Source organism: Tenacibaculum aquimarinum (genome assembly GCF_022478115.1).
Lineage (GTDB): Bacteria > Bacteroidota > Bacteroidia > Flavobacteriales > Flavobacteriaceae > Polaribacter > Polaribacter aquimarinum_A.
Map to the genome: position 1 here is coordinate 922485 of NZ_JAKGSC010000001.1, position 366185 is coordinate 1288669.

Annotated in this window: 326 protein-coding genes, 4 tRNA genes, 1 other RNA gene, 1 pseudogene and 2 riboswitches (1 of these 334 only partly in view); of the genes and pseudogenes, 152 read left to right on the forward strand and 180 right to left on the reverse strand. The window is 30.9% G+C overall.

Going from position 1 to position 366185, the window contains the following annotated elements; all coding sequences use genetic code 11:
• The 5 genes from L1S33_RS04360 to L1S33_RS04380 form a co-directional block, all read left to right on the forward strand.
• Window positions 1–1117 carry the 3' portion of a DNA cytosine methyltransferase gene (locus L1S33_RS04360; RefSeq protein WP_240561372.1) on the forward strand. It extends 599 nt beyond the left edge of the window, so 1117 of the gene's 1716 nt are visible here — the last part of the coding sequence; its start codon lies off the left edge, out of view; the stop codon is at window positions 1115–1117.
• Window positions 1110–2582 carry a hypothetical protein gene (locus tag L1S33_RS04365; RefSeq protein ID WP_240561373.1) on the forward strand — a complete coding sequence of 491 codons (1473 nt, stop codon included), beginning with the start codon at window positions 1110–1112 and terminating at the stop codon, window positions 2580–2582. The genes L1S33_RS04360 and L1S33_RS04365 overlap by 8 nt, the downstream gene beginning before the upstream one ends.
• Window positions 2582–4570: a DEAD/DEAH box helicase gene (locus L1S33_RS04370; RefSeq protein ID WP_240561374.1), complete on the forward strand. Its 1989-nt coding sequence runs from the start codon at window positions 2582–2584 to the stop codon at window positions 4568–4570. The genes L1S33_RS04365 and L1S33_RS04370 overlap by 1 nt, the downstream gene beginning before the upstream one ends.
• Complete coding sequence (locus L1S33_RS04375) at window positions 4554–5528, forward strand: DUF3883 domain-containing protein (RefSeq protein ID WP_240561375.1); 975 nt, start codon at window positions 4554–4556, stop codon at window positions 5526–5528. Before L1S33_RS04370 ends, L1S33_RS04375 begins: the two co-directional genes overlap by 17 nt.
• A 162-nt stretch (window positions 5529–5690) precedes the next feature.
• Window positions 5691–6569, forward strand: a complete 879-nt coding sequence (locus L1S33_RS04380; RefSeq protein WP_240561376.1) for a bile acid:sodium symporter family protein — start codon at window positions 5691–5693, stop codon at window positions 6567–6569.
• Between the two features lie 53 nt (window positions 6570–6622).
• Here L1S33_RS04380 and L1S33_RS04385 read toward each other — a convergent pair whose 3' ends face one another.
• The 11 genes from L1S33_RS04385 to L1S33_RS04435 all read right to left on the reverse strand — a co-directional run bounded on the left by L1S33_RS04385 (window position 6623) and on the right by L1S33_RS04435 (window position 17780).
• Window positions 6623–7258, reverse strand: a complete 636-nt coding sequence (locus L1S33_RS04385; protein WP_240550804.1) for a carbonic anhydrase family protein — start codon at window positions 7256–7258, stop codon at window positions 6623–6625.
• A gap of 11 nt (window positions 7259–7269) precedes the next feature.
• Window positions 7270–9135: a SulP family inorganic anion transporter gene (locus tag L1S33_RS04390; protein ID WP_240561377.1), complete on the reverse strand. Its 1866-nt coding sequence runs from the start codon at window positions 9133–9135 to the stop codon at window positions 7270–7272.
• Window positions 9136–9224: 89 nt separating this feature from the next.
• The gene (locus tag L1S33_RS04395) at window positions 9225–9521 is read right to left on the reverse strand and encodes a hypothetical protein (RefSeq protein ID WP_240561378.1); all 297 of its coding nucleotides are present in this window, start codon (window positions 9519–9521) and stop codon (window positions 9225–9227) included.
• Between the two features lie 63 nt (window positions 9522–9584).
• A complete protein-coding gene (locus tag L1S33_RS04400; protein ID WP_240561379.1) occupies window positions 9585–10346 on the reverse strand; it encodes an SH3 domain-containing protein in 762 nt (253 codons plus the stop codon).
• The gene (locus L1S33_RS04405; protein WP_240550801.1) at window positions 10343–12106 is read right to left on the reverse strand and encodes a BatD family protein; all 1764 of its coding nucleotides are present in this window, start codon (window positions 12104–12106) and stop codon (window positions 10343–10345) included. The genes L1S33_RS04400 and L1S33_RS04405 overlap by 4 nt, the downstream gene beginning before the upstream one ends.
• A 28-nt stretch (window positions 12107–12134) precedes the next feature.
• Window positions 12135–12929 (reverse strand): tetratricopeptide repeat protein, encoded by a 795-nt coding sequence (locus tag L1S33_RS04410; RefSeq protein ID WP_240561380.1) that lies wholly within the window; start codon window positions 12927–12929, stop codon window positions 12135–12137.
• Between the two features lies 1 nt (window position 12930).
• Window positions 12931–13971, reverse strand: coding sequence for a VWA domain-containing protein (locus tag L1S33_RS04415; RefSeq protein ID WP_240561381.1), 1041 nt, complete (start codon window positions 13969–13971; stop codon window positions 12931–12933).
• A gap of 2 nt (window positions 13972–13973) precedes the next feature.
• On the reverse strand, window positions 13974–14981 hold the full coding sequence (locus L1S33_RS04420; protein ID WP_240561382.1) for a vWA domain-containing protein: 1008 nt from the start codon (window positions 14979–14981) through the stop codon (window positions 13974–13976).
• The gene (locus L1S33_RS04425; RefSeq protein ID WP_303435052.1) at window positions 14968–15873 is read right to left on the reverse strand and encodes a hypothetical protein; all 906 of its coding nucleotides are present in this window, start codon (window positions 15871–15873) and stop codon (window positions 14968–14970) included. The genes L1S33_RS04420 and L1S33_RS04425 overlap by 14 nt, the downstream gene beginning before the upstream one ends.
• A gap of 4 nt (window positions 15874–15877) precedes the next feature.
• Window positions 15878–16741, reverse strand: coding sequence for a DUF58 domain-containing protein (locus tag L1S33_RS04430; RefSeq protein ID WP_240561384.1), 864 nt, complete (start codon window positions 16739–16741; stop codon window positions 15878–15880).
• Window positions 16742–16790: 49 nt separating this feature from the next.
• Window positions 16791–17780 (reverse strand): AAA family ATPase, encoded by a 990-nt coding sequence (locus tag L1S33_RS04435; RefSeq protein ID WP_240550795.1) that lies wholly within the window; start codon window positions 17778–17780, stop codon window positions 16791–16793.
• Between the two features lie 240 nt (window positions 17781–18020).
• On the opposite strand from L1S33_RS04435, the gene L1S33_RS04440 reads away from it, so the two are divergent.
• The 3 genes from L1S33_RS04440 to L1S33_RS04450 are packed head-to-tail and all read left to right on the forward strand — an operon-like array spanning window position 18021 to window position 22670.
• Window positions 18021–20948 carry a TonB-dependent receptor gene (locus tag L1S33_RS04440; protein WP_240550794.1) on the forward strand — a complete coding sequence of 976 codons (2928 nt, stop codon included), beginning with the start codon at window positions 18021–18023 and terminating at the stop codon, window positions 20946–20948.
• Between the two features lie 11 nt (window positions 20949–20959).
• Window positions 20960–21820: a hypothetical protein gene (locus L1S33_RS04445; protein WP_240561385.1), complete on the forward strand. Its 861-nt coding sequence runs from the start codon at window positions 20960–20962 to the stop codon at window positions 21818–21820.
• Between the two features lie 16 nt (window positions 21821–21836).
• Window positions 21837–22670: a hypothetical protein gene (locus L1S33_RS04450; RefSeq protein WP_240561386.1), complete on the forward strand. Its 834-nt coding sequence runs from the start codon at window positions 21837–21839 to the stop codon at window positions 22668–22670.
• A 52-nt stretch (window positions 22671–22722) separates the two neighbouring features.
• Here the strand turns inward: L1S33_RS04450 and L1S33_RS04455 are convergent, their stop codons facing one another.
• The 11 genes from L1S33_RS04455 to pdxA form a co-directional block, all read right to left on the reverse strand.
• Window positions 22723–23487, reverse strand: a complete 765-nt coding sequence (locus tag L1S33_RS04455; RefSeq protein ID WP_240561387.1) for a UDP-2,3-diacylglucosamine diphosphatase — start codon at window positions 23485–23487, stop codon at window positions 22723–22725.
• Between the two features lie 18 nt (window positions 23488–23505).
• Window positions 23506–25080 (reverse strand): S41 family peptidase, encoded by a 1575-nt coding sequence (locus tag L1S33_RS04460; protein ID WP_240561388.1) that lies wholly within the window; start codon window positions 25078–25080, stop codon window positions 23506–23508.
• Window positions 25073–25495 carry a deoxycytidylate deaminase gene (locus tag L1S33_RS04465; RefSeq protein ID WP_240561389.1) on the reverse strand — a complete coding sequence of 141 codons (423 nt, stop codon included), beginning with the start codon at window positions 25493–25495 and terminating at the stop codon, window positions 25073–25075. Before L1S33_RS04465 ends, L1S33_RS04460 begins: the two co-directional genes overlap by 8 nt.
• A gap of 44 nt (window positions 25496–25539) precedes the next feature.
• The gene (locus L1S33_RS04470; protein ID WP_240550789.1) at window positions 25540–26121 is read right to left on the reverse strand and encodes a HupE/UreJ family protein; all 582 of its coding nucleotides are present in this window, start codon (window positions 26119–26121) and stop codon (window positions 25540–25542) included.
• 16 nt (window positions 26122–26137) lie between these two features.
• Window positions 26138–26599 (reverse strand): Lrp/AsnC ligand binding domain-containing protein, encoded by a 462-nt coding sequence (locus tag L1S33_RS04475; protein WP_240561390.1) that lies wholly within the window; start codon window positions 26597–26599, stop codon window positions 26138–26140.
• 91 nt (window positions 26600–26690) lie between these two features.
• The gene (gene accC / locus L1S33_RS04480) at window positions 26691–28031 is read right to left on the reverse strand and encodes an acetyl-CoA carboxylase biotin carboxylase subunit (protein ID WP_240550787.1); all 1341 of its coding nucleotides are present in this window, start codon (window positions 28029–28031) and stop codon (window positions 26691–26693) included.
• 88 nt (window positions 28032–28119) lie between these two features.
• Window positions 28120–28596, reverse strand: coding sequence for an acetyl-CoA carboxylase biotin carboxyl carrier protein (gene accB, locus L1S33_RS04485; protein WP_240561391.1), 477 nt, complete (start codon window positions 28594–28596; stop codon window positions 28120–28122).
• Window positions 28597–28624: 28 nt separating this feature from the next.
• Window positions 28625–29620: a beta-ketoacyl-ACP synthase III gene (locus tag L1S33_RS04490; protein ID WP_240561392.1), complete on the reverse strand. Its 996-nt coding sequence runs from the start codon at window positions 29618–29620 to the stop codon at window positions 28625–28627.
• A 165-nt stretch (window positions 29621–29785) separates the two neighbouring features.
• Window positions 29786–29980 (reverse strand): 50S ribosomal protein L32, encoded by a 195-nt coding sequence (gene rpmF, locus L1S33_RS04495; protein WP_072556647.1) that lies wholly within the window; start codon window positions 29978–29980, stop codon window positions 29786–29788.
• A gap of 1 nt (window position 29981) precedes the next feature.
• Window positions 29982–30518 (reverse strand): YceD family protein, encoded by a 537-nt coding sequence (locus L1S33_RS04500; RefSeq protein WP_240561636.1) that lies wholly within the window; start codon window positions 30516–30518, stop codon window positions 29982–29984.
• A 71-nt stretch (window positions 30519–30589) separates the two neighbouring features.
• Complete coding sequence (pdxA, locus tag L1S33_RS04505; protein ID WP_240561393.1) at window positions 30590–31624, reverse strand: 4-hydroxythreonine-4-phosphate dehydrogenase PdxA; 1035 nt, start codon at window positions 31622–31624, stop codon at window positions 30590–30592.
• A 59-nt stretch (window positions 31625–31683) separates the two neighbouring features.
• On the opposite strand from pdxA, the gene L1S33_RS04510 reads away from it, so the two are divergent.
• Window positions 31684–32271, forward strand: coding sequence for a riboflavin synthase (locus L1S33_RS04510; protein ID WP_240561394.1), 588 nt, complete (start codon window positions 31684–31686; stop codon window positions 32269–32271).
• A gap of 2 nt (window positions 32272–32273) precedes the next feature.
• Here the strand turns inward: L1S33_RS04510 and L1S33_RS04515 are convergent, their stop codons facing one another.
• The 4 genes from L1S33_RS04515 to L1S33_RS04530 all read right to left on the reverse strand — a co-directional run bounded on the left by L1S33_RS04515 (window position 32274) and on the right by L1S33_RS04530 (window position 34159).
• Window positions 32274–32435, reverse strand: a complete 162-nt coding sequence (locus L1S33_RS04515) for a PID-CTERM protein-sorting domain-containing protein (protein WP_240550782.1) — start codon at window positions 32433–32435, stop codon at window positions 32274–32276.
• A 188-nt stretch (window positions 32436–32623) separates the two neighbouring features.
• Entirely contained in the window at window positions 32624–32809 is a 186-nt protein-coding gene (locus L1S33_RS04520) for a PID-CTERM protein-sorting domain-containing protein (protein ID WP_240561395.1), read from the reverse strand.
• A gap of 173 nt (window positions 32810–32982) precedes the next feature.
• Window positions 32983–33056 (reverse strand) — tRNA-Ile (locus L1S33_RS04525).
• A 131-nt stretch (window positions 33057–33187) separates the two neighbouring features.
• Window positions 33188–34159 (reverse strand): polyprenyl synthetase family protein, encoded by a 972-nt coding sequence (locus L1S33_RS04530; protein WP_240550749.1) that lies wholly within the window; start codon window positions 34157–34159, stop codon window positions 33188–33190.
• A gap of 127 nt (window positions 34160–34286) precedes the next feature.
• Here L1S33_RS04530 and L1S33_RS04535 point away from each other — a divergent pair, with 127 nt between their 5' ends.
• Genes L1S33_RS04535 through L1S33_RS04550 form a run of 4 tightly spaced genes read left to right on the forward strand, consistent with a single transcriptional unit; the run spans window position 34287 to window position 40930 of the window.
• A complete protein-coding gene (locus L1S33_RS04535) occupies window positions 34287–34883 on the forward strand; it encodes a TetR/AcrR family transcriptional regulator (protein WP_240550748.1) in 597 nt (198 codons plus the stop codon).
• Between the two features lie 4 nt (window positions 34884–34887).
• Entirely contained in the window at window positions 34888–36210 is a 1323-nt protein-coding gene (locus L1S33_RS04540) for a TolC family protein (RefSeq protein WP_240561396.1), read from the forward strand.
• 10 nt (window positions 36211–36220) lie between these two features.
• Window positions 36221–37393, forward strand: coding sequence for an efflux RND transporter periplasmic adaptor subunit (locus L1S33_RS04545; protein WP_240561397.1), 1173 nt, complete (start codon window positions 36221–36223; stop codon window positions 37391–37393).
• Window positions 37394–37405: 12 nt separating this feature from the next.
• Complete coding sequence (locus L1S33_RS04550) at window positions 37406–40930, forward strand: efflux RND transporter permease subunit (protein ID WP_240561398.1); 3525 nt, start codon at window positions 37406–37408, stop codon at window positions 40928–40930.
• 71 nt (window positions 40931–41001) lie between these two features.
• On the opposite strand, the gene L1S33_RS04555 is transcribed toward L1S33_RS04550, so the two are convergent.
• Both L1S33_RS04555 and L1S33_RS04560 read right to left on the reverse strand, forming a co-directional pair.
• Window positions 41002–44985, reverse strand: a complete 3984-nt coding sequence (locus tag L1S33_RS04555; protein ID WP_240561399.1) for a hypothetical protein — start codon at window positions 44983–44985, stop codon at window positions 41002–41004.
• A 20-nt stretch (window positions 44986–45005) separates the two neighbouring features.
• Window positions 45006–45185 (reverse strand): hypothetical protein, encoded by a 180-nt coding sequence (locus L1S33_RS04560; protein WP_240561400.1) that lies wholly within the window; start codon window positions 45183–45185, stop codon window positions 45006–45008.
• Window positions 45186–45278: 93 nt separating this feature from the next.
• Between L1S33_RS04560 and L1S33_RS04565 the strand changes: the two genes are divergently transcribed.
• Window positions 45279–45749: a regulatory protein RecX gene (locus L1S33_RS04565; RefSeq protein ID WP_240561401.1), complete on the forward strand. Its 471-nt coding sequence runs from the start codon at window positions 45279–45281 to the stop codon at window positions 45747–45749.
• A 55-nt stretch (window positions 45750–45804) separates the two neighbouring features.
• On the opposite strand, the gene L1S33_RS04570 is transcribed toward L1S33_RS04565, so the two are convergent.
• From L1S33_RS04570 to L1S33_RS04580, 3 genes are read right to left on the reverse strand one after another with little or no spacing between them, the layout of a single operon-like run.
• Window positions 45805–49254, reverse strand: coding sequence for a T9SS type A sorting domain-containing protein (locus L1S33_RS04570; RefSeq protein WP_240561402.1), 3450 nt, complete (start codon window positions 49252–49254; stop codon window positions 45805–45807).
• Between the two features lie 10 nt (window positions 49255–49264).
• Window positions 49265–49801, reverse strand: coding sequence for a nuclear transport factor 2 family protein (locus L1S33_RS04575; RefSeq protein ID WP_240561403.1), 537 nt, complete (start codon window positions 49799–49801; stop codon window positions 49265–49267).
• A complete protein-coding gene (locus tag L1S33_RS04580; RefSeq protein WP_240561404.1) occupies window positions 49801–50481 on the reverse strand; it encodes a hypothetical protein in 681 nt (226 codons plus the stop codon). Before L1S33_RS04580 ends, L1S33_RS04575 begins: the two co-directional genes overlap by 1 nt.
• 188 nt (window positions 50482–50669) lie before the next feature.
• On the opposite strand from L1S33_RS04580, the gene L1S33_RS04585 reads away from it, so the two are divergent.
• From L1S33_RS04585 to L1S33_RS04600, 4 genes are all read left to right on the forward strand, one after another.
• On the forward strand, window positions 50670–51635 hold the full coding sequence (locus L1S33_RS04585; protein ID WP_240561405.1) for an NAD-dependent epimerase/dehydratase family protein: 966 nt from the start codon (window positions 50670–50672) through the stop codon (window positions 51633–51635).
• A gap of 30 nt (window positions 51636–51665) precedes the next feature.
• A complete protein-coding gene (locus L1S33_RS04590) occupies window positions 51666–52256 on the forward strand; it encodes a thioredoxin family protein (RefSeq protein WP_240561406.1) in 591 nt (196 codons plus the stop codon).
• A gap of 20 nt (window positions 52257–52276) precedes the next feature.
• Window positions 52277–52816 (forward strand): ABC transporter ATPase, encoded by a 540-nt coding sequence (locus tag L1S33_RS04595; protein ID WP_317208771.1) that lies wholly within the window; start codon window positions 52277–52279, stop codon window positions 52814–52816.
• Between the two features lie 87 nt (window positions 52817–52903).
• Window positions 52904–53212 carry a hypothetical protein gene (locus L1S33_RS04600; RefSeq protein ID WP_240561407.1) on the forward strand — a complete coding sequence of 103 codons (309 nt, stop codon included), beginning with the start codon at window positions 52904–52906 and terminating at the stop codon, window positions 53210–53212.
• On the opposite strand, the gene truB is transcribed toward L1S33_RS04600, so the two are convergent.
• The 5 genes from truB to mce all read right to left on the reverse strand — a co-directional run bounded on the left by truB (window position 53199) and on the right by mce (window position 56309).
• Window positions 53199–53897, reverse strand: a complete 699-nt coding sequence (truB, locus tag L1S33_RS04605; protein WP_240561408.1) for a tRNA pseudouridine(55) synthase TruB — start codon at window positions 53895–53897, stop codon at window positions 53199–53201. The two genes, L1S33_RS04600 and truB, sit on opposite strands and share 14 nt — an antisense overlap.
• A 7-nt stretch (window positions 53898–53904) precedes the next feature.
• Window positions 53905–54699, reverse strand: a complete 795-nt coding sequence (locus tag L1S33_RS04610) for an undecaprenyl-diphosphate phosphatase (RefSeq protein ID WP_240553005.1) — start codon at window positions 54697–54699, stop codon at window positions 53905–53907.
• Window positions 54699–54944 (reverse strand): DUF3098 domain-containing protein, encoded by a 246-nt coding sequence (locus L1S33_RS04615; protein ID WP_240561409.1) that lies wholly within the window; start codon window positions 54942–54944, stop codon window positions 54699–54701. Before L1S33_RS04615 ends, L1S33_RS04610 begins: the two co-directional genes overlap by 1 nt.
• A 1-nt stretch (window position 54945) precedes the next feature.
• On the reverse strand, window positions 54946–55824 hold the full coding sequence (locus L1S33_RS04620) for a cell division protein FtsX (RefSeq protein ID WP_240561410.1): 879 nt from the start codon (window positions 55822–55824) through the stop codon (window positions 54946–54948).
• A gap of 83 nt (window positions 55825–55907) precedes the next feature.
• On the reverse strand, window positions 55908–56309 hold the full coding sequence (mce, locus tag L1S33_RS04625; protein ID WP_240550736.1) for a methylmalonyl-CoA epimerase: 402 nt from the start codon (window positions 56307–56309) through the stop codon (window positions 55908–55910).
• Between the two features lie 324 nt (window positions 56310–56633).
• Between mce and L1S33_RS04630 the strand changes: the two genes are divergently transcribed.
• The 7 genes from L1S33_RS04630 to L1S33_RS13215 all read left to right on the forward strand — a co-directional run bounded on the left by L1S33_RS04630 (window position 56634) and on the right by L1S33_RS13215 (window position 61739).
• Window positions 56634–57269: a hypothetical protein gene (locus L1S33_RS04630; protein WP_240550735.1), complete on the forward strand. Its 636-nt coding sequence runs from the start codon at window positions 56634–56636 to the stop codon at window positions 57267–57269.
• A gap of 6 nt (window positions 57270–57275) precedes the next feature.
• Window positions 57276–57887: a hypothetical protein gene (locus L1S33_RS04635; protein WP_240561411.1), complete on the forward strand. Its 612-nt coding sequence runs from the start codon at window positions 57276–57278 to the stop codon at window positions 57885–57887.
• Between the two features lie 15 nt (window positions 57888–57902).
• On the forward strand, window positions 57903–58523 hold the full coding sequence (locus L1S33_RS04640; protein ID WP_240550733.1) for a hypothetical protein: 621 nt from the start codon (window positions 57903–57905) through the stop codon (window positions 58521–58523).
• Complete coding sequence (locus L1S33_RS04645) at window positions 58496–59245, forward strand: sensor histidine kinase (protein ID WP_240561412.1); 750 nt, start codon at window positions 58496–58498, stop codon at window positions 59243–59245. The genes L1S33_RS04640 and L1S33_RS04645 overlap by 28 nt, the downstream gene beginning before the upstream one ends.
• A 101-nt stretch (window positions 59246–59346) precedes the next feature.
• Window positions 59347–59988: a response regulator transcription factor gene (locus tag L1S33_RS04650; RefSeq protein WP_240561413.1), complete on the forward strand. Its 642-nt coding sequence runs from the start codon at window positions 59347–59349 to the stop codon at window positions 59986–59988.
• Window positions 59989–60055: 67 nt separating this feature from the next.
• Window positions 60056–60451 carry a 30S ribosome-binding factor RbfA gene (gene rbfA, locus L1S33_RS04655; protein WP_240561414.1) on the forward strand — a complete coding sequence of 132 codons (396 nt, stop codon included), beginning with the start codon at window positions 60056–60058 and terminating at the stop codon, window positions 60449–60451.
• A gap of 163 nt (window positions 60452–60614) precedes the next feature.
• Entirely contained in the window at window positions 60615–61739 is a 1125-nt protein-coding gene (locus tag L1S33_RS13215) for an ABC transporter permease (protein ID WP_303435319.1), read from the forward strand.
• A 1-nt stretch (window position 61740) separates the two neighbouring features.
• On the opposite strand, the gene dusB is transcribed toward L1S33_RS13215, so the two are convergent.
• The gene (gene dusB / locus L1S33_RS04665; RefSeq protein ID WP_240561415.1) at window positions 61741–62742 is read right to left on the reverse strand and encodes a tRNA dihydrouridine synthase DusB; all 1002 of its coding nucleotides are present in this window, start codon (window positions 62740–62742) and stop codon (window positions 61741–61743) included.
• 84 nt (window positions 62743–62826) lie between these two features.
• Window positions 62827–64050 (reverse strand): M28 family peptidase, encoded by a 1224-nt coding sequence (locus L1S33_RS04670; RefSeq protein WP_240561416.1) that lies wholly within the window; start codon window positions 64048–64050, stop codon window positions 62827–62829.
• A gap of 40 nt (window positions 64051–64090) precedes the next feature.
• Between L1S33_RS04670 and L1S33_RS04675 the strand changes: the two genes are divergently transcribed.
• Window positions 64091–65191: a TolB family protein gene (locus tag L1S33_RS04675; protein WP_240561417.1), complete on the forward strand. Its 1101-nt coding sequence runs from the start codon at window positions 64091–64093 to the stop codon at window positions 65189–65191.
• A gap of 94 nt (window positions 65192–65285) precedes the next feature.
• The gene (gene lepA, locus L1S33_RS04680; RefSeq protein ID WP_240550726.1) at window positions 65286–67082 is read left to right on the forward strand and encodes a translation elongation factor 4; all 1797 of its coding nucleotides are present in this window, start codon (window positions 65286–65288) and stop codon (window positions 67080–67082) included.
• Between the two features lie 553 nt (window positions 67083–67635).
• On the opposite strand, the gene L1S33_RS04685 is transcribed toward lepA, so the two are convergent.
• Window positions 67636–68328, reverse strand: a complete 693-nt coding sequence (locus L1S33_RS04685; RefSeq protein WP_240550725.1) for a zinc metallopeptidase — start codon at window positions 68326–68328, stop codon at window positions 67636–67638.
• A 135-nt stretch (window positions 68329–68463) separates the two neighbouring features.
• Here L1S33_RS04685 and L1S33_RS04690 point away from each other — a divergent pair, with 135 nt between their 5' ends.
• The 6 genes from L1S33_RS04690 (at window position 68464) to L1S33_RS04715 (ending at window position 72813) form a co-directional block, all read left to right on the forward strand.
• Complete coding sequence (locus tag L1S33_RS04690; protein WP_240561418.1) at window positions 68464–69495, forward strand: asparaginase; 1032 nt, start codon at window positions 68464–68466, stop codon at window positions 69493–69495.
• Window positions 69496–69741: 246 nt separating this feature from the next.
• The gene (locus L1S33_RS04695) at window positions 69742–70467 is read left to right on the forward strand and encodes a MotA/TolQ/ExbB proton channel family protein (protein WP_240561419.1); all 726 of its coding nucleotides are present in this window, start codon (window positions 69742–69744) and stop codon (window positions 70465–70467) included.
• 5 nt (window positions 70468–70472) lie between these two features.
• Entirely contained in the window at window positions 70473–70913 is a 441-nt protein-coding gene (locus L1S33_RS04700) for a hypothetical protein (protein ID WP_240561420.1), read from the forward strand.
• Window positions 70914–70919: 6 nt separating this feature from the next.
• Window positions 70920–71549: an ExbD/TolR family protein gene (locus L1S33_RS04705; protein WP_240561421.1), complete on the forward strand. Its 630-nt coding sequence runs from the start codon at window positions 70920–70922 to the stop codon at window positions 71547–71549.
• Between the two features lie 18 nt (window positions 71550–71567).
• Complete coding sequence (locus L1S33_RS04710) at window positions 71568–72041, forward strand: ExbD/TolR family protein (RefSeq protein WP_240550722.1); 474 nt, start codon at window positions 71568–71570, stop codon at window positions 72039–72041.
• A gap of 82 nt (window positions 72042–72123) precedes the next feature.
• Window positions 72124–72813 carry a porin family protein gene (locus L1S33_RS04715; protein WP_240561422.1) on the forward strand — a complete coding sequence of 230 codons (690 nt, stop codon included), beginning with the start codon at window positions 72124–72126 and terminating at the stop codon, window positions 72811–72813.
• Here L1S33_RS04715 and L1S33_RS04720 read toward each other — a convergent pair.
• From L1S33_RS04720 to L1S33_RS04830, 23 genes are all read right to left on the reverse strand, one after another.
• Window positions 72808–73407, reverse strand: coding sequence for a hypothetical protein (locus tag L1S33_RS04720; protein ID WP_240550720.1), 600 nt, complete (start codon window positions 73405–73407; stop codon window positions 72808–72810). The two genes, L1S33_RS04715 and L1S33_RS04720, sit on opposite strands and share 6 nt — an antisense overlap.
• Window positions 73407–74867, reverse strand: coding sequence for an RNA polymerase factor sigma-54 (gene rpoN / locus L1S33_RS04725; RefSeq protein ID WP_240561423.1), 1461 nt, complete (start codon window positions 74865–74867; stop codon window positions 73407–73409). The genes L1S33_RS04720 and rpoN overlap by 1 nt, the downstream gene beginning before the upstream one ends.
• 24 nt (window positions 74868–74891) lie before the next feature.
• The gene (gene asnS, locus L1S33_RS04730) at window positions 74892–76325 is read right to left on the reverse strand and encodes an asparagine--tRNA ligase (RefSeq protein WP_240561424.1); all 1434 of its coding nucleotides are present in this window, start codon (window positions 76323–76325) and stop codon (window positions 74892–74894) included.
• Between the two features lie 75 nt (window positions 76326–76400).
• Complete coding sequence (locus L1S33_RS04735) at window positions 76401–78779, reverse strand: efflux RND transporter permease subunit (RefSeq protein WP_240561425.1); 2379 nt, start codon at window positions 78777–78779, stop codon at window positions 76401–76403.
• A gap of 98 nt (window positions 78780–78877) precedes the next feature.
• On the reverse strand, window positions 78878–79432 hold the full coding sequence (gene frr / locus L1S33_RS04740) for a ribosome recycling factor (protein WP_240550716.1): 555 nt from the start codon (window positions 79430–79432) through the stop codon (window positions 78878–78880).
• Window positions 79433–79459: 27 nt separating this feature from the next.
• The gene (pyrH, locus tag L1S33_RS04745) at window positions 79460–80167 is read right to left on the reverse strand and encodes a UMP kinase (RefSeq protein ID WP_240550715.1); all 708 of its coding nucleotides are present in this window, start codon (window positions 80165–80167) and stop codon (window positions 79460–79462) included.
• A 113-nt stretch (window positions 80168–80280) separates the two neighbouring features.
• Window positions 80281–81252, reverse strand: a complete 972-nt coding sequence (tsf, locus tag L1S33_RS04750) for a translation elongation factor Ts (RefSeq protein WP_240561426.1) — start codon at window positions 81250–81252, stop codon at window positions 80281–80283.
• Window positions 81253–81276: 24 nt separating this feature from the next.
• Entirely contained in the window at window positions 81277–82068 is a 792-nt protein-coding gene (gene rpsB / locus L1S33_RS04755) for a 30S ribosomal protein S2 (RefSeq protein WP_240561427.1), read from the reverse strand.
• Between the two features lie 143 nt (window positions 82069–82211).
• Entirely contained in the window at window positions 82212–82598 is a 387-nt protein-coding gene (gene rpsI, locus L1S33_RS04760; protein ID WP_240550712.1) for a 30S ribosomal protein S9, read from the reverse strand.
• Window positions 82598–83053 (reverse strand): 50S ribosomal protein L13, encoded by a 456-nt coding sequence (gene rplM, locus L1S33_RS04765; RefSeq protein WP_240561428.1) that lies wholly within the window; start codon window positions 83051–83053, stop codon window positions 82598–82600. Before rplM ends, rpsI begins: the two co-directional genes overlap by 1 nt.
• A gap of 123 nt (window positions 83054–83176) precedes the next feature.
• The gene (locus tag L1S33_RS04770; protein WP_240561429.1) at window positions 83177–83614 is read right to left on the reverse strand and encodes a DUF5675 family protein; all 438 of its coding nucleotides are present in this window, start codon (window positions 83612–83614) and stop codon (window positions 83177–83179) included.
• Window positions 83615–83728: 114 nt separating this feature from the next.
• Window positions 83729–85405, reverse strand: coding sequence for an RluA family pseudouridine synthase (locus tag L1S33_RS04775; protein ID WP_240561430.1), 1677 nt, complete (start codon window positions 85403–85405; stop codon window positions 83729–83731).
• 242 nt (window positions 85406–85647) lie between these two features.
• A complete protein-coding gene (locus tag L1S33_RS04780; protein WP_240561639.1) occupies window positions 85648–86601 on the reverse strand; it encodes a Fic family protein in 954 nt (317 codons plus the stop codon).
• A gap of 222 nt (window positions 86602–86823) precedes the next feature.
• Window positions 86824–87327, reverse strand: a complete 504-nt coding sequence (locus L1S33_RS04785) for a hypothetical protein (RefSeq protein ID WP_240561431.1) — start codon at window positions 87325–87327, stop codon at window positions 86824–86826.
• 164 nt (window positions 87328–87491) lie between these two features.
• Entirely contained in the window at window positions 87492–88079 is a 588-nt protein-coding gene (locus L1S33_RS04790) for a hypothetical protein (protein ID WP_240561432.1), read from the reverse strand.
• A 140-nt stretch (window positions 88080–88219) separates the two neighbouring features.
• Complete coding sequence (locus L1S33_RS04795) at window positions 88220–88690, reverse strand: hypothetical protein (RefSeq protein WP_240561433.1); 471 nt, start codon at window positions 88688–88690, stop codon at window positions 88220–88222.
• Between the two features lie 173 nt (window positions 88691–88863).
• Window positions 88864–89262: a hypothetical protein gene (locus L1S33_RS04800; RefSeq protein WP_240561434.1), complete on the reverse strand. Its 399-nt coding sequence runs from the start codon at window positions 89260–89262 to the stop codon at window positions 88864–88866.
• Window positions 89263–89632: 370 nt separating this feature from the next.
• Window positions 89633–92710, reverse strand: coding sequence for an Eco57I restriction-modification methylase domain-containing protein (locus L1S33_RS04805; protein ID WP_240561435.1), 3078 nt, complete (start codon window positions 92708–92710; stop codon window positions 89633–89635).
• A 214-nt stretch (window positions 92711–92924) separates the two neighbouring features.
• Window positions 92925–94082, reverse strand: coding sequence for a site-specific tyrosine recombinase/integron integrase (xerA, locus tag L1S33_RS04810; RefSeq protein WP_240561436.1), 1158 nt, complete (start codon window positions 94080–94082; stop codon window positions 92925–92927).
• A 40-nt stretch (window positions 94083–94122) separates the two neighbouring features.
• Window positions 94123–94992, reverse strand: a complete 870-nt coding sequence (locus tag L1S33_RS04815; protein ID WP_240561437.1) for a YkgJ family cysteine cluster protein — start codon at window positions 94990–94992, stop codon at window positions 94123–94125.
• A gap of 21 nt (window positions 94993–95013) precedes the next feature.
• Complete coding sequence (locus tag L1S33_RS04820; RefSeq protein WP_240561438.1) at window positions 95014–95394, reverse strand: hypothetical protein; 381 nt, start codon at window positions 95392–95394, stop codon at window positions 95014–95016.
• Between the two features lie 3 nt (window positions 95395–95397).
• Entirely contained in the window at window positions 95398–98226 is a 2829-nt protein-coding gene (gene polA / locus L1S33_RS04825) for a DNA polymerase I (RefSeq protein ID WP_240561439.1), read from the reverse strand.
• A gap of 145 nt (window positions 98227–98371) precedes the next feature.
• The gene (locus L1S33_RS04830) at window positions 98372–99352 is read right to left on the reverse strand and encodes a T9SS type A sorting domain-containing protein (RefSeq protein WP_240561440.1); all 981 of its coding nucleotides are present in this window, start codon (window positions 99350–99352) and stop codon (window positions 98372–98374) included.
• Between the two features lie 196 nt (window positions 99353–99548).
• Here L1S33_RS04830 and L1S33_RS04835 point away from each other — a divergent pair, with 196 nt between their 5' ends.
• Together L1S33_RS04835 and L1S33_RS04840 are read left to right on the forward strand one after the other, a co-directional pair.
• Window positions 99549–100769 carry a metallophosphoesterase gene (locus tag L1S33_RS04835; RefSeq protein WP_240561441.1) on the forward strand — a complete coding sequence of 407 codons (1221 nt, stop codon included), beginning with the start codon at window positions 99549–99551 and terminating at the stop codon, window positions 100767–100769.
• An 87-nt stretch (window positions 100770–100856) separates the two neighbouring features.
• Window positions 100857–101150, forward strand: coding sequence for a thioredoxin family protein (locus L1S33_RS04840; RefSeq protein WP_240561442.1), 294 nt, complete (start codon window positions 100857–100859; stop codon window positions 101148–101150).
• Window positions 101151–101251: 101 nt separating this feature from the next.
• On the opposite strand, the gene L1S33_RS04845 is transcribed toward L1S33_RS04840, so the two are convergent.
• Window positions 101252–101872: a polysaccharide deacetylase family protein gene (locus L1S33_RS04845; protein ID WP_240561443.1), complete on the reverse strand. Its 621-nt coding sequence runs from the start codon at window positions 101870–101872 to the stop codon at window positions 101252–101254.
• A 12-nt stretch (window positions 101873–101884) separates the two neighbouring features.
• Window positions 101885–104974: a glycosyltransferase family 117 protein gene (locus L1S33_RS04850; RefSeq protein WP_240561444.1), complete on the reverse strand. Its 3090-nt coding sequence runs from the start codon at window positions 104972–104974 to the stop codon at window positions 101885–101887.
• A gap of 183 nt (window positions 104975–105157) precedes the next feature.
• Between L1S33_RS04850 and L1S33_RS04855 the strand changes: the two genes are divergently transcribed.
• Window positions 105158–105229: transfer RNA gene (locus L1S33_RS04855), tRNA-Gln, on the forward strand.
• A gap of 143 nt (window positions 105230–105372) precedes the next feature.
• On the opposite strand, the gene L1S33_RS04860 is transcribed toward L1S33_RS04855, so the two are convergent.
• Window positions 105373–106122, reverse strand: a complete 750-nt coding sequence (locus L1S33_RS04860) for a hypothetical protein (RefSeq protein WP_240561445.1) — start codon at window positions 106120–106122, stop codon at window positions 105373–105375.
• Window positions 106123–106295: 173 nt separating this feature from the next.
• Between L1S33_RS04860 and L1S33_RS04865 the strand changes: the two genes are divergently transcribed.
• Window positions 106296–109565: a hypothetical protein gene (locus L1S33_RS04865; protein ID WP_240561446.1), complete on the forward strand. Its 3270-nt coding sequence runs from the start codon at window positions 106296–106298 to the stop codon at window positions 109563–109565.
• Between the two features lie 11 nt (window positions 109566–109576).
• Here the strand turns inward: L1S33_RS04865 and L1S33_RS04870 are convergent, their stop codons facing one another.
• The 13 genes from L1S33_RS04870 to L1S33_RS04930 all read right to left on the reverse strand — a co-directional run bounded on the left by L1S33_RS04870 (window position 109577) and on the right by L1S33_RS04930 (window position 127327).
• The gene (locus L1S33_RS04870) at window positions 109577–112717 is read right to left on the reverse strand and encodes a type I restriction endonuclease subunit R (protein WP_240561447.1); all 3141 of its coding nucleotides are present in this window, start codon (window positions 112715–112717) and stop codon (window positions 109577–109579) included.
• An 11-nt stretch (window positions 112718–112728) separates the two neighbouring features.
• Window positions 112729–115227, reverse strand: coding sequence for a DUF4268 domain-containing protein (locus L1S33_RS04875; RefSeq protein WP_240561448.1), 2499 nt, complete (start codon window positions 115225–115227; stop codon window positions 112729–112731).
• Entirely contained in the window at window positions 115199–115693 is a 495-nt protein-coding gene (locus tag L1S33_RS04880; protein ID WP_240561449.1) for a DUF6998 domain-containing protein, read from the reverse strand. The genes L1S33_RS04875 and L1S33_RS04880 overlap by 29 nt, the downstream gene beginning before the upstream one ends.
• A gap of 15 nt (window positions 115694–115708) precedes the next feature.
• Complete coding sequence (locus L1S33_RS04885) at window positions 115709–116857, reverse strand: PD-(D/E)XK nuclease family protein (protein WP_240561450.1); 1149 nt, start codon at window positions 116855–116857, stop codon at window positions 115709–115711.
• Window positions 116858–118201 (reverse strand): nucleotidyltransferase family protein, encoded by a 1344-nt coding sequence (locus tag L1S33_RS04890; protein WP_240561451.1) that lies wholly within the window; start codon window positions 118199–118201, stop codon window positions 116858–116860.
• 2 nt (window positions 118202–118203) lie between these two features.
• On the reverse strand, window positions 118204–119445 hold the full coding sequence (locus L1S33_RS04895; RefSeq protein ID WP_240561452.1) for a restriction endonuclease subunit S: 1242 nt from the start codon (window positions 119443–119445) through the stop codon (window positions 118204–118206).
• Window positions 119429–121003, reverse strand: a complete 1575-nt coding sequence (locus L1S33_RS04900; RefSeq protein WP_240561453.1) for a type I restriction-modification system subunit M — start codon at window positions 121001–121003, stop codon at window positions 119429–119431. Before L1S33_RS04900 ends, L1S33_RS04895 begins: the two co-directional genes overlap by 17 nt.
• A 953-nt stretch (window positions 121004–121956) precedes the next feature.
• Window positions 121957–123147, reverse strand: a complete 1191-nt coding sequence (locus L1S33_RS04905; protein WP_240561454.1) for a primase-helicase family protein — start codon at window positions 123145–123147, stop codon at window positions 121957–121959.
• 2 nt (window positions 123148–123149) lie between these two features.
• Window positions 123150–123476 carry a hypothetical protein gene (locus L1S33_RS04910; protein WP_240561455.1) on the reverse strand — a complete coding sequence of 109 codons (327 nt, stop codon included), beginning with the start codon at window positions 123474–123476 and terminating at the stop codon, window positions 123150–123152.
• Entirely contained in the window at window positions 123476–123766 is a 291-nt protein-coding gene (locus L1S33_RS04915) for a helix-turn-helix domain-containing protein (RefSeq protein ID WP_240561456.1), read from the reverse strand. The genes L1S33_RS04910 and L1S33_RS04915 overlap by 1 nt, the downstream gene beginning before the upstream one ends.
• A gap of 111 nt (window positions 123767–123877) precedes the next feature.
• Window positions 123878–124981, reverse strand: coding sequence for a hypothetical protein (locus L1S33_RS04920; RefSeq protein WP_240561457.1), 1104 nt, complete (start codon window positions 124979–124981; stop codon window positions 123878–123880).
• A 3-nt stretch (window positions 124982–124984) separates the two neighbouring features.
• Window positions 124985–126256, reverse strand: coding sequence for a site-specific integrase (locus L1S33_RS04925; RefSeq protein WP_240561458.1), 1272 nt, complete (start codon window positions 126254–126256; stop codon window positions 124985–124987).
• A gap of 243 nt (window positions 126257–126499) precedes the next feature.
• A complete protein-coding gene (locus L1S33_RS04930; protein WP_240561459.1) occupies window positions 126500–127327 on the reverse strand; it encodes a universal stress protein in 828 nt (275 codons plus the stop codon).
• A gap of 156 nt (window positions 127328–127483) precedes the next feature.
• Between L1S33_RS04930 and rimP the strand changes: the two genes are divergently transcribed.
• From rimP to infB, 3 genes are all read left to right on the forward strand, one after another.
• Window positions 127484–127945: a ribosome assembly cofactor RimP gene (gene rimP / locus L1S33_RS04935; RefSeq protein ID WP_240550661.1), complete on the forward strand. Its 462-nt coding sequence runs from the start codon at window positions 127484–127486 to the stop codon at window positions 127943–127945.
• A gap of 11 nt (window positions 127946–127956) precedes the next feature.
• On the forward strand, window positions 127957–129213 hold the full coding sequence (gene nusA, locus L1S33_RS04940) for a transcription termination factor NusA (RefSeq protein ID WP_240550660.1): 1257 nt from the start codon (window positions 127957–127959) through the stop codon (window positions 129211–129213).
• A gap of 129 nt (window positions 129214–129342) precedes the next feature.
• Complete coding sequence (infB, locus tag L1S33_RS04945) at window positions 129343–132144, forward strand: translation initiation factor IF-2 (protein WP_240561460.1); 2802 nt, start codon at window positions 129343–129345, stop codon at window positions 132142–132144.
• Between the two features lie 387 nt (window positions 132145–132531).
• Here the strand turns inward: infB and L1S33_RS04950 are convergent, their stop codons facing one another.
• Window positions 132532–132900: an SPOR domain-containing protein gene (locus L1S33_RS04950; protein WP_240561461.1), complete on the reverse strand. Its 369-nt coding sequence runs from the start codon at window positions 132898–132900 to the stop codon at window positions 132532–132534.
• Between the two features lie 198 nt (window positions 132901–133098).
• On the opposite strand from L1S33_RS04950, the gene L1S33_RS04955 reads away from it, so the two are divergent.
• The 14 genes from L1S33_RS04955 to L1S33_RS05020 all read left to right on the forward strand — a co-directional run bounded on the left by L1S33_RS04955 (window position 133099) and on the right by L1S33_RS05020 (window position 150903).
• Complete coding sequence (locus L1S33_RS04955) at window positions 133099–134385, forward strand: cytochrome c3 family protein (protein WP_240561462.1); 1287 nt, start codon at window positions 133099–133101, stop codon at window positions 134383–134385.
• An 80-nt stretch (window positions 134386–134465) separates the two neighbouring features.
• Complete coding sequence (locus L1S33_RS04960; protein WP_240561463.1) at window positions 134466–137522, forward strand: TAT-variant-translocated molybdopterin oxidoreductase; 3057 nt, start codon at window positions 134466–134468, stop codon at window positions 137520–137522.
• Between the two features lie 94 nt (window positions 137523–137616).
• Window positions 137617–139044 carry an NrfD/PsrC family molybdoenzyme membrane anchor subunit gene (nrfD, locus tag L1S33_RS04965; RefSeq protein ID WP_072556711.1) on the forward strand — a complete coding sequence of 476 codons (1428 nt, stop codon included), beginning with the start codon at window positions 137617–137619 and terminating at the stop codon, window positions 139042–139044.
• 2 nt (window positions 139045–139046) lie between these two features.
• Window positions 139047–139583, forward strand: a complete 537-nt coding sequence (locus L1S33_RS04970; protein ID WP_072556712.1) for a DUF3341 domain-containing protein — start codon at window positions 139047–139049, stop codon at window positions 139581–139583.
• An 11-nt stretch (window positions 139584–139594) separates the two neighbouring features.
• Entirely contained in the window at window positions 139595–140140 is a 546-nt protein-coding gene (locus L1S33_RS04975; protein WP_240561464.1) for a c-type cytochrome, read from the forward strand.
• Between the two features lie 13 nt (window positions 140141–140153).
• Window positions 140154–141719: a quinol:cytochrome C oxidoreductase gene (locus L1S33_RS04980; protein WP_240561465.1), complete on the forward strand. Its 1566-nt coding sequence runs from the start codon at window positions 140154–140156 to the stop codon at window positions 141717–141719.
• 39 nt (window positions 141720–141758) lie between these two features.
• The gene (locus L1S33_RS04985; protein ID WP_240550652.1) at window positions 141759–142766 is read left to right on the forward strand and encodes a cytochrome c oxidase subunit II; all 1008 of its coding nucleotides are present in this window, start codon (window positions 141759–141761) and stop codon (window positions 142764–142766) included.
• A 30-nt stretch (window positions 142767–142796) separates the two neighbouring features.
• Window positions 142797–144578, forward strand: coding sequence for a cytochrome c oxidase subunit I (locus L1S33_RS04990; RefSeq protein WP_240561466.1), 1782 nt, complete (start codon window positions 142797–142799; stop codon window positions 144576–144578).
• 108 nt (window positions 144579–144686) lie between these two features.
• A complete protein-coding gene (ruvB, locus tag L1S33_RS04995) occupies window positions 144687–145709 on the forward strand; it encodes a Holliday junction branch migration DNA helicase RuvB (protein ID WP_240561467.1) in 1023 nt (340 codons plus the stop codon).
• A gap of 13 nt (window positions 145710–145722) precedes the next feature.
• On the forward strand, window positions 145723–147036 hold the full coding sequence (locus L1S33_RS05000) for a hypothetical protein (protein ID WP_240561468.1): 1314 nt from the start codon (window positions 145723–145725) through the stop codon (window positions 147034–147036).
• A gap of 10 nt (window positions 147037–147046) precedes the next feature.
• Complete coding sequence (locus L1S33_RS05005) at window positions 147047–148774, forward strand: SulP family inorganic anion transporter (protein ID WP_240561469.1); 1728 nt, start codon at window positions 147047–147049, stop codon at window positions 148772–148774.
• A gap of 80 nt (window positions 148775–148854) precedes the next feature.
• Entirely contained in the window at window positions 148855–150261 is a 1407-nt protein-coding gene (locus L1S33_RS05010; protein ID WP_240561470.1) for an MBL fold metallo-hydrolase, read from the forward strand.
• Window positions 150262–150266: 5 nt separating this feature from the next.
• A complete protein-coding gene (locus L1S33_RS05015) occupies window positions 150267–150632 on the forward strand; it encodes a rhodanese-like domain-containing protein (RefSeq protein WP_240561471.1) in 366 nt (121 codons plus the stop codon).
• A 4-nt stretch (window positions 150633–150636) separates the two neighbouring features.
• On the forward strand, window positions 150637–150903 hold the full coding sequence (locus tag L1S33_RS05020; protein ID WP_240561472.1) for a heavy-metal-associated domain-containing protein: 267 nt from the start codon (window positions 150637–150639) through the stop codon (window positions 150901–150903).
• 80 nt (window positions 150904–150983) lie between these two features.
• Here the strand turns inward: L1S33_RS05020 and L1S33_RS05025 are convergent, their stop codons facing one another.
• From L1S33_RS05025 to L1S33_RS05055, 7 genes are all read right to left on the reverse strand, one after another.
• Window positions 150984–153329 (reverse strand): TonB-dependent receptor, encoded by a 2346-nt coding sequence (locus L1S33_RS05025; protein ID WP_240561473.1) that lies wholly within the window; start codon window positions 153327–153329, stop codon window positions 150984–150986.
• A gap of 395 nt (window positions 153330–153724) precedes the next feature.
• Complete coding sequence (gene arfB, locus L1S33_RS05030; protein WP_240561474.1) at window positions 153725–154129, reverse strand: alternative ribosome rescue aminoacyl-tRNA hydrolase ArfB; 405 nt, start codon at window positions 154127–154129, stop codon at window positions 153725–153727.
• Window positions 154129–154788, reverse strand: coding sequence for an AAA family ATPase (locus tag L1S33_RS05035; RefSeq protein WP_240561475.1), 660 nt, complete (start codon window positions 154786–154788; stop codon window positions 154129–154131). The genes arfB and L1S33_RS05035 overlap by 1 nt, the downstream gene beginning before the upstream one ends.
• On the reverse strand, window positions 154752–155381 hold the full coding sequence (pnuC, locus tag L1S33_RS05040; RefSeq protein ID WP_240550641.1) for a nicotinamide riboside transporter PnuC: 630 nt from the start codon (window positions 155379–155381) through the stop codon (window positions 154752–154754). Before pnuC ends, L1S33_RS05035 begins: the two co-directional genes overlap by 37 nt.
• Complete coding sequence (locus tag L1S33_RS05045; RefSeq protein WP_240561476.1) at window positions 155365–155625, reverse strand: hypothetical protein; 261 nt, start codon at window positions 155623–155625, stop codon at window positions 155365–155367. The genes pnuC and L1S33_RS05045 overlap by 17 nt, the downstream gene beginning before the upstream one ends.
• Window positions 155626–155687: 62 nt before the next feature.
• The gene (locus L1S33_RS05050; protein WP_240561477.1) at window positions 155688–156413 is read right to left on the reverse strand and encodes a geranylgeranylglyceryl/heptaprenylglyceryl phosphate synthase; all 726 of its coding nucleotides are present in this window, start codon (window positions 156411–156413) and stop codon (window positions 155688–155690) included.
• Window positions 156413–157039, reverse strand: coding sequence for a 4'-phosphopantetheinyl transferase family protein (locus tag L1S33_RS05055; RefSeq protein ID WP_240561478.1), 627 nt, complete (start codon window positions 157037–157039; stop codon window positions 156413–156415). Before L1S33_RS05055 ends, L1S33_RS05050 begins: the two co-directional genes overlap by 1 nt.
• A 61-nt stretch (window positions 157040–157100) precedes the next feature.
• Here L1S33_RS05055 and ahcY point away from each other — a divergent pair, with 61 nt between their 5' ends.
• Together ahcY and L1S33_RS05065 are read left to right on the forward strand one after the other, a co-directional pair.
• The gene (gene ahcY / locus L1S33_RS05060) at window positions 157101–158414 is read left to right on the forward strand and encodes an adenosylhomocysteinase (RefSeq protein ID WP_072556736.1); all 1314 of its coding nucleotides are present in this window, start codon (window positions 157101–157103) and stop codon (window positions 158412–158414) included.
• 99 nt (window positions 158415–158513) lie between these two features.
• The gene (locus L1S33_RS05065) at window positions 158514–158975 is read left to right on the forward strand and encodes a DUF1569 domain-containing protein (protein ID WP_240561479.1); all 462 of its coding nucleotides are present in this window, start codon (window positions 158514–158516) and stop codon (window positions 158973–158975) included.
• Here the strand turns inward: L1S33_RS05065 and L1S33_RS05070 are convergent.
• The 7 genes from L1S33_RS05070 to L1S33_RS05100 all read right to left on the reverse strand — a co-directional run bounded on the left by L1S33_RS05070 (window position 158965) and on the right by L1S33_RS05100 (window position 172895).
• Window positions 158965–162318 (reverse strand): T9SS type B sorting domain-containing protein, encoded by a 3354-nt coding sequence (locus tag L1S33_RS05070; protein WP_240561480.1) that lies wholly within the window; start codon window positions 162316–162318, stop codon window positions 158965–158967. The genes L1S33_RS05065 and L1S33_RS05070 overlap by 11 nt on opposite strands.
• Window positions 162319–162378: 60 nt before the next feature.
• Window positions 162379–166299 (reverse strand): T9SS type B sorting domain-containing protein, encoded by a 3921-nt coding sequence (locus L1S33_RS05075; protein ID WP_240561481.1) that lies wholly within the window; start codon window positions 166297–166299, stop codon window positions 162379–162381.
• Window positions 166300–166578: 279 nt separating this feature from the next.
• Window positions 166579–168117: a YifB family Mg chelatase-like AAA ATPase gene (locus L1S33_RS05080; RefSeq protein WP_240561482.1), complete on the reverse strand. Its 1539-nt coding sequence runs from the start codon at window positions 168115–168117 to the stop codon at window positions 166579–166581.
• Window positions 168118–168171: 54 nt separating this feature from the next.
• Window positions 168172–168744 carry a DUF4126 domain-containing protein gene (locus L1S33_RS05085; RefSeq protein WP_240561483.1) on the reverse strand — a complete coding sequence of 191 codons (573 nt, stop codon included), beginning with the start codon at window positions 168742–168744 and terminating at the stop codon, window positions 168172–168174.
• Window positions 168745–168750: 6 nt separating this feature from the next.
• On the reverse strand, window positions 168751–170712 hold the full coding sequence (locus L1S33_RS05090) for a protein-disulfide reductase DsbD family protein (RefSeq protein ID WP_240561484.1): 1962 nt from the start codon (window positions 170710–170712) through the stop codon (window positions 168751–168753).
• A 10-nt stretch (window positions 170713–170722) separates the two neighbouring features.
• On the reverse strand, window positions 170723–172048 hold the full coding sequence (gene tilS, locus L1S33_RS05095; RefSeq protein ID WP_240561485.1) for a tRNA lysidine(34) synthetase TilS: 1326 nt from the start codon (window positions 172046–172048) through the stop codon (window positions 170723–170725).
• A gap of 22 nt (window positions 172049–172070) precedes the next feature.
• Window positions 172071–172895 carry an alpha/beta hydrolase gene (locus L1S33_RS05100; protein WP_240561486.1) on the reverse strand — a complete coding sequence of 275 codons (825 nt, stop codon included), beginning with the start codon at window positions 172893–172895 and terminating at the stop codon, window positions 172071–172073.
• A gap of 160 nt (window positions 172896–173055) precedes the next feature.
• On the opposite strand from L1S33_RS05100, the gene L1S33_RS05105 reads away from it, so the two are divergent.
• Complete coding sequence (locus tag L1S33_RS05105) at window positions 173056–175665, forward strand: TonB-dependent receptor (RefSeq protein WP_240561487.1); 2610 nt, start codon at window positions 173056–173058, stop codon at window positions 175663–175665.
• Between the two features lie 79 nt (window positions 175666–175744).
• On the opposite strand, the gene L1S33_RS05110 is transcribed toward L1S33_RS05105, so the two are convergent.
• From L1S33_RS05110 to L1S33_RS05120, 4 genes and pseudogenes are all read right to left on the reverse strand, one after another.
• The gene (locus L1S33_RS05110; RefSeq protein ID WP_240550627.1) at window positions 175745–175981 is read right to left on the reverse strand and encodes a hypothetical protein; all 237 of its coding nucleotides are present in this window, start codon (window positions 175979–175981) and stop codon (window positions 175745–175747) included.
• A 4-nt stretch (window positions 175982–175985) separates the two neighbouring features.
• Window positions 175986–177290 carry an anthranilate synthase component I family protein gene (locus L1S33_RS05115; protein ID WP_240561488.1) on the reverse strand — a complete coding sequence of 435 codons (1305 nt, stop codon included), beginning with the start codon at window positions 177288–177290 and terminating at the stop codon, window positions 175986–175988.
• Window positions 177291–177352: 62 nt separating this feature from the next.
• The gene (locus L1S33_RS13175) at window positions 177353–177481 is read right to left on the reverse strand and encodes a hypothetical protein (protein WP_262914334.1); all 129 of its coding nucleotides are present in this window, start codon (window positions 177479–177481) and stop codon (window positions 177353–177355) included.
• Window positions 177482–177491: 10 nt separating this feature from the next.
• A pseudogene (locus tag L1S33_RS05120) lies at window positions 177492–177695 on the reverse strand (hypothetical protein); the annotation flags it as partial.
• On the opposite strand from L1S33_RS05120, the gene L1S33_RS05125 reads away from it, so the two are divergent.
• From L1S33_RS05125 to L1S33_RS05140, 4 genes are read left to right on the forward strand one after another with little or no spacing between them, the layout of a single operon-like run.
• Window positions 177670–178038: a 5-oxoprolinase subunit C family protein gene (locus tag L1S33_RS05125; protein ID WP_394801757.1), complete on the forward strand. Its 369-nt coding sequence runs from the start codon at window positions 177670–177672 to the stop codon at window positions 178036–178038. The pseudogene L1S33_RS05120 and the gene L1S33_RS05125 sit on opposite strands and share 26 nt — an antisense overlap.
• 43 nt (window positions 178039–178081) lie before the next feature.
• Window positions 178082–178405, forward strand: coding sequence for a YtxH domain-containing protein (locus tag L1S33_RS05130; protein ID WP_240561490.1), 324 nt, complete (start codon window positions 178082–178084; stop codon window positions 178403–178405).
• Window positions 178406–178417: 12 nt separating this feature from the next.
• Window positions 178418–178765 carry a hypothetical protein gene (locus tag L1S33_RS05135; RefSeq protein ID WP_240561491.1) on the forward strand — a complete coding sequence of 116 codons (348 nt, stop codon included), beginning with the start codon at window positions 178418–178420 and terminating at the stop codon, window positions 178763–178765.
• 17 nt (window positions 178766–178782) lie between these two features.
• Window positions 178783–178983 carry a hypothetical protein gene (locus L1S33_RS05140; protein ID WP_240561492.1) on the forward strand — a complete coding sequence of 67 codons (201 nt, stop codon included), beginning with the start codon at window positions 178783–178785 and terminating at the stop codon, window positions 178981–178983.
• Between the two features lie 115 nt (window positions 178984–179098).
• On the opposite strand, the gene L1S33_RS05145 is transcribed toward L1S33_RS05140, so the two are convergent.
• From L1S33_RS05145 to L1S33_RS05160, 4 genes are all read right to left on the reverse strand, one after another.
• A complete protein-coding gene (locus L1S33_RS05145; RefSeq protein WP_240561493.1) occupies window positions 179099–181540 on the reverse strand; it encodes a sodium-translocating pyrophosphatase in 2442 nt (813 codons plus the stop codon).
• A gap of 113 nt (window positions 181541–181653) precedes the next feature.
• Entirely contained in the window at window positions 181654–182178 is a 525-nt protein-coding gene (locus tag L1S33_RS05150; protein ID WP_240561494.1) for an inorganic diphosphatase, read from the reverse strand.
• Window positions 182179–182265: 87 nt separating this feature from the next.
• Window positions 182266–184779: a DUF5686 family protein gene (locus L1S33_RS05155; protein WP_240561495.1), complete on the reverse strand. Its 2514-nt coding sequence runs from the start codon at window positions 184777–184779 to the stop codon at window positions 182266–182268.
• Between the two features lie 70 nt (window positions 184780–184849).
• Window positions 184850–185830, reverse strand: coding sequence for a pyruvate dehydrogenase complex E1 component subunit beta (locus L1S33_RS05160; RefSeq protein WP_240561496.1), 981 nt, complete (start codon window positions 185828–185830; stop codon window positions 184850–184852).
• Window positions 185831–186049: 219 nt separating this feature from the next.
• On the opposite strand from L1S33_RS05160, the gene L1S33_RS05165 reads away from it, so the two are divergent.
• From L1S33_RS05165 to L1S33_RS05185, 5 genes are all read left to right on the forward strand, one after another.
• Complete coding sequence (locus tag L1S33_RS05165) at window positions 186050–186790, forward strand: electron transfer flavoprotein subunit beta/FixA family protein (RefSeq protein WP_240561497.1); 741 nt, start codon at window positions 186050–186052, stop codon at window positions 186788–186790.
• A 126-nt stretch (window positions 186791–186916) separates the two neighbouring features.
• Window positions 186917–187870, forward strand: coding sequence for an electron transfer flavoprotein subunit alpha/FixB family protein (locus L1S33_RS05170; protein WP_240561498.1), 954 nt, complete (start codon window positions 186917–186919; stop codon window positions 187868–187870).
• Window positions 187871–188137: 267 nt separating this feature from the next.
• Window positions 188138–188746: a bifunctional nuclease family protein gene (locus L1S33_RS05175; RefSeq protein ID WP_240561499.1), complete on the forward strand. Its 609-nt coding sequence runs from the start codon at window positions 188138–188140 to the stop codon at window positions 188744–188746.
• A gap of 12 nt (window positions 188747–188758) precedes the next feature.
• Window positions 188759–190156, forward strand: a complete 1398-nt coding sequence (locus L1S33_RS05180) for a NupC/NupG family nucleoside CNT transporter (protein ID WP_240561500.1) — start codon at window positions 188759–188761, stop codon at window positions 190154–190156.
• Between the two features lie 81 nt (window positions 190157–190237).
• A complete protein-coding gene (locus L1S33_RS05185) occupies window positions 190238–191062 on the forward strand; it encodes a thymidylate synthase (RefSeq protein ID WP_240561501.1) in 825 nt (274 codons plus the stop codon).
• Between the two features lie 61 nt (window positions 191063–191123).
• Here L1S33_RS05185 and L1S33_RS05190 read toward each other — a convergent pair whose 3' ends face one another.
• Entirely contained in the window at window positions 191124–191420 is a 297-nt protein-coding gene (locus L1S33_RS05190) for an isoamylase early set domain-containing protein (RefSeq protein WP_240550613.1), read from the reverse strand.
• 656 nt (window positions 191421–192076) lie between these two features.
• Here L1S33_RS05190 and L1S33_RS05195 point away from each other — a divergent pair.
• The 5 genes from L1S33_RS05195 to rsgA all read left to right on the forward strand — a co-directional run bounded on the left by L1S33_RS05195 (window position 192077) and on the right by rsgA (window position 197489).
• Entirely contained in the window at window positions 192077–192904 is an 828-nt protein-coding gene (locus L1S33_RS05195) for a prephenate dehydratase (protein ID WP_240561502.1), read from the forward strand.
• Window positions 192905–192948: 44 nt separating this feature from the next.
• On the forward strand, window positions 192949–194091 hold the full coding sequence (locus tag L1S33_RS05200) for a pyridoxal phosphate-dependent aminotransferase (protein WP_240561503.1): 1143 nt from the start codon (window positions 192949–192951) through the stop codon (window positions 194089–194091).
• A 2-nt stretch (window positions 194092–194093) separates the two neighbouring features.
• Window positions 194094–194945 carry a prephenate dehydrogenase gene (locus L1S33_RS05205; RefSeq protein WP_240561504.1) on the forward strand — a complete coding sequence of 284 codons (852 nt, stop codon included), beginning with the start codon at window positions 194094–194096 and terminating at the stop codon, window positions 194943–194945.
• A gap of 20 nt (window positions 194946–194965) precedes the next feature.
• Window positions 194966–196048 carry a bifunctional 3-deoxy-7-phosphoheptulonate synthase/chorismate mutase type II gene (locus tag L1S33_RS05210; protein WP_240561505.1) on the forward strand — a complete coding sequence of 361 codons (1083 nt, stop codon included), beginning with the start codon at window positions 194966–194968 and terminating at the stop codon, window positions 196046–196048.
• 496 nt (window positions 196049–196544) lie between these two features.
• Complete coding sequence (rsgA, locus tag L1S33_RS05215) at window positions 196545–197489, forward strand: ribosome small subunit-dependent GTPase A (RefSeq protein ID WP_240561506.1); 945 nt, start codon at window positions 196545–196547, stop codon at window positions 197487–197489.
• 36 nt (window positions 197490–197525) lie between these two features.
• Here the strand turns inward: rsgA and accD are convergent, their stop codons facing one another.
• The 3 genes from accD to tamL all read right to left on the reverse strand — a co-directional run bounded on the left by accD (window position 197526) and on the right by tamL (window position 202280).
• The gene (accD, locus tag L1S33_RS05220) at window positions 197526–198383 is read right to left on the reverse strand and encodes an acetyl-CoA carboxylase, carboxyltransferase subunit beta (RefSeq protein ID WP_240561507.1); all 858 of its coding nucleotides are present in this window, start codon (window positions 198381–198383) and stop codon (window positions 197526–197528) included.
• Window positions 198384–198632: 249 nt separating this feature from the next.
• Complete coding sequence (gene fbaA / locus L1S33_RS05225) at window positions 198633–199691, reverse strand: class II fructose-bisphosphate aldolase (RefSeq protein WP_240561508.1); 1059 nt, start codon at window positions 199689–199691, stop codon at window positions 198633–198635.
• 114 nt (window positions 199692–199805) lie between these two features.
• Window positions 199806–202280 carry a translocation and assembly module lipoprotein TamL gene (gene tamL, locus L1S33_RS05230; protein WP_240561509.1) on the reverse strand — a complete coding sequence of 825 codons (2475 nt, stop codon included), beginning with the start codon at window positions 202278–202280 and terminating at the stop codon, window positions 199806–199808.
• 71 nt (window positions 202281–202351) lie between these two features.
• Between tamL and L1S33_RS05235 the strand changes: the two genes are divergently transcribed.
• The gene (locus L1S33_RS05235; RefSeq protein ID WP_240561510.1) at window positions 202352–203077 is read left to right on the forward strand and encodes a TrmH family RNA methyltransferase; all 726 of its coding nucleotides are present in this window, start codon (window positions 202352–202354) and stop codon (window positions 203075–203077) included.
• Here the strand turns inward: L1S33_RS05235 and L1S33_RS05240 are convergent.
• The 3 genes from L1S33_RS05240 to L1S33_RS05250 form a co-directional block, all read right to left on the reverse strand.
• Complete coding sequence (locus L1S33_RS05240; RefSeq protein ID WP_072556764.1) at window positions 203074–203688, reverse strand: deoxynucleoside kinase; 615 nt, start codon at window positions 203686–203688, stop codon at window positions 203074–203076. The genes L1S33_RS05235 and L1S33_RS05240 overlap by 4 nt on opposite strands.
• Window positions 203689–203758: 70 nt before the next feature.
• Complete coding sequence (locus tag L1S33_RS05245) at window positions 203759–204439, reverse strand: response regulator transcription factor (RefSeq protein ID WP_240553190.1); 681 nt, start codon at window positions 204437–204439, stop codon at window positions 203759–203761.
• A complete protein-coding gene (locus L1S33_RS05250; RefSeq protein WP_240561511.1) occupies window positions 204432–206048 on the reverse strand; it encodes a sensor histidine kinase in 1617 nt (538 codons plus the stop codon). Before L1S33_RS05250 ends, L1S33_RS05245 begins: the two co-directional genes overlap by 8 nt.
• 122 nt (window positions 206049–206170) lie before the next feature.
• Between L1S33_RS05250 and L1S33_RS05255 the strand changes: the two genes are divergently transcribed.
• The 5 genes from L1S33_RS05255 to L1S33_RS05275 all read left to right on the forward strand — a co-directional run bounded on the left by L1S33_RS05255 (window position 206171) and on the right by L1S33_RS05275 (window position 211895).
• Window positions 206171–206515: a hypothetical protein gene (locus tag L1S33_RS05255; RefSeq protein WP_240553186.1), complete on the forward strand. Its 345-nt coding sequence runs from the start codon at window positions 206171–206173 to the stop codon at window positions 206513–206515.
• Window positions 206516–206526: 11 nt separating this feature from the next.
• A complete protein-coding gene (locus tag L1S33_RS05260) occupies window positions 206527–207369 on the forward strand; it encodes a GLPGLI family protein (RefSeq protein ID WP_240561512.1) in 843 nt (280 codons plus the stop codon).
• A 99-nt stretch (window positions 207370–207468) separates the two neighbouring features.
• On the forward strand, window positions 207469–208335 hold the full coding sequence (locus L1S33_RS05265; RefSeq protein WP_240561513.1) for a GLPGLI family protein: 867 nt from the start codon (window positions 207469–207471) through the stop codon (window positions 208333–208335).
• Window positions 208336–208363: 28 nt separating this feature from the next.
• Entirely contained in the window at window positions 208364–211114 is a 2751-nt protein-coding gene (locus tag L1S33_RS05270; protein ID WP_240561514.1) for a carboxypeptidase-like regulatory domain-containing protein, read from the forward strand.
• Window positions 211115–211313: 199 nt separating this feature from the next.
• Window positions 211314–211895, forward strand: coding sequence for a transporter (locus L1S33_RS05275; protein WP_240561515.1), 582 nt, complete (start codon window positions 211314–211316; stop codon window positions 211893–211895).
• 74 nt (window positions 211896–211969) lie between these two features.
• On the opposite strand, the gene metK is transcribed toward L1S33_RS05275, so the two are convergent.
• A complete protein-coding gene (gene metK, locus L1S33_RS05280; RefSeq protein WP_240561516.1) occupies window positions 211970–213226 on the reverse strand; it encodes a methionine adenosyltransferase in 1257 nt (418 codons plus the stop codon).
• A gap of 312 nt (window positions 213227–213538) precedes the next feature.
• A riboswitch (SAM riboswitch) is annotated at window positions 213539–213663 on the forward strand.
• Between the two features lie 122 nt (window positions 213664–213785).
• Between metK and L1S33_RS05285 the strand changes: the two genes are divergently transcribed.
• The 22 genes from L1S33_RS05285 to L1S33_RS05390 all read left to right on the forward strand — a co-directional run bounded on the left by L1S33_RS05285 (window position 213786) and on the right by L1S33_RS05390 (window position 236497).
• On the forward strand, window positions 213786–215060 hold the full coding sequence (locus tag L1S33_RS05285; protein WP_240561517.1) for an O-acetylhomoserine aminocarboxypropyltransferase/cysteine synthase family protein: 1275 nt from the start codon (window positions 213786–213788) through the stop codon (window positions 215058–215060).
• A gap of 83 nt (window positions 215061–215143) precedes the next feature.
• Window positions 215144–218545 (forward strand): bifunctional aspartate kinase/homoserine dehydrogenase I, encoded by a 3402-nt coding sequence (thrA, locus tag L1S33_RS05290; protein ID WP_240561518.1) that lies wholly within the window; start codon window positions 215144–215146, stop codon window positions 218543–218545.
• 76 nt (window positions 218546–218621) lie between these two features.
• A complete protein-coding gene (locus L1S33_RS05295; RefSeq protein ID WP_240561519.1) occupies window positions 218622–219788 on the forward strand; it encodes an O-succinylhomoserine sulfhydrylase in 1167 nt (388 codons plus the stop codon).
• 52 nt (window positions 219789–219840) lie between these two features.
• Window positions 219841–221046, forward strand: a complete 1206-nt coding sequence (locus L1S33_RS05300) for a polysaccharide lyase family 7 protein (RefSeq protein ID WP_240561520.1) — start codon at window positions 219841–219843, stop codon at window positions 221044–221046.
• A 33-nt stretch (window positions 221047–221079) separates the two neighbouring features.
• Window positions 221080–221493: an RrF2 family transcriptional regulator gene (locus L1S33_RS05305; protein WP_240561521.1), complete on the forward strand. Its 414-nt coding sequence runs from the start codon at window positions 221080–221082 to the stop codon at window positions 221491–221493.
• A gap of 117 nt (window positions 221494–221610) precedes the next feature.
• On the forward strand, window positions 221611–222237 hold the full coding sequence (locus tag L1S33_RS05310; protein WP_240561522.1) for a phosphoadenosine phosphosulfate reductase domain-containing protein: 627 nt from the start codon (window positions 221611–221613) through the stop codon (window positions 222235–222237).
• 3 nt (window positions 222238–222240) lie between these two features.
• Window positions 222241–224343, forward strand: coding sequence for a HEPN domain-containing protein (locus L1S33_RS05315; protein ID WP_240561523.1), 2103 nt, complete (start codon window positions 222241–222243; stop codon window positions 224341–224343).
• A 5-nt stretch (window positions 224344–224348) separates the two neighbouring features.
• On the forward strand, window positions 224349–225110 hold the full coding sequence (gene cobA / locus L1S33_RS05320) for a uroporphyrinogen-III C-methyltransferase (protein WP_240561524.1): 762 nt from the start codon (window positions 224349–224351) through the stop codon (window positions 225108–225110).
• 12 nt (window positions 225111–225122) lie between these two features.
• Window positions 225123–225698: a precorrin-2 dehydrogenase/sirohydrochlorin ferrochelatase family protein gene (locus tag L1S33_RS05325; protein ID WP_240553165.1), complete on the forward strand. Its 576-nt coding sequence runs from the start codon at window positions 225123–225125 to the stop codon at window positions 225696–225698.
• A 5-nt stretch (window positions 225699–225703) separates the two neighbouring features.
• Window positions 225704–226759, forward strand: a complete 1056-nt coding sequence (locus tag L1S33_RS05330; protein ID WP_240561525.1) for an NAD(P)/FAD-dependent oxidoreductase — start codon at window positions 225704–225706, stop codon at window positions 226757–226759.
• Between the two features lie 48 nt (window positions 226760–226807).
• Window positions 226808–227137, forward strand: a complete 330-nt coding sequence (locus L1S33_RS05335) for a 2Fe-2S iron-sulfur cluster-binding protein (protein WP_240561526.1) — start codon at window positions 226808–226810, stop codon at window positions 227135–227137.
• Window positions 227138–227145: 8 nt separating this feature from the next.
• Complete coding sequence (gene epsC, locus L1S33_RS05340; RefSeq protein WP_240553160.1) at window positions 227146–227904, forward strand: serine O-acetyltransferase EpsC; 759 nt, start codon at window positions 227146–227148, stop codon at window positions 227902–227904.
• Complete coding sequence (gene cysM / locus L1S33_RS05345; RefSeq protein WP_240553158.1) at window positions 227901–228791, forward strand: cysteine synthase CysM; 891 nt, start codon at window positions 227901–227903, stop codon at window positions 228789–228791. Before epsC ends, cysM begins: the two co-directional genes overlap by 4 nt.
• A 76-nt stretch (window positions 228792–228867) precedes the next feature.
• A riboswitch (SAM riboswitch) is annotated at window positions 228868–228985 on the forward strand.
• 47 nt (window positions 228986–229032) lie between these two features.
• Window positions 229033–230040: a homocysteine S-methyltransferase family protein gene (locus tag L1S33_RS05350; protein WP_240561527.1), complete on the forward strand. Its 1008-nt coding sequence runs from the start codon at window positions 229033–229035 to the stop codon at window positions 230038–230040.
• Between the two features lie 3 nt (window positions 230041–230043).
• A complete protein-coding gene (locus L1S33_RS05355; protein ID WP_240561528.1) occupies window positions 230044–230325 on the forward strand; it encodes an antibiotic biosynthesis monooxygenase family protein in 282 nt (93 codons plus the stop codon).
• Window positions 230325–233000: a methionine synthase gene (metH, locus tag L1S33_RS05360; protein ID WP_240561529.1), complete on the forward strand. Its 2676-nt coding sequence runs from the start codon at window positions 230325–230327 to the stop codon at window positions 232998–233000. Before L1S33_RS05355 ends, metH begins: the two co-directional genes overlap by 1 nt.
• A gap of 4 nt (window positions 233001–233004) precedes the next feature.
• Window positions 233005–233241 (forward strand): hypothetical protein, encoded by a 237-nt coding sequence (locus L1S33_RS05365; RefSeq protein WP_240553153.1) that lies wholly within the window; start codon window positions 233005–233007, stop codon window positions 233239–233241.
• Window positions 233242–233394: 153 nt separating this feature from the next.
• Entirely contained in the window at window positions 233395–234351 is a 957-nt protein-coding gene (gene metF, locus L1S33_RS05370; RefSeq protein WP_240561530.1) for a methylenetetrahydrofolate reductase [NAD(P)H], read from the forward strand.
• Window positions 234352–234494: 143 nt separating this feature from the next.
• Entirely contained in the window at window positions 234495–234812 is a 318-nt protein-coding gene (gene trxA, locus L1S33_RS05375; RefSeq protein WP_072556790.1) for a thioredoxin, read from the forward strand.
• 66 nt (window positions 234813–234878) lie between these two features.
• Window positions 234879–235802, forward strand: coding sequence for a DUF58 domain-containing protein (locus tag L1S33_RS05380; RefSeq protein ID WP_262914335.1), 924 nt, complete (start codon window positions 234879–234881; stop codon window positions 235800–235802).
• 53 nt (window positions 235803–235855) lie between these two features.
• A tRNA-Asp gene (locus L1S33_RS05385) sits at window positions 235856–235929 on the forward strand.
• A gap of 79 nt (window positions 235930–236008) precedes the next feature.
• The gene (locus L1S33_RS05390) at window positions 236009–236497 is read left to right on the forward strand and encodes a dihydrofolate reductase (protein WP_240553148.1); all 489 of its coding nucleotides are present in this window, start codon (window positions 236009–236011) and stop codon (window positions 236495–236497) included.
• On the opposite strand, the gene L1S33_RS05395 is transcribed toward L1S33_RS05390, so the two are convergent.
• Window positions 236494–236925, reverse strand: coding sequence for a DUF6146 family protein (locus tag L1S33_RS05395; RefSeq protein ID WP_240553147.1), 432 nt, complete (start codon window positions 236923–236925; stop codon window positions 236494–236496). The two genes, L1S33_RS05390 and L1S33_RS05395, sit on opposite strands and share 4 nt — an antisense overlap.
• 87 nt (window positions 236926–237012) lie before the next feature.
• Here L1S33_RS05395 and L1S33_RS05400 point away from each other — a divergent pair, with 87 nt between their 5' ends.
• Window positions 237013–237576, forward strand: coding sequence for a DNA-3-methyladenine glycosylase I (locus tag L1S33_RS05400; RefSeq protein WP_240561531.1), 564 nt, complete (start codon window positions 237013–237015; stop codon window positions 237574–237576).
• A complete protein-coding gene (locus L1S33_RS05405; RefSeq protein WP_240561532.1) occupies window positions 237573–238373 on the forward strand; it encodes a hypothetical protein in 801 nt (266 codons plus the stop codon). Before L1S33_RS05400 ends, L1S33_RS05405 begins: the two co-directional genes overlap by 4 nt.
• Window positions 238374–238375: 2 nt before the next feature.
• On the opposite strand, the gene L1S33_RS05410 is transcribed toward L1S33_RS05405, so the two are convergent.
• Complete coding sequence (locus L1S33_RS05410; RefSeq protein WP_237267398.1) at window positions 238376–238585, reverse strand: hypothetical protein; 210 nt, start codon at window positions 238583–238585, stop codon at window positions 238376–238378.
• Window positions 238586–238661: 76 nt separating this feature from the next.
• On the opposite strand from L1S33_RS05410, the gene L1S33_RS05415 reads away from it, so the two are divergent.
• Together L1S33_RS05415 and L1S33_RS05420 are read left to right on the forward strand one after the other, a co-directional pair.
• Window positions 238662–239384, forward strand: coding sequence for an SDR family NAD(P)-dependent oxidoreductase (locus L1S33_RS05415; RefSeq protein ID WP_240561533.1), 723 nt, complete (start codon window positions 238662–238664; stop codon window positions 239382–239384).
• A gap of 9 nt (window positions 239385–239393) precedes the next feature.
• On the forward strand, window positions 239394–239780 hold the full coding sequence (locus L1S33_RS05420; RefSeq protein WP_240561534.1) for a nucleoside triphosphate pyrophosphohydrolase family protein: 387 nt from the start codon (window positions 239394–239396) through the stop codon (window positions 239778–239780).
• Here L1S33_RS05420 and L1S33_RS05425 read toward each other — a convergent pair.
• Window positions 239777–240013, reverse strand: coding sequence for a hypothetical protein (locus L1S33_RS05425; protein ID WP_240553199.1), 237 nt, complete (start codon window positions 240011–240013; stop codon window positions 239777–239779). The two genes, L1S33_RS05420 and L1S33_RS05425, sit on opposite strands and share 4 nt — an antisense overlap.
• 61 nt (window positions 240014–240074) lie before the next feature.
• The gene (locus tag L1S33_RS05430; protein ID WP_240561535.1) at window positions 240075–240416 is read right to left on the reverse strand and encodes a hypothetical protein; all 342 of its coding nucleotides are present in this window, start codon (window positions 240414–240416) and stop codon (window positions 240075–240077) included.
• A gap of 200 nt (window positions 240417–240616) precedes the next feature.
• Between L1S33_RS05430 and L1S33_RS05435 the strand changes: the two genes are divergently transcribed.
• The 7 genes from L1S33_RS05435 (at window position 240617) to L1S33_RS05465 (ending at window position 246855) form a co-directional block, all read left to right on the forward strand.
• Window positions 240617–241696, forward strand: a complete 1080-nt coding sequence (locus L1S33_RS05435) for a sensor histidine kinase (protein ID WP_240561536.1) — start codon at window positions 240617–240619, stop codon at window positions 241694–241696.
• Window positions 241686–242402: a LytR/AlgR family response regulator transcription factor gene (locus tag L1S33_RS05440; RefSeq protein WP_240561537.1), complete on the forward strand. Its 717-nt coding sequence runs from the start codon at window positions 241686–241688 to the stop codon at window positions 242400–242402. Before L1S33_RS05435 ends, L1S33_RS05440 begins: the two co-directional genes overlap by 11 nt.
• A 34-nt stretch (window positions 242403–242436) precedes the next feature.
• Complete coding sequence (locus tag L1S33_RS05445; protein WP_240561538.1) at window positions 242437–243516, forward strand: diphosphomevalonate/mevalonate 3,5-bisphosphate decarboxylase family protein; 1080 nt, start codon at window positions 242437–242439, stop codon at window positions 243514–243516.
• Window positions 243517–243543: 27 nt separating this feature from the next.
• Window positions 243544–244038: a toxin-antitoxin system YwqK family antitoxin gene (locus L1S33_RS05450; RefSeq protein WP_240561539.1), complete on the forward strand. Its 495-nt coding sequence runs from the start codon at window positions 243544–243546 to the stop codon at window positions 244036–244038.
• Between the two features lie 55 nt (window positions 244039–244093).
• Window positions 244094–245020, forward strand: coding sequence for a mevalonate kinase family protein (locus tag L1S33_RS05455; protein ID WP_240561540.1), 927 nt, complete (start codon window positions 244094–244096; stop codon window positions 245018–245020).
• Window positions 245021–245030: 10 nt separating this feature from the next.
• A complete protein-coding gene (locus tag L1S33_RS05460) occupies window positions 245031–245945 on the forward strand; it encodes a geranylgeranylglycerol-phosphate geranylgeranyltransferase (RefSeq protein ID WP_240561541.1) in 915 nt (304 codons plus the stop codon).
• A 73-nt stretch (window positions 245946–246018) separates the two neighbouring features.
• Complete coding sequence (locus L1S33_RS05465) at window positions 246019–246855, forward strand: pseudouridine synthase (protein ID WP_240553130.1); 837 nt, start codon at window positions 246019–246021, stop codon at window positions 246853–246855.
• Window positions 246856–246912: 57 nt separating this feature from the next.
• On the opposite strand, the gene L1S33_RS05470 is transcribed toward L1S33_RS05465, so the two are convergent.
• The 4 genes from L1S33_RS05470 to L1S33_RS05485 form a co-directional block, all read right to left on the reverse strand.
• Window positions 246913–247617 carry a hypothetical protein gene (locus L1S33_RS05470; RefSeq protein ID WP_240561542.1) on the reverse strand — a complete coding sequence of 235 codons (705 nt, stop codon included), beginning with the start codon at window positions 247615–247617 and terminating at the stop codon, window positions 246913–246915.
• A gap of 143 nt (window positions 247618–247760) precedes the next feature.
• Complete coding sequence (locus L1S33_RS05475; protein WP_240553126.1) at window positions 247761–248174, reverse strand: hypothetical protein; 414 nt, start codon at window positions 248172–248174, stop codon at window positions 247761–247763.
• Window positions 248175–248399: 225 nt separating this feature from the next.
• Window positions 248400–250892 carry a zinc-dependent metalloprotease gene (locus L1S33_RS05480; RefSeq protein WP_240561543.1) on the reverse strand — a complete coding sequence of 831 codons (2493 nt, stop codon included), beginning with the start codon at window positions 250890–250892 and terminating at the stop codon, window positions 248400–248402.
• Between the two features lie 194 nt (window positions 250893–251086).
• Window positions 251087–252991, reverse strand: coding sequence for a CocE/NonD family hydrolase (locus tag L1S33_RS05485; protein ID WP_240561544.1), 1905 nt, complete (start codon window positions 252989–252991; stop codon window positions 251087–251089).
• A gap of 64 nt (window positions 252992–253055) precedes the next feature.
• Here L1S33_RS05485 and L1S33_RS05490 point away from each other — a divergent pair, with 64 nt between their 5' ends.
• Together L1S33_RS05490 and L1S33_RS05495 are read left to right on the forward strand one after the other, a co-directional pair.
• Window positions 253056–253796 (forward strand): DJ-1/PfpI family protein, encoded by a 741-nt coding sequence (locus L1S33_RS05490; protein WP_240561545.1) that lies wholly within the window; start codon window positions 253056–253058, stop codon window positions 253794–253796.
• Window positions 253797–253814: 18 nt separating this feature from the next.
• A complete protein-coding gene (locus tag L1S33_RS05495) occupies window positions 253815–255767 on the forward strand; it encodes a YgiQ family radical SAM protein (RefSeq protein ID WP_240553120.1) in 1953 nt (650 codons plus the stop codon).
• A 25-nt stretch (window positions 255768–255792) separates the two neighbouring features.
• Here the strand turns inward: L1S33_RS05495 and L1S33_RS05500 are convergent, their stop codons facing one another.
• From L1S33_RS05500 to L1S33_RS05550, 11 genes are all read right to left on the reverse strand, one after another.
• Window positions 255793–257241 carry an FAD-dependent oxidoreductase gene (locus L1S33_RS05500; protein ID WP_240561546.1) on the reverse strand — a complete coding sequence of 483 codons (1449 nt, stop codon included), beginning with the start codon at window positions 257239–257241 and terminating at the stop codon, window positions 255793–255795.
• Complete coding sequence (locus L1S33_RS05505; protein WP_240561547.1) at window positions 257241–258062, reverse strand: class I SAM-dependent methyltransferase; 822 nt, start codon at window positions 258060–258062, stop codon at window positions 257241–257243. Before L1S33_RS05505 ends, L1S33_RS05500 begins: the two co-directional genes overlap by 1 nt.
• Window positions 258063–258136: 74 nt before the next feature.
• Window positions 258137–259267, reverse strand: a complete 1131-nt coding sequence (locus L1S33_RS05510) for a PepSY-associated TM helix domain-containing protein (RefSeq protein WP_240561548.1) — start codon at window positions 259265–259267, stop codon at window positions 258137–258139.
• Between the two features lie 64 nt (window positions 259268–259331).
• A complete protein-coding gene (locus tag L1S33_RS05515) occupies window positions 259332–261755 on the reverse strand; it encodes a TonB-dependent receptor (protein ID WP_240561549.1) in 2424 nt (807 codons plus the stop codon).
• A gap of 182 nt (window positions 261756–261937) precedes the next feature.
• Window positions 261938–262309, reverse strand: a complete 372-nt coding sequence (locus L1S33_RS05520; protein WP_240553113.1) for a DUF3703 domain-containing protein — start codon at window positions 262307–262309, stop codon at window positions 261938–261940.
• Window positions 262310–262314: 5 nt separating this feature from the next.
• Window positions 262315–262854: a sigma-70 family RNA polymerase sigma factor gene (locus tag L1S33_RS05525; protein WP_240561550.1), complete on the reverse strand. Its 540-nt coding sequence runs from the start codon at window positions 262852–262854 to the stop codon at window positions 262315–262317.
• A 249-nt stretch (window positions 262855–263103) separates the two neighbouring features.
• Window positions 263104–264717, reverse strand: coding sequence for an amidohydrolase (locus L1S33_RS05530; RefSeq protein ID WP_240561551.1), 1614 nt, complete (start codon window positions 264715–264717; stop codon window positions 263104–263106).
• Window positions 264714–265076, reverse strand: coding sequence for a DoxX family protein (locus tag L1S33_RS05535; protein ID WP_240561552.1), 363 nt, complete (start codon window positions 265074–265076; stop codon window positions 264714–264716). The genes L1S33_RS05530 and L1S33_RS05535 overlap by 4 nt, the downstream gene beginning before the upstream one ends.
• Window positions 265077–265079: 3 nt before the next feature.
• Window positions 265080–266513 (reverse strand): M20/M25/M40 family metallo-hydrolase, encoded by a 1434-nt coding sequence (locus L1S33_RS05540; protein WP_240553109.1) that lies wholly within the window; start codon window positions 266511–266513, stop codon window positions 265080–265082.
• A 63-nt stretch (window positions 266514–266576) separates the two neighbouring features.
• Window positions 266577–268346 (reverse strand): TonB-dependent receptor, encoded by a 1770-nt coding sequence (locus L1S33_RS05545; protein ID WP_240561553.1) that lies wholly within the window; start codon window positions 268344–268346, stop codon window positions 266577–266579.
• Between the two features lie 57 nt (window positions 268347–268403).
• Window positions 268404–271337 carry a tetratricopeptide repeat protein gene (locus tag L1S33_RS05550; protein ID WP_240561554.1) on the reverse strand — a complete coding sequence of 978 codons (2934 nt, stop codon included), beginning with the start codon at window positions 271335–271337 and terminating at the stop codon, window positions 268404–268406.
• A 208-nt stretch (window positions 271338–271545) separates the two neighbouring features.
• Between L1S33_RS05550 and L1S33_RS05555 the strand changes: the two genes are divergently transcribed.
• Window positions 271546–272232 carry a cell division ATP-binding protein FtsE gene (locus L1S33_RS05555; protein ID WP_240561556.1) on the forward strand — a complete coding sequence of 229 codons (687 nt, stop codon included), beginning with the start codon at window positions 271546–271548 and terminating at the stop codon, window positions 272230–272232.
• Window positions 272232–273110 carry a glycosyltransferase family 2 protein gene (locus tag L1S33_RS05560; RefSeq protein ID WP_240561557.1) on the forward strand — a complete coding sequence of 293 codons (879 nt, stop codon included), beginning with the start codon at window positions 272232–272234 and terminating at the stop codon, window positions 273108–273110. Before L1S33_RS05555 ends, L1S33_RS05560 begins: the two co-directional genes overlap by 1 nt.
• Here the strand turns inward: L1S33_RS05560 and L1S33_RS05565 are convergent.
• A complete protein-coding gene (locus tag L1S33_RS05565; protein ID WP_240561558.1) occupies window positions 273081–274166 on the reverse strand; it encodes a glycosyltransferase in 1086 nt (361 codons plus the stop codon). The two genes, L1S33_RS05560 and L1S33_RS05565, sit on opposite strands and share 30 nt — an antisense overlap.
• Before the next feature lie 280 nt (window positions 274167–274446).
• Between L1S33_RS05565 and L1S33_RS05570 the strand changes: the two genes are divergently transcribed.
• Window positions 274447–275061 carry a fumarylacetoacetate hydrolase family protein gene (locus tag L1S33_RS05570; protein ID WP_240561559.1) on the forward strand — a complete coding sequence of 205 codons (615 nt, stop codon included), beginning with the start codon at window positions 274447–274449 and terminating at the stop codon, window positions 275059–275061.
• Between the two features lie 48 nt (window positions 275062–275109).
• On the opposite strand, the gene ssrA is transcribed toward L1S33_RS05570, so the two are convergent.
• Window positions 275110–275502: a transfer-messenger RNA gene (gene ssrA, locus L1S33_RS05575) on the reverse strand.
• A 225-nt stretch (window positions 275503–275727) separates the two neighbouring features.
• Between ssrA and L1S33_RS05580 the strand changes: the two genes are divergently transcribed.
• From L1S33_RS05580 to L1S33_RS05590, 3 genes are read left to right on the forward strand one after another with little or no spacing between them, the layout of a single operon-like run.
• Window positions 275728–276936, forward strand: coding sequence for an NAD(P)-dependent oxidoreductase (locus L1S33_RS05580; RefSeq protein WP_240561560.1), 1209 nt, complete (start codon window positions 275728–275730; stop codon window positions 276934–276936).
• Window positions 276936–277151: a DUF3820 family protein gene (locus L1S33_RS05585; protein WP_240561561.1), complete on the forward strand. Its 216-nt coding sequence runs from the start codon at window positions 276936–276938 to the stop codon at window positions 277149–277151. Before L1S33_RS05580 ends, L1S33_RS05585 begins: the two co-directional genes overlap by 1 nt.
• Window positions 277151–277519: a DUF1801 domain-containing protein gene (locus L1S33_RS05590; RefSeq protein WP_240553087.1), complete on the forward strand. Its 369-nt coding sequence runs from the start codon at window positions 277151–277153 to the stop codon at window positions 277517–277519. The genes L1S33_RS05585 and L1S33_RS05590 overlap by 1 nt, the downstream gene beginning before the upstream one ends.
• 2 nt (window positions 277520–277521) lie before the next feature.
• On the opposite strand, the gene L1S33_RS05595 is transcribed toward L1S33_RS05590, so the two are convergent.
• Together L1S33_RS05595 and kdsA are read right to left on the reverse strand one after the other, a co-directional pair.
• Window positions 277522–278475 carry a transglutaminase domain-containing protein gene (locus L1S33_RS05595; RefSeq protein WP_240561562.1) on the reverse strand — a complete coding sequence of 318 codons (954 nt, stop codon included), beginning with the start codon at window positions 278473–278475 and terminating at the stop codon, window positions 277522–277524.
• Between the two features lie 41 nt (window positions 278476–278516).
• Window positions 278517–279335: a 3-deoxy-8-phosphooctulonate synthase gene (gene kdsA, locus L1S33_RS05600; RefSeq protein WP_240553000.1), complete on the reverse strand. Its 819-nt coding sequence runs from the start codon at window positions 279333–279335 to the stop codon at window positions 278517–278519.
• Window positions 279336–279403: 68 nt separating this feature from the next.
• On the opposite strand from kdsA, the gene L1S33_RS05605 reads away from it, so the two are divergent.
• The 4 genes from L1S33_RS05605 (at window position 279404) to L1S33_RS05620 (ending at window position 283052) form a co-directional block, all read left to right on the forward strand.
• Window positions 279404–280396 (forward strand): M20/M25/M40 family metallo-hydrolase, encoded by a 993-nt coding sequence (locus L1S33_RS05605; protein ID WP_240561564.1) that lies wholly within the window; start codon window positions 279404–279406, stop codon window positions 280394–280396.
• 101 nt (window positions 280397–280497) lie between these two features.
• Window positions 280498–281991 carry a S8 family peptidase gene (locus tag L1S33_RS05610; protein WP_240561565.1) on the forward strand — a complete coding sequence of 498 codons (1494 nt, stop codon included), beginning with the start codon at window positions 280498–280500 and terminating at the stop codon, window positions 281989–281991.
• Between the two features lie 186 nt (window positions 281992–282177).
• A complete protein-coding gene (locus L1S33_RS05615) occupies window positions 282178–282702 on the forward strand; it encodes a DUF4136 domain-containing protein (RefSeq protein WP_240552995.1) in 525 nt (174 codons plus the stop codon).
• Window positions 282702–283052, forward strand: coding sequence for a TfoX/Sxy family protein (locus L1S33_RS05620; RefSeq protein ID WP_240561566.1), 351 nt, complete (start codon window positions 282702–282704; stop codon window positions 283050–283052). The genes L1S33_RS05615 and L1S33_RS05620 overlap by 1 nt, the downstream gene beginning before the upstream one ends.
• Window positions 283053–283094: 42 nt before the next feature.
• Here the strand turns inward: L1S33_RS05620 and L1S33_RS05625 are convergent, their stop codons facing one another.
• Both L1S33_RS05625 and L1S33_RS05630 read right to left on the reverse strand, forming a co-directional pair.
• Window positions 283095–283541 carry a porin family protein gene (locus L1S33_RS05625; RefSeq protein ID WP_240561567.1) on the reverse strand — a complete coding sequence of 149 codons (447 nt, stop codon included), beginning with the start codon at window positions 283539–283541 and terminating at the stop codon, window positions 283095–283097.
• Window positions 283542–283578: 37 nt separating this feature from the next.
• Window positions 283579–289734: an alpha-2-macroglobulin family protein gene (locus L1S33_RS05630; protein ID WP_240561568.1), complete on the reverse strand. Its 6156-nt coding sequence runs from the start codon at window positions 289732–289734 to the stop codon at window positions 283579–283581.
• A 188-nt stretch (window positions 289735–289922) separates the two neighbouring features.
• Between L1S33_RS05630 and L1S33_RS05635 the strand changes: the two genes are divergently transcribed.
• The gene (locus tag L1S33_RS05635; RefSeq protein ID WP_240561569.1) at window positions 289923–291275 is read left to right on the forward strand and encodes a UDP-N-acetylmuramate--L-alanine ligase; all 1353 of its coding nucleotides are present in this window, start codon (window positions 289923–289925) and stop codon (window positions 291273–291275) included.
• A gap of 63 nt (window positions 291276–291338) precedes the next feature.
• Window positions 291339–292319 carry an NADPH:quinone oxidoreductase family protein gene (locus L1S33_RS05640; protein ID WP_240561570.1) on the forward strand — a complete coding sequence of 327 codons (981 nt, stop codon included), beginning with the start codon at window positions 291339–291341 and terminating at the stop codon, window positions 292317–292319.
• 1 nt (window position 292320) lies between these two features.
• Here L1S33_RS05640 and L1S33_RS05645 read toward each other — a convergent pair whose 3' ends face one another.
• The 4 genes from L1S33_RS05645 to L1S33_RS05660 all read right to left on the reverse strand — a co-directional run bounded on the left by L1S33_RS05645 (window position 292321) and on the right by L1S33_RS05660 (window position 295741).
• A complete protein-coding gene (locus L1S33_RS05645; RefSeq protein WP_240561571.1) occupies window positions 292321–293121 on the reverse strand; it encodes a DNA/RNA non-specific endonuclease in 801 nt (266 codons plus the stop codon).
• A gap of 3 nt (window positions 293122–293124) precedes the next feature.
• The gene (locus tag L1S33_RS05650; RefSeq protein ID WP_240552989.1) at window positions 293125–293568 is read right to left on the reverse strand and encodes an acyl-CoA thioesterase; all 444 of its coding nucleotides are present in this window, start codon (window positions 293566–293568) and stop codon (window positions 293125–293127) included.
• Between the two features lie 159 nt (window positions 293569–293727).
• Window positions 293728–294789: an ABC transporter permease gene (locus L1S33_RS05655; RefSeq protein WP_240561572.1), complete on the reverse strand. Its 1062-nt coding sequence runs from the start codon at window positions 294787–294789 to the stop codon at window positions 293728–293730.
• 67 nt (window positions 294790–294856) lie between these two features.
• Window positions 294857–295741: a sterol desaturase family protein gene (locus tag L1S33_RS05660; protein WP_240561573.1), complete on the reverse strand. Its 885-nt coding sequence runs from the start codon at window positions 295739–295741 to the stop codon at window positions 294857–294859.
• A 149-nt stretch (window positions 295742–295890) separates the two neighbouring features.
• On the opposite strand from L1S33_RS05660, the gene L1S33_RS05665 reads away from it, so the two are divergent.
• On the forward strand, window positions 295891–297633 hold the full coding sequence (locus L1S33_RS05665; protein WP_240561574.1) for an ATP-dependent nuclease: 1743 nt from the start codon (window positions 295891–295893) through the stop codon (window positions 297631–297633).
• Window positions 297634–297701: 68 nt separating this feature from the next.
• Here L1S33_RS05665 and arsM read toward each other — a convergent pair whose 3' ends face one another.
• From arsM to L1S33_RS05705, 8 genes are all read right to left on the reverse strand, one after another.
• Window positions 297702–298670 carry an arsenosugar biosynthesis arsenite methyltransferase ArsM gene (gene arsM / locus L1S33_RS05670; RefSeq protein WP_240561576.1) on the reverse strand — a complete coding sequence of 323 codons (969 nt, stop codon included), beginning with the start codon at window positions 298668–298670 and terminating at the stop codon, window positions 297702–297704.
• 84 nt (window positions 298671–298754) lie between these two features.
• A complete protein-coding gene (locus L1S33_RS05675) occupies window positions 298755–299570 on the reverse strand; it encodes a purine-nucleoside phosphorylase (protein WP_240561577.1) in 816 nt (271 codons plus the stop codon).
• Window positions 299567–300169, reverse strand: a complete 603-nt coding sequence (locus L1S33_RS05680) for a TIGR04282 family arsenosugar biosynthesis glycosyltransferase (RefSeq protein WP_240561579.1) — start codon at window positions 300167–300169, stop codon at window positions 299567–299569. Before L1S33_RS05680 ends, L1S33_RS05675 begins: the two co-directional genes overlap by 4 nt.
• Window positions 300162–300656, reverse strand: a complete 495-nt coding sequence (locus L1S33_RS05685; protein ID WP_317208772.1) for a rhodanese-like domain-containing protein — start codon at window positions 300654–300656, stop codon at window positions 300162–300164. The genes L1S33_RS05680 and L1S33_RS05685 overlap by 8 nt, the downstream gene beginning before the upstream one ends.
• Before the next feature lie 6 nt (window positions 300657–300662).
• Window positions 300663–301715 carry an arsenosugar biosynthesis radical SAM (seleno)protein ArsS gene (arsS, locus tag L1S33_RS05690; protein ID WP_240561580.1) on the reverse strand — a complete coding sequence of 351 codons (1053 nt, stop codon included), beginning with the start codon at window positions 301713–301715 and terminating at the stop codon, window positions 300663–300665.
• A 1-nt stretch (window position 301716) separates the two neighbouring features.
• Complete coding sequence (locus L1S33_RS05695) at window positions 301717–302052, reverse strand: arsenosugar biosynthesis-associated peroxidase-like protein (RefSeq protein ID WP_240552980.1); 336 nt, start codon at window positions 302050–302052, stop codon at window positions 301717–301719.
• A 74-nt stretch (window positions 302053–302126) separates the two neighbouring features.
• Window positions 302127–302837: a DUF547 domain-containing protein gene (locus tag L1S33_RS05700; protein ID WP_240561582.1), complete on the reverse strand. Its 711-nt coding sequence runs from the start codon at window positions 302835–302837 to the stop codon at window positions 302127–302129.
• Between the two features lie 55 nt (window positions 302838–302892).
• Window positions 302893–303579, reverse strand: a complete 687-nt coding sequence (locus tag L1S33_RS05705) for a queuosine precursor transporter (RefSeq protein WP_240561642.1) — start codon at window positions 303577–303579, stop codon at window positions 302893–302895.
• A 225-nt stretch (window positions 303580–303804) separates the two neighbouring features.
• Between L1S33_RS05705 and fabD the strand changes: the two genes are divergently transcribed.
• Window positions 303805–304692 carry an ACP S-malonyltransferase gene (gene fabD / locus L1S33_RS05710; RefSeq protein WP_240561584.1) on the forward strand — a complete coding sequence of 296 codons (888 nt, stop codon included), beginning with the start codon at window positions 303805–303807 and terminating at the stop codon, window positions 304690–304692.
• A 55-nt stretch (window positions 304693–304747) separates the two neighbouring features.
• Here the strand turns inward: fabD and L1S33_RS05715 are convergent, their stop codons facing one another.
• From L1S33_RS05715 to L1S33_RS05725, 3 genes are read right to left on the reverse strand one after another with little or no spacing between them, the layout of a single operon-like run.
• Window positions 304748–305149, reverse strand: a complete 402-nt coding sequence (locus L1S33_RS05715) for an MFS transporter (RefSeq protein ID WP_240561585.1) — start codon at window positions 305147–305149, stop codon at window positions 304748–304750.
• A 3-nt stretch (window positions 305150–305152) separates the two neighbouring features.
• Complete coding sequence (galE, locus tag L1S33_RS05720; protein WP_240561586.1) at window positions 305153–306163, reverse strand: UDP-glucose 4-epimerase GalE; 1011 nt, start codon at window positions 306161–306163, stop codon at window positions 305153–305155.
• A 43-nt stretch (window positions 306164–306206) separates the two neighbouring features.
• Complete coding sequence (locus tag L1S33_RS05725) at window positions 306207–307337, reverse strand: DegT/DnrJ/EryC1/StrS family aminotransferase (protein WP_240561587.1); 1131 nt, start codon at window positions 307335–307337, stop codon at window positions 306207–306209.
• 69 nt (window positions 307338–307406) lie between these two features.
• On the opposite strand from L1S33_RS05725, the gene L1S33_RS05730 reads away from it, so the two are divergent.
• Window positions 307407–309791, forward strand: coding sequence for a penicillin acylase family protein (locus L1S33_RS05730; RefSeq protein ID WP_240561588.1), 2385 nt, complete (start codon window positions 307407–307409; stop codon window positions 309789–309791).
• 15 nt (window positions 309792–309806) lie between these two features.
• Here L1S33_RS05730 and L1S33_RS05735 read toward each other — a convergent pair whose 3' ends face one another.
• From L1S33_RS05735 to L1S33_RS05765, 7 genes are read right to left on the reverse strand one after another with little or no spacing between them, the layout of a single operon-like run.
• Entirely contained in the window at window positions 309807–310097 is a 291-nt protein-coding gene (locus L1S33_RS05735) for a hypothetical protein (protein WP_240552974.1), read from the reverse strand.
• Between the two features lie 4 nt (window positions 310098–310101).
• Complete coding sequence (locus tag L1S33_RS05740; protein ID WP_240561589.1) at window positions 310102–310836, reverse strand: nitroreductase family protein; 735 nt, start codon at window positions 310834–310836, stop codon at window positions 310102–310104.
• 1 nt (window position 310837) lies between these two features.
• On the reverse strand, window positions 310838–312211 hold the full coding sequence (locus L1S33_RS05745) for an aldehyde dehydrogenase (RefSeq protein ID WP_240561590.1): 1374 nt from the start codon (window positions 312209–312211) through the stop codon (window positions 310838–310840).
• 3 nt (window positions 312212–312214) lie between these two features.
• Window positions 312215–313246 carry an alkane 1-monooxygenase gene (locus L1S33_RS05750; RefSeq protein ID WP_240561591.1) on the reverse strand — a complete coding sequence of 344 codons (1032 nt, stop codon included), beginning with the start codon at window positions 313244–313246 and terminating at the stop codon, window positions 312215–312217.
• A gap of 25 nt (window positions 313247–313271) precedes the next feature.
• The gene (locus L1S33_RS05755) at window positions 313272–313958 is read right to left on the reverse strand and encodes an RluA family pseudouridine synthase (RefSeq protein ID WP_240561592.1); all 687 of its coding nucleotides are present in this window, start codon (window positions 313956–313958) and stop codon (window positions 313272–313274) included.
• Between the two features lie 4 nt (window positions 313959–313962).
• Window positions 313963–314574 carry a ribosome biogenesis GTP-binding protein YihA/YsxC gene (gene yihA, locus L1S33_RS05760; protein WP_240552969.1) on the reverse strand — a complete coding sequence of 204 codons (612 nt, stop codon included), beginning with the start codon at window positions 314572–314574 and terminating at the stop codon, window positions 313963–313965.
• A gap of 8 nt (window positions 314575–314582) precedes the next feature.
• Window positions 314583–315347 carry an alpha/beta fold hydrolase gene (locus L1S33_RS05765; protein ID WP_240561593.1) on the reverse strand — a complete coding sequence of 255 codons (765 nt, stop codon included), beginning with the start codon at window positions 315345–315347 and terminating at the stop codon, window positions 314583–314585.
• Between the two features lie 208 nt (window positions 315348–315555).
• On the opposite strand from L1S33_RS05765, the gene mraZ reads away from it, so the two are divergent.
• The 14 genes from mraZ (at window position 315556) to L1S33_RS05835 (ending at window position 331591) form a co-directional block, all read left to right on the forward strand.
• Window positions 315556–316023, forward strand: coding sequence for a division/cell wall cluster transcriptional repressor MraZ (gene mraZ / locus L1S33_RS05770; RefSeq protein ID WP_240561594.1), 468 nt, complete (start codon window positions 315556–315558; stop codon window positions 316021–316023).
• On the forward strand, window positions 316010–316909 hold the full coding sequence (rsmH, locus tag L1S33_RS05775) for a 16S rRNA (cytosine(1402)-N(4))-methyltransferase RsmH (protein ID WP_240561595.1): 900 nt from the start codon (window positions 316010–316012) through the stop codon (window positions 316907–316909). Before mraZ ends, rsmH begins: the two co-directional genes overlap by 14 nt.
• 1 nt (window position 316910) lies before the next feature.
• Window positions 316911–317240 carry an FtsL-like putative cell division protein gene (locus L1S33_RS05780; protein WP_072555691.1) on the forward strand — a complete coding sequence of 110 codons (330 nt, stop codon included), beginning with the start codon at window positions 316911–316913 and terminating at the stop codon, window positions 317238–317240.
• Window positions 317241–317298: 58 nt separating this feature from the next.
• On the forward strand, window positions 317299–319230 hold the full coding sequence (locus L1S33_RS05785) for a penicillin-binding protein (RefSeq protein WP_240561596.1): 1932 nt from the start codon (window positions 317299–317301) through the stop codon (window positions 319228–319230).
• A gap of 1 nt (window position 319231) precedes the next feature.
• Window positions 319232–320698, forward strand: a complete 1467-nt coding sequence (locus L1S33_RS05790) for a UDP-N-acetylmuramoyl-L-alanyl-D-glutamate--2,6-diaminopimelate ligase (protein ID WP_240561597.1) — start codon at window positions 319232–319234, stop codon at window positions 320696–320698.
• Window position 320699: 1 nt separating this feature from the next.
• Window positions 320700–321926: a phospho-N-acetylmuramoyl-pentapeptide-transferase gene (mraY, locus tag L1S33_RS05795; RefSeq protein WP_240561598.1), complete on the forward strand. Its 1227-nt coding sequence runs from the start codon at window positions 320700–320702 to the stop codon at window positions 321924–321926.
• Window positions 321927–323261, forward strand: a complete 1335-nt coding sequence (murD, locus tag L1S33_RS05800) for a UDP-N-acetylmuramoyl-L-alanine--D-glutamate ligase (RefSeq protein ID WP_240561599.1) — start codon at window positions 321927–321929, stop codon at window positions 323259–323261.
• A gap of 137 nt (window positions 323262–323398) precedes the next feature.
• The gene (locus tag L1S33_RS05805; protein WP_240561600.1) at window positions 323399–324586 is read left to right on the forward strand and encodes an FtsW/RodA/SpoVE family cell cycle protein; all 1188 of its coding nucleotides are present in this window, start codon (window positions 323399–323401) and stop codon (window positions 324584–324586) included.
• The gene (gene murG, locus L1S33_RS05810) at window positions 324573–325661 is read left to right on the forward strand and encodes an undecaprenyldiphospho-muramoylpentapeptide beta-N-acetylglucosaminyltransferase (protein ID WP_240561601.1); all 1089 of its coding nucleotides are present in this window, start codon (window positions 324573–324575) and stop codon (window positions 325659–325661) included. The genes L1S33_RS05805 and murG overlap by 14 nt, the downstream gene beginning before the upstream one ends.
• Entirely contained in the window at window positions 325661–327007 is a 1347-nt protein-coding gene (murC, locus tag L1S33_RS05815; RefSeq protein ID WP_240561602.1) for a UDP-N-acetylmuramate--L-alanine ligase, read from the forward strand. Before murG ends, murC begins: the two co-directional genes overlap by 1 nt.
• The gene (locus L1S33_RS05820) at window positions 327004–327729 is read left to right on the forward strand and encodes a cell division protein FtsQ/DivIB (protein WP_240561603.1); all 726 of its coding nucleotides are present in this window, start codon (window positions 327004–327006) and stop codon (window positions 327727–327729) included. Before murC ends, L1S33_RS05820 begins: the two co-directional genes overlap by 4 nt.
• A gap of 6 nt (window positions 327730–327735) precedes the next feature.
• Window positions 327736–329070, forward strand: coding sequence for a cell division protein FtsA (ftsA, locus tag L1S33_RS05825; protein ID WP_240552958.1), 1335 nt, complete (start codon window positions 327736–327738; stop codon window positions 329068–329070).
• 91 nt (window positions 329071–329161) lie between these two features.
• On the forward strand, window positions 329162–331048 hold the full coding sequence (ftsZ, locus tag L1S33_RS05830) for a cell division protein FtsZ (protein ID WP_240561604.1): 1887 nt from the start codon (window positions 329162–329164) through the stop codon (window positions 331046–331048).
• A gap of 93 nt (window positions 331049–331141) precedes the next feature.
• A complete protein-coding gene (locus L1S33_RS05835; RefSeq protein WP_240561605.1) occupies window positions 331142–331591 on the forward strand; it encodes a GatB/YqeY domain-containing protein in 450 nt (149 codons plus the stop codon).
• Window positions 331592–331718: 127 nt separating this feature from the next.
• Here L1S33_RS05835 and L1S33_RS05840 read toward each other — a convergent pair whose 3' ends face one another.
• The 11 genes from L1S33_RS05840 to L1S33_RS05890 all read right to left on the reverse strand — a co-directional run bounded on the left by L1S33_RS05840 (window position 331719) and on the right by L1S33_RS05890 (window position 343605).
• Window positions 331719–331907, reverse strand: a complete 189-nt coding sequence (locus tag L1S33_RS05840; protein WP_240561606.1) for a YgaP family membrane protein — start codon at window positions 331905–331907, stop codon at window positions 331719–331721.
• A gap of 15 nt (window positions 331908–331922) precedes the next feature.
• On the reverse strand, window positions 331923–335117 hold the full coding sequence (locus L1S33_RS05845) for an efflux RND transporter permease subunit (protein ID WP_240561607.1): 3195 nt from the start codon (window positions 335115–335117) through the stop codon (window positions 331923–331925).
• 170 nt (window positions 335118–335287) lie between these two features.
• The gene (locus L1S33_RS05850; RefSeq protein ID WP_240561608.1) at window positions 335288–336364 is read right to left on the reverse strand and encodes an efflux RND transporter periplasmic adaptor subunit; all 1077 of its coding nucleotides are present in this window, start codon (window positions 336362–336364) and stop codon (window positions 335288–335290) included.
• A gap of 8 nt (window positions 336365–336372) precedes the next feature.
• Window positions 336373–337677, reverse strand: a complete 1305-nt coding sequence (locus L1S33_RS05855) for a TolC family protein (RefSeq protein WP_240561609.1) — start codon at window positions 337675–337677, stop codon at window positions 336373–336375.
• Between the two features lie 104 nt (window positions 337678–337781).
• A complete protein-coding gene (locus L1S33_RS05860) occupies window positions 337782–338090 on the reverse strand; it encodes a hypothetical protein (protein WP_240561610.1) in 309 nt (102 codons plus the stop codon).
• Between the two features lie 11 nt (window positions 338091–338101).
• Window positions 338102–339175 (reverse strand): cytochrome d ubiquinol oxidase subunit II, encoded by a 1074-nt coding sequence (cydB, locus tag L1S33_RS05865; protein WP_240561611.1) that lies wholly within the window; start codon window positions 339173–339175, stop codon window positions 338102–338104.
• A gap of 3 nt (window positions 339176–339178) precedes the next feature.
• A complete protein-coding gene (locus L1S33_RS05870; protein WP_240561612.1) occupies window positions 339179–340510 on the reverse strand; it encodes a cytochrome ubiquinol oxidase subunit I in 1332 nt (443 codons plus the stop codon).
• Between the two features lie 69 nt (window positions 340511–340579).
• A complete protein-coding gene (locus tag L1S33_RS05875; protein WP_240561643.1) occupies window positions 340580–341161 on the reverse strand; it encodes a methyltransferase domain-containing protein in 582 nt (193 codons plus the stop codon).
• Window positions 341162–341165: 4 nt separating this feature from the next.
• Window positions 341166–341798, reverse strand: coding sequence for a Crp/Fnr family transcriptional regulator (locus tag L1S33_RS05880; protein ID WP_240561613.1), 633 nt, complete (start codon window positions 341796–341798; stop codon window positions 341166–341168).
• 12 nt (window positions 341799–341810) lie between these two features.
• Complete coding sequence (gene rpe / locus L1S33_RS05885) at window positions 341811–342467, reverse strand: ribulose-phosphate 3-epimerase (RefSeq protein ID WP_240552948.1); 657 nt, start codon at window positions 342465–342467, stop codon at window positions 341811–341813.
• Between the two features lie 274 nt (window positions 342468–342741).
• A complete protein-coding gene (locus L1S33_RS05890) occupies window positions 342742–343605 on the reverse strand; it encodes a sigma-70 family RNA polymerase sigma factor (protein ID WP_072555650.1) in 864 nt (287 codons plus the stop codon).
• 205 nt (window positions 343606–343810) lie between these two features.
• Between L1S33_RS05890 and L1S33_RS05895 the strand changes: the two genes are divergently transcribed.
• From L1S33_RS05895 to L1S33_RS05905, 3 genes are read left to right on the forward strand one after another with little or no spacing between them, the layout of a single operon-like run.
• Window positions 343811–344383 (forward strand): RNA polymerase sigma factor, encoded by a 573-nt coding sequence (locus L1S33_RS05895; RefSeq protein WP_240552947.1) that lies wholly within the window; start codon window positions 343811–343813, stop codon window positions 344381–344383.
• Window positions 344384–344385: 2 nt separating this feature from the next.
• The gene (locus tag L1S33_RS05900) at window positions 344386–344571 is read left to right on the forward strand and encodes a hypothetical protein (RefSeq protein WP_240561614.1); all 186 of its coding nucleotides are present in this window, start codon (window positions 344386–344388) and stop codon (window positions 344569–344571) included.
• A 33-nt stretch (window positions 344572–344604) separates the two neighbouring features.
• Window positions 344605–345423 (forward strand): mechanosensitive ion channel family protein, encoded by an 819-nt coding sequence (locus tag L1S33_RS05905; RefSeq protein WP_240561615.1) that lies wholly within the window; start codon window positions 344605–344607, stop codon window positions 345421–345423.
• 282 nt (window positions 345424–345705) lie between these two features.
• On the opposite strand, the gene porT is transcribed toward L1S33_RS05905, so the two are convergent.
• From porT to L1S33_RS05930, 5 genes are all read right to left on the reverse strand, one after another.
• Window positions 345706–346413: a type IX secretion/gliding motility protein PorT/SprT gene (gene porT, locus L1S33_RS05910; protein ID WP_240561616.1), complete on the reverse strand. Its 708-nt coding sequence runs from the start codon at window positions 346411–346413 to the stop codon at window positions 345706–345708.
• Window positions 346414–346416: 3 nt separating this feature from the next.
• A complete protein-coding gene (ubiE, locus tag L1S33_RS05915; protein WP_240561617.1) occupies window positions 346417–347145 on the reverse strand; it encodes a bifunctional demethylmenaquinone methyltransferase/2-methoxy-6-polyprenyl-1,4-benzoquinol methylase UbiE in 729 nt (242 codons plus the stop codon).
• The gene (locus tag L1S33_RS05920) at window positions 347138–348037 is read right to left on the reverse strand and encodes a NifU family protein (protein ID WP_240561618.1); all 900 of its coding nucleotides are present in this window, start codon (window positions 348035–348037) and stop codon (window positions 347138–347140) included. Before L1S33_RS05920 ends, ubiE begins: the two co-directional genes overlap by 8 nt.
• A gap of 141 nt (window positions 348038–348178) precedes the next feature.
• On the reverse strand, window positions 348179–349519 hold the full coding sequence (locus L1S33_RS05925) for an OmpP1/FadL family transporter (protein ID WP_240561619.1): 1341 nt from the start codon (window positions 349517–349519) through the stop codon (window positions 348179–348181).
• Between the two features lie 51 nt (window positions 349520–349570).
• A complete protein-coding gene (locus tag L1S33_RS05930) occupies window positions 349571–350689 on the reverse strand; it encodes a hypothetical protein (RefSeq protein WP_240561620.1) in 1119 nt (372 codons plus the stop codon).
• A gap of 184 nt (window positions 350690–350873) precedes the next feature.
• Here L1S33_RS05930 and proS point away from each other — a divergent pair, with 184 nt between their 5' ends.
• The 3 genes from proS (at window position 350874) to rpsT (ending at window position 352808) form a co-directional block, all read left to right on the forward strand.
• Window positions 350874–352352, forward strand: a complete 1479-nt coding sequence (proS, locus tag L1S33_RS05935; protein WP_240552939.1) for a proline--tRNA ligase — start codon at window positions 350874–350876, stop codon at window positions 352350–352352.
• 96 nt (window positions 352353–352448) lie between these two features.
• Window positions 352449–352520 (forward strand) — tRNA-Glu (locus L1S33_RS05940).
• A gap of 36 nt (window positions 352521–352556) precedes the next feature.
• Window positions 352557–352808, forward strand: a complete 252-nt coding sequence (rpsT, locus tag L1S33_RS05945; protein ID WP_240552938.1) for a 30S ribosomal protein S20 — start codon at window positions 352557–352559, stop codon at window positions 352806–352808.
• Between the two features lie 285 nt (window positions 352809–353093).
• Here the strand turns inward: rpsT and rodA are convergent, their stop codons facing one another.
• From rodA to L1S33_RS05980, 7 genes are all read right to left on the reverse strand, one after another.
• Complete coding sequence (rodA, locus tag L1S33_RS05950) at window positions 353094–354371, reverse strand: rod shape-determining protein RodA (protein ID WP_240561621.1); 1278 nt, start codon at window positions 354369–354371, stop codon at window positions 353094–353096.
• Complete coding sequence (mrdA, locus tag L1S33_RS05955) at window positions 354352–356238, reverse strand: penicillin-binding protein 2 (RefSeq protein WP_240561622.1); 1887 nt, start codon at window positions 356236–356238, stop codon at window positions 354352–354354. Before mrdA ends, rodA begins: the two co-directional genes overlap by 20 nt.
• Entirely contained in the window at window positions 356239–356745 is a 507-nt protein-coding gene (mreD, locus tag L1S33_RS05960) for a rod shape-determining protein MreD (protein WP_240552936.1), read from the reverse strand.
• On the reverse strand, window positions 356738–357559 hold the full coding sequence (gene mreC / locus L1S33_RS05965) for a rod shape-determining protein MreC (RefSeq protein ID WP_240552935.1): 822 nt from the start codon (window positions 357557–357559) through the stop codon (window positions 356738–356740). Before mreC ends, mreD begins: the two co-directional genes overlap by 8 nt.
• 12 nt (window positions 357560–357571) lie before the next feature.
• A complete protein-coding gene (locus L1S33_RS05970) occupies window positions 357572–358600 on the reverse strand; it encodes a rod shape-determining protein (RefSeq protein WP_240552934.1) in 1029 nt (342 codons plus the stop codon).
• Between the two features lie 75 nt (window positions 358601–358675).
• On the reverse strand, window positions 358676–360202 hold the full coding sequence (purH, locus tag L1S33_RS05975; protein ID WP_240561623.1) for a bifunctional phosphoribosylaminoimidazolecarboxamide formyltransferase/IMP cyclohydrolase: 1527 nt from the start codon (window positions 360200–360202) through the stop codon (window positions 358676–358678).
• A 453-nt stretch (window positions 360203–360655) separates the two neighbouring features.
• Window positions 360656–361108, reverse strand: coding sequence for a GAF domain-containing protein (locus L1S33_RS05980; protein WP_240552932.1), 453 nt, complete (start codon window positions 361106–361108; stop codon window positions 360656–360658).
• 40 nt (window positions 361109–361148) lie between these two features.
• Between L1S33_RS05980 and xrtF the strand changes: the two genes are divergently transcribed.
• The 5 genes from xrtF to L1S33_RS06005 all read left to right on the forward strand — a co-directional run bounded on the left by xrtF (window position 361149) and on the right by L1S33_RS06005 (window position 365285).
• A complete protein-coding gene (gene xrtF / locus L1S33_RS05985) occupies window positions 361149–361694 on the forward strand; it encodes an exosortase family protein XrtF (RefSeq protein WP_240552931.1) in 546 nt (181 codons plus the stop codon).
• On the forward strand, window positions 361691–362128 hold the full coding sequence (locus L1S33_RS05990) for an exosortase F system-associated membrane protein (RefSeq protein WP_240561624.1): 438 nt from the start codon (window positions 361691–361693) through the stop codon (window positions 362126–362128). The genes xrtF and L1S33_RS05990 overlap by 4 nt, the downstream gene beginning before the upstream one ends.
• Window positions 362129–362167: 39 nt before the next feature.
• Window positions 362168–362575, forward strand: coding sequence for an HYC_CC_PP family protein (locus L1S33_RS05995; protein WP_240552929.1), 408 nt, complete (start codon window positions 362168–362170; stop codon window positions 362573–362575).
• 73 nt (window positions 362576–362648) lie between these two features.
• Entirely contained in the window at window positions 362649–364892 is a 2244-nt protein-coding gene (locus tag L1S33_RS06000; protein WP_240561625.1) for a TonB-dependent receptor, read from the forward strand.
• A 12-nt stretch (window positions 364893–364904) separates the two neighbouring features.
• On the forward strand, window positions 364905–365285 hold the full coding sequence (locus tag L1S33_RS06005) for a heavy-metal-associated domain-containing protein (RefSeq protein ID WP_240561626.1): 381 nt from the start codon (window positions 364905–364907) through the stop codon (window positions 365283–365285).
• Window positions 365286–365414: 129 nt separating this feature from the next.
• Here the strand turns inward: L1S33_RS06005 and L1S33_RS06010 are convergent.
• Window positions 365415–366185, reverse strand: a 771-nt coding sequence (locus tag L1S33_RS06010; protein WP_240561627.1) for a T9SS type A sorting domain-containing protein, incomplete at its 5' end; no start/stop codon positions are given.

Sequence of the window (366185 nt, forward strand, 5' to 3'; positions counted from 1 at the left end):
ACATTCCAATAAAGCAGAAGAAAATAAGCCAAAATGGAGAACATTAGGTGAACTCATAAAGCAATGTCCAAGTCCGCTTTTAAAAGAATCAAAAAGAAAAGTCAAGGACCCTGTTTATAATAACATAAAAATTAGCACAGACCTATTAACCGATCATTTTTACGATAGTGGACTTTATAAAAGCGAATGGAGACAATCAAGAGAACATAAGATCAATCATTATTGTATGGGGAAAATGTCTTTTCCTGAAAACATAGATAAACCAAGTCGAACAATAACAGCTACTAAAAGCGGAACCTCTAGAGAGGCTTTAATATATAAATCTGAATACTCACGCAAAGGAAATGGAGCATATCGTAGTCCAACAGTAAGAGAAGCTGCAAGTATAATGGGCTTTCCTTTTACATATCAATTTCTTGGTACATTACACAGCAAATGGAGATTAGTAGGTAATGCTGTTTGTCCTTCGGTAAGTAGAGTTCTAGCAAAAGAAGTTCTGAATCAATATAATTTACCAAATTCATTAGATTTAGAGCTAATTAAAGAACCTAATCTAATGGATGTACCAAATCTCAACGATTTTAAAGAAAAAATATTTGACAAACAACCAAAAAGAACTAAAAATTCAAGATTTAGAAGACATCCAATAAAGGCAGGGAACCTAACTGTAACATTATCCAACTTTGATATAGAAAAGAATACTAAAGCAACTAACAAATGGTATACGTCCATACAGTATGGTACAGGAATAGGTTTTAAAAACCAAAAAATTGAAGATGGTTTTTACAAGATATTAGAACCTATTATTCTTGAAGAAAAATCTGGACCACAATTTGTGAAAATTATAAATAATGGTTTTTCTGAAAAAATTGGATCTTCAGCCGATTTACAAAAAATGTACGAAGAACAAATTGCTTTTGAAAATTTACTAGAACCAACCGAACTAGTTGAAAAAGTAAATGAAATAATAACTCAAATTAAATTTAGCAAAATGACTTTAATTCAAAACGAAATAATTGTTTTTAAAAACAAAAATAGAATACCGATGAGTCAGGTTTTTGCATTATATGCTATTAATAAAATTTCTACAACTGCCAACCAAAAAGAATATGAATAAAGAAACTAGAATTAAAAAAATACAAGAGATAATTGATTCAAATAAAGAGAAACCGTTTGGTATAACCGAAATTCCATGGAAAGACAAACTTGAATCAATGAAAGTTTATCAAATACCACTTGATTACTTAGTCTTCAACAAATATAATGGACGTATTAAAAGTAGAACAAAATCTTTAGAAAAGCAGAAGAGAGTTATTGATGAATATTCTGACGAAGGAAAAGCTATTATTGAAGAATTACTTTGGAAATCTAAAATAGAAAGAAATGAAAAAACACTTAAAGATATTCATGATTTTGGGCAGCAAAAAGTAGGAATAATTACCAAAGATGGAATAATCATTGATGGAAATAGAAGAGCGATGTTGTTAAATGAAATCACAAACAAGAAATTTAGCAAAATTAAGTTTACAAAAAAATACGATTATTTTAAAGCAGTTGTTTTACCTGTCAATATTGATGAGAACAGGCTGGAAATTAAAAAACTAGAGACTTCTTTTCAAATGAAAGAAGACGAAAAGCTAAAATACAATCCAGTCGAAAAATATTTAGATGCAAAGGACATTTATGAAGCTTTAACAAATAAAACATTTCAGCCTGAAGATGATTTTAAAGAAGATATAATTGAAACTATTGCGAATTGGATGGGAGAAGCTCCTAGTGAGATAAAAAAATACCTTCAAACAATTGCTATAATGGATGAATATCTTGAATATCTTGAATATGATGGTGTATACACTCAATTAGACAATAGAGAAGATCAGTTCCTAAATTTATCTAAATGGTTAAATAATTTCTATGGGGAATCAAGTAAAAGAGCAAGTTGGGGTTATAAAAATGAAGATGTAGATGATCTTAAAGTAATTGGATTTGATTACATCAGGTTAAGAGGAAAAAACAATTACGATGGTAAAGAGTTTAGAAACTTAGCTGATGGTAATGCTGATAAACACTTTTTTGGAGATAAAAATATATGGTCAAGTTTCTCGAAAAAGCATTATGAAATTCTTGATAATATCCCTGAAGAATCATCTATTGACTTTGATTCGAATAACCTCGAAAAACATTTAAATGCAAGAGATAAGGCGTTTTTTGATGAATCAAAATTTGACAATGAAATTAGTGCTTTTATTGAAAATTTAAACGAACATAAATATCAACTTGGCTATAATCAAGCAGCTGGTGCTCCAGAAAAATTAATTAAACGTGCATCACAAACTTTCGATGCCATTAAGACAAATCACAGTTCATTTTCTAAGCCTGAAATACAAAAATTAGTAAAAGAATTAGCTGAAAAAATTAATGATACAATTCAAGAGAAATCTGTAACTAACAGTCTATTAGTAGTTGTAAATACTTTAAAAAATTTAAAAGTAGATTTTATTTCAAAAGAAGAGTCTGAAACCGTAGAAGAACAGTTAGAGAATATTCGAAAGATATGTTTTGATATTAAGAAAAAAATATAATGAGTCTTATTACAATTGATGTAGAAAATCTTTCTAAAATCAAAAATTTCATTATTTCTGGTGAAATTTCGATGTTACTAAAAAATAAGAGAATTAAATTATCCTTAAAGAGGCTTGGCTATTCCGTTATTGAAGATAAAATCTTGATTCCGTTTCAAGATAAAACTCAAATAAAAACTTTGCAAGAAATACAAAGACTCTTGAGTAAGTTTGACATTGAGCAAGATCTCAGTGAAAACATAAAAAGCGAATTAGAAAGCTTTAATAGAGAAGAAAATTTATTTGAAAAGTTTTCTGAAAAAGCTATGTCAATAAGAAATGACAAATTTAAAGACAATCCAGAGTTAGTAGCTCTATTCAATCAATTTCAAAACGTTTTAAAAGAAGAATTAGAACGTAGATTATATCCTTTGCAATTGCTATCTGCTTTTCATATGGCATTTGCTCAGAACTCTTGTAATTTTGCTGTACCAGGAGCTGGAAAAACCTCAATTGTCTATGGTGCATATGCCTATTTAAAAAACTTACCCATAGAACATCCAAGTCGTGTGGACAAACTATTAGTAATTGGTCCTATTTCTTCATTTGCTCCATGGGAAAAAGAATATAAAGCATGTTTTGGTTACTCTACAAAATCATTTAGGATGTCAGGTAATTCAGAAATATCAAGAGAACAAAAAGAGCAACATTTATATTCTGCTACTCCGGCTGAATTAACATTGATTTTTCATGGTGGAGTTGATAGTTATGAAAGTGATATTATTGATTTCTTGAAAAGAAATAAAACGATGGTTGTTGTAGATGAGGCTCATAGAATAAAAAACCCAGAAGGTGTTTGGGGACGAAGTGTTACAGAAATATCTAAAGAAGCTATTTCTAGAGTAATACTTACTGGTACACCTGTACCAAATGGTTATCAAGACATATTTAATTTATACAAATTCATTTATCCATTTAAATTTAAAGAAATACTTAATTTTCATTATCACAACTTAGAGGATATGACTTATAATAGTCAACCTGAATCTTCTAGAGTCCAAGAATTAAAAGAAAATATTTCACCATATTTTATAAGAATAAAAAAAGATGATTTAAATCTTCCTGGTATTGAGGAACATGTGATGTCTATTGAAATGGATTCATATCAAAGAGAAATTTATGATTTTATTGAAAGTCAATATATTGAAAATTTCAAAGAAAATGATTCTGCAACTGTAAAAGACATTCTAAATAAAGCTAAATTAATAAGGTTACGTCAAGCATCAACTAATCCATCATTGCTATCTAAAACCTTAAAAGACTCTTTAGAAAATGGTATTTTGACAGGTGAAGTAGATCCAAATTCTATTTTTACTACTGATACTGATGAATTCATTAATGATTCTGAATTTTTTAATAAAATTTGCAAATATTCAGAACTTGAAACACCTAAGAAATTTGTTCAAATATTAAATCTTTTAATGGCTGAAATATTACCAGAAAATGGAAAGGTAATTATCTGGACTATATTTATTCAAAACGCAAAAGAACTTAAACATTATTTAAAATTAAATAATATTAAGTCAAATCTACTTATAGGTGAAATTAGTCAACCTGATAGAGAAGCAACTATTGACAAATTTAATGACCCTAATAATTTAGAATTTCAAGTAGTTATTGCTAATCCATTTTCTGTAGCAGAATCTATTTCTTTACATAAAGGATGTCATAATGCAATTTATTTAGAGCGTGATTATAATTGTTCAAATTTCTTACAATCTAAGGATCGTATTCATAGAGTTGGTCTAGACAAAAGTCAAATAACTAAATATTACTATTTTATTTCTAAAGACTCAATCGACGAAGTTATTAATCATAGATTACTTCTGAAAATTGCAAGAATGGAAGAGATAATAAATGATGATATCCCTCTTTTCTCAAGAATAAATGATAACGACGAAACTGACATAATAAAAGAATTAATAGCTAATTATGCTCAAAGAACTTAGAAAATATTCAAATTTTGGAACTCCTAATTTCTACTTTGAATTATTAATTACTTTAAATAATAAAAAAGAGATTACTTGGAAAAAGTCCGACTTAGAAAAACTTTTTTATAATAGAATCATTGACGGAAGAAGTGTTTATGATGGTTGCATTGAATTAGCAATTAAAATTAATATTCTAATGCTTGATGGAAATAAGGTTTCAATCAACGATGAATTATCCGATTTTTTAAACAGTGTAAATCAAGTTTCAGATAAATTTATCGAATACTTGTTTCATAAATTAAAGAACGATGAAGATTTTCATAAAATATTTTGTTCCGAATACTTATCATACGATATCATATATAAATCTTTGCAAATTAGCAATTCAGCATTTGGTTTAAAATTCTCAAACTTCAAACAACTTCTCATAGATTTTGGAGCAATTAAAGCTCATCCAACAGTTGAAATAAACAGCTACATAATTAATAGTCGATATAAAAAACTTTTTGACAAAACGGTTTTACCTGAAATTAAGAAACGTAAAATAGGTGTAGAAGAGTTTAAAAAAGCAATGGAACTTCAACAGATTTATGGTGAAGAAGCAGAAAAATTTGTTGTTGAATTTGAAAACAAAAGATTAAACTATATAAAGAATATTGATTGGGTTGCTCAATACATAGTAAATGAAGGGTATGATGTTGCTTCATACAATAATTCTAGTGATGGTTTACAAAACCGTTTCATTGAAGTAAAATCCTATGATGGTGACATTCCATATTTCTTCTGGTCCAGAAATGAATACAAAGTTGCTAAAAGAAAAAAAGAGCAATATTGGGTATATTTAGTTAATAGAAAACAAATGAATATTGAAAATTATCAACCAATAATGGAGCAAAATCCTTACGAGAATATTCTAAAAAATGATAGTTGGAACAAAGAAGTGGATAAATATATGATTAAATTAAATGTTAAATAACTAAAGAAAAAATAGTCTCAGGTTAGGTTTTTCAATATGTATCATTACAAATTCACTTCTTTATTAAGATTAAAATCAACAAAAAAATAAGCATAAACATCCATTTTCTAAAAGTTGTATATTCACAAGTAAAATAAGAATATCAATTAATTTAAGAAACGTATGTCTGCTGCTCAACTTATAAGTACCATTTTTTTGCCTGTTTCTCTTGCTGTTATTATGCTAGGAATGGGAATGACGTTAGTACCTTCCGATTTTACTAGAATCGCAAAAAAACCTAAAGCAGTTTTAATTGGGTTAACCAATCAGCTTATATTTTTACCAATTATTGGTTTTACATTGGCAGTTGTTTTTGGTTTAAATCCAACTATGGCAGTTGGTTTACTAATTTTAGCAACGTGTCCTGGTGGTCCAACAAGTAATTTAATAACACAGGTTTGTAAAGGAAATATTGCGTTATCGGTTACTTTAACGGCTATAGCGAGTATTGTTAGTGTACTTACAATTCCGTTTATTTTATCGTACGCTTTAGCGTATTTTGGTTCAGACACAAATATTACAATCCAATTACCAATAGTAGATACTATTTTACAAATAATGGTTATTACGGTTATTCCTATTTCAATTGGTATGTTAATCCGTAAGTATAAAACTAGTTTTGCAAAACGAATGGAAAAACCAATGCGTATTGCTTCTACAGTAATTTTTATATTGGTTTTTATAGCAGTTATAGCAGCAAATATAGACGTAATTGCTAGCGCAATGAAAGAAGTTGGTTTGGTTACGTTGGTTTTAAATATTGCAACAATGAGCTTAGGTTTTTTAACAGCTAAGTTGTTTAAACTCGATTTTAAAAGTAGTATTTCTGTTACAGTAGAAAGCGGAATACAAAACGGAACATTAGCATTTGTTATTGCTACTTCTATATTAAATAATGCTGAAATGGGAATACCAACAGGAGCTTATTCTATTTGGATGTTTGTAACTGGAGGATTTTTAATGTGGTATTTTGGTAAAAGAAAAGAAACCGTTTCTAATTAAAATAAAAAAAAGCGAACCTCTCGGTTCGCTTTTCAATATAAAAAAGATTGTTTTTATAACATGGCAACTTTACCTGAGCTAATATGGTAAACACCACCAACAATTTTAATTTCTCCGTTATCTTCCATTTCTTTTAGAATAGGACTTTTTTCTCTAATTCTATCAATGGTTAATCTTACGTTGTTTTCAATTGTGTGGTTTACAAACTCTGTATTAGAAGAGTTGTGTTTCCCTTTTACTTGTGTTTCAGATTTTTTAACTGCTGGCTGAATATTGTCTAACATTGAAGTAATGTTTCCTAATTCTACATGGTCGCAAGCTGCTTTAATTGCTCCACAACTTTCGTGACCCAATACAAAGATTAACTTACTTCCTGCAACTTTACAAGAATATTCCATAGAACCTAAAATGTCTACATTTTCGAAGTTTCCTGCAACTCTAGCTACAAAAACATCTCCAATAGTTTGATCAAAAATTAACTCTACAGGAACCCTAGAGTCAATACATGAAAGTACAATTGCTTTTGGGTGTTGACCATCTGTAGTTTGTGTTATTAATGCTTTATGATCTATTGTATGTACTTCGTCTCTTATAAAACGAGAGTTTCCTTCAATAAAATCTTGTAATACCATTAAAGGTGTTAATTTATCTTGTACGTCTTTTGTTACTGCTTTATTTCTATGTGGCATAATATGTTTTTTTAGTTTGTTGTGTCTTTTACGTTTTCTTTAACCCAAGTTAAGCATTTTTTGAAATCTTTAAAAATATGCTCATTTGGAATAAAATCTGGAATAATGTCAATACGTTCCATCATATAACGAGGTTGTTTTAATAAACCTACAAATAGAACATTAACATCTTTGCTTTTTAATTCTTGAAGCATGTCTTCCATTGCATATAAACCAGATTGATCCATATATTGCATACGACCTAATCTTAAAATTACTGTTTTTGCAGTGTCTGGAATTTGTTTGGTTAATGCTTGGAAATCACTTGTAGAACCAAAGAATAATGGCCCTTTTATGTGTTTGATAAAAACTTCTTCTTGTAAGTTAGCTGGAAATTCTTTTTCGTCGTCCCAAGCTTCTTCTTTTAATGATTTTACATCTGAACGTTCAGCTGTTAAATCACCAATTTTCTTCATAAACATTAAGGAAGCAATTACTAATCCAATACCAACGGCGTACACTAAGTTCCAGAACGTTGATAAAAGTAATACTACCAACATAATAATAACTTCAGAACTTACTTTAAAAGGACCAATTTTAGCGTCTCTTGGTAAAGCAGGTATTGCTTTTAAACCTTTATAATCCATTACACCAATACCAACGGTAATTAAAATACCTGCTAATACTGCGGCAGGAATTTTAGATGCAACAGGACCTAAAGCTAACATAATTACTAATAACATAATACCAGCAACCATACCAGAAAGTTTTGTTTTACCTCCAGAGTTAATATTTACAACTGTTCTAATAGTTGCTCCAGCTCCAGGAATACCACCAAAAACTGCGGCAATACTATTTCCAATTCCTTGACCAATTAATTCCTTATTCGGTTTGTGTTTGGTCTTGGTCATATTATCTGCTACAACAGATGTTAAAAGTGAATCTATGGCACCTAATAATGCTAAAGTTAACGCTGTAAAAATATATGGCGTTACACTACTAAAACTAAAGTCTGTAAAAATGCCTAAGTTAGGAACAGGAAACCCGCCAGGAATTTCTTCTATTGGTCTGTAATCTGGAAAAAAGAAAATAGCAACTACCGTTACCACTAACAATGCAACCAATGTACTTGGAACAGCTGTCGTTATCTTTTTAAATCCGTAGATAATTACAATGGTTCCTAAAGCTAATAAAAGCTCTAACCAATTGATGTTTTGTAATGCTCTACCCAAAACTTTAAAAGTTCCCATAACACCAGAAGCTTCTTTACCTGCTAATGTTTTACTTTCTCTTAAAATATCATCTTGCGTTATTTTTCCAGCTCTATCTACTGTTTCTTTAAAGTTTTCTAAAACTAGAATACCTTCTCCAGCTTCTTCTTTTAATATGTTTTCAAGAATTATTTCTTCCGCTTGCGGTTTAAATTGTTCTACAAATTGAGCGTCTTCTTTTGCATAATAACCTACGGCAGGTAAAATTTGAGTTACTAAAATGATAACTCCAATTGCGGTCATAAACCCAGAAACTACAGGGTACGGAATGTAGCGTATGTATTTACCTAAACCAATTAAACCTAAACCAACTTGTAATAAACCTGCTAATAAAAATACAGTTAAAATTATTGGTAAAGCTTTTGAAACATCTCCGTCATTTGCAGCTACTAAACCAGCAATTACAACCATACTTACGGCAGTCATAGGCGCAGTTGGTCCAGAGATTTGTGTGCTTGTTCCGCCAAATAATGCAGCGAAAAAACTAATAAAAATTGCACCATAAAGACCAGCACTTGGTCCTAAACCAGAGGAAACTCCAAAGGCTAGTGCTAAAGGTAAGGCAACAATACCAGCGGTTATACCACCTAAAATATCACCTTTAAGGTTACTGAATAAATTTTTCATTTATAAATGTTTGATTAGTATCTTTTTCTGAAATTTAAAGAAAGATACAGGGTTAATAATTTTGAATTAAAAATTTTATTGAATTTGAGTTAACTCAATTCTGGAGGAGGCGTATCTAATTTTGGATACTCAGAAACGTAGTTTTTAGTTGTAAAACGCACGTTTTTTTTCTTTTGAATTCTATTGAATAAAAAAGAGTTTGATGGAGTTGAATTAACTTTAAGTTTAATGTCTTTTAAAGAAACTTTCCCAGTGTTTTCTTCCTCTTCATTTAGGTTTAATAAAATGGTAATATCTTGTGTATTATCAACCAGGCTTATTATTGTAGGAGCTACAATTAAACTGGTAAAGAGAAGTAAAAAAAAAGTTGCAACTTTAATTTTCAAATTAACTTATGTTTTAAAAAAGCAAAAATAAGAAAGTACACGTTAATAATTGTTAATTTACAACTAAAAAGTGGTTATAATTTTTAAATTTTCATCAATAGTCCAACCAATTTTACCATCTGCAAGTTTAATTTTTTTCCAATTATCTACTGTATCTAAAACAAATACTTTTGTGCCTTCATGGATTGTGAAAACATCATTAGAGTTTTCTGTTGGTGCATTTTTAACGTCAACTTCTTCATTAAAAATAATAGCCTCAACAGTATTTTTCTTTAGGTTGAACTGATTATAAGTTATAGCTATTGTAGTAATCAATAATAAAAAACTAAGACTACTTAATACAAAAAACAGCCTTTTTCTACTTGGAGTTTCTGCAAAATAGAATACTAAAAATAAGATAGCTGCCAAGAATGATAATAAGACACAAACAGCTGCCCATTGATTATAGGTGAGTTTTTGTAAGTAGTTTTTATTAAATTGTTGTAACAGCGATTTTGGTAACTCTTCAATACTATCTAAAGTTAATCTTTTGGCAAAAATTAAATTGTTTTTTGCGTCTGTATTTAGCGGATTTAATTTTAAAGCTTTCTCGTAATTATAAACCGTTGGAGCAACTTTATTTAGTTTGTAATAAGCATTTCCTAAGTTGTAATATAACTCAGAAGAAACTTCTTTTTTAGCTTCAATTTGATTGTAAATATCTATTGCTTCTTGATATTTACCGTCTTTATAGTATGTGTTTGCTGTTTCAAATAATTCATCAGCAGTTTGAGCCCATGAAATATTGGGTATTAATAACAGCAAAAAGAAGATTTTTTTCATCATAATTGCTTGTCTAATTGTGTTATTACTTGTTTTGCGTTGTTGTATTCTTCTTCCATTTGCAAGTTGGTTATTGGTGTGTAACGTGCAAAATCACTAGATTTTAATACATCAATAAATTGAGAAATGGTTGCACTGTCTATTTTCTTATCTTGTAAAAGAAGTGTTATTTTTTCTCTACTAATATCGGAAGTTTCAATGCCTAACTTGGCTTTTAAATAATTATGTAAAGCTCTTTCTAAGGCTTCGTAAAATGCTTCTTTTTTACCTAGTTGCTTTTGTGCTTCTGATAAATATTTTTTAGCAAGTTTGTCTGCTTTTCGTAAACGATTACCAATAATATCTCCGTCGCGTTCTTCTTTCTTTTTAGCTAAGAAAATACCAATAGGAATTGAAAGTAACGGTAAAAGTAACAGCACATAAAATAAATTAGATTTAAAGAAATCATCCTTTTCTAAAGTAGCAAAACTGCTTGAAGTTTGTATGTATCTAAAATTGTTACCTGTTGCTTTTACAGCTTGTTTGTTAACTGTGTTTTCATCAACTTTAGCAACTAATTCCTTCCCTTCTAAAACATCTACATATAAATCTTCAGTTGTTATAGTTTGATATGCTTTTTCCTTCGGATTAAAATACGAAAATGATGTATTTGGAATTTTATATTTCCCCTTGTATTCTGGAACTACGGTGTATAAATCGTATACTTCTCCTCGTAAACCGCCAGCGCCAACACTTACTTTTTCTTTCCTTTCTGGTGCATATACTTCCAACTCTTCAGGAGTTTCAATAGTTGGTAATTCAAATAATTTTAGGTTTCCTTTTCCTTTTACACCTACTTTAATTTGTGAAGATTCGTTTGCTTTAAGTGTGTTTTTACTTAGCGTTACATCAAAAGAAAACTCACCAACTGCACCTGTAAAATCTTCAGGTTTATTTTCTAATGGTAAATCTTTAACTTGAATTGTTTTTCTTGCCGATGCAAAATCTCTACGAACTTGACGTGTAATTGGGTTTCCAAAGAAATCTCCACGACCTGTAGGAACCGCTACAACAATATCCATTTTCATAGGATCAACTGTTAACTTACCAGATTTTGTAGGAATTAAATAGGCTTTGTGTAATACTGCATAACGATAACGTTCTCCATTATATTCGCCAATTTTTGCTTGTATACCATTTAGTTTTATTTCTTGATTCCAAAACCCATTATATTGTGGGGCTTGTGTAATTGCATTGTCGTAAATACCAACATTTTCGCTAAAATAAAGGCGATATTCTACATAAATTCCTTCGCCAACATAAGGTCTAGATTTAGATATTTCTGCTACTAAATGTATGTTTTGCTCGGCAATATAATTCGGATCGTTTGGGTTTTTAGGAACTTTAACAGCTCCTGTAACAATAATTTTTACAGGTTTAGATTGTAATGTTTTTCCTTCTATTTCAATACTTGCACTTGGTATATTAAACTCACCTTGTCTTTTAGGTTCAATAATATACGTGTAAGATTGAGAAAAACTTGCCTTACCGTTTATCCAAGATTGACTAACCGATTGACTTGGGCCTCCAACAACTTTAAAATTTGTAAAATTTGGCGACTTAAAATTATCTGCTCCTTGTTTGTTTATGGTAAACTGTACACGTAAACGTTGGTTTACGCCCAATTTGTTTTTACTAACAGTTGCAGTAAGTTCAGTTTCTTGTGCGGTTGCAATAACAGCTAAAAAACTTAGTATAAATGTTATGTAAAATTTCAACTTCATAATTCTTTAAAACGGCAAAAATAACATTTTACCAGTCTTTTTCTTGTTTTACTTTCTTACCTTTTGCTTTTTTAGCATTCATCTTTTTCTGGGTCTTTTTTTCTTCATTATTAAGACTTTCTAAAAGTTGCTTCATTTGTTGAGGCGTCATTTTTCCTTGTTGTGGCTTAGGTTCTTGTTTTTTCTTGTCTTTATTTTTATCCTGCTTGTCATCACCTTTGCCATCTTTATCATCTTTCTTTTTATCCTTGTCGTCGCCGTCTTTCTTATCTTTATCCTTGTCTTTATTTTTATCGTCCTTTTTCTTGTCGTCTTTTTTGTCCTTATTTTTATCCTTGTTCTTGTCGTCTTTCTTATCCTTATTTTCTTTGTCTAATAGTTGTTGTGCAACTGCAAGGTTATAACGAGTTTCATCATCTTTAGGATTATTTCTTAACGAGTTTTTATAAGCATCTACAGCAGGTTGATATTGTTTTTGCTCCATCATTGCGTTACCAATATTGTGATATGCTTCTGCTTTGGCAAACTTATCTTTTGCTGTTTTTGCGGTTAATTCGTATTGAGGAACAGCTTCTTTGTAATTTTTTTCTTGGTATAAAGCGTTTCCTAAATTGTAGTTTCCTTTTTGATATTTGCTGTTTTTGCCCAATGCTTTTTTATAGGCTACGGAAGCATCTACATATTTTTGCTTGTTATATAAATCGTTTCCATCTCGTAATAAAGCACGTGCTTCTCTTTGAAGTTTAAGCGTGTCTTGTTGTGCTAAAATTCCAGTAGAAGTTAGCATTAAAAGGAATAAAAGTATGTTTTTAAAAATCTTCATTTTACTTCTTTTCTTCGTTAAATAAATCAACTTTACGTAACCATTTTGTTTTTTTATCAAATAGAAAAATGTCTAATAATAAAAACAAAATACCAATACCAATAAACCATTGAAATTGGTCTTTATAGTCAGAAAATTGTTTTGTTTCAAACTCACTTTTTTGCGCATTTGAAATAATGTTTTCTATAATTTTTACAGGATTATCAGTTTTGTTTCCGTCTATATAATTTCCATCAGAAGCATCTGCAATTCCTTGTAAAACATCAGATTTACGTTTTGTAATTACGGTTTCTCCTTTGTTATCTTTTTTATAACCAATAAGCGAGCCATTAATTTTCATAGGAATTGGTGCGCCTTCTTCTTTTCCAACACCAATTGTGTAGACTTTTACGCCTTCGTTGGCAATATTTTGTGCTACTTGTTTGGTTTCTTCTTGATGATCTTCTCCATCAGAAATAATGATTAAAAAACGATTTGTTTGTTCATCATTATCGTAATAAGTTTTAGCCAAATTTAGCGCTTCATTTATTGCTGTTCCTTGACTAGAAACTAAATCTGGATTTGCATTTTGTAAAAACATTTTTGCAGCTCCATGATCGGTTGTAATTGGTAAAAGCGGATATGCATTACCTGCGTAAATTATAATTCCAACTCTATCGCTACCTAATTTATCAATAATTTTAGAGATAATTTGTTTTGATTTTTCTAATCTGTTTGGCGCAATATCTTCTGCCAACATACTTCTAGAAACATCCAATGCAAAAACTACATCTACACCTTCTCTTTTAACAGTTTGTAGCTTAGTTCCCATTTTAGGATTTACCAAAGAAACTATTAAAAAAGCGATTCCAATTAACAAGAAAACTAACTTTAAAGTAGTTTTAAACGTTGATGAATTTGGTGCTAGTCTTTCTAATAAATCTGAATTAGCAAATTTCTTCTGGGTGCTTTTTTTCCACCATAAAACCAACAGAAAAACAACAATCATTACAGGAATAACTGCTAGTAAATAAAAATATATTGGTTCTTCTAATTTGTACATTGTTATATAAAACTCTTAAATACTGTGTTTCTTAAAATGAATTCTAGTAATAATAAAACTAAGCCAAGTAATACTAAATCTCGATACTTTTCTTGGTAATTATAGTATTTGAATTCCTCTATTTTTGTTTTTTCTAGCTTGTCAATTTCATCATAAATTTCTATTAATTTTGAATTGTCTGTAGCTCTAAAATATTTTCCTTCGGTTTCTTTTGCAATGTGTTTTAACAACGCTTCGTCAATTTCTACCTGTTGTTTTCTAAATGATAATTTACCCGTTCTTGGATCTTTACTCCATGGAAAATCTGCCATTCCGTTCGTTCCAATTCCAATTGTGTATGTTTTTATTTTTAACTCTTTAGCAAGTTCAGCTGCAGTTCTTGGATCAATGTTCCCGGAGTTATTTACACCATCAGTTAGCAAAATAATTACCTTACTTTTTGCTTTGCTTTCTTTTAGTCTATTTACAGCAGAACCTAATCCCATTCCAATTGCGGTTCCACCTTCTAATTGTCCCCATTTAATTTCAGAAATGGTTCTTTTTACAATTGATTTATCGCTTGTAATTGGTGTTTGTGTAAAGCTTTCTCCAGCATAAATTACAATACCAATTCTGTCATTTGGTCTTCTATTAACAAATTCCGCAGCTACTTTTTTAAGAGCCTCTAATCGGTTTGGTTTTAAATCTTTTGCTAACATACTTGCTGAAACATCAATTGCCATAACAATATCAATTCCACGGTTTGTTTTTGTTTTTTTACTTACCGAAACATTTCTTGGTCGTGCCAATGCAACTATAAAAGCTGTTAAGGCTAATAAGCGCAACAAGTAGAGTAGTGGTTTTAACTTCGGAAGAAAAGAACCTTTAACATTAAAGCCTTTTATACTTGGTATTGTAAGTTGTGCACTTTCTCTTTTTCTGCTAAAAAAATACCACAAAGCAAGTAATGGAATTGCTATAAGCAACCACAAAAACTCTGGACTATGAAACTCGAAATTACTCCAATTCATCTTCTGTAATTATAGGTTTAGGTTTCAAATTAGCAATAATGTTTTCTGCATCTTTTCGGTCTTCTTCAATTTCTAAAGCCATTGGTTTAGATTTTGCGAATTTTACTAAATCGGCTTCTTGTAATAATCCTTTTAGTGTTTTAATTGTTTCTTTTGAAGTTTCAATAGATTTTATGTTATTAAAATCTACTAAAGTATCTATTACCTCATCTGTGGTACTTTCTAAAGCAGGAATATTTAATTCACGTTCAATGTATCCACGTACAATATCCGTTAATTCACTATAGTATTTTTTAACATGATTGTTTTGCCACAATAACTTTTCATCTAATTGTTGTAGTTTTTCCATTGCTTCTTCAAAAGGAGCTAAAGTTGGAACAATAATCAATTCTTCTTCCTCTTTTTTCTTACGGAAAAAGAAATAATATACCAATAATCCAATTACAATAAGTGCAGCTAGAATCCAGTAAATAAGATTCTTAAAATCATCAAATTGATATGGTTCAGATTTTATGCCTTTAATGGCAAATTTTTTCACTTTAGTAGTATCAACTGCTACGGTTGCTACATTTACCAATAAGCTGTCAGTTAAAAATGCCTGATTTTTTATAAATACTTGCTGTTGTGGAATGTAAAATGCACCACTATCAAAACCTGTTAAAATATATTTTCTAATTAAACTGTTTTTAACGGTGTCTATTTTGGTTGAGTCAACAACTTCTAAGCCTTTTAAAGCTAATTTTGGGATAATAACATTTTCCGTTTCATTAATAGAAATTTTATATTGAAACTGCTCTCCAATTCTAATATTTGCAGTATCAATTTCCACTTTAACTTGAGAAAATCCAAGAAAGGAAACAAAAAATAATATGTAAAATAATGCTTTTTTCAATGTATTATTTGTGTTTAAAATAGCCAAGTAATTTTTTAACATAACTCTCGTCTATACGAGTATTTATAGTTCCTGCGCCACTTTTTTTAAAGGTTGAAATAAAATAATCTGAAAGCCTTAATGCGTTAGCTTTATAACTAGTTCTTACTGCTTTTGATGAAGTGTTAACTAAACTTACTTGTCCGCTTTCAGCATCTAACATTGGTACCATTCCTAAATTCGGAATTTCCTCATCGTGTTTGTCATACACTCTAATTCCTGTTACATCATGTTTGTTTCCAGCAATTTTTAAAGTACGTTCATAATCATCATCCATAAAATCAGACAACATAAAAACAATGGCTCTTTTCTTCATTACGTTAGAGAGAAACTTAAACGCTTCAGCAATATTAGTTTGCTTACTTTTTGGTTTAAATTCAATTAATTCTCTAATAATTCTTAAAACGTGACTTCTTCCTTTTTTAGGTGGAATGTATAGTTCTATAGCATCCGAAAACAGTATTAAACCAACTTTATCGTTATTTTGAATTGCTGAAAATGCTAACGTTGCAGCAATTTCTGTAACAGTATCTTTTTTAAATTGATCTTTGGTTCCAAAAAGTTCTGATCCAGAAACGTCAACCATCAACATCATGGTTAGCTCTCTTTCTTCTTCAAAAACTTTTATATAAGTTTCGTTGTAACGTGCAGTAACATTCCAATCTATAGCTCTAATATCATCGCCATATTGGTATTGTCGCACTTCAGAAAACGTCATACCACGACCTTTAAATGTCGAATGATATTCGCCTCCAAAAATATGATTAGACAAACGTTTAGTCTTAATCTCTATTTTACGAACTTTTTTAAGTAATTCTTTTGTATCCATTTATTTCAGTTGGCAGTTTGCAGTAATAAGTCTGTGACTGAATACTGATTTATGGTACTTCAATTTCGTTTACTATTTTACTAATAATATCCATTGAAGAAATGTTTTCCGCTTCTGCTTCATAAGTAACTCCAATTCTATGACGTAAAACATCGTATACGATGGCGCGCACATCTTCTGGGATTACATAACCTCTTCGTTTAATAAAAGCGTAACATTTTGCCGCTTTGGCTAAATTGATACTTCCACGAGGAGATGCACCAAAACTAATTAATGGTTTTAAGTTTTCTAAATTGTATTTTTCTGGATAACGAGTTGCAAAAATGATGTCTAAAATATATTTTTCAATCTTTTCGTCCATATAAACCTCGTTAACAACTTCACGAGCTTTAATTATTTCAGCAACAGAAACTGTTGGGTTAACAGTTTGAAATCCGCCATTTAAATTCTGACGCATAATTAATTGTTCATCCGCTAATTTTGGATAATCTATAACAACCTTCAACATAAAACGGTCCATTTGTGCTTCTGGTAACGGGTATGTTCCTTCTTGCTCAACTGGGTTTTGTGTTGCCATTACTAGAAATGGTTCCTCTAATTTAAAAGTAGTGTCGCCAATAGTAATTTGACGTTCTTGCATTGCTTCTAATAAAGCAGATTGCACTTTTGCAGGTGCTCTGTTAATTTCATCTGCTAATACAAAGTTTGCAAAAATTGGTCCTTTTTTTATTGAAAAATCATTTTCTTTTACATTATAGATCATAGTACCAACAACATCTGCAGGTAATAAATCTGGAGTAAACTGAACTCTACTAAAGCTTGCTTGTACAGCTTTTGATAAAGTATTAATTGCAAGTGTTTTTGCAAGTCCAGGAACACCTTCTAAAAGTATGTGTCCGTTACCTAATAAACCAATCAATAAACGCTCAACCATTTCTTTTTGACCGATAATAACTTTGTTTATTTCAGTTGTAAGTATGTCTACAAAAGCACTTTCTCTTTCAATTTTCTCATTAATAGCTCTTACATCTACATCCATTTGATATCTTTATTTGTATTATAATTTTAGAAAAACAAAGCTACAATAATAGTAAATTTTGAGTTGTTAAAGTATGGTTAAAGATTAATGTTTAGTTAGGTGCATTTTTTTAGGTTTAAATGGCTTGTCAGTTATTATTATCTAGTGTGTAGGTGTTAAAGTTATAAATATGTTAATAATAGTTTGTATTTGTTAAAAAAAATATAAATATTTGTATGATAACAATTAACCAATAAATATATGAAACAAAGTTATTTTTTTAAGAAAACGCTTGTTGCATTTTTAATTTTATTAAGTAGCTCTTTAGTGGCTCAAACAATAAAAGGTAAAGTTGTAGGCTCAGACGGTGAGACACTTCCTTACATAAATGTAATAGAAAAAGGAACTACCAACGGTACAACAACCGATGATAATGGTGAGTTTGCTATCAATGTAAAGCAATTGCCAACTACAATTGTAGTTTCTTCAATTGGATTTGAGACTGTAGAACAGTCAGTTACTTCATCAAGTTATCTTACAATTACTCTTGCTGAGGATAGTGTAAGTTTAGATGAAATTGTACTAGTAGGTTCTCGTAATAAAAGTCGTACAATAATCGATACACCAGTACCAATTGAGGTTTTAGATGTAAAGGAATTAGCGCAAGCTAGCCCGCAAGTGAATTTAAATCAAATTTTAAATTATGCTGCTCCTTCATTTACATCAAACACACAAACTATTTCTGATGGTACAGATCATATTGACCCAGCATCTTTAAGAGGTTTAGGGCCAGACCAAGTATTAGTACTTGTTAACGGTAAAAGAAGACATAACTCTTCTTTAGTTAATGTAAATGGAACTTTTGGTAGAGGTAGTGTAGGTACAGATTTAAATGCAATACCTGCTGCAGCTATTAAGAGATTAGAAATATTAAAAGACGGAGCAGCAGCTCAGTATGGATCTGATGCAATTGCAGGTGTAATTAATATTGTTTTAAACGATACAACAAATGAATTAAATTTATCTGTAACCACTGGAGCTAATTTTTCTAGTAATGCTAATGAGCAAACTGGAGGTATGGATGGTGAAACTGTAAATGTTTCTGCAAACTATGGTATTGATTTAGGCGAAGACGGAGGTTTTATTAATTTTACAGGAGATTTCGATTTTAGAAATCCATATAGTAGAATGAAAGAATGGGAAGGAAGCGTTTTTAATGCTTACAATTCTATTGAATGGGTTGCTGCACAATCTGGAGGTTATGATTTAGCAAATCTTTCTATGGGAGACATTCAGTTTTTAGCGCAAGGTGTTACACATTTCGACTTAGCAACTAAAAATGCAATTAATAATGCAGGTTCTATGGCGGAGTTACAAGGTCTTTTAGGGTTTGATACAACCGATGCTGAGTTAATTGCAAGAGGGCAAACTCGAAGCGATTATAACATGAGAGTTGGACAGTCTGGTTTACGTAGTGGACGTTTCTTTGCAAATATGGAATTACCTTTAGATGATAAAGGAACAGAATTATATTCTTTTGCTGGAATAAGTTCTCGTAATGGAAATTCTGCAGGTTTTTATAGACTGCCAAATCAATCACGTACTTACACACCAGCCTATATAAACGGATTCTTGCCAGAAATTAATTCTAAAATTAACGATCAATCTGTTGGTGTTGGTATTAGAGGTAAAATTGGTGAATGGGATGTAGATTTTTCTAATACTTGGGGTAAAAACAGTTTCTTGTATGAAATTTCTAATACTTCAAATGCATCTATGTTAAGTTCTACACCAACAAGGTTTGATGCAGGTGGATTTTCTTTTGGACAAAACACAACAAATTTAGATTTTACTAAAAATTATCCAGATTTATTTAGTGGGTTTAACGTTGCCTTAGGTACAGAATATAGAACTGAAGTTTATCAAATTGAAGCAGGAGAAGAAGCATCGTACACACAATATGACGCTAATGGATTACCAGTTACAGCTAATACTTCAGGAGCAACAGACTTCTTTGGAAATACAAGAGCAGGAGGATCGCAAGTTTTTCCTGGATTTAGCCCAGATAACGAAGTTTCAAGAGATAGAAATAGTATTGCGGCTTATGTAGATTTTGAAGCGGATCTTACTGAGAAGTTTTTAGTAAGTGTTGCTGGTAGATTTGAAAATTATTCAGATTTTGGTTCAACATTTAACTATAAAGTAGCTTCAAGATATAAAATAACAGATGATTTTGCTGTTAGAGGAGCATTTAATACAGGTTTTAGAGCGCCATCTTTACACCAATTAAATTTTAATTCTACATCAACTATTTTTGATCAAAATGGAGACCCGCAAGAAGTTGGTACGTTTGCAAATGATAGTAGAGTAGCAAAATTATTAGGAATTCCTGAATTAAAACAAGAGGAGTCTGCAAGTGTAAGTTTAGGTTTTACAGCTAAATTACCAGATGCTAACATGAAAATTACCGTGGATGGTTATTGGGTTGGTATAGAAGATAGAGTTGTTTATACAGGTCAATTTACTACTAATGATACCAATAGTAATCCTAATGATGATTCAAATTCAGAGTTTGGTCAATTATTAAGAGACGCTAATGCAACAGCAGCATCATTCTTTGCAAATGCAATTGATACAGAATCTAAAGGAATTGATGTTGTTATTACTCATAAAGCTCGTTTTGGAAATGATATGACTTTGAAATCTGATTTATCAGGAACATTTTCTCAAACAAAACAAGTAGATGATATTCATTCTTCTCAACAAATTGTAAATGCTGGTTTAGAGGATACTTATTTCCCTGATGATAGTAGAGTTTATTTAGAGGAAGCAGTTCCAAGAACTAAATTAAGTTTATCAAATAACTTAACTACTGGTAAGTTCAATGTATTTATGAGAAATGTGTATTTTGGAGAAGTTACAGAAGCAACTACAAATGTAGATAGACAACAGGTTTTTAGTGATAAAATTGTTACTGATTTATCTGTTGGATTTATGGCTACTGATAATTTAACATTAACCGTAGGAGCAAACAATATACTTGATGTATATCCAGATAGAGCTGGTCAAACTTTAGCAGATGGAGGAAACAATAGAAGTAGTGGTCGTTTCGATTGGTCAAGAAGAGCACAACAATTTGGTATTGGAGGTAGATTCTTATTTGCTAGATTAAGTTTCACATTAAAATAAAATAAAAAAATATGAAATATTTAAATAAAATACTACTTGCTGCAATAGCAGCAGTAGCTTTTACTTCTTGTGAAACAGATGACTTTGATCCTGTAGAAGCAACAAGTTTTGATCCCGAACAAGTAGAAATTTCTTTTACAGATAGCAATACAAGTATTATGGCTCTTGAAGCTGGAGGTACTGCTAATTATGAAATTTCTTTATCTAACCCATTACCTTTAGAAGCAAGTGTGACTTTTACAATAACATCTTCAGATGGTTCATTAGAATCTAATGGAGTACAAGAAGTAAGTTACTCAGAAGTTAAATTTGCTGCAGGTGAAACAAGTAAAGAGTTAGTATTAACTTTTGCAGATGATGCAAAAGATGACGCTAGAGAAATATACACAGTTGCTGTTGAGAATCTAACTTTTACTGAAACTCAAAACAGTAATTTTATATTACTTACCAATGATGTTGAGAATCAATCTAGAACTGTAAACGTTTATGACGAATTACAAACAGTAGTTACAACTGCTGGAGACGCTGAAATTACTTTAAGTTGGAGAGATGCAGCAACAGATTTTGATTTTGGAATGTTTAATTCAGCGGGTTCAAATTTAGATTTTGGTGCTGCATTTAATACAACACCAGAAACATTAACGTTATTAGACGCTGAGCTAGATGACATATTTACATTTACAATATATGTTTGGTCTGCTGGAAGTAGTGCTATTGATTATAATTTAGAATTTGTTTCTCCTACAGAAACTGTAGATTTTACAGGTACTTTAGTTAATGCATCAGGATTTTATGGTACTATTGAAGATACATTGGAAGTATTAAAAACTACCAATGGATCGGAAGTAACATATGTAATAGGAAAAATATAACTTTAAAAAATAAAAGATGAAATATATATTTAAATTAAAATTTGCAATCTTAGCATTTGCTCTAGTATTTAGTTCATGTGCTATTGATGATGATGAACCAACATTACCTTCTTCTAAGGTTTACACTGTTAGTTTAAGCACAGCTGGAGAACTTATTGCAGATGCAACACAAGAAAGCTCTTTTGTTGATATTCGTTTGTCTGAAGCATTAGATACAAATACTCAAGTAGAATACACTTTAAACGGTGTGTCTGAAACTATGATTTTTTCTCCAGGAGAAACTTCAAGATTATTTGAGTTTCCAAATGATTCAGGAGCTTTTAATAGCTTAACATTAGATGGTGTTAGAGGTTTGTATAATAATGTTCAGTTAGGAGATAAACAATCTGTTTCCTTTCTTGTTTTACCTGCGCCGAATCCTAATGGTATAGAGTTGTTAGCGTTTAATGATTTAGGTGAAGCTGGAGCTTTGTGGTTCGGTATGAGTGCCTTTGATATAGCAACAGGAGATTGGTTTGCTGATGTTCAAACAAACTCTGCAGGAACACACCCAAGACCAATGACTTTACCTTTAGATGGTATTGGTAATGCAGGATTTTTAATACCAAATGATGATTTACTTGCTTCTATAGATGCGTTTATGGCTTTAAATTTATTTAACCAAACTTCATCTCCAGATCCTTTAGGTTATACAATTTATGCTGTTTTTCCTGATGGAACTGTAGAAAAATTTACAGGTGAAGTGCCAGCTGGACAATTTGTAGATAATGCAGTTGTTGGTGTAAGTGTTACAACAGATACATCTAGTACAAATCCAAATCAAGTATTGTATTCATTTTATGAATTATAAGATAAAGGTTTGAAAATTTTATAATGAAAAAGGATGCGAAAGCATCCTTTTTTTATTTATATGTATTTAGTTTAAAGTTTTCTTTGTCAACAACTCCATAGGTAAAATATTGTATCCAATCTCCAAGGTTTAAATACATTGAGTTTTCTTGAAGTTTAATTTCCATTGGAAGATGTCTATGTCCAAAAACAAAGTAATGATAATGTTTTTGGGTTAACTTCTTTTTACAATATTGTACTAACCATTCATTTTCTTCACCTAAAAATTTGGCATCTTCATCACCAGAAATTAATTTGTTTTTTACAGACATATATTGCCCTAAACGAACACCTAAGTCTGGATGTAACCATCTAAAAAGCCATTTAAAAAATGGGAAAGTAAATACTTTCTTCATGCGTTTGTAACCTTTATCATGAGGTCCTAAACCATCTCCATGACCAATTAAGAAAAGTTTATTGTTAATTAAGAATTCTTGTGGTTTATGATAAACAGGAATGTTTAATTCTTTTTCAAAATAATCATTCATCCAAAGATCATGATTTCCAACAAAAAAATAAATAGGAATTCCGCTATCGCGAATTTCAGCAAGTTTACCTAAAACTCTAACAAATCCTTTTGGAACAACAGTTTTGTATTCAAACCAGAAATCAAATAAATCGCCTAATAAAAAAATTGCTTCAGCATCTTTTTTTATCTCGTCTAACCAAGCAACAAACTTTTTTTCACGAGGAAAACTAGCTTCTATTGTAGGTGCGCCTAAGTGTTGATCAGAAGCAAAATAAACTTTTTTATTGTTTGAAGTATTTATAGTAATCATTACAACAAAGAAACGGCTTTAATTTTGGCTTTCCAACTCAAAAACTTTTTGAAGCATTTTGTCGTCTTTTTGGTTAGCTCTATAAATTCCTTCTTCACCATATAATTCAGAAGCAATTACTGTTTTTAAGTATTTTTTTAATTGTTCTTTTGTTTTATAAGATGGATTAAAACCTTTCAATTTTGATAAATATTGGTCTGAAACTGTTCCATTCTTATCAAAATTCAACATAAAACTTTCTACTGTTTCCTGAGATAATTCCTTTCTGTTATCATCTACATATTTAAATGCAAATCTATTTAAAGAAATAAAGAAGGTAGTTGGCACATAACCAGTTGTATCTATTGGTACAAATACGTCTGGAATAATTCCTCCGCCACCAAAAACTATTTTTCCTTTCGGTGTTTTAAATTGTAAGCTATCTATAGTTTTTATACTGTCTTTATTAAATAGTTCGCCATTTTCATAACGTTGTTCTACATCACCATCATAATCAATTGAATTGTTGTTTTTTTGAGACTTACTGTAGGGTTTCTGAATAGATCTTCCGGTTGGAGTGTAATAACGTGCCGTAGTTAATCTAACCGCAGAACCGTCTCCTAAATCCATTTCTTCTTGTACTAATCCTTTTCCAAACGAACGACGTCCTATAATGGTTCCTTTATCGTTGTCTTGGAGAGCTCCAGCTACAATTTCTGATGCAGATGCGGAGTTTTCATCAATTAAAACATATAAGCCACCTTTTTCAAAATCGCCTTTGGATGTAGCAAAAGATTTATCAATAAAACCCTTATTGTTTTTTGTGAATACAATTAGTTTATCGTCTTCTAAAAATTCATCAATAATACTATTTGCGATGTCCATAAATCCACCACCATTTCCACGTAAATCTAGAACTAAATCTGTCATGCCATCATCTAATAAATCATCTAAAGAGGTTTTAAATTCTTTATATGTATTTCTAGCGAATCGATCTAATTTTATATAACCAATAGAGTCATTTAACATATAAGCAACATCTACACTTTTAATGTTTACGTTGCCACGATTAACCATAACGTTAAAAGTTGAATCGTTTTCTCTTCTATAAATTTGAAGCTTAACTTGTGTGTTTGGTTTTCCTTTTAAGAAGTTTGGAACTTTACTACTAGGTAAGTTTTTGCCAAATAAAGTGTCTTTATTTGCCATTAAAATTCTATCTCCAGCTTTAATTCCAGCTTTTATGCTTGGTCCATTTTCAATAGGTCTAATTACCATAATTGAATCCTCAATCATTCTAAATTGTACACCAATTCCTACAAAATTACCTTGCATACTTTCTGTAACAGCCTGTAATCTTTCCTTTGGAATGTATACAGAATGCGGATCTAATTTCCCCATCATTTCTGTAATAGCTCCGTCTAAAAGGTTATCCGTATCAACAGTATCAACATAATCTCGTTGAATATAATCTATTAAACGTTTAATTTTTTTCTCTTTTGAAGAGTTTCCTAAAGCTAAAGTTGAAGAATTTCCGCCGTTAAAAAAAACACCAATTAATATTCCGAATACAACGGCAATTGATAAATATATAGGTAAATTATTTTTATTCATTAGTTAAATGCATAAGTTCAACGCCTGCTTTTTTTAAGAAATCTATTCCAGATGTGTCTTTGTATTTTTGAGCATAGACAACTCTTTTAATTCCAGATTGATGTATGAGTTTACTACATTCTTTACAAGGCGATAATGTTATATATAACGTAGCGTCTTTACATGATTGGGTTGAACCAGCAACTTTTAAAATTGCGTTAGCTTCCGCATGTAAAACATACCATTTAGTGTAGTTTTCTTCATCTTCGCATGGGTTTTCGAAACCGGTTGGAGTTCCATTAAAACCGTCAGAAATTATCATTCTATCTTTTACAATAATAGCACCTACTTTTTTACGGTCGCAATGAGAAAGTTTCCCCCATTCATGCGCCATTCTTAAATAGGCTTTATCATATTTTAATTTCTTTTCACTCATAAAAGCTAAGTTAGTAAGTTCAGTTTTATTGATACGTTAATTATTTACCAAAAAACTCTGTTAATCATCATTTGAGCAGCAAAACCAGCTACAACAGCAGATGCTACTAAAATCCAATCTCTTCTGCTAACACCAAATATTCCTTGAAATAGAGCACCAATTAATAAAATTATTAATACAATAATTACTTGAGCTACTTCTACACCTAAAGCGAATTCTAATAAAGGAAAAAGTTTGTCTTGGGTTTTACCAATCATCATTTTAAAATAATTTGAAAAACCAAGTCCGTGCACTAATCCGAAGAAAAATGCAAAAAATAAATTCTGATTTTCTTTTCCTTGGGATGCTTTTTTAGCTGTTATAATATTCATAAATCCAGTAATAAAAATGGTTAGTGGAATTAGAAATTCAACCAAATCTGCACGAACATTAAAAATACCATAAGCCGATAAAGCTAAGGTAATTGAGTGTCCAATTGTAAATAGTGTAACTAACCAAACTAATTTGGACCATTGTCTAAAAATATAAACGCAAGCAAGTACAATTAAAAATAAAATATGATCGTAGGCTCTTATGTCTAATACGTGAAATAAGCCCATTTTAAAGTAGAGGATAAAATCGTTCATTTGGGTAGTTTAAGGGTTAAATTTTAATTTGTCTATTTATTTGTTGGTCTAAAGAAATAAAAGTTTCTGTTCTAGAAACTCCTTTTATATTTTGAATATCTTTATTTAGTAAGTGCATTAAATCTTCGTTATTCTTACATAGTATTTTAATAAAAATAGCATAATTTCCTGTAGTATAATGGCTTTCTACAACTTCCGGTATTTCTTTAAGCCTTTTTATGGCAGAAGAATAAATACTAGATGAATCTAAAAAAATTCCAACAAAAGCTGTTGTAGTATATCCTAATGCTTTTGGGTTTAAAGTCATTTTAAAACCTTCAATTAAGTCGGATTCTTCTAGTTTTCGTAATCTTTGATGAATGGCTGCTCCAGAAATGCCAACTTCTCTTGCAATACTTAAAATTGGTGTACGAGCATCTTTTACCAAACTTTTGATAATTATTTTGTCTATCCCGTCAATTTTTAGTTTTTTCTTCATCTTTAATTCAATAAGGCATAAATATAAAAAAATAGCACATACAAAAGTGTATATGCTATTTTTAATTTATTTTTTAAACAAAAAAACTTGTTTATGCTTTCATTTCAAAATCTTCCATAAATTTTGTAGTGTAGTTTCCTGCTACATAATCTGGATGATCCATTAATTGTCTATGAAAAGGAATTGTTGTTTTAATTCCTTCGATAATAAACTCATCTAAAGCACGCTTCATTTTATTAATTGCTTCTTCACGTGTTTGTGCTTTTACAATTAATTTAGCAATCATAGAATCGTAATTTGGAGGAATCATATAACCTGCATACACGTGTGTATCCATTCTTACACCATGACCTCCAGGAGCATGAAAAGTTGTTACTTTCCCTGGTGAAGGTCTAAAGTTATTGTATGGATCTTCTGCGTTAATTCTACATTCTATGGCATGCATTTGAGGAAAATAATTTTTTCCAGAAATTGGTACACCTGCAGCTACTAAAATTTGTTCTCTTATTAAGTCGTAATCAACAACTTCTTCAGTAATTGGGTGTTCTACTTGGATACGAGTATTCATTTCCATGAAGTAGAAGTTACGGTGTTTGTCCACTAAGAATTCTACCGTTCCTGCACCTTCATATTTAATGTATTCTGCAGCTTTTACAGCAGCTTCACCCATTGCATTACGCAATTTGTCTGTCATAAAAGGAGAAGGAGTTTCTTCTGTTAACTTTTGATGACGACGTTGTACAGAGCAATCTCTTTCTGATAAATGACATGCTTTTCCAAAAGAGTCCCCAATAATTTGAATTTCTATATGACGAGGCTCTTCAATAAGCTTTTCCATATACATATCATCATTACCAAATGCTGCTTTAGATTCTTGTCTTGCAGAATCCCAAGCGTCTTTTAAATCTTCTGGTTTCCAAACAGCACGCATACCTTTTCCACCACCACCTGCAGATGCTTTAAGCATAACAGGGTAACCGGTTTCTATAGCTGTCTTTTCACAATCTTCAAAAGATTCAATAACACCTTCACTTCCAGGAACACAAGGTACACCAGCTTCAATCATTGTAGATTTAGCGTTGGCTTTGTCTCCCATTCTGTCAATCATTTCTGGAGATGCTCCTATAAATTTAATTTCATGTTCTGCACATAACTTAGAAAATTTAGCATTTTCAGATAAGAAACCATATCCTGGATGTATTGCATCTGCATTTGTAATTTCTGCAGCAGCAATAATGTTAGCCATTTTTAAGTAAGACTCGCTACTTGGAGCAGGACCAATACAAACAGCTTCATCTGCAAAACGTACGTGTAAACTTTCTGCATCTGCTTTAGAGTAAACAGCTACAGTTTTTATTCCCATCTCTTTACAGGTTCTAATAACACGTAAAGCGATTTCACCTCTATTGGCGATTAATATTTTTTTAAACATCTTTTAAAATTTAGATTAGTTAGATGATTGGATTATTAGTTTTTTAGAATGAAATGTTTCTAAAAACTAGAAATCTAATGATCTAAAATTAAGATGGATCTACTAAAAATAATGGTTGATCAAATTCTACAGGTGAAGAATCATCTACTAAAATCTTTACAATTTTTCCAGAAACTTCAGATTCTATTTCATTGAATAATTTCATTGCTTCAATGATACAAACTGTATCTCCAACTTTAATTTCTGTACCAACTTCTGCAAAGTTTGGTTTGTCTGGAGATGGTTTACGGTAAAAAGTTCCAATAATTGGAGATTTAACCGTAACATATTTAGAGTCATCATTTACTACAGCGGCTACCGGAGCAACAGCAACAGGCTGTGCTGGGGCAATTGGAGCTGCAATTGGCATTTGAGCTACTGGAGCTGCAGTGTGCACAATTGTTGTTTCTGGAGTATCTGAACCGGTTTTAATGGTGATTTTTACATCTTCCATTTCAAGTTTTACTTCACTTGCACCAGATTTAGCTACAAATTTTATAAGATTTTGAATTTCTTTAATATCCATATTCTTTTGAGTTAATTAGTTGTTTTAGTTATGAGTTATATGCCCAAGTTAAGTAGCTGGCTCCCCATGTGAAACCACCACCAAATGCGGCAAAAATTAAGTTATCTCCTTTTTTTAGTTGGCTTTCATAGTCAGCCAATAATAGCGGTAAAGTAGCAGATGTTGTATTTCCATATTTATGAATATTCATCATTACTTTCTCTGGACTTACACCAACTCTTTTAGCTGTTGCATCTATGATTCTTGTATTTGCTTGATGCGGAACTAACCATTGAATGTCTTCTTCGGTTAAATTATTTCTTGTCAGCATTTTTTCTGCAACTTCAGCCATATTAGAAACGGCAAATTTAAAAACGGTTCTTCCTTCTTGATGAACAAAGTGTTGTTTATTTGCAATTGTTTCTTCAGATGGAGGAAGTATTGAACCACCAGCATCAATTTTTAGAAAATCTCGTCCGTAACCATCACTTCTTAGGTATTCATCTTGTAAACCAAGTCCTTCTGTATTAGGTTCAAAAAGTACTGCGCCAGCTCCGTCTCCAAAAATAATGCAAGTTGATCTATCTGTATAGTCTATTATTGAAGACATTTTATCTGCTCCAATTAATAAAACTTTTTTATATCTACCAGATTCTATGTAACTAGATGCGGTAGACATTCCGTATAAAAAACCTGAACAAGCAGCTTGTAAATCGTACGCAAAAGCATTTGTTGCACCAATTTTAGACGCAGTAAATACAGCTGTAGATGCTACTGGCATATCTGCTGTTGCTGTAGCTACAATAACTAAGTCTATTTCTTCTGGATTGGTTCCTGATTTTTGCAATAAATCTTCAGCAGCTTTTATAGCCATAAAAGAAGTTCCTTTACCTTCTTCTTTTAAAATTCTTCTTTCTTTTATACCTGTTCTTGAGGTAATCCACTCATCATTAGTGTCAACCAAAGTTTCTAATACTTTGTTTGTGAGTTTGTATTCAGGAAGAAATTTTCCTACTGCGGTAATTGCGGCAGTTATTTTAGTCATAAATTGTTGTTTGTTTATCAACCTATTAACAATAGAGTTGAGAATTCAAATTACGTGTTTTTTTTTCACTTTTTGACCAAAAAAACGTCAAAAACATTCATTTTTGACGTAAATACGTGAAAAAATCCCTCAAATTTGAGGGATTTTTAATTTTTAAAGAGTTTTTTAAGCTTCTGCTCCTGCAGATTCTAAAACAATTTGTCCTCTATAATATAGTTTTCCTTCGTGCCAGTGTGCTCTGTGGTATAAGTGAGCTTCACCAGTAGTTGGGTCTGTTGCTATTTGAGGCATTACTGCTTTATAATGAGTTCTCCTTTTATCTCTTCTTGTTTTAGATATTTTTCTTTTAGGATGTGCCATTTTATGTATTTTTTTCTGTTAGTAAATTCTTTAATTTATCCCACCTTGGGTCTGTTTCTTCTGTTTTTTCTTCTTTGAATACTTCTAGTTTTCTTAACTTTTTTAATGCTTCAGACTGCATTGTGCCGTCTAATACATTTGGGTGTATTCTTTTGCTTGGTACTGCTAATACAATCATTTCATAGATATATTGTGCAACACTAAATTCATAAGCTCCGTGAGGTAATATTAATAATTCCTCATTTTCGTCATTGAATTCTTCTCCAAACTTTACAACCAATGGTAAAGTTGAGTTTATTTCTTGATTAAACGTTTCATTAGAGATGTCACAAGGAACATTTACGGTTCCATTTGCTGTAAAAGTAAGCTCTAATAGTGTGCTTTTTTTTACAAAATTGATATCTATTTGAACGTTTGCGTCAAGAAAATCTTCAAACTTAAATGCTTCAAAGAACTTTTTATCAATTTGATAATCAAACGAATGGCTTCCTTCTTTTAATCCTACAAACGGTATGTTGAATTGTTTTAAGTCTTTCATCATCAATCTAATTGAGCGTGCAAAGATATAAAAAATTGTTTGTTTAAATAACTTTGAGTTAAAAAAAATAACTATTTGACTTTCAAGACGTTTTTAGTTAGGTTTTTGTACTCGTTTCTGTTCTTATAAATTTTTAATGCAGTAAACAATGCTTCTTTAAATGATGCTTCATTTGCAGTGTTTTTACCCGCAATGTCAAAACCAGTTCCGTGGTCTGGAGATGTTCTTACTTTATTAAGTCCAGCGGTAAAATTAACACCATTACCAAATGACAATGCTTTAAATGGAGCTAAACCTTGATCGTGATACATTGCTAAAACGCCATCAAATTGCGTGTAAGTTTTCGATCCAAAAAAACCATCTGAGGCGTAAGGCCCAAAAACTAGTTTTCCTGATTCTTTAATTTTATCAATAGTTGGTTTTATAATAGTATCGTCTTCTGTGCCAATTACACCTTTGTCTCCACAATGTGGATTTAATCCTAAAACAGCAATTTTAGGTTTGCTTATGCCAAAATCTTGTACAAGTGATGTGTACATGATTTCTACTTTTTCCTTAATTAGTTCTTCTGAAATTGTTTCTGCAACTAAAGATATAGGAATATGGCCAGTAATTAAACCGATACGTAATTCCTCGGTCATTAATATCATTAAGCTTTTTCCTTCTAAATTTTCTTCAAGATATTCTGTATGACCAGGGAAAGTGAATTCATCTGATTGAATGTTTTCTTTATTTATTGGTGCTGTTACCAGTAAGTCGATTGTGTTATCTTTTAATGCTTTTGTTGCTGTGGATAATGATTGTAGCGCAAAGTCGCCAGATTGTTTTGTTGCTGTTCCTAAACTAACTGGAATTTCTTCTTTTATAACATTTAATAGGTTTATTTTTCCGTGAGAAATTTTATCTAAAGAATGTATGCCGTGTATATTGTTTTCTAGTTTTAGTAATTTCTTGTAATAAGAGACAATCTTAGTATTTCCAAATAAAACAGGCGTACAAAATTCTAGCATTCGCTTGTCATTAAAAGTTTTTAAAACCACTTCAATTCCAATTCCGTTGCTATCACCTAGAGAAATACCAACAATAATTTTATCTGATTTATCCATAATATCTTGTCTAATGTTCTTATTTTTGAACAGAACAAAAGTAACTAATTTTTAACGATATGTTTACCGGAATTATAGAAACTCTTGGAGAGGTTGTAAGAATAGAAAGAGAACAAGAGAATATTCATTTTACTTTAAAAAGTACAATTACTTCAGAATTAAAAACAGACCAAAGTGTTGCTCATAATGGTGTTTGCTTAACAGTTGTGGCTATAGATAATGATAAGTATACAGTTACAGCAATCAAGGAAACGTTGTTAAAAACAAATCTTGAAAATCTTTCAATTAATGCTGAAGTTAATTTAGAGAGAGCAATGAAATTAGGTGATAGACTTGATGGGCACATTGTTCAAGGTCATGTAGATGAAACAGGGGTTTGTAAAGGTATAAAAGACCAAGACGGAAGTACTGTGTTTACTTTTGTTTACAATTCCGACAAAAATAATATTACAATAGAAAAAGGTTCTATAACTATAAACGGGGTTAGTTTAACGGTTGTTAATTCAAAGAAAAACGAATTTAGTGTTGCTATAATTCCTTATACATTAGAACATACTACTTTTAAAAACTTATTAGTTAATGATAAGGTAAATCTTGAGTTTGATGTAATTGGTAAATATGTTGCACGATTAACACAAGTGCAATAAGATTACTTTTCTTCTTTTAATTTCTTGTAGCCATAAGCAACACCTACTATAATTAGAAAGGAAATTCCTCCGTCTATAGGAAGTCCTGGTCCAGTAGGAAGGCATGGAGGGAAAGGGCATGGAGGTCCTCCTATTTGCGAATATCCACTGAGCGTAAATAGCATGAATAAGAAAAATATTTTTTTTTGCATCTAACATCTTGAGTTTAACTTTGTTTGGAATGGAGATTCTAAGTTAAGTCCCAATATTTATTAAGACACTATATTTATTTGTAAGTCACGTATTTAGATTGTTTTAATTCTAAATAGGAAATGTGTTGTTTGGTAGTTGAAAAATAGGAGGTAATTAAAAATTACTTTTCTTCTTTTAATTTCTTGTAGCCATAAGCAATTCCTGCAGCTATTAAAAAAGAAATTCCACCATCAATAGGAAGACCTGGTCCAGTTGGCAGACAAGGGGGGGAAGGACATGGAGGTCCAATCTGAGAATATGTGTTTATAACACAAAAAAAGAATAAGAAAAATAGGGATTTTCTCAATTTATTTTAGGGTTTAGAATTTGATTCTTGCGCCAAATATATGGTTTTTGAATTAAAAACAAGAAAAGAATAGTTAAAGTTGAAAATTTATTAATACTCTAAGTTAAAAAACGCAATAATTTACTGTTAAATAAAAAAACCTTTACATTTCTGTAAAGGCTTGAAAATTAAAGTGGTCCCACGAGGACTCGAACCTCGGACCACCTGATTATGAGTCAGGTGCTCTAACCAACTGAGCTATAGGACCATTTTCAGACTGCAAATTAATGTTATTTTTTCAACATAATCAACATAAAAATAACTTATTCTTTAATAATTTGTATTTTTTACGCTAAAAAATTAGTTTATTTTTTTTAATGCATTCAATATCAATATATTTTAGACTTCTCTTTGCATCAATTGTAAACCAAAATTTTTAAGATTCATTTTGTTTTCTTCTGAAATATCTAAAATTTCGAGTGTCTTAAAAGCCTTTTCGGTATACTCTTTTATAATGCTTTGCGTTTCTTCAGGGATTTTATAAGAAGTAAAAATGTTTTTTACTTCAATTATTTTATCATTATTATCTTCTAGTTTGGTGCTGTATAAAGAATTTAGCTTCTCTTTGTCTTCTGTTGAGGCAAGTAATAGTGATTTTAAGTATAAAAATGTCTTTTTGTTTTCCATTATGTCACCGCCAACTTGTTTTCCAAAAGTTTCTGGGTTTCCAAAAGTGTCTAAATAATCATCTTGTAGTTGAAATGCAATACCAAGATTTAGTCCAAATTCATAAATTAAATCAGCATTTTTTTCATCAGCTTCAGCAACAATAGCGCCCATTTTTAATGCAGCACCAACTAAAACAGATGTTTTTAAACGAATCATGTTTATATATTCTGGAATGGTAACATCGCTCCTTGTTTCAAAATCAATATCTAATTGTTGGCCATCACAAACTTCTAATGCAGTTTTGCTGAATAACTTTGCTAGCTTTTGAAATACAATAGGTTCGTAGTTTTCGAAGTATTGATACGCTAAAATTAGCATTGCATCACCCGAAAGTACTCCAGTGTTTAAATTCCATTTTTCATGAACAGTTTCTTTTCCGCGCCTTAACGGTGCGTCGTCCATAATATCATCGTGTACCAATGTAAAATTATGAAAAACCTCAATAGCTAAAGCTGCAGGAAGCGATTTTTTATATTCATCAGAAAATATATGACAACCCATTAATGTTAGTATTGGGCGCATTCTTTTACCTCCTAATTGTAAAATGTATTCTATAGGCTCATATAGATTTCTTGGCTCGTTTATCCATTTTTTACTGTTTAAATAAGAAAGAAACTCTTTTTGATAGTGTAAAATATCCAAATCTTTAATTTTTTGTAAAAATACGGTAATCTATTTATTCAATTTTATTGAAATGTTAAAAAATGATTAAAACTTTGGAAACTTTTTTTGTTTCTAAAGTTTCCTGCTGTATCTTTGCGTCCAGTTTATGAAAGATAAGTTATTACATACAGCAACAGAAATGTTTTTAAACCTAGGGTTTAAGAGTGTTACTATGGATGACATTGCTAAGGAAATTGGCGTGTCTAAGAAAACTATTTATAGTCATTTTAAAAACAAGACAGAGTTAGTTGATGAGGTTACATCAACCATGTTTTGTCAAATTTGTGATGGAATAGATATTATTAATGAACAGAAGAAAAATCCAATTATAGAACTGTTTGAAGTTAAGCATTTTATAATGAATTTTTTAAAGGATGAAAAATCGTCGCCACAATATCAATTGCAAAAGTATTATCCTAAAATTTTTGCGTCACTAAAGTTAAAACAGTTTGAGTTTATGCAAGGTTGTATTAAAGAAAATTTAGTGAGAGGTGTTGCGCAAGATTTGTATAGGAAGAATCTCGATAATGATTTTATTGCAAGAATTTATTTTAATGGAATGATAGCAATAAAAGATATTGATTTATTTCCATTAAAGCAGTTTTCAATGAACCAATTAATGAACTACTATTTAGAATATCATTTAAGAGGAATTTGTACAGAAAAAGGAATTCAAATATTAGAAAATCAGTTAAAAGAATAATTAAATGAAGAGAGTATTATACATGTTTATTATGTTGCTTTTTGTAAGCTTAACTCAAGCTCAAGAAACAGAGATGAGTTTGTCTTTAAAAGAAGCTATTAATTATGCTATAACAAATAGCTATCAGAGTAAAACTGCTAAAAATGATATTAGAGCTGCTGAAAAGCGTAAATGGGAAACCACAACAATTGGTTTACCTCAGATTGATGCGAAAATTGACTATATAAATAATATAAAGCAACAGTTTCCTGGAGTGGATTTTGATCAAGATGGGACAGTAGATTTTGGAGCAAAACAATCAATAACAGGTACCGCAACTTTACGTCAATTATTATTTGACGGTTCTTACTTGGTTGGACTTCAATCTGCAAAAACGTATTTAAAAATATCTAATCAGGCTAAAGAAAAAAAAGAACTTGTAACTAGAGAAGCTGTTATTAATGCTTATGGAAATATTTTAGTTGCAGAAAAATCTATCGAAATTTTAGAACGTAACAAGAAGGTAAATGCTAGGTTACTTAAGGGAGCTAGAGCAGGATATGAGAATGGTTTAGCTGAACAAGAAGATGTTGAACAATTTGAAGTAACAGAAGGTAGCATAATAAGTAGTATTAGAAATGCTAATCGTATGAAGGATTTAGCTTACCAAATGCTAAACCTAACTTTAGGAATTGAAATTGAAACTAAAGTTGTTTTAAAAGATTCTTTGGAAGACTTAGTTCTTAAAAATACAGATCTAAATTTAATAACAACAGAATTTAATTTAAACAATCATATAGATTATAAAATTGCAGAAAATAGTAGAGAAAGTAATCGTTTACTGATGAAGTTAGAAAAAAGTAAGGCTTTACCAAGTTTAAATGCTTTTATAAATTATTCATATTTAGCAAATTCAGATTCATTTACGTTTTTTAATTCTTCTCAAAACTGGATACCAACTTCTGTATTTGGAGTTAGTTTAAATGTACCAATATTTAGCAGTGGAGCTAGAAATGCTAGAACAGCACAAGCAACAATTGCTTTAGAAAATTCTGATATAGAGTTAGAAGAAATTAAACAACGTTTAAACTTACAAGCAAAACAAGCACGAAGTAATTATCAATTAAGTATAGAAAATTACGAAACTGCTAAAAAGAATTTAGGTCTTGCAGAACGTATAGAAAATAAAAATCAAATTAAATTTAAAGAAGGTGTTGCAACAAGTTTCGAGCTTTTTCAAGCACAACAACAATTGTATGCTCAACAAAACAATTTTGTGCAATCTATGTTAAACATAATTGCCAATAAAGCAACATTAGAAAACGCATTAAACTTACCAATCAAATAATTATCAGGCAATGAGAAAAATATATTCATTATTAGTAATAGCACTAGTTTTTATTTCTTGTGGAGAGAAAAAAACGGTATCTGTCGAAAATTTAGTTTCAACAGGAAGTTTAAAAGAATTAATTGCTAAAAAGAAAGAAATAACAGCAAGTTTAGAGGTTATTAATAAAGATTTAGAAGCAATAAATAGTGCTATTTCAGAAAAGGATTCTGTTAAGAAACTTCCTTTAATTACAACTTTTATAGCTAAGGAAACTGCTTTTAATCATTACTTAGAATTGCAAGGAAATGTAAAAACAAAACAAAATATTTTAGTATATCCAGAAATGCCTGGAATTTTAAAAAGAATTCTGGTTAAAGAAGGACAAAGAGTTTCTAAAGGACAATTACTTGCTGTTATAGATGATGGTGGTTTAGGCAGTCAAGTTGCACAAATGGAAATTAATATAGCGTTGGCAAAAACTACTTTTGAGCGTCAGCAACGTTTATGGGACGAGAAAATTGGATCTGAAATTCAATTTTTACAAGCCAAAGCTAATTACGAAGCGCAGCAAAACAGTTTAAATCAGCTTAAAAGTCAACAGGCAAAAGCATCAATTAGAGCTCCTTTTTCTGGAGTAATAGATGATGTTATAAAAGAGCCGGGAACAGTTGTTGCTCCGGGTCAAGGTTCTGAAATTTTCAGAGTTGTAAACTTGAATAATATGTATGTAGAGGCAGAGGTTCCAGAAAGATATATTACAAGTATTACTAAAAACAAAGAAGTAAAAGTCAGTTTTCCTGTTCTTGGTGCAAGTTTGGTAAGTAAAGTAAGACAGGTTGGAAGTTTTATTAACCCTAATAATAGATCGTTTAAAATTGAAGTTCCTGTTAAAAATAAAGACGGAAATGTAAAGCCAAATCTAACAGCAAAACTTCAAATTAATGATTATACAGATGCAAAAGCAGTTTTAATTCCACAAAGTATTATTTCTGAAAACGCTAATGGAGAGCAATTTATTTATGTTATTAAAGATAAAAACGCAAACCAAGAAGCAACTGCAGAAAGAATAGTTATTGTAACAGGTAAAACACAGGGAGATTTAATTGAGGTTTTAGCAAACCTACCTGTTGGAACAGAAATTATTGAAGAAGGAGCTAGAAGTGTAAACAATGGCCAAACTGTAAAGGTTATCAATAAATAAACTTCATTTAAGATGACGAAACAAGAAAAGAAAGTAGAAAAGGAGTTTAAATTATCTTCTTGGGCAATTAATAACAAAACAACTATTTATGTAATAATGGCTGTATTGTTTTTCTATGGAATCTCGGCTTACTTTAGTATGGCAAGAGAAAACTTCCCGGAAGTAAAAGAAACTAAAATATACATTAGTACGGTATATCCTGGTAATACAGCGGAAGATATAGAAAAGTTAATTACAGATCCTTTAGAAGATAAGGTAAAGACAATTAGTAACGTTGTAGAGGTTACTTCAACATCTCAAGAAGATTACTCTATTGTTATAGTTGAGTTTGATGAAAATATCTCTGTAGATCAGGCAAAACAAAAAGTAAAAGATGAAATAGATACAGAAACTTCTGGTGAAGATTGGCCAACATTTAACGGCGCTAAAGTAGAGCCAAATGTTTTTAATCTAAGTATGTCTGAAGAAATGCCAATCTTAAATATTAATATTTCTGGAGATTATCCTGTTTATAAGCTAAAAGAATTTGGTGAATATTTACAAGATGAAATTGAGGATTTACCTGAAATTAAGAAAGCAGATATAAGAGGTGCTCAAGATAAAGAAGTTGAGGTTGCAGTAGATGTTTACAAAATGATGGCTGCAAAAGTTAGTTTCTCAGACATTACCAATGCAATTGGTAACGGAAATGTAACAATGTCTGCTGGTAATTTTATAACAAGCGGACAAAGAAGAACAATAAGAATTATTGGAGAAGTAGAAAAACCATCTGATTTAGAAGACTTTGTTATTAAATCGGAATTTAATAATCCTATTTATTTAAAAGATGTAGCTAAAGTATCTTTTAAAGATAAAGATAAAACTACCTACGCAAGAGAAAAAGGAGCACCAGTTGTTATGCTTGATGTTAAAAAACGTGCAGGTAAAAACATGGTAGCTGCCGCTGAAAAAATACAATTAATTGTAAATGATGCTGTAGAAAATCATTTTCCGAAGGATCTAAAAGTTACTATTGCAAATGATCAATCACCAAAAACAATTGGTCAAGTAGATGATTTGGTAAACAATATCATTTTTGGAGTAATTCTAGTGGTTGTAGTTTTAATGTTTTTCTTAGGTTTTAAAAACGCAGTTTTTGTTGGGTTTGCAATTCCTATGTCTATGTTTATGTCTTTAATGTTGCTAAGCATGTTAGGTTATACAATGAACACCATGATTCTTTTTGGATTAATTATGGGGCTTGGAATGTTAGTGGATAATGGTATTGTAGTTGTAGAAAACGTTTATCGTTTAATGGATGAAGAAGGAATGAGTAGAGTTGATGCTGCAAAAAAAGGTATTAGCGAAATTGCTTTTCCAATTATTATCTCTACTGCAACAACTGTAGCAGCCTTTATTCCTTTAGGTCTTTGGCCGGGAGTTATGGGAGATTTTATGGTTTTATTACCAATAACTTTATCTACTGTTTTAGGGTCTTCATTATTAGTTGCAATATTTTTTAACTCTGTGTTAGTTTCACAGTTTATGAGTGTGGAAGATGAAAATATGCCTCTTAAAAAAATTATTATCCTTACTAGTATAATAGCAGTTATAGGTGTTCTTATTTTGTTAATTGGCGGTCCTTATAGAGCTATTGGTACTTTAATGATTTTTACCGCAATTATGTTGTGGGTTTATAGACTTTTCTTAAGAAATTGGGCAAATAGTTTTCAAAATAAAGTATTACCACGCTTAGAAGCTTGGTATGAAAGACAACTAAAAAGAGCTTTATCTGGTTGGACTCCTTATGTGTTGACAGTAAGCACTTTTGTATTGTTAATTATAGCATTTATGTCTTTTGGATGGTCTTTAAGTACACAAAGAACAAAAGTTGAGTTTTTCCCAGACAATAAGCCAAATCAGATTATTGTATATATTGAATATCCTGAAGGAACTGATATTGAGAAGACAAATAACATTACAAAACTAATTGAAGAAAAAGTTTCTACCGTTTTATATAGCGATGATTATATGGATGGAGATTATAACTTCATGATAGAAAGTGTAGTTTCTCAAGTTGGTGAAGGTGCAGGAAATCCTCAAACAGATGGAGGCTCTGCAGCCGAAATGCCGCATAAAGGAAAAATTACAGCTTCTATGAGAGAATATAAATATAGAAGAGGTTTAGATAGTGAGTTATTGCGTCAAAAAGTACAAACTGCTTTGGTTGGTATTTATCCTGGAGTATTAATTTCTGTTGAAAAAGATGCAAATGGACCGCCAGTTGGATCTCCAATTAATATTGAAATCCAAGGTGATGATTATGCAGAATTAATTCATACTGCTCAAAGAATGCGAGATTATATTAATACAAGAAGTATTTCTGGTATTGATGAATTAAAAATTGATGTGAATAGGGATAAGCCAGGAATGAAGGTTCTTGTTGATAGAAAAAAAGCAGGAGAATTAGGAGTGTCTACTGGTCAAGTTGGACAACAGTTAAGGGCTTCAATTTTTGGAAATAAAGCAGGTGTTTATAAAGAAGATGGTGAAGATTATGATATCTATGTTCGTTTCAATAAAGATGATAGATATAATAAAAGTGCAGTATTCAATCAGAATATTATTTTTAGAGATATGGCATCTGGTACTGTTAAGGAAATTCCAGTTTCAGCTGTAGCAATGCAATCAAACAACTCGGGTTTTAGTGCTATTAAGCATAAAAAAATAAAACGTGTTGTTACTGTATATTCTGCTTTAGCACCAGGAGAAACAGATGCTGGAGCTGTTGTTGGTAAGATTAGGCAAGAGATGAAAAACTTTAAAAATTTACCTAAAGGAATTAAAATTGATTATACAGGTCAGTTAGAAGAGCAAGAAAAGCAAATGAACTTTTTGGTTGGGGCATTTTTTACAGGTTTAGCTTTAATATTCTTTATTTTAATATTCCAATTTAACTCAGTTTCTAAACCAGGAATTATAATGTTAGCTATATTTTTAAGCTTTATTGGAGTATTTGGAGGTTTGGTTATTTCTGGTTCGCCATTTGTAATTATGATGACAATGATGGGGATTATTTCTCTTGCAGGAATTGTGGTTAATAACGGGGTAGTTTTATTAGATTATGCACAATTGCTAATAGATAGAAAGAAAGTTGAACTAGATTTAGAAGAAAATCAATTTTTACCAAAGGAAGAGTTATTTAATACAATAGTACAAGCCGGTAGAGCACGTTTAAGACCTGTTTTATTAACAGCAATTACAACTATTTTAGGTTTAATTCCTTTGGCAATTGGTTTAAATATTAACTTCTTTACGTTGTTTAGTGAGTTAAATCCTCATATATATTTTGGAGGAGATAATGTTGTTTTCTGGGGACCTTTAGCTTGGACAGTTATATATGGTTTGTTAATTGCAACTTTCTTAACGTTAATAGTGGTGCCAATTCTATTCTTTTTAATTACTAAGTTTAAGATGTGGTTAAAAAGAAATACAACCTCTACTGAGTTAGAACCTCAAAACCTATTTGAAGTTGAAAAAAGGTTAGAAGAAGGTTAAAAATATTTTTTGTTAACAAAAAAAGGGGTAGAAAATTTTCCACCCCTTTTTTTATAAATAATATTTAATGTTTATTTTTTTATGTACTTGGTTATTAATTGAGTTTTATTTTCTAATAAAACTTTAACAATTAATACTCTCCCAGAGTTGTAATTTGTAGAAGGTATACTAACAATTGAAGAGTTAGTTTTCTTATTTGCTAAAGTTCTACCCAGTAAATCATATATTTCTATATTTTTTATAACTTTATTTTTAGATGTTTTAATACTAATAAAGTCTTTGTCTTCTTGAAATATTATTAAATTTTCTTTAGGTGTAATTTCGTCACCAACAGATAGAACACTATTATTAAACCTGAGTTTAAAGCGATCGTTATAATTTCCAGGACTACTTAAGTTAAATGTGTAATCAGAATTTTTTAAATCATGAATAATATTTAGGTCTTTATCTTCAAGATATACTTCTGAAGCACTCAAAGCACCTTCTAAATTTGCAATACTTATTGTAAGAGTATCTGGTTGAGTAACTTTAAGTCCTAGAGGAATTGTAATTAATGAATCAAATGTTTCTCTAGACTGTATTGCGTACTTTTCTTCTTCAATTAAAGAATAAAAATCATAATCATTACCTACTTCAAGGCGTTTTCCGTCATATGCTCTATCGTAACCTGGGGTAGTATTATCAAAAAATGCAATTAAGACTTGTCTAAAAACATTGTTAGGTGTTGTTAAATTAATCCAAATCCTATCTTGTTCAGTAGTTTGGTTTCGGTAAAAATAATTATTCTCAGTTGTAAGCCTCATAGCGTTGTTAAAAACAACGTCAACAGAAGCATCAGTTACATTTGCAAAAAATCCTTGTCCTGAAGCTATCTTAAAGCTTGAAGATACCTGTCCTCCTGCTCCAGAAGCAACTCCGCCAGCTAAGTTGTAGCTATCATAATCAGCATTAGTAAAATTATAAGCATCTGGACCTGGTTGGGAGTTTGAAATAAAAGTTCTATGAGACCAAAAATACAATGTGCCTTCTAATCCAGAATTTGCATTAATAAAAGCTACTGGGTCAATTGCTGATGGGTAAGGATTCCCTAATAAATTTTGATTTAAGGAAGAATCTGTTAAATCGTTATCTTCAGAAACATCAATAGTTATTTCTCCATTATTAACATCATCAGAAAAAATTACAGACTGTGTGTAGGTTGGGTAAGGTAACGAAGATAAAGGAGTGGTAAAAGAGCCTTCTCCCATTGCTATTAATCCAATTCCTGGAGTTAAATTTCCTGATGCAACTACCCAATCGTCTCCTTCATCATCAAAAGAATCATTGTCACTATCATTAAAAGTATGTGTAACTGCATAAAAAATATAATTTGAAGGGTTTGCAGCTAAAACATTTTCTACAGTTTCGTTTTGTACGGGAGATGACCAATATGTGTAATCATACTCGGTGTATGCTGGAGTAGTTTTGTGTACGTTAGTTGTTCCAGTTCCATCTACAGTACCTAAATCGTTTTGCTGTACTAATGAACCTTCATGTCTTATTTCCAAAGTTCCATTAACAGTTAAATTATTTACTATGTTAACATAATTTCCTGCTGTAATATCTAATGTAACCCCATTATCAATAATTAAGCTACATGCATCAAAACTTGGTGTTGTTGTATTTGTTGTATAATTACCACTTATTACTACAAACATTGAAGAGGTTGGTGTACCATTATCCCAAGTTGTTCCATTCCATGTTGTTGTTATAAAGCTGTCAGAATCAACTTTCATAGCACTACTACCAATATTACATGTTCCTACTTCTGTAATTTCACAATAAAATTGATAGTTGTCTAAGTTTGCTATTGAATTTGCTGCAGATGTAATATACAATTGATTTGTGCTTTCTCCATTAATAGTAAACCCTGGTAAATTAGTTGTGTTAACTGCTGTCCATGTTAAAGAAACTCCATCATTATAATACCATTGATATGATAATGCTCCACTTTCTCCAGCAGTTGCTGCTATTTCAAACTCTATTGTTGTACATGTTGAATTATTGGTTTGAGAGGTTATTATAGGTTCATTAAAAATTGCTATTGAAAAACCAAAACAATCTGCTGTAGGAGATGAATTCCAATCATTATTATCAAATGTTACAGATGGAGCTGTACTAGAAAAATCACGTGAGAACACATAACCTTCATTATAACCAGCACCATTTGAGTGATTTTGCCAAACATCTATTACTGTTGTACCCGTGTATAATACTAAACGATCTTCGTCGTTAATACCTCCTGAAGTAAAATTGATATCTGGAACAATGGTAGAACAAGCTGTACAAGCTCCTGAACTACTTAGTTGAACCATATATGTTTCTCCAGCTGCTAAAGTCCCAGAGAGTGCTAAATTAGCATCAAAACCTGTTACTGGAGGCGTAGAACCCAAGGTGAAATTATTATCTACTCCTATAGAGTAAGATGATAAGTCAATATCGGAGCTAGTGGAGTTTAATAACTCGAAATAATGGCATGACGACACTGCATCATCATAAATTCCTGAGAATAATAATCCATTAAAAGAAGTTGGAGAATTAGATCCGCAATTTCCTCCTCCTCCAGAAATAAATGTAAATTCTGTTGATGATTCAACAGGACATGAAGTTTCTGTTATAGTTAAATTACCAGTAGAAGCTCCAGTTGGTACTTGAACAATTATTTCTGTTGCTGTTTGAGATATAATTGTTGCGCTAACACCGTCTGTAAAATTCACTGTTGTTGCTGTTGTAAATCCTGTACCAGTAATTGTTATCTCTGTGTTTTCTGGGCCAGAAGTTGGGCTAAAGCTTGTAATTGTATGTGTTGGTGTACATCCACTTGTACCACAAGTAACTTCTACATCATCTAAATACCATGTATTAAATCCAGAATTAAACCTAAATGTAACGTCTGTTTGAGTCGATAAATCTACGCTTCCAATATTTGTTAAATCTACAGTTTCTGTATTACCAGCAGTTGTTACTGTAAATGAATATAAGCTTGTCCAAGCTCCAGTTCCTATTCTATAATCTATGGTTGCTGTACTGCCGTTTCCGCCATTACTAGCATCTTGGTAAAATGATAAACTTGTTGGATTATTTACTGTCGGAGAGATAAGATTATCTCCAGTTCCTAAAGCTCTACATGGAGCTGCAGCTCCATAATGAATAGCTGCGTTGTCAATTGAAGTGCCATTATTTGTCCAGTCAGAAAAAGTTACAAAATCTTCTGATAAACAATTAGTTGTAGGTCCTAAAGAACATGATCCTGGATCTGTAATTGTTTCTATTAAAGAACAAGTTCCATCAGTATCATCGGTAACTGTAATTGTAACATCTCCAGCACCTGCACTTCCGTTTTGTAATGTGAAAGAAGTTGATGATCCATACGCAACACTCGCAGAAGGTGATATAGTACCACTACTTACAGTCACTGTATAATTAGACCCAATTCCTGAACCAGTTGGATTTAAATCAAACGTAATATAATCATCTGTATTATCTGAGTTTGTTGCATTATCATTACATGTTATAGATGATAATCCCGAAGAATCTAATGAACAACCACTTGCACCACAAGTAACCTCTACATCGTCTAAATAATACGAACCTCCTGATCGTTGGGTCATTGCAATTCTTAAATAATAATCTCCTGTTAAATTTAAATTAACAGTAAATTCTTGGTGTATTGTTGTTACTTCAGATACAACTATGTCTCTTGCAGTTGTCCATGGACCAACATTAGAAGTTGAATATTGAATACTAATTGTTTTATTTGAAGTATTTGAGGTTCTAGCCAACCAAAAAGTCATAACATTTGGATTGGTTACGACTGAATTTGTAATAATATCATCTCCTGTATCATTAAAACCAGTACCATCACTTGTTACTCCAGCCGTTGTATTTTGATAGGTTCCTGATCCTCCTCCCCAGTTACCATATCCTGTATCAAAATTATCACTTAAGCACTGTCCATTACTCATAAAAGTAACCAGTGTAAGTGATAAGACACAAAAAAGAGATTTAAAATTCATAATATTTTTATTGAATAATATTAAGTGTTTTTTTTGATTTTACTTACTGCATAAATTAAACCAATGATAATTAAAAATATTTGTCCCTCATTTATAGGAAGCCCAGGGCCTGGTCTAAGTGTAGGGTCAGGAGGATTAACTTGGGAGAAAATATTTAATGTCGAAATGAGAAAAAAACTTATTAATTTATTCTTTTTCATTGGATAAACTTATTAATTATTTTATTAATAAACAATATTATATTTTTATAATTGTAGTTTAGCTACAAAAAGTAACGTTACACAAAAAAAACTTTGAAAATATTTACTGTAAAAGAAATCACTAAAAAACTAGAACGTTACTGTGTTTATCAAGATCGTTGTCATAAAGAAGTGGAAACTAAACTTAGAGAGTATAGAGTTATACCCGAAGCAAGAGAATTAATTCTTTTAAGTTTAATGAAGGATAACTTTTTAAATGAAGAACGTTTTGCAAAAAGTTTTGCAAGAGGGAAATTCAGGATAAAAAAATGGGGAAAGCAACGTATTGTTAGAGAATTAAAGTTTAAAGATATTTCTGCTTATAATATTAAAACTGCTCTTAAAGAGATTGACGAACAGGATTACTTGGCTACTTTTGATGATTTAGCAGAAAAAAAACTAAAACAAATTACTGAAACTGATATTTATAAAAAGCGCAAAAAATTAGCTGATTATTTGTTGTACAGAGGATGGGAGAGTAATTTGGTTTACACTAAAATAAATGAGTTAATTGCAAAAAAATAATCCTTTTGAATATTCAAAAGGATTATTTTTTTGCTTAAATTTTAATATTGTTAGGCTATTTTAAAATGATTTTCTTAGTTGCTGTTTTACCATTCATATTCATGTTTAAAAGATAAATACCCTGTGCATAGCCATCTAAATCTAATTGATAAGAATTGTCTGTAATATTTTTCTTAGTAAAAACTTGTTTACCTGTAATATCAAAAACTCTTATGCTTAAAGCTTCACCGGTGTTCCAACTAATGTTAAAAACACTTTCTGACGGATTTGGGTAAATTGCTATATTATTGAGTGTACTAAAGCTATCTGTAGAAAGCACACCGTTAATAACTAAGTTGTCTATTACTACGCCTTCTTCGTTTACTTCGGCATCTGCTGCAAATTTAAATCTGAAAACAATGTTTGCTTCATTTGTAAAAGGAGCTAAATCATAACTGTAATCTCTTACAGTTGCATTTGTTAAATTGTCATTTGGATTTACATCTTCTCCTTCACCTGTCCATTGATTCCCGGGTATACCATTAGCGGTAGAAGAACTATTATACCAATTTGGGTCGTTAGCAGTTCCTAGCGTCTCCCAGTTTGCTCCAAAGTCTGTAGAGTATTCTACAACCATGTAATCCCAATCTTCTTCTATGTCAAATGCCATTTTAAATGCAAGTTCTGGGTTACTTATTGAAGATAAATCATAACAGTTTGTGTATAAATATCCAGTGGTTTGATTTGGGTAGTTGTTTCTAGTATTTGTAGCGTATGCATTTGAGCCTACAGGGTTGTTTAATAATGTTTTAGTTACATTACCTCTCATCCACATTGAGCTATTTGTTGTACCTATTAGAAGTTCATCATCAGAACTTTCAAAAGTGTTAACAGAAAGTGGTGTTGTATTATTTATGTTTATTGAAAAGTTTGCACTCCCTTTATTGTTCTGAAATGCGTCATTAGAAATTGTAGTTTCAACTTCTAACGTGTGAACTCCAATCGTTAAATTATTTAGTTCTGGTAAGTTTACATTTGTAGTTTGTTCAGAATCTAAATTACCTGTCCAATTGAATGACTCTGTGGCTCCGTTATCAATTTTATAATTAATAGTAGCAGTAGTAAGAGTATTGACTCCTTGGTTCTTTATAGTTATTTCAGGAGTAACATTATTATTACAATTTATTCCGTTAGTAGGGTTGTTAATAGATATTAAACGAATATCGTTTGGAGGGAGTTGCCTTGGTATATCGGACATAAAAACACCTCTACCATAAGTTGCAGCAATTAGTTTTGAGTCTTCCTCGTTAATTGCTAAATCTATTACTTGTGTATTTGGTAGTCCTGTATCAAAAGTTTGCCATTCACTTTCATCATCATTAATAAAATAAACACCCAGTGCTGTACCAACATAAATAGTATTGTTTCCACTTCTTAAATGGTGTTTAACAATAAGTTTAGGCTCAAGAGGTAGGTTGCCTGAGATATTTGTTGAAGTTGGAAAGGAAGCAAGTATGTTTGTGCTTTTAATTACACCACTCGTTCCTGTTAACCAAATTGTATTTGAATCTGAATTACTAACCTCAATTGAGGTTATGTTTCCAACAGAAATACCACCTAATCTTTCAAAATTGACTCCTCGATCTGTACTTCTATATAGGTCTGTAGATCTTGCTACATAAATGTTGTCATTATTGTTTGGGTCAATTTCAATATGTGCTAAATCGCCTCCAAAATTACCATTACTTCCTGTTGAAACTAGCGACCATGCGTTGCCTACAAGTTTATAAAGGCTATTGTAACCAGCATATAGCTCTCCATCAGTATTAATTGCTAATGGGGTAACCCAAGCACCTCCTTGTGTGTTAGGATTGAAATCATGAGTTTCTCCACTTGGAGGGTTAATTACACTAGTTCTACTTTCCCCTGAGTTCTCAGTAATATGTAATTGTGCGCCATATTGTATAAAACCATAATATTTATTTTCATTATTAGGATCAACAATACCTTCCATTCCATCGGCGCCATGGTAGTTTCTCCATTCACCGTTTTTGTATCCAAACCCACCATTATCTTGTAGACCTCCAGCAATTGCTTGGTAATTTTGTTGAGATACAGATATTCTATAAAACTGACTAATTGCTAGGTTTTTGGTTAAATCTGTGAAATTTAACCCCTCATCAGTTGAAACATATATTCCTCCATCCGTACCTGCGAAAAATTTACCATCAATAAAACGCATGAAATGTATATCTGCATGTGTGTAAGAGTTTTGGTTTGGGTTATCCCAAAAGTTTAATCTGGTAAAGCTAAGCCCACCATTTGTAGATTTATATATATCTAGTACTCCTACATAAACTATCTCGGGGTTGTTAGACGATACTGTTAAAGCTAAATCATACCAAGCTTGTGTGCTTCCGCCAAACATACTTCCTGTTGTAGATTTTGTAAATGAGTTTCCACTGTTCGTGGATTTGTAAAAACCATTAAAAGTACTTCCATTTCCAGCACTTACTACATAAACATAATTGTTATTAGCAGATGTTACGCCCATAGTTAATCTAGAAGAGGCACCTAAATTAGGTAGGGTTATTTCTGAAAAACTATCTCCGTTATTTGTAGATTTATAGAAAGAATTATTAGAAACGGCGTACCAAGTTGTTGGATCATTGGGTTTCATCTTTAGATCTCTAATTCCTTGTGTTGATATTTCACTTAGAACAGTTGTCCAAAAATTCCCACCATCTGTAGATTTATGAACACCAGTACTAGTTGCAACCATAATAGTTTCATTATCATTTGGGTTAATGAAGATTTCATTCATGGAATTTGGTTCCCCAGGAATTGCCCCAGTTGGATTCCAGCTAGTACCTCCATCTGTAGACTTCCATACACCAACTGAATATGAGTCACTTGCGTCATCATCACCAGTAGCAATATAAATAATATTTGAATCTGTTGGGTGTATTGCAATTCCTGATACTCCAATTTGTGGGAGTTCATCAGTTAAAGGAGACCAATCTAAACCAGCATTTGTAGACTTCCATAAACCTCCAGCAGGAGTTCCAACATAATATGTGTTAGAATCACTTGGGTCTACTGCAATTGCATTAACTCGACCTTGACCTGTTTGTTTGGCATTAGTTGCGTTGTAAGTGTTTGAGTTTGTATAAGGTCCAAGAGGAGTCCAATTACTTAGGTCGGCTCTTGCTTCTGTGCTTTGATTTAATTCTTTTTTCTGTCTCCATGCATTTAATAAACTCTCTTTAGATTTAATTGTTCCGTCTGCATTTAAGTTTCTAGACCAATTGTATTGCCATCTTTTAAAAGGTTTATATCCACTACCTTTTTTTTCTACATCAATTGTGCTAAAATAAGCTTCAGCAGCAGTAGAAACCTCTTCTAAAGTAGGGTTGCTATTTCTTTGTGTATTTACGTTATTAGTAGTCCATGGTGCATTTTCTAGAATCTGACTAATAGATAATGTTGAAGCTAATAGAAAGGTAAGGGTAATTATTTTTTTCATATCTATGGAGTTATTTTTTAATGAAATCTTTTAATTTAGTCGTCAAAAATAGTGAATCTTTCACTTTATTTATGTTAATGACCTGATTTATATTATCATTTGGTACTGTTACTGAAAGAACATAGTGTTTTAGTTTCCAGTTATTTCCTTTTTTTTCAAGAACACCTGATCCTCTAGAGATTCCCATCCAAGTATTCAATAGTTCGTCAAACCAAGCAAAATCATTACTTTCATTTATATAAATATTTCTTTCTAAAGGTTGAAAACTCCAAGCCTTTCCTTTATCAAAATAAGGTTTGCTAAATTTTGAAAATTGTGATTTACTCCAGTTTTCACTAGCATCAGTGCCAATAAAAACAGAGATGCTATCCATTATATTAAAATAATTTTCAAAATTAGCTTCAGATGCAGCTTTATGCCAGTTGTTTACCGTGTTGGTTATTTGCTGTTTTGTTAATTTTGTTTCTTCAGGGTTAATTATAGTTTGTTCTTTTTTACAAGCAGAAATTAAGCTAAAAAAAAGAATCATTAAAAACACTTTTTTCATTAGTTATCTTTTTTAGTAGGGATTTTTTTAAACTTACTTTTAGCATTTTGGTTGCCTAAAGTTAATTTTTTTAAACCTTTGGTATTGGTATTGGTATTGGTATTGGTATTGGGTTTGGTTTGTTGTTTTTTGACCCTTTCTTTTTTTACAGGTAAAGTATCGGTTTGGTAATTGTTGTCGTCAATTAAAACAGCATCTTCAAATCTTTTTTGAGAATATAATGTGTTAATTTTTTGATTAAGGCTGCCAAAAACTTCAATTATTTTTAAGATTTGTGTATTAACTTCTTCTGCTTTAATGGCAGAAATATAAGTCATGTCAACCAATCTAAAAGCTTCGTTTTCTAAAACATTAATTCTAGTATTAAAGGCACCAATTTCAAGGATTTTTGGTTTAACACTATCTTTTAAACTTGCAATTAGGTCTTTTAGCTCAATGGCGTTGTTTAGGGCTTCATTTGGAGATATCTTATCAAACCTTTCTAAAAAAGAGGTCAGTACCTCGTATTCTTTCCAATTTGGAATATTCTTTTTAGAAAATTGATCTAGATTATCCGGCTTAGGAAAGTCTATAGCAATACTTAGCTCTGGTTTTTTAATATTTTCTTTTTGTTCTTGTATGTTTTTTTCACATCCTAAGAAAGAACAGAATAAGATTATAAGAAGTGCGGCTTTTTTCACTTTTAAAGATTAAAGTTAATCCAGTAAAATTACGTTTTTTTTTAATGTTTAAACTCAATAAAAAGTTAATCCTTAAAAATCAGTAAACTACAAATTCAATTTGTGATATATTAAATTATGTCTATGTTATTTTGTGAATACATTAATTTTGTACCTTTGAACCATCTAATTTTTTTGATTATCATAAAATGAATGAAACCATATTAATACTTGGTGCTTGTGGTCAAATTGGTAATGAACTTACCGAAAAACTTCGAGCTATATATGGAAGCAATAATGTAATTGCTTCAGACATTAGAGATTGTTCTGCTCAAATGAAATCTGGCCCTTTTGAAATTATAGATGCTACAGATAAAGAGACTATTTTAAAAATAGTAAAGAAATATAAAGTAACACAAGTATACTTGTTAGCGGCAATGTTATCAGCAACTGCAGAAAAGTTTCCGCAAAAAGCTTGGGATTTAAACATGAATTCTCTTTTGGCTGTATTAGATTTGGCAAAAGAAAAACATATAAATCAAGTGTATTGGCCAAGTTCTATTGCTGCTTTTGGGCCAACTTCACCTAAGATTAATACACCTCAGTCTACTGTTATGGAACCATCAACAGTTTACGGAATTAGTAAAAGAACAGGAGAGTTTTGGTGCGAGTACTATCATAAAAACTATGGAGTTGATGTAAGAAGTTTACGTTATCCAGGCGTAATTTCATGGAAAACAAAACCTGGTGGAGGTACAACTGATTACGCTGTCGATATTTATTTTAAAGCGTTAGAAGAACAAAGGTATGAATGCTTTTTAGCTGAAAACACTTGTCTGCCAATGATGTATATGGATGATGCTGTAGATGCAACCATAAAAATTATGCAAGCAGATTCTAAAGATATTAAAATTAGAACTTCGTATAATTTAGCTGCAATAAGTTTTACGCCTGCTCAAATAGCTTCAGAAATAAAGAAACATGTTCCGAATTTTGAGATTACATACAAACCGGATTTTAGACAGAAAATTGCAGATAGCTGGCCACAAATTATAGATGATTCTTGCGCAAGAGAAGATTGGAATTGGCAACATAAGTTCGATTTAAAATCTATGACAAACGATATTCTAAAAAATTTACAGGCACAAAAAAACCAACATTTAGAAGAGGTGTAAGATGTTTACTTTAAGTACGTCAAAAGGAATATGAAAAAAGTAATTGAAGAAAGTTTACAAAATGCCATTTCTTATTTAGAGTATAGAGAATTGGTGAGTAATTTATTAGCTGAAGGAAAATCAACTGGGCCAAATCAATCAGAAGATATATTAAATTATAGTTTGTTAAACGATAGAAGAATGAAGCGTTTAGATAAAACTATTTCTATTTCTGAAGAAACTAAAATGGCTTTACATAAAGTAAAAACTCCACAAACTTGGTTAGTTCTTACAGAAGGTTGGTGTGGAGATGCTGCTCAAAATTTGCCAATTATCAATAAAATTGCTGAAGAAAATGAAAATATAAATCTAAAATTAGTTTTAAGAGACGAAAATTTAGAATTAATGGATCATTTTTTAACTAATGGAGGTCGTTCTATACCAAAATTAGTTGCCTTGGATTCAGATAATAATGTAATTGAAACTTGGGGCCCAAGACCAACAATAGCAACACAAATGGTTGCTGATTATAAAGAAGCTAACGGAGGGCTAGATGCTGAGTTTAAGAAAGATTTACAAGTTTGGTACAACAAGAACAAAAGTTTAAATTTACAAGAAGATATGGTTTCGTTATTGAGGTAATCGTTCAATAACAATTAAAAGTGGAAAATCCGTTTAAAGTAAGTGCTTTAGACGGATTTTCTTTTACCTATATTTGCCACATGTTTGTACCGTTCGAAAACTTATCAGAAGAAGCTAAAGTTTGGATTTATCCATCTAGCAGAAAATTTTATCAGCCAGAAATTCCAGAATTGGAAAAAAAGATTGAAGATTTTATAACTAATTGGAAAAGTGATGATGAAAGTTTTAAAGTTTCATATCAATTAAAATACAGTAGATTTATTATCTTTTCTGCGGAAGGAAGCTCGGCTTTATCAAATGCAGATATTGATGCGCAAGTTGCTTTTATTATTCAGTTGCAGCAAGATTATAAGGTTGAATTGTTAGATAAAATGAATGTTTGCTTTAAGCAAGGCGAATATGTGCAGTACAAAGATTTAAAAGACTTTAAAAAACTTGTAAAAAACAAAGCTGTAAACGAAAAATCTATAGTTTTTGACAATTTAATTACTTCAAAATCCGAATTTGAATATTATTGGGAACTTCCAATAACTGATAGTTGGTATAAACGTTTTCTGTAAAAAATGTAATTTTATTTCAGAAGAGTAACATTTCTTTTTAATTATGCTGTAACACTTCTTTCTTTTTCCGTCATATAAATAAAAATTATGGCAGGAGAAGGACATATGAATGCAGTAAACAAAGTGCTGCAAAAAAATCTGCAAAAATCAATAGATAGAAGAAAGAGTTATAAAAACTCCATAGTTTCCATGAATTCTAATTCAGAACTCAAATTTAAAGAGATATCAAATGACAAGCTTGAAAAGTTAAAACATAAAATAAGAATTGAATCTAAAAAGCATCAGCAAAAAATGTTTTGGATTTTTGTTTTACTAACGATTATTGTAATTACTTTATTCTATTTTTTGTTTTCTGATTTTAATATAGATTTTTCAATATTTTCTAGGCGTCGTTAAGTTGTTCAATAAATCCTTCTATACTTTGTGCATTTTCTGTTGAAAAATCACCAATTTTTGTACGTCTTAATGTAGACAAATGTGCGCCAGAGTTTAAAGCAATTCCGTAATCGTAAGCAATAGAACGTATGTAAGTTCCTTTGCTACAAACAATTCTAAAATCTACTTTAGGTAAATTAATATTTGTAATTTCAAACTCGTTAATTTCTACTTCACGCGCTTTAATTTCTGTAGTTTCACCTTTTCTAGCTAATTCGTATAAACGTTTTCCATCTTTTTTAATTGCTGAAAAAATAGGTGGTTTTTGTTGAATTTTACCTAGAAATTGTTTGGTAGTTTTGTGTAATAAATCTTCCGTAATATGTTCTGTGGTAAAAGTTTCGTTTACTTCGGTTTCTAGATCGTAACTTGGTGTAGTTGCGCCAATTGTAAAAGTACCTGTATATTCTTTTATTTGCCCTTGATATTCGTGAATATTCTTAGTTTGTTTACCTGTACAAATAATTAATAAGCCAGTTGCTAACGGGTCTAAAGTACCTGCATGCCCAACTTTTATTTTTTTGATGTTAAATTGTTGCTTTATGTGCCAACGCAATTTATTTACTACTTGAAACGATGTCCATTCTAGCGGTTTATCAATCAATAAAATTTGTCCGTTTTTGTAATCTTCAAGCGTTTTTGTCATGCTAAAATTATTGCATTAAAGAATATACAATTGCAATAATACCTACAATTGCACAGTAAATAGAGAAGTAAGAAAGTTTACTTTTCTTAACTAAAGCAATCATCCAATTACAAGCAACTAAACCAGCTAAAAATGCTGCAATAAAACCAGCAGACATTGGTAAAGCTTCTGCACTAGAAAAATTAATATCGCCACTTAAAAGGTCTTTAGCTACTTTTCCGAAGATTAAAGGAACTACCATTAAAAATGAGAATTTTGCAGCTTTTGTTCTGTCTATTCCTAATAAAACAGAAGTAGAAATTGTTGCGCCAGATCTAGAAATACCAGGCAACATTGCAATTGCTTGAGAAATACCAATAATTATAGCATTTGTTATAGAAACTTTTTTGTCTGTTTTCTTTGCTCTATCTGCAAGTAAAAGTAAAACTGCGGTTACTAATAACATTAGACCCACTAATAATATTTTTCCGCCGAAGAAAGATTCTAATTCTTCTTCAAAAAGTAACCCGATAATTACAGCGGGAATCATAGAAACAATTATTTTTAAAGAGAATTCTGTTTGTTCATTCCATTTAAATTGAAATAAACCCTTAAGAATTTCGGCAACCTCTTTTCTAAAAACTACCAAAGTACTTAATGCAGTTGCGGCGTGTAAAACAACAGTAAAAGTTAAGCTTTCTTCTGGTACAGAATTGTCTCCTAAAATAGCTTTTGCAAGCTCTAAATGTCCGCTTGAAGAAACAGGTAAAAATTCGGTTAATCCTTGAATAATTCCAAGAACAATAGCTTCAATAATATCCATTATTTTTTAGGGTTTAATAAGATTGCGTAAATTTCTATTCCAAGCCCAATTATAACTAATGTTGGCGCTAAACGGATTCTTCTCCAGTTGTAAATTTCTTCATTAAATACATTTGGGTCGTCGCTTCCGCCACCTGCCATTAATATAAAGCCAAGTGAGATTACAGCAATTCCTATAAGCATAAATAAGTAATTCTTTTTTCCAAAGAGAAACTCTTCTTTTTGAATATTGTTATCTTTTTTCATCTTAATAATAAAGTTCGTCTGTTTGTAAATTTAAAAAACGCTGGGTAGCAAAAAAGGTGCTTATCCAAGTAATTATAAAAGCTGTTAGTAATACTCCTCCAACTAAATATCCTAAAGAAATATAATCTTTTACTAGTTCTAAAGCGGGTATAAATTTATCTACATAATAGATAACTGCGGCTAAACCAAGTAAAGCAATTACAGAACCTAAGATTCCTAATTTTATACTTTGCCAAATAAATGGTTTTCTTATAAAACGTTTTGTTGCACCAACCATTTGCATGGTTTTTATATTGAATCTCTTAGAGTAAATTGATAATCTAATTGAGCTATTGATTAAAATAATAGCAACTAAGCCGAAAAACCCACTTAAAACTAACAGCCAAAAACTAATTCGTTGTATGTTTTTGGTAAGTAATTGAATTAAGGGTTTGTCGTAAGAAACTTCAGTAATTAAGTTGTTTTTATTGAAGTCAGCTTCTATAATTGTCATTTTTTCGGGAGTAACAAAATCAGCATTTAAGTAAATATCGATTCCGTTTTTTAACGGATTCTCACCAAGAAATTTCAAAAAATCTTCACCAATATCTTTAGAATATGCTTTTGCAGCTTCTTCTTTGGTTATATAATAAATGTTTTTAGTGAAAGGTTCTTTTAGTAAGGAAGCTCTTAAGGTTTCTGTTTGTTCTTTTGTAACATCATCTTTTAAGAAAAGAGTCATGGCAACTTTTTCTTTAAAATGATTAGCAACTTTAGTCGATTTTAATAAAACTAAGCCTAAAATTCCAAGCATAAACAATACTAGAGCAATACTTATTACTACAGATATGTAGGAAGATTGCAAACGTCGTTTTTGATAAGAATCGAAAGAAGAGGCCATTTTTTAGTTCAATTTTCTGCTTGGCAAGATACTAATAAGTTGGCAGTAAGCAAGTATGCAGTTTATAGTAAATTTGTTAAAAATTATTCAATTTCTTGGCATAATTCAATTAAAACTCCATTTGTGGTTTTTGGATGTAAAAAAGCAACTAATTTATTGTCTGCACCTTTTTTTGGTGTTTCATTTAAAACCGTAAAACCCTCTTGTTGTAGCCGTTTAATTTCTGAGTTTATATCTTTAACTGCAAATGCAATATGATGAATTCCTTCACCTTTTTTCTCTATAAATTTTGCAATTGGACTATTTGGATTTGTAGCTTCTAACAGTTCAATTTTATTTGGACCCGATTTAAAAAAGGAGGTTTTTACACCTTCAGAAGCAACTTCTTCAATTTTATAATGTTTTTTACCAAACAAAGAAGCAAATAATACATTTGATTCTTCTAAATTTTTTACTGCAATACCAATGTGCTCTATTTTTTCCATAAGGTAAAAGTATAAAAAACAAAAACACCTTTTATAAAATAAAAGGCGTTTTTAGCAATTTCCCCTGAAAATTTCATTAGTGCTCTGCATCAATAAAACATAGTACAAAGGTTAAGTAACACTCAGTTATATACAAGAGTAGTAACCTTGTAATGTTAAAAGTGTATTTACCTTATAGTTTAGGGTGTTTTTCCTGTTTTATTTCTTGTGAAGATGATTAAGTGTTTGATTTTCAGTAGTTATTTGAAGAATGAATTCGTTGATTGTAAATGATGCTAAAAAATAATACACTATTTTAGAACATAATTTTAAACCAAACTAATTATGAAAACTAACCGATTAGCACTTGTAGGTGCTATTATTGTGATGGGACTTTTAGGCTCTTGTGAAAAAAAATGTGATTGTGATAATCAAAGCTTTACACCACCAGATGGTACTTTTTGTTATACAGATGAAGGTAGGCAAAAAGAAATGTTAAACTATTCTGAAATTGTTGACATGTTAACAGAATATAACAAAACTAGGCAAATTCCTTTAGAAAAAGCCTTAGGTTACCAAGATACGCGTATAAATAATTTTAATTTTGAACAATTTAAAAAGTATTTAGGCTATATAGAGCACTTAAGTGATTCAGCAAAAATTAAAATAACAGGTATTAGTTTTGTTTCTGCTGCAAAAGCTAATTATCTTGGAGAAGGGAAAAGCTATCAAAGTTTAATTTATATGCCAACTACATTAATTAATGGTAAACAAGTTGCTTTTGATCCTGTGCAATCAGTAAAACAAGGGAAACTTGTAACCGTAAAGCAAATATTAGCTAAATATAATTATAATTGGCCATATGGTAAAAAAATGAACTCAGAACAAATGAAAGTAATGCATCAAAAATCAACTTTAAAAGAAGATGATTTAGAAAGTGGTGCAGGAAATAAAGGGCAGTTATCACCACCAATGAATTAAAAAGTCATGAAGATTGATGTTTCTTCTTTTGGTCTATTATCGCAAATAATAGTATTTATAGTATGCTTATTTTTTTATATAAGACATAAGACTATATATTTATTACTTTTAACACTATTGTTACTTTCAACTGTTATAGTTGAAGGTGTTGGAGCGTATCTTATTTATAGAAATGTAAGCACTAGTTTTATGTACCATTATGTATATACTTTAATTGAATTACTAATTATTTCTTTATTGTTTAAAAAGGTTTTAAAGAGGAAAAATATTTTTATATTTCTAGGTGTTATTTTTATAATATTTTGGGTAGTAGTATTTTTTAAAAATAATTTATATGCTTATCTTGTAATTTTAGAAAGTACCATTATTAGCCTTTATAGTTTTTTATATCTAAGAGAAATATTGATGACTAATAAAATATTAAATTATAAAAAACTCTTACCCTTTTGGGTTTCTGCTGGTTTTTTAATATTTTATTTACCATCAATTCCTTTTTTTTCTTTTTTAAGCCTTATGAGCGATAGAGGTTTGTTCCCTATTTTAAACGTGTTAATAATTCTTATGAATATAATTTTAATCTACGGGTTAATATGGAGTGAGAAAGAAGTAAAATATTAACTTTATTATAACAAAATGAGTGTCTCAAATATTGGATTAACATCTCAGATATTAGTTGCAATTTTAAGTGTTGTACTCATAAAAAAATACAAGTCGCCCTTTTATTTATTTTTGTGTATTTTTTTTATAGTTGCCGTTTTTACAGAGCTTATGGGAGCTTATAATGTTGATAGATATAGAGCTGGAAAATCTACTTTTAATCACTTGCCTTTAGCTGCTTTCTTGCAATTTAACTCATTAGCTTTAATGTATATGAAGCTAATAAGAAAGAATAGATGGATTAAAATTATTTTAGGATTAAGTGTGTTGTTTAGCGTGTCCTGCATTGTTGTTTATTTTCATTACGATATGTTTTCTTATTTATTAGTATTTGGATGTTTAAATACAAGTTTGTTTTCTTTTTTATATCTTAGAGAGTTGCTTTTATCGGATAAGATTTTAAATTATAAAAAACATTTTCCCTTCTGGGTTTCTGTTGGTTTATTGGTTTTCTATTTGCCAACCATTCCATTTTTTATAAATATGCCTTTTATGAAAGGTAGGAGTCTGTTTTTTTTGTTAGAGTTGTTAATTGTTTTTATGAATTTATTTATAATGTATGGGTTGTTATGCAGCAAGAAGGAAGTAAAATACTAATAATATCAACTTTAATAATTGTAGTAGTAATAGTTTTTTTAATTATTCTTTTTACAGTATTTCAACGTCGTAAAAACAAGTTGTTAGAAGAAAAAGAAGACCAGAAAAAGAGGTTTGAAAGAGAAATTGGAGAATCACAAATAGAAATTAGAGAACAAACATTAAGAAATATAAGTTGGGAATTACATGATAATATTGGGCAACTTTTAACTCTAGCCAAGATACAGTTGCAAAATGCTACAGAAGATAGTATACCAGAAATTTCAGAAACTATAACAAAGAGTTTAACCGAGTTAAGAATATTATCTAAACTAATAAACCCAGAATTTATAAAAAATATTGAATTAAAAGACGCTATTCAATTAGAAGTTGATAGGTTTAATAGACTTAATTTTCTTGAATCTAAACTAATTGTAAATGGAGAAAGTAGAATTTTAGATCAAAAAGCCGGAATTATAATATTTAGAATGCTCCAGGAGTTTTTTTCAAATACAGTAAAACACTCAAAAGCAACTAAGTTAGATGTTGAGTTAACGTACACGGAAACCGAATTAAAGATTAAGGCTGAAGACAATGGAATAGGATTCGATACTAGAAAAATTAAGGATAATGGTATCGGGTTAACTAATATAAAAAAGAGAGCAGAAATAATAGGTGCTTTAGCAAATTTAACATCAATTCCAGATAAAGGCACCTATTTAATTATAAATCATTATTTTTAACAAAAAAAGAATATAGAATACCCCAAAAACTTCCCCTAAATCTATTCCTTTTTTAAATTTAAGTCCCTTACAACCAAACTGTATAACCAAAAACTACTAAAATGAAATACTCAGTTGTTGTTGTAGACGATCATACTTTATTGTCCCAGGCAATAGAAGGTATGGTTAATACTTTTGATAAATTCAAAGTATTATACACATGTAAAAACGGAAAAGAATTAGCGGACAAATTTTCCGCTTCGCCTAAAAACATCCCAGACATTGTACTGGTAGATGTTAATATGCCTGTAATGAATGGTATTGAAACTACTGAGTTGATAGTTGAAAAATACTCCAACGTTCATGTAATGGCTTTGTCAGTAGAAGATGCAGATGGCACAATTTTGAAAATGCTAAAAGCAGGAGCGGCTGGCTATTTATTAAAAGACACCAAAAAAGAAATCTTAGAAACCGCATTATTAGAAATGATGGACAATGGTTTTTATCATACCAAAGATGTTACAAACTTATTAATAGATTCCGTTTCTGGTAGAGGTAATAATGGTCATAAGTTTAAGGATAACGAATTAACGTTTATGAAGTTAGCTTGCACAGAATTAACTTATAAGGAAATTGCTGATAAAATGTTTTTAAGTCCAAAAACTATTGATGGTTATAGAGATTGTTTATTTACTAAACTAAATGTACGTAACCGTGTTGGTTTAGTAATGTATGCGGTTAGAAATAAAATTTACACTCCTTAAGTTTAGTTTTTAATAGTTAATAACTAGTATTAGTAGTAGTTTGTTAAGTAATTAGTATTTTTGCACCATGGAAGAAACTAATAGACAACGAAAAATTGCTGGTGTATTACAGAAAGACTTGGTAGATGTACTGCAAAAAGCAGCGCAAGAAGGTATGCAAGGTGTTATTATTTCTGTATCTAAAGTACACGTTACTTCAGATTTAGGAATAGCTAAAGTATATCTAAGTGTTTTTCCTTCAAAAAATAGAGAAGATATAATTGCTGGTGTAAAATCTAATACAACACTAATTCGTCATGAATTAGCGCAGCGTACAAGACATCAATTAAGAAGAATGCCAGAATTGTTGTTTTTTGGAGACGATACTTTGGATTATATTGAAGAAATTGATAAATCCTTAAAAGGAGGAGATGTAGATCCTATTAAAAACCCAGGTGTACTTCCACGTAGAAAGAAAAAATAGTATTCATTTTACAGAAGCAGTAAAAAGTTTGCTGTACTTAATTTGTTAAATAAAGTTTTCAGTTACTCACCACAAATAAAAAAAAATTAAGTTTCCGCACTACATAGCTAAAAGGTATTTATTCGCTAAAAGCGGAAATAATGCAATTAATATAATAACTATAATTGCTACTTTTGGTGTAATTGTTGGTTCACTAGCCTTATTTATAATATTATCTGGTTTTTCAGGATTAAGAACTTTTAGTTACTCGCTTTTAGATGCTTCAGATCCCGATTTAAAAATAACATCTATAAAAGGTAAAACTTTTCTATTTACTGATGATGAACAACAAGTTCTTCTTAATAATTCAAATATTACTACATTTAGTAAAGTAGTTGAAGAGCGCGTTTTTTTACAATATAATAACAAACAACATATAGCTTATATAAAAGGAGTAGATGATAAATACAATGAAGTTGTAGCAATAGACTCTGTTTTAAATGTTGGTACTTGGTTAGATTCTGAATTTCAAAACACTGCTGTTATTGGGAACGGAATTTCCTATAAATTATCTCTCGGAATACTTAATTTTGGAGAGCCTTTAACTATTTCTGTGCCCAAGCCCGGAAAGGGATTTATAAATCCGGCAACTGCATTTAGAAGTGTTAAGACACAAATTATTGGCGTTTATGGAGGCTCAGAAGAGTTTCAGAATAAGTATGTTTTTACTGAAATAAACACAGCACAGGAGTTGTTGCGATATGACAAAAATCAACTTACAGGAATAGAGATAAGACTGAACAATGCTTTGCTTTCAAAAGATGTTCAAGAAGAATTACAATTGAAATTAGGTAATTCTTTAAAAGTTGAAACAAGAGAGCAGTTAAATGAATTGTATTATAAAGTAATAAATTCAGAAAACTTTATCTCGTATTTAATATTTACTTTAATTGTAATAATTGCACTTTTTAATGTAATTGGCGCAGTAATTATGATGATTATTGATAAAAGAAAAAACCTAAAAACCTTAGCTAATTTAGGAGCAACAGTAAAAGAAATCAAGCAAATATTTGTAACTCAAGGTTTTTTACTTACACTTTTCGGAATGGCAATTGGTTTGTTTATTGGAGTAGTTTTAGTGTTACTTCAAAAAGAGTTTGGCTTTTTTATGATTACTCAAAATTTACCGTATCCAGTAGATTTTAAGTGGTTTAACCTATTTGTAGTTATTGCAACAATTTCCGTACTTGGTTTTATTGCTGCAAAAATTGCAAGTTCAAGAATTTCTGCTAATTTTATTGAAAAGTAATTTACCTAATTTCAGGTATAATCATATTTCCAAATTTACTTTCAACTTCATCAAAAGCAGCAAAAACATCTTTTGGATCGTCTGAAGTAACCATTTTCATTCTATATTCTTTAAAATGAGGAATTCCTTTAAAGTAGTTTGTGTAATGTCTTCTGGTTTCAAAAACACCTAAAACAGGACCTTTCCAATCAATTGCCATTTGTAAATGTCTACGTGCCATTTCTACACGCTGTGCAATTGTTGGTTTTGCTAAATATTCTCCAGTTTTAAAATAGTGTTTTACTTCGTTAAAAAACCAAGGATAACCAATAGAAGCTCTACCAATCATGCAGCCATCTAAACCGTATTTATCGCGCATTTCCATTGCTTTTTCAGGAGAAGTAACATCGCCATTTCCAAAAACAGGAATGTGCATTCTTTGGTTGTTTTTTACAGCAGCAATAGGTTTCCAATCAGCATCACCTTTATACATTTGAGCACGTGTTCTTCCATGAATAGAAATTGCTGCACAACCAACATCTTGTAAACGTTCTGCAACTTCTACAATTCTAATAGAATCGTGATCCCAACCCAAACGAGTTTTTACAGTTACAGGTAAATTAGTGTGTTTTACCATAGCTTCTGTAAGAGAAACCATTAAATCGATGTCTTTTAAGATTCCAGCTCCAGCTCCTTTAGAAACCACTTTTTTAACAGGGCAACCAAAATTGATGTCAATAATATCTGGGTTCGATTTCTCAACAATTTCAACCGTTTTTAGCATTGAATCTAAATTGGCACCAAAAATCTGAATTCCAACTGGACGTTCTTTTTCGTAAATGTCCAATTTCATAACACTTTTTGCAGCGTCACGAATTAACCCTTCCGAAGAAATAAATTCAGTGTAAACAACATCTGCACCATTTTCTTTACATAAAGCTCTAAACGGAGGATCCGAAACATCTTCCATTGGTGCTAATAAAAGCGGAAAGTCTGGAAGTTCTATGTTACCAATTTTTACCATGCTGCAAATTTACTTTTTTTATGTGAATGAAAAAACCTGCTAAATTTAAAATTTAACAGGCTAATTAATTTTGTGAAATAAATATTAAAACTGAATTTCAGTAATTACTTTTTTCCCTTTTCTATCAATCGTAACCTTTGTTTTATCACCTTCTTTAAAAACAGCTAAAGCTTTCATGTAAGTCATCATGTCTGTAACTTCATTTTTCCCAAGTTTTATAACTATATCACCTTTTTGTAAGCCAGCTTTTTGTGCTGGTTTTTCTTCGGAAACTCCATCGATACGCATTCCTTTCCCATCAAACATATAATCAGGAATTACACCTAAACCGACTTTAAATCTTGGTGTTTCTTCACTTTCGTTTTTTGTTTTTCTGAAAGCAAGTTTTCCATTGTCATTTAAATCTGTAATAATATTAAAGATGTACGTAGAAATTGTTTCCATTCCCTCATAATTCAGTTTTTCAGAATCGTCACCAGGTTTATGATAATCTTCATGTTGGCCCGTAAAAAAATGTAAAACAGGAATATCTGCTAAATAAAAACTTGTATGATCACTTGGCCCAACTCCAGATTCTTTTTGAATCAATTTAAAATTATCGTTATGAGATTTTAAAGTCTGTTTAAAAATAGGCGAAGTTCCTGTTCCGTAAACAGCCAAAGCAGAATCTTTTTTTAATCGACCAACCATATCCATATTAATCATATAAGAAACAGATTTAGTGTCAATAGTTGGGTTTTTCATAAAGTAATTAGAACCTAAAAGGCCCATTTCTTCACCAGAAAAAGCCATAAATAAGTAGTTATTCTTGGTGTTCTTCTTTTTTAATTTTGAAGCTAAATTTAAAAGGATAGCAATACCAGAAGCATTGTCATCTGCACCGTTATGAATTGCTTTTATAGAATCTCTATACAAAGAGCCTTCGCCACCATAACCTAAATGATCGTAGTGAGCGCCAATAATTACGGTATTTTTTGCTTTGTTATTAATAAAACCTATAACATTATTTCCGGTAATAGTTCCGTCTCCATTTACATCAAATTGTACTTCACCGTGTGGATTTGTCTTTGGTTTAAATGAAAAAGGTTGTAAATAATCGTTTGTGCCTTTAGGTTGTAATCCAAGGTTTTTAAAACGTTTTGCAATATAAGTAGCAGCTTTTTTTTCGCCTTCTGTTCCTGTTTGTCTTCCTTCTAAAGCATCCGAAGCTAAAAAAGCAACATCCTCTTTAATGGTTACAGGGTTGTTGTTTTCGGTTTTACAAGCAATAAATGCGAAGAAAATCAATAGAATAAATAAACCTCTCATAAGTTTTTATATTTTTGCTAAATTATTAAAAAATCTAAAAATGAGAGTACTATATATTCTTTTAGTTGCTATTTCAATTGTAGCCTGTAAATCTGAAAAGAAAAGTGATAAAGATGCAGTTTCTGGTGAAACTAGAAAATGGAATGGTGGATTGATTTTTCCAGAAGAAACCCACTTTAAAAACATGCGTCAAGTAACTTTTGGAGGCGATAATGCAGAAGCTTATTGGAGTTTTGATGATAAACAACTTATTTTTCAATCTAATAATAAAAAATGGGGAGTAGAATGCGATCAAATGTTTTTAATGAATGCTGATGAAACTTTTAAAGATTCAATTCCACCAATGATTTCTACAGGTTTAGGAAGAACAACTTGTGCTTATTTCTTACCTGATAATAAAAGTTACGTTTATGGATCAACACATTTAGGCGGAGAAGAATGTCCGCCAGCACCGTTAAGAAGAGAAGGAAAATACGTTTGGCCAATTTATGAAACCTATGATATTTTTGTAGCAGATTTAAAAGGGAATATCACAAAACAATTAACAACAGAACCAGGTTACGACGCAGAAGCAACAGTTTCTCCAAAAGGTGATAAAATTGTATTTACTTCAATGAGAACTGGAGATTTAGAGTTGTTTACAATGAATATTGATGGTTCAGACGTTAAGCAAATAACAAACCAACTTGGTTATGATGGTGGAGCATTTTTCTCACCAGACGGAACAAAATTAATATTCCGTTCTTCAAGACCAAAAACAGCAGCAGAAATTAAAGAGTACAAAGATTTACTAAAAGAAGGGTTGGTACAGCCAACAGAAATGGAATTGTATATCTGTAACGCAGACGGTTCGGATTTAAAACAATTAACAGATTTAGGTAACGCAAATTGGAGCCCGTTTTTTCATCCTTCTGGAAAAAAGATATTATTTTCTTCAAATTTCGAAGCAGAAAGAGGTTTCCCTTTCAATCTTTATATGATAGATTTAGACGGAAAAAACTTAGAGAGAGTTACCCATGGAGAAACTTTTGATGCTTTTCCGGTGTTTTCTAATGATGGAAAAAAATTAGTATTTTCTTCTAACAGAAATAATGGAGGTGGACATGATACTAACTTGTTTATTGCAGAATGGCAAGACTAATATATTTAGTTATTTGGTAACTTTGAAAAGTTGTATCTTTTCAAGACCAAAAAACCTATATTTGCACACTATTTTTACAAATCAAATTTAACGAATGAAGAATATTAGAAACTTTTGCATCATTGCTCACATTGATCATGGTAAAAGCACATTGGCAGATAGATTGTTAGATTATACTGGCGCAGTAACTGAGCGAGAAAAGAAAGCGCAGTTATTAGATAGTATGGATTTGGAGCGAGAACGTGGAATTACCATAAAATCGCACGCCATTCAAATGGATTTTGAGCATAAAGGCGAAAAATTCATTTTAAATTTAATTGACACTCCAGGTCACGTAGATTTCTCTTATGAAGTTTCGCGTTCAATTGCTGCATGTGAAGGCGCTTTGTTAATTGTAGATGCTGCACAAAGTATCCAAGCACAAACAATTTCTAACTTATACTTAGCGTTAGAGAACGATTTAGAAATAATTCCAGTACTTAATAAAGTAGATTTACCTTCTGCAAATCCAGAAGAAGTAACTGATGATATTGTAGATCTATTAGGTTGCGATCCAGAAGAAGTAATTCACGCAAGTGGAAAAACTGGTTTTGGAGTAGACAATATTTTAGAAGCAATTATTGATAGAATTCCAGCTCCAAAAGGAGATCCAGAAGCACCATTACAAGCCTTAATTTTCGATTCTGTTTACAATTCTTATAGAGGAATTGAAACGTATTTCCGTGTTTTAAACGGAGAAATCAAAAAAGGACAAGAAATAAAGTTCATGGCAACCGGTAAAAATTACTTTGCTGATGAGGTTGGAACTTTAAAATTACAACAAGTTGTAAAAAAATCTGTAAAAACAGGTGATGTTGGGTATTTAATTACAGGAATTAAAACTGCAAAAGAAGTAAAAGTAGGAGATACAATTACAGATGCACATAAACCAACTACCGAAACTATTGATGGTTTTGAAGACGTAAAACCAATGGTTTTTGCGGGGATTTATCCTGTAGATACAGAAGATTACGAAGAGTTGCGTTATTCTATGGAAAAACTGCAATTAAACGACGCTTCTTTGGTATTTGCTCCAGAAAGTTCTGCCGCTTTAGGTTTTGGTTTCCGTTGTGGATTCTTAGGAATGTTGCATATGGAAATTATTCAAGAGCGTTTAGAGCGTGAGTTTAATATGACGGTTATTACAACCGTTCCAAACGTGTCGTACCACGCATATTCTAAGAAAAACCCAGAGGAAATAATTCTGTTAAATAACCCAACAGATTTACCAGATCCATCAAGATTAGATAGAGTAGAAGAGCCATTTATTAAGGCTTCAATTATAACAAAATCGGATTTTGTTGGGCAAGTAATGAGTTTATGTATTGAAAAACGTGGACAAATTGTTAATCAAACGTATTTAACAACGCAAAGAGTTGAGTTAATTTTTGAAATGCCTTTGGCAGAAATTGTATTCGATTTTTACGATCGTTTAAAAACAGTTTCAAAAGGATATGCATCTTTCGATTATCATCCAATTGGTATGAAAGAATCGAAATTAGTAAGAGTAGATATACTTTTAAACGCACAACCTGTTGATGCACTTTCGGCACTTTTACATGCAGATAATGCCTATACAATTGGTAAAAAAATAGTTGAAAAACTAAAAACATTAATACCAAGACAACAGTTCGATATTCCTATTCAGGCAGCAATTGGAGCAAAAATTATTGCGCGTGAAACTACCAAAGCATTACGTAAAGATGTTACTGCAAAATGTTATGGAGGAGATATTTCTCGTAAACGTAAACTATTAGAAAAGCAGAAAAAAGGTAAGAAAAGAATGCGTCAAGTTGGTAATGTAGAAATTCCACAAGAAGCATTTATGGCCGTTTTAAAGTTGAATGATTAGATATTTTGAATCTAAGTTATTAAAAACAAGAGTTAATAATCAAAAGTACGTAAATGAAAAAATCATATTATCAAATTATAGGCATATTTATAATTATGATACTTACTTATTTCGTAAAAAATATTGATTACAAAGGCTTTTGGGTTCCATTTATTGTTGGATTTTTTTTTATAATTGGTCTTCTGTTTATTATCGGAACTTTTCCTAGAAAAAAACAAAACGATAGTTAATCTTATTGCTATTATTGCTTAGGCAGAAATCAATATAGAATTAAGAATCACAAACCTTTTTGAGAAGTCAAGAAGGTTTTTTTTATTTGAAGCTGTTTCCTGCTTTTCACTATATCTTTTTTAAGAAAAATAAAAAAGGATGCCGTTTCAATCAGGGCTAAGCCAGTTTGCAAACTAATTGTCATTCCTGCGTAGGCAAGGAATCTAAGGAAGTAGTTTTTTCAAAAAAAAATAGACCTTTCAGGTTTTTAAAACCTGAAAGGTCTGCTTAAATAAGTGTTTTACTTTTAAAGTTTTTTTTACAATATATAACTAGATTAAAACTAATCTCTACTTGCCATTAACTTTAAAACCCAATACGCTAACATAGCTAAAGAACCTAAAGCAGCAACTAAATACGTTCTTGCTGCCCATTTTAAAGCATCTTTAGAACCCGCTAATTCTTCACGAGTAACAATATGTTTATTTTCTAACCAAGCCAAAGCTCTATTACTAGCATCATATTCTACAGGTAATGTTATAAAACTAAATAAAGTTGCCATTCCCATTAAAACAACACCTGCAGCTAAAACCCAATAACCCATGTTAGATGCGGCTCCTAAAACCAATCCACCCATAATTAAATACTGAGAAAATTTAGACGAAACATTTACCATTGGCACCAAATTAGAACGCATTGTTAACCATTTATAAGCTTGCGCATGTTGAATTGCGTGTCCAACCTCATGAGCAGATACTGCAGCAGCGGCAGCATTTTTCTGATTGTAAACACCTTCGCTTAAATTAACCGTTTTGTCTCTTGGGTTGTAGTGATCTGTTAACATTCCTGGTGTAGAAATTACTTTAACATCTGTAATTCCATGATCTGCCAACATTTTTTCAGCAATTTCAGCTCCGCTCATTCCATTTCTTAGGTGAACTTTAGAGTATTTTTTAAATTTTCTTTTTAAAGTATTACTTATTAATGAACTTAATAAGGTTATAACTCCAATTATTGCATAATATTCTAATCCCATTTTATAAATATATTTTTTAGTATGTGGTATTTTTCTTTAAAAGAAAGAAAACTTACCAAAGGTTGTTTATTTTTGTTTGCTAAATTTACAACATAAATTATTCCGTTTTTTAATTTCTTCGAAAAAAATGACAATATGACAAACAAACCAACCATTTTATTGGTGTATACTGGAGGAACAATCGGTATGATGAAAGACTATAAAACGAATGCCTTAAAAGCATTTGATTTTAGTCAGATAGTAGAAAAGATTCCAGAATTACAACAATTAGATTGTAAAATTGAAGCAATTTCATTTGAAGAACCTATTGATTCTTCAAACATGAATACTAAGTATTATATTAAAATTGCAGAAATTATAGAAGAAAACTATCAAAAATTCGATGGTTTTGTGGTTCTAACAGGTTCAGATACTATGTCTTATACGTCTTCAGCAATTAGTTTTTTGTTTGAAAATCTACAAAAACCTGTAATTTTTACAGGTTCTCAATTACCTATTGGAGATTTAAGAACAGATGCGAAAGAAAATTTAATAACTTCTATAGAGATAGCTTCAGCAAGAAAAAATGGGTTACCAGTAATTTCAGAAGTTTGTTTGTATTTTGAATATAAACTATATAGAGCAAACAGAACTACAAAAATAAATGCAGAACAGTTTGAGGCATTTGCTTCTATGAATTACCCAGCTTTAGCAGAAAGCGGAGTACATCTTCAGTTTAATGAACATTTTTTAGAAAAGCCAAAAGATCTTCAGAAGCAATTAATTGTCAGAAAAAAATTAGACTATAATATTGTTATCCTTAAATTATTTCCTGGAATTACACTTAATGTCGTAGAAAGTATTGTGGCAATTCCAAATTTAAAAGGAATTGTTTTAGAAACGTATGGTTCAGGAAACGCTCCAACCGAAAAAAGCTTTATTAACATTCTTGATACAGCAATAAAAAAAGGAATTAGAATCGTAAATGTTACACAATGCGCAGGAGGAAGTGTTATATTAGGTCATTATGAAACAAGTGTGCAGTTAAAAGAAATTGGTGTTGTAGATGGAAAGGATATAACAACAGAAACTGCAATTGCCAAAATGATGTATTTATTAGGTGAAAACTTAAGTACAAAAGAATTTAAACACTATTTCGAACTACCTTTACGTGGAGAAATTGATTAAAAAGAGATTTAAGTCATTAATAAATTGATAAATACTTTTCACTTAACTTGTTGAATAAGTAGTAAAAAGCTTGAAAATTTATCATTTATATGTAAATATCTTTCAATTTTTTTTAATGTCCCAACATTTTTTTGTTACTTGGCAGTCTCAATTCAGAAAGTGTTTTTAAAAAAAAATAATTTTGAAGAATTGAAAGTAAAACAATATCTTTAACCCGTTAACTATTAAAAATTAATTATACAAAAGATGAAAAAAGTAGTAAATATCCTTACAGTAACAGGATTTATGTTTTTTGGAGCAGTCTCAGCACATGCTCAGGAAGCGGCAGCAGCAGCAGAATCAGAAACATTTCACCAAATTTTAAAGCGTTACTTTATAGAAGGTGGTCCTGGTTTTATGGGAATTGTATTAGTAGCCTTAATTTTAGGTTTAGCAATTGCTATTGAAAGAATTATTTATTTAAACATGGCAACAACTAACACTAAGAAATTAGTAGCTAGTGTAGATGATGCTTTAAGTTCAGGTGGTGTAGAAGCTGCAAAAGAGGTTTGTAGAAATACAAAAGGACCTGTTGCATCTATCTTTTACCAAGGTTTAGAGAGATCTAGCGAAGGTTTAGACGCTGCTGAAAAAGCTGTAGTATCTTACGGTGGTGTACAAATGGGATTATTAGAGAAAAATATCTCTTGGTTATCTTTATTTATTGCACTTGCACCGATGCTTGGGTTTATGGGTACTGTAATTGGTATGATTGGAGCCTTTGATGCAATTGCTGTAGCAAATGATATTTCTCCAGCCGTAGTAGCAGGTGGTATTAAAGTAGCACTTTTAACAACGGTATTTGGTCTTGTAGTAGCAATTATCTTACAGATTTTTTATAATTACATTATCTCTAAAATGGATGCAATTACAAACAACATGGAAGACGCTTCTATTTCTTTAATAGATTTATTAGCAAAATATAAAAAATAAAACTTATGAATAACAAAATAATAACAATAATAGTAGCTGTACTATCTATTATCGGTATAGCGTTATTTGTATTGACATTAGGTGTTGAGGAAGGAAATGCTGAAGCATTGTCTGGTTCTGTATCTACTTTAGTAACTTATTCTATAATACTACTTATAATTGCAGCAGCAGTTGCCGTTTTAGGTTCTGTATTCAGTTTACTTAAAAACCCTGCAGCTTTAAAGAAAGCTGGTTTAGGTTTAGTAGCTTTACTTGTAGTATTTGGAGTTGCTTATATGTTAGCGAATAGCGATCAGGTAATTGATGCAAAAGATGAAATCATTGCAGCAGCAGGAAGCCAAGTTTCAAAATTAACTAGTACTGGAATTTTATTCAGTGGAGTTTTAATGCTTGTAGCAGGTGCTTTCTTTATCATAGATTTAGTAAAAGGATTAATAAAATCATAATTTAAGATGGCAAGAAGAGAAAACCCAGAAATTAATGCAGGTTCTATGGCAGATATTGCTTTCTTGCTACTTATCTTTTTCCTTGTAACAACAACTATGGATGTAGATTCAGGTATCTCTAAAAGGTTAGCTGAAAAACCACCAAAGAATTACGAGCCACCAAAAATTAAGCAAAAGAATATCTTTGAAATCAGTATTAACCGTAACAACCAACTATTTGTAGATGGACAAGTTATGGAAATGAAAGGTTTAAGAGAAGCTGCTTTAAATTTTATTGATAATGGTGGAGGACTAGGAAATGCAAAAGAAGGAGAAGAAGCTAAACCTTGTGATTATTGTCAAGGAGCTAAAGATCCAGAATCTTCAGATCACCCAAATAAAGCAATTATTGCTGTAGAAAGTGATCGTGCAACGGAATACGGTACATATATAATTGTACAAAATGAATTATTAAGTGCTTACTCTGAGTTAAGAAATAGATTATCTCAAAAGAAGTATAATATGTCGTATCCAGAGTTAGAAGAGGCTTTTAAAGCATCTGGTCGTAAAGATGAAAGCTTAAGAAAGAAAGTAGAGTTTATTAAAACTAGTTATCCGCAAATTATTACGGATATTGACCCTACAGACGTTAATTAATTAAAAAGTATACATTTCATGGCTAAATTTGGAAAAAAGAAGAAAGGATTGCCACCAGTTTCAACGGCATCTTTACCAGATATTGTTTTTATGTTATTATTCTTCTTTATGGTTACAACAACCATGAGAGAAACTGATTTAAAAATTGATAGTCCTCGTTTACCTAGTGCTTCTGAAGTTAAAAAATTAGAACACAAGAGTTTGGTAACTACTATTTATGTAGGTAAAGCCAAAGAAACAGGAAAGTATGGTACAGGTTATAATAGAATCCAATTAAATGACAAAATTGGAACTCCAGATCAAATTCCTGCGTTTATTGAAAATGCAAGAAGTAAGGTATCTGAAACTGAAGTTCCATTTATGACAACTTCTATAAAAGCTGATAAAGAATCTAATGTTGGTACATTATCTGACATAAGATTAAAATTAAGAGATGTTAATGCTCTTAAATTATCTTTATCTACTCAAAAAGGAGATGCAATAAAGAAATAAATAATTTATATTATTTTATATAAAGCCTTCAAATTTATTTGAAGGCTTTTTTATGTTTACTAAATAAAGTATCTTTATAAAGATGAAAAATTTATACGTACTCTTTTTTATATTCTTTTCTTTCCTTTCTTTTTCTCAAGAAGAAATTTTGCAAACTAAAGATTCATTAACAGTTGATGACAAATATTTAGAGGATCAGATATATCTTTCTATTACTTATAATACTTTAGTTAATCAGCCAAATACAGTTGCCGATAGTGGTTTTTCATACGGTATATCTGCCGGTTTTATCAAAGATTTACCACTAAATTCTAAAAGGAATTTTGCTTTTGGTATCGGTGTTGGTTATGGATTTAATTCTTTTAATCACGGATTAAAAGTGTCAGAGAATAGTAATCAAATATCTTATGAAATTGACAATACTTTAACGTCTAATAAGTTTGTAACTCATAATATTGAATTACCATTGGAATTAAGGTGGAGGAATTCTACACCTACTAAATATGCTTTTTGGCGTATTTACACAGGAGTTAAATTTTCTTACAATTTCTCAAACACCTTTAGCTATGTTAGTACTAATGACTCGTTTGAATTTAACAATATTTCTAGCTTTAATAAATTTCAGACGGGTCTAATTGTTTCTGCAGGATATGACGCTTTTAATCTTCATTTCTATTATGGTTTAACACCAATATTTAAAGATTCTTTTATTGCAAATGATAGTATTGATACTAAAATATTGAAGTTCGGATTAACTTTCTATATTCTATAGCATAAAAGTAATTAGAAATGGAGCAATTACTCCAAGTATAAAGCCTAAATACACTTCTGTTGGAGTATGTGCCTTTAAATGCAATCTTGAGCTTCCTAGTAGTCCTGAAAGTATTATTATTACTATTATTACTAAAGAAAAGCTTACTGAATAGAAAGTGCTCATTAATAAGAAAAAACCCAATGCAATTCCCATTGAAATTAAATGTAAACTTGTTTTAAGTTTAAAGAGAAATAAAATGTAAATAAGCATTAGTCCTAATGAAGTTGCATAAAACAATATTCCAATATCTCTTATTTGTGCTATATTATAAAGCGAATTACCTAATAAGTAAAAAAGTACTATCATAAAAGCTAAAGGCAGCTTTCTTTCTTTAATAGTATTTACTTGGTAAGATTCAATTCTATTTAGTGCTTTAAGAACAATTAATAGAAGTAGTGGCACAAAGTAAGTAGCAATAAAAATTAATCCTAGAATGGCTAGTTTTTGCTTTTTTACAAAAAGCGTTGGAACAGTTAGAAAATAGAGTATAACACCAATTGTAGGTACTACAATTGGGTGTAGCAAAACTGATATTAATTTATGAAATCGCATTAAATTTCTTTTCTAAGTCTTGCTACAGGAATATCTAATTGTTCACGATATTTCGCAACTGTTCTTCTGGCAATTGGATAACCTTTTTCTTTTAAAATCTTAGACAATTTTTCGTCTGTAAGTGGTTTTCTTTTGTCTTCTTCAGAAACAACAGTTTCTAAAATTTTCTTTATTTCTCTTGTTGAAACATCTTCACCTTGGTCATTTTTCATTGATTCAGAGAAGAACTCTTTAATCAATTTTGTCCCGTAAGGAGTAGAGACATATTTACTATTTGCAACACGAGAAACCGTAGAAACATCCATGTTAATTTTGTCTGCAATATCTTTTAAGATCATTGGTTTTAACTTGCGCTCATCACCAGTTAAAAAATAATCGTATTGATGGTGCATAATGCAGTTCATGGTAACTAAAAGTGTTTGTTGACGCTGTTTTATTGCGTCAATAAACCATTTTGCGGCATCTAGTTTTTGTTTAATAAAAAATACCGCATCTTTTTGAGATTTACTTTTCTCTTTTGACTCTTGATATCCTTTTAACATGTTATTGTACTCACGAGAAACATGTAGTTCGGGAGCATTTCTTGAGTTTAATGTTAGTTCTAGTTTTCCGTCAACAATTCTCATTGAATAATCTGGAACTATTTGCTCTGCAATTTTATTATTTCCTGCGTAAGAACTTCCTGGTTTTGGATTTAATTTTCCTATTTCAGTAATAGTATCTTTCAATTCTTCTTCAGAAATATTAAATTTTTCTTGAAGTTTTTTATAATGCTTCTTAACAAAATGATCAAATGCATTTTCAAGAATGTCGATTGCTAAACCTCTGTGTTTTGTAGTCGATTTTGCTTTTAATTGAATAATTAAACATTCTTTTAAATCACGTGCTCCAACTCCAATTGGATCTAGTCTTTGCACAACATTACACATAACTTTTTCCACTTTATCTTCTTCTGTGAATATGTTTTGTGTGAAAGCTAGATCATCTACTAGATCAATAATTTCTCTACGTATATAACCACTATCATCAATACTACCAACTAAAAACTCTGCAATTGCTCGTTCTTCTTCATCAATCATGAAGGTGTTTAATTGATTTAATAAAGATTGATGAAACGTTGTTCCAGCTGCATAAGGAACATTTTTTTCTTCATCATCTGCCGAATAGTTATTTGCTTGTGTTTTATAACTTGGATATTCATCATCGCTAAGATATTCATCAATGTTTATATCTTCTGCTTCAATTTTTTCATTTCCAGTATCGTCAAATTCCTGATCTGCTAACGTGTCTTCAAAGTTTTCTGGCTCTTCTTTACCTGTGTCTAAAGCAGGATTTTCTTCAATTTCTTGTTTTAGGCGCTCTTCAAAAGCCTGTGTAGGCAATTGTATTAGCTTCATCAACTGAATTTGTTGTGGAGATAATTTTTGTAAGAGTTTATAATGTAAACTTTGTTTTAGCATAGGTTTGAATATACGAAAAGTATTTTAAAATTCTGCGTTTTGTGGAGTTCTTGGAAACGGAATTACGTCTCTAATATTACCCATTCCTGTTGCAAATTGAACTAAACGCTCAAAACCAAGACCAAAACCAGAGTGAACAGCTGTACCAAATTTACGTAAATCTAAATACCACCATAACTCTTTCTCGTCTATGTTTATTGCTTTCATTTTTTCAATTAAAACATCGTAACGCTCTTCACGTTGCGCTCCACCAACTATTTCTCCAATTCCTGGGAAAAGAACATCCATTGCTCTTACTGTTTTTCCATCATCATTTAAACGCATATAAAATGCTTTAATGTTTGCTGGATAATCAAACAATATTACTGGACATTTAAAGTGTTTTTCAACTAAAAAACGTTCGTGTTCCGATTGTAAATCTGCTCCCCATTCATTAATAGGAAACTGAAATTTCTTCTTTTTATTTGGTTTACAATTGCGTAAAATTTCTATAGCTTCTGTATAAGAAACACGTTTAAAATCGTTTTCTGCAACAAATTTTAACTTCTCAATTAAACCTAATTCGCTACGTTGCAATTGTGGTTTTCCTTTTTCTTCTTGCGCAAAACGTTGATCTAAAAAATCTAAATCGTCCTTACAGTTTTCTAAAATATAGTTAATAACCGATTTAATAAAGTCTTCAGATAAATCCATATTACCTTCTAAATCCATGAAAGCAACTTCTGGTTCAATCATCCAAAATTCAGATAAATGACGTGTAGTGTTCGAGTTTTCAGCTCTAAAAGTTGGTCCAAAAGTATATACTTTTCCTAATGACATTGCATAGGTTTCTGCTTCTAATTGACCAGAAACGGTAAGGTTTGTTTCTTTTCCGAAGAAATCTTGTTTAAAATCTACATTTCCTTCTTCATTTTTTGGAGCTTTGTTCGCTTCAAAATTGGTTACCTTAAACATTTCACCAGCACCTTCAGCATCTGAACCTGTTATAATTGGCGTGTTAACGTAGTTAAAGTCGTTTTCTTGAAAGTATTTATGTACGGCGAAAGAAAGTTTAGAGCGCACTCTCATTACAGCTGAAAATGTATTTGTTCTAACGCGTAAATGTGCGTTTTCTCTTAAAAACTCAAAGCTGTGTTTTTTAGGTTGAATTGGGTATTCATCCGGATTAGAATCCCCTAAGATTTCTAATTCGTCAACTTGTATTTCAGAAGTTTGTCCTTTTCCTTGGCTTTCTACCAAAGTACCAACAATACTTACACAAGCTCCTGTAGTAATTCTTTTTAGAGTTTCTTCAGCTGTGTTTTCAAAATCGATAACACATTGTATATTTTTAATTGTTGAACCATCATTTAAAGCAATAAAACGATTACTTCTAAAAGTTCTTACCCAACCTTTAATGGTTACTTTTTGGTCAAATTCTTTAGTTGTTACTAAATCTAATACACTACTTCTTTGCATCTTACATAAATTGAATAGCAAAGATACTTTTTTGCGTTAAATTGAGCAATGATACAAGTACTTATAAAAGGTAATTTATTCTATAGAATTTTTATCTCCATCTTTTGGAGGGATAATCTTAATTTTTGGCTCTTTAAACACTTTTTCGTTGGCAATTTTGTCTTCAAAAGTCAATAGGAGTGAAGGCAACAATATTAAATTAGAGGTCATAGCGAAAAGTAATGTTATAGATACTAAACCACCTAAGGCAATTGTGCCTCCAAAACTTGAAACTGTAAATACTAAGAACCCAAAAAACAATACTATTGAAGTGTAAAACATACTTACACCAGTTTCATTTAATGCTGCATAAACTGACTTTTTTATCTTCCAATTATTGGCAATTAATTCTTGTCTGTATTTTGCTAAAAAGTGAATTGTATCATCTACAGAAATACCGAAAGCAATACTAAATACTAAAATTGTTGATGGTTTTATAGGAATGTCAAAAAAGCCCATTAAACCCGCAGTTAACAATAATGGTAACATATTTGGCAATAATGAAATTAAAATCATCTTATAAGAACGGAACATCCACGCCATAAATAATGAAATTAATATAATTGCTAATGATAAAGAAAAAACTAAGTTTTTAATTAAATAATTGGTTCCTTTTATAAAAACCAATGCTTTACCAGTAAAGGAAACATTGTATCTTTCCTTCGGAAATTCTTTGTCTACAACACCTTTTAAGCGTTCTTGAATGATATCCATTTTATCGGTTCCAATATCTTTCATAAACGTAGTAATTCTTGCATAACGTCCTGTAGAATCTACAAAATTCTTTAGCATTCCAGAATTGTTTGTAGAGTTTTTGGTGTAGGCAAAAATATGACTTTGTTCTTGTGAAGTTGGTAGCTGATAATACTTTGGATTACCATTGTAGTAGGCTTGTTTAGAGTATTTTACTAAGTTAATTACTGAAACAGGTTTCGATAATTCAGAAAAACTTTCAATAGCTTCGTTAATTTTTTCCATCTTTTTTAAAGTGGAAAGTTTCATTACGCCTTTATCTTTTTTGGTGTCTACTAAAATTTCTAGCGGCATAATTCCACCAAACTCTTTTTCAAAGAATTTAATGTCTTTATAAAACTGCATTCCATGCGGCATGTCTTCAATTAAACTCCCTGAAACTCTAATTTGATAAATACCAATAATACCAAATATAATAATTAATACGGTTCCAAAATACACAGAAATTCGTCTGTTTCTAACTGTATTTTCCATCCATTTTACCACATTGTCAATCCATCTTTTTTCAAGATGATTTAAGTGCTTTTTCTTTGGAAGTGGCATAAAACTATAGATGATTGGAATAATCAATAGTGCCAAAATAAAGATGCTTATAATGTTGATTGAAGCCAAAATACCAAACTCTCTAAGTAACTGACTTTTTACAAAAATAAAGGTTGCAAAACCAGAAGCTGTAGTAATATTAGTCATTAAAGTTGCATTACCAACTTTAGATATTACACGTTGTAAAGACTTGGCTTGGTTACCGTGTTTTTTTACTTCTTGCTGATATTTGTTGATTAAAAATATGGCATTTGGAACACCAATAACAATAATTAATGGCGGAATTAAAGCTGTTAATACAGTAATTTCATAGCCAAACAAACCAATAAAACCGAATGCCCAAATTACACCAATACTAACTACTAAAAGTGTAATAAAAGTTGCTCTGTAAGAACGGAAGAAAAAGAAAAAGATTACTGCCGTAGCTAATAAAGCAAGTAGTACAAAAATTCCTATTTCATCAACAATGTTTTGAGAGTTTAAGGTTCTAATGTATGGCATTCCAGAAATACGAACTTCAATATTGTTGTCTTTCTCAAACTTTTCAATAGTTGGAGTTAATATATTATGAATAAATTCTGGTCGCTCTTCAGTATTTACAATACTTTTCTTAATGTAAATAGCGGTTTGTATTGTACCGCCTTCGTTGTATAATAAATTATCGTAAAAAGGAAGTTTATCAAATAGTTGTTGTTTTATTTGATTTACTTCTTCTTGTGTTTTTGGTGTGCCTTTAAATAAAGGTTCTACAATAAATTTTCGTTTTTTTCTATCAGCTTTTAATTTCTGAATGTCTGCTAAAGAAACCGTAAAATCAACTTGAGGAACAGAGTCAAATGTTTTTACTAACTTATTCCAATTATTAAATTTTTCAGGAGTGAATAATGTAGTGTCTTTTACTCCTAGAATAATTAGATTACCTTCTTCTCCAAAAATTTCTAAGAATTTATTGTATTCAAGGTTTGCTTCATGATCTTCTGGTAATAAGTTGGCTTCTGAGAAAGAAAAACGTGTATTTTTTGTTTCAAGCGCTAAAAAGGTAGTAGCTGCAGCTATTAATATTAAGACAATAATTCTATTTCTTAAGATTAGTCGGGCTACTTTAGTCCAAAAGTTCATTTAAAAAAGTTTTAGCAAATATAATTAAAAAGTTTGTTGTTTTTTGAGCAAAAAAAAGAGTGTAAAAACACTCTTTTAATTTGGCTTTTTGGTTGAAATTATACCTTCATAATTTCTTTTTCTTTTACAGAAAATTTCTCGTCAATATCTTTTACAAATGTATCTGTTAAATTTTGAATATCTCCTTCACCATTTTTCTTCATGTCATCAGAAATATCTAATTTTTTGATATCATTATTTGCCTCTTTACGTGCGTTTCTAATACCAACTTTAGCGTGCTCTGCTTCAGATTTAGCTTGTTTTGCTAAGTCTCTACGACGTTCTTCGGTCAATGCGGGAACATTTATAATGATGCTTTCACCATTATTCATTGGGTTAAAGCCAAGATTAGCAATCATTATTGCTTTTTCTATTTCTTGTAACATGTTCTTTTCCCAAGGTTGTATGGTAATTGTTCTTGCGTCTGGTGTGCTAACATTTGCAACTTGCCCTAATGGAGTTGCTGCATCATAATAATCTACCATAACGTTTGCTAACATTGCTGGTGATGCTTTACCTGCTCTTATTGCACGTAATTCTTTAACTAAGTGCTCTATTGCACCGTTCATAGCCTCTTTGGCTGTGTCTATAATAAAATCTAATTCTTCGTTCATCTTTAGTATCTTTAAAAGATTCGATAATTAATTATCAACTACTGTTCCAATTTGTTCTCCAGAAATCAATTTTAGTAAATTTCCTTTTGTATTCATATCAAAAACAATAATTGGGAGTTTATTTTCTTCACTTAATGTAAATGCCGTCATATCCATTACTTTTAATCCTTTTTTGATTACATCTTTAAAGGTAATAGTATCAAATTTTATGGCATTTTTGTCTTTTTCTGGATCTGCGTTATATATTCCATTAACACGTGTTCCTTTTAAAATTGCATCAGCATCTATTTCAATTGCTCTTAAAACGGCTGCTGTATCTGTTGTAAAATAAGGGTTTCCAGTTCCAGCTCCAAAAATAACAACTCTTCCTTTTTCTAAATGGCGAATTGCTTTTCTTTTAATATATGGTTCTGCTACTTCTTTAATTTCAAGTGCGGTTTGTAAACGAGTATGTACATTTTCATCTTCTAATGCGCTTTGTAGAGCTAAACCATTTATACAAGTTGCTAACATTCCCATGTGGTCTCCTTGTACTCTATCCATACCATTTGCTGCACCCGCAACACCTCTAAAGATATTTCCTCCACCAATAACAATGGCAATTTCTACACCGGTAGTTAGTACTTGTTTTATTTCTTGAGCGTATTCTTTAAGGCGTTTAGGATCAATTCCATATTGTCTATCACCCATTAAGGCTTCTCCGCTTAATTTTAAAAGAATTCTTTTGTATTGCATAGTTCTATTGAAAGTTGAGCAAAACTACGCATTTTTTTTGAGTTTATTTTTTATTGAAATAAAAAAACCTCGCAAAATTGCGAGGTTTTTAAGTAAAGTTTTAAGGATTTTAATTATCCTAAAGTAACTCTTTTGAATCCGCTTACAGAAACATCTCCGTAAGTTTTAACATATTCAGCTACATTTTTCTTTTCATCTTTAATAAAAGCTTGGTCTAAAAGACACTGCTCCGTATCTAAAGTTGTATTGTCAGAAATGAATCTTTCCATTTTTCCTGGTAAAATTCTATCCCAGATTTTTTCTGGTTTTCCTTCAGCAGCTAATTCAGCTTTTGCGTCCTCTTGAGCTTTTGCTAATACTTCGTCAGATAATTGAGACATAGAAATAAATTGAGGTACATTCTTTAATGTTTTCCCTAATCTTCCTAATTCAATATTATCTTTTTCAATAACAGCAATTCTTGCTTCAGTTTCTGCAGCTACATAAGCAGCGTCAAAATCTTTATAAGATAAAGTTGTTGCTCCCATAGATGCTACTTGCATAGCAACGTCTTTAGATAAAACATCTGCTTTATCTACAGCGTTTGATAAACCTACTAATGCAGCAATTTTACCAATATGTGTATAAGAACCAACATAAGCAGCTTCGATTTTTTCGAAAGCTGTTATTTCTAACTTTTCTCCAATAACACCAGTTTGTTCAACTAATTTATCAGCAACAGTCATACCTCCAAAATCTGCAGCTAAGAAAGCTTCTTTGTCTGTGCAGTTTAATGCGATATCAGCAAATTGTCCACCTAAAGCTACAAAAGATTCGTTTTTACCAACAAAGTCAGTTTCACAAGCTAAAACAATAGCAACACCTTCTGTTTTTGCATCATTAATTCTTGTTACTGCAACCCCTTCTGTAGATTCTCTATCAGCTCTTTTTGCAGCAATTTTCTGACCTTTTTTACGTAAGATGTCAATTGCTTTATCAAAGTCTCCTCCAGCTTCAACTAATGCCTTTTTACAGTCCATCATTCCAGCTCCAGTTGCTTCTCTTAATTTTTTAACATCAGCAGCACTAATCTTTACTGTTTCCATGTTATTTGTGTTTTTTGATTATAATTATTTTTTTTCTTCAGTAGGTACTTCAGTAACTTCAACTTTAGCTTCTACAGCTTTAGGAGCTTCTTTTTTAGCTACCTCTTTAGTTTCTTTTACTTTTTCTTTATCTGCTTTTCTGTCAGATAAACCTACAGCAATTGCATCAGTTACATAAGATAATACTTTATCAATAGATTTTGAAGCATCATCGTTTGCAGGAATTACATAATCTACTGGTCTAGGATCAGAGTTTGTATCTACCATTGCAAAGATTGGAATGTTTAAGTTTAAAGCTTCTGCAATTGCAATATGCTCTTTCTTAACATCTACAATAAAAATTGCAGCTGGTAAACGTGTCATATCAGAAATTGAACCTAAATTCTTTTCTAATTTTTCACGTTGACGGTTAATTTGTAACTTTTCTCTTTTAGATAAAGCGTCGAAAGAACCATCTTGTTTCATTCTATCAATATGTGCCATTTTCTTAACAGCTTTACGGATGGTAACAAAGTTTGTTAACATTCCTCCAGGCCATCTTTCTGTAATGTAAGGCATGTTTACAGCTTTAGCTTTTTCTGCAACGATATCTTTTGCTTGCTTTTTAGTTGCTACAAATAAGATTTTACGTCCTGAGTTAGCTATTTTTTGTAACGCAGCTGATGCTTCGTCAATTTTAGCTGATGTTTTATACAAGTCAATGATGTGTACACCATTACGCTCAGTATAAATGTATGGAGCCATGTTTGGGTTCCATTTTCTAGTTAAGTGTCCAAAGTGTACACCACTATCTAATAATTCTTGAATATTTGCCATTTTAAAAAATGTGTTTACGTTCTGTTTTCACAATATTTGAGTAGTTTTTCAAGTCTCAAATATTTAGATACTAAACTGTTTATAATTAATTTATATAACAGTCTCTTGGTAGTATAATTGCCAAAATATATTCGGCAAAAATATTAACGCTTAGAGAACTGGAATTTCTTACGTGCTTTCTTCTGACCGAATTTCTTACGTTCAACCATTCTTGGATCACGAGTTAATAAACCTTCTGGTTTTAATATAGCTCTGTGCTCTTCGTTTATAGAAACTAACGCTCTTGTAATTGCTAAACGGATTGCTTCTGCTTGACCAGTTACACCACCACCAAATACGTTTACTTTAATGTCATAAGACTCTAAGTTCTCAGTTAACATTAAAGGTTGTTGAACTTTATATTGTAATGTTGGAGTAGTAAAGTAATTTTTGTACTCTTTTTTGTTTACAATTATGTTTCCTTTTCCTTCTGAAAGATAAATACGAGCAACTGCTGTTTTTCTTCTACCTATTTTGTGTACAGTTTCCATTATTTAAGATCGTTAAGGTTAGTAAGTTTAGGTTTTTGTGCTTCTTGACCGTGCTCAGTTCCTGCATATACATACAAGTTTTTGAATAAAGCACTACCTAATTTGTTTTTTGGTAACATACCTTTTACTGCTTTTTCGATTAATCTTGTAGGATCTTTCTCAAACATTTCTGTTGCAGTAAGTGATCTTTGACCTCCTGGATAACCCGTGTGACGGATGTAAGACTTTTCAGTCCATTTCTTTCCAGTTAATTGAATTTTTTCTGCGTTGATAATTACCACGTTATCTCCACAATCTACGTGTGGTGTAAAACTTGGCTTGTACTTACCTCTAATTAGCATTGCTACTTTAGAAGCTAGACGACCCAACGTTTGCCCGTCTGCATCAACTAAAACCCACTCTTTGTTTACCGTAGAGCTGTTTGCTGATACTGTTTTGTAACTTAATGTGTTCATTACACTATTAGTTTTTGTTTATTAATAAAAAGTTTTTCCCTTAAAAAAGGACTGCAAAATTACAACTATTTATTTGATTGACAAACACTAATTTAAGTTGTTTTTTTATTGAAAATGAAGTGATTAGGTTTTTCCTACAATTCTAATTGTACTTTTAGACTGAGAACTCATAATATTGTGCAATCTAGATAGTGTGTTTGCGCTGTTTCTAACATCTAAAAAACCATCATCATTAATTTTGGTATGCATGTCGCCCACAGCAATACAACCTTGTATTTGAGTGTAATAATTAGCAACATGAATTTTTGCTTCACTTCTTCCAGGAACACCTTTTAATTCCCATAAACGCCTGTTAAATCTGTTAGATGTTTCAAATTCTATATTGTAAAACCCTGAAGGAACACAAGAAACATTTCTAGCATTATTTTTCCATTCGAGCTCTAATGTTTTACAATCAAAAATAAGTTTACTTCCACCTGAAGGTAAATCTTCAAAGACTAATAGGTGTCCTAATATTTCTGGACCAACATAATTGTTTCTGTATAAAACCATTTTTTTCATAACGAAGTTGTTTTGATTAAACGGTTAAAAATAAGTAACTTAAAATGTAATTAATCAGCGTTTAAACTGATTATGTTATAGGGAAAACGCTATAAATAGTTTCTGTTGAAGTTTTTAAAAGTTTGGCTTGATGGAAAATGACATTTTATCTCGAGAAGTTGGATGTAAAAACTCAATAAACTCTGCATGTAAATGCAATCTATTTTTCTTTGTTCCGTATAAATCATCACCAATAATTGGTGAGTTTAACCCATCTTTATGAGCAGCGTGGACTCTCAATTGGTGCGTTCTTCCAGTAATTGGATAAAAATAAACGCGTGTTGTATTGTTTTTTTGTTCAATAATTTCCCACTTTGTAACTGCATTTTTACCATGTTCAAAACAAACTAACTGTCGTGGTCTATCGTCTAAATCTACTCGTAAGGGTAAATTTATTTCACCTTTATTTCTAATTAATTTACCTTCTAATAAAGCAATATATCGCTTTTTAATAGTTCTGTTTATAAACTGACTTTGTAGTGTTTTGTTAGCTTCCTTAGTCTTTGTTAAAAGTAAAATTCCGGAAGTTGCCATGTCTAGTCGATGTACAATTAAAGGTCCAGTTGCATTTGGATATTTTTCTTTGATTCTTGTATAAACAGAATCGGTAATTTCTTTTCCAGGAACCGATAATAATTCGGCAGGTTTGTTTACCACAAGTAGCACATCATCTTCGTAAATGATTTCCAATTCTTTTTCTTCGGAAATATTTTCAATCAATAAATTAGCATCCATTTCAATACCTTCTAACATGTGTGTTAAAATTGGTTTGCATCTACTTTGACAAGCTGGATAATAATTTTTGTGCTTACGTATTGCTGAATTTGGTGAAATTCCCCACCAAAATTCCGACATAGAAATTGGTGTTAGGTTGTTCAGAAAAGCATATTGCAATAATTTTGGAGCAGCACATTCTCCAGCTCCTGCGGGTGGTTTTATTGCAGGATTATTGAAGATATCTAGTAAGTTTTTAAGTTCTTTTTGCTGATTTAAAAAAGCGTATTTGCTGAATAAAGTCTGTTGTAAGTAGTTAGATTTTTCTTTTCGAGCAGTTTTAAGCGAAGCTATTTTTTCTTCAAAATTGATTAATTCTAGTTTGCTTTTCTCTATTTTCTGGTCATAATATTCAACTAGTTCTTTGTAGAAAAATTGATCGTTATAACTTTCTTGGGTTAGTTTTTTTATAAGATTATTTAAATCAGAATCGTTTAAAGTAGCTTGTGCATTTTTTTTACGAAGTTTTCTATCTTTTTTAGAAAGCTTCATCTTTTTGCGTTGTTGCGCTAAATCTTCCGAAATAGTTTCAGTTATTTTTTTTACTTTTTTTTTTAATTTAGTATAATTTTTATCTTTTTTTAATAAACTTAGCTGTCGGTTAATTTCATCAATTTCAAGTTCTCCTTTTATATAAAAACTGCCTTCGGTTCTCATGTTAAAAACTGGAGGAACAAATTTTTCAGGTAAACTTTTGTCTGCTAATTTTCCTGAAAAAGCTGCCAAATAACCAATTTCATTCTTTTCATTTTTAACAACAAGAATACCAAACATTTTTCCAATTGGTAAGTCGGTTTGGGTTTCATTTAAACCAAAATTATGTTCAAAATCAGTTTGGATTTCTAAATAATCTTGTAGCTCTTTTGCTGCTATTTTAGTTATTAAACTAGGTTCGTAATAAAACGGAAACGTAAACTTAACGGGAAGTTTAATTTCTGAAATATCTGTTTTGAAGTGTTGAAAATGATCTAAAATCAAAATATTTTTTTTGCTTTCAGCAAAAATAGTTTTTTGAGAGTTGACTGTGTAGAAAAAGACAACTTAAATGACTAAAATCATTAATGGACTATTTTGTAAAATTGTGGGCAACGTTGTTGTATAAGCTTTGTTGCGTTGTTTAAGCAGTGAATTTAGTAAATAAAGTACGAACGGCGAAATTCCGGAGGAATTTCCCAAGTGAGCTAAAACCAGCAATAAAGTTTATACGGTGTTGTGCCCAGTTATTTTATACGGTAGATTGTTTTATTTTTTTCTCCTATTTTTTCAAATAAACCTAATTCAGCTCCTTTCTTTAAATCTCTACTTGCTGTTGCTGAAGAAATATCTTTAAAAATATCCATATAATCTTTCCTTGTAAATTCAGTTCTATTTAATGAAACAAAATATTCTAATCTGTCTTTTTCATTTAGCGTTCTATTATTAAAATCTAATAGTTCACTTATTGAAATGTCAATTACGTTTAGCATATATTCAATAAACTTAGTTGATTTTCCAGATTTATCACTTTCAGCTAAAGATTTGTAATATTTTTCTTGGTCTTTACTAATTAAAGTTTCGAAAGGCAAAAACTCAAAGATTGGATATTTTTCCATTAAAATTAAAGTTTGCCATAATCTTCCCATTCTTCCATTTCCATCTAAAAAAGGATGTATAAATTCCATTTCGTAATGGAAAACACAACTTTTAATTAATTCAATTTCTTCAGACTTTTTCAAATATTCAAAAAGGTCTTTCATTAAGTACGGCACATTTCCAAAAGGTGGTGCTAAATGCTCAACTTTTGAGCCTTTTACAATTCCGACACTTTGATTTCTGTATTTCCCAGGACTTTCAACAAGACCTTTCATTAAATTTTGATGCGCTTTTAAAAAGGACTTTTGGTTATTAGGATTGTATTCTTCCAAATTCTCATAGATTTCTATTGCATTTAAAACTTCAAGAACATCTTTTTTAGGACCAATAACTCTTTTGTTTTCAAGAAGTGCTGTTATTTGTTCTTCTGTAAGTGTGTTTCCTTCTATTTTTAAAGAAGAATGAATAGTTTTGATTCTATTCTGTTTTCTCAATTTCGGAGAAGGTTTGTTTAATAAATTAGCATTTACTTCTCCTATTTTTTCTGAAATAGAAGTTATTAATTTTAAAATAGAAGATGTTATTTCGTAAGGAGGTTTCATTTGTGATACTATCATTTGATACTATCAAAGATACAATCATTTAATCTGAATTATCTTATGAAACGGAATTTTTTAATTGGGCACAACGTGTTAGTATATGGAAAGTTGCGTGTTTGTGTGCGAGGATTTTCCGAAGGAAAATCAGATGTAGCAAACGTGCAACGACCTTTGTTTAAGCACAAAACCAGCAATTTTTTATATACTGTGTTGTGTATAGTGCTTTTATTCAATCCAACTCGATTTATATACTTTAACTACTTTTCCGTTCTCAAAGAAAAATAAATATGCTTTTCCGCTTGAACCTGGTTTACCAACTCGTTTTGTTGTAATATTCAAAATCAAACTTTCTTTATCTAACTTTGAAATCTCAACATTTGGTTTTTTTTTCTTTTTTACACAATCCAAATTCAATTCCGCTGTTCTATATTTTCTTTCTTCGAGTTTTTTATAAATCGGATATGTTTTAGTTTTGTCATATTCAAACACTTTTTCCTTTTCAATTCCTAATTGATAAGCAACATATTCTGTTGGAAAATAAAATTCATAAAGAGAACCTTTTTCAATAGTTGAATTAAACTTAAAACTCCGAGTATTTAATTCTTTATCGGTTTTAAGGTAATCAATCGCAGATTCAATTTGTTCACACAATTCTCCGTCAGAAATTAATTTCGAATTTTGTCCATAAATTGGAATTGTAAATAATAAAAGTAAAATTATTTTTTTCATTCGTGACGGTTTTTCCGCATTATACACAACGTTTTTGTATATGGTTTGTTGCGTGTTTTAAGCGACTAATTTAGTAAATAATTACCGACCAAGAAAGTCCGCGAGGACTTTCGCAAGTAGGCAAGAAGCCAGCAATAAATTATATACGGTGTTGCCCACAGGTTTTACTTCTTTCGTTTTATTTTTTTCTTATTCTCAAATCTAAATTCATATAATTCTTGTAATTCATTCGTTATTTTTTCTTTCCATTGAGTCAGTTTCTCACTATTTTCGCCACTTTCAGTTTCTCTAATTAGTAATAACCTTTGTTCAGAAAATTCAGTCATTATTTCGTTACTGATTTTATTCATAATGTCAAAACCTTTCGAGATTTTCCATTTTTTTATAAATAATCTCTTTCTAAATTTTCGTGCGTGAATTTCGGCAAGGTCAAATTGAGTTTGTTGAAACTCGATTCGTTCAGCAATATTCTCAACTTTAGTCGTATCTATCCAAGAAGCATTTCCTAAAAATAAATTTCCAATTTTATTGTTTAAATTTCGTTTCAAAAAATCAAATCCTTGTGCTGAATAAGAAATCATAAATTGACTGTAAACAGCTTCATTGTTTTCTCCACTAATTTTTATTTTAAAATCGTCAATTGTTAATTTATTTTCAGAGTTCCATCTTTTTTGTCCATCTTGTAATTCCTGTCCGAAGCTTAAATTCAAACAAATTATGCTCAATACAATTCCTAAAATTTTTTCTTTCATTTTGGATTTTTTTTCAACTTGTGGGCAACGTTGTTGTGTATTGAAAGTTGCGTTTAAAATGAACGGCTATTTTCCGCAGGAAAATAGAAGTTTATAAAAATGCAACAAACTTTGGTTAAGCTAAAAATAAGCAATTTTTATTACACGGTGTTGGCTACAGTTTTTTCTTTTCCGTTTCTACTTTTATTCACCCATTTTAAGCTTAATTTAATTCCTATTAATATGCTAATTCCAACAATAAAAAAAAGAGCATTTTCTCCTTCAAATTGCTGATAAAAAATTCCAACATATAAAACTGTTATAATTCCTTTTGCAATAAGTAAATAGGCAATAAATTGATGAAAAATCAGACTTTTTGAAAAGTTTAATGATAAAGGGTTTTCATTCCAATTTGGTATTTCAAAATCAATTCCAAACAAACTCCAAAACTTAGTTACTAAAGGAAAAAATATTATAATAAATAAAAAGAGCAGAAAACTTATTCCAATATAAAACTCATTCCGTAATTCTCTACTTTCATTAAAACTTAAGAAGGTTAATGATAACAAACTAAACGTTATTATTAGAAGACTTTTAATTTTTCCCGTTTTGTTCCAGTTTTTAATTTTCATTTTTTTCTTTTTCAGAGCTTGAGTGAGTAATTGTTGCCAACGTTTATGTATAAGAATAGTTGCGGGTTTGTATGCGAGGAATTTCCGAAGGAAATTCAGACGTTACAAACACGCAACAACCTTTGATTAAGCACTAAACCGCAATTATTTTTATACGGTGTTGTGCATAGTTTTTATTCATTTACAACTCCGATAAACATTAAATATTCAATTTCAGTATCGTAAATTTCAAATAATTCATTTTTCGTCAATTCAACTTTTTCCTTATTCAGAGCATATTCCACAAGGTCATTCGTATCCAATTCAGTATTAGGTTCAGTTCCGTCTTCTGAATTCGGATTCTCGGAAATCAGTCCGATTTTATTCATATAATTTTCTTCCGCAATTAATGCGTCACGAATCAAATTCAAGTCAGATGCTCCTTTTTCCAATTTTAATGCTATAAAACAAGAAGCCTCATCTAAATCATAGATTTCTTTTCCAGCATTATTTTCATTTACGGAACAAAATGGTTCGTTTTTGCAGGAACTCAAAATGAGAATTATTAATAAAATTCCGAATATTTTTTTCATTTCGTGAGTTTTCTCAAATTATGCACAACGGTCTTGTGTATGAAACGTAGCGTATAAATAAACGCTAACTTTTCGGATTAAGCACGAGCCGAATTTTTTATTTTTATGTTTAATTTTCTTTTATAAATATAACCAAATAAAAAATTTGGCGTACTTTGTAAATATACAAAAACCTCTCTGAAAGCCTATAATAGCTATGTTTTATACACGTTGTTGTAAGTAGTGCTTTTCACGTTCTGCTTGGTTTTCCGATGTTTATTTTAGTTCAAATGTGAGCGTTGGCAAGACATACTCTTTTGCAATTTTTGGCGTAGCGTTGGCTGTAGCGAATTGCGAATGTGTATGGCTTTGAGCGTTGGCTTTTCATTTTCTAAATATTCTTTTCAATCGTTGCAATTTCAGTCGGTTCAATTTGGTAAAGCTCGTAGATAGTCGAGTTGATTTCGCTTTCGGCTTTTCCTAATTCCGTTGTAAGTTGCTCCAATTCTTTTGTTAATTGTATTTCTCGGTCAAAATTGTTTTCCGTTTTTGCTTTTTCCAACAATTCTTGGTAATCAGACATTTTTTGGGTTTTAGAAATAATACTGTTAACTAAATCAGCAATTTTGTCTTGAGTTTCAATACTCGGATTTATTAAAGGCAAATTCTCTAAAGGTGTTTTGTCTATTTGGTAATTGTTTCCTTGCATTTTTCCTTTGTACTTTAGCCAAAATGCAATCAAATTCGAGTTTAAAATTCCTGTTAGATACTTTTGATTAATTCTATCTGTTTTTATGACCATAAAAGTCCTATTAACGTAAGTATCAAAATCTGTATAAGTAAATCTTGGACGAACTGAACATTTTCTTAATGAAAATATTTTTTCTCCTTTAAAATACTTTTCGTCTCTCGAACGATGTAATCCATAAGGTTTGTTTACCGAAGTAAAAACGTCTAAAAACTTGTCTAAATGCTCTTTTACGTTTGGATAAGGAAGTATTTTTTCTTCGTTTTTGAAACTTGAATCTGTGTAAATAATCCAAAGTTTATTTTTTGGATTACCATAGTATTGTTGTAATTCTGTTGTTGTGTAAAATGGTTTTAAAAGTTCTTTTTCCTTTTGATTTAAGTTCAAATTGTCATATTCAGATTGACTTAAATTAAAAATTCCATCTCCAATTTCTACGTTTTCGATTACTTCTTTATGCTTTTTATTTACGAAATCTTGCAATAAATCAATTCCTGAAGCAATTTCTTTAGAATCTAAACTAAAATTTTCTTTTGCTTTAATTTTCTCAATTATCAAATTGAGTTCTGCATTTATAAAATTAATTGGTTGATTTAATAAATCTTTCTTAACGATGTTTGATGTAAAATACTCGTATTTCTCGTCTGCGATTTTTTCTAAAAATAGTTGAGCGTCTTCGTGTTTTATTTTACTGTTAAGCACTTTGGAAAAGTTAAGACCATAATTCTCATTATTATCACTTCTTTGCATAATGTAAATCATAGTTTGAATACCTGCGGAATCAAAAACTTTAAAATCGCTAAAGTCTATAAAATCTACAATTTTACCCTTTTCAATAATATAATCTCTAAATTTTGAAGCACCATCATTAGTTATCCAATTGTTAGGTGCTATGTAACCAATTAAACCGTAATCTTTTTTAATAATGTCTAAAGCTAAAGCACCAAAGAAATACCATAAATCCATTTTTCCTTGATAGCACGAATGTTCGTGTAAGCCATCAAAAGCTGACTTGTTCGTAGCCTCTTTTATGTATGGTGGATTTCCAATAACAACATCAAAACCTCCATTTTTCATAATGCTTGGAAATTCTTTGTTCCAATCAAATTCTGATGCTAAAAGAGAATTACCACATTTAATATTATTATTTAATTTAGACAGTTTACGGTCTTTTTTTGCTGTGCGAAGCCAAAGCGATAATTGGGCAATTTCAACACTTTCTTCATTAATATCTACTCCAAAAAGGTTGTTTTCTAAAATGTTTTTATCTGTATCGAATAATCGCAAAGGTGAGTTTGTTAAGTCCGCAATTATGTCGTCTATTTTTTCGTGTTCTTCAATTAAGTAATTTAATGCTTGATTTAAAAAAGCTCCACTTCCACAAGCTGGGTCAATAACTTTTAGGTTTGTCAACCAATTTTTATATTCGGTTAAAGTTTTAAATAACTTTTTCCCTTTTACCGTTAAAGTCTTGTCTTTTTTTAGAAATGAATCATCATATTCAATTTCTTCAATGTCGAGTTCTTTTCTTTTGTCGATGCAAAGTTTTCCAATTGTATTTGCGACAATGTAAGTTGTTATATATTTTGGTGTATAAAAAACACCATCTTTTTTTCTTTTCGTTCTTTTTTGGTCGGAAACTGTTCCCTCAATTTCTGCGGTTACTTCTTCGATTTCATTGAGTGAATGCTCAAAAATATGACCAAGAATATTTACGTCAACTTCTGTGTTAAAATCATAAGTTGATAATTTTTTTAAATCGTCAATTAATATTTCATCATCAATATTTAAGTTGTTGAGCAACAAATCTTCGTAGAATAATCCACCATTGTAAGCTGGAATATTGTCGGATTCTTTTTTTCCTTTTCTACCAATGTTCATATAACCGAAATACTGCTTGAAAATTTCGTAAATTGGCTTGTAAGCGTCTTCTTCTTTTAATATGTCAAAACGCTTAATTATTCTTGAAATTGAATTTGGTGGCAATAAACCACTATCTTCTGCAAAAAGTATGAATAAAAATCGGTCTAATAGTTTTTGAGACTTTTTGAATAGTAATAACTTATCATCATCAGGATGATTGGCAATAAGATTATTGAACAGTTTATTTTTGAAATGAGAATAGTCTTTATAAAGTTCTTCTGAAATTTCCTTTTCGTGAAACTGTGTTTCTTTTTTGAGCTTAATTGGAAGATTTGAAAAAATACTTTCTTTATGTAGAATTAAGTATAGTAATTCAAATCGTTCTCTGTCGAGATAAAATAAATCAAATTCCTCAAATTCAGTAGAGTAGTCGATGTAAAATCGAATTTTTTGAAAATTTGAAGTTATTACATATTTACATTCTGGTTGATTGTTTTTGTAATTAAAAGCTTGTTGAGTAATTTTTGTTAAGTCCTTTGTTTTTGTTGACTTTAACTCAATTACTGCAATTGCATTTTCTTCTTTTAAAATTGCTCCATCTGCTTTTTTTCCGTCCGTTTGGTTTTTAAATTCTCGTTGTAAATCAAAATTTTCGTCCGGACGAAGTGTATAACCTAAAACGTCAACAAATATTTCTCGTAAAAATCCATCTTGATATTCTTCTTCTTTGAGCGTTTTTATTTGCTCAATTTTCGCAGAATTGTAATTCAGTCGGAATGTTTGGAAAGCTTTTTCTACCTTTTCTTGGTCAAGATTTTTAAGGTGTTTTTTTATTACGGATTTCTGAAATATTGGCATTTATTTTGGTTCGGTTTTTTCTTTCACAAGATACTATTTTTCGAGCGTTGGCAGGAAACAGCTCTTTTATTTTTTTAGCGTTGGCATTTCGCGTTGGCAAAAAAAATGAATGTGCTGTTTTAGCGTTGGCTTTTTTAGTTCAAATGTTCAATTTTAGCTCGATTTTCGCATTACTTACAACTGGTTATATCAAATCAAATATATTGATTTTTGGTTAAATATTTCGGGATAATAAAACATTTCCCTTATCATTATCCCTTTTATTTAATCTCTGTAATGCAATATCTAGAGGATTTTGTATTTCCATTAAATCCTTTCTTTTTACATGAGTGTAAATCATTGTTGTTTCTGGTTTTGCATGTCCTAATAGAGATTGAATGTATCTAATGTCTACACCATTTTCTAGTAAATGTGTTGCATAGCTATGTCTTAAAGTATGTGGTGTAACCGTTTTCTTTATCTGTGCTTTTTCACAGCTTTTCTTCAAAAATTGTCTGACAGATGCTGTGCTATATTTCCCTTTATTTTTGCCTTCAACAAAATAAATTTCAGGTTTATAACTATAGTAGTAATTAGATAATAAAGGCATAAAACTATCTGCTAAACTAACATATCTGTCCTTTCTTCCTTTTCCATTAACAATCTTTAATTGCTTTCTTTCTAAATGAAAATCGGTTAATTTTAAGTTTGTTAATTCACTAATTCTTAATCCACAAGAGTAAATTAAAGCCAAAATTGCTCTGTGTTTTAAATTTTGAGTACAGCCAATTATTTTTAAAACTTCTTCTTGAGATAAAACATTTGGTAGTTTTCTAGACTTTTTTGGACGTTCTAATTCTAAGTTATTAATGTGTGTCTTTGGATAAAAAAGAATGAATATTTTTAAGGCACTTACAAATTGCCTTTGAGAACTAATAGAGTAGTCTCGTTCTATAAATACTTTTTCAATAAAAAGCTCTACATCTCTATTTGTTAGCTCTTCTAAAGGTTTTTCTGTATGAAAATTAACAAAATCTGCAACAAAAAAAGTGTACGTTTGTATGGTGCTTTTACTATATCTTTTTCCTTTTAAAAATAAATAGAAGTTATTAAGTAAATCTTTTTGATCTTGAGTTAAGCTTTTTTTAAAAAGTGATTTCTTGCTAATCTTAGAAGTGTCTACTTTGGTAATTTCTTTAAAAAGAGATAATATAATTTGTAAATTTTCTTCGGAATATTTTAGATGCCAAACAGTTAAAGTTTTACTCCAATAAGTCCCTTTTACAGACTTAATTAAAGCAACTAGTTTTTTGTGATACGAAAACCGAAGTACAAGTTTGTTTTCCTCTCTATGAACTTTTTGTTCAAGGAAGATTGTAGGTAACTTTTCCATTTTTTTTAGCAATTACCCAAAGCTAAGAAATTATTTTTAATTATTCCTCTTTTGCGCCATGGCTTTTTGCTGTTTCTATCCAAAGCTCGGAAATTCCTTTGGTGTCTGCTCCTAAGCCTCTAGACAAGTGTAGTGCTACGCCAATTAATAAGATTGAAGCTTGACTTAGTTCTTCCGGTGTTTGTATGCTTCCAAATTCTTCTTGCGCTTTTAAAAGAAGTAATTCATTGTGTTTTTGAGCAAAAATAACTGGATTTTCAGTCTCGTTAGTTATTGGTGGAATCATTAAAATATCCATCCAGTCATTGCCTATTTTTTTTGCGGAAAATTGATGAGATGCTTTTCCTATTTCTCTCCAAGCAGTCAATGTTTTTGTGTCTCCAGATTCCGATAAGCCAGAATCTAAAAGTAGCTCAAAACCTAAATCAGCAATGTTTTGCATCACAATTAAATATTCATTTAGTGCCTTTTCAAATAAATCTGTTTCTTGTCCTTCAAGATATTCGCCAACACTCATTTTTGGTAAATCTAAAACTTCAGCGCAATCCGTTAAACAAGGAAATGTATCACCTTCATAAATATAGTGTGCTTTGTTAAATTGAATTTGACGACCTAAAGGATATAAACGACAAGCTAACGGACGACCCAAATGAACACTACAACCAGCATTTTCTAAATATTGACTACAAGATTTTTGTCCCTTTTTGTCGGTTTTTCCATCAAAAAGTAATTGAATACCACCAAATTCAGTATATAAATCACGAAATGCTCTTGGAGTAATTTTTTTCTCTTTACTGAAGTTTAATAATTCCCACGGATTTAACATTACGTCTTTACCAAAACAACAAGTTCCAGATCTGGAGCAGGTTAGTGGTAATATACTTTCAGAGCTAAGTTTTGTTATTTGCATTTATTAAGAATTTAAAATAAATTACCAACTCGCCGAAGGAGAAAATAAAAAATCAGTTGGATTGTCAATGTCATATAAATACTGATAACTTCTGGTTTCTTTTATGCAAAAAGACTCTAAAAGCTTCACCATATTTTCAAAACCTTCTAAGGTTAAAATGCAGAAAAAATTCTTGTTATCTTGCGTTAATATTCCTTCGTCAGATTTAAATAAACCTAAAATTAAATTGCAATTTCTTGGCGAAATAAAATCAACTTGAGACAAATCTAACTTTTGCCTTTTGTTAATAATTGTATCTATTATTAAGTCTCTAAATAAGATTGCTTCTGCTTTCTTAAAATTGTAAAGACGCACAATATTTTCGTCAAGACCATTAACATTTTCTATATAATCTAATTCCATTTTTTAATGTGCTTCTAGCCAATTTTGTCCTAAATCCATTTCAACATCTAACGGAACAGCCATTTTAAAAGCATTTTCCATTTCCTCTTTAATAATTGGCTTTATAATGTCTAATTCGTCTTTATGAGCATCAAAAACCAATTCATCATGCACTTGTAAAAGCATTTTAGATTTAAAGTTTTCTTTCTCAAAACGATTGTAAATATTAATCATTGCTAACTTTATAATATCTGCGGCAGAACCTTGAATTGGTGCATTTACCGCATTTCTTTCCGCAGCATTTTTTACAACAGCATTTCTTGAGTTGATGTCTTTTAAATATCTACGCCTTTTTAAAACAGTTTCTACATAACCATGTTCACGTGCAAAATCTACCAAAGAAGCCATGTAGGCTTTTAACTTCGGATAGGTTTCGTAATACGTGTCAATTAGTTCTTTTGCTTCGCCACGAGATAAATCAGTTTGATTGCTTAACCCGAAAGCAGAAACACCATAAATAATTCCGAAATTTACCGTTTTTGCATTGCTACGTTGCTCACGAGTAACTTCTTCTAGTGGAACGTTAAATACTTTTGCAGCGGTTGAAGCGTGAATGTCTTCACCATTTTTAAAAGCATTAATCATGGTTTCTTCTTCACTTAAAGCTGCGATAATTCGCAATTCAATTTGAGAATAATCGGCAGCTAATAAAACGTAATTTTCATCTCTTGGAATAAACGCTTTTCTAACTTCTCTACCACGTTCTGTTCTAATAGGAATGTTCTGTAAATTAGGATTGTTAGAACTTAAACGTCCAGTTGCAGCAACAGCTTGCATGTATTGTGTATGAATTCTTCCTGTTTTTGGATTGATTTCATTTGGCAACGCATCTACATACGTGCTTTGTAGTTTTTTATATTGACGATATTCTTTAATATCTCTAATAATTTGATGATCCTTTTCAAGGAAAGATAAAATATCTTCTCCTGTTTTATATTGCCCTGTTTTTGTTTTTTTAGGCTTGTCTACCAACTTCATGTTTTCAAACAAAACAATACCTAATTGTTTAGGAGAAGCAATGTTAAACTCTTCGCCAGCTTGTTCGTAAATTCCTTTTTCTAGTCGATTTATATCATCTGTTAAAGCAACAGAAAGTTCTTTTAAGAAATCGATGTTTAAGTTAATTCCTTCAATTTCCATAGCTGTTAAAACCGAAACCAAAGGCAATTCTACTTCATTAAAAAGTTTTGTTAGGTTTCCATCCGATAATTCTTTGGTAAAATGCTCTTTTAATTGCAACGTAATATCTGCATCTTCAACCGCGTATTCTGTCTGTTTTTCTATAGCAACAGTTCGCATAGAAAGTTGATTTTTCCCTTTTTTACCAATCAATTCTGTAATAGAAACAGGCTGATAATTCAAATACGTTTCTGCCAACATATCCATATTATGTCGCATGTCTGGATTAATTAGATAATGCGCAATCATCGTATCGAATAACTTCCCTTTTACAGGCATATTGTAATTAGACAATACCTTAATATCATACTTTAAATTATGACCAATTTTTTCGATTTCTTCGGAAGTAAAAAACGTTCGAAACTCCTCTAAAATAGCTTTTGTTTCGGCTTGATCTTCAGGAAATGAAACATAATATCCTTTTCCAACTTCAAACGAAAAAGCAATTCCTATTAGCTCAACTTCCAAAGCTTTTAAACCAGTAGTTTCTGTATCAAAACAAACCGAAGTTTGCTGCATCAACTTTTTAAGTAATAGTTTTCTTGATAAAGGCGAATCTATATGTTGATAAAAATGACTCGTATTTTCAATAGTTTTAAATCCAGATGCAATTGCTGCTTCAGAAACGGTTCCTGTTCCTGGCGCAGCAAATAAATCGAATTGACCTTCAGTTTTTGGTGCTGCTTTTTTAGCTTCAACTTTGGTTTCTGTTTTAACTTCAGTTGTTGTTTCTGTATTAAAAGTTCTTAAGAAGTTAGTTAATAAATTTCTGAATTCTAACTCGTTAAAAAGTTCCGTTACTTTTGGTATATCTGGTTGGTCTAACTCAAAATCCTTAGCGTTAAAAGTTACAGGAACATCCAGCATAATGGTTGCTAGTTTCTTAGAAAGTAAACCTAGTTCTCCATTAGCTTCAACTTTCTCTTTCATTTTTCCTTTTAAATCTGCTGTGTTTGCTAACAGGTTTTCCATAGAACCATAAGCAGCTAAAAATTTCTTTGCAGTTTTTTCTCCAACACCAGGCAAACCAGGAATATTATCGGCAGAATCCCCCATCATTCCTAAGAAATCAATAACTTGTTCAGGTGTTTCTACGCCAAATTTTTCTTGTACTTCTGGAACTCCCCAAATATCGTAACCGCCACCAAAACGTGGTTTGTACATAAAAATATTTTCAGAAACCAATTGCGCAAAATCCTTATCTGGCGTTACCATGTAAGTTTTATAGCCTTCTTTTTCTGCTTGTTTTGAGAGTGTTCCAATAACATCATCTGCTTCAAAACCTGCTTTTACCATAATTGGTATATGCATAGCTTTTAAGATTTCTTGTATATAAGGTACAGCCAATTTAATAGCTTCTGGAGTTTCGTCTCTGTTTGCTTTATAGGCTTCAAACATTTCAACTCTATCTACACTTCCGCCTTTATCAAAGCAAACAGCTAAATGATCTGGTCTTTCACGTTTAATTACATCTAAAAGTGAGTTCATAAAACCCATAATTGCAGAAGTGTCTAAACCTTTGCTATTAATTCTTGGGTTTTTAATAAAAGCATAATATCCGCGGAAAATTAATGCAAAAGCATCAACTAAAAAAACTCTTTTTTGATCTGACATTTTATATAATTTGAAAGAAATCAAATTTACAAAACTTAAAGGAAGGTCTGTGTATTTTTTATTAACATCACTTCAAAAAAAAAGAATCAATTAAATTGCTTTAATTGATTCCTTGGTCTAAAACTTTAATTAATCCTTTTAAGGCTTAACTTTTAATTATTTTTTTCACTAATTCAAATTTTTCAGATTTAATTTTTAATAAGTAAATCCCTGATTTTATTGAAGATAAGTCTATTGTTTTTTTGCTTTCAGAAATTAAAACTAGTTTACCTAATAACGTGTAGACTTCTAAACTAGTTATTTCATTTGGACTCGAAATTGATATTGAGTTAGATGTCGGGTTTGGATAAATAATAGTTTTTTGAGCTAAATCATAATCAGAAGTTAGTAAAGTTGTGCAGTTTGTAGAAAAAATGGCAGAAGCTGGTTTTGTAAAATTAGCATCTGCATAGGCAACATCATCAACCTCTATACAAGATAGGCTTGGGTTATTGTTGGCAAGAAAAAATGTCATGTTAGTATTGTTTCCGTTTTTCCCATTTAATTCTGCAAGGTTACTGTTTCCTTGGCACCTTAACTGAATAAGGCTTGAGTTGCTAGAAATGTCTAAAGAAGACAAGTTGTTGTTTTGAACTCTTAATTGTTCTAAACTAGTATTAGAAGTTGTGTTTATTGCTGTTAGCATATTACTTTGAGCAAAAACTTGGATTAATAAGGTGTTATTTGCAATGTTTATTGTACTAATATTATTGCCTCTGAAACGTAAATGAGTTAAAGCTGTATTGCTGTCTACGTTTAATGTACTTAAATTATTATCTCTACATCTTAATTGTTTTAAACTTGTTAATGTAGATACATCTAAAGTGCTTAAATTATTATATTCACAGTGTAGTTGTGTAAGATTTGTAAAAGCCTCGATTCCTGTTAGGTCAGAAATATTCTTGCTATCAATATTTAAAGTTCCAGTAACAGCTAGTGCATCTGCATTAGATATTTGTCCATTAACAATACCATCTGTATCAATACTTTGCGCAATAAGTTCTGTTTCAAAATTTACATCTGGAATAGATACTTGTGCAAATGTCGTTATCGAGCATAGGAATAATATAAAAGTAATTTTTTTCATAATAGCCTTTTTTAGTAATTCTAGAAAATATGGGGGAGTTTTTGCCTTAAATTGTAAAGCGAAAGTAATAATTTAGTTTTTGTTATAAGAAAATCAAGAACTATTTTATACTAAATAAAGTAATAAACTTTAACAAGACGTTAAAATTCATTAGAAGTTTAAACAGTTATCTTTGATAATATTTTAAACTTTTTTTATGCCTCGTTGGTTTATCCCTTTAGTAATCCTTTCAATACTATTTTTTGCCCTAGAAATATATGCTTTTCAAGCAATAAAAACACTTACTAAGAATAAATTAATCCGTTATGGTTGGTTATTATTTAGTGTGGTTGCTTACGGATATTTTTTATATACAATGTTTACGTATGATAGGAGTAATGGGCAAACAAGAGAATTTCAGTGGGCGGTTGGTATTTTGCTAATTGCTTTAATTCCTAAAATCTTTATGATTTTAGCTTTGTTAAGCGAAGACGTTTTTAGAATTTTACAAAAAGGAGTTTCACTGTTTTCTTCGGAAACAAAACCATTGGCAGGACGTAGAAAATTTATGTCGCAAATAGCTTTAGGTTTAGCTGCAATACCGCTTGCAAGTTTGCTGTATGGTATTTTTAAAGGAAAATACAATTACAAAGTTTTAAAATATCAACTTACATTTAAAGATTTGCCGGAAGCTTTTAATGGTTTTACAATTTCTCATATTACAGATATTCATTCTGGAAGTTTCGATAATAAAGAGAAAATTGAATATGCTGTAGATTTAATCAATCAGCAAAAATCAGATATTCTATTTTTCACAGGAGATATTGTAAACAATTTCGCCTCAGAAATGGACGATTGGATTCCTTCTTTCAGCAAATTAAATGCGCCAATGGGAAAATACTCAATACTTGGTAATCACGATTATGGAGATTATGCTGACTGGAAAACCCCAGAAGCAAAAGCTAAAAACTTTAAAGCTGTAAAAGAGATTCATCCCCAAATTGGATTCGATTTATTACTAAATGAAAATCGCTACATAGAAAAAGACGGACAAAAAATAGCACTTGTTGGTGTGGAGAATTGGGGAAAAGGTTTCAATCAAGCGGGCGATTTGCAAAAAGCATCAGAAGGCGTTAATAAAGAGGATTTTAAAATTCTACTTTCTCACGACCCAAGTCATTGGGAAAATAAAGTAAAACAAAACGATTTTAATTATCATCTTACCTTAAGTGGCCATACACATGGTTTGCAATTTGGAATAGAAATCCCAGGATTTATAAAATGGAGTCCAGCAAAATACGTTTACAAACAGTGGGCAGGTTTGTATGAGGAATTTGGCAGATACGTTAATGTAAATCGTGGTTTTGGTTATCATGCTTTTCCGGGTCGCGTAGGTATTTGGCCAGAAATTACGGTAATAGAGCTCAAAAAAGGCTGATAACCAGCTGATTTATGTAAAAATAGTATATTTGTAAGTGAAACAGTTTCTCCCAAAGGTTTCAGTATAAACTAAAAATAAAAAAAGATGACAAAGTTTGGAGATATAATAAGTACGGACAAACCGGTGTTAATAGATTTTTATACAACATGGGAAGAAGTAGATAATCCTGCAGCTACACTTCGTTCTGTTGCTGCTGCTTTAGGGGGCAAGGCAAAAATAATTAAGATAGACGTTGAAAAAAATGAGTTTCTTGCCGAAGCACTAAGAGTAAAAGGAAATCCAACGTTTATGATTTACAAAAATGGCGAAATGAAATGGCGTCAAACAGGTAATCAAGATGCAAAAACACTTATAGGTTTAGTAAAACAATATCTTTAATTTTTTTAGAAGCTATTCCTGCTTTCACTACTCGCTTTTTTTCATGCTTCAAAAAGAGCTCAAACAAAACCGTTCAATCAGGGCTAAACTAGTTTATAAGCTTATGTAATTGCTTTAAACGTAAAACCTTTTTTAGAAAATTCCTCCAATACTTTTGGTAAAACATAGGTGAGTTTTTCACTTGCTTTTAAACTATCATGAAAAACTACAATACTTCCATTGTTGGTGTTTCTTAGAACATTCTGTAAACATTGCTCTCTAGAAATTGAAGTATCAAAATCAGCAGAAAGAACGCTCCACATAATTATTTTATAGCCTTTTTTAATTAACTCTTTTCCTTGCGAAGCTTTAATTTTCCCGTAAGGCGGTCTAAATAATTTTGATTCTATAAGTTTAGATGCAGTTTCAATATTGTTTAAATAATTAACCGTTTTGTGTTTCCAACCATTAAAATGATTCTGAGTGTGGTTTCCAACAGTATGACCTTCAGTAATAAGTCTTTTAAAAATATCAGGATGTTTTTCAACGTTTTTTCCAATACAAAAAAAAGTAGCTTTTGCGTTATACTTTTGTAATTCAGAAAGTACAAAATCGGTTATTTCTGGAGTTGGTCCATCATCAAAAGTTAAGTAAATTTCTTTTTTATCCGAAGAAAAACGCCACGTATAATTAGAGAAAATTCTCGTAAATATACGTGGGGTTTTAGTGAAATATAATTTCATTGGTTAGGTTAACTATTCTAATTCTTCATCAGGTAATAAATGACTAAATAGTTTTACGTTCTTAAGAAATCTATCTTTTAGTTTAGTTACGTATAAAGGGTCAGAATCAAAGTTTTCTGCCTGTCTAACTAAATTCTGAAACATATATAAATCAGTATCTAAATCATCAAACATTAAATTAATATCTTCATCTTTAAATGTGCTATAATGTACTAAACGTTGTTCAATAATTTCTGCTAAAGTATTTGCTGTTTGTCTTGCTTTTTCAGTATTCCCAACTTCATAGTATAGTTCTGGGTAAGCTAATGCAATAGAATAATGATCAAAATCTTTTATTGGCATTTTCTCTAAAGATAAATCTAACACTTCGTTTGCTTTTAAAGTGTCTCCTTCTTTTACAAATGTTTCAGATAAGCGCATTAAGTTATTTCGCATAGAAATAGCATTTCTTTTTGTTTGAGAATCTAAATAGATTTTACCATCATTAATGTTTCTGAAATTCCATTTTTTAACATTATTGTACATTTTATCTGGATCAATTCTTCCCATATCAAACATACTATTTTGACCAACAGGTGTTCTAATAGGTACTAATTTAAAAGCTAAACCATCTAATTGTAAGTAATCTTTCATCCAAATATATTCAGAATCAGCATTAGAACCTCCAGTAAAATAAATAGGACGTTTCCAGTCAAAATTATTTAAAATGTCTAACATTAAAATACTGTTTTTACCAATTCCGCTATCAATAGTAATATCAATAAAATCTACCATTTTATCGGCATCTTTTTGTGCTACAATTCCGTGTTTAAGAGCATTTTCTTTGTTTACTGGAATTCTAATTTTATTGGTTGGTAATATTTTTTCAGGAACACCATCTTCTTCTAAATCATAGAAAGTTCTTTCATTGTCGCTTCTTACCCAACGCATAAAATCTTTTAAAGATAAAACCGAATCTTTTGGAACTGCAGCTAAGCCTTCAAAATAATAAGCAGCATCTAAAGTTCCATAAGAATATTCTTTATGAGTTAATGCAGATGGAATTGGAGCTGCTTTATAGGTTGCTTTTTTCATTTGATCTATATACCAATCTGTTTGAAAAAGGCTTGTGTTTACTAACTTTATGTCGGTTCTAATACCTTCTACTTCTTGCATGTACCAAAGCGGAAAGGTGTCATTGTCTCCAATTGTAAACATAATTGAATTTGGGTCACAGCTTTCTAAGTAAGCTTGTGCGTTTAAGTGAGTTGTATAGCGATTAGAACGATCGTGGTCGTCCCAATTTTGAACTCCCATTAAAACTGGCACAGCAAACAAAGCAACAGCCGATATTCCGGTAGCAACCATTTTTTTATTGGCATATTTTTTAAAACTCTCGTATAATGAAAGTACTCCAAAACCAATCCAAATAGCAAAAATATAAAAGGAACCAACTACAGCGTAGTCACGTTCTCTTGGTTCAAAAGGTTTAGGGTTTGTGTAGAAAATAATAGCAAAACCTGTAAAAGCAAAGAATAAAAATAAAACAAATAAGTTCTTTTTGTCTTTACTTATTTGATATAGCAATCCTATGATTCCTAGAATAAGAGGTAAAAAGAAATAAACATTTCTTCCTTTGTTGTTTTTGACATCATCTGGCAATGCTTGTTGCGAACCAAGTCTTATTTCATCAATAAAATCAAAGCCACTAATCCAGTTTCCGTTTTTAGCATCTAAATGTCCTTGAACATCGTTTTGTCTTCCGGCGAAATTCCACATAAAATAACGACCATACATGTAGCCAAACTGAAAATCGACCATAAACTTAATGTTCTCTAAAAATGTAGGTCTTCTTTTGCTGTTTTTTGGAATTCCAGCAATAGCTTTATACATTTCTTCGGAAGCAGGATCAACCATTCTTGGTATAAAACCTTTGTGTTTACTAGACCAATTTGGCAATGCGTTTTTGTAGTTATTTACAATCTCGTATTTGCCATTTCTCTTTTCATACTTAGGTTTATCATCTCTATAGGGATTAGAAGCATCTTGTTCTCTATTGTGTGTAAATGAGTAATACTTATCGTAAAACACATTTGCATCTCCGTATTGTTCACGGTTGTAATAAGCTAGTAATTCACGAGCACTTGATGGGTCATTTTCATTAATAGTTGTGTTCGCATTTGCTCTAATTGGTAACATTAACCAGGAAGAAAATCCGATAACAATAAATAATACTGAAAGCGTTAAGGTATTTCCTGTAACATATCCTTTTTTTCGCGTATAGTTTAATCCGAAGTAAAACAATGCAATTAATACAATACCAGCAATTATAGTTCCTGAGTTATATGGTAATCCAATTGAATTGATAAAGAATAATTCTGATACACTAAAGAATTTTAGCGTAAACGGAAATAGAAATTTAAAGACAAATAATAATACAACAACAGAAGCTATTGTAGCTATTGCTGTTGTCTTTAGGTTGATGTTTTTATAGGTTTTAAAGAAATATAAAAGTACAATTGACGGTATTACCAGCAATGATAAAATATGAACTCCAAATGATAAACCAACTACAAAACTGATTAAAACCAGCCATTTGTTTCCTCTTGGTTGTCCAGTTTCACTTTCCCATTTTAGGCCAAGCCAAAATAATAAAGCCATTAAAAATGAAGACATTGCATATACTTCTCCTTCAACAGCACTAAACCAAAAACTATCAGAAAATGTGTATGCTAAAGCACCAACTAAACCACTTCCTAAAATAGCAATATATTTTCCTTCTGTTAATTCACCCGATTTTTTTGCTAATTTTTCTCCAAGGTTTGTAATGGTCCAAAACAAAAATAAAATAGTAAATGCACTTGCTAAGGCAGACATAAAGTTTACCATTTTAGCAATGTTTGCTACATCATTTGTAAACATTGCAAAGAAAGCTCCAAGCATTTGAAAAAGTGGTGCTCCTGGTGGATGACCTACTTCTAATTTTACTGATGTAGAAATATATTCCCCACAATCCCAAGCACTTACGGTTGGTTCTAATGTAAGTGTATAGGTGATTAATGCAATTGCAAAAGCAGCCCATCCTAAGATTGTATTTAATTTTTTATAGTTGATAGTGTTCATAGTTGTACTTAAATGTCGGGCGAATTTACTAATTTAATAGAATATTAAAGCCTTAAGTTTCATGGAAATAATAAGAGTTGGTCATAAAAGTTTGTTAAAGAGAAAAAAAGAAATGTAAAAATCATTAGAAATTGTTTGCATAATAAAAAGTTTGGTTTAAATTTGCACCCGCAATAATACTATTGGCCTATGGTGTAATTGGTAACACACCGGTTTTTGGTACCGACATTCAAGGTTCGAGTCCTTGTAGGCCAACTTAAAAAGCTTATAATCGTTTGATTATAAGCTTTTTGTATTTTTAAAATATTTTCAGCGTCGGTAATTGTGTCGGTAATCTAGCTTCTTTATGGAGTGTTTTTATTGTTTGAATGATAAAATACTCTATTTTACATGTTTATTCAAGAAGAAATTATATCATTTTCATTTACTAAAGGGTCAATTTCATTAGCTTTTTCATATCCCCAAGTGATGTATTTTTTAAGGTTTTTATCTTTTTCAAGACTCATATTATGTTTTTCTTCAAGAGCCTTTAAATAAATACGTATTTCATTAGAAGTTTTATAATCTGATGCTTTTTTGAATAATGACTCAATTTTATGATTTTCAATAGCTAATAATCTTGCCTTATTTTCATCTAACTTTCTTTGTATTTCTTTTTTTTCTTCTTCAATTTTTCTTAATTCATTTCGCTGAAATGATTTTTTACTTTTGTTTTCAATGTATTCATAAATTACCTGTAGGTAATCTTCTATTTTGATAATTTTCTTATCTATCCAACCAGTTCTGTAGGAATAATCTATTTGAAATTCTAAATCATCACTTTTAATAAAAGTATTAGTTGAATATCCTGAAGAACTTTTTGTCCGTTTTCTATAAAATTTTTGCCTTAAATTAATTTGTGTTAGTTCTCCATACATTTCTATAAAACATTGTTCATGTTTAAATTTGATTGAATGATTATTAGCCTCTAAGAGGTTAATCAAATCATTCATAAAGTTTAATGCTCTAGCTCTTAATTTTGGTTCTACTGATATTGGTAAAATAGCGCCCCTGTAAGTCTTTCTTTCTCCCCAAGTTTCTATCCCTTCATTATCTAAACTTTCTAATTCAAGTTTTGCTTTTTGAACTAATGAATGTATTTTTTTCATTGTGAAATATAAATGTATTTTAAATAATGATAATTAATTTATTTGGACAACTCAAATTATGAGTTGATTTAATAAACATTTTGGACACTAGTACTAGTTTACTTCATCAAGTATTTTTTTGTTAAAATACTACATATTATCTTATATTTACTTTTAATCTAAAAACTTAGTTTTTGAATATCTCTAAACTCCATATTTTTTCGAAAAATACAGATGCAACTGCATCATTGAGAGGCTATCACTATCAAGTTCTAAAAACTTTAGAAACTCTTATTAGAAATTCTTTACTTGGTATAAAGGATGAGATTTATTGTGACTTTGAAGAGGATATTTTTCAAAAAAATGAGATAACAGGCACAACAAAGTTTAGGCAAATAAAACTGTATTCAAGAAATTTTTCATTTAGTACTGATGAAATACAGAAGTGCTTAGCACATTTTTTTATGCTTCACGTCAAAACAGATTATGCTTTATTAGAAAAAGAGTTCATTTTTGAAGCTAATTCATCAGTAGCAAATGTACGTGGTGATAATGATGCTGAATTACTTAAAAACTGGAATAAACATCAAGGTGATTTAAGTGAAGAATTAGCAAAAAAATGTGCAGACAAAGCTAAAGAGATAATTACCCAATATATAGAAAAGCAAGCTGTTGCTATTGATAAGGATGATAAAAACCCGTTAGTTAAAGAAGCTATTGATGTTTTTAAAAATCTTCAAGATTCAGATTGGATTGAGTTCATAAAAAAAATAAAATGGGTATTTAATGATACTAAACCAGACATAGAGTTTGCACAACTTAAACAAAGTATTGAAGATGATATTTTAAAATTACCCTTTCAAATAAATAAGGAAAATTTACCTTCTATTTTTGGAGAACTTCATACGTTGGCTTGGAATAAGGCAACGAACACTAAAATTGAAGATAAGAAATTAACATTAAATGAACTAAATGATGTTCTATTAAGATCATCAAATGATCAAGACAAATGGTATTGGTTAGTATATGAACGATGGGTAAATATTGAGGAGATAAACGACTTTTTTATTGGTCAATTCTATGAGGTTTTAGATGCTACCAGACATTGTAGAGTAACAAAGTATTTAACTCAACATAAAGAAGATTGGCTCAAATTATTAAAAATCTATATTAATAATACTAAGATTGATGTTAATTTTAAAAGAGTAGCTATTTATGAATATTTATGGTTGCTTTTGCATCCAATAAATTATCGTGAAATACCTGAAGGAAATTTGAAAGGTGAAGAAGAATATTTTAGATTTTACTTTAAAGATTTTGATGTTTTTAAAACTGCGAGGGAAATTGAAGATGCTCAAAGTTTATTGAATATTGCTGTTGCAGCTGGATTTATGGATAAAACGAATCTAGACGGACAAGAGGTACAAGATTGGTTTGAAAGTATGCTAAATCTTTTAAATGCAAAAATTGAAGCAGAATCAAATCCTAATGAAAAATGCCATCTTTTAGAAAACCTTGCCACTCACCTACTTTTCCTTAATGCTAATAGAAATAAAGAAGACAAGAAACTATCCGAAGTTCTTAATCCATTGGAAGAAATTTTCGAATTGTTAGGGAATGCAGACTACTATAATGTCTCATTATTAAGTAGTCGATTGGATGAGTATATTGAAATGCTTATTGAAACTGATCCTGAATCAAATATTGAACTTATTGATGGTATAAATGATTATTCGGAAAAATTAAACCCAATAGTAGAAAGTCGTGACGGAAGTTTTAAAGGAGCTAAAACTGAACTTGAAAGAGGCATGAAATACTTAAGTAGTAATGTTCCTAAATTGTCTTTAAGGGCATTGCAATGTTTTCATAAAGCAAAAAGTAAATTTAGAACGCAGGAAAGCTTTGAAGGGTATGTATTATCACTAATTAATATAGCTCAATTATATTCTGGAATTGGAATGAATTTAGCAGCTAAATATTATGCGCTCGCAGCTGCTTGGGCTAGCATACATAATGGTGATAGAAAACTTCTTAAAAGAATTGCTGATGCATTCGGAATTGTATTCTACGCAGATTTTAAACAAGGTGCATGGATGAATGCTATTGTTTCATCAATAGATTATATAAAAGCTCGTAATGAGTTTAAAGCAACACCACTTGACCCTAATATAGAAGAAATGCCTTTTAAGGTTATGGGAGATTTAGCTCTAATTTTTCATTTGACTCCAAAAATTTCTCCAGAGCTTGCTGTAATGGTAAAACACAGAATTGATAGTTTACATGACTTAAGTAATGATTTTATAAAACCTGCTATAGCCATATTAGAAGAATCCAAGCCAACATTTGATTCTTTGATTCCAGTCATAGAACATCATCTAACAGATAAACCTCTCAATGATGTAGGTGTTTCAAGGTTAGTAAGTTTTAACGCGCTCGGAATTGAGTGGAAAATATCATTTCCAAATACTTATGAAATGGTTCCACAAGCGGAAGAGTTTTGTGGAATTGCACAAATAACTCTTGCGGAAATTGCTCTCTCAAATTATGACTTTCACTTAATCCGTGGCGTTGTAAGCATTAAATTAGAGAGTAACGTTGACTTTAAAGGACCAGAACTACAACCATCCAATGAAGAAATTATTTGGAAGGCTTGGGTAAGAAATCTAGATAGTCAAGATGGGAAAGAAGTCGTCTTAAGTATGTCGTCAAGTGTAACTGCAATTAGAACTGTATTAAGTAATTTAAGTCTTCTCCCATTTGATGAGTTTGATTCACTTTTTGAAACTTTATTTAAAGAGTCAGATTTAGCTGGAAAAACGCATATTGGAGGATTATATCAAAGAATGTACAGAATCGTATTTAATAAAACGAATTTTGACTCAATACAGCGTGATAAATTTACTACTGTTACTTTAGCTGATTTAGATCTTCCAAAAACTAATAAAGTCATGGAATGGGAAAATTCATTAAGCGCTCTTTATAATCAAGTAGAAGCTAAAAAAAGGATAGATCAACGATTTAAAAATGCTTACAAAAATTGCCATTTAACTATAACAAAATTAAAAGAAAATCCTAAATTTAAATTACTTATTAAAAAATTAAGAAATGAAGGCTGGCAAGATTGGCATATTATATGTGCTATGAAAAATTTTATTTTAACACATAAAACGAAATTTAAATTAAGGGAGTTAACAAGCCCTATTGAAGAAGATTTTAATAGGATATTTTTTGAATTAGCAAAACTTGATGAATCCGATTTTGAGGCAGAGTTTCCTTTAGAAGCATTTGAAACTGTTGAGTTTGAATTATATCTTAAAGACAACATAATTAAGATTCTCAAATCTTTTGGTTTAGATAACCCTTCTAGGTTTCCTAATTTTTTAGCCATTCGAGAATTTTTAGATATAAGATTCAATATGATAGAGGATGGTTCTGGAGAGAACAATCCTTTTAAAGACTTATAGTTAGTTCAGTTTTAATTATACTTCTTAAAATTTTCTGCTTGCTCAAAAATCTCTTTAAAAACTTCATCTTTAGTAATAGGAGGGTAGTCGTTTTCCGCTAAAAGGATGATTAAATCAACTTTTAGTTCTGCTTTTATATCATCACGATGGTTCCAGTCTGTATATTTAGCTTTGTCATCAACAACTTTTTTAACTTCTTTAGCAAGATGTATAAGTTTGTCATCAGGGTAAGAAAAATCATATTTATGAGCAATTGCTTTTAAAATATCATAGAATGCCTTTTCTTCGAAATCAATACCCATTTCTGAAAAGGAATCTTTTTCTTTTCTTAACTCGTGGTATAAATCAATTATTTCATCTGTAAAATCCTCTAAAACATTGCTGTTTAAAATATCTTGCTCACTGCGTTCATTATATCTTTCTACTATAGATTTAAACTTTTTAGAGAAATCTATTCCTTGAATTTTGTTAGTTTTCTTTAGTTCATCAATTGCTTTTAATAGCAGTTGTTGCAACAGTTTTATTTTTGTGTTTGGAAGTTTTATCTTTTCAATTTTAGCTAAGTAGGCTTCATCAAAAATATCTATTTCATTTTGTTTTTCTTCTCCTAGTTTAAAAATTTCCTCTACACCATCACTAAGCAAAGCTTCTTTGATCATATCTCTAACCTTAGCATTCATTTGCGCCATATCTGGAGCATTGCCTTTAGTAAGTTTAAAAACAATAGAGCGAATAGCTAAATAAAAGTGTATATAATCTTTTTGAAGGTTTGTAAACGCTTCAGCACCACAACAAATATCATAAGCAGCTTTTAAGCGCTTAACAATATTCATAAAACGTGTTTCAATATTTTTTGTTAGTTGAACAAATTCAGCACCTTTATTTAAACAATCTAGTTGTTTAATACCGATACCAGAAAAATAATCTGAATCATTAAATTTATGAAACAATTTTGCTAATAAATCTAACTGATCTTTAACAACAACTATTGAGGTTTGAATATCTTCAAAATTCTGACCATCAACAGCAGAGTATTGTTTTAATGCTAAATTCATTTGTTTTTTAAACCCGATATAATCTACTACTAACCCTTTGTCTTTAGATTTATATTTTCTGTTTACTCTTGAGATTGTTTGAATTAAATTATGTTGTTGAATAGGTTTATCAATATACATGGTGTCCAGAAAAGGAACATCGAAACCAGTTAGCCACATATCAACAACAATTGCAATTTTAAAGTTGGACTTTTCGTTTTTAAATTGCCTGTCCAATTCTTTTCGGTCATCTTTTGTGCCTAACAGATCATACATTGCTTTAGGATCATCTTTACCACGCGTCATAATCATCTTAATGCGCTCCATAGGTTTGATTTCCTTCTTTTCTTTATCTGTCAGTTCAGAACCTTCTTCAAAAGCTTTTACAACTGTCCACTCAGGACGTAAAGCAACAATTTCTTGATATAGATTAAATGCAATTGGTCTAGAACTACAAACAAATAATGCTTTGCCTTTTATAGTTGCACCTTCTTCAATTCTAGTTTCATAATGTTTTACAAAATCTTTAGCTATGGCTTTTAATCTATCTGGATCGCCAATTATAGCATTCATATTGGCAGATGCTTTTTTACTTTCCTCTATTTGATAATCATTTGCACCTTCATCTGCACATTGCTTATAATACTCTTCTATTTCTTTAAGTTTGCTATTTTCTAACACAACTTTAGCTGCACGACCTTCATACACAATACGAACAGTAATTTCATCCTTTTCAGATTCTGTCATGGTGTAAGAATCTATAATGTCTCCAAAAACACTTAAAGTTGCATCAATTGGAGTTCCTGTAAAACCTACATAAGTTGCATTTGGTAAAGAGTCGTGTAAGTACTTAGCAAAACCATACGTTTTTTTAACACCATCTTCTGTTACGGTAACTTTTTGATCTAAGTTTATTTGACTTCTGTGGGCTTCGTCCGAAATACAAATAACATTTGTTCTTTCAGTTAGTAATTCTAAGTCTTCAGTAAATTTGTGAATCGTTGTAAGAAATACACCACCACTTTTTCTGTTTTTTAGTAGTTTTTTTAATTCTTTTCTACTTTCTACACTTACAATAGTGTTGTCTCCAATATATCCCTTTGCGTTTGTAAATTGGCTAGAAAGTTGGTCATCTAAATCGGTTCTGTCAGTTATAATTATAATTGTTGGGCTTTTAAAATGTGGACTTCGCATTAAAAGCCTAGATAAAAATAACATGGTGTAACTTTTACCACAACCAGTTGCTCCAAAGTAAGTACCACCTTTTCCGTCTCCATCTGGTTTCTGGTGTAGTTTTATGTTTTCCAACAGTTTTGTTGCGGCATAGTATTGCGGATAACGACATACAATTTTTAAATCGTGTTTGTTGCTATCTGGAAAGTAAATAAAGTTATGAATAACTTCACGTAACCTGTTTTTATTAAACAACCCTTGTATCATAGTATACATAGAATTGATACCATCTACTTCTTTATCAAAACCAAATACTTTTCTCCAGGCATAATAAAACTCGTAATTGGCAAAAAATGAGCCCATTTTACTATTTACACTATCACTAATAACACAGAATGCATTGTATTTAAACAACTCAGGAATGTCTCTTTTGTATCTTGTAGTTAATTGTACATATGCATCGTGTAAAGTTGCATTTTCACGAATAGCACTTTTAAATTCCATAACAACTAACGGCAAGCCATTAATGTATAGAATACCATCTGGAATACGTTTTTCATAACCGTAAATCTCTAACTGATTTACAATTTTATAAATGTTATTATCTAATTCTGAGTAATCTAATAAATGAATATATAAGTCCTTTTTAGAACGGTCTTCTCGCTCTAACTGAAACCCATTACAAACCAATTTTATTATTTGTTTGTTAGATTCATACAGATCTGAAGCGCTAAAGATTTCTAACTTTCTAATGATACTTTTAATTTCATTATCAGTTATGTTCTCATTTTTGTATTGGCTTTGCAAATAGTTTTTTATATCTGCTTTAATAAGCACCTCGTTCTGTTTGCGTTCAATAGTATTTCCTAAAGTATGCGGAATACCTTCATTGCCTAGCAACTCAATAAAAACGTTTTCTAATTCTGCTTCTGTGAATTTTTTCATTTTATTGATTTTTAATTCAATTTAGAAATTGTTGTTTTAAAAGCCTCTTCAAATTTAGATAAATTACTAATGATAAAATTATTCATTTTATCCCAATCATCTTGTTCGAATAAATTTACGTTTTGCATTTCGAATTTAATTCTACTCATTTTATGTTCTAAAAATTCATTCCAAATTAATTCGTTTCCAAAAGAATCTTCAATTGCGTTTTTATCTTTTAATAATTGATTAAAATACTGTTTATTTCTCTCTTTGTTTGAAGAAGAAATATTGAGCTCAATTCTAACATAGTAACCTGTTACGGATAACATAAAAGAAACTCCACTTATTCCAGCTCCAGCACTTATCCAATTGTCTTTAGAAGGACTTATGTTAGAAAATAGATTCGTGTTTTCTATTAGCGGTAGTAGTTGTTGCCAATACTTTTTTCTAATTGAAAATCTACTAGGTTCAATATCTTCACTTTTATATTTTAGGATTAATTCGTCTTCTAACTCAAAAAGTGTTAAAAGCCTTTTTAGAATATTAAATTTCGAGCGACTTTCTACATTATATTCTATAAAATAACCATTTAAAACTTCTCCAGAAGCTCTAAAATCATCTTCATTTTTTGAAATTTTTAAGATGTCTTGATTATTAATTAGTAGTTGTGTATTCTTCTTGAAAAGACTTTTTATAACATGATCATACATTCCTGCAATATGGCTTTCTTCGACCTTATTATCTTCAAAAATAAAATATTCTAACTTCTTGTTTGTTGGACTATCTGCAACAAAAATATTTTGTTCTGTATTGCTATTTGTTTCAGGGATTATCACTTTTGGATATTCCCAAATTTGTAAAAAACGTTCGTATATAATTTCAAATCGTTCATTATATTTTTCAATAGTCCAATTATCTATGCTTTTTAAATAGGTGTTTAACCAAAGACGACTGAACTCATAACCTTGTTCTTTACCATCAATATTCATGGTCTGCTTCTCTGAAAATGCTTTGTTGCTTAAAGCTCCATTATTGCCAGATAAAGTTAAATTACCTATTGTATTTAAACGCTTTTCTTTAAACTCAAAATAATCTTCTGGTTTTAATTCTGTATTCCATTTTACATGTGGATTTCTCGGAAAGATGTGTTCTATAGTAATATTTTCATTTGAAGTATCTACATATTCTCGATTGTTAAAATTCTCAATCATTTCAAACATATACTTTCTATTCTTTGCTTGAATATTATATAAATCTTTATCTTTTAAGGCAGTTCTTAAATCTTCATTTGTTGGAAACTTAGAACTTCCTTTTTTCTTTAGTAAAGAAATTTCAATAGAATCGTAATAGTTTTCGGTATCTACATCTGCATATAACGACATAAATATTTTGTTTAATGCATTTGTTGGTAATCCCACAATAAATCTACGCCAAGTATAACTTTGAATAAGTTTTAGAATTTTAACCAATTCAATTTTATCTATAATACCATTCTCCTTATCTTCAAAAACTTGAAGTAAAAACGGAAAAGCCACATTAATTTCCAAACGACTTATATATTCTAACTCTTTTTTTATTTCTGAATCTGAAACATAACTTGGATTTATAAATCTTTTATAATGTGCAGATAATGATTTTATATTCTCTAATTCTTGTTGGTATATTTCACTCTTTTTGTTTTTATACAGTTTTTTAAATTCTGCATACACTTTATTTTTATTAGGTATTTTTTTACTTTTCAGTGTCAAGTAATCTCTAATATAATCTGAAACCATTGATTTTTGCTTGACTAAATCTTTCGCGTTTTCTTCAATTGGATTCCAGATTTGCTCAAAAATACGAGATTGGTCTTTTGGCTCTAAATCCATTAAAATAAAGTTTCTGATTAAATCTGATTGTGACAATTCTAAACCAGTAGAGTTTAAACTTTCAAAAATACGTTGCGGATCGTCTTTGTCTCTTTCTAGAGAAATTTCTACAAAAATTAGTCTTTTTAAACCATTTTTAATAATCTCAAAATTATCTATTGTTATTATCGATCTAAAGAAATTATAGTTTTCAATTACGTTAGAGTAGCCACCGAACTCATTCTCTGTTGCATTCATTATTGATTTAAATGCTAATGAGTTTTGGTCTGTTTGCTTTAGTTTTAATTTGCTCGATTCTTGCTCTACATATTGGTTGGTTAAAAACATATTGTAAAGTCGATCTGCTTCACTGTTTAAATTATTCTCTTTCGCAAATCTGTATAAAGCAACGTATAGTATATTAATAGTTGTTAAACGTTGTTGTCCATCTATAATTACCAATTCTTTTACTTCGCTAGTACTATAAATACCTTCATGTATAAAAACTATACTACCAATAAAATGTGTGCCTCTTTGGTCTGTTTGTACTGCAACAATATCATTTATTAGCTCACTACACTCTTTAGTACTCCAATCGTAATTTCGTTGATAAACAGGTATAACAAATTGCACATTAGCTGCTTGTAAAAAATTATTTATTGGTAGTTCGTTTGCTTTCATTTCTTATAGCTTTTTTGTTAACTCTATTTCTTTTATCTTTTAAAGGCACTTTCTCACTCAAATCTTTTAATATGTTTTTTGACAACGTATATTCTTTTTGCTTTTTTAAACCTCGTTTTACAATATACTCATCAACAATAAATTGACCAGGGCCATTAAACAATTCTTCTAACTCACCATTTTCTAAGATATTTACGCTAATAAAATAATCTGGAATTGGAAAATCTGGAAAATAACTATAACCATGAAAGGATGCTTTTATTTGCACTTTTCTATCAGTAGCAATTTCAAAACCATCATGGGTTATAAAATTATCTGAATACAGTTCAATACCATATTTTTCTGACACTAAAACTTCACCAATATCTCCAACCAACTTTCCATCAAGAGTAAAGTTCTTTTTTTGTAGTTTGTATTTTTCTCTTAATCTTTTTGTTATAGCTAGTAATTCTTTTATCTCTTTCACCTTTTATCTCTTTTTTTACTTTTCTTTTTCTAAAAATATCTCAACTTTTTTAAAAATAGATAAAAAATGATCTTCTTCTAATTTATTTAAAATAAAACTTGATAATTGGTGAATATCGTTTGCCTGTAAAATATATTCTTTTGTAGCAAAGTGCGACCAATTATAATTTGTTGAAGTAAAGTTTTCAGAGAAAGAAACTTGCAACTCGTCCTCAGTAAAATCTATTTCTTTGTATTTCTCTCTATTAATTAAAGCTTCATTTTGAAGCTCTACTATTAAAAATAATTTATTAGCACCTGTTAGTAAATGATCAAACCCAATTGTAAACATTAAGTTTTTATTCTTCTGAGAAATAAAACATCGAATTCTACTATTCATGTTCGAATTAGATCTTGGACTGGTTAAAGTAACACCATTTAAAATATTCCCTGCTTTTTCTATTTCTGCCTTTACATGGTTTTCTACACCTTCGCTAAATGCTTTTGTTTCTCTAATTTTCTCTTGAAAATTATAATAAAAATCTATTTCTTTTTCAGTCATAACAGTAGTACTTAAATTCATCATATTTTGAATAAAATCTTTTAAAAATACGGTGTATTTATCATTTGCTTGCAGTAAATAAAAACCCATATTTTTTTGAACCTGCTCTAGTAATTTTTTGTGTGTAATACAGATGTAATTAGAAGCGTTTTTATATTCTGAATAATTACTTCTTGAAATATTATGTAAGGATAAAATAACACCAACTTTGTTTTCACTTTGCACGCTACTCCAATAATCATCTAAATCATTATCTAGATGATGATATACTTTATTCTCAATAATAATAGAGTTTTCAGGGCTAGTTAATAATAAATCTATTCTACCTCCATCAAGTGTAGAAAACTCTGTTATGATTTCGAAATTAGAAAAAGTGTTTGTTAGAATAATATTTTCTTTGCCTAATTTAGTTTTGGATATTAACTCTAATAAACTTTTTATAAATAAATCTTTAAAGTTATGCTCTTCGTACGCATTAAAAAAGAAAGCATAAATATTCGAAACTACATTTTCGTAATGTGGTTGTTTGGCAATACCTAAAAAGGTTTTTGGTTTGCCCTTTATTTTTGGTATTTCGTTTTGGCTGAGAAAGGTTTGTAAGTTTTCTATATTAGTGTTTGTCATTTATTCCTTTATTAAATTTACAAACTCAACTTGCTTGCTTTTCATGATTTTTTGAATTCTATTATTATGTTTCTTTAAAAAATTTTCTACAATTCTTTTTCTAAGGAAATACTTTGGTATATAATTTTCAAGTTCTATAATAAAATTATCATGTGATCTTTTAAAGTCACTTACTTTTAACTGTATTTTTTTGGCTAATTGTCTTTCTTGCAACTTGTCCATTTTTTTGGTTCTACCAATAACCACTCTATTTCTTTCCATTTTATTAAGTACAAGATCTGCGCTTTCTGCTATTATATCTAGAATTAGATTAGCAACTAAATCTTCGTAGGTTTTAAAAATCTTTTTAAATTTTAAAATTTTTTTATCCTCTAAAGCTTCTTTTGCTAGCTCTTGAATAATGGGTGTAATGTCACTAGTAAACGTGTGATAAGACAGTATGTAATTCGCATAAGCTACACTTATCTGCTTAAAATTTGGTTTTTTAATGGAGGTTAAAACTATTTCGGCAGATTGGTTTTCTTTATACCTCTCAAAATAAGCTTGCTCAGCTTCATCAAAAGTTTTAAATGATTTTAAAGTTGGTATCTCTGTTTTAGAAGCTTCAATTAAAAAGAACGAATTATTCTTATCCTCACTTGCCCATCGTTTTTTAACTTCTGCATTGTTTTTTCTGAAGGTTTTACTTAAAACAGATATAAAATCTCGCTCTGCTAATACTTCATATATTAAGTTGGCTTCTTCTTTATTTAGTTGTTTATCGCTAGACATTAAAGCGTGAAACTTCCCGAATTTTTCATCGGATTTAAAACCGAGTTCTTTTAACCTTAAGCCATATAATAAATCTGTAATTTCTATAAGTGTAGCCCAATTATGATGGTCTATTGTACGTAGTTGTATTTCTATACGACGTTTAGAAATTGGGTCTTTAACATAAACGTGTATGCCTTTATAACCAATATCTCGTTTTCTATCGTTTATATAATCTCTGGTTTTTCCACCTGTTTCAAAAGCATTTTCAATTAATTCTTTGGCTTTATAGACTTCTGCATCATTATAGAAAATACAGCGTATGCCACCAATATCTCCCATTCTACTTAAATCCATTCCTTTCTCTCTAGGAAGTTTATTAATAATGGTATCTATACGTTTTAATCTAAATGCAAGAATACTAGAAGGATGCACTGTATCTGCCAAGTCTCGCATCTTATTAAACACATTCACTAATGGTTTAGAAAAAGAGGTTCTAAACTCTTGTAAAAGTTCTAATTCTTCTGGTGTTATCTCTCCACCTCTTGCTGCAATAGCATCTCCTATCTTATTAATTTTAGTGTTAGAAACCATATTTAAACTACGACTGTATTTGTTTCTACTTTTGACATTTTGGATAGAATTAGACTTTTGGTATTTTCTAAAAGTTGATTTTCATTGACAATTATATATATTCCATTAACTAATGGTTGAATCTTTAAATTAAATGCTTTTAGAAATTCTTTTTTAGGTTCTAAAAATGGAATGTTTCTTAAAGTAGATAGAGTTACATAATTCTGAGTACTTCCAGCCATACTACTTTTTATATATTCTAAACAGTTATTACCTTTTAAATAACACAGAACATATTCTGCTAATTCCCGTTTTTCAGAGCATTTAAAAAGACCAACATTTTTTATTGCAAATTGAACATTCGACATCTGAACAAAATGTATTAATCCTACTGTACCAATCATACTAAAAAGTATATCAAATTGTTCAACCTGACTTCTTCTATTAATTTGATTATAATCTTCTTCTGAAATATTGTACGTATCTTGAATTGCTATATCAAAAGGCTTCAAATGAGTTGATGTAACTAGTGGCATTCCTTTTTTTACTGGTTTAGGCGAATCATGTGTACCATCTTTTACTGAAAATAAATTTTCAATTGGTAGTACTTCCCAACCCTCAGGAATCTCCAAATCCAACTCCTCATTATACACCATTTCACCACCAGAAGATTTATAAGGTTTACCATCTGCATTAGGAAACTCGAAATCCACAAACCAATGTTTATACAAAGCTTGTGCAGTGTCTTCTAGTTTTTGGTTTAGGGTTTCGTTTAGTTTAATACGATTTACAATGGTGTTGTATTCTTTAACTATTTCACGTTGTTTTTCTATGGATGGAATTGGTAGTTCTAACTCGCATAAAGATTCCCAACTAAAACCACCACGAACACTACTATCTGTGGTAAACCAAACATTTCTATCAAACTCTGAACGTCTGCACCACATCATTAAATACTCTGGATCTAAAATGTTATGGTCTAAAATTTCAAAAACCACATAAGCTGGTGAAACAATTATTGGGTCGTCTTCTAACAATACACTTATGGGTAAAATCTCGTCGCGACCAACGTGCATTGGATTGTAAGCAAATTGATGTTTTTCTACAACTCTATATCTTGATAAATCTGTGCCTTGAATATTAGCTACAGATTCCATAAATTCTTTGTTAATACGAATCCCTTTTAATACAGAAACTGAACCATCTGTGTTTTTCTTTTTTATCTGCTTTATGTAATTACCAAGTGGCTTATAATTCGATTTCATAGCCTAACTCTTTAAACACATTTAACAATTCGGTTTTAGATTGTGCTTCAGCTTTTAACAAGTCTGCAAAATCAACTTGTAATGTTGACATCTTTTCATCAAAATTGATGTTCTCATCTCTGTTTACAAACTCAATGTACTTACTTGGTACTAAAGAGTAATCTTTTTTACGTAAATCTTCAATAGTTGCAGAATGACAAAACTCGCCAATATTTTCATAATCATCTTCAAAAGAAGTTTGTTGCCAATTGTGATAAGTTGAAGATATTTTATCTATTTCTTCACCAGAAAATTGAATGTATTTCTTTTCAAATGGTATTCCTACTTTTCGTAAATCAATAAAAAGCGTTTCATCTTCACGATTACGATATTGTTTTTCAACACCATTAATTGTAACCGTTCTTTCTTTTTTATTATTATTTAAAATCCAAAGTGTTACAGAAATATCAGTAGTATAAAACATCTTTTGAGGTAAAACTAAAATAGCTTCTACCAATTTATTTTCAATCAGTTTTTTACGTATCTCGTATTCGGTTCCGCCACCAGATAATGCACCATTGGCTAATATAAAACCTGCCACTCCGTTTTCTGAGAGTTTAGATACCATATTAAGAATCCAACCATAATTTGCATTTCCTGTTTGTGGCACATCGTAACCTCTCCAACGTGGATCGTCTAGTAACTCGTCTGTAGCTCTCCATGCTTTTTGGTTAAAAGGTGGATTTGCCATAATATAATCTGCCTTTAAATCTGGGTGTTGGTCTTTGGCAAAGGTATCTGCTGGCACATCGCCTAAATTGGCAGAAATACCACGTATGGCAAGGTTCATTTTTGCTAACTTGTAGGTGGTAGCTGTGTATTCTTGCCCATAAATAGAAACGTCTTTTTTGTTACCGTTGTGGCTGTCTATAAATTTCATAGACTGCACAAACATCCCACCAGAACCACATGCAGGATCGTAAATTTTACCTTTGTATGGTTCTATTAACTCTGCAATAAGGTTTACAATACTTTTAGGTGTGTAGAATTCGCCTTTTCCTTTTCCTTCTGCAATGGCAAACTTGCTTAAAAAGTACTCGTACACTCGCCCAACAATATCTTGTTGTTGGTCTTTTAGGGTGTCTATATTGTTTATGGTATCTAGTAAAGCAGCTAGTTTACTAACATCCATATTTAAACGTGAAAAATAGTTGTCTGGCAATGCACCTTTAAGCGATGGATTGTTTTTTTCTACGGTATATAAAGCGGTATCTATTTTTAAGGCAATATCGTCTTGTTTGGCATTGGCGATGATGTAGCTCCAACGCGACTCTTCGGTTAAATAGAATACATTTTTTTGCGTGTAGAATTCAACCATGTCAACAAACTTTTCTTTACCATCGTCTATAATTTCTTGACGACGTTTCTGAAATTTGTCACTTGCGAATTTTAAGAATATTAAGCCAAGTACTACGTGTTTGTATTCTGAACTTTCTACAGTTCCTCTAAGTTTATTAGCAGAATCCCATAAAGTTTCTTCTATAGACTTTTGCTTTTTAGCTGTTGCTTTTTTAGCCATTAGTAAGTTAATATTAAATATAAGTTGGTTTTCAAATAGAAAATTGTCTAAATACAATTATTCAATTTGGTTGTTCTTGAATAAAAAATTATTGAAGAAGCATTTTTTTGTTAAAAATACACAATAAAAAACCTCCAACAAATTTTGTGAGAGAATTATAATATTAAATAGTTTTAGAAATTCTGTTAATTAACTTTGCAATAAGATTTACAATACCGCAATACTTCTAAAATATCTATTAAAAAAAAAGCTATGAAAGAGACTGGGTTGGTAATAACTAAAAAATCTTTGCAATACTTGGTGTTGCAGAATTGCAATACTAAAAGTAGTTAGTATTGTGGTTTTTTTATTTAAACAGAGTTGGGTTAACTTTAAAAACAGTTTTAAGTAAAAAGTTTTGAGATTCAATATCAGATGCTATTTTCTTCTTTGAACTGCTAGTTCTTTTAATTTTTTGGTTGAAGTCTGATTCATTTTTAAGCAGTTTAAATAACCTTTTTTTTTCTTTTCTTGAGAGAACTTTTGCTATTTTAAAAACAGTATTTGCATTCATAGTATAAATTATTAAGCTGATAAATATTGTTGAATTTTATTTAAAAAAAAACAACAATTCAACAGAATTGTTTTAATCAGCAACAGTCTTGAATATGACTTTTAACGCAATTAAACTACTCATAACAGCAAAAACTGTATTGTTGTTTTTATTACAAAAAAGAATCATTTAAACTTACAATTAACACATTTTACTAAAACAATATTTTTAAAACAAAAAGTAAGACAAAATAATGTTGTTTTGTTGACGTCTACTTTTAAACTCAACACCAGTAGTAGTTAGAATAAAAAACAGCCATTCAACAAAGCGTCAACAAGTTTATTTAACTTTTCTGTTGACACTCTGTTGAACAACTGTTACAAACTTAAAGCGCTAATCAACTACACTTTAAACGCTTTAATCAACAATCAACAACTTCATTGATAAAATCTTCTTTTTTAAACTCATAGTATCTTCCTTTTTTAGTTTCAAAATCTACAATTTTTTTTTGGGCTATATTTAATGAAAAAAAATATTTCTGGTAGCTTCCATTTTTAGACTCTAAGTTGTAATCTTCTTTTAAGCTTTTTGCAACTTTAGACCTTGTAGTTTTAAAACCTTTATTAAATTCTTCCAACAAATCTGTTGCTGTATATTTTAAAACATCTACCTCATATTTTATAAAATCATCTAATAATATTTCTCTTATCTCTTGACTTAAGTATGTTTTATTCCCTTTAACAACTTTATCCAAAGCTGGTGTGTGAATCTGTTGTTTTGTAAACCACATTCTTGTTTTTCTTTCCGTTTTAATTTTTCGTGTATTTAAAAAATATAAAAACTGCGGAATTTCTCGATTGAGTTTTTTTAGCATATCAACATCTTCCTCTTTAAAGGAATTTACTTTAATAACCCAATAACGAATTTCATTGCTATCTATTTGGATAAAATTTTCCTCGTTATTGGAACACAAAATAAACTTCCCGAAGAAATTAGACTCTACTTTGTCTTTACCTTTAGATTCTATTTTATAAGAATTAGCCGTAGAAAGGTTTTTAATGCGTTCACTATCTTCTCTTCTATCTAGCAATACTTCGTCAATTGCAATAATTAGTTTAGATGCCCAATCACTATTAAATCGACTTCTAAAATCTTCATTCTTATTGATTGTCATGTTACCTTGAAAAAGCAACTTTAGCCAGTTTAAAAAAGATGTCTTACCAGTATTTCTCGAATTACTAACCAAACACAAAATTGGTAAAATCTGTATTGGCTGTCGCCAAAGTATACTTAAGTAATCTAAACCTAACTCATATTGAGCTCCAAAAATATGTTTTAAAAACTTTTCTGTTTTTTTAAACTCTCCATGCTTTAGTTCATGATTTATTTCTTCATATTGATTATAGAAAAGGTTGATTTCTTTTTTATAATTTAAATGATCTGGCATAGTTACAAAACCATCATACTTTTTTATAGATTCTAAAAAGTCTTTTCCGTTATCTGTAATTATTTCTCCTTTTGTCCACTTTATTAAAGTTTTTACAAAATCTCCGCTCAATAATGGAACATTACATATCTTATAGTAATCTGTCCCTACCCGAATGAACTCCATAATTACGATCTAGGTTTAATATTATGAATTAAAAGACCTCTTTTTTCTCCATCTTTCCAGTTTAATTGAATATTAATACCTGTAAGGTTTTTATCCATAGAATAAAGTCTATCTATTTCTTCTTGTAATAAAACCCACTCAAATCTTGGATTAGAGCTAATAATGATTTTTAATTTTTCTACCTCAGAAATTAAATAAGTTAGAAACCTTAAAAGAATATCATCAGTAATTCTATCTATTTTAAACCTTTCAATTTCAGTTAACATTCTTTCGATAATAACAAGTCCATTCTTAATGAACTTGTTATTTTGTGCGTTATAATCTTTCATTAGTGATTGATTTTAGTTAATGCTTTTTCCACCTCTTTACGCTTAAATCTTTTTTTATTACCTATTCGATAGGCGGTAAGGATAGATCGCTTTGACCAATCATCAACTGTGACAAGAGAAATAGAGAGTATTTCTGAAACTTGTTTTCTTGTGATCCAGTTTATTTGTTCTGAAGGTTTTAGTTTTTCAGAATAAACTTCGAAAAGTTCTTTAATAGTTTTTGTTAGACTTTTAATTAAGTCTTCATCAGAGGTGTGATGATGGATTTGAGTTACTGTTTTTATATTCATAATTTTCTATTTATTATGAATGCAATATTAGATTACAATGTTAGTCTAGTTTATTCACTTTGTGTTCACCTTTCTTCACTTTTGTTCACACTACCTTTTGTGAATCGAATGTTAAGGGTTTTTGGATATAAAATTCTCAGCATATGTTGTGTATTCGTCAGTTAAATGATTAGTATTTCCAATTTTGAATCCTTTTTTTATTAATATGCCAGCATTATATTTCTCATTTAGAAAAGTTGCAAATTCAATTCTGGTTAATCTCTTTTTGAAAATTAAATTTTTAACCCTGGTCTTGATCTTAAAGAAGTTTGCTGCAACTGTTTTAAAACCGTCATTAGCGTTAGATGCGTTGTCAATTACATTTTCATTCTTGAGAAGTTCATTAAACATTTTTTCATATTTCTCATCCATCCATATTTTTGAATAGTAGTTGTTATTTTTAATCTTGGTGACTCTGTTTGTTTCGTCAGTTTCTACATTTATATCAATTTTGGATATGCTTTTTTTAATTTTTTTAATTTCTAAGTCACAGTACTCGATTATCTTTTTCGTTTCGTATAATCTATAGATTTTCTCATACAAGTTGAGTTTCATGGTTGTGTTTCTGTGAGATAAATGATACAAAAACAAAAAATTATTAAAACAATTATAATCATCGAATAGATACGAATAAATATTATCTGTGTTCTTGTATACTAAAGAATAAAAGATGTAATCGAAATCATATAATTCTAGGTCATTATTAAATTCTGATTCTAAAAATTCTTCTCTATCCTCAAGATACAAATTATTGTTTTGTATAAAATCTAATATGTTACTGTCTTCATATTTATCAATTACGGAGTTGTAGGTTTTTTGAAGTTTTAAGACTTTATCTTTTGGTGAATAGACTTTCCTTACTATGTTTTTTAGTTTATTTAATTCTAGATTGTAATATTCTTTATATTCTTTGAAGCTTAAGTAGTAGTGATTTTGAACCTCATCAATGAAATTTGATGATACATTGTAAACTTTTTCTTGATAAATAAAGCTAGTGATGTTTTTGTCTTTCAATAATCTTAGTTGTTTGTCTTTACCAAAAGGAAGGTCGTAATTTTCGGTTTGCTCATGTCTTAATTCAAAAATATTGTTTTGAATTAAGACTTCTTTTTTCTTTTCTACTGGTAATCTTTTAAACTTTTTGTATTTAAGTATGTTTAGATATTTCTCGTTCATTGTCTATTTTACTTTAAAGAAAGAGTTTTCTGAAATTTTTAAAGCGCGTTCATCTTCTGTAATTCTTATGTAATTTAGAAATACTTTTTCAGAAGTATGTCCGCTAATTGCCATAATATCTAATGTGGGCATACCTGCAAAATATGCATTGGTACAGAAGGAGCGCCTTGATGTATGATTTGATATAAGTTGGTGTTTTTTCTTAGTCTCAGTAATTTCTTTTCCTCCTTTGGTTTTCGTTATTGTAATTTCTTCGTTTAATTTGGCTTTAGCTGCAATCTTTTTTAAAGCTAAATTAATATGTTGTTCGGGCATCCTTTTAGGTGGATTACCGTCATTCTTTTCTAGTATATTTTCTACGATTGGATGAATAGGAATTGGTAGATACTTTCCTGTTTTTTTAACGATTACTCTAAAAAAGCGCTTGCCATTACTTTCGTGAATATTGTTTTTGGTTAACCCATTAAAATCAGAAACTCTTAAACCAGTATATGCGCCAATAATGAATAAGTCACGCGCATTGTTATGTGTTGGATTGTCGCTGTAATCAATATCTATAATTTTCTTTAACTCAACTTCATTTAAGTAAACTTGTGTGGATTTTGCACTAGGTTTTATAAAGCGTTTACTTTGAAAGCTTAAATTTGTGTTTAGATTTTCTTCCGTAGCAGCATTCATAAAAACTTTTAATTGTTTAATAAATTTACCAATTGTGTTTAAAGAAAAGTCTAAACCTTCTAAGTATTCAATAAATAAGCCGTAAAAATCCATGTTTATGGATTCGAAACTAATTGAATAGTTGTATTTTTTTTCAAAATCTTTTAATAAATCTATCGTTCTTTCGTATTCATTAATTGTTCTGATAGAAAGTGTTCTACCAGTACTATCTATAATCCTGTTTTTTGATTGGTCAATAAATTGTCTTGAAAAAGTATATAATGTTAATTTCTTTTCAATAGTTTTTTTACCAAAATATATATTAATATCTTTTTTTAGTTGTAGTTCAATTTCAGCGTTTTCGTAAGAGTTGTATTCTGTGATTTTCTTTAGAATAAAACTTTTAAAATCAGATAATTTTTTATTGATGTTGTCTTTAATGTTAGAGACATCACTCATATTTCTAACTTTCTGATTTCTATCGTCCCAATATCTTGGATGAATTTTTAGTTTTGTAGCTCCTCTTATTCTGCTTTTTGCAGCAAGATTTACAGCGTAATAGATAGTAACAGATTTTGTTGCTTTCTTGTTTCGAAGAAGAAACTTAACCGAAGCCATATAATAGTGATTTTTAACCAATCCAAATATAGTTAAATATTTATTTGTGTCGGTATTTGTGTCGGTAATTTACTTGTTTACTCTTGTTTTACTTTTTCTCACCTTGTTGAATATTTTTTAAATCCCTTTGTTTGTGTGGCTGTGTGAGTAATTTAGAGAAATACAGAAAAGTATTCGTTAGTCCTTGTAGGCCAACAAAAAACGCTCACTTAATGGTGAGCGTTTTTTTAGTTTTAAGAATTATTAAACTCTAAAAGTTAATATTGGTCTTAAGGCATTCTTGGTTAAACTTTTTGTGACACTGTTATTAAATAAATGAGATAAACCACTTCTTCCATGGGTGCTCATTGCTATTATGTCTGCATTTATTTCTTCAGAAAAATTTAAAACACCTTTTTCTATAGAAGAATCGCTATATACATTTACGGAGTGTTTAGGTAGGTTGTAGTCTTTTATAAAATCAGTTATTTTATTCTTTGTTTCTTGAGTGCTTTCAAATTTTCTTGGTGTATTTATTTTTAATAAATGAATTTGACTGTTGAATTTTTCGGCGAAATCAAGAAATTTTTCAAAAGCCTCTTTGTTTCCTTTTTTAAAACTAGATGCAAAAACCAGCTTTTTTGGCTTAAATTTCTCTTCATCTTTTTTAACTACAAGAACTGGTATTTTTGAGTTCCTTACCACTTTTTCTGTATTTGATCCAATTAATATTTCTTCAAATTCAGAATGCCCTTTGGAGCCCATGACAATTAAATTCGCATCAATTTTTTTTCCATAATCTTCTATGCCTTCGTAGGGTTTTTGAAAACGGATTGCATGCTTTATTGCTGTGTTTTTTGAGAAATATTTTTCTTTATATTGAAATAGTTTGTCTCTTACCTTGCGTAAGTATAACATGCTTTCTGGAATGCTAAAATTACTTCCGGCACCCATATCTACAATCCCGGTAGGTAATTCTACCATGTGCAATAAATGTACTTCGCTATCGGACTTTTTAGCAATTCTTGAAGCTAATTTTGAGGCGTATTCAGATGAAACTGAAAAATCTACTGGAACTAAAATTTTTCTCATAATTAAAAGTATTAAAAGAGTGAAAAAGATACCTAAATATACGAAAAAGATAAATACAAACCTACTTGTGTATTAGTAAATTACTTCCTATATTTGCACCGAAATTAAGGCAAAAGGAAGGAAAGGGGACGGAAGTCCCCTCTTTTTATATCAAAAATGAACCAAGATACAGTTAAAAAATTATTGCAAGAAGCGTTAGATGAAAATCCATCTTTATTTTTAATAGAGTTGGCTTTCTTGGCAAGTAGCAAAATTAAGGTTGTTGTAGATGGAGATGCTGGTGTTCCGCTTAGCGAGTGCATTAGAATAAGTAGAAGTATAGAAGGAAGTCTGGATAGAGAGGAAGAAGATTTTTCTTTAGAAGTAACTTCACCAGATATTGCACATCCATTTTTAGTATTACGTCAATATAAAAAAAATATTGGCAGAATTATTAAAGTTGTAACAGCAGAAGATAAATACGAAGGAACTTTAGCCTCAGCAGATGAGGATGGAATAGTTTTAACGTGGAAAGCAAGAGAGCCTAAACCAATAGGTAAAGGTAAGCATACAGTAGAAAAGACATTAAATCTATTGTATTCAGAAATAAAAGAAGCAAGAGTAAAAATTATATTTTAAGAGAATATGCAATGGAGAATATAGCATTAATTGATTCGTTTTCAGAATTTAAAGACAATAAAAGTATAGACAGAGTTACACTTATGTCTATTTTAGAAGAAGTATTTCGTGCCACTTTAAAACGTAAGTTTGGGTCAGATGATAACTTCGATATTATTATTAACCCTGATAAAGGAGATTTAGAAATCTGGAGAAATCGTGTTGTAGTTGCAGATGGTTTTTCTGAAGATGATAATGAAGAAATAGAATTAGCGGAAGCAAGATTAATTGAGCCAGATTTTGAAATTGGTGAAGATGTATCTGAAGAAGTTAAGTTAATAGATTTAGGAAGAAGAGCAATTTTAGCATTACGCCAAAACTTAATTTCTAAAATTCATGAACACGATAGTACAAATATCTTTAAGCAATTTAAAGATTTAGAAGGAGAGTTGTACAGTGCAGAGGTTCATCACATACGTCATAATGCAATTATTATGTTAGATGATGAAGGAAATGAATTAGTGTTGCCAAAAAGTGAGCAAATTCGTTCAGATTTCTTTAGAAAAGGAGATGCTGTTCGTGGTGTAATAAAATCGGTAGAGTTAAGAGGTAATAAACCTGCAATTATTCTATCAAGAACATCGCCAGTATTTTTAAATAAATTATTTGAGCAAGAAATTCCTGAAGTATTTGATGGTTTAATTACTGTTGAAGGAGTTGCAAGAATACCAGGAGATAAAGCAAAAGTAGCTGTAGATTCTTATGATGATAGAATTGACCCTGTTGGTGCTTGTGTTGGTGTTAAAGGATCTCGTATTCACGGTATTGTTCGTGAGTTAGGAAACGAAAATATAGATGTAATTAATTACACTAAGAACGACCAATTATTCATAGCCAGAGCTTTAAGTCCTGCAAAAGTAACTTCAATGGAAATTGAATTATACGAAGAGGAGAAAGATGGTAAAAAAGGACGTGTAAAAGTGTTGTTAAAACCAGAAGAAGTGTCTAAGGCAATTGGACGTGGCGGTGTGAACATCAGATTAGCAAGTCAGTTAACAGGATATGAAATAGACGTTCAACGTGAAGGTTTAGAAGAAGAAGATGTTGAGTTAACAGAGTTTGGTGATGAAATAGAAGATTGGGTAATTGTAGAATTCAAGAAAATTGGTTTAGATACTGCAAGAGCGGTCTTAGAAACTAATGTTGCCGAATTAGTAAAAAGAACAGATTTAGAAGAGGAAACAATCTTAGAAGTTCAAAGAATTTTAAAAGAAGAGTTCGAAGACTAAATTGATAGTAAAGGGTGTGTTTATTTCCTTTTTTCATTAGAAAATAAAAATCAACATAATAACAGAATTCATAACTACAATTAATTTGTAAAGTGTGTTTTTTGTAAATAAAAGACTAAAAAATAGTATATGTCTGACGTTAAAAAATTAAGACTTAACAAAGTTTTAAAAGAATTAAATATCTCTTTAGATAGAGCGGTGGAACATTTGGCTCAAAAAGGCCATGATGTAGAAGCACGTCCTACTACTAAAATCTCTAATGCAGAATATCAAATTCTATTAGATGGTTTTCAAACGGATGCTAGTAAAAGAGCAGAATCTCGTGAGGTTGGTGAAGAAAAGAGAAAAGAGAAAGAAGCGCTAAAGTTAGAATTGGAAGCTAAACAAGAACAAAAACGTTTAGAGGAAGAAGCTAAAAGAGAAGTTCTTAAAGCCAAAGCAGTTAAGTTAGAGATTAAAACTGTCGGAAAAATAGATGTAGATAAAAAACCATCTGCAAAAAAGGAAGAACCTGTTAAGGAGACTCCAAAAGCAACTGAACCAAAACCAGAAGCTCCTAAAGCTGCAGAACCTATAAAAGAGGCTCCAAAAAAGGAAACTTCTAAAGAGGTAGAACCTGTAAAGGAAGCTCCAAAAAAGGTTGAGGTTAAAGAAACTAAAAAGGTAGAGGTTCAGAAAACAGAGAAACCTAAGGTAGCTGGAATTATAAAGAAAGAGCCTGAGGTTAAAGAAGAGCCAAAAGTAGAAATTACACCTGAAAATTCAGAAAAACTTAAAACGCAATATAAAAAATTAGACGGTCCTAAGATTACAGGGCAAAAAATTGACTTAAAGCAGTTTGAGAAGAAACCGAAGAAAAAGGTAGTAAGACCAGGAGACGATAAGAAGAAGCGTAAAAGAATTGTTAAGCCAGCAACTGGTGGAACAAGAACTCCAAGTACTGGAGGAAATAGAGGAGGAAACCGTAGTGGAGGTTCTCGTGGAGGACAACAAAGAGGTAGAAGACCTGTAGTTCAAAAAGCAGAATTAACTGACGAGCAAGTTCAAAAACAAGTAAGAGAAACCTTAGAAAAACTTCAAGGTAAATCTAAGAAAGGTAAAGGAGCTAAGTATCGTAGAGATAAAAGAGATGCTCACAGAGAACAAACAGAAGCAGAATTAGAAGCGCAAGCATTAGAAAGCAAAGTACTTAAAGTAACAGAATTTGTTACGGTAAGTGAAGTTGCAACAATGATGGATGTACCAGTTACAAACATTATTTCTTCATGTATGATGTTAGGAATGATGGTAACAATGAATCAGCGTTTAGATGCAGAAACTTTAACTATTGTAGCAGAAGAATTTAATTATACAGTTGAATTTGTAGGTGCTGAAGTTGAAGAATCAATAGAAGAAGTAGAAGATAAACCAGAAGATTTAGTAACTCGTGCGCCAATTATTACGGTTATGGGTCACGTAGATCATGGTAAAACTTCATTATTAGATTACATCCGTAAGGCAAATATTGTTGACGGAGAGTCTGGAGGAATTACACAGCATATTGGAGCTTACTCTGTAAATGTAGGAGATCAAAAAATAGCATTTTTAGATACACCAGGTCACGAGGCCTTTACAGCAATGCGTGCACGTGGAGCTCAAGTAACAGATTTAGTAATTATTGTAGCAGCAGCAGATGATGATGTAATGCCACAAACTAAAGAAGCAATTTCTCATGCTCAAGCAGCAGGAGTACCAATTATATTTGCAATTAATAAAATTGATAAGCCAAACGCTAATCCAGATAACGTTAAAACGCAACTATCTTCAATGAATTTATTAATTGAAGAATGGGGTGGAAACATTCAGTCTCAAGATATTTCAGCTAAAACAGGTGAAGGAATTGAGGAGTTATTAGAAAAAGTTTTATTAGAAGCAGAAATTTTAGAATTAAAAGCTAATCCTAATAAGAACGCAGTTGGTGCGGTTGTAGAAGCGCAATTAGATAAAGGTAGAGGTTATGTTACAACAATATTAGTACAAGCCGGAACTTTAAAAATTGGAGATTATATCCTTGCTGGTAAAAACAGTGGTAAAGTAAAAGCCATGTTTGATGACAAAGGAAATAAACTTAAAGTTGCAGGTCCATCAACACCAGTATCTATACTTGGTTTAGACGGAGCGCCACAAGCAGGAGATAAATTCAATGTATTTGAAGACGAAAGAGAAGCAAAACAAATTGCATCTAAACGTTCTCAATTACAACGTGAACAATCTGTAAGAACTCAGAAAACATTAACGTTAGATGAAATTGGTCGTCGTATTGCATTAGGAGACTTTAAAGAATTAAACATTATCTTAAAAGGAGATGTAGATGGTTCTGTAGAAGCCTTAACAGATTCGTTCCAAAAACTGTCAACAGAAGAAATTCAAGTTAATATTTTACATAAAGGAGTTGGAGCCATTACAGAAAGTGATGTGTTATTAGCAACAGCTTCAGATGCAATTGTAATCGGATTTAACGTTCGACCACAAGCAAACGCTAGAGTTATAGCAGATAGAGAAGAAGTAGATATTAGAATGTACTCAATTATTTACGATGCAATTAACGATCTTAAAGATGCAATGGAAGGTATGTTATCTCCAGACATTAAAGAAGAAGTTACCGGTAACGTAGAAATTAGAGAAATCTATAAAATCTCTAAAGTTGGTAATATTGCAGGATGTATGGTTATGTCAGGTAAAATATTCAGAAACTCATTAATTAGAATTATTAGAGACGGTATTGTAGTTCATACAGGTACTTTAGAAGCTTTAAAACGTTTTAAAGACGATGTAAAAGAAGTTGCAAAAGGGTACGATTGTGGTGTTCAGATAAAAGGATACAACGATATACAACAAGGTGACGTTATTGAAGCTTACCAAGAAGTAGCCGTTAAGAAAAAACTGAAATAAATTCAGTAGTTCAATAAAATTAAAACCGATACGAAAGTGTCGGTTTTTTTGTGCGTTACGGTTTTTAGCGAGTTTTTTTAAACGTTATTCTAAACTTGATAAAGAATCTTATTTCATGTATTAACTAGCTATAATTAATTCAAAAACCGCCCGCGCTTTCCGCTATATCTTTTTGTAAAAAAAAAACAAAAAGGTTAAGAATATCAACAGTTATTCGAACGGCTACAATCGCTAACGCGCCTACTTGCTATTGAATGATGTTTCGAGTTTTGTTAATGTTTTTTAAGGTTGTTTATTGATTTTGAGTAACGAAAAATTGTTTCAAAACTTAATTCAAAAAAAAAATCCGAAGCAATAGCTTCAGATTTTAAAATTTGTATTTTTTATCTAATCATTTTTTTTAATAACAATAGCGCCGGAAAACTTCTCTCTAATTTTATTAATAGCTTTATCGGCTTCTAATCTTGTTTTGTAATTTCCAACTTGTACTTTCCATTCTGGAGCATCATAATCTAACTTGTTATAAACACCAGGAAATTCTACTTGAAATTTACCTTTTGTGCTTCTTGCTCGTTTTTCTAAACCATTGTATAGCTGAATTCTAAAACCATGACCATAGCTTTTATTATAGTCTCTTTTTTTGGCTAATAAGCTAGAAATCTTATCGTTATCTTGAGTGCTGGTTTGTGCATTCACTGTAGAAATTCCAAGAAACGCAAAAAGTAGTACAGCGGAAAAATATATCTTAATTTTCATTATTATTTTAGTTTATACAAAAGTAACGACTTGTTTCTGAATAAATTGAAATAAATCTTTATTTAGAATTAATATAAATTATAATTAACATTCTTTTAGCATTTCAAAATCTGAACAGAATTAGTACTTTTGTGCAACTGTATGAGGTGCAAACCTCATACCAAAAATACATAGATTTTAAACTATAGTTTGTAAAATATGAAGAGTGTAGCACTACACAATAGACTAACCAACGTATTCTTAAAGAGTCTTACTTTACTTTTAATATTATCTTTTAGCTTCTCGTCTCAGGCGCAAGAAGTAGACGCAGCGCGTCAAAAAGAGGGTAGAAAATTATTTAGATCACTTTGTGCATCGTGTCATAAACTAGATAAAAAACTAGTTGGGCCAGCATTAGGAGGTGTTGAAGATAGAAGAGAAAACGATTGGTTGCAAAGCTGGATTAAAGATAATACAGCCTTAATTAAATCTGGAGATGCTGATGCAATTGAGGCAGCAGAATTCAGTCCAACAGCAATGACGGCTTTTCCTCAATTAGACGAAAAGCAAATAAACGATATTCTTTATTATACCACAGTTGGTGATCCTGTTAAGCCAGGAGCAGTTGCTGATGTTGCTTCTGCAAGTGAGCAAGGTGCGGCGCCAGGTTGGTTAATTTATATACTAGCGGCAGCAATTATTGTAGCCTTTTTAATTATTGCGAGTTTATTAAAAACAATTAGCGAATTAAAAGGAGCGCCAAAAACACCAGGAGCTGTAGCTACAATTAATGAAGTTTGGGAAGGCGTAAAGAAAAATACTTTCTTAAAAGTTTTAACTGTAATATTTGGAGCATTAGTTGCTGCATATTTCTTATTCGGAACTTTATTTAAAATTGGAGTTGAAGAAGGGTATCAACCAATTCAACCAATTGCATTTTCACATAAAATCCACGCAGGAGACAATAAAATAGAATGTCAATATTGTCACTCTTCGGCAAAACATAGCAAAACATCTGGAATTCCTTCGGTAAATGTATGTATGAACTGTCATAAAGGAATTTCTGAAGTAGCAGATGACACTAAAGTTGTTTTTGAAGATGGAACTTTAGGTAAATCAGAATTAGATTCAGAAATCGCTAAGATTTACGATGCTGCAGGTTGGGATGCCGATAAATTAGAGTACACAGGAGAAACAAAGCCAGTAAAATGGGTTCGTGTACATAACTTGCCGGATTTTGCATATTTTAATCACTCGCAACACGTAACTGTTGGAGGTTTAAAATGTCAAAAATGTCACGGTCCAGTTGAAGAAATGGAAGAAGTGTATCAATATTCTCCATTAACAATGGGTTGGTGTATCGATTGTCATAAAGACACAAAAGTAGATTTAAAAGGTAACGAATATTACGCAAAAATACACAAAGAGTTGGCTGCCAAATTTGGCGTTGAGCAAGTAACAATTGCACAACTTGGAGGTAAAGAGTGTGGTAAATGTCACTATTAATATAAATTAAAAAATTTAAAGATTCAGTAAATTGTAGTTTTCAATTTTTAAATCTTTTAATCATTAAATAAAAAGCATAAATGGCTTCAAACAAAAAATACTGGAAAAGCGTCGAAGAACTAAAAGATAGTTCTGTAGTTGAGACGTTAAGTAAAAATGAGTTTGTAGAAGAAATTCCAACTGATGATTTTTTAGGCGATAAAGAAACGCTTGAAAACTCTTCAACTTCTCGTAGAGATTTCTTAAAATATGTAGGGTTTACAACAGCAGCCGCTTCTTTAGCAGCCTGTGAAGGTCCAGTAAGAAAATCTATTCCTTATGTAGTAAAACCAGAAGACACTGTTGCAGGTGTTGCAGATTGGTATGCAACTACAATGGCAGATGGTTACGATTTTGCAAATGTGTTAGTAAAAACACGTGAAGGTCGTCCAATTCAAATAATGCCAAATAAAGAAGCAAACGGAACAACAAATGCACGTGTGCAAGCTTCTGTACTTTCTTTATATGATGAGGCGTTAAGATTAAAAGAACCAACAAAAGGTTCAACTGTAATTTCTTGGGCAGATGCTGATAAAGAAATTGGAGCAAAATTAAACGAATTAAAAGATGCTAACCAACCTGTTGTATTATTAACAGGAACTATGGCGAGTCCATCTACAGATAAAATCATTTCTGAATTTACTACAGTATATCCAAACGTAGAACACGTTGTGTATGATGCAATTTCAGAAAGCGGTGCTGCCGATGCTTTTGAAGCTATGTATGGTAAGCGCGCATTACCAAATTACGATTTAAGCAAAGCGAAAGTAATTGCTTCTTTTGGGGCAGATTTCTTAGGAGATTTCCACGGTGGATTCGAAAAATCTTACATAGCAGGTCGTAAACCAGAAACGGGGCACATGTCTTACCACGTTCAAGTGGAAAGTAATATGTCTTTAACTGGAGCAAATGCAGATAAACGTGTGGTTGTAAAACCATCTGATCAAGTATTCGCTTTATTAAACCTATACAATGCTGTAACGGGAGCAAATATTCCTTCTAAAGCGACCCCAATTGATGCTGTTGTAAAAACACTTTCTGAAGACCTTCAAAAAGCAGGTTCTAAAGCAGTTGTTTTAACAGGGTTGAATGATAAAAACGCACAATTAATAGCATTGGCAATTAACAAAGCATTAAGTAGTGATGTTATTGATGTAAACAATACATTAAATACGCGTCAAGGAAACGATGCTAAAGTTGCTAAAGTTGTAGCAGATTTAAAAGCAGGTAAAGTAGCAGGTCTTATTACGTATAATGTTGATCCTGTTTATACACTTGCTAATTCAGCAGATTTTTCAGAAGGATTAAAGAAAGCTAAATTATCAGTTGCAATTTCTACGGAAAATAGCGCAACGGCAATGGCTTCTGAATTTGTATTACCAGCGCCTCATTATTTAGAATCTTGGGGAGATGTTATGATTTCTGAATCTAACTTCGGATTAATGCAACCAACTATTCAGCCATTATTTAATACACGTCAATTACAAGACACGTTATTAACCTGGTCAGGAAACTCAACAAAATATTATGATTATTTAAAAATAAATTCAGCAGCTATTTTAGGAACAACTTCTTGGAATACAGTTTTACATGATGGTTCTTTTAATAAAGAAGTAACTGCAAGTAATACAGCTGGAGATGTTGATATTAATGCAGTTGCTGTAGCATTAAATAAAGCTACAAAAGCATCAGCATTTGAATTAAATTTATATGCCAAAGGTGGTATGGGAGACGGTAAACAAGCGAATAATCCTTGGTTACAAGAATTTCCAGATCCAATTACTCGTGCAGCATGGGATAATTACTTAACTGTTTCTATGGCAGATGCCAAAACATTAGGTTTTGAAAATCCTGTAAAAGATAATGGTGCAATTAATGGTAATTATGCAAGTGTAACTGTAAACGGTGTAACTATTAAAAATGTTCCAGTAATGGTTCAACCAGGTCAAGCAAATGGATCTCTAGGTTTAGCATTTGGTTACGGAAAATTAGCAGGCTTAAAAGAAGAAATGCAAGTTGGGGTAAATGCTTACTCTTTATATGCAAACGGAAATAATGTTCAGTATAATGTTTCTATTGAAAAAACATCTGAAGCAGTACACAAGTTTGCTTGTACTCAAGTACAAAAAACAATTGCAGGTCGTCACGATATATTAAAGGAAGCTACGTTAAAAGAATATTTAACTGTAGATCCTAAAGATCATAAAAATGGATGGAACGTTCCTGCTATGGTTTCTTATGACCATCAAGAAGTAGAAGCAAAATCTATCGATTTATGGGATGAGCATAACAGAGAAGTAGGTCATCACTTTAACTTATCTATAGACTTAACATCTTGTACAGGATGTGGTGCTTGTGTTGTTGCATGTCATGCAGAGAACAATGTGCCAGTTGTAGGTAAAAATGAAGTAAGAGTTGGTAGAGATATGCACTGGTTGCGTATTGATAGATATTACTCTTCTGAAGTTGAAACAAGAGAAGAAGCTAAAGAATTAGGTTTAAGTAGAGCAGAAATGTATTCAGCTTTAGAAACTGAAGCAGAAAATCCTTCTGTTACCTTCCAACCAATGATGTGTCAGCACTGTAACCACGCTCCGTGTGAAACGGTTTGTCCAGTTGCAGCAACATCTCACGGTCGTCAAGGTCAAAACCAAATGGCTTATAATAGATGTGTTGGTACTAGATATTGTGCAAACAACTGTCCTTATAGAGTTAGACGTTTTAACTGGTTTAACTATGCAGAGAACAAAGAGTTCGATTTCAACATGAATAATGAATACGGTAAAATGGTGTTAAATCCAGATGTTGTAGTTCGTTCTCGTGGAGTTATGGAAAAATGTTCTATGTGTATCCAAATGACACAAGCAACAATTTTAAAAGCTAAGAAAGAAGGAAGAGCAGTTAATAAAGATGAATTCTCAACTGCTTGTTCATCAGCTTGTACAACAGGAGCTATGGTTTTTGGAGATGTTAACAACAAGAAAGACGAAGTAGCTGCATTAGCAGAAGATAAAAGAGCATTTCACGTATTAGATTACCTACAAACGAAACCGAATGTAGTGTATCAAGTGAAAGTTAGAAATACAAACGAAGCATAATCGAGTTGATTTTTTTGAAGTATTAAGTTGAAGAGCTTAATAAACTTTAAAAATATTCAAACTTTAAACTAAAATTAAATTAAGTAATAAAAATATGTCTCATTACGAAGCACCCATAAGGGAACCTTTAGTATTAGGTAATAAAAGTTACCACGACATTACCGAAGACATTGCTAAACCTATAGAAGGTAAAGCAAACAAAAACTGGTATATAGCATTTTATATTTCTTTAGCAGCAATGTTATGGGGATTTGGATGTATTTTCTATACAGTTGGAACAGGTATTGGAGTTTGGGGATTAAGCAAGAACATTGGATGGGCTTGGGATATCACAAACTTTGTATGGTGGGTAGGTATTGGTCACGCCGGTACATTAATCTCAGCGGTACTACTTTTATTCCGTCAAAAATGGAGAATGGCAATTAACCGTTCTGCAGAAGCAATGACAATATTTGCAGTATTCCAAGCAGGATTGTTTCCAATTATTCACATGGGACGTCCATGGAATGGTTACTGGGTATTACCAATTCCGAATCAATTTGGTTCTTTATGGGTAAACTTTAACTCGCCATTACTTTGGGATGTATTTGCAATTTCAACATATTTATCTGTATCATTAGTTTTCTGGTGGACAGGTTTATTACCAGATTTTGCAACGATTAGAGATAGAGCAGTTAAACCTTTTCAAAAGAAAATTTATTCTTTATTATCTTTCGGATGGTCAGGTAGAGCAAAAGATTGGCAACGTTTTGAAGAAGTATCTTTAGTACTTGCAGGTTTAGCAACACCATTAGTACTTTCTGTACACACAATTGTATCGATGGACTTTGCTACATCGATCAATCCAGGTTGGCACTCAACAATTTTCCCTCCTTATTTCGTAGCTGGAGCAATCTTTTCTGGATTTGCAATGGTACAAACGTTATTAGGTATTATGAGAAAAGTAACTAATATGGAAGCATATATTACACGTTTACACGTAGAGTATATGAATATTGTAATTATTGTTACTGGAGGAATAGTAGCAGTAGCCTATGCAACAGAATTCTTTATTGCATGGTATACAGGTTCTCCATATGAATACTATACATATTTATCAATTGGTGCAGAAACTGGACCTTACGGATGGGCTTTCTGGTCATTATTAATATGTAACATCTTTACACCACAATTACTTTGGATTAAAAAGATAAGAAGAAGTTTTATTTGGTCATTCATTATCTCTATTGTAATTAATATTGGTATGTGGTTTGAGCGTTTCGATATTATTGCAATTGTATTAAGTAAAGGTCACTTACCATCAACATGGTGGCGTTTTGAACCAACATTTGTAGATGTAGGTATCTTTATTGGAACTATCGGTTTCTTCTTTGTATTATTCTTATTATATGCAAGAACATTCCCAGTAATTCCTATTGCAGAAATGAAAACAATATTAAAATCTTCAGGAGAAAATTATAAGAAGCAAAGAGATGGAATTTCTACTTCTCAAGTTGAAGATAATAACACTATAAACGGATAATTATGGGAGCACACGAAGCATCAAAAGTTATTCATGCACTTTACAATGATGACGAAATCCTAATGGATGCAGTTAAAAAAGTAAAAGGAGAACACCATCATATAGAAGAAATATTTTGTCCTTTTCCAGTTCATGGACTAGACAAAGCAATGGGTTTAGCGCCAACGCGTTTAGCAATTACAGCTTTTATGTATGGAATTACAGGTTTGTCTGTAGCAATATGGCTTACTTGGTATACAATGATACACGATTGGCCGCAAGATATTGGTGGTAAACCAAACTTTTCTTGGGCAACAAACATGCCAGCATTTGTGCCAATTATGTTTGAATTAACTGTATTTTTTGCAGCTCACTTAATGGTAATTACTTTTTACATGAGAAGTAAGATTTGGCCATTTAAAGAAGCAGAAAACCCAGATCCAAGAACAACCGATGACCATTTCTTAATGGAAATTCCAGTTCACGGAAACGAAGAAGAATTAAAAACGTTATTAGCAGCTACAGGAGCTGTAGAAATTAACGTAGTAGACAAGCATTAATCAATAGATAAATGAAGAGTTTAAAAATAATATTCAGTTTAGTAGTACTTACAAGTATAGTTTCTTGTGGTAACAAACGAGAGCCAAGTTTGCAATATATGCCAGATATGTATGTGTCTGTACCTTATGATGTAAATGGAGCTGAAGGTGTAAATGGAAAACCAGTTAACTCTAAACCAGTTGCAGGTACCGTTAAAAGAGGAGGATATCCTGCTTATGACATTTTAGACACTAATGAAGGTTACGAGAAAGCTAAAAATGAATTGCAAAATCCGTTAGAAGTTACTGAAGATAACTTAACAAACGGAAAAGCAATGTACGATATTTACTGTGCAGTATGTCATGGTAAAAAAGGTGATGGAAACGGAATTTTAACTGAACGTGATAAGTTTGCAGGAATTCCTAATTATAAAGACAGAGAACTTACTGAAGGAAGCATTTACCATGTAATTATGCACGGTAAAAACTTAATGGGGTCTCACGCATCTCAAATGACACCAACTGAGCGTTGGCAAGTTGTTCAGTACGTAGAAAAATTAAAAGCAGATTTAAAATAAATCTATAATAGATATGTATCAATTTTCAGGTAGATTAAAAACACTCGCTATTGCATTTATGGTTCTTGGAGCCTTAGGAGTTGCTTTAGGTTTTTACAATGCACCAAAAACTTTAGAAGACGCTAAAGAAATTATGGCTAACCAAGCTGCTCACGGAGCACACGGTAATGACCATGGTGAAACAAAACATGTTGAGGAAACTCATACAGAAAAGAAAGAAGATGCTCATGCTGAAGAAAATCATTCAGCAGAGAATTCTCATTCAGAAGTTATAGTTGAAGAAGTGCAAGCTGATTCTCATATTGAAGATGAATCTCATTCAGAAGAAATAAAAGAGGTTTTAGAAGTTGAAAAAGTACATGTAGCAACATTAGATACTCATGATTCAGACAATGCGCACGGCGCAAGTCATGATGATGCACACGCAGAACATGTATTTCACCAATTACAAAACAGACCTTGGGCTGCACTTTATGTAGCTTTACTATTCTTTTTAGGAGTTACTTTATTGGTTTTAGCATTTTACGCAATCCAAAGAGTTGCGCAAGCAGGTTGGTCTATTGTTTTGTTTAGAGTAATGGAAGCTATAACTGCAAACTTATTACCAGTTAGTTTAATTTTATTAGCGGTTTTAGTTGCATCACTTTTGCACATGAATCATTTATTCTCTTGGATGACACCAGGAACTTTTACTCCAGGTCACGAGAATTACGATCCAATTGTAGATGGTAAATCAGGATGGATAAACGCTCCTTGGTGGATGATTAGAAGTATCATTTACTTAGTAATATGGAATGCTTACCGTTGGTTTATTAGAAGAAACTCTATTAAAGAAGATACTGCTGAAAACATTTCAACATATAAAAAGAATTATAACGTTTCAGTAATATTCTTATTCTTATTCATGATTACAGAAAGTATGGCTGTTTGGGATTGGATTATGGGATTAGATCCTCACTGGTTCTCAACGTTATTTGGATGGTATGTTTTAGCAACTTTCTTAGTAAGTGCTGTAACTACAATTACATTTGTAACAATTTACTTACGTTCTAAAGGGTATTTACCAAAAGTAAATGATAGTCATATACACGATTTAGCTAAATTTATGTTTGGTTTCTCTGTATTCTGGACATACTTATGGTTTGCTCAGTTTATGTTAATATGGTATGCAGATATTCCTGAAGAAACTACGTATTACGCAATGCGTTTTAACGAATATAAAGGACTATTTTTAGGAATGGTTGTAATGAATTTCGTTTTCCCAATTTTATTATTAATCAATAGTGATTTTAAGAGTATACCTTGGTTTGTAGTTATGGGAGGAATAGTGATTTTAGCAGGGCATTATGTAGATGTATTTGTTATGATTATGCCAGCTACAGTTGGTGCTCAATGGGCAATTGGTATTCCAGAAATTGGTGCTATACTATTTTTCTTAGGATTACTAATTTGGACAACCTTTAGTGCATTTGCAAAAGCAGATCCTGTTGCAAAAGGAAATCCATTCTTAGGAGAAAGTGAACACTTTCACTATTATAATATTGAACATAGAGGTGAAGACGCAGATGCGCACCATTAATTAAATAATTGAATTAAAAATAAATAAGACAAAATAAATATGTTAGCTCTATTTTATATTTTTATAGCTGTTGCAATCGGGGTAAGCTTTTGGCAAATTACCCGTGTAATGAACTTGAGAGAAGTTATTGCTACAGATAAAGACAATAATTCGCAAGGTAAAATTGCCATTGGTTTTATGGTGTTTTTCTATGCAATGATGGTTTATTGTTTAATAGCAATGAATGTGTTAATGTTACCAGAATCTGCCTCAATTGAAGGAGAACATGACGATAATCTTTTCAATATTACTTTTTGGTTAATTGGTATTGTACAGTTTATCATGCAATTTTTAATTTTCTTTTTTACGTACAAGTATAGAGGGAAGAAAGAAAATAAAGCAAAATTCTATGCAGATAGTCATAAATTAGAGATGATTTGGACTATAATCCCTGCTTTTACTATTGTAATCTTAATAGGTTATGGTTTATGGGCTTGGAATAACATTATGTATGTTGGTGATGATGAAAACCCAATTGTTATTGAAGTATATTCAAAACAATTTCAATGGGAAGCTCGTTATGCAGGAGAAGATAATACTTTAGGTTTAGGAAACGTAAACTATATTAAAGGAATTAATACAATGGGAGTTGATATGTCTGATAAAAACTCTCAAGACGATAAACAAGTAACTGAATTATACTTACCTAAAGGAAAAAAAGTATTGTTCAAGTTCCGTTCACAAGACGTATTGCACTCAGCTTATATGCCTCACTTTAGAGCACAAATGAATTGTGTTCCTGGTATGGTTACACAGTTTGCTTTTACACCTAAGTTTACAACAGAAGAAATGCGTGTGCAATCTGAAGTAGTTGCTAAAACAAACGGAATCAATAAGATAAGAAAAGCTAAAGGTGAAGATCCTTATGTTTTTGATTACTTACTTTTATGTAATAAAATATGTGGAGCATCTCACTATAACATGCAAATGAAAATTACAGTTGTAGAAGAAGCACAATATAAAGAATGGTTAGCTGAACAGCCAGCATTAGCCCAAGTTGTTAAATAATAATTAAAGAGACTACAAATAAAATAGATTATGTCAGAGCATCATCACAAAGAAACATTTGTAACAAAATATATTTTTAGTACAGACCATAAAATGATTTCTAAACAATTCCTAGTTACAGGAATGTTTATGGGAATTATTGGAGTATTCATGTCAATGTTATTCCGTATGCAAATTGCATGGCCAGAAAAATCATTTTCTATTATAGAAGCATTTTTAGGGCATCATCAAACAGATGGTATAATGAATCCAGATATGTATTTGGCATTAGTTACCATTCATGGAACAATAATGGTATTCTTTGTACTAACTGCAGGTTTAAGTGGTACATTTTCTAACTTATTAATTCCCTTACAAATTGGTGCTAGAGATATGGCATCTGGTTTCTTAAATATGGTTTCGTATTGGTTATTCTTTTTATCAAGTATAATCATGGTTATATCTTTATTTGTTGAAGCAGGACCAGCATCTGCAGGATGGACAATTTACCCACCACTTTCAGCATTACCACAAGCAATTCCAGGTTCTGGAGCAGGTATGACGTTATGGTTGGTTTCTATGGCGATTTTTATTGCTTCATCTTTAATTGGATCATTAAACTATATAGTTACAGTTTTAAACTTACGTACAAAAGGAATGAAAATGACGCGTTTACCACTTACAATGTGGGCGTTTTTTATCACAGCAATTATTGGTGTGGTTTCTTTCCCAGTATTATTGTCAGCAGCATTATTATTAATTTTTGATAGAAGTTTTGGTACATCATTTTACTTGTCAGATATATTTATTTCTGGTGAAGTATTACATTATCAAGGAGGATCACCAGTATTATTTGAACACTTATTTTGGTTCTTAGGTCACCCAGAGGTTTATATTGTATTGTTACCGGCTTTAGGTTTAACTTCAGAAATTATTTCAACACATTCAAGAAAACCAATTTTTGGATATAGAGCAATGATTGGTTCTATTATGGCAATTGCATTTTTATCTACAATTGTTTGGGGTCACCACATGTTTATCTCAGGAATGAATCCATTTTTAGGATCTGTGTTTACCTTTACAACTGTATTAATTGCAATTCCTTCAGCGGTAAAAGCATTTAACTATATAACAACATTGTGGAAAGGAAATCTTCAACTAAATCCTGCCATGTTATTCTCAATCGGATTAGTTTCTACATTCGTTACAGGAGGTTTAACAGGATTAGTTTTAGGGGATTCTGCATTAGATATTAATGTACACGATACGTATTTCGTAGTAGCGCATTTCCACTTAGTAATGGGAGTATCTGCAATTTTTGGAATGTTTGCTGGTGTCTATCACTGGTTCCCGAAAATGTATGGTAAAATGATGAATAAAACTATGGGGTATTGGCACTTCTGGATAAGCATTATTTGTGCTTACGGAGTATTCTGGCCAATGCACTTTATTGGCTTAGCAGGTTTACCACGTAGATATTATACAAATACAAACTTTCCAATGTTTGATGATTTAGCTGATGTAAACGTTGTAATTACAATTTTTGCTTTAGTTGGAGGTTTAGGTCAAATAATATTCTTAGCTAACTTTTTTATCTCAATTTATAGAGGGAAAAATGCAACTCAGAATCCTTGGAATTCAAACACAATTGAATGGACTACACCAGTAGAGCATATTCACGGTAACTGGCCTGGAAAAATTCCAGAAGTACACCGTTGGCCTTATGACTATAGTAAAAGAGTAGATCCTAAAGATGATGATAGTGATTACTTAGGAGGTAAAGACTTTATACCTCAAGTAGTACCATTATATGATGGAGAAGAGCCGTCTTAAAAATTAAATTGTAACCTTGAGCGTAGCTAAAGGTCATTATAAATAACAAAAAAACCTTTCCATTGGAAAGGTTTTTTGCTTCTTATCAAATTGTTATCTTTGTTAAGTATGAATGAAAATTTAAATCCTGAAAACACAAATCTTTCTAATGAAGATATTGATGTAGAAAAAAAATTGCGTCCACTTTCTTTTGAAGACTTTAGTGGTCAAGATCAGGCAATTGAAAACCTTAAGATTTTTGTTGAAGCAGCAAATCAAAGAGATGAAGCTTTAGATCATACACTTTTTCATGGACCTCCAGGTTTAGGGAAAACTACTTTAGCACATATTTTGGCTAATGAATTACAAGTTGGTATAAAAGTAACTTCTGGACCAGTTTTAGATAAACCAGGCGATTTAGCAGGTTTACTTACAAATCTAGATGAACGAGATGTTTTGTTTATTGATGAAATCCATCGATTAAGCCCTATTGTTGAAGAATACTTGTATTCTGCAATGGAAGATTATAAAATTGATATTATGATTGAATCTGGACCAAATGCGCGTACAGTTCAAATCAATTTAGAACCATTTACATTAATAGGAGCAACCACCCGTTCAGGATTATTAACTGCGCCAATGCGTGCACGTTTTGGAATAAGTAGTCGTTTACATTATTATTCAACAGAATTATTAACCACAATTATACAACGAAGCGCACAAATTTTAGGCGTTCCAATTTCTATGGAAGCGGCAATTGAAATTGCAGGGAGAAGTAGAGGAACACCAAGAATTGCCAACGCATTATTGCGTAGAGTTCGAGATTTCGCACAAATAAAAGGTGATGGAAATATTACTATTGAAATAGCAAAGTATGCTTTAAAAGCATTAAATGTAGATGCACATGGTTTAGATGAAATGGATAATAAAATTTTAAAAACCATTATAGATAAATTTAAAGGAGGTCCAGTTGGTTTGAGTACAATTGCTACAGCAGTTTCCGAAAACACAGAAACTATTGAAGAAGTGTACGAACCTTTCTTAATTCAACAAGGTTTTATAATGAGAACACCTCGTGGAAGAGAAGTTACAGATTTAGCTTATAAACATTTAGGTTTAATTAAAGGGAGAAATCAAGGCGAATTATTTTAGGCATAAATTTTAAATGGAACAACAAGAAGTAAATAACACGATAGCTAAACCTTCCACAAAAGGTTGGTTGCAAAGGTTAAAAGATGAAAGTTGGGAAGCTGAATTACTAGTTTCTGCAATTGCTATTTTTGGTACATTTAAGATGTTTGATGTTATAAATTGGGGGACAAACTTTTTTATAGATGTTTTAAATCCTAATCAATACTTAATTGGCTACTTTATAATGGCAATTGGTCTTTTAGCAATAAGTATTTTGGCTGCAATGTTTTTAATCCATTTTTTTTTAAGAGCATACTGGATTGGTTTAGTAGGTTTAAATTCGGTTTTTCCTGATTATAGTATAGAAGATAGCGCTTATTCAAAAATATATACTGAGAAAATCTTAGGCATTCTCCCTAAGTTAAAAGATTCCATTCAAAAAGTAGATGAACTTTGTAGTGTTATTTTTTCGGTGGCTTTTACGCTTTTACTGATTTATGCATACATGTCAATATTTGTAAGTGTCTATTTACTAGTTTACAATCTGTTGTCTGCTTACATTCCGTTTTATATATTATTAATCCCTGCAGTATTAATGGGAGTTTTTATGTTAGTACAAATGGTAATAACCTTTAAAGCTAATTTTAAGTCAAATAAAGAAAAAGAAGGTTTACAAAACTTGTCATTTAAGGTAAATAAATTTGTTTCTAAGATTATTTATGGGCCATTTTATAAGTCAATACTCCAAGTAACAATGATTTTTGGATCTAATTTTAAGAAGAAAAAATCACTTATTTATCTTGTATTATCATTTATTTTAGTAGGATTATTAGTCTTTGGAAAGCAAATAACAAATACAAATATCTTTTATTTAATAGTTCACAAAAAATACTTTAATACTACAAAAGTATATTCAAGTTTTTATAATGATGAAAATAAAAACAATACTTTTTTATTAACGCCAGAAATAGAATCAGACAAAGTTGAAGCTAATGTGTTAAAAATATTTATTCCTGTTTTTAAGCATGAAGAAAATATGAAAACTGAATTTTGTGGAGATGATAATGAAAATTCTGAGCTATCTTTAGAAGTTCGTAGAGAAGAGTGGAATACTTTTATTTTAGATTGTTATAATCAATATTATCATATTTATATTAATGATAAAAAAATTGACGTTGAATTTTTAAGACTTAATGCACATTCAAGAACGAAGCAATCTGGAGTAATTTCTTATTTAGATATTTCAAACCTTAAAAAAGGTGTTAATTCTATTGAAGTAAAAAAAGAGTTTGGAGAGACTAAGATTTTAAATTGGAAAATTCCATTTTATTACATACCTAAAAATTAGTTTTTATAAAATGAATTTTAAAAAACTCATACCAATTTTAGAGTGGTTACCTAACTACAATAGCGCTCGTTTTAAAGGAGATTTTATTGCAGGAGTTACTGTTGCTATTGTGTTAATTCCTCAAGGAATTGCGTATGCATTAATTGCAGGTTTACCTCCAATTTACGGTTTATATTGTGCGTTAGTTCCGCAAATAATGTATGCTATTTTTGGTTCATCAAGACAAGTGGCAATTGGGCCAGTTGCCATAGATTCTTTAATTGTAGCATCTGGAGTTTCTGCTTTGGCTTTAGCAGGGTCAGAAAGTTATATTGCCATTGCAATTTTGTTGGCACTTATAGTTGGTGCAATTCAATTTTTAATGGGTGTTTTTAGGCTCGGTTTTATTGTAAACTTCTTATCAAAACCTGTAATAACGGGTTTTACATCTGCTTTAGCGCTTATTATTGGTGCAAATCAGTTTAAAAATTTATTAGGAGTAGATTTTATTCAGAGTGATCAAATACACATTTTAATACAAGATATTTGGCAGCAAGTAGCAACTTTTAACTTTAATACATCTGTTATTGGTTTAGTAACTGTACTAATTATTATAGTGTTTAGAAAGATAAATAAGAAATTACCCAGCGCACTTTTTGTGGTAATTTTAGGAATTTTAATAATGTATTTTTTTGGAAAAAATTTGATTGATGTTTCTATAGTAAAAGAAATTCCTTCAGGATTACCAAAATTTACAATACCCGAAATTGAGTTTTATCAAATTAGAGAATTATTACCAATTGCATTAACTTTAGTAATGGTGGGTTATTTAGAAACGATATCTATCGGTAAATCATTGGAAGCTAAACAAAATGAATATCGCGTAAATGCCAATCAAGAACTAATTGCTTTAGGATTAAGTAATATGGCTGGGTCATTGTTTAAAGCATATCCAACAACATCAAGTTTTTCCCGTTCAGCAATAAATCAAGAAAATGGAGGAACTACCGGTATGTCGGCAATTGTTTCGGTTATAATGATTGTAATTTCTTTACTCTTTTTAACACCAGTATTTTACTATTTACCTAAAACAGTATTAGCTGCAATAATTATTGTAGCAGTTTTTGGTTTGATAAATTTTAAAGAGGCAGCTTATTTATGGAAAGCTAATAACCTAGATTTTTGGTTAATGATGGCAACATTTTTAGCAACCTTGATTTTTGGCGTTGAATACGGAATTATAACAGGAGTAGGTTTGTCTTTAATAATATTAATATTTAGAACATCTAGACCTTATGTTACCGAATTAGGTAAGGTACCAAACTCTAATTTTTATAAAAATAAAAATAGGTTTGATGAAGTTGTAATAGATCACGATGTTTTGGTTTTTAGATTTGATGCTCAGTTATTTTATGCCAATTCAAGTTATTTTAGAGATAATCTAGATGAAATGGCATGTAAAAAAGGTGCGGCATTAAAATTGATAGTTATAGATGCAGAAAGTATTAATAGAATAGATAGCACTGGAGTAGAAATGCTTAAAGAGCGAGTTAAGTTTTATCAAAATAAAGGAATAGCCTTTTATTTTGCAGGGGTAAAAGGGCCTGTAAGAGACTTACTATTTAGAGGTGGGCTTTTAGAAATTATTGATGTAAATCATTTTTTTATGAGAGCAAATGAAGCAGTAAAATTTTATAAAACAGGTGATAGAAAGCACCAAGAAAAATATGCGAAATATATACATCAAGCATATAAATAATTAGAAATAAAACTGATAAATATCATATGTCAAATACAGACAAATGAGTTATTTTAAAGTTAGAAAAGAATACAAGAATAATGATAATAGAACAAATATATACAGGTTGTTTGGCTCAAGGAGCTTATTATATAGAAAGTAACGGAGAAGTTGCTATAATAGACCCATTACGTGAAGTAGAAGATTATATTACTAAAGCTGATAAAAATGAAGCGAAAATTAAATATATTTTTGAAACACATTTTCATGCAGATTTTGTGAGTGGCCACGTTACATTGGCAGAAAAAACTGGAGCAGAAATAGTTTATGGACCAACAGCAAAAACAAGTTTTAATGCTATAATTGCTGAAGATAACCAAGTTTTTAAAATTGGTGATATAACAATTACAGCTTTGCATACGCCAGGACATACAATGGAAAGTACTATATATTTACTTAAAGATGAAAACGGAAAAAACCATGCTGTTTTTAGTGGAGACACTTTGTTTTTAGGAGATGTTGGAAGGCCAGATTTAGCTCAAAAAGGAGATTTAACACAAGAAGACTTAGCTGGATATTTATTTGATAGCTTGCGTAACAAGGTTATGGTTTTAGCAGATGATGTAATTGTGTATCCTGCACATGGAGCAGGTTCTGCTTGCGGTAAAAATTTAAGTAAAGAAACTGTAGGTACAATTGGAGATCAAAAGAAAACCAATTACGCACTTAGAGCAGATATGACTAAGGCAGAGTTTATAAAAGAAGTAACTGACGGATTATTGCCGCCACCTGCATATTTCCCCTTAAATGTAAAATTAAATAAAGAGGGTTATAAATCGTTAGATCAGGTTGTTAGTATTTCTAAAAAACCACTTTCTGTCAGTGAATTCGAATTAGTTGCAAACGAAACGGATGCTATTATTTTAGATGTCCGTCATCAATCCGAATTTATAAAAGGTTTTATTCCACAATCAATTTTTATTGGCTTAGGAGGAACCTTTGCACCTTGGGTTGGTGCATTAATAAAAGATATTACACAACCAATATTATTGGTTACTCCAATTGGAGAAGAAGAAACTACAATTACACGTTTATCTCGTGTTGGTTTCGATAATGTTTTAGGATATTTAGAAGGTAGTTTTGATGCTTGGGAAAAAGCAAATAAAGAAATTGATACATTAGAATCGGTTTCTGCAGCTACTTTGGAAGAAAAAATAAATGAAAATGCACTTGTCTTCGATGTTAGAAAACCTGGAGAATACGACAATGAACATATTGAAAATGTACCAAGTACACCATTAGACTTTTTAAATAATCATATTTCTGAATTTCCAAAAGATAAAGATTTTTATGTGCATTGTGCTGGTGGTTATCGTTCTGTAATTGCTTCTTCAATTTTAAAAGCACGTGGATTTCATAATGTAATTGATGTTGCAGGTGGTTACGGAGCAATAAAACAAACTGCCATTAAAAGAACTGCAACAGTTTGTCCTTCAACTTTAAAATAATTAAGATGAAAAGAGTATTTACTTGTTTTGTGTTAACACTATTTTTTATCTCATGTGGAAATTCACAAGAAATAAAATCGATAACAACTGCTGAATTAAAAGAGGTTTTATCAAATGATAAAATTCAGTTATTAGATGTTAGAACAGCAGCGGAAATTAAAGACGGGGCAATAGAAACTGCAATTTTTGTAGATTTTTATTCGGACAATTTTACTTCAGAAGTTTTAGCACAATTAAATAAAAACAAACCTGTTTATATTTATTGTAGAAGCGGTAATAGAAGTATGAAAGCTTCTAATATTTTACAAGAAAAAGGTTGCAAAGTAATTAATGTTTTGGGCGGATATAACGCGTGGAAACAAGAAAATTAAAAAAATGAAAGCAAAAATAGAAATAGAAAACCTTAAATGTGGTGGTTGCGCGGCAACTATTAAAAAAGGCTTATTAAGCTTAGATTCAATTTCAGATGTTGAAGTAGATGTAGAAAAGTCTATCGTTTCTGTAACTTCAGAAAATCAAAATTTAGAAATTGTAAAAGAGAAATTATCTAAATTAGGATATCCAGAAGTGGGTGATAAAAACACAATAGTACACAAAGCAAAATCTTTTGTTAGTTGCGCTGTTGGTAGAATAGATTCATAAAAAAAAAGCGAGCTTAATGCTCGCTTTTTTAGTTTTAGTAATTCTATAAATTGATTTTCCCTTCCCAAGAACTCTAATTTCTAAAATTTTAAAGTAGCACCAATTAAGAAATTTCTTGTTGCTTGTGGGTAATAACCAGCACCATCAACAGTAGTTGTTGTTCCTGGGTTAGACCAAGTATCATCATATGTGTAATAATAACCTCTGTCTACATATTCTTTATTAAAGATGTTGTTTACTAAAGCTGTAAACACTATAGACTTAAATATTTTATTAGTTTGTATTTCATAGACCAAGTTTAAATCACTTGTAAAAAAACCTTCTAAAACATCTAAATCAGAAACCTTACTATCTAAATTGCTCATTAATTGTTTACCAACGTATTTAGATAATAATGCTACTTGAAAGTTGTCTACCGGACTATACGTTATTGCGTTTCCAAAAACTATATCTGGAGAAAATGTTATTGGCGTGTTTCCTAAGTTTTGTAAAACTCCGTCAATTTTTGCATTATAATCTTGATTGATATTTTTGCTAAAAGAAACATTTGGTCTAATTGAAACTTGTTCAGATAATTTAATAGCTGCATCAATTTCTAAACCTAAACGGTAACTTTTTCCGCTAGAAGCACGTAATGGTTCACCAGTATTTTGATCGATTGCACCTGTTAAAATTAACTGATTCTGGTAATCCATATAATATAAATTGGTGTTTAATTTCACTTTTTCATTTTTTAAACGCCAACCTAACTCATAATCATCTAAACTTTCATGTTGAGAGTTTCCGCCTTCAAAATCGGTTCTGTTTGGTTCTCTATTTGCACGTGCATAAGAAGCGTACAAACTGTTTTCTTCGTTTAAAGTATATGTTAAACCTAATTTCGGATTAAAGAAACTGTAATCTGCATCAACATCAATTGGATCTCTATCAGAAGTTAAACCTGCAGTTGTATAGTTTACAAATCTTCCTTGTAAATCAACAAAAGCTTTTAAATCTTCAGCGATATTAAAAGTTGCTTTAGAAAAAATGCTAAAGTCGGTTTTAGTTGAATTACTTTCGTAATAACGATCATAAATTGATGTATTTGTAGCTAAATCATTCCCCCAAAGAATTTCTCCGTAATGATCATTTTTGTAATTATTATATGAAACTCCAGAAATTAGATTAAAATTGTCGCCTTTATAATCAGCATTAAAATTAGCAACATAAAAATGATTATCTAACCAACGTTGCACAATAACATCACTTCCGTCTACAATTAAATTATTGTAATCTGCAGCGTCTCTACCAGCTTTATATTGCTCAAAATAACCTTTTCCTCTTGTGTAGTTTAAACCCAAGTTTGTAGACCATTTTTCATTCAACTGCTCATTCCAATGTAATTGATAGTGATCTTGATTGTAATTGTCTGTTTCATTATCATACGTATATGGATTTTGCCTTCTGTCTTCTGCTAATTCCTCGGCAGTTAAACCAAACCAAGCTTGGTAAGTATGTTCTTCACCTCCAAAAACAATTGCTTTAACTAGTGTGTTTTCATCCGTATAACTTCCTTGCAAAAAGTACGATTTTAAATCAGAAAAAGCTCTATCTACATAACCATCCGAATAAATATTAGACAAACGTCCAGCCAATTCAAAATGCTCATTTATTTTTCCCGTAGTAAATTTTACGGTGTGTTTTCTTATTCCGTAAGAACCAAAAGAATTAGAAATTTCTCCACCTGCTTCTTCAGAAATAGCATCGGTTAAAATGTTTAAACTTGCACCAAAAGCACCCGAACCATTTGTTGATGTTCCAACACCACGTTGTAGTTGTAAACTTTCTGTTGACGAGGCAAAATCACCCATATTTACCCAAAAAGAACCTTGACTTTCAGAATCGTTAAAAGGAATTCCGTTTAAAGTTACATTAACTCTAGAAGCGTCTGAACCACGAACACGAAGGTATGTATAACCAATTCCTGCACCAGCGTCAGATGATGAAATTACGTTTGGCATATAGTTCATTAACATTGGTATGTCTTGCCCTAAATTACGTTTAGCAATTTCCTTTTTTGTAAGATTAGAATGTGTTACAGGCGCATCTGATTGTACACGAACTGCAGAAACTAATACTTCATCTAATTTAGATAAATCAGAAAATAATTCAACAAAAACATTCTCGTTTTTAAGAATTTCTTGCGTAAAATAACCTGTTCTAAAGCCCAAGAAAGACACTTCAATTTTGTGAGTACCTTTCGGTAAACGTAGTTTAAAATTTCCTTCAAAGTCCGAAGTAGTTCCTTTTTTTAATGCGCTAACGGCAATAGTAGCACCAACAAGTGGTTCTTGATTTTCATCTACAACCTTTCCTGAGAAAGTGTAGTTCTGGGAGTTTGCAACTGTTGTTACAAACAAGAATAAAAAAATGATAGATTTTTTCATTTTAAAAAATTTTAAAACGAATAAAAAGAGGTAATTATTCTTGTGATTAATATTGAATAATTAGTGTCATTACGATGAGTTTACAACTTGGTAATCTCTTCAATATAAAGATTGCTTCAGACAAATCTTCGCAATGACTTGTTACAAAATGGCGATTATCGCCTCCCTAAACAGCATTATCTGTTCTAGGTTCATTGGGTATGATCTCAGCTTTTTAAAGCACCCCTTTATGAGAACGTGGCAAAGGTATATTGGAAAAATTGATTAGAAAACAAAAAAATGATTTTTCTTTTTAGAAGCTATTTCCTGCTTTCCGTTATATCTTTTTTTGAGAAAGACAAAAAAAGGATGTCACTACAATCAGGGCTAAGCATACTTGCCAATTATTAGAAAACTTAATCTAATTTTGGTTTTCTTCTCAAAGCTTTTTTAACAGAAGTTCTTTTTTTATGTTCGGCTTTTCTTTTAATGGAAGCTTTACTTGGCTTCGTTTTTCTTCTGATTTTTGGGCGTTTTAAACCGATTTTAATAAGGTCTAAAAAACGTTTAATGGCAATGTCTTTATTCCTATGTTGAGAACGAGACTCCGAACAATATAAAATAAGAATATTCTCTTTTGTGAGTTTCGATGAAAGCTTAATTTTTAAACGTTCTTTTTCTTCATCAGACATAGAATTTGAATTCTCTAAATCGAATGACAATTCAATTTTTGAGGACACTTTATTTACATGCTGTCCTCCAGCACCAGAACTTCTGGTAGCTTTAAAAGATAACTCTTTTATGATTGTTTCAGAATTCATTAGTAATCAAGAGAGTTACCAAAATCACCAGTATTTTGGTGTAAAAAATGCATATCTAAATCTAATAAAGAATCTGAAAAAGAAAATAAATCATCTTTCTCAGCAATCAATTTATCAATTGCAGTTGTAGCTTCTTTAAGGCGCGTTTCTTTATCGCCTTTTAATAAAATGTAATTTTTATTATACTTTTTCAAAGCGTTTTCAAAAGCAGTAAACATTTCCAAACGTTCTTCTGGTTTGTCGCGTAAATCATCGGCTTCCCAAGGCGTATCAATATACGTTAGTAAGTATAAATCGTATTGATTTTCTTTTGCTGCTTTATCTAATTCAGGATCTACAAAACCACCATAATATTCTTCTGAATACACTTTGGTTTCTAGTAAATCTGTATCGCAGATTAAAACTTTATCGGCTTTTTTAGCTAAAGAGTTTTCTAATTTCATTTGCCCTTTTGCAATAGGAATTATGTCTTTTTGCTCGCAGGTTTTACGTTCATTATTCCACTTGTCTTGTAGATATTCTCGCGCAAATTCTGGTGCCCAAACAGTATTGTAATGACGTGCAAGTTGTGTAGAAAGTGTGGTTTTACCTGTGCTTTCTGGTCCAAATAAAACAATCTTTACTAGATTGATTGATTTTTGTCTAAGTTTTTTTTCCATGCTATGTAGCCAAATATTGCTATAAATGTAAATCCAAAATATTGAAAACTTGTAAATGTAAATCCTTTATAGAAGTATAAAGGTACAGAAATGATGTTTCCTATAATCCAAAATAGCCAATTTTCTATTTTCCTTTTTGCCATTAACCACATACCAACAAAGAAAATTGCTGTTGTAATAGTGTCTGCATACGCAACCCAACTTGTCCATTTGTCAAAGGTTTTGTAAACGATATAAACAAAAACTAAGGTTGCTAAAAATATGGCTATTGAAATTTTCTTTTCTTTTAATGTAGTTGTAGAAATCGGATTAACAACTTCTCCGTTTTTGGTGCGTGTCCAAATATACCAACCATAAACACTCATTATAAAATAGTAGCCATTAATCATCATATCTCCTAAAAGTTCCCACTTTAAAAGTAAATAGACAAAAATTGCTGTGCTTATCATTCCTGTTGGGAATACCCAAATTTTATTTTGTTTGGAGAACCAAACAGATAAAAAACCAAAAATTACTGCTATAATTTCTAAAGTTGTATCAACTGTAGAGTAGTCTTTATATTGACCAAAAAGGAAATCAAAAATGTGGCTCATAATTACTTCTATCAGATTTAACTATTTTTAAATTTACAACAACATTTTCTTGATTCTCAAACGATTTTTTAATTTCTGAGGTTAAAAAAGGCATTAATAAATCATATTCGCCATAAATCTGAGTACTCATTGGGTTTTCTAAAACAGTAAACTCAGATGTGCGTAAACGTTTTATAAACGTAATTATATGGTCCTCAAAATTATTATTGAGAGGCAACAAAGTAAGTTCTATTGATATTTTCATTTGATAGAAATTGAAATGTAAAAGTAACTATAATGAAATACTAAACAAGTTAAGCTTAATAACTATTTTTTCAGTTGATTAAAAAATGATACATCATTTTCAAATGCAGTTCCAATTACTACTAAATCTGCTCCTGCATTGAAAGCAGAATCTAATTGCTTTTTAGAGCGAATTCCGCCGCCAACAATTAAGGGAATAGATAGGTTTTTATTCACTAGCGTAATTACTTCTTGACTAACTGTTTCAAGTGCTCCACTTCCGGCTTCTAGGTAAATGAGTTTTTTTCCAGAGAATTCACCTGCTAAAGCTGTATTTAAAATGAATTTTAAATTTTCTTGAGAAATTGGTTTTGTATTGCTTACTTTTTGAGTTGCAGTTTTTGTTCCGCCGTCAATTAATATGTAACCAGTTGGTAAAATTTCTAAGGTTGCTTTTTTAAGAATTGGAGCAGCAGCAACTTGCTGTTCAATTAAATATTCGGGATTTCTGCCAGAAATTAAACTTAAAAACAGAATTCCGTCTGCTTTGTTTGTAATCTGTTTTACATCACCAGGAAATAAAATAATAGGTAAATCTGTTGCTTTTTTTATTGCAGAAACTACGCTTTCTGTTTGGTTGTTTTTATCGGTGCTTCCGCCAACAAAAATATGTGTTGTTATAGATTGATGTACTTTTTCAAAAAAAGAAATCGAATTTTTAACATCAAACTTTTCAGGGTCAATTAAAACTGCTAGCAGTTTTTTGTTTGCTGTTTTTGCTGATATAATGTTTTGGTAAATGTTCTTCATTAATAAGCAAATACACAAGTAAAACCATCAAACTCTAGAAAGTGAATTCCATATGAATTAATTTCACCTTCATATCTAATTTCACCAGTAGTTTTTTCATCTTCAAACTTAAAATCTTCAATATAAATATGATGTAAGAACAAGAGTTTTTTCTTTCCGTAGATCTTATACAAACTCTCTTTTGCACCCCAAACAATGGTCAATTTACTAATTAAAGCATCATGATTTGCAATAGTTTTGTACTCTTCAATAGGCGTAAATTTATGCGCTATTTTCAAAATTTTATCACGTTGTTTTTCAATATCAATTCCAACATGTTTATCATCAGAAATAATTAAACCAGAAAAAGTAAAAGAATGTGTGATAGAAATATGCTTTCCATCTTTTAAAAATGGTTTTCCAAATTCATCATAAAACAAATCATTATCTGTGTAGCCTGCTTCTTTTAGCAAATGTCTAACACTTAGAAAACCCCTTTGATGCAGTTCAGATTTCATTCCGTCTAAACGAGTTTGACTGTTCTCTGTCAGAACAATATCTGCATTTAATGCATTAAAAGATTCTTCAATCTTCCAAATCAGAACTTTAGTGTTATTATCTACCGTTAAACTTTTGTAAAGAGCCATAATTTTTAAAATGGATGTCGTAACTTTGCAGCTCGAAAATTAGAATATAAATATACAAAATATGAGCACAACAACAGCTTACGTACCATTTAAAGTTAAAGATATTTCTTTAGCCGATTGGGGAAGAAAAGAAATTTTATTGGCTGAAGCAGAAATGCCAGGTTTAATGTCTTTAAGAGAAGAATATAAAAACGAGCAGCCTTTAAAAGGTGCAAGAATTGCTGGATGTTTACACATGACAATTCAAACTGCTGTTTTAATTGAAACATTACAAGCTTTAGGAGCAGAAGTTACTTGGAGTTCTTGTAATATTTTTTCTACACAAGACCAAGCTGCTGCTGCAATTGCTGCTGCAGGAACGCCTGTGTATGCATGGAAAGATATGACAGAAGAAGAGTTTGACTGGTGTATTGAGCAGACTTTATTCTTTGGTGAAGATAAAAAACCATTAAACTTAATTTTAGATGATGGTGGAGATTTAACAAACATGGTGTTAGATAAATATCCAGAATTAGCAGCCGGAATCAATGGTTTATCAGAAGAAACTACAACTGGAGTTCACCGTTTATACGATAGAGTAAAAGCAGGAACATTACCAATGCCAGCAATTAATGTAAACGATTCTGTTACTAAATCTAAATTTGATAACAAGTATGGTTGTAAAGAATCTGCAGTAGATGCAATTCGTAGAGCAACTGATATTATGTTAGCTGGTAAGCGTGTAACTGTTTGTGGTTATGGAGATGTTGGTAAAGGAACAGCTGCTTCTTTTAAAGGTGCAGGTTCTATTGTAACAGTAACAGAAATCGATCCTATTTGTGCTTTACAAGCTGCAATGGACGGTTTTGAAGTGAAGAAATTAGAAACTGTTGTTGCGAATTCTGACATTATTATTACAACTACAGGAAACAAAGATATTATTCAAGGTCGTCATTTCGAAGCAATGAAAGACAAGGTGATAGTTTGTAATATTGGACATTTCGATAACGAAATTGACATGGCTTGGTTAAATAAAGAGCACGGAAACACAAAAGATACTATCAAACCTCAAGTTGATAAATACAATATTGCAGGAAACGATATTATTATTCTTGCAGAAGGGCGTTTAGTAAACTTAGGTTGTGCAACAGGTCACCCAAGTTTTGTAATGAGTAATTCATTTACAAATCAAACGTTGGCACAAATTGAATTGTGGACGAACAGAGATGCTTATGAAAATGAAGTATATATGTTACCAAAACATTTAGATGAAAAAGTAGCAAAATTACACTTAGCAAAAATTGGTGTTGAATTAACAGAATTACGTTCTGATCAAGCATCTTATATTGGTGTAACTGTAGAAGGTCCTTATAAACCAGAACATTATAGATATTAGTCTTTAGTTAAAATACAAAAGATTTAAAATAATAGAAACCCTTACATTAAGTTGTGAGGGTTTTGTTTTATGATTAGTTTTATGCTTTAAATTTTTTATATGAATACTGAAAAACTAGATTATTTATTACAACGAATAGAAGATTATATTGAAAATCATGAAGTATTAAAAACAGATATTTCTAAAGCATCTGTTGGTTGGCATATAGATCATAGTCTTAAAGTTGTAAATAATGTTGTTGGAGCATTGCAAAAATCGGATCCAGAAACGTATAAAAATAATTTTAGTTTAATGGGGAAAATTTTCTTCGCACTTGGTTTTTTTCCACGAGGAAAAGCAAAAGCACCAAAACATGTAAAACCGCCTGAAGTTATTTTAAAAGAAGATTTAATTTCTCAAATCGAAGTTGCTAAAAACAATATTAATGTAATTAGTGAACTAAATAAAAACGCCTATTTTAAACATCCACTATTTGGTAATGTTAATAGAAAAAGAGTAACTCGTTTTTTAGTGCTACATACAAATCATCATGTAAAAATTATAAATGAAATTACTTCCTAAGTAAACTAAAATGCCCTTTTCTAGTTTTTAAATTTCCATTTCTATCTATTAATTGAACAGTAAACCAATATTCATTTGAAGGAACAGGTTTTCCATTATATAAACCATTCCATGTTGGGTTTTCTGCCGACAGTTCTGCTATTATTTTTCCAAATCTGTTATAAATATAAATAGTACTTGACGGATAAAAAGTAGCATTAAATCCTTTAATTGTCCAAACATCGTTAATTCTATCGTTGTTTGGAGTTATAAATTTTGGATAACTAATTACAGAAACTTCTTCTTTAACCGTACCGCAGTCATTTTTATCTCTTATTTCTATTGTATAAATTCCACCTTTTAAATTTTCAAAAACTGGGCTGTCTTGGTAATCATAAACAATTAGTGAATTTTCATCCAATAAACTAAATTGATATTCTCCTTGCCCAAGATTAGCTGTATTTATTACAATTGAATTGTTGTCAGAATCCTCAACAATTTGAATGTCATTTTGCGTTATGGTTGCAATTTCGGATTCAATTATAGTAATTGTTGCCTCATCAGAATCACAACCAAATTGAGAAGTTGCTATTACAGAATACATTCCGCCTTCATTTACAGTAATTGTTTCTCCTGTTCCTATTTGAGTCCCATTTTCATCTGTCCAAGTATAGGTGTAATTCAAGTTCGGGTTTTCTACCGAAATATCTTTTGAAGGAGAACTCGTCATACAAATTATGTCTTCTGGAGATACTTTAACAATGGGTTTTTCTCTAACAATAAAGGCAACTGTGGTTTCTTCATAACAAACAGCATAAATCGGATTTTCAATTCTTACCGTAATAATTTGTGATGCTGTTGTAAACGGATTTGGTAACGGACTTGGTAATGTAGTTCCGTTTTCATCAACATAAGTGACAATCATTCCTGTTTGTGTGCCTAAAATAGTACTTTCTATATTTGATGTGTCAAAAGCAATTATTCCATCAGTGTCATTGTCACATTGTTCTTGTGGTGCAATTGGATTTGCAATTGGCACTGCATTTACCACAAAATCAAAAGTAGTTTCCGCATAACATTGTCCATCAGAATCTTGACTTGATGTGTTGGTTACTCTTGCTGTTATAGTTTGTGAAGCAGTAGAAAAAGGATTTGGCAACGGACTCGGTAAACTTGCTCCGTTTTCATCTGTATAAGCAACTGTTACATTGGTTTGTGTTCCTATAAGTGTATTTTGAATAGTTGATGTATCGAAAGAAAATAAACCGTCTCTATCATTATCACATTCTGGATCTATAGTTACTGGGTTTGCAACTGGTTGTGTTTCTACATTCAACGTAATATGATGTCCTAATCCTAAACAATCGTTATCTACGGCGCTATCAACTCTAATATAAATTTCTTGCTGATTTGGGCTTGCTGTATTTTGATAGTTTGAAATATTCGCATCAGGAATTGCATTCATTTCCGTTAATGCATCTGCTTCAGATTGATAATATTTTATGATTAATTGTTGACCTATTGGAAAAATATTTTCAATTTCTGAGGTTACTTGACTAAAGTCAAAAGTTGCAATTCCATCTGTGGTATTTGTTCCATCATCACACTCGTAAAATTCTCTAGTATAAGTTAACGGTATTTCTGTAGTTGAAACAAATAAATCAATTTGACTGGTTCTATAACAGCCGTCAGTGTTTTCTATTCTTGCCCAAACTACATCTGTACTTACTGTTTGGTTTTCATACGCTGTAAAGTTTGTGATTGGCGTATCGTCATTTTGAGCTTGTGCTTCTGTTTCAAAATACGTAATTGTATAATCTGTAGAATTAGTAATAATTTCTTCATTTACTTCTGTTAAATTGAAAAAACTAAATCCATTAATATCAGAATTATCACATTGTTTTAATTGAACAAGTGGATTAACAATAGGAGCGTCGAAAATTTCTATTTCTTTAGGTATTGTATAATTTGTTCCATCTATGTGAAGAACTTCTGCTGTAACATTATAAACACCTGGATTAGAGAATTGATGAGTAACATCTATGGAGTTTGAAGTATTATTAATGCCTGAACTTGGGTCATTAAAATTCCAGACAACTGTATCAACTTCTGATTGATTAGTTAATGTGAAATCGATTTCTGAATTAATACAATTATTTGTGTTGTTAATTTCGAATGGGAATATTGTTTTTGCTTCGCCATAAACAGTTATGTAAAAATTTATTTCATTACCCCAAGTAGTTACATCGCTCATTTTTTCATATTCATTACCTGTATTTATGGGACATCCTCTAAACCATGATTCATCATTGTCATTTTCTGTTCCTGATACAAAAAGATGCCCATCTCCATATTCAATGCCTCTAGAAACTTCAATTAAAATTGTTTTTACATGTGCAGGAACTTTAATAGGAATGTCAAAATCTGTAGTAATAATTTTTGCACTTTGTGAATTCCATGAAAATGGATAAATAATATTTTTTTGACTACTTCCAATCAAATCGTTTTCTGAGAAAGAACTTGGAAAATTTTCATCGACTTCATATATATTAAATTTCACATTTGCTAACCAACCAGCACCAGTTATTCCAACATCACCACTATTAATTATGAATTCCTCATTTTCAGATATGCCAAAATCTGAGAGATTAAATTTTCTTGCCCATTTCATAGAACCAAGGCTACAAGTTGGCATACTTGTTTGTATTAAATTATCATCAATATTATGTGATAAGTATGCATTATCTTGCGAATTAATAATACTTCTCTTTTCACCTGTAACATTTATAAAAAAATTGGCATTTGGAACCGGTGTGTCTAAGTCTCCTGTTGGTGTATAGGTATATAGTTCTCTACATCCTTTAAACCAAGAAGTATCATTATCTTGTTCTGTACCGGCAATTAAAACTTTTTTATAATCAGGGTTGTAAATGTCATCATATTGATAAGCTACTACTAAAATTCTTTTAACTCCAGAAGGAACGACAACGGGTGTGTTAAAATTTATTTGAACAGTTTCAGGAGAATCACCAATAATAGGTGTAGATACTGCACCACCACCAATAAATTTAGAAGAGGAATCAGGGAAATTTTGATCAATAATATGGATACCAATACTTAAATTGGCTCCATCATAAGAATTACTTATAGCAATTTGTCCAGATCTAATTATAAACTGTTCGTCTGTAGATATTCCAAAATCAGAAAGTGTAAATGTTCTTGCCCAGTATTCATCTTCATCACCACAAGAAACCCAGTCTGTTGCTATTGGTGTATTGCCAATGTTATGAGATAAAGTAATTTGAGAATTAGAATTGAAATAAAAAAGAAAACAAAAAAGAATTGAAAGGAATATTTTTTTCATAGAATTCAAAATTATGAATTTTACTTCAATTTTTCATATTCTAAAATAGCTTTAAGAATCTTATCTCCTTAACAAACTAAAATGCCCTTTTTCTTCTCTTTTTCTACCATAAATATCTGTCAATAAAACTAGATACCAGTAATCTGTAGATGGCATTTTTTTTCCTTTAAAAGTTCCATTCCAAGATGGATTTTCAGCAGGAAGTTTTGCCATGACTTTTCCATATCTATTGTAAATATGAATACTACTTGATGGATAAAATGAATTATTAAAACCTTCAATTGTCCAAACGTCATTGATGCCATCTTCATTTGGCGTAAAGAAATTTGGAAAGTTTAAAATTGAGATACTAATCTCATCAGTTCCGCAATTATATAAATCTCTAACTAAAATTGTGTACAAACCAATATCTAAATTATCAAAGAAGGGTTCAGTTTGATAATTATACATAGTATTTAAATTTTCATCTAGCAAGCTGAATTCATAATCTCCTGGTAAAAGATTAGATGTATTTATAGTAATTGAATTGCTTGTTAAATTTTCGTTTATAGTAATATCATCAATAGTAAGTACAGGAATATTAGATTCAATAACGTTTATTTGGGCATTATTTGTAATACAACCTAAAGGCAATGTTGCACTAACATTAAATAATCCAGCATTAGAAACGTTTATAGTTGCACCAGAACCAATTTGAGTTCCGTTTTCATCTGTCCAAAAATAGGTGTAATTTGGATTTGGATTTATCACAGAAATATCTAAAGAAGGGTTTTCTGTCATACAAATTGTTGCTTCTGGATCCAATTGAACGATGGGTTCTTGTCTGACAATAAAATCGATTGTAGTTTCAGCAAAACAAGTTGCTGAAAGACTGTTTTCAACTCTAACTGTAATTGTTTGCGTATCAGAATTAAATGGATTTGGTAATGGACTTGGAAGCGAATTTCCATTTTCATCCGTATAGAAAACCGTTATTCCTGTTTGCCCGTTTAGCAACGTACTTTCAATGGTTGAAGTATCAAAATTAGCAAAACCATCTGTGTCATCGTCGCAAACTTCTTGCGCAGGAATTGCAGTTATTGTTGGATTTACATTCACAATAAAATCGATTGTAGTTTCCGCAAAACAAGTCGCAGAAAGACTATTTTCAACTCTCACGGTAATTGTTTGCGAATCGGAATTAAAAGGATTTGGTAACGGACTTGGAAGTGGACTTCCGTTTTCATCCGTATAAAAAACTGTCATTCCTGTTTGTCCGTTTAACAACATGTTTTCTATGATTGAAGTATCAAAATCAGCAAAACCATCTGTGTCATCACATACTTCTTGAGCAGAAATTGTAGTTATAGTTGGATTTGTATTCACAATAAAATCGATTGTAGTTTCAGCAAAACAAGTTGCTGAAAGACTGTTTTCAACGCTCACAGTAATTGTTTGAGATTCGGAATTAAATGGATTTGGCAACGGACTTGGAAGCGGATTTCCGTTTTCATCCGTATAAAAAACTGTCATTCCTGTTTGTCCGTTTAGTAACGTGTTTTCTATGATTGAAGTGTCAAAATCAGCAAAACCATCTGTGTCATTATCACAAACTTCTTGAGAGGGAATTGTAGTAATAGTTGGATTTGTATTCACAATAAAATCGATCGTAGTTTCAGCAAAACAAGTTGCTGAAAGACTGTTTTCAACGCTCACAGTAATTGTTTGAGATTCGGAATTAAATGGATTTGGCAACGGACTTGGAAGCGGATTTCCGTTTTCATCCGTATAAAAAACTGTCATTCCTGTTTGTCCGTTTAGTAACGTGTTTTCTATGATTGAAGTGTCAAAATCAGCAAAACCATCTGTGTCATTATCACAAACTTCTTGAGTGGGAATTGTAGTAATAGTTGGATTTGTATTCACAATAAAATCGATTGTAGTTTCCGAAAAACAAGTTGCTGAAAGACTGTTTTCAACGCTCACGGTAATTGTTTGCGAATCGGAATTAAATGGATTTGGCAACGGACTTGGAAGCGGATTTCCGTTTTCATCCGTATAAAAAACTGTCATTCCTGTTTGTCCGTTTAGTAACGTGTTTTCTATGATTGAAGTGTCAAAATCAGCAAAACCATCTGTGTCATTATCACAAACTTCTTGAGTGGGAATTGTAGTAATAGTTGGATTTGTATTCACAATAAAATCGATTGTAGTTTCCGAAAAACAAGTTGCTGAAAGACTGTTTTCAACGCTCACGGTAATTGTTTGCGAATCGGAATTAAATGGATTTGGCAACGGACTTGGAAGTGGATTTCCGTTTTCATCCGTGTAGAAAAGCGTCATTCCTGTTTGTCCGTTTAACAAGGTGTTTTCTAAATTTGAAGTATCAAAATCCGCATTACCATTTATATCAGTCTCACAATTAGAAAAAGAAATATTTTGAGTAACTGTTGGTATTTCTAAAACTTCTACTGGATAAATCACTGAACATCCACCAATTGAAGAATAGGTTATATTACTTGTTCCAATACCAATAGCCGTTACTAAGCCAGAATTATCTATAGTGGCAACACTTGTGTCTGAAGAGATCCAAGGATTTGTTGGAGCTGGCATTCCTGTTGCAGATAACTGTGTTGTTTCTCCTTCGCATATTTCTGAAACTCCAGATACAGAACCTTCATTTACAGTTAAATTAATAATATTACTCTGCATACAATTGTCTAAAGATTCAATCTGAAGTCTATAAAGCGAACTCGCTATAACGTTATTAGGAATTGTACAAGTTATTGTTCCACTAGCATTTGTTGTTACACTTCCTATTTCTGTTGCATTGGTAAAATCGCCATTTTCATCACTCAAAGATGCTGAAAAAACAGAATTAGAACTAAAAATACCCGTTAACACAAAACTGATATCAAAACTTTCGTTAGAACATAAACTTAACGACGGATTGGGTTCTAATAATTCAATATTTTTTAAGATATTATCGTAAACCGATAAAAATATTTCCCCATTAGATTCATAAACAATAGATATATTATCTGTTGTTGGACTTCTTCCAATATTATGACTTTCTCCATTTGCAACAACAATTGGAGTGTCAAAACTATTACCTTGATCGGAACTAACACTTATCATTAAATCTCCATTACTTGCTCTGTAACCATCAATTAATGTTCCTTGGTTATCTGCATATAATGTTCTTGCTTGTGCTGTAGTTGAGTTTAAACCTAATGTTAATTCTGTTGTAATTCCAGTATTTACATCTATTTTGTACCCTAAATTCGTAGAAGGATTTGTAAATCCGCCACCAACAAAAATAAAGGTTCCGCAAGGTCCATCACTTAAGGCGTAGCTAGAAAAATATACTTGTCCTGCAGGAGTTAAATTTGTTTGTGTAATAGTAGCTCCTTCATTTATGCTTTCAAAAAGCACTAAATCTGGATCATCCATTGGAACATAAAGCACTCCGTTTTGATCCGTTAAAACATCTGCAAAAACCATATCTAAACCCGTTGGATTTAGCGTAAATCCGCCAACACCGTTATTGTTGTTATAATAAACATTATTCCCTTGTCGTTCTGTTAAATACACATTTTCATTGTACGTTGTCATATGTATTTTGCTCCCAACAACTGCGCTTCCTATAATCTCTGGAGCACTAAAACTAACTCCACCATTTGTACTTAACGTAAAATAGATAGACAAACCTTCTATCCAAGCAATAAAAACATTTCCTTGGCTATTTACTGCTATTTCGGGTTCTGCATCAGAAGCATTGGCAACTAAAACACTTGGCAAGAAATTTTGCCCGTTTGTAGTACTTTTGGCAATTCTAACCTGATTAGGGTTTGCATAAACAACATAAATATTCCCGTCAAGATCAATAGCAACATTTCTGCTTGTATTTGCGCTTCCTAAATTATTATTTGAACCTGTATCACTTACAGAAACACCTCCATATAATGGTGTTTGAGCTAAAGAAGAAAAACTAAAAATCAATAGAAAACTTATAAAACAAATTGTTGTTTTACCGCATAGATTTCCCAAGAGTTGTTTTTCACCTCTCATTAATAGTAGTTTTTGGTATGTAAATTTAGGAAATTAAAAGAAGTAATAATGCTCTCAAAATAAGGATTTTACCTGTTTTTCAGGGCGTTTTAACAGGCTTTCACTACTCGCTTTTTTGTTTTTACCAAAACAAAAAGAGCTCAAACAGACCGTTCAATCCCTAACGCTAGTATACTTGCCAACTGATTACTGAAAACTAGTTACTATTTTTTATCCTAACCAACCTTCTCTGTCTAAACTTCTATATTGTATAGCTTCGGCAATATGATCTGGAGAAATATCTTTCTCATTTGCTAAATCGGCAATAGTTCTAGAAACTTTTAAAATTCTATCGTAAGCACGTGCAGAAAGGTTTAGTTTGTCCATAGCCGTTTTTAAAAGTGTTTTACTTTCTAAAGATAATTTACAATATTTTCGAATTTGTTTTACACTCATTTGAGCATTATAATGTACGTTTTCAAATGCTGCAAATCGCTCAGATTGAATTTCTCTACCTGATGTAACACGTTCTCTAATTTCTACCGAAGATTCTCCTTTTCGTTCATCAGAAAGTTTTTCAAAAGGAACCGGAGTAACTTCTATATGAATATCAATTCTGTCTAAAAGAGGTCCAGAAACTTTACTTAAATAGCGTTGCATTTCTTGTGGTGAAGATGTCATTGGAGAATCTGGATTGTTAAAATATCCTGATGGACTCGGATTCATACTTGCTACCAACATAAAGCTACTTGGGTAATTTACGGAAAACCGTGCACGAGAAATGGTTACTTCTCTGTCTTCTAAAGGTTGACGCATAACTTCTAAAACACCTCGTTTAAATTCAGGTAACTCATCTAAAAACAGTACACCATTATGTGCCAAAGAAATTTCTCCAGGTTGTGGATGACTATTTCCACCTCCAATTAATGCAATGTCAGAAATTGTATGATGTGGACTTCTAAAAGGTCTTTCATATAACAATCCGTTGTTTTTAGTTTTACCAACTACCGAATGTATTTTTGTCGTTTCCAAAGCTTCATGCAATGTCATTGGAGGTAAAATAGAAGGTAATCGTTTTGCTAACATTGTTTTTCCTGCTCCTGGAGGACCAATAAGAATAATATTATGTCCGCCAGCTGCTGCAATTTCCATACAGCGTTTTATAGATTCTTGTCCTTTTACATCGCTAAAATCAAACTCTGGAAAATCTACGTTTTTGTAAAACTCTGCACGTGTATCAACAACGGTTGGAGTTAGTTTTTCATCACCATTAAAATGATTGATAACTTCCATAATGTTTTCAACTCCCAAAACTTCTAAATTGTCTACAATGGCAGCTTCTTTTGCGTTTTCCTTCGGTAGAATAAAATATTTAAAACCTTCTTCGCGCGCTTTTATTGCAATTGGCAAAGCGCCTTTTATGGGTTGTAAACTTCCATCTAAAGACAATTCTCCCATAATAATGTACTCTTCAATTCCATCAGATTTAATCTGATTAGAAGCGGCAAGAATTCCCATAGCCAACGTTAAATCATAAGAAGCACCTTCTTTTCTAATATCGGCAGGCGCCATATTAATTATGATTTTCTTTCCAGGAAGTTTGTATGAATTGTTGTTAAGTGCGGCGGAAATTCGATAAGAACTTTCTCGAACGGCATTGTCTGGTAAACCCACCAAATGATAACCAATACCTTTATCAATATTTACTTCAACAGTAATTGTGGTAGCATCAATGCCGAAAACGGCGCTACCATAGACTTTAACTAGCATATTTTTTCTTTCTCTTTTTGTTAAAGATAAAGAAAAATATTAAATGTTTGAAAACTATGCTTTTAAAGACTTTTTAAATAGCTTTTTATATAATTTTCTTATTCCAAAGAAAATCAAAACGACTAAAATAATAGCGACTATTGGGAGTAATATTGAAAAAATTGAGAGTACCATTGCTGTCCCTGTTTCTACGGTAGCAATAATAGGGTTTGCTATTCCACCTGTTGTGGCTGTTGAGGTAAGTCTAGTAGAAGCAGTAGTTCCTTTAATAGCGGTTGCTGTTCCTCCACCAGCAATAATAGCTAATGCCCATGTAATTACTGGAGATAAATCTGCAACTGTAGAAATCATTACTGCAGTTCCAGCAATTGCTGCTAACGGAACAGCAATAGTATCTAGTAAGTTATCGAACCAAGGAATGTAATAGGCGAAAATTTCGGCAAGCATTGCAATTCCTAGTGTTATTACTGCTGGAATACTTGCAACCCAAAGCCAACTTTCATTTAAAGGAATTACACCAGAATATCCAGCTAAACTTAAAGCGAAAAGCGGGAGAAAAACTCTAAAACCTACTGAAGCAGCAAGTCCAATTCCTAGAAAAATACTGATAAAGCTTTCTGGAGACATTTTAGTTTATTTTTTAAATTGTACCAAACCTTCATCTAGCCACTGCTTATAAGTATCTCTATCTGTATATTTTTCTGGTCTATGTAAAATTTCTAAATCTGGACTTAACAAAATGTAATATGGTTGTGATGCATTTTTAAAGTTAAGTACTTGAAAAGTTGCCCATTTATCACCAACTGTTTCTATTTTTTTAATCTTTCCGTTTGGTTTTAAAAAGTCGAATTGCTGATCTTTAGGAAGTTCTTTTTCGTTATCATCTACGTATAAAGAGATTAATACAAAATCTTCTTTTAATGTTTGATAAATATCTGGTTCAGACCAAACATTTTCTTCCATTTTACGACAGTTTACACAAGCCCAACCTGTAAAATCTAACAAGATTGGTTTGTTGTTTTCTTTAGCATATTGTAGACCTTCATCAAAATCTTTAAAACAATTTAAACCTAATGGGCAATCACTTTCTTGCTCGTAAATACTATAAAACTGTGGAGGTGGAAATCCGCTTAATTGATTTAAATTCCAAGTAGGATTTTTCATAACTCCAGGAATTAAATAAATAACAAAAGAAGCAATTAATATTCCGAAGGAAATACGAGAAAAAGATAATTTCTTCAATGGACCATCATGCGGAAATTTTATTTTTCCGAAGAGATACAAAGCCAATCCAATAAAGATTAGAATCCAAATTCCAATAAAAATCTCACGTTTTAAGAAGTCCCAATGTCCAACTAAATCGGCATTTGATAAGAATTTAAAAGCAAATGCCAATTCTAAAAATCCTAATACTACTTTGGTTGTATTTAACCATCCGCCAGACTTTGGTAACGAGTTTAACCAACTTGGGAATAACGCAAATAATGCAAACGGTAAAGCCAATGCCAAACCAAAACCAACCATACCAGCTGTTAATTGCATTGCGCCACCAGTAGAGGTTAAAGAACCTGCTAACAAAGAACCTAAAATAGGTCCTGTACATGAGAATGACACAATACCTAGAGTAAGCGCCATAAAGAAAATCCCTATAATTCCGCCAACGTTAGATGCATTATCCATTTTATTTCCCCAAGAACTTGGTAATGTAATTTCGTAAAAACCGAAAAACGAAAATGAGAAAAATGCTAAAACAGCAAAAAAGAAAATATTTAACCAAACATTGGTTGAAATAGTATTCAATATTTCTGGATCTAAGCTATCTAAAAAGTGAAAAGGTAAGCTTAATAAAAAGTAGATTAACACAATGAAAAACCCGTATAAAACTGCATTTGTAATTCCTTTAGATTTGTTTTGAGACTGTTTTGTAAAGAATGAGACTGTTAATGGAATCATTGGAAAGACACAAGGTGTAAGTAGCGCTAGTAAACCACCAAAAAAACCAAGAAAAAAGATAGTAGAAAGACTACTTTCTTCTTCAGGATTTTCATCAGAACTTCCTTTTAAAAGTGCTGTGTTTTTTAAGTCTAATTGCAGTTTTTCTGATAGTATTTTACTACGCTCATCTATAGTCTCAAGAATATTTAAAGCTTGTCCACTTAAAGACAAGATAAAAGATTCTTCTATCTGTAAACAAGCTTCTTTACAAACTTGTCCTTCTAAAATAATTTTAATTCTAGAAGCAGTTGGGTCTGTGATTTCTATACGTTGGGTTAGCGTTGCGCTGTTTTTAAAGAAGATTTCTTCCTTTTCCCAGATTTCTGAATATTCTTTATAAGTTTTACTCTCTTTTGCTTTGCCTATAATTTTATAAGGTGCATTTTCTTCACTTGAAATTTCTATTGGTAAAGAGGCGCCGTCTGGATTGTATTGAGAATATACATGCCATTCTTTTAAAATTTTTGCTTTAAAGATAACATCATATTCTGTATCTGATATTTTTTTTATTTCAGCATCCCAAACTGAAGGATTGTCTTCTGTTTGAGCAAAAGTTAAAACTGAGAAAAATAGTAATAGAAAAGAAATAAACTTCTTCATGTATATTTTTTTAATGCGTTGTTATTTTTAAAATATTTTCAGTGTTTTTAGTAACAAGAAATCTCTGGTCTTGTCGTTTGCTTAAAACCCAAATTATATCATTTTCAGCTGTGCAAAGTAGCCAAGTGTTTTCTTTTTCCAGGAGTGAAAATTTTTCATCTTTAAAGTATTTACTTAACTTCTTTTTGCCTTTCATCCCTGATGGATAAAGATAGTCTCCATTTTGCCATTTTCTTACTGTTAACGGAAATTTTAACAAATCTTTATCTACAAAAATAATATTATTTTTTTCGATTGATTTTTTTAATACTTCTTCAAAAATTAAGTTAATTGGGTTTGTTATTTTTGATTGATTTTCTTCAATATGAAAAACTTCATTTTCTTCGGAAGAACTAATTTTAGTAACCAAAAGGGAATCTCGATTTTTAAGAAGTCTATGTGTTTTAGAAAACACTTGTTTTCCAGATTGGGCAGAAAGTAAATTTTCAACATCATTCCATTCAGTAAAATTACACTCTTTTAAAAGTTGATATAAATATGCTTTTGGATTTGATAATTGCTTAATTTTTTCAATATCAATTTTTGTTACTTCGAGCGCAGATGAATTGTCAATAGAAACAACTTTATCTTTAATGTTCTCAATTCTATCTTCAATAATTTGTTGACTTTCTTGCAGGAAAAGATAAGTTTTTTCAAAAGAAGCCAGTAATCCTGTATTCAATTCCTTTAACTTCGGAATTATTTCGTGCCTAATTTTATTGCGAACATATTTTGTTTCTGCATTACTAGCATCTTCTCGCCAATTAATATTATTCTCTAACGCAAATTGTTTAATTTCTTCACGTGAAAAAACTAATAACGGACGCACAATGTTTTTGTTAATAGCTGGAATTCCGGTTAAACCTTCCAATCCAGTTCCTCTAGATAGATTTATTAGAAAAGTTTCTAAATTATCATCTGCATGATGCGCAGTTAAAACATAATCAAAACCCTCATTTTTCGCCAATTCTGCAAACCAATTATAACGTAGTTCTCTTGCTGCAATTTGTGTAGATAATTTGTTTTCTTCGGAATATCCTTTGGTGTTAAAAGTAGTTTTAAAAACCTCTAAATTTAGTTTTTTACCTAGATTTACTACAAATAGTTCATCTAAATCGCTCTCATTACCACGTAATTGAAAATTACAATGTGCTAAAGACGCTTTGGCAACGCTCAGTTTACTGAATAAGTGTGTTAAGATAACAGAATCTAAACCACCAGAAATGGCAATGAGTAGTTTTTTTCCTTCTAAGAAAGGAAAATTATCTGCAATATGTTTTTTGAATTTCTGGAGCATTTCAGCTTCAAAAATAGGGATTTTAAAGTTGAGAATTCAACCAATTTACAACATCTTCTAGCATTTCTTCTTTACATAAATCGTTATGCAATTCATGATAACCACCTTTGTATAACTTTAATGTTGCTTTTTCAGATTTATTGGCAAAAGATTCGGTTCCTTTATAATCAATAATTTTATCATCTGTTCCATGTAATAAGTACATTGGAGTTTCTAGCTTAGATGCGTTTTCAATTGCCCAATCTGCAGCATCAAAAAATGATAAAGAAAAATTAGGACTCACTTTATCATGTACTAAAGGATCGTTTGTGTATAAATCTACTTCTTCTTGAACTCGTGAAATTCCACTTGCATCTAATTCACTTGGTAGAGTTATAGATGGTGCAATTTTTTGCATAATCTTTCCAATAGATAATTTCCAGGCAGGAGGCGTAAAAGCCAGTTTTAACATTGGACTTGTAGCAATAACACCTTTTAACGTATGGTTTTCTCTAAGAGTATAGTTTATAACCGCGTTTCCGCCCATAGAATGTCCGTATAAAAAGACAGGTTTATTTGGGTGTAGTTTTTGTGCTTTTTTTATCACTTCAGAAATACTTTCTAAGACAGCTTTAAAGCTAGGATTATGGCCTCTTTTACCTGAAGTTTTTCCATGTCCAAAATGATCAAAAGAAACTACAGAGAATTCTTTTTCTATCAATTTTGGAACTACAGAAGTTGTATACCTTGTAGAGTGTTCTCCCATTCCGTGCACTAAAACCACAACAGCTTTAGTGTTTTTTGGTTGCCAATATTGGCCAAAAAAATCTGTTTTGTAAATGTTGAAAGTAAACTCTTTGTGTGTCATATCTGTTAATTACTTAAATAACAAATATAATAAAATACTAAGTGTTTGTGTTGTTGAATTGTAGTATATGTAATTTTGTTTGGTTCAAATTCGTTTTTTTTTAATAATAACTTGCTTATGTTAATAATAATTTAAACATTTGTTTTAAACTTAATTAATTATGAAACGAAACAACTTTATTAGCAAATTACTTTTTGCGTTTGGTTTATTGCTTGTAACTACAGCAGTTGGGCAAACAATAACAGGAAAAGTTACTGATACAAATGGTGAGTCTTTACCATATGTAAATGTCATTGAAAAAGGTACTACTAATGGTACCACGACTGATGAGAATGGAGATTTCTCTCTTAATGTAAAAAAGATGCCTACAATAATTGTGGTGTCTTCTATTGGTTTTTCAGCTATAGAAAAACAAGTTACAAATACAAGTCCTTTAACTTTTTCGTTAGCGGAAGATAGTTTAAGTTTAGATGAAATTGTATTAACAGGTAACCGTTCTAAACCTAGAACTATATTAGATTCGGCAGTACCAATAGATAATATTAATGCAGCAGATTTAAAAACTACAGGTCAAACAAGTGTAGATCAGATGTTAACTTTTACAGTGCCATCTTATAACGCGAGTAACCAAACGGTTTCAGATGGAACTGCTCATTTTGATCCAGCAGATTTAAGAGGTTTAGGGCCAAGTAGAACTTTAGTTTTGGTAAACGGTAAGCGTAAAAACCAAAGTGCATTAGTTTATGTTAATGACACGCCTGGTAAAGGTGAAGTTGGAGTCGATATGAAAAGTATACCTACAGTAGCTATTGAAAGAGTTGAGGTTTTACGTGATGGAGCATCTGCTCAATATGGTTCTGATGCCGTTGCCGGAGTTATAAATATTATATTAAAGAAAAATGTAGATTTTACTGAAGTAAATGTTAATTCTGGAGTTACAAAAGAAGGTGATGGATTTAATATTGCTGGAGATGTAAATCATACATTTACTTTTGGAGAAGGTGGGTTTGTAAATACATCTTTAGGATTAAGTTACCAAGACATTACAAATAGAGCTGGAGAACCAGGAAAAGATGGTTTGTTTGGGGTTGATGATCAATGGACAAACGACAATCCTGCTTTAGGAATGACAATCGGTCAGCCTGAAATGAAAAAAGGAGACTTATTTGTAAATGCAGAAATGCCTTTAAATGATAACACTAAGTTATATGCATTTGGAGGTTTTAATATGAGACAAGGAAAGAGTTTTGCATTATACAGACCTCCATATTGGGTTCAAGATCCACATAATTTATTACACGAACCAGGAACAGAATACCAAGGTTTTCAACCAACTTTTGAAACAGATATAAAAGACTTTTTATTTACTGCTGGAAGTAAATTTAAATTAGGTGAATTTAATGCAGATGCTAGTGCCAGTTATGGTAGTAATTCAGTTGGCTATACAATTGGTAACACTCTTAACCCAAGTTTAGGTGCAAGTAGCCCAACTTCTTTTGATGCTGGAGCATATGCTTTTAGTAATATCATAGGAAATTTTGATTTAAGTCGTTCATTTGGTGATGTAAGTATAGGTTTAGGTTTAGAGGCTCGTCAAGAAAGGTTCGAAGTAACAGCAGGTGAGGAAGCTTCATATATAGATGGAGGTGCACAATCTTTTCCAGGATTACAACCAAGTAATGCTTTAAACGAAACTAGAACTAACATTGGTGGTTATGGAACTTTAGATTGGGATATAACAGATAAATTTTTAGTTAGTGGAGCGGCTCGTTATGAAAATTATTCAGACTTTGGAGGTAATACTTCTTGGAAACTTAGCTCAAGATATAAAATCGGAGAAGCTGGTGTTTTAAGAGCTTCATATAGTACAGGTTTTAGAGCTCCTTCATTACATCAAGTGTATTTAAGTAATGTGCAAACGTTAGTTTCTGGAGGTACAATATCTAATCAAGGAACTTTTAATAACGTAAGTCCTGTAATAAAAGATTTAGGCGTAGCTTCTTTGTTTGCAGAAACTTCTAAAAGTATTTCTGCAGGTTTAACAGTTAAAGCATCTAGAAATTTTACAATTTCATTAGATTATTACAATGTTAAGGTAGAAGATAGAGTTGTTTTTTCTGGAGAAATTGGAGGAACTGATGATAACGGAAATCCAAATGCAGCTGTTCAGCAAATTTTAGATGATAACAGCGTTACCAGTATTAAGTTCTTTATTAATGCAGCCGATACTAAAACTGAAGGATTTGATTTTACTTTACGTCAAAAGAACTTAGAGGTTGGCGCTGGTAAATTGGGTATAAATTTAGCACTTAATATTAATCATACTGAATTAGAAGGAGAGGTTAAAACTCCAGCTAAATTAGCAAATTATAGTAATGCTATTTTTAATAGAAAAGAACAATCAAGAATTATAAGTTCTAGACCAAATACTAAATTTTTGTTTGGTGCAGACTATAAAATAAACAAGTTTACAGCTAATTTAAATAACACTTATTTTGGTGAAGTAACTTGGATGCATGCTACAGATCCAGGAAAAGATCAAACCTTTCAAGGAAAAGTTATTACAGATTTATTTTTTGGATATGACTTAACCGATAAAATATCTATTAATGCACAAGTAAATAACTTATTTGATGTTTATCCTGATGTAATAGACACTAAAGGAGATGTTGTTACAGATTTAGGAGGTCGTTTTAAATATCCTTGGGAAGTAAACCAATTTGGATTTAACGGAATGACTTTTAGAGCTGGATTAACATTTAAATTTTAAACAATTAGAAACTAAAATAGAAAAGCTGTCTTTTTTAAGACAGCTTTTTTTATGTTTTTTAATCAGTTAAGTTTATCAATTATGAATTCTTTTTCAACCAAACCCTAATAGCAACTCTTAAAGATTGTTCAGGTCTTGGTAACGGAATAGTTTTTCCAAACTGTTTACTTCTATTAAATTTAGAAAAATTTGTTTTCAATTGTTTCCAGTCTAAAGGATATATTTTTAAAAAGGCATTAAACATATTTTGTTCAGTTTGTTTTTCTTTAATAGAATTAAAAACTGCTCTAAATTTTTCTTCTTGATCTATAATCATAATTCTATTTTGAATTTAGCAAAACGTATTTCATAGCTTTTGCCTTTAATAAACATTCTTCGTACTCTTTTTCTGGTGTAGATTTGGCTGTAATTGCTCCACCAACAGAATAGGAAACGTACTTTTTCTCTTCGTTATAAAGTATACTTCTAATAACTACATTAAAATCAAAATCTCCAGCAGGAGTAAAGTAACCTACAGTTCCAGAATATAAACCACGTTTGGTTTCTTCTAAGTTTTCAATAATTTTCATTGCAGAAACTTTTGGAGCACCTGTCATGCTTCCCATCGGGAAAGTTTCTTTAATAATATCTACAGGATGTGTTGTGTGTTCAACATCAGATACTATTGTAGAAACCATTTGGTGTACTTGTTTAAATGTATACACTTTACACAATTCTTCAACCTTTACAGAACCTTTTACAGCAGTTTTAGATAGGTCATTTCTTACCAAATCTACTATCATTACGTTTTCTGCTTGTTCTTTTTTATCATGTGCCAAATCAAAAGCAATTTTAGCATCTTCAACTTTATTAATTAACCTTTTCGCGGTTCCTTTTATAGGTTGAGAGATAACTTTTGTTCCTTCCTTTTTAATATATCTTTCTGGCGTTGCCGATAATAAATATTGATTTTCTAGCTTTAAGAAAGTTGCAAACGGAGGTTCGGAAATTTCGTTTAAATGCTGAAAAACTTCAAACGGATTAATACTTGTGTTTTCTGCATAAAACTCTTGACAAAAATTAGCTTCATAAATATCTCCTCTATGAATATGAGCAAGCATTTTTTCTACTTTTTTATGATATTCATCTTTATGAATACGAAGCTTTATTTTGATGTCTGAATTTGATTCTTGAATTATTGGATTGCTATACTGTATTATTTCTTCAAAATCTTCCTCAATTTCATCATCAATCATTCTTAAATAATGAAATTCAACAGTATTTCCTTTTATAAAAATTAATTTTTGAGGTTGAAAAAAATACAAATCAGAGAAGTCTAGGCCATCAAAATTTGAAGAAGAAAGTTGTTCTATATCATTTTTAACATCGTAAGAGATATAACCAAAAATATAATCTTTTGTGTACGATTGATATTCTTTCAATTTTTCGAAAGCACCATGATAATCGGTTTTAATAGAGGTGAATTCTTCAACAGCCAAACAACCATCAAACGAAGAATATTGCTGCTGGTAATTATTAGAATCTAACCAAACTATAGTTTCAAATTGTTGCGACCATTGGAATAAGCGTTGCTTAAATTCCGAAGGAGAATCAATTGAAAATGTTTGTATGGTTCTAATTGGCATTGGGCAAAAATAAGAAACCCGATAGAATAACTATCGGGTTTGCTTAAAATATAATTGAGAAATTAATTTGTTTCTTCTATTTCAATCTTTACCATTTTTTTTGTTTCTCCTTTAGAAGCATCAATTTTAAAATGAGCTTTACCATGAACACCTTCGCCTTTTAAAGCTTCAACTTCCTTTAATAAATTCATATTTGGTTGTTTAAACACCATCTTTAAGATATGTAGTTGTAATTGTAGTAATTGCCATTTCACTATTATCAACTTTAACTTCAATACGAACTTCTTCTTTATTTATGTGTGAATTATCAGAAGTATGTCCTCCTAAAATTGGAGCAATTACTGAACCGATTAAACAGGTTAATTTAATTAAAATATTCATTGATGGTCCAGAAGTATCTTTAAATGATGTTCAAAAACAGCAATTAGAAAAACAAATTTTCACAATCTCTAATGATAATAATCGAATGGGATATCGGTTAAATGAAACTATTGATAACGAATTAAGTTCAATCTTAACTTCCGCAGTCTTACCAAGAACGGTTCAATTAACACCTTCAGGAAAATTGATTATTCTAATGAGAGATTGCCAAGTTACAGGAGGTTACCCAAGAATTTTGCAACTAACAGAAACCTCAATAAATCATTATCACAAAAAACAACTAATCAATCGATTAAGTTTAAGTCGATTCTTATTTGAGTTAAGAATTATTTTTATTGAGTTAAGCTATACTCTGTATTTCATATAATTTTACAGTGTAGAAAATAAGTTTAACCATTTAAAATAAAAAGATGATTAATAATAGCAATACAGTAGTAGGTTTATTAGCAGGAACAGTAATTGGAGCAGCTTTAGGTGTTTTATTCGCACCTGATAAAGGAACTAAAACAAGGCAAAGAATATCTGATGAAGCTTTAGCAGCAAAAGATAAGATTTCAGAAAAAGCCTCTGAAGTTACAGATAGTGTAGCTTCTGCAGTTTCACAAAAAAAAGAAAGTTTAGACACTCAGTTAGATAATGTTGTTTCTAATGTAAGTCATAAAGCAGAAGATGTAATTACAATATTAGAGAGAAAGTTAAAAGATTTGAAAGCAAAGAGTAAGAAATTACAATAAACTGTTTAACAGATGAGTATTATTGATAACATAAGCGAAGCAGCGGATAAAGGAACGGAAACCAGTAAGGAATTTGTTTCTAAATCTTATGAGTATTCAAGGTTAAAAGTTTTTCAACTTGCAACTTTGTCTATGAGTATGGTTGTTAAACTATTTGTTATAGGAAGTTTAATTTCTTTAGGTTTTGTTTTTCTGTTGTTTTCTGCGGCAATAGCTTTGGGTAGTTATTTTAAAAATATAGCTTTAGGATATTTAACAGTAGGGTTATTTATGTTGTTACTTTCCCTTTTAATTTATTTGTTTAGAAAATCTATTGATAAGAAAGTAATTATAAAGATGTCTAAAATATTTTTCGATTAATTAAAAACTAACTAGTAATGAAAACATATAAAAGTTTTGACGAAATAAAAAGAGATTTAAGACAGTTGTCACTTGAAAAGCAAATAGCATTAGAGGAATTAAAAATTGTGAAAAACAATTTTGGGGAAATTATTAGACCAACAACTGTAATATCTAGTGTTTTAAAAATAGCAAGTAAATATGGTTTTTTAGTATTGGTTAAAAAGATATTAAAATAGATTTTCCATTTTATAGTAGTTAAATATACTGTATGGAAATTGATATTAAAATAAAAAAGCATCCAAATTTGGATGCTTTTTTATTTTGTCTCTTGATTTAAAAATAAATGAAAATTTAACTTTTTTTATTTATTTCAATTTTCACCATTTTTGTTGTTTCTCCTTTAGAAGCATCAATTTTAAAATGAGGTTTACCATGAACAACTTCGCCTTTTAAGGCTTCAATTTCCTTTTCAACTTCTTCTAAAGTCCCTTCTATAATTTCATCTTTAGTTGTTTCAATACCATCTATTACATATGTTGTTGTAATTGTTGCTGTTGCTATTTCTGAATCATTTGTTTTTATTTCAACTTTAATTTCATTTTTAGAATGAGCACCTTCAGAAGTATGTCCTCCTAAAATTGGAGCAATTACTAAACCAATTAAACACGTTAATTTAATTAAAATATTCATTGATGGTCCAGAAGTATCCTTAAATGGATCTCCAACAGTATCTCCAGTTACTGCAGCTTTGTGTGCTTCAGAACCTTTGTAGGTCATTTCTCCATTGATTTCTACACCAGCTTCGAAAGATTTTTTAGCGTTATCCCAAGCTCCACCAGCGTTGTTTTGGAAAATTGCCCAAAGAACACCAGAAACAGTAACACCAGCCATATAACCACCTAACATTTCTGCGATAGCTAAAGTATCCATTCCAAAAATCATTGGAACAAATGCAATTATTAATGGAAATCCGATTGTTAATAAACCTGGTAACATCATTTCTTTTAAAGATGCTTGTGTAGAAATTGCAACACATTTGTCGTATTCAGGTTTGCCAGTTCCTTCCATTATTCCTGGAATATCTCTAAACTGACGTCTTACTTCTTGTACCATTTCCATGGCAGCTTTACCTACAGCATTCATCGCTAAAGCAGAGAATACTACAGGAACCATTCCTCCAACAAATAACATGGCTAAAACGGGTGCTTTAAAAATGTTAATTCCGTCTATTCCTGTAAAAGTTACATAAGCAGCAAAAAGTGCTAAAGAAGTTAATGCAGCAGAAGCAATAGCAAAACCTTTTCCAGTTGCAGCGGTTGTGTTACCAACTGAATCTAAAATATCTGTACGTTCTCTTACAATTGGTTCTTGTTCACTCATTTCAGCAATTCCACCTGCGTTATCTGCAATTGGACCGAAAGCATCAATTGCTAATTGCATAGCTGTTGTTGCCATCATTGCTGAAGCTGCTAATGCTACTCCATAAAACCCAGCAAAAGCGTAAGATGCCCAAATCGCACCTGCAAATAATAATACTGAAGGAAAAGTTGAAATCATTCCTGTTGCTAAACCTGAAATAATATTTGTTCCTGCTCCCGTTGAAGATTGCTGAACAATTTTTAAAATTGGAGATTTTCCTAATCCGGTATAATATTCTGTTACTGATGAAATAACTGCACCAACAACTAAACCAACTAAGGTTGCATAGAAAACTCTCATAGAAGAAATTTCTTGCAAGCCTTCACCAAAGAATTCCATTTTCATAGTTTCTGGTAACATCCATTTACATAGAATAAAACAAGCAGCAGCTACCAAACCAATAGAAACCCAGTTTCCTAAGTTTAAAGCTCCCATAACTTGAGATTCTTTTGCGTCGTTGCTATTTATTTTTACTAACATTGTTCCAATCATTGAAATGATAATTCCAACACCTGCAATTGCCATTGGTAATAAAATTGGTCCAATTCCGCCAAAAGCATCAGAAATACTTCCACCCATATCTTTAATTACGTAGTTTCCTAGAACCATTGCTGCTAAAACTGTTGCAACGTACGAGCCAAATAAATCGGCACCCATACCAGCAACGTCACCAACATTGTCTCCAACATTATCTGCAATTGTAGCAGGGTTTCTTGGATCGTCTTCTGGAATACCAGCTTCAACTTTACCTACCAAATCTGCACCAACATCGGCAGCTTTTGTGTAGATTCCTCCACCAACACGTGCAAATAAAGCAATAGATTCAGCTCCTAAAGAGAAACCTGCTAAGGTTTCAAGAACAACTGTCATATCCATTGTGTTTGTCCATGTACTATCCATGAAAAACCAGAAGAAAAAGATGAAAAAAGCTGTTAAACCAAGTACTGCTAAACCAGCAACACCGAGTCCCATAACAGTTCCTCCACCAAAAGATACTTTTAAAGCATTTGGTAAACTTGTACGAGCAGCTTGTGTAGTTCTAACGTTTGTTTTGGTAGCTATTTTCATACCAATATTTCCTGCGAAAGCAGAAAAAATGGCTCCACATATAAATGCAATTACAATTAAATAACTTGTTGTTGGAACAAAAAACGCTACAATTGCTAGTAATACACTTACAATTACAACAAAAATAGCTAGTAGTTTATATTCTGCATTTAAAAAAGCTAAAGCTCCTTCGTAAATGTGGTCAGAAATTTCTTTCATTTTGCCGTCTCCAGCATCTTGTTTCATAACCCACTTTTGTTTCACAAGCATGTAAAGTAATCCAATTACAGCGGCTGCAATTGGCATCCAAATCATCATTGATTCCATATATTTTATGTTTTGATTAGTTTTTAACGTTCGTAAAAGTAATGAAATAAATAACAAAAAAAACCCTTATAATTATATATAAGGGTTTTTTTATGGGTTTTTTTTGCGAATTTCTAAATTTTGAAGTCTCCTGCTGCTTTATGTTCACTATTGTCATAACGTTCTATGCATTCTTGAACTATTTTATAAGCTTCTTCTGCATTACCCCAACGACCAATGTTTACTTTTTTCTTTTCTAAGTCTTTATAAACTTCAAAAAAGTGAGTTATTTCATGAATACGGTGTTGATTGATGTCTCCGACATCTTTTTTAGAGTTCCAAATTGGATCTGACATTGGTACGCAAATAATTTTCTCATCTGGACCTTTTTCATCTGCCATATGGAATACTCCAATTGGCTTTACTTCAACTACACACATTGGAATTGTTGGTTCGTGACCTAACACTAAAACATCTAAAGGATCACCATCTAATGCTAATGTTTCTGGGAAAAAACCATAATCTCCAGGATACATCATTGAAGAAAACAACATTCTGTCGAAACGAATTTTATGTAAATCAAAATCGTATTCGTATTTATTTCTACTTCCTTTAGGAATTTCTATTAACACATCAAATGTCTTTGTTTCTTTCATCATTTTTTATTGTTTTTGTTACCAGTAAATATGGTGCAAAAGTATGAAATTATAAATGTTAATAGTATTAATTAGATGTTATTTTTCAGGTTATAATCCTGGTCTAATACCTATTCTAATAGCAAATTTAGGTGTAGGTGTTGCAATTGAACCAACAGGAGGCCTGTAATTACTTCTCCAAATAGCGTCAACTCTTAAAAAACGAAGGTTTCCATATCCAATATTTTCTAATCCAAAACCATATTCATAATATAATTTTTTTGGAGTGTTGTAGTTTATGTCTGACCTATTAATATCTCTATTTTCTTCAGAAATTGAACCATAAGCAGCTCTAAAGGTTATTAAACTTCTAAGTTTTAATTTCTTTAAAAGTGGAACTCTGTTTAAAATAAAACCATTAAAATGATGCTCAAAATGACCAGCTAAATATTCATCTGTAACAAAATCGTAATAATTTAATAGTGAAAAGGTATTACGAACTAATGATAAAGATTGGTTTGCTGGAACTGGACTTAATAAACCAATAGGCACAGTTCCAAAAGTTTTACCACCTTCTAGTGTTGCATCTAATAAACCAAATTTACCTAGTAAAATAGGTTGTGTATATAAGAACTGTAACTTATCGTAAGAAAAACTTCCGTTTAAAAAATCTTTATACCCGTGTTTATAATTTAAAACTAGTGTTGGGAAAATATTTCTTCCAAAACGTTGAGAAACACCTAAACCATAAACAAATCTTCCTGGTGTATATGAAAAATATATGTCAGATGTTACATTTGTTAAGTTAGATTGTATTACTCCGTTTTCGTCTAGATAATTCATGTTAAAATTTTCTGGACTTGCAGATTTTATGGTTTCATATGTGAAATTTGTACCTACGTGTAAGTTTGGTGAAATAGCAAAATCAAAATTTCCAGCAGTTTTTTCTACATCAGATAAGAAAAAATTATTTCCTCTACTAAATAATGCTGTTGTTCCAAATGAACGCCCAAGTAGTTGAGTTGTGTTTAAGAGAACACTACCTAATTGTTCTATATCTTTTTGATAAGCTAAACTTGTTGTTATTCTGGGTTTGTATGATAATAGATAACTAGCTTCACCACCATATTTTAATCTTTTATCTTTAAAACCGTAGGCTAAGAAACCGTTAAATCTAAATCTATCATCTGTTGTTGTAAAATTTCTAAACCCAACACGTGTTCTAAAACCTTCTACTTCGTTGCTAGAAAAAGCAGTCCACATTGGTCCAAGTTGCCAGTTTTTACCAACGCTAAAATAACCAGTAGTTACTGTATTTATTAAACCTGTTAGTTTTTTTATCTTACGTTTACCTTTTACGTTTTCTATTATTTTATAAGTTGCTTTATCATCTTCATTTTGTTTTCCTTCCCAATAATCATCAGGTTTTGTGAATTGATCTGGACGATATTTTTCGACACTATTAGCGTAAAATTCTTTGGATAAAGGTTTATTTAAAATGTAATTTTCAAACTTTTCGGTTTTTTTAATTGTTAAACCTCTGTTGCTTTCATTTTTATCTAGGAATGTAAAATCTCCCTCATATTTATTTGTTGTTGGAATATATAAACTGTCGTTTTTAACAGTAAACTCTTTTTCCATCGTAAGTCCACGAACAAAATTTAAGTTAATGTTTTTATTAACTTTCATTCTAATTTTAGATAATGAAAAGTTTTTGCTGTCTACTAAGAAGTTTCCTTCAAATGCTAAATCTTCATTTCTTAGAGGGAAGTAATAGATGTTGTAGTATTTTTTGTCATTTCTAGTAATGCTGTCATATAATACGTAATCATACGTTGCAAATCCATCTGAAGAAAGTGGGCTAACAAAAGATTTTCTAAGTAAAGTGATATTGTTTTTAAAAACATCTATGTTCCTAAACGTAAAAGACATTCTATCGAAAACAAAACCTTTTGTAGTAAGACCTTCTTTTTTCTCGGCCTCCATATCTTCTCTTAGAAGATTGTTTACGTTGTCTCCGTATATGTTTTCAACTGTTTCTGTAATGTTTATTGGAATGTAGTAATTAATACCATCACTATCGTATTTTACATTGTCCATGGCATCTTCATACTGGTTAGCAAAAAGACTTCTTAGAAAAACAGTGTCAAGATTGTTAAGACCTAACTCTATTGATGAATGTTTTTTATATTGATAATAATTTGCCAAGTCTAACCCGTTTCGGCGTTTTCTTTTCCAAATTTCTTTAAGAATCCTAAATGCAGGGTTTTCTTTTTTCTTTAGCCTTTTTTTAGGTTTGAAAACAACTACAACTTCATCTAATTCATTGTTTTCTTCTTTTAAAACTATTGTTAAATTATTTCTTTTAGGATTTATTTTAACATCTCTAGTTATATAACCAACAAAAGAAAACTCAAGAGTACCACGCTTTTTTTTGTTTTTTAGAGTAATGTTAAATTTACCGTTATCGTCGGTAGTTGTACCCATTGTTGTTCCTTTTACTATAACATTTACATAAGGAAGCGGCTCGTCTTGTTCATCAACAACTTTACCTTTTAAGGTTAATTGTGCGTTTACTCCTAAACTAAATAAGGCGAAAAATAAGAAAATTATGTAATTCTTCATTTAGGTGTTTTTACAATAAAATCCTTTTAGCGTTGGCTAAAAGGATTTGTTTCAACATTTATTGTTGCTTTTATTTTTTGTATAAAACTTCTTTTACAGCTTTAACAACATCATTTGAGTTTGGTATCCATTTCTCTAATAAAACTGGAGAATATGGAGCAGGAGTATCTGCTGTAGTAATTCTTTTTATAGGAGCATCTAAATAATCAAATGCTTCATCCTGTATTCTATATGTAATTTCTGTAGAAATACTACCAAATGGCCAAGCTTCTTCTAAAATTACCAATCTGTTAGTTTTCTTTACAGATTCTATTATTGCATTATGATCCATTGGTCTTACAGTACGTAAGTCAATAATCTCTATAGAAATACCTTCTTTTTCTAATTCGTCTGCAGCTTTGTATGCTTCTTTTATGATTTTTCCAAAAGAAACAACAGTTACGTCTGTTCCTGCTCTTTTTATATCTGCAACTCCAATTGGTAAAACATATTCACCTTCAGGAATTTCCATTTTATCACCATACATTTGTTCGCTTTCCATAAAAATAACTGGATCGTTATCTCTAATAGCGGCTTTTAATAACCCTTTTGCATCATAAGGGTTAGAAGGTACAATTACTTTTAAACCTGGAGTGTTTGCAAACCAGTTTTCAAAAGCTTGTGAGTGTGTTGCTCCTAATTGACCCGCAGAACCAGTAGGTCCACGAAAAACGATAGGACAGTTAAACTGACCACCACTCATTTGTCTTATTTTTGCTGCATTATTTATAATTTGGTCAATTCCTACAAGAGAAAAGTTAAATGTCATGTATTCTACAATTGGTCTATTACCGTTCATGGCAGAACCAACTGCAATACCTCCAAAACCTAATTCAGCAATTGGTGTATCTATTACACGTTTTTCACCAAATTCATCCAACATACCTTTAGATGCTTTGTAAGCACCATTGTATTCAGCAACTTCTTCCCCCATTAAGTAAATGCTTTCATCTCTACGCATTTCTTCACTCATTGCTTCGCAAATTGCTTCTCTAAATTGAACCGTTTTCATAAATTATTTCTTTGTTGATGTTTAGTTGTTTGTTTCGACTTACAAAAATAAGAAAATTTATATCATTTTTTCTCGGTTCATTAGACTATTTTATTTGTTTGCTGAAAACGAAAACGATTTAGTTAGGGATTTAAATATCAAAAATTTACTATGCATGCATAGTAAATTAGAAAAAAGGTGTATCTTCGCAGCACTTATTTTTAAATAAATCTTATAGATATGAAAATATTAGTATGTATTAGTCACGTACCGGATACCACTTCAAAAATTAATTTTACAGATAACGATACAAAGTTTGATACAAACGGAGTTCAGTTTGTTATAAACCCATATGACGAGTTTAGTTTAACACGTGCAATGTGGTTTAAAGAAAAACAAGGAGCAACTGTTACTGTTGTAAATGTTGGAGAAGCTTCAACAGAACCAACATTACGTAAAGCTTTAGCTATTGGAGCAGATGATGCAATTCGTGTAAATGTAAACCCAACAGATGGTTTCTTAGTTGCAAAAGAATTAGCAGCAATAGTTAAAAACGGAGGATATGATGTTGTTTTAGCAGGAAAAGAATCTGCAGATTACAACGGACAAATGGTCCCAGGAATGTTAGCTTCTTTAGTAGATTTTAACTTTGTAAACGGTTGTGTAGGAATGGAAGTTGACGGAACAGCAGTTTCAGCAACTCGAGAAATTGATGGAGGAGAAGAAAAAGTATCAACTTCATTACCAATTGTTATTGCAGGTCAAAAAGGTATAGTTGAAGAAAAAGACTTACGTATTCCAAACATGAGAGGAATTATGATGGCTCGTAAAAAACCTTTAAATGTTGTAGAATCTTCTGGTGTAATAGCATCAACAGAAACACAATCATTTGAAAAACCAGCACCAAAAGGAGCAGTTAAGTTAGTAGATAATGTAGATGATTTAATCAACTTATTACACAACGAAGCAAAAGTGATTTAATTGTTAAATTAAATCATTCTGAACTAGATTCAGGAAAAAAGAATTAAAATAATTTTTAGAAAAGTTTTTTAGAAAGAATCTAAAAAATCCAACAATCTAAAAATCCAATAATCTAAAATAAAAAATATGTCTGTATTAGTTTTTGCCGATTCATCGGAAGGAAAATTTAAAAAAACAGCTTTTGAAGTTGTTTCTTACGGAAAAAAAGTAGCAGAAGAGTTAGGAACTAATTTAGTTGCTTTAACAATAAACGGAGGAGATGCGTCAGAATTATATGCTTTTGGAGCTGAAAAAGTTTTAGAAGTAAAAAACGATCTTTCAACTTTTAATGCAAAAGCTTACGCTTCAATCATTAACCAGGCAGCAGATGCACAAAGTGCAAATGTTGTAGTTATAGATTCTAGTGTAGACGGTTTGTATGTTGCGCCAATGGTAGCAGTAGCAATGGATGCTGGTTACGCATCTAACGTTGTAGCCTTACCAAGTTCAACAGCACCATTTACAGTAAAAAGAAAAGCATTCTCTAACAAAGCATTCTCTAATACTATCGTTTCAACAGAAAAGAAAGTAATTGGAATAGCAAAAAACTCTTACGGAGCGCATGAAAATGCAGTTTCAGGAACTGCAGAAGCATTTAGCGCTAATGTACCAGAAATGGGTGTGAAATCAGAAAGTGTAGACAAAGCAACAGGTGTAATTACAATTGCAGATGCAGATATTGTAGTTTCTGCAGGTCGTGGATTAAAAGGTCCAGAAAACTGGGGAATGGTAGAAGAATTAGCATCAGTTCTTGGAGCAGCAACAGCATGTTCTAAGCCAGTATCAGATTTAGGATGGAGACCACATAGTGAACATGTTGGGCAAACTGGTAAGCCAGTAGCGTCAAACTTATACATTGCAATTGGTATTTCTGGAGCAATTCAGCATTTAGCAGGTATTAACGCATCAAAAGTAAAAGTAGTAATCAATACAGATCCAGAAGCGCCTTTCTTTAAAGCTGCCGATTACGGAATTGTTGGAGACGCTTTTGAGTTTGTACCCCAATTAATAGAAAAATTAAAAGCATTTAAGCAGGCGTAGTGTATTTTGGACGTTCCTTTTCGGGTCCGCAGTTTCCGCAATATCTTTTTTAGCTGAGAAAAATTAGCAAAAAAAAGATGTCGCTTCAATCGCTAACGCAAGGTGTACTTGCAAACTAATAGAAAACCTTAAAGAAAAGTATAGTCTTTAAGGTTTTTCTTTTTAAGAAAGTTTTAAAACCCATAAATTTTAGTAAATTGTGCCGCAGAATAATACTGATTTTAAGCACTAATTTTTAAACAGTATTTCTCATTTTAAGAAAGATTAATGAGCCTTATAAAACTTACCATTAAAGGGATTTCTTACAGCCAAACACAAAGTGGAGCCTACGCTCTAGTGTTAAGCGAGATAGAAGGAACAAGAACATTACCAATTATAATTGGCGCTTTCGAAGCACAATCTATAGCCATAGCTTTAGAAAAAGAAATTCGCCCGCCAAGACCATTAACACACGATTTATTTAAAACATTTGCAGATAGATTTGAAATAAATGTCAAGCAAGTAATTATTCATAAATTAGTAGATGGTGTATTTTTTTCTAGTTTAATTTGTGAAAGAGATGGTATCGAAGAAATAATCGATACAAGAACTTCAGATGCAATTGCATTGGCAGTTCGTTTTAATGCTCCTATTTTTACTTATGAAAATATTCTAGACAAAGCAGGTATTTATCTAAAGATAGAAGAAGAGCTTTTTATGGAAGAAGATTTAGAGTCGGAAGAAATTGAACTCCAATTAGAAGAAGAAATTAGCCAAGAAAGTAGTTTTTCTAACCTAACTTCAGAAGAATTACATCAACAATTAAACGATGCTGTTGCTAATGAAAACTACGAGTTAGCAGCAAAAATTAGAGACGAAATTAGCAAACGCTCTTAATAATATTTATTTATGAAAAAACTAGTTCTATTACTATTTTGTCTTGTCTCAGTTTCAGCATTTTCTCAAGAAACAACAGAAATTACATCTCAAATTATACCAAGTCAAGGATTTTCTATGGGAAGTTTATGGCGAGGAGTTTTAGGAATGGTAGCGCTTTTAGTAATCGCATTCCTATTTAGTTCAAATAAAAAAGCCATAGATTGGAAAACAGTTGGTTTAGGTGTAGCATTTCAATTAATAATTGCAATTGGAGTTTTAAAAGTGCCTTTTATACAAGGTATATTTGAAACAATTGGAGGTGTTTTTGTTAGTGTCTTAGACTTTACCAGAGCAGGAAGTAAATTTTTATTTGAAGGATTAGTTGTAGATATGGACAAATTCGGATTCATTTTTGCATTTCAAGTATTACCAACAATTATCTTTTTCTCAGCATTAACATCATTGTTATTTTACTTAGGTATTATTCAAAAACTAGTAAAAGTATTAGCTTGGGCATTAACTAAAGTATTAAAAATTTCAGGTGCAGAAAGTTTATCGGTTGCAGGAAATATTTTTCTTGGACAAACAGAAGCTCCTTTGTTAATTAAAGCATATTTAGAAAAGATGAATAAATCTGAAATGCTTTTAGTTATGATTGGTGGAATGGCAACCGTTGCAGGTGCTGTTTTAGCTGCTTACATTGGGTTTTTAGGAGGAGATGATCCTGCATTAAGATTGCATTTTGCAAAACATTTATTAGCAGCGTCAGTTATGGCAGCGCCAGGAGCAATTGTAATTTCTAAAATATTATATCCCCAAACAGAAGAGGTTAATACAGATGTAAAAGTTTCTACAGAAAAAATAGGGTCTAATGTATTAGATGCTATTGCAAACGGAACAACAGAAGGTTTACAATTAGCAATGAATGTTGGAGCAATGTTGTTAGTTTTTGTAGCTTTTATTGCAATGATAAACGGAATTTTAGGTTGGTTTGGAGATGTAACATCTTTAAATACTTGGATGGCTGAAAACACAGCTTATGAGAGCTTTACTTTAGAAGCAATTCTTGGTTATATTTTTGCACCATTAATGTGGTTAATTGGAGTTGCAAAAGAAGATATGGCTCTAATGGGACAATTATTAGGAATTAAGTTGGCAGCAAGTGAGTTTGTTGGTTATATACAATTAGCAGAATTAAAGAATGTAGCTTCAGCAACACATTTAACCTATAATAAATCTATTATTATGGCAACATATATGTTGTGTGGGTTTGCAAACTTTGCATCTATTGGAATACAAATAGGTGGAATAGGTTCTTTAGCTCCAGGACAACGTAAAACCTTATCAGAGTTTGGAATGAAGGCTTTAATTGGTGGTACAATTGCATCATTAATGTCAGCTACAATTGCAGGAATGATAATTGGTTAATAACTTATTAATATTATTTAGAAGAGCATCGGTTAAATAAGCCGATGCTTTTTTATTTTTACAAAAACCTTATAGCATACAATGAAACAATATCACGACTTAGTACAACACGTTTTAGAAAACGGAAACGAAAAAGGAGATAGAACAGGAACGGGAACAAAAAGTGTTTTTGGTCATCAAATGCGATTCGATTTAAGCAAAGGTTTTCCAATGGTAACTACTAAAAAGTTACACTTAAAATCTATTATTTATGAACTGTTGTGGTTTATAAAAGGCGATACAAATATTAATTATTTACAAGAAAACGGTGTGAAAATATGGGATTCTTGGGCAGATGAAAATGGAGATTTAGGTCCTGTTTACGGGCATCAATGGCGTAATTGGAATAGCGATGAAATAGATCAACTAAAAGATGTAATTGCTACTTTAAAAACCAATCCAAACTCTAGAAGAATGCTAGTTTCTGCATGGAATCCTTCAGTTTTACCAGATAATTCAGTTTCCTTTTCAGAAAATGTAGCTAACGGAAAAGCAGCGTTACCGCCTTGTCATGCATTTTTTCAGTTTTATGTAGCTGATGGAAAATTGTCTTGTCAATTATATCAAAGAAGTGCTGATATATTTTTAGGAGTTCCGTTTAATATTGCTTCCTATGCATTATTTACAATGATGATAGCTCAAGTTTGTGGTTATGAAGCAGGTGAATTTATACACACTTTTGGAGACGCTCATATCTATAGCAATCATATAGAGCAATTAGAATTACAATTGTCTAGAGAAGTTAGAGAGCTTCCGAAGATGAAAATAAATCCAGAAATTAAAAACATAGAAGACTTTACTTTTAAGGACTTTGAGTTGGTAGATTATAATCCACATCCACATATAAAAGGAAAAGTAGCTGTATAAAAAAAAGAGTTTTCTAATAATAGAAAACTCTTTTTTTCTTTTTCATAACATTAATTATATGTTATAAATTTAATAGACTGTTTTCTGCTCCAGCATAATCATTCCAAGCTAAACCATCAGCTTCTAATTCATTTATATAAGCACCGTCAACTAAGTATCTAAATTCATAAGAACTACCAGATTCTAAATTTACAGTTCCTTTAAAAGATCCGTTTTTTAATTTCTTTAAAGGTGTAGCTTTATCATTCCATTCATTAAAGCTTCCTATTACCGCTACTTTTTTAGCTTCTTCTGCAGGTACTGTAAAAGTTACTTTACAAACTGGTTTGCTTTTTAAAAATTGTTTTTTAATTGACATAATAAATTGTTTTAATTTATAAAGCAAATTTATGGAGGCTCTTTTGATAGATACTAATTATTTTATATAAATTAAAAAGAATTATTAGTAGTTAAAAAATAAGGCTATAATTTTCTATTTCATTTAAAAAAGAGATAGTAATTTTAGTATTAATTTAAAAACGACTACTTCCTTTCTCCTTGATTTTCAGTGTTTTTACTTCGAAAACGTATTCGTAACACTCACTTTTTACGTAAAAAAGACTTAAAAACGTCAATTTTTTAAAATTGTGATGTTTTTTTTGAAAAGTAAAAGAAAACTATGTTTTATAGATAATAAACTGAAAGCTGAAGCTTGCTCATGTTTTGTTAATCAAGTTTTTAATAGAAAAAGATTGTTAAAATAGATATACTTTAAAATTGGCAACTAATTGAAATCAGATTTTACAGAATTCATAAAAAGTTGTAATCTTTTACCAAAAGGTTTGTTTATATCAATTTAATCTTTAGATTTGTTGCTCAAACAGAGAGAATTAAGATGTTAAATACTACTTGGACACGTTTCTATTTTTACTTTTATTTTTACAATAAGAGGAGAGGCTTTGTATCATGTTGTTAAAACAATAAAAAAATATATAAAGTCTCGAATTTACTTCGAGGCTTTTTTTTTGATTAAAAATGAAAAAGGTAATTGCTATTCAAGGAGCAGAAGGCTCAAATCATCATAAAGTTGCTCGCGACTTTTATGGAACGTCAATAGCATTAAAAGAATGTATGTCTTTTGATGTGTTGGTAGATAGTTTGTTAGACGGTTCTGCAACTCTTGCTGTTATGGCTTTAGAGAATACAATTGCGGGTTCAATTATTCCTAATTATGCTTTAATTGATAATAACAATCTTCATATAGTTGGAGAAGAATATTTAAATATTCATCATCATTTAATGTGTTTAAAGGGTCAGGAATTTAAAGATATTAAAGAGGTTTGGTCGCATCCAATGGCATTGTTACAATGTAAAGAGTTCTTCAAAAAGCATCCTCATATTAAATTAGTAGAAGATGTAGATACAGCTGAAGTTGCAAAACGAATAGCAAATAAAAAATTGAAAGGAATTGCTGCAATTGCACCAAAAATAGCCGCAGAAATATTTGATTTAGATATTATTGAAGATGAAATTCAAACAATAAAAGATAATTCAACAAGATTTGTAATTGTTCAGACAGAAGAACCAAATAACGGAATAGATCAAATTAATAAAGCGTCGTTAAAATTTCAATTAAATCATAAAAGAGGAAGTTTAGCAGCAATATTAAATGTGTTAAGCGATTGTAAAATGAGTTTAACAAAAATTCAATCGTTGCCAGTTATAGAAAAACCTTGGAAGTATTCATTCTTTGTAGATGTTACTTTTGACGATTATAAAGAATATAAAAAAGCAGAGGCAATTTTAATGATAATGGCAGAAGAATTTAAAATACTAGGAACCTACAAAAACGGCAGAAAATAGCGAAGCTATCCTGAATGAGTTTCAGGATTTTATTATAAAAAAGGATGATACAACCAGCTAAAAGATTAGATACAGTTCAAGAATACTATTTCTCTAAAAAATTAAGAGAAGTACGTGGTTTAGTAGCTGCAGGAAAACCAATTATTAATATGGGAATTGGGTCTCCAGATTTACAACCACCGGCAAAAGTTTTAGAAGCAATTTCTGATAGTTTGGGAGATGCAAGCGCACATAAATATCAATCATATCAGGGTTTACCGGAATTAAGAAATGCAATTTCAACTTTTTATAAAAACAAATTTTCTGTAGAATCTAATCCGGAAAATGAGGTTTTACCATTAATGGGAAGTAAGGAAGGAATTATGCATATTTCTATGGCTTTTTTAAATGAAGGCGATAAAGTTTTAATTCCTAATCCAGGTTATCCAACATATACTTCAGTTACAAAATTAGTAGGAGCAGAACCACTTTTTTATAATTTAAGTTCAGAAAGTAATTGGCAGCCAAATTTTGAGGAATTAGAAAGTCAAGATTTAGAAAATGTAAAAATTATGTGGGTAAATTATCCGCATATGCCAACAGGAACAAATGCAACATTAGCAACGTTTAAAAAACTGGTTGCCTTTGGTAAAAAGCATAACATTTTAATTATAAATGACAATCCATATAGTTTTATTTTAAATGATAAACCTATTAGTATTTTACAAGTTGAAGGCGCAAAAGACATCGCTTTAGAGTTAAATTCATTAAGTAAAACCTTTAATATGGCAGGTTGGCGCGTTGGTATGTTGTTAGGTAATTCAACGTTTATTAATGAAGTTTTAAAGGTAAAATCTAACATGGATTCAGGTATGTTTTACGGAATTCAAAAAGGAGCAATTGAAGCTTTACAACTATCTGACGATTGGTTTTTAAAGCAAAATAAAATTTACGAAGAACGAAGAAATCTAATTTGGCAATTAGCCGATAAATTAGAAGCAACGTATAATAAGAATTCAACAGGATTATTTGTTTGGGCAAAAATTCCTGCAGGAAAAAAATCAGAAGAAGTTACAGATTCGGTATTATATAATAACGATATTTTTATAACACCAGGAACTATTTTTGGTTCACGAGGAGAAGGATATATTCGTTTTTCTTTATGTGTAACAACAGCTGTAATTAAAGAAGCAATATCAAGATTATAGGTATGAAAAACATTTACTTAATTGGTGTTGGTTTAATTGGCGGTAGTTTTGCCATCGATATAAAAAAGAACAATCCAGAAACTGTAATTTACGGAATAGATGCCAGTGAAGATCATTTAGATAAAGCGATAGCATTAGGTGTAATTCAAGAAAAAGCAGTTTTAGATGATATTGAAAAAGCAGACTTGGTAATTGTGTCAATTCCGGTAGATGCAACGGTAAAATTATTACCAATTATTTTAGATAAAATATCAGATAATGGTTTAGTAGTAGACGCAGGATCCACAAAAGAAGCAATTTGTAAAGCGGTTGAACATCATCCTAGAAGAAGAAATTATTTAGCATGTCATCCAATTGCAGGAACAGAAAATTCTGGACCAACAGCAGCCATTTCTGGCTTATACGTTGGTAAAACGAATATTATTTGCGAAGTTGAAAAGACAACTTTTAAATTACAAGAGAAAGCTTTAAAGCTTTTTACCGACATTGGAATGCGTATTAGATACATGGATGCAGTTTCGCATGATAAACATATTGCCTATGTTTCGCACTTATCTCACATAAGCGCATTTATGTTAGGTAAAACAGTTATAGATAAAGAAAGAAATGAGCGCGATATTTTTGATATGGCAGGTTCAGGTTTTGCCTCAACAGTTCGTTTGGCAAAAAGTAGTCCAGCAATGTGGACACCAATTTTTGAGCAGAATAAAGAAAATGTAATAGAAACATTAGAAGAATACATCAATAATTTAGAACATTTTAAAAAATTGATGCAACAAGATAATTTCTCCGAAATTTTTAACGAAATGGAGAATACAAATTATATAAAACAAATATTAAACGGCATAAATTAAAAGCCAAAACAAGTAGAAAGATGAAGAATACAAAAGAATTAAGAACATGGTTGGACGATATGAAATTAGATCATCCACTAGTAATAGCAGGGCCTTGTAGTGCAGAAACCGAAGAGCAGGTTTTAAAAATTGCACACGAATTAAAAGATTCTGATGTAAATTATTTCCGTGCAGGAATTTGGAAACCAAGAACAAGACCAGGAAACTTTGAAGGAGTTGGTGCGTTAGGTTTAAAATGGTTACAAAAAGTAAAAGCAGAAACAGGAATGAAAACCTGTACAGAAGTTGCAAATACAGCACACGTAAAGTTAGCTTTAGAGCACGATATCGATTTATTGTGGATTGGTGCACGTACAGCAGTTTCTCCTTTTATTATGCAAGAATTAGCAGACGCTTTACACGGTACAGACAAAATTGTATTGGTTAAAAACCCAATAAACCCAGATTTAGCTTTATGGTTAGGCGGTATTGAAAGATTATACACTGCAGATATTAAAAATTTAGGAGCAATTCACAGAGGTTTTTCTACGTATGAAAAAACTAAATATAGAAATACTCCAGAATGGCAAATTGCAATTGAATTTCAGAACAGATTTCCAGATTTACCATTAATTAACGATCCATCACACATTACAGGAAATAGAGAAATGATTTTTGATGTTTCTCAAACAGCTTTAGATTTAAATTTCGATGGTTTAATGATAGAAACTCATTACGATCCAGACAACGCTTGGTCAGATGCTGCACAGCAAGTAACACCAACAAAGTTGAAGCAAATAATGGAAGACCTAAAAATTAGAAAAGAGACAGATACAGAAGCAGAATACCAAACCTCGTTAGATAATTTAAGAGCTCAAATTAACGTTGCAGACGATCAATTAATTGAGTTGTTAGGTAAAAGAATGAAAGTTTCTGACCAAATAGGTGCTTTAAAGAAAGACAAAAACGTTGCGGTTTTGCAATCTAAACGTTGGAACGAAATTCTTGGAAACATGATTTTAGAAGGTGAGAGTAAAGGTTTAAGTGAAGAATTTGTTTTAAAAATGTTTAAAGCAATTCACCAAGAATCAATCAATCATCAAGAAAAAATTATAAAAGGATAATAATTTCATAAAATTATTATGCTGAACTTGTTTCAGTATCTAAAATAGAAACCTTCAAAATTTAATATTTTGGAGGTTTTTTTGGGCGTTACCTTTCAGGTCGGGCTTTTCGCTATATCTTTTTTCTGAAAAAGAAAAAAGGATGTCGCTTCAATCCTTAACGCAGGCTTATTTATAAACTAATTATTTTTTAATAAACAAAGAGTAATTTATAAACAATGTAATCAATGCGTAATTGAAACTACGACATCTTGAAGGTTTGTCGTAGAATTTGCAATGAAGTTGTCGTAAAATTTTAAGCTGTTTGAGCGTAGCGAGTTCTTAAAATTTAGACAACGAATAATAAATTCAGATAAATATTCAGTAGTCTAGATTTTTTTGTTTCTTTTTTCATCAATGGAAAAAAGATAGAAGAAGAAAACCTTTTTTCTCTTAAAATAAAAAATCACTGGAAACCACACCAAAGTTTTAGTTAAAATTCAGCATCTTTGTAGTAATGACAGGAATCGTATACAAATCTACAGGAAGTTGGTATCAAGTAAAAGCCGATAACGGAGCGTTTTATAACTGCCGTATGAAAGGGAAATTCCGATTAAAAGGAATTAAAAGCACAAATCCAATTGCGGTTGGAGATGTTGTAGACTTTGAACTAGAAACCAAAAACGATGAAGAAACAGGTGTAATTAATAACATCCATAAGCGTAAAAACTGTATTGAACGAAAATCTGTAAACTTATCTAAGCAAACCCACGTAATTGCGTCTAATATAGATCAAGTTTTTTTGTTGATTACCATTAACAATCCACCAACATTTACCACATTTATAGATCGTTTTTTAGTCTCAACAAGAGCCTATAGAATAGATACCATTTTAGTTTTTAATAAAATTGATAGCTACCAAATAGAGGAACGTGCAGAAATTCTATATTTAAAAGATGTATATGAAGCTATTGGTTATAGATGTGTAGAGGTTTCTGCCACACAAAATAAAAATGTAGACACTATAAAAGAAATGATGACTGGTAAAACATCTATGTTTGTTGGTCATTCTGGTGTTGGTAAAACTACTTTGGTAAATGCAATTGAACCAAGTTTAGATTTAAAAACCAAAGCAATTTCTGAACAACACAAACAAGGGCAACATACAACAACCTTTGCCGAGCTTTTTGAATTAAGTTTCGATGCTAAAATTATTGATACACCAGGAATTAAAGGTTTTGGAGTTGTAGATATAGACAAAGAAGAACTAGGAGATTATTTTCCTGAGTTTTTTGCCTTAAAAGAACATTGTAAGTTTAATAACTGTATACATGTAAAAGAACCTAATTGCGCCGTAAAAGACGCATTAGAAGAAGAAACAATTTCTTGGTCTCGTTATAAAAGTTACCTGCAAATTTTAGAAGGCGAAGAAGAACATTACAGAACCGATATTTGGGAATAAAAAAAACCGAAGCAATTTTGCTTCGGTTTTTTTTGTTTATGCTCTAACAGGTTGGTTTTGTATTAAATCTATATACAAATTAACTTGTTTTTTTAATTCTTTACGTTCGTAAATGGCATCTAAGAAACCATGTTCTAAAACAAACTCAGAACGTTGGAAACCTTCTGGTAATTCTTTACCCGTTGTATCTTTTACAACACGTGGTCCAGCAAATGCAACTAAAGCATTTGGTTCTGCAATATTAATATCTCCTAACATTGCAAAAGATGCAGTTGTACCTCCGGTTGTTGGATCTGTACATAAAGAGATATATGGTAATTGAGCTTCTGCTAATTGTGCTAATTTTGCAGAGGTTTTTACCAATTGCATTAATGAAAGTGAAGCTTCCATCATACGTGCACCACCAGACTTTGATACCATTAAAAATGGTAATTTATTTTTTATTGCGTAATCTATAGCTCTTGCTATTTTTTCTCCAACTACAGATCCCATAGAACCACCAATAAAAGCAAAATCCATAGAGGCAATAACTAAATCTTTTCCGTTAGATTTACCTACAGCAGTTCTAACAGCATCTTTTAATCCTGTTTTTTTCTGTGCAGCTTTTACTCTTTCTGGATATTTTTTTGTGTCTTCAAACTTTAAAGGGTCTTTAGATGTTAAGTTTTCATCTAATTCGGTAAACTTATTATCGTCGAAAAATAATTCGAAATATTGTTTACTTCCAATTCTTACATGGTAACCGTCTTCTGGACTTACATATAAGTTTTCTTTAAGTTCTTCGGTGTCTATTACTTTTCCACTTGGGGTTTTATACCACAAGCCTTTTGGAGTATCTTTTTTATGTTCTGTAGGAGTTTGAATCCCTTTATCTGTACGTTTAAACCAAGCCATAGTTAGTTTGTATTTGTTCTTATTTATTAAATATACCTTTTAATTTTATAAAAAGTGCCGACTACAAATGTAAAAGTTTTTTATGAACTACAATTCTTTCTTTACTATTATCTCTGCGTTAAGGATAGAAGCTTTGTCTGAACTCATAAAAAAAGCATTTTGATGTTTTTCAAAATGCTTTTTTTATAGTGAGTGCGGATAGCCTGACTTTAATACTGAATGCTTTCAGGATAAAGTAACGCCCAAATATTACAGTGTATTTACATTGTTTAAGTCTGAAAATGCTTGTTTTAAACGTGTTTTAAATGTTTCTTCGCCTAAACGTAACCATTTTCTTGGGTCGTAATATTTTTTATTTGGTTTGTCTGCTCCGTCTGGATTCCCAATTTGAGATGAAATATAAGCTGTCTTATCTTGCATATAATCTCTAATTCCTTCAGTAAATGCATATTGTAAATCAGTATCAATATTCATTTTTATAACTCCGTAACCAATTGCTTCTCTAATTTCTTCTAGGGTTGAACCTGAACCTCCGTGAAAAACAAAATCGATATGATTTTCTTCAACACCATATTTTTTTGTGATAAATTCTTGAGAGTTCTTTAAGATTTTTGGTGTTAATTTTACATTACCAGGCTTGTAAACTCCGTGTACGTTACCAAATGCTGCTGCAATGGTAAATTGTGGAGAAACTTTCATTAATTCTTCATAAGCATAAGCAACTTCTTCTGGTTGCGTATATAGTTTAGAGACATCTACGTCAGAATTATCTACGCCGTCTTCTTCACCACCTGTAATACCTAACTCTATTTCTAAAGTCATGCCCATTTTACTCATACGAGCTAAGTATTTTTTGCAAATTTCTATGTTTTCTTCAAGTGGTTCTTCACTTAAATCAATCATATGTGAGCTATATAAAGGTTTTCCTGTTTCTTTAAAGTGTTGTTCTGAAGCATTTAATAAACCATCGATCCAAGGTAATAATTTTTTTGCTGCATGGTCTGTATGTAAAATTACAGGAACTCCATAAGCTACAGATAATTCATGTATGTGTTTTGCTCCAGCAACTGCTCCTGCAATTGCTGCTTTTTGATCTTCGTTAGCTAAACCTTTACCTGCATTAAATTGTGCTCCACCGTTAGAAAATTGAATAATTACTGGGGCATTTAGTTCTTTTGCAGTTTCTAAAACTCCATTAATTGTGCTAGAACCTACAACATTAACTGCTGGTAAAGCAAATCCTTTTTCTTTGGCAAGGTTAAAAATTTCTTGAACTTCTGTACCTGTGGCAACTCCTGGTTTAATCATTGGTTTAAAGATTTAGTTATTTAAATAATGTAATAGAGCAAAATTACATTTTTTTTGTGCAAAATGGAAAGAATTAGACCTCTTTAAACTATTACGTTTTCGAGTATTTGAATTTTAAAATGGATAGTTAATACCAATATTGTAAACTGTATTGCCAAAATTAAAGTTTCTAAACCATCTGTTTCCGCTTAAATAAGGTTCATGTGCTTTAAAGCCTAGATCTAAACGTGCTACTAAGAATTTAAAATCATATCTAAGCCCAAAACCAGCTCCTACAGCTAGGTCTTTAATTGAAGAAAATCCATTAAATTTAGATTCATCGTCTGCAAAATCTTGGCCTGTAATATCCCAAATGTTACCAGCGTCTATAAAAATGGCGCTTTTTAGGCTTCCAACTAAATCGAAACGATATTCTAGAGATGATAAAAATTTAAAACTTCCAATATTATATTCTAAACCTTGCGGTCTTGTTCCTGGACCTAAATCATAAGTTTTCCAGGCTCTAATATCATTAGAACCACCTGCAAAATAACTTTTAGAAAAAGGAATGTCAGAATCTCCATAAGGCATAATAACACCAGTAAAAGCTCTAAAACCTAATACAGAATTTTCTCCTAATTGCCAGAATTTCTTGTATTCAATATCTGTTTTAAAATATTGCGCAACCGGAATTTTTAATACTGTTTTTTGATTTCTAGAGTTTATTTGATTAGAAAGTAAGCCCATTACATTTCCAGAATTTGCGATTCTAATTTTAAAGTATGAAAAGTCTTGGTCTTCATAGCTACTTTGGTTGTTGTAGGTAAAATTATATGCTATAACTGGTATTAAGAAATCTGAAGAAATAATATTATATCGATTTAAGATATTTAAATTGCTTTGAGATTCTGTAGGATTATTGGCAGCAAATGAAGTGTCTGATGCTACCATACTCATAAAACTTAATACTTCGTTTGGTACGCTTAATTGATATATTGGATCATTATAGAATGTTTGTGCAACGGTATTTAATTTACTGTATTCAGATGCGTATACATTAAAGTAATTATCTACATTTAGGTTTCTAATGTATTGTGCGTTTAATACTTCTAATTGTAGTGTTTTTTTACTATTGTAGTTCCATTTGTAATTTACACCAACATTAATATTTTGTTTATCAAGACCTATATTACGTTGTACAGCAACACCTGCATAGAAACTTGTTTTAGGAGACATTCTTTTACGAACTAACTTGTTTAAGCCAAAAGGAGCCATAAAACGAGGTACTTCTAATGATAAATCTGTTCCAAGTTCCCAACCAGGACCATTATTAGAATTAAAATAAGAACCAGAAACAGATAATTTAAAGATTTCTGCACCTCTAAATGTGTTTCTATTTAATATTGAAAACTTACCAGAAACATCAAAGTTTCTAATGTTAGATCTAGAAAGTTCTGTTTCAAAACCTAACGTATATTTTTCAATTGGAGTTAAATAAATATTGGCTTCAAGTTCATCATCATTTAACTCGCGATATTTAATAGTATTAGTTTTAAAATTTTTTAAACCACGCAAATGGCTTCTAGTTAAATTTCTTAAAGAATCGGAATAAATTTCATTTGGGTGAATGAATAATGATTGGGATAAATATTTAGGATTGTATTTTAATTTATCATGCGCAAAATAAGATATGCCTCTGTAAGATAAAGAATCTTTAATGCTTTCATCTTTATCAGAATACGTGTAATCTGTATAAACATTAATCTTTTTTATTTTTTGAACTTTATAAGGCTTGTAAGAATAGGTTCCATCTTCTTCTATAATTCTATCAGAAATTTTTAAATCTACATTTGTTTTATAATTTACACTTGCTGTATCAATTTGATGAAACCCAATTGAGTTAAGGTTAAAATGATAAACACCATTATTTCTATAAAGCTTTGTAATACGTTTTGCCTCGTTTTCAAAATTACTGTTATTGTATTGGTCTCCAGATTTTAAAAAAGTGTATTTTTTGTTTTCTTCATAAATAGAATCTAAAACGGGAGACATTATTTTTTTAGTAATACTATCTAAAAAGGTAGCTTTTCCTTTTGTTATATAGTAATTTACAGCTCCTTTTTTTGTGCCAACTGTATCTCTTTTTGATGTTACTTCTGCTTGAAAATAACCTTCTGTAAAATAATATGATTTTAATTCATTTACAGTTCTATTAATTTTAAGATCATCAATAATAACAGGAGCTTGTCCGCTAGTTAAAAACCAATTATTTATACCAATAAAAGAATTTGCAACACCAATACTTTGTTTTTCTGAAAATACATTTTTAAAAAACTTGTATGTTTTTGGATGTCTTTCTTCCCATTCTTTTGAGTTTTTGGAGCCATTAGGATTACCTAAGTTATAGAAATAGAGAGATAAAGGTATTCCAAGTGCTTTAGCGTTAGGGCGTTGAATTACATAATTGTAGTCTTCTGTACCCGATGTTTTTTTATCATCAACAAAAATTGTGTTTTTTGTAAGTAGCTGTTCTCCTTCAGCAACTCGTTTTATAGAATTACACGAGGTTACTAAAAGTATAAGAAGTATGTAAAAAGAAAGTTTTTTCATTAACTTTACGCATCGCAATAAGAACCAAAAATACTATTTTTAAACGGTTTTAAGTTGTTAAAAATTATTTAATGAGTTTATCAAAAAATCATCTTAAACTTATAACAAGTTTACAGCAAAAAAAGTATCGTCAAAAGCATAAATTATTTATTGCTGAAGGGATAAAAGTGGTTGAGGAATTGCTAAAATCTTCTTTAGTTTTAGAGAAGTTGTTTGTAACAAGTGAATGTTCTTTTAATGTTCCTGCTGATAAAACTATTGAAGTTTCTGAGGTTGAACTTAAAAAAATTAGTCAATTAAAAACGCCAAATAAAGTTTTAGGTTTGTTTCAGATTCCGGAACAAAAACTAGTTAAAAATAACGGTTTGGTAATTGCGTTAGATGCAATTAATGATCCTGGAAATTTGGGTACAATAATACGTTTGTGCGATTGGTTTGGAGTGGAACAATTACTGTGTTCTAAAGATACTGTAGATTGTTATAATGCTAAAGTTATACAGGCAAGTATGGGGTCTTTAACAAGAATTCAGATTAATTACGTTGATTTAAATTCTTATTTATCAGAAACGAAATTACCAACATTTATTGCCGATATGGATGGCGAAAATGTATATAAAAGTAAACTTCCAAAAGAAGGCGTTTTAATAATGGGTAATGAAGCTAATGGTGTTTCTAAAGAAATAAAAGAACTCGCTAAAAATGTAATTTCTATTCCACGTTTTGGTGTTAAACAAGAAACGGAAAGTTTAAATGTTGCAACCGCAACCGCAATTTTATTGAGCGAATTTAGGCGTTAAAATAAACCGTTTATCTGAGCGTCAATTCTATCAATAATATATCCTAAATCTTCTTGATTTTCAACAAAATCTAAATTATCAACATCAATAATTAATAATTTTCCTTTTGTGTATTTGCTGATGAAAGCTTCGTAACGTTCGTTTAATCGGCTTAAATAATCAATACTAATAGAGTTTTCATATTCTCTACCACGTTTGTGAATTTGTCCAACTAACGTAGAAATATCTGCACGTAAATAAATTAATAAATCTGGTGGAGTAACTAAGTTTTCCATCAATTCAAAAAGTGAAGAATAGTTACTAAAATCACGATTTGTCATTAAACCCATTGCGTGTAAATTGGGAGCAAAGATGTGTGCGTCTTCGTAAATAGTTCTATCTTGAATAATTTTCTTCCCAGATTGTCTTAATTCTAAAACTTGACGAAAACGGCTGTTTAAGAAAAATACCTGTAAGTTAAAAGACCAGCGTTCCATTTCTGCATAAAAATCATCTAGATATGGATTTTCATCAACAGACTCAAAATGAGGAGTCCATTTATAGTGTTTGGCTAATAATTTAGTAAGTGTGGTTTTTCCAGCTCCAATGTTTCCGGCAATTGCTACGTGCATAGTTCTAGGTGTAAAATGTTACAATTATAGGGACGGTAAATTTACACAAAAAAAGGAATTAAAATAATGTTTAGCACATCAATTTATAACCAAAACCACGAATGTTTACAATTTGAATGTTTTGGTCTTTGTTTAGTTTTTTTCTAAGTTTAGAAATAAAGACATCCATGCTTCGTGCGTTAAAAAAATCGTCATTTCCCCATAACTTTTTTAAGATGAATGTTCTGTCTAAAACTTCGTTTTTTTGTTGCCAAAGATTGTATAATAATTCGGCTTCTCTATGGGTTAATAAATTTGAAATGTTATTTAATTCTAAAGTTTGCTTCTTATAATTAAAAGTATAATTTCCAATTTTTATTTTTTCTATGTCCTTCTTAATTTCAACTCTGTTTAATAAGGAATGGATTCGAACAATTAACTCTTCCATAGAAAATGGTTTCTTTAAGTAATCGTTTCCTCCATGAGAAAAACCCTCTAAAACGTCTTTTGTTTGTGATTTTGCTGTTAAAAAAATAATAGGAATTGTACTGTTTTCTGCTCTTATTTCTTTTGCCAACGTAAAACCATCTTTCTTTGGCATCATTACATCTAAAACCAATATTTGAGGTTGTTCCTTTTTGTAAATTTTATAAGCCTCTTCACCATTTTCTGCATGAAAAACTTCAAAGTTTCTAGTTTCTAAACTTTCTTTTACAATTTGACCTAAACTTGGTTCGTCTTCGGCAAGTAATATTTTTATAGCATTATTCATATGGTAAAATAATTTTAAAAACGGTGTTTTTTATATTCGGAATAAGAGCAATTGTTCCCTCATGCTTCTCTATAATTTTCTTGGTGTAATACAAGCCAATTCCAAAGCCTTTAACATCATGTGTGTTTCCTTTTGGCACGCGGTAAAACTTTTCAAATATTTTTTCTTGTTGATTTTTCTCAATACCATTTCCATTATCAGCAATACTAATTTCTATAGTATTTAAAACCGAATTTAGATTCACTTCAACTGTTTCTCCACCATATTTTATAGCATTGTCAATTAGGTTAGAAATTGCATTTTCAAAATGAAAAGCATCTATATTAGCTATTATTTCAGAAATATTAGAAGAAAAAGTAACGGTTTTGTTTTCTGAAATTAATTGATGCTTCTTGGTAATTTTATCAATTAAGTCAACAATATTTACTGCCTCTTTTTGTAATAATAAACTCTCAGAATCTAAGGTAGCCGTCTCCAAAAGTTTCTCTACCATTTGGTGTAGTTTTTTCAACTGAATGTTAGAAATTGAAACGTATTTTTTTGTTTTTTCTTTATCATCAATGGCGTTAAAATTACCAATTGCTTCCAATGCTGTAGAAACTGTGGTAATTGGTGTTTTAAATTCATGCGTAATATTGCTAATTAAATCGTTTTTAATTTCTGCTAATTCTTTTTGTTGGTTGATAATTTTTAACAAATAAAATAAACTAGAAATTACGGCAAGAGATAATAAAAGCGATAGTAAAATTCCTGTAGAACTTCTTTTTAAAGTTTCTTTAGAAGGATTTGTATGCAATAAATCAAACCGATTATCGTCTTGAAAATAAGTAGAGTTTGAATTAGTAATTACATTCTTTTCAATGTTTTTAGAAACATTATATGCATAAAAAAGGGTATCTTTTTTAAAGTGATTAAAAGCAAAATCAAGGTTAATTTTTTTACTTTTTAGTTTTAAAGTTAATAAGGAATCTAAAACTTTATAATCTAAAGAATCATTATGTATTGCAATAAACATGGTTTTTAAACCTTTAATAAGTTTAATGCTGTCTCGTGCTTTTTCTCCTCTAAATACTTGTATTGATGTTATTTTGTTTGCAGAATCTTTGGCAATATGAATTCCCTTTTTCTCTTTGTCTCCTAATTGTATTAAGCCACTTATTTTTTTGTTTTTAGGAAGATCCTTTTGGTAATCGTTATTTAATTTATCTAGTAAATCATTAGTTATTATTGAATCTGTTTTGTCAAAATCTTCCTTTTCACTTGTATTTATTTGAATTGAAGAAATTTTAAATTCGGGTGCTGTTTTATTTTTTTTTGAAGTCTTTTTTTGTGGTATTGCATTCTTAAAAAAATCTTTCCAAAGTTGTTTTTTTCTTAAGCTATCTGCCGTAGTTGGGTTCTCGGGTTCAATTATAGTTAGTAAGTTTTTTTTAGAAAGGTTGGTGTAATAATCGTCTATAGATTCATCTAAACTACTCTTAATTTCATTTAAAACATACTGTTTGTTTTGTTGGTAATTTTTATAATTCCAATATAATTGAACAGCTATAGTTGTTATAATAGTAGCTGTTATAAAGTATAAAATCCAACGTTGTTTTTTGGTATTCATATTTCAAAGGTAAGTGCAAAAGCGCAATAAAAATAATTGCTTAACACTAGTTAACACTCATTAACCTAAAATGTGTTTAATCATTATAATCTTTGTAGTGTTCAATTTTAAAACTATATCCAATGAGAAAAATACTATTTATTACCTTTTTGTTTGCTTCTTTATTTATGAATGCTCAAGACAAACCAATTGCTGAAATGAATTTTACAGAAGCAACTGTTAACAGTTTAAAGTTTTCGGTTGATTCTGCTGAAGAATTAAAAGATATTAATTGGGATGATATAAAGGAGATTTTTTCTGAAAATAAACCAGAAGATTTAATTCTTCTTGAATTTGAAGTTAATTACCCTAAAAACAAAAAAGAGGCTAAAAAGAGTTACAAATTTACTTCTAAAGGAAAGTCTAAGGATATTAATAACACTATATCAATGGCTAAAAAAATATTGAAAAAACTTGCTAAAATTTAAAACCTATAAAGATGAAAACAATTATAATAATTATTATTTTGACAATTTCTTTTTCAATAAACGCTCAAGATTTTACGGGAAAAGCAACTTATAAAACCTATAGAAAAAGCAGTATTTCTTTTGGAGAAGGTAAAAATGCACCAAATCCAGAAATGCAAAAAAAATTAGAGGCTCAAATGAAGAAAATGAATCAAAAAACATTTACACTCAACTTTAATAGGTTTGAATCTACTTATAAAGAAAACGAATCTTTAGCTGCTCCTCAAACAAGTGTAGGCGGTTTAAAAATGATTTCTTTTGGAGGAAACGGAACAGATTTACTATATAAAAATGTAAAAGAAAACAAGTATGCAAAGCAAACAGATATTATGGGTAAAAACTTTTTAATTAAAGATGAAATTAAAAAGATTGATTGGGAATTAAGTGATGAAACCAAAAATATTGGAATGTATACTTGTTATAAAGCAACGTACTCAAGAGAAGTGGAGCAAAAAGATTTTTCAAGCTTTAATAGCGTTGAATCTGAAGGAAAAGTAGCAAAAAAAATGAAAACTATTGTTACTACAGCTTGGTACACGCCGCAAATACCAATTAGTAATGGGCCAAGAGAATTTGGTGGTTTGCCAGGTTTAATTTTAGAATTAAGACAAGATAAATTAACTATTGTTTGCTCTGAGGTTGTGTTAAATCCGTCTAAGAAAATTGAGATTAAAGAACCTAAAAAAGGAAAAGTTATTTCTCAAAGTAAATTTAATGAGATTCAAGAAAAAAAATCCAAAGAAATGATGGAGAAATTTAAAAGTAGAAAAGGTTTAGATCTTGGAAACGGAACAACTATTAAAATTGGTGGTTAAATTTCATTTTTTTTTAATCTAAGATTAAACCTTCGTGTTTTATTGTAGTCTTACCTGAAGTAGCGGAAGCTATTTTAAATAAAAATTAAAATAAAAAACATGAAAAAAGTATTTACCTACGCTTTCTTATTATTCTCTATAGTAACTTTTTCTCAAAAAGACTTTACAGGAAAAGCAGTATACATGTCTAAAACAACAATGGACATGGACAATTTTGGTGGCAGACAATTTTCTGAACAACAAAAAAAACAGATTAAAGAACGTATGAAGTCTACGTTAGAAAAAACGTTTACGTTAAATTTTAACAAATCAGAATCTTTATACAAAGAAAACGAAAAATTAGAAGCTCCAGGTGGCGGCGGAAGAGGTTTTAGATTTGGAGGTTTGTCTGGTGGCGGAACTAAATATAAAAACAGCAAAGACAATGTGGCTTTAGAGTCTACAGAGTTTTTTGGAAAACAGTTTTTAATTTCTGATGATATGAGTCAGCCAAAATGGGAATTAGGTTCAGAATCTAAGCAAATAGGAAACTACACGGCTTTTAAAGCTACAATGTTAAAAGAAGTAGACCCAGCAGATTTTTCTAATTTTCGTAGAGGACCAAGAGGAAATAATAATAAAGACGAAGCTAAAAAAGATTCTACAAATAAAGCTTCAGGTGAAATTAAAAAACCAGAAAAAGTTTTGGTTACTGCATGGTTTACGCCACAAATTCCAGTGGGTTCTGGACCAGGAGAATATTGGGGTTTACCAGGCTTAATTTTAGAAGTTAGTACAGGTAGAACAACAATACTTTGTACGGAAATTGTAATTAATCCTACTGAAGAAAGTGCTATTTCTAAACCAACTAAAGGAAAAGAAATTACTAGAGAAAAATACAACGAGGTTGTAAAAGTTAAAATGGAAGAAATGAGAGAACGTTTTAGAGGTCGTGGCGGAAATGGTCGTGGCGGAAGAGGGCGTTAATCAATAAGAATCAAGCAAATTTACACACATGAAAAAATTACTACTCGTAGCCATTTTTATGGTTATAGGAACTGCTAATGCCCAAATTACACTTACTGGTGTAGTAAAAGATAGTATTGGTAATCCTTTAGAAATGTCTAATGTTTTAGCATTAAATAAGTCGACTAACAAAATGGAATCGTACGGTTTTACTGATGCTAGCGGACGTTATAAATTATCATTATCTAAGAACACAACTTTTGCAATTAAAATAAGTTACGTAGGTTATATAACTGCGGAATTTGATGTAGATGTAAAAGAAGAAAAGTTGACTAAAAATGTTACTTTAAAAGAAGATAATTCTTTAGATGAAGTAAATATTACTTATAAAATGCCGGTAACTATAAAAGGAGATACAATTGTTTACAATGCAGATTCTTTTAAAAACGGAAGTGAACGTAAGTTAGAAGATGTTTTAGAAAAATTACCAGGTGTAGAGGTTAATGATGACGGAGAAATTGAAGTAGAAGGTAAGGTTGTTGAAAAAATAATGGTTGACGGTAAAGAATTTTTTAGCGGAGACACAAAATTGGCAAGTAAAAATATACCTTCTAACGCGGTTGATAAAATTCAGGTTTTAAGAAATTACAGTAATGTAAATCAGTTAAGTGGCGTACAAAATAACCAAGATAGAGTTGCTATTAATATTAAACTAAAAGAAGGTAAAAAGAACTTTTGGTTTGGAGATGTTTTAGCTGGTGGAGGTTCCGCACCTAATGAAGGTTTGTACCTTTTTCAACCAAAATTATTTTATTATACACCAAAATACACGTTAAACGTTATTGGAGATCTTAATAATCTTGGAGAAGTTGTATTAGATAGAAGAAGTTTAAGAAGCTTTGGAAACAATTTTAGAAGTCAAAGTCCTTCAAACGGAACAAATATTGACATTTCAGATGCTGGAATAGGTTTTCTAAACGCAAGTGCTAGAAATGCAAATAGAATTGAAACAAAATTAGCTGCATTAAACTTTAGCTATTCTCCAAATTCAAAGTTAGATTTAAGCGGATTTTTAATTTGGTCTGGTAATAGTAACGGTCAAAGAAATATTAACACAATAGATTATCTTGATCCAGATACTCCAGATGATACTGTTGATAATTCGACAAGTCAAACAAGTAATTCAGGCTTATTTAAATTAAGTGCTGGTTACAAGAAAAACGCCAACAATCAATTAAATTATAATATTTCTGGACGTTTTACAAACGAGTATAAAACTGAAGATGTAAACTCTTTTGTATTAAGTGATATTGCAGAAAAAGAAGACGCAACTCCTTTTACAATCAATCAAGACTTTAGTTATTTTTATACAGCAAGTGAAAAAAACATATTCGCTTTAGAGGTAAAGCACCTTTTACAAGATGAAGATCCATTTTATGCAGCTTCACTAGAAAATGATCCAAACAATAATGACGATGCAAATAATGATGGTTTTGATGACACAGCTGAGAGTTTAGGTTTAGATAGAACAAATATGTTTTACGATTTAAATCAAGAAAGACGTGTAAAATCCAACCAATTAGATGCAAAATTAGATTACTATTATATCTTAAATGATAAAAGTAATTTAAACGTTGTTGCAGGTACAATTTTAAGTACTCAAAATTTTAACTCTAGGTTTTTTCAAACCTTAGATAACGGTACAGAATTTACTCCAGATCCAACAATTGATGGAATAGATAATCCTATTACTACCAATGATACTGAATATAATTTCACGGATATTTATGCAGGTTTAAGGTATCGTTTAAAATCAGGTATTTTTACATTTACGCCTGGTTTTACATTGCATTCTTACAGTTCGGAAAACACACAATTCGGAAACGAGTTTTTTAAAGATGAGTTTGTTAGTTTGCTTCCAGAGTTTGAAATGATAACGCAGTTTAAGAAAAGTGAAAGTTTAACGTTAAGCTATAAGAAAGAGATTAATTTTACAGATGTAAATCAAATTGCAAGAGGTATTGTTGCTAATAATTATAACTCTTATTTTGCAGGTAATGCAGATTTGGTAAACTCAAGTTTTCATAACCTATCATTATTCTACAGAAGCTTTAATTTGTTTAACAACAGTTCAGTTTTTGCAAGAGTAAATTATAGAAAAACAGCAGATCAAGTTAATAATAATACAATATTTGAACCTGGTTCAGTAGTATCAAGTAGTACAACTATTAACTCGCCTTTTAGTAATGAAAGTTTAAGTTCTTCTGTTTCGGCTAGCAAAACTATTAGAAAGTTACAGTTTAGAATAGGAGGAAACTTCTCTTATAATAAATCATATCAATTTATAAACTCGTTAGAGAATGTAAGTAAGATTTATAATACAGGATTAAATACTAGAATTGGTACAAATTTTAGAGAAGCTCCAAATGTAAGTTTAAACTATAGAGTTTCTTTTTCTGATCAAGAAAATAGTTCTAGAGAAGGAACCATAAAAAGTGTTACGCATGCGCCATCAATAAATTTTGATGCTTATATCTGGGATTCTGTAACGTTAACTTCAGATTACTCTTTTACAGATGTTAGGCAAAACGGAGCTAGTACAAATACTTTTGATATTTGGAATGCTAAATTAGCATACAGAAAAGATAAAGATGCCAAATGGGAATATGAAATAGTAGGTAATAATCTACTAGGAACTGGATCTCAAACTTCTGTAAGCCAAAGTATTCTTTCTTTTAATATTAATGAACGTTTTATTTTACCAAGGTTTATAAGTTTTAGAGTTAGGTATCAATTGTAACAATATATAAATTGAGTAAAAAAAGCCTCGTAAATTTTAAATTTACGAGGCTTTTTTATATTAAAACACGCTTATTGAATGAAATTAATAATTCTTTAAATGAAATTATCAGTTCGATAAATGAAAATAATGAATAATTGTAATTAGAGCTAATTTTACTGACAAATAAATTAAAGCCAATTTAAACTAAAATCTTATTATGATCTACTTAAAAAAAACATTGTTGTTATTATTTGTTTTATTTGTTAATACCAATATTAATGCTCAAAATAAATCATGGCAATTTGATATTGGAATAAATATCATAGATTATGATACTCCTCCAACAAATGATATGGAAGCAGCGGGTATAACAGGAAAATGGTTTGATGAATATTTTAATGTTGGAGATAATGAAAGTTATACTTCTTCGGTTTTACCAAGTATAACAGTTTCTAAATTTTTAGGGGATAAGTTTTCTATTGGTTTAAGAGGTTCTATGAGTAAGGTGACCAAAAAGGAAGAAGAACCAAGAGGCTCTTTAACTCATTTCGCAGTTGATACATTTGGTAAATATAATTTTATGAATTCGGGTAAATTTAATCCTTTTTTAGAAGTAGGTTTAGGGCATACCTCAGTAGATGTAATATCATCAATGACTATTAACGGAGGTGTTGGAGCTAATTATTGGTTTGTAGAGAATTTTGGGTTTAAAATACAAGCCAATTACAAGTATGCTTTTAAAGAGTATTTAGCTCCTCATTATCAATTTATTGCTGGGGTTTCATATAGGTTGAAATAAAAATTACTGAAAGTATATAAACAAAAAAAGCACAACAATTGTTGTGCTTTTTTAATACTTATACGTTGTAAAAATTACAAACCAAATGCTTCTTTAACTTGTGGTACATAATCTAATTTTTCCCAAGTAAATGTTTCTACTTCTTGAGAAACTGTTTCTCCCATTGGGTTAGAAAATGTTACTGTTTTTACTTCTGGAGTTCTTCCCATGTGCCCGTAAGCAGCAGTTTCAGAATAAATAGGTGTTCTTAATTTTAATCGTTTTTCAATAAAATAAGGACGCATATCAAAAATAGTTTCTACTATTTTACTAATTTCTCCATCTGTTTTATCTATAGTTGCTGTTCCGTAAGTTTCAACATTAATACTTGTTGGTTTTGCAACACCAATAGCATAAGAAACTTGTACTAAAACTTCTTTACATAAACCTGCAGCAACTAAATTTTTAGCAATGTGTCTTGTTGCGTAAGCTCCTGATCTATCAACTTTTGAAGGGTCTTTTCCAGAAAAAGCTCCACCACCGTGCGCACCTTTTCCTCCGTAAGTATCAACTATAATTTTTCTTCCTGTTAAACCAGTATCTCCATGAGGCCCACCAATTACAAAAACACCAGTTGGGTTAATATGATAGGTAATATTATCGGTAAATAATTTTTGAATATGTGCAGGTAATTTTGCAACAACTCTAGGAATTAAAATCTCAACAATATCTTTCTTAATTTTTGCTAACATAACATCGTCAGATGAATCAAAATCATCATGTTGTGTAGAAATTACAATTGCATCAATTCTTTGCGGAACATTATCGTCAGAATACTCAATAGTTACTTGAGATTTTGCATCTGGACGTAAGTAGGTAATATCGTTATTTTCTCTTCTAAGTTCAGCAAGTTCAATTAGTAAACGGTGAGACAATTCTAATGCCAAAGGCATGTAGTTTTCAGTTTCAGCAGTTGCGTAACCAAACATCATTCCTTGGTCTCCAGCTCCTTGTTCTTCTGGGTTAGCTCTGTCAACTCCTTGGTTAATATCTGGAGATTGTTCGTGTATTGCAGAAAAAACTCCACAAGAATTTCCATCAAACATATATTCGCTTTTTGTGTAACCAATTTTGTTAATTACATCTCTAGCAATTTGCTGAACATCTAAATAGGTTTTAGACTTAACTTCACCAGCCAAAACAACTTGTCCAGTAGTAACTAATGTTTCACAAGCTACTTTACTTGTTGCGTCAAAAGCTAAAAAATTATCGATTAGTGCATCACTAATTTGATCTGCAACTTTATCTGGGTGTCCTTCAGAAACACTTTCTGAAGTAAATAAATATGACATAATATATCTTCTTTAATATTTTTATTTGAGAAATAAATTTGGATTGCTTGTTCGCTTAAAGAAGTAGGAAATTACTGCTTTAGCATTTTTTTATTGAGGTTGCAATCAGTTCAAATTTTTCCTCTAATTCTGCGGCAAAGGTAAGGCAATAATCTAAAATATTTTAAATTTTCACAAATAATTATGAATGTCAAAAAAAAGGTGCAGAAATTTGCTTATTTGTTAAATGTTTTAAAATAAATACTTTTTTACTTGGATATTAAATTTTTCTGAACATATATTTGCACTCACAAAGTTCAATAACTTATTGAAATGTTATCAAGAAAGGTGGAGGGATTAGACCCTGTGAAACCTTAGCAACCCTTTTCGTGAGGAAAAGAAGGTGCTAAATTCTACTTAATTTCAGATTCATTTATCAGAAATTGGATAGATAACCCAAAAACAAATACACTTCCGTGTATTTGTATAATTCTTTATAACATTTTTCTAGTAAGCTACATCTAAAATAGATGTGTTTTGACTTTTGGTTTAATTATTTATTAACTCAAAAAATAGAAAAATGAGTACTCAAAAATTAGCAACTAACGCGTTGCACGCAGGACATGATGTAACAACAAACGGAGGTGCAAGAGCAGTTCCTATTTACCAAACATCATCGTATGTTTTTAATGATGCAGATCATGCTGCAAATCTTTTTTCATTAAAAGAATTAGGGTTTATTTATACACGTTTAAATAATCCTACAAATCAAATTTTACAAGATCGTTTAGCTGCTGTTGAAGGTGGTATTGGAGCCGTTGTTTTTGCTTCTGGAACTGCTGCAATTTCAACAGGATTATTAACACTTTTAAAATCGGGAGATCACATTGTGGCTTCAAGTAGTTTATATGGTGGAACCTACAATTTGTTAAGTGTTACCTTACCAAGATTTGGAATTACAACAACATTTGTAGATGCATCTAATCCAGCTAATTTTGAAGCAGCTGTTCAAGATAATACAAGAGCATTTTTTGTAGAATCTTTAGGAAATCCGAAGTTAGATGTATTAGATTTAGAAGAAATATCTAAACACGCTAAAGCTGCTGAAGTTCCTTTTATTGTAGATAATACAGTAGCAACACCAGCATTATTAAATCCAATAAAACATGGAGCCGATTTAGTAATCCATTCTTTAACAAAATATATTGGCGGACAAGGAACTTCTTTAGGAGGTGCAATTATAGATGCAGGAACTTTTAACTGGGCAAACGGTAAATTTCCTGAATTTACTGAGCCATCTGCAGGTTACCATGGTTTAAAATATTATGAAACTTTAGGAGCTGCGTCTTTTGTATTTAAATTAATTTTAGAAGGATTACGTGATTTTGGTGGCGCATTAAGCCCAACAAATGCGTTCAATATTATTCAAGGTTTAGAAACATTAACGGTTAGAATAAAGCAACATTCAGAAAACGCCTTAGCTTTAGCAAAATGGTTAGAGCAACAAGATGCAGTTGAATGGGTTAACTATCCAGGTTTAGAAAGTAGTAAATACAAATCTTTAGCAAATAAATATTTACCAAAAGGACAAAGCGGAATTGTAACTTTTGGTGCAAAAGGCGGTTTTGAAGCAGCAAAAACTATTTCTAATAAAACAAAAGTGTTCTCTTTATTAGCAAATATTGGTGATACAAAATCACTAATTATTCACCCGGCAAGTACAACGCATCAGCAGTTAGATGAAGCAGCACAAGCAAGTGCAGGAGTTTCTCAAGACTTAATAAGACTATCTGTAGGTATTGAAGATTTAGAAGATTTAAAAGCAGATTTAACAACAGCTTTTTCAGAATTATAAAATTATGTCTTTTCGTGTGCAGTCAAGAACTATTATAATCTTTTGACTGCGTTAAGGAGACATTACTCATAAATAAAACATAATTGGAACATCAATTAGAACATATTAAAATAAAAAACTTTACCACAGAATCTGGTAATTTAATTTCTGAATTGAATTTAAGTTATCAGGTTTTTGGCCAAGATTTAGGCAAAGCACCTATTATTCTTGTAAACCATGCATTAACAGGTAACAGTGATGTTGCGGGTAAAAATGGTTGGTGGAAAGATATTGTTGGTAAAGAGAAAGCGATAGACACAAATGTTTATACAATTTTATCTTTCAATATTCCTGGAAATGGTTTTGATGGTTTTTTAATTGAAAATTACAAAGATTTTATTGCAAGAGATATTGCTAACGTTTTCTTAGAGGGATTAAATCAGCTGAAAATAACACAATTATTTGCATTAATTGGTGGTTCTTTGGGTGGTGGAATTGCTTGGGAAATGATGATGTTGAACACAAAATTAACCCAACATTTTTTACCCATTGCTACTGATTGGAAATCGACCGATTGGTTAATTGCAAATTGTCAAATCCAAGAACAATTTTTAGTAAACTCTAGTAATCCTGTTCATGATGCGCGTATGCACGCAATGTTGTGCTATAGAACTCCAGAATCTTTTAAAGACCGTTTTAAGAGGTCTAAAAATGAAAATCAAGAACTTTTTAACGTAGAAAGTTGGTTGTTACATCATGGAGAAAAATTACAAGAACGTTATCAATTATCATCGTATAAGTTGATGAATCAGTTGCTTAGGAGTATTGATGTTACAAATAATGGAGAAAAAAAGATTGATGTTTTAGATGAAATTGAAGCAAATATTCACATTATTGGTGTGGATTCTGATCTGTTTTTTACAGCAGAAGAAAACAGAGAAACGCATAAAAAATTAGCATTAACAAAAGAAAATGTTACTTATAATGAAATAAATTCGTTGCATGGACATGATGCTTTTTTAATAGAATACGATCAACTTCAAAAAATAATAGAACCTATTTTCAATAAAGATTATAGAGCAAAAAAAATGAAAGTATTAAAGTTTGGAGGAAAGTCTTTAGCAAATGGAAAAGGTATTAAAAATGCTATTGAAATTATCCTCAATAAGTCTAAAAATCGAAAAAAAATAGCAGTAGTTGCTTCAGCAAGAGGTAATACTACTGATAGTTTAGAAGCTCTTTTAGAAAAAGCAAAATCAAAAACATCCTATAAAAACGATTTTGAGAATTTTAAACAATATCAACAAGAGCCTAACAATTCTCTAGATTTATCTAAAGAATTTTCAACGTTAGAAACTATTTTTGAAGGTGTTTCTTTATTAAGAGATTATAGTACTAAAATTAAAGATGAAGTTTTAGCACAAGGAGAATTGTTATCCACAAAAATGGTAACAAGTTTATTAGAAAAAGAAGGGATTTCGGCTAATGTTGTCGATGCAAGAGAATTAATTATTACAGATGATAATTTTGGAAATGCACAGCCAATTAATGCAGTTTCTTCAGAAAATGTAATTTCATTTTTTAAAGAAAATAATAATACGGTTAATGTTGTTACTGGTTTTATTTCATCAAATAAAAAAGGAGAAACCACAACTTTAGGAAGAAACGGAAGTAATTACACAGCAGCGCTTTTAGCAAATTATTTAGACGCAGATGAGTTGCAGAATTATACACATGTAAGTGGAATTTTTACTGCAAATCCAGATTTGGTAGCTGATGCAAAGAAAATAGAACAATTATCTTTTTCTGAAGCAAATGAATTAGCAAATTTTGGAGCAACCATTTTACATGCAAAAACCATTATTCCGCTTTTAGAAAAAAACATTAATTTAAGAATATTAAATACCTTTAATAAAGAAGATAAAGGAACTTTAATTACATCTGAAACTTCAGAAAAAGGAATAAAATCAATCTCTACAATTAACAACGTTTCTCTTTTAAATTTTGAAGGAAGAGGTTTGTTAGGAAAAGTAGGAGTAGATGCACGTATTTTTAGAGCATTAAGTGATAAAAATATTAGTGTAAGTATTGTTTCTCAAGGTTCTTCGGAAAGAGGAATTGGTTTAATAATAGATTCAAATAGAGCTTCGGAAGCAGTTTTAGCATTAGAAGCAGCTTTTGAAAACGATTTTTATTCGCAAGATGTAAATCAGATTTCTATTATAGAAAACGTGGCAGTAATTTCTATTATTGGTCAAGATTTAAGCGAATTTCATTTGCCCTATAATGCATTGATTAAAAATCAAATTGTACCCGTTTTATTCAACAATACAGTTACTGGAAAAAATGTGAGTTTGGTTGTTAAAAAAGACGAACTTCACAAAGCAGTAAATGTAATTCACGGTCAGGTTTTTGGAATTGCAAAGAAAATAAACATTGCTATTTTTGGTAAAGGAACTGTTGGTGGAACTTTAATTGATCAAATTTTAGAGAATACAGCTTCGGTTTTAGAACGAAGGAAAATACAGTTAAACGTTTTTGCTGTTGCAGATTCTAAAAGAACTTTGTTAAATAAAAATGGGGTTTCTAAAAATTGGGAGCAAGATTTACTTACAAACGGACAAGAAAACACCACAATTGAAGCTATTATTGAGTTTGCTAAATCGCATCATTTCGAAAACCTAATTGCTGTAGATAATACCGCAAGTGTGCCTTTTGTGGGGAATTATATTCAGTTTATAGAAGCTGGTTTCGATTTAGTTTCTTGCAATAAAATTGCAAATACGTTGTCTTTTGATTTTTATAAAGAAGTTAGAGCAAAATTAAAAGAATATCAAAAGCAATATCTGTATGAAACCAATGTTGGTGCAGGTTTACCTTTAATTGATACAATACGATTGTTACATGAATCTGGAGAAAATATCACAAAAATTAGAGGGGTTTTTTCTGGGAGTTTAAGTTATTTATTCAATACTTTTTCAGCAGAAAACAGAACTTTTTCAGAAGTTTTAAAAGAAGTAATTGATAGCGGATTTACAGAGCCCGATGCAAGAGAAGATTTAGGTGGAAATGATGTTGCAAGGAAGTTGCTGATTTTAGCAAGAGAATTAGAGTTAGAAAACGAATTTATTGATGTTAATATTCAGAATTTAATTCCAGAAAATTTAAGAGAAGGTAAGGTTGAAGATTTTCTATCTAATTTAGATTTAATGAATGATGAGTATCAGCAATTAAAAGAAAATCAAGATGAAAATCATGTTTTACGTTATATTGGCGAATTAAGTGGAGATTTATCACAAGATAGAGGAAATTTAGACGTGAAATTGGTTTCAGTTTGTAAAAATTCTCCTTTAGGATCTTTAAAAGGATCTGATGCAATTTTTGAAATTTACACAGAATCTTACGGAGAACAACCTATTGTTATTCAAGGAGCAGGAGCAGGATCTAAAGTAACAGCAAGAGGTGTTTTTGGAGATATTTTAAGATTGGCAAAACATAACAACTAAACAATTAAAAGATTGAAGAATTAAAAAATAAAACTCAATCATTCAATATTTAAATCATTTAATCTTTCAATAAAAGATGAAAAAACATTTCGAAACAAAAGCAATAAGAACACAAACTGAGAGAAGTCAATTTTCTGAGCATTCTACGCCATTATATTTAACATCTAGTTTTGTTTTTGACGATGCTGAAGAAATGAGAGCTTCCTTTGCAGAAGAAAAACAACGTAATTTATACAGCCGATTTACAAATCCAAATACAACAGAATTTGTAGATAAAATTGTGGCAATGGAAGGTGCGGAAGCTGGTTATGCTTTTGCAACAGGAATGTCTGCCATATTTTCAACTTTTGCAGCTTTGTTAAATGCTGGAGATCATGTGGTGTCTTGTCGTTCAGTTTTTGGATCTACACACAGTATGTTTACTAAGTTTTTACCAAAATGGAATATTGAAACATCATATTTTAAGGTAAATGAAGTCGATTTGGTTGAAAGTTTAATTCAACCCAATACAAAGATTTTATACATTGAAACACCTACAAATCCGGCAGTAGATATTTTAGATTTAGAAGTAATTTGTAAGATTGCTAAGAAGCATAACCTTATTTTTATTGTTGATAATTGTTTTGCAACACCTTATATTCAGCAACCAATTAAATTTGGTGCAGATTTAGTTGTACATTCTGCTACAAAATTAATTGACGGTCAAGGACGAGTTTTAGGTGGAGTTGCAGTTGGAAATAAAGATTTGATGAGAGAAATCTATTTATTCTCAAGAAATACTGGTCCTGCAATGTCTCCTTTTAATGCGTGGGTTTTGTCTAAAAGTTTAGAAACATTAGCAATTAGAGTAGAAAAACATTCAGAAAATGCATTAAAAGTTGCTCAATTTTTAGAAACTCAAGAAAATGTTGAGTTGGTAAAGTACCCGTTTTTAAAATCGCATCCGCAGTATGAAGTTGCAAAAAATCAGATGAAATTAGGTGGGAACATAGTCGCTTTTGAAATTAAAGGAGGAATTGAAGCAGGAAGAGTTTTTCTAGACAACATAAAGATGTGTTCATTATCTGCAAACTTGGGAGATACAAGAACCATTGTTACGCATCCATCATCTACAACCCACGGAAGATTATCAGAAGAAGATAGATTAGAAGTTGGTATTACAAAAGGTTTGGTTAGAGTTTCTGTAGGTTTAGAGAATGTAGAAGATATTATTGCTGATTTAGAGCAAGCGTTAATGAATTAATTAAATTAGAATTATAAACCCTTTAGGCATTATTTTTGTTAAATTTTATATTATGAAATTATTAAACATTATTATTACATTCTTGGTTCTTATTTTTTTAGTTAGTTGTGGTTCTAAAGATACAATTGATGAAGAAATAGTAGAAAATTTAAATGTATCATCAGTATCAGAGTTTTCAAAAAATGAAGAAACAAAGTCGGTTACCGTAACCTCTAATGTAACTTGGTCTGCAAGTGATGATAGTAGTTGGATTACGGTTTCACCTTCCAACGGAACCAATAATGGTTCAATAAATATTACTGTAACTTCAAATCCAACTTTTACTAGTCGTACAGGAACAGTAACGGTTTCTGGAGGAAATATTTCAAAAACGATTGCAGTAACTCAGGCAGAAAGTGTTCAATCTTCAGGAGGATTAGATCCTAATAAAGCACCTTCAGAAAATTTCGATTTATCTACTTGGTATTTAAGTATTCCAGATAATAACGGAAATGGTGTTGCAACCAGTATTTCTGTTAGCACGATTAATAATTCGTATGAAAACAGTAATTATTTCTATACAGCTTCGGACGGTGGAATGGTTTTTAAATGTCCGGTTGATGGGTTTAAAACTTCTGCAAATACAAGTTATACAAGAGTAGAACTTCGCGAAATGTTGAGAGGTACAGATACAAGTATTAGTACACAGGGTGTTAATGGAAATAACTGGGTTTTTGGTACAGCTCCAACTTCAGATATAGATGCTGCTGCTGGTTATGATGGAGAAATGAATGCTACACTTGCAGTAAATCATGTAACAACAACAGGAAGTAATAGTCATATTGGAAGAGTTATTATAGGGCAAATACATGCAAATGATGATGAGCCAATTCGTCTTTATTACAGAAAATTAAAAGACAATACTTTGGGTTCTATTTATTTTGCACACGAACCTGCGGATGGTTTTGGAAGCGAACAATGGCACGAAGTAATTGGTTCTAGAAGTAATAGTGCTTCTAATCCTTCAGACGGAATAGCGCTTAATGAAAAATTTAGTTATACCATTAAGGTTGTTGGAGATAGTTTGTCTTTAACAATTATTAGAGAAGGAAAAGAAGACGTTGTTAAAACCGTAAATATGGTAAACAGTGGCTATAATGTTGGTGGACAGTATATGTATTTTAAAGCGGGGGTTTACCAAGCTAACAATACTGGAGATGATGATGATTACGTACAAGCAACTTTTTATGCTTTAGAAAAATCGCACACAACAAATTAATATAGATTTTTAAAATCGAGTATATTTGTACATATGCTTTCTAAAAAAACCAAATACGGAATTAAGGCACTTACTTTTCTTGCAAAACAAGAAGAGAAGATTCCTGTTGCAATTGCAACTATTTCTAAAAGTGAAAATATATCGTTAAAATTTTTAGAAACAATATTACTTACACTTCGTAAAAACGGAATCTTAGGTTCTAAAAAAGGAAAAGGTGGAGGTTATTATTTATTGAAGTCTTCTTCAGAAATACAAATGACAACTGTTATGAGAATTTTAGAAGGACCAATTTCTATGGTACCTTGTGTAAGTCTTAACTTCTATGAAAAGTGTGATGATTGCCCTGATGAAAATGCATGTGCAGTTCATAATTTAATGTTAGAAGTTAGAGATAGCACACTCCAAATTTTTAGAAATACTACTTTAGCAGACTTATGTAATTGCTAAATTATTAATAAACACCCTAAATTTTTATGATATTTTTTGATGGTAAATCACATTTAATATATATGTTTGCAATATAATCTACTAAATCTATAGGGTAATAAGATTAATGTATTAAAGATGATAAAAGAACAGTTAGATATTAAGCATTGGAATGCAGAGTTAAGGGGCAAATCTCCAGAAGAAATTATTGAGTGGGCTTTAAGGTTAACTGAAAAAAGAATTGTTACTACAAGTTTTGGTAAATATTCTGCGGTATTATTAAGTACTTTTTATAAAAAGGAAAAGAATATAGAAGTTATTTGGTGTGATACTGGTTACAATATTCCAGAAACCTATAGTCATGCTTCTCAATTGATAGAAAAATTTCGTTTAAATGTTTATACATATGTGCCTTTACAAACAAAAGCTTTTACGGAATTTACTTTAGGTGAACCAGATCTTGAGCAAACAGATCATAAGAAATTTACTGAGATAGTAAAATTAGAGCCATTTAGAAGAGCAATTGAAACGCATCAACCGGAAGTTTGGTTTACAAATATTAGAATCAGACAAACAGAACTTAGAAACTCTAAAGATATTTTAAGTTATAGTAAAGATGGAATTTTAAAAGTAAGTCCTTTTTATTATTGGACAGACGAAGAGTTAGATAAATATTTAGAAGAAAATAATTTATCAAAAAACAGTACTTATTATGATCCAGTTAAAGCCTTAGAAGGTAGAGAGTGTGGAATACATTTACAATAAATTATGCAGAGTTTTAGAACAGAAATAGAAAATCCAGTTGTAGAAAGAGATATTATTGAGTTAGCAGACAAAATTGCTGCTTTTAATAACCTACAAATAGACGAAGAAAAATTTAGAAGTTTGCGTTTAGCAAGAGGTGTTTATGGTCAACGTCAAGCAGGCGTTCAAATGATTCGTATAAAACTACCTTATGGTAAAGTAAAAAGTAATCAATTAAGAAGAATTTCTGAAGTTTCAGATGAATATTCTAGAGGAAGATTACATATTACAACGCGTCAAGACATTCAAATTCATTATGTAGATTTAAATAGAACACCAGAATTATGGGCAGAATTAGAGCGTGATGATGTTACGTTACGTGAAGCTTGTGGAAATGTTGTTAGAAATGTAACAGCATCAGAAACTGCAGGTATAGATGTAGATGAGCCTTTTGATGTTTCTCCGTATGCAGATGCATTGTACAAATTCTTTTTACGTAACCCGATTTGTCAAGAAATGGGCCGTAAATTTAAAGTTTCTTTTTCTTCTACAGATGAAGATACAGGATTGTCTTATTTACACGATTTAGGATTTATAGCAAAAATAGAAAACGGAGTAAGAGGTTTTAAAGTAATGGTTGCAGGAGGTTTAGGTTCTCAACCAAGACATGCAGAAACCTTATACGAGTTTTTATCTTCAGATAAAATTATTCCAGTAATGGAAGGCGTTTTAAGAGTTTTTGATCGTTATGGTGAGCGTAAAAGTAGAGCTAAAGCACGTATGAAATTCTTGTTGAAAGATATCGGTTTAGAGGCTTTTAGAAATTTAATTGAGCAAGAACAAAACGCAATCGAATTAAAAACAGTTGCTATTGATGCAGATTCTTATGTTGCTTCAACTCCAGTTTCTGTAGAAACTCCAAAAGTTGAAATAAAAGATCAAGCTGCATTTGATTTATGGAAATCTACCAACTTAATTCCGCAAAAACAAGCAGGTTTTGTGGCAATCGGAATTAAAGTTTTATTAGGAGATTTTTATACAGACAAAGCACGTTTATTAGCAGATTTAGTTGATGAATATGCTGCAGGAGAAGTGCGTTTAACCTTACGTCAGAACATTGTAATTCCTTTTGTAAAAGAAGATTTAGTTCCTTATTTCTATCAAGAATTAGAAAAATTAGGATTTGTTGAAGCGGGTTATAATAAAGCTGTAGATATTACTGCGTGTCCAGGAACAGATACATGTAATTTAGGTATTGCAAGTAGTACAGGTATTTCTGTAGAATTAGAGAAAGTAATTGCGGCAGAATATCCACAATATTTAAAAAATGAAGATTTAGTCATTAAAATTAGTGGTTGTATGAATGCTTGTGGACAACACAATATGGCAAACATTGGTTTTCAAGGAATGACTGTAAGAACTCCAGATAAATTAGTAGCACCAGCGTTACAAGTTTTATTAGGTGGAGGAAATTTAGGAAACGGAAACGGAGCTTTTGCAGATAAAGTTGTAAAAGTACCTAGTAGAAGAGGTCCAGAAGCAATGCGTAGAATCTTAAACGATTTTGATGAAAATGCTAACGGAAAACAATTCGTGGAATATTATAAAGAAAAAGGAGAAAAGTATTTTTACGATTTTCTTCAAGATTTACAAGATGTTTCTAATTTAACCCAAGAAGATTTTATTGATTGGGGAGAAGAAGAAAAATATGTAAAAGCAATCGGAATTGGAGAATGTGCTGGTGTAGTAATCGATTTAATTGCTACGTTGTTTTTAGAAAGTGATGAAAAAATTGACAATGCAAAAGAAGCATATGGAAACGGTGTTTATTCTGGAGCAATTTATTATGCATATCAATCTTTAGTAAATACGGCTAAAGCTATGTTGTTGGCAGAAAATAAGAAGACAAATACACATGCTAGTATTATTGCTCAATTTGATGAGTTATTTATCACAACAGGAAAAATTGAGTTAAATACATCTTTTAGTGAGTTAATTTATCAAATTAATAAAAATGCGCCAACTAAAGAGTTTTGTTCACAATATATCAATGATTCGAAGGAATTGTTGAGAAAAGTTAGAAATTTTAGAGAAGTAACTAATACTTTTGTTGAAAGTGTAATTTAGAAATTATGAATTTTAAAACACCAAAATTAACAGTAGTTGGAGCAGGGCCTGGAGATATAGATCTAATTACTATAAAAGCAATTAAAGTCTTAAAAAAGGCAGATGTAGTTTTATATGATGCTTTGGTTAATGAAGAATTATTATCATACATAAATCCAGAAGCTGAACAAATTTTTGTTGGAAAGCGAAGAGGTTGTTACAAATATCAACAAGAACAGATTAATGAATTAATTGTTGCTCGTGCAAAAACGCACGGACATGTAGTTCGTTTAAAAGGAGGAGATCCTTTTATTTTTGGTCGTGGAGCAGAAGAAATGGAATTTGCAGCAGGTTTTGGAATTGAAACCGCTATGGTTCCTGGAATTTCATCTTCATTAGCAGTTCCTGCTTATCAAAATATACCTGTTACTAAACGTGGTAGCGCAGAAAGTTTTTGGGTAATTACAGGTACAACAAAAGAGCATAAATTATCAAATGATGTTGCATTGGCAGCAAAATCGAATGCGACGGTTGTTGTATTAATGGGAATGGGGAAATTGCCAGAGATTATACAGTTATTTCAACAAGAAAATAAAAATAATTTACCAGTTGCAATTATTCAAAACGGAACAAGAAGTAACGAAAAAGTAGGAGTTGGAACGGTAGATACAATATTAGATGTTGTAAAAGAGCAAGAATTAAGCAACCCTGCAATTATAATTTTGGGTGACGTTGTAAAACATAGAGCAATTTTAGCAAATGTTCAACAAGAATATGCAAACATTTAAAGAGATAGAATTATGGAACAAAACGAATTATATCCTATCTTTTTAAAAACACAACAGTTAGAAACGCTAATTGTTGGTGGAGGTTTTGTAGCATTAGAAAAGTTGTCTTTTTTGTTGAAGTCGAGTCCAAATTCTAAAGTAACCATGGTTTCACCTTTTTTTAGAGAAGAAACAAAAGAGTTGGCTAATAAATTTGGAATAAAAATGATTGTCTCTGAATATCAAAAATCATTTTTATCAAAGAAAAATATTGTCATTGCAACCACCGATAAAGTTGAAGTAAATATTCAGGTTTATAAAGATTGTAAAGAACAAAATATATTGGTAAATGTTGCTGATAATCCGCCATATTGCGATTTTTATATGGGTGGGATTGTAACCAAAGGAAACGTAAAAGTAGCCATTTCTACAAACGGAAAATCACCAACAACAGCCAAAAGATTACGTCAGTTTTTTGAGGAAGTTATTCCTGATAATATTGATGATTTAGTACAGAATTTAAATAAATATAGAAAAACCCTTAAAGGAGATTTTGAGGATAAAGTTGAAAAGCTAAACGAGTTTACAAAAAGTTTAGTTGAAAAATAAAAAAAATGATTACAACAGATATACTAATAATAGGAGCAGGACCAACAGGATTATTTACAATTTTTGAAGCGGGTTTATTAAAACTAAAGTGTCATTTAATTGATGCGTTACCACAACCTGGCGGACAATGTTCAGAAATTTATCCCAAGAAACCTATTTATGATATTCCTGCTTATCCAGAAATTTTAGCAGGAGATTTAACAGATAAATTGTTAGAGCAAACAAAACAATTTGAACCAGGTTTTACGCTAGGAGAAAGAGCAGAAACAATAGATAAACAAGAAGATGGTACTTTTATTGTTACTACAAACAAAGGAACAAAACACCATGCTAAAGTAGTAGCAATTGCTGGTGGTTTAGGTTCTTTCGAGCCAAGAAAACCTAAAATTGAAAATCTTGAGAAGTTTGAAGATAATGGAGTAGAATACATTATTAAAGAACCAGAATTATATAGAGATAAAAAAGTAGTAATTTCTGGAGGAGGAGATTCAGCTTTAGATTGGGCAATTTTCTTATCAGATGTTGCTTCAGAAGTAACTTTAATCCATAGAAGAAATGAATTTAGAGGCGCATTAGATTCTGTAGAAAAAGCACAAGAGTTAAAGAATTTGGGGAAAATAAATATCATAACTCCTGCGGAAGTAAAAGGAATTTTAGGAACTGATAAAGTAACTGGAGTTGCCGTAGAGAAAAAAGGTGAAGATGCTTTTATTATAGATACAGATCATTTTATTCCACTTTTTGGATTGTCTCCAAAACTAGGTCCAATAGGTAATTGGGGACTAGAAATAGAGAAAAATGCTATTAAAGTAAACAACGCTTTAGATTATCAAACAAATATTCCTGGAGTTTATGCAATTGGAGATGTAAATACATATCCTGGAAAGTTAAAATTGATTTTATGTGGATTTCACGAAGCAACTTTAATGTGTCAAAGTGCCTATAAAAGAATTTTTCCAGATAAAAAGTACGTAATGAAATATACAACAGTTGGTGGTGTAGAAGGTTTTGATGGAACCAAAAAAGAAGCACCAAAAGCTGTAGTAAAAGCAATTCAATAAGTAAGGTTTGTGTAACTTTGCAGACAATATTACTAAAAGCAAATTAAGATGCAAGACATCAATATTAAAATAACAGATAGAGCAGGTGTTTTGCATGAGGTTATTGCGCCTACAGATATGGCAATGAATTTAATGGAGTTGGTTCGCTCGTACGAGCTAGCTGAAGAAGGAACTATTGGTGTTTGTGGTGGAGCAGCAATGTGTGCATCTTGTCAATGTTATGTAAAATCAGATCACCAGTTGCCAGAAATGTCAGATGATGAAGATGCAATGTTAGCAGAAGCTTTTGACGTAGAAGATAATAGTAGATTAGGTTGTCAGATTCAAATTACACCAGAATTAGAAGGCTTAGAAATTGAGTTAGCACCAGAAGTATAAAATTATAAATGAAAGAAGTAGCGCCCAAAAGAGTATCAGAAAATTACAGTATGTGTTTAAAAGATGCTGTAGAAATCTTTACAAAAGAGTTGATTAATTGTCTTTTTGATGAGAATTATCAACAAGAAAATGGTGCAGCAACAAAAAATAAATTTTTAAGAATTTTAGAGCGATTATCAATAGAAAACAAAGACTGTTTTTGGTTAGATTTCGAGAATTCATTTACAGAAATAAGAAAAAAATTAGATTTAGACGCAGTATTTGCCTTAAATAGTGATCCTGCAGCAAAAAGTCTAAGAGAAATTTATTTAGCATATCCTGGTTTTTATGCAATTGCTGTTTACAGGTTAAGTCATCAATTACTAAATCAAGAAATACCAGTTTTACCAAGAATGATGAGTGAATTTGCACACAGCACAACGGGAACAGATATTCATCCTGGAGCTCAAATAGGAGATTCTTTTTTTATAGATCATGCAACTGGAATTGTGATTGGTGAAACCACAATTATAAAAAAAAATGTAACCATATTTCAGGGAGTTACCTTAGGTGGAATACAAGTAAAGAAAAGTATGGCGTCTACAAAAAGGCACCCAACAATAGAAAATAATGTAACAATTTATGCAAATGCAACTATTCTTGGAGGAGATGTTGTAATTGGTGAAAACTCAATTATTGGAGCTAATGTTTGTGTTACAGAATCAATTCCGAAAGACGTAATTGTTATTGAGAAATTGGAAAATAAAATTATTAAAAAAACAAGATGAAAACAAAAAGTATCATAGATTTTGTTGGAAACACACCTTTGGTGGAAGTTCAAAATATTTTACAAAAAGAAGGTGTAAAATTATTATTAAAGTTAGAAGGAAATAATCCTGGAGGAAGCGTTAAAGATAGAGCTGCTTACAACATGATTAATGAAGCTATTCAAAGAAAAAATATTAGAGTAGGAGATACTTTAGTGGAAGCTACTAGTGGAAATACTGGTATTGCTTTAGCTTTAATGGCAAAAGTTTTGGGTGTAAATATGGTGCTGGTTTTACCAGAAAACTCAACAGAAGAGCGTATAAAAACAATGCGTTCTTATGGAGCAGAAGTAGTTTTAACTCCAAAAGAGTTGGGTATGGAAGGTTCTAGAGATTATGCCTTAAAATTAAAATATAAAAAAGGATATTTTAGGTTAAATCAGTTTGACAATACAGACAATTCTAAAGCACATTATAAAACAACCGGTCCCGAAATTTGGAGAGACACAGAAGGAGAAGTTACTCATTTTGTCTCAGCTATGGGAACAACAGGAACAATAATGGGAGTTTCAGATTATTTAAAAGAGCAGAATGAAAATATTACAATTGTTGGAGCTCAACCTGCGGAAGGTGCAAAAATACCAGGAATTAGAAAATGGACAGACGATTATGTTCCTGCTATTTTTAATGCATCTAAAGTTGATAAAGTTATAGAAGTTAGTGAAGAAGAGGCAAAAACAATGACGCAAAGGTTAGCTGCAGAAGAAGGCATTTTTGCAGGTATGAGTAGTGGAGGATCTGTTGCAACTGCTCTAAAAGTTGCTCGCCAAATAGAAAAAGGAGTTATAGTTGCAATTATTTGCGATAGAGGAGATAGATACTTGTCTTCAACATTATTTGAAAAATAATTTATTTGCTCTTATATAATTATGAAAATAAAAAAATAGTACGTTTATTTGTACTTTAGTTCATACTCTTATTGATATGTTATCACGAAAGGCAGAGGGATTAGACCCATTGAAGCCTTAGCAACCCTTTTTCTTTTTTAAGAAAATAGAAGGTGCTACATTCTACAAGTTTTACTAGACTTGACAGATAACAGCGAAAAAAACACCTTTCCTGATGACATACTGATAAAAAATATCAAATATGTCGAACATACATACAGAAATTAAAAAAAGAATCCTTGTGCTAGATGGTGCAATGGGAACTATGTTGCAAGCCTATAAATTCACTGAAGAAGATTTTCGTGGAGAACGATTTAAGGACTATCCTACACCTTTGCAAGGTAATAATGACTTGCTATCTATTACGCAACCAGAAGCCATAAAAACCATTCATGGTAAATATTTTGAAGCTGGTGCAGATATTATTGAAACCAATACTTTTTCTGGGACAACTATTGCAATGGCAGATTATCAGATGGAAGATTTAGTGTACGAACTAAATTACCAATCTGCTAAAATTGCCAAAGAAGTTGCTGAAGAATTTACTGCAAAAGAACCGCACAAACCTCGTTTTGTAGCAGGTTCAATTGGACCAACAAACAGAACAGCAAGTATGTCTCCAGACGTAAACGATCCTGGTTATAGAGCTGTAACTTTTAATGAATTAAGAATCGCTTACAAACAACAAGTTGAAGCTTTAGTTGATGGTGGTGTAGATTTATTATTAGTAGAAACTGTTTTTGATACCTTAAATGCAAAAGCGGCATTATTTGCTATCGAAGAGGTGAAAGATGAAAGAGATATTGAAATACCAACAATGTTAAGCGGAACAATTACAGATGCTTCAGGAAGAACTTTATCTGGCCAAACAGCTGAAGCTTTTTTAATTTCAGTATCACACATTCCATTATTAACAGTCGGATTTAATTGTGCTTTAGGAGCCAATTTATTACAACCACATTTAGAAGCAATTGCTAATAAAACTAATTTCGGAATTTCTGCGCATCCAAATGCAGGATTACCAAATGCTTTTGGTGAATACGATGAAACTCCAGAAGAAATGGGAGAACAGATTGAAGAATATTTAAAGAAAGATTTAATAAATATCATTGGCGGATGTTGTGGTACAAGCCCAGAACACATTAGAGTAATTGCAAATATTGCAACTAAATATAAACCAAGACAACATTTTGAACTTATTTCAGAATAAGATATGATTTTAGAAGTAGCAATTTTAAATGTTAAAGAAGGGCTGTCGAAAGACTTTGAAGCTAATTTTAAAATAGCAGAAAAAATTATTTCTTCTATAAAAGGTTATATCTCTCATGATTTAAAGAAATGTATTGAAGAGAAAAATAAATATATTTTATTAGTGAATTGGGAAACCATAGAAGATCACGAAATCGGATTTAGAAAATCTGATGAATATCAAGAATGGAAAAGCTTATTACATCATTTTTATGAACCTTTTCCAACAGTAGAACATTATAAGTAATGAAGATAAAACAATCAAAATATATGCGTTTATCAGGATTAGAACCTCTAATCTTGAATGAAAATAGCAACTTTATAAATGTTGGAGAACGTACAAATGTTGCTGGTTCTCGTAAGTTTCTACGTTTAATTAAAGAAGAAAAATTTGATGAAGCGTTAGATATAGCAAGACATCAAGTAGATGGAGGAGCTCAAATTGTCGACATTAATATGGACGACGGTTTAATTGATGGAAAGGAATCTATGGTTCGCTTCTTAAATTTAATCGCAGCAGAACCAGATATTTGTAGAGTGCCAATGATGATTGATAGTTCTAAATGGGAAATCATTGAGGCTGGTTTACAAGTTGTACAAGGTAAATGTGTAGTGAATTCAATTTCTTTAAAAGAAGGTGAAGAAAAATTTATTTGGGAAGCCACGCAAATTAAACGTTACGGAGCTGCTGTAATTGTTATGGCTTTTGATGAAGTTGGACAAGCAGATAACTATGAGCGTAGAATTGAAATTGCACAACGTTCTTACGATGTTTTAGTAAATAAAGTTGGTTTTCCTAGTGAAGATATCATATTCGATTTAAATATATTTCCTGTAGCAACAGGAATGGATGAACACAGAAGAAATGCTATCGATTTTATAGAAGCAACAAAATGGGTAAGAGAAAACCTAGAAAATGTTTCTGTAAGTGGAGGTGTTAGTAATGTGTCGTTTTCTTTTAGAGGAAATAATGGAGTAAGAGAAGCAATGCACTCTGTGTTTTTATATTATGCCATTCAAGCTGGTATGAATATGGGAATTGTAAATCCCGCTTTATTAGAAGTTTATGATGATATTCCTAAAGATTTATTAGAACACGTAGAAGATGTAATTCTAGATAGAAGAGAAGATGCAACAGAACGTTTATTAGATTTTGCTGAAACTGTAAAAGGTTCTAAAAAAGAAAAAACGGTAGATTTATCTTGGAGAGAAAATCCGTTACAAGACAGAATTACACACGCTTTGGTAAAAGGAATAGACGCTTTTATTATTGAAGATGTAGAAGAAGCAAGATTACAAGCAGAAAAGCCAATTGAAGTTATTGAAGGCAATTTAATGGCAGGAATGAATGTGGTTGGAGATTTATTTGGAGCAGGAAAAATGTTTTTGCCGCAAGTAGTAAAATCTGCTCGTGTAATGAAAAAAGCGGTTGGTTATTTAAATCCGTTTATTGAAGCTGAAAAAGGAGAAGAACAGAAAGCACTTGGTAAAATTTTAATGGCAACTGTAAAAGGTGATGTACATGATATTGGTAAAAATATTGTGTCTGTTGTTTTAGGTTGTAATAACTACGAAATTGTAGATTTAGGTGTTATGGTTCCGCCAGAAAAAATTATTGAAGCGGCAAAAAGAGAAAATGTAGATGCTATTGGTTTAAGCGGTTTAATTACACCTTCTTTAGATGAAATGGTGTATTTAGCCAAAGAAATGGAACGTCAAAATTTTGAATTACCATTGTTAATTGGTGGTGCAACAACTTCTAAAGCACACACAGCTGTTAAGATTGATACGCAATATAAAAATGCAGTTGTTCATGTTAATGATGCTTCTAGAGCAGTAACAGTTGTTGGAGATTTATTAAACAAGAAAACAAATAATCAATACGTTGCCGATTTAAAGAAAAATTATGATGAATTTAGAACCAAGTTTTTAAAACGAGGTAAAGAAAAATCATATATTTCTATTGATGAAGCGCGTAAACGTAAATATAAAATTGATTGGAATACTTCGGAAATTGTAAAACCTAAAGAATTAGGAATTCAGACGTTAGAACAATTAAGTTTAAAAGAATTGGTTCCTTTTATAGATTGGAGTCCGTTTTTTAGAAGTTGGGATTTACATGGTAAATTTCCAGCTATTTTAACAGATGAGGTTGTCGGTGAACAAGCTTCCATTATGTATGAAGAAGCACAAGCAATGATTGAAGAAATTATTGCAAAACAATTACTAAAACCAAAAGCAATTTTTGGTTTGTTTGAAGCAAATTCTATAAATGAAGATGATATTTCTGTTCAGAAAAAAGGAGAAGAAATAGCAATTTTTAGAACGTTACGTCAGCAATTAAAAAAGAGAGAAGGAATACCAAATCATGCTCTGGCAGATTTTATTGCTCCAAAAGAAACTGGATTAACAGATTATATGGGCGCTTTTTGTGTTGGAATTTTTGGAGCTCAAGAATTAGCAGATAGTTACAGAGCCAAAGAAGACGATTATAACGGAATTATGGCACAAGCAATTGCAGATCGTTTTGCAGAAGCTTTTGCAGAATATTTGCACAAACAAATTAGAACAAAACATTGGGGTTATGCTTCTGATGAAACGTTGTCTAATGACGATTTAATTAAAGAAAGTTACAAAGGAATTAGACCTGCGCCAGGTTATCCTGCATGTCCAGATCATTTAGAAAAAGAAACTATTTGGGATTTATTAGATGTAGAAAACAAGATTGGTGTAAAGTTAACAGAAAGTTTGGCAATGTGGCCAGCCGCCGCGGTTTCTGGATATTATTTTGCCAATAAAGAATCTAAATATTTTGGATTGGGTAAAATTACAGATGATCAAATAACTGATTATGCTACAAGAAAAGGAATTAAAAAAGAAAAGGCTAGAAAATGGTTGCACCCAAATATAGCCGACCAATAAAAATATGGAATTTATAGAATTAACATTAGGTAGTTATATCATTTCTCATGGTTATGATAAAAATAATAAGGAGCTTGTTGTACATATTCCTGCGGAAAAGTTTGGTAAAAAATTAATTGCAGTTTCTAGAATTAAATCTCTAAGTGAGAAATATATTCTTACAGATTATGTAGATGGAAGATGGATATATTGGGAATATCAGGAAGATTTTGATGAAGTAAAAAAGCTACTAAGTAAGTAGCGTTAGCGATTGAAACGGCATCCTTTTTATTTGTTTCTTCGAGCGAAGTGGAGAAGTTGTCAAATAAAAAGATATAGTGTAAAGCGCGACCCTTGTGGTAACTCCAAAAAAAATAAAGAGTTTTAAATAGATACTGAAACAAATTCAGCATAAATGAAAATTACAGAACACATAAAAAAAGCAAACGGAAAAACATTGTTTTCATTTGAAATTATTCCGCCTAAAAAAGGAAATAACATTCAAGATTTATATAAAAATATAGATCCGTTAATGGAATTTAAACCGCCATTTATTGATGTAACAACTTCTAGGGAAGAGTATGTCTATTTAGATAAAGGAAATGGTTTATTGGATAGAAAAATAACCAGAATGCGCCCTGGAACGGTTGGTATTTGTGCAGCAATTAAGCATAAATATGATGTAGATACTGTGCCACATGTTCTGTGTGGAGGTTTTACAAAAGAGGAAACGGAATATGTTTTGGTAGATTGTCATTATCTTGGGATAGAGAATGTTATGGCGTTGAGAGGTGATGCAATGAGTCATCAAAAATATTTTGAACCTTCTAAAAACGGGAATCATTATGCGAAAGATTTGGTTGAGCAAATTCAGAATTTAAATTGTGGAAAATATTTACATGATGTAATTGAAGCAAATCATAAATCTGATTTTTGTATCGGAGTAGCAGGTTATCCTGAGAAACATTTAGAAGCACCTTCTTTACAAACGGATTTAAAGCGCTTAAAAGAAAAAGTAGATGCAGGCGCAGATTATGTAGTTACACAGATGTTTTTTGACAATCAAAAATATTTTCAGTTTGTCGAAGCTGCTAAAAAAGTAGGAATTAATGTGCCAATAATTCCAGGAATTAAACCGTTAGCTGTAAAAAGACATTTGCAATTATTGCCACAGGTTTTTAAAATAGATTTACCTGAAGATTTAATAAATGAAGTAGAACTTTGTAAAACGAATAAAGATGTTAGAGAAGTTGGTGTAGAATGGGCAATTCAACAATCTAAAGAATTATTAGAAACAGGAGCTCCGGTTTTACATTATTATTCTATGGGTAAAAGCGATAATATTCATAAAATTGCTTCTTCAATTTTTTAATTATTTATAGGAACTATTGTTTGTAAGGATAGAATCCTTTGATAGACAGATAAGCAAAAGTAATTTTGATAAAATTGTTTTGGCAAAATATTTGCTTACTTTTGTATAGTAAAACTAGAATAACAATTTAAAATATAAATAAAATGGCATTAGAAATTACAGACGCAACTTTTGAAGATGTAGTATTAAAATCTGACAAACCAGTATTAGTTGATTTTTGGGCAGCTTGGTGTGGACCTTGTAGAATGGTTGGACCAATTGTAGATGAAATTAGTACAGAATACGACGGTAAAGCAATTGTTGGAAAAGTAGATGTAGATGCAAATCAAGAATTTGCAGCAAAATACGGAGTACGTAATATACCAACTGTTTTAATCTTTAAAAACGGAGAAGTTGTAGATAAACAAGTAGGTGTTGCACCTAAAAATGTTTATACAGGTAAAATTGATGCTGCTATTTAGTAGTATTAAAACTTTATAATTTATAAAAGGTTTGGCTAACGTCAAACCTTTTTTTATTTTGGTAGTATGATAAATTTATCCGAAGTTAAATCATCAGAAATAAAAAACTTAGACATACTTGCTAAACAAGTTGTTGAAGGTTTTATAACAGGAATGCATAAAAGTCCGTTTCACGGATTTTCAGTTGAGTTTTCTGAACATAAATTGTACAATAAAGGCGAAAGTACACGTCATATTGATTGGAAACTATTTGCCAAAACAGAAAAATTATATACCAAAAAATACGAAGAGGAAACTAATTTACGCTGTCATATAATTGTAGATAATTCAGCATCAATGCATTATCCAGTTGTGAAAAAGCAAACAATAGATAATCTAAATAAAATAGGATATGCTGCAGTTGCAGCAGCTTCTTTAATGGAAATATTAAAGCGTCAGAGAGACGCTGTAGGTTTAAGTGTGTATTCTGATAGTTATGAATTTTACGCTCCAGAAAAAGGAAGTGAGCGCCATAGAAAGATGTTGTTAAATCAATTAGAGCAATTATTAATTTCAGAATCTACTGCTACAACAGAAACATATCAATATTTACATGAAATAGCAGAAAATATTCACAGACGTTCTTTAATTTTCTTATTTACAGATATGTTTCAAACAACAAAAGATAAAGAAGAGATGTTTGAAGCGCTTCGTCACTTAAAATTTAACAAACATGAAGTAGTTTTGTTCCATACTTATGATGGAAAGACAGAATTTAACTTTGATTTTGACAGTGCTCCCAAAAAATTTGTAGATCTTGAAACAAAAGAAGAAATAAATTTATATTCAGAAAACATACAAGAACAATACAAAGAATCTGTTTCAAGTTATTTTAATGAATTGAAAAATAGTTGCTTACAATATAAGATAGATTATGTTCCTGTAGATATCAATAAAGGATTTAAAGAAGTTTTAGCAACTTATTTAATAAGTAGGCAAAAAAATATATAATTTTCTTTGGAGAACTAAAAAACAAGTGTATATTTGCATCCGCTAATAGCAACGGTCTGGTAGTTCAGCTGGTTAGAATGTCGCCCTGTCACGGCGAAGGTCGCGGGTTCGAATCCCGTCCAGACCGCTAAAAAAGCAAATTTAATCCTTAACAATCTGTTTTTCAGAAAGTTAAGGATTTTTTACTTTAAAATACATTCCTAAATATGATTACAATAATTGCAGCTTTTGGAAAAAACTATGAACTTGGTAAAGACAATGACTTAATTTGGCATTTACCAGCAGATTTAAAACGTTTTAAAAGAACTACTACAGGTCATCATATCTTAATGGGACGAAACACGTTTGAATCGATAGGTAAGCCGTTACCAAACAGAACTTCGGTAATTATTACTAGAAATGATAATTATTTTATGGACGGTTGTTTGGTTGCAAACAGTTTAGAAGAAGCAATTGACTTGGCAGAAGGTAATAACGCTTTTATAATTGGTGGAGCACAAATTTACAAGCAAGCATTGGAATGTGATTTAGTAGATAAGTTAGATGTAACTATTGTACATGAAAACTTTGAAGCAGATGTGTATTTTCCGGAAATTGATTTAAAAATTTGGGAAGAAACTGCTCGAGAAGATTTTAAAGCAGATGAAAAGAATAAGCACGATTATAGTTTTGTAACTTTTACAAAAAGAAATTAACGTACTTGTCTTCTATTTCCAAGACCTAAACTCATATTGTATTTGCGTTGCGCAAATAAAAAGTAGTTAAATAACTTATAGTTTACATCGTAACCATAATCTACCGTAGATTGGTAGTCAATTATGTTTTCGTAGATATTTGGGTTGAATCTCGACGGATTATTCACTCTCATATTCCAATTAGTAACAAATATTCTGTTTCTATTTTCTAAATAGGTTTGAGAATAATATCCTGGAGGAAAAGCAGTAGCGTTTAGGTAAGCTGTAAAACCAATATCCATAATTATAATTTGATACTCTAAACTGTCATTTGCAATAACAACAGGTTCTTCTTTTACTTCGGAAGAATTGTTTATTGGAGCTGCACCACATGAGTATAGTAAAATTCCAATAGAGAAAAAGGTTAGAATATATTTTAGAGCTTTCATAATCAAACTGTTTATACTCTATAAAGTTGCAAAAATTATTCCGTTTTTCATAGAATTTTAACTAAATTTCAATTTTAAAAATATAAAATGGATAAAAAACGATGCTTTTGGGTTAATAGTGATCAACTTTATATTGATTACCACGATAAAGAATGGGGAACACCTGTTTATGATGATAAAACATTGTTTGAGTTTTTAATTCTTGAAACTTTTCAAGCAGGTTTAAGTTGGATTACAATTCTAAAAAAAAGAGAAAACTTTAGAAAAGCATTTGATGATTTTGATTATCAGAAAATAGCACTTTATTCTGATGAAAAATACGATTCCTTATTGCAAGATACCGGAATAATAAGAAATAAATTGAAAGTAAAAAGTGCTATTACAAATGCGAATTTATTTATGGAAATTCAAAAAGAATTCGGCTCTTTTTCAAAATTTATTTGGAGTTATGTAGATGACAAACCAATTGTAAATACGTTTCATAAAAGAGAAGATGTTCCTGCAACGACAGCATTGTCAGATAAAATATCTAAAGATTTAAAAAAACGTGGATTCAAATTTGTGGGTTCAACAGTAATGTACGCGTATATGCAAGCTGTTGGTATGGTTAATGATCACACAACAGATTGTTTTCGATATAAAGAAATATGATTTTTCTTAAATTATTGTTTCACGTATTTATTTTTCTATTGCTAACTATAGCAACGCAAATTGGTGGTGTCATTTATTTGGTTTCTCTTTTTTTAGTAAAAAAGAATTCTGAAAAGAAAGCTTTAAGAAGGTTCTTGTATTTTTCCATTATTTACTTAATAGCTACTTTTATTATTGTCCCAAATATTTCGCCTTTTTTTGGGAGAGAAAAAATTAAAGAAAGTGAAGTTCTTCAAGCACATTCTTTCTTTTATAAATTGGCAAATAGAAATTATGTAAAGCCAGAATTGAATACTGTAATTTCTAAAATTGCGATAGATTTTTCAACTAAAAATAAAGGAATAAAATTAATATATCTTGATGCAAATTTTCCATTTTTTGATAAGTTTCCATTGCTTCCGCATTTAAGTCATAACGATGGAAAGAAGATTGATATATCTTTCGTTTATGCAACAAATGAAGCGTTATCTAATAAAAAACCATCAATAAGTGGTTATGGGGTTTATGAAAATTCTACAACAAAAGAATTTAATCAAACTGAATTTTGTAAAGATAAAGGTTATTGGCAGTATGATTTTCCAAAGTATTTAACTTTAGGAACTATAAATAAAGACATCGCTTTTTCAAATAAAGCTAATAAAGACTTGATTGAAATATTAGTGAATCAAAAGGAAGTAGGTAAAATATTTATTGAACCACATTTAAAAAATCGATTAAATTTATCGAGCGATAAGATTAGATTTCATGGCTGCGGAGCAGTAAGGCATGACGATCACATTCATTTTCAATTAAAGTAATATTAAAAAATATACTTCGATAAAATTAAAACAGCAATTGTAGTAATTAATGCAATTCCTACATATTTAGCAGTGTTTTTATAGTGAATTGAGTGACTTTTAGCATCTTTTATATAGCTAAAAATCATAAAACCAACAAAAACTATAATAAAGCAAATTGCAAAAACAATTCTTCCTGTTGTAAACATTTTAGTGGCAATAAGTAAACTCATAAGGTTATTAATAGTAATTAACAAAACGCGTTAAAAAACGTTATGTTTAGTATTTTTAGCAAAATTACGATATTATATGAATAAAGCTATTGTATTTGGAGCAACTTCTGGAATTGGATATGAATTAACTAAAATTCTGGTTCAAAATAATTACAAAGTAGCCATTACGGGACGAAGATTAGAGAAACTTGAGGAGCTTAAAGCAGAGTTTCCATCGCAAATTGTAATCAAGCAAAACGATATTCAACAAATAGAAGACCTTGAAAAAGTGTTTTTTGAAATTGTTGATGAGTTTAAAACAGTTGATTTAATTGTGCAATCTTCGGGAGTTGGTTTTGTAAATCCGAAGTTAGAATGGGGCAAAGAAGAGCAAACCATAAATACCAATGTTTTAGGAGTTACAAAATTGTATACTTTGGCATATAATTTATTCAGAAAACAGCAATTTGGACATTTGGTGGGTATTTCTTCCATAGCTTCCATTAGAGGAAATAGGTCTTCACCAGTTTATTTTTCATCTAAAGCCTATCAAAAAGCATATTTAGAGAGTTTGTATTTTAAAACAAAAACTATAAAATCTAAGAAAGTATTTATTACCGATATTAGACCTGGTTTTGTTGATACACCAATGGCTTTAGGAGAAGAGATTTTCTGGATGGTTCCGGTAGAAAAAGCAGCAAAACAAATTTACACAGCAATTAAAAAGAAAAAAAGAGTAGCCTATATTTCTAAGCGATGGCTTTTGGTAGCTTGGGCTTTAAAAATTATGCCAGCAAGAATTTTAAAACAATTTACATAAAATATAAAAATGAAGAACAAAATAAAAGCAGTACACGATTTTCATACAGCATTCAAATTAAATATTCAAAATAACCCAACAGTAGCAATTTCTGAAGACAGAAAAAAGTTACGTTTTGAGTTGATGAAAGAAGAAAATGAAGAGTATTTAGAAGCGGCAGAAAATAACGATTTAGTTGAGGTTGCAGATGCACTTGGAGATATGCTGTATATTTTATGCGGAACAATTATAGAACACGGAATGCAAGATAAAATTGAAGAGGTTTTTAATGAAATTCAGCGTAGTAATATGAGTAAACTAGGCGAAGACGGAAAGCCAATTTACAGAGAAGATGGGAAAGTTTTAAAAGGTCCAAATTATTTTAAACCCAACATTAAAGAAATTTTAGAAAACTAATCGGCCAATTCGCCACGATGAGGTTTTAGCGCATCTCTAAAAGTTTTCATGTCTTTTTCATCAATAGTGATAAAAGCAGAAAATAACATTGGATTTTTCTCTTGAATATCAATTTCATGAAAAGATAAACTTTCAATTTGAGCAAATTCTTTTAAATGAATGGTGTGGTGTTTTGCAGTTTCTTGTGCATCTTCACCTCTAAAATCCCATAATAATTTTATTTTTCGCATAATGCAAAAATACTCATTTCAGTAATTGAAATGAGTATTTTTTTATCGAATCAAAAAATCAATATTATTTTTCTTTTAATGTCAATCCAATTAAGCCTAAACGCGCAATTAAGAAAGCAACCATTCCGAAAGTAGGAGATAACATTCCAATTTTTAATCCACCAGCAAGAACAGGAGTTGCTATGTCACCTGCCATTGAAATAGCATCTAAAGCACTAATCATTCCAATCATAAAGCCTAGAAAACCCCAGATTAAAGCAAATAAACTTACATGTTTAATTAATTTTCTTGTTTTATTGTTAGCGTCACCTTTTAAAAAGGTTTTAATAATTAAGGCTACACAAACAAGTAAGCATAATAAGATTGTGTACATAAATAATGGACCGCCTTCAGATAAAAAATTCATAATAAATAGTTTTAAAGTTAATATGTTTCAAATGTAAATTAAGAAAGTACTTTTTAATATTTTATTCGACTATTGACTTATTTTTAAGTAAAAATAACAGTTTTAAGTCTAATTTTAGAAAAATGGTTACTTATCTACAAAATCCTGAATTTTGTCGCAAAAGTCCATAAATGTTTCTAAAAAAATAGATATTGCAAGCTATGAAAAAAAGCACACCAATTTTAACAGTATTAATTACAGTAGCAATTCATTTGTGCTTTTGGGTTGGTATCTATTTTTTCTACAATTATTTTTTAGGTTACGGAAGTAATAATGTTGAGTATATAAATAGGTTTTCATTATTTTTAATGCCCATAACCATAGTTGTAAGCTATTTTTTCTTGTACTATTTAGTGCCAACCTATTTGGTTAAAAAGCAACAAAACCTCTTTGTTTTATATAGTATCTACACATTTATTGTTTCGTACTTTTTTGTGGTGGTTTCAATTTTCTTTGGATTAATTTTTTCTGATTATCTAAAATCGGAAGATATAACTCCAATTACAAAAGGATTTTTGTTCATTATACTTGGTGTTTATTTTGTGATTTTTATAGTAATTACTTTTGGTATGTTTATCCATAATTATAAACAGAGCATTAAAAACGAAGACTTAAAAAACAAATTTTTACAAACGCAGTTACAACTAAAAGAACAGGAGTTAAAGTTCTTGAAAATGCAAATTCATCCACATTTTTTGTTCAATTCGTTAAATACAATTTATGGTTTTGCGCTAAAAAAGGCAGATAAAGCTCCAGAAATGATTTTAAAATTATCTAACTTATTAGACTATATTTTATATCAAGTTGAAAAACCTGCGGTGCTTTTACAAGACGAAATAGATCATTTAAAAGATTACGTTTCTTTAGAGAAAATGAGGTTTCATGACACTTTAGAAGTACAGATTTCTGAAGAAGGAAATGCTAAGAATGTGCAAATTGCACCGATGTTGTTAATTCCGTTTGTAGAAAACAGCTTTAAACACGGAGCCATAATTGACGGAAAACTAAATGTTACTATTTCAATAATTATAGAAAACGGATTTCTATTCTTTAAAATTACTAATTCTACTTCGCAAGAAGTAATAAATGAAATAGGTATTGGATTAGAAAACATAAAGAAGAGATTAGAAATGTTGTATCCAAACGGGCATCAATTAAAAATTGAACAAGAAAATCAATTGTTTGTTGTAGCTTTAAAAATGAAAATTAATAGTTTAAATATCTTGAAAAATGACTACTAAAATAACCTGCGTAATTGTAGATGATGAGCCAGTTGCAAGAGATGTTTTAGAATCTTTTGTAGAGAAAATTCCGAATTTGAAGTTAATAAAGAGTTGTAAAAATGCTATGGAAGCTTTTCAAATAATGAACACTCAAAAAGTAGATTTATTTTTTCTTGACATTAATATGCCAGAAATATCTGGATTGTCTTTGGCTAAGTCTATTCCGAAGAAAACAAAAATAATTTTTACAACTGCATATAGAGAATACGCCGTAGATGGTTTTGATTTACAAGCGGTAGATTACCTGTTAAAACCCATTGCTTTTGATCGTTTTTTGCAAGCAGTAAATAAGTTTTTTGAAACAACAGTTGCAGGTAAAGTTGGATTTGAAAAAGAGGATGTAATTGAGAAAAATGATTTTATTTTTGTGCGTTCAGAGCGTAAAATGGTTAAAATTAATTTCGATGAAATCTTATTTATTGAAAGTTTGAGTGATTATATTAAAATCACTTTACAAAACAGTGTAGTTGTTACTCGAGAAACCATTTCTAATATTGAAAGTAAGTTGCCTGTTGCAAAATTTATGAGAACGCACAGGTCTTTTATAATTTCGCTGCCTCAAATTACTTCTTATACCAATGAATTTATTGAAATTGGCAAGAAAGCAATTCCAATTAGTAGAAGTTACAAAGAAACCGTTTTACAAAAATTAGCAGAAGTGTAGGCTAAATTCTATCTTTACAGCAAAATTTAAGACGTTGAATACATCAGAATTTATATTTTCTTCGGAAGTAAAGCAAGTAGAAAAGTTTTCGGCAAAATGGCAAACGCCAAGTAATATTGCATTGGTAAAATATTGGGGGAAAAGTGAACCGCAAATACCAAAGAATGCTTCTATAAGTTTTACATTGAACAATTGTCATACCAATACTACAATTGATTTTCAGAAGGTTTCTAGAAATGAAAAAGCAGATTTCGAATTGTTTTTTGAAGGAAAAAAGAAAGACGATTTTAAGCCTAAAATTGCTAAATTCTTTGAGAGAATTCAACAATATTGTCCTTATATTTTAGACTATAAAATGACAATTTCTTCGGAAAATTCTTTTCCACACAGTAGTGGAATTGCTTCTTCTGCAAGTGGAATGAGTGCAATTGCTATGTGTTTATTGAGTTTAGAAAAAGCATTAAATCCAGATTTATCTTCAGAATTCATCAATAAAAAAGCATCATTTTTAGCACGTTTAGGTTCTGGAAGTGCAAGTAGAAGTATTGAAGGACCTTTGGTTGTTTGGGGAAATCATCCAGAAATTGAAGGAAGTTCAGATTTATTTGGTGTACAATTTCCGCACAAAGTAGCACCAATTTTTGATGATTATCAAGATGTAATTTTATTAGTTGATAAAGGAGAAAAACAAGTTTCTTCAACAGTTGGACATAATTTAATGCATAATAATCCGTATGCAGAAAGCAGGTTTACACAAGCAAATGATAATTTAGCAAAACTGTCTAAGATTCTTCAAAATGGAGAAATTAAAGAGTTTATAAGCTTGGTAGAAAGTGAAGCATTAACGTTGCATGCAATGATGTTAATGAGTAATCCGTACTTTATTTTAATGAAACCGAACACATTAGAAATCATTAATAAAATTTGGAAATATAGAGCAGAAACCAATAGTAATATCTGTTTTACATTAGATGCAGGCGCAAATGTACACGTGCTTTTTCCTTCGGAAGAAAAAGAAAATGTGCTTCAATTTATTGATAATCAATTGTCTAAATATTGTCAAAACGGACAGTTTATAGCAGATTCGGTAGGATTTGGCGCAAAAAAGTTGTAAATTACTTCGCAAATAAATCCCACTATTATGAAAAATTCTACATTTTTAGTACTGCTATTTATTGGGTTTTTAACAACATCAGTAACTGCTCAAGAAACAATTTGGTTAGATGCTAATTGGCAAAAAACAACCAAAGATAAAGCTGAATTTTACAGACCAGCTCCACAACCAAAAGACAATGGATTTTGGATTGTAGATTACTATAAAGACGGTACAAAACAAATGGAAGGTTTTAGTACTACTAATGGTTATGATAATGAACAATTTGAAGGACTGGTACAATATTATTTTCCGTCTGGTAAACTATCCCATTCGCTTAATTTTTCTAAAGGAAAATTAGAAGGGAATAGAAAAGAATTTCATGAGTCTGGAGAACTTAAAGAGCATGCAAAATACAAAGATGGTAAGCGAAACGGTATCTTTAAATCATATTATAAAAACGGAAAAATAGAATCTAGAGGTAAATATAGCAACGGAGAAAAGGTTGGTGTATGGAAAACTTTCTATAAAAACGACTATTAATCAGTGAATTAATTAATATTAATCAGTATTTTTGTATAAAATTATTTGAAATTAGATGAAAGGTCCACTTTTTTACGCTAAAATTTTACTCTTCGGAGAATACGGAATTATTAAAGATTCTAAAGGATTAGCAATTCCATTCAACTCATATAAAGGCGCACTAAAATCAGTGCAAAATTTATCTGGTGAAGCTAAAAAGTCTAACGAAAGTTTAGCTAAGTATTACACGTATTTAGCGGGTTTAGATACGGATCTTGTTTCATTTAATTTAAGTGATTTAAAGAAAGATATTGATAACGGAATGTATTTCGATTCTTCGATACCACAAGGTTACGGAGTTGGAAGTTCCGGTGCTTTAGTTGCATCTATTTACGATAAATATGCAGCAGATAAAATTACAGTTTTAGAAAACTTAACAAGAGATAAATTGTTAGTTTTAAAACAAGTTTTCTCTTTAATGGAATCTTTTTTTCACGGTAAAAGTTCTGGTTTAGATCCTTTAAACTCTTATTTAAGTTTACCAATCCTTATCAATTCAAAAGAAAATATTGAAGCTGCAGGAATTCCATCTCAAAAAGAAGGAAAAGGAGCAGTTTTCTTATTAGATTCTGAGCAAGTTGGTGAAACAGAACCTATGGTTTCTATCTTTATGAATAAGATGAAAAACGAAGGTTTTAGAAAAATGATTAACGAAGAGTTTGCAACGTATACAGATGCTTGTATAGAAGATTTCTTAAAAGGAAATGTAAAATCGCTTTTTGGTAATGTTAAAAGTTTATCTAAAATTGTTTTAAAGAACTTTAAACCAATGATACCAACAGCTTTTCATAAAGTTTGGGAAAAAGGAATTACAACCAACGATTATTACCTTAAACTTTGCGGTTCTGGTGGCGGAGGTTATATTCTTGGTTTTACTGAAGACTATGAAAAAGCTCAAAAAAGTTTGCAAGATTATAAATTAGAATTGGTGTATCGATTCTAAATTTGTAAGTATGAATGCTACTAAGCAAACATCTATATTTTACAAAATTTTCAGTTTACTATCTGTTGTAAGAGGTTACAACATTTTAGTTTTAATTGCAGCGCAATACTTAGCAGCAATTTTTATTTTTTCATCTAAGAATTCCTTAAAAAGTGTCTTGTTCGATTGGCATTTACTGTATTTAGTAATAGCTTCAGTTTGTGCGGTTGCAGCAGGTTATATTATTAATAATTTTTATGATGATAAGGCAGATAGAATTAACAAACCGATAAAAACCAACTTAGATAATTATGTAAGACAAGAAACAAAATTGTCTTTATATTTCTTTTTAAATTTCCTTGGTTTTTTCTTTGGTTGGTTAGTTTCTTGGCGAGCAGCTTTGTTCTTTTCTGGTTACATTTTTTGTATTTGGTTTTATTCACATAAATTAAAAAAGTACCCTTTTATTGGATTGTTATCTGCAACAATACTAACAATTTTACCTTTTTTTGTAGTTTTTGTACATTATAAAAATTTCTCTAAAATAATTTTTGTTCATGCTTTTTTCTTGTTTTTAGTAATTATGATAAGAGAATTGATAAAAGATTTGGAAAACATTAAAGGAGCAATTGCTAACAATTATAATACGTTTCCCATAAAATACGGAGAACAAAAGACAAAACAATTTGCAATTTTATTACTCTTTTTAACATTAATTCCTGTTGTATTTTTATTAATAAATCCAGCAATTAGCGGTATGAAATATTACTTTTATATGGCTATGCTTACTTTGATGTATGTAGGTTTTTCTCTTGTAAAATATACGCAAACTAATCAATATAGAAAGTTACATAATATCTTGAAAATACTCTTGTTAATAGGAGTTTTTAGTTTAATTTTTATTGATACATCATTACTTTTAGAAAAGGTAATTGACAAATTATAATATTCATTATTAAAAGGTTACCCTTCAATCTTAAATAAAGTACTATCTTTGCACGCATTTTAAAAACAAAAAAATGGATTCAAAGAATAACTCGTCGAGAGGACGACAAGCTGGTAAGCGCAACAATCCTCAAGCAAAAAAAAGATTTCAAAACACAACTTCTAAGCCAAAAGCTAAACCGCAAGCTCAAAAAAGTGAGACTTCTGGTATAAGACTTAACAAGTATATTTCTAACTCTGGTATATGTTCTCGTAGAGAAGCAGACACGTATATAGAACATGGAAGTGTAACTATTAATGGTAATTTAGTTACAGAAATGGGACATAAAGTACAACCTGGAGATGAGGTTCGTTTTGATGGTTCTTTAATTTCTATTGAGCAAAAACGTTATATTTTATTAAACAAGCCTAAAAACTATATTACTACTATGGACGATGATCGTGGTAGAAGTACAGTAATGGATTTGGTTGATAATGCAACAAAGGAAAGAATTTATCCTGTTGGTCGTTTAGACAGAAATACTACTGGTTTATTATTGTTTACAAATGATGGTGAATTAGCAAAAAAATTAACGCATCCAAAACACGATGTTCGTAAATTGTACCATGCTTCTTTAGATAGAAAGTTAGATTTAAAAGATTTACAGAAATTACGTGGAGAAGTAGTTATTGAAGGAAAGAAGGTTTTTATTGACGCTGTAGAATATGTTCAAGGACAAAAGAAAACAGAAGTTGGTATCGAAATTCATTCTGGAAGAAACAGAATTGTACGTAAAATATTTGAACACGTTGGTTATAAAGTTGTAAAGTTAGACCGAGTAATTTTTGCTGGTATGACTAAAAAGAATTTACCTCGTGGACGTTGGAGAGAGCTTACAAAATTAGAGTTAAGTAACTTACAGATGATATAAAAAACAAAAAAATCCCGAACGCAGTTCGGGATTTTTTTATTTCTAATAGTTCAGATTCTATTTGTTGTAGTTAGTATATGCGTCATTTATAATCAGATTGTTTTGATTTATAAACGATTCAATTTTTTTCATTGCATCTTCTGAGTAAATATAAAACCAAATTTGTCCACTGTAATGAAACGAACAAATTGTTTTTAAAGTTTCTGAATAAAAAAAACTATAACCAAAATAGTTTGATTGTATTAAGTTAAAATAATCGGGCAACATTTTTTTTAATTCTAAATAATCAGAGACTATTATGCCTCCATTATATTTTTCTTTTCCGATGAATTTTTTTAAACTAGAGTAAGACTTTTTAGTGGAAGGATGATGTCCTGTAATTTTTTCATGAAACCATGATAAATTGAATAATGGAATAAAAGTAAACTCAATTTTATGTTCTTTCATTAACGAAGCCATAACCTCGGTTAAATAGATGATTTCATCTTTATTTGAAGGTGAATCGATCACGATTGTAGAAGTCATTTCAAAATCAACTTCTTTAATTTCATCTGTTATTTTTTTGTACTCGGTAATTTCTCTATCAAGTAAAGAGTTTAGTTCATTTTGTGAATAAAATCGAAAACTGTCAGTTTTTTCGTCATAATATTCGCCTTCTTTTCTTTCAGCAATTTCAGAAGGATATCTTGTTTTCTGCCATCCAGATATGAATGAAGCAAATACTTGATCTTTAAAGACTTCTTTTCTCTTGATATATTTCATCTTGTGTATTAACTACGTTTATGTATAACAATAGTTGCGAGTTTGTATGCGAGGGTTTTCCGAAGGAAAATCAGACGTAGCAAACCTGCAACGACCTTTGGTTAAGCCCAAAATTGAGCGATTATTTTTATACATTGTTAGCTTTAGTTTTTTATTTCAGACGTTTCATTCTTTCCGAAAATATTATTTTTTATTTTCTGATAGGCTGCAATTCCAACAACAACTTGTAATAAAAAAACAAAAATTATTGAAAAACCAATTAGTATCAAATACAAATCAGGTTTAATTCCTTTGAAATATATAAATCCAATCATAATAAGAGCCATATATGCAAATGACCTTTTATTTGGATATGGAATCATTCTTTTTAAAGTTCTATTTTCAAATTCAAATAAGAAATATGGTGAATAATAGTCCGCATAATTTTCCGGTTTGTAGCGTATTATATATTCATTATTTTTTTTCCATTTTGTAGAGATTGATGAGCCATTTTCCAAAAAAACTTTTTTAGTTTCTCCTAGTTGAGAAGGTTTAAATTCCATTGAAATATGATTCATTTTAGCGGATTTCATTTAATTAAAGCTAAACTCGTTATATCTTAACTTTTACTGCTGATATCCCATAAATAAAACAGGATAAGAAAAGTTTTTAGTTGTCGTTATACTGTAAATATAACTTTTTTCTACAGTAATACAAAGAGCTATTCTATTTATGGAAAATTGTTATAAAACAAAAAATCCCGAGCAATTTGCTCGGGATTTTTTTTATGTATTTAGGAAACCTTATTTAGGATCTAAAATTTCTTCAATTCTTTCAACCACATCTTGCAAGTGGTATCTTGTAAGTGTGTTTGGAGCAGTTGCAATAGCTCTTTTAGTATCACGCTTAATTCTGTTTAATTCACCTCTAACAACAGGTTTGATGTCAGATAAAGTAGCGTTTACATTAGTTTGCTTAAAATATCCTGCATTTGCACCTCTTTGGCTTTTTAAAGTCATTAATTTACCTAATCTATCAATATGTGCTCTTTGTAAATTTCTTCTGTAAACATCTATAGATTTTCTAGAATATAATTCAGACCATACGCCTTTACGTAAGTCAGTCATTAAACTTAAAATTGAGTATGCTTGAGTTCCATTTAAAGTTTGGTTTTCAACCATTCTTGTTAATCTACCTGGCTTTAATAATTTAGATAATGCTCCAGACTGCATTCCCATAATTCTGTCTCCAGAACCTGAAAATTGAGTTTTATTAAAAATGTTATTATTTAACATCCAAGTTGGCGTTGTAAATAATTCCTTATTTAAAAATGCAACAGCTCTTTTTTGCTTTTCTGTGGCAACATGGGTATAAACAGCTCCTTCTTGGTCAGATGTTTTAAAGTTTTCATAAACACCACCAACATTAGAAGCTACGTGTCCCATATAACGGTTAAATTGACTTAATACTTGACCGTACATTGTTTGTAATTCGTCATAGTTTTCACCTTTTTCAGAAGTCCATTCTTCTAATCTTGGTAAAATTCTTTTTAAGTTTCTAATTCCGTAATCACTTGCACGCATTGCATCATCACCTAAATCTTCAGTTTGAGAACTTGGGTCAATTACATTTCCTGCTTGTTGATGACCAAATCTGTATTTAGCATCACCTGCATGTTTTAAAATCCAGCTATCTAAAACTGGTTTTTCGTTGTCAGTATCTAAAATTGGACGATATCCCCAAGAAATTGCGTATTTGTCATAAATACCAATATTTGGCATTAAAGCAACACCTTTATCTTCTGGTTGTGCTATGTAGTTAAAACGAGCATAATCCATAATTGATGGAGCAGTTCCAAATTCTTTTGTAAATGCTGCAGAACGTAAAGATTCAACAGGATATGCAACAGAACTTCCCATGTTATGAGGTAAACCTAGCGTATGACCAACTTCATGAGAAGATACAAAACGAATTAAACGTCCCATTACTTCTTCTTTAAATTCGTTGCTACGCGCATCAGGATTAATTGCTGCGGTTTGTATAAAGAACCAGTTGTGTAATAAAGTCATTACATTGTGGTACCAGTTAATATCAGATTCTAAAATTTCTCCAGATCTTGGATCACTAACATGAGGTCCGTTTGCATTTGGAATTGGAGAAGCTAAATAACGTACAACAGAATAACGTACGTCTTCTGGAGACCATTCTGGATCTTCTTCTTTTGTAGGTGGAGTTTTAGCAATAATTGCATTTTTAAAACCAGCTGCTTCAAAAGCAACTTGCCAATCTTCAATACCTTGTTTTATGTATTTAACCCACTCTTTTGGAGTTGCTCTATCTATATAGTAAACAATTTGTTTTTTTGGTTCAACTAATTCACCACTGTTAAATTTAGCTAAATCTTCATCTTTAACTTCTAAACGCCATCTATCTAAAAAAGTAACAGATTTACTTTTTTGGGCTTTTAAACCATAATCGGTTTGAGAACTTGTAAACCATCCAACACGCTCATCGTGGTAACGTCTTTTCATTGGTACTTTAGGAAGTAAAATCATTGAGTTGCTTAATTCCATAGAAATAGAACCTACACTTCTGTTTGAAGGAGGAGCAGAAGAAGCATACGTTTTTACGTGGCGAACTTCAATATTTTCTGGGTAACTGCTAATTCTTTCAATAAAAGAACGCTCTTTATCCATTCTTGTTGCTTTGTAACGCTTTCTACTTCTATCAGGAAAACCTAAAGCTTTAACATCTGTAGTAAAAAGTGTTGTAGCATCTATTACAGTTGCTGTAGAGTCTTTACTAAATGCTTTAATAGGAAAGCTGAATAAGATAGGCTCAAAATTAGAGTTTACAACAGCTTCATGTACAGGTAAAATTGTATCAGCTACAACATTATGAGAAACTACTCTTAGTAATACTCTTTTTCCTTTTTTCTGCCAACGTAATACTTGTGTGTTTTGTTTTCCACCACCAAAACCAAGTCCGCTTGCTGTTTTAGCAATTCTAGTTACCATTAACATTTCTCTTTCTAATAAAGAGTCTGGTATTTCGAATAAATATTTTTCGTCTTTTGTATGTACTTTAAAAAGACCTTCATCTGTAGTATGGTCTTTAGTAACAACTTTTCCATAAGGCTGAATTTCGCCTTTTTTAGGTTTAGCAGCAGGTTTTTTTACTTCAGTTTTTTTGTCGTCTTTTTTATTTTTCTTTTTTTTCCTTTGAGCTTCAGCGTCAAGGGAAAAACTAAAAGCAAAGACAACTATTAATAGCTGTGAGATTAGTTTTTTAGACATGTGTATATTGGTTATTTGAATTAGCTCACGAAGTTAAGTAAACATGTTATGCGCACTTCTTAATGAAATGTTAAAGACATTGTTAAAGTTTATTGTTTCTCAAGAAAAAAATAAAACTAACCATATAAAAAGGAGTAATAGAAAGATGTTCTATTACTCCTTTTGGTTGTTAAATAGTAAGTAACTTTATAAAATTACTTTAAAACTGAAAACTCAATACTCGAATCTGTAAAAACCGAATGTGTTTGTGTTTTAAAATCTTTTTCTTCAGCTTTAAAAATGTTGTCCACATATGTTTGTGGATTCAAATCAATTAAAGGAAACCAAGTACTTTGTACCTGTATTTGTAATTTATGTCCTTTTTTAAAGGTGTGAAAAACATCTTGTAATTTAATATCTACACCTGTTTTCTTATTTGGCGTAAATGGTTTTGGATGCTCAAAACTTTCTCTAAAACGTCCTCGCATAACTTCACTTCTAACCATTAAATGATAATTACTCATTTTTAAGTGATCTTGTAATTTGTCGTTATTTTCTTTGTAGTCTGAAGGATGCACATCAATAACTTTAACAATCCAATCGGCTGCAGAACCCGTTGTTGCTACTTTTAATTTAGCTAAAATATCTCCAGCTAGCGTATAATCTTCCGTTAAAACATCGGTTTCAAAAACTAAAACGTCTGGTCTTCTTGCCGCAAAACGCTGGTCATCTGTCATATATTTACGTGGTGTAAAAACAGTTTTAATATCTTCTGAATACGGAACTGGGCGTTTTATATCACTTATGAATTTAATAGCATTTGATGATTTTTTTGTTGAAGTTAATTCTTGATTATCCGATAAAAACATAGCTTCTTTAACTACATTTTTTGGAGGCCAAGCATCGTAACTTTTCCACTCTTTTCTACCAGAATCATACACATACGCTTCAGGTAAACCAGAATTTTTATCACCTTTTCCTTTTAAGAAATGGTTAAAGAATTTTGTTTCTATTTCTTTCTGAAATTTCAATGAAATTGAATCTCCAAAGTAATAATTTCCAACTGAGTTTTTTACACCAGAACTAGCCCATTTTCCATGGTCCCAAGGTCCAAAAACCATTGTGTTGTAGTTGTCTTTTCCATGTTTTTCAATTCCTTTATAAGTTTCAAAAGGTCCGTATAAATCTTCAGCATCAAAGAAACCACCAACAATCATAGTTGCTACAGAAGATGGCACTTTATCCATATGCTGAATAATTCCTTTACTTTTCCAAACTTCATCATAATTAGGATGTTCTACTATTTCTTTCCAGAAAAAATCGTCAATTCTATCTTTGTTCTCAACCGTTTTTACGTCTAACTTTTCATATTGAAAATATTCGTTAAGGTTAGATAAAGGTCCTTTGTCTAAGAAAAATTGATATTGATCTTTCGTATTCATTTTAGGAAAAGAATACCAAGCAGAATCGGTTGGCGTGTCTTTATAGGTTCCGAATAAAGAAACGGCTCTAAAATAACTTAGTAAAAATGCACCATTATGATGAAAGTCATCAAAAAAGAAATCGCCAATACAGGCTTGTGGAGATGCTGCTTTTAATGCTGGATGCGCGTCAATTGCAGAAACTGTAGCGTAATGACCAGGATAAGAAATTCCCCAAGTACCAACATTTCCGTTATTGTTTTCTACATTTTTCACTAACCAATCAATTGTGTCGTAAGTATCTGAAACTTCATCAGATTGTTTTTCGGTTTTATTCGGAATATAAGCACGCATATTATCGTACACACCTTCACTCATCCAGCGCCCACGAACATCTTGGTAGACAACAATATTTCCTTCTTTCATTAAATGAACATTCGGGCCAATTTTAGTTTTCATTCCTTCGCCGTAAGGTCTAGAACTATACGGAGTTCGTTGCATTAAAATAGGATATTTTTTACTTGTATCTTTTGGAGAATAGATTGTTGTGTGGAGTTTTATTCCATCTCGCATGGTAATATCTACTTCAGTTTTTGTGTAGTTATCTACCACATACGTGTCTTTTTTTTCTTCTTTAGTAGTTTTTGTACAACTAATAAATAGTGTAATTGTAAGAATTGAAAGAAATATTTTTTTCATTAAATAGGAAGTTTAGTTTGGGATAAAGTTACTATTTTTAATTTTTATTTTAAATACTACTTTTATGAAACAAATTATATATTTTTTCTTGTTAATTTTTCTTTTTAGCTGTCAATCTAAAAAAGAAAGCAATGATGCATCGAAACAAAGTAAACAAGAGAAAATTTTTCCGAAGTTGGAAAAAGATAGATACAATGTTGCTTTTTTAATAATGGACGGAACTTTTAATACAGAATTAACTGCGCCTTTTGATATTTTTCAGCACACTATTTTTAGAGAAAATATAAAAGCAATGAATGTTTTTACAGTTGCAAATACCGATAAACCAATCACCACTTTTGAAGGAATGCGTATTCTGCCAGATTATAATTACTTAAAAGATTCGCTTCCAAAGATTGATATTTTGGTAGTTCCTTCTGCAGAACATCATTTAGATACCGATTTAGAAGATACCGCAATGATTCAGTTTGTTCAGAGAGTTGATAAAGAAGCGGAGTTTGTTACTTCGCATTGCGATGGCGCATTTGTATTGGCAAAAGCTGGTGTTTTAGAAGGGAAAGTATCAACAACATTTCCTTCAGATATTGATAAAATGAGAGCTACTTTTCCAACTTTAGATATTAGAAAAGAAGTGTTATTTGTGCATGACGGAAAATATATTACTTCCGCCGGAGGCGCAAAATCTTTTGAAGCAGCTCTGTATTTGTGTGAATTTTTATACGGAAAAGAGGTTGCTAAATCGCTTGCAGGCGGTTTGGTAATTGATTGGAATGTAAATAAAGTTCCGCATTTAATAGTAAAATAATCGTTGTACCTTTGTGGCGTGAAATTAAGACGAACATCCGATTGGTTACCAACTACCGCCAAAGAAGTAAAACTTAAAGGTTGGGAAGAACTAGACGTAATTCTATTTAGTGGAGATGCGTATGTAGATCATCCTTCTTTTGGACCTGCTGTAATTGGCCGTATTTTAGAAAGTTATGGTTTACGTGTGGCAATTGTGCCGCAACCAAGTGTAAATGATAACCTTCAAGATTTTGAAAAGTTAGGTAAACCACGTTTGTTTTTTGCTGCAACTGGTGGTTGTATGGATCCAATGGTTTCCAACTATACTGCAAGTAAAAGACGTAGAGATAAAGATGCATATACGCCAAATGGTGATAAAGGTTTTAGACCCGATTATGCAACGTCTGTTTATTCTAAAATACTAAAAGAAAAATTTCCAGATGTTCCTGTTTTAATTGGTGGTATTGAAGCCTCTTTAAGACGTGTAACGCATTATGATTATTGGTCTGATAAGTTGTTGCCAACCATTTTAGAAACGTCTCAAGCAGATATGTTAGTCTACGGAATGGGAGAACAACCTTTGCGAGAAATTGTAGAATTGTTACAAAAAGGTGTTCCGTTTTCAAGTTTAAAAAACATTAAACAAACTGCTGTTTTAATTGATAAGGATGAAGCACTTCCGAAGCATAAAAGTTGGGAAGATGTAGAAATTATTTCGCACGAAGTTTGTTTATTGAATAAGAAGAAATTTGCTTCAAACTTTAAAGTAATTGAGCAAGAATCTAACAAATTACATGCGCGTAGAATTCTGCAAAGAGTAGGAGATAAGCAGTTGGTTATAAATCCGCCATTTCCTACAATGACTGAAGCAGAAATTGATGCTTCTTTCGATTTGCCTTACACACGTTTACCGCATCCAAAATATAACAAACGAGGACCAATTCCTGCGTTTGAAATGATTAAGTTTTCTATAAACATTCACCGTGGATGTTTTGGTGGTTGTAGTTTTTGTACAATTTCTGCACACCAAGGAAAATTTATTGCAAGTCGTAGCCAAGAATCTATTTTAAAAGAAGTAGATACAGTTGCGCAAATGGACGATTTTAAAGGGTATTTATCTGATATTGGCGGACCTTCTGCAAATATGTACAAGATGAAAGGAAAAGTGCAATCTATTTGCGACAAATGTGTTGCGCCAAGTTGTATTTCTCCAGTAATTTGTAGTAATTTAGATACTTCTCATAAACCTTTAACGGAATTATATCAAGCAGTTGATAAACATCCGAAGGTTAAAAAATCTTTTATTGGAAGTGGAATTAGACATGATATGTTGGTGCCAGAATTCAATAAAAATGCAGATCCAAAAGAGTTAGATGCATATACTGAAGAGGTAATGACTAAACACGTTTCTGGGCGATTAAAAGTGGCTCCAGAACATACTTCTGATCCAGTTTTAAAGTTGATGCGTAAACCATCTTTCACCTATTTTCATAAGTTTAAAGAGCGTTTTGATAGAATCAATTTTAAGAAGAAATTGAACCTACAATTAATTCCGTATTTTATATCTAGTCATCCAGCAAGTGAAGTAGAAGATATGGCAAACTTAGCTGCAGAAACTAAAGATATGGGTTTCCAGTTAGAACAAGTACAAGGTTTTACGCCAACACCAATGACGGTTGCTACGGTAATTTATTATAGCGGTTATCATCCATATACTTTAAAGCCTACAAAAACTCCTAAAACTAAAAAGGAAAAAGAAGATCAACACAAATTTTTCTTTTGGTATAAAAAGGAAAACAAACAGTGGATTAAAGATAAATTAAACGCTGTTGGCCGTACAGATTTATTACAAAAGCTTTTACCAGAAGATAATTCTTGGAGAAAAAATAAAGGCGCTAAAAACGCTAAAAACACGTTTGATGATGCTGTTCCTTTTAATAAAAGGAAAAAGAAAGCTACAAGAGGTTCTTCTAAGAAGAGAAGAAGGTAAAGCGACTATTCATTTTGGTGGTTTTTTAAGATTCCCGATGTTTCCCTCTTGGGCCATCGCCTTTTTTTAGTACAACTTCGGAATGCAATAATTTTGCAGCTTCAGCAGAACTTTTCACTTTAGAAGCACTTCGTTGTATCATTTCTGATTCAAAATCAGTTAGTACACTTTTTCGGATTCCAATTTCTTTCCATTTAGATAAAGAATTGCAGTTTTTTGCAATTCCGCGAGCTAAATCTAAAGCATCTAATAAAGCTTGATTTGCACCTTGGCCTTTAAATGGACTCATTGGGTGCGCAGCGTCTCCAATTAATGTTACTTTATGTCCTTTTTCTAATTGTTCTGGTTGTAATAAATCACGGTCATAAACTGGATAACCAGAAATTTGTGTTTCTTTTGTTGCTGCTACAATTTCAGGAATAGGACTGTGCCATTGTGTTCTTTTTTTAGCTTCCTCTTTAAGTGCTTTTGTACCTTTAATATTTAGGTTTTTAGCTTCCTCTTCAGAAATAGGAAAACTTAATTGCCACATAATATTTTCCGAATCGTACGGCATCATATAGATTCTTTCAAATCCGTTTGCAGTTTGAAATACGGTTGCAGAATCTAACAATGGACTTTCAATGTTTTCTAATTCTTTTAGCGGACAAATTCCTAAAATTACTATACAGCCTAAATAACGAAGAGGAGAAGTTTGTTCATCAATAAGAAATTTTCTTACGGTACTTCTAATTCCGTCAGCTCCAACTACTAGATTTGCTTTGGCCGTTTTTATTTCATCATTTACTTGAAATTTCAATTCAATATTCTCGTTGTTATTTTCCTTAAAACTTATTAATTGATGTCCCCATTTTATTGATTTACTTTCACCAAGTTGCTTCAATAAAGCTAAACGCAAAGATTGTCTTGCAATATGGATATTTTTGTGTTTTGGAGATACTTTGTCTTCCGATCTTCCCCATTTTCTAATTCCCCATTCTCCAATAATTTTTCCTTCGGAAGTATGTACAATATGTTTTGTTGAGGTTATTCCTTTTTCTAGTTTTATAATTCCCAAACCTGCCATTGCTTTGCTGGCTTGTTGTAAGGTAAGTCCATAGCCTTGAGAACGTGTATTAAAGTCACGGTCTCGTTCATAAAGTGTAAACGGAATTCCGCGATGTAAACAAGCTACTGCGAGCGCAATGCCTCCAATTCCGCCACCAATTATAGCAATATTTGGGTAGTTTTTTGTGTCAATTAAAGGTTTTTGTTTAGAAAGAGTTAATCCTGAGCCGTTACATTTAGCACACGTTTGTAATTGACTTTTAGGAGGGATAGGAGCAGTTCCTTCTGAATTAGATTTTTTAAATTTTTCTAATTCCGCTTTATAGTTCAGTCTTGACTTTTTAGAAAGACGTTGCTTTTTTTTGCCAAAACCTTTACAGTTTTTGCAAATAACCCAAAAATTATCTTTGTCCTTAATTTCGCTCACTATTTTTTTACTGCTATCATCATATGTGGACTAAAAGGTAATAAATACTCATCGTTTTGAGTGAGGTTTTGTAATGCTTTTAAAGTTTTAGATTTTTGTTTATCAATCATATTTGCAAAATACTCGTTATCCAACCATATTATTCCTTCAACAGCAAAAATATTTATAAAGTTTAAATCTTGTTCTAAAAACTCGGCTTTTAAACCTGCTGGTTTGTGGTAAAAAGCATCAGCTAATAAAAACGGAAAATCTTTTGGGGCATTGTGAATTCCTGTAGTTAATTCTTTTTTACACATGTCAAAAAAGGAGTTGGCATGAATCATCCCATTCATTAAACCAACAACTGTTGATGCTGTTGCGTTTATTGCAAATCCTAAAATAATTCCGCCTTTTTTTAGTACTCTTTTAGCTTCTAAAATGGCAGTAACTCTATCTTCTCTTTTTTGTAAATGGTATAAAGGGCCGTGTAGAATTACTAAATCTGCAGTATTGTTTTCAAAAGGTAATTTTTTGGCTTCACCAATTGTAACAGAAAATGGGTTTTGTAGTTTTTTGGCTCTTTTTTCAGCTAATTTTATGTGTTTTAAAACAGGTTCAACTAAATGAACTTTGTGATCTTTTTTAGCCAACCATTCGCTGTATTTTCCAGTTCCGCCACCAACATCAATAATTGTAGTGTTTTTCTTAGAAATATGAAGTTGAATGAGTTCTTTAATTCGTTCAAATTCAAAAATACCCATTCCTTTTTCTAGTCGGGTTTCTTCTGAAGCTTTGTTGTAAAAGTTTTCTAATTCTTTACTTATAAGTGTACCTTTTTTCACCTTAAAAATTTAAGATATAAAAGTAATAAATAAAATAAGAGAAATTAGGTTCTATGTAAGAAGAAGTTTAGACGCTAAGATTTAACTACAGGCTTCTTTTTATATTTTCTTCCATACCATAATAAAATACCAGTAACAGGTAATGTTGCTGTTAGTAAGCTAATAATAAAAGCGATTATTTTTCCTGTAATTCCACCAATTGCACCAATATGAATATCATAATTCATTCTTAATATTTTATCAGGAATCGTAGCATTTTTATACTTTCCATAAATAGCTTCTGATGCTATTTCTTTTAAGGAGTTTTGGTCAAAAAAGCGAAAATCTGAATCATAAAATAACCCTTTACTATTTGACACTTCAACATAAATACTTTCTTCTTTATCCTTTGGATAATGTAATTCAAAACCTTCTGCATTTGGGCTTTCTTTTTGTAGAATTGGTATTAGCAAATCAATTGGTTTAGTTGTATTAGATATTGCAATTGAATCTATATTTTTTGGAATTTCAAAAAACACCTCTTTTTTTCCACCGGTAGATTTGTATACAACGTATTTAAGCCAATTATAAGACATAATTGAACCTGTAAAAGCAATAACTAAGGCTAAGGAACAGATGTAAAAACCTGTAACTGTGTGTAAATCGAAATTTTTACGTTTCCATTTTGTGGTTTTTTTCCAATCGAATTTTAAACGTTGTTTTAAGTTTTTACGCTTCTTAGGAATCCATAAAATAAAGCCAGAAATAATTATTAGAACAAAAATTAATATAGATGCACCAACAACTTGTTCTCCAATTTCTTTTGGCAACCAAACACGCATGTGTCCTTTTAAAATAAATGCAAAAAAACCTGTTGTATGATTATCTACTTGAATAATTTTTCCAGAATAAGGGTTTATAAATACACTTTGGTAAAATTCTGGTTCCGCATCATAAAAAATAACTTCTACAGCGTCAGTTTTCTTTTTAAATAAGGTTCCATGGACTGTGTTTTCTGGAAAAACAGTTAAGGCAATTTCTTTAGCTTTTGTAACGGTAATTATTGCTGTTTCTTCTGGTGTTACTGTTTTATAGTCATCATATAAACTTTCAATTTCTTCTCTAAAAGCCCAACAACAGCCTGTTATAGCTACAATAAAAACGATAATACCAGTTGCTAATCCTAGTATTTTATGAAGTTGAAAAATGAGTTTCTTTGTTTTCATATTATTAATTTTAACACCAAAAGAGCATCATTTAAATGATGCTCTTAATTAAGGATTTAATTCTTTAAAACTTATATGTGAAGTTTGCTAAAACGGCTCTTGGAGATTGAGGGTTTATGGTAGTCCATCCTTTATAATATTCTTTATCAAAAAGGTTGTTTACTTTTAAACTTACTCTATATTTTTCTGCTTGATAAAAGATTGATGAATTTGCTATTGTATAACTTGGTAGCATAAAATCTCCTGTAGAAGTATAGTTTATTGCGGCTCTTTCACTTGCTCCGTTAAATCCAAAACCCATACCAAAACCTTCTAAGTTACCTTTTTGGAACTCATAGTTTGCCCAAAGATTGTACAACGTTTCTGGTCCAGCTTCTAAAGGTCTTTTGTTTAATATTTCAGTATTATCAGAAACAGTTGTTTCACTATCATTATTACTAAAACCTGCTCTAATATTTAACCCGTCTAACGGATTAGCGTTTACTTCAATTTCAAAACCTTTACTAACAACTTCACCACCTTGAATTTTATTGAATACTGAAGATGGATCTGTAATTACTCTATCTTTAACATTAATGTTGTAGTAACTTACCGTTGCGTTTAATTTATTTCTAAAAAGATTGGTTTTAAAACCAAATTCAAATTGATTTGCTTCTTCAGGAGTAAAAGTTTTTAATGTTTGTGGCCCTGCACTTGGGTCTCCAACCAACTGTGGCGCAACATTTGTAAATCCGTTTTGGTAATTAGCAAAAAGAGAAAGTTTATTTTGAATAGGTTGGTATAATAAACCAAACTTTGGAGAAAAAGTAGTTTGATTAAAATCATCTTCTGAAGTTGTAATATCTCCTTTATTTTCAAACCTGTCTAATCGTAAACCAACCATTGCAGAAAAGTTATTTGTTAAGTTGATTACATCTGAAGCGTATACACTATAGATTTCATATTCCGATTTTGAATTAGAAACACCTTGTGAAGCCAATGCAGCATCTACACCAGAAGTTGATAAAGGATAACTATCTGTTTCTACTGCAGCTGTAAAAGGATTATCTCCATTAGAGTCCCCATTTGGTGTTACATTTCCGTAAAATGCATAACCAGTTCCGTTATCTGTTTGCGTAGCAGAAAAATAATCTACACCAATTACCATTCTATTTCTTAAAGAGCCAATTTTAAAATCTCCTATAAAGTTCTGCTGAATATCTGTTGTTTGTGTATTTGCATTTTGCTTATTTATAAATCTAGAAAATGTATCTGTTGCAAAAGTTCCAAAATCGAATAAGTAAGAATAATACCCTGTTGTAGAAGTTGCACTTTTAGATATTAATGATTGCGATTTCCAACTATCAGATAATTTATAATCCATCTCTAATCTATAATTTTGATTTGGATTTTTTAATGTCAAATCATTACTCGTAAAAGATAATTTATTGTTGTAATTTAATTCATCTAAGTTGGTAGAATTTTGAGGTGCACTTCTGTTTAAAAATAAGAAAGTAGGATTTGTTTGCTCTGCTTGCGTTATTTCTGCATAAAAAGAAAATGATAATCTATTATTCACTTTATATGAAATAGAAGGAGCAACAAAAAATGACTTCATAAAACCAGCATCTTGGAAACTTTGTTGAGTTGTATATGCTGTATTTAATCTAAAGTAAATATTATCTTCTTCACTTAAGACAGTGTTAAAGTCACCACTAATTTGATTTAATCCAAAAGAACCAGTTGTAAAAGATAATTGTCCTCCGGTTCCAACATATGGTTTTTTGGTAACTACATTAATTAATCCACCATATGAGCTAACTGCGTTACCAAATAATGTTGCAGAAGGTCCTTTTAAGACCTCAATTCGTTCAATATTTCCAGGGTTAATAGTTCCATTAGTTAAACCTGGTAAACCATTTACTAATTGTGGCTGAACAGAAAAACCACGCAAAGAATAATAACCAGCGCCATCTCCACCACGTCCTGTAGAAGTCCAAAGTTGCTCAATACCAGCAGCATTTTTTAATGCGTCATCAAAGTTTGTTACTACTTGAGATTCAAGTAATTCATTTGTAACTGTACTGTAAACCTGAGTGTTTTCAATGTCCTTTAATGGAAGTTTAGCAACATACGCTGTTTTTTTTCTTGAGAACTTATTGGTTCTTTTATTCTGAATAACAACTTCACTTAAAATTTCATTTCCTTCAAAAAGAATTATTGTTTCTAAGTTTTTGGTTTTTTTATTAGAAAGGTTAATATTTATCTCTTTAGATTTATAACCTAAATATGAAATAAATAATGTGTAATTCCCTTGTTCTACGTTGGGTAAAGAAAATTGCCCATTTTCATTTGTTAGTGTTCCTTTATCTGTACCTTTTAAAACAACAGTAACTTGAGATAACGGTTCTTGAGAGTTGTTTTTAACTACTCCGGTAATTGTTTTACTCTGACTATATGTAATAAATGTTGTTAGTAATAATACTAATGTTATTAGTTGATTTTTCATCTGTTCTTATTAAGACTTAATATAAATAATGTATTTTCGGCAAATGTATTTTACAAAAATGAAATACACAAGTTATTTATAATAAATCTAAATAGTAATTTTCAAGTGTCTGAAAACCTTTATTTTAAAGGGAATTTTTTGAATGTATAAGAATGAGTTTGCTGTAGAATTCTATTTTAAGTTCAATTTATATCCACTTCAATAAAAATATCTTGTAACTCTTTTTCTATTGGAAATGATTTTAGAGGTGAAACATTTGCGCCTCCAGGATTTCCAACAGGTATTTTACCAACAAATGATTTTATGCCTCCAAAGATTAAACGTGGAATTTGCCCAAAGACTTCTTTACTGCTTTTAATTTTAAAACCAAATTGTAACATTTTCCAATGTACAAAGGTGTGCGCATGCGGATATTTTTGTCCAATTATGTGAGCTCTTTCCAAATGATTCCAAGCTTTTAATAAGTTGTTAATTGAATATTCAATTTGGTACTTCTCTAATTCCTTATTGAAATATGGTTGTAGTTTTTTTGGTAGAGAAGTATAGAGTTTCATTGCAATTAATTACAAATTTTACAATCTTCTTTCTCTTGAATTTCGCCAACTAAGTTTCCATCATTATTCATTACAAAACCGCAACAATCCATAAAACCTTCCGCAATTAATTTACGAGCTCGTTGAATTTGAGATTTTGTAGTGGGTAAACTTTGTTTTAATTGGTTTGCAACTTCTTGTTGCTTTAAGCCTTTAATATCTGACAAAAACAATGGATCTCTATATTTTTTAGGTAAGTTTTTTAAGATTCCACGAAGACAGTCTTTTTCTGTATGAATGTTTTCTTCAATCTCAGTTTCATTTTCAAAATTGGCGATTTCAACCGTTTTATTGGCAGATTTCCAGTAATCTAAAATTGAATTTCGTGCAATAGAAAAACACCAAGATTTTAACTTTGTAATGTCTTTTAACGTCTGTAATTTAGTGTGAATTTTAATAAAAGTATCTTGCAAAACATCATCAGCAATTGTTTTTTCTTTTACTTTACTGATGATAAAATGTTGTAAATCTGTATGATATTTAGTCCAAACCTGTTGTGTGGTCATTTGTTAGTTATTTAATGTCAGTAGGAGCGTAGTCGAGAACTTATAAGACTTTTCGACTACGCCCAAGGTGACAATAGTTAACAATTACAATTGTTGCATGTACAAGTATCACAAGTACAATTTTTACATTCTCCTTTTACACATTCTAAACATGTGCAGCTACATTGGTTTTTATAATTTTTCATGATTCTAAATTTATAGTTCACTTAATAGACGTAGAAATTACAAAAAAGATGCAAAAAGAATGGATTAATATACTCTTTCTCCATTTACAAACGTAGAAACGGCTTTTGTTTTTGGTATTTTAGGTCCATCAACTTTCATAATATCTTGACTTAAAATAACAAAATCGGCAAATTTACCTACTTCAATAGAACCTTTTTCATTTTCTTCAAAATTAGCATAAGCAGCCCAAATTGTCATTCCTTTTAAGGTTTCTTCTCTGGTTAAAGCATTTTCCATTTGATATCCATTTTCAGGATAATTATTAATATCTTTTCTAATTGAAGCCGCATAAAATGTTAAAAACGGATTTACCTGTTCTACAGGAAAATCTGTTCCTAAAGCAATTTTACCATAATTATTTAATAGCTTTTTAAATGCATAAGCGCCTTTTATTCTTTCTTTACCAACTCTATCTGTTGCCCAATACATATCTGAAGTTGCGTGTGTTGGTTGAACTGAAGGCAAAATATTATCAAAATTTTTAAAATCTTCAGATGAAATTATTTGTGCATGTTCAATTCTCCAACGCCTGTTTTTAGCATTTTTTAAAACGTCTTTATAGGTTTTTAATAACCAGGTATTTGCAGAATCTCCAATAGCATGTGTATTCATTTGAAACTCTGAATTAGCAATTTGTTTTGCAATTTCCTGATATCTTTCAGGAGTATAAATTAATGCCCCAAAATGGTTATCTCTATCTGAATATGGTTTACGCATAGCAGCACCTCTGGAACCTAAAGCACCATCTCCGTAAATTTTAAACGAACGTACATTTAATCTATCTGTTTTAGAAATACCTTTTTTTATAAAGTAATCAATTTCTTTTTGATTATCTCCAGAAATCATTGCGTAAATACGCATTTTTAAACTTTTTGCTTGTTGTAAACTGTCAATTAATTCAATGGTTTCTTTATTTATTCCTGCATCATCAACAGTTGTTAATCCGTAAGAAAATGATATTTTTTGTGCATCTAATAACCCCTGTATAGCTTCTCTTTTTGATGTTTTTGGAAACTTAACAAAATCCATTGCATTATCAATTAATACACCTGTTAATTCACCATTCTTGGTAATAATTTCTCCCCCAGAAACTTTGGTGTTTTTGGTAATTCCTGATAAATCTAAAGCGGCTTGATTAACTAATAATGCATGACCATCAACTCTACCAATAGCAACAGGAATTGTAGGGAATAACTTGTCTAGTTTTTCTTTTGTAGGAAACTCTTTAACATTCCAATCATTTTGATCCCAACCACGTCCTGTAATAAAGGTTGTGTTTTTTTCTTTTTGAAAAGCAACTAACTTTTCTAACACTTCATCATAACTTTTTGTGCCTTCTAAACTTACTTTTTGTTGCTGAAGGCCCATTCTGTAAAAATGACAATGTGCATCAATTAAACCTGGAACAATTGTTTGGTTTTTTGCATCAATAATATTATCCGATTGGTATTTTTTCTGAATTTCTTCAGTACTACCAATTGCAATAAATTTTCCATTATGAATTGCAAAAGCTTCTGCTTTCTCAAATTCTGCATTAACAGTATATGTATTTGCGTTAATAACTATAGTATCTACAGATTCTTTGTTACAAGAAACTGAAACTAATAAAATACTTAATATGTAAATAATTTTTTTCATGAGTTTAAATAGATTAAGTAAGCTCCATATAATAGTAAAAATTGTAATGGAATCCTTATGGTTGCAAGTTTTTTAGAGCCAATTGCAGGCTTTTCTTTAGTTAAATCCCAGATATGTAACGGGAGGAAAATGAGCATCAAAATAAAAAAGCAAAGTGCAGCGTTTTTCGCCGATTGATTGAATAATAAACCAAATCCAATAGCAATTTCAATAAAACCAGCAATATAATTTACAGTTAACTTAGGTAAAGGTTTTGGGATAAAACCATTAAAAAACGTAGGTTTTTTAAAATGCATATAACCTGCATAAATTAAAAATAGCCCAAAAATTACACGAATTACACCTATGAAAACACTCATTAATTACGGTTTTAATGTTTCTTGGTTGTATAAATATTTATCCATTAAATATACAATACTTGCCATTGAAGCACTACCTAATTCTAACTCTCTTTTGTTTACTTTATCAAATGTATCTGAAGCGGCATGGTGATAATCAAAATAACGCTGAGAATCTGGTCTGTAACCAACAAGTGTTACGTGATCGTCTTTTAATGGTCCAATATCTGCACCACTTCCTCCTTTAACAATATCGTGTAAACCATAAGGTTTTAATAGTTTTTTCCAGCTTTGTAATAAGTGAATATTTTTATCATTTGCGTCAATTGAAAAACCACGAGGTGTATGTCCGCCAGCATCAGATTCTAACGCACCAATATGTAATTCTCCGTTTTCTTTTGATAAACGAGCGTATTCATGAGCACCACGCATTCCGTTTTCTTCATTCATAAAGAAAACAATTCGCAAGGTGTTTTTTGGTTTGATGTTGTTCTTTTTAAACAAATAAGCAACTTCTAAAGATTGAACAATTCCGGTTCCATCATCATGCGCTCCATCACCTAAATCCCAAGAATCTAAATGACCACCAACAACCATAATTTTATCTGGGTTTTCAGTTCCTTTAATTTCTCCAACAACATTAAAAGATGGAGCATCTGGCAATGTTTTACAACTTTGCTTTAAGTAGAATTTTAGTTTTGGGTTTTGCTTTAAATGTGCGCTTAAAATTTCTGCTCCACGAGAGCTAATAGCTGCTGATGGAATATATTGTTCTTCTGGAATATCTCCATAACCCATTGAACCTGTGTGTGGATAATCGTCAATTCCATTTGTCATAGAACGTACAATTACTGCTTTTGCACCAAATTTACCAACAGTTGCGGCACCTGCAAAGCGTTGTCCAACACATCCGCCGTAGGCTTTAAATGTATTTATTAAAGTATTATCGAAACGACCGTTAAAAAACACAATCTTTCCGTTAGCTTTATCTCCTAAATTTTCAGCATCTTCAACGCTTTTTACTTCAATTACTTCTGCTGTAATTCCGTTTGAAGGTGTAGCAATAGAACCACCTAAAGCACAAACAGGAACGTTTATTTTTTGTCCGTTAAAAGTATAATTAGCAACTTCTTTTTCGCCACGAACCCAATGTGGAACCATAACTGGTTGTAACCAAACAGAATCTAAACCAACCTCTTTCATCAGTTTTTCTCCCCAAACTACAGATTTTGCAGCTCCTTCGGAACCGGACAACCTACTTCCGACATTGCTAGTTAAATCTCGTAACCATTCATACGATTTTCCTTCAGTTAAAGCCGAACTAAATAATTGCTTAATGTTAGTTGAATCTATTTTTTCTTCCGAAGAAAAAGAAGTGGTGTTTGTGTTGCTTTCTTTTTCTTGTTTACATGAAACAATTAAGATAAAGGCCAAAAGTACTGTTGAAAGTTTTTTCATTTTTAGTGGATTTTAAAAAGTAAATCTACAAAAAATAAACTCAGAATTTAGAACGGCATTTTCTTAAAAATCAAATTTATAAGTTATTCCTCCTAAAACTTGAAACCCTTGTACATTGTAGTTGGTAAAACGTAAATAATTGTTGTTAAAGATGTTGTTTATTTTTAAAAATGCTGATAGATTATCGCTAAACTTATAACCACCGTTAAGATTTACATCAAAGTATTTTTCTAAATTAATTGGAGTACTTAGTGATGGAAATGCACCTGCAAACGTTACGTCTTTTCTGTTGCTAGCAAAGTAAATAGTGCTTCCTGCATGCCATTTAGGAGTTGTGTATTTGGCAAATAACTCACTTTTTAGCTTCGGTAAATTCCAAGCAAATTCTTGTTGCTTTGGTTTGTATGTATTAAACTCTCCGTTTGCACCAATTACCAAGTTTTTAGAAACATCCCATTCTACTTCTCCAAAGAAATTAATGTTTTTTATATCATCATAAACTACACTAAATGAATTGCCATATTCATACCCGAAAAAGTTTATTCCGCCAGAAGTAATTGTTGTTCCGTCTGATTTGGAATTATTAATAGAAAATAACGGTTTATCTTCAAACTGCTTGTAACTTACACGGGAGTTATAGCTTATGTTTTGTGATAATGTTCCATTAATACCGCCGTAAAAATTATATTTCTCATTAGTTTGTGTAATGTACTGCGTTGGTGAAATAAACGGATTTTCGTCTGTAAATTGTTTGTAAGAATTTGTGTGCAAATCTCCACCAGCACCAACAAATAAGTTGGCAAAATTAGCAATTATTGGGTAAGATATTTTTACATCAGGATATACATAAAATTGACTTAAACTGTTTTCAATATCTGAAGTATGGTAAATTTTGGTTCCTAACTTTATATCAAAATTATAAAAGTTTAATTTGTAAGATGGGTTTAAACCAGCTGTAAAAAAACTATAGTTAATTTGGTTAGTGTTCTCATAAGATTGGTTAAAACTTCCGTTTAGGTAATCTAAAGAAACATCTAAGATTATTTCGTTAGCATTACGGAATAATCTATCTAAAGAAAACTGAAATTGAGGAGCAATAGAAACTGAAATTTCATTGCTGTCAAATTCATCATTAAAATAAGAAATAGCAACTTTAGCTTGGTTAATATAATTGTCTTCAAAAGCAATTTTACCATGTAAATTGATAAAACTATAAGCTTGTTGTTCATCTATAGATTCTATAACATTACTATTAAAAGTGGTGTTTGGTAAACCATACCAATTATACTTTTTTTGTTCAAAATCTAAACCTACTTTCCAATCGAAATAACGATCTTCTTGTTTGTAATAAAAATTAGCTACTAAATTAGAAAAACTACTATCTAGATCAGTATCTTTTACTGGATCATTAGATGAAATGTATTTTGCATATAAACCAAAATCGTTCTCAAAACGAGTGCTATGGTGTAAAAAAGTTTCTAAATAAGGTGTTGTATTATTTCCAAAACCAACAGCAAGGTAATTTTTATATAACTTTTCCCTTTGGCTAAAATCAACACCTTTTAAAGCACCTTTTTTTGGCGAAAATGTCGAAGCAACTGGAGCAGGAAAAATTTGATAACTAAGCTTCTTTTTCTGACTTTTATCAGAAAGTTTAATCGTTGGTTTCTTCTTAATTTTAAAAGCATCTGTAACTTTAGGAGTGTAAGATGAAACTACGTTTACAACTTCAGTTTTTATAGTGTCTTTTGCTTTTTTTATAGTGGGTTTATCTTGGGCAAATACAAACTTGCCAGCAAACATCAATAGAAATATAAAAAAGTAGTTTTTCATTTTTTGTTGTTTAAATTCTTCACAATAATACTAATACTGTTACATGCTCATTACGAGCTATTTTTGTGGAGTTACAGATTCGTTTGTTTTGGCTTCGTTGTTTTTTATTGTTCTGAGTTCGCTTGTAGCTTCTTCAATTATATCTTCATATTGGGTAAAGTTTTTAATAATATTTTCTAAAATATAAGTAGCTTGGTAAGCATCTTCTAAAGCGTAATAGTTTTTTGCCATTATTACGTAACTTTTTACTCCCCAATATTTGTAAGCAGAATAATCTGAAATTAATTTTTGAACAATTTTTGTTGAAGGCTCATATTCTTTATTTTCATGTTTAAAGAATGCATCATAATATAAAGTTTCTGCTTTTAGCTCTCCAGTTGCAGTTCTTCCAACTTCAATAAAAAACTCTTCAGAAGTGGTGAAATCGCTAGTTTTAAAAGCTGAACGTGCAATTATAATTTTGGCATCTGCTTCAACAGTTTTTTCAATTTTATTTGTAGTTAAAACTTTTTCGGCATATTCTACAGCCTTTTTATAATCTTCAGCTTCGTAATACCCTTTCATTAAATTACTTTGTGCAAAAATTGTGTTTTGTGGGTAATTAGCTTCAATTTCTAATCTTTCTAATAATGGCATTGCGTTAAACCAATCTTCTTTTTCAAGATAAATTTGAGATAATTTACTTAAAGATTCTTCACTAAATTCACTTTGACTTTGAGAGGTTACATACGTGTAATGCGGAATTGATTTCTCAGTTTGATTATTTTTTAAATATGATTGTGCTAAGTAAAAATGAGATTTTAAGGCATGTAATCCGTTTGGGAAATTTTGTAAATATTTATCAAAACCTTCAATAGCTTTTTCAGTATTATTTTCTAAAAATTTGTTTTCTGCTGCTTCATAACTTGCGTTATCTAAATCTGCATCAGTAACATTTATAAAACTTACATCTTTAACCCAAGCAGCATATTCATCTACCTTTCCAATATCTATATAAACATTTCTAGCATTAGTTACAGCCTGTTTTGCTTCGTTAGAATTTGGATATTTAGCAACAATTTCTTTGAATTTAGATAGTGCTTTTTTGTCTTCATTTGTATTGTAAAATAACAAACCTTGACGCAATAAAACATTTGGATTGTAAGCGCTTTTAGGATAGTTTTTTAACAACCTATTGTAAGCATTTTGTGCTTTGTTATTCTCTCTTATTGTTGTGTATGTTGTTCCTAATTGAAAAAGTGCATCGTCTTTTAATTTCGAATTACTTTTTGTGTTTACAACAGCTAATAAATCTGTTATTTTTTGTTGATAATTGCCAGACAAACCATTACTCATAGCTTTTTGATATTGTGCGTAATCTGCACCAATACCGCCATCTTCAATTATTTTATCATAAGAAATAATGGCTTTATTGTATTCTTTTGAAGCATAATAAGAATCTCCTAAACGTAAAAAAGCATCGTCTTTTAATTCAATTTCATTATTTTTTTGTGTTGTGTATTGATTAAAATAATGTGCTGATTTTTGATACTCTTTTAATTTAAAATAGCAATAACCAATATTATAGCTTAACAAGTTATTTTCTGTTGTTTCTGAGCTATCAACCTTTAAAAATAAGTCTAAAGATTTTTGAAAATCACCTAATCTATAATTACTTTCAGCCAACCAAAAAAGAGCTTTATTTTGCAATTCTAAGTCGTTAGATTGAGTTCCGTTTTCTAAAAAAGACAGCGATTTTTGTAGTTTGTCTTCGTTAAAAAGTTGAATTCCTCTGTAAAGAGAAACTTCATTTTTTAAGGCGTCATTTTTAAATTTTTTATTCTTTTCTATATAATCTAATGCTCCTTGATAATCTTGCTGATGTAAGAATGAAGTAATTAATAATTCATTAATTTCATTGGTTTGAGGAGAATTTGGGTACGTATTTAAATAAGCTTGTAAAACTTCTGGAACACTTTGGTATGGATTACCTTCTTCGTAACTTAATTTAGCATAATTTAAAAAAGCATCTTCCTTTACTTTTTTATCAAAATCCATTTCACTTGCGCTCTTAAAAGCATTTAATGCTTCTGGTTTTTTATCAAGTTTTAAATAACATTCCGCTAATTGGTAGTAAGCATTTTGCGAGACCTTGTTTTTTTGATCTATTATTTTATTGAAGTTTCTAACTGCGTTTTCGTAATCATTTTGTTTAAAATGAGCAAAACCAAGTTGATAATAATCCGTGTTATTCCAACGACCTTTTTTGCCTTTGTAATTTTGTAAATAAGGAATTGCCTCTGCGTATTTTTCTAGGTTAAAATAACTTTCTCCAATTATTTTATTAATGTCTGATTGTTGTTTTTTATCAGAATTAGGTAAAATTTTCTTCCCTATTTCAATAGATTTTTCAAATCTACCCGCTTTAAAACTAATATCTAATAAGTAGTAGTTTGCTTTGTTTTTATAGGTAGCAACATCTGCAATTTCTGTTAAAGAAGTTTCTGCTAAATCGTAATCTTCTTGTTTGTAAGCAATATAACCATAGTAATACCTTGCATCATCTCCATAACGTTCATTTGATAATAATTTTTCAAAACGAGTTTTTGCATCATCTACATAGCCAGAAACTAAGAGTGCATAACCCATTTTAAAATTTAAATCGCTTTTATCTTCAGTATTTAAAAGTTTTTCATCAACTTTAGTGTACCATTTTAAAGAGTGTGCCGCTTTTCTGTTGGCAAAATAATAATTACCAACATTTAAATATGCAAGTTGCTTTTTGTTACTGTTAGGGTGATTTTCGACAAAATCTAAAACTTTTTTATCAGCGTTGGTCTGATTTAGTTTTATAGCGCACATTGCATCATAATAATCAGCGTTTGCTTTTAGACTTTGTTTTTCTACAGCAAAATTAGACACTTTTACAAAAAGTTGTTGCGAGGCAGCATACGCTTTGTTATTGTATAAGGTTAAAGCTTCATGGTACTTAGCCTTTGTATTAAACTGCATTTCAGTTTCTTGCCCAAAACTATTTAGAAGGCAACATAAAATGAGTGAAAAGCAAAGGAGTTTTTTCTTAAAAATAGTGTTCATATTTTTTGTCATCTGAAAAGGATAACGCTGTTTTTTAGCTTTTGTTGGATAATTTTTATCAAAATTAACAAAAATGCTATAAAATCAACTAGAAAATGATAGTTTTGTATAAACTACTTTTTTAATGACACAACCAGTTTTACATTTAGAAAATGCAGATATTTATCAGCGAGATAATTTAGTGCTATCAAAAGTAAATTTCACCCTTAATAAAGGAGACTTTTACTATTTAATAGGGAAAACAGGAAGTGGAAAAAGTAGTTTGCTAAAAACTTTATATGGCGATTTAAACCTGCAACGTGGTTTAGGAACTATTGTAGATTTTGATTTAAAGAAGTTAAAAGAAAAAGATATTCCTTTTTTGAGAAGAAAAATAGGAATTGTTTTTCAAGACTTTAAATTATTGAACGATAGAAATGTTTTTGAAAACTTAGAATTTGTTTTAAAAGCAACAGGTTGGAAGAATAAAAACGACATGAAAGAAAAAATTCATGAAGTATTAGGTAAAGTTGGTATTAAAGAAAAATACTACAAAAAACCATTTGAGCTTTCTGGAGGAGAACAACAAAGAGTAGCAATTGCAAGAGCATTGTTAAACGATCCGGAACTTATTTTAGCAGATGAACCAACTGGTAATTTAGACCCTAAAACTTCATTAGAAGTTATGGAGTTGTTGAACGAAATTCATAAAAGCGGAAAAACAATTTTAATGGCTACTCACGATTATCAATTGATTGTAAAGTATAAGCAAAAAACGGTAAAATGTGAAGGTGGAGAGTTGTTTGAAGTTGTACAACAAGCAGCTGTATAATGCTTTCTGTTCTAATTACTACATATAATTTAAATACTTTTCCGTTAGTTAAAAAACTGCATGAGCAATTAGAAAGACAACAAATTTCTTTTGAAATTATTTGTATTGATGACGCATCAAATTCTGATTTCAATATTAAAAATGAAGCAATAAATTCGCTCACAAATTGCACTTTTCAATCACTTTCTAAAAATCTTGGAAGAAGTAAACTTCGTAATTTATTGTCACAAAGTGCTAATTTTAATTGGTTATTGTTTTTAGATGGTGACGTTTTACCAACTTCAACAAACTTTATAAATAATTACATTGGGGAAACTGAAAAAAATATAGCTTCCGTTTTTTTAGGTGGAATTGCTTACAAAAATGACACCGATAGTTCTCAACTTCGTTGGAAGTTAGGTAGAAATGGTGAAGAACAAACTTCAGAAGTAAGAAATAAACACCCATATAATTATTTTTTTACAGCCAATTTTTTGATTAATAAAAAGGTGTTTCGAACAATTCAGTTTGATGATAATTTAACAAAGTATGGTTATGAAGATTTGTTATTTGCAAAAGAGCTTGAAAGAAAGAGTATAACAATTAAACATATAGATAATCCTGTTTTTCATTTAGGGATTGATGATAATTTCACCTTTATTAATAAGACAAAGCAAGCTTTAGAAAATTTAAGTGTTTTAGTATCTTCTGATAAAATAAAAAATGAAGACACAAAGATTTACAAAACCTATTATAAGCTGAAAAAATATGGATTAGCAAATGCTTTAACTCCATTTATAAGTTTTTTTGAAAGGAAAGCTGCTAAGAAATCTTCGTTGAACTATTATCACCTTTTCAGGTTAGGATATTTACATGAGATTTTTAAAAATACGAAGTAATTTAGGTTCTTCGTTTTTCCAAACTAATTCTTTTTTAGCTTCTTTAAGTTTATTAGAAAAATCTTTTTCTAATATTTTTTCAATCTGTTTTGCTAATTTTTCGGGAGTTCTGTCTTTTATAATTTCTCCAACATCATAATCAGTAATCACACGTTTCATTTCAGGTAAATCAGAAACTAAAAGAGGTGTTTCAGCTTGTATATAATCAAATATTTTGTTTGGTAAAGCGTACCGATAATTTAAACCTAAATCTTCTTCTAATGAAAGCCCAATATCTGCAAGCGGAGCTAGTTTTTGTAATTCTTTAGGTGGTTTTCTGCCTAAAAAATGCACTTTTTCTGTTAAGTTTTTTTGTGTAGTTTTCTGTTTTAAATCTGTTAAAATATCGCCACTACCAATAACGACTAAAAGATGATTTTCTAGAAATTTCATTGCATCTATCATAAGCTCTAAGCCACGACCTTTATTAATTGCGCCTTGATATAAAATGATTTTTTTTTCCTGAGTATCAAAAGAAAAATTACCTTTTATAATTTCTTTTTCGGTTGGGAAATTCCGAACAACTTTAAAATCAGTTTTATATTTCTCATTATAAATATCGGCAATCGATTGACAAACTGTGTAGCGATTTTTTAACTTCGGTAAAATCCAATTCTCTAATTTTAACCAAACTGATTTTACAAATGGTTTGTCAAGTAATTCTGGAACTTCTGTAAAAAGTTCGTGGCTATCATAAACAAGTTTTTTACGTTGAATTTTACTAACCAAGAAATTAGCTAAAAGTGTATCTAAATCATTAGAAAGTAGAATGTCTTTTTTAGAAAAAAGCAGAAAAAAGAACAATCTAAAGTTATATTCAGCATAAAATAAAAATCCAGTATTAAAAAGTAAATTAATTCTTTTTGTGTTGTATTTTCTATCTAATTTAAAACTATTTGATAGTTTTCTTCCAACTAAAAGAACACTAAAATTATTTTCATGTAATGTATTGCAAACTTTATCTACACGTTGGTCGGTAGAAAGGTCATTAGTAACAGAAACAATTATTCTTTTCAAGGGATAGGTTTAAAGCGGCAAGATAAAAAAGAAAACCCACTTCTTTGTAGAAGTGGGAAATTGCTATGAAAAACTATGAAAGAGTGTTTTGCGCACTCTTAGAAATATAGTCGAAATTTAAAACTTTAGCTTACATAAAACCAAATTGAAGAATAATTATTAAATTGATGATAATTGTGAGTTTCTAGGCAAATTTTTATGATATCAATATCTATTGAAACACAACATACTAATCAATAATTTGTATTTTTATCACGTTTAACTTTAATACTATTCAAAAATGAAAATATTAGCAATTGGTAAAAATTATGTCAATAATAAATCTGATTTAGAAGCTATTTCTAAAGGCTCCCAAATGATTTTTTCCAAACCAGAATCAAGTTTATTATTAAATGGTAAAGACTTAGAGTATCCAAGTTTTACTTCAAATCTTTTATATGAAGTAGAGTTAGTTATTAAAATAGGTAAGTCTGGTAAAAATATTTCTGAAGAAGATGCAATAAGTTTTATTTCTGAAATAGGAATTGGAATAGATTACACAGCAAAAGATTTGTTAAATCAAGTAAGAGAAACAAAAGGTCCTTGGGAATTGGCAAAAGGATTTGATGGAGCAGCACCAATTTCTAACTTTATACCCATTTCTAACTTTAAAAATGTAGAAGACATTAATTTTAAACTCTCTATTAATGGAGAAGAAAAACAAGTTGGTAATACTAGTTTTATGATTTATAATTTTGCGGAAATAATTTCATTTACATCAAAATATATGACTTTACAACCTGGAGATTTAATATTTACAGGAACACCAGCAACAGGAGCAGGAGCAAGTTTTAAAGGAGACCATTTACAAGCTTCCATTGAAGGAGAATTACTTTTAGATTTTAAAGTAGTTTAAAGTTTAAAAAATAAAAAACCCTGTAAACATAGTGATTACAGGGTTTGAAAGTGGAGACGCCGAGAATCGAACTCGGGTCCAAACAAGCAGTTCAAAAGCTTTCTACATACTTAGTTCTTTCTTAATTTTCGTCTAAAAACTGATTAAGAACAATCTGTTATTAGCTTATCTTCTTTAGTTTCAAAAACCTGCCAAAGCTTCAAGTTTTCTATGTTTATTTTTACGATGCCCAAAAGTGAAACGCCATAAACCAAGGCTGTTCGTGGACATAAAGCTTGCACACCTTGTGTGCCTAGGCCAATCCTACTATAATTCGGATTAAGCAGCTAAAGCGTAGTTATTCTCGCCGTTTAAATTGTTGAAATAAGTTTTACGAGCATCATTTCAGTCCTCGGTATGCTTACGTTATCCTTGGTCTTGCTGTCAAAACCAGTCGTCCCCAATATGTCAAAGATTGCAAAAGTTGTGCCGACTTGCATTGAGCCTAGTCGAAATGTTTGGGCGTTCGAGCGGGCTTTACACTATATCTTTTTGCGAAAAGCAAAAAGGATGCCGTTTCAATCCCTAACGCAACTTGTTTGCGGGCAACAAAGATAGCAAAACACGTTTGTACAAACCTACAAAAAACAGTAAATTCGCAACACTTCAAAAAAACAAAACCAACGTATGAAATTCGGAATTATAAAAGAACGTAAAAATCCACCAGATAGACGAGTAGTATTTTCACCAGAAAAACTACAAGAAATGCAACAACAATTTCCAGAAGCAGAAATTGTGGTAGAAAGTTCAGATATCCGTATTTTTTCAGACGAACAATACAAAAAAGCAGGATTTACCGTAACAGAAGATGTTTCCGATTGTGATGTTTTGTTAGGCGTAAAAGAAGTTCCGTTAGAAAACTTAATACCTAATAAGAAATATTTTTTCTTCAGTCATACCATAAAAAAGCAACCATACAATCGTAAATTGTTAAAAGCAATTTTAGATAAAAACATAGAACTATTCGACCATGAAACCATCATCAAAGAAAACGGAGCACGTTTAATAGGCTTTGGTCGTTACGCAGGTTTAGTAGGAGCTTATAATGGATTTAGAGCAATAGGTTTAAGAGAAAATACCTTTAATTTACCAAAAGTAGAAAACCTAGCAGATTTAGATGCTGTAAAAGCGGAGTTAGATAAAATAACACTTCCTAATTTAAAAATTCTTTTAACCGGAACAGGAAAAGTTGCTTACGGTGCCAAAGAAATTTTAGATCATTTAGGTATAAAACAAGTTTCAGACGCTTTGTATTTAACTTCAAAATTTACTGAGCCAGTTTATGTAATGGCAGATGTAATGGAATACGCAAAGCGTAAAGATGGTAAAGTAGGAGAGAAGTTTGCTTTTTATAAAGATCCAACAGGTTACGAAAGTAACTTTATGCCATATGCAAAAGAAACAGATTATTTTATTGCAGGTCATTTTTATGGAAATGATGCACCTTATTTATTTACTAGAGAAGATGCAAAACATACAGATTTCAATATAAAATATGTTGCAGATATTTCTTGTGATGTAGACGGTCCAGTAGCATCAACATTAAGAGCCTCTACAATTGCAGATCCGTTTTATGGTTATAATGCACAAACAGAAACAGAAGTAGATTTTAAAGATACAAAAGCAATTGCTGTAATGGCAGTAGACAATTTACCTTGTGAATTGCCAAAAGATGCAAGTGAAGGTTTTGGAGAAATGTTTTTAAAACATGTAATAGCAGCATTTTATAATAACGATAAAGACGGGATTTTAGCTCGAGCGCAAATGACAACCAATAAAGGTGAACTAACAGATCGTTTTAGCTATTTACAGGATTATGTAACTGGAAAAGAATAATGGAGCAAGACAAACAATTTTTAATAGATACTGCCAAAATGAAAATGCCTTATGGTAAATACAAAGGTGTGTATTTGTCAGATGTTCCAGAAGCGTATATTGTTTGGTATAAAAATCATGGTTTTCCAAAAGGAAAATTGGGTAAAATGATGGGTTTTGTATATGAATTAAAACTAAATGGTTTAGAAGATATTCTTAGAAAAGTGAGAGCATAATGAAACCTGCGGAAGAATATATCTTAACACGTCCAGAACCGTTCAAATCAATTTTATTGCATTTGCAAATTGTAATTGAAACTAATTTCCCGGAAGTAGAATTACAATACAAATGGAAGATTCCTGTGTATTATTTAAACGGACACCAATTGTGCTATATAAATGCATCTTTAAAAAAAGGATTTGTAGATGTTGGTTTTTGGGCTAAAAATATTTTAGAAGAATACTCAAATCTTATGGTTTCAGAAGGTAGAACTGTTGTGAAATCTTTGCGTTATACTTCTATTGAAGATATTGATAATGAACTTTTATTAAAAGTGCTAAAAGAAGTTAGTTTACACAACCATAAAGGGTTTTATAAGAAATAAAGCTATTGGATTAGAAACTCTAAAACCACATTACCATCAATAATTAAATAGACTTCTTTGCTTAATTCTGGTGGAATTATTTTAATAAAACCTGTTGAATTTTTTAAATTAACTATTGGTTTTTGAGCGTATCTGCTTCCTTTAAAACCTAGAAATACTTTTTGAGTGCTCTCTAGATTTTTAATCTGAAATTCAATATAACCTTCTTTATTCTTCTTAATAATTCCACTTGTTGGAGAAGTTAATACTAAGTTTGTGTTTAAAAACTGGTGATTATAAATAGGTTGCTTATAAAACTCTGATTTACTTATTCCCTTAACTCGCAATTGCCAAAGAGTTAGTTCTGTAAAATGAGTAAAGGATAGCTTATCCTTTGGAATATCAAAAAAGTACTGGTTAAAACTACGTTTCCATTTTCCGTTTTCTTCGTGTCCTGCGCCCCAAGTAGCATCAAAATACTTCCATTCGCCATTAATTTTCACAGCATTCCAAGCATGATTTGGAGTGGAAATAGGTTTTCCTATTTCTTGAGAAGAGTTTCTAATATATCCTTTTATAAATTCGTTTTCGATATTAAGTAGTGTGCAAATTTTAGAAAAAACTCTAGCATAACCTTCACAAACTGCTTTTCTAGAAGAAAGTGTTTCAGAAACAATTTGATTGTTTAATGCGGTTATTTTTTGCTGTTTTTCTTCTTCCGAAGAATAGCTAAAAGAATAGCTGGTTTTAGTCGGACTGTAATATTCAGCTAAATCGTAACGTATGTTTTGTGTTAACCAAGTATAAGTTGCTCTTACTTTTTCTAAATCAGAATTAAAATCTTTTGAAATTAAGTTGGCTAATTTTTCAGCAGAAACAAGTTTAGGGTAATTTTTTACTCTAGCATTAATTGTACTAAAATCTTGTGCAACAGCAGAAATTGAAATTAGAAAAAAGAAAAAGAAAAGTTGCTTCATATTTGAATTTATATAACAACTTTGCTGAGCAAAAATTGTGCCTATAATTTATTTACAGTTTTTCTAATGGCAACTAAGTTAGTTAATAGTTTTTCTAAGTAGTTTAAATCTAACATGTTTGCTCCGTCAGATTTTGCATTTGCAGGATCAAAATGAGTTTCAATAAACAAACCATCTACGTTATTTACAACACCAGCGCGTGCAATTGTTTCAATCATATCTGGTCTACCACCTGTAACACCGCTTGTTTGATTAGGTTGTTGTAAAGAATGTGTAACATCTAAAATTGTTGGCGCAAATTGGCGCATTTCAGGAATTCCTCTAAAATCAACTATCATATCTTGGTAACCAAACATAGTTCCTCTATCAGTTATCCAGGCTTTTTCAGAACCACTATCTTTTACTTTTTGAACTGCATGTTTCATCGCAGCAGGACTCATAAATTGTCCTTTCTTTAAGTTTACAACTTTACCTGTTTTTGCAGCAGCAACTACTAAATCTGTTTGACGTACTAAAAAAGCAGGAATTTGCAAAACATCTACATATTCAGCAGCTTTAATTGCATCAGAAACTTCATGAATATCGGTAACTGTTGGTACGTTAAAAGTTTCAGAAACTTTACGTAAAATTTTTAAGGCTTTTTCATCCCCAATTCCGGTAAAACTATCAATTCTACTTCTATTTGCTTTCTTAAAGCTTCCTTTAAAGATATAAGGAATCTCTAATTTATCTGTTATAGAAATTACTTTTTCAGCAATACGCATTGCCATTTCTTCACTTTCTATGGCGCAAGGACCAGCAAGTAAAAAAAAGTTATTAGAATCTGTATGTTTTATATTTGGAACTAAAGATAAATTCATGGTAAATATTTTGTGCAAAAATACGAATTTTAATTAGCTATCTTTAACCTTTTAAAAATGTATTCAAAATGAAAAAAATCACATTAATTTTAAGTGCCTTAGTAATTTTTATTTCTTGTAAAGAAACTAAAAGTGTAACCAGTCAAAATAAGTCTAATGTTGTAGAAAAAGCACAAGCTACAATTGATAGTGTAATGGTAAGAAAACACTTGTATACCTTGGCTTCGGATGAAATGGAAGGTAGAGGTACAGGAACTCCAGGAATAGAAAAAGCAGCAGTTTATATAGAAAATGAGTTTAAACGCATCGGTTTAAAAACGTTTAAAGACCTGACAGATTATCGTCAAACATTCACTTTTAAAAATAGAAGGACAGGTGAAGATATTACAAGTAGTAATATTGTTGGTGTTCTAGAAGGTAAAAGTAAAAAGGAAGAAATTGTAATAGTTTCTGCACATTACGATCATTTAGGAATGAAAAAAGATGGCGAAGGAGATTTAATTTTTAACGGTGCAAATGATGATGCTTCTGGAGTAGCGGGAGTTTTAACATTAGCAGAATATTTTAAAAGTGTTGGGAACGAAAGGACAATTGTTTTTGTAGCTTTTACGGCAGAAGAAATGGGGTTAATTGGTTCTAAAGAATTTGGAAAAGGAATTGATGCTTCTAAGTTTGTAGCAGGAATTAACCTAGAAATGATTGGTAAAACACCAAGTTTTGGCCCAAATACAGCTTGGTTAACTGGTTTTGAACGTTCAGATTTTGGTAAGATAATTCAGAAGAATTTAGTAGGAACAGGTTATCAATTATTTCCAGATCCATATAAGAAATTCAACTTATTTTTTAGATCAGACAATGCATCTTTAGCACGTTTAGGAGTTCCTTCTCATACATTTTCTACAACGCCAATTGATGTAGATAAAGATTACCATAAAGTATCTGACGAAGCAGAAACTTTAAATATGACTGTGGTTACCCAAACCATACAAGCAGTTGCAAAAGGAACTGAAAGTATTATTAACGGAAAAGACACACCTACAAGAGTGGTGATAAAAGAGTAATTATGTAATTCGTATTTTTAATGGTTTTTATTTTTTAAATTGTTAAAATTTTCACAATATTTTTGTTATATTCGTGAGATTTTAATTTTAAACCCTCAATTATGAAAAAACTAATTTACCTATTAACAGTACTATTATTTGTTGTTTCGTGTTCTAATGATGAAATTTTAGAGCAACAAACAATAGATAATCAAGAACTACTCTCAAGAGCAGATATTAATAAAATTATAGATAATTCACTTGAAACTACAGGAGATTTCGATTGGTCTAAAGCAGAAGCAAAAACAATCTACAGTGCAGTTAAATTGGGTGATGGAATTCTAACGATTGGTTACGGTAATTCATCTGATGAGTTTGCAAAATCATCAACTTCAAAAGATTTAAAAGATGAAATTCTAAATGTAATTTATCAAACAGAAGAATTAACTAGCACAAAAGCTAGAAATGAAGCAGAAATTTTTTCACATCAAGACATAAATGTATTTGATGTAAAAATTGAAAATTTTGCAACGGTTCAAAAACTATTACAAGAAGGTAAAGTACGTTATATAGAACCTGGGGATTATCAATATTTTGAACAAGACAATAATACGCAAGCGCGTTCTTCAGGTTCTGGATGTGGTTATGAAACAGCAACGTTAGCAACTGCAGATTATAGAACAGTATCTCCAGGAGCAAGAGTTCCTTGGTCTTTTGATGCACATAACATTCCTGCAGCTTGGAATCATAGTACAGGAGCAGGTGTTACAGTTGCTGTTGTAGATTCTGGTTTGTCTCCTCAACAAAGCTTAATGAACCAAGATTTTAATGATGGAGATTCTTCAGGAAGATTTGTTCAAAAATATGGAACCTTTGTAGATTCTTGGTGGTCTTGGTCTAATAATTACGATGGAGTACACGATAAATGTGGTCATGGAACAAGCATGGCTTCAGTTGCAACAGCACCAAGAAATAATAATAATTTACCAGTTGGTGTAGCTTACAATGCAAATTTAGTTTCTTACAGAGCAGTAGAAAATGTAATAATTAACGATTATCATGAAAAAAGAGGAGTTTCAGAAGCATTAACAGCTTTAGGAAAACGTAGCGATGTTAAAGTAATTTCTATGTCAATAGGTTCTCCATTTAGTATTGGTAAAGTAAAAGACGCCGTTAAATATGCGTATGGTAAAGGTAAAATGATAATTGCTGCAGGAGGAACATCTACAAGTTTTACAACTTGGTATGGAGTAATTTTTCCAGCAAGTATGAGTGAAACTGTAGCCGTAACAGGTGTAAAAGAAGGTCAATACAATAAATGTGATGTTTGTCATACAGGATCGGCAATAGATTTTACCGTACAAATGCAACGTACAAATGGTACAAGTAATAAAGTACCAGTTTTAAGTTACTATAATGGTCAAGCTAATTATGTAGGCGGTTCTTCTGTAGCAACAGCAACAACAGCAGGTATTGCAGCATTGGTTTGGGCAAAACACCCAACTTGGTCTCGCACACAAGTATTAAATAAAATGAAGCAATCTGCAGATTTTTATCCAAGTAAACACTCTAAATATGGTTATGGAAACATAGATGCTTTAGAGGCGGTTCAATAATAAACAACTAACTGAACCTAAAAGTCTTGTAAGAAATTACAAGGCTTTTTTTATGGAATAATTTTTGTTTTATATTTGGGCGTTCGAGCGGGCTTTCCATTATATCTTTTTTTGAGAAAAACAAAAAAAGGATGTCATTACAATCCCCAACGCAAAACCTAGCAATCAATAAAAAAAAGATAAAAAATGAAACATTTAAAATACTTTTTACTACTCTTAATTGTGGCCTGTTCTTCACCAAAAATTGTGTATGATTATGATACACAAGAAGATTTTACTACATATAAAACCTTTAATTTTTTTAGCGACGCAGGAAAAGGATTAAACGATTTTGATATAAAAAGAATAGAATCAATCATAGAAAACACACTTAATAAACAGGGTTTAAAGTTATCAGAAACACCAGATTTTTATATTAATTATTCAGCTAAAGAAGTAGAAAAAGAAGAAGACAATAATGTAGGAGTTGGAATTGGAGGAGGAAACGGCGGATTTGGAATTGGTGTTTCAACAGGTATTTCACTTGGTGCAGAAAAAATATTGCAGCAATTAACAGTAGATTTTGTTTCGGCTAAAGAAGATCAATTATTTTGGCAATCTATATCAGAAAGTTTAATAAAACTAAAAGCCAAGCCAGAAGAAAAAACTAAACATTATCAATCTTTATTACCAAAAGTGTTTTCTGAATTTCCACCAAAAAAGAAACAGTAATGGCGTATAATGAGTTTTTAGCAGACCGAGTATCTCAATTTTTTAGAGAAAAGAGCATTCATTATAATGCAAAAAAAATGTTTGGCGGATTTGTTTTTATGGTTGACGATAAAATGTGTGTTGGTGTAATGAAAGACCAAATTATGGCCAGGATTAATCCAGATGTTTTTGAAGCTTCGCTATTAAAAGAAGGCTGTAAACCCATGGATTTTACTGGAAAGAAAATGAAAGGCTTTGTTTATTTAAGTGATGAAGCCATAGATTTAGAAGAAGATTTACACTATTGGTTACAACTAGCATTAGATTTTAATCCGTTAGCAAAAGCAAGTAAAAAAAAGAAAATCCTCTAAATTATTTTTTAGAGGATTTTTTATATTGTAATAAGAGTTTTCTTAAAACTGATACTTTACAGAAAGAGCAACATCAGAATTTAAACCACTTAAACCTCCAGAAATTCCAATTTCTGGTCTGTAATCTACAGAAAGTAAAATTGGCGCATCAAAATCGTATTCAATACCAACAACACCAGCAGCATAAATTCCAGTTCCACCAGCAGAAACAATTCCACCACCAGCACCAGTATACCAGTTAAACTTGTCTTCTAAATTCCAAACCCATTGGTATAAACCAGTAGCTTTAAAATTAGTAAACTCATTAGCCAAACCTAAATCAATCTCTAAACGATTGTTTTCTCCTAATGCTCTTTGGTAGGTAATTTCTCCACCAACACCGTTTCCACCACTAAAGCGTAAACCAATTGCATTTTCAGAAATATCTTGTGCATTTACAGAAAAAGCTCCTGCGATTATTAATCCTAAACTTAAAAGTATTTTTTTCATAATTGTATTTTTAATATGAGGTTGCAAATATACAACGCTATTTTACATTAATTCTAATTCCTTTACTATTACTACTAAATTCTGGAGCATACATACTTTGTATAGTTGTAATTCCGTTGCTAAAATTACCAGCATTATTTACACGAACATCGTATTCAAAAACATAGACTCCTTTAGGTAAACGATCAAAAAAGAAATTTGTTGCCGCATCTTTTGTGCTTTCATAATACCCTAATCCATCTTGCCATTTATATTGAGATAAAACATTTATTGGTTCTACTCCAGAAGCTCGCATGTCTTTCATGTGAATAAATTCCATTTCTCTATCTACTTTCAATTCAATACGAACAGTAACTAAATCACCAATATTTAATGTCGTTTCGCTTTTAATTTCTTGTAACTCTTTTCCTGTATCAGAATTTACTTTTAAAAATAATTTCTTATTTAATTTAAGAGGAGTTTCAGCTGAAGTAATTTTATCTAAATCTTCAAAATATTGCCAATACAAACCGCCCCAAGCAATTCCGCTTCCTTTTTTAGCAATTGTTACATCTGCCATTTTTGGTGTAATTTCTTGCGCATTCCAAGACGTTTTAAAATAACCTGTTCCAGCTTCTACAGCAACACCTTTCATTTTAGAAGGTTCAATTTTTATATCACCTAAATTAATATCAACCATATCGGTAATTGAAATCCAATCGCTTCCGTTTAACAATAAAGCATATACAGCTTCAGAAGTTGCTTTGGTTGTTTTCCATTGATTCGTTTGTTTGTTTTTTAACAGCCAAATTTTTAAATTATCAATAGTATTAATGTCATTTTTAATCTCAGAAAACGTTTCAATCATCAATGCTTGTGTTTCTACAGGTGCTTGATAATAGTAATAACCAGCAGTGTTTTCTTTCCAATACATTCCTAATTCATCTGAAGTAATACTATTTTCTTCTAACGATTTTACAATTTTATTCGCAATAGATTTTTCACCAGTTCTATATTGAATCAATGCAATTTGCCCTTTTGCATACAAATTGTAATCGTTCCAATAGGTTGCAGATTGTTGTGTGTAATAATCAACAGCTTCTCTGGTTTTCTTGTTGAATTGTTTTTCAACATAAAAACTACGCATGTATAAATATTGTAAGGCGAAATAACTAAGGTGATTTTGTTTTAAGAAGTCTTCATACTTTTTCTGACCGTTTTTTGCTTTAATTTTTGCGGCTCTTTTTAATAAGTCATCGTATTTTTCAACAATTTCTTCATCTAAAAATTGAACAGCCTTATCAAGCATTTTACGCGTGTCTTTATCTAAATCTGTTACACCTAATTTTTGTAAATGTCCAAAACCAGATGCTATGTGATTTGTAATAAAAGCACTCGGATATCTTCCTCCTTTAAACCATGGAAAACCACCAGAATTCATCTGAATTTCTTGTAATTTATTGATGGATTTTGTTTGCTCGTTTTTCATCTTAGATAAATCGAATAACAAGGCAATTCGTTTCTTTTGTTCCGTTTCCGACTGCGCATCACGCAACCAAGGTGTTTCTTGAATGATTAACGATTTTAACTCTTGGTTTTTTTCTAAATTACTTAATAAAGCCTCACTCGATTTCCATTTATTAAATACTTCTTGAATTTTCGGATTAGAATTTGCAACATAAGTTGCCAATGTATTTGCGTAATATCTAGAGAATGTTTGTTCTGCACATTCATACGGGTATTCCATTAAATACGGCAAAGCTTGTATTGCGTACCAAGCAGGATTAGAAGTCATTTCTAACGTTAACTTATGGTTTTGTAAGGTTGATGAAGTGTTATTCTTCAACTTATCTAACGTAAATGTTTTTGTTTGATTAGAACGAATCCACATTGGCAGCGTTTCTGTAACCAACATTCTGTTTGTTAAAACAGGCAATGCATTTTGTTCTCCGTCAGAAAAATCACCTGCTTTTGCAATTACTTTATATTGAATAGCTCCTATGTTTTTAGGAATTGATAATGTCCACGAAACGTTTGTGTTTCCGTTTTTGTCTACAGTGAAATTTTTATTTTTTTCTACATTGTTTAAATCGGTATTAATTTCTGCTCCTGTAATTGCATTGGTAAGCTGTAATTGTGCAAAACCGTTTAACGTTTTCTCTGTTAAGTTACTGATTTTTGAACTGAAAACAATTTTATCTCCTTCACGTAAAAAGCGCGGCGCATTTGGCACAACCATTAACTCTTTTTGTGTTACTGTTGTTAGTGTTTTAGTTGCCGATTGCAATGTTTTTGTATGTGCTAATAATTGTAATTTCCAACGTGTTAATGCTTCTGGAGCAGTAAAGTTGAAACTTACATTTCCTTTTTTATCGGTTTGTAATTGCGGGAAAAAGAAGGCGGTTTCTTGTAGGTTTTTTCTAATTTTAATTCCATCGATAGAAAATTTAATCTTCTCTTTTTGTTCTGAAATTTGATTCTCTTTCTTTAAAATTGCTCCGGTATTAGCAACTTTAGTTTCTGTAGCGTAGCCAGAAACTACAACTTCATCTAATGCCATACCATCATTTTCAATTACCTCAATACTCTCAGGAATTGGAGAACTCTTCCTCATCATTTTACTCCTAATCATCATGTTTCTAATATTCCCAAAATAAAAGCCAAACCAATTGAATGCATCATATTGGTTACTTGGAGCAGAATAATAATTGTTGTTGTAATTTCTAATATGAAAACTAGTATTACCAAAACTATGGTTTGCAGAACTTCTATTGTAAGAATAATACGTTGCAGGCTGCTGTATTGGATTAAATTGCCAATTATGTTGTTTAAATTCATCTAAAGAAGCATCGTACATTGAGGCTAAAACTTCTGCTGCAACTTTATCGTTTTTGTCATTTTTAATGGTAAAACTCCAAGTTTGTTCAGCTCCAGGTTGTAATTTGTCTCTAAAGGTTTTAGTTTCTATAGTAATCGATTCCTCTTTTTTATTCGAAACATTTATAATTAAGTTTCCACTGTCAAAATCGTTGTAATTTACATAATGATAACGAATTGCAAAACCGCCAATATCTTCTTTTTTAACAGGTATTTTTAACGTCTTAATTTCATTATTTAAATGAATAATATGTGTTTTATCAATCTTGTGATTGCGTTCAACTTGTACAATAATAGTAATGTCTTTGGAAGCCGAACCAATTTTTAATTCAACATTTTCTCCAACTGAATAGCTGTTTTTATTTGGATTTATAGTAAATAATTTACTGTCCGCAACTGTTCCTTCCGAAGGACTAAAAACCGTAAAACGCGCTTCTTCTTTTACTTTTTTACCAAATTTATCTTGCGATTCCACTATAGCAATATAGTTTCCTGAAAGCCATTTTTTAATTCGGTTTAGTTCAATCTCTTTAGATTTTTCTGTATCAAATTTCTTTTCAAAAACGAGTTTTCCTTTTCCCCAATTTCTATCATCAGCTTCATCATTTGTATACGGTTCATGTGGAAACAGTTTTCTAAATTCAGTTTCAGAAATATCTTGATAATCTGGCGCGTTCCAAGAGCGTTTTCTTAACGGATTTTTAGGTGCTTGTAATTTGTGAATTTTTAAAGTTCCTTTAGCAGCTACAAATTCACCATTTAGGTTTTCTGTTGTAATAGTTACACTATTATTTTTTTCGTTTTTATTAATTTTTTGAGCAATTGAAAGTTTTGCAATCAAAGCATGATAGCCAACTTTTACTGTTGTAGTTGCACTTCGCGTTTCTCCATTTACATCCGTAACATCGGCAGAGATTTCATAGGTGAAAATTGGTAAACTTTCTTTTGAAACACTTTCGTCTGGCATTGCTTTAAAGGTGATTTTAAATTCGCCTTTAGCATCTGTAATATTTTCTCCGTGCGTAATTTCTTGTGCTTCCGAAGAGAAATTTGGTCGTCTCCAATACCACCAACTTGGATACTGTACTTTTCTATGCACGCGATATACAACTTTTGCATCCGTAATATTTGAACCTGCAAATGCTTTTGCAAATCCGTTTATGGTAATACTATCATTTAATTTAAAGGTTTCTGTAGTTGGTTTAAATTCCGTTTTAAACTTTGGGCGTTTGTATTCTTCAACTGAAATTGTTATTTCATTATCGTAACTAAATCGCCAATCTTCATTATCAAAAAAGGCGCTGTCTTTATCGCTTTCTTCAATTTCAATTGAGTATTCACCTGTTAAACCATTATTTGGAAGTGTAAACTCTCCAGCAACCGAACCAAATTCATTTAGTTTTAATTCTAAAGTTTTTACTTCTTGATCATTAACATCAGATAAAATTACTTTCACATATTCATTTGTGAAAACTTCAGATTTATCAAATTGTTTTTTTAATACAATTGCTTTAAAATAAACAGTTTGTCCTGGTCTGTAAATACTTCTGTCAGTAAAAATAAAAGGTTTTATTTCTATTGCATCATCAACCTTTTTGTTCGAATTATCGCGATGTTGGTATAAGTAATAATCACCAAAAGTTGCAGTATCGTTATTATGATTGACTGTGATAACAACTTGATTATGACGATCAGCACTTTTATAGCTGAAAAATCCGTTTTTATCGGTAGTAAAATTCTTGTTTATTGGCCTATTATATCTGCTAGTATTGTAGTTTTTAAGATTTATAGAAGCATTTTTAATTGGTTTTCCGTTATTTCTATCTACAATTTGATACGAGTAAATTTCGTTATTATTGGCTTCAACTAAGGCTAAGTTTGTAACCTGAATATTTGCAGTTCCAAAGATTGATTTGTGATTTAAATCAGCACTTTCAGAAGCAATAATTAAATAACTTCCTTGTGCCATTTTTGGAACAATAACTTCCGTTGTGTGTTGAAGGAAATCGTTTTCATTTCTTAAACCTGCGTTCCAAGAAGTTACTTTATCAAGTTTATTTATAAAATTTATTTTAGCAGAATCTTGATGCGTTCTGTTTAGTTTCTCTAACTGCGTTTTATTAATTTTATATGCTGAAAAATTGAGCTTTTCAATATTTTTATAATTGATTAATAAACGAGAATTAGCGTTAATTGGCACATACTTTTCTGAAGTTATATGTAAACTTTTATTCTTTATTTTTGCTTTTAATGCAATACACTTTTTTGCACCATTACTTTCTGGAAATTTTTCAATTATTGAATTACAAATTGCTAATGCTTTTTTGTTTTTAAAACGATGTTCTGTATTGTTTTCTACGGAATAAGAATTTGCTTGTTGATGATAAATTTGCGCAATTTCGAAAGCATATAATCCGCTTTCTTCGTTGTTTTTATGTTTTTCTTGAGATGCTTTTAAGGTTTGTAGGAAAATAATTTCTTTATTATTGAAAGTTGCGTGTTGTTTTACAAATTGTAAACGTTGTAAATCTACATCAACCAAAGCTTTTGGGTTTTTATCTGCTAAATGAAAACCAATTAAATCTTGATAGATTTTTAATGCATTAAACTCTAAAGACAAACTGTCTTTTGTTTCTAAATTTAAATTAGAAAATGTAGTTGCTTCGCCTAAAAAGTTAGCATTGTCAATTGTAAATTGATAAGCGGGTTTTGTAATATTATTTTCTGGAGTTTTATAAAATGATAAAGCATTATGTGCTAGAAAATCATACAAAGTTGATCTGTATTCTTTAGAACCTTTTACAACATGTAAAATAGCTGCAAATTGATGTACATCAACTTTTTGTAGTAATAGTTTTTCTTCTAAAGAAGCTTCGTAATAAGAATGAATTTCTGTGAAAAGTGTATTTAAATCCCATGTTCTAAAGTCATTCTCATCAACTTTTTCGCTAGTTTTTGTACGTTGGTAAAACTTCCATCTATTTTGAGTAAAATATTGCCAATGCAAGTTGGCTAATACATTTTGTAGTACGTTTTTTGTTGGAAAACTACTTTTTTCAATCTGACTTTTAAATTGATTGATGACTTTTAATTGCGCATCTTCTTCCAAAATTAAAGCAAACTTGCTTTTGTAGAATAGTGTTTTTACTATTTGCGGAGAATTATTGTTCTTTTCCGCTTTAGCGTAAATATCTTCAACAACTTTTAATGCCGATTTCGGTAAGTTTTCAACTTCAAACTTGTGTACTTTTTCCCACAAATTTGTAAAGTTTTCTTGAGCGTTCATTTTGGTTGCAAATAATAATATCATCAGTAGTAAAGGTGCAGTTCTTTTCATAATTTAAATGTTTAACAAATCAAAAGACCAATTTTTTATAAAAATACACAATCTAAATTGCGTGAATAGGGCTTTTTAATGCGTAAACGTAACTTTTTAATGAGTTTCGGTTTAAAGATAGTTAAATCTACTTTGGTTTTGTATTTTTGATTTTTGTTGAAAATTCATCAATTATAAATTATTAGTAAATGAAAATTCATTTTATAGCCATTGGCGGAAGTGCAATGCACAACTTAGCAATTGCATTACACCAAAAAGGATACCAAATTACGGGAAGTGACGATACAATTCACGATCCTTCTAAATCTCGTTTAGCAAAATATAATTTGTTGCCAGAAGAGTTTGGTTGGTTTCCAGAGAAAATAAATTCAAATTTAGATGCAATTATTCTTGGAATGCATGCTAAAAAGGATAATCCTGAGTTAAAAATAGCACAAGAATTAGGGTTGAAAATATATTCGTATCCAGAGTTTTTATATGAACAATCTAAAAACAAAACGCGTGTTGTTATTGGTGGTTCTCATGGGAAAACTACAATTACATCTATGATTTTACATGTGTTAAATTATCATGATAAAAAAGTAGATTACATGGTTGGAGCGCAATTAGAAGGTTTTGAAACCATGGTACATTTAACCGAAGAAAACGAGTTTATTGTTTTAGAAGGTGATGAGTATTTAAGTTCTCCGATTGATATGCGTCCAAAGTTTCATTTATACAAACCAAATATTGCGTTGTTAAGCGGAATTGCTTGGGATCATATAAATGTTTTCCCTACGTTTGAAAACTATGTAGAACAGTTTTCAATTTTTACAGATTCTTTAGTTAATGGCGGAATTATGGTCTATAACGAAGAAGATACCATAGTTAAAGAAGTAGTAGAATCTTCTAACAATCATATTAAAAAATACGAGTATAACACACCAAAACATTCCATAGAAAACGGAATTACCTTTTTAGAAACTGAGGAAGGAGATTTACCGTTAGAAATCTTCGGAAATCATAATTTACAAAACTTAGCAGGAGCAAAGTGGATTTGCCAACACATGGGAATCGATGAAGACGATTTTTATGAAGCTATTGTAACTTTTAAAGGAGCAAGCAAGCGTTTAGAAAAGATTGCAGAGAATAGTTCTACAGTAATTTTTAAAGATTTTGCGCACAGTCCAAGTAAAGTTTCTGCAACTACAACTGCGGTTAAAAATCAATATAACAACAGAACAGTTTTAGCGTGCTTAGAATTACACACGTACTCTAGTTTAAATGCAGATTTTTTGGCGGAGTACAAAGGCGCTTTAGATAATGCAGATAAAGCAGTCGTTTTTTACTCGCCACATGCAGTAAAAATAAAGCAACTAGAAGAAGTATCGGAACAACAAATTGCCAATGCTTTTGAAAAAGATGATTTAATTATTTATACTAATCCGCAAGAGTTTAAAGAGTTCCTGTTTCAACAAGATTTAAAAAACAAAGCTGTTTTATTAATGAGTTCAGGTAATTATGGAGGATTAGATTTTGAGGAAGTTAAAAATCTAGTATAAATCAGTTGTCAGTTTTTTTAGTTTTAAGAATCACTATATTTATTGAAATTATAAACCAACACTATGAAAGCCATTGTTTGTAGCCAATTCGGATTACCAAATACCTTAGAGTTTAAAGAAACTGAAACTCCTCAACCAAAAGAAGGAGAAATTTTAATTACCGTAAAAGCGTGTAGTGTAAACTTTCCAGATACTTTAATTATACAAGGAAAATATCAATTTAGACCAGAATTTCCTTTTTCGCCAGGAAGTGATGTAGCTGGAATCGTAGAAAAAGTTGGAGATAATGTAAAACACTTTAAAGTTGGCGATGAAGTTGTTGGTTTTATTCCATTTGGAGGTTTTGCAGAAAAAGCAATTGTAAAAGCAACCGATTGTTTTCCAAAACCAAAAGGAATGTCTATGGTAAATGCTTCGGCTTTTCTTTTGGCTTACGGAACATCGTACCACGCTTTAAAAGACAGAGCAAAATTGAAAGAAGGCGAAACCGTTTTAATTTTAGGAGCTTCTGGAGGTGTTGGTTTAACGGCGTTGGAGTTAGCAAAATTAATGGGAGCAAAAGTAATTGCTGCAGCTTCTTCTGATGAAAAACTAGCATTATGTAAGCAGTTTGGAGCAGATGAAGTAATCAATTATTCCGAAGAAAGTTTAAAAGACCGCGTAAAAGAATTAACAAACGGAAAAGGAGTTGACGTAATTTACGATCCTGTTGGTGGGCATTTTTCTGAATTGGCTTTAAGAGCCATTGCATGGAAAGGAAGACATTTAGTAATCGGTTTTGCAAATGGAGAAATCCCAAAGATTCCAATCAATTTAACCTTATTAAAAGGCGCAAGTATTGTAGGTGTTTTTTGGGGAGCATTTGCACAAAAAGAACCAAAAAAGAGTTTAGAAAACATTCAACAATTACTAACTTGGTTTGTAAAAGGTGATGTAAAACCACATATAGATAAAACCTATTCTTTAGAAAATGCGCCAAAAGCATTGGAAGACATGATGCAGCGTAAAGTAAAAGGTAAAATTGTAATTGATATGGAGTTATAGACTATCTAAAACTCCAGCCTTTATAGTCGTTAGAAGCCTCTAGTTTAGTTTCAATTTCATCAGGTAATTCAGGAAAAAAATCGATGCCTGTTTTTTGCTCCAATTCATCAATAGAAATAACAAATTCGTATAAAGGCTTGTTACTTTCTTTGTGAGGCATTAAAAATGCAATTGCTTTAATTTGTGGTTGTGTATAATCTAATAAAACTTTGTAAAACTCATTTGGAACCGCAACTTTATCGTTTCCAATAGTTTTCATTTTTCCTTTTAAAACACCACCAGTTACAACAAATAAATGGTCGTATTTCTTAGCCCAGTAACGTGTTTTTTGTTCTAAACGATTCCAAATTCCTGCATTAAAATCGTGTTTTTGAGGAGAAATATTAGACGTTAAAAATGTTTCATTAAAACTATCTTCTGTTAGTTTTCTATCTCCAGCAGGACATAAATGTCCGCGATCATAACCAGAGTTTTTATAGCTTCTCCAATGAGCAGCCGTTGTTTTTACTTTTTTATCTACATAAAAATAAGGTCGCTTTCTATCCGTATAAACAATGTCTTTTTTGTCTAAAGAATACGCAACCCATTCTGCCTGTTCATGCTTTTCTGAATACGATAAATTATAACCACTATGCTGTACAATTTGTCCTGTTGTTGATGTCGGAAAATAGTTAAATCCTGTCGTATTAACTACTACATCATTAGAAATTACAGAGGTTGTATTTTCATTTCTCTCCTGAAAATAGTAAACAGTTAATAAGACAACTAAGGCAATGGCAGATATAATTCTCTTCTTATTCATTTGTTATTTTTTTAGTATTATTTCTTCAAAATCCTCAGTTTTTTCAGCATCTTTAAAAAGTTCTTGAAACTTTGTTGGCGGAACTGTTAATTTCCTTTTCACTAGGTCTAACCAAGCTCCGTAAACTGTAATAACTGCCGATAATTTTCCTGCTTCATTAAACACTTCGTGCTGTAATTTCCAACGTTCTCCGTTGCTAGATAAACCTAAAACTTTAACATTGGCCGAAATATTTTCTCCTAAATGAATTTCTTTTAAAAAACGAGTATTCTCTTCAAATAAAATAGGGCCAATTTTCTCTTTGCCAAAGTCTTTTATAGTAATGTCTTTTTCTTTAAAATAACGCAATCTAACTTCCGCAGCATAATCATTATAAGACGTGTGTCGCATGTGAATATTGGCATCAAAATCTGCCCAACGTGTTGTAAAATTTACCGTAAAACTCATTGTTATCTTTTTTTAGAAATGCGAAAATACATTTTTTTTGGGCGTTCGAGCGGGCTTTCCACACTCGCTTTTTTTTGTTTTGTATTTCTACTTCGTTCAATAACCAAAACAAAAAAAGAGCTCAAACAAATGCTGCAATCCCTAACGCGGGCGTACTTACTAACTTTTTACATCAAGAGCATCTCTTAGTGCATTACCAACCAACATAAATGCCATTACCAAACTCATAATTGCCAAACCAGGAATTACAGCCAAATAAGGTTTTCCTAAAATAATATAATTATAATGATTTTTAATCATTGCTCCCCAAGAAGGCGTTGGCGGTTGTGCACCAATTCCTAAGAAACTTAAACCACTTTCTATTAAAATTGCTCCAGCAAAATTTGCAGCAGAAATTACAATTACTGGCGCAATAATATTTGGTAAAATATGCTTAAAAATAATTCTAAAATCAGAAAAACCTAATGCTTTAGCAGCTTCTACATATTGTTGTTGTTTGGTAGTTATTACTTGTCCACGAACAACTCTAGCAACTTCTACCCACATCGTTAAACCAACAGCAATAAATACCTGCCAATAGCCTTTTCCTAAAGCAAGAGTTATTGCAATAACCAATAAAAGCGTTGGAATTGACCACGTAATATTAATAAACCACATAATAATAGTGTCTACTTTTCCTCCAAAATAACCCGCAATTGCGCCAATTGGAATTCCAATTAAAAGTGAAATAAACACTGCAATAAAACCAATAAAAAATGAGATTCTTGCGCCAATTAATAACCTGCTTAATAAATCTCTTCCATATTTATCGGTACCAAAATAAAAGGTTCTTTGTTCAATATTTTTAGAATACGAGGCTGGATATTCCTTTGTTAATCCGTCAGAAAAGGTAATTACTTGTAGTTTGTTTCCTTCAGTTTTATGAGATTTTATTGGGATTTCAGTAGAAGAAATCTGTTTGCCATATATAAACTTATTAAACCAAGATTGTGTGCTTTCTTCTTCCGAAGGTATTGAAAGTATTTCTACAGAAAAACCAGGTTTTTTAGAATGAATTTCAACATGCATTTGGTTGGCTGAGTTGCTGTTATCTGGTGCTAAAACGTAACAGAAAACGGCAATAAATCCACAGAGAATAATATACCAAAAGCTCACAACTCCTGTTTTGTTTTTCTTAAATTTTTGAATGGCTAGTTGCCAAAGTGAGTTGGAATTATTCATTAAAACAAATGTAATAAAGAAATGTTAGATGAGATTCTGAAACAAGTTCACAATGACAAAAAATAGTTTATTTTTTGCCTAACGGATACATTTCTTGATGAATGAAATCTTTTGGGAAATCTTCTTCACCTTCAAAGCCTAATTCTATATCGCGTCCTGAATGCGGAATGTAATTGGTCTTAAAAATATAATCCCAAATACTTAGCGTAATTCCGAAGTTTACACCATTTTTTCTTCCCTCAGGTAATTCTTTTGCATGATGCCAAATGTGCATTTTCGGGTTGTTTAAAATATATTTTAAAAAACCATAATCCCAATTAATATTAGCGTGATTTAAATGCCCAATTGTAATATTAAAAAAGTGAACTATTGCAACATCTTGCGCTGTAAATCCACCCATAATTGCTAGTGGAATATATTTCATGGAGTTGTACAAAACAGGTTCCATCCAATGATAACGTAGATGTGCAGCAAATCCCATTTCTTTTACGGAGTGATGTACTTTGTGGAAATTCCAAAGGAATTCATATTTATGCAGCAATGTATGTGTAAACCATTGCACAAAATCAATAATTATAAAGAATACAAAAAGACGTAACCAAATAGGGAACGTATTAACATCAAAAACCTGAAAATTACTAATTGACAAACCAACAATTCCTAAAATGTCATTAAAAAATTGTGCAGCGGTATTTGATAAGGCAATTAGTACAATTAAGTTCAATAAAAAGAAATTAAAGAACATATAAAATGCATCTAACCAAAAATCTTTTCTAAATAATGATTGGTTTTTTCGCCAAGGAAAAATAGCTTCTAAAGCCCAAACAACTAAAGAGATTATAATTAATCCGTAAAAATAATTCTCCCAATTTAATTCCATTAAAACAGATTGTTTAATGTAATTCCAATAATCGGAATAGGAGTTTTTTATGATGTCGAGGTATTTGTTCATAAACAAAAAACGTTTACTTCAAAGTTAATGAATTAAACTATTTAAAATTATATTTCATTTGTTAAGAATTAAAATTTAGATGTTCAGGAGTTTATTTAAAAATTAAAATCTAAACTGTATATTTACATCTATTGCAAAATAGAAAATAAATGAAATTAGAAAGAGTTGTAATTGAAGATTTTAAATCAATTAAAAAATTAAATGTAACCTTACATGAGCTTATGTGTTTTGTGGGTAAAAATGAATCTGGGAAATCATCAATTTTAGAAGCAATTAGTTTTTTAAATTTTCCAAAATATAAATTAACCCAAGAATTAACAAATAAGAATTCTACAAGATATGATAAAGATGAGTTTCCTCTAATAACCGGTTATTTTGAATTAGATGAAGTAGATATTTTAGAGATTGAAAGATTAATGCCTGAAGTTAAAACCCCGGGAAATATTGAAGTTAATAAAATAAATTATAATTTTAAATGGTTTAGAATTAAAATAAATGGAAATAAATTAGAAGACGTAAAGCTTGATTTCGTTTATGGGAATAATAAGTTTATATCACTTTCTGATAGGTATGAAGCACAGCCTTTATTAGTGAAGAAAAATGAGTTTTTTAATAAGTTTATTCCTCATATAGAATTATTTGTTGGAGATAAAATTACTTTCCAACCAATAACACTTCAGCAAATAACACAAAAACAAGTTGATTTTGAAAGTTACGAAAGACTTTTTGCTATAGGAGGAATTATTTCGCCATCTAAGTTAAATCCAGGGAATATTGAAAAATTATCTGATAAACTTCATACAGCAAGTGAAAAGATAACAGATTTATTTAGAAAGAATTACAGTCAGGATAAATCGATTAAAATTAATATTCAATATATAGGGACACAATTTTTAATAAAATTTACAGACAGTTCAAAAAGAACTTATAGCCTTAAAGAAAAAAGCTTAGGATTTCAGTATTTCTTTGCATTTTTAATAAATAAAATATATCTAAATAAAATAATTAAAAGGCAAAACATATTTTTGTTAGATGAGCCTGGTACATCACTTCATCCAGAAGGAGCGAGAGACTTGATAAATATTTTCGAACAAATTTCAGATAATGACCAAGTTTTATATACAACACATAATCCTTTTTTATCTTATAGGAAAAAACCAGATAATTTAATTTTAGCAAGAAAAGATGAACAAAAAGGAACAGAATTAGTTACTAAAGTTTATACTAATAAATATCAAATTCTTAGAAAAGAATTGGGTTTATTACTTAACGATTCTTTTTTAGTAAATGATGTGAATTTAGTTGTAGAAGGTAATGCAGATAAGTATATATTACATTATTTAATTCATGAAGATGAAGATTTTGAGCCACTAACTTGGGTGCATATTTATAGTGCTGATACAGCTTCAGAAGTAATTCCATCTGTTAGATATTTGAATAGTTTGGATTTGAAAGGTGCAGTTTTATTAGATTCTGATGCTGCTGGAATAAAAGAAACAAGAAAACCTAAATTTAAAAAGTATATTACTGATTCAAAAAAATGGAGCTGTTTGACTTTAGATGAGAATTTTAAAGATGGTGCAGAAAGAACAATTGAAGATATGCTTTTAAATAATAAATATGTTGAAGCGTATAATGAGTATTATAAAGAAGAAGATGCTGTAGAATGGAAAAAAGATTTTGAACCTTTAAGTTTAGAAAAGTACTCTTTACCAATATTAGATCAAATTAATGCTCATTTTAAAGAGTATGCAGACGGAGGAATTAATAAAATAGCTATTCTTAGAAAGTTTACAAGATTGAACTCTTATGATGCCAATACAGACTCATATAAAGATTTGAAAAATATTTTATTAGAAATTCAAAGTCGAATTTTAAAATTAAATAATTAAATGTTATAAATAAAAAACCTTTCTGAAATTACAGAAAGGTTTTTTGATGTTTTAATATGGATTATCGCCTAGCAACATCCGCCTCCATCATAATGAAAAGTAGATTCTGAGAAATAAATATCATCTCTACCTAAAGCTTGTAAATCTCCAGCAGTTTTATCGCAAATTGCAATTGGTTGGTTTTTTAATAATGTGTGCCCTTTTCCGTCATCAAAGAAATCTTCGTCTCCATAATAAATAGCCGCTTTTCCTGTAAAAATACAAGGTCCGTCTGCTGGCATTGGATCTTTAATTGCAGCAACTTCAATAGATTCTATGTAAATTAATTCGTCTGTTGGGTAATTTTTTGGATCTAATATTCTGTAAGGTTTTCTGGCTCTAATTTCAATAGTTCCAAAACCAGCATCTGTTAAAGCTTTTACATAATCGGCAATCGATAAACTTCCGCTTAAACACAATGCACGTAAACGTTCGTCGTTACGCAATTCGTCATTCATTGGTTGTTCGCAAGTTGGATCGCTCATTACTAAACGACCATGAGGTTTTAAAACTCGGTACATTTCTGCAATCGCCTTTTTTAAATCGTCTGACTTAAAAATATTGAATAAACAATTCTGAGCTGCAACATCTATAGAATTATCTTCAACAGGTAAGTCCATTGCGTCACCTTTGCGTAAATCAACAAAGTCAGATTTAAACCAATCGTTTTGTTCTTCAGCAATTTTAAAGTTTTTACGTGATGCTTCCAACATCTCATCAACAACATCTAAACCAATTACACCGCCTTTATTTCTATTGAAATACGCGAATTGTAACAATTCCATTCCGCCGCCAACGCCAACATATAGCATTTTTGGGTTGTTAGTTAAATCGCGAGCATGCACAGTAGAACCACAACCGTAGTTCATTTCTTGCATAATACGCGGAATTTTTAATCCTGGTAATTCCCAAACAGGGTTTGTAGTACAGCAAAGTCCAACATCTGGAGTTAAGGCTGCTTCTTTATAAACGTTGTGTGTGGTTTCTAAGTAACTCATTTATTTCTTGGGTTTGTCATTGCGAGGAAGTATGACGTGGCAATCTCATTAAAGAGATTCCTTTACTTCGTTCGGAATGACATTTTATAATTTTAAAATCAATTCTTTAAATAATGTTATCATTTTTGGTTCAGCTTGACCAGCAATAGCAATGATTTCTTCAATATTTACAGGTTGTAGATTTTTAGGATCACATTCGTCTGTTAAAACAGAAATTGCTGCACACGCTAAATTTAATTGTTTTGCAACAATAACTTCTGGAACGGTACTCATACCAACTGCATCTGCTTCTAAAATTTGCAACATTCTATATTCTGCTCTTGTTTCTAATTGCGGGCCAACAACACTTGCGTACATTCCTTCGTGCAATTGTATGTCGTTGTCCGAAGCAATTTCTTTCAGTTTAGTGTTTATTTTTTTTGAATATGGTTCTAACATATCTGCAAAAATATTTCCAAAATCGTTTGCACCTTTAAACGCTAGAGGAGAACCTCCTTGTAAATTTAAATGATCTTCTAATAGCATTAAATCTCCTTTTTTATAAGAAAGATTGATTGCGCCAGCTGCATTTGAAATTAATAAAGTAGAAATTCCTAAACCGTGCATTGTTCTAATTCCGTAGGTTACTTCCCAAAGATTATAGCCTTCATATACATGAAAACGACCAGCCATCACCAATACTTTTTTTCCAGATAAAGTTCCGTAAATTAATTTTCCTGAATGAAACTCAACCGTTGCTTGTGGAAAATTTGGGATTTCTGAATAGGCAATTTCTTTTTCGATTTCTATTTCGTTAACTAATTTTCCTAAACCTGTTCCTAGAACAATTCCTATTTGTGGATTTGTAATTCCATTTGATTTTAAAAAATCGATTGTTTCTTGTAGTTGCTGTTTTTTCATTTTAGAAATTTTTGAAATGCTGGATGATTTTCGATGTCTTCAATAACATCAACATCATTTAATTCTTGCAACAAATGTACGTTTACTTTTTTTAAATCGTTAAGCGTTTCTGCTCTTACAGTAGAGGTTCCCCAAGCTTTGTTTTCAAAAATATTAGGTTGTAAAGTTTTCATTCCTAAAAGATAATAACCTCCATCTTCAGCAGGTCCAAGAATAGCATCGTTTGTGTTTAATTTAGAAAAAGCATCTTCAATAATTGAAGGTGATAAATCGTATAAATCACTACCAATAATCATTACTTTTTGGTAACCAGCTTCAAAAGAATTTTTGAATGCGTTTTGCATTCTAAAACCTAAATCTTCGCCAAATTGTTGGTGTTTTTGATAAATATTAGAATTCCAAATATCGTTTTCTCTAATTTTTACGGAATAATAAACTGCTTTATCACATGTTAAATTTTGAGTGATTTCTTTGGTTTTATTGAGTAGAAACTTATAAATTTCTAAGGCAGTTTCATCTCCAACGGATTTAGCTAATCTTGTTTTCGCTTTACCTAATTCTGGATTTCTAGTAAAGATTAATAATAAGTTTTTACTCATATACTTTTTCGCCTTTTAAAAGCCATTTACTCCATTCTTTAGAAAAAGCATGTACTTTTTCTGTTTCTTTTCCTTTAGAATTGTATACTTTTTGATTGTGGTTTTTCCATTCGAAAATTCCACCATATAAGTTTAGTACATTTTTATAGCCCGCTTTTTTAAGTTGTTCAGCAACATCTTCAGAACGGACTCCAAGTGAACAATACACAACTACTTTTGCGTTTTTATTCGGAAGCTTTTTAATGGTTTTCTTAAGGTTGAATTTGTCATAACCAACAAATAATGCGTTTTCTAAATGACTGGTTTTAAATTCGTTTTTCTCACGTGCGTCTAATAAAACAACATCATTAGAAATGGTTTTTAAACTATCAACAGAAATGTAGGGTATACTTTCGGTGTTGTAATTCTTTAATAAGTCTTTCAAGTTATTTTGAGAGAATGAGTTGATAGAAATCAATAAGAAAAAGAAAATGAGTTTTTTCATCATATAAATTTAAGCAACAACTCCTTGGCAACTACTTCCTGCGCCAGCGGTACAACCATAACAGTGCTGATTTATAATAATATTTCTATCCTGTAACAATTCTTCATTGTATTCAGAAATGTGTTTTACCTTAGAATTTACTTTTAAATTCAGCATTTGATTAAAATCGCAATCGTATAAATTTCCGTCCCAACTTATGGATAATGTATTTGTACACATTACGTTTTCTACTGCTACAGGATTATAAGCTTCAACCAAAGAATACATGTATTCTTCATAATTTTCAGAAGCAATTAAATAATCTAAAAATCTACTGATTGGTAAATTTGTGATTGCAAACAAACTATGAAAGTCAATATTAAAATCGTCTTTCAATGCTTTCTTGAAATCGTTTTCTAACGCCATTTGATCTCCAGGTAAAAAAGCTCCAGACGGATTATAAACTAAATCTAATTTTAAGTTAGAACCTTCAATTCCGTATCCGACTTCATTTAGCATTTGTAATGCTTTAATAGATTTATCAAAAACACCATCACCACGTTGCTTGTCGGTTTTTCCACGTGTCCAATGTGGCATTGAAGAAACTACATGAACATTATGTTTTTTGAAAAACTCTGGTAAATCATAATATTTTTTATTGGCTCTAATAATTGTTAAATTAGAACGTACAATAAAATCTTTTATTCCAGCTTTAGAAGCTTCCTCAACAAACCATCTGAAATTAGGATTCATTTCTGGTGCGCCACCAGTTAAATCTAGTGTATGCGCTTCTGTTTTTTTAATGACATCTAAGCATTGTTGCATGGTTTCAATCGTCATTATTTCTTTACGATCTGGACCAGCATCTACATGACAATGTGCGCAAACTTGATTGCACATGTACCCTAAATTAATTTGAAGAATTTCTAATTTTTTAGGACGAAGCGGAAACTGATTTGTTTCTTTTATTTTGTTTGCAAACGTTGGCAATTCTCCGTCAGCGAAAATTCCGTTTGAAAGAATTTCCATTTGACGTTGTGTGTTTGCTAAATCGTTATTTCTTGCTTGAAGAGATTTCTTCATTTTACATTTCTAATTTATTCACTTTGTTCATCATTTGAACTCCATGCACTAAAGTTGCGCCACTTTTTATGGCAGCACCAACGTGAATTGCTTCCATCATTTGTTCTTTAGTAATACCACGTTGTAAACTGTCTTTTGTATAAGCATCTATACAATATGGACATTGTTCCGTGTGTGCAACTGCTAAAGCAATTAAAGATTTTTCACGAGCTGTTAAAGCGCCTTCTTCAAAGACTTTTCCGTAATAGTCAAAGAATTTATTTCCAAGTTCTTCGTTCCATTCTGTAATCTTTCCGAATTTGCGTAAATCGGCAGGATCGTAATATGTTTTAGACATTTTGTTTTATTTCTGTTGAAAAGTAAAAGTACTAATTGTTTTCAATATTGCTCTACTAAATCTAGTAATGCTAACTACTTTCCATTAAGATTCCAATTGTAAGGTAAATAATGAATTTTGGCATCTTTATTTACTTTTTCTGTAGCGTATTTATTAATGAAATCGATGACAGATCCATTTTTGGTAAAATCTTCTTTAAACCAGTTGAATATTTCTGAAAGATGAACAGTACTCTTTTTATTTAATTTGTTTTTGCTGCTATCATTAACAAAAGCAACCATTAGTTTGTCTAATTCGACATTAATATTTTCTTCTGTAAAAGCCTTATTGTGTAATTTAGGACAAGAACCAGAGGCGCAATTTACTCCAACATGAACTCTAGGGTCAAACAAATCTTTACGTAAAATTTTGTGTTCAAGATGATCTAAGGTATGTGTGTTTCCTCCAACTTTTACAAATGGAATTTTCCAAGCAATGTTGCCTTTTTCCTTAATGTCGGTTATACTTTTTAATGGATAATTATTTAAAATTAATTTTAGAGTATATGCATTATAAGCATTTATCCAAAAGGCTTTTTGTTTGTTTGTAGACCAAGATTTATCTGGAGATGTAGAAGCTAAATAAGTTAAGTAACTGTCTAGTTTAGTTTCGTTTGCTTTTAAACCTTTGTAATCTACATTTCCTTGTTTGCTAACATGTTTTTGTAATAACTCGTTAAATATTGAAGTTTGAGCGTTTACAGAGATGAATAAAAAAGTAAATGCAATAAATAATATGTTTTTCATTTTGTTTGTTTTAATCTTCTTTTTAGACGAATGCTTTATTTAAAGATTACAAAAACTAATCCAAAATTTCTTCACCCACTTTTAAATTGAATTTTCTTCGGAAAAGATACACAATTCCGTATAAGATAGGTGTGTCTAAAGCGGCAATTATTACTTTAAATAGAAATCCGCTTATTAATAATGATGTAAAAATACTCCAAGGTAAAATACCAAAAATAGATAATAATGAAACTACTGTAAAGGTGTCTATAAATTGAGAAGCAAAGGTTGAAAAGTTATTACGCAACCAAAGATGCTTTCCTTTTGTTAATTTTTTCCAGAAATGAAAAATTCTAATATCTATAAACTGTGCAAATAAATAAGCCAACATGGATGCTAAAACAGCTAAAGAAGATAAACCAAAAACTTGATGAAAAGTACCATCATTTATTGGAGAATTATCGATTGCTGGCGCTAAGTCTGCTACTAAAATAATTAACATGGAGAAAAAAGACGCAAAAATACCCGCAATAACAACTTGGTTAGCTTTCTTTTTTCCGTAGATTTCTGATAAAATATCTGTGATTAAAAAAGTAATTGGATAGGGAAGTATTCCTACAGAAATTTCGAATCGATACAAACCAAACGGTTCCCAGTAAAAGAATTTCTGAAATATTAAGTTTGATGCTACTAAAGAAGCAATAAACAATGCAGCTAGAATTAGATAAATATTTTGGGCAAGATTTTTGTTTTCTAGTGTCATAGAACGAAAATAATACATTTAGACTATTTGATTGTTAGAAATATAGATTTTTAGAAATGATAACTGAAGTTAGCAAACAAGTTTAGCCCTGATTGAGCGGTTTGTTTGAGCTCTTTTGAGGAACGAAAAAAGCGAGTAGCGAAAGCAGGAAATAGCTTCAAATTAAAATGATTATTTTTGCAGCATCAAATAAACAGTTAAACTAATAAACGATTAAACATATTTATGAAAGCATATATTTTTCCAGGTCAAGGAGCGCAATTTACAGGAATGGGATTGGATTTGTACGAGAATTATCCGTTAGCGCAAGAACTGTTTGAGAAAGCAAACGCAATTTTAGGATTTTCTATAACAGATGTAATGTTTGAAGGAACCGCAGAAGAGTTAAAGCAAACTAAGGTTACACAGCCAGCAATATTTTTGCATTCTGTTATTTTGGCAAAAGTTTTAGGAGATTCTTTTAAGCCAGAAATGGTTGCTGGACATTCTTTAGGAGAATTATCGGCATTGGTTGCTAATGGAGTTTTATCTTTTGAAGATGGATTAACGTTAGTGTCTAAACGTGCTTTGGCAATGCAAAAAGCTTGTGAAATTGCTCCATCTACAATGGCTGCAGTTTTAGGTTTAGATGATAAAATTGTTGAAGATACTTGTGCAGAAATTGATGGAGTTGTAGTTGCTGCAAATTATAACTGTCCTGGACAATTAGTAATTTCAGGCGAAGTTTCGGCAATTGAAAAAGCGTGTGAAGTATTGACAGAAAAAGGTGCAAGAAGAGCATTGGTTTTACCTGTTGGTGGTGCATTTCATTCACCAATGATGGAACCTGCAAGAGAAGAATTAGCGGCTGCAATTGAGGCAACTGTATTTAATGAACCTACTTGTGCTGTGTATCAGAATGTACCAGCAAAAGCGGTTACAAATCCTGCTGAAATTAAAGAGAATTTAATGAAACAATTAACTGCGCCTGTAAAATGGACGCAATGTGTACAATCTATGATTGCTGATGGAGGAACTGAATTTATAGAAGTGGGTCCAGGTAAAGTTTTACAAGGTTTAATGCGTAAGATTGATAGATCTGTTGCTGCTTCTGGTGCGAGTTTAGAGGCTTAAAAAATATTCTATAAAAAAACAAAAACCGAACTATACAGTTCGGTTTTTTTTGCTTCTATAGTTTAATATCTAACTCGGCTTCAATTTTTTCTTTAGTTGGTTTTACTAAGAATAGATATAATATTAGTAAAAGTCCAAATATTGCTAATTCTGGTTTTAAGAATAATATTAAAAATGCGCCACCTTCTAAAATTGCCCAACGAACAATTGAAGCTGTTTGGTATTGCATCAGTTTTTGTTCTTTAGACTGTTTTTTCTCTATTTTTGATAGTAGGTTTTTAAATACAAAGTTACTTGCTAAAACTGCAATTGCAGGAATAAATATATAATATAAATTTTCTCCTTCTAATGTAGGAATGGTAATGTTTAATATGTCGCCAATTATAAAATAAGCTAATACAAGTCCAGCTATTAATGCAAAATGAATAATTTTTATTATTCTTAGTTGAGTTTCCATAGTTTATAATTGTTTTTGTTGCCAATTCCAGGCAGATTTTAGAGCTTCTTCTAATGTTTTTTCTGTTTTCCAATTAAGCTCATTGAAAGCGAGTGTTGTGTCTGCATATGCAGAAGTTACATCTCCAGAACGTCTTTCAACAATTTTATAATTTAGTTTTTGATTGGTAATTTTTTCAAAAGTTTGTATGATTTCTAATACAGAAGTTCCTTTTCCTGTACCAATATTAAAAACTTCAAAATTGCTTTTATTTTTTTTGTTGATGAGCCTTTCTAATGCAGAAATATGTGCTTTAGCTAAATCGACAACGTGTATATAATCACGTATTGCTGTTCCGTCTTTAGTTGGATAATCTTCTCCAAAAACCGATAATTGTTCTCTTATTCCTGCTGCAGTTTGTGTTACATATGGAATTAAATTCTGTGGAACGCCCAAAGGTAATTCACCAATTTCAGCACTTTCATGTGCGCCAATCGGATTAAAATAACGTAATGCAATTGCGTCTAAATTATTAGAAACACAGCTTTCATTGATTATTTTTTCGCCCATCTGTTTGGTTTCTCCATACGTAGATTCCGCAGGTTTTAAAGCTGCGTTTTCTGTAATTGGTAACTCATCTGCTTGCCCATAAACGGTACACGAAGAGCTGAAAATTAAATTATTTAGATTTCTATTTTTAATTTCCGCTAATAGATTCGCTAAGCCATTAACATTATTTTCAAAATACTCTTTAGGTTTTTGAACGCTTTCGCTTACACTTTTTAAAGCAGCGAAATGAATTATTCCATCAACTTTCTCAGTGTCAAAAAAACTTTTTAAAGCTTCTTTATTACGAATGTCAATATTGTAAAAACTTGGTTTTAAATTTGTTATGGATTTTATTTGTTCTAAAACTTCAATTTTAGAATTGGAAAGATTGTCTATAATAACAACTCTAAATCCAACTTTTTGAAGCTCCACGACCGTATGAGAACCTATAAAACCTAAACCACCAGTTACAAGAATATTTTTCATTTGATAAAAATAAAAAACTCTTGGTTTCCCAAGAGTTTTTTGTTTATTTATTTAAGTATTCTAAAACCGAATCGGTTATATGTTTTAATTGTTCTTCGTCTAATTCTGTTTGCATTGGTAAAGAAATTACACTTGCACATAGTTTTTCGGTAACAGGAAAATCTCCTTCTTTATATCTAGGATCAGTATAGGCATCTTGTAAATGCAACGGAATTGGATAATAAATCATCGCTGGAACTCCTTTTTCAGATAAGAAGGCTCTCATATCTTCTCTGTTAACACCGTTAAGTTGTAGTGTATATTGGTGAAAAACATGGTTAGAAAACGGAACTCTCACAGGTGTTTTTACTTTCGAATGATTTGCAAACGCATTATCATAGTAATCTGCAGCTTTGTTTCTCTCTGTTGAGTAGTTGTCTAATTCACGTAATTTAATACGTAAAATAGCTGCTTGTATAGAGTCTAATCTAGAATTTACACCAACTCTATTATGTATGTATTGTTTAGATTGTCCGTGATTAGCGGTTTGTCTAAGTTTAATAGCTAACTCATCATCATTGGTAAAAATTGCACCACCATCTCCATAACACCCTAAATTTTTAGAAGGGAAAAAAGATGTACAACCAATTGTTCCGATTGTTCCTGCTTTTTGTTTACTTCCGTCTTTAAAAGTATAGTCACAACCAATTGCTTGTGCTGTGTCTTCAATAACGTATAAATTATGCTTTTTTGCAACTTCCATAATTGCTTCCATGTTGGCAGCTTGTCCAAATAAATGAACAGGTACAATTGCTTTTGTTTTTGGTGTAATTGCTCTTTCTATAGCTTCAACATCAATATCAAAAGTATCTGGATACACATCAACTAAAACTGGCTTTAATTTTAATAATGCAATAACTTCTGCTGTAGCTACGTATGTAAAGTTTGCGGTAATTACTTCATCATCTGGCTGTAAATCTAAAGCCATCATGGCAACTTGTAACGCATCTGTACCGTTGGCACAAGGAATTACGTGTTTTACATCTAAGTAATTTTCTAGTTCTTTTTGAAAACTTTTAACTTCTGGTCCATTAATGTATTGCGTAGATCTAATAACATTTAATACGGCAGAATCTATTTCTTCTTGTATTTTTTTATATTGACTTTTCAAGTCAACCATTTGAATTGGTCTCATAAAATGCGATTTTTATAACAGTTCAAAAATACAATTATTTTCTGTTATCTTTGGAATTAAATTTATCAAATGAAACTATTTAAAAAGGCCGTAAAAGTAATTTTTATTTTATTAATCCTTCTTGTTGCTGGTGCTTGGATTTTCTCAAGAACTTTGCATCCAACTTATAATGGAGAATTAGAATTAACGAATATTTCTGATAAAGTTACTGTGTATTATGATGAGGTTGGTGTTCCGCATATTAACGCAGAAAACCAACAAGATGCTTATGTAGCTTTGGGTTATGTGCATGCGCAAGATAGGCTTTGGCAAATGGAATTAATTAGAAGAATTTCTGCTGGTAGGTTAGCAGAACTTTTTGGTAAAGATCTAGTAAGAACAGATAAGTTTTTCTCTGGTTTAGGTATTGAAGAAGCTGCTGAAAAAACAATTGAAAACTTAGATAAAAATTCAAACGCATATAAACTTACGGAAGCATATTTAAATGGAATAAATCAATTTATTAGGGAAGGAACAACACCTTTGGAGTTTCATTTAATAGGATTAGAAAAAGAGGAATATACTGTAAAAGATATATATAATGTTTTCGGTTACATGGCTTTTAGTTTTGCGGTTGCGCATAAAACAGATCCAATGCTTACCGAAGTAAAAGAAAAATTAGGTGACGCATATTTTAATGAATTAGTAGGTGCTGAATTCCAGAATTTAACCTTAATTAAAAACGAAAAAAATCCAGAATTGAAAGCAGATTTTGCAGCTTCAATGAATGTTTTGTTAGAAAAGCTACCAATTTCTCCTTTTATAGGAAGTAATTCTTGGGTTATTGGAGCAGAGAAAACTAAAAACGGAAAAGTAATTTTTGCAAATGATCCACATATTGGATTTTCGCAACCATCTGTTTGGTATCAAAATCATATAAAAACACCAGATTATGAAATGTATGGTTTCAATTTGGCTTTAACGCCGTTTCCATTGTTAGGACACAATAAAAATTATGCATACGGATTAACAATGTTTGAAAATGATGATGTTGATTTTTATTACGAAAAAAACAATCTGAATAATTCTTTAGAATACAAAACTCCAAATGGATTTCAGCAATACAAGTTGATAGATAAACTTATAAAAGTTAAAGGAGAAGTAGATACAACCTATCAAGTTAAAGTTAGTAAACACGGGCCAATAATGAATGGTTTAATTGATTTTATTGACGATGAGCGCCCAATAGCAATGCAATGGATTTATACCAAATTGAACAATCAATTGTTAGAGGTTGGTTATGATATTTCTCACGCACAAAATTTATCAGAATTTAAAGTTGGAGCAAGTAAATTACACGCACCAGGTTTAAATATTATGTATGGAGATTCCAAAAGTAATATTGCGTGGTTTGCTTCTGGAAAGCTCTATAAATATAGAGATTCTTTATACACAAAAACAATTTTAGATGGTGCTTCTGGTAAAGATGAAATTGTTGAATATTTAGATTTTGAGGAAAATCCACAAGCTATAAACCCGAGTTTGAATTATGTGTATTCAGCAAATAATCAGCCAGATTCTATTGCCGGAAAATTATATCCTGGTTATTATTTAGCAGAAAATAGAGCAAGAAGAATTGTAGATTTATTAGCGCCAAAAAACGATTGGACAAAAGAAGAAGTGGCAACAATGTTGTATGATGTTGTATCACCTTCAGCGCCTGACGTAATAGCAAGTTTCACAAATTCTTTAGATTTAGAAAATGTTTCTGCAAGTGAAAGGAAAGCTATTGATATACTTAAAAAGTGGAATGGTTATTACGGGAAAGATGAAGTTGCTCCGGTAATTTATAATCGTTTTGTGTACGAATTTCAGAAAAACACTTTTAAAGATGAAATGGGCAAAGCTTATAGTCAATTTGTAAATACACCATTTGTAGAAAAAGTCTTACCGGTACAAGCAGCTAAGGAAAACTCTGTTTGGTGGGATGATGTTTCTACAAAAGACAAAATTGAAACGAAACAAGAAATTATTTCAAAATCGTTCACAAACACATTTAAATTTTTACAAAATCAGTTAGGTGAAAATGTCGAAGATTGGAAGTGGAATCGCGTTGCTTCTGTTGAGTATGAGCATGCAATTGGTAAAGCTGGCGGATTACTACGTTCTTTTTTTAATGTTGGTCCGTTTAAAACAAATGGTGGAGATCAAGTAATAAATAACCAAATTTTTAGTATTGATAGCACTGGTGTTTATAAAATTACTGCTGGACCTTCAACACGAAGAGTTGTAGATTTTTCTGATGTAGATAATAGTTTAGCAATTTTACCCACAGGGCAATCTGGTAATGTTTTTAGTGAGCATTATAAAGACCAAGCTCAAAAATACGTAGATGGTGAATTTGTTAAAATGAAGATTAATCAGAAGGAAATAGAACAATCAGAAAATAAATTGGTATTTTTTCCTAAGAAGTAATTTAAAAGTCAGAATTTATTTCTGACTTTCATTTTTATTCATTTCCAGTTTCAATAAGCTGTCTTGTGTTTTTAAGATTTTTAACTCAGTTCTAGTAATAGAATCTATGCGTCTTTTTGTTTCGTATGAAGTTGTGTCGGCTAGACTAATGTTATCTTCTATCCAGCTTCTTTGTTTGTCCATGATTTCTTCACCTTTACTTAATGAAATTTCATTATAGTTGGCTAAAACCGTGTAAGAAAAAATAGCAATTCCAATTATTAAAACTGTAATTACTGTAAGCGTATATTTTATTTTTTTGCTCATTTTATTAAATTACTTTGTAAATTTCTTCAAACGGAATTCTAAAACGTTCTCCGTAAATACCTTCTGGTTTTCTGATTCCGCAAGACACAATCATATTTATTTCTGCACTTCGCGGAATATTTAATAATCGTTTTACGCGCCAAGTATCAGAACCTTCCATTGGGCAAGTATCGTAATTTTCTGCCGCCATTGAAAGCATAAATGTTTGTGCTGCTAATCCGCAAGTTTTGTGTGCTACAATTCGCATGTCACTATTTCTAACTTCGCGATACATCGGTTTGAATAAGCCAGTAATTAAAATCATTAAATATTTAAAGAAACCAACAATTCCGAAGAAATCAAAATACGCAAACGGAATAATTTTCCCGTAATAATTTCTTGCAACTTTTTCTCTGCTTTTTTGTTCTGATTTTGGATTGTTTTTTCCGAACATTTTATCTAACATAGATAAGTTTGCTTTTGCACGTTTTCGCCATAAATCTTTTCTAACCACAAAAACAACCAATTCTTGAGCAGTTTTTGCAGCATTTTGGTTGAAACACATTGGTGCAATTTTAGCAATAGTTTCTTTGTTTGTAATATGAATAAACTCCCACAACTGCATATTACTACTTGTTGGTGCTAAACTAGCTTGCTCTAAACATTTTTTTACAATGTTAGAGTCTATTGGCTTTTCTGAATCGTAAACTCTTACAGAACGACGATAATTTATAGCTTCTGAAACTGTTTTTTCTTGCATGTTAAGAAATCTTCATTAAGGTTTTTAGTTGTTTTAATTTCCCTGTGTAAGGTGCGTAGCGTGTTGGTATGTCTAACCAGTTTCCTCTAGTAACAACTCCTTTTTTATGTGAAAAAGTGACGAATGTTTGTTTTCCATGATAACCTCCAATTCCACTTTCTCCAACGCCACCAAAAGGTAATCTATGATTTGCGAAATGAACAGTTGTATCGTTTATAGTTCCGCCTCCAAAAGAATATTTAGCAATCATTTTTTTAGCAAAACTTTTCTTTGAAGTAAAAACATAAAGCGCTAATGGTTTGTCATATTTGCCGATTATTGCATCAAAATCTTGCTCTGTTTTATAAGAAATCATTGGAAAAATAGGCCCAAAAATTTCTCCTTTCATAACTTCGCTATCTAAGCTAGGTTCATCAATTAAAGTTGGGGCAATGTAATTATCTTCTCTATTGGTTTCTCCTCCAATTAAACAGTTTTCGTTTTCTAGCATTAGCGCTAAACGGTCAAAGTTTTTGGTATTTACAATTCTTGGATAGTCTTCTGTCGCTTGTGGATTTTCTCCATAAGCTCTAAAGATTTCCTCTTTAAAATGAGTGATAAATTTATCTTTTACAGATTTGTGAATCAATAAGTAATCAGGAGCAATACAAGTTTGTCCGCCGTTTATAAACTTACCCCAAACCAAGCGTTTTGCGGCTAATTTTATATTAGCAGTTCCATCTACAATACAAGGGCTTTTTCCGCCCAATTCTAATGTAACAGGAGTTAAATGTTCAGCAGCAGCTTTGGCAACAATTTTACCAACTGGAACACTTCCTGTAAAGAAAATATAATCCCAACGTTGTGCTAATAATTCTTGAGATGTTGATACTCCTCCTTCAACTACTGTAACATGATTTTTATCAAAAACAGCTTCAACAATTTCATTGGTAAGTTTACTAACATTTGGTGTTAATTCTGAAGGTTTTAAAACTACGGTGTTTCCTGCGGCTATTGCTCCAATTAGTGGTGCAAAAGCTAGTTGATATGGATAATTCCAAGGCGCAATAATTAACGTTGTTCCGTAAGGTTCGCTATAAATTTTTGCTGAAGAAGGAAAGTTCAACATTGATGGTAAAACACGTTTTGGTTTGCTCCAAGAATGTATGTTTTTTAAGGTCATTTTTAGTTCTGCCAAAACAATTGATGTTTCAGTCATTACAGCTTCGTATTCAGATTTCTTAAAATCGTTATATAAAGCTTTTACAATATCGTTTTCTCTTTTTATGAGTTCTTTTTGAAGCTTTTTTAGAGCATTTTTTCTAAAAGAAATATCTTTGGTTTTTTGTGTAGAAAAATAGTTTTTTTGCGATTGTACTAATTCAGAAATACTCATAAATTAAATTTCTTTTAGTTTTTTATTCATTAAATTAAACCATAATGGTGGAAATAGAGAAAGTAACATCATGCCAGGATAACCTGTTGGCATTTGTGGACTTTCGGGTAATGTTTTTAAAAGTTGATAATGCTTTGCTCCATTATAATGATGATCGGAATGACGAGATAGGTTAAATAGCATTGCTTGCCCAATTACGTGGTCAGAATTCCAAGAATGTGTTCTTTTAACACGTTCGTAACGCCCGTGTTCATTCTGTTTTCTAAGTAGTCCGTAATGTTCTATATAGTTTACAGTTTCTAGTTGTAAAATTCCAAAAATTGCTGCTGCCAAAAATGCTAGCGTTACAAAACTTCCGAAGAAAAAGTAAATTCCGCCTACTAAAATGAAGTTGCAAATTGTGTAAATTATCATTCTATTTTGGATGTGAAACCAACTTCTTTCACTGTTTTTTAAACGAGTATTTTCAGCGTTCCAAGCTTGGCTGTAACTTTGAAAGTGAGAGCGAATCCAAAAAAGGTATAAAATTTCTCCTTTTCTTGCTGTAGCTGCATCCTTTGGAGTTGCTACATTAAAATGATGTCCAGCATTGTGGTAAGGTAAAAAATGTGTGTTTAAAGAAGTTAGTAATAAAATTTCTCCTAAAAATTCATCAAATCTATTGTTTCTATGGCCTAATTCATGACCAACGTTGAGTCCTATTGCTCCACACATTAATCCCATTGCGGTTATTCTTCCAATAATTTCAAAAGTTGCTAAATCTGTTTCTTGAATTGCAACAAAAAACCATCCTAAAAATAGAACTTGGATAAGTACGGTTGCGTATAATATTGATGTATAAATTTTGTTTTCCTTCTCTTTTTGCTCTTCATCTTTTGTGAAATTTTCTTTATTTGGGTTAAAGAATAATTCTAGTAAAGGAATAAGTCCAAAGAAGGTTATTAAAGGTAAAAAAGTAAGCCAGCCAGTACTTGTAAAAGCGATAAAAACGGTGATTGGTAAAATGGAAATTGATAAATACTTAAGGGCTTTCATGTTTTAAATTTGTCTAATATACAAATTACAAACAAGCATCCCAAATAGGGTCTTTTGGTGTTGGAGAAGTTAATTTTATTAATTCTTTACTTACTGGATGAATAAACTCAATTTTACGAGCGTGTAAATGAATACTTCCATCTTTATTGCTGCGCTTTGCGCCGTATTTTAAATCACCTTTTATAATTGATCCAATAGTAGAAAGCTGTACTCTAATTTGATGATGACGCCCAGTTTCTAAATCAACTTCTAATAAAGAATAATTGTCTAATTTTTTTAGTAATTGATAATGTAAAGTTGCTTTTTTACTTCCATCAATTTCTTTGGAGTATGCAGTTGATTTGTTGTTTTTGGGGTTTTTCTTTAAAAAATTTATCAGCGAATCTTTTTCTTTCTTTGGAAATTTTTCAACAACTGCCCAATAGGTTTTTTTTATTGTTTTTTCGCGAAGCATTTTATTTAAACGCTCTAAGGCTTTAGAGGTTCTTGCAAAAATTACAATTCCAGAAGTTGGTCTGTCTAATCGGTGAACTGTGCCTAGAAAAACTGCTCCAGGTTTATTGTACTTGTCTTTTATGTATTCTTTTACAACGTCGCTAAGTGGTTTGTCTCCAGTTTTGTCACCTTGAACAATATCTCCAGCGCGTTTATTAACAATTACTAAATGATTGTCTTCGTGTAAAACCTGTAAGTTTTCTTTGGTAGAGTGCATAGATTTATTTAAAATCTTTAGCTACGTCTTTATTTATTCCGTCAATAAATTCTAAAAATTCTTCACGTCCAAAACTTGTAGATGAAGAGGTTACAAATGAAGTAGGAATTGGGTCCCAAAAATTTGCTAATTTCTTTTTGTATGCATTAATTTGATTGTTCAATTTAGAGCTACCTAATTTATCTGCTTTTGTGAAAACAATACAAAATGGAATCTGATTGTCTCCTAGAAACTGCATAAACTCTAAATCAATCTTTTGCGGATCGTGACGAGAATCTATTAAGACAAATGTGCAAACTAACTGCTCGCGTTCTTTGAAGTAGTTTTCTATAAAAAATTGAAAAATGGTACGTTTCTTTTTAGAAATTTGAGCGTAACCATAACCAGGTAAATCTACTAAAAACCAATCGTTATTAATCTTAAAATGATTTATAAGTTGAGTTTTTCCGGGTTTTCCGGAAATTTTAGCTAATTCTTTACGTTCCATTAACATGTTAATTAATGAAGATTTACCAACATTAGAACGACCTATAAAAGCATATTCTGGAATTCTATCCTTTGGTGCTTTGGTAACATTACTGTTACTCATTATAAACTCTGCAGATTTTATTTTCATCCTGTTGTTTAGATGTTTTTTTCGGTTAACCAGTTTTCTAAAACTTGGTTAAATTCTTCTGGTCTTTCCATCATTGCTGCGTGTCCACATTTATCAATCCAAAATAAATCTGAATCTGGTAAATGTTTATGAAAATCATTTGCAACTTCTGGAGGAGTTACTGAGTCTTGTTTTCCCCAGATTAAACAAGTTGGCTGTTTCATGTTTGGTAAGTCTTTAGCCATGTTATGTCTTACTGCGCTTTTTGCAATAGCTAAAGTTTTTAACAGTGTATTTCTGTCATTAATTACCCCGTAAACTTCATCAATTAATTCTTCGGTTGCAACTTCAGGGTCGTAAAATACTTCACGTGTTTTATTGGCTACAAATTCCTTGTCGCCTCTTCTTGGGTAATTATTTCCCATAGAATTTTCATATAAACCAGAACTTCCAGTTAATACCAATCCTGCAACATCTTTCGGATATTGTTTAATGTAGTAAAGTGCTATATGTCCTCCAAGAGAATTTCCTAATAAAACAACATCTTCTAGTTTTTTATGCTCTATAAAATCATGTAAGAAATTAGCTAAGTTCTTAACATTTGTTTTTAATAGCGGAAGTGTGTATAAAGGTAATTCAGGAATTAAAACTTTATAGCCTTTTTTTGAAAAATGATCAAAGGTGTCGCCAAAATTACTTAAAGCTCCCATAAGTCCATGCAATACAATAATTGCTCTTCCTTCTCCAGCTTCAGCGTACGTAAACTTTCCTTCTGTTTTTAAATTGTTTGTCATTTATATTGTGGGTTTGACATAAACGCAAATATAGTTTTTTTTTATTCATGATTAAATCATTTTTAAAATTAGGGTTTTCAACATAAAATCCAGAGTCAAACTGTTGTAAACATTGAAAAAGGTTAAATTTATCAACAATGTGGTAAATTGTGGTAAAAAGTGGTAAATAATTTATATTTTTGAATATTGATAAATTGATATTTATATAGTGATAAACTTAATTGGAACATACGAGTGTAAAGCCGATGCTAAAGGAAGACTGATGATGACATCAGCTTTTAAGAAGCAACTTGCGCCTGTGTTACAAGAGGGTTTTGTTGTTAAGAGAGCGGTTTTTCAGCCTTGTTTAGAGTTGTATCCAATGAAGGAATGGAACTTAATGATGGAGAAAATCAATAAGTTAAACAGGTTTGTTAAAAAGAATAATGATTTTATCCGTCGTTTTACGGCAGGTGTGAAAGTAGTTGAAATGGATGCTTCTGGAAGAATTTTAATTCCTAAAGATTTATGTCATTTTGCGGGAATTCAAAAACAAGTAGTGCTTTCTTCAGCAGTTAATATTATTGAGATTTGGGATAAAGACAAGTACGAGAAAGCTATTGATGATGCCGCTGTAGATTTTGCGGATTTAGCAGAGGAAGTAATGGGAAATACAGATGTAGATGAGTTATCATAATCCAGTTTTATTACACGAAAGTATTGATGCTCTTGATATTAAGGAAGATGGGGTTTATGTAGATGTTACCTTCGGTGGAGGTGGTCATTCTAGAGAAATATTAAGTCGATTAGGTAAAAAAGGAAGATTGTTTGCTTTTGATCAAGATCCAGATGCGTTAGAGAATAAAATTGATGACGAGAGATTTGTGTTGATTGCAGAAAATTTTAGGTACATATCAAGGTTTTTAAGGTTTTACGGAATAAGTAAAGTTGATGGGGTTTTGGCAGATTTGGGAGTTTCATCTCATCAGTTTGATGTTGCAGAGCGTGGTTTTTCTACGCGTTTTGATGCGGATTTAGATATGAGAATGGATCAGAATTCGAAAAAATCAGCAAAATTCATTATCAATAAATATAGTGAAGAAAGGCTTGCGGACATTTTGTTTTTATATGGCGAGTTAAGAAACGGAAGAGCATTGTCTAAAAAGATAGTTGCATCAAGAAAAGAACAAGAAATTAGAACAAGTTTTCAGTTGAAGGAAGTGTTACAAGAGTTTCTTCCGAAGGCAAAAGAACATAAGATATTAGCTCAGATATTTCAAGCAGTTAGAATTGAGGTAAATCAAGAGTTAGAAGTATTAAAAGAGTTTTTAGAGCAAATCCCCCAGCTCTTAAAACCAGAAGGAAGATTAAGTGTAATCTCATATCATTCTTTAGAAGATAGATTAGTTAAGAGATTTATACAGATGGGTAAATTTAGCGGCGAGCCAGAAAAGGATTTTTTTGGTAACACTAGTGAACCTTTGAAGAAAGTTGGCAAATTGATAATTCCAACCCCTGAGGAAATCAAATTGAACAACAGGGCTCGAAGCGCTAAGTTAAGAATAGCAACTTTAAAGAAGTAAAATGAATAAGGTCAAAAAGAACGTGTATGGTATTCTTCGAGGAAGTTTTCTTACAGATGAATCTGCGTTTAAAAATTGGCGAATAATCATATTTATAGTTGGGTTGTTGTTAATAATGATTTCTAGCGCTCACAGAGCGGATGAAAAAGTAGTGAAAATAGCAACACTTAATAAGAAGAAAAGGGAATTACATGCAGAGTTTGTAGATACTGGTACTATTTTAACTAGAATGAAAATGGAAAGTAGTATTCGGAAAAAAGTTAAGCCAACAGGTTTAGAAACAGCAAAAACGCCTCCCCAAAAAATAAAAGTAACCATTAATAAAGAGTAAAAAGTTGAAAACGTTAAAAAAAAGCATATTAAATAAACTTTACGCAGTGGCGGGTTTAATGGCGCTTTTTTTTATTGCGATACTTTTTAAAATCTTTAATCTTCAATATGTTGATGGTGATAAGTATAGGAAACTTTCTGAGGAAATAACCGAAAGAAACGATACAATTTTTGCCAATAGAGGTAATGTGTATGCTTCTGATGGTAATTTATTGGCGACTTCAATGTCAAAGTATACTATTAGAATGGATGTTGTTGCGGTTAAGTCTGAAGTATTTGAGAAAAATATAAAAGAGCTTTCTAAGTCATTATCTAATATGTTGGGTAAATCTGTTAGTCACTATCAAAATAAACTTCGCGAAGCTAAAAAAAGAAAAAACAGGTATTTGTTAATTGCTAGAAACGTTGGTTATAATGACTACGTTAAAATGAAAAGCTTTCCTATTTTTAAATTAGGTGTTTATAGAGGTGGTTTTATTGCCGAACAAAAAACTGTACGAGCACATCCAATTGGTAAAATTGCTGAAAGAACAATTGGTTATGATGATCATAGGGGAGGAGCTGGAATTGAAGGTGCTTTTGCTTCTTATATGGAAGGAGAAAATGGTTGGCGTTTAAAGCAGAAAATAGCAAAAAACCAGTGGAAGCCTATTAATGATGTAAATGAGAAGGAGCCAATTGACGGTAGAGATGTAATTACAACAATAGATGTAAATATTCAAGATGTTACGCATCATGCGTTGTTAAGGCAGTTGGAATATTTTGAAGCTGAACATGGTTGTGCCATAGTAATGGAAACCAAAACAGGAGAGATTAAAGCTATTGCTAATTTAGGAAGAACATCTAAAGGGAAATATTACGAAAAAAGAAATTATGCTGTTTGGGAAAGTCATGAACCAGGTTCTACTTTTAAGTTAGCAAGTTTAATGGCTGCTTTAGAGGATAAAGTTGTAGATACTTCAACTGTAATTGATACGGAAAAAGGAAGAATTTTTATTCACGGTAAAAAAGTAGAGGATAGCCAGCGTGGAGGTTATGGTAAAATATCTTTGGCACGTACTTTTGAGGTTTCTTCTAATGTTGGTATTGTAAAGGCAATAAGAAAACATTACGATAAAAATCCGAAAAAATTTACTGATAGATTGAGTTCTTTTGGGTTGGATGAAATGACGGGTGTAAAAATTAAAGGTGAAGGAAAACCATATATTCCGCTTCCTTCAGATAAGAAAAGATGGAATAAAATTTCTCTAGAATGGATGGCTTGGGGTTATGGAGTTTCTTTAACACCATTACAAACATTGACATTCTACAACGCTGTTGCTAACGATGGAGAAATGGTAAAGCCACGTTTTATAAAAGAGCTTCGTGTTGGTAGTAAGGTTGAAAAACGTTTTGATAAAGTAGTTTTAAAGAAGAAAATAGCATCACAAGTTACTATTGATAAAGTACGTAAAGTGATGGAAAATGTAGTTAAAAAAGGAACTGCAGATAACATATATTCCCCTAACTTTTCGATGGCAGGAAAAACAGGAACGGCAAAAAAGGTTGTTAATGGTGCTTATTCTAATAAGAACTATGTGGCTTCATTTGCTGGTTTCTTCCCTGTGAAAAATCCAAAATATTCTTGCATTGTAGTTGTTCATGATCCTAAAAAAGAGAAGGGTTATTACGGAGCAATTGTGGCAGCGCCCGTTTTTAAAGAAATAGCACAAAAGATTTACACAACTACGCCAATAAATAATCAAGCTGTATCAGATACGGTTTCAATAAAAGGTATAGATAAAGATTATAGAAGTTATTACACTAGACTGCAAAAAGCTACCAAGAAAGTGCCGAATGTAAAAGGTATGAGTGGTATGGATGCTATTTCATTATTGGAAAACATTGGGTTAAATGTTCAGTTTTCTGGAACGGGAAAAGTAACCTATCAATCATTAACTATTGGTCAGGAGTTTAAGAAAGGAAATACAATCATTTTAAAGCTATCATAAATTGAAGATTTTAAAAGACATATTATATAAGGTTTCTGTTGATGCTGTTTTTGGCGCAACAGATATTGCTGTGTCTGCAATTCATTTTGATAGTAGGAAAGTGGAGAGAGATAATGTTTTTGTTGCGCAAAAAGGTGTATTGTCAGATGGTCATCAGTTTATAGATAAAGCAATTAATTTAGGAGCGACAGTGGTTATTTGTGAGGCTATTCCTTCAGAAAAATTAACTGGAATTACCTATGTGCAAGTTCAAGATTCGGATGTTGCTTTGGCAATAATGGCTTCCAACTTTTTTGATAATCCTTCTAAGAGATTAGAGTTGGTTGGTGTAACGGGAACTAACGGTAAAACCACAGTTGCTACACTTTTATATCAGCTATTTAAAAAAGCGGGTTATAAAGTTGGGTTGCTTTCAACTGTAAAAATATTGGTTGATGAAACTGAATATAAAGCAACACATACAACGCCAAATTCAGTTGCAATAAATGAGTATTTGGATAAAATGATAGAAGAAGGTGTTGAATACTGTTTTATGGAAGTAAGTTCTCATGGAATTCATCAAAAAAGAACAGAAGGTTTAACCTTTGCAGGTGGAATTTTCACGAACCTTTCTCACGATCATTTAGATTATCACGAAACATTTGCAGAGTACAGAGATGTTAAAAAAATATTTTTTGACAGTTTGCCAAAATCTGCTTTTGCATTGGTAAATCTTGATGACAAAAACGGCAATTTCATGTTGCAAAATTCAGCAGCAAAACATAAAAGTTATGCTTTAAAAACACTTGCTGATTTTAAAGCGAAAATATTAGAAAAACGTTTGTCTGGAACTTTATTAACGATAAATAATGTTGAGGTTTGGACTAAGTTAATAGGAGAGTTTAATGCGTATAACTTATTAGCAATTGTTGGAACGGCAGAATTGTTAGGTTTAGAAAAACTGGAGGTTTTAAGGATTATTAGTGAGTTGGAAAGTGTAAGTGGGCGTTTTCAATATGTGGTTTCCGACGATGGAGTTACTGCAATTGTAGATTATGCACACACGCCAGATGCATTAAAAAATGTGTTAGAAACTATAAATGATATAAGAACGGGTAACGAAACTGTAATTACGGTTGTTGGTTGTGGTGGCGATAGAGATAAAACAAAAAGACCTAAAATGGCACATATTGCTTCGCAATTAAGCAATCAAGCAATTTTTACTTCGGATAATCCTAGGAGTGAAAATCCACAGGTAATTATAGAAGAAATGGAAGCGGGTGTTTCTGCTGAAAACTATAGAAAAACACTATCAATTTTAGACAGAAGGCAAGCAATTAAAACTGCCTGCAAATTTGCGCAAAAAGACGACATTATTTTAATAGCAGGAAAAGGACACGAAAATTATCAAGAAATTAACGGAGAGCGTTTTCATTTTGATGATTTAGAAGAGGTTGTAGCATGCTTTAATCAATTAAAAAAACAATAAAATGCTGTATTATTTATTTCAATATTTAGAGCAAGAGTTTAGTTTAACAGGAGCTAGTGTGTTTCGTTTTATTACGTTTCGTGCAGCATCTGCGTTTATTTTGTCTTTGTTGATTTCAGCAATTTACGGTAAAAGAATAATCAATTTTTTACGCAAACAACAGGTTGGTGAAAGTATTAGAGACTTAGGTTTGGATGGACAGGTTGAAAAAGCTGGGACTCCAACTATGGGTGGGATTATTATTATTCTGGCTACGTTAATTCCGGTTTTGTTATTGGCTAAGTTGAATAATATTTACATCATCATTCTAATTATTACCACAATTTGGATGGGTTTAATTGGTTTTGCGGATGATTATATAAAAGTATTTAAGAAGGATAAAGGCGGTTTAAAAGGAAGATTTAAAGTTTTAGGACAAGTTGGTTTAGGAATTATAGTGGGTTCTATGCTTTATTTTAATGATGATGTAGTTATTAAAGAGCAACTTCCAATATCTGAGCAAGTTGTATTGGAGAGTGGAAGAACTAAAGTGTATGGAGATGCACACAAATCTACTAAAACTACCATTCCGTTTTTAAAGGATAACGAATTGGATTACGCAAAAGCGCTTAGTTTTTTAGGCGATGGATATGAAAAATATGGTTGGATTGTCTTCATTTTTGTGGTAGTTTTTATTGTAACAGGAATATCAAACGGAGCTAATTTAACTGATGGGATTGATGGTTTAGCGGCAGGAAGTTCCGCTATAATGGTAATTGCTCTGGCAATTTTTGCTTGGGTTTCTGGAAACATAATTTTTGCCAACTATTTAGATGTAATGTATATCCCCAATTCCGGTGAAATGACTGTTTTTATACTTGCTTTTGCAGGTGCTTTAATAGGGTTTCTTTGGTATAATACTTTTCCAGCGCAAGTTTTTATGGGAGATACAGGAAGTTTAACTATCGGTGGAATTATAGCTGTTATAGCAATTGCGATAAGAAAAGAGTTGTTGCTTCCAATTTTAGCAGGAATTTTTGTGGTAGAAAATTTATCAGTGATTTTACAGGTTTTTTGGTTCAAGTTTACACGTAAGAAATATGGTGTTGGAAGACGTATATTTAAAATGGCGCCTTTACATCATCATTATCAAAAATTAAATTATCACGAAAGCAAAATTGTAGTTCGCTTTTGGATTGTAGGAGTCTTATTTGCAGTGTTTGCAATTGTTACGCTGAAATTAAGATAGATGAAAAAATTAGTAATTCTTGGAGGAGGAGAAAGTGGTGTTGGAACCGCAATTTTAGGAAAACAAAAAGGTTACAGTGTTTTTCTTTCTGATAGAGGAAGTATTAAAGAAAAGTATAAAAAAGTTCTTTTACAAAACGAGATTGAGTTCGAGGAGAATCAACATACAGAAGCAAAAATTTTTGAAGCTGATGTAGTAATGAAAAGCCCTGGAATTCCAGATAAAGTTAAGTTGATACAAGATTTAATTTCAAAAGGAATTTCTGTGGTTTCAGAAATAGAGTTTGCATCAGAATTTACAAATGCAACTGTTGTAGGAATTACGGGTTCAAATGGAAAAACAACAACAACGTTGTTAATGCATCATATTTTAAAAACTGGTGGATTAAATGTTGGAGTTGCCGGGAATATTGGAGACAGTTTTGCAGCCCAAGTTGCTGTAGAAAACTTCGATAAATATGTGTTAGAGTTAAGTAGTTTTCAATTAGATGGAATAAAAGATTTTAGCCCACATATTGCAATAATTACAAACATTACACCTGATCATCTCGATAGATATGATTACAATTTTGATAAATATATAGCATCAAAATTTCGCATTACAAAAAATCAAACCCCTAATGATTTTTTGATTTATGATGCAGACGACGAAGCCATTTGTAATTGGCTAAGTCAAAATAAAACGAAAGCAAAATTAGTTCCGTTTTCGATAACAAAAGAATTGCCTTACGGAGCATTTTTAAGAAATAAAGAAATAATAACAAACATTAATTCAGAGGAATTTAAGATGAGTATAGCTAAACTAACATTACAAGGAAAACACAATACAAAGAATGCAATGGCATCTACATTAGCAGCTCAATTACTTAAGGTAAGAAAGCAAACAATTGCTGAAAGTTTAGAGGATTTTGAAGGAGCAGAACATCGTTTAGAAAAAGTTCAGAAAGTAAACGGCGTTGCATTTATAAATGACAGTAAAGCAACTAATGTTAATGCAACTTTTTATGCTTTAGAGTGTATGGATAATCCAACGGTTTGGATAGTTGGTGGTGTGGATAAAGGAAATGATTATTCAGATTTAATGCCTTTAGTTAGAGAAAAAGTAAAAGGAATTGTTTGTTTAGGTTTAGATAATAAAAAAATAATTGAAAGCTTTGGTAATGTAGTAGACGTTATTGTCGAAACTGCTGGTGCGGAAGAGGCTGTAAAAGTTGCTAATAAAATTGCAGAAAGAGGAGATGTAGTATTGTTGTCTCCTGCTTGTGCAAGTTTTGATTTATTTGAAAGTTACGAAGATCGTGGGCGTAAATTTAAGCAAGCAGTAAGAAACTTGTAAGAAAAAAAAACTCCCAACCTTCCCAAAGGGAAGGAGTGAGTAAGTTTGAGAAGAGATTGCATAAAATTTAAGTAAAAATAATTAATACAGATAAACACAAGAGTGTTTCTCTCCTTTGGAGAGATTAAGAGAGGCTTATGAAAACCATTTTTCAACATATAAAAGGAGATAAAACCATTTGGGCAATTGTTGCTGTTTTGGCTATATTTTCATTTATGCCAGTTTATAGCGCAAGCACAAATTTGGTGTATGTTGTTGGTAATGGTTCAACTTTAGGACATTTAATAAAGCATATAGTTTTATTAATAATGGGATTTGCAATAATTTATGGCGTGCATAAAATTCCGTACAGATATTTTAGTGGAGGATCTGTATTAATGCTTCCAGTGGTTATAGTGTTGTTGATTTTTACAATGGCGCAAGGAACTACAATCGGAGGTGCAAATGCAAGTCGCTGGATCAGAATTCCGTTTGTAGGTGTTGGTTTTCAAACATCAACATTGGCAGGTTTGGTCTTAATGGCATTTGTTGCTAGGTATTTAGCAAGAAATAAAGATAAAAAGATAGTTTTTAAAGAGAGTCTATGGCAATTATGGTTACCAGTAGGCTGTACGTTAGCGCTAATATTACCAGCAAATTTCTCTACAACAGCAATTATCTTTAGTATGATTGTTTTGCTGGTTTTTATTGGCGGTTATCCTCTAAAATACATTGGAGTAATATTGGGAGTGGGATTTTTGTCTCTGTTGCTTTTTATATTAGTAGCAAAAGCTTTTCCTGATGCTATGCCTAATCGAGTGCAAACTTGGCAAAATAGAATTGAAAATTTTTCTAGTGGAAATGCAAGTGAAAACTATCAAGTAGAAAAAGCAAAAATAGCAATAGCAACAGGTGGTTTAACAGGTAAAGGTCCGGGTAAAAGTGTTCAAAAGAACTTTTTACCACAATCATCTTCAGATTTTATTTATGCAATTATAGTTGAAGAATATGGGTTAATAGGCGCTTTTATGGTGGTTTTTATTTACTTCCTTTTGCTCTTTAGAATTTTGATTGTAGCAACAAAAAGCAATACCGTTTTTGCAACATTATTGGTTGTTGGTGTTGGGGTTCCAATTATTTTTCAGGCAATGATAAATATGGCTGTAGCTATAAATTTATTTCCAGTAACTGGACAAACTTTGCCGTTAATTAGTAGTGGTGGAACTTCAATTTGGATGACTTGTTTTGCCTTAGGAATGATTTTAAGTGTAAGTGCTTCAAGAGAAGTTACGGAAGAAGATATTTTAGATGATAACCCTTTAGATATTTTGCATGAAACCATATAAATTTATAATTTCTGGAGGAGGAACTGGAGGACATATTTATCCTGCAATTGCAATTGCAAACGAATTGAAGTTACGTTATCCTGATGCTAAATTTTTATTTGTTGGCGCAAAAGATAAAATGGAAATGGAAAAAGTTCCGCAAGCGGGATTTGAAATAAAAGGGCTTTGGATTTCAGGAATTCAAAGAAAACTTACTTTTAAGAATTTATCTTTTCCATTTAAATTAATAAGTAGTTTATGGAAAGCAAATTCAATCATAAATAAATTTAAACCAAATGCAGTAATTGGTACTGGAGGTTTTGCAAGTGGGCCAACTTTAATGATGGCAAACCGAAAAGGAATTCCGACTTTGGTGCAAGAACAAAACTCGTATCCAGGAATTACCAATAAATTGTTGAGTAAAAAAGCAAGCAAAATATGTGTTGCTTACGATAATTTAGAACGTTTTTTTCCTTCTGAAAAGATTGTGAAAACTGGAAATCCAGTTCGTCAAGATTTGTTATCAATTCATACTAAAACGGAAGAGGCAAAGACTTTTTTCAAATTCGATGAAAAGAAAAAAACCATCTTAGTTTTAGGTGGAAGTTTAGGTGCTAGAAGAATAAATCAATTAATTGAGAGTCAGTTAGAATTTTTTAAAAATCAAGAGGTTCAATTAGTCTGGCAATGTGGTAAGTTATATGTTGATGAATATAAAAAATATAACGATTTAGAAAATGTACAAGTGCATCAGTTTTTAAACAGAATGGATTTAGCGTATGCAGCTGCAGATGTTATAATTTCTAGAGCAGGAGCAAGTTCGGTTTCAGAATTATGTATTGTTGGTAAGCCAACTATTTTTATTCCATCACCAAATGTGGCGGAAGATCATCAAACAAAAAACGCAAAATCTGTTGCAGATAAACATGGGGCAATTTTGTTAAAAGAAAGTGAGTTAGATACGTTTTCAATTGTTTTCGAAACCTTGATGAAAGATAAAGGGAAACAAGAGAATTTATCAGAAAACATAAACGAATTAGCATTGCCAAATGCAACAAATAATATCGTAAACGAAATAGAAAAGTTAATTAAATAGTGAATTTAAAAAATATACATAACATCTTTTTTGTAGGTATTGGCGGAATTGGAATGAGCGCAATAGCTCGTTACTTTGCTGCTAATGGTAAAAATGTTGCTGGTTACGATAAAACTGCAACACCAATTACTGATGCGTTACAAAAAGTTGGTATAGATATTCATTTTGAAGATGCTGTAAAAAATATACCTATTTCATTTTTAGATAAAGAAAAAACGTTGGTTGTTTATACGCCAGCTATACCTAAAGAACATACGGAATTAAATTACTTTTTTAATTCTGATTTTACAGTTTTAAAGCGAGCGGAAATTTTAGGGAGAATTACTGAAAATACATTTTGTTTAGGAGTTGCAGGAACGCATGGAAAAACCACAACTTCTTCAATTTTAGGGCACATAATGCAACCAAGTTTAGCAACTTCTTTTTTAGGAGGAATTGCAGAAAACTATAACTCGAATTTAATTTTAGGAGAAGATAAGATTTCGGTAGTTGAAGCAGATGAGTTTGATAGGTCTTTCTTACAATTGTCTCCAAATATTGCATGTGTAACCTCTATGGATGCAGATCACTTGGATATTTATGGTGAAGCTGAAGGATTACAAAATTCATTTAGAGAATTTGCAAGTAAAGTTTCTGAAACTTTAATCGTAGCCAAAGGTCTTCCGTTAAATGGATTAACATATAGTGTTGGTGAAGATGCAGATTATAAGGCATTTAACCTTAAAATTGAAACAGGAAAATATGTTTTCGATGTTAAAACACCTTCTTCAGAAATAAAAAACATTGAATTTAATTTACCTGGAAAACACAATGTAATGAATGCGCTTGCAGCTTTAGCAATGGCAGATGTTTATGGTGTTTCTTTAGAAAAGATAAAAGAACAATTAAAAACGTTTAAAGGAGTTCAAAGACGTTTTTCTTATAGAATTAAGAGTGATGATTTGGTTCTGATAGATGATTATGCACATCATCCAACAGAAATTAATGCGGTAGAAAATTCGGTTAGAGAAATGTATCCTGGGGAAAATGTTTTGGCAGTTTTTCAACCACATTTATATAGTAGAACAAAAGATTTTGTTGATGATTTTGCAGCAGCACTTTCTAAGTTTGATGCCGTTATTTTATTAGATATTTATCCGGCTAGAGAATTACCAATAAAAGGTGTTACTTCTCAATGGTTGTTAGAAAAAATTACCACAAAAAATAAAATGGTGTCTACTAAAGTAGATTTAATTAAGAATATACAAAAGTCTTCAACAAAAATTATAACAATGTTGGGAGCTGGTGATATAGGAATGCTAATAAATGATGTTGTAATTTCATTAGAAAAAGCACAAAAGATATGAGGTTTAAAAACTATTTAAAATATATCTTACCCCTTGTTTTATTTGGGGTTTTAGCGTTTTTGTATGGTTTTGCATCTACTAGAAATGCTAGTAAAAAAATAGCTAAAATTGAAGTTGAATTTGAAGCAGGAGACAATCATTTTTTAACACATCATATGGTTAATAAATTGTTAATACAAAATCAAAAAAGTGTTGTAAATCAACCAAAAAGTATGTTAGATTTACATGGTTTAGAGCAAAGTGTCTTAACAAATCCTTATGTAGAAAAAGCATCGGTTTTTGCAAGTATAAATGGCGTGCTTAAAACTGTAATAAAACAACGAGAACCAATAGCTCGTTTAATAGAGAAATCAACATCATTTTATGTTGATAGAGATGGAGTTAAAATTCCCTTATCTCAAAATTTTTCGGCAAGAGTGCCTCTAGTTTCAGGAGTTAAGTCGGATACAGAAATAAAAGAAATTACAGAATTGGTAAATTTAATTTTATCAGACAATTTTCTAAAAAAAGAGGTTATTGGTATTCAAAAAAATGAAGCAGGAGAATATTTCTTTAATGTTCGAAGTGGAAATTATAGAATTGAATTTGGAAAGTTTGTAAATGCTGATGTAAAATTTAAAAAGTTAAAAGCGTTTTATAATAAAGCGTATGCAGATAAAACGATAGATAACTATCAAACAATAAATGTAAAATATCACAACCAAGTTGTGTGTACAAAATAGATCGCAATGGAAAACTCTAAAATAGCTGTAGGTTTAGACATAGGAACAACAAAGATTGTTGCTATGATTGGGCGTAAAAATGAATACGGTAAAATTGAAGTTTTAGGTATTGGTAAAGCTAAAAGTTTAGGTGTTAAGCGTGGTGTTGTTAGTAACATTACGCAAACAATTCAATCTATTCAACAAGCAATTGATGAAGCAGAAGGAGTTTCTGGTCAAAAAATTGAAGAAGTTGTTGTTGGTATCGCTGGTCAACACATACGAAGTTTACATCATAGTGATTATATAACACGTAACAATCCAGAAGAAGTTATAGATGAAGATGATATTGCTAATTTGGTAAATCAAGTTCATAAATTGGTAATGTTACCTGGTGAAGAAATTATCCATGTTTTACCACAAGAGTTTAAAGTTGATTCTCAGCCAGATATTAAAGAACCAATTGGTATGTATGGTGGAAGATTAGAAGCAAATTTCCATGTAGTTGTTGGTCAAGTTTCATCAATAAGAAATATTGGACGTTGTGTAAAAAGTGCAGGTTTAAATCTTTCAGATATAACATTAGAGCCATTAGCATCAGCTTCAGCAGTGCTTAGTCAAGAAGAAAAAGAAGCAGGAGTTGCTTTAATAGATATTGGTGGTGGAACAACAGATTTAGCCATTTTTAAAGATGGAATTATACGTCATACAGCTGTTATTCCTTTCGGAGGAAATGTAATTACAGAAGATATAAAGGAAGGTTGTTCTATTATAGAAAAACAAGCGGAGTTATTAAAAATTAAATTCGGTTCTGCTTGGCCAGGAGAAAATAAAGAAACGGAGATTGTTTCTATTCCAGGTTTAAGAGGTAGAGAGCCAAAAGAAATAACGCTTAAAAACCTTTCAAAAATAATTCATGCACGTGTGCAAGAAATTATTGAGCATGTGTATTTAGAAATAAAAAACTATGGTCACGAAACTCAAAAAGGAAAGCTAATAGCTGGTATTGTTTTAACAGGAGGAGGTTCTCAATTACAACATTTACGTCAGTTGGTAGAGTATATTACAGGAATGGATGCACGTATTGGTTTTCCAAACGAGCATTTGGCAGGTGATTCTGATGAAAAATTGTCAAGCCCAAGTTATGCTACAGCAGTTGGCTTGTTAATGGAAGGATTAGAAAAAGCACCATTAATAGAAGAGGAAATTATACAAGAAGTTGTAACAGAAGTGTCAGAAGGAGAGGAAGTAGAAATTAAAGCTGAAACTCAAAAAGTAGCTCCTGAAAAAGCAGAAAAGAGAAAATCTTTTTTAGAAAGATTTAAAGAAAGTTTTAAGGAGTTTTTAGACAACGCAGAATAAAAAAACAGTTAAAGTTCTCGGTTCAATTTATTGAATTATCCCCTGAGAGAGCTTTTTAATAATATAAAAATAAAAAAAAAGAGCAGTTATTATGAGCGCAGAATTTGATAACATTTCGTTCGATATGCCAAAAACACAATCTAATGCTATAAAAGTAATTGGAGTTGGAGGAGGAGGTAGCAATGCCGTAAACCACATGTATAGCCAACAAATTACAGGGGTAGATTTTGTTATTTGCAATACCGATTCTCAAGCATTGGATAGTAGTCCAATTCCTAATAAAATTCAATTAGGAGCAAATCTAACATCAGGTTTAGGAGCTGGAGCAAACCCAGAAATAGGAGCAAAAGCGGCAAAAGAAAGTTTACAAGAAATACAGCAAATGTTAAGCACACATACAAAGATGGTGTTTATTACTGCAGGTATGGGTGGTGGAACAGGAACAGGAGCAGCACCAGTTATTGCAAAAATTGCAAAAGACATGGATATTCTTACTGTTGGTATTGTAACAATGCCATTTCAGTTTGAAGGTAGAATGCGTTCTAAACAAGCACAAAAAGGAATTGATGAACTGCGCAGTAATGTTGATTCTTTAATTGTAATTAATAATAATAAACTTAGAGAAGTTTATGGAAATCTAGGTTTTAAAGCTGGTTTTTCTAAGGCAGATGAAGTTTTATCAACAGCAGCTAAAGGTATTGCAGAAGTAATTACGCATCACTACAAGCAAAATATTGATTTACACGATGCAAAAACAGTGCTTTCTAATAGTGGAACTGCAATTATGGGTTCTGCAAAAGAAGAAGGAACTAATAGAGCTAAAAATGCTATTGTTAAAGCACTAGATTCTCCTTTGTTAAATGATAATAAAATTACCGGAGCTAAAAACGTATTGTTACTAATAGTTTCTGGAAAGAACGAAGTTACATTAGATGAAATAGGTGAAATTAATGATTACATCCAAACTGAAGCAGGTTATGATGCCAATATTATTATGGGTATTGGAGAAGACGAGTCTTTAGAAGATGGAATAGCTTTAACTATTGTTGCAACTGGTTTTGCAGCAGATCAGCAAAGTACAATTACAAATACTGAAGCTAAAAAAATTGTTCATACTTTAGAAGAAGAACAAAAAGCTACGTATAATTTTTCTGAAAAGAATACTGTTACAAAAGTAACAAGTATCAATGAACCTTTAACTAAAAAGGTTGAAGAGAAAATTGTACATGTTTTAGAAGATGACGTAGAAGCAGAAGTGCAAATAGATTTAATTCCAACATCTGAAGTTATTAAAAATATTGATGTTGTATATGATGAAGTTTTAACAGCTGTGTCTGAAGAAGATTTCATTATAACAGAAATTCAACCAGAAGTTGAAATAGTACCAGAAGTTAAATCAGTTCAACAAGATCTAATTTTTGATTTACCTTTAAATCCTTCTGAAGAAATAAATGCAGCAGAAACTACAGTTTTTGATTTAGCTGAAGATGTTAATACTATTGACGTTGTTGAAGCAACTGAGCTTAAGGTTGAAGAGCAAAATGTAGTTGAAAAAAGATATGTTTTAGAAGATTTTGATGTACAACCTACAATAGGAAAAGCATCAACAATTTCTGTTGAAGATGAGGTTGAAGAAGGTTTAAACTTTGAGTTAAAGTCATCAGCACCACAATCGGAAATTAATAAGATAGAAACAGTAAGTGAAGAGGTTTCTCCTTTAAGTTTAACAATTTCTGAATTGCAAAAGAAATCCGATACTAGGAGAGAGCAAATGAAGAAGTTTAACTATAAGTTTACAGATCAAGTTAGTCAAAATATTGATGAAATTGAACGTCAACCCGCTTATAAAAGAGCTGGAGTAAACTTAGACGAAACAAACCTGAGTATTAGTAAATCTAAAACAACATTAAGTACAGGTGAAAATGATGATATTCAATTAAGATCTAATAATTCGTTTCTACACGATAATGTAGATTAGTAGTCCCCTTGCTCTATCTTTGAGATAGTTATGAATTCCCGAGAAATCGGGAATTTTTTTATGCTTATATTTGTTTTCCTAAAAATTTAAAAGATGAGTTTACAAAAACAAATAATGGATAAAATGAAGGAAGCTATGAAAGCAAAAGATACTGTTGCTTTACAGGCTTTAAGAGCTGTAAAATCTGCTTTTTTATTAGCGAAAACTGAGACTGGAGTTCAAGAAGAGTTGTCTGAAGAACAAGAGATGAAAATTATTCAGAAACAAGTAAAACAGCGAAGAGATAGTGCCGCAATTTTTATAGAACAAAATAGACAAGATTTAGCAGATCCTGAATTGGCAGAACTTAAGGTTTTAGAACAATTTTTACCAGAACCTTTAACAGAAGAAGAAATTGAAGGTGTAGTTATTTCTACAATAGATCATATTGGAGCGTCTGGAATGAAAGATATGGGAAAAGTAATGGGAATTGTTTCTAAAGAGTTAGCAGGTAAAGCAGATGGTAAAACAATTTCTGCACTTGTTAAAAAGAATTTAATGTAGAGAGTTGGCTCTGTAGTTCAACTGGGTAGAATATCAGATTTCGTTTGAAGGTTCAAACCCTAACAGATCACTAAAAACATGAAAAAAGCAAGCTTTATTAGCTTGCTTTTTTTATTATAAGTATTATTTATTTTTCAATTTTAAATACTTTTGTTAAAATAGTTTCCAGCAAACACCATTTTGTAAATGCAGACTGAATTAAATTTACTCCAATAAATACGGTAAACCATATCCAATTTTCACTTACATAATAAGTTAAAACAACGCTTAACAAAACCATTGTACCAACTATAACTCTAAAATATTTATTTAACATTATTTCTATATTTAATTATTTATAATTCTTCTTCTCTATCATATAATACACTAATGGTACAACCAATAGTGTCAATACAGTTGATGCTATAGTTCCTCCCATTAAAGAGATTGCCAATCCTTGAAAAATTGGATCAAACAGTATTACAAATGCTCCAATAACTACGGTTCCTGCTGTTAATAGTATTGGTGTTGTACGTACAGCTCCAGCTTCAATACAAGCTTCTTTAAGTGGCACGCCTTCCGCTGTTCTTAAATTGATAAAGTCAATTAGTAATACCGAATTTCTAACCATAATTCCTGCTAAAGCAATCATACCAATAAATGACGTTGCTGTAAAAAACGCGCCCATAATCCAGTGCCCTAAAATAATTCCGATTAACGATAATGGTATTGCAACCATCATAACGATAGGTGCTTTAAAGTTTTGAAACCATCCTACAATTAAAATGTAAATTAAGATAATAGCTCCTAAAAAGGCAATACCTAAATCTCTAAAAACTTCAAGTGTAATTTGCCATTCGCCATCCCATTTTACAGTATAATTATCTTCAAAATCTGGTTGACCTAAATACATTTCGTTTAACTCGTATCCTTTTGGTAACGGAATCTTTTTTAACTTTTCTTCCATTCCAAGGATCGCATACGCAGGACTTTCTAAATCTCCAGCCATATCTGCCATAACATAAACCACACGCTTTTGGTTTTTACGATAAATACTTTTTGCTGCAGTTGTTTTTGTAATAGTTACCAAATCTGCAATAGGAACCATATTGCCTTGTTTAGATTTTACCTTTAATTGCGAAATATCAGTAATTGTAGATTTCTCTTTTTCATCTAAAGCCAATATCAAACCAACTTGACTAACTGCGTCTTCATCATATAAATTTGTGATCGCTCTATTAGACAATGCCATATTCATGGTATACGCAATTTGCTGTGGTGCAATATCATACAACATCGCTTTTTCTTTGTTTATATCGAATTGATATTCGGTTTGATCTGCTTCCACCATCCAATCAATATCTACCACATCATCTGTATTTTTTAAGATTTCCTGAACTCCATTTGCAATCCTAATTTGCTCGTTATAATCAGGCCCATAGACTTCTGCGACAATAGTTGACAAAACTGGAGGTCCGGGTGGCACTTCTACCAATTTAATATTGGCGTTATACTTTGCTGCAATTTTCTGAATATCTGGACGCATTAATTTTGCAATTCCGTGACTTTGTATATCACGTTCGCCTTTATCTATTAAATTCACTTGGATATCTGCCATATTAGATCCTCCACGTAAGTCGTAATGACGTACCAAACCGTTAAACGTAATTGGTGCAGATGTACCAACGTAATTTTGATAATTAACCACTTCTGGTCGCGTCGCTAAATATTGCGATACTTCTTGTGCTACAACTCCTGTTCTTTCTAGCGTTGTACCTTCAGGCATATCAATAACCACTTGAAATTCATTCTTATTATCAAATGGTAACATTTTTACAGCAACCGACTTTGTAAAAAACAACACCATAGTTGCCATTAAACCTATAAAAGTCAATCCTAAAAACAACCAACGTTTGCCTTTACTTTCTAATAAAGGACGTTCAAACTTGTTGTAAACCTTATAAATAAGTGTGTTTTCTACTGCTTTTTCTGGTTTCTCTTCTGCGCCTTTTTTATCTTTTTCTCTTAAGAAAATATAGCCTAAATAAGGTGTAATAGTTAAGGCAACAAATAAAGACAATATCATTGCAATAGACGCTCCAATTGGCATTGGTGCCATATAAGGCCCCATTAATCCAGACACAAAAGCCATAGGTAAAACAGATGCTATAACTGTAAATGTTGCTAAAATCGTTGGATTTCCAACTTCATTTATCGCATATAAAGCTGCTTCTTTAAAAGGCAAACGTTTCATCTTAAAATGTCGGTGCATATTTTCGGCAATAATAATCGAGTCATCCACCACAATTCCCGTTACAAATACTAATGCGAATAAGGTAATTCGGTTTAGCGTGTAATCCATCATGTAGTAACTCAATAAGGTTAAAGCAAACGTAATTGGCACCGATAAAAACACGACCAATCCACCACGCCAACCCATTGCTAGCATCACGACAAGTGTTACCGCAAAGATAGACCCAATAAGGTGCCACAGTAATTCCGATACTTTATGCGACGCTGTTTCACCATAATTTCTAGTGACTTCTACATGTACATCATCCGGAATTAAAGTACTACGTAAGTGATCCACTTTATCAATAATCACATCAGCAATTTTCATGGCATCTGCACCTTTCCGTTTCGCTACCGAAATAGTAACAGCAGGATATTCCGACCTATAATCAACCGATTTCACACTTCCTTTTCCGTAACCTATACTCACATAATTTTGTGGTACTTCTGGTCCATCAATAATTTTTGCGACTTGCTTTAAATAAATAGGCTGATTCTGTTGCACACCAACCACCAGATTTTCAACATCTGTAACCGAAGCTAAAAACGAACCTGTATTTACTAAAAACTCAGTATCATTCTTATCAAAACTTCCAGCACTTAATTGGCTATTATTTGCTTTAATCATTTCCGAAACCGACAAAAAGTCCAAACCACTTGCAGCTAATTTATCTTTATCTAAAACCACACGTAATTGACGATCTCTACCACCAATTTTATGCGTAATAGCCACATCATTTATCTTCTTAATTTCAGCTTCCAACTCTTGAGCAATTTGGTTTAACTGGTAGTCGTCATAATTTTCACTCCACAACGTTAAACCCAACATTGGCACATCGTCAATCGCACGCGTTTTTACTAACGGAAACGTAACACCTTCCGGCATTTGGTCCATGTGCTTGTTAATTTCGTTGTATAATTTCACAAAAGAACGCTCAATATCTTCGCCAACATAAAACTGTACGATGACCATGCCTTGCTCTTTCATCGACGTAGAATACACATATTCCACACCTTTAATATTCGAAATTAATTGCTCTAAAGGCTTAATCACACGCGACTCCACTTCCGTAGGACTAGCTCCAGGATACCCCACAAAAATGTCTGCCATAGGCACATCAATTTGCGGTTCTTCTTCACGCGGAATTAAAAACGAACTGTACACACCAACCACCATAAATACAATCATCAAAAGCACTGTAAGCTTCGATTGCATAAAGACTTTGGCAATTTTACCTGCGATTCCTTCTTTCATAATTATTACTTTTTTTCATTCCCATGACAATGGAAATCTTTATATTTTGGGCGTTTTAACAGGCTATCCACTGTATCTTTTTACTTGTTCTCGATACAAATTTGCTTAGGCAAATTCACTCGAACTGACGTAAAAAGGATGTCGTTTCTATCCCTAACGCAACTTATTAGTTATTGAATTGTAACTTTCGCACCATTAAACAGTTTGCCTTCAGCAGAAACAATGTATGCTTCGTCTGTATTTAAACCAGATAATACTTCTACTTGATCACCAAACGTTCTACCTAATCGCAACCAACGTAATAATGCTGTATTGCTTTGGCTTACTGTGTACACACCTGATAATTGTCCATTTGTGACAATAGCTTCGTTTGGTATTAAAACCATGGATGACGTTGCTTTTCTTTCTACAGGAAATTGCACTGTTGTAAACATCCCAGATAAAATAGTAGCATCTGTTTTATCCAAATCAATTTTTACCAAATATTGTCCACCTGTATTTTTAGCAGAAGTACTCACTTCTTTTACTTTTCCTTTTATGGTTTTATTGATTGATTTAACTAACACAGCAACAGTAACTCCTTTTTTAATAGCAGAAATTTCTGTTTCCGGTACCATTACCATCACTTCAAAATTTCCAGGTGTTTCTATACTTATTAATGATACACCAGGATTTGCCATGTTACCAGCTTCCACATTTTTACTAGTTACTGTTCCGCTAAAAGGTGCAGTAATATTACTGTAAGCAAATTGGGCGTTGATTTCGTTTTTCATTTGATTAGCACCTTCTACTCTAGCTTTTGCCATTTCGTAATTAGCAGTCATATCATCCATCTCTTTTTGAGACGCACTATTGTCTGCAAACAAGTTTTTAAAGCGGTTGTAATCCTTTTTCGCATTACTTAAAGCTGCATTTGCTTCTGTAATTCCTGCATTTACTTGAGCTCTTTTAGCTTGTAAATCGGAATTATTAATAGATACTAATAATTGTCCTTTACGGACTTTATCGCCAACATTAACATGTACTTTATTAACGTAACCCATCATTCTAGTGCTTAAATCTGCACTATTTGTGGCTTGGATTTTTCCGCTTACAGATAAAAAAGGACTGTTACTGTTTGCTGCTACTTGACTAGTTTTTACGCTAATTGCTGGCGAATTATCTACAACAGGTTTTTTGTCTTCGCTTCCACAACTTGCTAATAATAGCGCTACAGAAAGTGTTAGGATTGTATATATTTTTTTCATCTTAAAAATTATTCTTTAGTTAAAAATTGTAAGTATGCTTGTGAGTAATTGTATTCAAAAATGGTTTGATAATATTCTAATTGCTTTTGCGCATATTTTGTTTCAGATATTAACAAATCTGAAGTTTTTTCTAAACCTTCTTTAAATCTGTTAGTTCTAATTCTTAAAGATTCTTCCGATTGTTCTAATGCCAAAGTGGTTAATTTCAATTTGTTTTCAGCATCTAAAAAAGCACGTTTAGCTTTATTTAATTCTAAATTACTTTGAGATACATATTGTTGGTATTCAAGTTTTGATTTTTCAAATTCAGCTTTACTTTTTTGCGCTTTCCCAAAACGTTTAGATCCTTGAAAAATATCCCAACTTAATTGAGCTCCAATTAAATATCCATTAGCACTTCCTTGAAATATTTTGTTATCATACATTTCATAACTTCCAAAAGCATTTAATCTTGGTAAAAATGCCATTTTATCAGCTTTGTTCATCGCTTCATAAGCACTTGAAGCTAATTGCATCGCTTTAATATCTGAACGATTTTCAGACACCATTTTATCTTCAATATTAAAAGTAGAAACCGTTAATTTATCTGTTGGTTTGTAAACCACATAAGTTTTATCATTCATTAAAAATGATAAATAATTGGATGCGTTTTGCACATTGCTTTTTGCAGTTTGTAATTGATTTTGAACTTCAGTAACACGTACTTCCACATTTAAAACATCTGCACGTTGTAAATAGCCTTGTTTAAAACTATTGTCTGCTAATTTTTTGTTTTCATTTGCTGCTTTTAATGCTTTTTCTAAAACGTCTACTGCTTTATATGTTAATTGTAATTGCATGTATGCCTTTTCCACTTCAAACACTAAATAATCTTGCGTACGCTCTGTTTTTAAAGACATGGCTTCCATTGTAGACTTGGCAGCTTTACGTTGGTACAAACCATCTAAATTAATTAATGGTTGCTGAATTTCAATCTTAGTGGCAAAGTTTTGAGTTGTAGCTGGATCATTTAACAATGCAGGATTAAAATCGTTTTGTGTTAAAACTTCTTGATTCAATTTAGAACCAAAAGCCATTAAAGGGTTTGTTGTTGAAATTCCTGTATGACTTGCTGTAATGTTCGGTAAAAACACAGCATTTGTTTGTTTGTAATCTGCTTTTGCTACATTAAACTCTTGTTCAGAAATTTTAATGCTTGTATTTTTTTCAGAAACTTGTTTTAAAACTGCCTTTTTAGAAATTGGTTTTACCTCTTGTGCTTGTAAAAACATTGTTCCTAAAAACAGAAAAAGTATAAATAGTGGATTTTTCATGTATCATTCAATTATCTGATACAAAAGTAAGTTGAGAATAAATATTGGTTTGTAACCTATGTTACAAGAAAAGAGAATTGTATTTAATTACATGAAAAAACTGGTTAGTTAACCCCTTTTTTATTCATTTTTAAATATATCTTTTTAAGAAGAATAAGTCCTAACATTCCTCCTAAAAATGACAAAATACAGTTTAACATAAATAACCACTTATGAAATATTCCGTTTTGCATTATAGATTGTGGGTCAAAACCTAATCTACCAAAAGCCTTTATTATAAATATACACCCAAAAACTCCTGCAATAGTATTTCCAATAATACCAAATGAGTATTTTTTTATAAGAAAACCAATACAAATTGCGCCAACTATTCCTATAAAAATACTAATTAAAGAAATTAATGTTTCTGTCATTACAGTGTTATTTAATGTCCGTAATCCATATCGTCAACCTTACCGCCTAATAATCTTTTTTGAATAATAGCGTAAATTACAAGCAGTATAAGACCAATAATTCCCCAGATAAAAGCAACTGACAAACCATAGTTTGATGTTGAGGTATTGTAAATAGTTAAAGACTCATGTGTGTTGTTTATTGAAGGTAATATTATAGGAAATATAGAGGCTAAAGATGATGTTATTCCGCCTAAAATTAACATAGTTGATAATAAAAATGCCACACGATCTTTCTTAATTTTTTTGATGAAAAACAACCCTATTAATCCAGTTAAATAAATAAGAGGAAATATTAATAAATAAGGTTTATCTGCAAAATTATTTAATGAATTAGGATTCACAATTTGCCACATAAATAAAGAGAAAAGAGTAAGAATAGTCAAGGCAATATTCAATTTAAAAATAACTCCTTTTAGTTTTAGATTAATGGAAGAATTAGTTTTAAGAATTACCCAATTTGCACCATGAATAGTTAAGGTAACAACAGCTATTAAGCCAATTGTAATTGTAAACCAATCTATAACTCCAGGATGTTCTGTTAATGGACTAAAGCTACTATTCCATAATGGCAAGAAAAAATAATGACCTTCATAAGCAGAAACACCGTTTTCTACACCGCCTAAATTTACACCTCTTATAATGTTTCCTAAAGCAATACCAAAAAATAACGCTAATAATAAGCTTGAAACCCCAAAAGAAGTATCCCAAATATCTTTCCACATTTGGTAATTAAGTTGACCTCTAAATTCTAATCCGATTGCTCTAAAAATAATTAACCATAAAACTATTATTAAAGGCAAATAAAAACCACTAAAAACCGAAGCATAAAATGTTGGAAAAGCCATAAAAAGCATTCCGCCAGCAGCAACTAGCCAAACCTCATTAGAATCCCAAAATAATCCGGCAGATTTTGCAATTACTTGCTTGTCTTTTTCTTTTTTCGCGAAAAATAAATGGACGATTCCTGTTCCAAAATCATATCCATCTAAAATAAAAAATACTGCTAATACAAATGCTATAATTATATACCAAAATATTTCCATAGTCTAATGTTTTTGAAGTTTTGGACCTTCGTTAATTGTTTTACCTACTAATACTAAAAATAGGAAACCTAAAAGCATATATAAAGCAACAAAACCAAGTAGTGTGAATAATGTGTTACCAGAGGAAACTGTAGGCGAAACTCCGTCGCTTGTTTTTAATAATCCATAAACCAAATAAGGTTGTCTGCCTAATTCTGCTGTATACCAACCAGTAATATTAGCAATGTAAGGAAAAGGAACTAAAAACATAATAAACCAAAGTAGTGGTTTAAAAGTGTATAATTTTTTTCTCCATAAAAGGAAAAGTGCCAAAAGCATTACACCTATAAATATAGTGCCTAAACCAACCATTATGTGATAAGAATAATACAATGCAGGTATATTATCTGGCAATTCTTCTTCTTTAAACTGATCCATTCCTGGTATTTGCTGATTCCAATCTTGGTGGGTTAAGAAACTTAATATATTAGGAACTGCAATTTTATTGTCTAATTTTTTTTCTACCATATTAGGTTGCCCTACTAAAACAATTTCGGCACCAGCTTCTTCAGTTTCAAAAATTCCTTCCATAGCAGCAAAAGTTGCTGGTTGGTATTTTGCTACATTTTTAGCATTCCAATCTCCCGTAGGAAAAGCCACTAAAAGACTAGAAATTAAACCGAAAATTACACCCGTTTTTAAAAATAATTTCCCGTATTCTACTTGCTTTTTTCTAATGACATAAAAAGCACCAATACTTGCAACTACAAAAGAAGATGTTACAACAGAAGCCATTTGATTGTGTAAGAAAGCAGGTAATAACCAAGGATTTGAGAATAATGCTGAAAAGTTTTCTAACACAAATTTTCCGTTTTCTAAAATTTCATAACCAACAGGATGTTGCATCCAAGCATTGGTTGCTAAAATAAACCAGCCACTTGCCCAAGAACCTAAAAAGACTAAAAAACCTGTTAAAAAATGGAGTTTTTGTCCCATTAATTTTTCACCAAAAATAAAAAGCGCTAAAAAAGATGATTCTAAAAAGAAAGAAAACATGCCTTCCATGGCTAAAGTCTGACCAATAATTCCGCCTGTTAATTCAGAAAACTTTGCCCAATTGGTACCAAATTGAAATTCCATAGGAATTCCTGTTACAACACCCATTGTAAAATTAACTGCAAAAATCTTCATGAAAAATTTAGCGGCATTGTTGTACTTTTCAATATTGCTTCTTAAATATTTCCATTTAAAATAAACAATAATTAGTGACAAGCCCATTGTCAATTGTGGAAATATATAGTGAAATGTGATAGTAAATGCAAATTGCAATCTATCGTAAAAGATCATGTCTTCCATATAGTATTTTTATCGACTATAAAAATACGAAGTAAATAACAGTTATATGTAACCTTTATTACTTATAAATTATTTTTTCTGAAGCATAACAAACAACTCTTTTCCTTGTCTATTGTGATACGAGTTGTAACAAGGTTCCATATTATGAATTAAAAAATAAGGTTCGAAATATGAAAGATATTCTTTTTTATTTCCACCAAAAGGAGGATGATCTTCGTTAAGTTTAGCATCAAATAATAAACCTACTAATTTTCCTTTCGACTTTAAAACGGAATGTATTTTAGAAGCATATTTTGGTCTTAAATTAGGGTTTATAGCACAGAAAAAAGTTTGTTCTATAATTAAATCGAAACGTTCTTCTATATCAAAAAAATTAGCATGTAATAATTGCGAATCTGGAAATTCAGGAATTCTGGTTTTTATGTTTTCTAATGCAATTATTGATAAGTCTACTACAAAAACATTTTTAAAACCGTTTTTAAAAAGATACTCTGCTTCATAAGAATTTCCACCCCCAGGAATTAAAATTTTTAATTCTTTGTTTTCTAATTGATCAAAATAGGCTTTTATAGGCGGAGAAACTGCGCCTAAATCCCAACCTGTTTTATTGTCTTTATATTTGTTATTCCAAAAGTCTTCATTAAGTTTTATCATTTTACAACTCTAAAACTTTAATATTATTTCTAAAAAGTTGAATTTTACCTTCGTTTTCTAATTTTTTTAAAAGCCTAGAAACTACAACTCTAGATGTGTGTAGGTCTTCAGAAATTTGTTTGTGTGTAGTAGATAATTCATCATTATTATTTACCATTGCTTTGTCTTTTAGATATTTAAAAAGACGTTTATCCATATTTAAAAAAGCTATGGTATCAATTGCTTCTACAAATTCTTGTAATCTATTATGGTAGCTTTGTAAAATAAACTCTTGCCAGCTTTTATAAGTGCTTAGCCAGTCAGTCATTTTTTGCTTTGGAATCATTAATAAAGACACATCTGTTTCTGCAATAGCTTTAATTTTACTTTTGGTTTGGCCCATACAACAAGATAGCGTCATAGCACAAGTATCTCCTTTTTCTAAGTAATAAAGCACTAGTTCGTTGCCTTGTTCATCTTCTCTTAATATTTTAATGGCGCCATTTAATAATAGAGGAATAGAGGTAATATAGCTTTCGTAATCTATAATTGTACTGTGTGCTTTGTACTCTTTTAGAACAGCAATTTTGCTTATTTCTTCTAATAAAGCATCTTCAAATAAATATCCGTAATATGTTTTTAAATCCTCTGTCAATGTAAGATTGTTTTAGTTTACTAATGCTTTTAAATCTGCAATTGTCTCTGTTGGATCTTCGCTTTTAAATACAAAGCTCCCAGCAACTAAAACATTTGCACCAGCTTCTACAAGTTGGTTGGCGTTTTTATCTGTTACACCACCATCTATTTCTATTTGACAATTAGATTCTGAAAATTCAATTAAGTGTTTTAATTGACTTACTTTTTTATAGGTGTTTTCTATAAATGATTGTCCTCCAAAACCTGGATTTACACTCATAATACACACTAAGTCTAAATCTGCAATAATATCTTCTAAAACAGCAATTGGTGTGTGCGGGTTTAAGGCAACTCCAGCTTTCATTCCTGCAGCTTTTATTGCTTGAACTGTTCTGTGTAAATGTGTACAGGCTTCATAATGTACCGTTAAAATGTTAGCACCTAAATCTGCAAAAGTTTGTATGTATTGATCTGGATTTACAATCATTAAATGCACGTCAATAGTTTTGGTTGCGTGTTTAGAAATTGCTTTTAAAACGGGCATTCCAAAAGAAATATTTGGCACAAAAACTCCGTCCATTATATCGATATGAAACCAATCGGCATCAGAATTGTTTACCATTTCGATGTCTCTTTGTAAGTTGGCAAAATCTGCCGCTAAAATTGAAGGTGCAATTAAATTACTCATTTGTTTGTGGTTGTGTTGTTATTTTATGTTGCAAAGATAATTAATTAGTATAGCAAGAATGTAAGGGAAGTAATAAAATTAATAAATATGCTTAGCCCTGATTGAAGCGGCATCCTTTTTTACTGTCAGTTTGAGTGAATTTTGAAGAATGAAAAATTTGTGTCGAGAACAAAACAGAAGTAAAAAAGATATAGCGGAAAGCAGGAAATAGCTTCAAATAAAAAACTCCCAAAAATTAATTTGAGAGTTTTTAAAGTTTTATTTTGAATGATGATTACCCAAGGTAAGTCATTAAAATTCTACTACGAGAAGTGTGTTTTAATCTTCTAATTGCTTTTTCTTTAATTTGACGAACACGCTCACGAGTTAAATCGAATGTTTCACCGATTTCTTCTAATGTCATCGGTTGGTGTTCTCCTAAACCAAAGTATAATTTTACTACGTCTGCTTCACGCGGAGTTAATGTCTCTAAAGCTCTGTTAATCTCAATACGTAAAGATTCATGTAATAAAGATTTGTCTGGATTTGGAGATTCTCCCGAGTTTAATACATCGTATAAGTTAGAGTCTTCTCCTTCAATTAATGGTGCATCCATAGATACGTGACGTCCAGAATTCTTCATAGATTCTTTTACGTCATTAACTGTCATGTCTAATTTCTTAGCAATTTCTTCTGGACTTGGTGGTCTTTCGTTTTCTTGCTCTAAGAAAGCGTACATTTTGTTAATTTTATTGATTGAACCAATTTTATTTAACGGTAAACGTACAATACGAGATTGTTCTGCTAAGGCTTGTAAGATAGATTGACGAATCCACCAAACTGCGTACGATATAAACTTAAATCCACGAGTTTCATCAAAACGTTTTGCTGCTTTAATTAAACCTAAGTTACCTTCATTAATTAAATCTGGTAATGTTAATCCTTGGTTTTGATATTGTTTTGCAACAGAAACCACAAAACGTAAATTCGCTTTTGTTAGTTTTTCTAATGCTCTTTGATCACCAGCTTTAATTCTTTGTGCTAATTCTACTTCTTCATCGGCAGTAATTAAATCTACCTTTCCTATCTCTTGTAAATATTTATCTAAAGACGCGGTTTCTCTATTAGTAACCTGCTTGGTAATCTTAAGTTGTCTCATATTCTTTTGTCTAAATTTTATTAATTATTGCATAGCCTGCATTTACTTATACGTAAGATGTTAAGTGAATGTTACAAAAAAAAATATTTTTTTTAAAATTTTACCTTTTTGGTTAAAGAAATGTTAATTTTGATTTTTAAATGAACAAAATAAGTGACATGTATCTTATTTAAGTGTCTAAACTTGAAACCAACTATACTAACAATTGAAAACGACTAATGCTGCTTCATTAAGTGATGAAGATCTTGTCAAAGAAATAGTAGAAACAAATAATACTCATTTGTTTGCTGTTTTATATGATAGGTATTCTAGCGTAGTATATAATAAATGTTACGGCTTTTCTAAAAGTAAAGAAGAGGCGCAAGATTTAACACATGATGTGTTTATTAGGTTGTTTGTAAAACTACGTTCATTTAAAGGGAAATCTAAGTTTTCTACTTGGTTGTATTCTTTTACATATAATTTCTGTGTAAATTATGTACAAAGAAACACCAACAAGAAAAATGAAAAAGTTACTGTTGTAACTGATGTTATTAAAGATGAAGATATAAATGAGAACGAGATTGATGACGCCACATTATTTGAGTTAAAATCAGATAAGTTAGCGAAGGCTATGGCGTTAATTGAACCACAGGACAAAATGATTTTATTGATGAAGTATCAAGATGATATGAGTATTCAAGAAATTCAGGAGTCTTTAGATTTGGGCTCGAGTGCAGTAAAAATGCGTATTAAAAGAGCTAAGGAACGCGTAGTTAAAAAGTATGAAGAATTGTAAGTATGGAAAATCCGTTTAAAAAAATACTACATAACGAAGAAGTGCCGCAGATACTTAAAGAAAAAGTGTTGAATGATATTGGCATGATAAAACTTACCATAGATTTAGCCGATTTATTTGTGGTTAAATATCCAAGTACTATTGGAGATTTATTAACTGGAGGTAGTTCAGAAAAAAAAGATAACTAAACAATTTATTATAACTAACTAAATTATAAAATTATGTCAGACTTTAAAGATGGAATTCTACAGCCATTTCAAGCAATTTTTCAAGATATTCTAGCAGCGCTACCAACTGTATTTAAATTTATTGGTTTTGTGCTTTTTGCATGGCTTTTTATCAAAATATTCATTTTTGTTATAAGAAAAATTCTAGCAAAAACTAACATTGATAAATGGTCAGAGAAGTTAAGTGAGACCGAAATTTTTGGAGATACAACTATTAATGTAATGTTAACCAATGTAATTTTAGGAGTACTAAAATGGTTTCTTATTTTAATATTTGTAATGGCTGGAGCTGGTATATTTGGTATGGATTCTGTTTCTAATGGAATTAGTAGCTTCTTTGCCTATTTACCTAGATTACTAACAGCTTTAGCAATTTTTGTAGCTGGTGCTTATTTAGGTACAATTGTAAAAAAAGCTATAACTTCTATGTTTAAATCGTTAGAAATTTCTGGAGGAAACTTAGTAGGTAATATTGCTTTTTATTTAATTGTAATATTTTTATCAATTACGGCTTTGGATCAAGCAGGTATAGATACCTCAGTTATTAAAAGTAATTTAACGTTAATAATAGGTTCTATTTTAGCGGCATTTACAATTGCTTTTGGATTAGGCTCTAGAGGTGCTGTTGAACGTTTATTGTTTGGTTATTACTCGCGTAAGAACTTGGGTATTGGGCAAAAAATAAAAACGAATGGTATAGAAGGTGTTATAATAAGTATTGATAATATTTGTATGATATTGTCAACTGCTGAAGGTAAGGTTGTTATACCAATTAAAGATATAGTAGACAGTAAGGTTGAGATATTAAACTAAAAGAAATTATTTTTTATTGTGACTTTATCGAATATAGTCGTGTCTTAATGGGTAAAGAAATAAGATAGGGCAAAAGTTTTGGGGGAAACTCCTATCTTTTAGAAAGGCTGCTTATGCAGCCTTTCTTGTTTTATTTTGTGACTTTCTTGTTTTTGTTGGGTCTAACTGAATAGCTAAGAATAAGAAGAGGTTGGGAATTTGAAAGTGAAAATTGATGTTTTCAGGGTTTTTTCTAATACTTTAGAAAATTAAAAAGGTTGCCAATTGGCAACCTTTTTTTTATTATTCAAAAGCAAAGTGTAAAAATACGCCTCGCGTTCCCATATAGTTTATTGGGTCTGTCCACTGACTTGGACTTGCATCATCGTATTTTAGCTCATCTGTAATTGCAAAAACGCCACGAATTGATGGTGAAAATTTAAAGTATTGTAAATAAATATCGATTCCAATACCAACTTCATACATAAAGTTACTAGATTTCATTCTAAACTCACCGCTAGTATTGTCGTCTTGTTGATCTTCATTACTAGAGAAATTATGGTCAAAAGATAAGCCGCCTAAAATATAAGGTCTTACATTATCTAATCTATCCGTACTAAACTTTAAGATTAAAGGCATGTGTAAAAATGTTGAGCCTACATCTTCTCGTATTCTTTGAGCGTCTGAACCTACAACATGATTAAAAGTTATGGTTTTTGTATTGGTCATTAAGCCTGGCTCAAAACGCAGATTAATGTTTTTATGAAGTCTATAGTCAGCTATTAAACCAACATTAAAACCAATTGAAGGTTCAACAACAATGTTTGGATTGTTAGTGGAAGAGTTAGGTCTGTAGTCTAATTTAAAATCGTTTCTGTTTAGGCCTAAATAAAATCCGTAATGAAAACGAGGCTTATCAAAACTAGGTAAGTTCTCTATTCTGTCCTTTTGAGCAAAAGCACTGCTTATTATTAAAAGTAAAAAACCTAAAATTATAAATTGTTTCTTCATGGGTTATTTTGTGGCTGTATAAATTGATGCAACTCCAAAAGTTACTGGTATATCTTTCGTATTACTAAACCCGTTTTTTTCTAAAATATTGTTGAAAGCTTTTCCGAAAGGAAAATGATTTGCACTTTCAGATAAATAAGAATAAGCTACTTTGTCTTTAGAGAATAATTTTCCGATAACAGGTAAAACTATATTAGTGTATAATTTGTAACCTTGTTTAAATGGAAATTTAGTTGGATTAGAGGTTTCTAAAACTACAAATTTACCATTAGGTTTTAAAACTCTATTTATTTCAGTTAAACCTTTATCTAAGTTTTCGAAGTTTCTTACACCAAAAGAAACAGTTATTGCATCAAATGTATTGTCATCAAAAGGCATGTTTTCACTGTCTCCAACAATCATTTCTATTTTGTTAGAAAGGTTTGCTTTAGCAATTTTTTGTTTTCCAACTTCTAGCATTCCTGCAGAAATATCTAAACCAACTATACGATCTGGATTTAATTCAGCCATCATCATGGCTAAGTCTCCAGTACCAGTTGCAATATCTAAAATTTGTTTTGGATTATTTTCTCCAACCAATTTTACTACTTTTTTACGCCAGCTAACATCTATTCCTAATGATATTATACGGTTTAATCCGTCGTAATTTTCAGAAATGTTATCAAACATTTTAGCAACTTGCTCTTTTTTTCCTAAGTCAGAATCTTTGTACGGTTTTACTATTTTACCCATTTATTGCAACTACTTCGTTAATTTTATTTGGTAACATTTCTTTTAACATTGTTTCAATTCCATTTTTTAAAGTAATGGTAGAAGATGGGCAACCGCTACAAGCTCCTTGTAAAATTACACTTACACGTTTGCTTTCTTCATCATAAGATTGAAATGCAATGTTTCCGCCATCTGAAGCAACGGCAGGTTTAATGTATTCATCTAAAATATCAACAATCTTGGCTGATGTTTCAGATAAATTTTCTTTAGAAACGGTAATTTCTTTTTTTGATGCTGCTTGCTTTGGAAGTTCTTTTAAAATGGTTTTACCTTCTTGTAAATATTCTCTAATAAAAGTTCTTACTTGTCCGTAAACTTCATTCCATTCCACCATATCATATTTAGAAATAGAAACATAATTGTCAGAAATAAAAACTTCTTTAACAAACGGAAAAACAAATAATGCTTGGGCTAGAGGAGAAGACTTACTTGCTTCATCAATATTCTTAAACTCAACATCTGTTTGTGTAAGTGCCTTGTTGGTTCCAAATTTCATTACTGAAGGGTTTGGGGTAACTTCAGCATACACTTCAATAGCTTCTTTTTTGTTTGTTCTTTCTTCTTTTATTACTGTGTTGCCTTCTTGTAAATAGGCTTCAACTTGTTCGCGAACTTCTTCTTGTACATCACTCCATTCTACAATATCAAAACGTTGAATTGCTATAAAGTTAGCGGTAACAAATATCTTCTTAACAAATGGTAAATAGAATAATTGTTGTGCTAAAGGTGAGTTTTTTGCCTCATCTATATTGGTAAACTCGTAACTTCCACCATTTATTAAAATTGAATTACTTACAAATTTAATAATAGCATTGTTGTTGGTTTCTTGTATTGTTATTTTAATGTCTTTCATGTTAAAGGAAAACTGATAATCAGTTAAATTTATTTATATGCATTATTAATGCAAAAGGAGTTGCAAAATTACGGTAAAAAACTGACTTTTAGTAATAAAAAAATCCCGCAATAGCGGGATTTTTTTATCTTTTTATTCTTTCTACAAATTAAAAGTTAAGGTACCTGTAATTCTTGTGTTGTTTGTATTTAATTCTATTGGGCTAATTGTTGCGCTATTGTAGATTGAATATGGTGCGTTTACACCAGAATTTCTATAAGCTAAATCAAATTTAAATTTACCAAAATTGTAACCTAAACCAGCAGAATAACCGCTTAAATTATCTTCGTCTAAAGCATCTTTAATTGGGCTTTGTTCGTAATGATAACCAGCTCTTAGGCTCATTCTGTCAAAACGCCATTCTGTACCAATGTTAACAGCATGAGTTGCTTTGTAATATGTTTTGTAATCTTGATTAGTGTTATTAAATCCGTTGCTAGTGAATTTAGTGTTAGAGTAATCTTTGTAAGTATAATCCAAACTGATTAATCCTTGCTTGTCAAAAATTATAGCACTACTTGCAGTTAATTTACCAGGTGTTCTAAAGCTGTATGCAACTAGTTCTTGAATTGTTTCAGAGTAGTTTGGTATTCCATTACTTTCTGCTGAATACTCTTCATAGTAATCTTCAAAAGTTTCATTGTACCAAGTTGGTGTTTCGTAAGCTAGACCAATTCTAAAATTTTGATGTAGCTTGTATATAAAACCAGCACTTAAAGAAAAACCATTACTTTCTATGTAGGTGTTTTGGTCTAATAAAATGGTTAAATCGTTACCGTTAGTATCTTGGTTTATCTCATCTAAATAAGTGGTTTGGCCAAATCTTAAATCGTGAATATTTACAGCTGCTCCAATAAATAACTTATTTTCATGTGCTGCAGAAACTCCCATTGTAAATACAGTAGATTCGCCGTTTAAGTAGTTTTCAAAACGTTGTTCTTGTGCGTTGTTAAATTCTGTTTGAGGATTCGTGTTGTCATTAGGATGGATATTATAATATGCTTCTCCGCTATTTCCGTCTACACCAAAATAACTTTCAAAATTATTTTTCAATCTATAATTAAAAGATAGTGCAAAATTACTCCATCCAGAGTTTGAGTTTGTGTCAAAAACAAGTATTCCACCAGCTTGTGATATATTAAAATAGTCTTCTTCTGTATTAAATGTAGTGCCGTAATAACTTGCATTTACATCGTTATTTTTATTCCCTAATGTTACGGAAAACATACTATTGTTTGCAACTGCTGCGCCTGCTGGATTTATTCCTGTAGAAGAAACATCTCCTCCTAATGCTCCAAAAGCACCACTCATAGCGTTAAATCTGGAGGTTCCGTAATTGTTGTCTTGTCCAAATAAAATACCTAAATCATTATAATCTAAAGATTGAGAATAGGACGTGAAAGCTGTAGCGACAATTGCCGCGAATGTTAAAAATCTTTTCATTTTTTTGCTAATTCGTTTTACTTAACTTTATAAAGATTGGTTAAGAATATATTATTTTCTGCTACTACTTCTAGAAGATGAGCTTCTACTTCCTGAGCTTCTAGATGATGAACTTCTGCTGCTGGTACTTCTAGAAGAAGAACTTCTTGATGAAGAAGATCTACTTGGAGTATAGCTTCTAGAAGAACGAGTAGATTTAGAATTTTGAGAGTATCTCTTTGTGCTTCTTGTTGGAGTTGTACTTCTTACGTTTCTAGTAGATTTTGTATTTCTAGTGTTTTTTACGCCTCCGGTTCTGTTTGTACGTGTGTTTCTTACTCGTTTAGAAGGTTTAATATTTCTTGTATTTCGTGTACTTCTTGTAGAACGTATTTTTCCGTTACTATTATATTTTCTTATGGTTCTTTTAGACCTTGTAGAATTAACAGTTCTTCCGTTTCTAGTAGAACGAATGGTTCTAGTTGGTGTATTTACTCTTCTGTTGTTAGTGTATCCTCTTCTAGTATTAGAAGCTACACTATATCTTCCTCTGTAAGAATTTGCTCCTCTACGAGTGTTTCTGTAGTAATTCCCATATCTGAATGGGGAATAATAAGGATTTCCGTAGTAAGCAAATCCACCACCATAAAATCCAGTATTCCAATAACCTCCATAATGATAAGGATGCCATGAATTATATCCCCATCTATTCCAACGATTCCATCTATTCCAGCGGTTCCATCCATATCCATAACCGTAGAAAGGTGAGTCCCAATAAGAGTTGTAACCAAAACCGGTATTAATATTTATAACAACATCCGCGTTGTCATAACCCCAAGGTTCATTATAAGTTATTCTAGATTGAGAATCATCTTCGTAAATTTTTTCTTCATACTCCTCATCTTCATTGCCATAAGATTTATAGCTGTCAATATCTGTTATAATATCAGAACCGTTTAGTTCATCTAAACGTTGTAATTCTTTTGTAAAATAGTTGTCGTTATATTCTCTATATTCTTTTTGATCTGCAAGAATAACTCTTCTCCCTTCGGTTTCAGAATTACTATCAGCGTAGATACCATCTTCGCTATTAGTTACAGTTTGCGCAGTTCCGCAAGAAATTAAAGTAGTTAGCATTAAAAATGATAACATATAAAGTGGAAGCTTGGTGTTGGCGTAATGTAACTTCATGTTTTCTAGTATTTAAGGTTTTTTCTTTTGTTCTTTTTAAATTCATAATTTACAAAATTAAAACTAACTGTTAGGCAACTTACCTTTTTTAGTGTAGTTTTGTGTCGATTTTAATAAAAATCACAATTTTGCAAACACAAATTACATTTATTTAGGTAGCAAGTTTTGTGCCAAACTTCTGATTATGAGTAAAAAATTGACAAAGCGTTCCGAAGATTATTCGAAATGGTATAATGAACTAGTTGTAAAAGCTGATTTAGCTGAAAATTCTGCAGTACGCGGTTGTATGGTAATTAAACCATATGGTTATGCTATTTGGGAGAACATGCAGGCAGAATTAGATAGAATGTTTAAAGAAACAGGACACGTAAATGCATATTTCCCTCTTTTTGTTCCTAAAAGTTTATTTGAAGCTGAGGAAAAAAATGCAGAAGGTTTTGCAAAAGAATGTGCAGTTGTAACTCATTATCGTTTACAAAACGACCCAGAAAATGAAGGGAAACTACGTGTAGATCCTGAAGCTAAACTAGAAGAAGAGTTAGTAGTAAGACCAACATCAGAAGCAATTATATGGAATACCTTTAAAGGATGGGTGCAATCTCATAGAGATTTACCATTACTAATAAATCAATGGGCAAATGTTGTTCGTTGGGAAATGCGTACGCGTTTATTTTTAAGAACTGCAGAGTTTTTATGGCAAGAAGGACATACTGCACATACAACAAAAGAAGAAGCTGTTTCAGAATCTAAGCAAATGCAAGAAGTATATGCAACCTTTGCAGAAAACTTTATGGCAATGCCAGTTGTAAAAGGAGCAAAGTCAGAAAGCGAGCGTTTTGCAGGAGCAGATGAAACGTACACAATTGAGGCTTTAATGCAAGATGGTAAAGCTTTACAGGCAGGAACATCTCACTTTTTAGGGCAAAATTTTGCCAAAGCATTTGACGTTAAATATACTTCTAAAGAAGGAAAGCAAGAATACGTTTGGGCAACTTCTTGGGGAGTTTCTACACGTTTAATTGGTGGTTTAATAATGACGCATTCAGATGATTTAGGGTTAGTTTTACCTCCAAAATTAGCACCAATACAAGTAGCTATTGTTCCTATATATAAAGGAGAAGAGCAATTAGCGGCTATTTCTGAGAAAGTTAATGTTTTTACTAAAGAGTTAAAAGCTAAAGGAATCTCAGTAAAATTTGATGATAGAGATACTTATAGACCAGGAGCAAAGTTTGCTGAATACGAATTAAAAGGAGTTCCTGTAAGAATTGCAATAGGAAATAGAGATTTAGAAAATAATACTGTTGAGGTAGCTCGTAGAGATACCTTAGAAAAACAAACCGTTTCTCAAGATGAAGTTGTAGATTTTGTTGCAGCACTTTTAGAAGAAATTCAAGAGAATTTATTTAAGAAGGCACTTTCGTATAGAGATGAGCATACAACAGAAGTAACAACTTTTGATGAGTTTAAAGAAGCATTAGAAACTAAAGGAGGTTTTGTTTTAGCACATTGGGATGGTACAATAGAGACAGAAGATAAGATAAAAGAACTTACAAAAGCTACAATAAGGTGTATACCTAATGATGCAAAAGAAGAGTCTGGAAGCTGTGTTTACTCAGGAAAACCGTCTTCAAAAAGAGTTTTATTTGCTAAAGCATATTAAGAATTAAATTTTTTTTTAATTTTTTTAAAAAAATTATTGCAAATGTTGAAAAACGTTGTATATTTGCACCCGCAATCGATAAGATTGATTGCTACTGGTCCGTTCGTCTAGGGGTTAGGACGCATGGTTTTCATCCATGTAACACGGGTTCGATTCCCGTACGGACTACAAAGTTTTATATAAACTAAATAAGAAAAAAGTAAGATGGCAAATCACAAGTCAGCATTAAAGAGAATTAGAAGTAACGAAGCTAAGAGATTACGTAACAAATATCAGCATAAAACTACACGTAATGCTGTAAGAGATTTACGCGCATCTTCAGATAAGAAAGAAGCTGAAGGTATGTTAACTAAAGTTATTTCTATGTTAGACAAATTAGCAAAGAACAACATTATTCATAAGAATAAAGCAGCAAACTTAAAGTCTAAATTGACTAAGCAAGTAGCAACTTTATAAGAAATAATTAAGAATTTATTCTTATTTAAAAACGCTCTGATTTTTCAGAGCGTTTTTTTGCTTTATATTTAAGTGTAGTCTAAAGTATAAGAAGCTATTTCCTGCTTTTCGCTATATCTTTTTATGCTGTCATTGGCTAAGTTTACTTTTTGTAAACTGTGGCAATCTAATAATTTAAAAACAGATTACTTCGTTCCTCGCAATGTCACCTAATCTAGTTAAGTATAAAAAGGATGTCGCTTCAATCTGGGCTAAACAAGTTAATAAAGTGTAGATTGTAATATGCTACCAATCGTATTTTTTATGAGCATCCAGTCTTATAAATATAAAAAGTAATACTGTAAATCCCCATAAAGAAGAACCTCCATAACTAAAAAAAGGCAGCGGGATACCAACCGTAGGAAATAAACCTATTACCATACCAACATTAACTAAAAGGTGAAAAAATATAATAGAAGCTACACCGTAACCGTAAATTCGTCCAAATTTATTTGTTGTAGTTTCGGATAAGTAGATAACTCGATACAGTAAAACAACAAAAAGAATAATTACAAGACTGCTTCCTAAAAAGCCCCATTCTTCTCCAACTGTACTGAAAATATAATCTGTATGCTGTTCTGGAACAAAATTTCCTTGAGTTCTATCTCCCTGTAAATATCCTTTCCCTAAAAAACCACCAGAACTAATTGTTAATTCCGCTTGGTGAGAGTTGTAGCCAATTCTTTTGATATCTACTTTTTTTCCTAAGAGAACATCAAATCGATCTCTATGGTGTTGTTTAAATACATTGTTAAATATAAATCCAAATGCAATAATAAACAAACCAACAGCAGTGTATAAGCCAACTATTTTAGGCCAATTGAAACGTAAAAAGCGTTTATTTCTATAAATAGCATAAATAGTGTAACAGGTTATTAATAGAAAAGAGATTATTAAAACCCAGAAGGCACCAAAGTATATTGTTAGTAAAAATAAAAGCACTGTAATTGCTCCAAAAATAATATAATTTAATGTTAGACCTTCTCTGTTAAAAACAAAAAAGAAAGCCAAATAGATAAGTACAGAGCCCATGTCTGGTTGTAATGCAATTAAAAAAGCAGGAATAAAGATTACTATAAATGCTTTTATTTGGTTTTTTATAAGCTTTAGGTTGTAATTTCTATCACTTAGTAACTTTGCTACTGCTAAAGCAGTAAATGCTTTTGCAAACTCGGAAGGTTGTAAACCAATATTGCCAAAGTTGTACCAGGAAGTAGCTCCATTAATGTTTTTTCCGAAAAGAAACAAACCTGCGAGTAATACTAAGGAGAATATATATAGAACACTAGAGAAGCGCTCGTAAAACTTAGAGTTTAGAAATAAGATTAAAATAATTAGAGGAATAGATAGAATAATAAAAATTAGTTGTTTTCCATATTTTGTTGAAAAATCTAAAAAATCATTGTTTTCTGGAGTTGTAGAAGCGGCATAAATGTTCATCCACCCAAAAATAACTAGTGTAGCGTATAAGGCAACAAGTATCCAATCTATGCCTAAAAATATGTTATTTCGTTCCTGACGCAAGAGAATCTGGTTTTTGAATTTGTTTATTGTATATTTTTTGCAAACTAGTATTAATCATTTTTGATTCTCTATGTTTTGTTGCATTAGAGATTTCACCATTTAAATACTTTTCAATCATTAAACTTGTAATTGGTGCAGCAATTGTAGAACCATAACCACCATTTTCTACAAATATTGCTAATGCAATTTGAGGATTTTCTCTCGGTGCAAATGCCATAAATATAGAATGATCATCTAACTGATTTTTTTTTCCTTCAACTCTTATAAAATTTTCTACAGTACCTGTTTTTCCACAGATTTCTATTCCTTTTACTTGGCTATATTTACCAGTTCCGGTTTTAAAAACTTCATACATTGCTTCTACAACTGGGGTAAAGTGTTGAGAATCTATAGTTGTTTTTTTAGGTATAGTGTAATTCGTGTTATCTATATTTTGTCCATCAATCTTTTTTACAATATGTGGTGTGTAAAAGTAGCCTCTATTTGCAATTGCTGCTGTTACATTTGCTAATTGAATAGGTGTTGTTTCCACTTCACCTTGACCAATTGCGTTTGAAATAGTTGTTGTTGCTCCCCATCTAAAATCATAATTATCACTATAATACTTGCCGTCTGGAATCCTTCCTTTCTGTCCTGAAGGTAAATCATATCCTAAAAAATCACCTAAGCCAAAGCTTTTAGCATGGTTTGCCCAAGCATCCATTCCTTTAGACGAGGTTTCATATTTGTCAATAATTTTTCTATAGGTAGTTGCAAAATAGGTGTTACAAGATTTTGCAATAGCTGTTTTAAGTTTAATTGGTCGTCCAGTAATGCCACAATGACAACCCATAAAAGCATTCTTTCTTCGACCGTATCGATATCCATGATGACAATAGACAGAGAAATTTTCGTCAACTACATTTTCTTGTAATCCAATTAATCCATTGATCATTTTAAAGGGAGATCCTGGAGCATAACTTGCTTGCAGTCCGCGGTCAATCATGGGGTTGTTAATAGAGTCGTTAAACAGTATGCTAGATTGTTTTTTACGTTTTCTACCAACCATTAAATTGGGGTCGTAGCTTGGTGCGGTAATTAATGCTAGTATTTCTCCGCTTGAGGGTTCAATAGCAACTATTCCACCTCGTTTACCAGTCATTAACAATTCACCATATTTTTGTAAATCACTATCTATGGTTAGTGTTAAATCCTTACCTGCTAAAGCTGTTGTGTCGTATAGTCCATTTTTAAAAGAACCGATAATTTTATTAAGATTATTCCTCTTTAAGTGTTTTTTACCTTTTATTCCTCGCAATATTTTTTCATATTGTTTTTCAACTCCCCAAGAACCAATTAACTCCCCTTGTTCATAATCATCACTATTTCTGGCAGTGTATTCGTTAACTTCACTAATATATCCAACAACGTTAGCTGCTGATTTTTCCGGGTAATTTCTAATTATCCTTTTTTGAATATAAAAACCTTTGTATTTATGTAGTTTTTCTTGAAGAAAAGCAAAGTCTTCTTTAGAAAGTTGTTTTAAAAATACTGATGGTAGCCAGCGCGCATATTTTTCAGCTTTTGCAAAACGTTTTTTAAAGTCCTCTTTATCAATTTTTAAAAAAGAACAAAACTCTAAAGTATCTAAAGGTTCTACATCTTTTGGGGTTACCATTACGTCGTAAGAAAGTTGGTTGGCAACTATTAGTTTCCCGTTTCGGTCAAAAACATGTCCTCTTTCTGGGTAGTCATAAACAATTTTTACTGCAGAGTTTTTAGTAGGATTATAGTTTGATCCATTTATAATTTGTAATTGAAAAAGTCTTCCAATAAAAATAATACTAATAACTAGTATTAAGAAAATCAATAAATAACTTCTTTTCATTTATTGTTGTTTTGGGCTAAAAATATAGTTTCCTAAAAAGAATAGTATAAGTGTAAAAACACTTGATAGAAGTGTGTTTAAAATTACATGCGTAAAGTTTTGAAAGCTAAAGTTAATTAAAGTAAACAATATAAAATGATGAAGTATTGTTAAAATTGTTATGTAGTTAAAAACATTTCCAAAAGATTCTAATCTTAAGTTAAATAGTTGATAATCTTGTGTATTCTTTTTGAAAATAGAATGTATTAAATAAATTCTAAAATAGGCGATAAGTACTATTGAAAAAGCGTGTACACCTCCGGAATTTGAGAAAAAATCTACAAACAAACCTAATAAAAAGCTTAAAATTAAAAAAGGGAATCTATTTTCGCGAAGTGGATATAAAAAAACAAAAGCTATATATAGATATGGGTTTACATATCCTAAATAAAGAATGTTGTTTAAGATAAATACTTGTAAAAAAAGCAAGAAAATAAACAATAAAGAGATGTAAATTGTTTTATTCATTACTTAAGTTTTGGAGTTCTTTTTTGTGTAAGTTTTTTACCACATAAACTTGATTTAAATTACTCATGTCGTTAAATAACTTAACATCTAGTGTATTTGAGGCAGTATGTTTTTCAGGAATATTAATAATTGTTCCAATAAGTATTCCTTCAGGAAAAATGGTAGACATTCCTCCGGTTATAATTGTATCACCAATTTTAGAAACAGCTTGTCTTGGTATATCTTTTAATTGCACAGTATTGTAATCTTTTCCGTCCCATTCTAACGTTCCAAAATAGTTGCTATTTTTAAAACGTGCATTAATTTTACTGTGTCTATTTAATAAAGATTGAATTCTTGAGTGCCCATTACCAACATTTTCTGTAATTCCAATTATTCCTTTTCCATTGATAACAGCCATTTCGGTTGTAATTCCGTGCTTTGTTCCTCGATTAATGGTTAAAAAATTGTTTGCCTTGTGATATTGATTTGCTGTTATTTTAGCATTTATATTGGTGAAATGTTGATTGTATTTTGTTGAATCTATAATAGTTGTTTCTAAAATACTGTCTGAAGAAACCTGTAACTGCTCAAGTAAGTTTTTTAATCTAATATTCTCTTCAACCAAAACTTGGTTTTGAGTTTCAAGGTTAAAGTAGTCTGAAATTTCTGACGATGTGTCTAAAAGCCCTCCAGTAATTCCATTTGTAGAACTTACAAATTTACTTTTATGAAAGCTGTTATTGTTAATAATTAAAGCAAAAGCTATAAATTCTAACAGCAAAAAAAATAAAAAATATTTATATTTCTGAAAGAAATAAATAAGCTGTTGCATGAATTATATTTTTTACTTAATCAAAACGTTCTTGTATTTTTCTAAATCTTTAAGTGCCATTCCAGTACCTCTAACAACGGCGCGTAAAGGATCTTCTGCTACATAAACAGGTAAGTCTGTTTTTCTAGAAAGACGTTTATCTAAACCTCTTAACATAGATCCACCACCAGCTAAATATATTCCAGTATTGTAAATATCTGCGGCTAATTCTGGTGGAGTTTTAGATAGTGTTTCCATTACAGCGTCTTCAATACGTAAGATAGATTTATCTAAAGCTTTTGCTATTTCTCTATAAGAAACCTGTACTTGTTTAGGCTTTCCGCTCAATAAATCTCTACCTTGAACTAACATGTCATCTGGAGGAGTTTCTAAATCTTCAGTAGCTGCTCCAATTGTTATTTTAATTTTTTCAGCAGTTGTTTCACCAACGTGTAAGTTGTGTTGTGTACGCATGTAATACATAATATCACTCGTAAATAAATCTCCTGCTACTTTTACTGATTGATCGCAAACGATACCAGCAAGTGCAATTACTGCAATTTCTGTTGTTCCTCCACCTATGTCAATAATCATGTTACCTTTTGGTTCCATAATATCAACACCAACACCAATAGCTGCAGCCATTGGTTCGTAAATTAAGTAGATTTCTTTAGCGTTCATATGTCGAGCAGAATCTATTACTGCACGTTTTTCAACTTCTGTAATTCCTGAAGGAATACAAATAACCATACGTAATGAAGGTGGAAAAAGCTTCTTTTTTATTGCTGGAATTTGTTTAACAAATTCCTTAATCATTTCTTCAGAAGCTTGAAAATCTGCAATTACACCATCTTTTAATGGTCTAATTGTTTTAATATTTTCATGGGTTTTTCCTTGCATTAAATTGGCTTCTTTTCCAATTGCAATAATTTTTCCAGTAGCTCTATTTCTTGCTACTATTGAAGGACTGTCTATAACTACTTTTCCGTTGTGGATAATTAGTGTATTTGCAGTTCCTAAATCAATAGCAATGTCTTCTGTCATAAAATCGAAAAAACCCATAAAATATCTTTGTTTCTTTTATTATTGTAATCTCACAAATTTACAAAAAAAATGTGTTGTTTTAACTTGTAATTGTTAATGTTTAAAATGTCTTACGCCAGTAAAAACCATTGAAACATTATTGTCATTACAATAGTTAATACTTAGTTCATCTTTTATAGATCCACCAGGTTGTATTACACTTTTTATACCTGCATTATCTGCAATTTCTACACAATCTGGAAATGGGAAAAAAGCATCACTTGCCATAACAGCACCTTTTAAATCGAAATTAAATGAGGTTGCTTTTTCAATGGCTTGTTTTAAAGCATCAACTCTGCTTGTTTGACCAGTTCCTCCAGCTAATAATTGTTTGTTTTTTACTAAAATTATAGTGTTAGACTTTGTGTTTTTACACAATTTAGAAGCAAACAATAAATCTTCTAACTCACTTTCTGACGGTTTATTGTTAGTTGGGTAAGATAAATCTTCTAATTTATCAGTTATAAAGTCTTTGTCTTGAACTAAATTACCGTTTAAGCAAGTTCTAACTGTTTGGGTTGGTAATTCTACTTCTTTCTGAATTAAAATAACTCTGTTCTTTTTCCCTTTTAAAGCTGCAAGAGCTTCGTCTGTATAACTAGGTGCAATTACAACTTCGCAAAATAATTTATGAATTTCTTCTGCGGTGTCTTTATCAATAGTTGTATTAGCAATTAATATTCCGCCAAAGGCAGAAACAGGATCACCAGCTAAAGCGTCTACATAAGCTTGGTGTATAGTTTCTCTTTGCGCAAAACCACATGCATTGTTGTGTTTTAAAATTGCAAAAGTTGGCGCTTCACCTTTAAACTCTGCCATCAAATTAACAGCTGCATCTACGTCTAAAAGATTGTTGTAGCTTAATTCTTTACCATGTAATTTGTCGAACATTGCATCTAAATCTCCAAAGAAATACCCTTTTTGATGTGGGTTTTCGCCATAACGTAAGGTTTTAGAGATTGTTTGGCTTGCTTTAAAAACTACTTCATCTTCATTAAAATAATTAAAGATTGCAGTATCGTAATGAGATGAAATATTAAAAGATTTTGCAGCAAACTTCTTTCTTTGTTCAATTGAAGTTGTTCCGTTATCTTCAGAAAGAATACTTAAGAACTCTTCATATTGATCCATTGAAGAAACAGTAAAGGTGTCTTTAAAGTTTTTTGCTGAAGCTCTAATTAAAGAAATTCCGCCGATATCAATTTTTTCAACGATATCTTGTTCTGGTGCTCCAGATGCTACAGTTTTTTCAAACGGATATAAATCTACAATTACTAAATCTATTTGTGGAATTTGATATTCTGCTAATTCAGCAATATCACTTTCGTTATCTTGTCTGTTTAAAATTCCTCCAAAAACTTTTGGGTGTAAAGTTTTAACTCTTCCTCCTAAAATAGAAGGGTAAGAAGTAACTTCATCAACAGGAACTACGTCTATGCCTAATTCTTTAATGAATTTTTCTGTTCCCCCAGTAGAGTAAATTGTTACGTTTAATTCGTTTAGTTTTTGTACAATTGGCGCTAAGCCATCTTTGTGAAATACCGAAATTAATGCGGATTTAATTGTTTTTGCAGTGCTCATTTAGTGTTGTGTTGTTAAGCACGCAAAGCTACTAAAACCTTAGCGGTATAACAATAAAAAGATACTCACAAAAAGGTGTAGTAATTAACAATTATTTAGCCATCATTTTTTCTTTAAAATCTGACAATAACATATTGTAGTCTTTAGGCTGTTTGCTAGGTTTCTTGTAAAAGTTAGAAATTAACTTTTTTAAAATTGTTTGTTTTTTCATTTCGTGGGGGATTTTTTGAAAAAAAAATTATTCTGCTTTTTCTATAAAATTATAGATCCAATTAACTACTTTTCTAAGTATAGTTGGTTTTTTGTGGTAGTGAGAAGTACTAGTGCCTATTATTGTAGAATAGGTTGTTTGGTTTTTATTATTCATGTTTAAGGGATTGATGAATTAATAATTTAGTTAATATGTTCAACAAACTTAAATAAAAAATAATTATAAAGCAAGTAATTAGCTAGTTACACTATTTTTGAAACTTTTTCACATATATATTCTAAAAGATTTTCATCATCTTTTGTAAATGGGTTTACTGTGTGAGAATCGATGTCTATTTGACCAATATTTTCACCTTCAACAAAAATTGGAATTACAATTTCGCTTTTTACTTTCCAGCCACAAGAAATGTAATTATCTTGACTAGAAACATCTTGCACAACAAAATTCTCATTACTAACAGCAACTTGCCCGCAAATTCCTTTTCCAAAAGGAATTATAGTGTGTTCAGTTTCTTCACCAGTATATTGAGCTAGTTTTAATTCTTCTTTATCTCCGTTTTTAAAGTAAAATCCAACCCAATCATAATACGTAATTTGTGCTTCTAAGTAATCACAAATCTGTTGTAATTTATCTTCTTTTAAGCTAGTTGATTCTATTATAGAATCAATTTTAGATTTTAATATTTCTATATTCATTATCTTAGTATCTTCGTTCAATATAAGGATGCAAAAATAAATGATTTTAACGCTAAAAAAACATAAAAAAGTACTTCTTTTTTTACTTAAATTTTTTGCAACGTATTTTGTGTTATTTGCAATTTATTCTAGTTACTTAAAAAGAAATCAACAACTAGATCCATTTGTAAATGCACCAGTTACACAGTTGGTAGCAAAACAATCTGCATGGGGTTTAGAGCTTTTTGGGTATCAAGTAGAAAAAGTACAACATCCAGAAGAACTTTCTATTTTTTTAGCATTAAATGGTAATTATGTAGGTAAAATTGTTGAAGGTTGTAATTCCGTTAGTTTAATAATTCTTTTCATAGCATTTATTATTGCTTTTTCAGGAAGTTTTAAAGCAACATTGTTGTATATGCTTTTTGGAACTATTTTTATTTGGATTATTAATATTGTAAGAATAGTTGTTATTTGTATAATGTTAGATAAGTATCCAGAACAAGAAATGTTTTTGCATAAGTTGCTTTTTCCTGCAATAATCTATGGAGCTGTCTTTCTGTTATGGGTTATTTGGGTGAATAAATTTTCAACAGCAAAAAAATGAAAAAAAAATACAACTATTTAGTTATTGCTTTTTTGTTCTTCTTGTTGATTTTAGTCAGAGCTTTTTCAACTAAAATGTTTTACGATCCAATGACTAGTTATTTTGAAGATGAATATTTACATATTTCTCCAGAAAGCGTTGTCTATTGGAAGTTGTTTTTAAATATGTTCTATCGTTTTTTAATAAACACAGTTATTTCTTTAGGCATTATTTGGTTGGTTTTTAAAAGAGTTGATTTTGTAAAGTTTTCAGCAATATTTTATGGAGTTGCATTTATTATTTTAAGTCTTGTCTTTTATTTTTTATTGAAAGATAATTTTTCTTCAGGTCATTTATTACCTTTTTATATCAGACGATTTATAATTCATCCATTAATTTTATTGGTGCTTTTGCCAGCTTTGTATTATCAAATAATACAAGAAAAAGAACTTTAACATAGTTTTAAAATTTAGTGTTGTAAATTTGCAACTTAAATGAAGCAGTTTTTAAAAAATATAACTTCTGTAATACTAGCCTTTTTAGTGTTGTTTTCAACCTTTTCTTTTACGGTTGAAAAGCATTACTGTGGAGATTTTTTAGTAGATGTTTCTTACACAGGAGATGCTAAAGAGTGCAACATGGACAATGGCACATCTAATGTTGTGCAAATGAAAAAATGTTGTAAAAATGAAGTCGAGCAAGTAAAAGGGCAAGATGAATTGCAACAAAACTCAATACATAAAATAACTTTTAAAGATCAGCAATTTATAATTTCATTTGTAATTGCCTATGTTGACTTACTTTCAAATAGTGAGCAGGATAGATCTTTGTTTGAATATCAATCTCCACCACCAAATCTCGATAGAGATTACCAGGTTTTTTACCAGTCTTTTTTAATCTGATTTTATTTTTAATGCGATAAAATTCATCTTTTTAGATGAAAATAAGTCTATTTAATAAATAAAATTAATATAAATGAAAAAATATATAATTGGCATATGTATGCTAATTCCATTTTTATCATTTTCTCAGCAAGAATTAAGAGGAATGATAATGGATAAAACAAATCCAAAAGACAATTTAGGTGTTTTTGGCGCCAATGTTTATTGGTTAAACACAACAGTTGGAGCAACCACAGATGAAAAAGGATGGTTTAAAATTCCATATAAATCAAGTTATAAAAAGCTGGTAGTAAGTTTTATTGGTTATAAAACGGACACAATTAATATTACTAGTTTAAAACCAATTCATCATTTTATTACAGATCAAAGTACTTTAGATGAAGTTAGTGTGTCTGTTAAGAAAAAAGCCACGCAGAAATCTTTCTTGCAAACAGCAAATGTATTTACAGTAAATAGCGAAGAATTACTGAAAGCTGCTTGTTGTAATTTGGCTGAAAGTTTTGAAACAAATCCATCAATAGATGTTAATTTTTCAGATGCATTAACAGGAACAAAACAAATACAAATGTTGGGCTTAAAAAGTCCGTATTTGTTAATTTCACAAGAGAATATTCCTTCAATAAGAGGAGCAGCACAAGTTTTTGGACTTACATTTACCCCAGGAACTTGGGTAGAGAGTATCCAAATAACCAAAGGAGCAGGAAGTGTAATTAATGGATTTGAAAGTATTTCTGGGCAAATAAATGCAGAGTTAGTAAAACCTTATACGGATAATAAATTCTTTTTAAACGCTTATGGTTCTTTAGGAGGAAGATTAGAATTGAATACTCATTTTAATCAAAAAGTCTCTGATAAATGGCAAACAGGCTTGTATATTCATGGAGATTATCGAGGCGAAAAATTTGATAGAAATAACGATAATTTTTTAGACAATCCGCTTGCGGAACAAATAAACATTATGAACCGTTGGCAATATACAGATGCCGAAAAAGGCTGGGTAAGTTTCATTAATTTTAGATACATGAATGATGAAAAACAAACCGGTGAAATCGATTTTAATCCTATAACAGATAAAGGAACAACAAATGCTTGGGGTAGTGAAATTAAAACCAAACGTTTTGATACTTCGTTAAAATTAGGTTATGTTTTTCCAGAATTACCATTTCAAAGTTTCGGATTTCAATTAGCATATAGTAACCATAATCAAGATTCTTATTTTGGATTAAATAGGTATGATATTAAACATCAGAGTATATATTCAAACTTATTATTTAATTCAATAATTGGAGATACAAGAAATAAGTTTTCTGTCGGAATTAATTTTGCCTATGATGTGTATGATGAATTGGTTAATATTACTGATTACTCTAGAAAAGAAAACTCATTTGGAGGCTTTTTTGAATACGCTTTCGATAATTTGGACGACTTTAGTTTTACGGCTGGTTTGCGTTTAGATACTCATAATTTATTAGGAACGTTTGTTACACCACGTTTTCATATGCGTTATGCTCCTTGGGAAAAAGGAGTTCTAAGAGCTTCAATTGGGCAAGGGAGAAAAGCAGCTAACATTTTTGCAGAAAATCAACAATTATTTGCAAGTTCAAGAAAAATAGATGTGCAAAGTACTGGTGGAAAAATTTACGGATTAGATCCAGAAGTAGCATGGAATTATGGAGTTTCGTATTTACAGGGATTTAATTTATTTGATAAAAAAGGAGACATAACCTTTGATTTTTACAGAACAGATTTTCAGAATCAAGTTGTAGTAGATTGGGAGAATCCACAAGAAATAGCATTCTATAATTTAGAAGGAAAAAGTTATGCAAATAGTTTTCAAACTGAAATAAACTATAATATTATAAAGTATTTTAATATGCGATTAGCGTACAAGTATTATGATATTGAAACTGATTATCAGTCAGGTAAAGCAATTAAGCCATTAACTCCAAATCATCGTTTTTTTGCTAATGTTTCATACGAAACTATTAAAGATGAAGAGATTAAAAAGTATTGGAAGTTTGATGTAACCTATAATTTAATAGGAGAACAAAGACTGCCAAATACAAGTACAAACCCAGTTCAATATCAATTATCAGAATATTCAGATTCGTATAGCTTGTTAAACGCTCAGGTAACAAAAGTTTTTTCTGATAAATTTGAAGTATATGTTGGGGGAGAAAACTTAACAAATTACAAACAGAAAAATCCTATTTTAGCAAATGATGATCCATTTGGCGCAAATTTTGATACTACAATAGTATATGCACCAATTTTTGGACAGATGTTTTATGGCGGATTACGTTTTAAACTTAATTAAAAATCAATAAAAATGAAAAAAGTATTAGTAATAGTTAGTTTGTTTTTCTTCGGAATAACTGCAAACGCACAAAAGAAAAATGCAAAAGTATCTTTAGAAGTAGATGGAATTTGTGGTATGTGTAAAAAAAGAATTGAAACTGCAGCTTTAAAAACCAAAGGTGTAAAGTTTGCAAGTTGGAATGTTAATACACATAAATTAAGTTTAATTTTAGATGAACGTAAAACTTCTGTAGAAAATGTTCAAAAGAGTGTTGCTGCTGTTGGGCACGATTCTAAAGGTTTTGTAGCTACAGATGAGGCTTATAATTCTGTACATCCTTGTTGTAAATATAGAGATGAGGAAATTATAGAGAACCACGCAGGAGAGCTAAAAAAACAAAAAAAGAAGTAATACTTAGTTTTAAGTGTATAAAAAAACCGCTAGATTTATCTAGCGGTTTTTTTATAACTCGTTTTGTTTCTATATATGTTTTAAATAAAGTAGATAATATTAGTCTACAATTTTAGGTTTGTATATAGTTTATTTTTTTATAACAGTTTTTGTTCCTAACATTTCACCTTCGTTAAAGAATGTAAGTAAATACGTTGCTCTATCTAATTCCGATAAGTCTATTTGTTTCTCATCATCCAATTTAACTGATTTTATTCTACGTCCAATGATGTCGTGTACAATTACTCTTGTAATTGTTTTATTGCTTTTTATTTTAACAATATTTATTGTTGGATTTGGGTAAATCGTAAATTTAGAGGTTAGTTCTTCATCATCAATATCTAAAACAGTTCCAGTAATTTCTACATTTTGAGTTTTCATTACTGTGTTACAAGTTCCAGTTACTGTATAAGTAATTACATAGCTTCCAGGTTCAGAGGCAGATAAATCAATAGTTCCATCACTAGAATTTAAAACAATTCCAGTTGTAGATGTAAATGCTCCACCTGTTAAACCAGAGAAATTTGGAGTAGGGTCAGAATCATTCACATCGTAAGTTGCAGCTCCATAATTAAACGAAGCATCATCTAACGCATTTACAGTTACAGAAACTGAAGTTGAATTCGGACAGGTTCCACTAGTTGTATAGGTTACAGAATATGTTCCAGGAGTTGAAGCTGATACATCAATTGCACCAGTTCCACTATTTATTGATAATCCACTTGTAGAAGAGAAACTTCCACCATTAAGACCAGTAATAGTTGGCGTTGGATCTGTATCATCTGCACAATACGCAGCAGCTGAATAATTAAATGAAGCATCGTCTAAAGCGTTTACAGTTACAGAAACAGCACTTGAATT

Bases quoted from the DNA above. Each gene is read 5' to 3' on its own strand.
- L1S33_RS04365 (WP_240561373.1), top strand. From the start codon at position 1,110: ATGAATAAAGAAACTAGAATTAAAAAAATACAAGAGATAATTGATTCA.
- L1S33_RS04370 (WP_240561374.1), top strand. From the start codon at position 2,582: ATGAGTCTTATTACAATTGATGTAGAAAATCTTTCTAAAATCAAAAAT.
- L1S33_RS04375 (WP_240561375.1), top strand. From the start codon at position 4,554: ATGCTCAAAGAACTTAGAAAATATTCAAATTTTGGAACTCCTAATTTC.
- L1S33_RS04380 (WP_240561376.1), top strand. From the start codon at position 5,691: ATGTCTGCTGCTCAACTTATAAGTACCATTTTTTTGCCTGTTTCTCTT.
- L1S33_RS04385 (WP_240550804.1), bottom strand. From the start codon at position 7,258: ATGCCACATAGAAATAAAGCAGTAACAAAAGACGTACAAGATAAATTA.
- L1S33_RS04390 (WP_240561377.1), bottom strand. From the start codon at position 9,135: ATGAAAAATTTATTCAGTAACCTTAAAGGTGATATTTTAGGTGGTATA.
- L1S33_RS04400 (WP_240561379.1), bottom strand. From the start codon at position 10,346: ATGATGAAAAAAATCTTCTTTTTGCTGTTATTAATACCCAATATTTCA.
- L1S33_RS04405 (WP_240550801.1), bottom strand. From the start codon at position 12,106: ATGAAGTTGAAATTTTACATAACATTTATACTAAGTTTTTTAGCTGTT.
- L1S33_RS04410 (WP_240561380.1), bottom strand. From the start codon at position 12,929: ATGAAGATTTTTAAAAACATACTTTTATTCCTTTTAATGCTAACTTCT.
- L1S33_RS04415 (WP_240561381.1), bottom strand. From the start codon at position 13,971: ATGTACAAATTAGAAGAACCAATATATTTTTATTTACTAGCAGTTATT.
- L1S33_RS04420 (WP_240561382.1), bottom strand. From the start codon at position 14,981: ATGAATTGGAGTAATTTCGAGTTTCATAGTCCAGAGTTTTTGTGGTTG.
- L1S33_RS04430 (WP_240561384.1), bottom strand. From the start codon at position 16,741: ATGGATACAAAAGAATTACTTAAAAAAGTTCGTAAAATAGAGATTAAG.
- L1S33_RS04435 (WP_240550795.1), bottom strand. From the start codon at position 17,780: ATGGATGTAGATGTAAGAGCTATTAATGAGAAAATTGAAAGAGAAAGT.
- L1S33_RS04440 (WP_240550794.1), top strand. From the start codon at position 18,021: ATGAAACAAAGTTATTTTTTTAAGAAAACGCTTGTTGCATTTTTAATT.
- L1S33_RS04445 (WP_240561385.1), top strand. From the start codon at position 20,960: ATGAAATATTTAAATAAAATACTACTTGCTGCAATAGCAGCAGTAGCT.
- L1S33_RS04450 (WP_240561386.1), top strand. From the start codon at position 21,837: ATGAAATATATATTTAAATTAAAATTTGCAATCTTAGCATTTGCTCTA.
- L1S33_RS04455 (WP_240561387.1), bottom strand. From the start codon at position 23,487: ATGATTACTATAAATACTTCAAACAATAAAAAAGTTTATTTTGCTTCT.
- L1S33_RS04460 (WP_240561388.1), bottom strand. From the start codon at position 25,080: ATGAATAAAAATAATTTACCTATATATTTATCAATTGCCGTTGTATTC.
- L1S33_RS04465 (WP_240561389.1), bottom strand. From the start codon at position 25,495: ATGAGTGAAAAGAAATTAAAATATGATAAAGCCTATTTAAGAATGGCG.
- L1S33_RS04470 (WP_240550789.1), bottom strand. From the start codon at position 26,121: ATGAACGATTTTATCCTCTACTTTAAAATGGGCTTATTTCACGTATTA.
- L1S33_RS04475 (WP_240561390.1), bottom strand. From the start codon at position 26,599: ATGAAGAAAAAACTAAAAATTGACGGGATAGACAAAATAATTATCAAA.
- accC (WP_240550787.1), bottom strand. From the start codon at position 28,031: ATGTTTAAAAAAATATTAATCGCCAATAGAGGTGAAATCGCTTTACGT.
- accB (WP_240561391.1), bottom strand. From the start codon at position 28,596: ATGGATATTAAAGAAATTCAAAATCTTATAAAATTTGTAGCTAAATCT.
- L1S33_RS04490 (WP_240561392.1), bottom strand. From the start codon at position 29,620: ATGACTAAAATAACTGCCGCAATTACCGCAGTAGGAAAATTTCTTCCT.
- rpmF (WP_072556647.1), bottom strand. From the start codon at position 29,980: ATGGCACATCCTAAAAGAAAAATATCTAAAACAAGAAGAGATAAAAGG.
- L1S33_RS04500 (WP_240561636.1), bottom strand. From the start codon at position 30,518: ATGAAAGACTTAAAACAATTCAACATACCGTTTGTAGGATTAAAAGAA.
- pdxA (WP_240561393.1), bottom strand. From the start codon at position 31,624: ATGGATAAATCAGATAAAATTATTGTTGGTATTTCTCTAGGTGATAGC.
- L1S33_RS04510 (WP_240561394.1), top strand. From the start codon at position 31,684: ATGTTTACCGGAATTATAGAAACTCTTGGAGAGGTTGTAAGAATAGAA.
- L1S33_RS04515 (WP_240550782.1), bottom strand. From the start codon at position 32,435: ATGCTATTTACGCTCAGTGGATATTCGCAAATAGGAGGACCTCCATGC.
- L1S33_RS04535 (WP_240550748.1), top strand. From the start codon at position 34,287: ATGAAAGATAAGTTATTACATACAGCAACAGAAATGTTTTTAAACCTA.
- L1S33_RS04540 (WP_240561396.1), top strand. From the start codon at position 34,888: ATGAAGAGAGTATTATACATGTTTATTATGTTGCTTTTTGTAAGCTTA.
- L1S33_RS04545 (WP_240561397.1), top strand. From the start codon at position 36,221: ATGAGAAAAATATATTCATTATTAGTAATAGCACTAGTTTTTATTTCT.
- L1S33_RS04550 (WP_240561398.1), top strand. From the start codon at position 37,406: ATGACGAAACAAGAAAAGAAAGTAGAAAAGGAGTTTAAATTATCTTCT.
- L1S33_RS04555 (WP_240561399.1), bottom strand. From the start codon at position 44,985: ATGAATTTTAAATCTCTTTTTTGTGTCTTATCACTTACACTGGTTACT.
- L1S33_RS04560 (WP_240561400.1), bottom strand. From the start codon at position 45,185: ATGAAAAAGAATAAATTAATAAGTTTTTTTCTCATTTCGACATTAAAT.
- L1S33_RS04570 (WP_240561402.1), bottom strand. From the start codon at position 49,254: ATGAAAAAAATAATTACCCTTACCTTTCTATTAGCTTCAACATTATCT.
- L1S33_RS04575 (WP_240561403.1), bottom strand. From the start codon at position 49,801: ATGAAAAAAGTGTTTTTAATGATTCTTTTTTTTAGCTTAATTTCTGCT.
- L1S33_RS04585 (WP_240561405.1), top strand. From the start codon at position 50,670: ATGAATGAAACCATATTAATACTTGGTGCTTGTGGTCAAATTGGTAAT.
- L1S33_RS04590 (WP_240561406.1), top strand. From the start codon at position 51,666: ATGAAAAAAGTAATTGAAGAAAGTTTACAAAATGCCATTTCTTATTTA.
- L1S33_RS04600 (WP_240561407.1), top strand. From the start codon at position 52,904: ATGGCAGGAGAAGGACATATGAATGCAGTAAACAAAGTGCTGCAAAAA.
- truB (WP_240561408.1), bottom strand. From the start codon at position 53,897: ATGACAAAAACGCTTGAAGATTACAAAAACGGACAAATTTTATTGATT.
- L1S33_RS04610 (WP_240553005.1), bottom strand. From the start codon at position 54,699: ATGGATATTATTGAAGCTATTGTTCTTGGAATTATTCAAGGATTAACC.
- L1S33_RS04615 (WP_240561409.1), bottom strand. From the start codon at position 54,944: ATGAAAAAAGATAACAATATTCAAAAAGAAGAGTTTCTCTTTGGAAAA.
- L1S33_RS04620 (WP_240561410.1), bottom strand. From the start codon at position 55,824: ATGGCCTCTTCTTTCGATTCTTATCAAAAACGACGTTTGCAATCTTCC.
- mce (WP_240550736.1), bottom strand. From the start codon at position 56,309: ATGGAAAAAATAGAGCACATTGGTATTGCAGTAAAAAATTTAGAAGAA.
- L1S33_RS04630 (WP_240550735.1), top strand. From the start codon at position 56,634: ATGAAAACTAACCGATTAGCACTTGTAGGTGCTATTATTGTGATGGGA.
- L1S33_RS04635 (WP_240561411.1), top strand. From the start codon at position 57,276: ATGAAGATTGATGTTTCTTCTTTTGGTCTATTATCGCAAATAATAGTA.
- L1S33_RS04640 (WP_240550733.1), top strand. From the start codon at position 57,903: ATGAGTGTCTCAAATATTGGATTAACATCTCAGATATTAGTTGCAATT.
- L1S33_RS04645 (WP_240561412.1), top strand. From the start codon at position 58,496: ATGCAGCAAGAAGGAAGTAAAATACTAATAATATCAACTTTAATAATT.
- L1S33_RS04650 (WP_240561413.1), top strand. From the start codon at position 59,347: ATGAAATACTCAGTTGTTGTTGTAGACGATCATACTTTATTGTCCCAG.
- rbfA (WP_240561414.1), top strand. From the start codon at position 60,056: ATGGAAGAAACTAATAGACAACGAAAAATTGCTGGTGTATTACAGAAA.
- dusB (WP_240561415.1), bottom strand. From the start codon at position 62,742: ATGGTAAAAATTGGTAACATAGAACTTCCAGACTTTCCGCTTTTATTA.
- L1S33_RS04670 (WP_240561416.1), bottom strand. From the start codon at position 64,050: ATGAGAGGTTTATTTATTCTATTGATTTTCTTCGCATTTATTGCTTGT.
- L1S33_RS04675 (WP_240561417.1), top strand. From the start codon at position 64,091: ATGAGAGTACTATATATTCTTTTAGTTGCTATTTCAATTGTAGCCTGT.
- lepA (WP_240550726.1), top strand. From the start codon at position 65,286: ATGAAGAATATTAGAAACTTTTGCATCATTGCTCACATTGATCATGGT.
- L1S33_RS04685 (WP_240550725.1), bottom strand. From the start codon at position 68,328: ATGGGATTAGAATATTATGCAATAATTGGAGTTATAACCTTATTAAGT.
- L1S33_RS04690 (WP_240561418.1), top strand. From the start codon at position 68,464: ATGACAAACAAACCAACCATTTTATTGGTGTATACTGGAGGAACAATC.
- L1S33_RS04695 (WP_240561419.1), top strand. From the start codon at position 69,742: ATGAAAAAAGTAGTAAATATCCTTACAGTAACAGGATTTATGTTTTTT.
- L1S33_RS04700 (WP_240561420.1), top strand. From the start codon at position 70,473: ATGAATAACAAAATAATAACAATAATAGTAGCTGTACTATCTATTATC.
- L1S33_RS04705 (WP_240561421.1), top strand. From the start codon at position 70,920: ATGGCAAGAAGAGAAAACCCAGAAATTAATGCAGGTTCTATGGCAGAT.
- L1S33_RS04710 (WP_240550722.1), top strand. From the start codon at position 71,568: ATGGCTAAATTTGGAAAAAAGAAGAAAGGATTGCCACCAGTTTCAACG.
- L1S33_RS04715 (WP_240561422.1), top strand. From the start codon at position 72,124: ATGAAAAATTTATACGTACTCTTTTTTATATTCTTTTCTTTCCTTTCT.
- L1S33_RS04720 (WP_240550720.1), bottom strand. From the start codon at position 73,407: ATGCGATTTCATAAATTAATATCAGTTTTGCTACACCCAATTGTAGTA.
- rpoN (WP_240561423.1), bottom strand. From the start codon at position 74,867: ATGCTAAAACAAAGTTTACATTATAAACTCTTACAAAAATTATCTCCA.
- asnS (WP_240561424.1), bottom strand. From the start codon at position 76,325: ATGCAAAGAAGTAGTGTATTAGATTTAGTAACAACTAAAGAATTTGAC.
- L1S33_RS04735 (WP_240561425.1), bottom strand. From the start codon at position 78,779: ATGAACTTTTGGACTAAAGTAGCCCGACTAATCTTAAGAAATAGAATT.
- frr (WP_240550716.1), bottom strand. From the start codon at position 79,432: ATGAACGAAGAATTAGATTTTATTATAGACACAGCCAAAGAGGCTATG.
- pyrH (WP_240550715.1), bottom strand. From the start codon at position 80,167: ATGCAATACAAAAGAATTCTTTTAAAATTAAGCGGAGAAGCCTTAATG.
- tsf (WP_240561426.1), bottom strand. From the start codon at position 81,252: ATGGAAACAGTAAAGATTAGTGCTGCTGATGTTAAAAAATTAAGAGAA.
- rpsB (WP_240561427.1), bottom strand. From the start codon at position 82,068: ATGGCAAATATTCAAGAATTATTAGATAGTGGTGTACACTTTGGACAC.
- rpsI (WP_240550712.1), bottom strand. From the start codon at position 82,598: ATGGAAACTGTACACAAAATAGGTAGAAGAAAAACAGCAGTTGCTCGT.
- rplM (WP_240561428.1), bottom strand. From the start codon at position 83,053: ATGAACACATTAAGTTACAAAACAGTATCAGCAAACAGCTCTACGGTA.
- L1S33_RS04770 (WP_240561429.1), bottom strand. From the start codon at position 83,614: ATGAAAAAAATGGTTTTATACAGAAACAATTATGTTGGTCCAGAAATA.
- L1S33_RS04780 (WP_240561639.1), bottom strand. From the start codon at position 86,601: ATGAAACCTCCTTACGAAATAACATCTTCTATTTTAAAATTAATAACT.
- L1S33_RS04785 (WP_240561431.1), bottom strand. From the start codon at position 87,327: ATGAAAAAAATAATTTTACTTTTATTATTTACAATTCCAATTTATGGA.
- L1S33_RS04790 (WP_240561432.1), bottom strand. From the start codon at position 88,079: ATGAAAGAAAAAATTTTAGGAATTGTATTGAGCATAATTTGTTTGAAT.
- L1S33_RS04795 (WP_240561433.1), bottom strand. From the start codon at position 88,690: ATGAAAATTAAAAACTGGAACAAAACGGGAAAAATTAAAAGTCTTCTA.
- L1S33_RS04800 (WP_240561434.1), bottom strand. From the start codon at position 89,262: ATGAAAAAAATATTCGGAATTTTATTAATAATTCTCATTTTGAGTTCC.
- L1S33_RS04805 (WP_240561435.1), bottom strand. From the start codon at position 92,710: ATGCCAATATTTCAGAAATCCGTAATAAAAAAACACCTTAAAAATCTT.
- xerA (WP_240561436.1), bottom strand. From the start codon at position 94,082: ATGGAAAAGTTACCTACAATCTTCCTTGAACAAAAAGTTCATAGAGAG.
- L1S33_RS04815 (WP_240561437.1), bottom strand. From the start codon at position 94,992: ATGCAAATAACAAAACTTAGCTCTGAAAGTATATTACCACTAACCTGC.
- L1S33_RS04820 (WP_240561438.1), bottom strand. From the start codon at position 95,394: ATGGAATTAGATTATATAGAAAATGTTAATGGTCTTGACGAAAATATT.
- polA (WP_240561439.1), bottom strand. From the start codon at position 98,226: ATGTCAGATCAAAAAAGAGTTTTTTTAGTTGATGCTTTTGCATTAATT.
- L1S33_RS04830 (WP_240561440.1), bottom strand. From the start codon at position 99,352: ATGAAAAAAATTACTTTTATATTATTCCTATGCTCGATAACGACATTT.
- L1S33_RS04835 (WP_240561441.1), top strand. From the start codon at position 99,549: ATGCCTCGTTGGTTTATCCCTTTAGTAATCCTTTCAATACTATTTTTT.
- L1S33_RS04840 (WP_240561442.1), top strand. From the start codon at position 100,857: ATGACAAAGTTTGGAGATATAATAAGTACGGACAAACCGGTGTTAATA.
- L1S33_RS04845 (WP_240561443.1), bottom strand. From the start codon at position 101,872: ATGAAATTATATTTCACTAAAACCCCACGTATATTTACGAGAATTTTC.
- L1S33_RS04850 (WP_240561444.1), bottom strand. From the start codon at position 104,974: ATGAACACTATCAACTATAAAAAATTAAATACAATCTTAGGATGGGCT.
- L1S33_RS04860 (WP_240561445.1), bottom strand. From the start codon at position 106,122: ATGAAAAAAATACATTCATTAGTTCAAAAAGCAAAACTTGAATTAGAA.
- L1S33_RS04870 (WP_240561447.1), bottom strand. From the start codon at position 112,717: ATGAAAAAATTCACAGAAGCAGAATTAGAAAACGTTTTTATTGAGTTG.
- L1S33_RS04875 (WP_240561448.1), bottom strand. From the start codon at position 115,227: ATGAAAGCAAACGAACTACCAATAAATAATTTTTTACAAGCAGCTAAT.
- L1S33_RS04885 (WP_240561450.1), bottom strand. From the start codon at position 116,857: ATGACAAACACTAATATAGAAAACTTACAAACCTTTCTCAGCCAAAAC.
- L1S33_RS04890 (WP_240561451.1), bottom strand. From the start codon at position 118,201: ATGGTTTCTAACACTAAAATTAATAAGATAGGAGATGCTATTGCAGCA.
- L1S33_RS04895 (WP_240561452.1), bottom strand. From the start codon at position 119,445: ATGAAATCGAATTATAAGCCACTTGGTAATTACATAAAGCAGATAAAA.
- L1S33_RS04900 (WP_240561453.1), bottom strand. From the start codon at position 121,003: ATGGCTAAAAAAGCAACAGCTAAAAAGCAAAAGTCTATAGAAGAAACT.
- L1S33_RS04905 (WP_240561454.1), bottom strand. From the start codon at position 123,147: ATGGAGTTCATTCGGGTAGGGACAGATTACTATAAGATATGTAATGTT.
- L1S33_RS04910 (WP_240561455.1), bottom strand. From the start codon at position 123,476: ATGAAAGATTATAACGCACAAAATAACAAGTTCATTAAGAATGGACTT.
- L1S33_RS04915 (WP_240561456.1), bottom strand. From the start codon at position 123,766: ATGAATATAAAAACAGTAACTCAAATCCATCATCACACCTCTGATGAA.
- L1S33_RS04920 (WP_240561457.1), bottom strand. From the start codon at position 124,981: ATGAACGAGAAATATCTAAACATACTTAAATACAAAAAGTTTAAAAGA.
- L1S33_RS04925 (WP_240561458.1), bottom strand. From the start codon at position 126,256: ATGGCTTCGGTTAAGTTTCTTCTTCGAAACAAGAAAGCAACAAAATCT.
- L1S33_RS04930 (WP_240561459.1), bottom strand. From the start codon at position 127,327: ATGAGAAAAATTTTAGTTCCAGTAGATTTTTCAGTTTCATCTGAATAC.
- rimP (WP_240550661.1), top strand. From the start codon at position 127,484: ATGAACCAAGATACAGTTAAAAAATTATTGCAAGAAGCGTTAGATGAA.
- nusA (WP_240550660.1), top strand. From the start codon at position 127,957: ATGGAGAATATAGCATTAATTGATTCGTTTTCAGAATTTAAAGACAAT.
- infB (WP_240561460.1), top strand. From the start codon at position 129,343: ATGTCTGACGTTAAAAAATTAAGACTTAACAAAGTTTTAAAAGAATTA.
- L1S33_RS04950 (WP_240561461.1), bottom strand. From the start codon at position 132,900: ATGAAAATTAAGATATATTTTTCCGCTGTACTACTTTTTGCGTTTCTT.
- L1S33_RS04955 (WP_240561462.1), top strand. From the start codon at position 133,099: ATGAAGAGTGTAGCACTACACAATAGACTAACCAACGTATTCTTAAAG.
- L1S33_RS04960 (WP_240561463.1), top strand. From the start codon at position 134,466: ATGGCTTCAAACAAAAAATACTGGAAAAGCGTCGAAGAACTAAAAGAT.
- nrfD (WP_072556711.1), top strand. From the start codon at position 137,617: ATGTCTCATTACGAAGCACCCATAAGGGAACCTTTAGTATTAGGTAAT.
- L1S33_RS04970 (WP_072556712.1), top strand. From the start codon at position 139,047: ATGGGAGCACACGAAGCATCAAAAGTTATTCATGCACTTTACAATGAT.
- L1S33_RS04975 (WP_240561464.1), top strand. From the start codon at position 139,595: ATGAAGAGTTTAAAAATAATATTCAGTTTAGTAGTACTTACAAGTATA.
- L1S33_RS04980 (WP_240561465.1), top strand. From the start codon at position 140,154: ATGTATCAATTTTCAGGTAGATTAAAAACACTCGCTATTGCATTTATG.
- L1S33_RS04985 (WP_240550652.1), top strand. From the start codon at position 141,759: ATGTTAGCTCTATTTTATATTTTTATAGCTGTTGCAATCGGGGTAAGC.
- L1S33_RS04990 (WP_240561466.1), top strand. From the start codon at position 142,797: ATGTCAGAGCATCATCACAAAGAAACATTTGTAACAAAATATATTTTT.
- ruvB (WP_240561467.1), top strand. From the start codon at position 144,687: ATGAATGAAAATTTAAATCCTGAAAACACAAATCTTTCTAATGAAGAT.
- L1S33_RS05000 (WP_240561468.1), top strand. From the start codon at position 145,723: ATGGAACAACAAGAAGTAAATAACACGATAGCTAAACCTTCCACAAAA.
- L1S33_RS05005 (WP_240561469.1), top strand. From the start codon at position 147,047: ATGAATTTTAAAAAACTCATACCAATTTTAGAGTGGTTACCTAACTAC.
- L1S33_RS05010 (WP_240561470.1), top strand. From the start codon at position 148,855: ATGATAATAGAACAAATATATACAGGTTGTTTGGCTCAAGGAGCTTAT.
- L1S33_RS05015 (WP_240561471.1), top strand. From the start codon at position 150,267: ATGAAAAGAGTATTTACTTGTTTTGTGTTAACACTATTTTTTATCTCA.
- L1S33_RS05020 (WP_240561472.1), top strand. From the start codon at position 150,637: ATGAAAGCAAAAATAGAAATAGAAAACCTTAAATGTGGTGGTTGCGCG.
- L1S33_RS05025 (WP_240561473.1), bottom strand. From the start codon at position 153,329: ATGAAAAAATCTATCATTTTTTTATTCTTGTTTGTAACAACAGTTGCA.
- arfB (WP_240561474.1), bottom strand. From the start codon at position 154,129: ATGAATTCTGAAACAATCATAAAAGAGTTATCTTTTAAAGCTACCAGA.
- L1S33_RS05035 (WP_240561475.1), bottom strand. From the start codon at position 154,788: ATGGAAAAAAAACTTAGACAAAAATCAATCAATCTAGTAAAGATTGTT.
- pnuC (WP_240550641.1), bottom strand. From the start codon at position 155,381: ATGAGCCACATTTTTGATTTCCTTTTTGGTCAATATAAAGACTACTCT.
- L1S33_RS05045 (WP_240561476.1), bottom strand. From the start codon at position 155,625: ATGAAAATATCAATAGAACTTACTTTGTTGCCTCTCAATAATAATTTT.
- L1S33_RS05050 (WP_240561477.1), bottom strand. From the start codon at position 156,413: ATGAAGAACATTTACCAAAACATTATATCAGCAAAAACAGCAAACAAA.
- L1S33_RS05055 (WP_240561478.1), bottom strand. From the start codon at position 157,039: ATGGCTCTTTACAAAAGTTTAACGGTAGATAATAACACTAAAGTTCTG.
- ahcY (WP_072556736.1), top strand. From the start codon at position 157,101: ATGAGCACAACAACAGCTTACGTACCATTTAAAGTTAAAGATATTTCT.
- L1S33_RS05065 (WP_240561479.1), top strand. From the start codon at position 158,514: ATGAATACTGAAAAACTAGATTATTTATTACAACGAATAGAAGATTAT.
- L1S33_RS05070 (WP_240561480.1), bottom strand. From the start codon at position 162,318: ATGAAAAAAATATTCCTTTCAATTCTTTTTTGTTTTCTTTTTTATTTC.
- L1S33_RS05080 (WP_240561482.1), bottom strand. From the start codon at position 168,117: ATGCTAGTTAAAGTCTATGGTAGCGCCGTTTTCGGCATTGATGCTACC.
- L1S33_RS05085 (WP_240561483.1), bottom strand. From the start codon at position 168,744: ATGTCTCCAGAAAGCTTTATCAGTATTTTTCTAGGAATTGGACTTGCT.
- L1S33_RS05090 (WP_240561484.1), bottom strand. From the start codon at position 170,712: ATGAAGAAGTTTATTTCTTTTCTATTACTATTTTTCTCAGTTTTAACT.
- tilS (WP_240561485.1), bottom strand. From the start codon at position 172,048: ATGCTCCAGAAATTCAAAAAACATATTGCAGATAATTTTCCTTTCTTA.
- L1S33_RS05100 (WP_240561486.1), bottom strand. From the start codon at position 172,895: ATGACACACAAAGAGTTTACTTTCAACATTTACAAAACAGATTTTTTT.
- L1S33_RS05105 (WP_240561487.1), top strand. From the start codon at position 173,056: ATGAAACGAAACAACTTTATTAGCAAATTACTTTTTGCGTTTGGTTTA.
- L1S33_RS05110 (WP_240550627.1), bottom strand. From the start codon at position 175,981: ATGATTATAGATCAAGAAGAAAAATTTAGAGCAGTTTTTAATTCTATT.
- L1S33_RS05115 (WP_240561488.1), bottom strand. From the start codon at position 177,290: ATGCCAATTAGAACCATACAAACATTTTCAATTGATTCTCCTTCGGAA.
- L1S33_RS13175 (WP_262914334.1), bottom strand. From the start codon at position 177,481: ATGAATTTATTAAAGGAAGTTGAAGCTTTAAAAGGCGAAGGTGTTCAT.
- L1S33_RS05130 (WP_240561490.1), top strand. From the start codon at position 178,082: ATGATTAATAATAGCAATACAGTAGTAGGTTTATTAGCAGGAACAGTA.
- L1S33_RS05135 (WP_240561491.1), top strand. From the start codon at position 178,418: ATGAGTATTATTGATAACATAAGCGAAGCAGCGGATAAAGGAACGGAA.
- L1S33_RS05140 (WP_240561492.1), top strand. From the start codon at position 178,783: ATGAAAACATATAAAAGTTTTGACGAAATAAAAAGAGATTTAAGACAG.
- L1S33_RS05145 (WP_240561493.1), bottom strand. From the start codon at position 181,540: ATGGAATCAATGATGATTTGGATGCCAATTGCAGCCGCTGTAATTGGA.
- L1S33_RS05150 (WP_240561494.1), bottom strand. From the start codon at position 182,178: ATGATGAAAGAAACAAAGACATTTGATGTGTTAATAGAAATTCCTAAA.
- L1S33_RS05155 (WP_240561495.1), bottom strand. From the start codon at position 184,779: ATGAAGAATTACATAATTTTCTTATTTTTCGCCTTATTTAGTTTAGGA.
- L1S33_RS05160 (WP_240561496.1), bottom strand. From the start codon at position 185,830: ATGAAAACGGTTCAATTTAGAGAAGCAATTTGCGAAGCAATGAGTGAA.
- L1S33_RS05165 (WP_240561497.1), top strand. From the start codon at position 186,050: ATGAAAATATTAGTATGTATTAGTCACGTACCGGATACCACTTCAAAA.
- L1S33_RS05170 (WP_240561498.1), top strand. From the start codon at position 186,917: ATGTCTGTATTAGTTTTTGCCGATTCATCGGAAGGAAAATTTAAAAAA.
- L1S33_RS05175 (WP_240561499.1), top strand. From the start codon at position 188,138: ATGAGCCTTATAAAACTTACCATTAAAGGGATTTCTTACAGCCAAACA.
- L1S33_RS05180 (WP_240561500.1), top strand. From the start codon at position 188,759: ATGAAAAAACTAGTTCTATTACTATTTTGTCTTGTCTCAGTTTCAGCA.
- L1S33_RS05185 (WP_240561501.1), top strand. From the start codon at position 190,238: ATGAAACAATATCACGACTTAGTACAACACGTTTTAGAAAACGGAAAC.
- L1S33_RS05190 (WP_240550613.1), bottom strand. From the start codon at position 191,420: ATGTCAATTAAAAAACAATTTTTAAAAAGCAAACCAGTTTGTAAAGTA.
- L1S33_RS05195 (WP_240561502.1), top strand. From the start codon at position 192,077: ATGAAAAAGGTAATTGCTATTCAAGGAGCAGAAGGCTCAAATCATCAT.
- L1S33_RS05200 (WP_240561503.1), top strand. From the start codon at position 192,949: ATGATACAACCAGCTAAAAGATTAGATACAGTTCAAGAATACTATTTC.
- L1S33_RS05205 (WP_240561504.1), top strand. From the start codon at position 194,094: ATGAAAAACATTTACTTAATTGGTGTTGGTTTAATTGGCGGTAGTTTT.
- L1S33_RS05210 (WP_240561505.1), top strand. From the start codon at position 194,966: ATGAAGAATACAAAAGAATTAAGAACATGGTTGGACGATATGAAATTA.
- rsgA (WP_240561506.1), top strand. From the start codon at position 196,545: ATGACAGGAATCGTATACAAATCTACAGGAAGTTGGTATCAAGTAAAA.
- accD (WP_240561507.1), bottom strand. From the start codon at position 198,383: ATGGCTTGGTTTAAACGTACAGATAAAGGGATTCAAACTCCTACAGAA.
- fbaA (WP_240561508.1), bottom strand. From the start codon at position 199,691: ATGATTAAACCAGGAGTTGCCACAGGTACAGAAGTTCAAGAAATTTTT.
- tamL (WP_240561509.1), bottom strand. From the start codon at position 202,280: ATGAAAAAACTTTCTTTTTACATACTTCTTATACTTTTAGTAACCTCG.
- L1S33_RS05235 (WP_240561510.1), top strand. From the start codon at position 202,352: ATGAGTTTATCAAAAAATCATCTTAAACTTATAACAAGTTTACAGCAA.
- L1S33_RS05240 (WP_072556764.1), bottom strand. From the start codon at position 203,688: ATGCACGTAGCAATTGCCGGAAACATTGGAGCTGGAAAAACCACACTT.
- L1S33_RS05245 (WP_240553190.1), bottom strand. From the start codon at position 204,439: ATGAATAATGCTATAAAAATATTACTTGCCGAAGACGAACCAAGTTTA.
- L1S33_RS05250 (WP_240561511.1), bottom strand. From the start codon at position 206,048: ATGAATACCAAAAAACAACGTTGGATTTTATACTTTATAACAGCTACT.
- L1S33_RS05255 (WP_240553186.1), top strand. From the start codon at position 206,171: ATGAGAAAAATACTATTTATTACCTTTTTGTTTGCTTCTTTATTTATG.
- L1S33_RS05260 (WP_240561512.1), top strand. From the start codon at position 206,527: ATGAAAACAATTATAATAATTATTATTTTGACAATTTCTTTTTCAATA.
- L1S33_RS05265 (WP_240561513.1), top strand. From the start codon at position 207,469: ATGAAAAAAGTATTTACCTACGCTTTCTTATTATTCTCTATAGTAACT.
- L1S33_RS05270 (WP_240561514.1), top strand. From the start codon at position 208,364: ATGAAAAAATTACTACTCGTAGCCATTTTTATGGTTATAGGAACTGCT.
- L1S33_RS05275 (WP_240561515.1), top strand. From the start codon at position 211,314: ATGATCTACTTAAAAAAAACATTGTTGTTATTATTTGTTTTATTTGTT.
- metK (WP_240561516.1), bottom strand. From the start codon at position 213,226: ATGTCATATTTATTTACTTCAGAAAGTGTTTCTGAAGGACACCCAGAT.
- L1S33_RS05285 (WP_240561517.1), top strand. From the start codon at position 213,786: ATGAGTACTCAAAAATTAGCAACTAACGCGTTGCACGCAGGACATGAT.
- L1S33_RS05295 (WP_240561519.1), top strand. From the start codon at position 218,622: ATGAAAAAACATTTCGAAACAAAAGCAATAAGAACACAAACTGAGAGA.
- L1S33_RS05300 (WP_240561520.1), top strand. From the start codon at position 219,841: ATGAAATTATTAAACATTATTATTACATTCTTGGTTCTTATTTTTTTA.
- L1S33_RS05305 (WP_240561521.1), top strand. From the start codon at position 221,080: ATGCTTTCTAAAAAAACCAAATACGGAATTAAGGCACTTACTTTTCTT.
- L1S33_RS05310 (WP_240561522.1), top strand. From the start codon at position 221,611: ATGATAAAAGAACAGTTAGATATTAAGCATTGGAATGCAGAGTTAAGG.
- L1S33_RS05315 (WP_240561523.1), top strand. From the start codon at position 222,241: ATGCAGAGTTTTAGAACAGAAATAGAAAATCCAGTTGTAGAAAGAGAT.
- cobA (WP_240561524.1), top strand. From the start codon at position 224,349: ATGAATTTTAAAACACCAAAATTAACAGTAGTTGGAGCAGGGCCTGGA.
- L1S33_RS05325 (WP_240553165.1), top strand. From the start codon at position 225,123: ATGGAACAAAACGAATTATATCCTATCTTTTTAAAAACACAACAGTTA.
- L1S33_RS05330 (WP_240561525.1), top strand. From the start codon at position 225,704: ATGATTACAACAGATATACTAATAATAGGAGCAGGACCAACAGGATTA.
- L1S33_RS05335 (WP_240561526.1), top strand. From the start codon at position 226,808: ATGCAAGACATCAATATTAAAATAACAGATAGAGCAGGTGTTTTGCAT.
- epsC (WP_240553160.1), top strand. From the start codon at position 227,146: ATGAAAGAAGTAGCGCCCAAAAGAGTATCAGAAAATTACAGTATGTGT.
- cysM (WP_240553158.1), top strand. From the start codon at position 227,901: ATGAAAACAAAAAGTATCATAGATTTTGTTGGAAACACACCTTTGGTG.
- L1S33_RS05350 (WP_240561527.1), top strand. From the start codon at position 229,033: ATGTCGAACATACATACAGAAATTAAAAAAAGAATCCTTGTGCTAGAT.
- L1S33_RS05355 (WP_240561528.1), top strand. From the start codon at position 230,044: ATGATTTTAGAAGTAGCAATTTTAAATGTTAAAGAAGGGCTGTCGAAA.
- metH (WP_240561529.1), top strand. From the start codon at position 230,325: ATGAAGATAAAACAATCAAAATATATGCGTTTATCAGGATTAGAACCT.
- L1S33_RS05365 (WP_240553153.1), top strand. From the start codon at position 233,005: ATGGAATTTATAGAATTAACATTAGGTAGTTATATCATTTCTCATGGT.
- metF (WP_240561530.1), top strand. From the start codon at position 233,395: ATGAAAATTACAGAACACATAAAAAAAGCAAACGGAAAAACATTGTTT.
- trxA (WP_072556790.1), top strand. From the start codon at position 234,495: ATGGCATTAGAAATTACAGACGCAACTTTTGAAGATGTAGTATTAAAA.
- L1S33_RS05380 (WP_262914335.1), top strand. From the start codon at position 234,879: ATGATAAATTTATCCGAAGTTAAATCATCAGAAATAAAAAACTTAGAC.
- L1S33_RS05390 (WP_240553148.1), top strand. From the start codon at position 236,009: ATGATTACAATAATTGCAGCTTTTGGAAAAAACTATGAACTTGGTAAA.
- L1S33_RS05395 (WP_240553147.1), bottom strand. From the start codon at position 236,925: ATGAAAGCTCTAAAATATATTCTAACCTTTTTCTCTATTGGAATTTTA.
- L1S33_RS05400 (WP_240561531.1), top strand. From the start codon at position 237,013: ATGGATAAAAAACGATGCTTTTGGGTTAATAGTGATCAACTTTATATT.
- L1S33_RS05405 (WP_240561532.1), top strand. From the start codon at position 237,573: ATGATTTTTCTTAAATTATTGTTTCACGTATTTATTTTTCTATTGCTA.
- L1S33_RS05410 (WP_237267398.1), bottom strand. From the start codon at position 238,585: ATGAGTTTACTTATTGCCACTAAAATGTTTACAACAGGAAGAATTGTT.
- L1S33_RS05415 (WP_240561533.1), top strand. From the start codon at position 238,662: ATGAATAAAGCTATTGTATTTGGAGCAACTTCTGGAATTGGATATGAA.
- L1S33_RS05420 (WP_240561534.1), top strand. From the start codon at position 239,394: ATGAAGAACAAAATAAAAGCAGTACACGATTTTCATACAGCATTCAAA.
- L1S33_RS05430 (WP_240561535.1), bottom strand. From the start codon at position 240,416: ATGAATTTTTTATCTGAAGGCGGTCCATTATTTATGTACACAATCTTA.
- L1S33_RS05435 (WP_240561536.1), top strand. From the start codon at position 240,617: ATGAAAAAAAGCACACCAATTTTAACAGTATTAATTACAGTAGCAATT.
- L1S33_RS05440 (WP_240561537.1), top strand. From the start codon at position 241,686: ATGACTACTAAAATAACCTGCGTAATTGTAGATGATGAGCCAGTTGCA.
- L1S33_RS05450 (WP_240561539.1), top strand. From the start codon at position 243,544: ATGAAAAATTCTACATTTTTAGTACTGCTATTTATTGGGTTTTTAACA.
- L1S33_RS05455 (WP_240561540.1), top strand. From the start codon at position 244,094: ATGAAAGGTCCACTTTTTTACGCTAAAATTTTACTCTTCGGAGAATAC.
- L1S33_RS05460 (WP_240561541.1), top strand. From the start codon at position 245,031: ATGAATGCTACTAAGCAAACATCTATATTTTACAAAATTTTCAGTTTA.
- L1S33_RS05465 (WP_240553130.1), top strand. From the start codon at position 246,019: ATGGATTCAAAGAATAACTCGTCGAGAGGACGACAAGCTGGTAAGCGC.
- L1S33_RS05470 (WP_240561542.1), bottom strand. From the start codon at position 247,617: ATGAAATATATCAAGAGAAAAGAAGTCTTTAAAGATCAAGTATTTGCT.
- L1S33_RS05475 (WP_240553126.1), bottom strand. From the start codon at position 248,174: ATGAATCATATTTCAATGGAATTTAAACCTTCTCAACTAGGAGAAACT.
- L1S33_RS05480 (WP_240561543.1), bottom strand. From the start codon at position 250,892: ATGTCTAAAAAACTAATCTCACAGCTATTAATAGTTGTCTTTGCTTTT.
- L1S33_RS05485 (WP_240561544.1), bottom strand. From the start codon at position 252,991: ATGAAAAAAATATTTCTTTCAATTCTTACAATTACACTATTTATTAGT.
- L1S33_RS05490 (WP_240561545.1), top strand. From the start codon at position 253,056: ATGAAACAAATTATATATTTTTTCTTGTTAATTTTTCTTTTTAGCTGT.
- L1S33_RS05510 (WP_240561548.1), bottom strand. From the start codon at position 259,267: ATGAAAACAAAGAAACTCATTTTTCAACTTCATAAAATACTAGGATTA.
- L1S33_RS05515 (WP_240561549.1), bottom strand. From the start codon at position 261,755: ATGAAAAATCAACTAATAACATTAGTATTATTACTAACAACATTTATT.
- L1S33_RS05520 (WP_240553113.1), bottom strand. From the start codon at position 262,309: ATGAAACTCTATACTTCTCTACCAAAAAAACTACAACCATATTTCAAT.
- L1S33_RS05525 (WP_240561550.1), bottom strand. From the start codon at position 262,854: ATGACCACACAACAGGTTTGGACTAAATATCATACAGATTTACAACAT.
- L1S33_RS05530 (WP_240561551.1), bottom strand. From the start codon at position 264,717: ATGAAAAAAATTATTTACATATTAAGTATTTTATTAGTTTCAGTTTCT.
- L1S33_RS05535 (WP_240561552.1), bottom strand. From the start codon at position 265,076: ATGAGTGTTTTCATAGGTGTAATTCGTGTAATTTTTGGGCTATTTTTA.
- L1S33_RS05540 (WP_240553109.1), bottom strand. From the start codon at position 266,513: ATGAAAAAACTTTCAACAGTACTTTTGGCCTTTATCTTAATTGTTTCA.
- L1S33_RS05545 (WP_240561553.1), bottom strand. From the start codon at position 268,346: ATGAAAAACTACTTTTTTATATTTCTATTGATGTTTGCTGGCAAGTTT.
- L1S33_RS05550 (WP_240561554.1), bottom strand. From the start codon at position 271,337: ATGCAGTTTAATACAAAGGCTAAGTACCATGAAGCTTTAACCTTATAC.
- L1S33_RS05555 (WP_240561556.1), top strand. From the start codon at position 271,546: ATGACACAACCAGTTTTACATTTAGAAAATGCAGATATTTATCAGCGA.
- L1S33_RS05560 (WP_240561557.1), top strand. From the start codon at position 272,232: ATGCTTTCTGTTCTAATTACTACATATAATTTAAATACTTTTCCGTTA.
- L1S33_RS05570 (WP_240561559.1), top strand. From the start codon at position 274,447: ATGAAAATATTAGCAATTGGTAAAAATTATGTCAATAATAAATCTGAT.
- L1S33_RS05580 (WP_240561560.1), top strand. From the start codon at position 275,728: ATGAAATTCGGAATTATAAAAGAACGTAAAAATCCACCAGATAGACGA.
- L1S33_RS05585 (WP_240561561.1), top strand. From the start codon at position 276,936: ATGGAGCAAGACAAACAATTTTTAATAGATACTGCCAAAATGAAAATG.
- L1S33_RS05590 (WP_240553087.1), top strand. From the start codon at position 277,151: ATGAAACCTGCGGAAGAATATATCTTAACACGTCCAGAACCGTTCAAA.
- L1S33_RS05595 (WP_240561562.1), bottom strand. From the start codon at position 278,475: ATGAAGCAACTTTTCTTTTTCTTTTTTCTAATTTCAATTTCTGCTGTT.
- kdsA (WP_240553000.1), bottom strand. From the start codon at position 279,335: ATGAATTTATCTTTAGTTCCAAATATAAAACATACAGATTCTAATAAC.
- L1S33_RS05605 (WP_240561564.1), top strand. From the start codon at position 279,404: ATGAAAAAAATCACATTAATTTTAAGTGCCTTAGTAATTTTTATTTCT.
- L1S33_RS05610 (WP_240561565.1), top strand. From the start codon at position 280,498: ATGAAAAAACTAATTTACCTATTAACAGTACTATTATTTGTTGTTTCG.
- L1S33_RS05615 (WP_240552995.1), top strand. From the start codon at position 282,178: ATGAAACATTTAAAATACTTTTTACTACTCTTAATTGTGGCCTGTTCT.
- L1S33_RS05620 (WP_240561566.1), top strand. From the start codon at position 282,702: ATGGCGTATAATGAGTTTTTAGCAGACCGAGTATCTCAATTTTTTAGA.
- L1S33_RS05625 (WP_240561567.1), bottom strand. From the start codon at position 283,541: ATGAAAAAAATACTTTTAAGTTTAGGATTAATAATCGCAGGAGCTTTT.
- L1S33_RS05630 (WP_240561568.1), bottom strand. From the start codon at position 289,734: ATGAAAAGAACTGCACCTTTACTACTGATGATATTATTATTTGCAACC.
- L1S33_RS05635 (WP_240561569.1), top strand. From the start codon at position 289,923: ATGAAAATTCATTTTATAGCCATTGGCGGAAGTGCAATGCACAACTTA.
- L1S33_RS05640 (WP_240561570.1), top strand. From the start codon at position 291,339: ATGAAAGCCATTGTTTGTAGCCAATTCGGATTACCAAATACCTTAGAG.
- L1S33_RS05645 (WP_240561571.1), bottom strand. From the start codon at position 293,121: ATGAATAAGAAGAGAATTATATCTGCCATTGCCTTAGTTGTCTTATTA.
- L1S33_RS05650 (WP_240552989.1), bottom strand. From the start codon at position 293,568: ATGAGTTTTACGGTAAATTTTACAACACGTTGGGCAGATTTTGATGCC.
- L1S33_RS05655 (WP_240561572.1), bottom strand. From the start codon at position 294,789: ATGAATAATTCCAACTCACTTTGGCAACTAGCCATTCAAAAATTTAAG.
- L1S33_RS05660 (WP_240561573.1), bottom strand. From the start codon at position 295,741: ATGAACAAATACCTCGACATCATAAAAAACTCCTATTCCGATTATTGG.
- L1S33_RS05665 (WP_240561574.1), top strand. From the start codon at position 295,891: ATGAAATTAGAAAGAGTTGTAATTGAAGATTTTAAATCAATTAAAAAA.
- arsM (WP_240561576.1), bottom strand. From the start codon at position 298,670: ATGAGTTACTTAGAAACCACACACAACGTTTATAAAGAAGCAGCCTTA.
- L1S33_RS05675 (WP_240561577.1), bottom strand. From the start codon at position 299,570: ATGAAAAAACAGCAACTACAAGAAACAATCGATTTTTTAAAATCAAAT.
- L1S33_RS05680 (WP_240561579.1), bottom strand. From the start codon at position 300,169: ATGAGTAAAAACTTATTATTAATCTTTACTAGAAATCCAGAATTAGGT.
- L1S33_RS05685 (WP_317208772.1), bottom strand. From the start codon at position 300,656: ATGATGAAAAAACTCATTTTCTTTTTCTTATTGATTTCTATCAACTCA.
- arsS (WP_240561580.1), bottom strand. From the start codon at position 301,715: ATGAAGAAATCTCTTCAAGCAAGAAATAACGATTTAGCAAACACACAA.
- L1S33_RS05695 (WP_240552980.1), bottom strand. From the start codon at position 302,052: ATGTCTAAAACATATTACGATCCTGCCGATTTACGCAAATTCGGAAAG.
- L1S33_RS05700 (WP_240561582.1), bottom strand. From the start codon at position 302,837: ATGAAAAACATATTATTTATTGCATTTACTTTTTTATTCATCTCTGTA.
- L1S33_RS05705 (WP_240561642.1), bottom strand. From the start codon at position 303,579: ATGACACTAGAAAACAAAAATCTTGCCCAAAATATTTATCTAATTCTA.
- fabD (WP_240561584.1), top strand. From the start codon at position 303,805: ATGAAAGCATATATTTTTCCAGGTCAAGGAGCGCAATTTACAGGAATG.
- L1S33_RS05715 (WP_240561585.1), bottom strand. From the start codon at position 305,149: ATGGAAACTCAACTAAGAATAATAAAAATTATTCATTTTGCATTAATA.
- galE (WP_240561586.1), bottom strand. From the start codon at position 306,163: ATGAAAAATATTCTTGTAACTGGTGGTTTAGGTTTTATAGGTTCTCAT.
- L1S33_RS05725 (WP_240561587.1), bottom strand. From the start codon at position 307,337: ATGAGACCAATTCAAATGGTTGACTTGAAAAGTCAATATAAAAAAATA.
- L1S33_RS05730 (WP_240561588.1), top strand. From the start codon at position 307,407: ATGAAACTATTTAAAAAGGCCGTAAAAGTAATTTTTATTTTATTAATC.
- L1S33_RS05735 (WP_240552974.1), bottom strand. From the start codon at position 310,097: ATGAGCAAAAAAATAAAATATACGCTTACAGTAATTACAGTTTTAATA.
- L1S33_RS05740 (WP_240561589.1), bottom strand. From the start codon at position 310,836: ATGCAAGAAAAAACAGTTTCAGAAGCTATAAATTATCGTCGTTCTGTA.
- L1S33_RS05745 (WP_240561590.1), bottom strand. From the start codon at position 312,211: ATGAGTATTTCTGAATTAGTACAATCGCAAAAAAACTATTTTTCTACA.
- L1S33_RS05750 (WP_240561591.1), bottom strand. From the start codon at position 313,246: ATGAAAGCCCTTAAGTATTTATCAATTTCCATTTTACCAATCACCGTT.
- L1S33_RS05755 (WP_240561592.1), bottom strand. From the start codon at position 313,958: ATGCACTCTACCAAAGAAAACTTACAGGTTTTACACGAAGACAATCAT.
- yihA (WP_240552969.1), bottom strand. From the start codon at position 314,574: ATGAAAATAAAATCTGCAGAGTTTATAATGAGTAACAGTAATGTTACC.
- L1S33_RS05765 (WP_240561593.1), bottom strand. From the start codon at position 315,347: ATGACAAACAATTTAAAAACAGAAGGAAAGTTTACGTACGCTGAAGCT.
- rsmH (WP_240561595.1), top strand. From the start codon at position 316,010: ATGAGTTATCATAATCCAGTTTTATTACACGAAAGTATTGATGCTCTT.
- L1S33_RS05780 (WP_072555691.1), top strand. From the start codon at position 316,911: ATGAATAAGGTCAAAAAGAACGTGTATGGTATTCTTCGAGGAAGTTTT.
- L1S33_RS05785 (WP_240561596.1), top strand. From the start codon at position 317,299: ATGGCGCTTTTTTTTATTGCGATACTTTTTAAAATCTTTAATCTTCAA.
- mraY (WP_240561598.1), top strand. From the start codon at position 320,700: ATGCTGTATTATTTATTTCAATATTTAGAGCAAGAGTTTAGTTTAACA.
- murD (WP_240561599.1), top strand. From the start codon at position 321,927: ATGAAAAAATTAGTAATTCTTGGAGGAGGAGAAAGTGGTGTTGGAACC.
- L1S33_RS05805 (WP_240561600.1), top strand. From the start codon at position 323,399: ATGAAAACCATTTTTCAACATATAAAAGGAGATAAAACCATTTGGGCA.
- murG (WP_240561601.1), top strand. From the start codon at position 324,573: ATGAAACCATATAAATTTATAATTTCTGGAGGAGGAACTGGAGGACAT.
- L1S33_RS05820 (WP_240561603.1), top strand. From the start codon at position 327,004: ATGAGGTTTAAAAACTATTTAAAATATATCTTACCCCTTGTTTTATTT.
- ftsA (WP_240552958.1), top strand. From the start codon at position 327,736: ATGGAAAACTCTAAAATAGCTGTAGGTTTAGACATAGGAACAACAAAG.
- ftsZ (WP_240561604.1), top strand. From the start codon at position 329,162: ATGAGCGCAGAATTTGATAACATTTCGTTCGATATGCCAAAAACACAA.
- L1S33_RS05835 (WP_240561605.1), top strand. From the start codon at position 331,142: ATGAGTTTACAAAAACAAATAATGGATAAAATGAAGGAAGCTATGAAA.
- L1S33_RS05840 (WP_240561606.1), bottom strand. From the start codon at position 331,907: ATGTTAAATAAATATTTTAGAGTTATAGTTGGTACAATGGTTTTGTTA.
- L1S33_RS05845 (WP_240561607.1), bottom strand. From the start codon at position 335,117: ATGAAAGAAGGAATCGCAGGTAAAATTGCCAAAGTCTTTATGCAATCG.
- L1S33_RS05850 (WP_240561608.1), bottom strand. From the start codon at position 336,364: ATGAAAAAAATATATACAATCCTAACACTTTCTGTAGCGCTATTATTA.
- L1S33_RS05855 (WP_240561609.1), bottom strand. From the start codon at position 337,677: ATGAAAAATCCACTATTTATACTTTTTCTGTTTTTAGGAACAATGTTT.
- L1S33_RS05860 (WP_240561610.1), bottom strand. From the start codon at position 338,090: ATGACAGAAACATTAATTTCTTTAATTAGTATTTTTATAGGAATAGTT.
- cydB (WP_240561611.1), bottom strand. From the start codon at position 339,175: ATGGAAATATTTTGGTATATAATTATAGCATTTGTATTAGCAGTATTT.
- L1S33_RS05870 (WP_240561612.1), bottom strand. From the start codon at position 340,510: ATGGAAGACATGATCTTTTACGATAGATTGCAATTTGCATTTACTATC.
- rpe (WP_240552948.1), bottom strand. From the start codon at position 342,467: ATGAGTAATTTAATTGCACCTTCAATTTTAGCGGCAGATTTTGCCAAC.
- L1S33_RS05890 (WP_072555650.1), bottom strand. From the start codon at position 343,605: ATGAGACAACTTAAGATTACCAAGCAGGTTACTAATAGAGAAACCGCG.
- L1S33_RS05900 (WP_240561614.1), top strand. From the start codon at position 344,386: ATGGAAAATCCGTTTAAAAAAATACTACATAACGAAGAAGTGCCGCAG.
- L1S33_RS05905 (WP_240561615.1), top strand. From the start codon at position 344,605: ATGTCAGACTTTAAAGATGGAATTCTACAGCCATTTCAAGCAATTTTT.
- porT (WP_240561616.1), bottom strand. From the start codon at position 346,413: ATGAAGAAACAATTTATAATTTTAGGTTTTTTACTTTTAATAATAAGC.
- ubiE (WP_240561617.1), bottom strand. From the start codon at position 347,145: ATGGGTAAAATAGTAAAACCGTACAAAGATTCTGACTTAGGAAAAAAA.
- L1S33_RS05920 (WP_240561618.1), bottom strand. From the start codon at position 348,037: ATGAAAGACATTAAAATAACAATACAAGAAACCAACAACAATGCTATT.
- L1S33_RS05925 (WP_240561619.1), bottom strand. From the start codon at position 349,519: ATGAAAAGATTTTTAACATTCGCGGCAATTGTCGCTACAGCTTTCACG.
- L1S33_RS05930 (WP_240561620.1), bottom strand. From the start codon at position 350,689: ATGAAGTTACATTACGCCAACACCAAGCTTCCACTTTATATGTTATCA.
- proS (WP_240552939.1), top strand. From the start codon at position 350,874: ATGAGTAAAAAATTGACAAAGCGTTCCGAAGATTATTCGAAATGGTAT.
- rpsT (WP_240552938.1), top strand. From the start codon at position 352,557: ATGGCAAATCACAAGTCAGCATTAAAGAGAATTAGAAGTAACGAAGCT.
- mrdA (WP_240561622.1), bottom strand. From the start codon at position 356,238: ATGAAAAGAAGTTATTTATTGATTTTCTTAATACTAGTTATTAGTATT.
- mreD (WP_240552936.1), bottom strand. From the start codon at position 356,745: ATGAATAAAACAATTTACATCTCTTTATTGTTTATTTTCTTGCTTTTT.
- mreC (WP_240552935.1), bottom strand. From the start codon at position 357,559: ATGCAACAGCTTATTTATTTCTTTCAGAAATATAAATATTTTTTATTT.
- L1S33_RS05970 (WP_240552934.1), bottom strand. From the start codon at position 358,600: ATGGGTTTTTTCGATTTTATGACAGAAGACATTGCTATTGATTTAGGA.
- purH (WP_240561623.1), bottom strand. From the start codon at position 360,202: ATGAGCACTGCAAAAACAATTAAATCCGCATTAATTTCGGTATTTCAC.
- L1S33_RS05980 (WP_240552932.1), bottom strand. From the start codon at position 361,108: ATGAATATAGAAATATTAAAATCTAAAATTGATTCTATAATAGAATCA.
- xrtF (WP_240552931.1), top strand. From the start codon at position 361,149: ATGATTTTAACGCTAAAAAAACATAAAAAAGTACTTCTTTTTTTACTT.
- L1S33_RS05990 (WP_240561624.1), top strand. From the start codon at position 361,691: ATGAAAAAAAAATACAACTATTTAGTTATTGCTTTTTTGTTCTTCTTG.
- L1S33_RS05995 (WP_240552929.1), top strand. From the start codon at position 362,168: ATGAAGCAGTTTTTAAAAAATATAACTTCTGTAATACTAGCCTTTTTA.
- L1S33_RS06000 (WP_240561625.1), top strand. From the start codon at position 362,649: ATGAAAAAATATATAATTGGCATATGTATGCTAATTCCATTTTTATCA.
- L1S33_RS06005 (WP_240561626.1), top strand. From the start codon at position 364,905: ATGAAAAAAGTATTAGTAATAGTTAGTTTGTTTTTCTTCGGAATAACT.